Origin of the sequence: Hyphobacterium sp. CCMP332 (assembly GCA_014323545.1) — a bacterium.
GTDB lineage: Bacteria > Bacteroidota > Bacteroidia > Cytophagales > CCMP332 > CCMP332.
In genome coordinates this window covers 2,952,475-3,325,829 of the sequence record CP058647.1, presented here as the reverse complement: position 1 = coordinate 3,325,829, position 373,355 = coordinate 2,952,475, and the positions used below count along the sequence as shown (strand labels likewise).

The 373,355-nt window shown below is 36.3% G+C and carries 342 protein-coding genes, 4 tRNA genes and 2 pseudogenes (1 of these 348 running past the window's edge); 168 read left to right on the top strand and 180 right to left on the bottom strand.

The features are described 5' to 3' along the window. The first annotated feature begins 389 nt into the window (after nucleotides 1-389). The gene (locus HZR84_14720; GenBank protein QNL23140.1) at nucleotides 390-1,448 is read left to right on the top strand and encodes a tetratricopeptide repeat protein; all 1,059 of its coding nucleotides are present in this window, start codon (nucleotides 390-392) and stop codon (nucleotides 1,446-1,448) included. A 1-nt stretch (nucleotide 1,449) separates the two neighbouring features. On the opposite strand, the gene HZR84_14715 is transcribed toward HZR84_14720, so the two are convergent. The 3 genes from HZR84_14715 to HZR84_14705 form a co-directional block, all read right to left on the bottom strand. After that, nucleotides 1,450-3,243: an SLC13 family permease gene (locus HZR84_14715; GenBank protein ID QNL23139.1), complete on the bottom strand. Its 1,794-nt coding sequence runs from the start codon at nucleotides 3,241-3,243 to the stop codon at nucleotides 1,450-1,452. Nucleotides 3,244-3,312: 69 nt separating this feature from the next. Continuing rightward, nucleotides 3,313-4,734: a SpoIIE family protein phosphatase gene (locus tag HZR84_14710; GenBank protein QNL23138.1), complete on the bottom strand. Its 1,422-nt coding sequence runs from the start codon at nucleotides 4,732-4,734 to the stop codon at nucleotides 3,313-3,315. 30 nt (nucleotides 4,735-4,764) lie between these two features. After that, nucleotides 4,765-5,397 carry a hypothetical protein gene (locus tag HZR84_14705; protein QNL23137.1) on the bottom strand — a complete coding sequence of 211 codons (633 nt, stop codon included), beginning with the start codon at nucleotides 5,395-5,397 and terminating at the stop codon, nucleotides 4,765-4,767. 119 nt (nucleotides 5,398-5,516) lie between these two features. On the opposite strand from HZR84_14705, the gene maf reads away from it, so the two are divergent. Next, nucleotides 5,517-6,095 carry a septum formation protein Maf gene (gene maf / locus HZR84_14700; GenBank protein QNL23136.1) on the top strand — a complete coding sequence of 193 codons (579 nt, stop codon included), beginning with the start codon at nucleotides 5,517-5,519 and terminating at the stop codon, nucleotides 6,093-6,095. Here the strand turns inward: maf and HZR84_14695 are convergent, their stop codons facing one another. Genes HZR84_14695 through sdaAB form a run of 4 tightly spaced genes read right to left on the bottom strand, consistent with a single transcriptional unit; the run spans nucleotide 6,096 to nucleotide 10,684 of the window. After that, nucleotides 6,096-7,088: an NAD(P)H-dependent glycerol-3-phosphate dehydrogenase gene (locus tag HZR84_14695; GenBank protein QNL23279.1), complete on the bottom strand. Its 993-nt coding sequence runs from the start codon at nucleotides 7,086-7,088 to the stop codon at nucleotides 6,096-6,098. Between the two features lie 25 nt (nucleotides 7,089-7,113). Then, a complete protein-coding gene (locus tag HZR84_14690) occupies nucleotides 7,114-8,502 on the bottom strand; it encodes an efflux RND transporter periplasmic adaptor subunit (GenBank protein QNL23135.1) in 1,389 nt (462 codons plus the stop codon). Between the two features lie 11 nt (nucleotides 8,503-8,513). Further along, nucleotides 8,514-10,004 carry a TolC family protein gene (locus tag HZR84_14685; GenBank protein QNL23134.1) on the bottom strand — a complete coding sequence of 497 codons (1,491 nt, stop codon included), beginning with the start codon at nucleotides 10,002-10,004 and terminating at the stop codon, nucleotides 8,514-8,516. Nucleotides 10,005-10,006: 2 nt separating this feature from the next. Continuing rightward, on the bottom strand, nucleotides 10,007-10,684 hold the full coding sequence (sdaAB, locus tag HZR84_14680; GenBank protein QNL23133.1) for an L-serine ammonia-lyase, iron-sulfur-dependent, subunit beta: 678 nt from the start codon (nucleotides 10,682-10,684) through the stop codon (nucleotides 10,007-10,009). 123 nt (nucleotides 10,685-10,807) lie between these two features. Between sdaAB and HZR84_14675 the strand changes: the two genes are divergently transcribed. Next, entirely contained in the window at nucleotides 10,808-11,638 is an 831-nt protein-coding gene (locus HZR84_14675) for an aminotransferase class IV (GenBank protein QNL23132.1), read from the top strand. On the opposite strand, the gene HZR84_14670 is transcribed toward HZR84_14675, so the two are convergent. Both HZR84_14670 and HZR84_14665 read right to left on the bottom strand, forming a co-directional pair. Continuing rightward, a complete protein-coding gene (locus HZR84_14670) occupies nucleotides 11,616-12,410 on the bottom strand; it encodes a thymidylate synthase (GenBank protein ID QNL23131.1) in 795 nt (264 codons plus the stop codon). The two genes, HZR84_14675 and HZR84_14670, sit on opposite strands and share 23 nt — an antisense overlap. Nucleotides 12,411-12,482: 72 nt before the next feature. Further along, nucleotides 12,483-12,722 carry a hypothetical protein gene (locus HZR84_14665; protein ID QNL23130.1) on the bottom strand — a complete coding sequence of 80 codons (240 nt, stop codon included), beginning with the start codon at nucleotides 12,720-12,722 and terminating at the stop codon, nucleotides 12,483-12,485. Between the two features lie 132 nt (nucleotides 12,723-12,854). On the opposite strand from HZR84_14665, the gene HZR84_14660 reads away from it, so the two are divergent. Continuing rightward, nucleotides 12,855-15,623, top strand: a complete 2,769-nt coding sequence (locus HZR84_14660) for a leucine--tRNA ligase (protein ID QNL23129.1) — start codon at nucleotides 12,855-12,857, stop codon at nucleotides 15,621-15,623. Here HZR84_14660 and HZR84_14655 read toward each other — a convergent pair. Continuing rightward, nucleotides 15,607-16,083, bottom strand: coding sequence for a DUF4199 domain-containing protein (locus HZR84_14655; protein ID QNL23128.1), 477 nt, complete (start codon nucleotides 16,081-16,083; stop codon nucleotides 15,607-15,609). The genes HZR84_14660 and HZR84_14655 overlap by 17 nt on opposite strands. Before the next feature lie 89 nt (nucleotides 16,084-16,172). On the opposite strand from HZR84_14655, the gene HZR84_14650 reads away from it, so the two are divergent. Beyond that, entirely contained in the window at nucleotides 16,173-16,847 is a 675-nt protein-coding gene (locus HZR84_14650) for a peptidoglycan DD-metalloendopeptidase family protein (GenBank protein QNL23127.1), read from the top strand. Here the strand turns inward: HZR84_14650 and HZR84_14645 are convergent, their stop codons facing one another. Next, nucleotides 16,848-17,348 carry a histidine phosphatase family protein gene (locus HZR84_14645; protein ID QNL23126.1) on the bottom strand — a complete coding sequence of 167 codons (501 nt, stop codon included), beginning with the start codon at nucleotides 17,346-17,348 and terminating at the stop codon, nucleotides 16,848-16,850. A gap of 152 nt (nucleotides 17,349-17,500) precedes the next feature. Here HZR84_14645 and topA point away from each other — a divergent pair, with 152 nt between their 5' ends. After that, a complete protein-coding gene (topA, locus tag HZR84_14640) occupies nucleotides 17,501-19,816 on the top strand; it encodes a type I DNA topoisomerase (protein QNL23125.1) in 2,316 nt (771 codons plus the stop codon). Continuing rightward, a complete protein-coding gene (locus HZR84_14635) occupies nucleotides 19,809-20,507 on the top strand; it encodes an NAD-dependent deacylase (protein ID QNL23124.1) in 699 nt (232 codons plus the stop codon). Before topA ends, HZR84_14635 begins: the two co-directional genes overlap by 8 nt. Here the strand turns inward: HZR84_14635 and lpxB are convergent. The 4 genes from lpxB to HZR84_14615 are packed head-to-tail and all read right to left on the bottom strand — an operon-like array spanning nucleotide 20,477 to nucleotide 23,776. Further along, nucleotides 20,477-21,601: a lipid-A-disaccharide synthase gene (lpxB, locus tag HZR84_14630; GenBank protein QNL23123.1), complete on the bottom strand. Its 1,125-nt coding sequence runs from the start codon at nucleotides 21,599-21,601 to the stop codon at nucleotides 20,477-20,479. The genes HZR84_14635 and lpxB overlap by 31 nt on opposite strands. Continuing rightward, nucleotides 21,598-22,044 carry a 6-carboxytetrahydropterin synthase gene (locus HZR84_14625; GenBank protein QNL23122.1) on the bottom strand — a complete coding sequence of 149 codons (447 nt, stop codon included), beginning with the start codon at nucleotides 22,042-22,044 and terminating at the stop codon, nucleotides 21,598-21,600. The genes lpxB and HZR84_14625 overlap by 4 nt, the downstream gene beginning before the upstream one ends. 57 nt (nucleotides 22,045-22,101) lie before the next feature. Continuing rightward, nucleotides 22,102-23,109, bottom strand: coding sequence for an iron ABC transporter permease (locus HZR84_14620; protein ID QNL23121.1), 1,008 nt, complete (start codon nucleotides 23,107-23,109; stop codon nucleotides 22,102-22,104). Beyond that, the gene (locus HZR84_14615; protein ID QNL23120.1) at nucleotides 23,099-23,776 is read right to left on the bottom strand and encodes an ABC transporter substrate-binding protein; all 678 of its coding nucleotides are present in this window, start codon (nucleotides 23,774-23,776) and stop codon (nucleotides 23,099-23,101) included. The genes HZR84_14620 and HZR84_14615 overlap by 11 nt, the downstream gene beginning before the upstream one ends. 270 nt (nucleotides 23,777-24,046) lie before the next feature. Between HZR84_14615 and rfaD the strand changes: the two genes are divergently transcribed. From rfaD to HZR84_14590, 5 genes are all read left to right on the top strand, one after another. Beyond that, a complete protein-coding gene (gene rfaD / locus HZR84_14610) occupies nucleotides 24,047-25,012 on the top strand; it encodes an ADP-glyceromanno-heptose 6-epimerase (protein ID QNL23119.1) in 966 nt (321 codons plus the stop codon). Continuing rightward, nucleotides 25,012-26,253 (top strand): M48 family metallopeptidase, encoded by a 1,242-nt coding sequence (locus HZR84_14605; GenBank protein ID QNL23118.1) that lies wholly within the window; start codon nucleotides 25,012-25,014, stop codon nucleotides 26,251-26,253. Before rfaD ends, HZR84_14605 begins: the two co-directional genes overlap by 1 nt. Nucleotides 26,254-26,323: 70 nt before the next feature. Then, nucleotides 26,324-28,537 carry a SulP family inorganic anion transporter gene (locus HZR84_14600; protein QNL23117.1) on the top strand — a complete coding sequence of 738 codons (2,214 nt, stop codon included), beginning with the start codon at nucleotides 26,324-26,326 and terminating at the stop codon, nucleotides 28,535-28,537. 52 nt (nucleotides 28,538-28,589) lie between these two features. Continuing rightward, nucleotides 28,590-29,810 (top strand): diaminopimelate decarboxylase, encoded by a 1,221-nt coding sequence (gene lysA / locus HZR84_14595; protein ID QNL23116.1) that lies wholly within the window; start codon nucleotides 28,590-28,592, stop codon nucleotides 29,808-29,810. 2 nt (nucleotides 29,811-29,812) lie between these two features. Then, nucleotides 29,813-30,274: a BLUF domain-containing protein gene (locus HZR84_14590; GenBank protein ID QNL23115.1), complete on the top strand. Its 462-nt coding sequence runs from the start codon at nucleotides 29,813-29,815 to the stop codon at nucleotides 30,272-30,274. Here HZR84_14590 and HZR84_14585 read toward each other — a convergent pair. The 11 genes from HZR84_14585 to HZR84_14535 form a co-directional block, all read right to left on the bottom strand. Continuing rightward, nucleotides 30,271-32,082 (bottom strand): OmpA family protein, encoded by a 1,812-nt coding sequence (locus HZR84_14585; protein QNL23114.1) that lies wholly within the window; start codon nucleotides 32,080-32,082, stop codon nucleotides 30,271-30,273. The two genes, HZR84_14590 and HZR84_14585, sit on opposite strands and share 4 nt — an antisense overlap. A 31-nt stretch (nucleotides 32,083-32,113) precedes the next feature. Beyond that, the gene (locus HZR84_14580) at nucleotides 32,114-33,046 is read right to left on the bottom strand and encodes a glycerophosphodiester phosphodiesterase (GenBank protein QNL23113.1); all 933 of its coding nucleotides are present in this window, start codon (nucleotides 33,044-33,046) and stop codon (nucleotides 32,114-32,116) included. A gap of 28 nt (nucleotides 33,047-33,074) precedes the next feature. Next, nucleotides 33,075-33,464 carry a CBS domain-containing protein gene (locus HZR84_14575; GenBank protein QNL23112.1) on the bottom strand — a complete coding sequence of 130 codons (390 nt, stop codon included), beginning with the start codon at nucleotides 33,462-33,464 and terminating at the stop codon, nucleotides 33,075-33,077. 114 nt (nucleotides 33,465-33,578) lie between these two features. Beyond that, on the bottom strand, nucleotides 33,579-34,226 hold the full coding sequence (gene nth / locus HZR84_14570) for an endonuclease III (GenBank protein ID QNL23111.1): 648 nt from the start codon (nucleotides 34,224-34,226) through the stop codon (nucleotides 33,579-33,581). After that, nucleotides 34,226-35,050, bottom strand: a complete 825-nt coding sequence (locus tag HZR84_14565) for a universal stress protein (GenBank protein QNL23110.1) — start codon at nucleotides 35,048-35,050, stop codon at nucleotides 34,226-34,228. Before HZR84_14565 ends, nth begins: the two co-directional genes overlap by 1 nt. 33 nt (nucleotides 35,051-35,083) lie before the next feature. Beyond that, nucleotides 35,084-35,413 carry a rhodanese-like domain-containing protein gene (locus HZR84_14560; protein ID QNL23109.1) on the bottom strand — a complete coding sequence of 110 codons (330 nt, stop codon included), beginning with the start codon at nucleotides 35,411-35,413 and terminating at the stop codon, nucleotides 35,084-35,086. A 9-nt stretch (nucleotides 35,414-35,422) separates the two neighbouring features. Next, nucleotides 35,423-36,232: a sulfite exporter TauE/SafE family protein gene (locus HZR84_14555; protein ID QNL23108.1), complete on the bottom strand. Its 810-nt coding sequence runs from the start codon at nucleotides 36,230-36,232 to the stop codon at nucleotides 35,423-35,425. Between the two features lie 59 nt (nucleotides 36,233-36,291). Continuing rightward, nucleotides 36,292-36,756 (bottom strand): methylglyoxal synthase, encoded by a 465-nt coding sequence (locus HZR84_14550; GenBank protein ID QNL23107.1) that lies wholly within the window; start codon nucleotides 36,754-36,756, stop codon nucleotides 36,292-36,294. A gap of 2 nt (nucleotides 36,757-36,758) precedes the next feature. Next, nucleotides 36,759-37,382 (bottom strand): deoxynucleoside kinase, encoded by a 624-nt coding sequence (locus tag HZR84_14545; GenBank protein ID QNL23106.1) that lies wholly within the window; start codon nucleotides 37,380-37,382, stop codon nucleotides 36,759-36,761. A gap of 3 nt (nucleotides 37,383-37,385) precedes the next feature. Beyond that, complete coding sequence (locus HZR84_14540; GenBank protein ID QNL23105.1) at nucleotides 37,386-38,135, bottom strand: PorT family protein; 750 nt, start codon at nucleotides 38,133-38,135, stop codon at nucleotides 37,386-37,388. A gap of 231 nt (nucleotides 38,136-38,366) precedes the next feature. Beyond that, nucleotides 38,367-39,788, bottom strand: coding sequence for an aldehyde dehydrogenase family protein (locus HZR84_14535; protein QNL23104.1), 1,422 nt, complete (start codon nucleotides 39,786-39,788; stop codon nucleotides 38,367-38,369). A gap of 24 nt (nucleotides 39,789-39,812) precedes the next feature. Between HZR84_14535 and HZR84_14530 the strand changes: the two genes are divergently transcribed. Further along, nucleotides 39,813-40,733 (top strand): ABC transporter ATP-binding protein, encoded by a 921-nt coding sequence (locus HZR84_14530; protein ID QNL23103.1) that lies wholly within the window; start codon nucleotides 39,813-39,815, stop codon nucleotides 40,731-40,733. An 88-nt stretch (nucleotides 40,734-40,821) separates the two neighbouring features. Next, on the top strand, nucleotides 40,822-41,280 hold the full coding sequence (locus HZR84_14525) for a hypothetical protein (GenBank protein ID QNL23102.1): 459 nt from the start codon (nucleotides 40,822-40,824) through the stop codon (nucleotides 41,278-41,280). 32 nt (nucleotides 41,281-41,312) lie between these two features. On the opposite strand, the gene HZR84_14520 is transcribed toward HZR84_14525, so the two are convergent. Both HZR84_14520 and HZR84_14515 read right to left on the bottom strand, forming a co-directional pair. Continuing rightward, entirely contained in the window at nucleotides 41,313-42,896 is a 1,584-nt protein-coding gene (locus HZR84_14520; GenBank protein ID QNL23101.1) for an ATP-dependent DNA ligase, read from the bottom strand. Continuing rightward, on the bottom strand, nucleotides 42,893-43,915 hold the full coding sequence (locus HZR84_14515) for a ligase-associated DNA damage response exonuclease (GenBank protein QNL23100.1): 1,023 nt from the start codon (nucleotides 43,913-43,915) through the stop codon (nucleotides 42,893-42,895). The genes HZR84_14520 and HZR84_14515 overlap by 4 nt, the downstream gene beginning before the upstream one ends. Nucleotides 43,916-43,971: 56 nt before the next feature. Here HZR84_14515 and msrB point away from each other — a divergent pair, with 56 nt between their 5' ends. Further along, complete coding sequence (gene msrB / locus HZR84_14510) at nucleotides 43,972-44,418, top strand: peptide-methionine (R)-S-oxide reductase MsrB (protein QNL23099.1); 447 nt, start codon at nucleotides 43,972-43,974, stop codon at nucleotides 44,416-44,418. A gap of 61 nt (nucleotides 44,419-44,479) precedes the next feature. Here msrB and HZR84_14505 read toward each other — a convergent pair whose 3' ends face one another. The 4 genes from HZR84_14505 to HZR84_14490 form a co-directional block, all read right to left on the bottom strand. Beyond that, the gene (locus HZR84_14505) at nucleotides 44,480-45,718 is read right to left on the bottom strand and encodes a tetratricopeptide repeat protein (GenBank protein QNL23098.1); all 1,239 of its coding nucleotides are present in this window, start codon (nucleotides 45,716-45,718) and stop codon (nucleotides 44,480-44,482) included. An 11-nt stretch (nucleotides 45,719-45,729) separates the two neighbouring features. Continuing rightward, nucleotides 45,730-48,300, bottom strand: a complete 2,571-nt coding sequence (gene gyrA, locus HZR84_14500) for a DNA gyrase subunit A (GenBank protein QNL23097.1) — start codon at nucleotides 48,298-48,300, stop codon at nucleotides 45,730-45,732. Between the two features lie 76 nt (nucleotides 48,301-48,376). Continuing rightward, a complete protein-coding gene (locus HZR84_14495; GenBank protein QNL23096.1) occupies nucleotides 48,377-49,084 on the bottom strand; it encodes a hypothetical protein in 708 nt (235 codons plus the stop codon). Further along, complete coding sequence (locus HZR84_14490) at nucleotides 49,081-49,695, bottom strand: hypothetical protein (protein ID QNL23095.1); 615 nt, start codon at nucleotides 49,693-49,695, stop codon at nucleotides 49,081-49,083. The genes HZR84_14495 and HZR84_14490 overlap by 4 nt, the downstream gene beginning before the upstream one ends. Nucleotides 49,696-49,822: 127 nt before the next feature. On the opposite strand from HZR84_14490, the gene HZR84_14485 reads away from it, so the two are divergent. Together HZR84_14485 and HZR84_14480 are read left to right on the top strand one after the other, a co-directional pair. Further along, nucleotides 49,823-51,277 carry an SDR family oxidoreductase gene (locus tag HZR84_14485; protein QNL23094.1) on the top strand — a complete coding sequence of 485 codons (1,455 nt, stop codon included), beginning with the start codon at nucleotides 49,823-49,825 and terminating at the stop codon, nucleotides 51,275-51,277. A 56-nt stretch (nucleotides 51,278-51,333) separates the two neighbouring features. Then, on the top strand, nucleotides 51,334-51,747 hold the full coding sequence (locus HZR84_14480) for an OsmC family peroxiredoxin (GenBank protein QNL23093.1): 414 nt from the start codon (nucleotides 51,334-51,336) through the stop codon (nucleotides 51,745-51,747). A gap of 90 nt (nucleotides 51,748-51,837) precedes the next feature. On the opposite strand, the gene HZR84_14475 is transcribed toward HZR84_14480, so the two are convergent. From HZR84_14475 to HZR84_14455, 5 genes are all read right to left on the bottom strand, one after another. Next, a complete protein-coding gene (locus tag HZR84_14475) occupies nucleotides 51,838-52,470 on the bottom strand; it encodes a hypothetical protein (protein ID QNL23092.1) in 633 nt (210 codons plus the stop codon). A 767-nt stretch (nucleotides 52,471-53,237) separates the two neighbouring features. After that, a tRNA-Thr gene (locus tag HZR84_14470) sits at nucleotides 53,238-53,311 on the bottom strand. Between the two features lie 60 nt (nucleotides 53,312-53,371). Then, the gene (locus HZR84_14465) at nucleotides 53,372-55,489 is read right to left on the bottom strand and encodes a DUF349 domain-containing protein (GenBank protein ID QNL23091.1); all 2,118 of its coding nucleotides are present in this window, start codon (nucleotides 55,487-55,489) and stop codon (nucleotides 53,372-53,374) included. A 24-nt stretch (nucleotides 55,490-55,513) separates the two neighbouring features. Next, nucleotides 55,514-56,065: a YqgE/AlgH family protein gene (locus HZR84_14460; GenBank protein QNL23278.1), complete on the bottom strand. Its 552-nt coding sequence runs from the start codon at nucleotides 56,063-56,065 to the stop codon at nucleotides 55,514-55,516. Nucleotides 56,066-56,097: 32 nt separating this feature from the next. Continuing rightward, nucleotides 56,098-56,682 carry a tRNA-(ms[2]io[6]A)-hydroxylase gene (locus HZR84_14455; protein ID QNL23090.1) on the bottom strand — a complete coding sequence of 195 codons (585 nt, stop codon included), beginning with the start codon at nucleotides 56,680-56,682 and terminating at the stop codon, nucleotides 56,098-56,100. An 81-nt stretch (nucleotides 56,683-56,763) separates the two neighbouring features. On the opposite strand from HZR84_14455, the gene pdxH reads away from it, so the two are divergent. Together pdxH and HZR84_14445 are read left to right on the top strand one after the other, a co-directional pair. Then, nucleotides 56,764-57,414, top strand: coding sequence for a pyridoxamine 5'-phosphate oxidase (gene pdxH / locus HZR84_14450; GenBank protein QNL23089.1), 651 nt, complete (start codon nucleotides 56,764-56,766; stop codon nucleotides 57,412-57,414). A 38-nt stretch (nucleotides 57,415-57,452) separates the two neighbouring features. Beyond that, complete coding sequence (locus HZR84_14445; protein ID QNL23088.1) at nucleotides 57,453-58,679, top strand: hypothetical protein; 1,227 nt, start codon at nucleotides 57,453-57,455, stop codon at nucleotides 58,677-58,679. Here HZR84_14445 and bshB1 read toward each other — a convergent pair. From bshB1 to HZR84_14415, 6 genes are all read right to left on the bottom strand, one after another. Beyond that, nucleotides 58,656-59,375: a bacillithiol biosynthesis deacetylase BshB1 gene (bshB1, locus tag HZR84_14440; GenBank protein ID QNL23087.1), complete on the bottom strand. Its 720-nt coding sequence runs from the start codon at nucleotides 59,373-59,375 to the stop codon at nucleotides 58,656-58,658. The two genes, HZR84_14445 and bshB1, sit on opposite strands and share 24 nt — an antisense overlap. Beyond that, the gene (gene trxB / locus HZR84_14435; GenBank protein ID QNL23086.1) at nucleotides 59,375-60,316 is read right to left on the bottom strand and encodes a thioredoxin-disulfide reductase; all 942 of its coding nucleotides are present in this window, start codon (nucleotides 60,314-60,316) and stop codon (nucleotides 59,375-59,377) included. The genes bshB1 and trxB overlap by 1 nt, the downstream gene beginning before the upstream one ends. 118 nt (nucleotides 60,317-60,434) lie before the next feature. Beyond that, on the bottom strand, nucleotides 60,435-62,573 hold the full coding sequence (gene pnp / locus HZR84_14430; GenBank protein QNL23085.1) for a polyribonucleotide nucleotidyltransferase: 2,139 nt from the start codon (nucleotides 62,571-62,573) through the stop codon (nucleotides 60,435-60,437). A 71-nt stretch (nucleotides 62,574-62,644) separates the two neighbouring features. After that, nucleotides 62,645-62,914 (bottom strand): 30S ribosomal protein S15, encoded by a 270-nt coding sequence (gene rpsO, locus HZR84_14425; GenBank protein QNL23084.1) that lies wholly within the window; start codon nucleotides 62,912-62,914, stop codon nucleotides 62,645-62,647. A gap of 82 nt (nucleotides 62,915-62,996) precedes the next feature. After that, nucleotides 62,997-64,433: an LptF/LptG family permease gene (locus tag HZR84_14420; GenBank protein QNL23083.1), complete on the bottom strand. Its 1,437-nt coding sequence runs from the start codon at nucleotides 64,431-64,433 to the stop codon at nucleotides 62,997-62,999. 8 nt (nucleotides 64,434-64,441) lie between these two features. Next, complete coding sequence (locus HZR84_14415; protein ID QNL23082.1) at nucleotides 64,442-64,840, bottom strand: ATPase; 399 nt, start codon at nucleotides 64,838-64,840, stop codon at nucleotides 64,442-64,444. A 153-nt stretch (nucleotides 64,841-64,993) separates the two neighbouring features. Here HZR84_14415 and HZR84_14410 point away from each other — a divergent pair. Then, nucleotides 64,994-65,067, top strand: a tRNA-Met gene (locus tag HZR84_14410). 891 nt (nucleotides 65,068-65,958) lie between these two features. On the opposite strand, the gene HZR84_14405 is transcribed toward HZR84_14410, so the two are convergent. Beyond that, nucleotides 65,959-66,906 carry a universal stress protein gene (locus HZR84_14405; GenBank protein QNL23081.1) on the bottom strand — a complete coding sequence of 316 codons (948 nt, stop codon included), beginning with the start codon at nucleotides 66,904-66,906 and terminating at the stop codon, nucleotides 65,959-65,961. 217 nt (nucleotides 66,907-67,123) lie between these two features. Here HZR84_14405 and HZR84_14400 point away from each other — a divergent pair, with 217 nt between their 5' ends. Genes HZR84_14400 through HZR84_14380 form a run of 5 tightly spaced genes read left to right on the top strand, consistent with a single transcriptional unit; the run spans nucleotide 67,124 to nucleotide 72,359 of the window. Next, entirely contained in the window at nucleotides 67,124-67,534 is a 411-nt protein-coding gene (locus HZR84_14400) for a type II secretion system protein (GenBank protein QNL23277.1), read from the top strand. Nucleotide 67,535: 1 nt separating this feature from the next. Further along, nucleotides 67,536-68,027 carry a prepilin peptidase gene (locus HZR84_14395; protein QNL23080.1) on the top strand — a complete coding sequence of 164 codons (492 nt, stop codon included), beginning with the start codon at nucleotides 67,536-67,538 and terminating at the stop codon, nucleotides 68,025-68,027. 59 nt (nucleotides 68,028-68,086) lie between these two features. Beyond that, on the top strand, nucleotides 68,087-69,445 hold the full coding sequence (locus tag HZR84_14390) for a type II/IV secretion system protein (GenBank protein QNL23276.1): 1,359 nt from the start codon (nucleotides 68,087-68,089) through the stop codon (nucleotides 69,443-69,445). Nucleotides 69,446-69,447: 2 nt separating this feature from the next. Then, nucleotides 69,448-71,388, top strand: a complete 1,941-nt coding sequence (locus HZR84_14385) for a type II and III secretion system protein (protein QNL23079.1) — start codon at nucleotides 69,448-69,450, stop codon at nucleotides 71,386-71,388. Beyond that, a complete protein-coding gene (locus HZR84_14380) occupies nucleotides 71,388-72,359 on the top strand; it encodes a hypothetical protein (GenBank protein QNL23078.1) in 972 nt (323 codons plus the stop codon). The genes HZR84_14385 and HZR84_14380 overlap by 1 nt, the downstream gene beginning before the upstream one ends. Here the strand turns inward: HZR84_14380 and HZR84_14375 are convergent. Further along, nucleotides 72,316-73,648, bottom strand: a pseudogene (locus tag HZR84_14375) (IS3 family transposase). The gene HZR84_14380 and the pseudogene HZR84_14375 overlap by 44 nt on opposite strands. 187 nt (nucleotides 73,649-73,835) lie before the next feature. On the opposite strand from HZR84_14375, the gene HZR84_14370 reads away from it, so the two are divergent. Next, the gene (locus tag HZR84_14370; GenBank protein ID QNL23077.1) at nucleotides 73,836-74,549 is read left to right on the top strand and encodes a T9SS type A sorting domain-containing protein; all 714 of its coding nucleotides are present in this window, start codon (nucleotides 73,836-73,838) and stop codon (nucleotides 74,547-74,549) included. Here HZR84_14370 and HZR84_14365 read toward each other — a convergent pair. The 3 genes from HZR84_14365 to HZR84_14355 all read right to left on the bottom strand — a co-directional run bounded on the left by HZR84_14365 (nucleotide 74,546) and on the right by HZR84_14355 (nucleotide 76,782). Further along, the gene (locus tag HZR84_14365) at nucleotides 74,546-75,820 is read right to left on the bottom strand and encodes a T9SS type A sorting domain-containing protein (protein ID QNL23076.1); all 1,275 of its coding nucleotides are present in this window, start codon (nucleotides 75,818-75,820) and stop codon (nucleotides 74,546-74,548) included. The genes HZR84_14370 and HZR84_14365 overlap by 4 nt on opposite strands. 362 nt (nucleotides 75,821-76,182) lie before the next feature. Beyond that, the gene (locus tag HZR84_14360; GenBank protein QNL23075.1) at nucleotides 76,183-76,581 is read right to left on the bottom strand and encodes a hypothetical protein; all 399 of its coding nucleotides are present in this window, start codon (nucleotides 76,579-76,581) and stop codon (nucleotides 76,183-76,185) included. Between the two features lie 12 nt (nucleotides 76,582-76,593). Beyond that, nucleotides 76,594-76,782, bottom strand: coding sequence for a hypothetical protein (locus HZR84_14355; GenBank protein QNL23074.1), 189 nt, complete (start codon nucleotides 76,780-76,782; stop codon nucleotides 76,594-76,596). Nucleotides 76,783-77,012: 230 nt separating this feature from the next. Between HZR84_14355 and HZR84_14350 the strand changes: the two genes are divergently transcribed. Further along, nucleotides 77,013-77,513: a transposase gene (locus tag HZR84_14350; GenBank protein QNL23073.1), complete on the top strand. Its 501-nt coding sequence runs from the start codon at nucleotides 77,013-77,015 to the stop codon at nucleotides 77,511-77,513. Here HZR84_14350 and HZR84_14345 read toward each other — a convergent pair. The 9 genes and pseudogenes from HZR84_14345 to HZR84_14305 all read right to left on the bottom strand — a co-directional run bounded on the left by HZR84_14345 (nucleotide 77,478) and on the right by HZR84_14305 (nucleotide 85,798). Continuing rightward, a complete protein-coding gene (locus HZR84_14345; GenBank protein ID QNL23072.1) occupies nucleotides 77,478-78,149 on the bottom strand; it encodes a hypothetical protein in 672 nt (223 codons plus the stop codon). The genes HZR84_14350 and HZR84_14345 overlap by 36 nt on opposite strands. 129 nt (nucleotides 78,150-78,278) lie before the next feature. Then, on the bottom strand, nucleotides 78,279-78,851 hold the full coding sequence (locus HZR84_14340; GenBank protein ID QNL23071.1) for a hypothetical protein: 573 nt from the start codon (nucleotides 78,849-78,851) through the stop codon (nucleotides 78,279-78,281). A gap of 5 nt (nucleotides 78,852-78,856) precedes the next feature. Then, nucleotides 78,857-80,248 (bottom strand): hypothetical protein, encoded by a 1,392-nt coding sequence (locus HZR84_14335; protein ID QNL23070.1) that lies wholly within the window; start codon nucleotides 80,246-80,248, stop codon nucleotides 78,857-78,859. A gap of 39 nt (nucleotides 80,249-80,287) precedes the next feature. Then, a pseudogene (locus HZR84_14330) lies at nucleotides 80,288-81,623 on the bottom strand (IS3 family transposase). Between the two features lie 69 nt (nucleotides 81,624-81,692). Next, nucleotides 81,693-81,947 carry a hypothetical protein gene (locus HZR84_14325; protein ID QNL23069.1) on the bottom strand — a complete coding sequence of 85 codons (255 nt, stop codon included), beginning with the start codon at nucleotides 81,945-81,947 and terminating at the stop codon, nucleotides 81,693-81,695. Then, nucleotides 81,944-83,560, bottom strand: a complete 1,617-nt coding sequence (locus HZR84_14320) for a T9SS type A sorting domain-containing protein (protein QNL23068.1) — start codon at nucleotides 83,558-83,560, stop codon at nucleotides 81,944-81,946. Before HZR84_14320 ends, HZR84_14325 begins: the two co-directional genes overlap by 4 nt. Beyond that, the gene (locus HZR84_14315) at nucleotides 83,557-84,792 is read right to left on the bottom strand and encodes a T9SS type A sorting domain-containing protein (GenBank protein QNL23067.1); all 1,236 of its coding nucleotides are present in this window, start codon (nucleotides 84,790-84,792) and stop codon (nucleotides 83,557-83,559) included. The genes HZR84_14320 and HZR84_14315 overlap by 4 nt, the downstream gene beginning before the upstream one ends. A gap of 1 nt (nucleotide 84,793) precedes the next feature. Next, nucleotides 84,794-85,276 (bottom strand): hypothetical protein, encoded by a 483-nt coding sequence (locus HZR84_14310; protein QNL23066.1) that lies wholly within the window; start codon nucleotides 85,274-85,276, stop codon nucleotides 84,794-84,796. A gap of 96 nt (nucleotides 85,277-85,372) precedes the next feature. Then, complete coding sequence (locus HZR84_14305) at nucleotides 85,373-85,798, bottom strand: hypothetical protein (protein QNL23065.1); 426 nt, start codon at nucleotides 85,796-85,798, stop codon at nucleotides 85,373-85,375. Nucleotides 85,799-86,606: 808 nt separating this feature from the next. Between HZR84_14305 and HZR84_14300 the strand changes: the two genes are divergently transcribed. Genes HZR84_14300 through HZR84_14290 form a run of 3 tightly spaced genes read left to right on the top strand, consistent with a single transcriptional unit; the run spans nucleotide 86,607 to nucleotide 87,427 of the window. Continuing rightward, nucleotides 86,607-86,840 carry a hypothetical protein gene (locus tag HZR84_14300; protein QNL23064.1) on the top strand — a complete coding sequence of 78 codons (234 nt, stop codon included), beginning with the start codon at nucleotides 86,607-86,609 and terminating at the stop codon, nucleotides 86,838-86,840. After that, the gene (locus HZR84_14295) at nucleotides 86,824-87,126 is read left to right on the top strand and encodes a type II toxin-antitoxin system RelE/ParE family toxin (protein QNL23063.1); all 303 of its coding nucleotides are present in this window, start codon (nucleotides 86,824-86,826) and stop codon (nucleotides 87,124-87,126) included. The genes HZR84_14300 and HZR84_14295 overlap by 17 nt, the downstream gene beginning before the upstream one ends. 10 nt (nucleotides 87,127-87,136) lie before the next feature. Beyond that, nucleotides 87,137-87,427: a HigA family addiction module antidote protein gene (locus HZR84_14290; GenBank protein ID QNL23062.1), complete on the top strand. Its 291-nt coding sequence runs from the start codon at nucleotides 87,137-87,139 to the stop codon at nucleotides 87,425-87,427. 119 nt (nucleotides 87,428-87,546) lie between these two features. Here HZR84_14290 and HZR84_14285 read toward each other — a convergent pair whose 3' ends face one another. The 5 genes from HZR84_14285 to HZR84_14265 form a co-directional block, all read right to left on the bottom strand. Beyond that, the gene (locus HZR84_14285) at nucleotides 87,547-87,888 is read right to left on the bottom strand and encodes a type II toxin-antitoxin system HicB family antitoxin (protein QNL23061.1); all 342 of its coding nucleotides are present in this window, start codon (nucleotides 87,886-87,888) and stop codon (nucleotides 87,547-87,549) included. Continuing rightward, entirely contained in the window at nucleotides 87,885-88,127 is a 243-nt protein-coding gene (locus tag HZR84_14280; GenBank protein QNL23060.1) for a type II toxin-antitoxin system HicA family toxin, read from the bottom strand. The genes HZR84_14285 and HZR84_14280 overlap by 4 nt, the downstream gene beginning before the upstream one ends. Nucleotides 88,128-88,708: 581 nt before the next feature. Then, the gene (locus tag HZR84_14275) at nucleotides 88,709-89,047 is read right to left on the bottom strand and encodes a hypothetical protein (protein QNL23059.1); all 339 of its coding nucleotides are present in this window, start codon (nucleotides 89,045-89,047) and stop codon (nucleotides 88,709-88,711) included. A gap of 423 nt (nucleotides 89,048-89,470) precedes the next feature. After that, nucleotides 89,471-89,998, bottom strand: a complete 528-nt coding sequence (locus tag HZR84_14270; protein ID QNL23058.1) for a hypothetical protein — start codon at nucleotides 89,996-89,998, stop codon at nucleotides 89,471-89,473. Nucleotides 89,999-90,000: 2 nt separating this feature from the next. Next, nucleotides 90,001-90,876, bottom strand: a complete 876-nt coding sequence (locus HZR84_14265; protein ID QNL23057.1) for a hypothetical protein — start codon at nucleotides 90,874-90,876, stop codon at nucleotides 90,001-90,003. A 407-nt stretch (nucleotides 90,877-91,283) separates the two neighbouring features. Between HZR84_14265 and HZR84_14260 the strand changes: the two genes are divergently transcribed. The 9 genes from HZR84_14260 (at nucleotide 91,284) to HZR84_14220 (ending at nucleotide 103,502) form a co-directional block, all read left to right on the top strand. After that, a complete protein-coding gene (locus HZR84_14260) occupies nucleotides 91,284-91,523 on the top strand; it encodes a hypothetical protein (protein ID QNL23056.1) in 240 nt (79 codons plus the stop codon). Beyond that, nucleotides 91,504-91,854: a type II toxin-antitoxin system PemK/MazF family toxin gene (locus HZR84_14255; protein ID QNL23055.1), complete on the top strand. Its 351-nt coding sequence runs from the start codon at nucleotides 91,504-91,506 to the stop codon at nucleotides 91,852-91,854. Before HZR84_14260 ends, HZR84_14255 begins: the two co-directional genes overlap by 20 nt. Before the next feature lie 624 nt (nucleotides 91,855-92,478). Continuing rightward, nucleotides 92,479-94,806, top strand: a complete 2,328-nt coding sequence (locus tag HZR84_14250) for a PAS domain-containing sensor histidine kinase (protein ID QNL23054.1) — start codon at nucleotides 92,479-92,481, stop codon at nucleotides 94,804-94,806. A gap of 55 nt (nucleotides 94,807-94,861) precedes the next feature. Then, complete coding sequence (locus HZR84_14245; protein QNL23275.1) at nucleotides 94,862-95,764, top strand: hypothetical protein; 903 nt, start codon at nucleotides 94,862-94,864, stop codon at nucleotides 95,762-95,764. 160 nt (nucleotides 95,765-95,924) lie between these two features. After that, nucleotides 95,925-97,154, top strand: coding sequence for a DUF4856 domain-containing protein (locus HZR84_14240; GenBank protein QNL23274.1), 1,230 nt, complete (start codon nucleotides 95,925-95,927; stop codon nucleotides 97,152-97,154). A gap of 32 nt (nucleotides 97,155-97,186) precedes the next feature. Next, nucleotides 97,187-98,284 (top strand): imelysin family protein, encoded by a 1,098-nt coding sequence (locus tag HZR84_14235; GenBank protein QNL23053.1) that lies wholly within the window; start codon nucleotides 97,187-97,189, stop codon nucleotides 98,282-98,284. Next, complete coding sequence (locus tag HZR84_14230; GenBank protein ID QNL23052.1) at nucleotides 98,284-99,651, top strand: HTTM domain-containing protein; 1,368 nt, start codon at nucleotides 98,284-98,286, stop codon at nucleotides 99,649-99,651. The genes HZR84_14235 and HZR84_14230 overlap by 1 nt, the downstream gene beginning before the upstream one ends. Continuing rightward, entirely contained in the window at nucleotides 99,632-102,100 is a 2,469-nt protein-coding gene (locus tag HZR84_14225; protein ID QNL23051.1) for a TonB-dependent receptor, read from the top strand. The genes HZR84_14230 and HZR84_14225 overlap by 20 nt, the downstream gene beginning before the upstream one ends. Before the next feature lie 37 nt (nucleotides 102,101-102,137). Next, the gene (locus HZR84_14220; GenBank protein QNL23050.1) at nucleotides 102,138-103,502 is read left to right on the top strand and encodes a hypothetical protein; all 1,365 of its coding nucleotides are present in this window, start codon (nucleotides 102,138-102,140) and stop codon (nucleotides 103,500-103,502) included. Nucleotides 103,503-103,647: 145 nt separating this feature from the next. On the opposite strand, the gene HZR84_14215 is transcribed toward HZR84_14220, so the two are convergent. Beyond that, complete coding sequence (locus tag HZR84_14215) at nucleotides 103,648-104,064, bottom strand: hypothetical protein (GenBank protein ID QNL23049.1); 417 nt, start codon at nucleotides 104,062-104,064, stop codon at nucleotides 103,648-103,650. Between the two features lie 55 nt (nucleotides 104,065-104,119). Here HZR84_14215 and HZR84_14210 point away from each other — a divergent pair, with 55 nt between their 5' ends. Both HZR84_14210 and HZR84_14205 read left to right on the top strand, forming a co-directional pair. Continuing rightward, nucleotides 104,120-104,941: a hypothetical protein gene (locus tag HZR84_14210; GenBank protein QNL23048.1), complete on the top strand. Its 822-nt coding sequence runs from the start codon at nucleotides 104,120-104,122 to the stop codon at nucleotides 104,939-104,941. Continuing rightward, nucleotides 104,931-106,028: an FAD-dependent monooxygenase gene (locus HZR84_14205; protein ID QNL23047.1), complete on the top strand. Its 1,098-nt coding sequence runs from the start codon at nucleotides 104,931-104,933 to the stop codon at nucleotides 106,026-106,028. The genes HZR84_14210 and HZR84_14205 overlap by 11 nt, the downstream gene beginning before the upstream one ends. On the opposite strand, the gene HZR84_14200 is transcribed toward HZR84_14205, so the two are convergent. Beyond that, nucleotides 106,025-106,894: a UbiA prenyltransferase family protein gene (locus HZR84_14200; protein ID QNL23046.1), complete on the bottom strand. Its 870-nt coding sequence runs from the start codon at nucleotides 106,892-106,894 to the stop codon at nucleotides 106,025-106,027. The two genes, HZR84_14205 and HZR84_14200, sit on opposite strands and share 4 nt — an antisense overlap. Nucleotides 106,895-106,906: 12 nt before the next feature. Here HZR84_14200 and HZR84_14195 point away from each other — a divergent pair, with 12 nt between their 5' ends. The 5 genes from HZR84_14195 (at nucleotide 106,907) to HZR84_14175 (ending at nucleotide 112,115) form a co-directional block, all read left to right on the top strand. Continuing rightward, nucleotides 106,907-107,995 (top strand): type III polyketide synthase, encoded by a 1,089-nt coding sequence (locus HZR84_14195; GenBank protein QNL23045.1) that lies wholly within the window; start codon nucleotides 106,907-106,909, stop codon nucleotides 107,993-107,995. Then, nucleotides 107,988-108,701 carry a methyltransferase domain-containing protein gene (locus tag HZR84_14190; protein QNL23044.1) on the top strand — a complete coding sequence of 238 codons (714 nt, stop codon included), beginning with the start codon at nucleotides 107,988-107,990 and terminating at the stop codon, nucleotides 108,699-108,701. Before HZR84_14195 ends, HZR84_14190 begins: the two co-directional genes overlap by 8 nt. 47 nt (nucleotides 108,702-108,748) lie before the next feature. Then, nucleotides 108,749-109,849 carry a tetratricopeptide repeat protein gene (locus tag HZR84_14185; GenBank protein ID QNL23043.1) on the top strand — a complete coding sequence of 367 codons (1,101 nt, stop codon included), beginning with the start codon at nucleotides 108,749-108,751 and terminating at the stop codon, nucleotides 109,847-109,849. A 77-nt stretch (nucleotides 109,850-109,926) separates the two neighbouring features. Further along, nucleotides 109,927-110,748 (top strand): prohibitin family protein, encoded by an 822-nt coding sequence (locus HZR84_14180; protein ID QNL23042.1) that lies wholly within the window; start codon nucleotides 109,927-109,929, stop codon nucleotides 110,746-110,748. 80 nt (nucleotides 110,749-110,828) lie between these two features. Next, on the top strand, nucleotides 110,829-112,115 hold the full coding sequence (locus tag HZR84_14175; protein ID QNL23041.1) for a citrate synthase: 1,287 nt from the start codon (nucleotides 110,829-110,831) through the stop codon (nucleotides 112,113-112,115). A 53-nt stretch (nucleotides 112,116-112,168) separates the two neighbouring features. Here HZR84_14175 and HZR84_14170 read toward each other — a convergent pair whose 3' ends face one another. From HZR84_14170 to HZR84_14155, 4 genes are read right to left on the bottom strand one after another with little or no spacing between them, the layout of a single operon-like run. Next, a complete protein-coding gene (locus HZR84_14170) occupies nucleotides 112,169-113,479 on the bottom strand; it encodes a NupC/NupG family nucleoside CNT transporter (protein QNL23040.1) in 1,311 nt (436 codons plus the stop codon). A 50-nt stretch (nucleotides 113,480-113,529) separates the two neighbouring features. Beyond that, entirely contained in the window at nucleotides 113,530-114,135 is a 606-nt protein-coding gene (locus HZR84_14165; GenBank protein QNL23039.1) for a bifunctional nuclease family protein, read from the bottom strand. 6 nt (nucleotides 114,136-114,141) lie between these two features. Next, entirely contained in the window at nucleotides 114,142-115,107 is a 966-nt protein-coding gene (locus HZR84_14160; protein QNL23038.1) for an electron transfer flavoprotein subunit alpha/FixB family protein, read from the bottom strand. Between the two features lies 1 nt (nucleotide 115,108). After that, nucleotides 115,109-115,846, bottom strand: a complete 738-nt coding sequence (locus HZR84_14155) for an electron transfer flavoprotein subunit beta/FixA family protein (GenBank protein QNL23037.1) — start codon at nucleotides 115,844-115,846, stop codon at nucleotides 115,109-115,111. A gap of 67 nt (nucleotides 115,847-115,913) precedes the next feature. Here HZR84_14155 and HZR84_14150 point away from each other — a divergent pair, with 67 nt between their 5' ends. Further along, nucleotides 115,914-116,237 carry a tetratricopeptide repeat protein gene (locus tag HZR84_14150; GenBank protein ID QNL23036.1) on the top strand — a complete coding sequence of 108 codons (324 nt, stop codon included), beginning with the start codon at nucleotides 115,914-115,916 and terminating at the stop codon, nucleotides 116,235-116,237. 3 nt (nucleotides 116,238-116,240) lie between these two features. Here HZR84_14150 and dnaB read toward each other — a convergent pair whose 3' ends face one another. Next, entirely contained in the window at nucleotides 116,241-117,779 is a 1,539-nt protein-coding gene (dnaB, locus tag HZR84_14145) for a replicative DNA helicase (GenBank protein QNL23035.1), read from the bottom strand. A 120-nt stretch (nucleotides 117,780-117,899) separates the two neighbouring features. Between dnaB and HZR84_14140 the strand changes: the two genes are divergently transcribed. Further along, nucleotides 117,900-119,273, top strand: coding sequence for a peptidoglycan synthetase (locus HZR84_14140; GenBank protein QNL23034.1), 1,374 nt, complete (start codon nucleotides 117,900-117,902; stop codon nucleotides 119,271-119,273). Continuing rightward, nucleotides 119,274-120,071, top strand: a complete 798-nt coding sequence (locus HZR84_14135; protein ID QNL23033.1) for a 3'-5' exonuclease — start codon at nucleotides 119,274-119,276, stop codon at nucleotides 120,069-120,071. Here the strand turns inward: HZR84_14135 and HZR84_14130 are convergent. Further along, entirely contained in the window at nucleotides 120,068-120,964 is an 897-nt protein-coding gene (locus HZR84_14130; protein ID QNL23032.1) for a hypothetical protein, read from the bottom strand. The genes HZR84_14135 and HZR84_14130 overlap by 4 nt on opposite strands. A gap of 108 nt (nucleotides 120,965-121,072) precedes the next feature. Here HZR84_14130 and HZR84_14125 point away from each other — a divergent pair, with 108 nt between their 5' ends. Further along, complete coding sequence (locus tag HZR84_14125; protein ID QNL23031.1) at nucleotides 121,073-122,305, top strand: HD domain-containing protein; 1,233 nt, start codon at nucleotides 121,073-121,075, stop codon at nucleotides 122,303-122,305. Here the strand turns inward: HZR84_14125 and ppk1 are convergent. Both ppk1 and HZR84_14115 read right to left on the bottom strand, forming a co-directional pair. After that, nucleotides 122,277-124,376 carry a polyphosphate kinase 1 gene (ppk1, locus tag HZR84_14120; GenBank protein ID QNL23030.1) on the bottom strand — a complete coding sequence of 700 codons (2,100 nt, stop codon included), beginning with the start codon at nucleotides 124,374-124,376 and terminating at the stop codon, nucleotides 122,277-122,279. The genes HZR84_14125 and ppk1 overlap by 29 nt on opposite strands. After that, complete coding sequence (locus HZR84_14115; GenBank protein QNL23029.1) at nucleotides 124,348-124,635, bottom strand: cation transporter; 288 nt, start codon at nucleotides 124,633-124,635, stop codon at nucleotides 124,348-124,350. The genes ppk1 and HZR84_14115 overlap by 29 nt, the downstream gene beginning before the upstream one ends. Before the next feature lie 109 nt (nucleotides 124,636-124,744). On the opposite strand from HZR84_14115, the gene HZR84_14110 reads away from it, so the two are divergent. From HZR84_14110 to HZR84_14070, 9 genes are all read left to right on the top strand, one after another. Next, nucleotides 124,745-125,356: a fumarylacetoacetate hydrolase family protein gene (locus HZR84_14110; GenBank protein QNL23028.1), complete on the top strand. Its 612-nt coding sequence runs from the start codon at nucleotides 124,745-124,747 to the stop codon at nucleotides 125,354-125,356. Continuing rightward, nucleotides 125,343-127,217: a M23 family metallopeptidase gene (locus HZR84_14105; protein ID QNL23027.1), complete on the top strand. Its 1,875-nt coding sequence runs from the start codon at nucleotides 125,343-125,345 to the stop codon at nucleotides 127,215-127,217. Before HZR84_14110 ends, HZR84_14105 begins: the two co-directional genes overlap by 14 nt. A 49-nt stretch (nucleotides 127,218-127,266) precedes the next feature. Continuing rightward, nucleotides 127,267-127,716 (top strand): thioredoxin-dependent thiol peroxidase, encoded by a 450-nt coding sequence (bcp, locus tag HZR84_14100; protein QNL23026.1) that lies wholly within the window; start codon nucleotides 127,267-127,269, stop codon nucleotides 127,714-127,716. A gap of 24 nt (nucleotides 127,717-127,740) precedes the next feature. Next, nucleotides 127,741-129,528, top strand: coding sequence for a T9SS type A sorting domain-containing protein (locus tag HZR84_14095; GenBank protein QNL23025.1), 1,788 nt, complete (start codon nucleotides 127,741-127,743; stop codon nucleotides 129,526-129,528). A gap of 105 nt (nucleotides 129,529-129,633) precedes the next feature. Beyond that, entirely contained in the window at nucleotides 129,634-130,497 is an 864-nt protein-coding gene (locus HZR84_14090; protein ID QNL23024.1) for a transketolase, read from the top strand. After that, a complete protein-coding gene (locus HZR84_14085; GenBank protein ID QNL23023.1) occupies nucleotides 130,497-131,861 on the top strand; it encodes a VWA domain-containing protein in 1,365 nt (454 codons plus the stop codon). The genes HZR84_14090 and HZR84_14085 overlap by 1 nt, the downstream gene beginning before the upstream one ends. Next, complete coding sequence (locus HZR84_14080; GenBank protein QNL23022.1) at nucleotides 131,861-132,808, top strand: transketolase family protein; 948 nt, start codon at nucleotides 131,861-131,863, stop codon at nucleotides 132,806-132,808. The genes HZR84_14085 and HZR84_14080 overlap by 1 nt, the downstream gene beginning before the upstream one ends. Before the next feature lie 41 nt (nucleotides 132,809-132,849). Then, the gene (locus HZR84_14075; protein QNL23021.1) at nucleotides 132,850-133,353 is read left to right on the top strand and encodes a CIA30 family protein; all 504 of its coding nucleotides are present in this window, start codon (nucleotides 132,850-132,852) and stop codon (nucleotides 133,351-133,353) included. A 92-nt stretch (nucleotides 133,354-133,445) separates the two neighbouring features. Next, nucleotides 133,446-134,543, top strand: a complete 1,098-nt coding sequence (locus tag HZR84_14070) for an MBL fold metallo-hydrolase (protein QNL23020.1) — start codon at nucleotides 133,446-133,448, stop codon at nucleotides 134,541-134,543. 108 nt (nucleotides 134,544-134,651) lie between these two features. On the opposite strand, the gene HZR84_14065 is transcribed toward HZR84_14070, so the two are convergent. From HZR84_14065 to HZR84_14050, 4 genes are all read right to left on the bottom strand, one after another. After that, the gene (locus HZR84_14065; GenBank protein ID QNL23019.1) at nucleotides 134,652-137,936 is read right to left on the bottom strand and encodes a glycosyl hydrolase; all 3,285 of its coding nucleotides are present in this window, start codon (nucleotides 137,934-137,936) and stop codon (nucleotides 134,652-134,654) included. An 82-nt stretch (nucleotides 137,937-138,018) separates the two neighbouring features. Further along, the gene (locus HZR84_14060) at nucleotides 138,019-140,226 is read right to left on the bottom strand and encodes a gliding motility-associated C-terminal domain-containing protein (protein ID QNL23018.1); all 2,208 of its coding nucleotides are present in this window, start codon (nucleotides 140,224-140,226) and stop codon (nucleotides 138,019-138,021) included. Nucleotides 140,227-140,257: 31 nt separating this feature from the next. Beyond that, nucleotides 140,258-140,719, bottom strand: a complete 462-nt coding sequence (locus tag HZR84_14055; protein QNL23017.1) for a DinB family protein — start codon at nucleotides 140,717-140,719, stop codon at nucleotides 140,258-140,260. Between the two features lies 1 nt (nucleotide 140,720). Beyond that, the gene (locus tag HZR84_14050) at nucleotides 140,721-141,635 is read right to left on the bottom strand and encodes a hypothetical protein (protein ID QNL23016.1); all 915 of its coding nucleotides are present in this window, start codon (nucleotides 141,633-141,635) and stop codon (nucleotides 140,721-140,723) included. Between the two features lie 100 nt (nucleotides 141,636-141,735). On the opposite strand from HZR84_14050, the gene HZR84_14045 reads away from it, so the two are divergent. After that, nucleotides 141,736-144,156 carry a TonB-dependent receptor gene (locus tag HZR84_14045; protein ID QNL23015.1) on the top strand — a complete coding sequence of 807 codons (2,421 nt, stop codon included), beginning with the start codon at nucleotides 141,736-141,738 and terminating at the stop codon, nucleotides 144,154-144,156. A 132-nt stretch (nucleotides 144,157-144,288) separates the two neighbouring features. Beyond that, nucleotides 144,289-144,657 carry a four helix bundle protein gene (locus HZR84_14040; protein QNL23014.1) on the top strand — a complete coding sequence of 123 codons (369 nt, stop codon included), beginning with the start codon at nucleotides 144,289-144,291 and terminating at the stop codon, nucleotides 144,655-144,657. Nucleotides 144,658-144,715: 58 nt separating this feature from the next. Here HZR84_14040 and HZR84_14035 read toward each other — a convergent pair. Beyond that, a tRNA-Leu gene (locus HZR84_14035) sits at nucleotides 144,716-144,799 on the bottom strand. A 317-nt stretch (nucleotides 144,800-145,116) separates the two neighbouring features. On the opposite strand from HZR84_14035, the gene HZR84_14030 reads away from it, so the two are divergent. The 10 genes from HZR84_14030 to arsB all read left to right on the top strand — a co-directional run bounded on the left by HZR84_14030 (nucleotide 145,117) and on the right by arsB (nucleotide 160,094). Continuing rightward, nucleotides 145,117-145,482, top strand: a complete 366-nt coding sequence (locus tag HZR84_14030) for a hypothetical protein (protein ID QNL23013.1) — start codon at nucleotides 145,117-145,119, stop codon at nucleotides 145,480-145,482. Nucleotides 145,483-145,585: 103 nt separating this feature from the next. After that, on the top strand, nucleotides 145,586-146,875 hold the full coding sequence (locus tag HZR84_14025; GenBank protein QNL23012.1) for a metal ABC transporter permease: 1,290 nt from the start codon (nucleotides 145,586-145,588) through the stop codon (nucleotides 146,873-146,875). Beyond that, nucleotides 146,875-147,774 carry a metal ABC transporter permease gene (locus HZR84_14020; GenBank protein QNL23011.1) on the top strand — a complete coding sequence of 300 codons (900 nt, stop codon included), beginning with the start codon at nucleotides 146,875-146,877 and terminating at the stop codon, nucleotides 147,772-147,774. The genes HZR84_14025 and HZR84_14020 overlap by 1 nt, the downstream gene beginning before the upstream one ends. A gap of 69 nt (nucleotides 147,775-147,843) precedes the next feature. Further along, on the top strand, nucleotides 147,844-148,350 hold the full coding sequence (locus HZR84_14015) for a DUF255 domain-containing protein (protein QNL23010.1): 507 nt from the start codon (nucleotides 147,844-147,846) through the stop codon (nucleotides 148,348-148,350). Continuing rightward, on the top strand, nucleotides 148,351-149,721 hold the full coding sequence (mnmE, locus tag HZR84_14010; protein ID QNL23009.1) for a tRNA uridine-5-carboxymethylaminomethyl(34) synthesis GTPase MnmE: 1,371 nt from the start codon (nucleotides 148,351-148,353) through the stop codon (nucleotides 149,719-149,721). It abuts the gene before it with no gap. A 175-nt stretch (nucleotides 149,722-149,896) separates the two neighbouring features. Beyond that, nucleotides 149,897-153,457, top strand: coding sequence for a caspase family protein (locus tag HZR84_14005; GenBank protein QNL23008.1), 3,561 nt, complete (start codon nucleotides 149,897-149,899; stop codon nucleotides 153,455-153,457). A 46-nt stretch (nucleotides 153,458-153,503) separates the two neighbouring features. Next, nucleotides 153,504-155,756, top strand: a complete 2,253-nt coding sequence (locus tag HZR84_14000) for a hypothetical protein (protein ID QNL23007.1) — start codon at nucleotides 153,504-153,506, stop codon at nucleotides 155,754-155,756. A gap of 707 nt (nucleotides 155,757-156,463) precedes the next feature. Beyond that, the gene (locus tag HZR84_13995) at nucleotides 156,464-157,741 is read left to right on the top strand and encodes a hypothetical protein (protein ID QNL23006.1); all 1,278 of its coding nucleotides are present in this window, start codon (nucleotides 156,464-156,466) and stop codon (nucleotides 157,739-157,741) included. A 467-nt stretch (nucleotides 157,742-158,208) separates the two neighbouring features. Further along, the gene (locus HZR84_13990; GenBank protein QNL23005.1) at nucleotides 158,209-158,874 is read left to right on the top strand and encodes a DUF2461 domain-containing protein; all 666 of its coding nucleotides are present in this window, start codon (nucleotides 158,209-158,211) and stop codon (nucleotides 158,872-158,874) included. 200 nt (nucleotides 158,875-159,074) lie between these two features. Then, nucleotides 159,075-160,094 (top strand): ACR3 family arsenite efflux transporter, encoded by a 1,020-nt coding sequence (gene arsB, locus HZR84_13985; GenBank protein QNL23004.1) that lies wholly within the window; start codon nucleotides 159,075-159,077, stop codon nucleotides 160,092-160,094. Nucleotides 160,095-160,187: 93 nt separating this feature from the next. Here the strand turns inward: arsB and HZR84_13980 are convergent, their stop codons facing one another. From HZR84_13980 to HZR84_13945, 8 genes are all read right to left on the bottom strand, one after another. Next, on the bottom strand, nucleotides 160,188-160,925 hold the full coding sequence (locus HZR84_13980) for a hypothetical protein (GenBank protein QNL23003.1): 738 nt from the start codon (nucleotides 160,923-160,925) through the stop codon (nucleotides 160,188-160,190). 261 nt (nucleotides 160,926-161,186) lie between these two features. Beyond that, nucleotides 161,187-162,710 (bottom strand): hypothetical protein, encoded by a 1,524-nt coding sequence (locus HZR84_13975; GenBank protein ID QNL23002.1) that lies wholly within the window; start codon nucleotides 162,708-162,710, stop codon nucleotides 161,187-161,189. Nucleotides 162,711-162,878: 168 nt separating this feature from the next. Beyond that, the gene (locus HZR84_13970) at nucleotides 162,879-163,625 is read right to left on the bottom strand and encodes an ROK family protein (GenBank protein ID QNL23001.1); all 747 of its coding nucleotides are present in this window, start codon (nucleotides 163,623-163,625) and stop codon (nucleotides 162,879-162,881) included. 92 nt (nucleotides 163,626-163,717) lie between these two features. After that, on the bottom strand, nucleotides 163,718-165,814 hold the full coding sequence (locus HZR84_13965; protein QNL23000.1) for a caspase family protein: 2,097 nt from the start codon (nucleotides 165,812-165,814) through the stop codon (nucleotides 163,718-163,720). 1 nt (nucleotide 165,815) lies between these two features. Next, the gene (locus HZR84_13960) at nucleotides 165,816-166,484 is read right to left on the bottom strand and encodes a hypothetical protein (protein ID QNL22999.1); all 669 of its coding nucleotides are present in this window, start codon (nucleotides 166,482-166,484) and stop codon (nucleotides 165,816-165,818) included. A gap of 43 nt (nucleotides 166,485-166,527) precedes the next feature. After that, entirely contained in the window at nucleotides 166,528-167,031 is a 504-nt protein-coding gene (locus HZR84_13955; GenBank protein QNL22998.1) for a hypothetical protein, read from the bottom strand. 1 nt (nucleotide 167,032) lies between these two features. After that, nucleotides 167,033-168,007, bottom strand: coding sequence for a hypothetical protein (locus tag HZR84_13950; GenBank protein QNL22997.1), 975 nt, complete (start codon nucleotides 168,005-168,007; stop codon nucleotides 167,033-167,035). A gap of 303 nt (nucleotides 168,008-168,310) precedes the next feature. Beyond that, complete coding sequence (locus HZR84_13945) at nucleotides 168,311-168,973, bottom strand: peroxiredoxin (GenBank protein QNL22996.1); 663 nt, start codon at nucleotides 168,971-168,973, stop codon at nucleotides 168,311-168,313. 194 nt (nucleotides 168,974-169,167) lie between these two features. Between HZR84_13945 and HZR84_13940 the strand changes: the two genes are divergently transcribed. Beyond that, complete coding sequence (locus HZR84_13940; GenBank protein ID QNL22995.1) at nucleotides 169,168-170,580, top strand: MATE family efflux transporter; 1,413 nt, start codon at nucleotides 169,168-169,170, stop codon at nucleotides 170,578-170,580. 31 nt (nucleotides 170,581-170,611) lie between these two features. On the opposite strand, the gene HZR84_13935 is transcribed toward HZR84_13940, so the two are convergent. After that, complete coding sequence (locus tag HZR84_13935; GenBank protein ID QNL22994.1) at nucleotides 170,612-171,178, bottom strand: hypothetical protein; 567 nt, start codon at nucleotides 171,176-171,178, stop codon at nucleotides 170,612-170,614. Nucleotides 171,179-171,356: 178 nt separating this feature from the next. Here HZR84_13935 and HZR84_13930 point away from each other — a divergent pair, with 178 nt between their 5' ends. From HZR84_13930 to HZR84_13920, 3 genes are all read left to right on the top strand, one after another. After that, nucleotides 171,357-171,959, top strand: a complete 603-nt coding sequence (locus HZR84_13930) for a hypothetical protein (GenBank protein ID QNL22993.1) — start codon at nucleotides 171,357-171,359, stop codon at nucleotides 171,957-171,959. Between the two features lie 138 nt (nucleotides 171,960-172,097). Further along, entirely contained in the window at nucleotides 172,098-175,349 is a 3,252-nt protein-coding gene (locus HZR84_13925) for a PD40 domain-containing protein (GenBank protein ID QNL22992.1), read from the top strand. Nucleotides 175,350-175,364: 15 nt separating this feature from the next. Continuing rightward, nucleotides 175,365-175,949, top strand: coding sequence for a hypothetical protein (locus HZR84_13920; protein QNL22991.1), 585 nt, complete (start codon nucleotides 175,365-175,367; stop codon nucleotides 175,947-175,949). A 36-nt stretch (nucleotides 175,950-175,985) separates the two neighbouring features. Here HZR84_13920 and HZR84_13915 read toward each other — a convergent pair whose 3' ends face one another. Together HZR84_13915 and HZR84_13910 are read right to left on the bottom strand one after the other, a co-directional pair. Further along, nucleotides 175,986-176,693: an SDR family oxidoreductase gene (locus HZR84_13915; GenBank protein QNL22990.1), complete on the bottom strand. Its 708-nt coding sequence runs from the start codon at nucleotides 176,691-176,693 to the stop codon at nucleotides 175,986-175,988. Between the two features lie 131 nt (nucleotides 176,694-176,824). Continuing rightward, on the bottom strand, nucleotides 176,825-177,895 hold the full coding sequence (locus HZR84_13910; GenBank protein ID QNL22989.1) for an adenylate/guanylate cyclase domain-containing protein: 1,071 nt from the start codon (nucleotides 177,893-177,895) through the stop codon (nucleotides 176,825-176,827). Nucleotides 177,896-178,029: 134 nt separating this feature from the next. Between HZR84_13910 and HZR84_13905 the strand changes: the two genes are divergently transcribed. Continuing rightward, a complete protein-coding gene (locus HZR84_13905; protein ID QNL22988.1) occupies nucleotides 178,030-179,541 on the top strand; it encodes a carboxypeptidase-like regulatory domain-containing protein in 1,512 nt (503 codons plus the stop codon). A 27-nt stretch (nucleotides 179,542-179,568) separates the two neighbouring features. Here the strand turns inward: HZR84_13905 and HZR84_13900 are convergent, their stop codons facing one another. Next, nucleotides 179,569-179,757, bottom strand: coding sequence for a hypothetical protein (locus tag HZR84_13900; GenBank protein QNL22987.1), 189 nt, complete (start codon nucleotides 179,755-179,757; stop codon nucleotides 179,569-179,571). A 40-nt stretch (nucleotides 179,758-179,797) separates the two neighbouring features. After that, nucleotides 179,798-180,409: a hypothetical protein gene (locus HZR84_13895; GenBank protein QNL22986.1), complete on the bottom strand. Its 612-nt coding sequence runs from the start codon at nucleotides 180,407-180,409 to the stop codon at nucleotides 179,798-179,800. A 350-nt stretch (nucleotides 180,410-180,759) separates the two neighbouring features. Between HZR84_13895 and HZR84_13890 the strand changes: the two genes are divergently transcribed. From HZR84_13890 to HZR84_13880, 3 genes are all read left to right on the top strand, one after another. Next, nucleotides 180,760-182,268 carry a hypothetical protein gene (locus tag HZR84_13890; protein QNL22985.1) on the top strand — a complete coding sequence of 503 codons (1,509 nt, stop codon included), beginning with the start codon at nucleotides 180,760-180,762 and terminating at the stop codon, nucleotides 182,266-182,268. Nucleotides 182,269-182,395: 127 nt separating this feature from the next. Continuing rightward, a complete protein-coding gene (locus HZR84_13885; GenBank protein QNL22984.1) occupies nucleotides 182,396-183,817 on the top strand; it encodes a peptidylprolyl isomerase in 1,422 nt (473 codons plus the stop codon). 76 nt (nucleotides 183,818-183,893) lie between these two features. Then, the gene (locus HZR84_13880) at nucleotides 183,894-184,223 is read left to right on the top strand and encodes an SHOCT domain-containing protein (GenBank protein QNL22983.1); all 330 of its coding nucleotides are present in this window, start codon (nucleotides 183,894-183,896) and stop codon (nucleotides 184,221-184,223) included. Here the strand turns inward: HZR84_13880 and HZR84_13875 are convergent, their stop codons facing one another. Further along, entirely contained in the window at nucleotides 184,224-185,303 is a 1,080-nt protein-coding gene (locus HZR84_13875; GenBank protein ID QNL22982.1) for a hypothetical protein, read from the bottom strand. Between the two features lie 64 nt (nucleotides 185,304-185,367). On the opposite strand from HZR84_13875, the gene HZR84_13870 reads away from it, so the two are divergent. The 4 genes from HZR84_13870 (at nucleotide 185,368) to HZR84_13855 (ending at nucleotide 189,203) form a co-directional block, all read left to right on the top strand. After that, nucleotides 185,368-185,883, top strand: coding sequence for a YdeI/OmpD-associated family protein (locus HZR84_13870; protein QNL22981.1), 516 nt, complete (start codon nucleotides 185,368-185,370; stop codon nucleotides 185,881-185,883). Nucleotides 185,884-186,061: 178 nt separating this feature from the next. Then, on the top strand, nucleotides 186,062-186,964 hold the full coding sequence (locus HZR84_13865; protein ID QNL22980.1) for an alpha/beta fold hydrolase: 903 nt from the start codon (nucleotides 186,062-186,064) through the stop codon (nucleotides 186,962-186,964). A gap of 75 nt (nucleotides 186,965-187,039) precedes the next feature. Next, nucleotides 187,040-188,488 carry a beta-lactamase family protein gene (locus HZR84_13860; GenBank protein QNL22979.1) on the top strand — a complete coding sequence of 483 codons (1,449 nt, stop codon included), beginning with the start codon at nucleotides 187,040-187,042 and terminating at the stop codon, nucleotides 188,486-188,488. 163 nt (nucleotides 188,489-188,651) lie between these two features. Next, complete coding sequence (locus HZR84_13855; protein QNL22978.1) at nucleotides 188,652-189,203, top strand: GNAT family N-acetyltransferase; 552 nt, start codon at nucleotides 188,652-188,654, stop codon at nucleotides 189,201-189,203. Nucleotides 189,204-190,271: 1,068 nt separating this feature from the next. Here the strand turns inward: HZR84_13855 and HZR84_13850 are convergent. Next, complete coding sequence (locus tag HZR84_13850) at nucleotides 190,272-192,863, bottom strand: choice-of-anchor J domain-containing protein (protein QNL22977.1); 2,592 nt, start codon at nucleotides 192,861-192,863, stop codon at nucleotides 190,272-190,274. 524 nt (nucleotides 192,864-193,387) lie between these two features. Here HZR84_13850 and HZR84_13845 point away from each other — a divergent pair. From HZR84_13845 to HZR84_13825, 5 genes are all read left to right on the top strand, one after another. Continuing rightward, nucleotides 193,388-194,080 (top strand): DUF2064 domain-containing protein, encoded by a 693-nt coding sequence (locus HZR84_13845; protein QNL22976.1) that lies wholly within the window; start codon nucleotides 193,388-193,390, stop codon nucleotides 194,078-194,080. Nucleotides 194,081-194,113: 33 nt separating this feature from the next. Next, the gene (locus tag HZR84_13840) at nucleotides 194,114-194,449 is read left to right on the top strand and encodes a carboxymuconolactone decarboxylase family protein (protein ID QNL22975.1); all 336 of its coding nucleotides are present in this window, start codon (nucleotides 194,114-194,116) and stop codon (nucleotides 194,447-194,449) included. Between the two features lies 1 nt (nucleotide 194,450). Next, a complete protein-coding gene (arsS, locus tag HZR84_13835; GenBank protein QNL22974.1) occupies nucleotides 194,451-195,494 on the top strand; it encodes an arsenosugar biosynthesis radical SAM protein ArsS in 1,044 nt (347 codons plus the stop codon). A gap of 107 nt (nucleotides 195,495-195,601) precedes the next feature. Continuing rightward, a complete protein-coding gene (locus HZR84_13830; GenBank protein ID QNL22973.1) occupies nucleotides 195,602-195,985 on the top strand; it encodes an energy transducer TonB in 384 nt (127 codons plus the stop codon). 2 nt (nucleotides 195,986-195,987) lie between these two features. Next, nucleotides 195,988-196,833: a hypothetical protein gene (locus HZR84_13825; GenBank protein QNL22972.1), complete on the top strand. Its 846-nt coding sequence runs from the start codon at nucleotides 195,988-195,990 to the stop codon at nucleotides 196,831-196,833. Here the strand turns inward: HZR84_13825 and HZR84_13820 are convergent. Beyond that, the gene (locus HZR84_13820; protein ID QNL22971.1) at nucleotides 196,830-197,378 is read right to left on the bottom strand and encodes a DNA-3-methyladenine glycosylase I; all 549 of its coding nucleotides are present in this window, start codon (nucleotides 197,376-197,378) and stop codon (nucleotides 196,830-196,832) included. The genes HZR84_13825 and HZR84_13820 overlap by 4 nt on opposite strands. A 113-nt stretch (nucleotides 197,379-197,491) precedes the next feature. Between HZR84_13820 and HZR84_13815 the strand changes: the two genes are divergently transcribed. Further along, complete coding sequence (locus tag HZR84_13815; GenBank protein QNL22970.1) at nucleotides 197,492-197,821, top strand: hypothetical protein; 330 nt, start codon at nucleotides 197,492-197,494, stop codon at nucleotides 197,819-197,821. Here the strand turns inward: HZR84_13815 and HZR84_13810 are convergent. Beyond that, on the bottom strand, nucleotides 197,814-200,705 hold the full coding sequence (locus HZR84_13810; protein QNL22969.1) for a PD-(D/E)XK nuclease family protein: 2,892 nt from the start codon (nucleotides 200,703-200,705) through the stop codon (nucleotides 197,814-197,816). The two genes, HZR84_13815 and HZR84_13810, sit on opposite strands and share 8 nt — an antisense overlap. 66 nt (nucleotides 200,706-200,771) lie before the next feature. Here HZR84_13810 and HZR84_13805 point away from each other — a divergent pair, with 66 nt between their 5' ends. The 4 genes from HZR84_13805 to HZR84_13790 all read left to right on the top strand — a co-directional run bounded on the left by HZR84_13805 (nucleotide 200,772) and on the right by HZR84_13790 (nucleotide 204,569). Further along, entirely contained in the window at nucleotides 200,772-201,359 is a 588-nt protein-coding gene (locus HZR84_13805; protein QNL22968.1) for an NUDIX hydrolase, read from the top strand. Beyond that, entirely contained in the window at nucleotides 201,356-202,735 is a 1,380-nt protein-coding gene (locus HZR84_13800; GenBank protein ID QNL22967.1) for an RsmF rRNA methyltransferase first C-terminal domain-containing protein, read from the top strand. The genes HZR84_13805 and HZR84_13800 overlap by 4 nt, the downstream gene beginning before the upstream one ends. 133 nt (nucleotides 202,736-202,868) lie before the next feature. Then, nucleotides 202,869-204,050 (top strand): tRNA 2-thiouridine(34) synthase MnmA, encoded by a 1,182-nt coding sequence (gene mnmA, locus HZR84_13795; protein QNL22966.1) that lies wholly within the window; start codon nucleotides 202,869-202,871, stop codon nucleotides 204,048-204,050. 42 nt (nucleotides 204,051-204,092) lie between these two features. Then, nucleotides 204,093-204,569, top strand: coding sequence for a hypothetical protein (locus HZR84_13790; GenBank protein ID QNL22965.1), 477 nt, complete (start codon nucleotides 204,093-204,095; stop codon nucleotides 204,567-204,569). A gap of 66 nt (nucleotides 204,570-204,635) precedes the next feature. Here the strand turns inward: HZR84_13790 and HZR84_13785 are convergent, their stop codons facing one another. After that, on the bottom strand, nucleotides 204,636-205,079 hold the full coding sequence (locus HZR84_13785) for an Hsp20/alpha crystallin family protein (protein ID QNL23273.1): 444 nt from the start codon (nucleotides 205,077-205,079) through the stop codon (nucleotides 204,636-204,638). Between the two features lie 242 nt (nucleotides 205,080-205,321). Here HZR84_13785 and HZR84_13780 point away from each other — a divergent pair, with 242 nt between their 5' ends. Further along, the gene (locus tag HZR84_13780; protein ID QNL22964.1) at nucleotides 205,322-206,371 is read left to right on the top strand and encodes a hypothetical protein; all 1,050 of its coding nucleotides are present in this window, start codon (nucleotides 205,322-205,324) and stop codon (nucleotides 206,369-206,371) included. A gap of 50 nt (nucleotides 206,372-206,421) precedes the next feature. Here the strand turns inward: HZR84_13780 and HZR84_13775 are convergent, their stop codons facing one another. Both HZR84_13775 and HZR84_13770 read right to left on the bottom strand, forming a co-directional pair. Next, the gene (locus tag HZR84_13775) at nucleotides 206,422-207,312 is read right to left on the bottom strand and encodes a sulfotransferase domain-containing protein (protein ID QNL22963.1); all 891 of its coding nucleotides are present in this window, start codon (nucleotides 207,310-207,312) and stop codon (nucleotides 206,422-206,424) included. Then, complete coding sequence (locus HZR84_13770) at nucleotides 207,309-208,505, bottom strand: flippase (GenBank protein ID QNL22962.1); 1,197 nt, start codon at nucleotides 208,503-208,505, stop codon at nucleotides 207,309-207,311. The genes HZR84_13775 and HZR84_13770 overlap by 4 nt, the downstream gene beginning before the upstream one ends. Nucleotides 208,506-208,752: 247 nt before the next feature. On the opposite strand from HZR84_13770, the gene HZR84_13765 reads away from it, so the two are divergent. After that, entirely contained in the window at nucleotides 208,753-210,021 is a 1,269-nt protein-coding gene (locus tag HZR84_13765) for a sodium:proton antiporter (protein QNL22961.1), read from the top strand. A gap of 53 nt (nucleotides 210,022-210,074) precedes the next feature. Further along, nucleotides 210,075-211,286: an OsmC family protein gene (locus tag HZR84_13760; GenBank protein ID QNL22960.1), complete on the top strand. Its 1,212-nt coding sequence runs from the start codon at nucleotides 210,075-210,077 to the stop codon at nucleotides 211,284-211,286. Here the strand turns inward: HZR84_13760 and HZR84_13755 are convergent. Genes HZR84_13755 through HZR84_13730 form a run of 6 tightly spaced genes read right to left on the bottom strand, consistent with a single transcriptional unit; the run spans nucleotide 211,283 to nucleotide 215,523 of the window. Then, nucleotides 211,283-212,527 (bottom strand): FAD-dependent oxidoreductase, encoded by a 1,245-nt coding sequence (locus HZR84_13755; protein QNL22959.1) that lies wholly within the window; start codon nucleotides 212,525-212,527, stop codon nucleotides 211,283-211,285. The two genes, HZR84_13760 and HZR84_13755, sit on opposite strands and share 4 nt — an antisense overlap. Before the next feature lie 37 nt (nucleotides 212,528-212,564). Continuing rightward, nucleotides 212,565-213,296: an MBL fold metallo-hydrolase gene (locus HZR84_13750; GenBank protein ID QNL22958.1), complete on the bottom strand. Its 732-nt coding sequence runs from the start codon at nucleotides 213,294-213,296 to the stop codon at nucleotides 212,565-212,567. 14 nt (nucleotides 213,297-213,310) lie between these two features. Beyond that, nucleotides 213,311-214,366 carry a PA0069 family radical SAM protein gene (locus HZR84_13745; protein ID QNL22957.1) on the bottom strand — a complete coding sequence of 352 codons (1,056 nt, stop codon included), beginning with the start codon at nucleotides 214,364-214,366 and terminating at the stop codon, nucleotides 213,311-213,313. Nucleotides 214,367-214,397: 31 nt separating this feature from the next. Then, on the bottom strand, nucleotides 214,398-214,607 hold the full coding sequence (locus HZR84_13740; GenBank protein ID QNL22956.1) for a hypothetical protein: 210 nt from the start codon (nucleotides 214,605-214,607) through the stop codon (nucleotides 214,398-214,400). Between the two features lie 6 nt (nucleotides 214,608-214,613). Continuing rightward, nucleotides 214,614-215,132, bottom strand: coding sequence for a DUF2911 domain-containing protein (locus HZR84_13735; protein ID QNL22955.1), 519 nt, complete (start codon nucleotides 215,130-215,132; stop codon nucleotides 214,614-214,616). Nucleotides 215,133-215,175: 43 nt separating this feature from the next. Next, nucleotides 215,176-215,523, bottom strand: coding sequence for a phage holin family protein (locus HZR84_13730; protein ID QNL23272.1), 348 nt, complete (start codon nucleotides 215,521-215,523; stop codon nucleotides 215,176-215,178). A gap of 52 nt (nucleotides 215,524-215,575) precedes the next feature. On the opposite strand from HZR84_13730, the gene HZR84_13725 reads away from it, so the two are divergent. From HZR84_13725 to HZR84_13665, 13 genes are all read left to right on the top strand, one after another. Beyond that, nucleotides 215,576-215,806 (top strand): hypothetical protein, encoded by a 231-nt coding sequence (locus HZR84_13725; protein QNL22954.1) that lies wholly within the window; start codon nucleotides 215,576-215,578, stop codon nucleotides 215,804-215,806. A 112-nt stretch (nucleotides 215,807-215,918) separates the two neighbouring features. Beyond that, on the top strand, nucleotides 215,919-216,308 hold the full coding sequence (locus HZR84_13720) for a BlaI/MecI/CopY family transcriptional regulator (protein ID QNL22953.1): 390 nt from the start codon (nucleotides 215,919-215,921) through the stop codon (nucleotides 216,306-216,308). Then, nucleotides 216,305-218,578, top strand: a complete 2,274-nt coding sequence (locus tag HZR84_13715; protein QNL22952.1) for a M56 family metallopeptidase — start codon at nucleotides 216,305-216,307, stop codon at nucleotides 218,576-218,578. Before HZR84_13720 ends, HZR84_13715 begins: the two co-directional genes overlap by 4 nt. Before the next feature lie 105 nt (nucleotides 218,579-218,683). Then, nucleotides 218,684-221,464, top strand: coding sequence for a hypothetical protein (locus HZR84_13710; protein QNL22951.1), 2,781 nt, complete (start codon nucleotides 218,684-218,686; stop codon nucleotides 221,462-221,464). Nucleotides 221,465-221,473: 9 nt separating this feature from the next. After that, nucleotides 221,474-223,099, top strand: a complete 1,626-nt coding sequence (locus tag HZR84_13705; GenBank protein ID QNL22950.1) for a mechanosensitive ion channel family protein — start codon at nucleotides 221,474-221,476, stop codon at nucleotides 223,097-223,099. A gap of 1 nt (nucleotide 223,100) precedes the next feature. After that, the gene (locus HZR84_13700) at nucleotides 223,101-224,240 is read left to right on the top strand and encodes a cystathionine gamma-synthase (GenBank protein QNL22949.1); all 1,140 of its coding nucleotides are present in this window, start codon (nucleotides 223,101-223,103) and stop codon (nucleotides 224,238-224,240) included. Nucleotides 224,241-224,371: 131 nt separating this feature from the next. After that, nucleotides 224,372-226,159, top strand: coding sequence for a RecQ family ATP-dependent DNA helicase (locus tag HZR84_13695; GenBank protein QNL22948.1), 1,788 nt, complete (start codon nucleotides 224,372-224,374; stop codon nucleotides 226,157-226,159). A 165-nt stretch (nucleotides 226,160-226,324) separates the two neighbouring features. Then, on the top strand, nucleotides 226,325-226,858 hold the full coding sequence (locus tag HZR84_13690; protein ID QNL22947.1) for a YfiR family protein: 534 nt from the start codon (nucleotides 226,325-226,327) through the stop codon (nucleotides 226,856-226,858). Then, nucleotides 226,855-228,039 (top strand): hypothetical protein, encoded by a 1,185-nt coding sequence (locus tag HZR84_13685; protein ID QNL22946.1) that lies wholly within the window; start codon nucleotides 226,855-226,857, stop codon nucleotides 228,037-228,039. Before HZR84_13690 ends, HZR84_13685 begins: the two co-directional genes overlap by 4 nt. An 84-nt stretch (nucleotides 228,040-228,123) precedes the next feature. Next, the gene (locus tag HZR84_13680; GenBank protein ID QNL22945.1) at nucleotides 228,124-229,944 is read left to right on the top strand and encodes a SpoIIE family protein phosphatase; all 1,821 of its coding nucleotides are present in this window, start codon (nucleotides 228,124-228,126) and stop codon (nucleotides 229,942-229,944) included. Between the two features lie 96 nt (nucleotides 229,945-230,040). Next, entirely contained in the window at nucleotides 230,041-230,607 is a 567-nt protein-coding gene (locus HZR84_13675; GenBank protein ID QNL22944.1) for a hypothetical protein, read from the top strand. Nucleotides 230,608-230,619: 12 nt separating this feature from the next. Continuing rightward, entirely contained in the window at nucleotides 230,620-231,006 is a 387-nt protein-coding gene (locus tag HZR84_13670) for a DUF1987 domain-containing protein (protein QNL22943.1), read from the top strand. A 3-nt stretch (nucleotides 231,007-231,009) separates the two neighbouring features. Next, entirely contained in the window at nucleotides 231,010-231,519 is a 510-nt protein-coding gene (locus tag HZR84_13665; protein QNL22942.1) for a hypothetical protein, read from the top strand. On the opposite strand, the gene HZR84_13660 is transcribed toward HZR84_13665, so the two are convergent. Genes HZR84_13660 through HZR84_13625 form a run of 8 tightly spaced genes read right to left on the bottom strand, consistent with a single transcriptional unit; the run spans nucleotide 231,516 to nucleotide 238,587 of the window. After that, complete coding sequence (locus HZR84_13660) at nucleotides 231,516-232,229, bottom strand: 2-phosphosulfolactate phosphatase (GenBank protein QNL22941.1); 714 nt, start codon at nucleotides 232,227-232,229, stop codon at nucleotides 231,516-231,518. The genes HZR84_13665 and HZR84_13660 overlap by 4 nt on opposite strands. A 1-nt stretch (nucleotide 232,230) precedes the next feature. After that, complete coding sequence (gcvT, locus tag HZR84_13655; protein QNL22940.1) at nucleotides 232,231-233,313, bottom strand: glycine cleavage system aminomethyltransferase GcvT; 1,083 nt, start codon at nucleotides 233,311-233,313, stop codon at nucleotides 232,231-232,233. 3 nt (nucleotides 233,314-233,316) lie between these two features. After that, nucleotides 233,317-233,919 carry a ribonuclease HII gene (locus tag HZR84_13650; GenBank protein QNL22939.1) on the bottom strand — a complete coding sequence of 201 codons (603 nt, stop codon included), beginning with the start codon at nucleotides 233,917-233,919 and terminating at the stop codon, nucleotides 233,317-233,319. Next, nucleotides 233,916-234,689 carry a 5'/3'-nucleotidase SurE gene (surE, locus tag HZR84_13645; GenBank protein ID QNL22938.1) on the bottom strand — a complete coding sequence of 258 codons (774 nt, stop codon included), beginning with the start codon at nucleotides 234,687-234,689 and terminating at the stop codon, nucleotides 233,916-233,918. Before surE ends, HZR84_13650 begins: the two co-directional genes overlap by 4 nt. A gap of 1 nt (nucleotide 234,690) precedes the next feature. Further along, complete coding sequence (locus tag HZR84_13640) at nucleotides 234,691-235,347, bottom strand: hypothetical protein (protein ID QNL22937.1); 657 nt, start codon at nucleotides 235,345-235,347, stop codon at nucleotides 234,691-234,693. Next, entirely contained in the window at nucleotides 235,340-236,563 is a 1,224-nt protein-coding gene (locus HZR84_13635) for a bifunctional 3,4-dihydroxy-2-butanone-4-phosphate synthase/GTP cyclohydrolase II (GenBank protein ID QNL22936.1), read from the bottom strand. Before HZR84_13635 ends, HZR84_13640 begins: the two co-directional genes overlap by 8 nt. A 52-nt stretch (nucleotides 236,564-236,615) precedes the next feature. Then, nucleotides 236,616-237,923 carry an O-antigen ligase family protein gene (locus HZR84_13630; GenBank protein QNL22935.1) on the bottom strand — a complete coding sequence of 436 codons (1,308 nt, stop codon included), beginning with the start codon at nucleotides 237,921-237,923 and terminating at the stop codon, nucleotides 236,616-236,618. Next, complete coding sequence (locus HZR84_13625; GenBank protein QNL22934.1) at nucleotides 237,904-238,587, bottom strand: sugar transferase; 684 nt, start codon at nucleotides 238,585-238,587, stop codon at nucleotides 237,904-237,906. Before HZR84_13625 ends, HZR84_13630 begins: the two co-directional genes overlap by 20 nt. A gap of 332 nt (nucleotides 238,588-238,919) precedes the next feature. Here HZR84_13625 and HZR84_13620 point away from each other — a divergent pair, with 332 nt between their 5' ends. After that, on the top strand, nucleotides 238,920-239,594 hold the full coding sequence (locus HZR84_13620) for a WecB/TagA/CpsF family glycosyltransferase (protein QNL22933.1): 675 nt from the start codon (nucleotides 238,920-238,922) through the stop codon (nucleotides 239,592-239,594). Continuing rightward, on the top strand, nucleotides 239,591-240,649 hold the full coding sequence (locus HZR84_13615) for an NAD-dependent epimerase/dehydratase family protein (protein QNL22932.1): 1,059 nt from the start codon (nucleotides 239,591-239,593) through the stop codon (nucleotides 240,647-240,649). Before HZR84_13620 ends, HZR84_13615 begins: the two co-directional genes overlap by 4 nt. On the opposite strand, the gene HZR84_13610 is transcribed toward HZR84_13615, so the two are convergent. Continuing rightward, on the bottom strand, nucleotides 240,639-241,835 hold the full coding sequence (locus HZR84_13610) for an O-antigen ligase family protein (GenBank protein QNL22931.1): 1,197 nt from the start codon (nucleotides 241,833-241,835) through the stop codon (nucleotides 240,639-240,641). The genes HZR84_13615 and HZR84_13610 overlap by 11 nt on opposite strands. A 93-nt stretch (nucleotides 241,836-241,928) precedes the next feature. On the opposite strand from HZR84_13610, the gene HZR84_13605 reads away from it, so the two are divergent. Beyond that, a complete protein-coding gene (locus HZR84_13605) occupies nucleotides 241,929-242,801 on the top strand; it encodes a hypothetical protein (protein ID QNL22930.1) in 873 nt (290 codons plus the stop codon). Between the two features lie 2 nt (nucleotides 242,802-242,803). Here HZR84_13605 and HZR84_13600 read toward each other — a convergent pair whose 3' ends face one another. Then, a complete protein-coding gene (locus HZR84_13600) occupies nucleotides 242,804-243,787 on the bottom strand; it encodes an NAD-binding protein (protein QNL23271.1) in 984 nt (327 codons plus the stop codon). A 44-nt stretch (nucleotides 243,788-243,831) separates the two neighbouring features. Next, complete coding sequence (locus HZR84_13595) at nucleotides 243,832-245,772, bottom strand: DNA primase (protein ID QNL22929.1); 1,941 nt, start codon at nucleotides 245,770-245,772, stop codon at nucleotides 243,832-243,834. 104 nt (nucleotides 245,773-245,876) lie between these two features. Here HZR84_13595 and HZR84_13590 point away from each other — a divergent pair, with 104 nt between their 5' ends. The 8 genes from HZR84_13590 (at nucleotide 245,877) to HZR84_13555 (ending at nucleotide 256,026) form a co-directional block, all read left to right on the top strand. Beyond that, on the top strand, nucleotides 245,877-246,977 hold the full coding sequence (locus tag HZR84_13590; GenBank protein QNL22928.1) for an Mrp/NBP35 family ATP-binding protein: 1,101 nt from the start codon (nucleotides 245,877-245,879) through the stop codon (nucleotides 246,975-246,977). A gap of 6 nt (nucleotides 246,978-246,983) precedes the next feature. Then, nucleotides 246,984-247,226 carry a NifU family protein gene (locus HZR84_13585; GenBank protein QNL22927.1) on the top strand — a complete coding sequence of 81 codons (243 nt, stop codon included), beginning with the start codon at nucleotides 246,984-246,986 and terminating at the stop codon, nucleotides 247,224-247,226. A 58-nt stretch (nucleotides 247,227-247,284) separates the two neighbouring features. Then, complete coding sequence (locus tag HZR84_13580; protein ID QNL22926.1) at nucleotides 247,285-248,745, top strand: choice-of-anchor B family protein; 1,461 nt, start codon at nucleotides 247,285-247,287, stop codon at nucleotides 248,743-248,745. 95 nt (nucleotides 248,746-248,840) lie between these two features. Beyond that, nucleotides 248,841-250,274: a choice-of-anchor B family protein gene (locus tag HZR84_13575; protein QNL22925.1), complete on the top strand. Its 1,434-nt coding sequence runs from the start codon at nucleotides 248,841-248,843 to the stop codon at nucleotides 250,272-250,274. Between the two features lie 72 nt (nucleotides 250,275-250,346). Then, nucleotides 250,347-253,007 carry a D-alanine--D-alanine ligase gene (locus tag HZR84_13570; protein ID QNL22924.1) on the top strand — a complete coding sequence of 887 codons (2,661 nt, stop codon included), beginning with the start codon at nucleotides 250,347-250,349 and terminating at the stop codon, nucleotides 253,005-253,007. Between the two features lie 4 nt (nucleotides 253,008-253,011). Continuing rightward, nucleotides 253,012-253,824, top strand: coding sequence for a PASTA domain-containing protein (locus tag HZR84_13565; protein QNL22923.1), 813 nt, complete (start codon nucleotides 253,012-253,014; stop codon nucleotides 253,822-253,824). Then, complete coding sequence (locus HZR84_13560) at nucleotides 253,821-255,710, top strand: T9SS type A sorting domain-containing protein (protein ID QNL22922.1); 1,890 nt, start codon at nucleotides 253,821-253,823, stop codon at nucleotides 255,708-255,710. Before HZR84_13565 ends, HZR84_13560 begins: the two co-directional genes overlap by 4 nt. Nucleotide 255,711: 1 nt before the next feature. After that, nucleotides 255,712-256,026 (top strand): rhodanese-like domain-containing protein, encoded by a 315-nt coding sequence (locus tag HZR84_13555; protein QNL22921.1) that lies wholly within the window; start codon nucleotides 255,712-255,714, stop codon nucleotides 256,024-256,026. On the opposite strand, the gene HZR84_13550 is transcribed toward HZR84_13555, so the two are convergent. Both HZR84_13550 and HZR84_13545 read right to left on the bottom strand, forming a co-directional pair. Further along, nucleotides 256,023-257,177 (bottom strand): site-2 protease family protein, encoded by a 1,155-nt coding sequence (locus tag HZR84_13550; protein ID QNL22920.1) that lies wholly within the window; start codon nucleotides 257,175-257,177, stop codon nucleotides 256,023-256,025. The two genes, HZR84_13555 and HZR84_13550, sit on opposite strands and share 4 nt — an antisense overlap. Continuing rightward, on the bottom strand, nucleotides 257,164-257,796 hold the full coding sequence (locus HZR84_13545; protein QNL22919.1) for an HAD family phosphatase: 633 nt from the start codon (nucleotides 257,794-257,796) through the stop codon (nucleotides 257,164-257,166). The genes HZR84_13550 and HZR84_13545 overlap by 14 nt, the downstream gene beginning before the upstream one ends. A 195-nt stretch (nucleotides 257,797-257,991) precedes the next feature. Between HZR84_13545 and HZR84_13540 the strand changes: the two genes are divergently transcribed. The 4 genes from HZR84_13540 (at nucleotide 257,992) to HZR84_13525 (ending at nucleotide 261,211) form a co-directional block, all read left to right on the top strand. Beyond that, nucleotides 257,992-258,501, top strand: coding sequence for a DinB family protein (locus tag HZR84_13540; GenBank protein ID QNL22918.1), 510 nt, complete (start codon nucleotides 257,992-257,994; stop codon nucleotides 258,499-258,501). A 3-nt stretch (nucleotides 258,502-258,504) separates the two neighbouring features. Next, nucleotides 258,505-259,500 (top strand): glycosyltransferase family 2 protein, encoded by a 996-nt coding sequence (locus HZR84_13535; protein QNL22917.1) that lies wholly within the window; start codon nucleotides 258,505-258,507, stop codon nucleotides 259,498-259,500. Between the two features lie 101 nt (nucleotides 259,501-259,601). Further along, a tRNA-Ile gene (locus HZR84_13530) sits at nucleotides 259,602-259,675 on the top strand. A 636-nt stretch (nucleotides 259,676-260,311) separates the two neighbouring features. Then, on the top strand, nucleotides 260,312-261,211 hold the full coding sequence (locus HZR84_13525) for a hypothetical protein (GenBank protein QNL22916.1): 900 nt from the start codon (nucleotides 260,312-260,314) through the stop codon (nucleotides 261,209-261,211). On the opposite strand, the gene HZR84_13520 is transcribed toward HZR84_13525, so the two are convergent. From HZR84_13520 to HZR84_13490, 7 genes are all read right to left on the bottom strand, one after another. Further along, a complete protein-coding gene (locus HZR84_13520; GenBank protein ID QNL22915.1) occupies nucleotides 261,208-262,068 on the bottom strand; it encodes a nucleoside phosphorylase in 861 nt (286 codons plus the stop codon). The genes HZR84_13525 and HZR84_13520 overlap by 4 nt on opposite strands. Then, nucleotides 262,069-263,025 carry a rhodanese-related sulfurtransferase gene (locus tag HZR84_13515; protein QNL22914.1) on the bottom strand — a complete coding sequence of 319 codons (957 nt, stop codon included), beginning with the start codon at nucleotides 263,023-263,025 and terminating at the stop codon, nucleotides 262,069-262,071. It abuts the gene before it with no gap. A 37-nt stretch (nucleotides 263,026-263,062) separates the two neighbouring features. Further along, nucleotides 263,063-263,704, bottom strand: coding sequence for a NeuD/PglB/VioB family sugar acetyltransferase (locus HZR84_13510; protein ID QNL22913.1), 642 nt, complete (start codon nucleotides 263,702-263,704; stop codon nucleotides 263,063-263,065). Between the two features lie 49 nt (nucleotides 263,705-263,753). After that, a complete protein-coding gene (locus HZR84_13505) occupies nucleotides 263,754-264,935 on the bottom strand; it encodes a hypothetical protein (protein ID QNL22912.1) in 1,182 nt (393 codons plus the stop codon). Then, nucleotides 264,935-266,215 (bottom strand): DUF2851 family protein, encoded by a 1,281-nt coding sequence (locus HZR84_13500; GenBank protein ID QNL22911.1) that lies wholly within the window; start codon nucleotides 266,213-266,215, stop codon nucleotides 264,935-264,937. The genes HZR84_13505 and HZR84_13500 overlap by 1 nt, the downstream gene beginning before the upstream one ends. Before the next feature lie 81 nt (nucleotides 266,216-266,296). Further along, nucleotides 266,297-267,730 (bottom strand): pyruvate kinase, encoded by a 1,434-nt coding sequence (pyk, locus tag HZR84_13495; GenBank protein QNL22910.1) that lies wholly within the window; start codon nucleotides 267,728-267,730, stop codon nucleotides 266,297-266,299. A 3-nt stretch (nucleotides 267,731-267,733) separates the two neighbouring features. Then, complete coding sequence (locus tag HZR84_13490; GenBank protein ID QNL22909.1) at nucleotides 267,734-268,162, bottom strand: IPExxxVDY family protein; 429 nt, start codon at nucleotides 268,160-268,162, stop codon at nucleotides 267,734-267,736. 109 nt (nucleotides 268,163-268,271) lie between these two features. Here HZR84_13490 and HZR84_13485 point away from each other — a divergent pair, with 109 nt between their 5' ends. From HZR84_13485 to HZR84_13460, 6 genes are all read left to right on the top strand, one after another. Next, entirely contained in the window at nucleotides 268,272-268,508 is a 237-nt protein-coding gene (locus HZR84_13485) for an acyl carrier protein (GenBank protein ID QNL22908.1), read from the top strand. 11 nt (nucleotides 268,509-268,519) lie between these two features. Further along, nucleotides 268,520-269,767, top strand: coding sequence for a beta-ketoacyl-ACP synthase II (fabF, locus tag HZR84_13480; protein QNL22907.1), 1,248 nt, complete (start codon nucleotides 268,520-268,522; stop codon nucleotides 269,765-269,767). Next, complete coding sequence (gene rnc / locus HZR84_13475) at nucleotides 269,768-270,502, top strand: ribonuclease III (protein QNL23270.1); 735 nt, start codon at nucleotides 269,768-269,770, stop codon at nucleotides 270,500-270,502. Nucleotides 270,503-270,507: 5 nt separating this feature from the next. Further along, on the top strand, nucleotides 270,508-272,364 hold the full coding sequence (nadE, locus tag HZR84_13470) for an NAD(+) synthase (GenBank protein ID QNL22906.1): 1,857 nt from the start codon (nucleotides 270,508-270,510) through the stop codon (nucleotides 272,362-272,364). Between the two features lie 109 nt (nucleotides 272,365-272,473). Next, entirely contained in the window at nucleotides 272,474-273,547 is a 1,074-nt protein-coding gene (locus HZR84_13465) for a prolipoprotein diacylglyceryl transferase (protein ID QNL22905.1), read from the top strand. Between the two features lie 24 nt (nucleotides 273,548-273,571). Continuing rightward, nucleotides 273,572-274,987 carry a BamA/TamA family outer membrane protein gene (locus tag HZR84_13460; GenBank protein QNL22904.1) on the top strand — a complete coding sequence of 472 codons (1,416 nt, stop codon included), beginning with the start codon at nucleotides 273,572-273,574 and terminating at the stop codon, nucleotides 274,985-274,987. On the opposite strand, the gene HZR84_13455 is transcribed toward HZR84_13460, so the two are convergent. Beyond that, entirely contained in the window at nucleotides 274,988-276,346 is a 1,359-nt protein-coding gene (locus HZR84_13455; GenBank protein QNL23269.1) for an SLC13/DASS family transporter, read from the bottom strand. It abuts the gene before it with no gap. Nucleotides 276,347-276,647: 301 nt separating this feature from the next. On the opposite strand from HZR84_13455, the gene HZR84_13450 reads away from it, so the two are divergent. From HZR84_13450 to HZR84_13405, 10 genes are all read left to right on the top strand, one after another. Then, entirely contained in the window at nucleotides 276,648-277,142 is a 495-nt protein-coding gene (locus tag HZR84_13450) for a GNAT family N-acetyltransferase (GenBank protein ID QNL22903.1), read from the top strand. Nucleotides 277,143-277,302: 160 nt separating this feature from the next. Then, nucleotides 277,303-277,692: a glyoxalase gene (locus tag HZR84_13445; protein QNL22902.1), complete on the top strand. Its 390-nt coding sequence runs from the start codon at nucleotides 277,303-277,305 to the stop codon at nucleotides 277,690-277,692. A gap of 165 nt (nucleotides 277,693-277,857) precedes the next feature. Further along, nucleotides 277,858-278,859, top strand: a complete 1,002-nt coding sequence (locus HZR84_13440; GenBank protein ID QNL22901.1) for an amidohydrolase family protein — start codon at nucleotides 277,858-277,860, stop codon at nucleotides 278,857-278,859. A 145-nt stretch (nucleotides 278,860-279,004) separates the two neighbouring features. Beyond that, nucleotides 279,005-279,586 (top strand): YdeI/OmpD-associated family protein, encoded by a 582-nt coding sequence (locus HZR84_13435; protein QNL22900.1) that lies wholly within the window; start codon nucleotides 279,005-279,007, stop codon nucleotides 279,584-279,586. 96 nt (nucleotides 279,587-279,682) lie between these two features. After that, nucleotides 279,683-281,806 (top strand): glycoside hydrolase family 97 protein, encoded by a 2,124-nt coding sequence (locus HZR84_13430; protein QNL22899.1) that lies wholly within the window; start codon nucleotides 279,683-279,685, stop codon nucleotides 281,804-281,806. 10 nt (nucleotides 281,807-281,816) lie between these two features. Then, nucleotides 281,817-282,296, top strand: coding sequence for a hypothetical protein (locus tag HZR84_13425; protein ID QNL22898.1), 480 nt, complete (start codon nucleotides 281,817-281,819; stop codon nucleotides 282,294-282,296). Nucleotides 282,297-282,307: 11 nt separating this feature from the next. Then, on the top strand, nucleotides 282,308-282,622 hold the full coding sequence (locus HZR84_13420) for a cupin domain-containing protein (protein ID QNL22897.1): 315 nt from the start codon (nucleotides 282,308-282,310) through the stop codon (nucleotides 282,620-282,622). Nucleotides 282,623-283,281: 659 nt separating this feature from the next. Then, the gene (locus HZR84_13415; protein QNL22896.1) at nucleotides 283,282-284,016 is read left to right on the top strand and encodes a DUF2490 domain-containing protein; all 735 of its coding nucleotides are present in this window, start codon (nucleotides 283,282-283,284) and stop codon (nucleotides 284,014-284,016) included. 177 nt (nucleotides 284,017-284,193) lie between these two features. Then, nucleotides 284,194-286,218 carry a response regulator gene (locus tag HZR84_13410; GenBank protein ID QNL22895.1) on the top strand — a complete coding sequence of 675 codons (2,025 nt, stop codon included), beginning with the start codon at nucleotides 284,194-284,196 and terminating at the stop codon, nucleotides 286,216-286,218. Beyond that, complete coding sequence (locus HZR84_13405; GenBank protein QNL22894.1) at nucleotides 286,219-287,016, top strand: response regulator; 798 nt, start codon at nucleotides 286,219-286,221, stop codon at nucleotides 287,014-287,016. 27 nt (nucleotides 287,017-287,043) lie between these two features. Here HZR84_13405 and HZR84_13400 read toward each other — a convergent pair whose 3' ends face one another. From HZR84_13400 to HZR84_13375, 6 genes are all read right to left on the bottom strand, one after another. Beyond that, nucleotides 287,044-287,826 carry a DUF4382 domain-containing protein gene (locus HZR84_13400; GenBank protein ID QNL22893.1) on the bottom strand — a complete coding sequence of 261 codons (783 nt, stop codon included), beginning with the start codon at nucleotides 287,824-287,826 and terminating at the stop codon, nucleotides 287,044-287,046. Between the two features lie 151 nt (nucleotides 287,827-287,977). Next, on the bottom strand, nucleotides 287,978-289,399 hold the full coding sequence (locus HZR84_13395) for a TolC family protein (protein QNL22892.1): 1,422 nt from the start codon (nucleotides 289,397-289,399) through the stop codon (nucleotides 287,978-287,980). Nucleotides 289,400-289,404: 5 nt separating this feature from the next. Beyond that, on the bottom strand, nucleotides 289,405-290,769 hold the full coding sequence (locus HZR84_13390) for an HlyD family efflux transporter periplasmic adaptor subunit (GenBank protein QNL22891.1): 1,365 nt from the start codon (nucleotides 290,767-290,769) through the stop codon (nucleotides 289,405-289,407). After that, a complete protein-coding gene (locus HZR84_13385) occupies nucleotides 290,762-292,495 on the bottom strand; it encodes an ATP-binding cassette domain-containing protein (protein QNL22890.1) in 1,734 nt (577 codons plus the stop codon). Before HZR84_13385 ends, HZR84_13390 begins: the two co-directional genes overlap by 8 nt. 207 nt (nucleotides 292,496-292,702) lie before the next feature. Beyond that, nucleotides 292,703-293,665, bottom strand: coding sequence for a sodium-dependent bicarbonate transport family permease (locus tag HZR84_13380; protein QNL22889.1), 963 nt, complete (start codon nucleotides 293,663-293,665; stop codon nucleotides 292,703-292,705). A gap of 92 nt (nucleotides 293,666-293,757) precedes the next feature. After that, entirely contained in the window at nucleotides 293,758-294,441 is a 684-nt protein-coding gene (locus HZR84_13375; protein QNL22888.1) for a helix-turn-helix transcriptional regulator, read from the bottom strand. Between the two features lie 115 nt (nucleotides 294,442-294,556). Here HZR84_13375 and HZR84_13370 point away from each other — a divergent pair, with 115 nt between their 5' ends. From HZR84_13370 to HZR84_13360, 3 genes are read left to right on the top strand one after another with little or no spacing between them, the layout of a single operon-like run. Then, nucleotides 294,557-295,378 (top strand): phosphatase PAP2 family protein, encoded by an 822-nt coding sequence (locus tag HZR84_13370; GenBank protein QNL22887.1) that lies wholly within the window; start codon nucleotides 294,557-294,559, stop codon nucleotides 295,376-295,378. Between the two features lie 54 nt (nucleotides 295,379-295,432). Beyond that, on the top strand, nucleotides 295,433-296,392 hold the full coding sequence (locus tag HZR84_13365; GenBank protein ID QNL22886.1) for a pirin family protein: 960 nt from the start codon (nucleotides 295,433-295,435) through the stop codon (nucleotides 296,390-296,392). Between the two features lie 32 nt (nucleotides 296,393-296,424). Further along, nucleotides 296,425-297,573 (top strand): outer membrane beta-barrel protein, encoded by a 1,149-nt coding sequence (locus HZR84_13360; protein ID QNL22885.1) that lies wholly within the window; start codon nucleotides 296,425-296,427, stop codon nucleotides 297,571-297,573. A gap of 20 nt (nucleotides 297,574-297,593) precedes the next feature. On the opposite strand, the gene HZR84_13355 is transcribed toward HZR84_13360, so the two are convergent. Beyond that, nucleotides 297,594-297,920, bottom strand: a complete 327-nt coding sequence (locus HZR84_13355; protein QNL22884.1) for a DUF3307 domain-containing protein — start codon at nucleotides 297,918-297,920, stop codon at nucleotides 297,594-297,596. Between the two features lie 140 nt (nucleotides 297,921-298,060). Between HZR84_13355 and HZR84_13350 the strand changes: the two genes are divergently transcribed. Beyond that, entirely contained in the window at nucleotides 298,061-300,037 is a 1,977-nt protein-coding gene (locus HZR84_13350) for a hypothetical protein (protein QNL22883.1), read from the top strand. A gap of 3 nt (nucleotides 300,038-300,040) precedes the next feature. Continuing rightward, a complete protein-coding gene (locus tag HZR84_13345; GenBank protein QNL22882.1) occupies nucleotides 300,041-300,436 on the top strand; it encodes a VOC family protein in 396 nt (131 codons plus the stop codon). A gap of 2 nt (nucleotides 300,437-300,438) precedes the next feature. Here HZR84_13345 and HZR84_13340 read toward each other — a convergent pair whose 3' ends face one another. Beyond that, a complete protein-coding gene (locus HZR84_13340) occupies nucleotides 300,439-302,790 on the bottom strand; it encodes an ABC transporter permease (protein ID QNL22881.1) in 2,352 nt (783 codons plus the stop codon). A gap of 109 nt (nucleotides 302,791-302,899) precedes the next feature. Beyond that, entirely contained in the window at nucleotides 302,900-303,685 is a 786-nt protein-coding gene (locus HZR84_13335; protein QNL22880.1) for a hypothetical protein, read from the bottom strand. 153 nt (nucleotides 303,686-303,838) lie between these two features. On the opposite strand from HZR84_13335, the gene HZR84_13330 reads away from it, so the two are divergent. From HZR84_13330 to HZR84_13280, 11 genes are all read left to right on the top strand, one after another. Further along, a complete protein-coding gene (locus HZR84_13330) occupies nucleotides 303,839-304,540 on the top strand; it encodes a flavodoxin family protein (GenBank protein QNL22879.1) in 702 nt (233 codons plus the stop codon). Between the two features lie 9 nt (nucleotides 304,541-304,549). Next, nucleotides 304,550-304,984: a hypothetical protein gene (locus HZR84_13325; GenBank protein ID QNL22878.1), complete on the top strand. Its 435-nt coding sequence runs from the start codon at nucleotides 304,550-304,552 to the stop codon at nucleotides 304,982-304,984. 267 nt (nucleotides 304,985-305,251) lie between these two features. Beyond that, nucleotides 305,252-306,004, top strand: a complete 753-nt coding sequence (locus tag HZR84_13320; protein ID QNL22877.1) for a bacteriorhodopsin — start codon at nucleotides 305,252-305,254, stop codon at nucleotides 306,002-306,004. A 146-nt stretch (nucleotides 306,005-306,150) separates the two neighbouring features. Next, complete coding sequence (locus HZR84_13315; GenBank protein QNL22876.1) at nucleotides 306,151-307,149, top strand: hypothetical protein; 999 nt, start codon at nucleotides 306,151-306,153, stop codon at nucleotides 307,147-307,149. A 195-nt stretch (nucleotides 307,150-307,344) separates the two neighbouring features. Further along, nucleotides 307,345-307,830, top strand: a complete 486-nt coding sequence (locus HZR84_13310; protein QNL22875.1) for a DUF4199 domain-containing protein — start codon at nucleotides 307,345-307,347, stop codon at nucleotides 307,828-307,830. Nucleotides 307,831-307,884: 54 nt separating this feature from the next. After that, nucleotides 307,885-309,135: a cystathionine gamma-synthase family protein gene (locus HZR84_13305; GenBank protein QNL22874.1), complete on the top strand. Its 1,251-nt coding sequence runs from the start codon at nucleotides 307,885-307,887 to the stop codon at nucleotides 309,133-309,135. Nucleotides 309,136-309,170: 35 nt separating this feature from the next. Further along, on the top strand, nucleotides 309,171-309,509 hold the full coding sequence (locus HZR84_13300; protein ID QNL22873.1) for a TfoX/Sxy family protein: 339 nt from the start codon (nucleotides 309,171-309,173) through the stop codon (nucleotides 309,507-309,509). Between the two features lie 4 nt (nucleotides 309,510-309,513). Beyond that, on the top strand, nucleotides 309,514-309,921 hold the full coding sequence (locus HZR84_13295; protein ID QNL22872.1) for a VOC family protein: 408 nt from the start codon (nucleotides 309,514-309,516) through the stop codon (nucleotides 309,919-309,921). Further along, nucleotides 309,894-310,433: a hypothetical protein gene (locus tag HZR84_13290; protein QNL22871.1), complete on the top strand. Its 540-nt coding sequence runs from the start codon at nucleotides 309,894-309,896 to the stop codon at nucleotides 310,431-310,433. Before HZR84_13295 ends, HZR84_13290 begins: the two co-directional genes overlap by 28 nt. A gap of 104 nt (nucleotides 310,434-310,537) precedes the next feature. Beyond that, nucleotides 310,538-312,613, top strand: coding sequence for a PAS domain-containing sensor histidine kinase (locus tag HZR84_13285; protein QNL22870.1), 2,076 nt, complete (start codon nucleotides 310,538-310,540; stop codon nucleotides 312,611-312,613). 17 nt (nucleotides 312,614-312,630) lie between these two features. Then, complete coding sequence (locus HZR84_13280) at nucleotides 312,631-313,098, top strand: hypothetical protein (GenBank protein QNL22869.1); 468 nt, start codon at nucleotides 312,631-312,633, stop codon at nucleotides 313,096-313,098. Here the strand turns inward: HZR84_13280 and HZR84_13275 are convergent. Then, on the bottom strand, nucleotides 313,095-315,143 hold the full coding sequence (locus HZR84_13275; protein QNL22868.1) for a dihydrofolate reductase: 2,049 nt from the start codon (nucleotides 315,141-315,143) through the stop codon (nucleotides 313,095-313,097). The genes HZR84_13280 and HZR84_13275 overlap by 4 nt on opposite strands. Nucleotides 315,144-315,229: 86 nt before the next feature. Between HZR84_13275 and HZR84_13270 the strand changes: the two genes are divergently transcribed. The 4 genes from HZR84_13270 to HZR84_13255 all read left to right on the top strand — a co-directional run bounded on the left by HZR84_13270 (nucleotide 315,230) and on the right by HZR84_13255 (nucleotide 319,596). Next, nucleotides 315,230-316,258 (top strand): PorP/SprF family type IX secretion system membrane protein, encoded by a 1,029-nt coding sequence (locus HZR84_13270; GenBank protein QNL22867.1) that lies wholly within the window; start codon nucleotides 315,230-315,232, stop codon nucleotides 316,256-316,258. 59 nt (nucleotides 316,259-316,317) lie between these two features. Further along, nucleotides 316,318-317,742: an HD domain-containing protein gene (locus HZR84_13265; GenBank protein ID QNL22866.1), complete on the top strand. Its 1,425-nt coding sequence runs from the start codon at nucleotides 316,318-316,320 to the stop codon at nucleotides 317,740-317,742. 32 nt (nucleotides 317,743-317,774) lie between these two features. Beyond that, a complete protein-coding gene (locus HZR84_13260; protein QNL22865.1) occupies nucleotides 317,775-318,512 on the top strand; it encodes a hypothetical protein in 738 nt (245 codons plus the stop codon). Between the two features lie 172 nt (nucleotides 318,513-318,684). Further along, complete coding sequence (locus HZR84_13255) at nucleotides 318,685-319,596, top strand: glycosyltransferase family 2 protein (protein QNL22864.1); 912 nt, start codon at nucleotides 318,685-318,687, stop codon at nucleotides 319,594-319,596. Here HZR84_13255 and HZR84_13250 read toward each other — a convergent pair. The 4 genes from HZR84_13250 to fsa are packed head-to-tail and all read right to left on the bottom strand — an operon-like array spanning nucleotide 319,578 to nucleotide 322,240. Then, nucleotides 319,578-320,660 (bottom strand): glycosyltransferase, encoded by a 1,083-nt coding sequence (locus tag HZR84_13250; protein QNL22863.1) that lies wholly within the window; start codon nucleotides 320,658-320,660, stop codon nucleotides 319,578-319,580. The two genes, HZR84_13255 and HZR84_13250, sit on opposite strands and share 19 nt — an antisense overlap. Nucleotides 320,661-320,669: 9 nt before the next feature. Beyond that, nucleotides 320,670-321,380, bottom strand: a complete 711-nt coding sequence (locus tag HZR84_13245; protein ID QNL22862.1) for an ATP-binding cassette domain-containing protein — start codon at nucleotides 321,378-321,380, stop codon at nucleotides 320,670-320,672. Next, on the bottom strand, nucleotides 321,380-321,583 hold the full coding sequence (locus HZR84_13240; GenBank protein QNL22861.1) for a fructose-6-phosphate aldolase: 204 nt from the start codon (nucleotides 321,581-321,583) through the stop codon (nucleotides 321,380-321,382). Before HZR84_13240 ends, HZR84_13245 begins: the two co-directional genes overlap by 1 nt. Before the next feature lie 3 nt (nucleotides 321,584-321,586). Further along, entirely contained in the window at nucleotides 321,587-322,240 is a 654-nt protein-coding gene (fsa, locus tag HZR84_13235; protein QNL22860.1) for a fructose-6-phosphate aldolase, read from the bottom strand. Between the two features lie 236 nt (nucleotides 322,241-322,476). On the opposite strand from fsa, the gene HZR84_13230 reads away from it, so the two are divergent. From HZR84_13230 to HZR84_13220, 3 genes are all read left to right on the top strand, one after another. After that, on the top strand, nucleotides 322,477-322,632 hold the full coding sequence (locus tag HZR84_13230) for a hypothetical protein (protein QNL22859.1): 156 nt from the start codon (nucleotides 322,477-322,479) through the stop codon (nucleotides 322,630-322,632). 225 nt (nucleotides 322,633-322,857) lie between these two features. Beyond that, nucleotides 322,858-324,387, top strand: a complete 1,530-nt coding sequence (gene guaA / locus HZR84_13225; protein QNL22858.1) for a glutamine-hydrolyzing GMP synthase — start codon at nucleotides 322,858-322,860, stop codon at nucleotides 324,385-324,387. Next, complete coding sequence (locus HZR84_13220) at nucleotides 324,378-326,177, top strand: hypothetical protein (protein QNL22857.1); 1,800 nt, start codon at nucleotides 324,378-324,380, stop codon at nucleotides 326,175-326,177. The genes guaA and HZR84_13220 overlap by 10 nt, the downstream gene beginning before the upstream one ends. Here HZR84_13220 and HZR84_13215 read toward each other — a convergent pair. The 6 genes from HZR84_13215 to HZR84_13190 form a co-directional block, all read right to left on the bottom strand. Further along, on the bottom strand, nucleotides 326,174-326,626 hold the full coding sequence (locus tag HZR84_13215) for a DUF2452 domain-containing protein (protein ID QNL22856.1): 453 nt from the start codon (nucleotides 326,624-326,626) through the stop codon (nucleotides 326,174-326,176). The two genes, HZR84_13220 and HZR84_13215, sit on opposite strands and share 4 nt — an antisense overlap. Nucleotides 326,627-326,671: 45 nt before the next feature. Then, the gene (locus tag HZR84_13210; protein ID QNL22855.1) at nucleotides 326,672-326,902 is read right to left on the bottom strand and encodes a hypothetical protein; all 231 of its coding nucleotides are present in this window, start codon (nucleotides 326,900-326,902) and stop codon (nucleotides 326,672-326,674) included. 72 nt (nucleotides 326,903-326,974) lie between these two features. After that, nucleotides 326,975-328,381: a D-alanyl-D-alanine carboxypeptidase/D-alanyl-D-alanine-endopeptidase gene (gene dacB / locus HZR84_13205; protein QNL22854.1), complete on the bottom strand. Its 1,407-nt coding sequence runs from the start codon at nucleotides 328,379-328,381 to the stop codon at nucleotides 326,975-326,977. Then, nucleotides 328,378-329,049, bottom strand: coding sequence for a hypothetical protein (locus HZR84_13200; GenBank protein ID QNL22853.1), 672 nt, complete (start codon nucleotides 329,047-329,049; stop codon nucleotides 328,378-328,380). Before HZR84_13200 ends, dacB begins: the two co-directional genes overlap by 4 nt. A gap of 1 nt (nucleotide 329,050) precedes the next feature. Next, nucleotides 329,051-332,089 (bottom strand): ATP-binding cassette domain-containing protein, encoded by a 3,039-nt coding sequence (locus HZR84_13195; protein ID QNL22852.1) that lies wholly within the window; start codon nucleotides 332,087-332,089, stop codon nucleotides 329,051-329,053. Between the two features lie 68 nt (nucleotides 332,090-332,157). Next, nucleotides 332,158-333,006 (bottom strand): DUF4097 family beta strand repeat protein, encoded by an 849-nt coding sequence (locus HZR84_13190; protein QNL22851.1) that lies wholly within the window; start codon nucleotides 333,004-333,006, stop codon nucleotides 332,158-332,160. A gap of 110 nt (nucleotides 333,007-333,116) precedes the next feature. Between HZR84_13190 and HZR84_13185 the strand changes: the two genes are divergently transcribed. Beyond that, entirely contained in the window at nucleotides 333,117-333,701 is a 585-nt protein-coding gene (locus tag HZR84_13185; GenBank protein ID QNL22850.1) for a VTT domain-containing protein, read from the top strand. Here the strand turns inward: HZR84_13185 and HZR84_13180 are convergent. The 4 genes from HZR84_13180 to HZR84_13165 form a co-directional block, all read right to left on the bottom strand. Next, the gene (locus tag HZR84_13180; GenBank protein ID QNL22849.1) at nucleotides 333,698-334,192 is read right to left on the bottom strand and encodes a DinB family protein; all 495 of its coding nucleotides are present in this window, start codon (nucleotides 334,190-334,192) and stop codon (nucleotides 333,698-333,700) included. The genes HZR84_13185 and HZR84_13180 overlap by 4 nt on opposite strands. Then, the gene (locus tag HZR84_13175; GenBank protein QNL22848.1) at nucleotides 334,179-334,559 is read right to left on the bottom strand and encodes a helix-turn-helix transcriptional regulator; all 381 of its coding nucleotides are present in this window, start codon (nucleotides 334,557-334,559) and stop codon (nucleotides 334,179-334,181) included. The genes HZR84_13180 and HZR84_13175 overlap by 14 nt, the downstream gene beginning before the upstream one ends. A 202-nt stretch (nucleotides 334,560-334,761) precedes the next feature. Further along, on the bottom strand, nucleotides 334,762-335,334 hold the full coding sequence (locus HZR84_13170) for a rhomboid family intramembrane serine protease (protein ID QNL22847.1): 573 nt from the start codon (nucleotides 335,332-335,334) through the stop codon (nucleotides 334,762-334,764). 80 nt (nucleotides 335,335-335,414) lie between these two features. Continuing rightward, nucleotides 335,415-335,879, bottom strand: coding sequence for a hypothetical protein (locus HZR84_13165; protein QNL23268.1), 465 nt, complete (start codon nucleotides 335,877-335,879; stop codon nucleotides 335,415-335,417). Nucleotides 335,880-336,086: 207 nt separating this feature from the next. On the opposite strand from HZR84_13165, the gene HZR84_13160 reads away from it, so the two are divergent. Beyond that, nucleotides 336,087-336,503 (top strand): biotin transporter BioY, encoded by a 417-nt coding sequence (locus HZR84_13160; protein ID QNL22846.1) that lies wholly within the window; start codon nucleotides 336,087-336,089, stop codon nucleotides 336,501-336,503. Here the strand turns inward: HZR84_13160 and HZR84_13155 are convergent. The 16 genes from HZR84_13155 to HZR84_13080 all read right to left on the bottom strand — a co-directional run bounded on the left by HZR84_13155 (nucleotide 336,477) and on the right by HZR84_13080 (nucleotide 352,694). After that, nucleotides 336,477-337,394: a hypothetical protein gene (locus HZR84_13155; protein ID QNL22845.1), complete on the bottom strand. Its 918-nt coding sequence runs from the start codon at nucleotides 337,392-337,394 to the stop codon at nucleotides 336,477-336,479. The genes HZR84_13160 and HZR84_13155 overlap by 27 nt on opposite strands. A 13-nt stretch (nucleotides 337,395-337,407) precedes the next feature. Continuing rightward, nucleotides 337,408-337,875 (bottom strand): hypothetical protein, encoded by a 468-nt coding sequence (locus HZR84_13150; GenBank protein ID QNL22844.1) that lies wholly within the window; start codon nucleotides 337,873-337,875, stop codon nucleotides 337,408-337,410. Between the two features lie 146 nt (nucleotides 337,876-338,021). Beyond that, a complete protein-coding gene (locus tag HZR84_13145) occupies nucleotides 338,022-338,672 on the bottom strand; it encodes a CoA pyrophosphatase (protein ID QNL22843.1) in 651 nt (216 codons plus the stop codon). Nucleotides 338,673-338,793: 121 nt separating this feature from the next. Next, nucleotides 338,794-339,708, bottom strand: coding sequence for a mechanosensitive ion channel (locus HZR84_13140; GenBank protein ID QNL22842.1), 915 nt, complete (start codon nucleotides 339,706-339,708; stop codon nucleotides 338,794-338,796). A gap of 30 nt (nucleotides 339,709-339,738) precedes the next feature. Then, nucleotides 339,739-340,956, bottom strand: a complete 1,218-nt coding sequence (gene argJ / locus HZR84_13135) for a bifunctional glutamate N-acetyltransferase/amino-acid acetyltransferase ArgJ (GenBank protein ID QNL22841.1) — start codon at nucleotides 340,954-340,956, stop codon at nucleotides 339,739-339,741. A gap of 18 nt (nucleotides 340,957-340,974) precedes the next feature. Further along, complete coding sequence (locus HZR84_13130) at nucleotides 340,975-342,006, bottom strand: N-acetyl-gamma-glutamyl-phosphate reductase (protein QNL22840.1); 1,032 nt, start codon at nucleotides 342,004-342,006, stop codon at nucleotides 340,975-340,977. Next, nucleotides 342,003-343,199: an aspartate aminotransferase family protein gene (locus tag HZR84_13125; GenBank protein QNL22839.1), complete on the bottom strand. Its 1,197-nt coding sequence runs from the start codon at nucleotides 343,197-343,199 to the stop codon at nucleotides 342,003-342,005. The genes HZR84_13130 and HZR84_13125 overlap by 4 nt, the downstream gene beginning before the upstream one ends. Further along, on the bottom strand, nucleotides 343,200-343,967 hold the full coding sequence (argB, locus tag HZR84_13120; GenBank protein ID QNL22838.1) for an acetylglutamate kinase: 768 nt from the start codon (nucleotides 343,965-343,967) through the stop codon (nucleotides 343,200-343,202). Nucleotides 343,968-344,020: 53 nt separating this feature from the next. Continuing rightward, nucleotides 344,021-345,178 (bottom strand): alanine racemase, encoded by a 1,158-nt coding sequence (gene alr / locus HZR84_13115; GenBank protein QNL22837.1) that lies wholly within the window; start codon nucleotides 345,176-345,178, stop codon nucleotides 344,021-344,023. Beyond that, nucleotides 345,172-347,166, bottom strand: coding sequence for a hypothetical protein (locus HZR84_13110; protein ID QNL22836.1), 1,995 nt, complete (start codon nucleotides 347,164-347,166; stop codon nucleotides 345,172-345,174). Before HZR84_13110 ends, alr begins: the two co-directional genes overlap by 7 nt. A 21-nt stretch (nucleotides 347,167-347,187) precedes the next feature. Continuing rightward, the gene (locus HZR84_13105) at nucleotides 347,188-348,411 is read right to left on the bottom strand and encodes a carboxylate--amine ligase (protein ID QNL22835.1); all 1,224 of its coding nucleotides are present in this window, start codon (nucleotides 348,409-348,411) and stop codon (nucleotides 347,188-347,190) included. A 215-nt stretch (nucleotides 348,412-348,626) separates the two neighbouring features. Next, nucleotides 348,627-349,451 (bottom strand): formate/nitrite transporter family protein, encoded by an 825-nt coding sequence (locus HZR84_13100; GenBank protein QNL22834.1) that lies wholly within the window; start codon nucleotides 349,449-349,451, stop codon nucleotides 348,627-348,629. Nucleotides 349,452-349,454: 3 nt separating this feature from the next. After that, complete coding sequence (locus HZR84_13095) at nucleotides 349,455-349,802, bottom strand: MmcQ/YjbR family DNA-binding protein (GenBank protein ID QNL22833.1); 348 nt, start codon at nucleotides 349,800-349,802, stop codon at nucleotides 349,455-349,457. Continuing rightward, nucleotides 349,802-349,975 (bottom strand): hypothetical protein, encoded by a 174-nt coding sequence (locus HZR84_13090; GenBank protein QNL22832.1) that lies wholly within the window; start codon nucleotides 349,973-349,975, stop codon nucleotides 349,802-349,804. The genes HZR84_13095 and HZR84_13090 overlap by 1 nt, the downstream gene beginning before the upstream one ends. Beyond that, nucleotides 349,972-351,954 (bottom strand): (E)-4-hydroxy-3-methylbut-2-enyl-diphosphate synthase, encoded by a 1,983-nt coding sequence (ispG, locus tag HZR84_13085; GenBank protein ID QNL22831.1) that lies wholly within the window; start codon nucleotides 351,952-351,954, stop codon nucleotides 349,972-349,974. Before ispG ends, HZR84_13090 begins: the two co-directional genes overlap by 4 nt. Nucleotides 351,955-351,989: 35 nt before the next feature. After that, nucleotides 351,990-352,694: an SDR family oxidoreductase gene (locus HZR84_13080; GenBank protein ID QNL22830.1), complete on the bottom strand. Its 705-nt coding sequence runs from the start codon at nucleotides 352,692-352,694 to the stop codon at nucleotides 351,990-351,992. A gap of 87 nt (nucleotides 352,695-352,781) precedes the next feature. Between HZR84_13080 and HZR84_13075 the strand changes: the two genes are divergently transcribed. From HZR84_13075 to HZR84_13065, 3 genes are read left to right on the top strand one after another with little or no spacing between them, the layout of a single operon-like run. After that, a complete protein-coding gene (locus HZR84_13075) occupies nucleotides 352,782-353,516 on the top strand; it encodes an ABC transporter permease (GenBank protein ID QNL22829.1) in 735 nt (244 codons plus the stop codon). Continuing rightward, complete coding sequence (locus HZR84_13070; protein QNL22828.1) at nucleotides 353,516-354,271, top strand: ATP-binding cassette domain-containing protein; 756 nt, start codon at nucleotides 353,516-353,518, stop codon at nucleotides 354,269-354,271. Before HZR84_13075 ends, HZR84_13070 begins: the two co-directional genes overlap by 1 nt. After that, nucleotides 354,262-355,371: a hypothetical protein gene (locus tag HZR84_13065; GenBank protein QNL22827.1), complete on the top strand. Its 1,110-nt coding sequence runs from the start codon at nucleotides 354,262-354,264 to the stop codon at nucleotides 355,369-355,371. Before HZR84_13070 ends, HZR84_13065 begins: the two co-directional genes overlap by 10 nt. Here the strand turns inward: HZR84_13065 and HZR84_13060 are convergent. The 16 genes in view from HZR84_13060 to HZR84_12985 are tightly spaced (at most 18 nt apart) and all read right to left on the bottom strand, a layout consistent with a single transcriptional unit that may run on beyond the window. Then, the gene (locus HZR84_13060; protein QNL22826.1) at nucleotides 355,368-358,943 is read right to left on the bottom strand and encodes a HAMP domain-containing histidine kinase; all 3,576 of its coding nucleotides are present in this window, start codon (nucleotides 358,941-358,943) and stop codon (nucleotides 355,368-355,370) included. The two genes, HZR84_13065 and HZR84_13060, sit on opposite strands and share 4 nt — an antisense overlap. A gap of 18 nt (nucleotides 358,944-358,961) precedes the next feature. Continuing rightward, nucleotides 358,962-359,252, bottom strand: a complete 291-nt coding sequence (locus HZR84_13055) for a hypothetical protein (GenBank protein QNL23267.1) — start codon at nucleotides 359,250-359,252, stop codon at nucleotides 358,962-358,964. 7 nt (nucleotides 359,253-359,259) lie between these two features. Then, a complete protein-coding gene (locus HZR84_13050) occupies nucleotides 359,260-359,796 on the bottom strand; it encodes a DUF420 domain-containing protein (protein QNL22825.1) in 537 nt (178 codons plus the stop codon). Further along, the gene (locus tag HZR84_13045) at nucleotides 359,797-360,384 is read right to left on the bottom strand and encodes a hypothetical protein (protein QNL22824.1); all 588 of its coding nucleotides are present in this window, start codon (nucleotides 360,382-360,384) and stop codon (nucleotides 359,797-359,799) included. Nucleotide 360,385: 1 nt separating this feature from the next. Continuing rightward, nucleotides 360,386-360,700, bottom strand: coding sequence for a cytochrome C oxidase subunit IV family protein (locus tag HZR84_13040; GenBank protein QNL22823.1), 315 nt, complete (start codon nucleotides 360,698-360,700; stop codon nucleotides 360,386-360,388). Nucleotides 360,701-360,711: 11 nt separating this feature from the next. Next, a complete protein-coding gene (locus tag HZR84_13035) occupies nucleotides 360,712-361,464 on the bottom strand; it encodes a cytochrome c oxidase subunit 3 (protein ID QNL22822.1) in 753 nt (250 codons plus the stop codon). Nucleotides 361,465-361,469: 5 nt separating this feature from the next. Continuing rightward, nucleotides 361,470-362,057 (bottom strand): cytochrome c oxidase subunit 3, encoded by a 588-nt coding sequence (locus tag HZR84_13030; GenBank protein ID QNL23266.1) that lies wholly within the window; start codon nucleotides 362,055-362,057, stop codon nucleotides 361,470-361,472. A gap of 14 nt (nucleotides 362,058-362,071) precedes the next feature. Continuing rightward, nucleotides 362,072-362,926, bottom strand: coding sequence for a protoheme IX farnesyltransferase (gene cyoE, locus HZR84_13025; protein QNL22821.1), 855 nt, complete (start codon nucleotides 362,924-362,926; stop codon nucleotides 362,072-362,074). Continuing rightward, nucleotides 362,919-363,992, bottom strand: a complete 1,074-nt coding sequence (locus HZR84_13020; protein QNL22820.1) for a COX15/CtaA family protein — start codon at nucleotides 363,990-363,992, stop codon at nucleotides 362,919-362,921. Before HZR84_13020 ends, cyoE begins: the two co-directional genes overlap by 8 nt. Then, nucleotides 363,976-365,850, bottom strand: coding sequence for a cbb3-type cytochrome c oxidase subunit I (locus tag HZR84_13015; GenBank protein QNL22819.1), 1,875 nt, complete (start codon nucleotides 365,848-365,850; stop codon nucleotides 363,976-363,978). Before HZR84_13015 ends, HZR84_13020 begins: the two co-directional genes overlap by 17 nt. A 10-nt stretch (nucleotides 365,851-365,860) precedes the next feature. Further along, on the bottom strand, nucleotides 365,861-366,907 hold the full coding sequence (locus tag HZR84_13010; GenBank protein QNL22818.1) for a cytochrome c oxidase subunit II: 1,047 nt from the start codon (nucleotides 366,905-366,907) through the stop codon (nucleotides 365,861-365,863). A gap of 17 nt (nucleotides 366,908-366,924) precedes the next feature. Further along, nucleotides 366,925-368,301, bottom strand: coding sequence for a quinol:cytochrome C oxidoreductase (locus HZR84_13005; protein QNL22817.1), 1,377 nt, complete (start codon nucleotides 368,299-368,301; stop codon nucleotides 366,925-366,927). Between the two features lie 13 nt (nucleotides 368,302-368,314). After that, on the bottom strand, nucleotides 368,315-368,971 hold the full coding sequence (locus HZR84_13000; protein QNL22816.1) for a cytochrome c: 657 nt from the start codon (nucleotides 368,969-368,971) through the stop codon (nucleotides 368,315-368,317). A 2-nt stretch (nucleotides 368,972-368,973) separates the two neighbouring features. After that, nucleotides 368,974-369,501: a DUF3341 domain-containing protein gene (locus HZR84_12995; GenBank protein ID QNL22815.1), complete on the bottom strand. Its 528-nt coding sequence runs from the start codon at nucleotides 369,499-369,501 to the stop codon at nucleotides 368,974-368,976. A gap of 1 nt (nucleotide 369,502) precedes the next feature. Then, nucleotides 369,503-370,861 carry a polysulfide reductase NrfD gene (nrfD, locus tag HZR84_12990; GenBank protein ID QNL22814.1) on the bottom strand — a complete coding sequence of 453 codons (1,359 nt, stop codon included), beginning with the start codon at nucleotides 370,859-370,861 and terminating at the stop codon, nucleotides 369,503-369,505. Between the two features lie 10 nt (nucleotides 370,862-370,871). After that, a protein-coding gene (locus tag HZR84_12985; GenBank protein ID QNL22813.1) for a TAT-variant-translocated molybdopterin oxidoreductase crosses the window boundary here: on the bottom strand, nucleotides 370,872-373,355 show its 3' portion. It continues 597 nt past the right edge of the window; the window shows 2,484 of its 3,081 coding nt (coding positions 598-3,081); its start codon lies off the right edge, out of view; its stop codon occupies nucleotides 370,872-370,874.

Below are 373,355 nucleotides of genomic sequence, written 5' to 3'. Positions count from 1 at the left end.
TGGTATCATCAAATGTAACCGGCAGGTCAATTTGAGTTTGAGCATTACTCCATAATGAAGTAAGTCCCATCAGAAAAATTAATAGTAAGTTTTGTTTCATGTGTATTGGATAAATAATTTAATCGTATAGAATCCGAAGGTAGCCCGAAAGATTCGGTGTAGATCATCTTTCTGCCATTTGATGTATATTTGATGTATTAATTCATTACAATAAATAGTGATTTGAAATGATTGAGCAATTATTTAAATTTTTTTGTAATTGCAATGTGAAATTGATTGTATAAGAATAGGTCTCTGAATAATTCAAATATTATGGCCATTTCAAGGTAAAAATTTTAAGAAAAGTTAATTTGGCCCAATGATTGTAACCCACTAGAAAATTGTATACTATGAAAAATTTGTACCAGCTATTTGCATTTTCCTTAATTGTAATCATCACATTTTCTTCCTGCTCAAAAATGAGATATGTCAATATGCAGTCGATGCGCCCTGCAGCTTTTGAAGTACCGAGTCATATTCAAAGCATTGTAATTGTTGACAGGACCGAATTTGAAAAAGAAGGCATTAATATTTTAGAGGGTGTATTGACCGGTGAATTGCCTGGCCAGGATAAGGCTGCATTACAGGAAGGTATTTATGCTATGCAAAGTACTTTTTCGCGCTCACCCAGATTCCAAATAAAGGTGGCTACACAAAGATTAAAAGGAAATTCTATCACGGCAGCATTTCCGAAGCCTATCCCCTGGAGATCAATTAGGGAGTTAAACAGACAATATGAAACTGATGCCGTTTTGGCCATAGAAATTTTTGATACCGATTTTGTAGTTACCAGAGGCGACAGAATGGTAAAGAAAAAAGTAAAAGAAGGAGAAAACACGGTAGAAAAAGAGGTCAAGGAATATTATGCTGAAGGCATTGAAAGCGTAAAGATTGGATTTCGTTTGTATGATCCAAAAAACAATCAAATCATTGACCAGGCACCTTATACCAGAACAAATACCTGGGAAGCCACAGGTTCGAATATAAATGATGCAGTGGCCAACCTCATATCAAAAAATGAAGCAGCAAAATATGTAACCAAATTAGCGGCAAACGCTTATGTGAATAAAATCACACCGATGCCTATTACAATTCGTAGACAATTTTATTCGAAAAGTAAAAAAGTAAATGCGATTCCGGCCGGATCAAGAATGGCGGACGTCAATCGCTGGGAGGATGCAGCGCGCACATGGAGCAATGCCATTACCATTGCACCATCCAAAGAAGCGGGATATCTGGCTTATAATACAGCTGTTGCTTATGAGGTCCTCGGAGATTATGATCTTGCCATCCAATGGGCTCAGGATGCATGGGTGAAATATGGTAATAAAAAAGCCAGGGATTATGTGAATAGCTTAAATTACAGAATTTCCCAGGAAGACAGGGTTGACCGGCAACTCAATAAATAATTTAAAACTTGTACAATAGGGGCAGTAATAAAGAAGCGATGACCCAAAAGATAAGACTTAGCCAAATACCGGTTTTAAAGAAGTCCTTGAATTTATATTGACCTGCACTATAAACCATGGTATTGGTTTGATAACCAATGGGCGTCATAAAACTGGCGGAAGCTGCGAGTGTTATGGCCATAAGGAATGGTACAGGATTTAAACCCATTGAATGTGCTGTTGCTATTGCAATTGGCGCCATCAGAGCAGCGGTGGCATTATTCGACATCAGTTCAGTTAAAATTGCAGTAATTAAATACAAACCACTGAGTACGACCGCAGGTCCATATGGACCTAGATTGGAAATCAATCCGTTCGCTATAAGATCATCCAAACCGGTTTTATTCATGGCAGTACCCAAACTGAGTGCTCCTGCTAATAGAAATACTATTTTCCAGTTAATGGCTCTATAGGCCTCTTTCATGTTGAGGGATTTTATCAAAACAAGAATAATAACCGCGCCTATCGCACCAACCATAATGTCCACTACTCCTAAAGCTGCTAATAATACCATTGCCAGTATCAGAAATAGCGCTGCATAAAAACGTTTCTTATTAAAGTCGACAATTTTATCTTCTGAAAGCAATACAAAAGGGCTTTCATTCTCTCTTTCTTGTCTTTTCAATTCCTTGATATAATGCGATTTGACTTCTGCTAAAATGACATCTCCTGCTTTTAAAGGCATTTCATAAAGCTTTTCATGCACTATCTCTTCCCTGTGTCGAATTGCCAATGGCGCTGATCGGTATCTTCTTCGAAAGTCGACATCTTTTAATGTTTTTCCTTCAAACATGGAATTGGAGGTAATTACCATTTCGACCAATGTGGAATTCCTATCCTGAAGGTCATAATCGCCGATTTTTAAATCCGTATTCCCCAAAACCCTCGCTTTGTCTTTCAGGCTTTTTATTTTATCGACATCGCATCTTACTTTTAAGATATCACCTGGTCTTAATACAAAATCACCAGGAGGCAGTGTGAAATTCGAACCATTTCTAACCACCTCAATTATATCCATATTTAAAACTCTTACAATGGAAGAATCCATAATCCTTTTTCCACTTTCTTCGGACATTTTTTCTATGGATATTTCAGTGATATAGTCACCCATATTAAACTTGGCCTTTAAGTCGTTTTGCTGATCTCGAACCGGTAAAAGCCTAATTCCCAGATAGGACATATAGATCAGGCCAACTACAAGGAGAATTATTCCAATAGGAGTAATTTGAAACATAGTTATGGCTTCCAGACCTTCTTTTTCTGCAATTCCACTAACAAGGAGATTAGTTGAAGTACCAATCAGTGTACATGTTCCTCCAAAAATTGAGGCAAATGATAAGGGAATCAGCATTTTGGACGGACTTACACCTGAGCTATGTGCAATCTGTATTATCACCGGAATAAAAACCGCTACTACTGGGGTATTATTTACAAAGGCAGAAATCACTGCAATCAGCAACATCATTAGAAATATTCCACCCGTAAAGTTCTGTCTAAAGGAATTTGACAATCGCTGCGCAACTATCTGTAATGCTCCTGTCTTTAGAATGGCCTCACTCAAAATGAACATAAATGCCACCGTTATTGTGGCCTTATTGCTAAATCCTGCTATTCCTTCTTCGGGTGTTAATACACCGCTAACAATCAGAACTAACATGATTAAAATGGCAACCAGATCAATACTCAAAAGCTCGGTGGCAAATAATATTACCGCTCCAAGAATTACCAGTATTGTGATCAGTATATCAAATTCCAATTCCTGTCTTTAAAAATGAAGCGCAAAACTATAATTTTTAGCGCGAATGATAAATCCAAATTGTCCAAACTAAATTTTTACCCCAATTACAAGCACATCATCTGTTTGAGGGTTTTCACCTTTCCATTCTTTAAATATTTCATCCAGGTCATTTTCTTGCACTTTTATGCCTTTTTTGCATGTTTCCATTAAAGTATTGCGAAATCTTTTTGTCATGTATTTTTTGCCATTAGTACCTCCAAATTGATCCTGAAAACCATCGGAAAAAAGATAATAGTGATTGTTTTCAGTATGTTCAATAAGGTGTAAGTCAAACTCTTTCTCCACTTCTTCAGTGCCAAAACCTCCAATTGCATACTTTGAACCTTTTATTTGCTCGATATCTTCACCATTGATAATGACAAGAGGATTTTTAGCAGCTGAAAAATATATTTTATGATCCATAAAGGTCAATATCGAAATATCCATTCCGTCATTTACATTACCAAACTCGTCTTTGTGCTTTTTCAGGAATCCCAAAAGTGTATTGTCCAGCTCTTTAAGAATTTGATCTGGTAAATAAATGCCTTTGTGTTCAACAAGGTCGGTAAGAATGGAATTTCCAAGTACGGTCATCAAAGCAGCTGGCACTCCATGCCCGGTACAATCCCCAGCCATTAAAATTCTAATATCTCTTTCCGGATGTTTGTAAAGCCAGTAAAAGTCACCGCTGACAATATCCTTGGGTTCAAATAATATAAAACCCCCATCAAACCAGGACTTAATCCTTTTTTGATCGCCAAGCAAAGCCTCCTGAATTCTTTTGGCATATAGAAGACTGTCTATGAGCTGATCATTTTTCTTTTGAATTATACTTTTCTGAGCCGAAAGTAAGTCTTTACTTTTCTCAAGAGCCAGACGGGCAATAATTTCCTTTTTGGTCAGTCTGTATCTTGAATAGATTAAAACTATCATAAAAAATTCAACAACTAATTTTAAGAGTCCGCCGCCCACCCAAAATACATCGGCATCGACATTTGGGTTAAGATTGAAAAATAGGTAAGTCATTACTACTGATGCTGCAACTACACCAATGCTAAATTGGAGCGGCCAAAGAATGAACATTCCACCTCCTATGAAAAGGGCAATGTAATTTAAGCTATGCCCCATAATGCTGGACTCATCTATAAGCATAAATGTATAGGCATTCTGAAAAGAAATTAACATGAAGGGAACCAATACAAGCCAATAGGATTGAAAATTGTATTTCTTGTAGAAGAAATAAGTAATAATCGTTAAGAAGGATACACTTAGCCGAATACTCAAGAGCTCAGTAAAATGACCGGGGATATTTAAATAGTCCGTAAAGGCGAAAATCGGATCAAAAATGATGGCGATCCAGGCACCGATGATATGATACCTTTTTGCGGTATTATCGAGCTCTTCCTGCCACTGACTTTTTTCGATTTCAATCGCAGTTTTTAATCCCTCTTCACTATCGGGTATTTTCATATAATTAAATATAGCATTTGTATTCAAAAGCTAATCTACAACTCTCACCTTTCGGCTTAGAACTCCTTTCCCATTGCACTCTTTGCATTTGTATTCCAATTTTCCATCGCCGGAACATTTATTGCATTGGACATAGCCCGTTTCATTACAATTAGTGCAGGGAATATAACGTCGTCCAAAACTAGTTCTTTGAATTTCGACTTTTTCACCTAAACAAACTTTACAAACCTCCTCTCCATTGCCGTGACAGCGATTGCAGGGACCAATTAACAATCCATCTCCTGAGCAAACATGACATTCATGAAGTTCAATTTTAAAGCCATCCTCATCACATTCGGCACAGGCCTCAATCAATTTCTGTTTTTGTGCTAATAGTGTAAGAAGGGCTAGAGTAGTATCGGTGTAAGTAGCATTGCTATCGGTCAACTCCAGGTATTTATTGAGGAAATTTTGGCTAAGGCTGTAGTTTTTTAATTGATACAAAGTATTTCCATAGTAATAGCAGAGCTCATCAGGAACAAAGGTTCTGAGATTTAAAGCCTTTCTAAAAGTCACATCGGCAGCTTTATAAGCACCGATTTCAAACTGGCGTTTTCCAAGCCTCATGAATTGTTCAATCGCTGAAGAATCCTGCGACTGAGAAAAGACAATACTCGAAAACATCAATACAATGACAAAAGCTGAAAAAAGTAGTTTAAAATGGCCCAGTTTTATGAAATTAATTGTTCGAAATTAAATCTATAAGCAAAAAGCAACATAATTTGGTTCTAATAACGATAATTATGTATAAAAATTTGTCGAAATATACGATTCTTCTGGGCTCAAAATCACCGAGAAGAGCTGCATTGTTAAAACAATCCAATCTATTATTTCGAAAAGTATTTATTGACATCGAGGAAAGTTTTCCGAAACAACTGCAACCCTCATTTGCCGCCATGTACATTGCAGAAAGAAAAAGCATGCATTTTCGAGAATTTATCGAGGATGAAGAGATTCTTTTAACCTCGGATACCGTAGTTGTAATTAAAAATAAGATTCTGGCAAAACCAAAAGATAAACAAGAAGCCAAATCTATGCTTAAACTCTTATCGGGCGATACCCATGAAGTCATCACAGCCGTTTGTATGCGCAATGAAAATAAAAAAAAAGTCTTTTATGATAGTTCGAAGGTTTATTTCGAAAACCTGGACGATGAAGCAATAGATTATTATATAGAGAATTTTAAACCTTTTGATAAAGCCGGAGCCTATGGAATTCAGGAATGGATTGGTTTAACACATATTAAAAGAATTGAAGGCTCTTATTTTAATATTGTCGGATTGCCTTGTCACCTGATCGTGGAGGCCATAAAAAACTGGTAACTATTTAAGCACTCCCTTTAAAATCTCAAATTCAATCATCGGAGAAACCCGGTCGTATAAAATATGATAGACACCATTGATAATAGGCAGATCTACCTGGTATTTTTTGTTTACCTCGTGAATACTTTTTACGGCATAATAACCTTCGGCAACCATACTCATTTCCACCATGGCCGAACGCACCGAATAGCCTCTGCCAACCATATTACCCAACATTCTGTTACGGGAAAATTGAGAATAAGCGGTTACCAAAATATCTCCCAAATAGGCGCTGGAATCTAAAAATCTGTCTCGGGGATCAATGGCATGAAGAAAGCGATGAATTTCCTGAACCGCATTTGAAACCAATACGGCCTGAAAATTATCTCCAAAATTTTGTCCATTTGCGATTCCGCAAGCCAGTGCTATGATATTTTTCATGACCGCACTGTATTCAACACCTTTAATATCACCCAAAATATGAGTTGAAACATATCTGCAATTCATAAGCTGGGCAAAGGAATCAGCTATTTTCTCATCCGGACCCGCAATTGTCAGATAAGACATCTTTTCAAGGGCCACTTCTTCGGCATGACAAGGTCCGGCAATAACAAGTTGATTATCAATTGGAACTCCAAACTCTTTTTCAATAAATTCAGAAACCAATAGATTCTCATCGGGGATCATACCTTTAATTGCCGAAATAACCACCTTATCTTTAAGGGAATTAGGATCTAATTGTATTAAGGCATCTTTTATAAATGCAGATGGCACCGCCAGAACCACAAATTTTGCATTGTCTACAACCTTTGCGATTTTCGAACTGACTTTAACTTTGCGATTGTTGATCTTTACATCGCTGAGATGGTTGGGGTTAATTCTGAGTTTCTTAACTAGCTTGACGGTATCCTTTGACCTGAACCACCACTTAATTCGAATGCTTTTGTTTTCAGATAGAATTTTAACAATTGCCGTAGCCCAGCTGCCGCTGCCTATAACTGCTACTTCCGTAATATTTTGTTTATCAAGACCCAAACTTCTAGTCTGCCCTCCCCGCTCTTTTACTCCTTTTACTTTCTTTATCCATCATTTTTACTTCATCGCCATCTTTAAGGCGTTTGGTAACCGCCAAATAAGGGCCTTTTACAATTTTCTGGCCCGGACTCAAACCTTCTTTAATTTGTATATAATCAAAATCACTTATACCGGTTTTTACTTCTAGCAATTTCACTTTTTGACTTTCTTCTTCAAATAAAAAGACTATCTCTCTGATTTCTTCATCATCAATTTTTTCATCTTTTTCATCTTTTGATTCTTCCTTATCATCATCCGCTTTATCCTTATTTTGAATTTCTTCTGAAGTTCTTGTGGTCACCGCTGCAAGGGGTACTGAAATGATGTCTTTTTGTCTATCTGTAATTATATCAACGGAAGCCGTCATTCCCGGCTTAAAGGGGTATTTTAAATTATCTGATATCAAGTGGGAATAACTTTCATTGACAATTCTAATTTTAACTTCAAATTCCGTGATTGATTCTGAGGTGATTGAGGATTCATTGGGTGAATTGGCAATGGCCGTAACAATACCTAAAAATTTTTCATTTTCCGAAGAATAAGAATCCACTTCTATCTCTGCCGTGTCGCCAATTGAAACCCGGATAATATCGTTTTCGTTAACATCCACCTGCACTTCCATATTATTTAAATTGGCAAGGCGAAGCATTTCTGTTCCCTGCATTTGTGAAGTACCAACTACCCTCTCGCCTTGTTCTATCGACAGTTTTGAAATTATTCCACTTTCCGGTGCAAATATTTTGGTAAAACTCAAATTATCTTCTGCCACTCTCACCGCAGCCAATGCATTTTGCAAACTGAATTCAGCAGCTCTGACGTTTTGCTTTTGGCCCTCCAGTTCCTGTTCGGCTACCTTATAATCCGTTTCTGATTGCTCAAAGTCAAGGTCTGAAATGACATTGTCTTCATGTAGTTTTTTATTCCTTTTAAAATTAAATTCCGACTGTTGAAAACGCGCTTTTGCTCTTGCTAAATTGGCTTTCATCTGGGAAAGGTTGGCCCTCGCATTATTGGCATTTGCTTTGGCTTGATCCAATTGGTTGAGATAGATATCCTGTCTAATCCTTATCAAAAGATCGCCTTTTTTGACCGAATCCCCTTCCTGTACATTTAACTCGATTATTTCTCCGGAAACATCCGGACTGATCTTCAACTCAATTTCAGGTTGTACTTTTCCAGAAGCATTCACTTTTTCGATAATTTCCCTTTTTTCTACTTCTGCAAGCTCTACTTCGATTGCATTGCCTTTTCCAATCCAGCCTTGTTTCTTACCAACTATTGATATTATAATGAGAAAGACTACAACGACAGAAAGAATTATTATCAGTCGTTTGGAGCGATTATTTTTTGCCATATATAACTCTCTTAATAGAGATCTTTGCCTTGATAAAAATCTAAAACTTTGAGACTAAAGATATAATCATATTTGGCTCGCACCAAATCCGTTTCCGCGGCATTTAAATTATTCAATGCTACCTGATAATCTGTTGAGTTCACAACGCCGAGGTTGTATCTCTGTTCGGTGACTCTGAATGCTTCCTTTAAGGCATCCACCTGTTTTTGGCGTGCCTGGAATGTTTTGGAGGATGCAACCGCATTATTATAAGCCTGCTCTATATCATTCCTCACGCGGTTCTCGGTTGATTTCTTTGTGATCTGGGCTCTTTCATAGGCTATTTTAGATCTTTGTACATTAATTCTGGTCTGCATATTATTAAATATGGGAATGCTCAGATTCACAGAAAGATTTTGACTGATATTATCACTTAATTGTTCAGTTATAGGATAACTACTTTCAAAACTTCCTCCTGTCTGGCTGGATGTTGCATCCGTGGTCAGCGTACTGAATGGGCTTTCATAAACTGCAACGCCCTGGCTCCCATCAGATTCTCTTAAATAGCCTAATTGTGTATTGGGTATTATTACTGAGCTCCCGTCTGAAATAAACCGCTCTCTATCGGCTGCGCTGGAATAATTACTTCGAAGACCTGCATTTAATGACAAACTTGGATAATATCCTCCTCTGGCTTCTTTTTGTTGATATTCAGCACTTTGAGCTCTGTATTCCGCTGCTTTAATATCCGGTAAGTTGCCGGTGGCAATATCATAAATTGCCTCAGGAGAATTGTCAAAAATCCCAGAACCCGGGTCTGCAACTTCAGGAATTTCAACGTCAAATGGCTCAGATGCCGGTATTAAAAGCAATTGCTTTAAATTGAGAAGGGACAGGGATAAGGCATTTTCCGCATTAATCACATTTAATTCCGCTGTGGCTACTTGTGATTCAAGGTCGAGCTTATTTGAAATCGGTAAAGATCCGGCATTGACCAATTTTTCCGTTCTGTTCAATTGCTCTTTGGCTATTTCTAATTGAAACTGATTATTTTGAAGCAATTCTTTGTTTAATACAACGGTCAAAAAACTATTGGAGACAAATAGTGCAATATTATTTTTAGCCGTTTGCAATTCAAATTCGGAAGCAAAAACATCCAGTTTACTTCTGGATATTGCATTTCTTACTTGCATACCATTCCATAAAAGTAAATTTGCATTGGCGTTGACACCTATGGAATTTATTCTTTCCGTTCTGAAATCATTGGTGGTTGGGTCAATTGAACGACCCCAGTTAAAACCATAACCCGCTCCTGCATTAACAGATGGCGCCTGATTCCAGTTATTCTGATCTAGAGTATATCCGGCACTTTCAAGATTAAGTCTTGAACTTTGTACATCCAGATTTTCATTCTGGGCTTTTTCAATGCATTCCTGCAAAGTCCATTTTTTGGCTTCAACAGCTTGTGCATTAACAAATTGTGCTAATAACGAACTTATAAGTAACAATACAATACTTTTCATAACTACATGTCGATGTTTGGTATATAAATGACCTCTTTTATCCAGTATAAATTTTTTAAATATTCAATTGTAACCGGGTTTAATCCACCATCCATTTCAATGAAATGACTGGCTCTGTCGTTTTTGCCAATTCTTGAAACAGACATGGTTGCAATATTTACTTCATCGTTGGCAATTACATTTGCAATAAACGCAATGGCTCCCTTTTTATCATCTGCATTCAGGATTAGTGTATGCAGATTTAAGCTGATATTGGCCCTGAAGCCATTTACATATGCAATATTTATTAAACCCCCGCCCAGGCTTTCTCCAACCACTTCAACCTTTTTTTCTTTTGAAGTCAATATCAATTTAACTGTATTGGGATGGTAAATTGAAGCATTCCCAACGGATTTAAATGTATACTTTAAACCCTCTTCTTTAGCAATATCAAGGGCATTTTTTATACGACTATCATCCGTTTTAAAATCCATCAAACCGGCTAAAATAGCTCTGTCGCTTCCATGCCCTTCATATGTTCTGGCAAAAGAATTATAAAAAATGATTTCAGCTGATTCAGGTCTGCTCCCTAAAACGCGTATTGCCGCTCTTGCTATTCTTACTACTCCTGCCGTATGTGAACTTGAAGGTCCTACCATAATTGGTCCAACCATATCAAAAATACTGCTCCTTTCAGCCATAATTTTTTATCCGTGGCATTCAAAATTAATCAAATCACTTTATTTGCTATTACAAACAGATAAATTTAGATTTTACTTCTGCCTCCTTTTATATAAAAGGTTATAATCATTTTTAAAGATGCAATGCTCGTAAATTTCAATGGAAATATCATCAAAGATTCAAATTTAGGTTTGGATCAATTATTTAGGGCAAGCCTCTTTGCCGATGGCCTCTTCGAATCTATCTATTGTGAAAAAAATGTCATTTTCTTTCTTGAGGAGCATTTATCCCGGCTTATAAAGGGAATGGAATGTCTGGGACTGGAGTTTAGTACAAAGATTGTCATTGAGGACTGGAAAAATAATATTAATGGTATTCTAAAGGAAAACAAGTATCCGGATTATACGCGTTTGAGAATTATGGTTTGGAGACAAGGAAAAGGTACCTACAATACTTCCGGTGAATCTTTGGCCAATTATCTTATCTTTTGTGAAACATGCTCTCCTTTTAACATTGTTGAAATAAAGAAAATAGCAATCTCCGAACATATCAAAATCGCCAATTCATGGTATTCAAATTTTAAAACCATTAATGGATTAAACTATGTCGGTGTATCAATAGAAAAAACAAATAAAGGGCTTGATGAATTACTAATAAAAAATGACAAGGGATTTATCCTGGAAGGAAGTTCATCAAATATAATTTGTGTCAGGGAAGATTTAATAATAACACCAAAACGCTATTCCGGTCAGGTTGATGGAATAATGAATGCCTGGTTAATCGCTTATTTAAAGTCAAATGATCTCAGACATGAAGAACAAAACCTTCTTGAAAAAGATATTTCAAGTTCAGATTTAGTTATATTTTGCAATTCATTCATTATCAAGGTTTTAAATAACAATAGTGATGGCAAAATCAAAAATGAACTGACAGGAATATTGGACCTTTTCCCTAGACAGCCACTGCCGCTTTAATATGAGGATGAGGATCGTAATTCAATAATTCAAAGTCCTCAAATTTAAAATCAAAAATAGACTTTACTTCGGGATTGATTCTCATTTGAGGTAGTGGTCTGAATTCTCTGCTCAATTGTAATTCTGCTTGTTCCAAATGGTTGGAGTACAGATGAGCATCACCAAAAGTATGAACAAAATCGCCCGGCTTCAGATCGCAAACCTGTGCCACCATTAGTGTAAGCAAAGCGTAAGAAGCAATATTAAATGGAACTCCAAGAAATACATCTGCACTTCTTTGGTACAACTGACAGGACAACTTTCCTTCTGCCACATAAAATTGAAATATGGTATGACAGGGAGGTAAAGCCATTTCATCTACATGCTCCACATTCCAGGCTGAAACAATATGACGTCGGGAATCGGGTTTGGTTTTGATTTGTTCGATCACCTTGCTTATCTGATCAATTTGCCCGCCTTTGGAAGTTGGCCATGAACGCCATTGGTATCCATAAACCGGTCCTAAATCTCCATTTTCATCTGCCCATTCGTCCCAAATTGAAACCCCATTTTCCTTTAAATAGGAGATATTGGATTCACCTTTTAAAAACCACAGCAATTCATGAATTATGGATCGTAAATGCAATTTTTTAGTTGTAATGCAAGGAAAACCTTCAGAAAGATCGAAACGCATCTGATAGCCAAAGATGCTCAAAGTACCTGTTCCGGTCCTGTCTTCTTTCTTCACTCCCTTATCGAGGATATGTTGCATTAAGTCGTGATATTGCTTCATGAATTACAATTTTTACAAAAATAAAAAAGCCCCAACAATATGCAGGGGCTCATTCTATAAAACAACTAATAATTATTTTTCAGACTCGCTTTTTTCTTTTTTAGGATCTTTTACATCCTTGCAGCAACCATCTTTCATATCTTTTTTAGCACAATCTTTTGATTTGGCTTTTTTCTTATCTTTTTTCTTTGCTTTGACATCATCACCGCCTTCATTTTCTATTTTGACAAAATTACTTTCGAATGCCATTGCCGGAGCAATTTGGACAGAAAGGAATGCGGAAAGGAATACCAGTGCTATTAATTTTTTCATAGGTGTTGATTTTAACCAAATTTAGAAATACGCCTGAATAAATCAAAACGTAAATAAATTGAAAAGGTTAATTTACTGATATCCTTCAAGATTCTTTCAATAATTCTATTTTTGCGGGAAATTTCAATATTTATGGCAGATTTCGATTTTAAGGTCATTGAGGAAAAATGGCAGGACTGGTGGGATAAAAGCAATTTATTTGAAGTCTCAAATGAATCAAATAAGCCAAAATACTATGTACTTGATATGTTTCCCTACCCCTCCGGTGCGGGTCTGCACGTTGGCCATCCCCTGGGCTACATTGCCACCGATATAGTAAGCAGGTATAAACGAAATAAAGGTTTCAATGTATTGCATCCCATGGGTTTTGATGCCTTTGGATTACCCGCGGAACAATATGCTATACAAACCGGACAGCATCCCGCTGTTACCACAGAAAAAAATATTAAGCGATATAAGTCACAGCTTAGAAATATGGGCTTTTGCTTTGACTGGAGCAGAGAAGTGATTACTTCAGATCCCAAATTTTATAAATGGACTCAATGGATTTTTATCCGGCTGTTTAATTCCTGGTACAATAACAATTCTCAAAAAGCCGAACCATTGGACAGTCTGATTGAAATACTGTCTAAGTCAGGAAATAAAGAAGTAGATGCCGCTTGCGATGAAGAAACGAAAACTATTTCTTCAGATGAGTGGAATTCCTATAATGAATCCGAAAAGGAAAACTTTCTAAATCATTACAGGCTTACCTATCCGGCTGAAGCAATGGTCAACTGGTGCCCTGAATTGGGAACGGTTTTGGCCAATGATGAGGTAAAAGATGGATTCTCGGAACGTGGGGGTTACCCGGTAGAACGGAAAAAAATGAAACAGTGGATGATGCGAATCACCGCCTATGCCGAGAGATTATTGCAAAACCTAAATGAACTCGATTGGTCCACGGCCTTAAAAGACATACAGAGCAATTGGATTGGAAAATCTAAAGGATGTGAACTCAAGTTTAAAATTGAAGGCTCTGAACGGGTAATGACTGCATTTACAACAAGGCCTGATACTGCATTTGGAGTGACTTTTATGGTTATTGCGCCTGAATTGGAATGGATTGAAGAAATATGTTCAGAAGAACAAAAAGAAGAAGTTAAATCCTATATCGAAAAGTCTGTAAATCGAAGCGAAAGAGAAAGACAAACCGAAGTAAAGCAGGTCTCAGGAGTATTTACAGGAGCATTTGCCATTAACCCTTATAATCAGGAAAAAATTCCGATTTACACGGCGGATTATGTGCTTGCCGGATATGGAACCGGTGTCATAATGGCCGTTCCGGCAGGCGATGACAGAGATTTTAGATTTGCCCAACATTTCAATTTGCCTGTTATTCCGATAATTAAAGGAACAGAAAATCTCGAAGACCCTACCGTTCAAAAAAACGGTGTTATGATCAATTCGGGATTTCTAAATGGTCTGAAAACAGAAAAAGCCATAGAAAAGGCAATACAATATGCTGAAGATCACAATTTCGGTAATGCAAAAATCAATTATAAAATAAGAGATGCAGTTTTTAGCCGTCAAAGGTATTGGGGCGAACCTGTTCCTATTTATTTCAATGAAGGCATTCCGCATACACTTGAAGAAAAAGAATTGCCATTGCTTTTGCCGGAAGTCGATGAATACAAGCCTACAAGTACGGGTGAGCCACCACTGGCCAGAGCAAAAAACTGGCGGTATCAGGGCAAATACAATTATGAACTTACCACCATGCCCGGATGGGCGGGTTCCAGTTGGTATTTTTTAAGGTACATGGATCCTCAAAATGAAAATTCCTTTGTTTCCCGAAAGGCATCGGATTATTGGGGCGAAGTGGATTTATACATTGGCGGGACAGAGCATGCGACAGGGCATCTCTTATATAGTCGTTTTTGGAACATGTTTTTATTTGACAGCGGATTGATTTCTCATGAGGAACCATTTAAAAAACTGGTTAATCAGGGGATGATTCAGGGTCGATCGAGTATAGCTTATCGCTTAAAAGAAAAAGACGCTTTTGTTTCTGCGGGCTTAAAAAGTGAACATGACACAATTCCGGTCCATGTGGATGTTAACCTTGTTGAGAACGATATATTGGATATCGAGACCTTTAAAAATCAAAATTCCGATTATTCAAATACAGAATTTGTTTTGGAGGGCGGTCAATTTAAATGCGATTATGCAATAGAAAAAATGTCAAAGCGCTGGTTTAATGTGGTAAACCCCGACGATGTAATTACCAAATACGGTGCTGATACATTAAGAATGTATGAAATGTTTTTGGGACCCCTGGAAGATTCCAAACCCTGGGACACTCAGGGAATAGATGGAGTTTATAAATTTTTAAGAAAAACCTGGAGGCTTTTTTACGATGACAATGGCCAAAATATTATTACTGATGAGAAGGCTAGCCCTGAAGCTTTAAAAGTGCTTCATCAAACTATAAAAAAGGTGGAAGAAGATATAGAACGTTTTTCATTTAACACTTCCGTCTCTGCATTTATGATATGCGTAAATGAATTGGGTAAATTAAAAACACACAACAAGGAAATACTTGAACCATTATGCATCATTTTGTCTCCTTTTGCACCGCATTTGTGCGAAGAGCTGTGGCATGCCCTGGGAAATAAGCCCTCTGTGGTCGATGCAAACTGGCCCGCTTATAAAGAAGAATTTTTGAAAGAAAGCAGTTTTGAATACCCTATTATGATCAATGGAAAACTCAGAACCAAAATAACTTTCGCTCTGGACTCCTCTAAAGAGGAAATCCAAAGAGAAGTATTAAAGGATCAAACAGTTATTAAATGGGCGGAAGGAAAGGCACCAAAAAAAGTAATAATAGTGCCCGGAAAAATCGTTAACCTCGTTTATTAATCTCTTTTACCTCTGCAAGCATTGGCTTCTTTAGAAATTGCATAATGGCATAACTAATTGAAAAACCGGATGCTGTTCCTTCAATAAAGATTTGAAAAGTAGCCAGATAGGGATTTAAATAAAAACCCAAAGGTTCACTTTGTTTCAATTCGGTCATAAATGATGGATTAATTACTTCGAGATACAAAATACCAAAAACGGCAAAAATTGTACTCGCAATAAATGCAGTTAATAAACCTACACCTAATCCACTGAAATAGTCAAAGCCGGAATTGTTTCTTTTGTAGTCTTTGATAGAAAACCACAGACCTGTAAACATAATTGCGGCGTTTAAAACCCTAAGCTCAATGATATATGTCAATCCAAAGGCTTTCATAATTAAAAAATATGCCCCCAGGCCTAAAAAGGTAATAATTCCCCACTTTAAACCTGTTTTTTCTAGTAGTCCTAATTTGTTCATAGTTTATGTTTTATATGTGATTAACAAGATACTTGTATATATGTTTGATTGCCTGCAAAATGGGAAGTGATTTTATTAGTTTCGCGGATATGAGTCTTTTAAAAATTCTTGATCAATGCGCAGCCTTCCCAATTCTTCCCAAAGATTTTTCTTCCGGGTCCTTTTATGTATTTGACTTCTCCAACGAAAATGAGGAATTAGCATCTATCAACATGAATGATCAGACTGAATTCGAATATTATATCAATTCTAAGATCAATGAGAACAATTCAACATTTGGGATTGGTAAATACGCTGAAAACAGAATACTATATCGAAGATTTAATTTGTTTGAAAAAGGAGATCCAAGATCTTTTCATTTGGGCCTCGATTTATGGCAGGAAGCCGGAACCGGAATACATGCCCCCCTCGAAGGAATTGTCCACAGTTTTCAAGACAATAAATCAATTGGTGATTATGGTCCGACTATAATATTGGAACATTCCATTAATAACTTTCAGTTTTTCACACTTTACGGTCATCTAAGTAGGGAATCATTAATCGATAAACATGTCGGAAAGCAAATAAAGGCCGGCGAAAAGTTTTGTTCACTTGGCGATTGGTCAGAAAATGTCAATTGGCCACCCCATCTTCATTTTCAAATTATTGAAGACCTTATGGGCGCAAGCGGTGATTTTCCGGGTGTTTGTGAATTAGGGGAAAAGGAAAAATGGATGTCAAACTGCCCTGACCCTAACCGCCTTCTGAAAATTCAGGGATTGTAATTAGTCTTTGTATTTTTTAGGGTATTCGAACCAGATCAATTCTCCTGTTCCTTCAGAAATTGCAGCCCATTCATTCAATTCAAATTGTATTTTAACTGCACCGCAGGTTGGTATATTTCCCAATTCTTCTTTACTGAGGTATTCGGCCAAATAAGTAAATGTAGGGTTATGCCCAAAAAGAGCGATTTTGCTCAAACTGTTGTCAAGATTATTGATTAACCTCAACAAAGTTCTAGGAGAAGCTTCGTAGATCTCTTCTTCAAATTTTATTTTTTCTATCGGATAATTGAGTTGTTCGGAAATAAATTCCGCCGTACGCATTGCTCTTTCTGCAGGACTTGATAGGATGAGCTCAGGTGAAACCTGAAGTTCTTTTAAGACTTTTCCCATTAAAGGTGCGTCAAGGAGACCCCTGTGATTTAAACTTCTGTTAAAATCCGGCTGGCCGGGAATGGACCAATCAGATTTTGCATGCCGTATAAGGTAAATTGTTTTTGACATCAGGACTTTAAATTAATCATTTTTCAGCTCTGATTTCTCAGGCAAAAAACATATTTAAAAATTTATTTGTGAAACAAAGTAGAGGGAATATGGTAATAAGGTTTGTAAGTCCGAAAAAAAAATAATGATATTTACGCCCGAAAATAGAGAGTATGCCAAAAAATCTTGTGATAGTTGAGTCGCCCGCAAAGGCCAAAACAATTGAAAAATACCTGGGAGAAGAGTTTAAAGTAGCATCAAGTTATGGACATGTCCGTGATTTACCCAAGGGAGATAAAGCCATCGATATTAAAAACGGCTTTAAACCTACCTATGAAGTTACCAAAGACAAGAAAGATGTTATCAAGGAGTTAAAAAAATTATCAAAAGATGCCGAAACCATATATTTGGCATCGGATGATGACCGCGAAGGAGAGGCTATTTCCTGGCATTTAAAGGAAACTCTCGATCTTGACGATAAAAAAACCAGAAGAATCGTATTTAGGGAAATTACAAAAAATGCCATTCTCAATGCGCTTCAAAATCCAAGAGGAATTGATAATAATTTGGTCGATGCCCAACAAGCGCGAAGAATTCTCGACCGATTGGTGGGGTATGAACTATCACCTATACTTTGGAAAAAAATCAAAAGAGGTTTATCGGCAGGCAGGGTGCAATCGGTCGCAGTCAGGCTGGTCGTAGAACGCGAAAGAGAAATAGAAAACTTCAAAGCGGAATCGAACTATAAGACCGATGCTTATTTTTCTACTGCAAAGGGAAATTTTACTGCTGTATTTAATAAAAGATACAAATCCTCAGAAGAGGTACAACACTTACTTGAAAACTGTCTGAATTCAGATTTCACAGTTTTTGATGTAGAAACCAAACCGGGGAAAAGGACACCTTCACCCCCATTTACAACTTCCACCTTACAACAGGAAGCAAGTCGAAAACTCGGTTTCTCTGTAGCACAGACCATGACCATCGCTCAAAAATTATATGAAGCAGGCCATATTACTTATATGAGGACTGATTCATTGAATTTATCTCAGGAGGCCATACAATCGGCGAGTTCTGCTATAAAATCAAATTATGGTGATGAATACATCCAAAACAGAAATTTTAAAACAAAATCCGGAACTGCTCAGGAAGCACATGAAGCCATTCGGCCAACAGATTTCAACAAGCAGAATGCCGGAGCAGACCGCAACGCGGAAAAACTCTACGAATTAATTTGGAAAAGAGCAGTCGCCTCCCAAATGGCCGATGCAAAAATTGAAAAAACCACCGCTAAAATTGAAATAAGCGAAGTAGACCGATCGGAATATTTTGAAGCCAAAGGTGAGGTTATCAAATTTGATGGATTTCTAAAAGTTTATATCGAAGGAACCGATGATGAGGAGGCCGAAAATGATAACAGCGTGTTGCCGCCATTGGAAAAAAATCAAAAACTCGATTTGAGCAAAATCATTTCCAAAGAGCGGTTCTCAAGACATGCCCCCCGCTATACAGAAGCCAGCCTTGTGAAAAAACTTGAAGAAAAAGGAATTGGCAGACCCTCTACTTATGCCCCTACCATATCAACCATTCAAAAACGCGATTATGTGGTTAAAGAATCCAGAATAGGTAAAGACAGGGACTATCAGGAGCTAAGTCTTGAGAATGGCAAAATCGAAAGCAAAACAAAGACTGAAAACACAGGTGCTGAAAAAAATAAATTATTTCCCACCAATATCGCCATGGTCGTCAATGACTTTCTGGTTGAACATTTTGAAAGAATTCTGGACTACGATTTCACGGCTGAAGTCGAAAAGGAGTTTGACGACATTGCCCAGGGAAATAAGGAATGGGAACAAATGCTCAGCAAGTTTTATGGAGGATTCCACAGCCATGTGGAACAAACAGAGGCCATAGATCGAAAAGATGTGAAATCAAGTCGCGAACTTGGCACGGATCCAAAATCCGGGAGAAAAGTTTTAGTAAGACTCGGCCGTTTTGGGCCACTTGCTCAAATTGGCGAAGCAGATGATGAGAGCGGGGAAAAACCGCGTTATGCCGGATTGAGAAATGGTCAATTTATTGAAAGTATAACACTTGACGAAGCCCTTGAATTATTCAAATTACCAAGAAAGGTGGGTGAATACGAAGGTGAGGAAATTTCAGCCAATATTGGCAGATTTGGCCCTTATGTCGTTCACAAAAAGAAGTTTGCATCCATTCCTAAAGATGAAGATCCATATACTATCGAAGAATCACGGGCCATTCAACTTATCGATGAAAAAAGAAAGGCCGATGCTGAAAAGTTTATAAAGACATTTGATGAAAACCCAGAGGTGCAGGTTTTAAAAGGAAAATACGGGCCTTATATTAAGGTGGGTAGGAAAAATGTAAAAATCCCAAAAGACAAGGAGCCTTCTTCCCTCAGTTTGGAAGAATGTTTAGAATTGGCAGAAAATGCACCTGCCAAAGGCAAAAAGAAAAATGGCTGATAAAAAAGTTGTTGTTCTCAGCGGTGCCGGAATAAGTGCTGAAAGCGGAATTAAAACTTTTCGTGATTCCGGAGGACTTTGGGAAGGCTATGATGTCATGGAGGTAGCCACACCCCAGGCATGGGCCAGAAATCGGAATTTGGTTCTTGATTTTTATAATCAGAGAAGAAAGCAAGCGCTATCGTGCAGTCCTAATAAAGGTCACGAATTCGTTAGCCAACTTGAAGATCACTTTGATGTGACCGTCATCACCCAAAACATTGACAATCTTCATGAAAAGGCGGGATCCAGTCGCGTCATTCATCTTCACGGTGAGCTTTTTAAAGCAAGAAGTACTCTTGATGAGAACCTGCTTTATGATATCGACGGGTGGGAGTTGAAATTAGGCGACAAATGTGAAAAAGGTTCCCAATTGCGACCTCATGTCGTATGGTTTGGGGAAATGGTACCAATGATGGAAGTCGCTGTTAAATATGCCCTAGAAGCGGATATCCTCATCGTAGTTGGCACTTCTCTCGTCGTCTATCCAGCTGCATCTATTGTGGACTTTGTTCCATTAGAAACCAGCATTTATGTGGTTGACCCAAAAATGCCGGAAATAAACCCGGGTAAAAATATTAAGATGTACGAGAAGACGGCTACAGAAGGAATGAAATTAGTTTATGAGGATTTATTGGAATCCTTTAAATAATTGACCATCAATTTTGCCGCTTTATCAGAAGCACCCGGAGACCCGAGAATAGTTTTCATTTCAGCATAACCTTTTAATTGCTTATCCCGGTACTGAGCATCATTTAATAAAGCAGCCAATTCATCCCTGATAATATTCGGGTGAAAATCATCCTGAAGTAATTCCTTGACCACTTCACGGCCAACAATTAAGTTAACCAGAGAGATATAAGGAACCTTTACCACCATTTTCCCTATCCAAAAACTAAATATATTTAACTTATAACCAACAAGTTGTGGTACATTAAATAAAGCTGTTTCGAGGGTTGCGGTGCCAGATGTTACCAGCGCTGCCGAAGCATGGGATAAGAGGTCATAAGTTTCATCGATTACAACTTTGATCTGACCTCCCCTTGTAAATTGTTGATAGTAATGACTCTCAAGGTTAGATACTCCGGCGATCACAAAATGGTAATCCTTGAAACTGGGAATTATGCTTAACATAAAATGCAACATGCTCTCAATTTCCTGTTTTCTGCTACCCGGAAGAATTGCAATTATTGGTTTGTCTTCAATGCGATGTCTTGCTAGGAAAGAATCACTTTTGTTAAACTGAGCAATAGCATCGAGAACAGGATTGCCGACGTAATCCACATCAAACTGAAACTTCTTATAAAACTGCTTTTCAAATGGCAGTATCACAAACATTTTATCTACATAGGATTTTATTTTGAGCGCCCTGCTAGTATTCCAGGCCCATATCTTAGGCGAAATATAATAGTATACTTTTATATTATTTTTTTTGGCAAATTTTGCGATTCTCAGATTGAATCCTGCAAAATCAACAAGAACAATTACATCGGGATTAAATTTCAGTATATCGTTTTTGGTATTGTTGAAGTATTCTCGGATTTTGAATATGTTCATCAAAACTTCAGCAAAACCCATAAATGAGATTTCTCGAAAATGCTTGAATATTTCCATACCCGCTTTTTCAAGGTAATTTCCCCCTATCCCCCTGCTTATAGCTGAGGTATCTTCTTTTAAAATGGATTTATAGAGATTTGAGGCATGCAAATCACCCGAACGCTCTCCTGCAATGATGTAATACTTCATAATTTAAGGATCCTCTGATCCTTGAAATCAGGACCGTAATATTCTACGTAATTATTAACGGTTTCATATAAAAGTACTCTGTACAGTTTTGCTGAGCTGTTTTGTTCGATCTTAGGTTCTAATATTTTCCATATCTCGATCACAAGGTTTTCACAACTTGCTAATTTATCCTTCATGAAATCAACATCAAGGTTTAAATTCTTATGATCCAGTTTATCAACGACTTCAGATTTAATGATTCCTGAAAGTTTTTTTAGATCAATGACAAATCCGGTATCGGGATTGGGATTGCCAATCACAGAAACTGTTAAATCAAAATTATGACCATGCCAGTTCTCATTGGCACAAGGTCCGAAAATCTCTTCGTTCTTCTCTTTTGACCAGTTGGGATTGAACAGCTTATGGGCTGCGTTGAAATGTTCTTTTCGATGAACAATTATCATAAAAATAGCTCATTTGAGGCTGCAAATATAAGTAGAAGCAATTCAATAAAGTAATCATTAGGAAAACCTGTAATTGCTTTTCATAAGTAGGTACAAAAAGAAAGGAATCCCTAAAAAGGAGGTCAGAATTCCCAGGGGAAGACCGGCCGGAGGGTAGATCATTTTGCTCAAAATATCACATCCTACCATAAAAAAGGCGCCGATGATTGCCGAATTGAATAAATTCCATGAATGACCAAAGCCAAACAACCCTCTAACAAAATGGGGAATTAAAAATCCCACAAAACCAATCGCTCCGCAGAAGGCCACAGTAACGGAAGTAAGTAAAGTTGCTCCAATCAAGGCAATCCATCGCATTTTTTTAACATTTAAGCCTAAGGCTTCACTTTTTTCTTCGCCCAATAACAATACATTTATTGACTTATTGAACAGTGAAAAATAAATCAGTGCAATGACGTTTACACTTAATATCAAAGGTATTTGAGACCAATTACTTCTTTCAAAACTTCCCATGATCCAGAAAATGATCGAGCGCAATTGACTGTCGTTTTCGGATAAATAACTCATCAGGCTTATCATAGCAGTCATCATCGAGGATAGTGCTACACCGGCCAGGAGTAAGTTGGTTGCGATAAGGCGGCCTTTTTTATAAGCAAATAGAATGGCTACCAGGGTTACAAGCAGTGCAATAGCAAAAGCTGCAATGGGTGGAGTGTAAATGCCTAAAATAAATGCTGGAATCCAACCGATAAAAACCAGGTTGGCGCCAAGGCTTGCACCACTGGCGGTTCCAAGGATATAGGGATCGGCAAGAGGATTGTTTAAAAGAGATTGAAATAAATAGCCGCTAAGGGCAAGAGAACAGCCTGTAGCCAAAGCCATAATCAATCGCGGCAATCTAAGATTAATAATCACATAATGAATTGTGTTTTCAGGATCATAATTAAAAATACTGTTGTACAGATTATCAAAATCGCTTTCAATACTTCCGTTTAGTAATGAATACAAGCATAAAAACAATCCAATTCCTATTAATAAAGGCAGTATGTATATCTTATATCTCATCAATATATGATTTCATCAATATCATCGCCTCAATCGATCTCGGTGACGGACGGGTCAGGATATCACCGTCTATTTCAAATATATGTTTGTTTTTGTAAGCATCAATTCGTTTAAGCTCCGGGAATTTTAAAAATAATGTGCTGTCCAAATGTTCAAATGAAGGACCGAAAATTACATTCGGGTTGATCTTGAGAAAATATTCTCTGTTCAACTCCGGATAAGGTCTCCCAAATATAGAATCAACGGCATTTTCTACACCTATTTCTTTCAATTGACCGGTGAACAATGTATTGCGGCCATAGACGTAGATAGGATCTGTCCATATCAATCCCAAAGCTTTTACATCACTAAGCGAATCTTCTTTCACTGTGTCAAATCTTTGCTTAAGTTTATTCATTTTAACATCCACCTGTTCTGAGCAATTACACAATTGCCCTGTTTTTTCTATTGCCATAAAAATATCCTCCACACGACGATATCTGAACATATAAACAGGAATCTGATTTTCTTCCAAGATTTTTAATTGCTCTACCGTTGTTATACCTTCCTCACTAAATACTAAATCCGGTTTTTGGCCTATGATAGATTCTATATCAAATGGATAGGTGCTTATTACAGTTTTGTTCATTGCCTGTGGAGGGTAATTACAAGCTTGTGTTCGTGCCACTATAATTGAATCAGGACAGGAGAAAAATAAAATCTCAGTGAGCGCAGGTGAAAGTGAAAAGATCCTTTTTAAATCTTTCTTAATTAAAATGGTTCTCTCCAGGTCATCTTTGATGCTTATAAAAGCATTTTCAGGTTTCCTCTTTTGACAGGAAAGAATGCTCAAGCTTATGACAAGCAGTACAATTCTGAGAATATGATCTTGAAGAAATTTGATTAGAGATATATACGTTTAATTTTGCACAAATTAAAGTCTTTTAATCGATCTTAAATGATAATAGTAACAGGAGCAGCGGGATTTATCGGTTCATGCCTTATCTCAAGATTAAATAATGATGGATTTAATAATATCATTGCTGTTGACGCATTCGGAGATCCTGAAAAGAAAAAAAATCTTGAAGGGAAGAAAATCATGGAATATGTGGAAAGAAAGGAATTCTTCTCATGGTTGAAAGACAAATCGGATGAGATGGAGTTTATTTTTCACATCGGAGCGAGAACTGACACTACAGAATTCGATAAAGCTGTTTTTGATGAGCTAAATGTAAACTTCTCAAAAAAAGTATGGCAGTATTGCGTCGACAATCATGTGCCTTTAGTCTATGCCAGTTCGGCAGCAACCTATGGGCTTGGAGAACTGGGTTATAAAGATGATGAAGCCTTAATCGAACAGTTAAAACCCTTAAATCCTTATGGTGATTCTAAAAATGAATTTGACAAATGGGCATTAAAGCAGGATAAAAAACCATTCTTTTGGGCGGGGCTAAAATTTTTCAATGTTTATGGCCCCAATGAGTATCACAAAGGAAGAATGGCCTCAGTAATATTGCACGCATTTAAACAGATCTCCGAAAAGGGCAAAATGAAATTATTCCGATCTCATAATCCCGATTACAAAGATGGTGAGCAAAAAAGGGATTTCATTTATGTAAAAGACCTTATTGACGTTTGTATTTTTCTAATGCATCACCGAAAAGACTCAGGGATTTATAATTTGGGGTCCGGAAGAGCCAGAACTTTTTTAGATCTTGCAAAAAGCGTATTTAAAGCCTTAAACAAAAAAGAAGAAATAGAATTTATCGATACACCTGCTGATATCAGGGATAAATATCAATATTTCACTGAGGCGAACATGGCTAAATTAAAAAGCATTGGTTATAAAAAGCCTTTTACCACACTTGAAGATGGAATTCAAGATTATGTCAAGAATTATCTGTTGTTTAACAAATATTTCTAATGCAGCCTGAAAACATACTCTTCCTTATAATTGGCATTCTGCTATTTAATTATTTTCTGGATTTATTTCTGGATATTCTGAATATCAGGAACACCAATAAAAATTTACCTCCTGAACTAAAGGATGTTTACAAAGATGAAGAATGGTTGAAAGCCAAAAAATACCAAAAAGTCAATTTCAATTTTGAACTAATCAGTGGTACTTTTTCTCTTGTTGTCACTCTGACTTTTATTTATGCAGGTGGTTTTGGATGGCTTTACGATACTATCGCCAATTATAGTCAACACTTTATCGTAAGACCACTTTTGTTTTTTGGTATTTTAAGCTTTGCTTCTTCAATAATTGGCCTACCATTTTCACTTTATCACACCTTTGTGATCGAAGAAAAATTTGGGTTCAACAAAACTACTCTTAAAACTTGGCTTTTAGATTTGCTAAAATCATCGGTACTGGGAATATTAATTGGGGCTCCATTGTTGGCATTGTTTTTCTATTTAATCCTCAGCCTGGAAAGTAATTTCTGGATAGTATTTTGGATAATTGCCGTGGCTTTCTCCATTTTTATGAACCTTTTCTATACAAGTCTGATACTTCCCATCTTCAATAAATTGAGTCCTCTTGAAGAAGGGGAATTAAAAACGCTCATTCAGACCTATTCTGAACAAGTCGGCTTCCCACTTCAAAAAATAATGGTCATTGATGGTTCAAAACGATCCTCTAAATCCAATGCATTTTTTAGCGGGCTGGGCAAAACCAAAAAAGTGGTATTTTATGATACGCTTTTAAATAATCATGAAAATGGTGAATTAATGGCCATACTTGCGCATGAAGTAGGGCATTACAAGAAAAAACACATTCAAATCAGTTTGTTTCTTTCAATCATTCAAATGGGTATCATCTTATACATACTTTCCCTTTTCGTGTTTAGTCAAAATATATCCCTGGCTTTGGGTTACCAGGAAGTAAGTATTGCCATAAATCTCATAGCTTTTGGAATACTTTTTAGCCCTATTTCAAAAATTATTGGCATATTTTTTAATATTTTCAGTAGAAAAAATGAATACGAAGCGGACGAATTTGCTGCGAAAACATGGAATGCTGAAGATCTGATTACAGCATTGAAGAAACTCAGTGTTAAAAACCTAAGTAATATTCAACCGCATAAGGCATTTGTTTTTGTAAATTATTCGCACCCTACGCTTTTACAAAGACTAAAGGCATTGAGCAATTCAAATGGATAAATTCTAAAAGGAATTACCTTTTATTGAAATTTTGATCTATTTTCAAGATTGATCTGAACTACGCCAAACCTTGAAATTACCTTTTGCTAAACACTACAGAAGACTAAAAAAATACTGGCAAAACGAGCTGATTGCCGGATTGACGGTGGCATTGGTTGCTTTGCCTCTTGCCATGGGAATTTCTTTGGCCTGTGGTTTACCCGTAACTTCAGGGATTTTTTCGGTTCTTGTTGGCGGGCTAATTATTTCACACATCAATGGCGCACATTTAACTGTAAATGGCCCTCCAAAAGCTACTATCATTGTTATTTTTACGGCCATAGGTAGTTTTGGCGGCGGACTACAAGGCGTTGAAATAGTTATAGCTGCATTTTTTATTGTTGGTGTATTCATGTTCCTCTTTGGGCTTTTCAAATTTGGTGAATTGGGGGACTTTTTCCCTTCTTCGGCCATTCAGGGAATGTTATCGGCCATTGGGATTATGATTATTCTAAACCAAATGTATATCCTTTTTGGATTGGAAAGCACTTCCCATGAACCCTACGAGTTTATCCTCAACATACCGGATTTAGTTAATGATATAAATCCATACGTTGCTGTAATTGGCTTTACCAGTTTATCATTTCTCTTCATTTATCCCTATCTGGAAGGTAAATTGATTCGTATAATTCCGGCGCCCATGTGGGTGGTGTTTTATGCTTCCATTATGGCCTTTTTATTCAATTTCGGCACAGAGCGAACCATAACAATTGCCGGGAATACCCATAATATCGGCCCTTATTTAATGATTAGTTTACCCGAAAGCTTATTGGCCTCTGTTATAAGTCCTAATTTTTCTCAAATATTGAATATAGAATTTTGGATGATTGTACTCAACATCACTTTTATTGCTTCTTTGGAATCCCTTTTAAGCGCAAGGGCAGTTGACAAAATTGATCCGGAACGCCGAAGCACCAATCTCAATCAGAATCTAATGGCCACCGGAGGTGGTACAATGCTATCCTCTCTTTTTGGAGGCTTGCCAGTGATATCCATGATACTTCCGAGTACAGCAGCCGTAAATTCAGGAGCGAGAACCAGCTGGACCAATTTTTTTCAGGGACTTTCTATATTAATACTCGTTGTATTTTTAAGTAGCATGCTCAATCGCATTCCACTTGCGGCACTTGCAGCTATACTGGTGCATACCGGATATAAACTTGCCTCTATAAAAGTCTTTAAAAGGACTTATCAATACGGAAAGGAACAACTAATTATATTCCTGATAACACTATTCTTCACCTTGTTTTTTGATATCGTAATTGGGATTAGTGCAGGTATCATTTCAACTTTGATTATTCATTCATTTGCGGGTATTGAAAAAAGGTATCTATTCTCTTTTCTATTTAAATCCACAAATCATTTCCATTACGATGAAGACGATGACCACTATTTTATCTCTGTTCGACGCTTTGCCAATTTTTTTAATTATCTGGGGCTTAAAAAGGAATTAAACAAAGTACCACCTAAGAAGCATTTGATATTGGATTTTTCACATGCCCGACTCATAGACCATACCGTGATGGAGCATGTTACTAATTTTGCGAGAAAATACAGAGACAAAGGTGGTGTTTTTGAAATTGTGGGCCTGGATTTACACAAACCCTCCTCAAATCATCCTTTAGCTGGAAGGCGTATCGTAGAAGGTTATACACCAAGTACGAGAAAATACAATATCACCAGACGTCAAAGACAGATTAAGAGAGTTACGTATAGAAACAACTGGGAATTTACAATCGATACGGATTGGGATATCTCTCATTTAAGATTGTTTCCATTCTTTGAAAATAAACTACTTCACTATCAGAATAATGTAATCAATGGAGATATTAAGGGTCAGGAATTTCAAATATCTGATGTTGCTTATGCTGAAGGTGCGATGGAGGCTTCGGTAGACAAAAGGATGACCATAATGATTCAAAATCTGGAAGCACTTCTTCCAAAGTTCACTTTACAAAAAGAGGTGGCTATCGATAAAGTACTAACACTTGCCGGTTTGCCAGATATTGATTTTAAAGCGTTCCCCGGATTTTCTTCCAAATTTCTGTTGCAGGGAAATAATGAAGAAGCCATAAGGGAATTATTTAATAAGGAATTAATCATATTCTTTGAAATGCATTCCATATTCCATATAGAATGCAATGGGTATCAACTTCTCTTGTTTGAAAAAACAAATCTGGCCAAACCTCACGATATTGAGGTCATGACTGAATTTGTCAAACAACTCTGGTCAAGAATTCAATAATCATTTAATTATTCGGCCTTTTAGAATAATTTTGAAGGTTCAAATTGAACAAATGGAAATTTTAAAGACCACAGATAAGGAATTACTATTAGATATTGCCAGGGATTACGGTACGCCCACTTATGTTTACGATACTTCCAAAATTGATATGCAATATCAGCGATTGGTCAATGCTTTTGATGTTGATGATCTCGAAATTCACTTTGCCTGTAAAGCCCTGACCAATGTGAATATTCTCAAGTATTTAAAAACACTTGGGGCCAAAATTGATGCTGTTTCCATACAGGAAGTCAAAATAGCTTTACATGCAGGTTATAAGCCGGAAGATATTTTATACACTCCGAATTGTGTATCTCTGGATGAAATACTAGAAGTGCGAAAATTAGGTGCTCAATTAAATCTGGATAATATTTCCATTCTCGAACAATTCGGGCACTTACATCCCGAAACACCGGTTTGCATACGCATAAATCCTCATATTATGGCCGGTGGTAATTCAAAGATTTCGGTCGGGCATATTGATTCAAAATTTGGAATATCTATCTACCAACTACCCTTGGTAAAACGCATTGTAAAAGAGTGTGGAATGAAAATTTCCGGAATTCATATGCATACCGGTTCCGACATTCTTGATACGGAGGTTTTTCTCAGGGGTGCAGAGCTTTTGTTTGAAGCTGCAAAGGAATTTGATGATCTGGAATTTCTCGATTTCGGAAGTGGGTTTAAGGTGCCTTATAAAGAAGGAGACATTGAAACTGATATAACTGAATTGGGAAAATTGATGTCGGAAAGATTCAATGCTTTTTGCAAAGAATATGGCAAAAGCTTAAGCCTGGTATTTGAACCCGGTAAATTTCTCGTAAGCCAGGCAGGTTATTTTCTTGCTAAAGTGAATGTAGTTAAACAAACCACATCTACAATTTTTGCAGGACTTGATACAGGCATGAATCATTTTATTCGTCCGATGTTTTACGATGCTTATCATCATATAGAAAATATATCCAATCCTGAAGGCCCCAAACGATTGTATACTGTAGTGGGTTATATCTGCGAAACCGATACCTTTGGCTGGAACAGGAAAATCTCTGAAATACGCGAAGGCGATGTGCTAAAATTCCATAATGCCGGAGCATATTGTTTTACCATGGCATCAAACTATAACTCAAGACTAAAACCGGCCGAAGTCATGATCATGGAAGGGAAAAACTTTTTAATAAGAAAAAGAGAATCATTTGATGATCTGCTTAATAATGTTGAGAACTTAGATATTTAAATATGTATTACCTCATTTATTCGAGTTATTCTAAAAAAGACATGGGAAAAGATGAATTGTTTTCCCTTCTTGAAAAGTCCAGAGTAAAAAATAAACTCATGGGCATTTCCGGTTTTTTACTTTGTATAAATGCAGATTATCATCCTGAAATTATAAATGGCCGCTTTATTCAGGTATTGGAAGGCGAAAAACAGGACGTAGAAAAGCTCTTTGAAAGCATTCAGAAGGACCCGCGACATAAACATGTAGAAATTATAGCAGATGGGATCTTAATGAAACGAATGTTCAACAATTGGAGTATGGGATACCGCGACCTGGATATTCTAAAATTCAAAAGCCGATTGGACAAGTTTGAACTTACGGAAGACAACCTTCTCGGATCCAAAAATGAGGATGAAAGCCAAACAGTATTGGACTTCATCAAATCATTTTATAGGGTTCCGGACAATATTGTTAAAAATTAATTGGCTTTTAATACAGTAAATTCCACTCTTCGATTTATCTGCCGGCCTTCTTCTGTGTCATTGGTAGTTTCAGGTTTGCTTTCTCCATAGCCAACTGCTGTAATTCGATAACCCTCAATACCCTGATTGACAATGTATTCCCTTACGGCTTCTGCCCTTCCCTGGGATAACTCCTGATTGTATTGATCGGAACCCTTATCATCCGTGTGCCCGGCAATTTCGATTTCCAGGTTTTCATTGGTCGTCATCATTTCAACTACTTTGTCTAATTCCGGATAGGATTCAGGTCTTAAATTAGTTTTATCAAAGTCAAAGTAAATGTTATTCAAACGGACGGTCGTTCCAACTGAAAGTTCCGTCATTTCAAAATTCTTTGAAAGAAACTGATCCTGACCTAAATCTTCAACAATCAAACTGTCTGTAAGGGCCAAATAGCCCTCTGCATTTAATTGAAAATAATATTTCCCCGGTTTTGGTAAATCCACATCGTATTCTCCCAAATTTGGATCGGATGTTGTATTTCTAATTGAATTCCCTTCAAAAAGTATATTGATATTGGCTGATACCGGATCAAATGTCCCCAACTTGGTAACTAAACCAGACAAATTGAGTTTTGCGGCTTTTGGCTGTAAATATATTTTAAGCTCGACAGTCGTGTCTTCTTCGAGGTTTATTAAACTGAGTTCTTTTTCCTGAGATATATAGCCATCGGCCGTAAAACTCAGAGTGTATACATCCTGAACCTCCTTTTCAATGCTGAATTCTCCATAAGGACTAACAGACACCATTTCCGGTTTGCCTTTTAGGCTATTAAGATTAGTAAATGCCATCAAAGGTTCTTGGCTTACTCTATCATAGATCACTCCCTTGATATAAATATCCGGCGGGCGCGGTACAAAACTGAGAATATCAAGACTACCGCCATCGGCCGATTTATACGCCCTGGTAGTAAACATATTTGTACCTGACTCATCGATGGAAAAATATGCATCAAAGCCCCGGGTATTTATTGGTTCACCCAAATTGTCAGGTTCCGACCACTTTAAATACGTATCGTCAAGCCTTTCACTTTGGTATATATCAATTCCACCCTTTCCTCCGGGTCTGCCACTGCTGAAATACAATGTTTTATTGTCTTTGGTTAAAAATGGACCGAATTCATCCTGAAATGTATTGATTGGCTTTCCCAGTTTTTTTGGTTTGGAAAATTTATTTCCTCCTTTGGCAAAACTAACATAAAGGTCGCTGTTGACCTGATCTTTGGTCTCGCTCATATAGATAAAGAGAACTTTTTCATCATCGGACATAAATCCTCCAAAAAACTTGCCCTGGTTCATTTTATCAAGATTATCTATGTTCAATTCCTGCATATCGGACCAATTATCGCCCGATTTTCGAATTATAGAAAAGGTATTCATTTTACCTCTGCTTTTACCTCCCTTTAGCAATAGGGCGTTTCCATTTTCCAATACAGAAAGCACAGCATTGTATTGATGATGATTAAATGGGTGTGACATATGGCGATGTTCGCTCCAGGGGCCGCCAAAAGAGTCTCTTTCGACGTACCAGATATCCTGGCTTCCTTTGGTTCCATCGTGGTTTTCCGGGTGATCAGTGATATAGTAATACAAGCGCAACCCATCGGGCGTGATGATGGGTTTTACATCGTCGTAAATGGTATTTACGTTTCTGCTTAGTTTTTTTAATATGTATTTTGGTTTTTCTCCCCTGATGTCTTCTATTCCCTGTGCAAAGAGTAAAGAATTAAGGAAAATAAACCCAATTACTAAAAGGAATCCGTTTCTCATGGTTATAGCTTAAATAGCAATAATAATAAATCTACGTTGGAGATATCAAACTGTTGCCTGATGGCTCTTTTATTTTATTGATAATATCAATAAGCACATTAGGATAGTCGCTTATTATTCCGTCTACGCCCATCCTCAATAATTTTTCTATCTCTGCCTCCTCGTTCACTGTCCAAGGAATGACTAAAAATCCCCTTGAATGCAAATTATTAAGGATAGATTGACTCAATGAATTATAATAAGGACTGATAATTTCCGGCTCAAAATCTAAAATTTTGATCGCTTCACTCCAGTCATTTACATCTTCTAAAAGATAGGCTAATCTAACTTTTGGGTATTTTTTATGCATATAAATCAATACTCTAGGATCAAAAGACTGAATCGTACTGTAAGAAATTATTTGGCAGCTTTCCAATACTTCCATTACCAAATCACAATACACCTCAATTTCCGGATGATAAATCCCGTCCCACTGGGGTCTTGATTTGATTTCAATATTAAATTGACAAATTTTTGATCTTTTTTTCTTGTTTTCTGATTTTGCCAGATGTATCACTTCTTCTAATAATGGCTTTTTTACAGATATTTTTTTTTGTTTAGGAAATTGATCATTTCTTTTCAATCCACAGTCAAAGAGTTCAATTTTACTATAGTTCATTTGATAAAGATTATTATTTAGGCAATCTATGACAATTTCCTCTCCGAGGCTGTTAAAACAAATTTCAGAATTGAAAAAGGGTTCATGGCTTAATAAAACCTTTTTGTCAGAGCTAATAACAACATCCATCTCCAGGGTACTTACGCCCAATTCAAGAGCCTTTTGCATAGCGGGTATTGAGTTTTCTGGCATTAAACCACGACACCCTCTATGTCCTTGAATATCAATATTTTGTAAGTTATTAATTTTATTTTTCCCGCATCCCAGCAATAGAAATAAGATGAAAACAGTAAAAAGGTTTTTCATTATTGGCCAATTTCAAGACCAAGATAATTTAGCTTTTTGAAAGCAGAAAACGTATCACATCCGTAGTAGTAACTATTCCCACGAGCTTGCCATTATCTTCTACCGGAAGAGCGTGGTATTCTGCACTTATAAATTTCTCAGCTACTTCTTTGATGCTATCATTAGGCCCCACCATATCCGGTTTGTGTTTCATGATCTGATTGATAGACAGTTCATCCATGATTCCATCTTCACCTACCATATCATCATCGACATAGGTATTGCCAAAACTCAAACGCAAAAGATCCGTCTGACTTAAAATTCCGATCACCAATTCATTGTCTGTTACCGGAAGGTGTCGGATTTTATTTTTCTTGAATAAATCTCTGGCTTTTTCCAGTGAAGCATTTACATCAATCGTGACAACTTTGCTTGTCATTATTTTGGAAACTGGGCTTTGAGTGTTCATAGCATTTCTCTTTTTACTCTGTCTAAACTATCAATGATTCATACGGAGATTTATGATACGTTATAATCCTATTACTGATTTTGATCAGCTCTTTTTCTTTTTCAACAAGGATTTCCTTCCGTAAATGCTGCAAATTGGACATTCCGAAAAGACATGCCCCCGTGCCGGACAATATTCCCTTCCAAAAAAAATGATCTGTAGATGAAGCTTGTTCCAGGTATTTTCAGGATATAGCCGTTTCAGATCTATTTCGGTTTTTTCAACATTCTTCCCTGTAGATAGTCCCCAGCGATAAGAAAGCCGGTGGATATGGGTATCAACCGGAAAGGCAGGTACTCCAAATGCCTGGGACATCACAACTGAGGCCGTCTTATGCCCTACTCCTGGTAATTTTTCCAGTTCTTCAAAACTTGCAGGCACTATCCCTTTGTGTTTTTGGACGATGATTTCAGATAATCCTTTGATCGCTTTTGATTTTTGGGGTGAAAGACCACAAGGTTTAATAACTTCTTTAATTTCTTCTTCCCTCAATCCGGCCATATCAAAAGGATTATCGGCCTTTTCAAATAAATAGGGAGAAACCTTATTGACCCTTTCATCTGTACATTGAGCAGACAATAAGACCGCTATCAGTAGTGTAAAAGGATCATTGTGCTGAAGTGGAATTGGTGTTTCAGGGTATAAATCATCCAGTATTTTGGCAATGGATGCTGCCTTTTCAGCTTTTGTCATTAAGCTTCAATTCTGAAGGTATAAAAAGGTACATTTATTTCATCCACCAATTCTTCGGTCAGGCTTCCAAGAAAAAAATGTTTGATACCGTGACGGGCATGTGTAGCCATGGCGGAAATGGAGATATCAAACTCTTCAAGAAAATGATGTATTCCTTCTTCTATTGTTCTTCCTTCTCTGATGTGCATTTGATCGTATTTTAGCTTATTGGAATTCGCATAGCTGATTATATCGCTTTTTATAGATGTTTCTTTGGCCATTCCTTCGTCTACAATTTTTAATAAATGCAATTCAAGATTCAATTGGTCGATTAGCATGCGCAAGTTTCCAAAATCGCTTTTTTCCTGAACGTTAAAATCACTTATTAACAATAATCGTCCGGAATCGCTGATGCGATAGTTTTCCGGCAAGGACAAAACCGGTATTTTACTGTCGTTTACAAGATGCTGAGTAACATTTCCGAAAACGATATCTCTCAATGAATTGAGTCCATGAGTTGCTGATAATAGCATTTGATAATTGCCAGAATTCGCTTCGGCCAATATTTCAGCTTCGATACTCCCATTTTTACATTTGATTTCCGTTATGAAGGAAAAATTGTTAACAATTTCCTCTATAATCTGATGTTGACTTTTTGAAAATAAGTTGGAGTCGACTTTGCCCAATTTCCAGTCCCTGAGGGAAAAGTGACATATCGCATTTTTATCTCCATTGAAAACATAAAGCAGATCAACATCAATTGATTTTGAACTGTTAAATGAGGATAGAAATTTTAGTGCCTTTAAGGTAGACTCAGAAATATCTGTGGGAATGATAATCTTCATTCTCCAAATTTAAAAAAATGGAGTTTATATAATTTATTTGCTCCTGTTCCAGGCCATAATACCACCGGATAAATTATAAACCTTCTCAAAGCCTAGATCATACATTATTCCACAGGCCTTTGCACTTCGAAAACCCGAACGGCAATAGAGATAGTAAGATTTGTTTTTATCCATATTTGAAACTTTTTGAGCAAAGTCAGGACGACTTACATTGACCAAAATTGAACCGGGTATTTTGCCGGATTTCTGTTCTGATTCGCTTCTTACATCTATGATTACCGAGTCATTATTTTTTAGCACTTTATTGAATTCAGAAGCCTTAATGCTGCTGTACTTTTTTTGTTTTTTAAATAGTCCGAACATTTGATTTTTTTAAATGAATAATTCTTTGAACAAAATATAAATGGCCATGACTAATACGAAATAGCCAAATCCGGTTTTTAGTTTTCTTCCTGAAATATAATTATTCAGAAAACTTCCCAGGAGAATCCCAAAAGAAGAAACCAAGGTAAATAACAACAAGAAGTTCCAGTCTATGTTTTGCTGCCCAATATCACCTAAAAAGCCTATTAATGACTTAGCCGCGATAATTAGCAAAGATGTACCCACAGCCATTTTCATTGGTATTTTTGCAAAAATGACCAAAGCAGGTATAATCAGAAATCCACCTCCTGCACCTACCAGTCCCGTCAAAACGCCAACTACCGCACCTTCGCTTAGGATCATAAAATAATTAAATTCCGGTTCTGTTTCATTTTCATTTTCATTCTGACCTGATTCTGCGGGTTTATTCTTAATCATCGAATAAGCAGCAAAAAGCATAATCATGGCAAAAAATACCATAATGAAGAGGTCTTTGCTAAAACTTATATCACCAAAGACAGTCAATTGTAGAGGGATGGCAGGAAGCAGAAATCGCCTGGTTAGAAATACAGCGATAAAGGAAGGAATAGCAAACACAATTGCCGTTTTATAATTTAAAAGTCCTTTTTGAAAATACTTAAAAGAACCAATGGCTGCAGAAACGCCTACCACAAATAGCGAATAAGCCGTAGCTAAAACCGGAGATATGCCCAATATATATACCAATATAGGCACTGTCAATATAGAGCCCCCGCCACCGATAAGTCCGAGTGTAACTCCAATTAACAAAGCCCCTATATATCCTAGTATCTCTATCATTCAGTTGCTATAATAAATTGCAAATATCTCGGAATGCGGCTTAAGCTATGTAACAACTGTTACTCAGTATCGATGTTTCTATTCATATAATCCGAGTAGTCGGGTTGAATTCTGTTAACGTTTTCATCCATCAAGGGAGAGGATAACAAGAAGTCGGCGGTACATCGATTACAGGCCATGGGAATGTTCCATACTGTAGCAATTCGAACAAGGGCTTTAACATCCGGATCGTGGGGTTGTGAAGACAAAGGATCCCAAAAGAAAATCAAACAGTTGATTTCGTCTTCCGTAATTTTCGCACCCAGCTGTTGATCACCCCCTAGCGGGCCACTTAAGAACTTTGTTATGGGTTGATTGAGTTTTTCTTCAAGTAGTGAACCAGTAGTGCCCGTGGCAAATAGTTGGTGTTTTTTTAAGGAGTCTCTGTTGAAATAGGCCCAGTCAAGAAGGTCTTTTTTTCGATTATCATGAGCTACAAGAGCAATGTTTTTAATGGCAGGTAATAGTGCTGTTTTATATTTCATAATTAGTTAAACATACCAAAAAGTTCTCTATCCACTTTTGTCAGTATCTCAGAAAGATCATCCTGTTTTTTTACAAAATCTATATTATTAACATCAATAATCAAAAGCTTTCCCAAATTGTAATTTGAGATCCATTCCTCATAATAATGATTTAGGTTTTTCAGATAATCCAAACGAATACCGGATTCATAATCTCTTGAACGCATTTCTATGCGTTTGATTAATGTGGGAATGTCAGCCCTTAAATAAATTAATAAATCAGGAGCTTTGATGAAGTCTATCATTGAAGAATACAAGGCAAAATAATTGTTGTATTCTCTTTTTTCCATTAGTCCCGATTCGTGAAGATTTTTAGCGAATATGTGCGCATCTTCATATATACTTCGATCCTGTACAATGTTTTCATTTAACTGCGCGAGTTTACGCGTTTGTTCAAAGCGGGAATTCAGAAAATGTATTTGAAGATGAAATGACCATTTTTTCATATCATCATAGAAATCCTTGAGATATGGATTCTCCTCAACCGATTCCAGCTCTACCCTCCAATTATAGTATTTGCCAATTTGCTCAGCTAAAGTAGATTTTCCGGCTCCTATATTTCCGGCTACTGCAATGTGTTTAGGCATGAATTATTTTACGACGTGCTTTTGGAATTTCTTAAAACCAAGATCTTTCTTACCTTTTGTATTCATGGTGTAGGTTGGAATCACAAAGATCAATCCCATATTCAATCTGAAATTTCTGTTTTTTACTTCGTGGTCTTCATCCACAAACACTGATTCTGGGTCGGCAACATTTCTCATTCCCATTACATATTGGGCGCCCATTGTAAATATGGTCCACTCCCCTACATCAATATCTAATCCTGCACCAAATGCCAATCCGGGATCAAAGCTTTTGTAATTGCTTTCGGTATCCAATAATGGTTTTGAAAGCTCCGTGGCATTTATGGGCAATAAATAATTATCCTTACCCGAAATTAAAAATCCTAAAGTAGGGCCAGCAAATACATTTGGACGAATATCAGAATACTGGTCGAAGTTTATTTTGACGAAAAGAGGTACTTCCAGATAATTAAGTCTTAACTGATTGTTATTGCTGGTATATCCGAGTGAATTTCGACCCGAGCTAAAATTTGAACCCTTCATTACGTATTCCATACCGGAATAAATGGTGAAAAACCTTCTGGGCCTGAATTGTAATAATAATCCGCCGTGAAATGCTGTTATCAATTCCGTTCCAACAAATGCATTGCCATCAAAATCCTGACCGGCAGCAGAACTCAAATTCGGACCTAAAGTAATTCCCCATCCAAACATTTGGGAATAGCCCGGTAAGGCAAAAATCAAAAAAGTAATTATTACAAGTAATTTCTTCATATGGCAAAATAACCAAATCTTTTCGAAATGATTTTATTTAAGCTTGAAACAATTATCAATGATTAAACTATCATAGTAATTTTTGGTTGCATTGTATTAGGGTTTTTGATGGAACTCATGTATTATAAATGAATACAAAAAAAACATCTTAAATATGATCAACAAAGATTCAATGATACGGCTTTTCGCATTTTCCATTTCATTGATCGGATTAATTTTAATGCTTCTTTCCTAAAGTTTGTTGAGCAATCCCTTTAACAAAGTAATTTTGTTTTTATAGGGAGGATACCTCAGAGGCAAATCAGGCCAAATTCTTCTCTTAAATATACTTCTCTGATGAGAAAACACTAGAAAGCTTTTTTTTCCTCTGTATTTACCAAAGCCACTTTCTCCAATTCCTCCCACAGGAATTTTCTTTTCTCCAAAATGAGACACCACATCGTTTATACAAGCATCACCCGAAGGATTCTCCGATAATAGCTTGTTTGCAAAATCTTCGTTGTCGGTAAAGACATAAATGGCCAGTGGATTGGGGTTTTTACCTATGATTTTATTTATGTCCAAGATTGATTCATAACTTAAGACCGGAAGAATCGGTCCGAAAATTTCTTCTTGCATTAACAGGCAATCAGTAGTTTCCAATTCTATCAAAGTCGGTTCTATATACAATTGATCTCTTTCGCTTTTACCTCCTGAAATAATCCTTGCTTCCGAAATTAGATTTAATAATCTGTCAAAATTCTTTTGATTGATTATTCTTGGGTAGTCTTGACTCTTGCTCGCATCTTTACCATAAAACTTCCCGATATAGTATTTTATTTTGGAAAGCAGTGCTTCTTTAATGTCTTTGTGAACCAATAGGTAATCCGGAGAGACACATGTTTGCCCTCCATTTAAAAATTTACCCCAAACTATTCTTCTTGCAGCTGTTTCAATGTCTGCATCCTGATGCACAATACATGGAGATTTGCCACCTAGCTCAAGCAGAACAGGACATAAATGTTCTGCAGCTTTTTTATACACGGAATTGCCTATGGCCGTACTTCCGGTAAAAAATATAAAATCAAAAGAAAATTCTAGTAGAGTCTCGCTTTCATTTTTACCTCCTTGTACAACGTCGACATGCCCCGGGTCAAAACAGTTCTTGATAATATCTTCTATTAATTTGCTTGTATTAACTGTTAATTCAGATGGCTTTATAATGGCAGTATTGCCGGCAGAAATTGCACCGATCAACGGAGATATTGCCAAGAGAAAAGGATAGTTCCAGGGACTAAAAATAAGCGTATTCCCAAGTGGAATGGTTTCGGTATATAATTTGGCCGGATAACTTAAAATAGAATAGCCTTTAAAAGTTCTGGAGCTCCATTTTTTGATTTTTCTTATTGCTAGTTTTAATTCGGACTTAATCAGGCCTATTTCTGTTGCAAATACTTCAAAATTACTTTTTTGAAAATCCAGATGCATGGCTTCCATGATCTTGTCCTCATTCGATTCAATCTCCTTTAATAACCTTTTAAGTGCATTTGTCCTTTCTTTGATATTATCACTCATTTCATTTCTGAAAAAATCTCTCTGCCGCTTGACTTTTATTTCAATTTCTTCAAGGGAAGTATAAGTAAGTGTATTAATTGATTGAGATTTTTCGGACATTGTGATCAGATTATTTCTATAACAATGATATTGAAATTAAGAGGAATACAGAAGAAATATTTAAACAGCCCATCTAGAGCCATCAGAGGTATGAGTCTTAAAGTAGAAAATGGCGAAATTCTGGCGCTTTTGGGAGAAAGTGGCAGTGGTAAAAGCAGCTTGTTAAAGATAATTTCCGGAAGGCAAATTGCCGACAGAGGCAAAATGGTTTTCCTCAATGAAGAAAAGAACATCCTCGAAAGTAATTTATCAGGGCAATTTGAAGGCATTCGACTTATCGATCAGGAATCACAATTACCCCTAAATGTTTCAATTAGAGTAGCACTGGAAAGACAATTGTACGATTATAAGAAAAGTTGGGTTAAGGAAAGAATCAGCAGGGTTTCAAATCTTTGTCAACTCAAAGGGCTTCTCGATAGAAAAATTAATGAGATATCGGGAGGGCAAAGACAAAGGGCGGCATTGGCACTGGCCATTGCCGATGAACCAAGACTTTTACTGATGGATGAAGCCTTTACAAATCTGGATTTCTCTTTAAAAAAAGAAATCCAAATGCAATGGATAAATATCATTAGAGAAGAAAATATTTCGGTGATTATGGTAACCCATGATCCAAGAGATTCATTAATGTACGCCGACAGAATTGCAGTAATGCACAAAGGAAGAATTGTACAAAGGGGAAGTCCTGAAGAACTATATCACAGACCAAAGGATTTATATGTGTCCGAACTATTTGGACATACGACAAAAGTTAAAAACAAATTTTACAGGCCGGAAGATTTTAAAATTCTAAATCAAAACGGCAAACTAAAAGGCAAGGTATTATATAAATACTTTCAGGGGAATGGTTATTTATATGTACTGAAAAAAAATACAAAAATTTACAAAGTGTATTCGACAAAGGATATAAATAAAAAGGAATTGATGATCAGTTGGGAAGAATGAAGTTTAATCAGAGCATTATTTAAGAATTTATATTAAAATACATATATTACTAAATCCTTTAGATTGTAATAATTTAAATTATTGAAAAATGAGATTCATACTAAGCCTGGTACTAATGAGTATTTGCACAATTGGCACTGCTCAGAATTTTTTAAAAGCAGATTTATCAAAAGAAGTGGGAAAAAATTATTCTATTTCTTTTGCTGTCTCGGCATCCTTTTTTAATCCAGTTCAGGGAAGAAATCACATTGTAAATATAAAAGTAGATGGCACCCCCGAGGGAGATGTAAATTTCATTTCTGAAGACGTAACCAATTTCTTTGTGAGTGCGGTGATTATGGAAGAGTTGAAATTGATTTCAGATATAAGCCGGCTCACTTTAAAATCATATGCCTACCAATCAAAAATCAATCAAAATGATGTGAATTTAGAATTAAAGCTCACTTTAAAACCGGATCGCGTTGTAGTAAAAGCCAAAAGAATCGGGGGTGGAAATCTTCCGGATATTCCTGATAAAGAGTTCGCTTACAACAAATACATGAAATAAGAAATCGTCTTCAAGCAAAAATCTGAAGCGTATTAATATAGATTTAGCAAATTTATCAAATCCTCCAATGTGTTAGTTTCATTTGGGGATTTGTCTTTTCTCCAGCGCTTCATTCTTGGAAATCTCAGTGCTATTCCGGATTTATGTCTTTTGGATTCGGCAATTCCTTCAAAAGCTATTTCAAAAACCAATTCGGGTTTTACACTTCTCACAGGGCCAAAACGCTCCAATGTATTTTTCTTTACAAAAGCATCTACTTCCCTAAACTCCTGATCACTTAATCCTGAATAGGCTTTTGTAAATGGAACGAGGTTTTCGCCATCCCGGACTGCAAAAGTATAATCAGTATATAAGTTAGCTCTGCGGCCATGACCTCTCATTGCGTAAATCAAAACCGCATCTATGGTTAATGGATCTATCTTCCATTTCCACCAACTGCCCTTTTTTCTGCCTGTTTCATAAATGGATTCTTTTCTTTTCAGCATTAGACCTTCACAATGCAATTCCCTTGAGCGCTTTCGCTCAGATTTTAGCTCCTCCCAGCTATTGAATTCAACAAGTGGGGATAATTTGAAATTGTCATGATCGATGTCATCAATAATTTGTTCTAATTTGCTTCTGCGAATTACAATTGCTTCAGATCTTAAATCCATTCCACTAAGTTCCAGCAGATCATAAGCCATAAATACTACCGGTGTTTTTTCGAGCATTATTTTTGAAATATTCTTTCGTCCAATTCGCGTTTGCAAGGACTGAAATGGCAAGGGTTTTTTATCCTTGAAGGCCAGGATTTCACCATCCAAAACAAAATCGCCGTTTGACTTTTTCAATTCTTTGAATTCAGGATACTTTTCTGTAACCAGCTCCTCTCCTCTTGACCAAACAGCCATCTCTCCTTTTCGATACACTATTTGCCCTCTAATACCATCCCATTTTCTTTCAGCCAGCCATTCACTTGTATTTCCAAGCTTATTTATTTCATTTTCAAGAGGATATGCCAGGTAAAAAGGATAAGGTTTATTTAAATCTTCATTGGGATCGGGTTCAATGATGAGTTTTTGATAAGATTTTTTTGCAGGATCCCAATCACCCATAAGTCTAAGGGCAAGACTGTTTTCGTTTATTCCGGTCGATTTGGCCAAAGCCTTCGTCATCAATTTTTGAGAAATACCAATTCTAAATCCACCGGTCAATAACTTATTGAAAACGAATCGCTCTTCCCTATTTAATTCTGACCAAGTTTTTTTTAAATATTCTTTTTTATCCGCTTCTTCTTTTTCCCTTATCTGAATAAGATCAGTTAATCTTTGACTTAGAGATTTATGGCTTTTTCTTATGGGTTCAGGCAACAAAAGAGCAATGGTTTCAGCCAGATCTCCAACGATATGATAGGATTCTTCAAATAACCAGTATGGAATGTTCGCTTCTTCAGATGCCCATGTTCTGATCATATTTGTTTTGACTGCTCTTTTAGGTCTGCGGCCCGAAAGTAGAGCAATTGTCCAAACTTTGTCCTCATCCTTTGCAGAATTGAAAAAATCTGCCAATGCATTGACACGAACATTCGTTTTTGTAGTCTCATCAAGCTTCGATATTAATTTTGCAAAGTCTTTCATGCTTTAACTGATCCTTCCTCCAAATCATTTAATTCACCTTCAAATGCCGTTTCCAAAACCCGGGCTTTAAATCCTTTTTCATTTAGCCATTTTGAAAAAATAGTTCTATAGCCATGTGTCACATAAATATTTTCAGCTCCACTGCTTTCTACAGCCTGATTCAAACCATTCCAGTCGGCATGATCGGACAATACAAATCCTCTGTCGACATTTCTTCTTCTTTTAGTGCCTCTGAGTGCCATCCAACCCGACGTCTGGCCTTCTGAATAGGCTTTGAACTTTTTAATCCATGCACTACCAGCCGCAGAAGGTGGTGCCATTACAATGGCACCCTTGTATTTTTTTAAGTCTATTTCCGTTGAAATATATTTAGTCTCCGGAATTTTTAATCCCGATTCACGGTACAATTTATTGACGTTTTCTACCGCTCCGTGAGTGAGAATTGGACCTATGGAAGTATCCAAACCCGATAAAACTCTTTGGCTTTTGCCCAGTGCATAAGCATAAATAATGGAGAATTTCCCCTCTTCTTTATTTCTTTTCCACCAGTTATTTATCTCATTAAATACTTCAGAATCAGGTTTCCATTTGTAAACCGGTAATCCAAAAGTGGATTCTGTAATAAAATGATGGCATTTGATAGATTCAAATGAGCCGCTCAATGGATCATTCTCCAATTTATAATCTCCGGAAACCACCCAGATTTCTCCTTTGTATTCTAATCGAACCTGTGCGGATCCGGGAATGTGTCCCGCTGGGTGAAGACTAATTTTTACACCATCCATAGATATAATTTCACCGAAATTCCAGGAATCCACTTTTATCTCTTTTCCAATCCTCGATCTCATTATGGGAATACTCAATGGATGCGCAGCATAGTGTTTCATGCCCCAACGAGCATGATCGGAATGAGCATGCGTAATTATTGCTTTATTGACAGGTTTCCATGGATCAATATAAACATCAGCCTGCTGGCAGTATATTCCCTTATCATTTATCGTTAATAGACCATTTATCATATTTTTCTAACATTGTCTGCTTAACTTAGTTTATAATAGTAAATAAGATTATAACCATGGAAATTGACTGGAATAAAATTATTCATTATACCCAAAAGGGCAATCCCGAACCACCGAGAAGAGTTAAAAAAAGCGATGAAGAGTGGAAAGAAAAATTAAGCGATGAACAATTTCAGATAACCCGATTAAAAGGTACCGAAAGGGCTTTTTCCGGAGAGTACTGTGAGGCACATGATCCCGGAAAGTACGCCTGCGTTTGTTGTGGTGAAGCGTTATTTGATTCGGGTTTGAAATTTGAATCAAGCTCAGGATGGCCGAGTTTTACCGAGCCTATTAAAGAAAATGTTATTAAATACGAAAAAGACTCAAGCTTTGGAATGGTTCGTGTGGAGGTGATGTGCAATGTCTGTGACTGTCACCTGGGACATGTTTTTCCAGATGGACCAAAGCCTTCAGGCCTTCGCTACTGTATCAATTCTGCAAGTATTAAACTGATAGAATAAAAAAGCCGGTATCCCGTCTTAATTCAGGAACCGGCAATTCTAAAGTATTTAATCTTAAGATCTAATTATATTTCTGTGCCTCTTCGTAATTTTTCAATCTGGTGTAGATTGTCTTAAGTGAATTTTTCAAACCGGCATCATCAGGTGCCAATTCATATGCTTTTTTGAAATATGGTATGGCCAAATTAAAGTTCTCCTCCCCTTTCTTTTCAAGTGCAACTCCTTTTGACTGATAAGTTTTCAAGTCCATGTTATTCACTTCCTTATAAATACTAGCCGCCTTATTGTAATAAAAGGCACCGAGATTATAATTGGCATCCAGATTGGCCGGATTAAGCTCCAGCGCTTTTTTATAATTTTCAACCGCCAAATTGCCGTAATTGCTGGCTTCTTCACCTTCAGCATTTTCTCTCATTTGATCGTATAATTGTCCTAGTCGTGAATAGAGTCCATCATTTTCAGGATCATTTTCAAGGTTTTTCTTAACATTTGAAATGGCCTCATCCAATCTGTTAGATTTCAGATATACATTAAATTCAGTTGTCAAAAGATCCTTTATTTTTTCCTTTTTGGCGTTATTATTGACTTCGAGACCTTTGCTTATGTATTCTAAAGCTTTATCGTACTCTTCCTTAGCCACATAGTTATTGGTTACAGCGATGTAGGCAAAATGGTCATTAGCTCCCATTTCATCGATCATTTTCTTATAGAGTGTAAAGGCTTTGTCAAAATCCTTCATTCGCTCTGCTGCAATGGCTGCATTTAATGCGGCATTGGTATCTTTATCATTGATCATTATTGCTACTTCAAAGGCTTTTATGGCATTGGCATTATCACCGGCATTGATATTTTCAAGCCCCGTATTAAATGTCAAGACATAAACCACATTATTGAGTTTTTGCTTGGCATCCTTGGCATCGTCCTGTCTTTTTGAATCGTCAAGCGACATGGCTTTTTTGAAACTTTCAGTAGCAATCTTGGCTGCTTCTATTTTCGGTACTCCGGCATTGTTGTCTGCGGGTAATCGCATAATTTCAGCATAAACATCACCACGATAGACCCATGTTTTCGAGTCGCCTTTAGTTTGCTCATGATTAACTGCCTTATCGATATTTTCTCGCGCATATGCCAATTTTTTTGCAGCATCTGCAAAATTCTCCTGAATTAATAATTCCTTGGCTTCCTGCAATGCAAAATGTGTATTGGTTCTGGCCGATTTTTGTCCAAAACCTGTACTAGAAACTAAAAGGAGCATCAAGAGCACTCCTAAAGATTTAATTGTGGATTGATATAAGTTCATATTCCTAAAATTTATTCCTTGTTATTGCTTTCGTCTTTATTGTCTTCCTCTTCCGAGGTATTATCCTTGCTTTCATCATTTTTGGACTCTGAAGTTTCTTCATCACTAGCTTCCTGAATTTCCGGATCAGATTCCATTTCCTCGATGTACTCTATTTTTGCTACCGAAGATATTGCGTCTTTATCGTTCAATCGTATCAGTTTTACACCCTGCGTTGCTCTACCCATTACTCTTAAGGTATTGACTTCCATACGGATTGTTATTCCTGATTTATTAATGATCATCAAATGATCTTCATCCCGCACATGGACGATGGTTACCAACTCACCGGTTTTTTTGGTAACATTCATAGCCTTTACGCCTTTTCCACCACGGTTTGTTTCACGGTATTCCTCAATTTTTGAGCGTTTACCATAACCATTTTCCGAAACAACAAGCAAATCTTCTTCAATGCTGTTTGCAGTAACCATGCCAACTACTTTGTCTTTTGCTGAGGCAAGTTTAATACCCCTTACTCCGGCAGCGGTTCTTCCCATGCCTCTGACTTTGCTTTCATGAAAACGTATGGCACGGCCTGATTTTAATGCCAATATCACAAAGGCATCGCCGTCGGTGAGCTTTACATTTAATAATCTATCGCCTTCATTAATGGTTATGGCATTAATTCCGTTTTGTCTCGGACGGGAATAAGCCTCCAGGCTGGTTTTCTTTATAATGCCTTTCTCTGTACCAAAAACAAGGTAATTATTATTGATATAATCCTCATCTTTTAGATTTTTAACGGCAATTACAGCCCGTATTTTATCATCTTTTTCAATGTTAATTACATTTTGAATCGGACGGCCCTTGGCAGTCTTACTTCCTTCCGGAATAGCATATACTTTTTCCCAAAATACTTTTCCGGATTCGGTAAAAAACAAAAGGTAATTATGCGTTGTGGCTATGAATAAATGTTCTGTGAAATCCTCTTCTTTGGAAGAAGCACCCCTTGAACCAACCCCTCCTCTACCCTGAGTTTTGAATTCTGTTAATGCCGTTCTTTTTATATATCCTTCATGAGAAATAGTAAGAACCATGCTTTCATCAGGTATAATGTCTTCTATGTCTATGTCATCGGCCGAGTGAACGATATCTGTTCTTCTTTCATCGCCGTACTTGTCTTTCATTTCATCAAGTTCATCCTTGATGATTTGCATTCTAAGGTCTTTATCACCAAGTATGGCTTTCAGCTTACCGATAAGCTCCATCACCTCTTCGTATTCTTTCTTGATTTTATCACGCTCAAGACCAGTGAGTCTTTGCAAACGCATTTCAAGAATGGCTTTCGCCTGAATTTCGCTCAACTTAAATTGCTCTACAAGACCTTTTTTTGCTATTTCGGCATCCCTGGAACTTCTAATTAGAGCAATAACTTCATCCAGATTATCAAGAGCAATCAAATAACCTTCCAGAATATGCGCTCTCTTTTCAGCTTCATCCAGTTCGTATTGCGTTCTTCTTGTAACAACTTCGTGTCTGTGCTCCACGAAATACATGATGAGTTCCTGCAAATTGAGAGCTTTTGGTCTGCCTTTAACAAGCGCAATATTATTTACGCTAAATGAAGACTGTAGCTGTGTGTATTTGTATAAATTATTAAGAACAATATTTGGAATAGCATCTCTTTTTAATTCATACACAATCCTCAGGCCTTTTTTATCAGATTCATCCCTGATATCAGAGATACCTTCCATTTTCTTTTCATTGACGAGAATGGCTGTTTTCTCTATCATGTTGGCCTTGTTCACCTGAAATGGAATTTCAGTTACAATGATTTGTGCCCGGTTCTCTTTAGTGATTTCAATTTCCGCTTTAGCGCGAAGTACAATTCTCCCCCTGCCGGTTTCAAATGCCGATTTAACACCGCTGTATCCATAAATTGTACCGCCCGTTGGAAAATCAGGTGCAGTGACATATTGCATCAATTCCTCAATGCTAATATCATTATTATCTATATATGCTTTTGTACCTTCAACTACCTCACTTAGATTATGAGGTGCCATATTTGTGGCCATACCCACTGCAATTCCCGAAGCGCCATTGACAAGCAGATTGGGATATTTGGCAGGTAATACGGTTGGTTCTTTTAAGGAATCGTCAAAATTTAGTGCAAAATCAACCGTGTTCTTGTTGATGTCATTTAATAATTCCTCCGCAATTCTTGTTAATCGCGCTTCTGTGTAACGCATCGCAGCAGGAGAATCACCATCGATTGAACCGAAGTTACCTTGTCCGTCAACTAGTAAATATCTCAATGACCATGGCTGTGCCATTCTAACCATCGTATCATAAACGGAGGCATCCCCATGCGGGTGATACTTACCCAGAACTTCCCCGACGATCCTCGCTGATTTTTTATGAGGTTTATTGTAGTTCAACCCTAAATCGAGCATCCCATAAAGGACTCTTCTGTGTACTGGTTTTAATCCGTCTCTAACATCCGGAAGTGCTCTTGAAACAATTACCGACATAGAATAGTCGATATAAGCACCTTTCATTTCATCCTCAATATTGATTGGAATGATATTCTCTCCCTCGGCCATATTTGCTTAAGCTTTTTCTTGTCTAATTAGCGCGCTAAATTATTAAAATTAATGCTTTAAACGTTGTTTTTTCTAATTAAAAACCCCAATCATCTTCTTCTTCCTCTTCTTCCTGCAATTCTTTCTTTAATCGCTCTTCTCTTTCTTTGGCAATTTGTTTTTTGCTTTTCTTTTTTTCTTTTTGCTCTTCCTTGGTTTCTTTTTGATTATCCTCTGTTTTTCGCTCTTTTAGCTCTTCTGTATTGCTTTCTTCTGGGCCTACTTCAGTTTTTTTCTCTGCATTAACAGGCTTTCGAATTACGGGATCTTCTTCTTTGATATTTTCAATGTCCCAGGGGTCTCCGGCAGGTTCTTTTTTTACCTCCTCTTCCTCTTCGCCTTTTCTTTTTTTCTTTTTTTGTTTTTTATTCAAATTTTCGTCCTCAGGTGCAAAATTATCTCCGCCTAAAGAATCCTCCACATAAAACTCATCGTCCATGAATTCATCGCCTCCAAAATCTGAGCTGTCATTGCTGACGAGCATATCTCTTGCTTCTGCTCCTTCTATATCCGGACCATCCCATGGAATTTTGTCAGGCGATTTATCGCGTTTGTAATCTCTTCCAACTCTGGGGTTTTGAAAAGCGTACCAGGGACGAATTTTTGATTTGAATTTTTCTCCCGAATGGCGATGCTCCATTCGCACACGACAACCGTTGACCTGGCATTTTTTTGAACAAGAAGACATGGATAAAAGCATTACCATGACCAAAATTAAAACGATATGAAGTGATTTAAACTTCATTTCTTTACGCTGTAGGTAGCGATAAATTTTTTAAATAAGGGTAAACTGTTTAGTTCCAATTTATTGCCAATATCCACGATTGTTTCAAATTGCAATCTGGAGATGTTTTTCGATTGTATCAATTCATCATCGTGATTCATAAAAAATGAGGTAAGCATCCTTGTAAACAATACAGGAGCATTGAGTAAATCTTTTTTTAAATCCTGACTTGATACATCACCGGTTTCCAGCATATTGCGAAATAAGGTATTGTGCTGAAAAGTTATTTTTAAAATAGACTTTAAAACTTCAAAAAATTCTTCTTCCCAGAGATCGTATTTTTTGATTAAAAACATCATTGCGCTTGTTACAGGGTCTTTTTTTAACCAAAACTTGCCCTTGGAATAGGAACGTGCCTTTCTTTGAAGTCTTCGCTCCTCAAAGAATGAAATCTTTCCATCTGCAAGTGCTATTTTAAGGGAAGGCATCATAAAGATGAGTCCAAGAAAGTCCTGATCGCTAATCTCCATAAATGGAGCTTCCTTTTGCAGGAACCGTTTTTTTAGTTTATAAACTTTATCACGAAGCGTATCATCCTCTATTATCGACTCTATTTCGAGTTCAGTCAGCAATGATTAATCCATGTCTAATAATGCAAAATTAATCATTTTTATACTTATCCTCTAATTTTCAGTCAATTGATAAACTTATAAGTGCATTAAAGAACAATTTGACTAATTTCAGTTTATATAAGTGATTATGACAAAAATTTTGCTCACAGGTTCAACGGGGTACATTGGCAGACGTATCCTTCCAATTCTTCTTTCAAAGGGATACGAGGTGGTTTGCCCCGTCAGGGTAAAAAGCAGGTTTGACTTTAAAGACTTTGATGAGGAAGAAATAAATCGAATCAATGTAATTGAAGCCGATTTAGGTAATAAAGAAGTATATAAAAGCTTTCCTGAGGATATAGACTATGCGTATTATCTCGTTCACTCCTTGACGATGGGTTCGGGCAAATTTGAAGAACACGAAAGTCAAATTGCAGATATATTTAAAGAGTATCTTGATCAAAGCTCTATTAAACAGGTAATTTATCTCAGTGGAATTGTCAATGATGAGGACCTCTCCGAGCACCTCAGGTCTCGAAAAAAAGTAGAAGACATCCTTTCCGAGTCTAAGGTACCATTAACCGTATTGCGAGCGGGAATTGTCATAGGCTCCGGAAGTGCTTCTTTTGAAATCATAAGGGATCTTGTCGAGAAATTACCCATAATGGTTGCTCCCAAATGGGTCAACAGCAAGTGTCAGCCGATTGGTATCGCCAATGCATTGGAATATCTAACAGGTATTATAGGAAACAAAGAAAGTTTTAATAAAAGTTTTGACATCGGAGGATCTGATGTATTAACTTATAAACAAATGCTTCTCGGTTTTGCCAAAACCCGAAAACTTCGCCGCTGGATCATAACCGTCCCTGTATTGACACCAAAACTGTCCTCAAAGTGGCTGTATTTTGTTACATCCACATCTTATGCCTTGGCTACAAATCTTGTAGATAGTTTGAAAAATGATGCCGTATGTGAAAATAATGATATCGACAATCTGCTCCGCATAGAAAAACTCGATTATGAAGAATCCTTAAAACGGACTTTGGTAAAAGTGAAAAATGGAGAAATTATTTCCAGCTGGAAAGACTCCTTTCAGGATTCTGAATTGAGGGAGGTATTTCTCAAAAAACTTGAAGCCCCAACATATGGCTGTTTCAAAGATCGACAAGAATTAGAATTTAAAAATCCTTCAGATAAGGTTATTGACAATATTTGGCGCATAGGCGGCGATAGAGGCTGGTACTATGCGAATTTTCTTTGGAGTCTCAGAGGTTTTATAGATCAGATATTTGGCGGCGTTGGTTTGAGAAGGGGAAGGCGCAGTCCTAACGACCTCAAGAGAGGTGATGCCCTTGATTTTTGGAGAGTTCTGGATGCAGATAAAAAAAACGGCCGCTTATTGCTTTATGCAGAAATGAAATTACCCGGTGAAGCCTGGCTGGAGTTTAAAGTCGAAAAGCGGGAAGGTAAAAAAATCTTAATCCAAACGGCAACTTTTCGTCCATTGGGATTATTGGGAAGATTGTATTGGTATGCTGTATATCCATTTCATTTGTTTATTTTCGGTGGTATGGCAAGAAAAATTACCAATCAATTGGATTGAGATCAAGTCCTGTTATTAAGAATTAATTAAGAGAAATAACATAATCTATTTATACCATGAAAAGAAAAGCAAGAGCAATCTGGAAAGGAAAGGGAATCGACGGAAGCGGTAAAATGAGCGCGCAGAGCGGTGCCTTCAAAGATTTAAATTTCACTGCGAAAACCCGTTTTGAAGATGATCCGGGTACTAATCCTGAGGAATTGATCGCGGCAGCACATGCGGGATGCTATACCATGCAATTGAGTTTTAATCTTCAGGAGGCGGGCTATGTGGCAAAGGAATTAGATGCGGAATGCATTATTGAAGTAAAAGATTTTCATGTTCAAAGCTCGCACATTGTTTTAAATGCTAAGGTAGAAGGCATCGGTGAAGAGGAATTTGAAAAACTGGTAAGACATGCCGAGAAAAATTGCCCTATTTCAAAATTATTGGATACAAAAATATCCGTGGAATATACTTTGAATAAATAGTCTAGGTTTTTCATTCTAAAAAATATCCTGCGATTTATCATGGTCAATCAGAGTTTCTTGTCGATAATTCTGATGGGGAGTAGAAGATTTTTAATCTAAGGACTCACCCCTCTCAGAGGCATCCTGAGATTTTTTATTTAAGGAGACTCTGAGATCCAGAGGAGAATAATCTCTAAAATCCGCTTTAATCAACCGGTTCTTCTTCCCCAGATGATAATATGCTGCACTAGAAGCGGAATATTGCGTAAAATCATTTACTAATTTCCATTTCCCGGATACGGGATTATGGTGAATATAGTCGGCAACTCTGTTGAGTGAACTCATCCCAATTACCATTTTCGCATCAAAAGAAATACGAAATACCTGGTGTCTTTTCCCTTTTGCTGATTCATTGACTTGAACAGCTTCCTTTAGTTTATGAAGGATGATTTTTTCCTTTTTAGATCTTAATCTTTTAACAATTTCATATGCCATAAATCGCTTTGCCTCACCAATGACAAGTTTAAAATTGGTACAAAATGAATAGACAAAAACCAATAAATGTATGTGATTCGGCATCATCACGTAGGCACTGATTAATATTCCTTTATCATTCAAACGCGACAGCCATAAATAAAAATAGTCCTCCAATTCAGTTAGCTTGAATAATGGAAGCCACTTATGACAAGTAAAGGTGAGGAAGTAAAAACAATCATTATCGGGATGAATTCTGTGTGTGGACATGTTCAATAAAACGGAAAATAGATTACTCGTAAATTGGAAATTTCGTGAAAGCTTGATCTGGATTTGTCAATCAGTGTTCTCTTCGATTAACACAGATGGGGAGGTAATGAGTGTTCTTTCAGATCTTGAATTTTTTGAAAATTCAGTCTGAATTTGTCAATCAGTGTTTTCTACGAATAACACTGATGGGGAGGTATCGTAAATTGGAAATTTCGTGAAAGCTTGATCTGGATTTGTCAATCAGTGTTTTCTTCGAATAACACTGATGGAGCACTAAAAAAAAACCATCCCGATATTTATCGGGACGGCTAATTCGTAATTCTTAATTTTTAATTCGTAATTGAATCTGAGCCCCCAGAAGCCAGCCTTCGTTCCTTCGGCTGATAAAGATTCTCAGCTGATCCTTGTGATTCCCGAATAGTTCTCCTTCAATACAATTAGATTTCTCCATCAGGTCGATGGTTCGAATCCAGAATTCTTATAAACAAAAAAGCCATCCCGATATTTAAAGGGACGGCTAATTCGTAATTCTTAATTTTTAATTCGTAATTGAATCTGAGCCCCCAGAAGCCAGCCTTCGTTCCTTCGGCTGATAAAGATTCTCAGCTGATCCTTGTGATTCCCGAATAGTTCTCCTTCAATACAATTAGATTTCTCCATCAGGTCGATGGTTCGAATCCAGAATTCTTATAAACAAAAAAGCCATCCCGATATTTATCGGGACGGCTAATTCGTAATTCTTAATTTTTAATTCGTAATTGAATCTGAGCCCCCAGAAGGATTCGAACCATCGACCTACTGATTACAAATCAGTTGCTCTGACCAACTGAGCTATGGAGGCTTTTATTCGCTATCTGCGAAATTTGTGCAAATCTATAAAGGTGAAATGAAAAAGCAAATTTTACTTATCGATCTGTCGCAATAATTTTATTTTGTCTTTTAATTTTTGAATTTGCTCCTCGGCCTGATCGACTTTGCTTTGCACATCATCTTTGAGTTTTTCTGCATTTTTAGTTGATGCAAAAAACTCCATATTGTTTTTTAATGTGACGGCATTATCCTGAAGTTTAGAGATTTGTCTTCGCATTTTATCTATTTCTCCATGAATATTTCTGGATCCTTTAAAATCGGATTTCATCATAAGCGCCCTCAATTTGGTTTTGGCCATTTCAAGGCTGTCTTCCTTAAAATCATTCGCTTTTTCAATTATAGAATCAATGGCTTCATTGATGGCTTTTTTAGATGATTTAATTGCTTTTTTAGGTACAAATCCTAAGTCGGTCCACTCTTTAATGAGATTTTCAACTTCCTCAAGATTCTCTTCTCTAAGCGATTTCAAAGTCTTTATTTTTTCAACAATCTCATTTTTCTTTCGAAGGTTGGCTTCAAAATCCTTTTCTCTTTCTTTTTGATTGCCACGTAAATTATCAAAGAAGGCATCACAGGCCGATTTGAAACGCTTATAAACATCTTCGCTCTTTTTCCTGGGTGCAGGCCCGATATTCTTCCACTCTCTTTGAATTTGCTTGACTTTCTCCGATTGCTGCGCCAGATCTTCTGTTGATTTATTTATTTCTTCAACCTGTTCGCACAATTTCACCTTGAGATCATAATTTTTCTCCCTAGCCTCATCCAGCGCTTTAAAAAACTGTTGCTTGCTTTTAAAAAATCCTTTGAAATGTGACCAAAAAGACTTTGATATTTCCTTAGATAATTCTCTGGGAACCGGACCTATTTTTTTCCACTCTTCCTGAATATTCAATATCTCTCTCGACTTTTCATTCCACTCTGAAATTTTATCCGAACTGTAATCGATAAATGTTTCAAGCTTTGTGATCAGTACTTTTTTCTTTTCCAGATTTTCGTCGAGTTTTTTCTTAAACTCTGCAGCTACAACTTGTTTTCTTTCATGAACTTTATCAGAAATATTTTTGAACTCCTCCCAAAGCTGAGCTCTTATTTCCTGTGGAACCGGCCCTATATGTTTGTATTCTTCATGCAGTTTTTTTAGTTCTGCTACGGCTGCATTTACCGGATTTATAGTTAATAATTCCTTCGCCCTTTCAATGACCTCTTTCTTAAGTTTTTCGTTTTTCTTTCTGTCGAGATCCTTTAATTCAAAAAAGATGCTTCTTTTATCATAAAAACGATCTCTAAGCGCATTAAAATTAGCCCAAAGTTCTCTGGTATAATTGTTCGGAATTGGTTCTGCATTTTTCCATTCGGACTCAATCTCTTTGAGTTTTTTTATTCCAACATTATCCTCTTCCTCATCCACAAACTGACGGAGTTCTTCAAGCAACTCTTCTTTCCTTTTTAGATTTTCCTCTTTTAACTGGTTGAGATCCGAATGCGCCTTCTTTTTCTTTTCTTTGAATCCATCGTAATAGGTTTTGAACTGCTGGACCAGGTCTTTGTCTTTGGTAAATTCAAAATCATCTTTGGTATTTCCCTCTTCTTTGAGAAATTCTTCAAGTGCCTGTTCTTTGTCCTGATCAATCAAATGAAAAAATGCCTCCTTAATAGCATCAATTCTTTTTTCAGAAATCTTGATGATGTCCTGACCCGTATCTTCTTTTATCTTTTCGAGTAACTCTTCCTTGTTTAATTTATCGTAGTCTTCTTCTTCGTGTTCTTCGTGGTCTTCATCATCAAATTCGTATACTTCGTGATGTTCTTCCGAGGATTTTTCCTTATCCCCTTTCTCTTCTTTTGGGCTTTTTTCTTTCGGGCTTTCTTCTTTTTTTACTTTCGACGTTTTATCCTCTGAAGCTTTTTTTGAATCCTCACTTGGTGCTTTTTCTTCTTTCTTACCCTTTTTTTTCTCAGCAGGTGCTTCTTTGCCTTTCTTTACGTCAAAACCGGAAAGTGCATCTTCTACCTTGACTTCAGTTTCTGTCTTGTCACTCTCTTTTGGTGCTTTTTCAGAAGGGGGATTTAAATCTTTGTCCTCTTTAGATTTTTTCTTACTCTGCTCTTCCCCGGGCAGTCCTTTGTTTTCTTCCTTCTTGTCGTCCATATCCTAATCATTTAGGTTCAATGCTCAATTCAATCTGGGGTCGGAAGGCGAATTTGCCAGCCATTTCAGCTCACCTCCCATAATTTCCAAAACCCGTTTCCACATATTGGTGGAATCGGCTTCAAAAATACTATTATCACCAAGGTCTGCGACAAACCATGATTTCTCTTCAATTTCGCGATCCAGCTGTCCGGCGTCCCAACCGGAATAACCAATAAAAAATTTAATTTTATCAAGGTCGATCGAATCGCTGATGATCTTGATTTTCAATTGTTCAAAATCGCCGCCCCAATAAATACCATTGGCCAGCTCAATTGAATCTATGATTTCATTTCCTAATTTATGAATGAAATGCAATGTATTTTGTTGAACAGGTCCACCAATTAAAAGTTCTTTGGCATTGCCTTCCAGGTCTTCCAATACCTCCCCTAATTTTACTTCTATTGGTCTATTAAGCACAAGGCCAAAAGTCCCATTTTCATTGTGCTCGCAAATAAGTATAACACTCCGGTCAAAATTCGGATCTTTCAGAAATGGTTCTGATATCAGAATACTGCCTTTCTTAACTTCGGGCATGTTGTAATCCGGATATAAATTAATGTTCATATTTAATGCAATGCTGCTCTTATTGGCAAGTTATTTAAAATTTCCTTTTCTAAGGCATCCCATTCATCAAGACGCTTATAAACTTTGTCTTCATCTTCATAATTCAAAGCCATTTTAACAAAAATATTGCCATGTTTTGCCTCTGAGGCCCATAAATTATGATAAAACTTTTTCAATTCGTGGTCTTCAATATTCTCATAAATCAAACGAAATCGTTCTGCCCCACGGCATTCCACTACAGAAGCCAGCAATAAGCGGTCAATAAATCGCTCTTTCCTACCCGAATGACAATGCTTTAGCAATTCAGACACATAGGGGTCTTTCGGTATCTCATGCACCAAAGAAATATTTCTCGACTCCATAATCTTATAAACCTCCTGAAAATGCTCGAGTTCTTCAACGGCGGTTTCTATCAACTCGGGAATGATTTCTATTCGATCGGGATATTTTGCCACCAAACTCATCGCCATTGCTGAGGCCTTCCTTTCGCAATCCGCATGATCCTGAAGAAATGAATTGAAATCAGATAATACCGCTTCTACCCATTCTTTTTTACTGACACCGCTTAATTCTATACTTAGTTTCATTATTTTGCCGAGGTAAATACCAAAAAATATATTTGATAGCAAAAATAAAAACCAAAAAGCGTATTTCGGTTTTTTATTGATATGACAAAGCCCTCAAAGGAAATCGCAGATTTAAGAAGAGAATATACTGCTTCGCAATTGGATGTTGATTCGGTACTCACTGATCCAATTATGCAATTCAGAAAATGGTTTGATGAAGCCGGTAATTCAGACATATTGGAGCCAAATGCAATGGTCCTTTCTACCATTGATCAAAATAGCAGAGCAACTCAAAGAACCGTATTACTAAAAGCTATTGATAAAGACGGTTTTGTATTCTACACCAATTATACCAGTCGAAAGGCGAAACACATCGAAAATAATCCTAATGTATCTGTGCTTTTTCCGTGGTATGAACTCGAACGCCAGGTGAGCATTGAAGGTAAAGTTGAAAAAGTCAGCACCGCTCAATCCTTAAAATATTTCTTAAGCAGACCTTTTGGAAGTCAGTTGGGGGCATGGGTTTCAAATCAGAGCGAAGTCATAAGCTCCAGAAGCATTTTAGAAGAAAAACTCGCTCAAATGAAATCCAAATTCAACAAAGGAAAAGTGCCTTTACCTGATTTTTGGGGAGGCTATAAAATTATTCCCGAGCGAATTGAATTTTGGCAAGGACGATCAAATCGATTGCACGATAGAATTGAATTTAAAAAAGAATTAGAAAACTGGAAGATTCAAAGGCTCTCACCCTAATAGAAAAATACCTCAAAAGGGCTACATTAAGAAGTCAATTGATAAAACAGGATCCTCACCCCGATCTTGATTTTATTGTTGTAATTCCCGCTTTCTCTGAAAAGCATCTTGGCGATACTCTAAAATCTCTGCTCAACTGTGAAAATGAAAATATTCGCGTAGAAATTCTTGTAATTGTCAATGACCGTATTGATAGCAGTAAGGAAACTAAGGAAATCAATAAAAATACAATCCGGGAATTGGATCGGATTTCAAAGGAAAATTCCAATGATAGTATCAGGATTTATTATAGCTATCAGGGAGATTTGGATAAAAAACACGGAGGAGTAGGCCTGGCCCGGAAAATAGGTATGGATGAAGCGCTTCGCAGGGCTTATTCGATTCAGTCTTTTGGTTTGCCTATCATTTGTCTGGATGCAGATTGCACTGTTAGCAGCAATTACCTTATGCAAATCCACACACATTTTAAACAAAACTATGACTCACCGGGAGCATCCATATATTTTGAACATCAATTGGAAAACGAAGCCATTGTCTATTACGAATTATTTCTCAGATATTATGTCAATGCACTTCGATTTGCAGGATATCCATTTGCCTATCATACGGTTGGGTCCAGCATGGCTGTTCGTGCCCTGGAATATGCCATGGAAGGTGGAATGAATCGGAGAAAAGCAGGAGAAGATTTCTATTTTATTCATAAAATAATTCCCAGAGGCCATTTTGGTGAAATTAATAGTTGTACCGTTTATCCATCGGCCAGAAAATCAGAGCGCGTGCCATTTGGGACAGGAAAAGCCATGATAGAGTTTGAGAAAAATTCTGAGAAATATCTCAATTTTTATGATTTTGAAATATTTGTCGATTTAAAAAAAGTAGTGTCACAGATAGATGAGTGGTATAAATGCCGAAATACTCCAAAATATTTAGAGCTTTCTTATAGTGCTTTACCTAAAGTTTTTAAATCATATATTGAATTGACAGAATTTCTATGGCAGATAAATGAAGCTAAAGAAAACAGCTCATCTCAAAAAAACTTTAACAAAAGGATATTTCAATGGCTGGATGCCTTTACCATCCTAAAATTGATTCACTTTGCAAGAGATCATTGTTATCCCAATTCAAATGCTTTGGGTTGTGCAAATCGCTTGTTAATCAACACAGGATTTTGTAAAAATGAAATATCAAATGTGTCTGAATTGCTTTCTGAATTTCGCAAAATTGATAGAAAGGGAATTTTGTTAAATCAGATGCGAAATATCTGAGATACCGATGGCTCTTTTTTGAATCAGGCCTTCTCCAAATTCAACGCCTATTTGATGGCCTAGATTTCTGGCCCTTGCTTCAAAAAACTTCCAGAATTTTTGACTTGAAAGATATGTTTCGTGTTTCTCTTCGCTATTCGGATCGTAAAACTGACTGCGATAGGCTTTAATCGAGTCCATTCTTTTATCCCAATATGGAGACACATCCACGATTATACTTGGTTGAAGTTCGCGGTCCTGTAGGTAATGGTATAGGTTATTGGCCTTCCACCTCTCCTGCTTTTTCCCTTCCCAAAATGTTTCGTAATTCAACAATCCAGCATAAAAATGTGCCCTTTCAACCATTCTTGCTGCTTTTCCATGATCCGGATGCCGATCTTCAGGGGCATTGGCAAGGATTATTTCAGGTTGGAATCTTCTGATTTGCTCTACAAGCATTATTATATTTTCATGTGATTCCTCAAAGTACACATCCTCAATTTCCAGATTATGCCTTTCGCTTAATCCTAAAATTTTAGCCGCATTTGATGCTTCTTTTAAACGGAGCTCAGGGGTACCCCTCGTTCCCATTTCTCCTTTAGTAAAATCTACAATGGCCGCCTTTTTCCCATTTTCGGTAAAAGACAAAATGATACCCGAACAACTCATTTCTATGTCGTCGGGATGTGCACCAAAAGCCAGTAGATCTACTTTCATTAAATAATTCCTTCTTCAGTGAGCCAGCGTTCTGCATCGAGGGCCGCCATACATCCTGTCCCTGCCGCAGTTACAGCCTGTCTGTAAACTTTGTCAGCGGCATCACCACTTACAAATACACCCGGGATCTTTGTTTTTGAGGTTCCCGGTACTACTTTCAAATAGCCAGTTTCATCCATATCCAATTGGCCTTCAAAAATATCCGTATTTGGTTTATGGCCAATGGCTACAAAAAATCCACCAATTTCTATTACTTTCTTTTCTCCTGTTTTATTGTTTAATAAACGCACTGAATGCACTTCCTCATCGCCAAGAATTTCATCTGTTTCATGATTCCAGAGTACTTCGATGTTCTTAGAATTAAAAACCCGTTCCTGCATGATTTTAGAAGCGCGCATTTCATCTCTTCGGACAATTAGATAAACCTTAGAGCAAATTTTTGATAGATAAGTCGCTTCCTCGGCCGCAGTATCGCCTCCCCCTACAACTGCTACATCCTGTCCTTTAAAAAAGAAACCATCACAAACGGCACAGGCAGAAACGCCTTTGGAGTTAAACTTTTGCTCAGACTCCAAACCGAGCCATTTGGCCGAAGCACCTGTAGAAATAATTACGGTGTGAGCCAGCACTTCATGTTCTTCATCTACCACCAATTTTTTCGGGTTGGCGTTTAAATCTACGGATGTCACCATACCATAGCGTATATCACTTCCAAAACGCTCGGCTTGTTTTTGAAAATCTATCATCATCATGGGTCCGTTGATGCCATCGGGATAGCCGGGATAATTTTCAACATCATTGGTAATGGTAAGCTGCCCGCCAGGTTGACCTCCCTGATATAAAACCGGCTCCATACCTGCTCTGGCTGCATAAATGGCTGCTGTGTATCCTGCAGGACCCGATCCTATTATTACGGTATTGTAGATTTTATTTTCGCTCATTATTATTATTTCTAGGCTTTAATTTAGATTGCAAAAATGTAATATTTCAAAAATAAAAAAGGTCTATAGAAAGACCTTTTTTAAACTGATATATTAATGAGAAAAAAACATGTTTGTTTTATTCACTTTCTGTCTTTTCAGGTTTTGGAAGGAGAACTTTTCTGGAAAGTTTGAATTTTCCTGTTCTTTTATCTACATCCAGTAATTTTACCATGATCTCCTCTCCTTCTTCAAGGACATCTTCTACTTTCTCTACCCTTTCCCACTTTATCTCAGATACATGTAAAAGTCCCTGTTTGCCGGGAAGGAATTCAATAAATGCTCCATAAGGCATAATGGACTTCACTGTTCCTTCGTAGGTCTCTCCTACTTCAGGTACAGCAATAATTCCCTTAATCCAATTAATGGCCGCTTCCATGGCCACTGCATCTGAAGAGAAAATATTTACATGGCCTTTGTTATCAATTTCTTCAATAACAACAGTTGCACCGGTTGTATTTTGTATTTCCTGGATCACTTTTCCACCCGGGCCTATCACAGCACCGATCATGTCTTTTTCAATGACCATGTTCGTTGATCTTGGAGCAAAAGGCTTAAGATCAGAATTAGGAGCAGAAATGGTTTTGTTCATTTCGTTCAAAATATGAAGTCTGCCTTCATTGGCTTGCTTTAGAGCTTTTACCAAAATTTCATTGGATAATCCGTCAATTTTGATATCCATTTGACAAGCAGTAATTCCTTTGGTAGTACCGGTTACTTTAAAATCCATATCCCCAAGATGATCTTCATCACCAAGGATATCAGAAAGAACAGCATATTTTCCGGTTTCAGCATCGGTGATCAATCCCATAGCTATTCCGGAAACAGGCGAAGATATTTTGATACCCGCATCCATAAGTGCCAATGAACCTGCGCAAACAGTAGCCATTGAACTCGAACCGTTGGACTCCATAATATCTGAAACTACACGAATTGTATATGGATTATTCTCATCTGTGGGAATAACTCTTTTCAATGCTCTCAAAGCCAGGTTGCCATGACCGATTTCTCTTCTTCCCGGTCCTCGATTAGGCCTCACCTCTCCAGTAGAAAATCCAGGGAAATTGTAGTGAAGCATAAACTTATTGGTTCCTTTACGCATTGCTGAATCAATCAATTGCTCATCAAGCTTTGTTCCCAATGTGACTGTCGTTAAAGATTGCGTTTCGCCTCTCGTGAAAATAGCCGAACCATGCGCAGAAGGCAGATAGTTAATTTCAGTCCATATAGGTCTTATTTCATCTGTTTTTCTACCATCCAAACGGATATGAGTATCCAATAAGGCTGTTCTGGCTGCTTTCTTCTCTACGTCATGATAGTATTTTCCAATAAGGAATGAATCGTATTCATGATCTTCAGGCAAGCTTGCGACAAATTCTTCTTTTACAGCACTAAATTTTTCCTTTCTCAGGTTTTTATCGGCTATACCTTCTTTACATATATCATAAACCTTTTGATAAGTAGCTTCATGAATCATTTTCTGAAGTTCCTCATCCGAGTTTTCATGACTGTATTCTCTTTTCTCTGTTTTGCCCAACTCTTTTTCTAATTCTTTTTGAGCCTGGCAATGTAATTTGATCTCGGCATGTCCAAATTGGATGGCTTCGATCATTTCCTCTTCGGAGACTTCTGCAAACTCCCCTTCAACCATTGACACATTATCAGCTGTTGCGCCTACCATAATGTCAATATCGCTTTCGATTATTTCAGCCGGTGAAGGATTACATTTGAATTTGCCATCAACCCGAACCACTCTGGTTTCAGAAATAGGTCCGTTGAACGGAATATCTGAAATGGATAAAGCCGTGGAAGCAGCAAGAGCTGCAAGGGCATCCGGTGCTACATTATCATCGGCAGATATCATTTGTATATTTACCTGAGTGTCCGCGTGATAATCATCGGGGAAAAGAGGTCGCAAAGCTCTGTCTACGAGTCTGCATATCAGCACTTCGTGGTCAGAAAGTCTTCCTTCTCTTTTTAGAAATCCACCGGGAATTTTTCCAGATGAAGCAAATTTTTCCTGGTAATCAACAGAAAGTGGAAGAAAATCTACACCTTCTTTAGCTTCTTTTGAACTTACTACGGTAGCTAAAATAATGGCATTGCCCATTTGAACTGTTACTGCCGCATCTGCCTGTCGGGCAAATCTTCCTGTTTCTAATATAATTTCTCTACCATTTGTAGAGCTAATGATCTTCTTATGAAATTGGGGTTTCATTTATTTTGAGGTTAAATGTAAATGGTGTGAAAAAGAATAAGGGAACATCTCGTCCCCTTATCTTATTAAAATTACTTTCTAAGATCCAATTTGGAAATTATGGCACGGTATCTTTCTATATCCGTGTGCTGTAAGTATTTAAGCATTTTCTTACGCTTACCAACGAGTTGTAGTAAACCTCTTCTTGAGGAATAGTCTTTTTTATTGGTCTTAAGGTGATCAGTCAGGTTCTTTATTCTTGTTGTAAATAGAGCTATTTGGCCTTCAGCTGAACCTGTGTCTGTTTTGCTAGAACCAAATTCTGCAAATACTTTTGCTTTTTCTTCTTTTGTAATCGACATCTTCTAATCTTTATTCTTCTTTTTTTATCTTATTCTGTGAAATAGCTCGCAAAATTAACCAATTCTACTATTAATCAAAAGTTTAAGACTTAATTCCTTTGAACAAATTTGAGACCTTGTCAAATATTACACGGTAATAATCTCCGTCGAATAAGGCAGAGTCTCTTCGCGCCTTATACAAAAAGAATAATCCAATAATAAAAAGGACAATATTAGAGGTCCACATGGCCTGTGGAATACTTACCAAACTCTCTTTGGCCAGCTTTTCACCGGTGATACTCATAACATGATAAAACACAAAAAACATTATCGCAACCAACACGGGCACACCCAATCCTCCTTTTTTAATTATGGCTCCCAGCGGAGCGCCAATGAGAAACATCACCAGACAAGCAACGGCAAAAGTGAATTTTTTATATTTCTCAACCACATGCGAAGCAATCTCCTTATCTCTGTTGATCATTTGCTCTGAATAAGCATTGGTGAAACTCTTTATATTTCTGGCTTGTGTGGTGGCAGTTCTTAATATGTTGTTTTCATCTGATTCATCAAAAAAGTAGAAATCCCCATTTTTATCATAGGGTTCAGTATTGATATTTCGTTTTAAAAACTTTTCGTGCTTAAGATTATAAGAATAGAACGATTTTATATTATTAATAAAAGTCCCCTGAAGTTTTGATTTGGCCGCTCTGAACGAATCTACCTTGGTGTTTAACTCTTCAACATTGTTCATCACCCTGTGCGGTTTGAATAAGTTTTCATCGGTCCTTTGAAAGTCAAAGGATTGAAGCGGGAACATGATTTCATTTTTTGCAAAAGCCATTTTGGAATACTGTTCGTTGTTTTTTCTTCTTATTTTGGGTTTGTTTTGGTTGTACATATTCCCATCAAAAAGAGTCAACTTGAGGTAGCTTCCATCGTTTAAAGTTTCCATATACCCCCGGTCAGCGAGAATGACTTTAGTATTGCCTTTGCCTTCAGAATGATCGTATATCAGAACACCGCTCAATTCCTGAGTTTCCGGATCTTTGTGTTGAACTTTTATGCTGTAGTTGGGGATTCCATTATAAAAAATACCGTCTTTGAAATCAAGTGCGGGTTTTTTCTGTCGGATATCGTAAAGCAGGCTGTATGCTTTTAAATTGACTTTGGGGATTAAATTATTATTGAACCAAAAGGAAACGAAAACCATAGCTATTGAAAAGAAGAGCATTGGGTATAAAACCCTGGTCAGAGATATGCCTGCGCTTTTTATGGCAGTGAGTTCAAAGTGTTCACCCAAATTTCCAAATGTTATCAGACAGGCGAGAAGAATTGCCAGTGGAAGAGCCACCGGTGTCATGGTCAGAGAGAAATAAAAAATCAATCTTGCATACACCAAAAAGCCCAGGTCCTTGCCAATCAGCTCATCGAAGTAATTCATGAGAAACTGGGTAAGGAAAATAAAGACTACGACGCAAAAAGTAATTGCAAAAGGCCCGGCAAAAGCCTTGAAGACAAGTTTATCTATCTTTCTCATCAGAGGTTTTAACCACCGACAATGCTCTTGAGTTCATTTACCATGGATTCCCATAGTTCATAAAGCTCATCTTCTTCATTATCTTCTTCGCAGTAATCACTAATCTGAAGATAATAGGTTTCGGTCATCTCGTTTTTGGCCAGTGTGAATTCAATATAATTTGGATCTTCTATAGGTTTTTTGCTTTCATCCAGAAATTCAAATTTCACATGTTTGTGCATTTTCTGAGAAGCAATTTTGGCGAAATGATCCTCTTCATCCCAAACCAAATTGTAGTTCTTATCTGCATCTATTATGACATTGTCTGCAAACCACTCCTCCAATCCACCGGGTGTTGCTATATAAGGGTATAGAAGCTTACCGGAAGCATTTATTTCAAATTCAAATTCAAACTTGCGTTTTGCCATTTCTACTTTGTTAGGAATGCGCGAAAAAGTACAACAATTGGCCAATAAAAAAAACTTTTTGCAAACATTTGTATATGAAAGGAAGGAATGTATAGTTTTGCACTCGCAATCACCTAACCCTGCTGAAGGGTTTTTTTATTGCATATTTCAAATGGCGAGGTAGCTCAGGTGGTTAGAGCGCAGGATTCATAACCCTGAGGTCAGGGGTTCAATTCCCCTCCTCGCTACACTGACGAAAAAGCCCCGCAAGGGGCTTTATTATTTTTGAGTGACGTAGCGAAATTTATTTCAGCTGTGTTGCGAAAAAATAATAGTAGATCCGTATAACGGGTCTTTTGTCAGTGTATGGCCTCCCCCTTAGGAATCGACGTTAGTCAATTCTCCTTTTTAGACCCCGCATCTTGTGCGGGGATAGCAAAAAGGTTGGCAAATAAAATTTGTGTTTTAAGGTTAATTATTCATCGATGGATAATAAATGAGACACGAAGTGGATCTTTTTGTCAGTGTATGGCCTCCCCCTTAGGAATCGACGTCAGTCAATTTTCCTTTTTAGACCCCGCATCTTGTGCGGGGATAGCAAAAAGGTTGGCAAATAAAATTTGTGTTTTAAGGTTAATTATTCATCGATGGATAATAAATGAGACACGAAGTGGATCTTTTTGTCAGTGTATGGCCTCCCCCTTAGGAATCGACGTTAGTCAATTCTCCTTTTTAGACCCCGCATCTTGTGCGGGGATAGCAAAAAGGTTGGCAAATAAAATTTGTGTTTTAAGGTTAATTATTCATCGATGGATAATAAATGAGACACGAAGTGGATCTTTTTGTCAGTGTAAGGCCTCCCCTTCAGGAATCGACGAAGTCAATTCGCAATCAGGGTCTTTTTTCAATTATTCAGATTGCGATTAATACAGGAGATTCCAAGAACTCCCTTCCCTAAGTACTCTTCGAGACTTTCGGGTTCACTCGTCTTGGAATGACGATTCTTTTGGTATGGTTTGAATTTGAGGAATCGATGCTAGTCAATTCTCAATCAGAGTCTTCTCCGAATGACTCTGATGGGGGTTAGCCTTTGTTCTGAATAACTCTGATCATTAGAAAATCAATAATATAGAATAGAATTAAAGCTCTCTAAGAGAAGAGAAGAATCCAACAGTAACGCCTTTTGGCCTTACGATGGTAAGGGGTAGATAATCAATATTACGGATAAGATCTTCAGCCGATGAAGACATAAATATTGAAGATGATGAAGACCTTCCTTTAGCCCCAATAATTATTCCGTCAATATCCTGTTCTTCTGCCGTTTTTCTGATTATTTCACCATAGCTCAAGTCTTTCTTTAAGCTGTAAACGGGCTTAATTGGAACGCCTTCATGATCAATGGTCTTTAACCAGGATTCGAAGGCTTTGACTGAATTTTCCCGCATTATCTCACCAAACTGTTCATAGGTTTTACCCGTGCTGTGAAATCCCGTAGGCACGGAATATACATTTTGACAAACTATTTCGACTTGATTGTTATTACTTCTCGATACATAAATTGCATACTCAATGGCTTGTTTGCTGTAATCAGCTAAGGCATCAATATTAAAATGAGCCACATCTACAGGTACCAAAAGCTTTTTTAATCCCGGCGTATAACTTTCCGGAATGACAATCAAATTGCATGCGGCTCTTCTGGCGAGTTTTTTGTTAAGAACACCTCCCCCGGCCAAATCTTTTTTTCTTCCCGTGATGACAATATCAATGTCTTCTTCTTCCATAAACTGAAGAAATTCTTTCACAGGATTGCCTTTGATCACCTCAATATGCATTTGAGCATGGCTGCGATTCTTTATGCCTTCTTCAATTTTCTGGCCTAATTTTTCCTTCCTGATCTTAATGGCAGCCTCATCAATTTTTTTAGCCTGAATGCCATCATCAGCCAAATGTTGAACTTTGTTGATCACATTTAAAAAGTAAATATGCTCAACGGGAGAGGATAAAAGAATGTAATTGATAAATGAGATCAGGGTTTGATCCATCGCCGAGCCATCCAGCCCTACCAATATCTTTTTTGTTACAAGCATCTAATTGATTTACAAAATTGGACTAAAATTAGTTTTTGTCACAGTTTTCTGACTTTTTTTAATCAAACCAAAATTTTTCCTACCTAAATAAAAGTCCATCACTAATTATTTAGGGCTCTTCACACATTCTGTGATTCAACAGTTTATTTCTCAATTAGTTTAGTGATTACAGTGTATTTAATAATCAAATTACAAATACGGTCCGGTGATAAAATCAATTAAAAAAAACACACATCTAATAAGGGCTTTTACATTACAAGAGTTATTAATAGTCCTGGTTATCGTTGGAATATTGGTACTTCTTTCCCTCCCAAGACTAATGCCTTTAATATCAAAAGCAAAGAGTACTGAGGCAAAACTTCAGCTTGAGCATTTGTATAATCTTCAGAAACTGCACTACATGGAATATTCAAAATTCAGTTCAGACTTGAATAAAATCTCTTTCGAGCAAGCCGGGCTAGTAACCGATAACAAAGGAACCGCAAACTATAAAATTGAAATAGTCAATTCAGGGGTCAATTCATTTTTGGCCAGAGCTACTGCTGTCGTTGATTTTGACGGTGATGGTGAATACAATATCTGGGAAATAGATCATAATAAAAATTTGGTGGAAATTAAGAAAGACTGACATGGTAGCAGTTTTAGCATCGGTTATTACCTCACTTATTATTGCTTTTCAAGACTTCAAGGAACGAAAAGTCAATGTCTTTTTATTTCCTGCTGTTTTTATCTCGGGAATTTTCATAGACAATAGTCATAGCATTTATCAGCTTGTCTGGAGAATTGGCCTTAACTTGCTTTTCCTCATTGTTTCACTCGCTCTGGTTGCTATTTATTTTATCTTAAAATACTCTGATTATAGAAAGGTCAAACAACAATTGGGAGCCGGGGATATTCTATTTCTGGTATGCATTAGTCCATTCTTTAATCTCAATCACTATATCGTTTTTTTAAGTGGGTCATTTTTGATTTGTCTGATTATCTTTTTACCCTTTTGTATTCAAAATAAAACATATCCAATTCCTTTGGCTGGGTTTCAGGCCCTGCTTTTTATACCTACCATTTTCCTATGGATAAATGGTTTCAAAATAATTCAAAGCTTTAATAATCTAATATTTTGATAAGTCGGGACGATATTGCGCGAATTGACCCCGAAATTCTTAGACTTATTTCAAATGAAATGGCATGGATGTACAGATCAATTCCATTTGAAAAAAATAGCAACTCCATTTTATGCCTTACTGACAATCCGGAATCAAATAAAACCGGTAGAGAACTCGAAATTTTGTTGAATTCTAAAATTGCCTTTCACCAAATCGACCAAAAGCTTATGGAACTGGCTCTTGAAAAGCATTATAGAAAATCAAATATTTTAGATAATAACAATTCATTTTTGCAGCAAAGTGATATTCAAGCTTTAATTCTCGAAGCAAAAAGACTCAAGTCCAGTGATATTCATATTGAAATTGCAGAAAACCATGCGAGGATAAGGTTCAGAATTGATGGAAAATTGATTGAAAGGTATCGCTTTGAAAAAAGAAGCTATCCGGCCCTGGTTAATAAACTCAAGATAAAGTCAAATCTCAATATCTCTGAAAAAAGACTTCCCCAAGACGGCAGATTTCAAATTGTTTTGAAAAATTCATCCATTGATATCCGTGTCAGTATTACACCCACAATTCTAGGTGAAAAAATTGTCCTGAGATTATTAAATAAAGAAGGTGATAAATTCAAAATTGACTCAATCGGATTGGACGATGATCAATTGTTGATTTTAAAGAAGAGTCTAAAAAAACAGAATGGAATAATACTAATATCGGGCCCTACAGGGTCAGGAAAAACCAGTACACTTTATGCCTGTCTCAATGAACTTAATTCCGATGAAAGCAATATTCTGACAATTGAAGATCCTGTTGAATATACACTCAATGGCATCAATCAGGTTCAATTAAAGGAAAGTATTGGTTTGGGTTTTGCAAAAGCTTTAAAATCATTTTTAAGACAGGATCCCGATATAATTATGGTCGGCGAAATACGCGATAAGGAAACTGCGAATATGGCTGTGAGAGCTTCACTTACCGGTCATCTTGTATTGTCAACTATTCATACGAATTCTGCCTGGTCAACAGTTTCAAGACTTAGAGATATGGGTATTCCTGTATTTTTAATTGCAGGCACCTTGCGTCTTTCAATAGCACAAAGATTAGTCCGTGTGCTTTGTAATAAATGTAAATCGGAAAATTCCATTGACAAAAACGAATTACCTGCTAATTGGCTAAAGTATTTGGAGAGTACGAAAACCTATTCTCCGATAGGCTGCAACCATTGTTATCAAACTGGATACAAAGGTAGACAGGCCCTCTTTGAAATACTCAGTATTAATGGATCTCTAAGGAATCATATTAAAAATGAAAATGACAATGAAAGTGAAATACTTAAAGAGACAAACACCACTTCACTTGCAGAAAATGCGCTCAAGCTTGTAAAATCCGGCAAAACAAGTCTTGAGGAAATTTATCCACTAATCATCGAAAAATAGATTTGAATATCCATTTTCGATATCGATTTATCATTTTTGTTTGCTTTTATTTTTATTTAATTCAAACCCTTCCTGCACAGGAAAACAAAAATAAGGACTTAAGAATTGCCGCCATTGAAAAGCAATTGCTTGAACTCGCTGAAAATCAGTTGCCGGGACTTAATGAAAAGGTAGAGTTTTCTGTATCTCAAAGCTCAATTCAGGAATTTTTAAGAGGATTGGCAGAACTTGTCGAATTGAATGTCAATATCGATCCCTCAATAAATGGAAGCATCAGCAATAATTTTAAAAATGAAAAAGTCCTGAATATTATCCTTTTTCTATGCAGAGAATTCAGTCTTGAAATAGAAATAATAGGCAGTATTCTATCCTTTAAACCCTTCAAGGAAGAAAAGCAAAAACCGGCACAAAAATTCACTGTCAAATATTCCGCTTACAATGATCTTATCAAATTGGATGTGCGAAGAGATACTCTTTATAATGTATTAAAAGAAATAGCCAGACAGAGCAATAAAAATGTAATTGCCGCTCCTGAAATTAAAGATCAAATAATATCCTGTTTTGTCGAGTCAATGAATTTTAAAGAGGCCATTAAAGCCTTGGCTTTCTCAAATGATTTATTGCTCACTATCAATGATGCAGAAGCTTATTTACTTGAATCAGCTGAACAATCATTTGCTGCTAAACCTCAAAGAAGGTACGCCAACAAGGAAACCAATGGTAGAACTTCAACATACAGGCAAGATCACTTCAGAACGAACATCCATGTAGAAAAACGCGACAATTTAGTTTTTGTATCCGCCAATATTTCTAATCAACCTCTAATTCAGGTACTCAATTCTATATCTGAGCTATCCGGATACAACTATATTTTTATTCAGGAGCCAAAGGATCCGATTTCATTGCATATTGTTGATTTGGAACACGATGCATTTTTAGAATTAATTTTAAATGCAACTGATTTTACATACCGTGTAAATAATGACCTCTACGTAATTGGAGGAAGAAATGAAGAAGGGCTTAGAGCATCTGAATTACTTCAATTAAAGTATCGATCTACAAGCGATGTAATCAAAATAATACCGGAGGCCATTTCCAATGGTCTTGAAATTCGTGAATTTAATGAGCTCAATGGCTTACTCCTTTCGGGATCAAGACCTCAAATTACCGAACTCAAATCCTTTATCCGTGAAATCGATAGACTTGTTCCGGTAGTTCAAATCGAAGTTATTGTAATAGACGTCAATAAAGGAAGGGACTTGCAAACGGGAATTACTGCCGGTATTTCTGATTCTATCCCCAATGGAGGTACCCTTTTACCCGGATTAGATTTCACTCTCAGTTCGGCTTCAATTAATGGAGCATTGGATCAATTGGAACGCAAAAACATCATAAATCTTGGAAAGGTAAACCCCAATTTCTATACCAATCTCAAGGCCTTGGAGCAAAACAATAATATAAATATTCGGTCAACACCGAAGCTGGCTACATTAAATGGTCATGAAGCTACCTTAACAATAGGAAGGACGGAATTCTACCTTGAACAAACACAAAATATTCAAGGTGCCAATAACATCGTGACTACTGTGACACCACAATACCGTGAAATTAGTGCTGATCTCAATATTGTTATCAATCCTATTGTTTCTGCCAATGAACACGTGACATTGGATATTGCAGCTGAATTTTCAGATTTTACCCCAGCTTTTGTACCCAATGGTCCTCCTGGAAAAGCCTCGCGAAAATTCAATTCCTTAATTCGTGTAAGAAACAATGAAATGATTGTTTTAGGTGGACTAGAAGAGGAAAGTAAAATAAAAAATGCCTCCGGAATTCCAATTTTGGCCAGAATACCTGTTTTGAATTGGATTTTTAGCGCAAGATCAAATACAAAAAGTAATACAAGACTTCTTGTTTTTATTCGACCTACAATACTGTATTAATGAATATCGAATTTTTAAAATACCAATTCCCAAATTATCTGAATAGCCTGGAGGTCTATTTTGAAAATTCTGAAATGAAATTCAATTCATTTTTATTGACAAATAACGATGGAGATGTCAAAATTAAGGAGATATCAAGGGCGGCAAAAGCAAACTTTGGTTTACCCACAGTTCTCAATGTTTCTACAGAAGAAATAATATCCAAAATATTCAAAACAGAAAATGAAGCCAAATCATTTATCTCAGCATTTAATTCCGATGACTTCTATATACAGGAAATCGAATCAGAAAATTTCAAATTGGTCAATTTGATAAGAAAGAAAAAACTTGAAGAAATCCTGAATCAACAGGACATCGCATCATTCAAAATAATTGCTATTAACCTGAACGGAAGTATAGTATTAGATTTTTTAAACAGAACAAACATTCCAAAAACATCATTTATTTGCGGCAGCCATAATTATATTTTCGATCAAAAAACATGGAAATATGAGTTTGTGAAAGATAGCTATGGTTCGAATGAAATACTGCTGTTATCCGAGAAATTTAAGGAGAAAATGATGCTGCCATTTATTTGTGGCTTTTATCTTTTTGAAGGAAACAGAAAGCAATATTTCTTATACGATGTAGACATAAGAAAAACGCTCGATGATTTGGTTTTTCATCACAATTCAAAACGCGTTATAAAGTCATTCATCCTTGTCTGTATGGTTTTGTTCGGATTGCACATCGCAATTTATTCCTTAATTAATGTCAGTAAATCCAAACTTCAAAATAGAAATAAAGAGCAGATAAATCTTATCCAAATCCATGAAAAACTCCTCGCTGAAAACAAGTATTTAGAGGAATCCATTGTCTACACAGGATTGAATTTTTGTATGTCTTCAAAGATTTGGGACAAAATGTTAAGAGACAGTTTTCCTGATTTCAAGTTACAATTTTCTGATTCATTTTCTTTCTGTTCTTCATAGTTCTTTGTTTGGTGAGTCTTCTCTGTTTGAGAATCTTTTCACCTAATCCAAAGTACACCTGATATGGAGTTAAGTTGTTGAGTGCTTCATGATACCTGTGATTATTGTACCAGTTCACCCATTCAGCTATTCTTACCTTTAACTCATCTGGACTGTAATACACATCGAGTTTGATGATATTTTTCATCGAGCGATGATAGCGTTCAATCTTACCTTGTGTCTGTGGATGATAGGGCTTGCCGTTCACATGGGTAATTTGCTGTGTTTCCAGAAAACTTTTAAGTTCACCGGACTTATAGCATGGACCGTTATCTGATAGAAGTTTTGGTCGATAACTTTTCCCTAATCCTGCTTTCTGAATCGCTGCAATAATGTTTCTTTCCACATCCTTATCGGTCATATTGCTACATAGTTCCCAGTGGATAATATAACGAGAGTAATCATCAAGAATGCTGGACAAGTAATACATTCCCCAACCGATGACTTTCAGATAGGTAAAGTCTGTCTGCCACATTTGATGTACTCTTTTGGTCTTATCTCTGAATGAATCCGATGCTTTCATTACCATGTATGCAGGAGATGTAATCAATCCATGACTCTTAAGAATCCTGTAAACTGTAGATTCTGAGACATACCACCGCTCTTTGTCTGTGATGTGATAAGCAAGCTCCCTTGGAGAGAGTTCGGGCTGCTCCAAAGCTACTTCCACAACTCTTTGCCTCTCCCAGGGCGGTAGCTTGTTCCAGAATCGTTTCTGTTGCTTTGCCCTGCTGGCAAGTCCATCATAGCCTTCTTCAAGGTATCTGCCATACCATTTATAAAAAGTGCTTTTAGGAATACCTAATTCAAAAGGGTTCGAACTACACCTATTTCTGAGCCTTCCACAATGCGGATGATCTCCATTTTCTCTGACTGGCTATATCGCATATATCTGCTGATTTTTATTCCAGTCCTCTCAAACTTTTTCAGAACCTTATTCTTCAAACTCAGCTCTGCTACCAGCTTTTTGAGTTCATCATTCTCTGCTCGAAGTTCCTTTACTTCATCCGTATTAGCTTCTCTTTGGGTGTCTCCTGCATTCTTTTCTTCGCCGCTTCCATGAAGTCTTTACTCCACTTATAATACTGATTAGGATGGATACTTTCCTTTCTACAGATCTCAGAGATACTCTCTTCTCCTCGCATACCTTCAAGGACAATTCGAATCTTTTCTTCGGCTGAAAATTTTCTTCTGGTTTTTCTTCTCACATCTCTGATCAGAGATGTAGTACTGCTTTTCTTAGCTTTCATTTTTAGATAGATAATAGTTAAACAATTTAATAAAATCTATCTCTTAACTTTAGAACTAATTAGTCCACTTTACTCTGAAGGGATACACAGAGGACCACAAGACATTCGGGAACAAGGAATAACAGCAATAGGTAATGGCAAATACTTTATTACTTTAGGATCAGATCTTGACGAGAATGTTTTGATTTTGGATGTTCCTAATGACACTATACTTATCAGGAATTCTACTGACTATACGATTGGCTCTACCCCATATGAGTTTCTTCCGATAACAAACGATTCACTTATTGTGATATCTCGCACGGACATCAATTATGTCAAAAATGATAGTGTAATTGGATTTACTGATTTTGGTAATAATGGTATGATTGATGACTTTGTAGTATCAGCGTTATCACCTACAACAGGAAGGCTTGTTATGGCAAACTGGATCAATGTGGCAATTTTAGATGGAGGGAATATTACTTTGTACAATGATACTAATGGTTATAACACACCATATACAGATCCAATTGATTTTTTAGATTTGACTTCTTATGGCTTAAATTCAAAGGGTGTATTTTATATGTTTCATAAGTTTGGTGAAGTATATAAAATTAATGAGCCATCTTTAATACCAATTAAAAACTCTATAGTCAAATCAGATCTTAAAGTATTTCCCATTCCTTTCTCTGACAGAATTACAATACAAGCTAAAGATTTGAACTATTATGTATTCAGCGAGATTGAAATTTTTAACTTACAAGGAAGGCCTATTAACCCAAAAGATTATACAGTAATAAATAGGAAAAATTCTATTGAATTAGACTTCAAAGAATCAATGAAAAATGGAACTTACATTGTAACACTCACCAGTAATTCTGGAGTGAAACAGATAAAAATTATAAAACAAAGAAATTAAGGGTTCGCTATTGCTTTAATTGAGCGCAATCTTTGAGGTGTTTTAATTTTTACTACATAAAAACCAATTGGAATAGTTTTTGACAAAGAAAGATTATGTACCCTCTTTATTTGCTTAAGTTGAAAAGATTCAATTTCTTCTCCATTTAAATTATAAACGGCGATTTCTATACCCTCATGAAATTGATTAGTGAATAATTTCAATTCCTGAGTGCTTAAAGAAACATTCAAATCATTTGGTTTCATATTTTTTGAAATGGATGAAGGCAAGGGAGTAAAAGAAGCATTCAAATCAATTTTAATTTGAATTGGTAGTTGATTACCAATATGGTACAAGACATCCGCTATATTAGCCGGGACATCGGTATTAGCGGGAGCATCTATGATTTTGCTACCAAAAGTTCTGTTCCCATCATTTCCAAAAATTCTATAGGATGAGCTATCGTATTTTGCTCCAAACCTACCGCTCATTAAAGGCTCTGATAGAAAAATATAGGAAGTTCTCATGGTCATGCCATTCGAATTAGATGCATTATCAAACTGTGTATTGCGGGTACTCCCGGTCCAGATTTCGGGATAAGTACTGTCATAATACCATTTTCCAGATTTATATATTGGGTCATAAAAAGGATAGTTCATGCTCTGTGTAACATATTGATAGCCCGGATCATTACTCCCTGTATAACTTAAATGCCCGGCAATAATAAAATTGGATAAACTATCTAATCCCAAAACCAAATCCATTTCTTTGGCTAATTGAAGGCGAACATCTTCACAACCCGGAGCATCGAAGTAGCAAGCAGATAAATGATTGGTGAAGATTTTTAGTGGATGTACTTTACCTATAGAATCGGTAGTACTTAGATCATAACGAACAAAGGAATAAAAATATTCCGGTGGTATTATATCAAGCCTTCCATCAAAATGTATTTTGGTAGAGTCATAAAACAACGCCGATAACCAGGGGTGTGTGCCTAAATTGTAATCATAATACTCATACTTATAATGACCAATTCCATTGACATTTAGGACATTATCGAGAAAATAATTTACGCTTGTTTCGGATGAAAAAGAATTGACCAAAAGTATATCAGGCCTGCCTGAATAATCAAGAAACTCGGATATTTTTTGTTCCCTTGAATAAAAGTTTCCATTGGCATTTCCTGAATTTGGTAGTTGCAGATCAGTTAGAAGTTGAAATGACAACTTCTGACCAAGAATTGTATTATTGACAACATTAAAAATTAAAATGGATAAATAGAGTTTTGACATTAATCAATAATAATTATTTATTGTATTCCTAAGACTATTTTGATCAATAGAAATGATATTTACCCAAATTCCATTGATCCTGTAAATAGAGAGAAAGTTTACCAATGGTATATCTTAAACAAAAATAAGGCAAACAAAATTATATAAGAACAAATCAATGTGTAGAATAAATAAAAATAGTGTTGTCTCAACTTCTTATCAAATTCTGAATTTAGTAACTTTTTAAAATAATATAAATCTCTAAAATGTCCATAAAAATAATTTGATGGATGATTATTTGTCTTTAAAATATATTTAACTTGATACGCTAGAATATTTACCACTATGACAAAAACAATGAGGATTATATTTATTAACATATCTCATTCTTCATTTTTACAATGATAATCTAGGTAAAATGTATCTATTTCTATCTCACTCTTCCAAATAATCATCATTAAATCTCCTGAATTTTTAATTACAGAATCTCCAATTTTAATAGCCTTATATAACCCTGATCGATCAGCAAATAATATAGTAGAAGTAATAGTATCCATTTCACCAACCTTTATTTTTATTTTCTCAATTCCGTGTTGATTAGTGTCTTCAAATTTCGATAAAAGTGTACCTCGAAATTTTGTTTGAATTGCTTCAGACTTGAGTTCGCATCTTCTATTTTGTATACTTCGGTCTGACAATTTATCCATGCCGAAATACAGAAAAACAATCATTGGGATTGCCATTAGAAAAAAGACAATGTTTATCTTCCATGGTTTGTTCATTGACATTTTATTTTAATCGTTTATCCAAGTCCAATTAAACTGTCTAGACCAGCCAGCTGGAGAACCAGCAGAAATTCCAATTTTATTTATTTCATACGTTGCGCCATATTTACTGAGCCATGTATTTTTCACATTGTCTCCACCCATAATTCCATCAAACATACTAATTGAGAATTCATCTGAGCCGCCATACCCTCTCATATCTGAAAAATTAAAACTGCCTCCGTCAACATTTTTTATTCCTCCTGCAGTAACGCCAATGGACGCATCGACTCCCTCCCTAGTCCTCGTATCAATGTCTGGACATGCGCTTTGGCTGTACGAGGACTATCCTTTTTCTTCAAAACTTAGCATAAATTTAGATAAGCAATGAACCTTAAACAATTTCAGGAGACAAATACCATATCCAAAATCAAAACGATCCTTATTTTTTGACATTTACCGTTGTGAAATGGGTAGATCTTTTTACCAGGCCGGAATACAAAGATGTAATTATAGATGCTTTGAATTTTTGCATAAAGAACAAAGGACTCAATGTGTATGCCTGGGTACTTATGAGTAACCATTTGCATTTAATAGCTGATTGCTCCAAACCATTCATACTTTCAAATTTTATTAGAGATTTTAAAAGGCATACTTCAATTACAATTTCTAAACTCATAATTGATCTTCCCGAAAGTAGAAGAGAATGGATGCTTGAAATATTTAACAAAGAAGCCCTAAGATCCGGAAGAGCGAAACATTTCAAACTATGGAAAGATGACAATCACGCAATCTGGCTTGGAGATATTGACATTTGGGGCAAAGTCAATTACATTCATCAAAATCCAGTAAATGCTCAAATAGTACAATCTTCAGAACAGTATCTGTATTCGAGTGCAAGGGATTATAATGGTCTAGAGAGTCTCGTAGAAATTAGGAAATTGGATTGAGTAATAGGTCCTCGTACAACCTACCCTTGCTTCTCTCCCTGATACGAGGACTAGTTGGGGACCAGCTATTATAAAATTAGATAATGAATCAAGGCCTAAAACTAAATCCATTTCTTTAGCTAATTCAAGCCTTACATCAGCACATCCGGGATTATCTAAATAGCATGACGAAAGATGATTGGTAAAGATTTTTAGTGGATAGGTTTTTCCTGAAGAATCAGTGGCGCTTAAATCGTAACGAACAAAAGAATAGAAATACTCAGGTGGGACAATGTCCAATCTTCCTTCAAAGTTTATTTTAGTTGAATCATAAAAAAGTGCAGAAAGCCAGGGGTGAGTCGTTAAGTTATAATTATTATACTCAGCTTTATAGTGATCTATTCCATTCACATTTAAAACTTGATCACGAAATTGATTTACACTAAAATCAGAAGAAAAAGAGTTGACGATCAGAATATCAGGTCGGCCTGAATAGTCAAAAAATTTCTTGATAGTATCATTTCTCGAGTAAAGTGTTCCATTGGCATTTCCCGCATTGGGGAGTTGAAGATCAGTTAATGAAACAAAGGATATTTTTTGACCAATTGCCAGAAAGCAAAACAATAACTGCAGTATTAAAAATATGATGCGCATCATAAGTATTGTGATATCTTATAAAAAAAAGAATCAATATTGAAGTCATGTAGTCAAAAAAATAATCAATTTACATTCTTATATTCATTACATTATATAGTTAGTAAATTCAATATAAGAATTTTATTCGGATTATTCTGATGAAGAGACAACTTTTTCGCAGTCATCAATCATATTATAACTCTCAATTAATATGATTACATTTTCAATCAAGTATTGGTCAATAGTCAATGTTTTAAAGTATTCTTCTGATCCCAATTTACTTTCATCTGTGTAAATGGAAATTAAATAACTATAAACATCAAAATTTTTAATTGAGTTTTCATTCAAATTTTTTTCGCTTTCAATTAGTGTTCGGTCTACTACGTTCTTGAAATCTTTGAAACTCATTATTTCTGAAATATTCTTGTTTCCAATTTCTGTTCTCAATATTTCACCAGGTCTTTTTTTTGGGTTTTCCGAGTCAAACGTTAAATCTAAATAAATTAGTTTTTTTAAAGGATCAAACAACTCATTTTGCAATTTTTTTAAAAAAATGCATTCAATCTCTTTATTTTTTTTATCACAATTACATATATCCAATTTTTTTTCACCAAGATAATTAAGAATTCTTAAGTGGGAAATTGACCCCACATAATTGTTTTTATTTTTACCTTCACAACTTAGTAAAAATAATAAAAGAAGAATAAATAAATTTTTCACCATTGTATCTATTTTTTATTCGGATTACTGCTGAAACCCACATCATGATTCTTCCATGGATGTGAATAAATTCTTGTAGTATCAAACAACCCATTGTAATTTTCCTTTAAAAAAAATTTACCTGTATCTTCCCACCCATCTTCAAGCATCCACTTATGCCATAATGACATTGACGGGAGAATTCCCTCTTTACCCAAAGCTCTCCATCTATCAACTACTATATGATCAGGAGTCTGAGTATTAATATTATTAATTGCATCATCATCTTCAAGTTCAATTCCTCCAAATTTAAAATTACCTGAAAACAAATGCTTCAACCAATAAATACCGTTCCTAACACCTTGTATAGAATTTGCTTCAGTTCTTGCAACTTTATCCCCAAACCCTTCATCTTTTTCCGGATCACCATTACGATGCATCATATAATTAAAAGTAGTAATTATCGCCGCATTTCTCACGCCATCCCAAAACTTTCCTCCGCTTAATTCACTACTTATACCTCCTGACAAAGTTGAAGCAGCATAGGTTAAACCTACTTCAGCATTACTTGTCATATGACCAGAAAAACTACCAATAGCGGATGAGGCATAAGTACTCATACTTAGATCTCCTGTAAATGCCAAATTTATAAATGCAGAAGAAGTAGCATGAGCTAAAGCTCTATTTACTTCCAATACCGTATTAATTCCTATTGCATGACCTGCTTGTTTAGCTGCTTCTTTATAAATTCCAGCATATGCAGAACCTATACCATACGTCGCTAATGCCATCGCTGCTGAAATTGCAACTTGTTTACCCAATTGGTTCCAATCCCAATTATTAAAACCACCTGGGCTGAAAGCCACGCCTGTTGTATATGCTGCAGTGGCAACTGCGGCAGCTCCAAGTATCACTTTTGTAATCTTTATTGCTACCATAGTTGCCGTCAAAGTGACTGCTTCTTCCCCACTAGGATCGACTAGCATGAACGGTTGATTACCCATTCCATTATAAGGTGATTCAAATTGATTTCGCGGATCTGTCATCAACCACCTCCCAATAACAGGATCAAAAGGCCTTGCCTCAAATTCGACCAAATGGCTCATTAATTCGAATCGGGTATATAATCCTTGATATCCATGATTATATTCCAGGTTTGAGAAATCATTAAAAGACAAACCGAAAGAATAATAATCCTTTGCATTAATTATTTCAGGGCCATTTAAAGTAGGCATAAAAACCAATCGTACATTTTCTTGATGATCACGTAACTCGTACAAATATTCTCCAATAAAAGGTTGTGGATCGGAGGTCGGTTCTTCTCCTTCTGAATTAATTATGTCATTATCATATATATTTAACTCATTTACAATATCCGGTTGATAAAACCCTAATCTTTTCAGTCCATTGTATGTCTTCAAAGATTTGGGACAAAATGTTAAGAGACAGTTTTCCTGATTTCAAGTTACAATTTTCTGATTCATTTTCTTTCTGTTCTTCATAGTTCTTTGTTTGGTGAGTCTTCTCTGTTTGAGAATCTTTTCACCTAATCCAAAGTACACCTGATATGGAGTTAAGTTGTTGAGTGCTTCATGATACCTGTGATTATTGTACCAGTTCACCCATTCAGCTATTCTTACCTTTAACTCATCTGGACTGTAATACACATCGAGTTTGATGATATTTTTCATCGAGCGATGATAGCGTTCAATCTTACCTTGTGTCTGTGGATGATAGGGCTTGCCGTTCACATGGGTAATTTGCTGTGTTTCCAGAAAACTTTTAAGTTCACCGGACTTATAGCATGGACCGTTATCTGATAGAAGTTTTGGTCGATAACTTTTCCCTAATCCTGCTTTCTGAATCGCTGCAATAATGTTTCTTTCCACATCCTTATCGGTCATATTGCTACATAGTTCCCAGTGGATAATATAACGAGAGTAATCATCAAGAATGCTGGACAAGTAATACATTCCCCAACCGATGACTTTCAGATAGGTAAAGTCTGTCTGCCACATTTGATGTACTCTTTTGGTCTTATCTCTGAATGAATCCGATGCTTTCATTACCATGTATGCAGGAGATGTAATCAATCCATGACTCTTAAGAATCCTGTAAACTGTAGATTCTGAGACATACCACCGCTCTTTGTCTGTGATGTGATAAGCAAGCTCCCTTGGAGAGAGTTCGGGCTGCTCCAAAGCTACTTCCACAACTCTTTGCCTCTCCCAGGGCGGTAGCTTGTTCCAGAATCGTTTCTGTTGCTTTGCCCTGCTGGCAAGTCCATCATAGCCTTCTTCAAGGTATCTGCCATACCATTTATAAAAAGTGCTTTTAGGAATACCTAATTCAAAAGGGTTCGAACTACACCTATTTCTGAGCCTTCCACAATGCGGATGATCTCCATTTTCTCTGACTGGCTATATCGCATATATCTGCTGATTTTTATTCCAGTCCTCTCAAACTTTTTTTCAGAACCTTATTCTTCAAACTCAGCTCTGCTACCAGCTTTTTGAGTTCATCATTCTCTGCTCGAAGTTCCTTTACTTCATCCGTATTAGCTTCTCTTTGGGTGTCTCCCTGCATTCTTTTCTTCGCCGCTTCCATGAAGTCTTTACTCCACTTATAATACTGATTAGGATGGATACTTTCCTTTCTACAGATCTCAGAGATACTCTCTTCTCCTCGCATACCTTCAAGGACAATTCGAATCTTTTCTTCGGCTGAAAATTTTCTTCTGGTTTTTCTTCTCACATCTCTGATCAGAGATGTAGTACTGCTTTTCTTAGCTTTCATTTTTAGATAGATAATAGTTAAACAATTTAATAAAATCTATCTCTTAACTTTAGAACTAATTAGTCCACTTTACTCTGAAGGGATACAGTCGACGGAATATGATAGCCCTCCAGGAGTACTTACAACTCCAAGGTTTACATTATTTTGATATGTCCCTGAATATGTATTGACATTTCCGACATATTGACCAGCAGATATCTTAGATGGTTCTGCAGGGGTAGGTACTGCCATGTTAGGCGCCATTGAACCAGAAATCTGTGCTATGCCAAAATTTGAAGTAAGTAAGACAGTAAAAAGTGCTAATAGTTTGTTGCAGTTGTTCATTCTACCTTTAATTTGAGATAATTACAAGATGAATTTTGGTATGTTTTAATCAGATATATCCCTCTTCGTAAATAAGAAATATCCAGTTTAAAATCACCACTTTGATTGTTTGTATATTGAGTTTTTATATGTTTTCCGTTCAGATCGTATATCTCAACCTTCAGGATTTCCTGTTTTGCCTTAATACTTACAACTTCACTATTCCCTTTTGTGGGGTTTGGAAAGATTAAAATATCAGGTTTACCGGGCTTTGAAATTTCTGAAATAGAATTAATAATCGGTAAATCGCAGGTATACCCCAACTGATTAAATAATTGCGAAATTGTATCAGCTTTCTGGAAGAGCTTTGAAACGCTGGCTTGAGGTGTACCAAGCAAAGTATCAATAGCGGGAAAAACAACCAGGTCCAGGCAAAGGGAATTGTTTGCTCTTAACTTAAACGGTCCAATATTTCCCAAAGCTCTTCGGTCTCCTCCTATTCCACTTTCCTGATTGACGGATTGATTAAAAAGGAATTTGGTTGAATTACCACTAGTACCTGTTCCATCACCTGTTGTTCTTATTGAGCTTCCATCCTTCCATAATCCTCTCAAATAATTATTGAATTCGATTAGGGTATTTGGCTCACCGTTTTTAGGGTTTGAATTATTATTGTATCCAATAAATGATGAAAGATCCCTATTTAAAATCATTACCCCTTGAGCAGGAATAGTGGTGCCGTAATCTGTATCTAAATTATCAGCATTATATGCGAAAAATAAGTTTCTAGAGCTGTCGCAGCCTATATAATCATCTGAACCTCCGCCAATATCGAAATCAAACCAAAGCCCGAAAAACATATCTTCATATGTAGCATTACTTTTATTTCTGATTACCAGATTTAGAAAAATACAGTCCTCAAAAACATCGTATTCGCTCTCCAGTTCATAGGCATATGTCTCAATTTCAACATTCAAAGGACTAACCGTTGGCCCCAGACCTTGTCTGTTTCCAATAAGATCATTATTCAAAAAATAGAGATTCTGCTCACCTATACTTAAAGGATAGTCAGCCCAAACCACCGGTTCATATACACCATTATTATTGACATCTTCGAAAGGAGCCAATCTTGGAGACATACCATTGGAAGTATTACCATTACCCGGCCAATTCAGAATAGAGGATGGAATAAAATAACCAGGTGTTCCAAATTTTTGCTGGAATTCAATTACATCAGATTTCAGTATTCCAAAAATTCCGTTTCTGCTTTGATCATTACTTTGTACATTTCTTATAGGGCCTTCAAATAAATTTTTAAAAGTATTTGGGAATGTATTTACAGAGGTATGAAGAATATTTGTAGTTGAATCTACTCCACTAATCCAAAAAGAGGAAGTAAAAATGGTGTGATTTGACGAATTCCTGGGAAACTCAAATCCACTTTGAATATTACCGTTGTTCAGTGATGAAAAAAGATGTCCTCTCGAATCAAAATTAGCCTTTACGTTTTTAATATTAATTACACCAATGTTCTGTTGACCCAATATTGAGTCCTGAATCAAAAAAGTTAATAGAATGAAAAATAGTCGCTTTAAAATATTTGAAAGGTAAATGGGAACAGAATCTATTTTCATTCCTTAATAATCATTTTTCTTGAAATACGCTCACCTTTAGTTCCGGTTAAATTCAGAATATACATTCCAGAGTTAAGGATTTCAGGAATTTCAAAAGACATTTGCTTAGAATTTAAATTCCTTATATCCAATGTCGATTTTCTCCCAATCAAATCGACCAATTCAGCTTTCTCGAAAAATACCGATGGACTATTTACATGGATATATCTGTTAGCAGGATTTGGGAAGATACTAACTTGGTAATTGTCTTGTGCCGCCTTTATGCCAGTGACCTGAGGAATACTGAATTTAAAAACCCTACCAACCCAATCAACCGCAATCAGCTCATTATTACTATTGAATTCCGCCATCCTGTAATTCCCATTTACAGGAACTCCCTGACTGGTATCGTAACGAACAAAATTGTTGCCGTCGAAAATAATTAATTGATTTTGTTCAAGACGAGCTGTATACTGACCATCTTGTGTCGTGGCGAAGCGATTACCGGCAAGGGTGAAATTTATAGTTATTCCGGCAGACTGATAGTATGAAATATTTAAAATGGAATCGTTCCTGAACGTTGTGATTCCATCATCAAAAAATATTCGAATAGAACCATTTGGACCCTTATTATATCCTAAAAACAAGTTGTTACCAACAAAAACAGAATCATTGTATTCTGTGACTGTATTTGTATTCAGGTCGTATAATATATGAATGTCAGGTAGCAGAAAAGAGCAGAAGTATTTATTCTGATCAAATTCTAAAATACCGAATGAATTATTCATTGTAAGTCCTGTGTTGTTTGAAGTCGGAACTAATTGAAAATTATTGGTATCAGCTATAATTAAATCAATTGTTACTCCTGCTGATCTATTAACCATTAAAAGTTTTTGATCTGGTAATTGTGTTATTTTCTCTGGAGAAATGGCGAAAGTCGCATTTGGATCAAGGTAGGTTTGAATCAGTCCGTTTTCCCAAACAAATAATGTGTCTGTATTTCTTAAAATCAAACTGCTCCCTCTTCCTTTATTTATCAAATTTCCTGGTAAGTTTAGTTGAGTGTTGTTCAAGGAATCGGTATATAGAAAAACATTACCACTACTCTCAACGACAATATTCTCATTGGCTAATAAATAAGCTTTGGATGCGTTTGACAATCCATTTAACTGATAACCTGTTACATTTAAGTTTTGCGCAAGGCAAAAGCCTGTAATTAATATTGAAAGAAAAAATGCAAATAGAATTCTCATATTATTTAGTAACATTATTAAGTTGAGTTTGAAGTTTTTCGTTTTCTTTTTTAAGAGCAATTAAATGCAATGTTAGCTCCTCAATTTTTTTAAGCAGAATGGCATCCATTTTGGCAAGGTCATAACCATTTTCTTTTACTTCTGCTTCTTTCGGAACTTCAGGTAGGTGACCATTTTTATTAATGAAAGATTCAACTTCTTCAAGTTCAAGCAATTTGTAATCCTTATTAAAAACCTCATCATTCCATTCGTTCACATGGTCAACAACTACTTCTTGAAATATGCCCGTACCCTGAATCATTAGTTTCGAATTGGTATTTGCCTGGTTGGAATGTATTAATAGGGGATCTCCTATTATTACCTTATCTGTAAAAAATGATTCATTGTTTGCCATAATCTGGCCTTCAAAATTTGAAACACCTGTAACCGTAAAATCTCCCGGATAATTCGATGTGCTTAATCCAACACGCAGTTCTCCATACACATTTAAATTATAATCGCCGCCTGTTAAAGGAAATCCAAATTGAGCATCTGAATTGTTGAACTGGAACTTCTCGTTGCCATCTTTTTTGAATTTTAGTTAGCCCTGATTGTTCTCCATGTCCCAAACATCCTGAGCCGTTAATATTTCTACATAACTGGTAGGATCGGGGCCTCCGCTTCTGGATTGAGAACCTCCACCACCTCCTCCACCGGATTCATAGGTATATCTATGATCCAATCTAATCGTCGGAATTGGCGCTAAAAACTCACTATATTCAATATCCTCATATCCCAGAATATGTAAGGATTTTTGAGGATAATAAGGTATTTGCGGATGTTCTGATACATTTGGTGGAGGATAAATCAAATTTTCCTCATGATGGAATCCAATCCCTACTTTTCCGATAGTACCAATAGAACCATTATCCTCATATTCCGAAGTATAATCTTTTTGTGAATGCCAGGTTTGAGCAAATAGCACAGAGCCTGAAAGAAAAAAAATAATGCCTAATAAATATTTCATTTGAATTTATTTAAGAAAATGTCACTTCTTATATTTCATTTAAATCTTTGAATTTTTTCTAGATTCAGTCACGCACATTATTTAGAGTTATTAAATTAAAATAAATCAGAAATGTACAGGAACATATTAACAAGAAACGATAAGAATTAAATAGAAATACTTTTGTCAACTCTTCTTCAAGAATACTTATAGATCAGATAAAAAGCAAATAATTTCTTTTATGAATTTTATCAACTAAATCTGAGTTATTATTAAAATATTTTACAAGATGAAATCATATATTATTGATATTCTATTACTTGAGAAAATAATTGATCAATTTTATATTTGGATTTTTTTAAAAAAAATTAAAATAACTTAACACTATTTTAAATATTCCAGTTTGTAATTCATAGATACCAGCGCTATTGAATATTCATAAATAAATCTATAATAATTTATTTTTATTAAGCACCATGCTTTGTTAATAGAAGTATTTTTTTTGTCGATTAATGGCCGTATTTAGCTTTTTGTTTGAAAAAACCAAGGCTTGTAATCGGGAACTATTGAATCATTTATAAATGAATATTTTTGGCAGGATTAAAATCATGACTCTATTATGAGTTTGTTCAGAAAATTTCAAACTATCACTTAGCCAGCCCTCAAATATTGACCTTTTAATACGAATCTGAAATCTTATTTCTCAAAGCTCAAAACTCGAATCACAATACCGGTTTTCCGAATCTGGTTTAGAACTGAGGTGGCCATTATTTTGATAGCCATGTATTTGCCGCTTTTTGATTTGAATCGCTTGTTTTAAATTTGATGTATGGATATTGATATACAAAATAAAAAAATCGAGCTTATTCAATGGCTTTCAACTTTAAGTGATGAAACTTTAATTGACAAATTATTAAAGTTACGAGATAGCGAAAAATCTGATTGGTGGGAAAAATTGTCAAAAAAAGAAAAACAATCAATTAATAAAGGATTGGAAGATGCTGATAAAGGAGAGCTCACACCGCATTCAGAAGTGAAAAAATTATATGGAAAATGGTTATAAAATTCTTTGGACGGAGAATGCTCTTTACGAATTAAAAGAAACCATCATTTATATGGAGAAAAACTGGAATGAAAAAGTAATTCAAAAATTTGCCAATAAACTAGATAATACTCTAGAGTTAATTTCTAGGAATCCCGAATTATACCCAGTCTCAGGTAGAAAAAAAGATGTCAGAAGAGCAGTAATAATGAAAGTTAATTGTTTGTATTACAGAAAGAAAAAACACACCATTGAAATTTTATCATTCTTCTCAAATAGACAAAATCCTGAAAGCTTAAACTTTTAAATTTGGCCTGTTGACGAAATTTCTCAAAAACATACATCCCGGAGTAATTCTTTTAGAAGAATTTCTAAAACCAATGGAAATTACAGCTTATAAGCTAGCAAAAGAGACATTTCTTCCACAAACCAGGATTTCAGAAATCATAAAAGGAAGAAGGAGAATTACTGCGGATACTGCATTGCGGTTTTCACGCTTTTTCGGCAACAGCGAAAAATTCTGGCTTAATCTTCAGACTGATTATGATGTGGAAGAGGAATTGAGAAATAATTCTGAATTGATAGATAAGATAGTGAGATTTGGCTAATACCTTTCCTCCCCTAGTCCTAGTATCAATGTTTGGTTATTCATTTTGGCTGTACCTGATTTCTCCTGCAGATATTTATCAGCTGAGTCTGAGGAGCAGCATTAGGGAAGTATTTGGATTCAGGTAGGATCATCAGTCACTTTGGTTCTGATTGCTTCGGCTACAAGATTATTTAAGGATGTCTTCTTCTCCATGGCTAAAAGTGCTGCCTTTTGGTGTAAAGACGCTGATATCCTCACATTAAAGCTACCTTTAAATGGTTTATCGGGCGTTTTCCCTTCTTTCTTACAATCTTTAAGGTAAATGTTTACTGCTTCCTGAAAATCATTTTCCAAAAGCTTTCCTGTCTCACCTTCATATGAAATCAGTCCTCTGATGCCCAGCACTTTCCCATAGAGTAAATTATCCTCAGGACTATATTCTATGCTTCCTGTATATCCTTTGTATTGCAGATATTTCATTTTATAATAATTTCCTTCAGCTGCCGCAATTGGTACTTTTTCATTATTCCATTTGGATGAGGTTTATGTAAAATGATTGGGACTCCTTCAAAGTTTTCGAACTTTGCTCTCGATCCGGAGGTCTTCCCTTTTTTCATTTCTTCATAACCAAAATATCCAAGAAGAGTTACCATCTCATCATAATGAAAATCAGATGGTATTTTCAAAAACCTGGCAATCAGTTTGTCTTTCCTAGACAAAACGTAAAGTAACTATATTTAGTTGCATATTACAAACTCTATAACTTTTAAGAATCTGGAATACAATATTGACAATTAGCACCAATTAGCGTTTAAGAATTGTTTGAGAATACAATATCAGTTTGTTAAACCGTATTTTTTGCGGATAAATAAATACTGAATAAAATTTTAGGTCTTGTACAGTATGTTCGGGGAGACAGCTAAATCACAGCCGAATCCTTCGTTGATATTTATCGACCAAGCTGAGGAGGACTATTGTGGGGCTAAGGCCCCCTAGACAGGCATCGACACTAGTCAATTCTCAATCAGAGTCTTCTTCAGATGAGTCTGATGCTGACATCTAATGAATCATCTGCTCATTACTCCTTTTAGACCCCGCAATAAATGCGGGGATAGAAAAAGGTTTGGTTAGTTAGGTTGAATCAGTTGAACCCCCTCAGATCCTCGTGTTCCAAAAATAAAAATAAAAGTTTGTCCTTGTCTGTCTATCTATAAAGCTTCCGAAGGTTAAGGTCTCCTTCGCAGGAATCGACGCTAGTCAATTCTCAATCAGAGTCTTCTCCGAATGACGCTGATGGGGGTTAATCTTTTACTAATAAATCCCATTTAAAACCGTTGGAATCTATTATTCTTACATATCCCATTGATTTACTCCACCAAAATTCCTTGATGAATTTATTTTTTAAATTTTGAAAAATTATAACATCAAAATTTCCAAACTTCGTAGTCTTATGTAGCTCATTTTTTTTAAGAAATTCAGAATATTTTATTGATTTCGAATCCAAATTTAAATTTCTAAGCGTCAAACTAAAAATAATTTTTTCCTCCTCATCCCCGTTTTTGGCTACGAGAGTTATGAGTCTTTCAAATAACGCTTTCTTTTCAATACCAGTAGGCTTTCTGTAAACATTAATTACCATATGTTCATTTGACGGTGCTCCAATTCCGTCAGGAAATCTTCAATCCATTATCTCTTTTACTATGAGTGTGTCGCTGTTTCCACTATCTGATATAAATATCAATTCTTGCCCTATTTTATATGGGTTAATGCTTTTAATATCTTCAGACAAATAAGTTTTATCCGAAAGAATACAAGAAGAAGCAAGACTGTATATAATACAACACATGATCGTAATAAATTTGAAATTATTCATCATTTGAATCTTCATCACTTAATACACCAATGTCAATCAAATATTGAAATAATTCTGGATTTATTTTCATGAATTCTTCGCTTGTAAAAGATTCACTTAAATGTCCTCCTTATTTTTCACTCTGTTTATCTGGAACAATTCCTCGTTGCGCTGCGCTAAACGAGGACTATATGGGGGGTAAGCATTCAATTAATCCCTCGCTTTTTCCAAGTCCATCTTGGACTGCTTTTTTGGATCGAACACTCTCAAGAAAATTTCATAATTATTTAAATCCTTTTTCAAATTATTCAAAAACTCCGAGCGAAATTCTGTTTTCCTCAGACAAATTTCATTTACTGGTAATTCTATAACCACTTCTGACATATTGTTAGCTAATTTAAAACCAAGTGTAGATCCACCTAAGGCCTTACAAGTATCTAAATCGAATAATTCTGGAGGTTTTATATTTTTAAACCAAATATTATTCAAATACTGTTCTTGTTGTCTTTTTATCAATTCTTTCTTATGCATTGAAAATATTCTTATTGAATCATTTTTAATATACCAATAAGTTAAAGTTTCATAATATCTTAAATAAAACACATGTTGATTTTCTATATAGGCCTTTTCAATCAAATGGTCTTGAACATCTATTATATTTCTTGTTGAAGAGCACTTTAAAAATATCCAAGCCAACCCGATAAGAATCATTCTGAACATTAATTTTCTTTTCTTCAATTTCATTTCACACTTCGACCCATTTTAACTAGATCTTTATAATTTACTGAATTTACTACTCCTTGGCCGTTATAAAAAGATGCATGTTTAGTTCCTACAACTAGTCCTTGTCCTTGATAACCACTTTCCTCCAAATTTCTTTGGAAAGTGAGGTCTCTTTCCTTGGGTGTTGAACCGCCTCCAGCTTGAACATCAGGATTTGAGTGATCTGTATGAAAATGCATATAGAATTTAATTTTTGAGCCATCCTGTGGCTGCACATCTTTCCCGTTAACTTGGAATGGTGTTATCGTTCCTTTAGTTCTTAATAGACCACCCGGTGTAACATAACCAGTTGTTTTGGGTCCTTGATCCCATTTTACGGGACTTCCTTCATTTAATGTATGAAATCCTTGTTCTCGTTGTGTGTGATCCGCGACAGGTTTTAAATCCTCAATCATTTGCAAATCATCTCCGGTAGGTACATTTGATACCTCAGATCCGACTTTTAAGCTTCCGCCATAGATACTTCCTTCATTTGTTGCTTTTTTCACAGCTCTACGCGTTTTACCACTGACTAAGAAAACGTTACCATTTTCTTTACCATCATCACCTATCTGCTTAGTCCTTCCAAAGAAATTTTTAGCGAAAATTGGATCCTTTCCATTAGGGTCAAAAAATACAACAGGATTGTTTTCGGAATAAATGTATGGAGATACTCTAGGATACTTATATGAATGTGGATCAACCTGCAAAAACCTCCCAAAATCCGAATCGTAGAGCCTGGCTTCGAAATAATCGTAGCCGCTTTCCCGCCTGCGCTCCGATGGATATCGAAGCTTCGGACGGGCAAGCATCGTGTACCATTCAGAAGAATTGATTTTTTGATTCTTCATCAAATGAAAATAGTAAAATTAATTAAGTAAAAAGTCCTCTCCTGCCTGTCCGGTTTACCCGCCGCAGGTTAAGTAAATAACCGCAGGCATGGTAAGCAGGTACAGCCTTGCCCTCAATCTTCAGCTGATATTTATCAGCCGGTGCGGACGAGGACCAGTTGGGGGGCTGACGAGGACCAGTTTGGGGGTCTTTGTTATTAATTAGTGTAAGGAAAGTAAATGCGTTAAAAACGCGAACATTATAATCCTCGTTGCAAACCTGCCTGTCCGGTTTAGCTGCCGAAGGTTAAGCAAATAACCATAGGCATGGTAGGCAGGCGAGGACTATTGAAGGCTTAACAAATACAAAACTTATGTCATTTCAAGTGTTACTATTAGTATATACTTTCATTTTATTATAACTTTATAGAATGAAGAATTTATCATTAAAACTTGACGAGGAGGTTTTTGAAGAGTCTGAAAAGATTATAAAAAAGATTGGACAAGCTAGAAACCGCTATTTTAACGAAGCCATTGATTTATACAATAAAATTCATCAAAGAAGACTGCTTCAAAAAAAACTCAAGAAAGAATCATACCTGACCAGAGAAGAATCAATTTCTGTATTGATGGAGTTTGAAGACTTAGAATATGGTGATAAAGCAATTTGAAGTTTGGCTGGCAGATTTAAATCCAAGAAATGGCACTGAGTCCGGAAAAGTTAGACCGGTTCTTGTTATTCAAACTAATCTCTTAAACCGAATCTCTCATCCTTCCACTATAATTCTGCCAATCACCAGTAATGTCAATAAAGATTCCGAAATCTTAAGAGTATTTCTCAGTAAAGGGCAATCAGGGCTTGCAAAGGATAGTGATATAATGCTTGATCAAATTCGATCAATTGATAATCGAAGGCTTGCTAAAAAGTTGGGGCAAATTGGAGTACAAGAAATCAAAAAAATTAAAGAAAATCTTAAAATTATTTTGGATTTAGAGATTTGATACGGCATTCGCAATTGTAACCTTCCTCAATTCGTCCTCTCCTGCCTGTCCGGTTTACCCGACGTAGGTTAAGTAAATAACCATAGGCATAGTAGGCAGGCGAGGACTATTGAAGATAGAGAGTAAGATTTTTACTTTTTCAGCTTTTTCTCAATTTCCTTTATTCTCTTTTCATGGTCTCAGAATTGATCTGATGTAAATGCCATATAGTCCCTCATATCTTCACGAAATATCTTAAAAGAATCGCTCAATCCTTTAATGCCTTCATTCAGAAATGAAATTTTTGCATCCATAGAATTCAGGCTTCGACTGACTTTCTTTTCAAATTCTTCTTTTCATTGAATAAAAATAAATATCCACAACCTATTAAAGACATGTTAAATTAAATAATTCTCAACTTTTTTTAATGGTATTTTCAAAATCACAGTTTATTAAAAAAGTTTCAAGCCCTAACCTCCTCGCCCGCTTGCTATGTCGTCAAATCAATGAGCAATATGCAGGCCATGAATAATTGCAATAAGCTTAAAAAAGCCTTTGAATAATTGATGTAAGTAATTGCTAAAAGTTTGACCTAAGTTTTGATTTAAGCATTATAAATTCACAATACACTATCCAAATCAACACATGAGTGGCGAAGAAAGCGAAACCACTACAGTAGAAAAGCATCCGAATTGGTCTGAAAACGACAAATTTCAATTTAAAATTGAAAAGTTAAAGGCCAATTTATTTCTTCTGAAAATCAAGGGTAAAGCGGGTTCTGGCGATGCAAAAAAAATCCTCAGAAGCATAGAAAAGAACATTAGTACCAAATCTTTAGCACATTTAATAATTGATCTCGATGGCTTTCAAAAATTTCCCCTCTCCGATCGAAAAATTGTTTTTGAGTCATTCTGGAAATACAATACAGAAAAAAGAATTGCTTTTAGCTATCTCCTCAACGCCAATACTTTTATTAAATCCATTGCTACTTTAATTGGTGCTTTTTATAAAGGTGGGCATTTTGATTATGTGAAATCCCTGAACGAAGCAATAAGTAAGTTTGAGTCAAAAAAAGAAGAAAATTCAAACCAAACAGAACAAATAGAAAGAGCTATACAGGAAAAAAAATCAAATGATTTTATCAAGATAACTCATACTCAAACTTTTGAAAGCAAATCCAACCCCGGTTCAAGTTTAATTTGCAGCATAATTGAGCCAAACATTGTGCTTTATGAATACTATGGGACCATTGACATGGATCTTGCAAAAAACTATGTTCCATTTGCCGAAAATGCTTATAAACAAATAGGGAAGTTTCATTTTATTGTTGACCTTAAAAACAGCACAAAAGTCACAAAAGAGGTTCGGGAGTATTACAATTCTGTCAACGAAGGTTTTCTACCTATGGTACATTGGAATTATTATAATCTCACTTCCTTATTTTCTGTACTTTACAAGATATACGCGCTAATCAATCCCTCTTTTATAAAACATGTAAAAGTCATTCAGTCTGTCCCCGAATGCATAAAAAACATTCACTCTAATACCGAAGTGAAGGACTTAATTAAACACAAAAAAAACTCTCAGAATTATCTCTCAAATGAAGAGCTAAAAAATTTGGATAAGGAATCTCTGATTCAATACATCAATGTATTGCAATCGGAAATGGACTATCAGCAAAACCAAAGTAAAATCCGCTCCGAAGAAATGTTTGAAATCCTATCCAAGATTACATGGAGCGGAAATTTTGATCATATCAATTTACCTGAAATACATGAAAGCGATGATTTTTACAATGTCTATAAATCCATTGAACTCCTAAAGCACGATGTCGGCGATTTGATAGAGGAATTAAAATCCACCAATCAAAATCTGGAAGCGCTTGTAGAAAAGCGCAGCAAAGTAATCATTTACAAGGAGTCGAATTTAAGAGCCATTATCGAAAACTTTCAATCGCCCGTTTGGCTAATTGATAAAAAATATAGAGTCCTTGAATTCAACGGATTATTTAAGGAGAATATGCTTAAGCACTATAACATAAATCTTGAAAAAGGCGATGATATATTAGCCAATTTTCCGGATAAGCTGTTAAAGGAATGGAAAGAGCGCTACGATCTATGCTTGAAGGGGGAATCCAAAAATTATTTTGAATCTTACGATTTTCCCGGTGGTAAAAAATATTTCGAGATAAAAACTTTTCCTATCTATGCAAAAAACGAAATACACGGCGTAGGTATAGTAGCCATCGATATAAGCGATTTACAGAATTCCAAAGAAAAGCTCGAAGATCAAAATGTTAAATTAAGCAAATTGAATAATGAGCTCGACAGTTTTATTTATCGCTCCTCACATGACTTAAGGGCACCAATTTCTTCGGTCAAAGGATTAATAGAGATAAGTAAAATGGAAGAGGATCCTGCCATAAAATTGCAATATCTCGAAATGATGGGATCGACCATGGATAAACTCGATGGCTTCATTCACGAAATTGTTGACATCACTAAAAATGAAAAACTGGAGTTAAAATTTGAAGACTGTAAATTGTATGATTTATTTGATACCATTTTAGAGGAATTAGGGCATAAGGAAAGCATCAATAAAATAAGAATAGAGAATCGGATTGATAAAAAATTTATAATAAAATCGGACAAAAACAGATTAAAAACCCTTTTCAAGAATATAATAGCCAATTCCATCAAATACCGCGATGAGAAAAAGGAATCTTATATCCATATAAGCTCATCATTAAATAAACACAAAATAATCGTAGAAATAGAAGACAATGGCCTAGGAATTAAAAAGAAATACCTGCCTAAACTCACCGGCATGTTTTACAGGGCACATCCGGAAAAAAGCGGTTCTGGACTGGGTTTGTATATTGTAAAGGAGATACTTACCAAACTGAAAGGGGAATTAGAATTGGAATCTGAATACGGCAAATTCACAAAAACCAGAGTCAGTTTCAAAAAATGATTTGAATTCAAAATAATAATACTTTCAAACTCATTGGCCTTTCTGTAGTTTATTAATCGTGCAATCAGTCTCCCGGATCGATAAACTTCATAAAACCTTTCTTTCTGAGGACGTAATGAAAAAAAGCGAAAGGGCCATCATTGCCATCTCAATAATCAGCTTTATCATTCATCTCATACTAATTTTTCTGGCTGATCTTGGCATGCTTGGAAATTTAGGAGAATCTGAACTTCTCTCCAGTCCCATATCTGCTATTTACACGCCTTTTTCATTCATTCTCTTTTTCGAAGTCTATCTTCTTGTTTTCTATTTGCCCAAATCCATTACCGTTTATATCGGGAAGCAATACGAGATCATTACTTTAATTGTGATCAGAAGGCTTTTCAAAGACCTTTCACAATTAGAATTAAGCAACGATTGGTTTGAAATCAAATACGATCTGCAATTTACCTATGATATCATTGCTGCGATCGCCTTGTTTTTTCTGATTTACATTTTTAATAAACTCAATAAAATCAATGAAGAACGTCGTCTGCCCCGCGAAGATCACGATGAGAAATTAACACGCTTTATTTCCTTAAAAAAACTGCTCGGTAGTATTCTAGTTCCTGTTTTTATAATTATGGCGCTTTATAGTCTGGGCCTATGGATATTCACAAGTTTTTTTGCTCCGGATCATGGTATTGACAATTTTAGGGATGTCAATAAGATTTTCTTTGATGAGTTTTTTACGGTTTTGATTTTAACCGATGTCCTCCTTCTGCTCTTATCTCTCTTTCAAACCAGTAAGTTTAGCAAAGTATTCAGAAATTCGGGCTTTATCATCTCCACCATCCTTATTAGAATTTCTTTTGGTACCGAGGGTTTAATCAATTCAATTTTGATCGTCGTGGCCGTATTATTTGGAGTGCTTGTATTGGCCATTCACAATAAATTTTCCAAACTCGAGAAAAACTAATCTCCTGATCTCAAATTTTGGTTTATTGATGAAAGATGAATAAATAATTAATTTGTATTATCTGAAATCATATAAAATTAACCTTCTATTCCTTGCCTCTTTTAAACATGAGCCTTAAATTCGCATCTTATTTATAATTAATCTAAATAAAAATAGAGTGATTAAATATTATCTAATCATTGCAGTCCTAATTTCGCTTTTGTCTTGTTCAGACGATAATGACAATCCTCAACCACAATCAAATATTTCCAATCCGGAGTTTTACATATATGAAAGAAATGGTGAGAGCAGTGTAGATTTTAGTGGACAGACAATAAGGATATTAATGGCTGAGGAATTAGTATCGGCATGCAAAGATTTTAACTCTACTGAAACAAGTCTTCGGGAACTGTACCGAAATGAGTCATCTTCCGGAACCAATGTTGATCCTTTTCAAAATCCTGATCTCAATACATCAATTAAAAGTGTAAGGGAAAAAGTGGCAGCATCCATTGATCTCTTCTCTGCAAATTCATCCGAATCTGCAGCCATTAAAAATTTCATAGAATCGCTATTCTTTCTTCTTGAAATTGAAGTTTACCCCAATAAAAATCAGTTGGCAAGTCCCGGAATTGCCGGCCAAATAGCAGATGGAAGCGCTACCCGATATATAGCTCCAAGCGGGCTTGAATACGATCAGATTATCAATAAAAGTCTTATTGGTGCATTGATGGTTGACCAGGTCATCAATAATTACATAAGCCCAACGCTTTTGAACCAAAACAACATTCGGCAGGATAACAATAACAAAGTGCTTCTCGATGGAACAAATTATACACAGATGGAACATTTATGGGATGAGGCTTACGGCTATCTTTATGGTACATCGGTTAATACAGCAAATCCCAATGCCAGCATCGGGGCGGATGACAATTTTCTGAATAAATATATCGGTAGAGTAAATGAAGATGAAGATTTTACTGGCATTGCCGAACAAATATTTAATGCCTTCAAAATTGGTCGCGCAGCAATCCTTGCAAATAATTATACACTAAGAGACGAGCAGATCGCAATTTTGAGAAACGAAATATCAAATTTAATTGCAATCAGGGCTGTTTATTATATGCAACAGGGAAAGAATGCCTTGCCGGCCGATAGAAACAATTACAGTGCATATGGTTCAGCATTCCACGATTTATCAGAAGGCTACGGATTTTTATACAGCCTTAGATTTACCCGAAATGGGGAAGGTGAAGAACTTTTTAGCCGTGAAGAAGTCGATAATTTAATTTCAAAATTGTTGAGCGATGGTTCTAATGGCCTGTGGGATGTTAAAGCGGAAACACTCGATGAAATATCAGAAATAATTTCATCTAAATTTAATTTCACAGTTGCACAGGCAGGTGAATAGATTATTATTTTTGTAAAAAATCAAATCGTGAAATGATGAATAGAGGGGTTCTGATAATTTTAATTCCATTGCTGTTTGCATGCTCTGAGGACGAATCACCTGAAACCCAAAATGATAATTTTGATCGTCAAAGCATGCTTATCAATTGGGCCGATAATATAATTATTCCCTCCTACAAGGCTTATGAATACAGTCTTTTAGCTTTGCAAAGCGCTAAAAATGATTTTATCGCAAATCCTGATATTTCTTCCTTATCAGAATTGAGAATTAAATGGGAAGAAGCCTATCTCAATTGGCAAAAAGTGTCCATGTTTCAGATCGGCATGGCAGAGCAAATTACCTTACGCGACTTTACAAATATTTATCCCTGCGATAAGGAAGAAATCGAAATGGCCATCAGTTCTGGTGACTATAATTTGGAATTGCCATCAAGCAGGGATATGCAGGGTTTTCCGGCATTGGATTATTTGCTTTACGGTATGGCTGATTCAGAAAATGAATTGCTCCAAAAACTCTCGCAAACAGCCTATTCCTCCTATCTGTCTGAGCTCGTCGAACGCTTATTGTTTTTGAGCCAATCTGTTATAGATGATTGGGAAGGTGATTATCGCGATCAGTTTGTAGAAAACGACGGATCGGATGCGGGTAGTTCGGTGAATAAAATGCTCAACGATTATATGTTTTATTATGAAAAAGTGCTTCGGGCCGGAAAAGTCGGGATTCCGGCGGGTGTTTTTTCAAGTACCAGCAGAAGTGATTTGGTTGAAGCCCCCTATCGCGGTGATTTGTCAAAATCCTTATGTCTCAGTGCTTTAAATTCGGTTATCAATTTTTTCCATGGGAGACATTATAATTCAAACGAAGAAGGGGAAAGTCTTAAAAGCTATCTCGACTATCTCAATTCGGTATCCGAAACAGAAAGCCTGAGTTTGAGTATCGCCAATCAATTTGATCTTTCAAGAGATAAAATTGAAAGTCTGAATGAAGATTTTGCATTACAAATTCAGACGGATAATTCGGCCATGTTAGAAGCCTATGATGAACTTCAAAGCAATGTGGTTTTAATGAAAGTAGACATGTTTCAAGCCATGAATATTCGCGTAGATTATGTCGATGCCGACGGTGATTAATGTTTCAAGGGATTAGGTCATATTTACAAAGCACTACAAAGGCTGCACCACTGGCAGCCTTTCGTATTTTATTCGGTTTGCTGATGTTTGTCAGTCTGATCCGCTTTGCATTAAACGGATGGATAGAGAAACTTTACATAGAGCCTAAATTCTTCTTTCATTACTACGGCTTCGAATTTGTAAAACCACTGGGCAATTTCACTTATCTTATCTTTTTTATCTGCGCTATCGCCTCGCTTGGAGTGGCATTGGGTTATAAGTATCGTCTTTCCATCATCGTTTTTTTTCTGAGCTTTACCTATATCGAGCTGATGGATTTGACCACCTATCTCAACCACTATTATTTCATCAGTATTATTTCCTTCGTAATGATCTTTCTTCCGGCCAATGCCTATTTTTCATACGACGCTTATAAAAACCCTAGGAGGGCCTTTGAATATGTTCCCAATTGGACCATTGATGTTATAAAACTTCTTCTTTCGATAGTTTATTTCTATGCCGGATTGGCCAAATTAAATTCTGATTGGATCATATATGCAATGCCTTTGAGCATTTGGCTTCCCTCCGCCTATGACTTACCTTTTCTCGGGGAATTTTTGCAGCAGAGATGGCTGATATATCTATTTTCCTGGTCAGGAGCAGTTTACGATCTTAGCATTCCTTTTTTGCTTTTTTATAAAAAAACCAGGTGGTACGCTTTTTTCCTTGTAATTGTATTCCATCTTTTGACCGGGGCCCTGTTCCCTATTGGCATGTTCCCTTATATCATGATTGCTGCGAGCACCATTTTCTTTGAGTCCAAATGGCATCAAAAAGCCATAAACTATCTTGCGGGATTGCTAAAAATTAGTTTGGAGAAATTTGATAATGCGCTAAAAAAAACAGAGTCATTTTCAATGGTATCAAGACTAAAATTATCCTTTCTTGGTTTATTCCTACTCCTTCAATTGCTCTTTCCATTCCGTTACCTTGCCTATCCCGGTGAGCTCTTTTGGACAGAAGAAGGCTATCGGTTTTCATGGCGCGTAATGCTGATGGAAAAAGCGGCCAATGCCCAATTTAAAATCTCAGAACCACAGAGTGGAATTGAATTTTACGTTGACAATAGCAAGTTTCTCAGCGGTTTTCAGGAAAAACAGATGTCGGGTCAGCCGGACATGATCCTTCAATACGCCCATTTCCTTAAAGCGCATTATGAGAAACAAGGAATGAAAAATGTAGAGGTTTATGCCGATGTATTTGTAGCATTAAACGGTCGCAAAAGCAAAAGGTACATTTCACCGGAAATCGATTTAAGTAAAATCAATGATTCTTTTGCGCATAAAAACTGGATCTTAAAATTTGACGATGAGATTAGCGGTTTTTAGTTTATTTATTTTTCTAATACTCAAAGCCACAGGTTCTGTCGCGCAATTCAGCATAAAAGGCATTGTATCCGATTTAAACTCAAATCAAAAAATTCCCGGTGTCGAAGTTTACAATTCAAATGTCAACGAAATAGCGCTGACAGATCAAAACGGTCAATTCCTTTTAAAAGACTTAGACAAAGACATATATTCCCTAACCTTTTTTAAATCGGGCTATGGCGTTAAAGAAATTAAAATACAAGTTCGAAACGATACAATTCTGCGCGTTGGAATGGAAATACTCAGTCAAGAGCTTTCTGAGGTTCTCATTTCAGAACAGAAAGAAGAAATATTTAGCATAGAAAGACTTGATCCAGTAGAAGGGACAGCGATTTATGCTGGTAAAAAGTCGGAAGTGGTGAAACTGAATAATTTCGTGGGGAATACCGCCTCCAATAATCCCAGACAAATTTATTCACAGGTCGTTGGTCTGAATATTTATGAGGGCAATGATGCTGGCCTGCAATTGAATGTGGGTGGACGCGGGCTGGATCCCAACCGAACCTCTAATTTCAATACAAGACAAAACGGTTACGATATCAGTGCAGATGTTTTGGGCTATCCGGAAAGTTATTATACGCCCACCGCTGATGCGTTAAGTGAAATACGGATAGTCAGGGGTGCCGCCTCGCTTCAGTACGGAACACAGTTTGGCGGGATGATCAATTTTAAATTAAAAGAACCCAATCTCGAGAAAAAGCTCGAATTTATAAGTCGGAATACCATTGGCTCATTTGAATTGCTGAATACTTTCAATAGCATTTCGGGAAAAATCGGCCAATTCTCATATTATTCATTTATCAATTACAAACAGGGCTCCGGATTCAGGCCAAATTCTGAATTTAACTCCTTTAATGCTTTCTCAAGTCTCAATTACGATTTTAGCGACAAAACGAGCATCAACTTTGAATTGACCTATCTCAATTATTTGGCTCAACAGGCCGGTGGATTGACGGATTCCCAATTTGAAGAAAACATTAGATACAGCAACAGAGAACGAAATTGGTTTGCAGTTGACTGGCAGTTGTATTCAATCAGACTCAAACACAAACTGACCTATCGCACCAATATTAGTTTGAATATTTTTGCTTTAAACGCTGAAAGAAATGCCCTGGGATTTCGCGGTGATCCCCAAAGACCCGAACGAAACCCAATTACAGAACAGGACGATCCAGCTCTTCCCAGAGATCTCATCAAAGGAAATTTTAAAAACTGGGGTGCCGAACTGAGGTCCATTACCCGTTACAGGCCTTTCAATAAAGATGCGGTATTTCTAATCGGAGCAAAATACTATCAGTCCGACAATACTTCTGTTCAGGGCCCGGGCTCGGTCGGAGGCGAGGCTGACTTTTCATTTGCCAATTCCCGCTTTCCCTCCTATCCAAATCAATCCGATTTTCGATTCCCCAATTTTAATCTGGCTTTGTTTACAGAACATATACTGAATCTGAACAGCAAGTTTTCGATTACGCCCGGAATCCGATTGGAGCACATCAGGACTCAATCGATAGGTGATTATTTAAATATAAATTACGACATCGCCGGCAATGAAATTTTTAGAGAATTGAGAACCGATAACCGAAGCCTGGAAAGAGATATTGCTTTATTTGGATTGGGCTTGAGTTATTATGAGTCGAGTTCACTTGAGTTCTATGCCAATATTTCCCAGAATTACCGATCCGTCACTTTCTCTGATATACGCGTAGTCAACCCAACCTTTATCATTTCTCCGGATATCAGCGATGAAAGGGGCTTTACAACTGATCTGGGCATGCGTGGAACCTGGAGTACTTATTTGTCCTATGATCTGGGTGCTTTTTCTATGCTTTATAATGACAGGATTGGCACCATACTCATAGAAACCGGCCCGAATAAAGGCGACCGTGTCCGACAAAACATTGGAGATGCCTGGATTTACGGTGCTGAGCTATTTGCCGACTGGAACATGTTAAAAACCTTTGGCTCAAAAGCCGATAATTTTCGAATAAATCCATTTGTCAATTTAGCCATTACCAATTCCGAATACATCAACAGCGATGAAAACAATGTCAGTGGCAAAAAGGTAGAGTTTATTCCTCTCGTCAATTTAAAAACCGGTATGCGAATAAAAATTCAGAATATTTCCATTAGCACCCAGTTTACCTATTTGTTTGAACAATTTACCGATGCGGAAAACACTGAAAGTGCTCAAAAAGGGGATAGTCGGGAGGGCATTATTGGAACCATACCGGAATATTATGTGGCCGATCTTTCCATGGTTTATACCTTAAATAAAATGTCAATTGAAACCGGTGTTAACAATCTACTGAATAACAAATATTTCACCCGCAGAGCCACCGGTTACCCCGGCCCCGGAATTATTCCTGCAGACGGGCGAGCTTTCTATTTTACACTGGGACTAAAGTTATGATCAAATGAATTTGTATTTTGGTGTTCAAATTAAAAATATGAAAGGTTATTACCCACTTGTTTTTCTTCTCTCTGTTCTATTCATTTCCTGTAATAATAACGAAGACGATTCAGTACCCGGCACATCAAACAACTCCAAAAGGGATACCTGGGAGGTCATTCAAACTGAAATTTGGGATGTCAATTGTATTTCCTGCCACAGCGCCGGTAATACTTTTGCTACGCAATCAGACCTCGTCCTCACTTCGGATGTAGCTTATGAACAATTAATTGACAGAGACCCAAAGAACGCTGCCGCAAAAGCGGATGGATTGAAACTCCTGGGAAATGACGGACTCGCCAGCATGCAGAAAAGCTTTTTGTGGGAAAAAATAAACGCTCAGGACAGAGAACACTTTTATTCGGATCATCCCGAATACGGGTCTCAAATGCCATTGGGACCAACTCCATTAACCAATGGTGAATTGGCATATATTGCGGAATGGATACTAAAAGGCGCTCCTAAAACGGGTATCGTTGCAGATGAAGAACTTCTTGATGACACCAGCCGATATCAAACACCAATATTTTTTCAACTTGACAGTCCGGACAGGGGCTTTCAATTCCATATTGATGAATTTCAAGTGCCTGCCAATACTGATTATGAGTTTTTTTACTATTTGCCTGCCATCAGCAATGAGGACATTTTTATCAAGCAAGTAGAAATTTCAATGAGAACCGGAAGTCATCATTTTCTGGCCTACACTTTTGATGATCAGATATCACCATCGTTTCTCCCTCCTGCCAATACGATTAGAGAAGTCTATCTCTCAAACGGCAATTATAACATTACAACGCTCATTCCAACCCAGTGGCATGAATTTGTGACCGGTACGCAATGGCCCTTTATGAATTACTCATTTCCGGATGGAGTGGCCTTAAGGCTTCCTGCCGGAAAAGGCCTGGATCTCAATTCGCATTACGCCAATAAAAGTGCTTCTCCAATAAGGGGTGAAGTGTATATGAATATTCATACCGTGGAACAAAATGAAGTACAGCACGCCGCCGAAATTCTACAATTGAACAATCAAAGTTTTATTCTTCCGGCCAATAAAGTTACAACCATAGAAAAGACTTATTACTTTAACGAGAAAAGACATATTTTCCAGTTGTTTTCGCATGCCCATGAGCACATGACGGAATTTCAGGTTTTGGTAAAAGGAGGCGATAATGATGGGGAATTGGTTTATGTATCCTACGATTGGGAGCATCCGCCTATTTTAGAATTGAATCCACCATTGGTTCTGGAAGCCGGCCAGGGATTAACCTTAAAAGTTACTTACGATAACGATGAAGATGTGGATTTGTCTTTTGGTTTGCGCAGTTCAGACGAGATGATGATTCTATTTGGAGCATACTATTAATAAAAAAGCCCGCTTTACAAAAGCAGGCTTTTTTTCCAAAACTAAAACGCCAATCAATAACCTAAAATGCTATTGAAATACGTTTTAATTACAATCTCTTACTACCTTACCCTACTTTTTAAATATCTATGGGAGAAAATTAAGATCAATCCGAAAACAGCCATTTTTGGGCTTCATCAAAATCTTTGAAATATCTCGATATAAGTTTTCGGCCTGTATCCTTTACTTCGTATTCCTCGATCATCTGTTCCATGGCAATTTTTTGGATTAAATTCCAGGGCATGACAAATGCTATTTTGCTCAGATGTTGAACGGTATATGGAAAAACTTCAGTGGCTATAAACTCCTGAATATCAGGCGTCATAATAAAGTTACTCCTCCGACTATCGCTGAGAACCAGGGAAATATTGTTATCAACCACTGCTTCTCTATAAACAATCATCTCTTTTTTAAAGGTATCTTTGCTCATCGATTGATCTTCATCGATGAATTCCAGGTAGAGATATGATTTATCAGGATCATGTGAAATAATCTGATGTTTACTTTTGTAAATTTGATTCAATTCTAATTACACCTGTTAATTCTGTCAAAAATTACAAAAATTAGCAGAATATCTAATGAAATTATTGATCTCTGTTATTATTTTTCTTTCGGGTACACTTTCTCAACCGAATTCGGAAGAGGCTCTGCTTTTAAAATCAAAATGCAAAGAACACTTTAAAGAAGGCCAGCTGTTTTTCAAATTAAGGGCCAATGGCGCCAATGATTGGCATGCAAAGTCTAAATACATTGATAGCGCTATTTATCATTTCAAAAAAGGATTAAACTGTTCGGAATACCGGCAAAGAAGCGCCTACTTTTACTTAAGGTCATTGCATTTTAAGGGCATGTACACAGGATTACCTGATGAACATAGAAAACTCATTTACAATGAAGCCAAAGAGTTGGGTGAACAATTGGCTATCGAGTATCCGGAGGATGTTGGCATAAAGCTTTGGTATCTCGCTTCCGCAGGAAAATGGATTCAATATTACGGTATTTTCAGGGCCGCTTACGACGGGCTCGGGCCAAGGATTAAAGCTACCTGTGAAAAAATTGTTGACTTGGATCCCATATATGAAAATGGCATAGGTTACCGGATGCTGGGCCTTGTTTATTATATGGCACCGTACATTCCTGTGGTATTGACATGGCCCGATAAAGAAAAGGGCATCGCACTCACTAAAAAATCTCTTGAAATCAATCCCGACAATATTGGAAACCTATTGTTTATGGGTAAAATGTATTATCTCGATGAACAGTATGAAAAAGCCATTTATTATCTCAATAAATGCAATGATCAAATTCCAAGAGAAGATTACCTTATTATGGAGCGTTTTGACCAAATGAAAGCCAGGCATTTTCTTGAAATCATAGAATCCAAAGGATTTGGCCAATAAATATGACATAGGAATTATTGGCGGAGGACTGGCGGGTCTGTGCCTTTCGATAAGACTTTCAAATGCAGGTTATAAAACCGCCCTCTTTGAAAAGAAAAGCTATCCATTTCACAGGGTTTGCGGCGAATACGTTTCAATGGAAGCCTTGCCCTATTTAAAATCATTGGGTTTTGATCCTTTTGTGCATGGAGCTGTCAGGATAAATAAGCTGTTTGTAAGCAGTACCTCAGAGATATCCTTAAAAAGCAAATTGGACATAGGAGGATTTGGTCTGAGCCGATATGTATTTGATGCGGAGCTGGCCAAAATTTCACGACATTCCGGAACGGAAATTTTTGAGAATACCCTAATTCAGCATATAGAAAAAAAAGAGGCTAACTGGCTGATCAAAAGCAATGACAACCGTCAATTTGAAGTGGATCAATTGATTGGTGCTCAGGGAAAAAGAAGTAATATAGATTCCAGACTCAGGCGAAAATTTCTGAATAAAAGATCTCCTTATGTAGGTATTAAGTATCATATAAAATACAATCAGGATAAGGATCTGATTGCACTTCACAACTTTAGAAATGGCTATTGTGGAATATCCCGGGTGGAAAATGACAAGTACTGTCTTTGCTATCTTGTCGCCGCTTCGGAATTAAAGAACCATGGAAGCATTCAAAATTTGGAGCAAAATGTTTTGTCTGATAACCCGCATTTAAAAGACATATTTAACAATGCTGAATTTCTTTATGAAAAACCGCTTGCCATAAACGAAATCACATTCAGTAAAAAAGAGATCAACGAAAATGGCATATTGATGTGTGGAGATGCTGCTGGAATGATAGCACCGCTTTGCGGAAACGGTATGGCAATGGCAATACACTCTTCAAAATTACTGGCTGAAAGTATTATTTTAGGACAGGGTCAAAATAATTATAAAAAGAACTGGGAAATGAATTTTTCAAAGCGTCTATGGATCGGCAGAGCGATACAAGGCACATTTGGCAATAAGAGCCTTACCAACATGACTTTAAGCTTTTTTAAGGCTATGCCCTACCTCAGAGATCAGCTGATTCGCAAAACACACGGTAGGGTATTTTAATTATTGAGAAAATAAATCGTAAGAAAAAAAACAATCATGCAGACTGAGGAAATCATGTTTAGCCTCATAGTTCTGTCAAAATTAGCTTCTTCGGGATTTTTCCAGACTTTTAACATCCACCACTGAAAATAAAGAAGAACGGGTAGCAAAAAAGCCTGAAGAATAAAAAAATGATTGATTTTGCCCATCATTTTAAAATACAGACCAAAAAGCAGATCGGCCATTAGAAATACTATACCCGTGAACAGAAAAGTGCCTCTAATACCCAGCTTTATACTAATGGAGACATCCCCACGCTTTTGATCTTCATCATGCTGATATATTTGAGTCATTGGGTAAGAACCAATCAATAGAACGCTTGAAATAAATGCGGGAAGCAGATATTTAAGTTCAGTTAATTGGGATAAATGCACGTTATCAAAGACCTGAATACAAGCCAGGTAAATAAATCCTCCCTGAAAAACACCTACCGTCAATAGGCCCGCAATTGGATACTTTTTTAGGCGGATGGCGGGATGCGAGTATGCCTTTGAAACCAGACCATAAATCAAGATTGCGATAGCGAAATAAATGGAAATATAAATAGAGATAGCCAGGCCAATAAGATCAAAAATTAGTGAGGTGTGCAATAAATTTTTATCAACTTTTGGAGGATATTTCAAACCACCGATGGATTTTTCATCTTTATCATAAAAAGAATTAAATCCGTTACTTGCAGGGTACACAAAGAGATGCAGGGCAATGAACATTAAAATGACCGATAAATAGTCTGCATAGCTGCTTTGGCTGAGTGCAAATACGAATACCGGCAATAAAAAAATTGAAAACGGGATTCGCAAATGCTGACGGCTTGACTTACTGATCATAAAATTGAAAAATTGAACGAAAGTTATATCACGCATATAGGTTGTGCAAATCCCGAACACGCCATAAGTCAGGAAGATGCATTTAAGTTTATGGTTGCAACCTTAAAGGCCGATAAAGTGCTGGAAAGGAAACTATCAGTACTATACCGACAAACACAAATTGACAAAAGATATACCGTAGTTTCTTCCTTCACGCGCGATAAGAATTTCCATTTTAACAAAAAAGAAAACAAGCTATTCAGCACTTCAGAGCGCATGCAGATTTATGAAAAAGAGGCTTTGATCCTTGCTGAAAAATCTGTTCACGATCTAAAAATTGATTTTCCTGTAAAGGAAATAACGCATTTGATCACATTTAGCTGTACAGGCATGTATGCTCCGGGCCTGGATATCGACCTGGTAAGGCACATGGGATTAAGTCCTAATATTCAGCGATTCAATGTCAATTTTATGGGCTGTTATGCAGGTTTAACCGTATTAAAACTCGCTGATTCAATTGTCAAGAGTGATCCAAAGGCAAAAGTTTTAATGGTGGGTGTTGAAATATGCTCTATTCATTTTCAAAAAGATTTAGACGAAGATTTTCTCTTATCCAATGCGCTTTTTGCAGATGGCTCCGCGGCCTGCATTGTGCAATCGCAACCCATGAAAGGCAAAAACATAAAGAACGAATCTTTTTATTGTGAATTAATTACCGAAGGTTTGAGCGATATGGCTTGGCATATCAGGGACTTTGGATTTGAAATGAAACTCTCCTCTTATATTCCAAAATTGTTAAATGGCAGCATGGATCAATTACTTGATCAATTAGAAAAGGACATGGGTAAGGAAAGCTCTGTTGATCATTTTGCCATTCATCCGGGAGGCAGGGCCATATTGGATACCCTTTCTAAAAAAATAGGTAAAAAAAATAACGCACTTCAACATTCTTATGACATTTTACGTGACTATGGCAATATGTCATCAGTGACAGTAATTTTTGTGCTGAAAAGATTAATGGAGAGCCTCGATAATTCGAATAACAAAGAAAAGATCCTTAGCATGGCTTTTGGTCCCGGTCTGACAATGGAATCTGCATTATTGGAATTCGCCTATGTTTAAGCAGCGTTCGAGTCAAAAGGAATTAATGGATGACCTCAATTTGGCATCCGATGCTTTAAAGCAAAACCTTAGAGAGCTCGAAATGGTGAATAGCTATTTGGGAGGCTATAAGGTAACTCTGTCTGCACTTAAAAAGTTAAAACTAAGGAAAGATCGAAAATACAGGCTCATTGATATCGGCTCGGGTGCCGGAGATATGTTAAAACAAATGGCCAAATGGGCGAACCGAAATCATTTAAACATTGAATTTGCCGGCCTGGATGCCAATCAGTTTATGATTGATTATGCGGCGAAATCCTGCTCAGAATTTGACAATATTTCATTTCTCAGAAAAAACATATTTGAAGCAAATTCAGAAGATTTAAAAGCAGATATTGTTACCATGAATCTTTTTTGTCATCATTTCAGTGATAAGGAATTAAGTCAAATTATTAATCTTATATCCGATTCTGAAGCCAATGTGATTATAATCAATGATCTACATCGCCATCCCCTGGCCTATTATTCAATCTGGTTTCTTACCAGGTTATTGAATGGCTCTTATTTGGTACAACACGATGCACCTTTATCGGTGAAAAGAGCATTTAAAAAAAACGAAATCCGAAAAATTTTCGTAAATACAAGTTTCAAAGATGTTACTATTGTGTGGAACTGGGCCTTTCGATGGCAGGTAAGTGCCTTTAAGAATAAAATAGGACATTTTTAGTTTTTATAAATCCAGACCTTTGGACTGGTTTATTATAGCATTAGAATTTGGGCAACTACAAACTCATATTATCCATTGTTTTGATGGGATGCGCTTTAAATCTTTGGGCTCAAAATGATCCAATAAAAATTGAAACCAAGGTAGAGGAGCCTCCCAAGCAAATTCCGAAGGAAGATTCGATAAGTCTGGCCAATGCCTATTTTAAAAAAGGGATCACTCAGAGTTTATTATACCAAAATTACAAGGAGGGAATTTTATCTTTTAGCAAATCCATTAATCTGAATCCAAATAATGCGACTGCCTATTACAACAGAGGTTATGCTTTAATGAAAGTTAATGAACTTGAAGAAGCCATTAATGATTTTGAAAAATCCTTGGCATTAAACGATAAAAACAAAAAGGCATTATTGAATCTGGGAAAATGTTTTACACTGGTGGGTAATCAAAAAAATGCTCTTGAGGTTTATGAAAAAGCACTTCTTCTTGATAACGGTTATGCCGCTGTTCACTACAATATGGGGATAAGTTACGGGGCATTGAATGAAAAAGCTAAAGCAATAGAAGCCTATAACAAAGCCATAAAATTCGATCCCAATAAAGCCAGCTATTTTTTCAATCGCGCCCTAATGTTCCAGGAAATTGGAAATATGCCTTCTGCACTCAATGATTTTAAAAAAGCCTCGGAATTGGACAAGGAAGATCCCAATATTCAATTTGCACTCGGTTTTTTATATCTTAATCAACGCATACCCGAAGAAGCAATAGAAGCTTTCAATGCTGCCATTGCCATGGATAGCAGCTATTGGAATGCCTATTTCAACAGAGGCCTTGTTTTCCTTGAACAATTGGAATTTGAAAAGGCAGCAAGTGATTTGAATACTTATACCGCCAATATCAAAGACGATCCACTGGGTTTTTTTTATGCAGGAAAAGCAAATATGGAGAAAGGCGATATGTATAAAGCCATGAATGATTTTGAATCATCGGTTAGTTTAAATCCAGAGTTCGGGTGGTCCAATTATTATCTCGGCTATGTGATGATCAATTCTTTTGGGAAATTCGAAGGCTGCGCTTATTTGGAAAAAGCCAAAAACATGGGTGTTGCAGAAGCTGAGCGCACTTTAAAAATAGCCTGTGTCAATAAATGAAATTAATCTCTTTCTTTATTGAATAAGCTAAGCCCTTTGCAAATAGAACCATATATTTGCAGGAAATATCAATCCTCATGAATAAAAAACTTCAATCCTTAATTATCATCGTTGTAATAAGTTTGATTCTTGTTACTATCCTTTCTTCCAATATATTTTATACGCTTAATCCGGGTGAAAGAGGCGTAGTATTTAAAAAATTTGGAATAGGTCTGGATAAAGAAAACGTTTTGATTCCCGGATTTCACATAATCGCACCCTGGAATACTCTGTTTGTTTATGATGTAAAAGAAAAAATAGCCAATGAAAAGATGGATGTCCTTGACAAAAATGGGTTATCTATTAGTGTGGATGTCTCAATTAGATTCAACCCATATTATAAATATATAGGCATACTTCATGAAAGTTTTGGTGATAATTATGTAAATACATTAGTTATTCCAGAAGTCAGATCCTCTGTTAGGAAAGTTATGGGTCGATTCACAGCCGAAGAAATTTATAGTACTAAAAGAGCAGAGGTGGAAGAAACCATCATTAATGTGACTACTGAAATTCTTGCAAGTCCCAAGAACAATATTCAAATGAATGCCTTGCTTATCCGTTCAATTAACCTTCCTCCTCAAATCAAGGAAGCCATTGAAAACAAACTTAAACAGGAACAGGAAGCTCTGGCCTATCAGTTTCGATTGAACAAAGAAAAAAGTGAGGCTGAACGAAAAGAAATTGCTGCCAAGGGTGAAGCCCTGGCCAACAATATAGTAAACAGTAGTTTAACGGATAAACTATTGAAAATGAGAGGAATAGAAGCGACTCTGGAGTTGTCTAAATCCCCAAATTCTAAAATTGTTGTAATTGGTGGTGGAGATGAAGGGTTGCCTTTAATTTTAGGTAATAATTAAATTTTGAATAATACCACCCGTATTGTTATTTTGAAAACATTTTTGAAAGAAGTACACCTAAAGTAAACGCTTGAAATCCTATGTCAGAATTCGCAGAAATAATCTTAGACGGCAAATCCCATAAACTTCCAATAATTACCGGATCTGAAGGTGAAAAAGCCATTGATATCGCTAAATTAAGGACGGAAACAGGGTACATTACTCTGGACACCGGTTTTAAAAATACAGGATCAACCCAAAGTTCAATTACATTTTTGGATGGGGAAAAAGGAATTCTCAGATATAGAGGCTATCCCATTGAACAATTGGCTGAAAAATCGGAATTTCTTGAAGTGGCCTATCTTTTAATTCACGGTGAATTACCGAGCAAAGAGGTGTATCAGAAATTTAAAAGAAAGGTAACTGAGCATACTTTGGTGCATGAAGATACCAAGAAGATTTTTGATGGATTTCCATCAAGGTCACATCCAATGGGTGTTTTGTCTTCACTGGTAAGCAGTTTAACAGCCTTTTATCCTAAAAGTATTGACCCAAATCGCTCTCCAGCTGAAATTGACCTGACAATAATCCGTTTGCTGGCAAAAATTCCAACCATTTCCGCATGGGCATTTAAAAATGAAATGGGACATCCGGTCAATTACCCAAGGAACGATCTGGACTATTGCTCGAACTTCCTTTACATGATGTTCGGACTTCCTGCGGAAGATTATAAGGTCGATCCGGTTTTGGCGGATGCCTTGAATAAGTTATTGATTCTTCATGCAGATCACGAGCAAAACTGTTCTACCTCAACAGTTCGAATTGTCGGTTCTTCGCACACTAGTCTGTACACGGCGATTGCCGGAGGTATAAGCGCTCTTTGGGGACCTTTGCATGGTGGAGCAAACCAGGCAGTGATTGAAATGCTTGAAGAGATTAAAAATAACGGTGGCGATGTGGCCAAGTTTGTAGCCAAAGCCAAGGATAAAAATGATCCGTTCAGATTGATGGGATTTGGTCACAGGGTTTACAAAAACTTTGACCCACGTGCAAAAATTATTAAAAAAGCGGCTGACCAGGTGCTGGATGCTCTAGGCGTTGATGATCCCTCTCTTGATATTGCCAAACAGCTTGAAGAAGTTGCTTTGAAAGATGAATATTTTGTAGAAAGAAATCTCTATCCAAATGTTGACTTCTATTCAGGAATTATTTACCGTGCCATGGGCATCCCAACGGAAATGTTTACCGTGATGTTCACATTGGGAAGATTACCCGGATGGATAGCGCAGTGGAAAGAAATGAGAGAAAATAACGAACCGATTGGCAGACCTAGACAAATTTACATCGGTGAAAACGAAAGGAATTATGTTCCTTTAGACAAGCGTTAAATTTCTCTTAGAGAATAAATAAATGGCCCTTCTGATTTTCGGAAGGGCTTTTTTTATATTACAAATGCACCGGCTATAGTGCCTGTCATCATACAGGCAATGGTTGCACCGAGTAGGGCCTTCATTCCCAATTCAGACAAGGTTGATTGCTGATTTGGTGCCATGGCGCCTATTCCTCCTATTTGAATGGCTATTGAACTGAAATTACTAAATCCGCATAATGCGAATGTGCTTATTACTATGGCCTTCGGACTTAAGGCACCTTCGGATTTTAAAGCGGATAGATCAAGGTAAGCAACAAATTCGTTGATAACTGTTTTTTGACCTAGAAGACTACCTACAGCAAGTGAATCAGCCCATGGCACTCCCATTATAAATGCAAGTGGGCGAAATGCCTGCCCCAGGATATATTGCAAAGTAAGACCATCAAATAAACCGTTAGTTGATGTGATAATTAATGCATTGACGCCAATCCAGTTACCAATAAGATTGCTAAATATATAATTGAGCAGATATATTATTGCGATAAATGCCAATAGCATTCCGCCTATGTTTAGTGCAAGTTTAACGCCATCGCTGGCACCATTGGCCAGAGCATCGATAAGGTTTACTCCTATCTTGTCTTTATTGACACTCAGATCCTCCTTCTCAATATCCTTTGTTTCAGGGATTAGCATTTTTGAAATTACAATCCCAGCAGGTGCGTTCATGATGGAGGCACTTAATAAAAAACTGGCAAATTTTGCCTTTTCAACAGGATCAGGGCCACCTAGAAATGAAACATATGCAGCGAGCACACCTCCTGCTATTGTGGCCATGCCCCCTGTCATTAGACACATAATTTCTGATTTGGTCATTTTTGAAACGAATGGGCGAACGAGCAATGGCGCTTCTGTTTGTCCCAAAAATATATTCCCTGCAGCGGATAAACTCTCTGGGCCTGATAAACGCATGGTTTTAGCCATGATCCAGGCTATTCCAAATACAACCTTTTGAAGTACACCGAGATAATAAAGCCCTGCTGAAACCGTAGAAAAAAAGATGACTGTAGGTAATACCTGAAATGCAAAAATAAAGCCGAGGCCATGTCTTAATTCAGGATTGGCATCAGAGTTTCTGGCCAAGTCACCGAATAAAAATTCTGCACCATCCTCTGAAAAACTAAGAAGCGTGACAAAACCCTTACTTATTATATAAAACATATCCCTTATTGCGGGCACATTGGTAACCAGAAAACCAAAGGTCACCTGTAAAAACACACCTATTCCTACCAGTCTCCAATCGATTTTTTTTCGATTGACAGAAAATAAAAATGCGATCCCGAGAAGAACAATAATGCCAAATAAGCCTCTTAGTATTTCCATAAAAAAAGCCATTGAATAGATTCAATGGCACGAATATAATTTAATTCAATTTATGACCGCTTATTTAATTCGTCGCGAATTTGTGCTGCCTTTTCGTAATCTTCTTTTTTCAATGCTTCGGCTAATTTTTTCTCCAATTCTGCCACTGACATTTTTTTAAGCTTATCGGTGAATGGTAAGGATTTTCTTGGCTCATCGGCTTCGGCACTGACCACTTCCTTAATTTCAGAAGTTATTTCCTCGCCTTCATCCATAATAACGCCGGCTTCATCGAGTATTTTGTCGAAGGTGTAAATCGGAACATTAAATCGCAATCCTATGGCAATAGCATCCGAAGGACGAGAATCAATTTCCACTTCTTTCTCACCGTTACCGCATACAATTTTGGCAAAGAAAACGCCTTCACTCAGGTCAGAAATTACGATTTCTTTAATGGTGTAATTAAAATCCTTTGCAAAACTTTTAAAAAGATCATGAGTCATCGGACGGTTGGGCACAATTTTTTCAATTTCAATGGCGATTGCCTGTGCCTCAAACATTCCAATTATAATCGGAAGACGCCTTTTGCCGCTCTCCTCGCCCAACACCAATGCAAATGATCCTGTATGGGTATGACTGGAAGACAGTCCGATAATCTCGAGCTTAATCCGCTTCAAATCCTATTATTTAGCTGCTTTAATTGCTTCTGTTAATTTAGGTATTACTTCAAAGGCATCGCCAACTATGCCGTAATCTGCTGCTTTAAAAAAAGGAGCTTCTGAATCTTTATTGATAACAACAATATTTTTTGATGAATTGACACCGGCAAGATGCTGTATTGCTCCCGAAATTCCAACCGCAATGTATAAATCAGGACTTACTTTCACGCCTGTTTGTCCCACATGTTCGTGATGAGGTCTCCATTCCATGTCAGAAACAGGCTTGGAACAACCGGTTGCTGCACCCAATGTTTTTGCAAGATCTTCCAGCATTCCCCAGTTTTCTGGTCCTTTCATACCTCTTCCACCGCTTACTACCAATTCAGCTTCTGGTAATAAAATATCACCTTCAGCTTTTTCAGTTTCTAAAATAGCAATGTCCTTATCCGCATCTGAAATTCCTGAAGTAAAGGATTCGACCTGTGCTTCAGATCCAGTTTCCATTATTTCTGCAGCTCCTTTTTTTAGTGTCAAAACCTTTTTGTCGGCCAGTAGTCTTTCAAACTTAAATGCTTTACCGGTAAAAATGCTTCTCTTGATTTTAAAACCATCAGAGGTGTCTGGTAATTCAACCAAATTTGTCCCCAATGCAGCTGAAATCTTAACCGATAGCTTGGCGGCAGCAGCATCGGACAATGACGATTTAGGTAACACTACTATACTTGCAGACTCCTGCTCGCTTGCCTTGGCTAAAGCAGATGCAACCGGCGATATTCTTCCTTTATCAAATTCTGATTCGGAATCGTGGAGTACTTTCCTCGCTCCGTTTTTTCCTAAGCCACTCAATTCGGCAGCATCTATCGTTCCAAGTGCTACAGCAGTTACGCTGTCATTAAATTTATCAGCAAGCGCTTTAGCAAAGCTTACGGCCTCCCTGCTCGATTTTTTAATTTTTCCTTCTTCACTTTCTACATATACCAGTACGCTCATCTTATATAACTTTAGCTTCGTTTTTCAATAAATTTACTAATTCTTCGACATTGTCCTTGTCTATCATTTTACATTCCCCCTTGGCCTTAGGCATTTCATAACCAAGACTTTCTATCGTTTCTCCATCACCGACAGGTTCAATAACTTCAAGAGGCTTAGTTCTGGCGGACATGATCCCTCTCATATTCGGGATTTTCCATTCTGCAATTGGTTCCTGACATCCGGCTACTAATGGCATCTTTGCTTCAACTTTTTCCTTACCTCCTTCTATCTCTTTATCCATTTTTATTGTATCACCATCAATTTCCAGTCTCATTACAGGCGTTACACAGGGAATTCCCATCATTTCGGCTACCATACCATGAACAGCGCCGGAATTGTAATCGCTGGTTTCTCTACCCATCAATATCAAATCATAAACGGCGTCTTTGGCATGTTCAAAAATTTGCTTTGCTACAAATTGAGTGTCTTTTGGTTCGGCATTTATTCGGACGGCCTTATCGGCTCCAATGGCCAGGGCTTTACGTATGGTTGGCTCGGTTTCCTGTGTGCCAACATTCAAAGCAACTACTTCGGCTCCATTTGTTTCTTTTAATTCAACTGCTCTCGCAAGTGCATAATCGTCATAAGGTCCTATAACAAACTGTACACCCTGCTTATCCAAATCCTGATTATCCGAAGTTAATTTAATCTTCGTTGTGGTATCCGGAACGTGGCTTATGCAAACAAGTATTTTCATTTATGTATTTTATTTTGATATTGCTATTTAAGGCCGAAATTAAAGAATAAACGTTTAATTCTAAAAGATGAATGAGAATCGTATACAAATGCTCAAAGAAAGAATGAAGGACTCAAGTGATGATCCCTTTTACATTTACGCTTTAGCTCTGGAATACAAAGATTTTGAGCCTAAAAAAAGTTTAGAATTACTTGAAAAATCTCAAAAATTATTTCCCGATTATTTACCGGTTTATTATCAGCTGGCAGAATTACTAATTCAATTTAACCAGAAAGATATTGCCCTTGAGGTTTATCGCAGAGGAATAGAACTTGCAAAAAAGCAGTCTGAAAATAAAACTTTGGCAGAATTGCAAAATGCCATGCAAAATTTACTCTTTGAAGAAGATTAAATTCTAAAATGGTTCTTCATCTCCATCTTCAGAATTATCGGAATCATCTGTTATATCGTTGGCCTTGCTCGGAACGGTAAAGGAATTGCCACTAAAGGAACCGTAATTACCACTTGAAAATCCGGCCCCTGAAAAATCCTCAAAATCCATGAACTTGGTGTATTTTCCAACGAATCTCAGCTTTACATCTGCCAGGGAGCCGTTTCTGTGTTTTGCAATTATAATCTCTCCCAATCCTTCTGTTGGTCCTCCGTCAGTATCCTGGGTGATACCATAGTATTCTGGTCTGTACAGAAATAAAACCATATCGGCATCCTGCTCAATTGATCCTGATTCCCTTAGGTCGGAAAGCATAGGGCGTTTATCTCCACCTCTGGTTTCTACTGCACGACTCAACTGTGATAATGCTATTACAGGAACATTCAGTTCTTTGGCAATATTTTTAAGCGATCTTGAAATGGATGCAATTTCCTGTTCTCTGTTCCCTCCTTTTTTACTCAAGTCTCCGGACATCAACTGAAGGTAATCAATTATGATAAGCTGAATGTCGTGTTGTTGTTTTAGTTTTCGGCATTTCGCTCTTAATTCCAAAATTGACAAACCGGGAGTATCATCAATGAAAATCGGGGCATTTGAAATGCGTTTTGTCTTTTCATAGAGCTGAGTCCATTCGTATTCCTGAAGCTGTCCGGTTTTTATTTTATCGCTTTCGAGTTCCGCCTCGGCAGAAATAAGTCGATTAACCAGCTGTAAGGAAGACATCTCCAATGAAAATATGGCTACCGGTGTATCGTGATCCACAGCGGCATTTCTCAATGCAGACATCACAAAGGCTGTTTTACCCATGGCCGGACGTGCCGCAATAATTACCATATCGGATTTTTGCCAACCTGAGGTTACGCGGTCTAATTTGGTAAAGCCGGAAGGCACGCCGGTTAAACCGTCTTTTTGATTTTTCTTATTTTCCAACTCATCGATGGCCATTCGCATGAGTTCGGTCATGCCCTGATAGTCTTTTCGTACATTTCTGTCCGATATTTCAAAAATGGAAGCTCCGGCTTCATCAAGCAATTCAAGTGCATCCTGGGTATCTTCAAAGGCCTTGGTTTGGATTCCAGAAGAAATACTAATCAATTCTCTTTTTATGGCCTGTTCCAGTATGACTCTCGCATGATATTCTATATTGGCGGCGGAATTAACCCTATTGGTGAGTTCGGTCAGATAAAAGGGGCCTCCTGCTTGAATTAATTGCCCAGTTTTTTTAAGCTGATTGGTAACGGTTAGGATATCTACAGGTTCGGAATTTCCAAAAAGCTTTAAGATGGCTTCGTAGATGATTTTATTTTTCTCTACATAAAAACTTTCAGGCCGCAAAATCTCGATAACATTGGTCAATGCATCTTTTTCCAACATAAGCGCCCCAAGAACAGCCATTTCCAGATCAGAAGCTTGTGGTTGGACCTTTCCGGTCGTGTGAAATTCATTTTCCTGAGTCTGACTTAATTTAATTTGTCTTGCTGTTCCTCTTTTTGGCTCGTCCATCTTTCAAAAATAGAAATAAGCATTACCTCTTAATCCACAAATTTTTGATTTTATTCACAATTTTTCCACTTTGTGACAAAAGATATAAATTATAGATTTGACGGCTTATTCAATTAGATAATGAAGGATTCAAATAAAAAAGTTCATTTTATTGCCATTGGTGGTAGTGTGATGCACAATTTGGCAATAGCATTGAAAAAAAACGGTTGGCAGGTCAGTGGATCTGATGATGAAATTTTTGATCCTTCTAAATCAAAACTCGAAAAATATGGTCTTCTGCCCAAAGAAAAAGGTTGGCATGAAAATAATATCAGCGAGGATCTCGACCTAATTATTTTGGGTATGCATGCTCAGGCGGATAATCCCGAATTGATAAAAGCAAAAGAGTTGGGAATAAAAATTTCCTCTTTCCCGGAATTTATAAGAGATTATTCGACCAATAAGCAACGCTTTGTCATAGGTGGAAGTCATGGCAAAACTACCATTACCGCAATGATAATGCATGTTTTAAGACATGTAGGGCGTGAATTTGATTATCTTGTGGGAGCAGAAATAGACGGTTTTGAACTAACTGTAAATTTAAGCGATGCGCCTATAATTGTAATAGAAGGCGATGAATATCTCAATTCTGCGCTCGATCCCCAACCAAAATTTTTGATCTATGATCATCATATCGGAGTGATCTCAGGAATAAAATGGGATCATTATAATGTTTATCCAAGTCTGGAGTCTTATGTCATAGGTTTTGAAAGTTTTACTGATAAAACACCCAAGGCAGGTACGCTGATCTATAATGGAGATGATGATATTGCTACCGTCATCGGTAGAAAAGAACGCGATGATGTTGTAGCAATTGAATATACAACGCTCCCGCACAAAGTTCAGGATGGCATCACTTACCTATTGACAAAAAATTCAGGCGAAATTCCCCTAAAGATATTCGGTGAGCACAATATGAGCAATCTCAGCGCAGCCTTGGAGGTATGTAAAAAACTCAGCATCGAAGAAGAAGATTTTTATGAGGCCATTAAATCTTTTAGCGGGGCAGGTAGAAGAATGGAGCTATTAGCAAAAAACGACAGTACCTTAATTTTTAAGGATTTTGCACATGCCCCTTCAAAACTAAAAGCTTCAACACAGGCCGTTAAAACTCAATATCCGGATAGAGAATTAATCGCCTGTATTGAATTGCATACCTTTAGCAGTTTGAACAAGGATTTTATCGAACAATATGCCGACACCTTTGTAGATGCCGATGAGGCCATTATTTATTACAATCCCGAAGTTGTCAAACACAAAAAACTGGAAATGATCAACGAAAATGATTTAAAAATTGCTTTTAATCAGAACGATCTTACCATTTTTACCGAAAGCGATAAATTAATTGAATATCTTGAGAGTAAAAACCTGAATAACAAGAACTTATTAATGATGAGTTCTGGTAATTTTGATGGTGTCAACCTCGATAAATTCGCCGAAAAACTACTTAACTAGATGGAATTAAACCTTAAAAAAGATCTTGTTTTTTTTGATCTAGAAACTACGGGGCCAAATGTCACGCGCGACCGTATTATTGAAATTGCAGCCATAAAACTATTACAGGATGGTAATGAAGAAAAAAAAAGATGGCTGGTCAATCCGGAAATGCCTATTCCCCCATCGTCTACTGCTATCCACGGCATCAGCGATAAGGACGTAAAAGATGCGCCAAAATTTGAAGAGATTGCCAAAGAGATCTATGCATTTTTTAAAGACTGCGATTTAGGTGGATACAATCATATCAAGTTTGATATCCCATTACTCATGGAGGAATTTGCAAGACTAGAAATCAATTTTGATCTCAAGAACAAGCGATTGCTCGATGCCCAAAAGATATTTTTTATAATGGAGCCCAGAACGCTTTCTGCTGCTTACCGTTTCTATTGTGATAAGGAATTGGAAAACGCTCATTCAGCAATGGCGGATACGGAAGCGACGCTTGAAGTGTTAAAAGCCCAAATAAAAAAATACAAAGGAGTAGTTCCACCTGGAATGGAAACCGCTCCCATTAGTGAAAATCTTGACGATGTACATAAACTGGCTGTGGGAAATATGGTGGATCTTGCCGGAAGAATCGTTTTAAACAAAGAGGGGGAAAAAGTATTTAATTTTGGTAAGCATAAGGGGAAAAAGGTTTCGGAAATATTTTCCAAAGAACCTTCATATTACGACTGGATGATGCGTGGTGATTTCGCAGCAGATACAAAAAAGCATCTCACTGAAATAAAATTAAGCCTATCAAAAATGATTTAATCGGCAGGTCTGTGTTTGAATTTAAGTATATAGCCCTTTTCTTCACCTCCTTCATTTGAAATATACAAATTGCCATCACTGTCAAAACAAATTCCTTCAGGCTGAGAAAATAATTGTATTGATAAGGGTAAAACCGCGTGAATACTGGCATCCTGATTCAAAACTATGATTATCCGACCAATGTAATTAACGATATATATCCTCTCATCAAAAGGATGAACAGCTATTCCGCTTGGTTTGAACAAAATATTTGGAATTTCTTCCCCGGTTGACCAGGTGTTATAGACATAATTCATCAATGTATCCTGGTAAATAATAAAACGCGGTTTTATTATTAAGGAATCCATTTTATAATCATAAGCATAAACAGCCCTTGCATTATCATATTCATCTTCGTTTAATCCGGCTAATTCCTTGCAGGCTAAATATATCAGATCGTTAAAAGGGTCATAACACATTCCCTCGATGTTGTTTTCCACACCTAATTCCGTTTTTAGTTTTTCGAGTTTATTTCTTGACCACTTATACAGCTTACCATTGCTTTTTGCTATATAAAAATCTTCGCCAATTTTCTCTATCCCTTCATAATCCCCGTATTTATGAAATTTGATCTTTTCAAGCATTTTTCCGCTTTCATCATCCAGAATATAAATATTACCCGTTTCATCCTCCACACAGGCAATTTTATTATCACCGATATGCGTCAATCCTGAAATTTCTATCAAATCATTGTGCAGCTTCATTTCAGCTACAGGCCTCAAAAGATCGTAGGGAATGTAGTCATCGTAATGTTTGACGGCCCTGTTTCTCCATCGGTATTTATCATCGATGTTGCAGGAATGCAGACTGATACTCAAAAGCTGTACAAATAATACTATGGCCAAAAACCTCATTTCTAACGTTTTAACGGGAAATACAATTGGATTTCATATAATTACCACTCAAAAATAGTCTTTTATGTATTTTTGAAATTAAACAATGAATTCCATCGTTCATTATCCATGACGCAAATTAATGGCTCAATAATTCAGAAAGCAGCAGAATACGCGCATTCTTATCTAAAGAAAAATCTTTCTAAAGATCTTACTTTTCACAATGTTCAACATACCCTTGATGTCGTAGCAGCAGCAGAAGAAATTTGTAAGCAGGTGGATTTGAGCGAGGAAGAGAAAGAAATTGTAATGCTTTCTGCCTGGTTTCACGACACAGGCTATGCTATTGCTTATAAAGGCCATGAAAATGAAAGTGTTAAAATTGTAAAAGACTTTCTTGAGACTCAAAATTATCCAAAAGAGAAGCTCGACAAGGTAATATCCTGTATACTCTCCACAGACTATGAAGTGCTTCCAGAAAACAAGATTGAGCGCATTTTAAATGATGCAGACCTTTACCATTTATCGACTGATAAATTCTTTGAAAAATCTGATCGATTGAGAGAAGAATTTCGACATTGTAAAATCAAAGATGAGTTTAGCGACCGGGAGTGGATGGAAATGAATTTATATTTCATTTCAAAACACAATTACCAAACTGACTACGGAAAAGAAAAACTTGAAAAAGGCAGGCAGGCAAATCAAAAACGACTTAAAAAAAAATTAAAGGCAATGGAATCCACCGATAATACATTTGCTGATCTCGAAAAAAAGAACAAAAAGCTCTTAAAGCAATTAAAGAAGTATCAGAAAAAAGCCGAGCAAAAACCAGACAGAGGCATTGAAACCATGTTCAGGACTACATCAAAGAATCATCTTGAATTGAGTGCTATTGCCGATAATAAAGCCAACATAATGATCTCAATTAATGCGATTATTATCTCAATTCTTATGTCGGTAATGATAAGGAAGTTTGAAGACTACCCTAATCTTATTATTCCTACTATTCTATTGGTCACCGTTTCCTTGCTGACCATTGTTTTTGCAGTTCTTGCAACACGTCCAAATATTACTAAAGGTACATTTACCCGAGATGATATATTACAGAAACGAACCAATCTGTTATTTTTTGGGAATTTCTTCAATTCAAGCTTGAAAGAATACGAATGGGGGATCAATCAATTGATGTTGAATTCGGATCTCTTATACGGGAGTATGGCCAAGGATATATTTTTTCTGGGAAAAGTACTGGGCAGAAAGTACAAATTACTGCGCACCGCTTATAACATTTTCATGTATGGCCTGGTGATTTCCGTTTTGGCCTATGGCGCAGCTATGATGTTTTTTCCTGTCTATCACTAAGCTTCTTTCTATTTCTTGCATTTCTGCCTTTTAACCAGGTATAAAATCCTTTCTGGGCTGTTTTTATTCTTTCCGGTTTATCCTGGAATACATTATTTTGATGCTCATCCAGTACCACGGCTTTAAAGTTGTCACTTAGTTGAATTTCAAGGTTTTTCTCAATTTCTTTTTTATGTTCTTTATTAAGTATTGGGAAAATTACTTCAATTCGGAAATAAAGATTTCTTTTCATCCAATCGGCAGAACCCATGAAGATCTCCGCTTTTCCTTTGTTCTTGAACCAGAAAATTCGAGCGTGTTCCAAATAGCGGTCAACGATTCTAATCACCCGAATATTTTCACTGATACCTTTTCTATTTGGAACAAGCCTGCAAATACCTCGTACTATTAAATCAATCTTTACCCCTGCTCTACTGGCATCGTAAAGCTTTTCGATCATAATTGGGTCCTCAAGATTATTCAATTTAATGATAATATGTGCAGAAAAATTATTTCTGGCATGTTCCATTTCCCTGTCTATCAACTCTATAAATTTCGGCTGCATATTAAATTGAGAGATAAGCAACTTTGCGGGTTTTGGATTCTTTTTTTTCTTGTGGAGGTATTTTAGTAATTGTTCAAGCTCGGAACACATGCCCTCATTTGCAGTCAATAAACCGTGATCAGCATAGAGTCCCGCTGTTTTTTCATTAAAATTTCCAGTTCCAAAAAAGGCTATACGACCCGAAGATTTTTCTGAATCTCTAATGAACAAGGCTACCTTTGCATGGACTTTTAATCCCGGCATGCTGTAAATAATTTTTACACCGGCTTTTTCCATTTCAGAGGCCCATTTAATATTATTTTCTTCATCAAATCGCGCTTTGAGTTCCATAAAAACAATCACCTTCTTACCGTTTTTACATGCAGAAATAAGAGCATTGGCGATTAAAGAATTGGAAGCAATTCGATAAATGGTTGTGCGGATTTCCCTGACTTTGGGGTCATTGGCAGCTTCATTGAATAATCTTAATACATAATCATAGCTTTCATAGGGAAAATGTAATAAATGATCTTCCCTTTCAATGGCATCCAAAATAGAATCTGCTTTTTCCAATTTCTGGTTGATAAGAGCATTCCATTTTTCGTATTCTAATTTGGGCTTAAGCGGATTGGGGAAATCAAAAAAATCATAGAAATTGTGATACCGTCCACCTGCAACCAATTCATCCTTGGACAATCCCAGAGATTTGCGAAGTATTCTTAAAACATCCTCCGGCATGGATAAATCGTATAAGAATCTTGATGGCGCCCCTATGTTTCGCTGATTTAAATTTTTTGAAATTTTTTGAACCAGATCACCTGAAAATTCATCATCGATATAAAGCTCGGCATCGCGATTCAATTTGATGGACCAAACACCTTTAATCTTATCATCAGGGAAAAGAAAAGGCAGACTTAGCCGGACCATATCATCGAGAAAAATATACAAATACGAATCATCTCCGGTAGCCAGTTCAACAAATCGAGGTAAATCGTCGGAAGGTATGTTAACGATGACTATTCGCTCCTGCGCCGTTTCAGTTTTACTTTCTAAGCGTATGGTAAAATACAAGACCCTGTTTTTTAGAAAAATCCCATTTTTTTCTTTTGGATCAATTTCCGTGGGTTGGATAAAAGCCAAAACCTTTGACTTAAAGTAATGATTCAGAGAGCTTTGGTTGAGGTCGGATAAGCCCTCATCTGCCCAGATATGTATTTTTTTCTTTTTTAATTCCGGAATTACAATTTTCGAATAGATTTCCCCAAACTCCGCCTGTTGTTTATTGACGATATTGAGAATATCTTCGAGCAATTGCTTATTGAGTCCATCAAAATCTACTGATTTCTTCTTCTTTTTTAGCTTGTACAGGCTTTTAAGATTGGCAAATCGCACTCGAAAAAACTCATCCAGATTGCTTGAAAAAATGGCCAGAAATTTAATTTTTTCATAAAGGGGTACTTCGGGCCGTTTTGCTTCTAAAAGCACACGATAATTAAAAGACAACCAACTGATATCTCTGTTATGGAGTGGTATTACCCTTTTCTTCATTTTTGCTTAGAGTATCTATCACAGGACAGCAATCCGGATAATAATTATAGCTTGTGTCTTTGGATTGCATAAAACCATTTTCGGTGAGCCAAATTTCAGCCTCGCGTTTTGATCGTTCCTGATCAAAGTGAAAGACAAGCACTTCGTTTTCATGATCGAAATTGGCATAATAAACTCCGTTTAAGGAGAGCAAATAATCTTCAACAGTTTTCTTACATTCTTCACATGAGTTTTTCAGAAATATCTGTTCTGAATCCAATTTTTTGCATGCCGTAATAAATAATAGCAGAAGAAATATAAAATGTATTCTTGACATTGCTTTGTATCTCCTAATTTTGCATAAAGATTCTTAAAATTCCTGATATCTAATGAAAATAATTGCAATTGGAAGAAATTATGTTGCTCATATTGAAGAACTCAATAATGAAACTCCCTCAGAACCTGTAGTATTTACCAAACCGGATACAGCGATTTTAAGAAACAATGAACCATTCTATTATCCTGAATACAGCAAGGATATTCATCATGAAGTTGAAATTCTGTTAAAAATAAGTAAGGAAGGAAAATACATCAAGGAGGAATTTGCCGGTGATTATTTTGATGAAATAGGTATAGGCATTGATTTTACGGCCCGGGATTTGCAATCCAAAGCCAAGGAAAAAGGGCTGCCCTGGGCATTAGCCAAAGGTTTTAACGGTTCCGCACCAATTTCTGCATTTGTATCAAAGTCGAAGTTTCAAAATATTAAGAACTTAAATTTCAATCTAAAGGTTAATGGGGATCAGAAACAAAAGGGAAATACTTCACTAATGATTTACTCATTTGAATACATTTTGTCCTATGTTTCACAATTCATGACTTTAAAAAAAGGAGATATAATATTTACCGGAACACCCGCGGGAGTTGGTCCTGTTAAAATAGGAGATCGGTTGGAAGCTTTTCTTGAAAATGAAAAAATGCTTGATTTTGAAGTTAAATAGCATTCTAGCACTCTTAGCATTATTAATACTTAGTTCAATTACCCTTTTGCCTATTGAGAAAGGTTATTTCACCTTTCCTATACGACCGGGCGAGCGGAATTTTTTGTCCGGTTCTATGGGTGAGTTGAGGAACAATCACTTTCACGGTGGATTGGACATTAAGACCTATGGGGAAATTGGATTACCGGTATACGCTGCGGCTGAAGGTTATATTTCGAGAATCTCGGTTGACCCTGCCGGTTATGGAAAACGTATTGCGATCACACACCCCAATGGTTTTGTAACTCACTACGGTCATTTGGATCATTTTTCAGAGGAAATCGAACGCTTTGTTACCAATGAACAATACAAAGCCAAGAAATTTGATATTGAACTCTTTCCTACAGAGGGGCTGCTCAAAATTGAAGAGGGGGAAGTCTTTGCATTTTCAGGCAATACGGGTTCTTCAGGAGGACCGCATTTGCATTTTGAAATTCGCGATTTGAATGACAACGTTTATAACCCGCTTGACTTCGGTTTTGAAGAAATCTATGATAAACAGGCTCCCAGAATTTATCGAATCGCATTAAAACCTTTAAATGCCATTTCCAGCGTTGATGGAAAGTTTTCAAAACAATACTACCGATTGGGATATCTGAATAACAGATATGTTGTGAATCAGAACATTAAAGCTTATGGAAAAATAGGTTTGGAAATTAAAGCTTATGACCGAATGAATGGCACATATAATAAATACGGCATTCAGGAAGTACAGGTTTGGGTGGATGGTGTAAGATATTTTGAACAGAAAATTAAGCACTACCCTATTTTAATTACCAGGCAAATAAATCTTCATGTAGATTATAATGATGTATATGAAAGGGGCGATTGGTATCATAAATGTTATGTAAGTCCGGGAAATGACCTGCCTTTTTACGATTACAAAGCTGACCGCGGTGCAATCAATATTTCCGACGGTGAGAAACACGAAATTCAGGTATTTGTAAAAGACAGTTATGAAAATGTATCGCTCTTGGAATTTAGTATTAAAGGAGAGAAAATGAAGCTTGAGAAAGAGCAAAGAAATCTTATCGCAAAACCGGAATTCAGTTACGATTTGCAGGGCAATGAATTGAGAATGGAGCTGAGCAATGTTGATTTTAATAAAACGCTTGAAGTATATGGATTCTACAAAAAAACAAGTTTGACGCCCATTTCCTACACACAAAATTCAAATATTTACAAGTACGATTTAAGCCGGGGAATTCCCGATTCCATTCAAGCGGCAGATTCCACATATTTTCTCCCCTATAAATATATGATACTTCCTAAGAAGAAAACCGAATACTACTTTGACCCAATTAAAATTACTTTTGATGACAAGGGCATTCACGATACACTTTTTTTAGAACATGAAATTTCAGATTCCAGCCTTTCACTGCATTATGCCAATGTACCTTTGTCGAGTTATATGAAAGTAGAATGGCAAATAAATAATCCTAAATACATAAACGTTTATCAGGTTTACCGCAAACTACACAGAGGAATGTCATTCGTAAGTAACAATTGGAACGGCAATAAAATATCTTTTAGCACCAGGAACTTTGGTGATTATGTATTGGCTCAAGACACACTTGCACCTTATGTTCGATTAATATACAATACAGGATCTGAAATGAAATTGAGAATCAGAGATAATTTGTCGGGAATTAAATCCTATAATGTTAATGTAAACGGAGAATGGATTCTTATGGAATACGATGCTAAAAGAAATTTGCTTACATCGAAAAGAAGAGAAAATACGACATATTTAAGAGGTGATTGCCAAATAATTATCGAAGATAATGCCGGAAATGTAAAGTCATTAAATTTGAAATTGTAATTCAAAACTTCTAAATCGATCCATTGTTAAAATTTAAACACAGTAATTTATGAAAGTATCAATCGGTGACAAGGCACCTCAGTTTGAAGGAATAGATCAGAATGGTGATCCAATAAAATTAAGCGATTTCAAAGGCAAAAAAGTAGTACTTTACTTTTATCCAAAAGATAATACGCCTGGATGCACCGCTGAATCCTGTAATTTGAGAGATCACAATGACGATTTCCAATCCAAAGGCTATCAGATCATCGGAATAAGTTCAGACAGCCCTAAATCACATCTAAAATTTATAGACAAATACGACCTCCCCTTTCCTCTCATCGCCGATGAGGACAAAACAATTCATGAACAGTTTGGCACATGGGTTGAAAAATCGATGTATGGAAGAAAATACATGGGAACGCAGCGCTCAACATTTGTAATTGATGAAAATGGTGTGATTGAGGATATTATCGAGAAAGTAAAAACTAAAGATCATACGGCTCAGATTTTAAAATAAGTCTTATAAAGCTATTTTTGAAGGATGGAGAAATTTGTCATTTTTTTCATCCTTTTTTTTTCTCAGCTCCCTTCATTTTCTCAAAATCTAGAATGGATAGGCCAAATTGGAAGCAGTAATAATCCCAATTCATCTGCCAGAATCAACTCTATTGAATCCAATGACTCTTTAATTTTCATTTCTGGTTTCACAAGTCGGATTGCAGATCTTGATCCGGGTGCATCAATATATCTGGGTGATACAAATACATTTAAAACCCCCACAGTCATTGGCTTTGTCACTAGTTTTGATAATTCAGGTGAATTTAAATATTCAGTAAGATTCAATGTCACAAGAGAATTCCACATGTCTATTGACGATTCCTCGAATCTATTTGTAGCCTCAGTAATTAGCGATTGGCCATTTATTTCTGATCCAGTCGATACTGTGTTATGTATTGTGGAACATAGTGCCGGAATTGATTCAATTAGTAATATATGCACAGGTCAGTGTGGGGATTTCCTGCAGTTATTAAAATTTGATCAAAATGGTAATTTGATCTATAATGCAGAAATAGGAAATAATGCCCCCCATACTTATTTTCAGATATACTCTTTAAAAAATACTCGGGATAATGGTTCTATTATATATGGTTCCTTTAGTGGAACAATTGACTTTGATCCAGGTAATGGAATAAATTTATCAACCGGTTCAGGGAATTTTTTCCTGCTGAAACTAGACAATAATGGTGATTTTGTTTGGTTTAAAAAGTTTCCTCTTGGTATGAGAACTTTGGGCTTAATGGATCACTTGGATGATAGGATTGCTATTGACAATGACAATAATATTGTGATTGGAGGATTTTTTGAAGATTCAATTGATACCGATCCCGGTCCGGGCGTAAATTATCTCTTTGCAAGAGGACAGTACAATGCTTTTTTAATTAAGCTGGATTCGATTGGGAATTTTATTTGGTCAGTAAATAATGGAACTCTTCCGCAAAGTGGTTGGGGAACAATAGCAGATAATCATGCGGTAAATATTGATGATGAAGACAATATTATTGCTTCAGGGGTTTTTTACGGTGAAACAGATTTTGACCCAGGACCGGATTCTGCAATACACATCAGCGAAGGACAAGAAGATGTTTATATTTCAAAATATACTCCAAATGGAGAGCTAATATGGGTTAACACATATGGAGGATCTGGTTATGACAAGCCATATGATATTGATATTGATCATCAGGGTAGTATATACTCAACAGGGGTTATTTATTCTGATTCCCTCGACTTTGACCCCGGTATTAATTCAGTCCCTTTTTACAGTAATTCACAAGGGGATGCCTACATCGTAAAATACACAGCGCGAGGCAATTTAGATTGGGTTCACAAAATAGGTTCTCCTTTAGAAAGAGAAATCGGGACCTCAGTAAAAATACATAACTCTGATCTCTGGATTGCCGGATTATTCAATGACAATATCAATTTCAACTTTATTGGAGGTAACCCTCAAATATTAGATCCATCATTAGGTCGAACATATATTGCAAAATACAGCGATATAATTAGTTCGATTAATCAAGTTGTAATAGATCAAAATTTCAGTCTTTACCCAAACCCTTCCAATGGAAAGGTTTATTTTAAAAATTCGAATAGTAACAAGATAGTTGAGATCACCATTCATGACTTAAATGGTCAAATAAAATATCATCAAAAAATGGATCAGGGAAAAATCAAAAGTATGAACCTACAAATAAATCCCGGACTCTACATTGCGAAAATTTTATTCGATTCCGAAGTCACAATAGCCAAGAAACTACTAATTAGATAGAATTGATTAAATTCTCCCATTTCAATATTAGATCGCAGACAAATGATTCGAAATTAAACTTGTATTTATAAAATCATGGAAACTATATTTTTTTAGCTTTGTTCGATGAACCCAAAGAGCAAAGAAGAAATTACTCAAATACAGGACCTTGCTTCCCAAATTAGAAGAGACATAATAAGAATGACGCATGGCGCACAATCGGGTCATCCGGGTGGATCACTTGGCTGTGCTGATTTTTTTGCGGTTATGTACAGTTCTGTGATGAATTATAACAAAGAGTCATTCAATATGGATGGCAAAGGAGAAGACATGTTCTTTTTATCCAATGGACATATTTCACCGGTCTGGTACAGCACAATGGCTCATTGTACAGCTTATTTCTCAAAAAGTGAGTTAGCTACATTTCGAAAAATCAATTCCCGATTGCAGGGTCATCCTGCTACTGAAGAAGGTTTGCCGGGCATCAGAATTGCTTCGGGTTCTCTGGGTCAGGGATTGTCGGTTTCCGTTGGAGCCGCGCTTTCAAAAAAGCTGAATGGAGATAAACACTATGTTTATACCCTAATGGGAGATGGGGAACAGCAGGAAGGCCAAATATGGGAAGCTGTTATGTTTGCGGCCCATAATAAACTGGATAATCTTATCGCCTTTATAGACTGGAACAACCGTCAGATCGATGGGGATGTCAATGATATAATGGGGCTGACCGATCTGGATGAAAAATACAAATCCTTTGCCTGGGAAGTAATCACTTGTAATGGTAACGATATCGAAGAATTACTGAATGGTATTAAAAAAGCTCAGGATTTATCCGGAAAAGGAAAACCTGTGGTGGTTATGATGAAAACAGAAATGGGCCAGGGCGTTGATTTTATGATGGGAACTCATAAATGGCACGGCGTCGCACCAAATGATAAACAAATGGACATTGCTCTATCACAATTAAATGAGACCTTAGGCGATTATTAATGAGGCTTATAGCTTTTCTTCTGGTAATATTTTTTGCTTTTACCGATAATTTCGGACAAAGAATACAAGAAGAGCCTCCTAAAACTACCAGAATACTATTTTTACTGGATGCCTCGGGTTCAATGCTCGCCAGATGGCAGGGCGAATATCGCATCGATATTGCCAAAAGGGTTTTAGGCGAAATGGTTACAGAACTCGATGGCAAACCAAGATTGGAAACCGCCTTGAGAGTGTATGGCCATCAATACCCCAAAGCCGAGCAAAATTGCAGAGATACAAGACTTGAAGCACCTTTTGCTGCCGATAATTCAAAAACAATCAAAGAAAAATTGATAAGGGTAAAACCAAAAGGCACGACTCCGCTGGCATTTTCTCTTGAGCAATGCGGAAATGATTTTCCAAATGACCCCAACTCGAGAAATATTATCATCATTATAACAGACGGTATTGAATCCTGTGAAGGCGATCCTTGTGCTATCTCACTGATGCTGCAGAGAAAAAATATATTTCTAAAACCATTTATAATTGGAATAGGCATTGCCGAAGACTATACCAAGGATTTTGCCTGTCTGGGTAAATTTTTAAATGCGCAGGATCCCGACAAATTCAAAAAAATACTACATACAGCCATAGATCAAAGCATTTTACCTACTTCTGTCAAGGTGGAAATTCTGGATCAATCCAATCGACCTACGGAAACTAATTTGCCCGTAAGCTTTATTAATAATTTCATTCAAACTCCTACCAAGCAATTCGTTCATCTTTTAAAGAATGGTCAGGCGGAAGCCATAGACATTGATCCTGTTTTGAGCTATGACCTTAGAATTGAAACCATCCCACCCGTTATTAAAAAAGATATAAATATTATCGGCGGAAAAGAGAATATCATTCAGGTTAAGGCACCAACCGGAAATCTTAAAATAAATTTTAAAGGTTTCAATGCCTATAAAAATCTGAAGGCTCTCGTCAAGAAAGCAGGGAGTTCAGAAATATTGAATATTCAAGATGTAAAAAAAGAAGAACGGTATTTAATCGGAAAGTACGATGTGGAAGTACTGACAACGCCTCATGTGAAATTCAGTAATGTGTCCATTCAAAATAAAAAAATCAAGACTTTAAATATTGCAGCACCGGGAATTCTTACGATCATTGACGGAGGTAAGGGCTTTGGCGCCATTTATGAAATGAGCCGCGATGGCAGCGAAGAATGGGTCATGGATATTGATCGCCAGGGAAGTTATAATTTGCAACCGGGTGTTTACAAATTGGTCTTCAGACCTGAAAATGCAATCAGTCAGAAATTTTCAGTTACAAAAACCTTTAAAATCACACCTCAGGGTGCCACACAAATCAGATTATATTGATGAAAAAATATGTTTCAACAGGCGATAAGGACACGCGTTCCGGCTTCGGAGCGGGGTTGACCGAATTGGGTAAAACTAATAAAGACATTGTCGCCTTATGCGCGGACCTTACCGGTTCATTAAAAATGAATGAATTTCAGGCAAATCATCCGGATCGTTTTTTTCAGGCCGGTATTTCTGAAGCCAATATGATTGGCATGGCGGCGGGTTTGGCCATTGGAGGCAAAATTCCTTTTACCGGAACATTCGCTAATTTTTCAACAGGAAGAGTGTATGATCAGATTAGACAGTCCGTTGCCTATTCCGATAAAAATGTAAAAATCTGTGCTTCGCATGCCGGCCTGACCCTTGGTGAAGACGGGGCCACCCATCAAATGCTCGAAGATTTGGGAATGATGAAAATGCTTCCAAACATGACCGTAATTAATCCATGCGATTATAACCAAACAAAACTGGCTACTATTGCAATTGCAGATCATCATGGGCCAGTTTATTTGCGTTTTGGAAGACCAAAAGTTGCCAACTTCACGCCTGAAAATGCCGATTTTAAAATTGGTAAGGGTATTCTACTCAATGAAGGGAAAGATTTAACGATTATTGCAACAGGACATTTGGTTTGGGATTCCATTCAAGCTGCCGAAAAACTTGAATCCGAGGGCTTTTCAGTAGAATTGATAAATATTCATACCATCAAACCATTGGATGAGGAAATTATTCTTAATTCAGCTAAGAAAACCAATCTTGTACTAACAGCGGAAGAACATCAGCAAAACGGAGGACTGGGAGAAAGTATAGCTTCTCTCCTTTCCAGAAAATTTCCTTGTAAAATGGATATGGTTGCCGTACAGGATTCATTTGGTGAATCCGGGAAACCAGCAGAGTTGATGAAAAAATATAATCTGGATTCTACGGACATCTATGGAAAGGCCAAATCTCTCTTGCAATAGTCAATTTTCAAACGAAGCATTTAAATTTCTGTTAATCGCTAATGCAGGCTTTAACTATTCTTATTCTGATCATTGATTTTAATTTAAATACAGACCTTAGTAAATGGAACATCGTCAACGATGTGGTCATGGGTGGGCAATCCAGGAGTCAGATAGAATTGACTGAAGATGGACATGCCAGGTTTTCAGGACATGTTTCACTTGAAAACAATGGGGGTTTTGCTTCCGTGCGCTATCGCTTTGATCCACTTAGCATAGAGGGAAAGAAATTCGTAAAGATTTTATGTAAAGGCGATGGAAGCAAATTCCAGTTTCGTTTAAAGCGAAGTAGCAATGAAGAACATTCCTATAAAAGCGAATTTAAAACTAGTTCCAAATGGGAAACCATAAAAATCCGGCTTAACAGTATGGAACCTACTTATCGGGGTAGAAAACCGGATCTTCCCAATTATGAAGCTGACAATTTAGAAGAGATCTCAATACTAATTGCCAATGCCAAAGAGCAGGATTTTGAAATTCTTATTGATAAAATCTGGATAGAATAACAGGTGTTTAGACTTAATTTTAAGCATTACTTATTTATTTAATAATTCTACTGAAATAAATGCAATCAATTTTTAAACTATTTAAATGGCTTATGTTAACATTGATTTTTTTGATTTTGCTTATTGTAGTGATTGCGTTTTTCTACATGAAGAAAGACACTTTTGGCAAACTACCAAGCGGTGAGCGATTGAACATCATTAAAAATTCCCCGAATTATAAAAATGGTTCATTTCAAAATTTAAGCCCAACACCCGATTTAGCGGAGGGCCATAATTATGCTTCAGTGACTTATGAATTCCTCTTTAAGGGATCTAATCGAAAAAAACCAAAGCAGAAAATCCCATCAATTAAAACCGACCTCAAGCGACTGCCTTTAGAATCGAATGTTCTTATTTGGTTTGGCCACTCATCCTATTTCATGCAAATAGATGGCATAAAGTATTTGGTTGATCCGGTATTTAGTGGCAATGCCTCGCCCATACCTGGTTCTGCAAGCTCATTTGATGGCACTGACATATATACCGTTGATGATTTACCTCAAATTGATTATTTGATCATCTCCCACGACCATTACGATCATGTGGATTACAAAACGCTCAAAAATTTAAAGGACAAAGCCCAAAAAGTAATATGCGGATTAGGGGTTGGGGCGCATTTGGAACATTGGGGTTTTGATCTTGGAAAGATTATTGAGAAAGACTGGAATGAACATATAAAACTGAATGACAGTACTGACATTTATACAACACCAGCAAGGCATTTTTCCGGCAGAGGATTAAGCAGAAATAAATCTCTATGGATGTCCTACGTATTAAAAACACCTTCTTTAAAAATCTATATCGGGGGTGATAGCGGCTATGATAAGCACTATAAAGAGATAGGTGAAAAATTCGGTCCTATTGATGTCGCAATAATTGAAAATGGTCAATACGATTCGGCCTGGAAATACATTCACAATTTACCCCATGAGGTATTAATGGCTACCGAGGATTTAAATTCGAAAAGACTGTTTCCCGTGCATTCTTCAAAATTTGTGTTGGCCAATCATTCATGGGATGAGCCATTAGTTAAAGTGTCTGAATACAATAAGGACTATGGTTTTCAATTGATCACACCGATCATTGGTGAAATAGTAAAACTTAATGATTCTTCTCAAACCTTTAGACAATGGTGGACAGAAATAGAATAATATCAAATAAAAAAGCCTGCACATTAGCACAGGCTCCAATTTAATTCATCTCTTAACTCTCATCTGACATCTGACTTCTCTCATCTTACATCTCTTATCTATCATCTGTTACCTCATTTCCTCTTTCCAGTTTTCATCTCTTCCCGGTGTATAAGGCACTTTCTTTTCATCCATCTTATTTTCGAGATCCTTAATTGCCTTAACAGCTTCATCCAATTTAGCTTTTACCGGAGGGTAAAGCTCTTTTGCAATCTTTAATTGCTCTCTAGCAGTGCCCGTTGGTTCTGTGGTATTGTACCAGGTATTATAATAAGCAAAACCGACTCTCCCATTGATTCCGGGTTTTGTTTCAAACTCTCTGCTTGAAAGTGTCCTGTCACCATTTAAAGCAAGGTTTACATCGTATAATTTGTCTTCAATTGATTTTACTTCTGGCATCCATTCTACCGGCGTACTGTGGTAAACCTGAATCGCTTTTTTGATGTACTTGAGACGGTTTTCACTTTCATCCAAAAGCTTGTTGCTTCCATCAACAGATCGGCTAAATTCAGCCACATCGTTTTGGAATGCCAGAACAGCACTTCGGTCTTTAGCCAATAAAGTTTGATTGTTTAAAGGCTTTATAGAAAACTCGACTGCATCATGAATTTTTGTGATATTACCGTTTATACTCTGATGTATTTCAACCGTATATTTTCCGGGTAATACATATTGTCCTTCAGCGGGATAGCTGTAACGGCCCGGTTCGGGACTGCTGAGCTTTATCGGTTCTGTAGGAGCATATCTTAAATTCCATGCCAGCCTGTTGATGCCTTTAGAAGGACTTTGCTCTAGTTTTCGAACCGGATTACCATCCATATCGCGAATCACAAATAATAAATAGGGCTTTTCTTCCCTGTCTTCTTTCCGCAAATCCTCAAGATCGGGGTAATAAACATCCCCGTTATTTTTCTTGATCTCTTTTTCTTTTTCTTTTCGTTTTTCTTCTATGGTTTGCGTTTTATCCTTTAAATAATAAGTGAATATGGCTCCAAAGGGCGGGTTATCGGCGGTAAACAAGGATTCACCTTGAGAAGATTTTCCTCTTCCTCCCATTGGATTGCTTTCTTCGTAAAGCAGTGCTTCTTTAATCGGAAAAATATGAGCCTCTTTGTTGAGCAATTCGCTGCTGACTGTTCTCAATGGTGTATAATCGTCCAAAATGTAAAAGCTTCTCCCAAAACTTGCCAATGCAAGATCATTCTCTCTTTTCTGAATTGCTATGTCGCGAATGGCTATGGTTGGCAATCCACTTTTTAATTGAGTCCAGTTGGCTCCCCCGTCGTTGGTAAAAAACAAACCGAATTCTGTACCGGCAAATAAGAGATCCTTGTTGACATGGTCTTCAGCGATGGCATAAACCGAACCCCTTTCAGGCAAATTGCCTGCGATCGATCTCCAGGATTTCCCTTTATCTGAACTTTTTAACAGATATGGTTTAAAGTCTCCATTTTTGTGATTATTGAAAGCCGCATAAACTACATTTTCATTGTGTGATGAGGCAATTAACATATTGACATAGGTTCTTGCAGGTACTCCCGGAAAAGTTTCTACTTTTGTCCAATTATTGCCCCCATCCTGACTGATGTGAATCAATCCATCATCACTACCAACGTAAAGCAATCCCTCTTTCAAAGGCGATTCATCCAGAGCCACAAGGTTGCCGTAAATTGAAGTCGATTTATTCTTCATTACAGCGTCCACGCCCCATACTCTTCCCATTACCTTGAGCTTGTTGCGATCCAATTCTCGTGTAAGATCAGGACTTATGACTTTCCAGTTGTCTCCCCTATCATCACTTCTGAATAAGACGTTGGCACCAAAATACAAGCGTTTATTGTTATGTGGACTGATTAATAAAGGTGCATCCCAGTTCCATCGATAGGCATCTTCATCTTTACCGGGTTGTGGTTTGATATAAGTCGTTTCACCACTGGAACGGTCGAAACGGTTCAAACTTCCATATTGGGCCTGTCCATATACGATATTTGGGTTTTCAGGGTCGATTTGAGGTTCAAAACCGTCGCCACCATTGGTTATAAACCAATCTGAATTTCTGATTCCGTGAATATTGGTCGTTCGTGAAGGCCCGCCTTGGGTATTGTTATCCTGTGTTCCTCCATAGACATAATAAAACGGTTCTGAGTTATCTACAGCCACTTTGTAAAACTGTGTAATCGGAAGATTTGGTTTATAATGCCAGTCACCGGCTGCATTCCAGGTTTCATAAAGACCGCCGTCACAACCGACACGCCAATGATCTGTATCGTTGGGATTAATCCATATACAATGATTATCAACATGTTTGCTTTTTTCGCCTGTTCTTTGAAAAGTTTTACCCCCGTCTTCGGTATGATGCAACCAGGTATCCAATGAATAAACCAAATCAACATCATTGGGATCACATACGATTTCCTGATAGTAATTCCCACTGGTTTGCCAGTCCGACATTTTAGACCAACTTTCTCCCCTGTCGGTGCTTTTATAAAAACCTCCATTTTCTGTGGCTTTGATAATTGCATAAACAACGTCTGGATTAGCAGGTGAAATGTCCATACCTATTCTACCCAGGTCATTATTTGGGATGCCATTTTCTAGTTTTTTCCAATTGTCTCCTCCATCTGTGCTTTTATAAATCGCCGTTTCAGGGCCACCGTCGATATAAGTCCAAACGTGCCGTCTTCGTTGATGCGCAGTTGCATATAAAAGCTGTGGATCTCTGGGGTCCATGTGAATTTCATTAAATCCGGTATGCTCAGAAACAGCGAGAATTTTCTCCCAATTTTCACCGCCATCTGTACTTTTATAAATTCCCCTGTCACCTCCAGGACTCCACAATGGTCCATAAGCAGCCACATATACTATATTTTCATATTCTGGATGAATTGTGATCATGCCGATATGTTCGGAATTTTTCAAACCCATATTTTTCCATGATTTCCCCCCATCGGTGGATTTATATACACCATCGCCATAGGCGACTGAACGCTGGTTATTGTTTTCACCACTTCCTACCCATATTACATTGGAATTACTCGGTGCTATGGTGACGCATCCAATTGAATACGAACCCTGAGCATCGAAGATTGGATCGAATGTAGTACCTGAATTACTCGTTTTCCAAACACCGCCTGAAGCAATGGCCAGATAATATTCAGAGTAATCATTGGGATTAACAGCAATGTCTGAAATTCTACCCGAAGTCAAAGCCGGCCCTATGCTTCTGAGTTTTAAACCGCTGAATACTGAAGCATCGTATTTGGGTTTTTCTTCGCTGCTCTTTTTTTTCTGTGCAAATGCGAATCCAATTATACATAGTACAAGGAAAATCGATAAGAAAGGTCTTTTCAACATGACATCATAGTTTAGAAGCTACAAATTAGCTCTTCCATATTGAGAATAACAAATGGAATCATACAGTTTAAACCAGATCTTTTCACTTTAAAACTTCAATAAACCCTTTGTAATTAAGCATGTAGTTGTTTAATATAAGGTGGTAAAAATATTGACCAGAAGGAAGATTTTCAGCGCACCATTCATTCTTATAATTTAAAGATCTGTAAACCTCAATTCCATATCGATTGTATATGATGAATTTATTAGAAGTAAAATAATCCAGATTGGGTATTACCAGGCAATCGTTATAAGCATCTCCATTAGGCGTGATGATATTTGGAATGAATAATTCTCCTTCTAATTCAATGCATTTAATATTTGACCTGCTTATTAAATCAAATGAGGTATTTCTGGATTCAATATAAAAACATCTTTTGAAATCCTTTTTTGAGAATAAAACAGATATATTGTTGTCATATCCAATTCTTGCAATTAAATCTTCATCTAAATTCGAATTAAGCTCATAAACCTCATTACTAATTTCATTATTTTCCCAAATGGATAAATTTTCCCAACTCAATTCGATTAGATTATTTTCATCATCAATTTCCAATGAAATGAGAATAGGCTTAACACTATCGGAACTTATACTATTTTCACACTTGTCCAGTAAATTAAATTGAAATGACTCCTCTACTTTAACTAATGCAGTGTCTGTTAAAAACTCAAAAGATTTTGTATCAAAAAAAGATGAAGTATCGAATTTAGAATTCAGTAAGTGTATATTTTTTAACTCTTCATTGAAATCAGAACTTCCCTTCATTTCTAGTGAGGCAAAATCTTCAGAAAAAGTTATAAGATCAAAACTTATAGATGTTATATCTTTTTCAAATTCAAATTCCAGTGTATCACTTATGCAACCATTGGGACTTATCTCTACCACTTTTAGACTTGCCTGATCAATATCTTCCCAATTTATTACTACACTAAGTCCATCATTTTCTATGATTTCTCCTCCTGTAATTGACCAATTAAATCGACTGAATCCATTACCAACAATATTATAAAACCTAGAATCTTTTGTACTGTGGCAAATCAATTTTTCATAATCGTCAATTTCACTCTTTGGATTAAGTGAAGAAATAACAAATGTATCACGAATTAAACAACCTAAACCATCCAATCCTTCCAAAACAATTAGGGTAGATACAGTATCTGTTAAAATCAAGGAATCGGTGTTTGAAGCAAAAAGAGTTCCATTTTTATACCAATTAACATTGGTAAGTGTATCTGGCTGAATCAAGAGAAATGAATCTTCTTTACATTTTCCCAGATAGAAAAACTCACTTTCACGGCCTCCAATATTAATTTTAAATGTATCCAAATGAAGGCAGCCATATTTATCTGTTCCTTTTAATACAATGGGGCTTTGTTTTTCATGATTAAAAATAAAGGTCGAAGAAGTTGACAACAAAGTATCTTGTGAATACCATTTGTAGGAATTATATCCTGGCTTTTGAAGTAATATACTTTCGTTTAAGCAAAGGGATGATTCTGAAAATGAACTAAGATCATAATTTGGATCGTACAAAAGCTTGATCTCACAATCATTTAACCTGCGATTGTATATTCTCAAATCATCCATAGCACCATGATAATATCTTATTGCGTCATTGGTATTAAAAGCCTGACCAATTCGCAAAACTGCATTTATTGGAATCGATTGAAGTGAGCCACCAATTCCGTTATTCCCACTGTTGGCATTTTTAAACTCGCCATTTTCATATATTCTAACCTGGCCATTTTGAAAAGTAGCTGAAATATAAACCCATTGGTCGTACTGATTAAAAGTGGTAGATGCACCTGTATTATTGCCGGAAGAACTTATATTACTGCCATCTGCCAGAACAGCATTGAAATTTTTTAATGACTCAGAAGTGTATCGAAGTGCCAATTCTCCGGTAGTTTTTTTCCCAAAACTCACCCCCGCATATCTATTTATTGAAGGAATCACAGTCTCCGGCTTAAACCATCCGGTTATTGATATTGCAGTTTCAGTGGGAATGTCAATAATATCGCCTACCGAAATATATGCATTTGATCCATTGAATTGCATTGCGGAATTAGCATTTCCAAATCGATCAACGGTTGGAACTACGCCAATATTGGTGCCATTCAAATTATTACCACTTATATCAATTGCATTTCCATTAAAAGGATAATGAATAATGAGACTATCATTGAGATTGACCTGCCCATAAGAATCAAAAATGGATAATAAAAAGAGGCTAAATAGCAATTTTCTCACCTCGCAAAATTAACAAAGAGTAGGCGATTTTTTATAGGGATTTTCGGATTGCCATGGCATAACCCAGATGAAGCCCTTCGTGAACAGGAAGAAAACTCAAGGCATCATCGACACTTTTGAGTTCTACTCCATAACTCGTTATATAATTCTTGAAATACATAAAGCGATCTTCCTTAAAATCCCTTTCTACTGATTCTAATGTGATTTTTGAAATTTCCAAAATGGATTTCACGTTCTCTTCATTGTAGGTTTTAACCGGACGGCTTCCTTTTCTAAATTCATTTAGATATTCCTCATCAACAATTAATGGCAAAGATGATAAACCATAAGTCAGCAATTGTTGGGTCGCGATGGCATGCCCAAAATTCCAGATTATATTATTGCTAAAGCCCTCGGGAATCTTGTTCAATTCTTCATTTGACAGGGAACGAATCAGTTTCTCGAAATTCTCTCTCGTTTGCTTTATAATGTAAAACCGGTAATCAAATATCATTTCAGAAATATTTATTTTTTAATAGCCTTGCAAATACCATTGCCGAATCGGGATTAAATCTAAACCACAATTCTGGTTCTATCAATTCCAATTCCGATAATACAGGGTCATTTTCTTCATTCCATAAAATGTCCACTCGTGCGTAATCCGGAATTACATCTAATACCGAAAGCACATTTTCTCCAAAGTTGATTTCATTTTTATTTGCTGTGTACTCATGCAAAGATCCACCGAAGTCATCCTGTACCCGAAAATCTCCTGCTTTGGCCATTTTTAATATTGCATGTGTAAACTTCCCTCCAAAATACATTAAAGAAACCTCTCCTTTTGTCAAGACCCTTTCTTCAAATTTCTGAAACAGAAAAGCTTCATTTTTTAAAAGCTCTGAAACATGAGAAGACAGTTGATCACTGTTTTGATTATTTACTACATATGTTTCGCGAGCAGCTCCCGAAACACATGGCTTGATAATTGCCTTTTCCCATTTTTTTTCTTTTAGTAAAGTCCTCAAATTTACTTTCGCCCCAACATTTAAAAGTTCACTTTCCGAAATTCTCACTCCCTTTTTTGACAGTTCAAGAAGATACTTTTTATCAAGGTTCCATTTAACTGTTTTAATACTGTTTATAGTCGGAACAGTATTTTCTATCTGGTTTAACCAATTTTGAAATTCATTAAAGCGTTCGAAATAATCCCAGGTGGTTCTGAACATTAAATAATTTGCTTTTTGCCAGTCAGTTTTAGTTTCAGACCAAATGCGTCTTTCAGCACTAATCCCATGATATTGAAGGGCCTTAATCAGTATTTCATCTTCCTGTATAATATTATTTGTGTAGTTATTTATCACCTTAGGTTTAAGGTATCGTTCTTCTGTAAGTAAATAAATATTCTTCTTGGAACCAGCAGGATTATTCATTATTTAAATCTATTCGCTTTAATTAAAATGCTGTCTATCTTTGATGGTGTCTAAATTTACTCAGAAATAAATATTCTTTCCTATAGCAAATGCTGTATCTATGAAATACAGAATACTCTTATTTATATTTACTACTGTATATGCATTTGAGTCATTTGCTCAAACGCTTAAAATCAGAGACGCTTTTGACAAACAGGCCCTGGAATATGTAAGCGTAATCGCTCCTCAATTCGAGTTTATTGGCTATTCCGATGCAAAAGGCAGAGTGGATATTTCCTCTATTACGGGTGCCGACAGTATAATTATACATTTTGTGGGCTATAAGGATTTGCATTTATCCTATGACAGTCTGGATTCTTTAGATTTTAAAATTGAAATGAAGGCAAAGCATTTAGCTTTGGAGGAAATAGTCGTTTCTGCATCGCGATGGCAGGAAAATGCAAGCGATGTTTCGATGAAGGTCACAGGTATTCCACAGCGAAAAATTGCCATTCAAAACCCTCAAACCAGTGCTGATATTGTAGGCTTATCCGGGGAGGTTTATATACAAAAAAGTCAACAGGGTGGCGGAAGCCCAATGATAAGGGGTTTTGCTGCCAACAGGGTTTTAATTGCCGTTGATGGTATCAGAATGAACAATGCCATTTTCAGAAGTGGTAATCTTCAAAACATCATCAATATTGATCCTTTTAACATTTCACAAGCCGAAGTTATTTTTGGGCCCGGTTCTACACTTTTTGGCAGCGATGCCATAGGCGGGGTCATGAATTTTCATACCATTCAGCCTCTCTATTCTAAGGATACGTCCGCGTTTAAAGATGCCAACAGCCTTATTCGCTATTCTTCCGCATCCAATGAAAACACAGCACATCTGGACTTCAGGATGGGAAGTAAAACCTTTGCTTCAGCTACGAGTTTTAGCTTTTCAAGGTTTGGAGATCTTGAAATGGGCTCAAGAGGTCCCGATTTTTATTTGAGAAATGACTATATACAGGAAAGTTTTGCCGAAGATCGAATTATAGAAAATAACAATCCGGAAATACAGTTTGGAACGGGCTATAGCCAATACAATCTCATGCAAAAATTTGGATTTAAGCCAAATGAAAAAATGGATTTAACCTATGCCTTCCAATATTCCGGAACAAGTGATATACCGCGTTATGACCGTCTCACGCAAAGAGATGAAAACGATACGCTGGTTTATGCCCGTTGGGATTATGGCCCGCAAAATTGGATGCTTCATAGCCTGACTGCCAATTTCAATAAAAAAACCACCTTTTACGATGATTTTAGAGCCATATTGGCTTTTCAGCGTTTTGAAGAGAGTCGTGAAACAAGAAGGTTTCGCTCGGGAATTGGTACCGTAAATGCAGAAGCAGTCAATGCCTATTCGGCCAACCTGGATTTCAAAAAACAAGCCGATGCGAATAATGAATTTTTCTATGGCCTCGAAATGCTTTACAATTCGATTACTTCCGAAGCTTCAATCTATCGAAAGGACCCAAATGACAGCAGCAGCATTACAAATAGCACAAGGTATACGGATGGTTCTAATTGGTTGTCGGCCGGTGCCTACCTCAGCGTAAAATCTGAAATTATGGACAATCTTATTTTACACGGAGGATTGCGATTTAATCAAATTGTGTTGAATGCTGATTTTGACTCTGCCAATTTTCTGGTTCCGGTTAGAACTATAAATCTCAATACTTCTGCAATTACGGGAAGTGCGGGTTTGAACTATAAACTTGAAGAAGACCTGATTCTTACACTCAACTTAAGTTCGGGATTTCGCGCCCCGAATATCGATGATATCGCTAAGGTCTTTGATTCCGAACCCGGAGCGGTATTGGTGCCCAACCCGGACTTGAAATCTGAGTACGCCTATAGCGCAGATATTGGATTCAGAAAATACTTTGAAGACGCATTCTTCTTTAAAGCCAATGCTTTTTATACGCTTTTGGAAAATGCGATGGTAAGAAGGGATTATGTGTTTAACGGACAGGACAGCTTGCTTTTTCAGGGTGAATTGAGCAGAGTTCAGTCCATTCAAAATGCTGCTTCTGCCTATGTATATGGATTTCAGATTGGAATGGATATTAATTTTACCTCATGGCTGACGCTAGAGCTAAAATACAATTGGCAAAAAGGCAGGGAAGAACTGGATGATGGAAGTACTTCCAGTATGAGACATGTTGCACCGGAATTTGGGGCGGCACAAATCAATTTAAAGCGCGCAAAATTTGAGGCCCTCGTTTCATTAATTTACAATGGGGAAATTGTTTACAATGACCTGGCTGTAACAGAAAGAGCTAAAGAAAACCTATATACAAAAGATGCCCTGGGAAGACCATTTTCACCATCCTGGTTTACTTTAAATTTAAAAACCGGCTATCATGTCAGCGATCATACTACCATAAGATTCGGTATAGAAAATATAACAGATCAACGTTATCGCCCCTACTCTTCCGGTATTGCCGCAGCGGGGAGGAATTTTATTGGATCACTCGCTGTCAGCTTTTAAGATAAGATTACGGATTACGGATTACGGATTACGAATTACGGCTTACGAAATAAAAATATATTTCTACAACCGATTTAATTAAATTCACACAAAAGCAATTTAAGGTTCATTTCTAAAATTTAAATTAGAAAGATGAAAGGCAATAATTTAATTTTAGATAAAAGCTTTGAATTAGCTATTGAAATAATAAAAGCTTATAAATTTTTATCAGAATCCAAGAAAGAATATGTATTAAGCAAACAACTTCTAAGGTGTGGTACTTCAGTTGGTGCCAATGTTGAAGAATCTGTCGGTGCGCAATCAAAAAAAGACTTTTTAAATAAGATTTCAATTTCTTACAAGGAAGCGAGAGAAACCAAATATTGGATTAGATTATTATTGGTTTCGGAATATCTTAATGCAAAGGGTGCTGAAAATCTATTAATAAGAATTGAGGAAGTATTAAAAATACTAGGTAGCATCCAAAAAACTTTAAAGGCCAGTTTAAATATTCAAAATTAAAAAACTGTGACAATCCCTGAATTCGTAATTCTTAATTTATAACTCGTAATTAATGAAGTGCGCACGAGAGGACTCGAACCTCCACGAGATTGCTCCCACTAGCCCCTCAAGCTAGCGTGTCTACCAATTCCACCACGTGCGCGAAAGAATGGGTTGCAAATCTAAACACAATCTCAATAATACGACTATTATTCCCGCATTTATTGTGGGATCGCATGAATTAGTAAGACCTCAAATCCCGTATCAAGTGCAAGAAAGTGAGGGGATAGACCAACCTTGCACAGATAGATTTGTGTTTTGAGACAGAATTTAATGGAAATCATCTGTCTTTAAATAATTCACCAACATTTCACCCTAGACTAATTGCATTTCACATTCCCAATAATTGGGTCCACCCTTATTTGATTCTTTATTATATGGCGCGGTTCTACTTTTGAATCAACATTAAACAATAAAATCATGAAAGCGATCAAATTAAACTTAATCATCTTTTTACTGGCACTTACAGGAAGTATTACATTGGCTGAAACAAAAGCCAGTCAGGCCATTATTCAACAGTTAACCGAAGATCTTATCAGTGTAAAAGCGGAAGTCTGCAATTCTGATCAGATGAAAGTGGAAATCACGAATAAAGATGGGGATATTGTTTTTTCAGATAAACTCTCCGGTGCTAATGGATTTGCAAGCAAAACTTATGATCTTTCAGAAACACGAGTGGGAGAATACTATATCTCCGTGTATTGCAATGACAAAATAATGGAGACAACAGTAATAGCAGATGGCAAAGTAGCCATTCGCGACAATTTCTATTTTGTACTCAACTAATGGTTCATCACAGTACATCATGGTTTAATCCCGAGTTGAATTTTAGCTCGGGATTTTTTTATACTTATTTGAATTTAAATTTAGATTAATCTAAATTTGCAGCATGGATGGACTCCCATCTTTTATTCTCGACAACCCAAATTTCTGGTTGGTGACAGCCGGAACGGTGCTCTTGAGCATATCTTCAGCATTGGTGGGCACTTTTACCTTTCTGAAAAAAAAATCCCTAATCGGCGATGCTGTGGCGCATTCAGTTTTGCCTGGGATCTGTCTGGCCTTTATAATTTCGGGTAATAAAGATCCACTATGGATTATTATCGGTGCTTTTATCTCCGGATGGATTTCAATACTATCCATTGATTTTATAACCAATAATTCGCGCATAAAAGAAGATACGGCCATTGGACTCGTGCTTTCTGTCTTTTTTGGATTTGGCATTATGCTTCTGGTGGCTATTCAGCATTCGGGCAATCCCAATCAATCGGGGCTCAACAACTTTTTATTTGGCAATGCCGCCTCTCTCATCGGCAAAGACCTCATCACTTTTTCGGCGCTATCCATTCTGCTTGTGATTACAGTCTTTATATTTTATAAAGAATTTAAACTCATGACTTTTGACCGGCAATACGCCAGAACCATAGGCTTGCCTCTTAAATTGATGGAATTTATATTAAGCACCTTAACTGTGCTCGCCATTGTAGCGGGAATTCAGGCCATAGGTGTAGTCCTGATGGCAGCCATGTTAATCACACCTGCTGCGGCGGCTAAATTTTGGACCGACAGGCTTTTTTATATGTTGATTCTGGCAGCCGTATTTGCTTCTCTTTCCAGTTTTGCAGGAGCTGTAATTTCTTTTATGGCACCTGCCATGCCTACGGGGCCATGGATTGTTGTGGTTATTTCCCTTATTGCTATGCTGTCTTTTTTTATTGCCCCCGGCAAAGGCATCATCAACAAATGGTGGCGAAAACGGCAGAATCAGTTAAAAATTCTTGAAGAAAACATATTGAAAACTTTTTATCTCCTTGGTGAATCCGGAGCTGAGGCACAGAAGGGAAGAAGTATTGAGGATTTGAATAGGCGCCGCCCATGGAAAAAAGCTGTGCTAATTAAAGGGCTTTCCAGATTAAAAAATCAAGGATTTTTGGTTTTCAGAAACGGGCACTGGTATCTAACCAAAATTGGATTAAGTAAAGGTCAAAGAGTAGTCCGCCTGCATCGGCTTTGGGAATTGTATTTGACAGAATACCTGAAAATTGCTCCCGATCATGTACATGAAGATGCGGAAACCATTGAGCATGTCATTACGCTAGAATTGGAAAAAAGTATTATGAACAAACTGGGTTTTCCGGAATTGGATCCTCATCAAAGTAAAATCCCTTATACCAACTGATGGATAGTTTTTGGATCATAGCGACCGCATCCCTCGTAGCATTGAGCTGTAGCTTTTTGGGCGTTTGGCTGATACTTCGGAAAATGGCCATGCTTGGCGATGCCATTTCTCATGCCGTTTTACCCGGAATAGTCATTGCCTTTCTTATTTACGGGAGCAGAGATAATAGCATAATGCTTTTGGGAGCAGGAATAATCGGCGTTTTTACCACTTTCCTGATAGAATTTTTTCACAAAAAAGCCGGAGTGCAAAGTGATGCTTCCATTGGCGTAACCTTTACCTGGTTGTTTGCGCTTGGCGTAATTCTCGTCTCTGCCTTGGCTGGGCAGGTTGATCTGGATCAGGAATGTGTGCTTTATGGGGAAATTGCCTATGTTCCCCTGGAAAAGACATATACACTTCTTGGTTATGATATAGGCCCGCATACATTTTGGCTGATGTTTATTGTCTTAATGATCAATATTCTGGTCATAGGCATTTTTTACAAGGAATTTTACCTCACAACATTTGATACCGAATATGCATTTGCCATCGGCATGTCCTCCTGGGTCTGGCATTATGTTTTAATGAGTCTTGTCTCCTTTACAACAGTAGCTTCCTTCGAGTCAGTGGGTGCGATATTGGTTGTGGCATTTATTGTGGCCCCTGCAGCCAGTGCTTATTTGATTTCCAGACAATTAAAACAAATGCTGCTCCTTGCAGCAGTCTTTGGACTAAGTGCATCCGTTTTGGGCTATTATCTGGCCTATTGGATAGACGGTTCAATAGCGGGAGCCATTTCCAGCGTTCTCGGAATACAATTCATATTGGTATTCATAATTCACCTCATTGTGAGAAAAAGCAATGTGAAGAATAGCAATTATTTAGAAAAGGAACTTTTGAGTCAGAAAGCCAATTAATAGAGTAATTTCGCAACAAAAGCGACAATTTTCGTTAAAGGATATACGTACTTTGCAAAAAAACAGATCATGAAAAAGTCATTACTGCTAATAATCCCACTTTTATGGATTGCACAGAGCGCCTTTGTAAGCAGTCCGAATCCAAAATCAGGCATAAAATGGATGAGCTATGAGCAAGTTTTGGAAGCTTCAAAAAAGGAACCAAAAAAAGTTTTTGTCGATGTTTACACCGATTGGTGTGGATGGTGTAAAAGAATGGACCAGACCACTTTTCAGAATGAAAAAGTCATCAATATTCTCAAGGAAGATTATTACGCCGTAAAGCTCGATGCTGAAAGCGATGAGAAATTTGTACAGAATGGCAAGGAAATGACCTATCGGCAATTGGCGCGATCGTATAAAGCCACCGGTTATCCTACTACCGTTTACCTAAATGAAGACCTTTCTGTCATTCAGGCAGTGCCCGGTTATCAAAAAGCGGAAAGTCTTGAAATGATTCTGGCCTATTTCGGAGGCAATCATCACCAGACGACGGCCTGGCCGGAATTCCAAAAACAATATCAAAGCGCCAATTAATTGAGTTCCAATATACCCGAACAAAAAGATTGTATTGTAGCCCCGGCAAGCCCAAAAGGTGTCGGGGCTATTGCGCTTATAAGGCTCAGTGGAAAGGATTCCTTTCGCATTCTCAATAGAATTTTTCAAGGCAAAGACCTGGAGAAAGCCAAATCGCACCGTATTTATTATGGCAGAATAATGGATGGCGCTGAGGAAATCGATGAGGTTTTGGTTTCTGTTTTTAAAGCGCCCCGCTCCTACACCATGGAAGATATTGCTGAAATTTCCACCCATGGCTCGCCTTATATTGTAGACCGTGTCATAAGACTTTTAATTGAAAATGGGGCTCGTTTTGCCAAAGCAGGAGAATTCACGCAAAGAGCATTTTTAAATGGTCGATTTGATCTGGCACAAGCAGAAGCAGTTGCAGATTTGATTGCCTCAGAATCGGAAGCCGAGCATAAAAATGCCATCAATCAAATGCGTGGAGGCTTTTCTCAGGAAATCAAAAAGCTCAGAGAGGAACTCATTCATTTTGCTTCTTTAATAGAACTGGAGCTGGATTTCTCGGAAGAAGATGTTGAATTTGCCGACCGTGAAAAACTCAAAGCACTGGTAGAAAATATTAGAATGGTCGTTACAGAATTGATTCAGTCATTCAAATTCGGAAGTGTATTAAAGGAGGGAATTCCGGTGGCCATTGTTGGAAAGCCCAATGCCGGGAAATCAACTTTGATGAATGCGCTTTTGAAAGAAGAGAAAGCCATAGTCACCGAAATCGCCGGTACCACAAGGGATTATATCGAAGACCATTTTGTATTGGATGGCATCAAATTCAGATTGATTGATACAGCAGGATTGCGCGACACGCAGGATATCATTGAAGCCGCCGGTGTAAAGCGAAGCATTGAACAATTGGAAAAGGCCAAAATCGGCATTTATCTTTTTGATGCAATGGAAACCGGGCCCGGGGAACTCGAAAAAGAATTAAAACCCCTTCATTCACATTGCGAAGCCCTCTTCCCCATTGGCAATAAATCGGATTTGGGTTTGCATTCCGGTTGGACCGGGAAAGAAGAAGACATCCTTTTTATTTCAGCCAAAGGACAGGAAAATTTAAAATTATTCACCGACCTATTAACGAAGGCAGCACTTGAAGGCCTGAGTGGTGACACCAGCACGATAACCAATGCTAGACATTATGAAAGCTTATTAAAATGCCAAAAATCACTGGATGAAGTTTTAGAATCTCTCAGTTCGCAAGTCGCCACCGACCTCATAGCTCAAGACATCCGTTATGCTCTTCACCATTTAGGGGAAATCACGGGGGAGATCACGACCGATGATTTGCTCGAGAACATCTTCTCGAAATTCTGTATCGGAAAATAAAGAATAAACAGTTAACAGCACGTTTGTCTGCTGAAGCTATAGCGAAAGCAGGGAGTGCCTCCCATCTGATTCGTCATTCCAAAATGAGCGAAGGGAATTCTTGGAATTGTAACCTCAACTAAAATTCGGACTGCTTAGAATGATTAAATTTGAGCGAGAATGAGTATATCATATTATGAAAAATAGATTAATGTACAATTTCAATCTTCTTGGGGCTTCTCTTCTAAATCTCTTTTTTCTTTTACATGGCCAATCTCGGGCGCAGGATTTAGAGCTTGTGATTCCGGTGGAACATGAAGCTCCTGTAAACCATTACAGATTTTCTGAAGACGGTAAGCATATACTTTCTGTTGATCGTTCCGGATTGATTGTCCTAAGGGAAAGTCAGACTTTTCGATTCATTAACAGCTATAAGCATCCGCTATTAAATTCTGAAGGAAAAAAAGATTTGGAACGCCAGATAATTGCAGGCTTGAAGGGTAATAAACTATATTCCATCGATGAGGATAAAATAATGATCTGGGATATTGTTTCGGGACAAATCATTTCCAGCTTCAATTTCAGAAACGAAATCAAAAACTTACCTCAATTTCTTGACCCTATTAATCTACATTTTACACAAAACCACTTATACCTATTCCTGGGTGGAGAACGGCCGATATATGATTTCAACGATGATTATTATACAGTCGATGGTCCGCGGCATGTAAGAAAGCGGATTAACGATATGCCGTTTCGATATGGATACGGAAGTATCGATATAATTCACTTTAAAATAAGTTCAGAGGGCATATCAGTAAACTCCAATTTGAAAAAAGAAACTTTTGGTGAACCGGTTTACAATTGTTTTTTTCTGGGTGAACAAATAATGATATTGGATGAGAATGAAGTCTATGATTTTGAAAACAAGAATGTATTGCCTGTGGAATTATATGGACCAATTGATAGCATCCATTATTTTGAGAATAAACTGATAATATTCACAAGCTATGGTGATATAATGCTAGAAACAGGCAAAAAAGACATTAAAATCATTGTAGAGGGTGAAAGTGGAGAAGTCCGGGAATATATTCAGGCAAATTTTCCTGACTATTCTCCGGAAAGCAAAGTTTATCGAACTGATTATGTGGACCTGATAGACAATGATTTTGAAGGCAAAAGGCTTCTGATTTCCAAAGATTCAATCCAGATCTATGTTTTAGATGAAGAAAGGCAGGTTGATAAACTTTTAAATAAAAAGCTTGCAGGTTCACTTCCTTTGGTGAAAACCAGTTGCACCGACAGCACTTTTATCAGGATTCTACAATTAAATGGGAGGTTGGCTTATCAATCATTCAGTCCTTCAGAAATCCCAATATTTAAGTCTTCCGAAATTACAGGAGATTATAAGATAGGCGATCTCTCTTTCCCCTATAACGATGCAACGCTCTATATATCGGATGAGAATTATTTTGAAAAAGAACGGCGCGAAGGCAATACAGTTTTCAGTAACTATTTCCACAACTGGCATGTTTATGAGAATGGGATCATAAAAGACACCCTTCTTGGAAGCACATGGGAGCTGCCGGACTTGATAAATGGAAAGACAAACATCCGATTAAATGGCTATGATGAATACTATGATATTGAAACAAGTGCCTATGAACGTAACAGCAATTATCAACTAGCTTCATTAGATACAAATGGTTTGATTTTAGCCATATACGGCGGTGTGATGATGCTGGTAAGATATGGAGACTTCGAAGATAATTTTGATTTAAAGTTCATACAGAAAAATAATCTTTCAACAGGGAATCAATGCTTTGCACTCTTCAATAATTGGCAAAAATTCGGAGGAATTGTATTAAAAGATAAAGGCTTTTATTCTTTTCAAATTGATCCAAATAAGGGAATCAAAGAGATGAACACATTCAAGTTAAGCAAAGCCCTGAAAGGAGATGTATCATCACTTGAAATTCTTACAGCTGCTAAAGGGCAATATCTGTTTGTGACATACAAGTCGGGCATTACCGATATCTATAAAATCAAAAAATCCAATACTAGTCCGGAATTGAATTATTTTCTCACTCTCACGGCAGACATTGATGACTGGATTATCCATAATGAGACCGGGGTATTTGATGGTAGTGGGTTTGAGAATAATCAATTCTATTTCAGAAAAGGAACCCTCACTATTGGGTTTGACCAGCTCAAAGACAGATTCTATCAACCTGGCTTTGCTCAGCGGATGTTCCAGGGTCAAAAGGTTGACATTAAGACGTCCCTAAATCAAATTAAAATATATCCAAAAATCGATCTGAAGGCCCCTAACAAAAATGATCATAAACTTGGTATATCAATAAGAAATCAAGGTGGAGGCATAGGACCAGTGATCATCAAGGTAAACGGAAAAGAAACAACCAGCGATGCACGTGGATTAGCAAATGCAAGAGAGACTTCCGAAGAGTTTGAAATTCAATATGACATTAAAGATCATCCCTATTTGAAAGAAGGTGTTAACCTTATTGAAGTACAGGCTTATAATTCAGATGAGCATCTCATTAGTCCTGCCAGTAAAGTCTATTATATAAACAGTCGCACAGAGGAATCGCCTAGTCCAAAACTATATGCAATTATAGTTGGTACCTCGGATTACAAAGGCACCAGTTTAGACCTTTCTTATCCAGATAAGGATGCCGAAGCATTTTCTGAAGTTCTGAAACTGGCTTCCGAATCTTATCTAGGTGCTGAAAATACATTTATCCAATTATTAAGCACCGCTGGTGATCTGAAACCAAGTAAGCAGAATATTGGAGAAGCATTCAGAAAGGTTTCATTAACTGCAAAGCCGCAGGATCTTCTTTTACTTTACTTCGCCGGACACGGAACGAATTATGAAGGAGGGTCTGCTGATTTTTACTATATAACCACATCAGCATCGAGCGGAAACATTAGCGACCCTATTGTCAGAGAAAACGTAGCGATTTCGAGTGATGAAATAACAGAATGGGTAAAATCAATCCCGGCATTAAAACAAGTCCTCATTTTCGATGCATGTCATTCAGGTCAGTTTGCTGAAGACCTTATGGGTAAACGCTCTTCAAAGCAAGCAACTGAACTCAGGGCATTGGAAAGAATGAAGGATCGAACAGGAATGTATATACTCTCAGGTTCCGCAGCTGATGCGGTCAGTTATGAAGCGAGTATTTACGGTCAGGGATTGCTTACATATAGCCTATTGTTTGGTATGAAAGGTGGTTCTCTCAGGGATAATAGGTATGTAGACGTATTAAGCCTATTTCAATTTGCTGCCGATAAGGTACCAGATTTGGCCAGAGAAATTGGTGGAATTCAAAAACCGGAAATCCGAATACCATATGGAGGTGAATCTTTCGACTTGGGCATGCTGGAGTCAATAGATCGGGAAAAAATTCAACTTCCCAGTCCAAAGCCAATTTTTATTCGATCTATATTTCAAAACCAACAAACATTTGATGACAATCTTGATCTTTCAGAGGAACTCAACCAGCAGTTAAGAGATATACAAGCAAATGATGAAAGTATCATTTTTGTGGATGTAGCAAGGTTTACTAATGCATATTCTATCCGTGGTGTATACAGCGATAAAAACGGTCAAATTACATTACAAGCCAATCTACTTAAAAACGGTTCTGTTATTTCGAATATCGATCTGACTCACCCTGATAAAGTAGAAATCATTAAAGCACTGAAAAATCTTATTGCTGAAGCCATTTAGTGCTTTACGTAATCCCACAGAAACTTTAAATCACAACATCCAGAATATGAAAAATTTACTATCACTCACACTATTGCTGACATCTCTATCTAGTCAGGCACAAATTCAAGAAGAAGTAATTAACTATTCAGGCACTGCAGATGGTTATAAGGTCTCTGTTACCGGGATTCTTGAATATGAGTTCTCAAGAGATAAGCCCGGTAGTGGTTATTTCTTTATTATGAAAGCCCGTTGGAAACAAATACAAATGACTTCGATAGTGGTTGATGGAAAAACATATACTACCGGGACTTACGGTGACACCAAAATTCCATATGAATCGACCGGTTTTGCACCCCTCATTAGATTTAAAGTTTCCAATTGGGGTAATGAATCTTATGATAAGAGTGAGCATTCAAAGGGATCAATGGTAGGTCTTAATCCACATACTGGATGGAATCAAATATGGTTCGACTTTGGCATTGATCCAAAGAATTACACAAAAGAAGAGATCAATCAAAAATACGAAGATTGGGTAAGATACAGTGTTTTAACGGGTTCGGAAATCACAAGTCTCGAAGGTGGTACGGCATCTGTATTAGCAGGGCGACTCAAAGAGTATGCTCATTCAAAAGAGAAATCATTTTCTGAACAAATCTCAGACAAAACACAAGAGCAGGAAAGAGAACGTGAACTCCTGGAACGAGGCCAGGTTCAAAGTCAACCAAATTATCGAGATGAATACAATCAAAAGATTTCTGAGGGGTTTAATGAGCTTACAACACTTGTAAATAAATTTAGCAGCATCAGCGCAGAAAGAAAAGCTTATGCAAAGCAATTCGCAAATAACCTGCAGATGCAGTTGGATGCAGGGGCTCAAAGAATTGAAGAAAGAAACATGCTAATAAATGCATACAAACAAACACATAGCAAAGAATACCTGGATATCAAGAGCGCCCTAATCAATAATAGGTTTGCCAATGGTGAACTGAAGGTTTCCAGAGCCATTGAACTTGCCTATAATAATCAGGTCAGCAATGTTTTCGTCCTTCCTATTCAGATAAAAGCAAATACCCCAGATAATGTGGTTTGGGCTGATCAGAATTCTAATTTACAGGTTGAACCGGAAGACTTTGTAGGAAGAGATATCGATATCTATACTGACCTTCAACCAAAATCAATTACCGTTTCGAAATATTCTTTTGATAACAGATCAAGAATTGAAGATCTCTTTACAAAAAATGACTGTCAAAACTGCTATGGCAAAGGATACAATCTCAACCATGCTGTTCTGGTTGCATACGACTATGAATCTCTGTATTCGGAGCTTCAGCAGATATTGAATAATCAAAATTATCTTTTTGTGAATGTCAAAAAAGAAGGCAGGTTCGTTTATGACCTGTCAAGTGATTCAAGCATTAAGCTCGAACTGGATAAGATGAATACCAAAAAAAATCTCTTGGCAACCGACAAGTTGAAGGTGAATAAAATGCTGACCGGACATGCATACATAGTCGGTTCAGACAAGTCATTACGTAATACTCAAAGACTCATTATCATTAATAAGGGTCGTTTTATCATGATGGCCACTAACTCAAAAGATGCTATGAGCCTAAATTATTCGGATTATTTCAGGTCTAGGTTTGTCAATCTGAACGGACTTAAAATCAAGAAGCAAAAAGGAGTTTTTGCGAATTATGGTTTTCATGAGATGGTTTTCAACAATGAGTTCCTTTTTTCAACAAACCTCTATATCAGCGATAACGAATATGCATATGAAGCGAAAACAAACAGTAATAATTTTGCCAAAACAATTTTTTTGGGAAATGCCAAGAGAAATGGAACGACCTATAATGAATTCAAGTCCTATATTATTGTAGGTAGTGTTAATCCATACATGGATTCCTATCGACTGGTTTACGAAAATATCCTCCCAGTTCAAGGTGGCCTTTTATTAGTTGGTGATTACAAGGAAACCGTTTTCACCAATATTCCTGGTTACAGTCAGAGTAAGCGAATATCTGTTTATAATATGCGGACAAATTATTTAGGATGGTTTGCAACAACAGAGGCGGATAATATTCTCAAATACAGAATTAAACAATTCAACTATTGGCTAAATCCAACCAAAATCCCAATAGAATTATCATTTGAAAAACACTCATCTTTGGTTGAGGTTTATGATTTTAATTCTGGTCAATATAGAAAGTTTGATCCTGCAAATAGCGATTCGGATTTTAACACTTTATATGCTTCCTTCTTAGTGAAGTCCTCACTATATTTTGGTAACTACTTCATTTTCCGATTATCAAAAGAATAATTCCCAGCATTTTAGTCAACAAGCCTTGTATCTTAACAAGGACTACAGTCAACTACACTTAACCTAGCGATGCCGAACGCATCCATAAGGTACAGGTGGAGGAGGACGAGTGTGGGAGTCTACTTCAGTGCATATTTTCAAAGTTCTGTATCGGAAAGTGAAACTTTCCAGACTCACCAAAGCTTCAGCGAAGGAGAGTATTGGGAAATAAACCTGCCTGCCGGTAGGGAGGGAGTAAACAGTAAACAGTACGCCTGCCTGCTGAAGCTACAGCGAAAGCAGGGAGAACGTTTCCACAGAATTCGTCATTCCAAGACGAGTGTAAGGAGTTCTTGGAATCTACTCAATGCCAGCTTTCCACTGGTCCTGAGAAATGAGCTAACTTTAATGGAAGAAAATACTTATTTGAATGGCAAAAGATTACAAGAAGGCAATACCCCCCTGTAAGTCCTCGTTTAGCGTGGTGTTCCATAGGAATCCCTTCGGGATAATAAGGATTTTCATAATTTGAGTTTAAAATGCAATGTTGAATAAATGATCAGTTTTCTTGCCATCCGCGTTACCGCAAAGCGATCCCTATGGGACAAACACGGACGAGTGGGGAGTTAGCGTTGATTGTCCAGAGTGGATGGTATAGCTGTATTCAACTCTCATTTCCTTTCCGAATGAATTTGAGAGATTGAATTTCCTTTTTTATATTCATCCCTATGAAACTTCGCAGCTTTAAAAACCAATGGGTATTATGTTTCCCCTTCCTACTGTTAATTGCATTTTCCATTTTTACCTCCTGCAGTGAGAGTGAAGACAATCCAGGACCAAATAATGGAGGATCAGCTTCTGGATTGAAGTTTTTTAGCGTCGGAAATGCTTCAGATGCTCATGGGGTATACCCTGTCAGCAGTGGAGGGTATATTATTGCTGGAAAGACACTTGATGAACAAAGGATCGGTAATGATGGTCTGTTGATAAAACTAAAACCCTCTTTAGAGCAGGAATGGACCAAAACCTACAATTTTGTTGGAAGTGTTGGCAACCAGGAGTTTCAAGATGTGGTTGAAACAAATGATGGTGGATTTGCCATGGCCGGAAGTTATAAGGAGAATACAAATTATTACAATTTCCTTCTGGCAAAGGTCGATAAAGATGGAAATGAATTATGGAATTGGAATTACTGGAGCAGTACAAATGATTTTGATGACCAAGCATATTCTCTTGAAGAAACCTCTAGCGGTGGTTTCGTTCTTTCAGGAAACTGTCAAAGTTGTATCCAGGTAGTTGTAACAGGAAGTGATGGACAGATTTCAGGAATCAAGCAGTATAAGGAAGTAGATAATTTTAAATTTGGAGTGACTGGAGGACATTACTCTCATATTTCCCAAACCCAGGATGGAGGCTATCTTTTTCATGGCTCAATATCAGGATCCTCAGGAACCAATGCTGAAGATCCAGTAACCGTTGTTTATAAAATTGATGGGGGCGGAGTTGAGCAATGGAACAGAAGGTACAAACAGGACGACAAAATTTCCGCTACCAATATTGGCCTTTTCGTAGAGTCTACCTCCGATGGTGGATACATCATTCTTCAGCAAAGAGGTGATGTGACCTCAAATGGAATAAATACCGCGTTACTTCTCTTGATTAAAACCAATTCTAATGGAGATGAAGAGTGGCGTGTCCCCGTTAATGAAGACGAGATAAGTCCAGGTCTTTCATTTGAGGTTGTTCAAACCATGGATGGAGGATTTGTTCTGGCTTATGCCGAATCTGATCAATCAGGAGGCTTTTCCTATATCTCAATAAAAAAGTTTGATTCAAGCGGCCAAGAGCTCTGGAAAAGGATCCATGGAAAAGACAGGTTTAATAGATTAGCTCCAACAGATATCAAGCTATGCCCCGATGGAGGCTTTATCGTCACGGGATCTGACAATAATGGGTTGGCGGTACGAGGGATTTTCGTATTAAAGACCAACTCAGAGGGCAACTGACAATAGGAATAAATTTCCACATTTTCTATCCTCAATTGCTGCTTTAGATAAGAACCTCAAGACAACATATGCTGCTACGTTTTAATACTACTTTGCCAAAATCAGGAACTAGAATGTGTGGCAAGATCTTATTCGATCAACACCTTCTCGGTCTATTTCCTGTTCCCTACTGAGATGTGGTGGATGTAGAGCCCGGGGACAGTTGAGAAGTGAAGACTACCCCCCACTAGAACTCGTCCGCTTAACGGCCGATAAATTTAGCGTAGCGTTCAATTGGAATCCTCCAAATGAGTCCCGCGGACATTCGGGGTAACGAGGATTTACAAGAGATTTTAAATTACTCTCCCTCTGAGTCATCCGTAGGAGACTTGGAGGTACAAGAGATTTCAAATTGACAATTAATAGTTTCCTATAGAAAACTGGATGATGCATAAATGTGATTAAATTAGACCTTCAAATTATTTCAGATGAAAAAAACCATTCAATTTCTAAAAGCACTTAAAGCCAACAACAACCGGGAATGGTTTAATGAAAACAAATCAAAATTTCAGGAAGCAGAAAAGGAATTCAAGGATTTGGTTTTTGAAATTCAGGAAGGTTTATCGCTAATCGATAATATCGAAACAGAGTCCACCAAAGTGTTTAGAATTTACAGGGATGTTCGTTTCTCCAATGATAAAACCCCTTATCATATTCACAGAAGTGTCAATTTTAAAAGAGCAACAGCTAAGCTCAGGGGTGGCTATTATTTGAAAATAAAAAAAGGAGAATCCGCTATTGCAGGCGGTTTTTTTGGGCCATCCCCTGCCGATATTCTGCATATCAGAAAGCAAATACAACAAGACCCTTCAGAACTCAGAAACATATTGAAATCAAAGCAGATTACTGATTATTTTGGCGGCTTATCCGGTGAAAAGGTAAAAAGCGCACCCCGAGGATTTTCCAAAGACGATCCGGCTATCGACTTGCTCAAATACAGATCATTACTTCTTACAATGACTTTTTCGGATGCAGAGGTGCTTTCTTCAGAATTTGGTCAAAAAGTTGTAAATGGTTTTGCTCAAATGAGGCCCTTTTTTGATTATATGAGTACAATACTCACTTCCAATCTGGATGGAGAAGCAATAATATAAATGAGTCCGTAGCGGAGATAATTCTAATGTTATTTACTATCAAATTTTATAACATGGAGTAGAAGGAAACTATATTTTCTTTTCCAAAATTAAAAATCTCATATGAACGGCATTTTTAAATATAATAAGCTCCAGCCCTTTGGCTTGATTTAATATATATTAATCGTATTATTACGATAATTATTAATTTCTAAAAGAAAATGAAAGGTATAGGGTTTTTCGAAAAATATCTTAGCGTTTGGGTAATTCTGTGCATCGGAGTTGGGGTCATGGTCGGGCAATTTTTTGAGACTGAGATGCAGCAAATTGCAAACATCGAGATTTCAAATGTCAATATTCCCGTAGCCATTTTGATTTGGTTTATGATCTTCCCTATGATGGTTCAGGTGGACTTCTCATCTCTAAGGAACTTTAATCAAAACATAAAAGGTCTTGGTTTGACAATTGTAGTTAATTGGCTCATAAAACCTTTCACCATGGCTCTGTTTGCCTGGGTATTTTTTGACAAACTCTATTCAGCCTGGATAGATCCCTCGCTGGCCGATGAATATATTGCAGGTGCGATTCTCCTCGGAGCTGCCCCATGCACGGCTATGGTCTTTGTCTGGTCTTATTTGAGCAATGGTGACCCGAATTACACACTCGTTCAGGTATCCGTAAATGATCTCATTCTTCTTGTTGCTTTTGTGCCTATTGTACAATTACTCCTGGGTATTACAGATTTTAGGGTGCCTTATGATGTACTCATTACCTCCGTTATCGCCTTTGTTCTTTTTCCACTGGTAATTGGATACCTGGTCCATCGATGGGCCATAAAGTCCAGGGGACAGAAATGGCTTGAAGGCCGCCTGCTTCCATTATTGAAGCCTTTTTCTATTTCTGCCTTACTTGCTACACTTATTCTTCTATTTGCATTTCAGGGTTCACAAATATTGAACCAACCTCAGCATATTTTAATGATTGCTATTCCACTTTCAATACAGACTTATTTCATTTTCTTTCTGAGCTGGTTTGTGGGCAAGTATTTGAAACTGAATTACAGAGTATGTGCTCCCGCTTCTATGATTGGAGCGAGTAATTTTTTTGAACTAGCTGTTGCAGTTGCAATTGCATTATTCGGATTGGAATCCGGAGCGGCGCTTGCAACCGTCGTGGGCGTACTTATCGAGGTACCTATTATGCTTTCACTGGTATATATCGCCAAAAAATGGGCATTTTAACTTTGCTAACCTTCTGATTCATCCGACAGAGATTCGGAGGATTTATTTTTATTGTCAATTAGAAATTTAGAAAATTAGTCTGACGGTAATTATTCAAAAAATTCCTTCCATTGCATCTTTCTGAGCTTCAATTTCATTTTTAATTATTGCCTTTTTGGACTCAAGGGTTGACAAAAGGTAAGTTGACAAGGACCGCTTGTCCCTTTTTATCTCTAATCTGGCCATAATACAATTCTGAAAAAAAGTAGTTTTCACTATTTCTTTCCATTCCGTAACAGAGCGAAATTCAGGTCTGGGAAATTTATCCTCTAAATACCCCTCTAATGCATAGAAGATTTTTACATCTTGATTATTGTCTTCATTTAAGGCATTTCGATATCTAAAGTAAAATTCAAGTTCTGAATATGTGCCCTCATTTAGAATTAGGTAATCATGGTTTTCCAGAATTGAATTAAAAGTAAGGCTTTCTTTCATCCAGGATTCTGTCCACATCGAATATGGCAGATCATTCTTGTATAAACTGACCAAAGTATCAGACCAATGAAGAGGCTTTAACTTTAATAGTCTTGCCGAAATTGAATCCCGATCAATATCAGGCTGAAGGATAATTCCATTTTCTTTACCATCAGAAAGCATATCTGAATATTTTAATGAATCGTACCTGATCTCTCTTTCCAGTTTTTCAAGTTTTCCAATCAGAATTTCTCTCTCGAAATCCCTACTTCTATCTGCCTCAAGAATCAAAGCAAAATAAACAGATCCGAATATTAGAACCGCTTCGATTATTAATCTTGGTGCTTTGAGGTTTATTATCCACGCTTTAAACTTCATAGATTAAATATACCGTTTTCAGAATATAAGCTACAAGGCTGGAAGTATAAGTAGTTTAGTGACAAAGCAGTGAAACCAGAGTGGAATTAAATTGGGATAAAATGATAAAGTGTGCACCTTAAGCCGCTATATATTCTTCATTCTAAGATATCAACACCCCATGATTCATCCGGCAGAGATTCGGAAGGTCATTATTGATTTAGTCAATCAGAATTTCTGAGAATAAGTCTGAAGGAAAAAATTATTATTTAAAACAACCTATCATAACTTAAACATCTCAAAAATGAGTTTATAATCATCTTCTACTTCATTTGTGATAGTCAAAATTTCAATTTCCGAATTTGCTTTATCATAGCTATTTAAGTGAACTAATATGGTGTCACCACCATCAGGCAGCAAAACGAAATTACATTCATCCAAAACAAACCACATCTCTCCTGCTCCACCCAAATTGGCTGAACCATCATCATTCAAAGTCAGCACATCACCGACAGAAGGACTTTCAGAGTTACCCGGATCAACGGCTATACCGTTTATAGTTTCTGTTTTAGCAGTGATTTCCCATGAGCCAACAAGGGAATCTCTTTCAATAAAAGCTTCACTGCCATCACTTTTTATGAGTTTGGATCTGGTTTCATATCGATAGGTTTCGTTGCCATCATCCACAAAAGTTGTGCTCCACAGGAATAACTCATTGTGTATATCCATCATAGCTTTAAAAAGAAGAAAGACTCTATCACCATCATTATTAATGAAATTCATTGTCAATTTATTTCCAGTGTAATTATTCATGACATCGAAATTACCTTCTTTCCAATTATCAATGATATATGAAGGTGGTTCTATTGTGAAATGATTATAGGGAATAACTTCTTTTGACCAATTTTCTACAATTTTATTGTATTGAAGGCTTTGATCAGAGAATTCATACTTCCAGCTCTCTTGTTCAATAATACTCCATTTATGATCCATAAATATACCCATGACACTAACCGGAGGATATCCTCCTAAATAAAAACGTTGGTCGAGTTGCAAAACGAGATTGTAATTCACAAGGCCAATATCATCATCCAGCATGGAGGTCCGGGCCGCCAAAACAGGAATATTATCAATTCTATAAAAAGAATCAACTATAACAGTTACGCCGGTACCAATCGAGGGTGTAAGTTCAATCTCCTTAGCATCAATCGCCAAACTGCCGCTTTCGTATTCGGCCCAGCTCAGACTCCATCTTTCATAACTGCCGCCTCCAAAATGAAAGAACTCTCTATAAGGCTCAATTTGAACTGTCGATCCACCATTCCCGGAGCTGACACTTTGCTCAATGATGCTCCAAAAACCATCGATATATTTTTGTTCCAGATTTACCATAGGTGTGATATCCACAGTTTGTGAAAACTCAGCTGTACCACTGGAATTAGTGATTTTAGCAGTAACGGTATAACTTCCTTTTTTATAATAAGTCGAAACAAAATAGAGATTTTGTCCTTCATAAGGATCCAAAACAGTATCTAACCCATTTCCAAAGTCGATTTCCAGTTTTTCCCAGGTTTCCATTTGTTGAACAACAGAAGAAGCAAATGTAACTTTGAAACTTGCCGGTGCTTCGTAGTCATTTATTTCCTCTAGATTAATGTGATCCCAACTGACCAATTCAAATGTGGCATCGGGTAAGTTAACCGAAGGATTCGGTGATTCATTTTCATCTTTGCAGGCAAGAAATACGGCCATAATTAAAAGGCTCAGAAATATGCTCAGTATTCCTGATTTTGTTAATTTTTTCATGACTCTCCATTTTAATATTCAGAAAAGAAGGACATGAAAAATTTTGAGAATTCCTATGATATTGGTCAGATTCGATCGCTTTAAAGACCTCCATTGATTAGCATCAAAAATCCAATCAAACCCTTATAATTTCTATTTAATACGGTTTGAATTAATCAAATCTATATTTCAGTGATGTGGCTCGATAACATTGAAAGCTGCTCCAATGATACCGGCATTGTTAAGATTCTTAGATACATAAATTGGTGTATCCACATTTAGCTCATTTTCAAACTTCTCCATTTTTTTGCTTGCTCCTCCTCCGAGAATGAAAAAATCCGGTGAAAAAATGCGAACAAGGTGGTTTAAATATTTATTAAATCGTTTGCCCCATTCATGCCATTCTAGGTTTTCATTTTTTCTGGCGGAATCAGCCGTGTAGTTTTCAAACAAATCGCCATCATGTCCAAATATTCTGCCGAGTTCTGTATTTGGGATCAGCTGACCATCGTAAAACATCCCACTACCAATCCCTGTCCCAATGGTGATCATCAATCCCAGCCCTTTTTTATCTTTTCCTACACCAAAGTTCATTTCCGCTATACCGGCGGCATCTGCATCATTAATTATATTGAATTCAAGTCCATCACAGGCTTTGCTAAATAAAGCATCAATCTGGACTCCTTTCCATTTCGGGTCAAGATTAGAGCTGAATTTTGCATTGCCATTTATCACCACCGAAGGAAAACAACAGCCTATGTCATTATTCCAGCTAAAATGATTTTTAATTTTCAGAATCGTCCCGGCCACAGCATCGGGAGTGGATGGTTTTGGAGTGTCAATTCTAAAACGCTCAGACTTTAATTCCCCTTTTTTAGTATCTACAATTGCACCTTTTATGCCTGTTCCTCCTATATCGATTCCCAAAATATTCATAAAATAATCAAAGCCATTTAATATAAATTAAATGTAATGGGATATTTTTAATAAACGAAAATTCTCATTCAAGATCATAAAGAGATACTGCTCTATTTATAAATAAACAGAAAATTACTTCCCGGCTCATTATCACCGAACTCACCTCCCCTTGGCTGGGGCTCTACCATTTCTACGCTGCTCATTAGATCCTGATAGGTTAATATGCCGTCGCTCCCTCCATAAGTTCTCAAGGCTGTTATAAATTGCCTTGCAAATGGAGAGTGATGACCGGGGCGGCCGTCCGGTACGTATTCCTTGCCACCGGATGTTAAATAGATTCTTGTTTTATAACTCATTTTTCTTTTGATGAATAGCATCTTTTTGACCTGCTCCTCTTTTGAGGGTTCATTGCCTCTTTTGGCAATAAATGGATCAAATGTTCCTCCAAAACAAACATCCATGGTTAAAAAAATATGTCGGCAGGGAATATTGTTTATATAAGTACGAAGTGTACTATGTGGAAGGTAAGTACTTCTTGCTTCATCGCCTTCCTTTGTATTGGAGGCAACAACATAGCCCTCTTTGAACAGTTCGTCATACTCACCATGTCCGGCAATAAATATAAAAAGCTGGTCTTCATCGGCGTATAGTTTCTTAGAATACTCCTTAATCTTAAGCTTGATCTCATCCAGGGGTGGATTTATAATTTTTTCAACGTTAAAATTGTAATTATTCTCTAATTCCGCCGCAATTGTTGTTGCATCAAAAACGGGATTGACCAAATCATTCATTGCATTATAACTGTTGGTTGCAATTATCAATGCATAATCTCTCCCATTTCTGGTAAGTTTAACCAAATCATCGGGATTATTTTGATCAAATATCCTGTGTACAATTATGGTTTTATTTGCTACCTCGCCATCGATAGTTGTAAATCGAATACTAATTTCATTATCCTTAAATCTAATTGGCAGCTCATGTTCGAAGATTTGGTTGTCGGAAACCCTAAGCCTATCTTCTTCATTTGTAGTTTTATTAATGATCTTGAATTCCCGAATACTGCTTTTTGAAAGTAATTGACCTTTGATTACTATTTTTTCCTCCAAACAATAAAACGTATTCCCTCTTTCAATATATGGTTGAACAAGAACAACTTCGTTTTTTGCAGATTCATTTGACAGATTTGCTGTGCTGGGTTTATTCGCTGAGTAAGCAACTGAGGCCTGGTACTTCTTAATGGGTTCAAGATTGAGGTAGGATATATCATAATATTGAATGTCTCCTCCATAGCCTGCTGTGTATATCTTATTCAAATCAGATGAAAAAGAAACACCGGTAACAAATGTGCCATTTTGTTTTAAGGAAAAAATTGGTTCAGATTTCCCAAGTTCCCAAAAATGAACCATTCCATCGTGTCCTCCTGTGGCATAATGTTGATTATCATTGGCACTTTCTACAAGTTGAATCCATTTTTTATGCACTTTTTCAATGCTCGATTTTGAATTGCCCGTTTCGGCATCCCAGAATTTTATTGATTTATCATCTCCCACGCTAATTATAGTCTTGTTCATAAAATCAATTGAACGCGTATAACTATCATGGGCATCTATGATCTGTCCCATACTTCCCGAAAGAGCATCCCATATTCTTATTTTTCCTTCTGCATCGGAAGTGGCAATATTATTTGTTCCCGGAATTGCACAAACGCTCAAAACCGGTGAGCTAGAGACTGTTATTTTATTGACTTCCTGCTTTGAATTTAAATCCACAATACTCATTTGACCATCGGAACTTACAGCAACCAAATAATTTAGGGAGTTGATAATTTCTATATCATTGACCGTCTTTTCGAAGGAATTGTTCTGGTAAATAATAATACGCTTTTCGATATCATAAATAATAACATGTCCATCTCGGGAACCGGATGCAAATACTTTGAGCATATCGTCATCAAATGATGAAAATTCAACTGCTGTAACCCAGTCGCTATGACCTGTTAGCTTAAAAAGAGTGGATCCATTTTCAGAATCCCTAAAAATGACCTGATTGTCGTCACCTCCGGTTACGAGCCATTTACCATCTGGAGAACTCGCCATGGCCAGAATGCTTTGTTTATCAGGGTCCACTTTTTTGATTAAGGCAGGCTCTTGTGCAAAGACTGAACTACACAATGTAATTAATCCAAGCCAAACAAGATTTTTTAACATATCAGAGAGTTTTGGATTTTACAAAATTGAGATTAACGCCACCGGTTACAAGAACATATTGCATGTTCTGTCTCAGCACTTCATCCCGATTTGTAAATACCAGATTGTAATTTGCCTGCAAAAAGATACCAATGGACTGTGATACATCCATTTGAACACCGAGTCCTGCCATTGTATTTGGAACAAGCCTTGTGTTCAGGGATTGTCCTGATTCTCTGATGGTCACTTCATTGATAGGTGCTTGATAAGATTCAGGATTGGAAGCATAAAAATCTTTAATAACAATTTTGCTGGGTGATCTTTCACCGTTGTATATGGTAGCTCCTGCTGATACTACAACAAAAGGAGATATTTTCTTATCGAGAATTTTATATCGGGCATATGGATTTATACTGATCAGAGTTATCCATGATTCATCGCTATCATCCACCTGACTTGAGCGGGGATCATACCATGACCAGAAGTCAGTATATTCTCCTCTCATTCCAATTGACAATTTCTTATTGAGATTGTATTGAAAATCAGCGGCAAAAGCAAACCCGGAGCTCATATTACTGTAGAAATAAGGTAAGCGATCTTCTCTCAAGTCTTCCCCCATTGGTATGGCATAACCAAGTGAAAAATCAAAAGTCAGCTTCTTTTCAAATTGAGCTTTTGATATGGAAGACACTGATAATAAAATGACAATTATTGTTAATATCCTTTGCATAACCTTAAAACTCTCTTAGTGTATAAGTAACTACCTTCGGATCAAATTCATTGGATTCATCAGTAGCCTGAAGTACGAGATTTGATTCGCTTATTTCTACAATATCAAATACCTGATTGACAAAATCTGAAGCTTCTTCCTGTTGATTGTTTTCATCGATTATCACAAAATTATCTCTTTGAACCAGAGTTATCCTGTTGCCTTTATTGTTCAATCTCCAGGTTCCCTCAGAAACTATATAATCGTCTATGATTACACAGGCAACAAGATTATCTTCAATTGTATATTTTGTGGCTTCTGTTTCTTCATTGTAAAGTTCAAATGTGAAAATATCATCACTTGAACAATCACTTGGTTGGGCGACTCCATCCTCTTCAAGTTTTACAACTAGCCAGGATTTTACACCATTATCAGTCAAAAGTGTAAGGTTAGATGGTTCTACCTCATCTCTGGAGCAGGAAATAATGGAAATCAGTAAAACGAGTACAAAAAAGTAATATTTTTTCATTTTAGTTCCAGCTTAAAATAACATCCAGGGCATAATTATTTTTACCTAAATATGCATCTGGATCAATAACAATTCTGTTGGGATAATCCCCTGTGGCCCTCGCATTTATAATGACCTCACTTAAATAAAAATCAAGGTTGACATACAATCCCCATAGTTGATCATTAAAATCAAATTCTCCCGTGAATTCATTATATGTTATAGGGATTAAATCTAAAGTCGTTGATAGTCCTCCATTATTGTTTGGCGGAGCAAGCGCATTGAGGTCAAAAAATACAGGATTTGCAAAACTATAATAATAGAGTTCACCGAGTATGTTCTCTGAAGACTCCTGATAGAAGAAATAAGAATTATCTGTAAAAGAAACCAGGGCATTAGTAGGGTTGCTTGTACTTATCGCGTAAATATTGTTTACGCCTCCTTCGAAAAATCCAAAAGCAATATCAAGGGTATCATTGGCATTAGATGGAAATTCCATTTCTTCACCTGAATAAATAATTCTCAATTCATCAAAGCTTATTTCAGTCGGATTGATGGGTTTGGTAAAAAGTGTTGAGACTGAAACCTTTGTAAGACCATTTTCAGTCAAATAATCATAGAGCGAAATATTTGATTTATCATCGAAATAAGTAGCATTGAAATTTCCGTAATTACTTCTAACAAGGCCTGCTCCCTGATCTTTGTAAAAAGCATAGAAGTAATAATTTACTGGTTGTAAATCCGAAAAGAGTATTTTGCCTGAACCGTTGGTTTTACCCCTTGCAACATCCTGTGCTAAAAGCTCAAATGCTCTTTGTGAACGATACAATCTTACTTCCGCATTGGGTACCGGTTGTCCATTGGCATTTAAGACAGTTACTTCTAATTCTGTCGGTTGAAGTTTAGTGACATCAATATCCTCTGAAGAACAGGAAATCAGAAAAAAAGAAACCGGGATTAGATAGAACAGACATTTAATAAAACTGTATTTTTCCAACACACACAAATTTTAATTCTATCTAAATGTATGTGTTTTAGGCATTATCTCAAAAAGCTGATTGAATTATTTAAAGATTAACGGGGGGAATACTTCTCCTGCGTTATTTCTACTGTGTTTTTGTGATTTTGTATTAAAATGAATTTGTACAAATGTGACATCATAGCTGACCTAATTCATTGGAAGATACACTTGTTCATTATCGATTTTTCAGTTTAATAATAAATTAGAACTATTTGGTAAGGTATAACAAAAAAGGGGTGCATCTCTGCACCCCTGCTCGACTAAATTAAACGATATAAATCAAGCTAAAGCCTTTTTAGCTAAGTAGAAATCTACTTTTTCTAATGTTGTATCAGCATTTCTTTCTTCCATTTCGCTGAGTGTTTTTGGTGGCGGAACAATTACCTTATCCCCTTTTTTCCAATTAAGAGGAATGGCTACTTTGTGCTTGTCTGAAATTTGCAATGCTTCCAAAGCTCTTAAAATCTCATCCATATTTCTACCTACATTAAGCGGATAGTACATTATCAATCTTACTTTTTTTGCAGGATCAATAAAAAATACTGCCCTGACAGCCGCAGTTTCACTTTCATTGGCTTGTAACATGCCATACAATTTTGAAACCTTCATGTCGAGGTCTGCAATAATTGGAAAATCAAAATAGACACCTGTATTTTTTCTTACATTGTCCACCCAGGCCAAATGCGCATGAATGCTATCAATGCTTAATCCAATAAGTTCGGTATTAAGTGCTGAAAACTCATTCTTTCTTTCTGCAAAGCCCGTCATTTCTGTAGTGCATACAGGCGTGAAATCTGCCGGATGTGAAAACATCACAATCCATTTATCCTTTGCAAAATCAGAAAATTTAATTTTTCCCTTGGTTGTTATCGCCTCAAAATCGGGAGCCAAATCACCAATTCTTGGCATGAAATATTGATTATTTAATTCTGTACCTTCCATTTTCTTTTTCTTTAAATTGACTATGTGAAAGTGAATATTTAAATAGAGAGTTTCGGTAACTTATGTTACTCTAAAAAATGATTTATTTGCTTGTTGTAAATTCTGTTTCCAAATCCATTAATGAGCGGATTTGATATAAAATCTGTGAAAGTTTTAATAAATAATTGAATATTTAGTTTTGTTAATAATTTAAATTGGCTCAATCAAAATTTTCTGCTGCCAAAACCAATATCTGGAAAGCAATTCTGGAATCCCTAAAAGGAAGTGATGCCGATTATACCAAGATCGGACTTAATAGAGCGATCTTTCTTTTGGCTGTGCCCATGATTCTTGAATTGGTAATGGAATCCACTTTCGCTGTGGTGGATATCTACTTCGTTGGTCGGCTAGGTCCTGATGCCATTGCTACCGTAGGACTTACAGAAACCTATCTATATTTGTTGTATTCAATCGCTATGGGCCTTTCCATGGCTTTAACCGCTATTGTAGCCAGAAGGGTTGGTGAAGGCAAGAAAGATGAAGCAGGGCTAACGGCATTCCAGGCCATTGTTTTATCGGTTTTGGTCTCATTACCTTTTTCAATTGCAGGTGTTTTTTACGGTGAGCAATTACTCATTCTCATGGGTTCAGATGCACAAAGTGCCGCCTTAAACCAGGGCTATACACAATGGATGTTGGGAGCCAATGGAGTCATTGTTTTGCTTTTCAATTTAAATGCAGTGTTCAGGGGTGCGGGTGATGCGGCTATTGCCATGAAAGTTTTGTGGATAGCCAATGGCTTTAATATTATTCTCGATCCCATACTGATATTTGGTCTGGGACCTATTCCCGCATTTGGCATCGAAGGAGCTGCCATTGCCAGTACCCTTGGAAGGTCTATTGGTATAATGATGCAGGTTTATGCATTAGCCAAAGGTGGTAAACACATTAGAGTACTTTCGAAAGATTTAAAACTAAATGTGGCAATTCTTCTGAACATCATCAAAACCTCGCTAGGTGGCGTTGGACAAATGATCATTGCCATGACCTCCTGGATATTTTTAATGAGAATTTTGGCAAATATTGGTAGCGAAGCCGTGGCCGGTGCTACTATCACCATCCGGGTAATGATGTTTACCATCATGCCGGCATGGGGCTTGTCCAATGCCGCAGCCACGCTGGTCGGTCAAAATCTCGGTGCCAATGACCCTGACAGGGCTGAAAATTCTGTTTTAAAAATTGGCTGGTACAATATGATTTTTCTGATTTTGGTGTCTGTTGTGTTCTTCTTTTTCAATAAGAACCTGATCGGGATATTCACGACCGATCAAAATGTGGTTGATGTCGGAGCTGAATGGCTTAAAATCATGTCCTATTCATTTTTTATTTACGGCTGGTGGATGGTAAGTGTGCAAGCCTTTAACGGTGCTGGTGATACCAAAACACCTACATGGATAAATCTGATTTTCTTCTGGATTATACAAATTCCACTGGCCTATTTTTTGGCCATACATTTAAACTGGAATCAATCCGGTGTCTTTTGGGCTGTATTTATATCTGAATCATCCGTAGGATTATTTACCTTTTACATGTTTAGAAAAGGCAAATGGAAAACTTATAAAGTATAATTTATTAGTTCTCCATTCACTAAAAAATATATTATTCCATTTCTTCTTCCGAATCCTCGGACTCATCATCCGGTGCTTCTGCCTCAACTTCAGCATTCTTCATCATGTGTTTTGCAATTCCGCCCCAGTCGCCGTAGGTCTGTACAAAAACGATTTTACCGTTTTCATCAAAATCAAAGGAGTCATAGACTTTTACAACTACTGAGCCGCCTTCCATATCTTCGGATGCCGCCCAGGTGATCGTCCAATCCCCATAATAACGAACCGATCCGTCCATTTCTTTGGTTTCTGCATTGACTCCCGGAAGAAATTGGATGTTTTCGGGCATTTGAAAATCAAAAGTTGCCCATCCCATTTTATCATCCTCTTTCATTTGTTCAATACTTACCGAATCAGGTGTTCCAATTGCAGTAGGCCGATAGTATGCATTTTCAGCAAAATATTTTTCGTAATCAAGACTTTCACTTTGCCAGTCGGTTAGATAGGCCAAAACTGTTTGTGAATTTCTTTCAAAGGCTTCTTTGGCTGAATTGTCTTCAGGTGGATTACAGGCAGAAAAAAGGAGCGCAAGGCTTAAAAGTAAGTATAGTGTTTTCATTATATATAGTTTTTTATATAAATGTAATTAAAAATAATCATCTCTTCTATCTCATTCATTTATTATTTGTAGAAAACAATTAATGAAGAAAATAATAAATACTCTGCTTCAGATTTAAATATTCTTTTAGAAAGAGAGTTTAAAGACTATATTCGAAATTATTTCCGTCGATTAATTGATGCTAAAAAATCGTATTTTACCCTTATCTATTTTAATAATTCTATTAGTATCAAATCTACTTTCAGCCCAAAACCAGAAATACAGCATTTTTTGGGGAGATGATGAAATCGGGCTAATGAATGTTTCCAGAATTCAAAAAGGAATTAAAACCGAATATTCCTTTAAAGCAGATGTCGAATTCAGGGTGATTTTAAAGTACAATCGCAGTACTCAATTCAATGCCACATACCTTCGTGACACCCTTATTTATTGTTCGAGTAAAAGTGTAATGAACGATAATCTCAAGGATTTTCAGTACACCAAAAAAATAGGCGATTCCTACCAGATATTTCAACATCCGGATGATACCCTAAAAATGAAAGAATGTATCCTGCAATCCGTGGCACTTCTCTACTTCAATGAACCAAAACCGGAAATGAAAAGGATCTATGCGGAGGGATACTCCAAATTTGTTCCCATTGAAAAAGTGGGCAATGGCATCTATAAACTTTATCTGACTGAAGATAAGACAAATGTTTACCATTATACAAACGGGCAATTAAATGAGGTAAAAGTATTGCGTACCTGGTTTGATCTGACCTTTAAAAGACAATTCAATTAACACCCCTTGATTTTTTAAAGATCGTGATGAATCATACTTATCCTTATTATCTGCCTTTTATGGAATTATATTTCCATCATTTATATAAATCAATGAAAAACACAATATTTGATTTGTGATTTTTAACAAAAAGTAATCATGAAAAATATCCTTTCAATAACAATACTTCTATTTTTCTTCTATAATTCAAAAGCGCAAATAAGTGCCAATTTAATGCAGCACCCTGATGTTTCCGGAGATAAAATAACCTTTGTCTATGGAGATGATATTTGGGTTGCTGACAAAAAGAGTGGATTGGCGCATCGCTTAAGCTCACCCGATGGTCGCGAGTTTTACCCGCGTTTTTCTCCCGATGGACAATACATTGCATATTCGGCCAATTACGATGGCAATTATGATGTTTATCTAATTCCTACAAATGGAGGAATTCCCAAAAGACTCACCTTTCATGATATGTATGATCGCGTGGTTTCATGGAATCCCGATGGGAAAAGTCTGATTTTTGCTTCTTCAAGGGAAAGCGGAAGGCAGCGTTTTACTCAATTTTTTAGTATTTCCATAGAAGGTGGATCGCCTCAAAAATTAGCAGTTCCCTATGGATCTTATGCTTCTTTATCGCCGGATGCTTCTAAAATCGCTTATACCGATCGCTCAAGAGCCAACAGAAACTGGAAAAGATACCGGGGCGGTACTGCACCCGACATTCATATCTTCGACCTCAATACTTTTGAAACTCAAAATATTACTCAAAATGATGCCAATGATGAATTGCCCATGTGGATTGGAAATTCGGTGTATTACATGTCGGATAATGGCCCGGAACAAAGAAACAATATTTGGAAATATGATATACAAAACAAAAAGAATGAGCAAATAACCAAAATCAGCGATTATGATATTACTTTTCCGGAAGCCGGGGATAATCAAATTATATATGAAGCCGGCGGCAAATTGTTTATTCTCAATCTGGAAAATAAACAAAGTGAAGAAGTCAGTATTAATCTAATTTCAGACCGTGAAGAATTAATTCCAAGACAAAAAACCGTCAGTAACTTCATTCACAGCAGTTCTTTATCTCCGGATGGACAAAGAGTGGTTATTGAAGCGAGAGGTGATCTTTTTAATCTGCCGGCTGAAAAAGGTTATGTATCCAATTTAAGCTCTGGTTCCAAATCTGCCGAACGATACCCGGCCTGGTCGCCCGACGGCAAATCACTGGCATACTGGAGCGATGAAAAGGGAGAATACCAGCTTGTGATCAAAGACATAGCTGCTAAAGGCAACACAAAAACAATTACACAATTCAAAGAGGGATTCAGATATAATATTTTCTGGTCGCCGGACAGTAAAAAAATAGCTTTTGTCGATCAATCCATGCGTTTAAATATGATGGAAGTGAGTTCGGGTAAAATCACAAGTTTTGACAAGGGAAAGTATTTATTGGAAGGCGGATTGAGAAGTTTCAGGTTTGACTGGTCTCCGGATAGCAAATGGCTCTGTTATACTAAAAGTGCTGAAAGCTCTGCCACCTCGGCCATCTTTCTTTACAATACCGAAACAAATAAGGTTTCTCAACTGACTTCCGGGTTTTATTCGGATTCTAATCCCGTTTTCAGTAAGGATGGAAAGTATTTGTTCTTTGGCACCAACAGAAGTTTTAGTCCGCTCTATTCTGACCTTGACAATTCATGGATCTATCCAAATACTACAGGTATTGCGGTGGGCACTTTGGACGAATCTGTTGAATCACTTTTGGCCATTAAAAACGATGAAGTTAGTTTGGAAAAAGAAGAAGAGGATTCTGATAAGAAGTCTAAAAAAGACAAAAAAGATAAAAGTGAAGGCAGCAATGCCGATACAAAAGTGAGCATAAGCAATTTTGAAAATCGCGTTGAAATGCTAGATATAGAAGCCGGAAACGTTGGCGGATTAACAGCCCTTGACGGAAAATTACTATTTATGCGCTATCCAAATTCAGGGTCCTCAAAAGAGGAAAAAAACTCCCTTAACTATTATGATATAGAGGAAGAAAAAGTTAAAACCATTATTTCTGATATCAACGGATATGAAGTTTCTGCAGATGGTAAAAAGATTTTGGTAAGGCAAAATCAAAATTACGCCGTTATTTCAGTTGCATCTGATCAAAAAATAGAGAAGACAGTTCCCATACAAAAAATGGTTATGGAAATTGATCCCCGAGCAGAGTGGAAACAAATTTTCATGGATGTTTGGAGAATTGAACGCGATTATTTTTACGATCCCAATATGCATGGCGTTGACTGGAATGCCATGAAAGAAAAATATGGAAAACTGGTCGACGAAGCCAATTCCAGGGCCGATGTCAATATTATTATTGGCGATTTAATTGCAGAACTCAATGCATCGCATACTTATGTAGGCGGAGGTGATACTGAAGAAGGCGATAATAAAAATTGTGGCTATCTGGGTGCGGATTTTAGTGTGGAAAACGGCTACTTTAAAATTGAAAAAATCATTAATGGAGCACCCTGGGATGTTGAAGTGCGTTCGCCTTTAATTAAGCCCGGCGTAAAAGTCAAAGAAGGTGATTATATATTGGAGATTAATGGACAGAAGCCCGACATATCCAAATCAATTCACGCCGCATTTCAGGGCATGGCCAATGAAACTGTACAGCTGACCATCAGTTCAAAACCAAGCCTGGAAAATTCCAAAAAAGTACTTGTGACTACCTTGAATTCCGAAACACGCTTGAGACATCTTGCATGGATTGAAGCAAGTAGGAAAAGAGTTGATGAAGCCAGTAATGGCAAAGTTGGGTATATCTATGTGCGTAGCACGGGGATAGATGGACAGAACGAATTGGTACGACAGTATTTTGGGCAAATGGGTAAGGAAGGCCTGATTATAGACGAGCGCTTCAATAGTGGTGGTCAGATCCCCGATAGATTTATAGAATTACTGGATAGAAAACCATTGGCTTTCTGGGCAGTAAGAGATGGAGAAGACTGGTCCTGGCCTCCTGCCGGCAATTTCGGGCCAAAAGTAATGTTGATCAATGGTTTTAGCGGCTCCGGCGGAGATGCTTTTCCCGATTATTTTAGAAAAAGAAAGCTCGGTCCCTTGGTCGGAACCAGAACATGGGGTGGTTTAATTGGAATCTCAGGAGCCCCTACATTGGTGGATAACGGTTTTATTTCGTCTCCTACTTTTAGAATGTATGATCCGGATGGCCAATGGTTTAAGGAAGGGCATGGAGTAGATCCTGATATCGAGGTACTCGAGGACTTTGAACAATTGGCAAAGGGCAAAGATGTTCAACTGGAAGCGGGAATTAAAGAAGTTATGCGACTGATGGAACTTGAAAGCAATTTCAAAAAACCCGCCCGCCCTACTTATGAAAAAAGGTAAATTATATTTCTGCTAATGAAATTATTACGACTTGTTTTCATTTTTATCATGTCTGCTTCAATCGGAATAAGGGCTCAAACTATGTCTGAAAAGGAATTAAACTTTTTTAAGGAAATCCCTGAATATGAAGGCCAATACAATTCAGGCAAAATAAGCGCCAGAATGATTGACGGTCTGGGATTCAGATTTTACTGGGCTACAGAGGGATTAAGTGTCAATGATATGAGCTATCGCCCTTCAGAAGATATACGCTCAATTGGAGAAACCATTCAACATATTTATGAGATGTCCAATTCATTATTGAATGTTGTCAACCTGAAAGCACAGCTTGATTCGGACTTAACCAGCACTGATAAGCAAAGAGCAGAGACCCTTAAAAATTTAAAACTTATCAGGGATAAGCTGTTTTCAAGCAGCGATGAGGATTTTGAAGGCTATAATCGAATGAGTAAAAATGGAGAAAGTATTCCGTTTTGGAAATACATTAATGGGCCCATCGAAGATTGCATCTGGCATTGCGGCCAAATTGCAAGCTTTAGAAGATTGGCCGGCAATCCCATTACTCAGAAAGTCAGTTTTTTTAACGGCAAAATGAGATAGATATCATTCCTATTTAAGCCATTAAAAGGAATAGTATTATTTCGATGGAGGCATACTTGGCCTTACTTCTATTTTGCTCGGCAATGTTCGCGTATTTAGCTTGACCAGATTTACAACCATTTCTCCGATATCTTCAATCTGGATTTTCCAGGAATCAGAATCACTGGGTACATGATCGTTAAAATAGGTAGCTACGGAACCCGGCATAATCGTGCTTACACGAATGCCGTACTGACGCAAATCAAGCATTACGGCTTGCGTAAAACCTGTTAGACCAAATTTGCTGGCATTGTAGGCTGCACCTCCGGCAAAGAAATTTGTTCCTGCCAAACTGGAAATGGTAATAAAATAGCCTTTGCTTTTTTTTAGGCTTTCGAGAGTAGACTTGATTGTATTAAAAACGCCTGTCAGGTTGATATCCAGGGTGTCTTTCCAGTCTTCCGGGGTTAAATTCTCAATAGAACCAAATTTGCCTATTCCCGCATTGGCCACCACCAAATCAATACTTCCCCATTTTTGAATAATTTTATCTACCGTATCGTTTTGTGAGGTCAGTTCTCTAACATCGCATTCGAAAGCGAGCACATTTTCATTTCCGGTTTTTTCAATTAATTGTTGTGCAGCTTCGTCTGCACTTTGTTGAGACCTGGAGCTGATAGCTACCTTTCCTCCTTCTTTTAAAATAGCTTCTGCTATGCCAAAACCTATTCCTTTACTTCCTCCTGTTATATATGCTTTGATCATAATTTAAAATCACTTTATAATGAAAGGTATTAGAGTTATTAAAGTTCGATTAAAGTATTAAAGTTTTTGAAAACTTAATCAATCTGATCTTTATAAATTTATACAATCTATTCCGGAAGTTTATGCGCTATTTAACTTGAAACTGACAAAAGGTTTAATGGTTCTTTTTTACCACGTAAAATGATATCTCCTTTTGTCAGGAAGGAAAACTCTTTAGAGATGTTCTTAATCAATTGAAATAAATCATTAGAGATTAAAAACTTGCTGTCTAGATTATTGCATTCGGCCTGAATTCTGGCACATGTATTTAAGGTATCTCCCGAATAAGTAATGTCTCTTTTGATAACGCCTATTTCCCCGGCAACCACTGCTCCATAATGGGCCCCTGCTTTAAATTCGGGAATTTGTGAGTATTTATCGAGGTATTTTGAACTCAGTTTCGCTATGGAATTTTGAATTTCGAAGTAACATCGAATTGAATCATTATTTTTTAACTTTTCACCGGCCTTCCAGGAAATTACAACTTCATCGCCGACATACTGATAGATTTCTCCACCGGAGTTAATGATGGCAGCAGTTATATCTGAAAAAACATCTTTTAGAAATTCGTGGTATTTCTCACTACCCAATTTTTCCGCGATGCTGGTTGAGGATTTTAAATCGAGAAACATAAATATCCGGTTTTCTGTCTTGGGAATATTGTACTTGCCAATAAGTATTTTGAATAATATACCCGGGCCAAATTTATTACTCATTTGCAAAAAGAAATAGGTTATGGCTACTGTAGAACCCCAGAAAAGTAGGTTCTTCAAATGCATACTTGTGTAAACCAATAGCTCAAAATTGTTAATCCAGCCTTCTGAAAAGAGTGGAAAAGCAAGCGAAGATAAGACGAGAGAATACAAGACGGTTATGGTCCCGGTAATTGCTAAAAAGAAGAAAACAATTATACTAACTGTATAGATGTATGGTCTGGTTCTGTATCTCTCGTCAACAAAAATGAGAACCATTCCTCCAATAAACCCACCAAATAATCCGAATAGAAAATTAGAAATCAGTACAGTAACAAATTCATATTGCTCCGAAGATTCACTTATAAAATGACTTTTTAGAAAAAGATGATCGTAAAAAGTTTGAAAAATGCCCAATAGTGCCCAGGTAAATGTTATTATTAAAGCTCTTGTCCATTGTAGTTTTTTCATTTTAGCTGAATTCCTTTAAAAATAAGAAAATCCATATACCTATTTTTTAAAGCCGAATATACTTGATGGTTTTTTTACCAATTTTGAATTAAAATAAACGTTGGAAAGTATTTACACTACAAAACAAGTGTTGAATGTATATAAAAGCGTTCCCGGCCATGTTCTTATTGCTTTTTACTTGCGCCATCGAAGCTGCCGGGCTCAGTATCAATGGGCTGGTTGTCGATCTTGAAAGTAATCAAGTTTTGCCCTATGCAAGTATTGCTGTTTCAGGCAAATCGATAGGAACCATCAGCAATTCGGACGGACGCTTTGTTTTATCTGCCGAACACATTCAATCAAATGACACCATTTTAATCAGCTATATGGGTTATGAAACCTTGAAATTGCCCTATGAAAAAGCGCTGTCCCAAACTTCATTTTATTTAAAACCGGCAAATATTAATCTCTCCGAGGTAAAGGTTTATTCAAGAAATCTAAGTGTTGAAGAAATAATAGAAAGAGCAGTTGAAAATTATTCAAAAAATCATCCGCAGATAAATCAAAGACAAAGGTTGTTTGTACATAGTTTTATTCAAACGCCATTTTCCAAACAAAACACAGCCCGGATTGTAAAATCAAATTTCAAAGGGATGAGCAAAGATAAATTTGATGCTATTTTTAATAAAATCCCTGCTGTTTTTACGGATTATAACGATGCTATTTTTGATCTGTATTCTTTTGACTATAAATACAAACTAAAACCCATTCAGGGAATATCATTGGAAGAGGGTGATCAGGATGCTCTATTAAAAGAAATTGAGGAACAAATGACTGAAATAATTGCTGATTTTGAGAATGCAATTAAAAATCCAGATGTCTATTACAAATTCAAAACAGGGATCTTCGGATTTAAATTTAATCCTTCGGAAGACGAAAACAATGAGAGTGACTATTCCAAGGATGACAGTCTGAATTTTAAAATCCCAACGGCTTCGATAAAATACGAAACAGGCAAGCTGATAAAAGAATTTTCTACATTGGAAGGAGAAAATACCGAATTTCTAAAAAAGAAAGGGAAATATCGATTTAAGCTTGAAAATATTGAATTCTACAACGGAGAACTTGTTTACCGGATTAAATTCTCACCAAAGCGAACAGGGCTCTTTGAAGGAGAAATTTTTATTTCCACTAGTGATTTTGGCATACACCAAATGGATTATGCCTATGCCAAAGGTAAAAGCACAGAAAACATAAAAATATTAGGCTTTGGGCATGCAATTAATAAGCGGAAAGGGCGTGTGATTTTTGATAAAGGACCCGATCATTACCATTTAAAATTCATATTGGCAGAAGAAAGTGAAATGGCCGCTATTGACCGGAAATTTTCGTTTCTGAAAAAAGAAAAACGTTTTTTTATTGATAAGGAATTAAGTCAGATAAAATTTGATGTTGATTTACTCTTCAATGTTCAAAGTAAATGGGAATTGCTTGTATTGGAACATGAAACTTTGAACGAAGAAGACTTTGACAAAGTGGAGCAAGCGAAGTTTATGAACTTCAAAAAAGAATTGGCACATTCTCCCAAAGACTGGGAAAATCGCACCTACATCGTTCCGGGCGAAGAACTAATTAAATACACAAGAAAAATAAATAAAGAGAACTGAAGAGAATTAGAAATACTGAAAAAGGATTTACTTATTTTCAATATCATCGAGGAACATTATTTTATCCAGACGAATTTTAAAATCATTCTCGCCAATTAGATATTCTTCTCCCAATTTGGAATAGATATCATAAAGTTGACCCTCATAGAATTCTATTTCATCATTGATTTTGTACTGAATTCTGCAAATTTTGTTTCTGGTAATTCTATCAAGCAAAATATCATGAAACGAACAATTTATAGGAATATATGGCATATCAAGAACCCTTTAAATCTGAAACTTCTATTTTAAGATTAAGAGGGCCTTTGTGCGATGTACTAATTAATGCCCCATTGATACTTTTCCAGTCATCCCAGGTAAATTCGACACCACCAACCGGGATTATACTCACCCAAAACTTCCATGATTTTGGCCGATAATTGTCATCTAAAATCCATAAATACGTATCTCCTGGTGTTACACCTCCGGAAGTATAAGTGACCAACAGGGCTTTATTGCCTTCATAGTTAACCACTTTTCTTTTAGTTCCGGAATCCCTCACTTTAAACGGAGCTCCTAACCAAAAGGAATCATTTATAAAGTATTCATATGCTGTTTGAATTATTTCAGAAGTGTCTTTTGAGCTAATTGTTGTTTTACTTTGAACCCTTCCCTTCTTTGCTTTTGTGTTCAAATAAACCGTTATGTTTTCCCAATTTACAATAACACTGTCAAGTTTTTTAAACCAGGTATAGTGATGTCCGGGTGGATAGGACCAAGAAACCACTTTCACTGAATCCCAAGCTCTTTTGTTTAAGGCCATTAGCATTCTATCCGCTAGTTTTTCTGCCTCAATGCCCTCTTCTCCTTTTGGCATTGGTTCGTCCATTATTTGGAATGCTACAAAACTGATTGCTAAAAATGCAATTAAGCAAACGCTAAAAATTTTAAGTGCTTTTCGCATTTGACAAACCTAAGGCATTTTATAAAAATCGAAAATAATCGGCAAGACTTTGAGATTTAATAATGAATGAATATAAAATTTAGCGGTCATTACAAATTGTATTATTTGAAGATTTAAAATCGATCGTGCTTTCAATATTTCCAATAATTCAAATAATTAATCTGAATAATTAATAAATGTAGCATCCTGAATAAAGTCTTTAATTCAGAAATAAAGAGATTTTTGTATATTGAAGCTTCTCCTAAGAGCCAATTAAATAACCGCAAAAACAAATAATGAATAAGCGCAGCCTTTGTATTTTTCTTGTGTTTTTGGTTTCATTCTTTGAAATAAAGGCACAAATAGTCATAGAAAAATTTTCTCCCGAATCTTTGCCTACCGGCTTTCATGCTGTAACTGCAGAAAGAGGTAATATCATTGTCACTTTTCCCGAGGAAGGTGCTGTATGGAAGTCACATTGTTACAATTTAAAAGGCAAATTGCTATGGGAATACGAGCTGAAGCTCAAAGAAAATGAATATGTTATTCAAGATGAATTATTTGAAGGTGTATTGAATATTTTCAGCACTGTAAAACAGTCAGATCCAAATAGAGCCACGCTATACCTTAGAAGAATTGATGAGAAAACTGGCAAACTCATTTCAGAAAGACAATTGTGGAATAAGTCTGTGGAAGAGGAACACTTTAATGATAATAAGGCGGATGTCATTGCAGATGAAAATATTGCAATTTCAGCGCGAAGGGATGAAAAGGTTGAAGTTCATCTGGAATACAGATTTAACATGAGTGTTTCACTCAGGGAATCCAAATATCTTTTCTATATCTACGACTACTCCAAAAATCAACTAAAATTAGACTATAAGGTTTTTGATCAGAACGTACAGGAATTGGACAGCGGACATATAGATTTTGAAGATGGCATGTTCATTTATGAGGTAAAAGTCAATGACCAGGGCGATGTATTTGTTGCTAATTCAAACCTGGAAGGCGATCTTGAAGTCTATAAATACCCGGTTTTGAGCAGCGGCTTTGATTTCCTAAATATTCTCTCCGATTCTATCAATATGGGTGATATCAAAGACGATCTCACTTTGAATTTTATCGATGACAATAAGGTTTTCATTGCCTCAAAACTTGAATTTTCCGAACTTTTTCTGGGCATATATTACGCTTTATTCGATTTTGAAAACACCCGAATAAGCCGGGAGAAATTTCAACCATTGAATATTGAACTATTACACAAAGTGGACAGCTTGCATAAAGCTAAAGAAATCAAACATCTGGTCTGGAATAAATACAATCTTACCCATTTCAACATTTTTAATAAAAAGGAACTGGTGCTGGTGTTTGAACATATGGATATAAAACATTCAGGACATATTTTCAGAGAAATTGATTTTGTATCCAGATTGCCCTGGAAAGAACACAATTCAAAAGTCTCGGTAGGGCCTGCACTCATTTTTGCTTTTGATGGCTATGATGTTTTGAAATGGAGTAAATATTTTAATGTAAATTTAGAAACACAGGAAGCTTTATTTCCATTGAGTTCAACCATGAATGTTCTTCCTCCTGAGGATGATAAATTGACACTTGTCGTAAGAGATAATGAAGCCTCATACACTTACAAACTCGAATACGAAAAAGACATGGATGAAGAAAAAGAAATAATTGAAGAAGAAGGCGGGATTATACCGGCCTGGACAGTGAAAATGAAAAATAAGTATTATGCTTCCTATTTTTCAAACGATGAAAAAATCCTCATTATAAAGGAGATCATATATTAACCCTTTCGTAATAAAATTTAGAGTTCAATTTACAATTCTAATTTATCCTGAAATTTAAGACTCCAATTCGGCAATAGCGGATTTCTTTTCTATCAAAGAATTGCTAGATTTAATAAAATTCAATTGAATGAAAAATATAATTATTCTCTTCATAGTCATTTGCACCTTTCCAATTTCAGTAAAAGCCCAATTTAATGGCAAACCCCTTTACGATGTGCTGGTAAGGCAATATCCCGATACTTTTGGAACTTACAGAATGGAATTGTATCCAACGATTGCACCTCTGCATTGTGAAAATTTCGATACCCTTGCACAACAGGGTTTTTATGATTCACTCGCATTTCACAGGGTTGTACCAAATTTTGTAATCCAGGGTGGCGACCCGAATTCAAGATCAGGACCTCCCTCCACATGGGGACAAGGAGCTCCATGGCAAAATACCGTTCCGGCAGAATTCAACCCGCTTTCTCATAGCAGAAGTACCATCGGTGCGGCAAGGTCAACCGATCCCAACAGCGCTACTTCACAGTTTTATGTCAATCTTGCCAATAACAGCAATCTCAATGGCAATTATACCTTATATGGAAAAGTTATTAGCGGAATGAATGTGGTGGACTCTGTGGAAGCGGCGCCAACCGATGCCAATGACAGGCCGCTCGATAAAATCGATATGTTCATTACTTACGTAGGTGAAGACACTACCTCACCTTCAATGGCGCCAAGTTTGACAGCACCTGCGGACAGCGCAGTGGATTTATTTGGAGATGAAACATTTAGCTGGACCACAGTGAATTCAAACGACTTTTTACTTTATAGAATTGAATTTTCAAAACAATCTGATTTTAGCAGCATCGACTATTTCGAAAACGTTTCAAAAAGCAAAACAAGTATAAAACCCCTCGATAATCTGGAGCAGGGTTTTGTGACTTATTATTGGAGAGTTCTAACCAATAATGGTGGAAAGATGAAAGCCTCGGAAACGAGAACTTTTACAACATATATTGCAGCTCCAATACTTAAAAAACCTCTGGATATGTCCAATAGCGTATATATGAATCCGATATTCGAATGGTACAGTGTACCCGGTGCTACACAATACAATTTTGTGATTTCCACGCTCCCTACGCTTGAAATTCCAAATTTTAACGTGGTTGATACAATTACCTGGAAAACAGATTTTGTTCCGGCACCATTGAATGCCAATTCGACCTATTACTGGGGTGTTAGTTCAATTAAAAATGGAGTGCCAGGGGATTTTTCAGAAGTACGTCAATTTACAACCAGCAATATTATCAGCAGTCTGGAAGGAAGTCTGCTGGATTTTGAAATGATCTTTCCCAATCCAAATTCGGGAATCTTCACCGTAAAATCAGAATCCAATTCCAATACTATAATTAAAATTCATGACATTAACGGAGCAATGATTTTCGAAAAAGAATTATCTTCTGAGATTGAACTCATTGACATTAGCAAGGAAGCAGATGGCATTTATTTTTATTCAATTAGCGGTTCTTCAAATTCGAAGCGGGGTAAAATAATTAAGCGTTAAGCTTGAATGATTAAAATCCCAACGATTGATCAATCAAATATGAATTGTATATTCTGATTAATTAAATATTATCTCTGTGGAAATATTTAATGAGTATACATTTGCAATAATTGCAGGTTGGCTATTACCCAGCGCACTTTTAGGTCTTTTGGGAGACAACCGATTGATCGGTTTTTGGAAAACCATTCTGATATCCGTACTGCTTAGTCCACTGATCGGATTGATCGCTGTGTTATCATCAAAAAGCCGACAAACCGATGCCCTGGAAAAAGCACAGATAAAAGAGCTAAAAGAAGCACAGGGAGAGCGTATCAGCGAAGAACTGGGAAAACTCCATGCGCTTCACGCCAATGGGGCCATCGATGATGATGAATATAAGAAAGCTAAAAATAAATTACTTTCCTGATCAGCGTACGGTCTGAGCCTTGAACAACTGGTAAACATATTCCATATACATTTTTTCGCCTTCTATCAGGTTCCAGTTTTCCAGATCACTTGAATAATGCAAGGATCGGTCTCCCTTTTCCGCACTGTTAATTTCAGTAACATATATGCCGGAAATGTTCATTATCATGTCATTGCTTTGGCCACTAATATCAATTTCAGTTCCGGTCCAGGAATTCCCATCATTTTCCGATTCCAGCAATGTAGTTTTGGAAAAAGCTGTACCTCCGACTACAGTTACATTTTCCTCTAATCGGAAATTGACATAATCATTTTCTGCAAATACACTTGAAACAATCGCATTGACCGTAGTATCCCCACCTGAAGCAATAAAATCATAGTCCACATTGTACTCCGTCCAGTTTATGGCATCGGTGGAATGATGAACTCGTCCATTGGCTATGCCATAAAATTTTTCACCATAGGCCCAAACCTTTTCTAAACTGACGTCCTGTCCACCAACCTGTGTATTGGTTTCTTTCCAACTTACCCCATCATCATCAGAATAAATGATTCGGCCATCATTGACATTGGCAAAAACAATAGATAATGTTGATACAAAGTCGGTAACATTGGTAAGGTCAACTCCGGTAGAACTCAATTGAAAGGTACTGAATTGAACAAATGAGTGAGGCACCGTTTTTATTTCGCCGGTGACATAATCCAATATGTGAGAAGCCAAATTGGTCAGTGCAAAGTCTGCTTTATTGGCCGGGTTATTTCCCAATCCCAGAACATTGTAATAAGCGCCCTTTTCGGCATCGTAAAGTGTGCCTCCCGCATAGGCGTACACTCTTTTGCCATCGGTTTGAAACTGAGCATTGTTGGGTGTATTCTGCGTTGCATTAAAAGTGATGTAGATATCCGTCCATACTTCCCCATCGGTTGTCCATTTCATAACTCGATCATTATTGATCAAATAGAAAACCTCGCTGCTTTCTGGTAAGCTATTCAGGTTATCAAATAAATCATCATCATTATTGCCACAGGAAGAAATAATCAAGACTAAGACAATCAATTGGATCCAATACGTACGTTTCATTGCTGTTTTTTTAAGTGAATCTAAAAATATTCATTTAAATTTTAAGCATTATTAGCAATTCAAAATGACAGACCAATTCAATTCAAGGGTAGAAAACTTTAATACCAATCTCTGGGGGCATCATTTTATCGTACCCGAAGAGATAGCCAAAAAATACATAGAAGGCGATAACAGACGTGTCATTTGCACGCTTAACGGCATAAAAAAAGTAAGAGCTGCCCTCATGCCTTCCAAAAATGGATGGTATATATTACTAAATAAAAAAGTGCGATCAGAACTGGAAATAGAAGAGGAAAGTAAAATTTCAGTATTAATTGAAAAAGACCGCTCAGAGTTTGGAATGGATGTGCCTGAAGAGTTCATCGAAGTAATGGGACAGGAAGAATTGGCCTGGGAGCGTTTTCAGCAATTGACCCCGGGCAAGCAGCGTACCCTGATCTATATTGTGAACAAGGTCAAAAACACAGACAGCAGAATAAGAAAAGCCCTGGCGATTGCGCATCATTTAAAAGAGATGAAGGATGTTCCGGATTTCAAAAGGATAAATGAGTTGATAAAGTATTATAATAATTTGAGGTAGATAGACTTCCAGATTGAAATATATGCTTTCGCTAAATGTATAAATTCAGATTTTTAGCCTTTTTAAAAAAGTACTCCTTGAAGCCCAGTTAAGCATTTTTCTGATTCGATTTTCATTTGACATAATTGCCATAAAGTCAATAACTTTAGCCAATCGTCGGGCAAAATCAATACGAATAATGAATAAGATATTGACTTGCATAATACTGTTGACTTTTTCAATTTCTTATGCTCAACATAGAGTAATTGACACCTTGGTCGATGTAGGTGGGTATAACATGCACTTCAATCTTATAAAAGGAACAGGAACCCCCATTCTTTTTGAATCAGGCGCAGGCAATGATGGCAAGGTTTGGGAGGAAATTGCTCAACATGTATATGATATTACTGGAACAACAGTAATTTATTATGATAGATCTGGTTTTGGAAAAAGTGAGTTAAATCCCAAAAACAAGATTGAGGAAGAATTCGGAATTGTAAACGGACTTCTCGAATTAGAAACCAGTTTGAAAAAATTAAAATATTTCAATAACCTGATCCTTGTTTCTCATTCATACGGTGGGTTTTATACAACATTGTTTTCGGCCAGAAATCCAAGCAAGGTACTCTATAATATAAGAGTAGATGCCAACCTAGCCCAGCAATACACTGAGGATATCCTGGTCAAAACCGAACAGGATAATTTTGTCCATGAAATGAAAAACGAGAATTTAGGCATGTATTACATGGGAATAAATTTTGCAAATACCGTAAGGTTAATGTGGAAAACAGAATATCCCCGTTCAATTCCAGCAATAGATATAATTTCTCCCATTCAAAGACATCACACTGATGATGAATGGAATTTACTTATAAAAACGCATGAAGATTTTGTAAAGGAGGCTCCTAATCGTATTGGAATAGTTGCCTATGGTAGCGGCCATTACATTTATAAAGATAATCCCGGTCTTGTGATTAATGCTATTGTGAAAGCCTACGTGTATACTTTGTGTGATGATAGTACAAAATTGAAAATACTGAATAAGTCTGTTGACAAATCAATAGAACTATTTATCGAAGGAAAACAGAATAAAAAGGAATAAACTATGCACAAAAATGTATACCAATCAATCGGCTTATATACTTGTCCGTTATATGCAATTAATAATCAAAATTAAATGAGAGTTTTTCTGCTTTTATTTTTGCTGATTATCTCTTTTTCTGGAAATTCTCAAAACTTAATTTCTAATGAAAATTCATTGGAGATTGACAGCTATATAGAATACATAATTCAAGAGCAAAAAATACCTGGTTTAGCTCTAGCAATCACTTATAAAGGAAAAGTCTTAAAAAAGAAAAATTATGGATTGGCAAGTTTAGAATATAATGTTCCAGTCACAGATTCATCTTCTTTTTGGTTAGCATCTGTTTCAAAACATTTTACGGCCACTACGATTATGCAGCTTTATGAAAATGGAATTTTAGATTTAGATGATAGAATTCATAAACATCTGCCGGATGCACCAAAAAATTGGGATGGAATTACCATAAGACACTTAATGTCACACACTTCAGGTCTTCCATCATCAAGTAATTCTTCTTATTTAGCTAATAGATCTGCAATGGGTACTTATAGCGCTGATCAAATCTACAATAATGCCAAAAAAGACACATTGCTTTTTAAACCCGGAGAAGACTTTCTCTATAGTGACGAAGGCACATATTTGTTAGGCTATATCACTCACAAAATAAGTGGATTGACATTCAATGATTATATGCAAGATAAGATTTTCAATCCATCGAAAATGAAATCCGCTTACTTGATGAATCATTTTAAAGTTCATCCCAATCAAGTGACTGGATATTCATTGAACAGTGGGGAAATTATTCCGGATAGAAATTCTTACCGCTTAATAGATACGGAACTTAATGCAGCTGGAGGAATTTATGCTACAATTGATGATATGATAAATTGGGAATATGCGATGAGTAACAATATGTTACTTACTCAAAAAAGCAAAGATTTGATGTGGAGTTCATTTAAATTAAAAAATGGGTATTTAACTTACTATGGATTTTGCTGGAACACCCAAATTATCAATGACAATAGAATAATCTATCATCCCGGTGTAGCAGGTACCGAATATTTGAGGTTTGTGGATGACGGGATTAGCATTATAGTACTGACAAACCAAGCGAAATATGAAAGAGCAATATCCCAAAAAATTGCAGAGATAATTGGTATTTCAACTAGTATCAATGAAAAAGATGTAAAAACGCAATCTGTAATCTCAACAAAACCAGTTAAAAAAGAATTGAAAATGCTTATTGGTGAATACAGTTTTTTACCAAATGAAAACTATTATCTGGAAGATTCTTTTATAATGGAGATCTTACTAAAAGAAAATGAGCTTTGGATTGAGTATCCAGCCAAAAAAAAATACCGTAAAAGCTATAAGCTGGCTAAATTAGAAAATCAAAGATGGTTGCAATTGTCATGGGGTCCCGTTTTTGTCGAATTCACTTTTGAATTTTTGAACAATGAAAATGAAATTGGATTTAAGGTTTATGAAAATTACGGTTTAGGATTTGATGTTTACGTGGGAGACTTGAAAAAAATCAACTGATTTTAATACCTAAAAAAGCATATAAAAATGTGTATATGTAATAGCGGTTTAAGTGATAAAACAAAAAAAATATAAAGCAAAGGTTAGTGTTAAACCGAAAAGTTTGTAGTTAGAAATCCGCTATTCCTACACGAGACCGTAAACAATTAAAGCGAATCTTAAAATGATTGATTTTCAAAAAACAATACGTTCCGAAAAAGTCTTTTTGAGACCAATAAAAACTGACGACTTTGAAAAAATGAAAAGTTTGACAAGGGACCCAAAAATGTGGTATTACTTTACGGCTGACTTGTCAGACGAAATAATCTTAAAGCAATGGATTGAAAATGCCGCATCTGAACTCAAAGAACATAAAGCATTACCTTTTACAATTATAGATACTAATAATAAGAATGTTATTGGGACGACAAGAATTGGTAATATCTCAGAGGTAAATAAACGCGTGGAAATTGGATGGACTTGGATTTCAAAAGATTATCAAGGCACCGGAATTAATGGGCATGTAAAAAAACTACTTTTTAAGTATCTATTTGAAGAAACGGATACTTTAAGAATTGAATTTAAGACAGACGTTTTGAATATCCCTGCCAGAAAAGGAATGGAAAAGGTTGGGCTTGTAAAGGAAGGAGTTTTAAGAAGTCATACTTTAATGACTAATAATCGAAGACGAGACACATTATATTATAGCATATTGAAAGATGAATGGATTAAATAATAAATGTTTTTGTTAATGGCCATAAGCAATTAGGTATGCAGTTCTAAACGAAATTATAAACATAAAATAAAGGTCAGTGATAGATTTAAAAGTCCAGAAATAAATTTCACTTATACTCATATCCTAGACGGCTATTCTCAAATTAAGAGAAAGCAGAAAAAGCAAAGAAAAGCCAATAAAGCATCTATGACCAAAATTGGGATACTACTACAAACAAGAAAACTAGCTAAAATAGGTGAGATCTTGGATCTATTCATTTTAGTCATTGCTTTTATTAGACAAATACTTCCTCTCGCTGGTGATAATCCCGTTTTTAAGAAAACTGTAGTTTGGGTAGCCAATATTCTGATGTTATTGTTATATGGGCAGGTCTAAAACTTTGTGGTGAAAGTTGGAAAGACTTCGGCTTGAGGTAAATAGCCATTTCCTGGAAAGAAGGAGTTAAAATATTCCTTCTTTCTCTTTTTGTTTAAGTTCTGGCCTTATCCGGTTTTGTTATAGGGTTAATTATTATGGCCAATATTACTGACGTTCCGTAAAATGCAAATATGAGTGGCTATGATTACTTGGAAGACAAATTCGGAATCCTTCTTTTGACATTAGACAGCGTCTATATTGTTTCATCTTTTGGAGAGGAGGCCATTTATCGAGCCTTCCTAATATAAAGATTCTCAGGAATTGAACAAGAGTCAATAAAAAAACTGTAATAGCAGTAATCCTTTGTTTAATTATTTTTGGACTTGTTCATTATGATTGAAGTCCAATGGGAATGATACAAACAGAATTTATGGGATAAGCTTTGGGTATTTGTTAAATTAAATTAAAAAAGAAGTTTTGGATTTTAAATTTAGCACATATATAAATGGTTAATCATTAAGATTCAGATGAATATAGCATATAATTAGAACTGAAAGAATGAAAAATTTCTTTGAGCATAACTTCTAAGAAAATAACCAGCCTTCACAAACGGTCAGTCCAATGTAAATGTGAACCCTTAGACAATCCCAACACATAAAAAAAGACCGCTTGAAAGCGGCCTTTCTCCTTTATTGAATTTAAATGCGGTCATTATTGCTTTACAAGCTTGTAAACAATTGTGTTATCAATATCGCTAACGCGTACAAAATAAACACCGGAGGTCAATTCTGTTACATTGATTTCAGACTTGTTTCCGCTCAGCATTCCGCTTTGCCAAACCTTGCCTGCTGCATTCATTATAACATAATCCGGGGAGATCATTTTTCCCGAATAGATCGTTAGTCTGTCTTTTACAGGATTCGGGAATACAGAGAATCCGGGTGGACGGACACCTTCTGAAATGGCCAAACCTGCCGAGGTCCTTGCGCCCGCTCCAACACAGAAGTTGGTTGTTTCGCTTGAACCAAATGCTCCACCGGAAGCTAATGTTGTGCCTCCGGAAGTCAACGAGTATGATCCATTACCATAAGAGCAGCAAATTCCATCGCCATAAGAATCGTAGATAATAAAATCATAACAACCATCAGCCAGGACAATATCTCCGCTTATTGTTGATCCATCCGGTTGAGAGCCATATGTTCCACCGGAAGCTACGATTGTAGAACCGCTTCTAATTTCCCATCTTGTTTCTTCAGGATAGTTGTCTAATGTAATAGAAAGATTCACTGTGGTAGTGCCACCACCGCCACCACCGGAAGAAAGGTTTACAGCATCAACTGCCATATCCCCTTGCCAGGTAGTACCTGTTGTACCTACAAATCTTAATTTCACATCACTGCCCGTATAAGCTCCAATATCTACATTAGCTTCTAACCAGCTATTCCCCTGGTTGCCACTTCTAGACCATACATTAGACCAGTTGCTGCCATCTGTAGAAGCTTGTAGCTCAAGTCCTCCCATAGTAGAAGCACCATACATATGATATCTAAATGAAAAAGTGGCGCTGCTTGTACCCGAAAGATCAAAACATGGGCTTTCAAAAATCGCTACTTTATTAGAGTAATTGGGACTGGAGGATTCAACATACATATAAAAGCTACCTGCATAAGCACCGGAAGGCCCTGTATTGTTTGAAGGTGTTCCACCACTTCTTCTTGTCCAATCAAAGTCATCTCCACTTGCCTGTGTCCAGTTACCGAGTCCACTTTCAAACCCTTCGCTATATCCCGGGTTTTCAGTAGCTCCACATGTGAAGCCTCCGCCTCCGCCTCCACCGGCTGTTGTCAGTGATAAATTATCAACGGTCATGTCTCCTCTGAATGAAGAACCCGTCGTTCCTTTAAATCTCAATTTTACAGTTTCACCTAAATAAGACGAAAGATCTACGCTTGCGCTCGCCCAGCTATTACCCTGATTACCGCTAAGAGACCAAACCTGACTCCAGTTGCCATCGGTTGATGCTTCCAAAGCCAATGTACCCATATTGGAGCCATACATATGATAGTCAAAATCAAATGAAGCGCTGGTTTCACCGGATAGGTCGAAACATGGGCTTTCAACTATAGCAACCTTGCTTGGGTAATTCGGACTGGAAGCTTCAACGTATAGATAGTACGAACCTTCACTTGCCGAACTCGGGCCGGTGCTACTTGATGGTGTGCCATTCGCATCTCTGGTCCAATTGATGTCATCAGAAGTCGACTGAACCCATCCACCAAGACCTGACTCAAAACCTTCGCTGTAAGGGAATGAAGAAACAGTGCTTTCACATGTGAAAGAACCTCCCCCACCTCCGGGATTATAAACCGGATCCAGCAAGAAACCTTCACGGCCACCTCCTGAAGAGAAAGTAGCCTGCATTCTTGTATCCTGACCTGCAGAAAACATAAACATACATGCATCATCAACATAATCCATGTAATTCATAAACATATCGCTTTGGCCACCGGAACAACTATTGGTACCGGGTGCAGGGCATCCATAATTAGGATTTCCAGCTACAGGTGTATCGTTTACAAAGTCGTCTACTCCACATCCGCCATCACCCCATATGTGTCTTAGGTTTAGCCAGTGTCCAACCTCATGAGTGGCAGTTCTACCACGGTCAAATGGAGCCGAAAGATAAAAACTACCTCCTCCGGAGACAGAGGCATCGCCAAAATATTGTGGAGACATCACAACACCGTCGGTTGAAGGATTACCACCCGGGAATTGGGCATATCCAAGAATTCCACCACCGATGTCGGCCACCCACATATTCAAAATCCTATCAGGTTCAATTGGCGGATAGGTTTGCTTTACCAGATCATTGGTTCCCCATGTCGAGCGACTGTTGGAGTGTCTTTGTATTTCCAGTATCTCAAATCTTATATCCGTATCCCCTGATCTTACACTCGTGAATATTGATGGTACATTGTTGTAATCACTATTCGTAGCGCTAAAATCTTTATTGAGTCGGTCAATTTGAGATTGAATCTGCGCGGTTGAAATGTTTTCCTGTGAATTGGCATATACAACCTGAATTATACAAGGAATGATAATTTGCCCACCAGACAGTCGTTTGACTGGGTTTTGAGCGTAGCGTTCAGTCAGTTCATTTATTTCAGCCTGACGCTTTGCGTAATCCGGGTCTGTGGCTAAAAGCCGTTCATGCACTTCATCAGAAGCACAGTTTCTCTGCTGAGCGCCGGCAAACTGAAAACAGCCTACAACAGCGCCAATCAATAGTAATCGTTTGATCATAATTATGTGTTAAGTTGAAAATAAAACTCATAAATAATCAAGCATCATCCGGAGCGAATCGAGTATCTATACATCATTTTCCCTGAGTAGGGAATCTTGGACATGCTTGAAAATTTGCTTTCACTATTTATTAATTTTTTAACTCAAATCATAATAATTTTATTAAATATTTTTATTGATATGATTATTATCCCTTTTAAAATTCATTAAACATGATATGTCCTATATATTGATCCTTATATGTTTGGCTTGGTTTACGGGATTGATAATTGGGGCGGAAGGTAATGCCTGATTTTGCACGGCATATAAATTATCAAGCCAACAAGCCATGCCATCCTGTAATTAAATAGAATGATTGGTTCTTAAAATCTATTTTCTACCATTATATCAAATGATACCAGGATAAATTATATGATGTAGATGGTAAATTCTCAAATGCTAAAGCCTTAGTCTTTCACTCGACAATTTAGCCGCTTCTGCTAAAATTTCTTTTTTATCATCAAAAGAATTGCATTTTTGTATAATTGAAGAAATTCCAATCCGATACTGCCATTTTAGTTTTTACCAGAAGTCTGGAAAGCGAATGCAAGCACAAAAAGCTTTCTGAATTTCAAAATGGTAAAATCATTAGAAGGTTAATGGATCAGACAGAAAAGACTGTAAAAAAATCCTGTCTCCCCTATTTTATCAGTTCGGATGAATATCAATACGGCGATTCATTCGGTGAACGACTTTACAATGAGATGCAGAGGGTCTATAACGCCGGTTATAAAAAAATAATTGTCATCGGCAATGATAGCCCTGAGTTAACCTCAGAGACATTAATAAATGCTTCAGAAGACATTGAAAAAGAAAGAATTGTTTTGGGCCCTTCCAGTGACGGTGGAGTATATCTCATTGGAATTCACAGAAAAAATTTAAACAGACATCAGTTTATTAATCTTCCATGGTTAAGCGATAGGGTTTATCACGCTTTTAATGAGTATTCCGATTCAAATTCGCTGACTATTGTTAATTGCGGACAACTGGATGATATTGACAATCAGGAAGATTTAATAAATCACATCAAAAATCATCCACTACATAGATTTTCACTCTATATCAATTCTATCCTGGCCTCGGATTCAATCAGTTTAATCAAAAAATCTGAGTCTAGCCGATCGTTTGAAATTTTAGGATTTAGGCAATTGCGCGCGCCCCCCTCTTTGGCGAACTAATTGTACTATTTTTTAATCCTAAAATTTATCAAAATGAAAGACACCTATTATAACCGAGAGGATCTCGGTAAATTTGGCAATATCACAGAATTTCAAAAAAAGCTTGGAGATCAGTTTTTTCAATATTACAATGAGGTTTTTAAAGAAGGCGCATTAACTGCACGTGAAAAATCTTTAATAGCGCTAGCCGTGGCACATGCCATTCAATGTCCGTATTGCATAGAAGCCTATACCGACGATACCATGAAAAAAGGAGTCGATGAGGAACAAATGATGGAAGCAGTTCATGTGGCGGCTGCTATTCGTGGAGGAGCTTCTCTGGTTCACAGTACTCAGATGATGAACATTGCCAAAGAAAAGATGATGTGATATGGAGAAAACACTTCTCAGAAGAAAACACGAGCTTTCAAAAAACGAACATCAGATTGCCATTCTCAACAATGCCGACAAACTGAAAATTCCGACTTTTCGGGATAAAATTGAAGATTTAGGAATTTTCCCTCTCAAACCCACCGGCATAGAAATATTTCAGATAAATGTGGGAAAAATGTGTAATCAGGTATGTAAACACTGTCATGTAGATGCCGGGCCCGATCGCAAGGAAATAATGACAAGGGAGACAATGCAGGCTTGTTTGGAAGCATTAAAAAATTCTGACATACAATCGGTTGATCTCACCGGAGGAGCGCCGGAAATGAATCCGGATTTTCGATGGTTTGTAGAAGAAATAAGGAAACTGGGTAAAAATGTTATCGTGAGATGCAACCTCACTATAATACTAGCCAATCCCAAATACAATGACCTGCCGGAATTTTTTAAAAAACATAAAGTCAATGTGGTAAGCTCATTGCCCTATTTCAATGCAAGAAGAACAGATGCTCAAAGAGGTGAAGGCGTGTTTGAAAAATCAATTCAAGCCTTGAAAATGCTCAACGAAGTAGGCTATGGAAAGGACCCCAATTTACAATTGGACCTTGTATATAACCCAACAGGTGCATTTTTACCCGGCGATCAGCAAGGACTGGAAGCAGAATTTAAGAGAAAACTAAAAGAAGGCTTTAACATTGTATTTAATAGTCTTTTCGCCATTACTAATGTTCCGGTGAGCCGTTTTTTGGATTATTTAATCGCAAGCGAAAATCTCGAGTCCTATATGAACGAGTTGGTTAATGCTTTTAATCCTTCAGCAGCCATGGGTGTCATGTGCAGAAATACTATTAGTATTGGCTGGGATGGATATGTTTATGACTGTGACTTTAATCAGATGCTTGGTATGAAAGTTGATGTCCCCTATGGAATGCATATTAGTGAATGGGATCTGGAACAACAAAACAACAGGAATATCAATATTAATCAGCATTGCTTTGCTTGTACTGCAGGTGCTGGCTCTAGCTGTGGTGGTTCATTAACTTAATACGCTTATCCCGATTGTACTTGTAATCAGGACGGTGATTGCGTCCTTCCCTCGATTCCTTTATTCATTAATAAAGATTCTTGTCAATTATATAACTTCGCACCTAAATGAAAATTTGGCTGACATTTGCTTTTGTGATATTCGCTTTAAGTCTTTCAGCACAGGAAGTGGTACCGGCTGATACCAGTAAAAGCTATGTAACTTATGGGCCAGAACCAAGTTTTCCGGGGGGCCTTGAGGCCTTTTATAAGTTTGTGCAAAAAGAACTTGAAACCCTCGATCTTGACGGCACAAGTTCCGATCCGGCTTGGGTCAAATTCTTGGTTGATAAAGATGGAACTATAATTAAAGTAGTTATTCTCGAATCTCCGGACAAGGGATATGAAAATGCAATTCGCGATATGTTTAAAAGAATGCCCAAATGGCAACCGGCAAGACGAGAGGGTGAATTTGTCATCTCGGAAATGACCCTTCCCATATTTTTCAATTGATAATGGAGGAGCATCAAAATAAAATACCGAAAGTGTTTTATCATGTTGGCATGGGCAGAGCTGCGAGCACCTATTTGCAATACGATGTCTTTCCTTTTTTCAAAAATGTTACTTATATCCAACGCACTCGATTTAAGTATTTTAATAAGATCGTCAAGCGTGGAAAATCAGACAAATATTTTGTCTCCAGGGAATACGATCAACAATTTGAAGAAGAAGTAGAAAAATTTTCAAAACAATTCCCCGATGCCCATCCCATTGTGGTTTTCAGACGGCACGATGGCTGGATTGCATCACAATACCGACGATTTGTAAAAAATGGTAACCATTTGACCTTTAAGGAATTTATCGATCTGGAAAATGATAATGGCCTGTTCTCGATAGCAGACCTCTCCTACTATCCCAAAATCAATTACCTGGAAAAGCATTTTACAAATAAGCCTCTGGTGGTTTTTTATGAAGAAATGATCAATGAACCATTCACTTTTATTGACAGAATCGCCGATGTTATGAATGCATCGTACAAAAGAGATGACATCAATTTAGACAAAAGGCATTCCTCTTATAATAAAAATCAGATAAGAGCAATTTATTGGGTTGGTAATTATTTTAACATCAGAAAGCGAAGGGTATTTAACAATTCCTTTTTGCATTTTCTTTGGCGCTTGTATCTGGGAAGCATACGCTATTCTATTTTATACATCGCCAAAATATTGCCCGATTCTATGTTTAATCAGGGGCCACTTATCGAACCAGATGAATTGCAAGCAGTGAAAGATTATTTTAGTGAAGATTGGGAAAAATGCATCGCCTATGCAGAAAAACACTATGGGAAAGTCAATTTCTAGCGATGCTTTAACCACATTGGATTGAGTTTTTCTATTTCTTTATAAACCGGGCAATTCTTATCATGCGCTCCCGGCAGATAACCTGAACTCATAAGAAATTCATTTATAATTTCACCTCCGACAAATTTAAAACCAGTTTTCTTAAATAATTTTACCCATTCTTCCTTTGAAAGAGGATGCTTTTCATCAAGCCAGTTTTTGAAACTTCCATGACTTTTCTTCATTTCCATAATTATTCGGGCATTGTGAATGGCCGCATTTACTTTCAATTTATTTCTAATAATGCCGGCATTTTGAAGTAATCTTTTACGGTCCATTTCACTATAAGCAGCAACTTTATCAATACTAAAGTCTGAATATGCCTCCCGGAAATTATCTGCCTTATTCAAAATTGTTGTCCAGCTAAGTCCTGCCTGATTGATTTCAAGAATCAATCTTCCAAATAGGTCATTGTCGGATTTTAGAGGAAATCCATACTCTTCATTGTGATAGCGAATATGTGGGCTATCATCAGGCATTGACTCAACAGCTATGCAGTAAGACATGAATAATATTTTAAAATGATGGAAAAACTTACGTCAAACAAAAAGTGCAATTAGATTCCACTTTTCGCAATTAAATCAATTCTAAATTTAGAATGTTTTTAAACCTTAATCTCATGAATAATACTATCGTTGAAAAAATTGAAAGCATTTGCATCTCCAAAGATGACTCGATGAATAATCTTTCATTGGCCTGGGACAATATTAAAGAATTACACATTCAATTTGAATTAAACCCAAAATCATTAAATACTGAAATCATTTCTCCATTAGACAAGTTGGCAAACTATTTTGCCGATTTGCTGAAAGAAGTAATTCATCAATACGATGAGACTTCGGTGAAAATTGGGGAAATGAGTTTTAAGGTATTAAAGCTTTGTATAAGACTGATCGATAAAATATACTATTTCAACAGAGGGGGTGAATCGGCCTATTCATTTAATTAATTTCAGTCCAAATATTTTCTGTAATTTCTTCAGTAAATGAAATTTCGGGATTTAAAATCTCATGAATAATATCAATGAGTACAGTTTCGACGCTCTGACAGAAATTAATTTCATCGTTCAGATGTTCGGCCGTTTCTAATTTTATAAAAGGATCATTGCCTTTTCGAAAAAAGTAAAATCCCGATTCAATTCTGTGATTTTGATAAGGACGCATAAAGTCAAGATTTGCTTTATTTTTTAATAGCAAATATTTATAGATGAGAAGCTGAAGAATTTTATCTTTGTTTTTGGTATCCCAAAGGGCCTCACTTAAATCAAATTTAAATTTTTCGGAATTTTCAATCCGGCCGGTTTTATAATCAACAATACGAATTATATCTCCCTGTAAATCAATTCGGTCTGCTTTACCATGCAGCGTTACCTTAATTTCTTTATTGAGAACCTTATGCTGAAATGTAAAAATATGAGTGAGGTCTCTTTCTGTCTCAAGAAGTAAAAACTTATCCGTTCTAATAAGATTTAAGTACTTTTCGATCAGCGTTCCTGCAGTAAATAAATAGAGCTTATTTATACCTTTTTCGGTCTCAATATCCTTTGCTAATTTTTTGGTTTCTTCTTCCAGTAATTGATTTAAATCGGTTTTCGCTATTATAAGATCTACTAATTTCTCATCTATTATTTCATTTTTATAAGGTCTTAATATCCTGTCTAAAGCTTCGTGAATAATAGAACCAAATGTATTGGCCTCGAAACCCTCTTCAAGTACATCAGGCTCACGAACTTCCAAAATAACCCTTTTGAAAAAAGTAATGGGGTCTCTTAAATAAGTATTAATTAAGGAGGGTGAAATACCACGATCCTCCCCTTTGTAGTTTTTTCGGGATATGTAAGATTCGATTTTACGAATCATATCCTCATTTTTTCGAATGGAAATTAACTTATCCGGGTTTTCCGGGAAATAATGTAATACAGTTTCCTGTCCTGTTTCCCTGTTAAAAAAAGGGAACATCTCAAACTCCAATTGCTTTATAAACCTACTAGGACTTGCCTTTCCATTCATAGGGTCATTTGAATTGTGATAATAAAGGTTTAAACTTTTAGTTCTGTGAAACAAACGATAAAAGGTATAAGACAAGGAGGCATCCTTATCAATAAATGTTGGAATATTAAATTGACTTCGAATATCAAATGGAAAAAGACTATCCTGAATCCGTTTTTTTGGAAGGTCACCTTCATTGCAGGAAATGATAAAGGTATAGTCGAAATCGAGTGCTCTCGTTTCCAGTAATCCAATTATCTGAATTGGACTTATAGGTTCTCCGGCAAAAGGGATATTGTACTGATTAAGTAATTGAAAAAGCAGTTTCCTGAATGTTTTTGAATCCAGATCCTTTTGGAATTGATCCAAAAGATCCTCCATTTTCTCAAATACTCTTTGAAAAGCATTTAGAAAAATTCTTTCATCCTCAGGAATATTCTTGAAATTTTCTAATATTATTTGGGTCAGTCTTAATCCAAAATCACAAAATCCTACCCCGTTTTCATTCCAGGTATCCATCAAGAGTGGAATGACTTTGTTTTTCTCAATTTCCAAAACCTCTTTTTTCTTCAAATAAGCCTTGTTGTGCTTACGAACCCGTGAATCGAGTTTTTCAATTTTTTTACGGTTTTTAAAACAAGCCTTAATCAAAGGATGAGTTAAAACAGTTTTAAGGATTTTGTAGTGAATACCCCGATTATCGTTTTGAATTAGTGATTCATGAAGTTCAAAGATCAATCGCAGTAGTTGATAGAATTGACTTTCTTTTAGAGGCCTTCCCATACTGATATTTAATAAATCAGTAATATCAATTTCTCTTCCCTTTTTGTCCTGTATTGTTAATGGAAAACTTTCGAGTAGAATTTTTAGCAAGGACTCGTCCGCCAGGACTATGGCCATTAAATTTTTATTGGGTTTTATCTCATTTTCATAATCCAGCTCTTTCAGTAGGTCAAGAACATCGTCAACCACTTTCTTAACCTGTGCATTTTTATTTGGACAGGATTTTATCTGAACTGCTGGGAAATTTTCTATGCTTATTAATTCATGAACATCTTTATTGATATCATATGAATTATAAGTTCTGAAGTACTTTCCGGCCTCATGATAATTTCTGGAGTAATAATAATTATCGATATCCCAACTGAAATGAACTTCGTAGTTCGATTTAAGAATACTTAAAATTTTCTTCTGCGATTCAGTCAGGTAATTGAATCCTCCAACAAAAATTCTATTAAAATTGATGTCATTTTTTAGCGACTCAAAATTTTCGAAGAAAAAACGATAGGCTAAACCTGTGTAGCAAATATTTTTTGAAAGAAGGTAGGATTTGTTTTTTTTATACAGTTCCGCTGCAATGTCCCAGAAAGTAAAATAATCACTCACTATTCCATTTTCATCAAAGGAAAGATTATCAACACCAAGATCATTTGACCAGCGTTCGAGGCTTGCGCTTTGACTCATTAATTTGAAAACAGATTCATCATTAACAAGATTTTGATCTATGCTATCAAAGTCTTTAAGGAGTAACATCGAATAATTTAGAAAATCCTCAAATGGAAAATCGTATTTTGACTGTATGTCTTTATAAACCTTATGCAAATTCATTAAGGCGAGTTCCTGAGAAGCGATATCCAATGGGATACACTGATATACAAATTCTTCAAAACTTTGAATTTCCGGCAAAATCAAGCTTCCTTCAGCGTGTTTGACAAAATATTCTTTGGCATAGAGCACAGCCCTTTTTGTTGGAAAAATCAAACAGGTATCCGAATAATTCGACTTTTTTTCAGCAACTATTGCAAGAATCAAATTCTCAATAAATGCATTCTGATTATTCCTCATGCTTTGTCCATACTTTAGATTTGAAGCTCAAAATAATCATACTTTTGCAGAAAGCTAATAAATACAATGAAAGAGAATCCCTGGAAAACACTAAGTGAAGAAAATGTTTATGATAACCCCTGGATACAAGTAAGTCATAACCGGGTGATTAACCCAAATGGAGGTGAAGGGATTTATGGCAAAGTAAGTTTTAAAAATCTAGCCATAGGTATTATTCCCATCGATAATGAATTAAATACATGGTTGGTAGGTCAATATAGATATACCATTGACGAATACTCATGGGAAATCCCAATGGGAGGTGGCAAAATTGGTATTCCGGCAATTGAATCGGCAAAACGCGAACTGAAAGAAGAAACGGGAATTATTGCTAAAAATTGGGATTTGATTTCTAAAATACACACTTCCAATTCGGTGACAGATGAGCTTGGTTTTACGTATCTGGCGCAAGATTTAAGCTTTGAGGATACAGAATTTGAAGAAACAGAACGATTGGAAATTAAAAAATTACCCCTGCTGGAAGCTTTTGAGCTAGTAATGAAAAATGAAATTACTGATTCATTAAGTCAGGCTGGAATATTAAAAGCGCACATTTTCGCAGACTATGACAAAAATCAAATTCGCATTCCGGAATCAAATACAATAAAGATTTGAACAAAAAGGAATTACCCAAATCATTTCAAAAATCAATAAAAGAAAATCTGCCTTCACATGCCGAGGATTTATTGAAAGCATTGGAAAAAGACTCTCCTATTAGTATACGATTAAATCCATTTAAAAATAATCCCGATACAAAATCTCTTGAAAAAGTCCCCTGGACAGACAAGGCCTTCTATTTATCAAAAAGGCCTGCCTTTTACGCAGATCCTTTTTTTCATTCCGGAGGGTATTATGTCCAGGAAGCATCTTCAATGATAGTAGAGTACATTCTGAAAAAGCTCCAAATAAATAATGAAGAATTGCTCGCTTTGGATTTATGCGCTGCCCCTGGCGGTAAAAGCACTATTTTATCTACTTTTCTAGAGAATAATGGCGTTTTGGTTTCGAATGAGATCGTTTGGAAACGCAACCTTATTCTTCAGGAGAATCTGGAAAGATGGGGCCAGAGCAACACGATTATAACGCATAATAATTCCGGCGATTTTAGAAAACTCAATCAGGTATTTGATTTGATTCTTGTCGATGCACCTTGTTCCGGTGAAGGTATGTTTCGCAAGGATCCTAGGGTTATACAGGAATGGTCTCCTTCCAATGTTGAGTCTTGTGCTTTAAGACAGTCCACAATCCTTGAAGATATTGCATCGAGCCTCAAAAATGAAGGCTATCTAATCTATTCAACCTGTACTTACAACTTCCTGGAAAATGAATCCCTTATCGATAAATTTTTAAGTCAATATGACTTTGAATGTATTGAAATTGATGGAATTGAAGATTTTAGTATTGTTAAAAATAGGCATGGTAATGCCATATTTTATCGCTTATTCCCGCACAATATAAAAGGTGAAGGTTTGAGTATTTGTATTCTCAGAAAAAAATCTACTGCTGGAATATTTTCAAAAACCAAATCAAAAAAAGGACAAAATAAATTCAGCAAAACCGATTTTAGTCCCTCTATCAAAATCTTAAATGAAAATTCGAAAATTTCCTATGTCAAAAGAGAGAATGAAGTTTTTGCAATAAAATCATTAATTCCGGAGAAAATTCTTTCACAATTAAATCCATTAAGAATTATAAAATTTGGTACGCACATAGGTGATTTCAATCGGGATAAGTTTGTCCCCTCTCATGGCTTGGCATTATCACTATTGTTGTCAAAAGATATTTTTTGTATTGACCTCGACGAGTCGGGGGCCTTAAGAGTATTGCAAAGAGATGCCTCACATTTAAAAAGTAATGATGACTATACAGAGTGGATTGCATTAAAATATAAAGGCAACACCCTGGCATTGGCAAAAAACCTTAAAAACAGAATTAACATTCACATTCCTAAAACATTCAGAATTCGCAAGAATATCGATGAATTTCTGTAACTCTTAAAAATATAAGCCGTAATAGTGTAAAAGCTTTTTGAATAAATGATTTTCTGGTCTGTGTTAGACTAAAATGGTTCTTATAATGGAACCATTTTTTTTGCTTGAGGTTATTTTAGAATAATTTTGCAATATGAAAAGAGTTGTGGTGGGTCTTTCCGGAGGAGTGGATTCCAGTGTTGCTGCCTATTTACTAAAAGAACAGGGTTATGATGTAATTGCCATGTTTATGAAAAACTGGCATGACGAATCCGTAATTCTCGATGATGACTGCCCATGGGTTGAAGATAGCGCTGACGCGCTCATAGTTGCAGAAAAACTAGGTATTCCCTTTCAAACCATTGATCTGAGCAAGGAATACAAAAAACGCATAGTTGACTATATGTTTAATGAATATGCTGCAGGCCGGACTCCAAATCCTGATGTTCTGTGCAATAGGGAAATTAAATTTGATATATTCCTTAAAGCTGCCTTGAAATTAAAAGCTGATTTTGTCGCCACTGGACATTATTGCAGAAAATCTGAAAAAGATATAAATGGGGAAAAGGTTTACTCCTTGTTATCCGGACTTGACAAAGGCAAAGATCAGAGTTATTTTTTATGTCAAATAAATCAATACCAATTGAGCAAGGCTCTTTTTCCAATAGGCCATTTGCAAAAAGCGGAAGTAAGAAAAATTGCTAAAGATTTAGATCTTGTAACAGCTGAAAAAAAAGATTCTCAGGGATTGTGTTTTGTTGGCAAAATCTCACTTCCGGAATTCTTACAGCAACAGTTAAAACCGAAAAAGGGGAAAATCATAGAAATCCCGGCCAATTCTGAAATATATTCTTCTCTTCCAAAAAGTGATTTTAACACTGATTTAAACCAGCTTTCCAAAACCTTTGAGTACGCTCCTGAAAATGGTGAAATCGTAGGAGAGCACAATGGCGCACATTATTTTACTATTGGCCAAAGAAAAGGATTGAATGTAGGAGGTAAAGAAAAACCCCTATTTGTTATTGACACCGATGTTAAAAACAACATAACCTATACAGGTCAAGGCGATGATCATCCCGGTTTGTATCGCTATGGATTGTTTATCCCAAATTCAGATATCCACTGGCTTCGCGAGGATCTTAAAATGAATAACGGGGAGGTCAGAAACTATCTTTGCAGAATAAGGTATCGACAACCTTTACAAAAAGCAAAATTACATAAAGAGGAAGCTGGGCTTTATATCATCTTTGAAAATAAACAAAGAGGGATAACAGCCGGTCAATTTGCGGCCTGGTACGATCAGGATGAATTATTAGGTTCGGGTGTAATCGGGTAAAATATTTTCAATTCACTAGCTTTGCAGCTTAAATAATCAATTATGAATAAAATATATACAATTGTAATGAGTCTAGTGCTCCTAATTTTTGTTAACGCATGCACCGATGACGAAGGCAATCCAATAACAAATCCAACCGATTTGGTTCCTTCAATGAGTGCTAACGTAAATGGCGAGGCATGGACCGCAACCGGTGCTCCGGCAGCTGTTGACAGTGCAGGATTTCTTTATGTTACAGGCTATAACAATGATGATTCATCATCCATTTTAATTCAGATTGCTAACCCGGAAGAAAAAACATATAGTTTTGGTGATAGCACTGCTGATGCCAGTGCCTATTATGGTGGTTTTAGCTCAGGGTTTAATTTTGCAAGTTCTGGCAGCCTTGAAATAACCAAGTACAATGCAGGACAACTGATAAGTGGCAATTTTAATTTTTCTACTGATTCTACCTTTGTTGGTTCTGCAAAGACAGTGACCAATGGCCGAATGAATAATGTTGTTGTTGTAGTAAAATAATATTCAGCAAAAAAAAAAGCAGCGACAATGTCGCTGCATTATTTAGAAAAAACTACTACTAGCTTATTAACCTATTTTTATTGTTCTTATTGGTTTTTGTTTTGCTTCCTCTTTTTTAGGAATACTGATATTCAAAACACCATCTTTGTAAGTAGCTGCGATTTTATCAGCATTTGCGCTTTCAGGCAACGTAAATGATCTCCTAAATGACTGATAATTAAACTCCCTCATGGTGTATTTACCATTCTCATCTTTTTCTTCATTATTTGATTCTTTTTCTGAAGAAATAGTCAACTGATTATTATCAGCCTCTACTTTAAAATCATTTTTAGACATTCCCGGAGCTGCAAGCTCAACATGAAATGTGTCTTCTGTTTCTTTTACGTTCACTGATGGCATTGTACCTACCATTCTGTTGCTGTACAATTCATCATTAAAGAAGTCGTCAAACAGATTTGAGAAACCTGGGAAATAACTTCTTTTGCTCGGATTATATTTTACAAGTGTCATAGCTTTTATTTTTTTGTTTAACATTTAATTTGAATCCAATTGGTATTTATCAATTGCTATACCAATGTATAAATTATTGTTTTTTATGTCATTTTGTCTTTTTTTGATTAATTGTGGTAAATATTCATGCCATATTGTCTTCTTTTGGAGAAGTTTTGTCAAAGGATGAACTTTGCAATACGAATAAAATTTTCGGATTTATGTATAAAACAAAGCTTATTTTTCTTTTCATTTTCGCTTCGATGAGCGGCGAACTAATAGCTCAGACCACTGAAAAAGAAATGCTTCAAATATTATCGCATGCATCTGATGGACAGTCAATTGTGATAGATCAAAAAATAGCATTAACCGAAGGAATTACATTGAGTGGTGTTAAAAATCTACAAATAAATGGCAAAGAAAATGCTGAGCTTTTTACTTTCAACAATATACCAAACATTATAAAACTCGAACATTGTCACGAGATTTCAATAAGCAACATTCGAATGAGAGTTGGTGTGAAAAATGTTGGAGGCCCAATAATTGTCATTGAAAATTGTACAAATATCTTATTAGACAATCTCGATTTGGGTGAATATGGAATCAATGCCTTAGAAATTGATGAATCAAGCAAAGGGATCAAATTGTATAATTCTAGAATTAAATCATGTCATGATAGCGGGATTAAAACTGCTACAGCATCAGTGGAAATTAGAAATAATAGCTTTTCTTCTAATTCTCAAATTGGAAGAAGCCAGCCCGATTTAGATGTTGCTGAAATCGACGGTTATCCCCTCGTTCGTTATAATTCGTACAGGGTTTCGGATTATGTAAAACACAAAAGAACAGTCGATGAATTTGTGCAATCTAGAAATACCATCAGTTATAATTTTGATTGTTTTAAAATTGTGAAAAAGTTTGAAATGGACGATGGTTCCTCAGGTAAATTAAGCGCATTCTATGAAGGAGAAAACAACAAAATTCTTGATAAAATGGAACTCGATTATAAAGGACCAAAAGGTCAAATCACCGCGAGTGCCTATTTCCTCCATGAAAATTTAGTTTATACTACATATGAAATTAAAAAAGGAAAAGTTGGGATCAATTATTTTGTATATGGTGATTTTCTCGAACATTTAGAAAAAGCTGATTCAAAAGCCTCCGCTCATGTAAGCGGAACGCCAGATTTCAATAAAAAACAATTTAACCAATGGCTGGATGCCATCGAAAGTTGGTTAAATTTTACGAATGATGAAGCCGAAGAATTGGCTCTTTACAAAGACAAAGACTCGTTTATTGCTGTGCCATATTAAAAAAATAGTGAATTTAATTAGGTAAAATTTTAATCAGCAATCCAGTTTGATTAATTAAATTCATTCCAATAAACTTTTAGATCTTTTCCTATCAATTTGGATAGGTTTTCTACATCTTCTTTGAATTGAGACGCCAGTTTAATTCGGTCTTTGCTATCTAATTTCTGGCTTGTCGTTTCAACCTTATTTAAGTTTTCCACTTTTGATTTTAGTCCAACCAAAAAATTATGCGGTAATATTTTCTTCAATATTTTCTTGATTGAAAGTTGATAGGTCAATGCCTTTTGAATAAGTGGAAACCTGGGTTTATATGCCGTATTTTTCGATTCAAGTTCAACCGTTATTTGCGGATTGATTCCAAGAAACTCGCAAACCTCCTTAAATTGAAGATTGACATTTTTGATATAGTCTTCAAATATCAAAATTTTGACATTCTTGAATTTGTCAATATATCGTTTTACCTGCTCATAATATTTGGCCCTGTTAAGATAATCCCAGTCATATTCAATAGATTTTACTGAAATGGCATTCGGATTTTTTGTGTCTCTTAATTTCAAGGCTTCAAAAAAATCAAACTCCTCTTTTAAGTCTCTTTTGCGATGCTGCCACAGGGAATAAGACATGTCTATGGGATTTCTTAATATAATAAGAATCCTGACTTCTTCACCCAACTTTTCTTTGATCAATTCCGGGCTTTGTTCATCAAATAAGTACGTTACTGAAGCCTCGCCTCTGGCTTTAAAATTATTGGCGCCCCTGAAAATATTCTGGTACTCTTCCCAGGTATTGATGCTAGAGTATTGATTCAGAGGAATAAAATAGCCTGGTTCTTTAATATAAGGTTTGAAAACCTCCGGATGCCTACAAAGCTGATCAAATAAACTGGTTGTTCCGCTTTTGGCAGCTCCTACTATTAAAAAATTAGGTAAAAAATCATTCATCTTTGGAAGAAAGGTAAATAGAAAAAAGACTTACCAAAAAGTTGTTTTATGATTATTGTACACCAAATATTCCATAAAATCAAACTGAAGCTATTTGCAATGGCAGCACCTACCAAACCATACAATGGAATTAATAAATAGTTGAGCACAATATTTATTATTGAAGAAACTAAAATTATATTCTTAAATACCTTTTGATGACCTGTCAGCTGTAATACAATACCTGTTGGTCCGTTCAAAGTGTTAAATATCTGACCAATCATTAATATAATTAGGGGAATGGCAGCTGATTGAAATTCTTCTCCAAACACTCCCAATATTTGTTCAGGAATTAACAAAGTAATTATAATCAAAGGTACAGTAGCCCAAAAACCCATTTGGGTTGTCTTTCTTAGTTCTTTAAATAATAAATCCTCTTTTTTCAATGAAGCGAGTTCTGTAATTCTTGGCCCAAGCGCCGAATTAATGGAAATGAGAATAAAACTACCTAGCAGCGCTATTTTGAAAGCAATTGCATATGTACCTACCTCAGTTTCGCTGTAAAACTGACCGATTACTATTCCATCAAAATAACTCATCAGAAAAAAACAAAGAGAAGAAACACCAATTGGAATAGAGTCAGACAATAATCCTCTAAAATTTCTATTTTCCTTTTTAAACTCCCTTTCTGAATGATTAAATGTTCCCCAAAAACTTAAAAGTGCAAGAACCGAAAGCGAAATAATAAAGTAAACAACCAAATTATCAAAAGCCCCCAATCCATTAAACTTTTGAATTAGCATGTAAATACTTAAAAGTAAATACATGCCAAAATTTTGAAAAATTGCAAAAAGGCCATAACGTTTTTTTGCTCTGTGGATTTCACCATTAAAAAACATGAGCGTGTAAAATGGTAGAGAGAGCAAAAAAGTCATCACATATGCCGCCATTGTATCGGAAGAAAAAGCATATTGAAACACTAAAGGTTTGATCATAAAGACCAATCCCAGAATTACTGCAGAAGCAATGCTAATAAAAAGTGTAGATCGGATCTGAAGATACCTTATTCCTTTTTTTGTATTTCTTGAATAACTAATTTCCTTAAACATTCCAATTCCAAGACCACTTCTTGCAATGATTGAAAATAACTGGATGGCAGTAAATGAAAGTGCGAAATACCCAACTTCAGAAGCACCATAAGTAGTTGACAGCAATAGAAAAAACAAATAATTAAAGCCAATCGTCCCGATTTTAAAGAATAATATTATTCCACTGGACTTTGCTAATTGATTGGATCTGATATGTTTTAACTTTTTTAGAATAAGAGCAGCTTTTAAAACGCGAATATAGCTAAATGTAAAATCTGTTAAATTCTAAAAATCATTAATTCAAGAATTAAGCCTTGTTCAATATGATTTTCTTATTTTGACAGCCGTTTAATTTAATTCATTAAGAATTCACATGGGTATACTTCAGATTATCACGATTTTAATTATTCTGGCAGCCCTGTTTACATTTATCAATATATCCATTCTTAAGCTACCTTCCACGATTGGCCTAATGCTTTTAGCGCTTGGGCTTTCCTTTACCGTGGTAATATTTGGGTATTTCTTTCCCGGAATTACAGAAATAGCTGTAAACATTATGGAATTCGATTTTTCCTATGTTTTGCTCAATGTAATGCTGAGTTTTCTACTTTTTGCCGGGGCATTGCATATTGATTTGAGCAAACTCGCAGAAGAAAAATGGTCCATACTGACTCTGGCTACCCTTGGAGTATTGATATCTACATTTATAACCGGAAGCATTGTTTATCTGGTTTTACCTTATCTCGGATTGCATATTTCCTATATCCACTGTTTGCTTTTTGGAGCCTTAATTTCTCCAACTGATCCTATTGCAGTATTGGCAATGGTTAAAAAAAACCCAATCGCTAAAAATCTTGAAATTAAAATTGCCGGTGAATCACTTTTTAATGATGGCATCGGTGTGGTTGTGTTTTTAACTATTCTGCATATTGCAAGAAGTGGTTCTGATGTATTTGACCCATTTTCCGCTTTGGCTCTTTTTGGACAAGAGGTGATTGGCGGTATTGCACTGGGAATGGCCTTGGGTTTATTGGGATTTTGGTTATTAAAAATTGTGGACAATGACCATGTTGAATTGGAAGTCTTAATTACACTTTCGATGGTCATGGGAGGAGCTCAATTGGCTGAAATATTTCATGTTAGCGGTCCTCTTGGCATGGTGGTTATGGGGATCATTGTTGGTAATGAAGGAAGAAGTGAGGCTCTTTCAAATGTAACCGGTGAATACGTTTACAAATTCTGGCATTTGATAGATGAAGCCCTGAATGCCATTCTATTTATTTTAATAGGCCTTGAGATGATTATAATTACATTTCGTTTTGACTTTTTTGTTGCCGGCCTTTTTGCAATCCAAATTGTATTATTATCGAGGTGGGTTGGTGTAGGTTTACCAATTGCTTTCATGAGTTTGAGTCGAAAATTTGAAAAAAACACAATAACCATTTTAACCTGGGGTGGACTAAGAGGAGGTATTTCCGTTGCTCTGGCTCTTTCTCTACCTAAATCGCTGGAAAGTAAGGATATGATCGTTGCCATAACCTATAGCGTTGTTTTATTTTCTATTCTTGTTCAGGGCTTAACAATCCGAAACTTTTTTAATCCTTTAAGATCTGCAGAAAACAGTGAAATAGAAGAAGTATAGTACAGGTCATTAGAACGACCTTTTCAGTAATTCAAAATTTATAAACTCAAATTATGAATTCAGAAAATGTTCAATTTACCAATAAAGAAGGCATTCAATTATCCGCCAAATTAGACTTTCCAATAAGCGGTAAGGTGCAACATTATGCAATTTTCGCCCATTGCTTTACCTGTAATAAAAACCTGAATGCCGTTAGAAGTATCAGCAGTGCAATGACAAAAAATCAGATTGCTGTATTGCGTTTTGATTTCACAGGTCTTGGAGATAGTGAAGGGGATTTTTCTGAGACAAATTTTAGCTCCAATGTCAATGATATCATTGCCGCCTCAGAATTTCTTAAAAAGACCTATGAAAAACCGGAGCTACTCATTGGGCATTCTCTTGGCGGTGCAGGAGTATTGTTTGCAGCCAATGCCATTGAATCAATCAAGGCAATTGCCACTATTGGAGCACCATCTAATCCGGAACATATAAAGAACTTGTTCACCGAAAAAATTGAAGTAATTAAAAAAGAAGGAGAAGCCGAGGTAAATATTGGAGGCCGTTCATTTAAAATAAAAAAGCAATTCCTGGAAGATGTTAACAACACAGATTACAATTTCAAAAATCATAAAGATCAGCCTGCAATATTAATTATGCATTCGCCACAGGACAAAATTGTGGGTATCAATAATGCCAGGGAAATCTACGAAAAACTGATGCACCCAAAAAGCTTTATCACTCTTGATGGTTCAGACCATTTAATATCATTAAAAGAGGATGCTAGTTATGCAGGAGAGTTAATTGCAAAATGGGCACTACGATATTTGAACAAAAAAGAAATAGAAGTCTTTAAAACACATCAGTCAGTAGCTGTCAGAACTCATTCCGATAGTTTTACAACAGAGATTGTAAGCGGAAAACATACAATGATTGCCGACGAACCAAAAGATGTGGGTGGCGATGATCTCGGCCCTTCCCCCTATGAATTGCTCTTATCTGCACTTGGTACTTGTACATCGATGACGTTAAAATTGTACCTAGATAAAAAAGGATGGAAATACAGAAATATTGAAGTACATCTCAGCCACAAGCATAACCATTCAGAAGATGCTAAAAATCCTGAAAACCCAAGCGGGAAAATTGATGAAATCGAAAGAGATGTAAAAGTTGAAGGAGATTTTACAAAGGAACAAAGAAACAAGATCATTGAAATTGCAGACAAATGTCCGGTACATCGAACTTTGCATTCACCAACCGTAATAAATAGTCGCTGGTGGGATTAATCGATTAAACTTAAATCTTTCAGTAATTGATCAGCCACTTCTCTACCCGATTGCATGGCTGAATTAAGAGAACCGTATAAGGCAAAATCCCCGGCGATATAAATACCTTCCTTAGGGTTTAATTCCTTTATTGGTATTGAAGATTTTACTTTTTCCTGTTTGGGAAGTGCGTAATTAATATGATAACTGTCGATGAATTGCCAATTAAATTCATTATCCGGCATTATGTTATTTAACTCAGCAATAACATCTTCTACTTTTGTCTCTAACTTATTTAAAACTGTAACTGAAAGTAATTTTTTGTTTTCAGGAGTGTATTTTCCTGAAACATTGGAAATAAAACACATGTTATTGATCAATGCACTTTCATCCGAATTAAGAATAAGTATTGGTTCATCAATCAAGGCTTTGTCAGATGAGAAGTAATAATTGCTTACACTTACGTATTTTGAATTTCTATTTGGCAAAAATGGATCCAGAAGATGGCTACTCCCTTCGATAGCAATGACAATATTCCTTGAGGAATAGCTTTTGCCATTTTCAAGTGTAATTTTATTTTTTTCAATATCCTTGACTCTACTGGAACATTCTATCATCCCCGGTGTCAAATTGCGCGCCAGTTGTTTTGGAATTTCAGCTATTCCTTTTGCCGGAACTGCTGCTCCGTACTCATTAAACATCTTTATTACAAATTCAAACATTGCAGAATTTGTCTCTAAATTTTTTTCTAGAAATATCCCCGATAAGAAGGGTTGAAAAAAATCTGTAATTGTTTTTAAATCAAATTTTCTGCGGGCCAATTCCTGTCTGGTATTTCGATTGTTTCCCTTCAAAACAGAGTCTAGGCTTTTATTTTTTAATGATTGTTTTAATTGAAATAATTTGATTTTATCTTTTAAACTGACACCGGATTTAAATAAGGTGTTAAATAAAAAAGAAGGTCTCTGGATAGGGTCTATCAGATAATAGGATTTTCTCCTATTCAAAATATAGGCCCCATTTAAAAAGTATTTTAAATCCAGGTCATCATAATTCAATAAGCGTGAAGCCTCTGGATAAGCAGGTAAAAAAACCTGAAAGCCGCGATCCAGAATAAAGCCATTCTTTACAAAAGATCGTACTCTACCACCTACTTCAGGTTCTGCTTCAAATATTTTTATTTTCAAGTCGTGGCCGTGCAAATAGTTTGCTGCTGTCAACCCAGACATTCCTGCCCCAATGATTATAACATCAAAATCCATTCTAAAAAATCATTTTGACAAAGATATATGATAGCCCTTAAAATTTAATTATTTGGGAATCCTGAAGAAATGGTATTTCAACTTTTTCAATATTGTCTAAAAGTTCGGGTCCCGGATGATTGAGAAAGATGTTTTTACAGGATAATAAATGATACATTTCCGTCAATTTTAAATAATTCAAATGACCTGGTGTCGTTTTTTGATAATTATAACATTCGCAGATAAAGAGTTCGGCAGAATCGGATAATTTCAATAGATTATTGCTCCATTCTCCATCTCCAGAAAAAGCAAATATTTTACCCTTATGACTAATTCTTAACCCTTTTGGATAGGACAACTCCGAGTGTTGGACATCATAAGTCTCAATTGAAAAATCATGCCATGTATCTGCTCCACTGTATTCTCTAAACTCGGTAATTGCTTCGGTATAACGCAGTGAATCAGGATAAAGTAAATTTTGCAAAGTCTGTAGCCGTTTTTTGGTTCCGCCAGGACCGAATATCTCAATCCTGTGATTTTTATCTTTTGCAACATATGCCAATTCCATAAGTATAAAGGGTATTCCACCTATATGGTCGCCGTGCAAATGGCTTATAAATATGACATCGATATCCTCAATTTTTTTACCAATTGACTTAATGGCTACAGAGCTTGTCGCACCACAGTCCACCAAGAGGTTTTTTTTGTTCCAATTAATCCAAAAACAGGTCTGCATTTTTCCACCACTACCAAATGCATCACCGGAACCCATTACTTGCAATTCAGCCATATTGCAATTTATAATTAATCAAACAATCCGGGATTCGGATTTCTCCTAAATTTGCTTAAATCCGGTTCAAAACTTTTTACGACAGGCAGATATTTATTGAGAGAAATTTTATAAAGCTTTTTAATGGTCTCCGCCCATTCACCCTCCCCTCTCATACGTCTTCCGAATTTGGAATCGTTTAAATTCCCATTGTGGGCTGTTCTAATTTGCGATAAAATCTTATCGCTGCGCTCCGGAAAATTCCGAAGCAACCAGGACTCAAAAAGTGTATTTAGTTGACCGTTCAGACGAATCATAGTATAGGAAACACTTCCAACACCTCTCTTTCCTGCTTCCCGGATTATTTCGGGCATTTCATGATCATTCAGCCCCGGAATAATCGGACCAATCAATATTCCAACTGGGATTTTTTTTGCAATTAAATGGTCGATTGCCTCCCACTTTTTCTTTATCGTGGAGGTTCTTGGCTCAAGTTTTTGCCTAAGACTCTCCTCCAGGGATGTTATAGAAAAAATCACTTTGCACAGATTCATGGATGCCAACTCTTCAAGAATATCAGCATCTCTTGATACCAAGGCATTTTTTGTAATAATTCCAACGGGGTTGCGATATTGAAGAAATACCCTTAAGAGCGATCTTGTAATTTTCAATTTCCTTTCCACAGGCTGATAACAATCTGTATTGCCTGAAAGCATCACAATGGCCGGATTCCATTTAAGCGATTCAAATTCACTCTTAAGTAGAGCAGGAGCTTCCTCCTTTATTAGAATCTTAGACTCAAAATCAAGACCTGCATTAAAACCCCAATAGTTATGAGAATTCCTTGCATAACAATACACGCAACCATGCTCACAGCCCTGATAGGGATTAATTGACCATTCAAAGGGAATATCCGGACTATTGTTTTTTGATAAGATTTTTTTTGGTGCTTCCTTAAAAAAAGAAGTTGCTTCATTCAGGTCTTCCCAATCATCAATACCCTCAACATGATCTCTGCTGTAGCTAAATGTTGAGAATGGATTGTCTAACTGAATGTCTGAACCTCTTCCTTTTATATTTTTTCTAATCATTTTAGCAATTTACTAATATTATTAGTATTTGCTAAATATTTTGCATTTTTGATCGAAAAATTACTGCTTGTCCAAAAAAGCTCAGGCCGGAATTAAAAACAACAAGCCCGGCAGTTCCCAAATAAAACCATGATCCGTTTTGAATCTTGGCTATTATGGCCTCTCCTACCAGGCTAATTCCAAATCCACAAAGTATCAAACCGCCAATCGAATAAATCAGCCATTTTACTTTAAGACTCATAAATGTTTAGTTTACATCAAATGAAATCATAAGTTCATCCCACATCATGCTTACTTTGCCGCTTTCCTTAACATCGAATGTCAATCTTTCCGACTTCTTATCGATTTTTTGTGGTTTCACTTTGAATCTTAGGACATCTTTTTCTTCGTTGTATTTATAAGCACCCCACTGGTTTGCTTCGCTATTAAGAATAACCATCCAACTGTCTTCATTGGGAACTGTAAAAAGAGAATATTTTCCTGCTTTTACAGATTCTCCATTAATTGATACATCCTGTGAAAACTCAATTGTTGTAGCCTCATTAGCGCCTGTTCTCCATACTTCTTCATATGGAACAAGTTCACCCCAAATTACTCTGTCTTTAACCGCCGGTTGACTGTAGTCAATTTTAATATTTTTTCCATTGACGGTATTCATGGCCGTAGCCGGTGGACTAGGCCTTGTGGCTTTGTCTTTTTGTGCAAATGCCGTTCCTCCAATAAATAAGAAGAACAATAAAAATACGCTTAGATTAATTTTTTTCATTATTAAGTTTATTTTGATTTCTATGTTAAGATAAAAATTAAATCTATTCTTTTTCCAGACCCAGTATTGAGTTCAGGACGACATTTATAAAAAACATCACAATCCCAAATAAAAGAGCCCACCAGAAATTTTGAACATAAAATCCATCCACCATCCAATCCACAAGCATTATCATGAAAACATTTATGACAAGTAGAAATAGTCCAAGGCTTAGTATTGTAATCGGAATTGTCAAAATAATTAATATCGGACGAATCACAGTATTGACAATGGCCAGGAGAATCGCGACTCCTATTGCATAGAGAAAATCTTCAATGACTACACCACTAAGTAAATAAGCAGTCAGATAAACGCTAAGTGCATTGACAAGTAATCTTATTAGCATATTTATTTTTTTTTCAAACTAAGAATACAAAGCTTGTGTTTTTTTATAAATATTTAAAATGAATACTAAACTGACCAATGCTATACTTATTTCAAGCGTATTTACTCTACTATATGCGCTTTTACCTCCAATGGACCTGCCCTACTCCTTGGTTTTCTTTGCCTTTATAATAGCAAATGTGCTTTTATTCCGTATGGTATATATTATTTTAAAATTTGGAAAGGAAAGTACAAGAACATTTCAGGATCATTTTTACGATGATATTGAGTCGAAAAGAAACAATCCTTAAAGGTTCTATTCCCAAATAAGATTTTCGCCACAAGTAAAAATTTACAACCTCTCATCAATTTATTTTTAATCTACGAAAACATTCGTATATATTTGTACGAAACAATTCGTAGATGACTGAGCAAAAAGAAAATAAGCCAACCAAGTCGGAGCTTGAAATTCTTCAGGTTTTATGGAAAGAAGAACCACTTTCTGTAAGAGATGTAAATGATATTTTAAATAAAGACCGGAAAGTTGGATATACAACTACCCTGAAAATCATGCAGTTGATGTATGAAAAATCGCTTTTGACAAGAAAAAATGAAGGAAAAAAGCACATTTATTTTACAAATGTCAATGAGCAGGATATTCAGAAAAACATGCTTGATAAATTTCTAAACCGCACATTCAATGGTTCAGCCTATTCATTAGTAATGGAGGCCCTTGGAAATTACAGAGCATCTAAAGAAGAATTGGAGGCAATTAAACAACTTATAGAAAAAATTGAAGGAGGTCAAAAATGAATGCGATAGAATTTTTAAATAATCTGATACCCGCCTCTGTTTTGGGTTGGGCCGTTATTCACACATTATGGTCAGGAATGCTCATATGGGTATTATTTTTATTAGGTAAAAACCTATTTGGCAGAACGACAGCATTTAAATATTACTGGGCTTTAGGCTTGCAATTTTTACTCTTCTTTTCCTTCTCCTTTGCTGTATTCTACGAGCTAAGTTTTTACAATTTTGAAAATAAGGGGTCGATAAATTCAGAACCTGCGGCCAATATTATGGCCAGTGAAAATTTACAAAATGACTCACCCTTTCAAATTACATCACTAAATGAATCATACATTGCTGAACTAATAGAAATAAGCACTCCTTTTATATCTGTTTTATGGATAATAGGCGCTCTCATAATGATGATGCGTTTTATTACCAATTTAATGTATATACAAAATCTGAAAACAACCGGAATTTATGAGATTGAAAATGAATGGGAATTAAAATTCAAAGAAATACTGTCCAAACTGCGAATGAAAAGCAAGATCCGTCTATTTGAGTCGGATATGATAGACTCCCCTTTAACCTTGGGATTTATTAAACCTGTGATCTTGGTTCCAATAGGTATGCTAAGTCAAATTCCTTATGATCAAGTAGAAGCCATATTAATTCATGAGATAGCACATGTAAAAAGAGCCGATTACCTGATAAATGTAATTCAGAACATTATAGAAGCTTTGGTTTTCTTTCACCCCGTTACCTGGATTCTATCAACGCATATAAGAACAGAAAGAGAAAATTTATGCGATGACTTTTCAGTGCATTTGCAAAGAAACCCCATTCACTTGGCCAAGGCTTTAGTAGAAATTCAAAGGCACTCCAACCATACTCCTGAACTTGCACTTGGAAGTAATAACCCAAAATACGTTTTGCGTAAACGAATTGAAAGAATTTTGAATGTTGAAAAAAACAATTCCGAATTAACAAAAAGTCTCATTCCGGTAATTACTTTGATCATTTTTATTCTGGGGCTTTCGTTATTTCAATTATCAAATCGGTCAGAGGCAGGACCCGATGAATCCGGTTTTCTAAATATGGTTTCAGATTTACCATTTCAGGAGGCGTACCCTCCGGTTCCTGAAACTACACAGATGGCCATGGTGGAAGCACCAATTCAAACGATAATTCAGAAAAAGAATAAAGAAATAAGCCAACAACAAGTAAAGGTCCAACCAAAAATAAACAGTTCGCATTCACTTCTGGATCATAAAAATAGAAATACATTTACTATGACCCTGCCCGGTGGAGATGATGAAATCACAATTAAAAAAACCAGCAGTGATGTCAAGAAAATTGAGATTGTTTTTGTTGATCCCAGAGATATAAAAAAATTGAAAATCGACGGTAAAAAAATTAAAGAAGAAAATTTTGATGACTACGTAGACTTATTGAATAAAGAGGTATTCTATTCGCACGGAAAAAACCGTAACTCCAATTCATTTGCCTATACCTATAGCGATGCTGAGGATAATGCCACAGTTAAAGTTATTAATTCCGAACCTGGCCGTAATGAAGCAATTGTTTCTATTAATAGCAGCCCTGATGATGAAAATGTTATTGTAATCAAGATTAACGGTGATGATGATCAAACCCGGATAATTGAAATACCTGATATAGATGAAAATTTTATGGAAATTCAGGAAGATCTGGAAGAGCTTTTTTCTGATTTGGATTTAGACTTCGAATTTGAATTCGAAGAAAAGGATGAAGAATCTGATGAAAATGATGAGAATAAATTTACCCATAGACATTTAAGACAACACAGAACCGAAACTATTGAAAAAAATCTCGAAGAAGCAGCCCGGGCTTTAGAGCAGACAAGTAAGAAACTTGAAGAAAAAAGTAAGGCGCTCCAAAAAGAGTTAAATGCAGTAGAAATGCAGGAAGTTGAAGAAGAGATTCAGGAAGCCATCGAAGAGATTCAAGAGGAAATTGAGAATATTCAAGAGAAAGAATTGAAAGTTAAAGTTAAAGAAAAGAAAATCAGAGCTGAAGCAATCGCAGTTGAAAAAACTGCTAATGAAAAAGGTTCGAAAATGTCAGAAATGATAAATGAACTGGAGCAAGATGGAATTATTGAGGAAGGGATTAAAAAAATTAAAATTGCATTTGAAAAAGGAAAAATGACAGTTAACGGAGAGGTGCAAAATGAAGAGATTACGCGTAAATATTTGGACATGTTTGATATCGATGAATCTGCCAATATCAGGTATAATAAAATCGAAGATTAAATCCATTGGATTTTTTTAGAATTTAATAAGCAGACTTATCGGTCTGCTTTTTTTATGCCGTTATTTTCTACCTATTTTTGCAGCTCAAAACTGAGTTAGCCCTCCATGCCTACAAAAAGCAAAAACAAAAATATTCTTGTCTATATCGTTTTATTGATAGTCGTTTTTTTTGTGGCTTTTCTGAGTTATTATCTGGGTTCAAGAAAAACTGAAAACACCTATTCTTTTATTCCCGGAAATGCCGTTATGGTATGGGAAAGCCTGAACACTTATAAAAGTATTGAAAGGTTAAAAGGAGGCTCTGTTTGGAATAATCTTGAACAGACCACATTTTATGAAAGTATTCAAAAAAGGTTAACAATAATTGATTCTGCAACTAAAAATAAGAATGACCTCTCTTTTATTCTTAAAGACAAATACTTTCGGTGTTCAATGCATATAACATCGAATAATGATTTTGATTTTATATTTTATTTACCCCTTCGCTCTAAAGATGAGAAACAGTTTTACAGACTTGTGATAGAAAAATTTGAGGCTTCCGACAAGCATAATATTAGTGAAAGAGCCTATCAAAAAATTCCAATTACAACAATTAAGAACAAGCAGAGCGGCGATCAATTTTCATTCATCCAATATCAGAATCATTTAATAGGCAGTATGACGCCCTTTCTTATCGAGGATGTAATCAGACATATTTCCGATAAAAAAGAAATGTCTTTTTACGATATCAACAAAAAGAACTTTGAAGTAGCAAGAATCAACAATGATGACGGCGATCTTTACATTAATATTAATCGTTTTGCTGAATTCTTAAAATGCTTTACCAAAGATGAATATTCTGAAGACCTGGATTTAATCAAGCTATTCTCAGAATCTTCATTTTACGATTTGTCAGTAAAAGGTGAAAAAATTTATTTGAATGGATCCAGTATCCCTTCAAAGGGTATCAACAATTTCCTAGATATTTTTAAAAATGAATCAGGAAATGCTTTGGACTTAGCCCCCTATTTGCCTATGAACACGGCCATCTATTATGGCTTTTCCTTTGATAATGGTATTTCATTTCAGCAAAATTTTAAAACCTTTCTAAAAAATTCTGGTCAAAATGAAATTTTGGAAAGCTGGTACAATTTATCAGTGGATGAGAATATCTACATCGAGAAAATTTTTGAATTTCTAGGAACTCATTTCGCTTATGTAACCCTGGAATCGGTTAATCCTGCCAAACCCATACACTTGTTTTACATGCAAAGCAATGATCCTAATTCCAATTTGGATTATCTGGACGCCATTTCCACAAAGTTCTCTAAAATCGAAGATGGAAATATCCCTTTTGAGGAGGATTACGGTGGCGTGAAAATTAGTGAAATGATGAAGGCAGATTATCCACAATTAGCCTTTTCAAAATACTTCGGAGGCTTTGATAAATGCTATTATCTGAAAATCCATGATTATATAATTTTTGTAAATGACATTGCCGCAGCCCGGCAATTGATAGACGATATTAACGATGAAAAAGTCTGGGGCAAATCAGTAAAACAAAATCTCTTTCTTGAAGAAGTAATTCAAAAAACCAATGTGAATATTATCATCAATACAGCCAGATCATGGTCATTAATCAAAAATGTTACCAGTGATTACTGGAAAGAGTTAATCGAGAACAACTCCGAGTCACTTAAACGATTTGAAATGATTGCATTGCAATATGAGTATCTCGATGAAAAATTCTATACCGGCGCTGTAATTCAACATAAGAAAACGGTCGTTTCTGAAAAGAAAAGCAAAGAATATCTAAAAACCTTATTAAACAGACGATTCGATCATACATTAATAACAAAACCAAAAGTAGTAAGAAATTTTACTGACAATTCACTTGAAATTCTGGTTCAGGATACCCAAAAACAGTTACACCTATTAAATAAATCGGGAATTGTAAAATGGACCAAACAATTAGACGGACAACTTTTGCCCGAAAGTATTTATCAGTTAGATTACTACAAAAATGGAAAACTTCAGTATTGTTTCAGCGATGATAAAAATATTTATCTCATAGATCGAAACGGAAATTATATTGAAGATTTCCCTAAAAGAATAACCAAGGACGCCAACCAGGAATTAAAATACTTTAATGTTATCGACTATGACAATTCCAAGAATTACCGTTTCATTTGCTCTGATAATAAAGGACAAGTTTTCATTACTGATAAAAACGGGAAAAAACTAGAATCGTGGAATCCTTTGAAATTGAATTCGGAACTCGCATCCAAACCGCAGCATACCCGAATGTTAGATAAAGACATCATCGTCTTATTAACAAAGAATGGTAAACTCGATTTAAGAAAACGCAATGGGAAAAGTTATTCCAGTTTCCCACTTGACTTATACAATAGGGTAAATACAGACTATTATATCGATTTGGGTAAGGATTTCAAAAGCTCCAAAATTCATATAATCGACGAAGAAGGATTATTAAGGTCTGTAAATTTTAATGGGGATATTTTATCTGAAATTCAATTTTTCAGACCTACGAAAGAGACAAAATTCGAATTGATAAGTGATGGCCTCGGTAAGTCCTATTGTATTGTAAGGTTCGACAATGATGTCATTAATTTTTACAGGCCGGACAATAAACCAATTTTTGATATTGCTGGAGATCCTAACAGCATTATTCAATACTACAATTTTGGGGCCGATAACGAAGTTTTTGTCATAATCGATAGAAATACCAAACTAGTTTCATTTTTAAATTCAAAAGGTGAAAATTTGAATCCTGAAAAAATTCAATCCAGCAATAAAATAGGCCTTATGTATTTTGATTCATATGAGCAGTTTAGGGTATATAAAGCCTATGATACTGAGGTCTCGCTTATAACATTTGACCATTAATCTGCATTTATGCGAATACTATTTTTCTTTATATTTTATATAGTTTTAACTATTCCCTGTAATTCTGTCGGGGCTCAAGAAAAGGACAAATTACAAGTCGAACTTAAAAGTCCTTATCACTCGGTCTTGAATCATTTAAAATACTTAAACGAAGAAAACTATAAACCAAGACTGGCGGCTGAATCATTAATCCGTCCGAAAGGTTATTCGCAAAAAGAAATTATAGAATTATCCAAAAAATTGAAAATGGTCTTCGACGCGAGGGGGCTATATATCGCAATTGAGGAAATTCCAAGAAATTCAAATTATTTCGACTCTTTAAGAGATGCGAGAGAATATATTGTACATAAAGATCTGCCGGAGATTTATCTAAAAAAATATGGAGATCAATGGAAGTATTCTGAAAATTCCGTCAATGCAATTCAAAATCTATACAGTAGCACTTTTATTCTTGGCATAGACCATTTAATAGATTTTTTACCAAAAGGAGCCGAAAAAAAGGTTTTTGGTTTAAAAATATGGCAACTCACAGGTTTGTTCATAATCATAACAATTGCAGTATTGCTGGAAAGATTAGTCGATCTATTACTTCGCAAAATTGCGAGACGATTGCTGGTAATAAAAGGAGTTGATAAAATTGCAAAAAGGGTTATTCTACCCGTTACCCGACCTACCAGCATACTAATAATTCTGGGGGTAGTATTATTGTTAATTCCCGGTCTTATGCTTCCAATTGAGTTGAACAAATACCTCATTATTGGAATCAAGGCGGTTGTGCCTATTCTCATTACCATCGTGGTGTATAAAATGACAGATTTGCTCAGTGATTATTTGATGGCAAAAGCTGAACAAACCGAAAGCACGCTCGATGACCAATTGATTCCATTATTAAGAAAGATATTAAAAGTCTTCATTGTTCTTATCGGATCCCTGTTTGTTTTATTAAATCTTAATGTCAATATAATACCATTGCTGACCGGTTTATCAATTGGAAGTTTGGCCCTGGCTTTGGCCGCTCAGGATACCTTGAAAAACTTTTTTGGTTCAATAATGATATTTGTGGACAGACCCTTTCAAATAGGTCAGTGGATCACAACCGACGGAGTGGACGGAACCGTTGAAGAGGTAGGTTTCAGATCTACAAGAATCCGGACCTTTCGGAACTCTCTTCTTTCGGTTCCAAATGGTAAACTGGCCGATAGCGCCATCGACAATCACGGTTTAAGAAATTACAGAAGATTTTATACAAAAATTGGGCTCATGTACGACACACCTCCTCAAGCTATAGAAGTTTTTGTAGAGGGGCTAAGAGAACTCGTTAATAAGCATCCCAATACAGTTAAAGACCGGATGGAAATACATTTCAATGAAATGGCGGATTTCTCGTTAAATATCATGTTCTACATTTTCTTTGATGTTCCTACATGGTCTGAAGAGTTAAAAGCAAGAGATGAAATTTTACTTGCTATTGTAAGACTTGCAGATGCCATTGGCGTAAATTTTGCTTTTCCTACTACAACGCTTCACATGGAAACTTTTCCGGGAAAAGAAACCCTTTCACCGACATACGAATTGAATAAGGAAAAGCTTCAATCACTTAAAAACGATTTTATCAATAATTATCAAAACAGCTAAAATGAAATTCGGAACCAAAGCAATACACGCGGGAATAGAACCCGATCCGGCTACAGGAGCAGTTATGACTCCCATTTACCAAACATCAACTTATGCGCAGAGTGCACCAGGTGATCATAAAGGATATGAGTATTCCAGAACTCACAATCCAACAAGAACGGCCTTACAAAATAATCTAGCAGCCCTAGAAAATGCTAAGCACGGATTGTGCTTTGCTTCCGGAATGGCAGCCGTTGATGCCATTGTAAAACTCTTAAAACCAGGTGATGAAGTTGTTTCCACTAATGACCTTTACGGTGGCACCTATAGAATATTTACCAAAGTATTCGCTCAATACGGTATTAAATTCAATTTCATTTCAATGGCAAATATTGAAGCCTTAAAGGAAGCAATTTCACCAAATACAAAATTGATTTGGGTTGAAAGCCCAACGAACCCGCTTCTTAATATAATTGATATTGAGGCTGTATGTAAAATTGCGAGATCAAAAAATATTTTAACTGTAGTTGACAATACTTTTGCAACCCCATACCTGCAAAATCCTTTGGATTTAGGTGCAGACATGGTTATGCATTCTGTTACTAAATATTTGGCAGGCCATTCCGATGTAGTAATGGGTGCTATTTTGCTTAATAGTGATAAATTACATGAAGACCTTTCTTTTATCCAGAATTCTTGTGGTGGCGTTCCCGGTCCACAGGATTGTTTTTTAACACTTAGAGGGCTGAAAACACTTCATATCCGAATGCAAAGACATTGTGAAAATGGTAAAGTAATTGCCGATTTTTTACATAATCATTCATCTGTCGAAAGAGTTTATTGGCCGGGTATTCCTACGCATGTGAACCACGAGATTGCCAAAAAACAAATGAAAGATTTTGGGGGCATGATTTCATTCACTTTAAAAAATGATAAAATTGAAGTGGCACTGGATGTTTTGAAAAAATTAAAACTCTTTACCCTTGCCGAATCATTAGGTGGAGTTGAATCGCTTAGTGGCCATCCGGCATCAATGACACATGCAAGTATTCCAAAAGAAGAAAGAGAAAAAGCCGGCTTAAAAGACACTTTGATCCGATTGAGTGTTGGAATAGAAGATGCTGAAGATCTAGTCGATGACCTAAAACAAGCCATTTCTTAATGAAAGAGGGAAATAATATTCCCTCTGATCCAAAAGAAGGTTCTTAAAAATTTTGGGGCTTCTCCTCCTTTAGATCACTTCAGGAGGATATAATAAATAATACCTTAAAAGGCAATGACACGCTTGCCCTAATGCCGACCGGTGGAGGCAAATCCATTTGCTTTCAAGTACCGGGTCTAATTTTACCGGGATTAACAATTGTCATTTCCCCATTGATTGCCTTGATGAAAGACCAGGTTGAGCAGTTAGTTCAAAGGGGAATAAAAGCAAAAGCAATTATCAGTGGAATGCACAAACACGAAATCGATATCGCACTTGATAATTGTGTTTACGGAAACACCAAATTTCTTTATGTCTCGCCAGAAAGATTGAAATCTGATTTGTTTATCGCAAGGCTAAAGAATATGAAGGTTAGTCTTTTGGTAATTGATGAAGCCCATTGTATTTCGCAGTGGGGTTATGATTTTCGTCCTGCTTATTTGGAAATCGCCAATATAAGGGAGCACTTATCTCAAAAGGTTCGGGTATTGGCGCTGACTGCGACCGCCACGCCTCAAATACAAAAGGATATAATTGAAAAGTTAAATATCCCAGATGCCATTACTTTTAGAAAAAGCTTTGCAAGAGCGAATCTATGTTATAAAGCGATAAAAACTCAAAACAAATTAAATGTCCTGCTCAATCATTTATCCAATACAAAAGACGCTGTAATTCTTTATGTCCGCAGTCGAAAAAATACGCGTTACTATTCAAATTTATTGGAAAAAAATGGCTTCAGGTCTGCTTATTATCATGCCGGATTGAGTACACAGATGCGTGATAAAATTCAGAGCGATTGGATAAAAAACAAAATCCGCATAATTGTTGCAACCAATGCATTTGGAATGGGAATTGACAAAGGCGATGTAAGACTGGTAGCCCATTTAGATCTTCCGGATAGCCTTGAAGCTTATTATCAAGAAGCGGGAAGAGCAGGTAGAGATGAAAAGTATTCGGAAGCTATAATTATCTACCAGGATAGGGATATTGAAGAATTAAAATCAAAGACTTCAATGCGTTTTCCTGAATTGAAGGTTTTAAGACAAGTCTATACCGGAATTTGCAATCACTTTCAATTGGCATTAGGCAGTGGGGAAATGCAGAGTTTCAATTTTGATCTTGAAAAATTCAGTAAGAAATTTAATACCTCCGTCCTAAGCACTTATTATAGCATTAAAGAGTTGGAAAAACACGGATTTGTTCAATTTGAAGAAAATTCCAGCTCTGTATCTACATTAAATATTCTACCCGACAATAAAGAACTTTACAGTTTTCAGGTTGCAAATCCAAAATTCGATCTATTTCTAAAATCCATCATTAGGATGTACGGCGGTGAAATTTTTAGTTCTTATGTAAAAATAAATGAAGATCAAATTGCTTCTAAAACGATATTGGAGCATAATCAGGTTATTGAGTATCTTAAAAAGTTAAATGATCTTAAAATCATTGATTATATACCACGCTCTGATTTGCCTAAAATTACATTCCTCCTACCACGTCAGGATACACATTCGTCATTTATCACTGAAAAACAACTTGAAATAGATCGCAAAAGGTATTTTGACCGTATGAGGTCAATGATTCACTTTACAGAACTAAAAAACACCTGTAGGAGTAATTATTTACAGGATTATTTTGGAGAAGAAAACTACTCTGAATGTGGTGTTTGTGATAATTGTTTGGAAAAATTCCAATCCCTTGACAAAGAAGCTTTGAAAAATAAAATACTCAATCTTCTGGATTTACATAAATCACTGAACCTAAATGACTTAAATAAAATATTTTTTAAATTAGACCCCTCTGAAATATCAGGAATATTAAGGGAAATGTCATTAAATGGTGATATTAATATAAGTGAAAACAGAAATATCTCCCGTTAAAATTTAAATCCTTCATTCTTAAAAAAAATGGCTTGAATTGATGCAAATAGTATCATTTTAATAAAAATATTCTCATATTTGACTTTGGAATAGTATTTGATAACCCCTTACCAAAAAGGGCATATTAAACACAGAAGCAACCAAATCGCATCAATTAATTACTTCGTGAGAAACAGAATCGTTTCATTGCTTCTGCTTTTTGTCACCCTGTCGAGCTTTGACCTAAAGTTTACACTTCCGGCAGATGATCCGAATCTTCAATTCAAGAAAACATTTATTTGGGCATTTACAAAGTATATTGAATGGCCATCTTCATATAACAGCGGAGAGTTCGTTATAGGACTTTTAGGGGATTCTCCTCTTGAATCTTATCTCAACGACCTCAAAGATAGGTACGGCGATGTAGAGGGTCAAAAAATTGCAATTAAGAAATTCAATAGTGTTTCTAAAATTGAGAAATGTCATATTCTTTATATCCCTGATGATAAGAGCAATGTCCTGAATTCTGTTATATCTAAATTACAGGGAAAAAGCACACTTATAATTACCGAAGGAGAAGGTTTGGCCCGGCAGGGTGCCATAATTAATTTCGTTGTAAGAAATAACAAAATAAAATTTGAAATAAATAAGAAAACAGCAGAGTCGTATTCGCTTCAGGTTAGCTCAGTACTTTCTGACCTTGGAATATTGATTGAATGATGAAAAGGGCATTTTACATATCGCTCGTTTTTGTTCTGATTGCTCTAAGCAACCTTACTGCTCAACCTTTGAAAAAAGCAGAGGCTGTGAATTATTTACAGGAAGGTAAGTTGGAAGAAGCAAGACAAGCTATTGATGTAGCCATAATAAATGAAGTGACCTCAAAACAAGCAGATACATGGTATTTCAGAGCTTACATATACAATGAGTATTTCAAGCAAAAAGATAATGATAACCCATTCTCTCAATATAGAACTGCGGTAGCCAATTCCTGCTCTGAATGCATTGACTTGGATAAAACAGCAGATAAAGAATGGGCAAAAGAATGCGAAAAAATATACGATTTGTTAGCGAAGCGTTATTATAATGACGGTGTTGTTAAATTTCAGGCAGAGCAATTCAGGGATGCGTATAAGCTTTTCAATTTGTACCTGGATATAATGGAAGAAGTGAATCCATCAGATATTGACGCCAATGCTATCTTCCTCACAGGTTATGCTGCATTTAGTAATACTGATTTCGGCAACGCTAAAAAATTCCTTTTAAAGGCAAAAGCACGTGGTTTAAACACTTATCAGTTGTATTTCTATCTTGCTAAAACCTACTGGGCATTAAATGATAAAGAATCTGCCTTTGCAATTTTGAATGAAGGAAATGAAAGACATCCAACAAGAAAGGAATTGGTGGAATTGCATTTGAAATATTTACAGGAAGCCGGTGATATTACGGAAAGAGAGCATGTGCTTCATAAAGCAATAAAGCTCGACCCGCAGAATGTTGACTATTTAATACTACTGGCCATTCAGTATGAGAGTTATGCGGAAAAATTTGTTGGGGAACCTAATTATGATATTTACATAGATAAAGCCAAAGAATACTATAAAAAAGCTCTTGAATTAAAACCTGATGCTATTTTGGCTAATTATAATCTTGGACTGCTATACTACAACAGAGGGGTAACCATGGCCAATGATCTGGATCCGGATGCTGATATTCTCACAATTTTTGAAGTTCAGGATAAAGTGACCAAATTATTTCAAGAGGCCCTTCCTTTTATGAAAAAATCTTTTGAATTAAATCCAAAAAGAAAAGACACTATAATCGCCCTCGACAATATCTATACAGCACTTAACAATCCTGAAAAGGCCAGATATTACAGAGACCTTCTGAAAACTTTATAATAAAATTAGCAAAGCATTAGCTAAATCTTTTTATAAATCTATGTGAATAGCTATTATTGCTTTATAAGTAATAGCCAGAGTAGAATGAGAATAAGGTTTACGGTAGGTACGAGGATTGGACTAGGTTTTGCTATTCTTATCTTTTTATCGCTACTCAATTTTATATTAACCTTTAAAACTGTAACCGAGAGTTCCAGCATTAATAAAGAGATCACAGAAGTTTACAACCCTTCGGTTGATAAGCTGGAAGCTTTGAATCTGATGATCGTTCGATCTAAATTGCTAATCACAAACTGGTTATCTCAACAAAAACAAAATCAGAGTAGTAAAAAATTACTTCCAAAACTTATTTATGAAGATTACCAGGAATTAAGGACAGAGTTAAAAACACTTTCTGAAAACTGGGATGAGCAAGAACAGCAACAATTGGATGAACTTTTTAAAATGATCGATCAATTGTTTCTTTCGCATGAACAAGTGATGAACATGCTCAAAACCTTTGCCGATTATGAAGATGGGCTTACCAAATTCATGGCCGAGGAGATAGTAAATGACGGTATGATTGAAACTCAGACAACTGTGGTATTAGATTTGGTTGAGGAGCTTTCAATGCGCCAGCTTGTACAGACAGAAGAAGTAAGTAAGGATATGTTGGAAAGTTTCCAGTTTTTGAATTTCATTATATCATCAACCGGAATCGGTCTTATTATAATTGGAATATTTGTGGCCATTTTCACTGTGCGCTCTATAGTAGCCCCGGTCCACACACTAAAAAACATGCTTAATTCTCTGGGAAAGGGTATTTTGCCTCAGGAGAAAATTCCACCCAGAGATGATGAAATCGGTGAAATGTGTGTTGCAATGAACCAACTGGTGGATGGTTTGAAAGAAACCGTTGAATTTTCAAGACAAGTGGGTATTGGTAATTTCCATGCACCGTACAAGCCTTTAAGTGATAAAGATACTCTCGGACATGCATTGCTGCAGATGAGAGATGAACTATACGAACTCAAGGAACACCTTGAAGAAAAAGTTAAAGATCGTACTGAGGAAGTCGTAAAGCAAAAAGAAGAAATAGAAAGCCAGTCTAAAGAAATTGAAGCCAAAAATTTAAAACTGGAAGAACTTTATGTAAAAGTTACAGACAGTATTCACTATGCTAAAAGGATACAACAGTCAATCCTCCCTCCTTCCACCCTTATGAGGAAGCACTTGAAAGAATCATTTATTCTTTACAAACCCAAGGATATTGTTTCCGGTGACTTTTATTGGATGGATGCATTTCAAGATAAAATTATGATCGCTGCCGTTGATTGTACAGGTCATGGGGTACCGGGTGCATTTATGTCTATTGTAGGTTATAATAACCTTAATATGGCAGTTAACGTTACAAAAGGTGAGAATGCTGCAATGGTACTAGATCAGCTTAATGAATCTGTAACAAGTACATTGAGGCAAACCCATGATGGAACCACCGCCAAAGACGGAATGGATTTGGCTTTGTGTTCATTTGATTTAAAAAAGAATAGATTAGATTTTGCAGGGGCCTTTAACCCTTTGTATAGAATCAGAAACAATGAGCTTGAAATAGTAAAGGGAAATAAATTTCCTATTGGAATTCATATCCTGCAAGAAGAAAAAGAAGAATTTACCAATCACAGGTTAGATGTAAAATCCGGTGATGTTTATTATATCTTTTCAGACGGTTATGCCGATCAGTTTGGCGGGCCTAAAGGGAAGAAATTTATGTATAGAAGATTTAGAAATCTTTTATTGGATATCCATAAAAAAGACATGGAAGAACAAAGGAAAATCCTTGATGAAACCATAGAAAAATGGATGAGCGACACGAACCAGGAACAATTAGATGATATTCTGGTAATTGGTATTCGTATACCAGCTTGATTTAAATTGAAAAAATTAAATTATATTGGAGCCTTAATATGTGTAGGTACACAGTTTAGTAGTGGTTCTGAGTACTCATAAAATCGTATTTAACCGATGATCGATCTTTACGCTTTATACCAGAGAATGCATGATAACAACATCATGCTAACATTCAAAGGTGAAGTGACATTCGACCTGATTGATTCCATTTTGAAAATTATGGAAGGTCGTTTGGAGCAATTAGAAGATAGTAGAAAAACTAAAAAGAAGGTTTACAACGTTCTGGTAGAATGTTTGCAAAATCTTTGTCATCATATTGATTTTAGTGATTCACAACCCGATCCTAACAAGGATGAGCATGATTACCTTCGTAAAAGTGCAATTCTCATTATTTTCAGCGATGATGACGCTTATCACGTCGCAACCGGAAACTATATTACCGGAGAAAATGTAAATGGATTAAAAGGTTGGTTGGATGAAATCAATTCTACAACAAAAGATGAACTGCGCGCTCTTTATAAGAGGATACTCGACAATGAGAAATTCTCAGAAAAAGGAGGAGGAGGTCTTGGATTTATTGATATAGCAAGAAAATCCGGACAAAAATTGAATTACAAGTTTAAAGAAATCAACGACAAATACTCATTTTTCAGTTTTCAGATAAATATCCCGAAAGCATAAAAGAATTTAGAAATGGATAATTTAATTATAGAAGGAAGCAATCATACACCTGATGTAAATTTCAACGCTGATACTGGTACATTGGCTTTGAAAGGAAGATCTACTCCTGAAAACTCTATAGAATTTTACAGACCTTTGCTGGAATGGTTGGATCAGTACGGTAGTAATTCAAAGACTGAGAAAACTACTCTGAAAATTCAATTAGAGTATTTTAACACAAGTTCTTCAAAATGTATTCTTGATATTTTCAAAAAAGTCAATGCTTTGTTTAAGGATGGATTAAACGTGAGTATCAATTGGTATTACGAAGAAGAAGACGAGGATATGCAAGAAGCTGGTGAAGACTACAGCGATCTATTAGATGTCCCATTTGAGATTATTGAACTAGAAGAGGAATAATTTATGGCAAAAAGGCATGTTTTCGAAAAAGAAACTGCCATATTAGAACACATTCAGGAATTTCTAGAAAAGGATGGTGTTTCTAAGGATGAATATAAGGAGGAACTTCTTCAGATTAAAAACTACTATGAAGATCTTCTGGATCAGGGCATGCTCATTACTAAAGTCAGCGACAGACTTCAGAATAAGCTTAACAATCTAAATGGTAAACTTCAGGATAAAAATGTAGAGCTTCAAAATACAATAGACGAGCTCACTAAGGCCAGAGTTGGACGAAAAGCAACTACTATTGTGCTTTTGGTTGCAGTAGCTCTATTCTTAATTTCAGAAGGTGTTTTGGAACCTCAAATAGAAGCCCAGATCGGGGATAATATTTGGCTTGGATTATTATTTAAAGGTTTGATAGCTCTATTACTAAAACCCATCGAAACTCTGACTGAGAAATATTTAATGAACCAGGCATTAAAAGGAAATCAGAAACCCGCGGAAACAGAAAGCAATTCAAAAAATTAAGCCGGTCTTATTTCATTATTTGTAAAAACGGGTACAAGTCTGCTTTTATTAATTTGAGAACAATATTCAAGATCTTTTTGAATATCTGTGTGCTTAGCAAGGCGTTTGGCATGAGCTGAATTTTTTATGACATTATAGATGTTATTTTCATTCTTTTTGTAGAAATCAAAGCACATCAGCGCTTCATCCCCATCTAATCCAAAATTGGATTCAATTAGGTGCGAAATTATCATCCCGGCAAAAAGCGAGTCTTCCGAATTTGGCCGTCCTTTCCATCCAGCACAAAATAAAAGTACTTCGGAATTTCCATTTTTTAATTTATCGGCAACTGCTTGAGCATTTATAAAAGACCCTATATAAATATTTTTAGAAGACGAAGATTTTATAAGTGCTTTGGTGCCATTGGTAGTAGTCATCGCTATTTTCTTACCCTTTACCCCAAAATCTATATAATCATAAGGAGAATTACCTAAATCGAAGTCTTCAACTTTTTTTCCCTCCCTTTCTCCGGCAATTAAATACCCCTCTGATTTCATAATCCTGCATTTATCAAGATCATCAAATGCTTTAATATGCTCTGCACCCTCCATAAAAGCACTAAGCATACAAGAAGTAGCTCTTAGAATATCAATTATAACTACTTGTTTTTCACTAATATCGCCATGATGCGCAATTAAGTCTGTGCTGAGGCATACCGAAACTGATGACATATTAGATAAATGGTAATTTAACAATCTCTGCTTTGAGGGATCTGTTTCTCACTTTTATGAATATTTCTGTTCCTGCCTTATGTTTACCAAAAGGTATATAGCCCATTCCAATTCCGCAATTCAATACCGGTGATTGACTGCCTGAGGTCACCTGGCCAACAATTTCATTTTCTATTTCAATGTCATATCCATGTCTCGGAATCCCCCGTTCAAGCATTTTAAATCCAACCAGTTTACGTTTTAATCCTTCCGCTTTTTGCTTTAGAATTAATTCACTTGCCACAAAATTGGTATCCGGTTTAGTAATCCAACCCAGGCCTGCTTCCAGTGGACTTGTAGAGTCATTAATGTCATTGCCATACAAGCAAAATCCCATTTCAAGACGCAAGGTATCACGCGCCCCTAATCCTATCGGCGCAATTTGAAAATTTTGCCCGGCCTGCATTATAGCATCCCATACCTCTTTGGCATCTTCATTCTTAACATAAATTTCAAATCCTCCCGAACCTGTATATCCGGTTGCTGAAATTATAACGTCCGATTTTTTGGCAAATTCATCAATTCTAAAATTGTAATAGGGAATCTCACGTAGGTCAACTGAACATAGCTTTTGGAGTACTTCTATTGCTTTTGGGCCCTGAACAGCAAAAAGTGAATAATCATCAGACCTATTACTCATTTTTGCTCCAAATTGCTTGTTCAAATCAACTAGTCGGTTCCAGTCTTTTTCAATATTGCTTGCATTTACAACCAGCATATAACTTGATTCAGAAATTCTGTAGACCAGCAAATCATCAACGATACCACCATGATCATTAGGTAAACATGAGTATTGAACTTTGCCATCGCTAAGTTTTGAAACATCATTGCTCGTTGCATATTGAACAAGGTCAAAGGCTGAATCTCCTTCAATCCAAAATTCCCCCATATGAGAGACGTCAAAAATACCTACTCCCTCTCTAACCTTCATATGTTCTTCAATATCGGATGAATACCTCACGGGCATTTCATATCCCGCAAACTCAATTAGCTTAGCACCTAAATTTTTATGAGTGTCGTAAAGTGTTATTTTTTTTATACCCATTTATTAAAAAATATCTAATTGTGAATCGGGAAGTAATTTAAAACTTTTTCTGTGGTATGAACAAGTACCAAATTCCCGAATTGCTTTTCGGTGTTCAATTGTAGGATACCCCTTGTTTTTTTTCCAGTTATAAACTTCAAATTCATTGTGAATTGATTCCATAAATCTGTCTCTGGCACATTTAGCTAAAATAGAAGCTGCTGCTATGCTCGCAAATTTAGAATCCCCTTTTATAATGGTTTTAAATGGAATATCGCAGTAATTATGGAATTGATTTCCATCGACAAGAATCAATTCAACTTTAGAGTTTAATGTATCGAGACATTTATGCATAGCCCTAATTGAAGCTTTTAAAATGTTTAATTCATCAATTTCATAATTGTCACACATTTCAATAGCAAAATATTCAGCACAATCTTTTATTTCTTCTTCTAAACGATACCGCTCTTTTTCACTTAGTTTCTTGGAATCGTTTAGACCCGCTATTTCAATATCAGGTTTTAAAATAACTGCAGCGGCAAAAACCGGACCGGCCAGGCAACCTCTGCCCGCTTCATCAAGTCCAACTTCAATTTGATTTTTGGAAAATGAGTAACTGAGGCTCAAATTTTCAGTTTAATCTTCAAATTGTCCACTGATTTGTAAGCTGTTAAATCATAATGACAAGGTACTACAGACACATAATTGTTGGCAATGGCCCATTCATCCGTTTCCTCACTTAGGTCATTATTTATAAATCTACCGGTTAACCAGAAATAGGTTTGGCCCTGTGGATCAACTCTTTCATCGAATGCTTCCTTCCATTTAGCGATTGCCTGTCTGCTAATTCTCAAGCCCTTAATGCTTTCTTTTTTCTCGGGTGGGAAATTTACATTTAATGCGACACCTTCTTCCAGGCCATTCTTTAAAACATATTCAGCAATGCGGTAAATATACTTTCGTACGTGTTCAAAACTGGCTTCATGGCTGTAATCACACAATGAAAATCCAATGGCTGGAAGGCCTTCTATGGCCGCCTCTATTGCCGCAGACATGGTGCCCGAATACAATACACTAACAGAGGTATTGCTGCCATGGTTAACGCCGCTGACAACCAAATCGGGATTTCTATCATTTAGAATGTGATGTTTAGCCAGTTTAATGCAATCGGCCGGAGTACCTGAACATTCATATGCAGGGACACCCTCAAATATATTTGATTTGACCAGTCTTAAGGTTTCTCCTATTGTAATGGCATGTCCCATGCCCGATTGGGGGCTGTTCGGAGCAACGACAATGACCTCTCCCAACTTCTTCATTTCTTCTACCAATACTCTTATTCCTGGAGCAGTAATTCCATCATCGTTGGAAATTAATATTAATGGTTTGTTTGCCATTTTATTTTAGTGAGTTGTAATATTCTGTAATAACACTAAGTCCTTTTCTGGTATTATAAAGTATTTTTTTCTCCTTAATAAACTGTTTTATTTCGTCTTGTTTATCGTTCATCAATCGATACAAATCTTTTTTCTTTTCCTTGTATAGGATTACATTTTGATTTTTGCTATTGTGATTAAAAAAATAGAAATGATAATTGATAACCCTTCTCGTAACATAGTTTGAGGCTGAGTTCGCATACATATTATAGTATGGGTCATTGGTTAGAAATGGATCGTTGATCATTCTGGTTTCATAAGAAATATATTCCCTTGCCAAAAGCGAAAGATTCCCAACTACCAATACTTCAAAAAACATTTCCGGCTTATAGCTGGAATACGGACTGTATTCAAGGGATCTAAAATACCTGTTTGCTTTAATTAATTCATCGTAAAAATAGAAGGAGATGATTTTATTGGGCGAAAGAGTGATCATCTTGTTTGAATACCTGTACTGTAAAATATTTTCTTCGATGTTGTATTTTACAACTCCCCTTAAAGTGTCATTGGTTTTTAATACGATTGTCCCCTCATGCCATATGTCGGTGCTGAGCTCCTGAGATTTACCAGAATTAACAACAGAGATTATAATTAATATAATTAAAAAAAACCTATTCATTTTTCAGGATCTCATGACCCATCTTATCTCGTTTTGTTTTAAGATAATTTTGATTGTGTGGGTTCGGGCAAACTTCAATTGCTACCTTTTCTACAATTTCTAAGCCATAGCCCATTAATCCGGCTCTTTTATTTGGATTATTGCTGATTAAACGCATTTTACGAATCCCAAGGTCTCGCAATATTTGTGCTCCTACGCCATAATCCCTTTGATCCATATCAAATCCCAGTTTTAGATTGGCTTCCACAGTATCAAGGCCTTCTTCCTGTAGTTTATATGCTTTTAGTTTGTTTAATAAGCCAATTCCCCGGCCTTCCTGATTCATATACAAAACCACGCCTTTCCCATTCTTGGCCACCATTTTCAAAGCAGATTGTAACTGATCTCCGCAATCGCAACGTAAGGAACCAAAAATATCACCAGTGACACAGGAAGAATGAACTCTTACAAGCACTTCCTCATTTTTGTCCCAATTTCCCTTGGTCATTGCCAAATGAATTTCCCCGGAATTAATTTGTTTATAAGCTACCATGAGAAAATCACCGTATTTTGTTGGCATATTAACTTCAATCTCTTTTTTAATCAGGCTTTCTTTTTTAATTCTATAGGCAATAAGATCCTGAATAGTAACCAGTTTCAAGTCAAATTTATCTGCCACTTCTCTCAAATCAGGCAATCTGGCCATTGTACCGTCTTCATTCATAATTTCAACAAGTACCCCTGCTGGTTTAAATCCGGCTAATCTGGCAAAATCAATGGATGCTTCTGTATGACCTGTTCGCCGTAAAACCCCTCCTGATTTTGCTTTTAATGGAAATATGTGTCCGGGCCTTCCTAAATCTTTTGGTGTGGTGGAATCATCAACCAAAGCCATGATGGTTTTGGATCTATCGCTTGCAGATATGCCAGTAGTACAACCATGGCCAAGCAAATCAACAGAAACCGTAAATGGAGTGGCATGCAATGCTGTATTCTTACCTACCATTAATTCAAGTTCCAGTTCATCGCAGCGTTCCTCAATTAATGGAGCACAAATTAAGCCTCTACCATGAGTGGCCATAAAATTGACGATCTCTGGAGTTATTGCTTCAGCTGCACAAATAAAGTCACCCTCATTTTCGCGATCTTCATCATCGACGACTATTATCACTTCACCATTTTTAATAGCCTGAATGGCATCTTCTATAGTATCTAATTTGATTTTTTCTGAATTCATCTTCTATATTGAATTATACAAAAGTAAGTTTAGCTTAAAAACCTCACAAACATTACACAGAATTTGACTGAATAGTTTTATTCGCGTATGACAATTGTTGCCAAAATAAGCTGTGAAAGAAGGCAAAAAACATTACTCCGATTTGTCTTGATAAATAATTCTCCGTAAGGAAAGACATGATTATCAGTGATAAATAAGCCAGGTAAATTGCATCTTTAGATTTAAACGCCAGGACTACCGGATAGGCAATAACAATAATAAAAATAAATAGACCAACCATCCCTGCACTTAGTAATAAGTTCAAATATTGATTGTGTTCATTGAAGCCATGGTTTATCCCAAATTTAAAATCATACGCCATGTAAGCATTGAGTCTTGCATCTTTCTCATCACCAATTCCAACACCAAAAACTGGATTTTTCTTTATCACCTCCAGGTTTATTTTTGCCAGTGCAATTCGCATATTTAAACTTCCCCATTTGCCCTTATTATTTTCCGGATCCATACCATAGTGTTCAATGGATATTTTTTCATTTAATCCCAAGCGTTCTTTGAATCGCTTATGATCTGACAAAACCCAAACTGACACAAGACCTATCAATAATAAAGGCAAGATAATTTTTAAAGCGCGATTGAATCCTATTCTGACAAAGATGAATACTATCAATGAAAGGAGAAAGGCCAAAATTATCATTTTGACAGTAAGACTAAACAACACAAAGATTAAGAATGATATCCAGAGTAAATTCAAAATATTTACTGATAATTTTTTGAATTTATTATCTATACTAATGTCCAAAACGATAATTATTGCCATCGCAACCTGAATGGCCATGTAAGTAGCGTGCATTCCAATAAAATGAACCAGGCTGTGATACATATAGAAGGGAAACACTATTTGCTTAAATTCATTGTACTGATAATTTTGAATGAATACCATCAGGTATGAAAAAAGCATATAAACTGTAATTCCTAAAGCATATGCCTTTAGTAAGGATTTAAAATTCTTTTTACTCAAAGGACTAATTGTCAATATAAAAAATGGAATTAACAGAAGTCCCAATTTGGTTTCCAGTAGGCGAAAGGCAGAATTAATATTTTCAGAATATAGAATTCCGAATGCCCACCATAAAAAAATAGAAGAGAACAGAGTAAGAGATATTTTATTCTCTTTTAATGAAAAATCTTTATTTATAAAGATCTTTCCGAGAGAAAAAATCAGGAACAGAATTGTACTGTATGATAAAATATTCTGAAGAAAAAAAGGACTTATTGGTAAGGTTAGAGCTATTACAAAAAGTGATAATAGATAGCCTTTATCAATATATCCTTCTATTTTTCTAAAAGGCGTTTGGACCACCTTTGAAAATTAATAGAAACGATTTGAAAATAATACCAATATCCATTAAAACATTTCTGCGCTTGACATATACCAAATCCATGCGCAATCTGTTTTTCATATCGTAATCTGTTGCAGTCTCTCCTCGAAAACCTTTAATTTGAGCTAAACCTGTTAAGCCGGGTTTGCTTTCATATCTTTTCAAATAAGACCCGATTTTTTCCGAATACTCATCATCCAGAGGAATAGGATGTGGCCTTGGGCCTACCAATGACATATCTCCATTCAAAATATTAAAAATTTGAGGCAGTTCATCTAAACTGGTTTTTCTAAGCAATTTGCCTATTCCTGTAATTCTGGAATCGTTCTTTTTAGCTTGTTGAAATTGCTGCTCGCAAGGGTAATACATTGTTCTGAATTTCAAACAATAAAATTTCTTTCCCTTGTAGCCATTTCTCAATTGCCTAAAAAATACAGGGCCTTTAGAATCGATTGAAATTAATATTGCAATTAATGGAAGAATAAACCAGCCAATAGTAATGATAAAAAGTAGTGATAGAATGAAATCAATAGCTCTTTTAAGCTTATCAGAATAAATAACATTATTTTCTGTAGTATCCCACCGTTTGGCGTAAATACGAGGAGCTTGATTTAAATCTATATTAAGCGACAGGCGTTTTCCCATTTTTTATGAATTCACTATATGCTTGTACAATCCATTTTTAAAAAACCCTAAAAAATTAATACATCAATGACATATTATATACGGATATTTAATTGTGTTATTGTATAAAGCAAGAATAATTGTAATGAACTATCAACCTAAAAGGAATGCAATATTATTTAATCAATCGCTTTTTATTAAATAATAATCAATTTTCTTTATTTCGCGCTTCAATTGATTTCATCTAAAAATTCCTCTTTATCAAAGAATTCAAAAAATATAAACTCTTTTTACCGGAATACGCCAATGTAGATTACAACTCTGCTTCAAATATTATAATTGAAAACGCTAAAATGAAAAAAAGTTTTGGAGTATCAGCATTAGCTGTTCATGGTCTCATTACTTCATTAGAAGATCAAGAATTAAGAAATTTGATACACAAAATTGATTTAATAGTTCCTGATGGTCAACCAATTAGGTGGGCATTGAATAGCATTTATAAATTAGGTATGAAAGACCGCGTTTACGGACCGGACCTTACATTGGAAGTATTAAAAAAAGCCAATGCTCTTTCTATGAAAATTTATCTTTATGGAAGCACAAAAGAAACTTTAAATAAATTTAGATTATTTATTGAAAATGCTTTTCCTGACATAATAATTTCAGGAATTCATATCGACAGATTTCGCGAAGCCAGCCCCCAAGAGGATATAGAGGATATTCAAAAAATAAATGAATCAGGCGCGAATATAGTATTAGTAGGCAGAGGGTGTCCCCGACAGGAAAAATGGGTGGCCAATCATAAAGGGAAAATAAATGCAGCTATGATGGCTGTTGGTGCAGCATTTGATTTTCATGCAGGGACATTAAATCAAGCTCCGAAATGGATGCAAGATTCTGGTTTGGAATGGTTATTTAGATTAATTCAGGAACCTAAAAGATTATGGCGAAGATATCTGATTACTAATACAAAATTTATTTTCTTTTTTCTCAATTACAGATTATTTAAAAAGACACCTATTCAATGAGAACAATATTAATAACAGGATCGGCAGGACTAATTGGAAGTGAAGTAGTTACGTATTTTGCAGAAAAAGGAATAAAAATTGTTGGTATAGATAACAACATGAGAGCCGATTTTTTTGGTGATTCAGGCGATACTACCTGGAATGCACATCGGTTGGAATCCATTTTTAAAAATTACGAACATCATAATATCGATATCAGAGATAGAAAAATGCTTTCTGAATTTGTGTTAAAAATAAAACCGGATGCTGTAATCCATGCAGCAGCACAACCAAGTCATGATTTGGCAGCGAGTCGCCCATTTGATGATTTTGATGTCAATGCAGTTGGTACATTAAATTTATTGGAAAGTATAAGATTGTATTCGACCGATGTCCCATTTGTGCATATGTCTACCAACAAAGTTTACGGAGACGCTCCAAATAATATTGATCTCATTGAGCTAGATAAAAGATGGGACTACAATGATTCTCAATACAAAAATGGAATTAAGGAAAGTTTTTCCATCGATCAATCCAAACATTCGATTTTTGGTGCCTCGAAAGTAGCAGCAGACATTATGGTTCAGGAGTATGGCAGATACTTTGGTATGCCAACCTGCTGTTTAAGAGGTGGTTGTCTAACTGGTCCAAACCATAGTGGCGTTGAACTACACGGCTTTCTAAGCTATTTAATAAAATGTAATTTGATTGAGAAAGAGTATATTATTTTTGGTTATAAAGGAAAACAAGTAAGAGATAATATTCATTCATACGACGTAGCGACATTTATAGATGAATTTTTGACTTCACCTCGTGAAGCTGAAGTATACAATATAGGAGGTGGTAGAGATAATTCTATTTCTATTCTTGAAGCATTTGATTTAATTTCTTCTATTTCCGGAAAAAAAATGAAATATCGGTACGATGAAAACAACAGGATTGGTGACCATATTTGCTATATTTCCGATTTATCAAAAATGAAAGAACATTACCCGAATTGGAATATTACCAAAGACCTCAAAACTACATTTGTTGAAATAGCTGAAGCTTGGGAAAAAAGAATTGCTAAGTCTTAATAGATTGTGGTTCGCTATCTTCAAAACGAGCAACTGTTAGTGCAATAAACCAGTAATAAATAAATATAAACGAGTTGTCCACCAATAATAAGGGTATGCTGTAAAGAAATATTTGAATACCCATTTTCGTTCTTATATATGAAGAATAAAACAAGATAAAAAGTGACAAACTGCCGATCAACCCATAATCGAATCTGATTTTTAATATGTCATTATGGGGGTTTACAAACTCTCTTTTTTCTGCTCCCCAATCAGGTCTTATTATGTCATGTGTAAATACATCCGCTTGACCGGGGCCATATCCAAAAAGATATTGAAGTAGTTCACTTTGATCAATATGTGTTTTTAAATAACTAATAAAAACTTCTCTACCCATTAAAAAACGATTCAATGAATCTTGGGAGTCCATTCCAATCATTTCAAGAAACCATTTTGCGAAAGTGTCAAGGTTGGAACCAATAGCATAAAATATAAAGAAGTATATCGCCAAAATTAGGGCCAATAAGTATTTATTTTTATCAATATTTAAAGGATTGATCAAAAGATAATAAGTAGCCATCGCGGGAACTATACCCAAAATTATACTTCTTTTGCCGGACATGAGTATCAGTAAAGCGGCGGGAATGGCCCACAAAAACATTTTTCTGTAAATAAAAAAAAGAAAAAAACATCCCAGAATTACGCCGTTGTGAAATTCTGAAGACATATTATAATTTGATCTGACAAAATTGAAAGACCAATCGAATTCAAGGTCAATTCCAACCCAGGCGAAATATGAAATTACGGAAGCAATAAAAAGCCATTTAATATGATTTTCATTAAAGGACATTTTCATTACAAATACTATGATCGGACTTAAAATGATTAAAATATCTCTGATAAATGCTTTGTAATTGATCGATTCATAATTCAAAAGCAGTCCTACCAGCATCAAGGTTAAATAAAGAATCAGAGAGAAGACCATATTGGGTTCAAATCTTAACCCCTTCTCTTTTTTAGTGGTAAAAAGATTCTCAAATAAAAAAAGAGCTAACATTATTACAGGTATAAAATAAATGAGTTTGGCTCTGTCAAAAGCATGATATGCAATTAAAGATGGAATCAATAGAATATAAAGAAAGAAGGAAGATCGGTTGATATTGATTCCTGAAACAACTAATTGATTAGATGAAATCTCTTTGGACATATTCGTTATTGATAAACTAAAATACGCTGATCAGAAACAATAATTGTAAATTAGCTTCGTATCGATCTATATTTGCCGCAAAGTAAAGAATTCATGTCAAATCAGGATAGCAATCAAATTAACTTACTCAAAGTAATTAAATGGCTGGTAGTTTCAATTAGGGCAAATTTCAAGACTCTTTTGGTTATTAATGTACTTCTTGCCGTCCTTTTTGTTTCTGCAAAACTCTATATTCCAAAGTCTTATGAAGGAAGTTTGATAGTAAAATCAAATATTATTGAATATCATTTTATCTCTGAAATTTTAACACCCTTGAATCATCATATAGATGATAGAAAACCTCAAAGCATTGCTAAAACATTAAATATTCCTGCGGAATTGGCACAATCTTTTGGAGGATATCAAATTACGAGTCTTATAGATGAGGAATACGTGACAAAAAGGAAAATTACCATCAATGAAAATCTTACGGAATACGAAAAAGATCAGGTTTTTGAATTGAGATTAAGGTCATCAGATAAAAATAAATTGCCAGTTTTGAAAGATGCATTGCTAAACTATTTACGCAGTCAGGAATACATAAAAAAAAGACAGGAATTTTTCTTAGAAAGACAAAAAGATATCAAGCAACTCTACGAAAATGATATTAATAGTATGTCGAAAATAAAAGAAAGTTTTGCAAAAGATGGATTTGACCCAAATGTTGCAGGAAATGACTTGATTATTCAGGGATTAGGTGATTTCTATTTCGGCAGTATGAGGATTTATGAAAATTATGTGAAGGCCTGGTACCTAACTGAATTCAACAATTCATTTGAAGAATTAAGTAAGCTGGAAATTTATGACAAACACGTTTATCCCCGTTGGACACCTTTTATTATCGCTTTTGTAATAGCTGGCTCAATAATAAGTTTTGTCTTTTTATTAATCATTGAGTTAAATAGGTCACTTAAAAAGATCGATTAAATTCAATCAAAATGATTTTTTTTGTAATGGCTGAGCTTTTCCAATTCCTGAGAACTTCCCAGCACAATCATGGTCTGCCCTTCAATTAATGATTTTCCTGCTTGTGGATTTAGAGTAAAACCAAACTGATCCTTGATGGCAATTACGGTCGCGCCCGTTTTTTTACGAATATCCAGTTCGCCTATGCTTTTATTTCTCCATTCATCTTTTAATTGATAATAGTTAATATTATCAAGTCGCAAGGAATCCTGCCCTATTCCATTCATCATTTCAATAAATTCCACAACATCGGGTTTAGTCACAAGTGTGGCCATATGCCTTCCTCCCACCGCATCGGGCATAACCACTTTATTGGCTCCGGCTCTTATGAGTTTGCTTTCAGATGTTTCTTCCGAAGCCCGTGAAATTATATTGACACTAGGATTCAATTGACGCGCGGTTAAGGTTACAAACACGTTATCCGAATCTTTAGGCATGGTAGAAATCAATGCTCTGGCATTTTCAATTCCTGCATTTTTCAAAGTTTCATCGTGAGTTGCATCTCCTTTGATAAAGAAAATTTCAGGGTTATTTTTTAACTCTTCATTTTCAATAACGTTTTCATTGCTGTCGATAATAACAACGGTATGTTTTCCTGCAAGCAATTCTTCACAAGCCTTGCTTCCATTTCTACCAAAACCGCAGACGATCACATGTCCTTTTAAATTCCTCATTTTTCGCAGAATTTTATAATTAGTGAGCATTTGCCTAATCTCACCCTCAAATACATAGGTCGAAATTACAGAAAGTATGTAGGCAAAAATACCCAGATTGAAAAAAATATATACAGCCGTAAACATTCTTCCGGCTTGTGAAAGAGGTTGAACTTCTTTGTACCCCACCGTAGAGATCGTAATAACCGTCATATAAAATGCATCGCTGAGATTATACCCCTCAATAAGCATAAATCCCAGAATCCCGGTTGTTAAGCTTGCAATCACTACTATAATAGCTGTCACAAGTTTAAAATAATTGTATCGTCGTATTATCATTAGGAAATCACATTACCCAATTCACCTGATATATGTTTCTCGATTTTTTTAAGCTCATTAAAATATTTTAAAACTTTCATATAGTTTTCCTCAGCTTCCCCGCTTTCACTCATTTTTTTGAGTTCATATCTAGCCGATTCCTTTAATTCTCTGACTTTGTTCCATTTCAACCGATGAATGTCTGAGTATAATTTATTTACTAAATCATGATCGGCAGGTGGAACAAAAATATTTTGCTTTTCCCAATTATCGCTAACAGAATACTTTTCTGAAATGATATTTATCACAGTTTCTCTTAATTCTTCAAATTCTTCATTGTTTAAAAAATCCTTCACTTCCGGAAACGCTTCTTTATCCTCAAATTGTTTATAAACCTGGAGTACCTTGTTATATTTTTGATTTTTAAATTCAACATCTGAAATAGAATTGAGAAGGTATTTACCAAGACTAACATTGTCGGGCTCTATAAAAATATTGGAAAAGTTTAAGAGGTATTTGAGCACCTCCATCTCATTGATTTCAGACTCCGTTTCTCTTTTAATATTAACTTTTTGCTTTACATCATCATGTGGAGTGGATAGCTCCGAATCTCTTGCGTTTTGTTGAGAATAACCTTTTTTGTACTTATCTCTGTTTTGATTGAATACTTTTTTGTTGTATTCGGAGACCAGTACCTGTTCATCAATATCCAGTAATTCACTACATGCTTTAAAATATACCGAACGAGTGATGGCATCGGGTATCAAAGCAATAATTTCTACTATTTCGCGGATAAGTTCAGCTTTTTTAAATGGTTCTCCCTGTATTGATTCAAGTTGAACCTTTGTTTTGAAGCTGAGGAAATCCTGCTTATTTCGGGTCAGGAAGTCTTTAAAATCAACACCGCCTTTTTGCTTGACAAATGAATCCGGATCCATCCCTTCGGGAAGGGTTACTACTTTTAAATTCATCCCTGCCTTAAGCACCAATCGCAAACCTCTTTCAGAAGCCTTAAGTCCGGCTTCATCCCCATCAAAAATCAGAGTGATATTTTTAGTGAATCGACGAATGACCTTTACCTGTTCTTCAGTAAGCGACGTGCCGCTTGATGCAATAACATTTTCTATTCCGGCCTGATTTAGCGATATAACATCTGTATAACCTTCAACCAGGATGCATTCATCTTCATTGCGTATGGCATTTTTAGCAAAATAAAATCCATAGAGCTCTTTGCTTTTATTATAAACAGGTGTCTCCGGTGAGTTGATGTATTTGGGTTGATTTTTATCATTACCCAAAATTCTCGCACCAAAACCAATTACTTTCCCAATCAAGTTGTGGATAGGAAATATTACCCTTCCACGATAGCGATCGTAAACCTTTCCATCTTTTACAATAATTAAACCGGCTTTTTCTAGGATTTCTCTTGAAAATTGTTTGGATTCGGCTTCCTTGAGAAATGTATCCCAATTTGTTTGTGAATATCCCAACTCAAATTTTTCAATTGTTTGAGATGTAAACCCGCGTTCTTTAAAATAGGAAAGCCCAATCGCCTTGCCACTTTCAGAATTCTTTAATTGATTAATAAAGTAATCTCTAGCGAAATTCAAAGCAATGTGCAAACTTTCGATTTCACTTGCCTTTTGTTTTTCTTCGTGACTGGGTTCGCTTTCCTCTAATTCAATGCCGTATTTTTTGGCTAAATATCTTATGGCTTCAAGATAGCTTAGCCGTTCATGCTCCATAATAAAGGTGATAGAATCTCCGGCTTTCCCTGAACTGAAATCCTTGAATATTCCCTTGCCCGGAGAAACCGAAAACGATGGCGTTTTTTCATCCTGAAATGGTGAAAGACCAAACCAATTCTGCCCTTTTTTCTTCAGATTGACAAAATCGCCGATAACATCAAGAATATCAACGACTTCCTTTACTTTGCGAATGGAATCCTGACTTATGGCCATAGAGTATTCAAAGATAGTGTTTGATTGATAATCTCATATAGCTTTTTTGTGGATTAAAATCAATATTTTTGAAACCAATTGAATGCTTAATTGCTTAGAAGCATATGAACGTATCAAAAGAAAAAATTCTCAAAGCCCTCTCAAGAGTAATTGATCCGGACTTAAAGAAAGATCTGGTTTCCTTAAATATGATTCAGGATGTTAATTTCAGTACTAATGAAATTTCCTTTACCGTTATGCTTACAACTCCGGCCTGTCCATTAAAGGAAATGATCCGAAAAAGCTGCGTTGAGGAACTTCAAAAAGATTTTGGAAGCGAGATAGAACTCAATATTACTATGAGTTCTAATGTAACAAGTACGCGATTAAACGATGCTCCATTACTTCCCAATGTAAAAAATATAATCGCTGTTGCCAGTGGTAAGGGGGGGGTTGGCAAGTCTACGGTAAGTGCAAATCTGGCAGTTGCGCTTGCTCAGCAAGGTGCAAAAGTAGGATTGATCGATGCTGATATCTTCGGGCCCTCTCAACCCACCATGTTTGGATGTGAAGATCAAAAACCGGGCATTGTTGAAGAAGATGGAAAAAATAAAATTATCCCTATTTCCAGATACGGGGTTAAACTCATTTCAATTGGTTTTCTTACACCTGCTGATTCTGCCATCGTCTGGAGAGGACCTATGGCGAGCTCAGCCTTAAAACAATTTTTTAGTGATTGCGACTGGGGTCCTTTGGATTATTTAATAATTGACCTGCCTCCTGGAACAAGTGATATTCATCTCACATTAGTGCAAAGTATACCTGTTACAGGCGCTCTTATAGTGACTACCCCGCAAAAGGTTGCCTTAGCTGATGCACAAAAAGGTCTCGCTATGTTTCAGCAGGAACAAATTAATGTGCCTGTACTAGGGATCGTTGAGAATATGGCTTATTTTACTCCTGAGGAATTGCCTGAAAATAAGTATTTTATATTTGGTAAAAACGGAGGAGTGAATTTATCTGAAAAAAATAATGTTCCTTTCCTGGGTCAAATTCCACTTGTGCAAAGCATTCGTGAAAGTGGTGATAGTGGAAAACCTGTGATGGAGCAAGTAGATGGTGCAACTAAAGATTCATTTTTAGAAATATCCAGTAACTTGGCTCGACAGGTGGCCATACGAAATGCAAATCACGAAAAAACAAAAATAGTAGAAATGAAAATGTGATGAAGAATGGTGGATATGCTTGAAAGAATTGAAAAGGCACTTGATACGGTACGACCCTATTTAAACAAAGACGGTGGAGATGTTAAAGTAGTAGAAATCAAACACAACGTGCTTGTAATCGAATTTGAGGGAAATTGCAGTTCCTGTACAATGTCCAATATGACTCTCAAAGCGGGAATAGAAGAATCTGTTATAAAGGCTGTACCTGAAATTAAGTACGTCAAAGCCCTTAATTTACCCGTTAAATAAAATACTTATACAAATTACCCTTTTTCTCCTTATTTAGAATAATTATATAATTAAAACTATGATCAAAAATATACTTACAATAATCCTTTCGCTAATCGTACTTACTTCAATTGCCCAGCAGAGTATGAATATGACGGAGGTCTCTAATTTTTATCCGAGTAATGTCACACCCGGCAATCCTGAACAATTCAATGATATTTGGGGCTATGTGGCACCAGATGGTAGAGAATATGCCATTTTCGGTAGCGTTTCCGGTACTTATTTTATTGATGTTACTAATGCGGCAAGTCCAATGGAAATTGATTATTTTCCAGGTGGAGGCACCGGAATATGGAGGGATTTTAAAACCTATAAGCATTATGCATTCGGTGTGGCCGATGTGACATCGGGTAATACTTTGCAAATTTTTGACCTGCAATACCTGCCCGATTCTGTGGTGAAAGTCTATGATGACAATACTTTTAGTTCAAATTGTCATAATATTCACGTGAACAATGATCGCTTATATCTTATAAGCAACACAAGAGGTGGTTCGTATTATCCTTTGGATGTTTTATGTATTGAGGACCCGGAGAACCCATACCTTATTGGAGGGATTCGAAATGGAATAAATGTAAGTGGAAATTATTCGACTTCTCATGATGCATTTGTTCATGACGATACTGTTTATCTTTCTGTTTATTTCAATAATACAGGTAATGATGGCCTACATGTATTTGACATGACCGATCCGGAAAATCCTGATTTAATCGGTTCAATTCAGAATTACCCTGTTGCGGGAATTAATCATGCATCATGGATGAGTTCAGACGGAACGCATCTCATTATGGCAGATGAAACTCTGACAAGTCCTATAAAAATGGTCGATATTACTGATTTAACCAATATGCAGGCCATAAGTACTTTTGCTCCAAACCCCGGTGCAATTGCACATAATCCATTTATCAAAGATTGCCTTGCCATTATTTCATACTATCATGAAGGTGTACAGATTTACGATGTGTCCAATCCTTCATCTCCCACGAGGGTTGGCTATTTTGACACAGATACAACTATAGGCAATGGAAATTACAGTCCCAATTATCGCGGTTGCTGGGGCGTATATCCTTATCTACCATCTGGAAATATAATTGCGGCTGACAGAAAAAACGGATTGTTTGTTTTAACCTATGATGGTACTTACCCTAACTGTAGCGGAGATTTCGACAAAGTTGTTGAAGTGGATACATCTAAATATTGTGAGGATACCGTGACTACAGTTGCCCTAAATAATTTCAGCGCAAATAATATTGAAATTTATCCTAACCCGTCCAAAGGTATTTTTCATGTAATAAGCGATCAAAATGTCATTAATGAAATTGTTGTATACGATATTCGTGGACTGGAAATTGCAAGGGTAAAATCAAATATCTACAGAAGAGACATACAACTGGATCTCAGTTCTGAGGAAAGTGGTATTTATTTTGTTCACTTATTTTTTAACGAAGGTGAAAAAAGGATGAAAATATTTAAGGAATAAAAAGGATAAACCGGAATTGCTCCGGTTTTTCTATTTTCGTCAAAATTTCAATACAATAATTAAATGACACGCAGAATTAATTCAATAAAATTAACATGACAAGATTAATAAGCTTAATATTTCTAGTAGGATTCTCAGTGAGTAGTTTTGCTCAACAGGGTATGAACATGACGGAGTTATCCGTGTTCTTTCCATCAAATTTAACACCCGGAAACAGTCAGTTTAATGATTGTTGGGGATACGCAGCACCTGATGGTCGCGAATATGGAATTTTGGGCCATGCTGCAGGAACTTATTTCGCAGATATTACAGATCCAGCCAATCCGGTGGAAATTGATTATTTTCCAGGCGGTAACTCTACCATTTGGAGAGATTACAAAACCTATAAACATTATGCCTTTGGAGTTTCCGATGGTTTTGGAGGGGGCTCTCTTCAAATTTGGGATCTTCAATATCTTCCCGATTCAATAGTTGAGGTTTACAATTCCACAGCATTTTCCTCAAATGTGCACAATATTTTCGTAAATGATGATCGCTTGTATTTAGTAAGCAATAATAGAGGTGGTTCTTCTTTTCCATTGGACATTCTGTGTATTGAAGACCCTGAAAATCCCTATTTAATTGGAGGAATTAGAAACGGCGTCAATGTGCCTTCTCCTTTGAGTTCTCACGATGCTTTTGTAAGAGGCGATACAGTTTATTTATCAGCAGCAGGCGATGGTTTGCAGGTCTTTGATTTTGCAGATGCTGAAAACCCAGTATTTATAGGTTCTATAGAAAATTATCCGGGAAAAGGATATAATCATTCATCATGGATGAGTACGGACGGCATGCACATGGTAATGGCCGACGAAACCGGAGGCAGTCCTTTGAAAATTATTGATATCAGTGATCTCAGCAATATTCAAACCGTAAGCACTTTCCCGGCCAACCCGCCAAGCAATCTCATTCCTCATAATCCATTTGTGAAAAATTGCATTGCTTTTGTTTCGTATTATCACCTTGGTGTCCAGGTTTATGATATTTCTGTTCCGGCGAGTCCAACTCAAGTTGCCTATTTTGATACCGACACGACTACCAGCGGTGGATTTGACGGATGTTGGGGAGTATATCCATATTTGCCATCGGGAAATATTATTGCTTCCGATCAAAAGAAGGGGCTATATGTTTTGAGTTATGACAGTACTTTTCCATGTGCACCTGGAATCTACGATGATGTTTATGAAGTAGATACAAGTAAATATTGCGAAGACACCACTACTAGCCCTGTGTCATTGAGGGAATTAACAGCCGAAAGTATCAGTATTTTTCCTAACCCTACGGAGGGTGTTTTTCATCTTATATCAGATCAAAATATTATTACTGAAGTTGTAGTTTACGATGTCCGAGGTAAAGCTATTCTTAGGAGGAATTTAGTCAGTTTTGAACGTGATATAATTCTGGACTTGACCAATGAGGAGTCTGGCGTCTACTTTGTCAATGTCCATTCAAATGGGGGGCAAAAAAGACTCAAGCTCTTTAAAAAATAAGGCATTAATAAAAACCGGTCATTGTGCCGGTTTTTTTATTTACAGTATCTTGGCTTTACTATCTTTGCCGCAATGAAAATTGGAATTTTCTTCGGAGGACAATCCCGTGAGAGAGAAGTATCTTTTGCTGGCGGGAGAACGGTATTCGATAATCTCGATAAGAATTTATTTGAGGTCGTTCCGATATTTGTGGACAGCCTTGGTAATTTTATATTGCTTGATTGGCAACACATTTATAAAGGCACCATTCGGGATTTTTACCCGCCATCACAATTTGATTATAAAAGCAAGCATCCTTTTCAGATTTATATAGAGTCTCTTGATTTTAATGAATCCTCAATTGAAGAAGTCATAGGATCAGTTGGAAAGAAAATACAACCTGAGGATTTTAAATCATTATTCGAATTTGCTTTTCTAGCATTGCATGGGCCTCAGGGGAGGACCGGTGCGATCCAGGGATTGCTTGAATGGTATCAAATACCATATTCGGGTTCAGGGCTTCTGCCCTCATCCATTGGCATCAATAAAATTGTTCAGAAACGAATTTTTCAGGATTCTCAGGAATTACATCCAAGACATGCCATAATTGATAAAGCGAATTGGGATAAGACAAAACGAAAAGAACTATTTAAAAAAATTACCCGGGAAATAGGAAAGGACATTGTGGTAAAGGCACCACATCAGGGATCTAGCATTGGAGTTTCAATATTAAAAAATGCAGAATTTTCTCAATTTGAAATTGCAGTTGAAAAAGCCTTATTCAGAGAAAAATTTATTCTCGGGAAATATAAAAGCCTTAGCGAAGAGGAAAAAGTAAGAACTATCAATGCGATAGCTGACATCCGAACGGGAATAGGATTTCCATTAAAAATAGTTGATAAAATAATTATTCACCCGGAAGAGTTATTTGAATATCTGAATTCGAGTCCTGAAACTGAACTTCTTCTTGAAAGTCTAATTTCTGAAGATAGCATTCTTGTTGAATCCTTTATCGACGGAGAGGAGTTCAGTTGCATTGTAATTGAAGATGAAAACAGTAGGGCAATTGCCTTACCTCCTACTCAGATTTTAAAACCGAGCGATATATATGATTATCGGGCAAAATATCTACCGGGAATAAGTCGGAAGATTACCCCAATTGATCTTCCTGTCAATCAAATTCAAGCTATTAGGAAAGCCTGTGAAAAGTTGTACACCAACTTAAATTGTGATGTCTATGCACGATTGGATGGCTTCATCTCCGAGAAAGGTATTTATCTGAATGACCCCAATACTACTTCGGGAATGCTTCCTTCCTCATTCTTTTTTCATCAGGCGGCAGAAATAGGACTTAACCCATCTCAATTCCTTACATTTATTATACGAACTTCCCTTAGATCCAGATTAAAAACAGGAAAACTTCCCATCCACTATTATAATCTTTTGCAAAACCTGGATGATAAAATTGCCAAATTCAATCGCGAAGAACAAAAAAAGGAAAAGGTTGCAGTTATAATGGGTGGTTTTTCATCTGAACGACATATTTCTGTGGAAAGTGGAAGGAATATTTACGAAAAGCTATCATCGTCAAAGGAGCATTTGCCTTCTCCTCTATTCCTGACAGGTAATTTGGACAATCACGAACTTTATGAAATCCCGATTAACATTATGCTCAAGGATAATGCTGATGATATCAGGGATAAAATATTGAATTTCAAGATTCACCCCATACTTGATGAAATAAAAAAAGAATGCAAAGCCATTACGGATAAATACACCGGTAACTTAATTAGCGAGCCAATAAAAATTAATTACGATGAATTGGCTTTAAAATTTAATTCCGTTTTCATAGCCTTGCACGGACGCCCGGGTGAAGACGGCACAGTTCAAAGAGAACTTGCAAAAAGAAATGTCCCTTATAATGGTTCACAACCTGATAGTTCAGAAATAACTATTAATAAATTTCAAACCAATGAAATTTTAAAGGATAAAGGTTTTTACGTTGCGGAACATCGATTTGTATTAAAAAATGATTGGCAAAAAAATCAGGAGGATTTCATATTATCCGTTGAAAAAGAATTTGAATACCCATTTATTGCCAAGCCTGCAGATGACGGTTGTAGCTCGGCAGTTACTAAAATAAAGAACCGATCAATGCTGAATGCTTATTCCTTATTGATCTTTAGGGATTCTGATATCCTGGATCATAAGGCATGTGAGGTTTTGGGGATAAGTGTAAAAGAAGAATTTCCTGCAAAACAGGGATTTGTGATTGAAACGCTGATTACAATGGGAGATGCTGACCATTTTCTCGAAATTACAGGAGGACTTCTTACTCATCATGATCAAAATGGCAATACCATCATCGAGATGTTTGAACCATCAGAAGCATTGGCCACCGGGGATGTTTTAAGTCTGGAAGAAAAATTTCTGGCAGGGGAAGGACAAAACATTACTCCTGCGCGTTTCGATAGAAATCCTAAATTAAATAAAAGTATTTCAGATAAAGTAAAAGAAGTTTTAAAGCAAGTGGCTGAAACTCTTGACATCCAGGGCTATGCCAGAATAGATGCTTTTGTGAAAATTTACAAACCAGATAAAGTCAAAGTATATATCATTGAAATTAATTCATTGCCCGGAATGACCCCTGCCACTTGTATTTTCCATCAAAGTGCAATAAGTAAATACACTCCGCTTGCGTTTATAAGTGAAATTTTAAAATACGGTAAGAACAGGAATAAAAATTTATCTTAATAGCATGACAAGTAATAATCCTTTGATACGTATTTTAATTCACTTGGGAATTGTCCTGTTGATATGTGCTGTATTTTTAGTTGGTTTTTTTTACATATACCTGCCTGTAACTACAAAGCACGGTGAAAGTATTACTGTCCCCGATCTTCAGGGAATGCAATATTCGGATGCAGAAGAGTTTCTGGAGAAGCGCAATTTGAGATTGGAAATATTTGATTCCACTTTTATAGTAGATATTGAACCAGGAACAATTATTTCTCAAAATCCCGCGCCTATGGTGAATGTTAAAGAAAATCGTAAAATATATATAACAGTCACCCCAAAATACGCCCCAAAAATTAAGTTTCCAGATGTTATTGACGTTTCCGCCGAAATGGTGGAAAAAATATTGAAAAACAATGGATTAAATTTGGGTAAGATCAGATATCGGCCCGATTTGGCCGCCAATGCAGTTTTGGAAGCACAACTAAATGGTGTTAAAGTAGAAGCCGGAGATTCCATATACAAAGGAAGCACAATTGATATAATTGTTGGAGATGGAAAAGGAACCGATCGTTTTATTGTACCAAAATTGGCCGGTTTAAGTCTTGAAGAAGCAGAATATACCATTCTGGGTTCCGGTTTGAAACTTGGAATAATTGAGTACGTTGAAACAGACACTGTAGATTTGGGCTATGTCATTAGAAGTAGGCCAAGTCATGAAAACAGACAAATTGTGCGATTAGGTGATGAGATAAATTTGTGGGTTTCGGGTAATAACGTAGATAATGAAACGTTTGAAGGAGATAGCTTGTTGATGGATCCGGAGATAGAATGAAATACCATATAAGCCTCATATTCCTTTTTTGCTCAACACTTCTCTTTGCCCAATTAGAAATTTCAGGCCTTCATCAACAAAGATTAAGTGAAGTTCAGAATGCCAAAAGAATCAATCAAAGCGCGGATACACTGGCTATTCCTTTTTTTGATGATTTTTCACAATATACCGGCAATCCCGATACATTACGTTGGGAACCCGGAAGTGGGGCTTTTGTAAGCATTGGTTTGGGAATATTTCCGCCAAGTAAGGGCGTATTGAGTTTTGATGGTTTGAATGAATTTGGAAACCCGTATGATTTCAGATCCAACTTTCCAAAAGGTACAGCTGATGTATTAAACTCAGCGCCCATAGACCTTTCCCCTTGGGGTCCCAATGAAGATATTTCTTTAAGTTTTTTTTGGCAGCAGACCGGATTGGGAGAAGCTCCGGACCAGAGACAGGGTGATTCCTTAATCGTTGAATTTAAAATTGCAGACACAGACAGTACTTTCAAATGGAAAGTGGTTTGGGGTGTAGAAGCTTCGGATTCCTTGCCAAATGATACATTACTCTTTGCTCAAATTAACCTGGAAGATGTTGCATATTTTTACAATTCATTTCAATTCAGAATTCGCAACAGAGGTACACTTTCAGGTAATTATGACAATTGGATTATTGATTATGTTGTTTTAAATAGAAATGGAGTCAATGGGCCTAGATTTCCACAAGATCGAACCATTCAAACCGATGAACAAAGGGTGTTTAAAGACTATACTTCCATTCCTGTTGAACAAATAAATACGGATTCGTTATCTGATTATTTTATGGATAGCAGTGAATTTTATGTTCGAACATTGTTGAATGCTCAAAGTGTTTTTGCTGTACAAGGATTCATTACTGAAGAAAATACAAATGCCCTAATTCAAGACGATACAATTATCGGTGGTTTAATAAATCAGGGTGAAATCAAAACCGGAATAAGCTTCACAGATAAGGCTGAGATTGATGCATTCCCTATTGATAAAAGTCAAAAATATATTTTCAAAAAATCCTATATTCTTATTGATCACAGCGATACTATTTATGAAGGCATAGACAGAAGAGTGAATGATTCAACAGAGTTTGTAGGACATTTGGCAGAATACTACGCCTATGATGATGCCACTCCCGAATTAGGTGCGGGTATTCGAACCCCCTTTGGTAAAGTCGCAATAGAATATGGCCTTTACGCTCAAGATACTATGACAGGCCTGGATATAATGTTTATTCCCGGTGAAAGTAGCATTACCAGTACACAAATCGGAATAAGAATATGGTCGGATTTACAAAAAGATGTTGACCCGATTATCTATGGACAAGATATAGTAGGCGGCTACGGACAGGGAAAGTACTCGTTTTTCAGAGTCAATTTTGATAGCGCTGTTATCGTTAGTGATACTATATATATTGGCTGGGTTCAATTTGACAAAACTTTCTTAAATGTTGGCTATGATATGAACAATAGATTCAATGAGAAAATTTACACCAAAGTAGATCCCGATGATGGCTGGGTTAATGAAGCGGATTTTGAATTTCCGGGGGCATTAATGATTCGGCCAATATTTGATACGGTCAATGCTCCTATTGCTAAAGGCAGCCAGTTAGAGAAAAAACAAGATGAAGAAACGGTGGAAAATCAGTACGAAGTTTCTATTGCTCCCAATCCGGCTCAGGGTTTTATAAGTATTGTTGGAGAATGTGATGAATATTTTATATATGATTTGAATGGCAGGATTGCTGTTAATGGAAACAGATTAAATAGTGGTGATAAAATCGATCTTTCAAAATTGCCAAATGGAAGCTATATTGTTAAGTTTGTGAATGATGGAATGTTGAAAAACAAACGATTACAAATATTCAAGTAAAATGGATATCAATCCGGAAGAACTCAACAAGAAAATTAATCTTAAAGATTCTGAAATTGTCATTATCGATGTACGCGAAGATTGGGAGTACGAAGAAAATCATATCGCCCCTTATAATATTCCCCTCTACTCTATCCCTAAGCGTCTGAATGAATTTAAACAATGGAAAAATAAAAAAATCATCGTTCATTGTAATTCAGGCAAAAGAAGTGTTCAGGCACAAAAATTCTTGAGATCACAAGGAATTGTAAATGTTTACAATCTTACCGGTGGGCTTGACAATTTTTATAAAGTGGTAAAGATTAATCCTTCTTAGTAAACAGGTATTTCAAACACAAATGGTTTGGGAGTAAAGCAAAGAATAAAGATGATCAGGCAAATCCATCCTAATAATTTTCTCGCTGGTGACAAAGGCCTCTGATCCAATGCTCCGGGGTGGTAGACACCCAAAAATCTTCCCAATATAAAAGCAAAGAACAACCAGCCCTGATAACCTTCAATACCCGGAATCAAAAAACTCAATAAAAACTGGATTGAAAAAGTCCCGACGGCAAGAAGTATAACATCCATTCGTTTTGGGGACACTTTGGCAAAGATGAAATAATATAGTCCGAGCTGTAATGGGATAGTTATTAATAATTCCTGTGTTGGTAAAAATGGTGTTGTCCAACCCAATCCTGCATAAAAGACAAAAATGATAAACAAGATTGCAGAAATAATTCGACTGTTTTTTGTGCCAAATAATCCGAAAGTGATATGCCCGCCATCCAATTGGCCAATGGGCAAAAGATTCAATGCAGTAAAAAACAATGTTAAATAACCGGCAAATATGATTGGGTAATGAATCATTTCATAACCGTTTGGAATTTTGCTTGGATCATCTACCAGCAAATTTTCAAGAATTATAAACATTAGATTTTTACCAACCCTGAAAACACCAAAGTCCATGTCTTTGTATACATATTGTGCATAATCCCTTCCGTACTTGGCATATTCAGGATTGTATTTAAATAAGTATTCAAGCTCCGGTAAATGGGTAAATCCGTAAACCAGCACTACAAGTGCCACAACAAAACCTGCCAGTGGTCCTGCGATTCCCACATCAAAATACTTTTTTCGAGATAAAATAGTTTGCTTAATTCGTATCAACGCGCCCATGGAACCAAAAGAAAGGCCAAAACCCAACCAAAGAGGTATATAATATGGAAGAGTCGTTCGGATGTTATGATAGCGTGCGGTAAAATAATGACCGAATTCATGGAATGATAAAACACCCAAAAATACTACTGAATACCTAAGTCCCTGATAGATATTCTCTTTTGACCACCAGTTTATTTCCCTCTCTGAATCACTTAAAAGTAGCAATGAACCGTTGACCCATTCCATTCCTGCGATAGTAGCTGTAATAAATGATATTATAAAAAGACCTACATGAATTGCAATGGTCTTTGGACTAAATTCTTCCATTAAAATACTGTTCAATTGTATTGTCAGAGTCAATTAAAACTGAATTAAAACCCAATTCTTTTGCCACCTGGTGGTTTCTTTCATTATCGTCAAAATATAGAACAGATTCCGCTGTTAATTGATTTTCGTTGAGGATTATTTCCCAGGCTCTCGGTTCAGGTTTTCTTGTTTTAAGAAGATGGCTGTAATAGGTTTTATCCATCAAATTTTCTAAACTATCAAATTCGGAGATCAATGATAATTTTGAATTTAATTCATTGATGTGGATTTCATTTGTATTTGAAAGACACATAACGCTATAATTTTCTTTTAGTGTTTTGATCAATTCAATTCTCTTCAAAGGAATATCAAGTAACATAGCATTCCAGGCATTGTCAATTTCAGCATTTTCGAAATCATTATTAAAAACTCGACAAAACCAATTCCTAAACCCTTCGGAGTCCATCTTTCCGGTTTCAATACGTTGTACAAGCTCTTCCTTTCTCATCAAATGGTTTAGTTCCTCAAAACTTCTGCCGGTTAATTCTGCAAAAGCCTTTACTGATTTCTTCCAATCTATATCGATAATTACACCACCTAAGTCAAATAAGATAAGCCTTATGTTTTTTGATATATTCATAATTATTAAAAATGCTTTCTAATTAGGCATTGTTGCATTTTTTAATTGCGAATATCAATCTTTTAGTTTAAAGATTTTAAAAATATAAATGTTGAACCCGGATTAAATTTTAAGTGTGTCCAGCTGAAAAGGAATGTTCTAACTACTTTCTGATGTTATATTAATAAGTAATTTTAGTTTAAATAAAAATTCTAAATGGACGCATTACATATCATTGAGCAATTGGATAAAAATCAAGGATTATTTAAAAGCCTTTTCGCTTCTATTTCCGGTGATTTGGTGCATTGGCGACCATCTCCGGAAAAATGGAACCTGGTTGAAATAGTCTGTCATTTATGCGATGAAGAAAGAGAAGATTTTCGTGCGAGATTAGAAAGCATACTTGAGAATCCAAACAATCCATTTACTCCGATAGATCCTCAAAACTGGGTTAAAGAAAGAAATTATGATAAACAGGATTTTAAATTAAAAGCAAAGGAATTTTTATCCGAAAGAAAACAATCAATCGATTGGCTAAGAGCCATTAAAAATCCGAAATGGACAAATACCTATAAACACCCTAAACTTGGAGATATGAGTGCCTGGTATGTATTAAATAACTGGCTCGCTCATGATTACTTACATACTCGACAGATCATAAGGTATAAATATCAATATATAGAGAATAATTACCACCCCGATTTAAATTATGCTGGTAACTGGTAAGCAATGAAGAAAGGCTTAATCAGTATTCTTCTCCCTTTCAAAAATTCAGAACTTTATTTTAAAGACTGCCTTGACAGCATAATTGACCAATCTGAAGATCAGTGGGAATTAATTGCCATAAACGATCATTCCGAAGATAAATCGATGGCAATAGTTCAGGATTACTCTTATAGGGACGGGCGAATAAAACTTCTAGAAAATACGGGAAAGGGAATCATTGACGCCTTAAATACAGCTTACTCAAATTCGCAAGGAGAATTTATCCATCGAATGGATTCTGATGACATTATGCCAAAAAGAAAGTTGGAAGTATTAAAAAATCTTTTGCACAAAAAAGGAAAAGGATATGTAAGTACAGGAATGGTAAAATATTTTTCGGAAGATGACATTTCCGATGGATACAAAAAATATCAATCATGGCTCAACGATATCAATCTAAAAGGCATTCAATGGGAAAATATATATAAGGAGTGTGTGATTGCTTCTCCGGCCTGGATGATATATCGCAATGATTTTGAAAATTGCGGAGCCTTTCGGTCAGAATTGTTTCCTGAAGATTACGATCTTGTGTTCCGCATGCATAAATCCGCATTAAAAGTTATCTCAAGCCCAGAGACTATTCATCTCTGGAGAGAACATAAAGCAAGAACAAGCCGAAACAATAAGCATTACCAGCAAAAAGCTTTTTTTAATTTGAAAGTCCATCATTTTTTAAAAAATGAGATTCGAAACGAAAACCTAATAGTGTTTGCAAGTGGTCTAAAAGCCAAAATATTGGGCCAAATTTTATTAGAGCATAAAGTTCAGTTTGAAATAATTAGCCAAAACAAGGAGAAATCGAAATTGGATATAAAAAAGGAGATTGATGAACTTTTGAAAGACAGAACAAATTCAAAATATATAGTTGCCATCGAAAGTAAGGATGCCAAAATGCAATTAAAAAGTCTGTTTTCAGATTTTAACAAAAAAGAAAATGTCGATTACTTTAATTTTAGTTAATCCCGGGCAAAAGTATTTTTTATGGTACATGGCATTGTTAATAAATGTGATTTAGCTAATATTGCAGTCCAATTAGAAATAAGGCAAATTTGCCTGTTTCGGGGCCCTTAGCTCAGTTGGTTAGAGCACCTGACTCATAATCAGGTGGTCGCTGGTTCGAGCCCAGCAGGGCCCACCTCCTTCCGCCATAACCTTTGATATGGCGGATTTTTTTATTCTTTGCGCCGAAATCGGTTGACACTCAATTCAGAATCATTTTCAAGGGTTAAATTCAATTCCATATTTAAAAAAACTTTTGATTGAGCCAAGAAGCCCAGCGTGCCCTGAAGGCATGAAATGACCTTCATGGGCAGGGCCCACCTCCTTCCGCCATAACCTTTGATATGGCGGATTTTTTTATTCTTTGCGCCGAAATCGGTTGACACTCAATTCAGAATCATTTTCAAGGGTTAAATTCAATTCCATATTTAAAAAAACTTTTGATTGAGCCAAGAAGCCCAGCATGCCCTGAAGGCATGAAATGACCTTCATGGGCAGGGCCCACTTTGTTTCAATCTAAAATAAGGTTATACACATCCACTCGATTTTAAATTTTTTAAGGTGGGGCGAGAAGCTTGTCCCGAATGAGTGAAACGAATTTCGGTAGCCCATTTTCTTCAATTAAAAATTATGAATTGTCTATTGAGACTTTGGTGAATCCCAATTCACTTAAATTTATTGACTTTGGTATGATCATTTAAATTTGACATATGAATAGGACAATTTGCTCATTACTTATTCAATGTTAAGTCTTAATTTGTAATTTAGCCTTATGGTACACTACGATCCGAAACAGTGGTTGAATGTCTTCTACTATGTCATTAAATGGAGCGGTTTTCGCCAGATCATTAAGATTATATTAGGTATAGGAATATTTAACTTTCTATTAACCTGGTATTTTCTCGATTTGCATCATTACAGAATAGAAAGTACAAGCGTTGCTCACTCTCTTTTAGGTATTGTTTTGGGTTTGTTTTTAGTATTCAGGACGAACACTGCATATGACCGCTGGTGGGAAGGCAGGAAACTTTGGGGCGCACTTGTAAATGAAACAAGAAATCTCGCTTTAAAAATCAATGCAATTTTTGATGATCAGGTTAAAAAAGTCTATTTGAGAGATCTGATTACGGCATATGTTTTTGCAATGAAAGAACATCTCCGTTTTGGAGTTCTTTATGAAGAGCTTCACTACCTGCCAAAATCTGACCTCGACAGAATTGAAGATGTCGATCATAAACCAAATTACCTGAGTGGAAGAATTTACGAAGAAGTAAACAACTCTTATAAAAAAGGTGAAATCAGTGGTGAACAGCTGTTTTTACTGGATAAAGAGATTAAAGCCTTCACGGATATCATTGGCGCTTGTGAAAGGATTAAAAATACACCAATCCCATTTTCCTACTCTGTTTACATCAAAATGTTTATCCTGGTGTATGTGGTGACTTTACCTTTCGCTTTTATGTCTGATTTTCTTTATGCATCGGTACCAATCACCATGGTGGTTTCTTATATTCTTATTAGTATCGAAGTAATTGGTGAAGAAATTGAAGATCCATTTGGCCGTGATCAGAATGATCTTCCAACGGATGAACTGTCCGAAAAAATACTGAGAAATCTAAGGGAAATTATACCTCAAAAAGAAACGAAAGAAAAGGAATCAATACTCAATTAAAGCTTTTCAATTACATTTCTGATCATTCTATCAACAATTCTGTTTGGATTGGATGAAAATCTACCTGTAATTCTGTTGGCTAAAATCGCATTTACCGACAGTGCCTTGTGACCCAACATTTTGGCAAAAGCATAGTAAGCAGAGGTTTCCATCTCAAAATTGGTGAGCCATTTGCCCTGGCAGTGGAAGTAACTGAGTTTTTCAAGAATCTTATTATCCTTGATTTCCAGATTAATTTCTCTTCCCTGAGGTCCGTAAAACCCCGGGCAGGTGACGGTAACGCCTTTGACAAAGGAATCGTTGGAGAATTGCTCTAACAATTCTTCATCTGCATCGGCTGTATACGGCGTCACATCCACATCCAGGTGATTTTTTACTTCTTCGGAAAATTCCTTCTGAGCTTTGTTTTCTTCGTAAAAATAATAGGACATCAAATTATCCAGTCCTACAGCGGATTCAGAAAGCAATATGGAGCCGACCGAAAGTCCCGACTGCATGGATCCCGAAGTTCCGAGCCGGATAATGTTCAAACTCTTCTTTTTGGCTTTAAATTTCTTCTTGCTGAAATCATAATTAGCGAGCAGATCGAGTTCGAGCATTAAGATCTCAATATTGGCAGTTCCCATACCCGTAGACATTACCGTTATTTTCTTACCATTTATCGTTCCGGTATGTGTAATGAATTCGCGCTTATTCATCTCGAAGTCAATGCTATCAAAATGACTGCTTACACGATGAACTCTACCCGGATCCCCTACCGTAAAAATTATATCAGAAATATCTTTTGGTTTCAAACTCAGATGATAGACACTACCATCTTTGTTCAGGATCAAATCAGAAGCGTTTGACACTCCCATTTATGGATTGAATACCTCTTTTCGTTTCAAATCTTTTTTTGGGTTATACCCATTAAGGGTTTTTGCATAATAACCTGTTCCATCGTAATCCCTTTTCTCAGGATGATTCATACACTCTTCAGAACACGCCCCCTGATATTCATCCCCGCAAGTATCACAAATAGCTACGTGAATATTGCATTCAGGGTTTGCACAATTGACCATTCGATCTGATGGTTTTGCACAAATGTAACACTTCGAAATAATTTTAGGATTGACCTTATTGACATCTACAGCAACCCGATTGTCAAAAACATAACATTTACCTTCAAAATCTTCACCGCCGGCTTCCATTCCGTATTTTATAATCCCACCGTGTAATTGATAAACATCGTGAAAACCATTTTCAAGTAAATAAGCACTTGCTTTTTCACATTTTACACCCCCGGTACAATAAGTGACAATTTTCTTATTCTTAAGATTTTCTAAATCCTTAATTTTATCAGGAAATTCTCTGAAATGATCAATGTCCAGAGTGATGGCATTTTTGAAGCGTCCAAGTTCATGTTCGTAATTTGACCTTACATCAAGCACTACAAAATCCGGATTTTTACTGAGTTTTATAAACTCTTCAGGCTCCACATATTTACCTGTGCGTTTCTTGGGATTAATATGCTCCAAGCCGGAATGCACGATTTCTTTTTTTAACCTCACATTTAATTTTTGAAAGGCGTGTCCATTGCTGCTGTCAATTTTAAACTCAATATCTGCAAATCTCGGATCTGCATTTAAATGCTCCATGTATTTAGAGCAATTTTCAATTGTTCCGGAAACTGTACCGTTAATGCCTTCCGCAGCTACGATAATTCTACCTCGCAAATCGAGATCAATGCAAAATTCGTGATGTTTTAACCTGAATTCTGCGGGGTCTTTAATATTTGAATAACAATAGTAAAGTAGGATTTGATGTGTCTTCATTTTCTTCTTAGTTTCTGCTAAGTGAAAGATTTATATACTAATTTTTTTTCCAGTTCTGAGCCGGATTACCAAATAAACGCGCCTCTTTTTCAACTTTATGAATAACAACCGATCCGGGTCCTATTTTGGCATTTTTCCCAATTTTAACACCAGAAATTATTGTTGCATTCGCTCCGATATATGCCCCCTCTCCTATTTCCACCTCGTCGCCGATCGATACGTTCTGTCCAATTTGTGCAAAATTTGATATTTTAGTCTTTGCACCAATACTGCTATTGGCAAAAATCTGAACATGCTGATCGATTTTGGCAAATGCTTGAATTACCACTCCGGCAGCAATAAAGTTTCCATAACCCAGAGAAGCTGATTCTGAAATAATTGCCGAATTATGAATGGCATTCATTGGCATCGTTTTACGATCTTCAGTTAGCATTGTGATGACCTTCTCGCGTTCTTCCAGTTCTTCCAATGCAATAAAAGCTTCGGCTTTTTTACTGATAAGTTTTAGAAATCCATGATCATCGGTATTCCCCAATACAGATATATCATCGATCAATTTTCCGTGTCGCTCTTCATCATCATCAAGAAATCCATAAACCACGATATCATGGCTCTTGAAAATATCTAAAGCATGCATGGCCATTGTGCCCGAACCAAATATTATTACAGGTTTTTTCATTGGCCCGCAAATTTAAGGCTTTGAGAATCATTGTGCAATCGATGAAAGCTCAGCTCTTGGCAAATGATAATTTTAAAGGATGAATTAATAAATACATTAAAAAAGGAAGGCAAATAGACTTGTATCGATACAAAGAACCAAAATTTGGGGTGGCCAGGCTTACAAAGGTCAGGGCAATAAGTAAGAGTAGGATGATAACATATTGATGTTTTGCTATTCTATTTGATTTGAAACTAAAAAGCAAAAAGGCTGCTAAAAGGATGTAATTTTCAATTGAATAAATAAACAATTGTATGTTTTGCCACTCCCATGGAAATGGCCGCAAAAAAGCATTTACGAATGCGAAAGGAAGATTAACAATTATACTAAACCAATCAGCTTGAGAAAAACTGTAATAAAGATCAATTCCATTATTACCAAAACTTAAAATTCTATGATGGGAATTATAAATGAAAAAAGGTAATTCAATTGGATTTAAAACAGGATGAAAAATAAGAATACCTATTACCGATGCCAATAGTAAAAGGGAAATTGGTATCGAGAATTTTGGGCTTAATGTGCGATAAAGATAAAGGCCCACAATCAATAGAAGAAATATTGAATAAAAGTACCTCAGTTTAAAAAAGATAAGAAAAGCAAACAGGCTCATTATCAGCACCCAAAAGTTTACTTTCTTTTTAAATATATAATCCAATAATGCTATTAGAGAAACGAGCAAGCTAATAAAAACAAAACTCTCTTTAAAGATTCCCGATGTCCAAATCAACACTGAAGGAAAAACAAAAAATGAAAATATTAGTATAATAAAGTCCTTAGAAAAGAACTGAAAATAGCGAATGAAAAGGATAAGCAAGATTAAATAACTCATACTTCCAATTAGAATGCTCGCCAGCCAGTAATTGCATAGAGATACCCAGCATATTGGGATAAGAAATTTGAGAAAAAGAGCAGACCTGGGTGTATCTATATCCAGATTAATCTGAGAGTAAAAAACAAATTCAAAAATTTCCGCAATGGGCTTTTGGAGAATTTCAGATGCCGTATTAAAAAAATAAAAACTATCGCCCGATTGCTCCTTGAAATGATAATAATACATTCCAATTGCAAGGCCTGAACTTATTTTTATCAGGTATAGAGGAATAGAAATTTTAATAGAAAGTTTATTCTTATTTCTCCATATATAGAATAAGGTGAATGCTATAAGAACTATCCAAATAATAAATGCCCACATTAAAATTCTCTTACGATGCTAACTCCAATATTGCATTTCAAACATTTGCGCTCGGCACAGTAATTATTATATAAATGTATCAATGCCTGAGAGTCAAATGCGTTATTATTGGGAAAGGTATAATTTTTCCAGAAACGCGTGATTTTGTTGTTTTCAGGTGAGATTTCCTCTAGAATTTTCAGTGCCCTGTCCATATAGGAATCATTTGATCTTATCCTGGAATAGCTGACCCAGATGGGAATAATAGCATTGATAATAAGGCTTTCTATGCTTGAATCTCCAATTTTTGATATGCCTTTTTCAGTTTCATTTGAAAATTTGTAATGCTTTTGCCAATAAGTACTAGGCTCATCGTTAAAAAAAGATTTTACATCGGCGAGTGTTTCCATATTGAGAATATTGCTGAGTAAATGTTCTTTTTCATGTATGAATGCGGCAAATTGAGCAAGTCTAAGCGTTGGAAAATTCCCCGGCCTCAATCTGAAAAATTTCCAGATTACCGGATTCAATTCACTTTGATTTTCAAATTTCAATTTTAGCCTCTTGTAAACTTCCTTAATCTCATTAAAATAAGAATCGTTTTTACGTTCACCTTTTAAAAACCCCGATGTTCCAAATAATATGGCTTCAATTTCTTTCTTATTGTTGGTAAAGCGTTTTATTTCCTTAAATGAAATTTTTGATGCCAGCTCGTTAAAACCTTCTTTATTCCTTTTAAATCCAAAACTTTTGAGTATAAATTTGAAGCAAGCTTCCTCCCAATCCCCTTTTAATTTGTCGAGAACATGTTTGAATAAAAGCGACTTTTGTTCAAGTCTTTCAATCAGTACCCTATCCATCATTGAAATGAGAATTACGCGATTAGTCTTTTCTATATGAGACTGACAGGGTACTTCCTGAGTACTGTTGATCAGTTTTTCGTAATTCTGATAAAAATTTAAAGGAATGCGCCCGCGTAATTCTATCGTAGGGATTAATTTGCCCGCTGCATTTTTAACTTCTTTATCATTTTCCAAAACGACGTGTAAAATGACATTGTTATAGGCCGGATCTTCCTGATGCTTATGGCTATCCCATTCACTGCTTTTTAAATGTATCTCAACATGCCCGTAGAAATCGAGATCATCAAAGTGTATATGAGCCTGTGAAAAATCAGGTCCGGCATGAGAATTAATGCTGCCGGGCTTAATGACATTTAATGCCTCTCCACTAATGAGACTTAAACCCTGCTTATTAAAAAGCTGAAATTGCCATATAAATTGAAGAAATGCTTCTTTCAAAAACCCACTATAAATTATTAGCTCCGAAAATACGAATATAATTTATGGCCAATTTCTAAAAAGTCTTTTTTCAATTAATTTTTACTCGACAATACTCAGTTTTACCATATTGGTACGCAATTTTTTGTACATCGGCATACTTGCAGTATTGATATATACATCACCTTTGCTCAAATAGCCTTGTTCTACCAATATCTTTTCAAGATCCTCAATGGTATCATCAGTTGATTCAAATTTATCGTAATAGATGCCGCGAACGCCCCAAAGTAAGTTAAGAGTACTCAATATTGATTTATTGGCCGTGAAAATAAATATATGAGATTTGGGTCTGTGGCCTGAAAGTCTAAATCCCGTATATCCGGAAAAAGTCATTCCGGTAATGGCTTTGGCATCGGTAATTTCAGCCAAACGAACCGACATGGAGATTACCGAATCGTGAACAAAAGTGTCGGACTCCTCATTTAAGGCATAATGCTTATAATATATATCGGCATTTTCTTCAACCGACTGAATGGTACGGCTCATACTAATGACAGTTTGAATAGGATACTTTCCAACTGAGGTTTCTCCGCTTAACATTAAAACATCGGCACCATCCAATACCGCATTGGCCACGTCATTGGTTTCCGCACGCGTGGGTCTAGGGTTCTCGATCATGCTTTCCATCATTTGAGTGGCAATAATCACCGGCTTTGCTGCGTATTTGCATTTTTTGGCAATCATTTTTTGAACGATGGGAACTTCTTCCATATATATTTCCACACCCAAATCTCCCCTGGCTACCATTATGGCATCCGATACATCAATGATCTCATCAATGTTCTCAATCGCCTCAGGTTTCTCAACTTTGGAGATGATCTTGGCATTGCTGTCCTTAGCTTTTATTTTTTTTCTAAGATCTTTTACATCATCTGCATGTCGTACAAATGAAAGCGCAATCCAGTCAATATTATTTTTAAGTCCAAATTCTAGATCTTCCAAATCTTTTTCAGTCAGTGAGGGAAGAGATATCTTTGTACTTGGAAGATTAATCCCTTTTTTGGATCGCAAAGGGCCACCGTAAATCACCTCCGTGTGTATTTCTTTTTTCTTTTTATCAACTTCTAAAACTTTGAGTTCAATTTTTCCATCGTCTACTAAAATACCCTCTCCGGGTTGTACATCCTTATAAATTTGGGTGTATGTAGTAAATACTTTTTTAGCATTACCGATTATTTTTTCAGTGGAAATGGTGAGTTTATCACCAGGGTTTATAATGACTTCTCCGTTTTCTACCTCCCCAATCCTGATCTTTGGCCCCTGTAAGTCCTGAAGAATACTTATATGTGTACCGTATTCCCTGTTAATTTCATTGATATTTTTAATTACGACCATGTGATCTTTATGTGAACCATGAGAAAAGTTTAATCGAAATACATCGACACCGGCCTTTACAAGTTCAACTAATTTTTCTTTACTGCTACTCGCTGGGCCAACGGTTGCAATAATCTTGGTCCGATTATATGAAGTTTCCATATTTCAAAAAGCTATATTGTGTTTTGATTTTAGCGTTTCAGGATTGAATGATTTGAGCAATTGAATGCTGTCTATATTCCTTATTCGTTGATTTATGGCATCAAAATTAATTTCTGCCTCAGTTTCAATTAAAAATAGATAATCAAAATCCTTTAGTTCGGGCAAAAGCAAAGCTTGTTCACTGTACTCTATTTGATATGCCCTGTTTTTTAAAAGCCTAAAAGTAGTGTATTCATTATTGAATTGATAAAGCGGATAGGAGTTTTTTTTATCTTCTTTAAAAAGAATTTGCCAATCTTTCTTTCTGGCTAGTTCTATTCCAAGCTCTTTTGATAATTTCCAAGCTAATTTATAATCGGGCCAGGGGCATACCATTGCGAGCAAAACCCCATTCCATTCATAAGCGATGTCCAATTTATACTTTTTCGCCATATCTGATTTTCAATTGCAAATTTTAAATGGGAATCTTTTATTCTAATAACTATTTGACAAATATATTTTAATCCATTTCTTTGCACAGTACTTTTTAAAACTTTGTAAAATGTCAGAAATCGCACAAAAGGTAAAAAGCATTATTGTTGATAAGTTAGGAGTGGAAGAGTCAGAGGTGACTCCGGAAGCTAGCTTCACAAATGATTTAGGAGCAGACTCATTAGATACGGTAGAGCTTATCATGGAATTCGAGAAAGAATTCAACATTTCAATCCCAGACGACCAGGCTGAAAATATAGCTACTGTCGGACAGGCTATCTCCTATCTTGAGGAGCATGTAAAATAATAGTCCATTTTATGGAGTTGAGGAGAGTTGTAGTAACGGGACTTGGTGCTTTGACACCTATTGGGATAGGTGTAGACAATTATTGGAAAGGTTTATCCAATGGTGTCAGTGGAGCAGCCCCGATTACCAGGTTCGATGCCGAAAAATTCAAAACCCGTTTTGCTTGTGAGTTGAAAGATTATAATTCGCTTGATTATTTCGATAGAAAGGAAGCGCGAAAATTAGATCCATATGCTCAATATGCAATGACTTGTGCCGATCAGGCTGTAGAGGATTCCGGCTTGCTGGGTTCGAGTTTTGATCAGGACAGAGTAGGTGTGATTTGGGCTTCGGGCATCGGTGGTTTACTTACATTCCAGGAGGAAGTCATGAGCTTTTCTCAGGGAGATGGTACTCCGAGATTTAACCCTTTCTTTATTCCAAAAATGATTGCAGACATTGGTGCAGGACAGATTTCCATTAAATATGGCTTTCGCGGTCCCAATTTTGCAACCGTTTCAGCATGCGCATCCTCAACCAATGCTCTCGTAGATGCTTTTAATTATATCCGTCTCGGAATGGCCGATGTCTTTGTTAGCGGTGGCTCAGAAGCTGCTGTTACTGAAGCCGGCGTTGGTGGGTTTAATGCCATGAAAGCTCTTTCCGAACGCAATGATTCGCCTGAAACCGCATCACGACCTTTTGATAAGGACAGGGATGGCTTTGTTTTGGGAGAAGGTGCAGGTGCATTGATTTTGGAAGAATACGAACATGCCAAAGCACGTGGTGCAAACATTTATGCCGAATTGATCGGTGGTGGCATGTCGGCAGATGCTTATCATATTACAGCACCACATCCCGATGGCATTGGTGCAACCAATGTGATGAAAAATGCCATTAAAGATGCCAAGATCAAACCGGAAGAAGTAGATTATATCAATGTGCACGGCACATCCACTCCTCTTGGAGATATTAGCGAGACCAAGGCCATACAGGCCATATTTGGTGAGCATGCCTACAATCTCAATATCAGTTCAACAAAATCCATGACCGGCCATTTATTAGGTGCAGCCGGAGCAATCGAGGCAATTGCCAGTGTTTTGGCAATTAAACACCAAACGGTCCCCCCAACCATCAATCATTTTACCGATGATGAGGGGCTTGATCCAAAACTAAATTTCACTTTTAATAAAGCTCAAAAAAGAAAAGTGGATGTAGCATTGAGTAATACATTTGGATTTGGCGGACACAACACCTCGCTTATTTTCAGAAAAATTTAACTGCCAAAGAAATTGGCACTCTTCAAAAAACTCAGTCGAAGGGAAAAATTAATCAAACAAAGTATTAAGAGCATTACGGGTGACAAACCCGGTAATTTAAGCCTCTATGAGCTCGCATTGCGACATTCTTCTATTGCTCCAACCAATAGTGAAGGATTTAAAGAAAGTAATGAACGGCTGGAATATCTGGGTGATGCAATTCTTGGGGCAGTTGTTGCTGATTTTCTATTTAAAAAATATCCTTTCAAAGACGAGGGCTTTCTCACCGAAATCAGAGCCCGAATTGTAAATCGTGAAATGCTTAAAAGTGTCGCATTTAATATAGGTTTACAAAATCTGATTGAAGTTGATAAACGATTGAAAAGACATAAAAGTAAAAAAGCTTTAATGGGCGATGCCATGGAAGCGATTATTGGTGCATATTATCTCGACAAAGGCTACAGAAAGTGTAAAAAATTCATTGAAAATAAACTATTGAATCATCAAATCAATGTAGATAAGATTGTTAAAGAAGGCAAGAATTATAAATCTACTTTGATAGAATGGTCTCAAAAAGAAAATATTGAAATTAACTTTGAAATAATTGAGGAGACCGGCAACAGCCATAATAAGGAATTTACATCTGCCATATTTTTGGATGGCGAAAAAGTTGGTGAAGGAAGCGGAAAAACCAAAAAGAAAGCAGAACAAGCAGCCGCACTGGAAGTTTGTAAATTGAAGGGCTTTATTAATTAAACACAATGCTAAAAATAGCAGCTGCATCTTTAAGCCAGACACCAATTGCCTGGACTAAAAACATCGACAACATAAGCAAAGCCTGCGACGAAGCCAGAAATCAAGGCGCAGATATTCTTTGCCTTCCCGAATTATGTTTGACAGGATATAGTTGTGAGGATATGTTTTTCAGCGACTGGTTGTCAAAGGAAGCGCTTGAGAAATTAAAAATATGCATTCCCTTATCTAAAGGCCTACTGCTTAATATTGGTCTTCCGATTCGTTTTAATAACAAATTGTACAATTGCAATGCCATCCTTGAAGATGCCAAACTCAAAGGTTTTGTGGCCAAACAATTACTCGCCAATGGTGGTGTTTATTATGAACCGAGATGGTTTGAATCCTGGCCGGCAAGTCATTTGGATCAAATTGAATGGGAGGGCCGTACATACCCTATTGGTGAATATTCATTTGATTTTAAAGGCAAAAAGATTGCCATGGAAATTTGTGAAGATGCCTGGCAGGAAGAACATCGTCCCGGACATCGCTATGCCGAACAAAAAGTGGATATAATACTAAATCCAAGTGCCAGCCATTTCGCATTGAATAAAACCTTGGATCGGCAAAAGCTCGTTCAAACGAGCTCAAGCAATTTTAATTGCATATACGTGTATGCAAATTTACTTGGAAATGATTCGGGTCGACTTGTATTTGACGGAGAAGTAATTATCGCGGAAAAAGGCGATATCAAAGTGAGAAATAAATTGCTTCCTTTTTCAGATGTAAATCTCCTGGTCTACACGGGACAAAAAGAAGAACTTCCACCTTCGGAAAGCGATAATAATTATTTGTTCCCAAAATCAGTAGCCCTCGCCCTATACGATTATCTGCGAAAAAGCAATGCCAATGGTTTTGTACTAAGTTTAAGTGGAGGTGCCGATTCCTCTTCTTGTGCATTATTGGTAGCGCACATGGTGAGAAGAGCCATGCAAGATATAGGTGAAAAAGAATTCATTGATCAACTCCCAAATATATCATGGCAATTGCCCAATGATTTTTACGAGCTGCCTAAAGAAAAAATTGAAAAAATAATTATCCATAACTTATTGACAGTGGTATTTCAGTCTTCTGTGAATTCATCGGAAAAAACATTTGAAGCTGCAAAATACCTCGCTGATAGCCTTGGAGCGAAGTTTTACCATTGGAGTATTCAGGAAGAGGTGGATTCATATACCAAAAAAATTGAAAAGACGATAGGTAGAACTTTAAACTGGGAGGATGATGATTTGAGCTTACAAAATATTCAGGCGCGTTCGCGTTCACCCATCATTTGGATGCTGGCCAATTTAAAAAATGCACTTTTATTGACCACATCTAATAGAAGCGAAGGTGATGTGGGTTACACCACAATGGATGGGGATACTTCAGGAAGTATAGCACCAATCGCAGGTGTGGCCAAATCATTTTTACTTCAATGGCTTATTTGGGCAGAGCCCAATCTGAATTTCCCCGGACTTTCAAAAATCAACCAATTAAAACCAACTGCCGAATTGCGTCCTTCGCATCATGAACAAACCGATGAAAGCGATCTTATGCCCTATTCGATTTTACATCAAATTGAAATTTTGGCAATCAGAGACCGACTTAAGCCGATAGAAGTTTATACCAAAATGCAAGGGAAAACGTCGTATTCTAATAAAGAAATGAAAGACTGGGTCATTAAATTTTTTAAACTCTGGTCCAGAAATCAATGGAAAAGGGAAAGAATTGCGCCGACTTTTCATATTGATGACTTTAATGTTGATCCCAAAACCTGGTGTCGTTTTCCAATTCTATCGGGTGGCTTTGAAGAAGAGTTGAAAGATCTGGAAAATATCAGTTAAACCTGAAAATTAATCGCAATTTCGATTAAACCAATCCGGGAAAGACAATTCGCAAACCTTAATTCTAAATTCTTAATTCCTAAGCTTATCTTTGCGCAAATTTTAATTAATGCTTCAATTTATTCTTTGGGACGTCAGTCCGCAAATATTTCAGGCAGGGGGATTCGAACTGCGTTGGTATGGACTTCTTTTTGCAACAGGTTTTCTGATTGGTCAGCAAATACTCAGCAAGTGGTATAAAAAAGAAGGTAAAAATGTAAAGGATGTTGAGGCTATTACCATTTACACGGTAGTGGCTACGGTGATTGGCGCACGATTGGGGCATTGTCTTTTTTACGAACCTGAATTTTATCTTTCCAATCCTTTGGAAATACTTAAAGTATGGAAAGGTGGTCTCGCCAGCCATGGTGCAGCCATAGGAATTTTAATTGGATTGTATCTGTATGCCAAAAGTCGTGCCGACCAAACTTATTTATACGTTCTCGACAGGGTTGTTATCCTTGTTGCTCTTGGTGGTGGATTTATCCGAATGGGCAATCTTATGAATTCAGAAATTATAGGAAAACAATCGGATGTTCCATGGGCTTTGGTATATTCTCATAGTGCTGAATACAAACTTGAAAACTATTTTGAAAATTTTATCAACAATGCCGAATTAGATCGTATCGACAGTGAAATTGCCAGAGAAAATGGCTTATTACAATTGCGCTTGGATTTTAAGGATACCATTAATCAGGAATACGCCACTTATTTTGCGACATCCGAGATGGAAGAGGCGCTCAATAGGTACGAAGCGCTCGCCAAATTTATTGCACTCGATTCCGATGCCAATCCTCCCCTACTGGCCGGCAATAATCGCACTATTGTTTTTGCTGTTAAAGCTATTCCAAGACATCCTACTCAGGTTTATGAGAGTTTATCTTATTTCCTGATCGCCGCCTTTCTATTCTTTGCATTTTACAAACCGGCAGAAGGGAAACCGGTTGAGGGGAAAATTTTTTCCATGTTCTTAATACTCCTTTTTGGAATTAGAATTGTCCATGAATTTTTTAAAGAGAATCAAGTTGATTTTGAAGAAGGATTGCAACTTAATCTTGGACAATCATTGAGTATTCCACTCGTTCTAGCTGGGGTAATTCTTTACATATATGTAATTAGAAAGGATAAGAGAAAGACCGAATAAGGATTTCCCAAAACTTCAGAGATATTGTTAAAACCACATCAGATATTCTTTCTATGTGTAGGCATTTTCATGGCTGCAAAAGGGTTTGGTTCTACGCTTGCAAAAGATTCTGTTCCGAATGATATTTTGATCGTCAGGGACATTAGAATTGAAGGAAACAAACGCACAAGACCACAAATTATTTACAGGGAATTGGCCTTAGAAAGTGGCGATACCATTCCACGGGAAAACCTTTCGCTTTTATTAGAGAAAGAGGTCAATAAAATCTTTAATACGCAACTTTTCAATATTGTAGAGGTAGACTATGTGCTTGATGGTGAATACATAGACATTTGGTATACCGTCATTGAGCGCTGGTATATATGGCCTTCATTTCACCTTGATCTTGGTGATCGTAACTTTAACGAATGGTTGCTACAAAGAGGAGCCGGAGCAGAAAGGCTGGTCTACGGTCTTACCTTTCGCGATAAGAATTTTAGAGGAAGACGGGAAAATATCAAATTGAAATTCCAACTGGGTTTTACCAGGAAATTTGAAGCTTTTTATGACATACCCTATGTTAATAAAAACAGGAAAACCGGCATGGGATTCAAGGTCTCCTATTCGGATAACAATACAGTTGCTTTTCAGGTCAATGACCATAAACTGGAATTTGTAGATAGCGATGAGCTCCAGAGAAGGCGCTTTTATTCAACCTTTTATTTGGTGAGGAGAAGTGAGTTTTATGGTCAACAAAGTGTGGAGCTCAATTATCATCAGCAATGGGTAGGTGATACCATCAGTGCATTAAATCCCAATTATTTTGGGGATTCGGCATCGAAAGTAGAATATTTTAATTTGAGTTATGCCTATTCCTGGGATCGGAGAAATATTGCTTATTATGCCACAAAGGGATATATCATTGGCGTGGGCATAGGAAAAGCCGGACTAGGCCTTCTCGATGATATCGATGTTTGGGAAATGCGTCTGCAGGGTGCGAAATATTTTGAATTGGGAAAGAAATTTTATTCCTCGCATTATGCCAGTACAAAAATTTCAGCTCCAAATTCTCAACCCTTTTTCCTGTATCAGGGTTTGGGTTATGGCGATGATATACTTAGGGGTTTTGACCTTTATGTTATCAATGGCAATCATTATGTGATCAATAAAAATGAATTAAAATACGAGCTCTTTTCCTTCAAAAAAACCTTCAATTTTATTCCACTTGACCAGTTTAAGGTTTTACCTGTAAAAGTCTTTATAAAAGTCTTTGCCGATCTGGGTTATGTCGATAACCGCAATACCAGAGATTTGAATGCCCGTTTCTCTAATACATTTTTGAGTGGCTATGGAATTGGTATTGATGTTGCCACTTTTTACGATCTTGTGTTCAGAACCGAATATGCCATTAGCCAGGAAGGGGAAACTAACCTTTTCCTTAATCTTCAGGCAGCATTCTGATCAGCTAAAAATTTCCACCAAAAAATAAGCCATAAGCGCTATTACCAGTGATGCTGCAAGATTTAGCAGCCAGCCTGTTTTCATCATGTCGCGCATTCGGATATGACCGCTAGCAAAGACTACCGCATTGGGAGGTGTGCTTATCGGCATCATAAAGGCACAACTAGAAGCCAATGTAGCTGGTACTACAAGAAGCAGCGGATCAATATTTAGTCCACCCGCTATTCCAATAGCAACCGGAATAAAAATGGTGACCAGGGCTACATTGCTCATTATTTCTGTTAGAAATAATACTAAAACTGTAACCAACAGGACCATAATGAATATATGAACGCCTTGCATTTCCATGACCAATTGACCTACTTTTTGTATCAGACCAACTTCTTCCAATGACCTGGCCAGACACATGCCACCACCAAAAAGGATCAATATACCCCAAGGCAGCTTTTTCATGTCTTCCCATGAGAGTAAAAAACGGGAATGTTTAAAACTCTGTGGTACAATAAACATCAGTAGTCCGCCACTCATGGCCGTTGCAGAATCCGAAAGCAGGTCCGCTCCGATAAGACTATTTATCTGTAACTTAAATATCCAGGCCAAAGCCGTTAGTGAGAAGATAGAAATGACTTTCCATTCAGCATTGCTTATTGGACCCAAATCATCAATTTCTTTTCTTATAAGCTCTTCTGAATTGGGGATGTGTTCCAGTTTATTTGGAAAAAGCACTTTGATTAGTAAAAAATAGGTCAGGATTAAAAGCGTAATGCCCACTGACATACCTATACCCAACCATTGCACAAATTGAATTTCATAGTCAAGGATTTCTTTTAAATAACCCGCCATAACAATATTGGGAGGCGTACCGATTAGGGTCATGGTTCCACCGATATTTGCCGCATAGGCAATACAAAGCATCAAGGCCAGGGCAAATCGTTCACGTTTTTTATCCTTTCCGCTATTTTTATTGTCGCTTAAAAGTTCTATGACCGATAATGCCACCGGAAGCATCATCACCGCCGTAGCGGTATTGCTTATCCACATACTTAAAAGTGCTGTAGAGATCATAAATCCCATGATAATTCCATCCCCGGAAGTACCAGTAAGTTTGAGAATATTTAAAGCAATACGAAGATGAAGTTTATGCTTTTCCAGGGCTAATGCTATCATAAATCCACCCATAAAAAGAAAAATGATCGGATTGGCATAGGGTGCGGTAGATTGTGTAATGGAAAATACTCCCAGATAAGGCAAAAGCACCATTGGTAATAGTGCCGTAACCGGTACCGGAACTACCTCCCCTATCCACCAAATGACCATCCAAAGTGCCATGGATAAAACACGGAACATTTGAATTTCCATACCCGGATCTTGTATAAAAAAAGAAAGGATAAAGACCGTCGGCCCCAGAAGGAGTGTAACAATTCGTGTTGTGTTCACAATTTTGAAGATATAAAAATGTAATTTATATCAATGAAATTTATAAGCCGTTCAGTTTTTAAAAGGGCATTAAACGGTTTCAAACGTTTAAATATGCGCATACTTTTTATTATGAGGGTTTTGCTATAGTAAACACAAAGTCAATAACTTTAGCCAATCTTTAAGCACAATATATGAATACCAGCTTTTGTTTATACTAGTAAAAAATTAAAGTAGTAAATTAATGATTGGTTTAGAATCGGAGAGATTAATCTTTAGGCAATGGTTACAATCAGACTATGCTGTCTTTGCTAAATTCTTTTTGGACGAAAAGAATGCTCAATTTGTTGGAGGTATAAAGAGCCCGGAAGAGTCCTGGAGGTTGATGGCAACTTATATTGGACATTACATACTCAAAGGATTCTCGTATATGGCGGTGGCGGAAAAAGCTACTGGAAATTTAATTGGCACCATTGGACTTTGGAAATCTTTGCCCTGGCCTGAGCCAGAAATGGGTTATTGGCTTCTGCCTGAATTTCAAGGAAAAGGTTATGGAGTCGAAGCTGGAACAATTGTAAAGAACTTTGCGATTAATGAGCTCAACTTAACTTCTTTGGTAAGTTATATTGATCCTGAAAATGAAGTATCAAAGAAACTAGCTCTTAGACTTGGGGCGAGATATGACAAAACGATTGATTTGTTGAGTTTTGGTGCTCATGAAGTTTATAGATACAAATAATAAAAGTGCCTAACAACTGCTATATCCTATTGCATCCCTGAGCTTGGGTAAATTTCCCTAAATTAGAGATTATAAATTATTCCCGGGTTGGTCTGGGCAACGGGGCTCAGGGCCATAGCCAGGACCGATTGCGACAAGCTGATAATGGAGAACTAAGAAAATGACAAAAATTGACCCAATAATTGCAGTAAAAGACATAAATATTAGTGCGGAATGGTATCAATCAGTATTCAATTGTAAAAGAACACATGGAGGTAATGACTTTGCTGTGCTTGAAGATGAAAATGAAGAAATCTTAGTTTGCCTTCATAAGTGGGGAGAGCATGGCCATCCGACAATGATGAATCCAAACGTAATACCAGGGAATGGATTAATTCTTTATTATAAAACAGACAATTTAGAGGCAATCCGTCAGAATATTGAGAATATGAATTATCCTATTGAAGAAGAAATTCACTTAAGCTCAAATTCAAAGAAAATGGAATTTTCACTTCGTGACAAGGACGGTTATTATTGGACAATTACCGAATTTCATAAATATGAAGGATAAAGAACAAAAGCCAGTCGCCAACATAGGCTAAGAAAACATGCGGACTAAGACAGTAAAATGAAAATTATAACATCCAATAGTACTGAGTAAACGGCTATAAAAATGTGTTCTAAAACCCGTACATTTCTTAGCCAGGGCCGTTAAAGAGCATTTGAATTGACAGAAATGAAAAACCTGCTATTAATATTTATCGCTTTTCTTCTTTTAACCGCTTGTGCAAACAGGCAAGGTAATAATTTAGAAATTGACAAAGATTGGGAAGACAGCATTTTGGTTGTTAATGACCACCACGTTCATATAATGAGCCCCAATCTTATTGCATTGTGGAAGAAAATGGGGATTCCGTTTTCAAAAAATGATAATTATTATTCAAATGTTGACACAATAATTGCCACAAATGGGGCAAACTACATTTCATTGATTTCAATGGCATATGTTTATGCTTCTACGGAGTTTGGTGGCGGTACAGATAACATTACCGAAAATATACGATTGGAGAATGATTTTTTAGCTAAAGCAAAATCCAGGTTCCCTGAAAGCATAAAGGCCTTCTATGGAGTTGACCCTTTGCACGAAAGTGCTATAGAGGAAATTGAAAGATGCCACAAGAAACTAAAATTGGACGGAATTAAACTTCATTTCAATGCATCTCAAGTCTATCTGACAGAACCTGAACATCTTGCAAAAATTAAAGAAGTATTTGTATATGCATCTTTCAACCAAATTCCTATTCTCTTGCATTTTGATAATAGTCATCCAAAATTCGGAAAAACAGATGTAGAAATTCTTGCAAATTCGGTTTTAAGCCAACTAAACTATGTCAACCTGCAAATTGCTCATTTTGGAACTTCTGGTGGTTTCAATAAAAAGACAAAAATCATATTGGATAGCTTTATTGACCTGTTTGAAAAAAACCACCCAATTAGCAAACATAGAATAGTATTCGATATTTCTGGAGTAGGACTTGATAAGGAGGCAGATGGCGTATCTAAACTAACAGAAAATCAATTTCGGGAGTTAAGTGATTATTGCAGGAAACTTGGTTTTGAAAAAATTGTATTTGGAACAGATTATCCGTTGTACAAGAGTGTGGAATATTTTGACCTCTTGAAAAGGAAATTAAACCTGACTGAACAAGAGATAACTGAACTTTTGAAGATAAAATGAAAACGCCGTATAATATTGTATCTAAGCAATAGAGGGTGAAGTAATAATGGCAAAATATCAGCATTTTATAAACTTTTGTGATGGCGGTCAGGGATTTACCTTGAAATCCGCTATTGCACTTGTTCTTGATCCTTAAGATTACTCAATGCTACAATCCGTATCCACCGAATTCTGTCCCAAAAATTCATCCGACTGGAGGAATTGGTTATTCGAAAATCACAAAAATAAGAAAGGCGTTTGGCTGATCATTTATAAAATAGGCTCCTCAAAACAAAATATTACATGGTCGGAGGCTGTGGATGAAGCGTTGTGCTTTGGATGGATCGATAGTATCAAAAAACCAATAGATGAGGAGAAGTACAAACACTATTACGGCCCCCGCAAAGCAAAAAGCATTTGGTCTAAAGTCAATAAAGATAAAGTCAAAAAACTGATCGCTTCAAAATTAATGACTGAAGCCGGTTTAAAATCAATCGAAATAGCAAAGAATAATGGTACTTGGTCTTTTCTCGATTCTGTCGAAGCGCTTGAAGTTCCCATCGATTTGGAGAATGAATTTGCTAAACACAAGGGTTCAAAAGAATATTATAATTCATTGAGCCAATCAATACAAAAAGGAATGCTGGCTTGGGTTAAAATGGCAAAAAGAACAGAAACAAGAGAAAAACGAATTCTGGAAATCGCAGAGAATGCGGCCAAACACAAAAAACCAAAACACTTTGTCTAAATTAGCCAAAGCTGAAATTGCTGTAAAATTACTAAGGGAATACAAGCTTTGAGGAAAATTGAATACATTGAAAATTGGTTTCAAAATTTAAAAACCATGAAGAATACGCTATTCCTGCTTACTTTCTCCCTGCTAGTAATGCTGAGTTGTCAAAAAAAGGCAAGTCAACAAATGGTCGAATCGCCTACCAAGAACAATCGCATTGAATTCTATCTCACAGAAAAAGGCGAACCCTTTTATATTGTATCACACAATGGGGAAATAATTATTGACAGCTCATTTATGAGTTTTGATTTCAAAGATCAGACATCACTTAAAGGCGGTTTTGAAATCTTGAAAACAAGTTTTTCTACCTTGAACGAAACCTGGGAAATGCCTTGGGGCGAGCAAAGGAAGGTTATCAATCATTACAATGAAATAGTGATAGAATTGCAGGAAAGTCAAAGCCCCGGGCGAAAACTAAATCTTTTTCTCCGAGCCTATGATGATGGTATTGCACTGCGTTATGAATTCCCAATGCAAAATGACACAGATTCATTATTCATCATGGAAGAACATACAGAATTCAATTTTACTGAGGACCTCATCGCCTGGTGGATCCCCGCTGATTGGGACAGCTATGAGCATCTTTATTCCAAAACCAAAATTTCGAAGATCAATGCTTTTAAGTACAGGGATGCTGCAGGACTGGGATTTACCTCAATCAAGGACAACGCAGTCAACACACCTGTTACTTTCAGAGCAAAAAATGGCTTGCATTTGAGCATTCACGAAGCCGCTTTGCTCGATTATGCAGGCATGACACTGAAGGTAGATACTGTCAATTTAAAAATGACAAGTCAATTGGTAGGTTCTGATCGATTGGCTTATAAAGTCAAAAGAGCCTTGCCTTTTAAAACACCCTGGCGAAGCATACAGATCTCCGACGAAGCTAAAGATTTGATTAATTCAAAACTCATTGTCAATTTAAATGACGCCAATAAATTGGGGGATATAAGCTGGTTTAAACCAAAAAAATACATGGGCATATGGTGGGAAATGCACATTGCTGTTGGTTCCTTTGATTACGGTATGACTATGGATAAAAACACTGGCAAATGGGTGGATTCGGGCAATGCGCATGGCAGGCATTCAGCTACCACGGAAAACGCCAAACGTTATATCGATTTTGCCTCGGAAAACAATATTACAGGCCTTTTAATTGAAGGTTGGAATACCGGATGGGAAAGATGGATCGGGTTTGAAGATCGCGAAGGTGTATTTGATTTTGTAACACCTTATCCCGATTACGACATCAGGGAAGTTGTACACTACGGCAAGGAAAAAGGGGTAGAAATTATCATGCATCACGAAACATCAGCTGCAATCAAAACCTACGAACAGCAAATGGACAGCGCTTATAAATTAATGAAGTCCCTGGGGATGCATGTTGTAAAATCGGGCTATGTCGGAAAAATTATACCCAAAGGTGAATACCATCACGGACAGTGGATGGTTAATCATTACCAAAAACCATTAGAGAAAGCCGCCAAATACCAGGTGGCAGTAAATCCTCATGAACCCATCAAAGCAACAGGATTGAGAAGAACCTATCCCAATGCCATATCACGAGAGGGTTTGAGAGGCCAGGAATTCAATGCATGGTCGGGCGATGGCGGAAATCCTCCTGAGCATTTGCCTATAGTGGCTTTTACAAGAATGCTTTCGGGCCCTATCGATTTTACACCCGGAGTATTTGATATGTCATTGCCCACAAAGGAAAATAATCAGATCAATACCACTTTAGCGCATCAATTGGCCATTTATGTGGTCATTTACAGTCCCATTCAAATGGCTTGCGATCTGCCCGAAAATTATTCCAATAGACCTGCATTTCAATTTATCAAAGATGTGGGTGTTGATTGGGAGCAAACAGAAGTATTGGATGGTGATGTCGGCGAATTTGTGGTTATTGCAAGAGAAGAAAAAGGAACAGGTAATTGGTTTGTGGGAGGAATTACCAACGAAAAAGAAAGAAATTATCGTCTGGATTTTGGCTTTTTGGAAAATGATAAAAATTATAAGGGTATCATTTATCGTGATTCCGAACAAAGCCATTACAGAAACAAACCCGAGGATATTGCAATTGATTCTTTTGATGTAAACAATCAAGACGCAAAAGAAATAACCATGAAAGAAGGGGGCGGATTTGCCATAAGTCTTATAATGGAAAAATTATAAAGCTGCTTTCATGGAATACTACAGTTTAGCCCGGGTCATTCATGTGATTGCCATCATCCTTTGGATTGGTGGAGTATCCATGGTGACTACTGTTTTAATCCCTGCGATTAAAAAGTTAAAATCTTCTGAGGAACAAATCAAAACGTTTAAAATGATTGAGGGAAAATTTGCTTTTCAGGCCAAAATCACCACTTTGTTGACTGCAATTTCAGGATTTTATATGCTATACGAACTCAATGCCTGGCACAGATATCTGGAATTAAAATATTGGTGGATTCATGCCATGACTTTGATTTGGTTATTATTTACACTGATTCTTTTTGTTTTTGAACCCCTTTTTCTACACAAAGCCTTTAAAAAATATGCATCAAAAAATCCTGAAAAGACTTTTAAAATAATGCATCGATTGCATTGGCTTTTATTAATATTAAGTCTGATCACAGCAGCAGGAGCAATAGCGGGAAGTCATTCCTGGTTTTGGATTGAATAAAATTAACAATTATGGAAAATGCTAAAGTTTATAATTTGAAAGACAGTATCGATTATTCGCGCGATGCAACAGTCAGTAAAATCGTTAGCAAAAATAAAAATGGATCTTGTACCCTATTCGCATTTGACAAAAGTCAGAATTTAAGCGAACATACAGCGCCTTTTGACGCAATTGCCCAAATTCTCGAAGGGAAATGTGAAATTAAAATCGACGGCGTGGTCAATGTTTTAAGCGCTGGTCAGATTATCATAATGCCCGCCAATGTTCCACATGCACTGGAAGCCACCGAAGCTTTTAAAATGATGTTGATCATGATTAAAGTTTGAATTCAATAGAATATTTTATTTCGAGTATGTAAATTTTTTTCCAGAAAAGACCAAGTGAAATCATTATAAGCTTTCTTTTATTAATCATTCTATTTGTTTTAATAATCTGTCGGGGGAATTTCCCGTTAAGGCCATTTGCAATAGCCCGGATTAGCCCTTTCCCGAAAACCATTCAGGGGCAAGTTGAAGAGGCTGTAGGCATGAGTATGGATAGATTATAAGTCTATCTGTATTACAAAAAGGGGAGGCACTATCATTTATACTGTAGGATAAATTAACAAGGAAAATAAAAATCCCGTCAAAGTCGATGAGCTATTTAAGGTACTCATTTTAAATAAATTATATAATGCGTCCATCTGTGTTAAATTATTTACAGAATAATATCTGCTTTTGAACAAATCTCTTGCTAATATCTGCCTGAAATAAAGGATTGGATTGGAGCTCTCATACAATTACCCAGAGAATGTTGATAAAACATCTCAATGAAAAAATGTGGACACTTTCGGAAATTGATTATAACTGCATTATCAAAAATCTTTGAGAAAATACATGCAAACGAAGGCTTCACATTTTCGAATATATGAGTATTAAAAATCCAGATTAATTCATTGGTAACCTTTATTACATTGCATTTTTCATTTTTCTGCGATATTTAGGATGTGAAAATCTCTGGGCTGACCGTGGCAATTCTCCTTATTTTTATTGGTGCTCAACATTCTGAAGCACAAAAAAAAGTGATGCATCAGGATTTGCTTTGGGCAAGGCATTACCTAAAAATTCAGATTGACAAGAGGTATATTTTCCGGCATGAAATAGAAGAACGAGTCTTTTTTAAAAATTTGAGACAACATCAATTCATGACCCGTGCCTTTATTGACCGCTCAATTGGCAAAGGATGGAATTCTGCCTTGGGCTTCGCCTACTTTTTGCAAGCTTCACCTGAGGATCCTGGTATTGAAAAATACATCACCCAGACAGAGCTTCGTCCGATTTTCGAGTTTGGAAACCGGCAAATTCTCTCCAGTAAAATAATAATTGATCATCGGTATTGGACAGAGTTTCGTTTTTTTGAAAAAGATGATCGTTCTTATTCTTTTCGAAACTTACGATTCAGATATAGGCTCGAGATGAGATATCAGCTAAGTGACTTATTCATTATCCGTGTTTTGGACGAACTTCATTTTAATGCAGGTGGAAAGTCAACTATTTCAATTTTTGATCAAAATAGAATTGGATTTGCCATCCAGTTTTACCCAATGACCAATTTTGGCTTTGAACTGGCTTATATAAATTGGTATCAGCAGCAATCAATACCCGAAAATTTCTATAACCGCAATATTATACGCTTTACAGTTTTTTTGCATTTAAATGCAAAATCTAGAACAGATGATTAAAAAGTTTAAATCAAAACAAGAAAATAAATTTAATCACCTTAAAACTGTAAAAGCCAATATTTTATTACATGAAATAATTATATGAATGAAAATTGTTTACATTAAAACCAAATTATACGCACAGCTCCAATATTTATTTTAATAGTATTTAATCTAAGATTTTAATTTTTTTAATTAATGAAACATCACTTACCGGTTCCGGAAAATGAACAAGACAGAATAAAAAAACTTAATTATTACAATATTCTCGATACCATTCCAGAAGATGTCTTTGATGATCTCACTAAGCTTGCAGCAAACATTCTGGATGTGCCAATTGTATTAGTAAGTCTTATTGACAATAATCGCCAATGGTTTAAATCAAAGTTTGGAATTGATGCGAATGAAACCAGCAGAGATATATCTTTTTGTCAATATGCAATAATGGATAAAAAAGTTTTTGAGGTGAATGATGCCATGGAAGATGATCGATTTAACGAAAACCCTTTGGTTTTGGGTAATCCAAATATTCGTTTTTACGCAGGAGCACCTTTAACAGATGACGAAGGATATAATTTAGGCACACTTTGCGCAATAGATCGAAAGCCTCGAAAATTATCTAAACAAGATAAAGAATCCTTAGAAGCAATCAGCAGAACGGTAATAAGGTTAATTCAATTTCGAAAAGAACAGCAGCGTGTTGAAAAGCTCTCTAAAGTAAAAGATGAGTTTCTTGCCAATATGAGTCATGAAATCAGAACGCCAATGAATGCCATAATTGGTTTTAATGACCTTTTAAGAAAAACTGATCTTAATCCGGAACAAAGAAAAAATGTTGAAATAATTTCTACAGCATCCAGAAACCTTCTTCACATCCTGAACAACATTCTCGACCTCTCGAAAATAGAAAGCGGGCGGCTGGAATTGGATATTCGATCACTTAATCTTGAAAAAGTGATAAAACAAATAACAGAACTTCATCATAATAAAGTAAAAGAAAAAGGATTAAAGCTTTTGTTAAGTTATGATTTTGATATTCCAAAGTATGTGAAATCCGATGAAACAAGGCTTTATCAAATATTCGGAAATTTAATTTCAAATGCTATCAAATTTACCGATAGTGGATCAATTCACTTAAGTGCGGAAAGTAAATCAATTACAGATGAGCGTGTCATAATTCGGTTCGAAGTAAAGGATACAGGAATAGGAATTTCTCAAAAAAATATAAGCAAAATCTTTAATCGATTTAGTCAAGAGGAAGCCAGCACAAGTAAAAAATATGGCGGTACCGGACTGGGGCTAAATATAGTAAAAGAGCTTACAGAATTATTAGGCGGCACAATAATGGTTTCTAGCGTAAAGGGTGAAGGCGCAACATTTTCAATAGAAATGCCTTTTGAAATCTCGGATTCTCAAGAAATAGGAATGCAGGAAAAATTCCAAAATTCTTCTGAGGAGATAGATAAACTTTTGGGACTAAATGTACTTCTTGTAGATGACAACGAACATAATCAACTTCTTGCCGGGAATTATCTTGATAAAAATTCAGCAAGCTACGATGTGGCCAGTAATGGGAAAGAAGCCATCGAATTGCTTGAAAATAGGAACTATGACATAATAATCATGGATTTACAAATGCCTGTAATGGACGGTTTGGAAGCGACAGAACACATAAGGAAAAAATTGAAAATGAAATTGCCTATAATTGCCTGCTCCGCATATTCGGTGGTTAAAGAAAAAGAGAAGTGTCTTGAAATTGGAATGAATGATTATATCGTAAAACCATACAGAGAGGAAGATCTTGTGAATTGTATTTTAACATTTACAAAAAGCCAGGAGCCATCTCACAAAAAAGATAAAAATGGTCAGTACAATAATTCCAAAAATACAAACAATCACCTCAAAACTTTTAACAAAATAGAAGAGAATGATGGAAAAGAATTTTTATTGAGTATGCTCAATATTGCAAAAAAAAGATTCCCAAAAGATATTGAAGAACTTGACTTAGCATTTGCAAAGGAAGATTACAATACAATATCTAAGAAAGCTCACATGATTCATGGATCTTTAGTTAGTCTTGATTTGTTAAATGAAAGTAAAGCAGCATCACAATTGGAGGAGGCTGCTAAAAAGAAAAATAAAAAAAGTACGAATAAGTATTTCATAATGGTTAAAGAGTACCTACAGGAGTATTTAAATAGTATCAAACAATTCGAATCTTAAATGAAAAAGCCACGCGTTCTTATCGTAGATGATGATGATTTATTTATTCAAAAATTATCTGTCATTTTAGAACCTTTGTCAAATGAAATTTATAAAAGCAGGAGTGCAGAAAATGCACTGTATTACATAAGTACTTTCAAACCTGACTATCTCTTTATAGATAATATTCTTCCTAAACTAAAAGGAAATGATGTTATTAAACAGTTCAAAGAGTTTCATCCCGGGATGAAGATAATACTCTTTTCCGGACGATTTGATATGAATGAGGTGTCCAGCGCTATACAAAATCAAACAGATTTTATACTAGAAAAAGGGTCTATCGACAATAATACGGTGACTCAAATCTTAAATGATAATAAGTTCTCTGAAGGGAAGAATTCTTTTTTAGATAGAATTTTAGTTAAACTAAATCAGTTAAAAGATCAGTCTAAATATAATATTGCTATTCTTGAAGACGATGAGTTGTTTCAATTAAAACTCAAAAAGACAATTCAAAACCATCAAATAAATGAAAATGATATTGTTTCCTATTCAAGTAAAAAATCTTTTTTAAAAGGGATTGACAAGAATATCCCTGATATCGTATTTATGGACTACTTTTTGCCTGATGGAAATAGTATGAATCTGTTAGAAAAAATTAAAGAAAAACGTGCAAACACTAAAATTATATTTATAAGTTCTCAGGAGGATGCGCATATTGCCATGTCACTCAAAAATAAAAAATGTGATGGCTATATTATCAAAAATGAAAATTGGGAATCTAAATTAATCGACTACATACATCAACTGACTGTATAACATAAAATTTCACTTTGAAATAAAAAATTAGAGCATCCTTAAATCGCCCAAATCTTTAACCTCTCCTGCCCTGATGCTTATTTCCTCAATGCTAAGATCAATACCTGAATCATTAGGTATAATTAAGTCATAAATACCAGGATCGAGAGCCCTGAGTAAAAATTCTCCATTGACATTCGAATGTGTATTTAATGTATCAATTCCCCTTATGGCATAGATCCTGTATAAATTAGATTCAGGCAAAATTCTACCTTTTATTGCTCCACTTTTAGATTCCAATTTTCCTCTAATCACAGGTTTGAGTTGAAAATCTCCATTTCCAAGTCTTACAATGGATTTGTCAACGTCAAAATCTAGTATGAGTTTGTAGGATTTGTCACCTTCTAAAGACTCCTGTATGTTAATTTTTAATCCACTTCGATTAGCTGAAGGTACAGGAAGATATATTGCGGAATCCTCGATATACAATCGATTTCCCGATCCAAGTAAAAGTCTAATTTGACTTAAATTACCTGAGGGCAATTCAGTTTCACCTAAAATCCACTCATTCCCATTGGTTAATTTGAGCAGATCATAACTTCCCGGTTTAACACCATCCATACTTTCCCAATCTGATCCCGATCCACTTAAATTGATTAACACATCTTCCACATCAATTATAACCGAATCAAAATCTCCTGGCGCATCTACCATTGAGATTTTAATTGACGCAGTACCTGGCACATCGCTTTCTTCTTTGCATCCATTAAAAAAGAATGCAAAAAGAGAAATAATGATTATAATTGGATTTGAAATCAGCCTAACTTTCATTTTCGTAAAATTTGATTTGAGATCAATGAATTTTACTGATTTTCAGCGATATATGTTTTAAAAAATTGTAAAATGGCGGAATTCCACGAACATATACTAGCGGAAAACCCTTAGAAAATGATTAAAAATTATTGAGAATTACAATGATCAATCAATAATTGATTTCTGAAAGAATTCCCAAAGCATAGTCGCGTTTGAGCTTTGCTTTTTGATTTTTGGATAGCAATTCTATCAGTTTAATTTGAGCATTAATATAGCCCAACTCCCTTGAGTTCACTAAAAAGAGCGAGCTTTCCCCGCCGTTAAATTTTGTTCTTTCCCCCGTCAAAAGTCCCCGATAATCTTGTACTGTTTGACGATATAAATTTACCTGACTATTGGTAGTAAATAACTCGTTTCTCGCCGCCTGAAATTTAAAACCCAATTCCGCCTGTTTAAGGCTATAATCAAATTGCGCTTCTTGTACTTTGACTTTGGTTTGAAGCAAGGCTCCTCTTTCTTTTCTTAATAAAACGGGCATTTCAAATTGCAAACCCCATTTGTAATTATTTGGTGTAAATTCAGAAAAGATGTTATTTGTCAAAGGTTCGGCTAAAAAATTGTATTTCAAATTTAAATCGGGTTTGAGCTGTTCTATTTTCCATCTTCGCTCAATGTCCAATTGTTCAATTTTAAAATCGTATTGTAACAGATCAGGATGATTGAGAAGCAAGCTATCGATTTCCAATTCTGAAAAACCAGAACGGGCATCTGTTTCTACGCGATCTTTTTCCTGTGGAACGACTATGGAATCTAATTCCAAAGGGATTTCACCGTCTCTCCACAAATAAATGGAAAGTAGCGCAGACGTATTTTTAAAGTCAAGTCTGGATTGCTGAAGTGCAAGACGTCTGTTTTGCACCTGTATCCCTGACTCCAAAGTATCGATGCTGGGTTTATCTCCAAATAATGCAGACTGTTTTACAGCTTCAAATCTTTGAATGGCAACATTTAAGGCATTTTCATAAACCAGAAGCACATGGTAAGCCATAAACCATTCCCAATAGGCCTTTCCAGCATCGAACAAGAGTTCATTGTAAATTGACTTTCTCATCGCTTCGGTGCTTTCTCTGAAAATTTTGGCTTTTCTCAATTCTGCCCTGCGTTTATCAATGAATAAACCCTCTCCAATGGGAATGCCGACTCCTGCATATACAAGACCCGCTCCTGGTGTATTATTCTCAGGATTTAAAAAAACTCCCCTGGTTTGTTCATAACCACCATTAAACTCAAGACCAAACCATGTTGGTACCTTCAAACCGGCATCCAGAAGATCATAATAGTTTTTATCTTCAAAGTCCTTCTGTGAAGATTCCAGATTTATCTTTGGATCGAATCCTCCCCTTGCTTCTCGAAGCACGGCCTTACCCCTGTCCAGTTGTAATTCCGCTTGTTGACCAATAGGATGATGCTCTTTTACAATCTTCATATACGCATCAAAATCCATGACCAAAGTGGTATCATTTTGAGCGAATGTATTTATAATGCTCAGTCCAAAAAGAACGGATAAGATATATATGAAGCGTATCTTCATCTTGTCTATTTGGAGTTTTTGGACTTATTATTGACTTCTGTATTCCAGTCGTTCTTATAGTAATCCGGAGGAAAACCATTGATTTGTCGCCACAATTCATACCAAATTGGCACATCTTTTAGCAATAGCATATTGAATGTGCCTGCGCCTACCCGTAAAGCATCCGGCCAGGGATGATCGTTTGGATCGGGAGCAACCATTAATCTGTATTTGCCATTGTCACTTATAAAATTATCTATAGCGAAAACTCTACCTCCGTAGGTTCCATAGCTGGTATTTGGCCAACCGGAAAATACAATTGCAGGCCAACCGTCAAATTGTATTCGCACTTCCTGTTTCTTTTCGATCAGAGGTAAATCCAATGGATTTACATACATTTCCACTGCGAGGTCGTATTGCGAAGGCATAATACTGACAATTGAAGCACCTTCCTTAATTGTTTCTCCCAATCCGGATTGAATCGCCTTTGTCACATATCCATCCTGTGGAGCAGTGATATAATACATGCCTGTTCTTACCGAATAATTCATGAATTGGTTTTCGAGTTTAGTCACTGCAGCCTCAGCATCGTATTTACCCGATAAAGCCGTAAACTTTTCTGATTTGGCTTTAGCAATATCATCGCGGTATTGTGCATCAATCGATGTGAGCTCAACTTTGGCATTTATTACTTCATTTTGACTTGTCAGTAATTTATTTTCTGCAGAGATCATTTTGGCCTGCGCTTCCTGCAATTTATTCTTCCGGTTTTCAAGATCAGTAAGTGATTGTAAACCATCTTTATAGAGTTTTTCATAACGTTGAAACTGCTCACTGGCGATCTCAAAATTGATAATAGCGGCCTGAAAATCAATGGAATCACTAGTTACTTTCAAATGGGCCTGTTTTAGTTTGTTTTCCGCTTGCTGAAGCTTCAATTTTCGGGTTTGTACCAGCGCTTCAATTTGATTTTCCAATGCATTCACTTTTTCAATATAAGATTGCACCGACATTTCTTTTGCAACAACCTGTGCCCTGGTTCTCGAAAGTAATTGTGGATCAAAATAATCATCCTTGATTTCAGAAATAAATAAAATGGTGTCTCCTCTGTATACAAAGTCCCCTTCTTTTACAAACCACTTTTCAATTCTACCTGCAATTATGGAATGAATAGTTTGAGGCCTTTGATCCGGTCGTATGGTTGTCACACTTCCTCTTGCTCTTATATTCTGTGTCCATGGGATGAACATCACGATTATTGATACTATCGAGATATACATCAATATTTTGAGTAATACCCTACCTGAATGTAACCTTTCAACATATCTAAGAGAGATAAAATCTTCTTTCTTGATAAATTGGCTCACACTATTTCTGGAAATATTAAGCATCCCTGTTCTTTTTGAGTTTTGCCAATGATTCCATTTCCTTATAGGTTCCTCTGTGAATTATTTCCCCGTCTTTTACCTCAAATATTTTATCCGATCTCTTTGCAACATATGGATCCGCAGAAACTGTCACCATGGTCCATTCATTCTCTTTATCTGTCAGAAAATCTATAATTTTTCTTCTGTCAATTTCGTCCAGATGTTCAAATGCATCTTCAATTAAAAGGAGTTTAGGTTTATCCGCAATGGCCCTTGCTATTAGAATTTTTTCCACAATACTTTTAGGCAGTCTTTTACCCTCTGGCGCGATCATGGTGTCGTATCCGTAAGGCAATTTTCTGACAAATTCTTCCAATCCCAGATTTTTAACGGCCCATTTCACATTGTCAAAAGTGGCTACTTCTCTGCCCATAGCGATGTTTTGAATTATTGTTCCTTCAAAAAGTTGCTCCTGCGACATGTAATCGCCTATTACTGACCTGAGCGACTCCAGGTTTACATTGCCTATGGGAAAACCGTTATAGGAAATCCCCCCATCCTGGACATCATAAAGTCCTGCCAAAACCTGAACCAGAGTGCTTTTTCCCGATCCGTTTTCTCCGGTAATCATGACCTTATCGCTACACGCCAAATGCAATGAGATATCCCTTAATGCCGCTTTTTTCTGTCCGGGGTAATAAAAAGATACATTATCCAGATCGACAGTAAGACCATTTTTATCGCATTGTTCTATCAAGTCTATTCCTTCCGATTGTTCGAGTTCCATGTCCGTCACCTGCCCCATCTTTTCGAGAGCAGTTAATACATCATATATGGTTTCAAAACTCATGATGAGTTTTTCAACAGAATTCATAATAAGTAGGATAATGATTTCCGCAGCTACGAATTGTCCAATATTCATGAGCTGTTCCATCACTAGAATTCCACCAAGTGCCAACAATCCGAGTGCAACGATCGATTTGAAAACCACCATCAAAGAATACTGTTGAACTAATACAGAGAAATGCCCTTCCCTTGATTTAAGGTAATCGCCTGTCAATTTATCAGTTACCTGAAGTGGTAAATCGGTTTTGCCAGCAAGCTTAAAGGTGACACTGGTTCTTGCCATTTCCTCTAACCAGTGTGCTGTTTGGTATTTGTATTTTGATTCTTCCAAACTTGTTTCCAGGCCTCTTTTGGCTGTTAACCAAAATATCGCATAAACCAGCAAGACTAAAATTAAACTGAAAATGATAAAGAATGGATGATAAAATGACAGTAATATCAATCCAAAAATCACCTGTAAAGATGCTCCTGAAAAATCAATGAGAATTTTTGGCAATCCTTTTTGTACCGACATGGTATCAAAAAAGCGATTCATTAATTCGGGCGCGTAATAGCGATACAAGGCTTCCAACCTTACCCTGGGTATTCGGTATGCAAATTCAAAAGAAGCTCTGGTGAATATTTTTTGTTGCAAGTTCTCCGTAATTCGCATCTGGTATATCTGTAATACCCCTGCAACAGCGACGCCGCCAACAACAAATACCAGCAACACAATCCATGAGGTACTCACCTGCCCCCCCTGGATCAAATTGATAATGGCCTGAATTCCAAGAGGCAAGGAAAGATTTATCAATCCAATAAAAATTGAATAGATATAAACATTTCTGATTTCCGGGCTGTCTGGTTTCAGAAGCCTCCAAAATCTTTCTAATGGCGTTAAAGATGTATTTGAGTAATCACTCATTTATGACAATATGAATTGTAAAATCTTATCTAAATCTTTCTGATAAATAGATTAAGTCGAAATTAACCAAATTGTTCAATCCTTATAAATTACCCTCGATATATAAATCTATTTGACCACATTAATTATTTACAAAAAGAATTATATCAATTGTTAATTTATTTGCAAATATAATAGTTTTACTATCATTTATCAAAGTATTATTATTTAAATACTTTGAATAATATAAAGATAAATGGGCATTCCCAGAGTGATATTAAATGGAAAGGTAATAGCTAAAGCCATTGGAATGTACAAACTTTGATTGGCTTCGGGCGCTGCCAATCGCATGGCTGCAGGTACAGCAATATACGATGCACTGGCTGCCAAAATCGAAAACAACAATTGGTTGCCTTCAGATTGAGTAAAAAATGAGGAAAGATAGGCAGTTAGGATTCCGTTAAAGAAAGGAACCACAATGGCAAAAATTAAGGCAAACCAACCGTTTTCGAGAAAAGAAGAAAGCCGTTTTCCACTAATGATGCCCATATCCAATAAAAATACTGCCAAAAAGCCCTTGAATATATCGGTGGTAAAAGGCCTGATTCCCTCTGCCTGCTGATCACTGGCCAGAAATCCGATGACCAAACTTCCCATAACCATAAGTACGCTTCCATTTGTAAATGAATGACGTATAACCTCAGGAATATTAATTTCAGAATTGTCCTTTTTGTTAAAATACGACATAAGCAAAACACCAATTATTATTGAAGGGGCTTCCATAAGGGCCATAACTGCCACCATATGTCCACCAAATTCAATTTTTTGAATTTCGAGAAATGAAACTGCCGTAACAAAGGTTACAGCACTTACTGAACCATAAGCTGCTGCAATTGCCCCGGCATTAAATACACCAAATTTCTTTTTCAGGATAAAAAATGAGTAAATCGGAATCACCAGAGCTAAAATTATTCCGAACACCAGAGACCATAGAATTTCAAGATCCATGTTACTATGAGCGAGTTCCTGTCCTCCCTTAAAACCAATTGAAAACAAAAGATAAAGCGAGATAAACTTGGATGAGGTTGGTGGAATCTCAAGATCACTTTTGAGCTGTACAGCTAATATTCCAAGAAAAAAGAATAATAAAGCCGGATTTGTTAGATTTTCAAGTAAAAGATCAAAGGTCATTTTTCTGTATTTTATAATTCATAAAAAAACCTGACATTTTAATTGACAGGTAAAGTGCTTTTTGTCTATTGAATAAATCTCTAAACAATGTTTTATTTTTCATTTTTAATGGTCTTCAAAACCATGTTATTATAAAAATTAGGAATGGTCGCTTCTCCGTCGGCAACATCGGTTAGTCGCGGAAGGTGTTCAGCAAAAAAACGTTGATGATGCGCTCCTTCAATCACAGTTGAAATAAGCATGTGTGGGTATTTGTATTTGGGATTAATTTCCAGAATTATATCCCCAACCCGGCCTACCAATTGCTTATAAGCTAAAAATGCTCCTTCCTGGTTGACCTTATCAACTTCTTTAATTAAATATGATTTGGACGATTCCTGTATAACTATGTTGAATAACTTCTGAGTATCAATATGATTGAATTTTTTTTCAGAGTTGTATTCTTCGGTTAATAAGGTTATAGCTCTTTGAAGCCGTTCTTCAGGGGAATTGATGTTGGCCATTGAAAAAACCAATCTGTATTCCATCCAGGCCCAATACCAATTGATTAGGTAAAGAAGCAATTTGTGCTTGCTTTCAAAGTAACGGTAGATTGACGCTTCAGTTGAATTAATTTCATTTCCCAACTTTCTGAAAGTAAAGGCTTCAAAACCCATTTTCTCAATTAGGTCAATACTCCCGGAAATTATGTTTTTTCCCAAATTACTGGAGTCGGGATTTTTTAGGTAGATGTTCTCATTTACCTGAATGTTGACTTTAGATAAAAATTCCATCATATTATATAATCGATGCAAATATAATAGTATTACTATTAATTTTGCAAATTGTAATATTACATTTTTAAATTTTATTTTTGAATGCCCTTATCTTAGCAATTTAATTCTAAACCGCTTGAATAAATATCTTCTATTGGTGATCGTACTGTTAATGCTCCGAATTGAAGTCTCAGGGCAAAAAAATGACAGTTCAATTTACCGCTTTAACTATTGGGTCGATATACCGGTGACGGTAATTGGCTTTGGCTATAATTTTTACGGCCAGGAAAAACTGCGTCAAGCTCCACGTTTAAGTCCGGAACAATATTCAAATTTAAGCCCTCAAAATGTCAATGCATTTGACCGTTCCGCTGCTAAGCAGGACCCGTCCTTTGCCAATGAGGCCCATGGATTATCCGATATCGCTTTGAGAACTGTACCTGCCCTTCCCTTTTTTCTTGGATTTGACAAGGAAATCCGCAATGATGCGCTGAATCTCACTTTGATGTATCTTGAAACGCATGCTGTGAACACCCTGATTTATTTGGCTTCCGCTCAGAATATTAAAAGAAATCGTCCTTTTGTATATAATCCCGACGAAATAGAAGAAAGAAAATCAGGGCCCAAGAGCCGTGATTCATTTTACAGTGGCCATGTATCTGTAGTTACCAGTTCTTCATTTTTTATGTGCAAGGTATTTCTGGATTATCACCCCGAATTGAGAAATAAAAAATTTCTGTTGTATGGTTTGGCTTCTCTTCCTTCTTTTTATACAGCTTATTTTCGATATAAAGCCGGTAAACATTTTCCAAGCGACCTCATAGTAGGTTATTTGGTGGGTGCTTCCGTAGGTATTCTCATTCCGCAATTTCACAAATCTAAATTTTATCAAAAGACCAATATCAGTATGCTTCCTTTTCAAGGTGGCTTTCGCACCAGTTTAAGCTATCAGTTTTAGAAGATCTCAAACTTTATTTTTAATTATATTGTATAAAATACAAATTGATTATTCATGAATAGACGAGAATTCATCAAAGGATCTGCAATCTTAGGCTTTGGTCTTTCAGCACCTACATTATTATTTGGAAGATCGGGAATGTTTGAATCTTCAAATAGCAGGAAAATTAAAAGAGTAATCAATGCGAATAAAACGAATGTAGGGACACTGCCTATATTAAGGGCTTTTGCCGGAAATCATACCGATTATGTATCGCCTTTCGTTTTACTTGATGAATTTGGGCCTGTTACATTAAGTCCCCGGTCTCAACCCCTTCGTGTAAATGCTCATCCTCATGCCGGAGTAACACCAACTACCTATTTTTTATCAGGCAGCGGGCATCATAAGGATAGTTTAAATTATGATATACAAGTGGGCAAAGGTGAGTTTATGATTTTCAATTCCGGTAGAGGTGCAATTCATATGGAGGAAACCGGACAGCAATTATATGATGAAGGTGGAGATTATCACGGTTTTCAGATTTGGCTAAATATGCCAATGAAATACAAATGGTCAGATCCATCAACTGAAGTGTTTAAAAAAAATACGATCCCTCAATTTAAAGGAAAGGGGTATTCCGGAAAAGTTGTACTTGGAGAATTATTTGGATTGAAATCCAATGTGGAAACCTACAGTCCGGCCTTTTATTATCATATTGAACTCGATGCCAATGGCAGGTTAAATATTCCTGTCGAATCTAATTATAATGCATTTATTTATGTGTTAAATGGCCATATTGAATTGGAAGAAAGAAAAGAAATCAGAGCTAATCAACTCGTTCTATTCGAAAGAGGAGGTGATCATATTAAACTTTACAGTATAAATGGTTCAGAAATAATCCTACTTGGCGGCCAACCACTTAATGAACCCGTTTATTCCTATGGTCCATTTGTGATGAATTCCAGAGAAGAAATAAAGAAATGCATTATCAATTATAATTCAGGAGCGATGGGTGATCCATCAAAGGTTAATTAAATGCTTTTCTAATAAATGATTTAATTTGAGCTATGTACAGTTCAATTAAATGCATAGCAACATTAATCCTGATCTTATTGGGTCTTTCCTGTGGATTCTCACAAACCTATAACTACGCAAAAAGCTCAGTTACCTATAAATCCGGAATAGTAAAACAAGGATATATTCTGGACACAGATCTGGCTTTACTCTCTGCAGGAATTTACTTTAAAGAAAATTTGAATGAGGAATATATACTTATTCCATTAGACAGCATTGAAAAAATTCAACTTAATGGCAATACTTATTTTGAAAAATACATAGACAAAAAAAGTAATAAAGCTTTTCTACTCTTAAAAATGTTTGATGGTGAAGTTTCACTTTATAAATTCATAAATAATGGGAAAATTCGATTTCTATTAAAAAAAGACAATATTTATTATCCGATTTCAGATAAAGTTAGAAAAGCATATGATATCGGGACATATTACAGAGGAGTTCTAACAATTCTTTTAAGTGATTGGAAGGATTTGGAATTAAAATTATACTCGACCAGATACAATGAGAATCAACTAATACAGCTCCTAAATGCATACAATTTATCAAGAAACCTTCCAGGCAAATCCTTGAAAAGAAAAAAACAAAACAGTTTAGGCTTTCATACTGGTTTGCATCAAAACAGAATTTACTTTCTATTCAAATCCACAATTGATGGGAGAATTTCAGGATTAAGTACAAGTGGGTTTGCTGGCCTCTTTATAGAAAGAAAATTTGGACAAAACTTCGGAACTCAAATAGGAATAAACTACATCCAATTTAAAGGTGAACTCATAAACATTGGTGCGCAAGATGACTACTTAAAGAAAAATTACGATGCTAAATTTACATATATAGGTCTACCTCTTCAGTTAAATTATTATGTCTTAAATAAAGAAATGAAAATTTTAATTTCTGGCGTATTTGAATATAACAATTTAGTCAATCAATCATTTAAGGTCTTCATTCCCAAACTGAATATCGAAAATGACGTAGAATTTCCTGAGCCAGGCTATCATCTTAGGACAAATATGGGTATTGCTTTGGTTTACAAAGGTTTCATTTTTCAATCTTTATTTTGCTATGGAATTGGTTACAGCGGAATTCAACCCATGATCGCAACTTGGGGCAATCAAGTTTCATTAGGTTACAAATTGGATTTATAATTATTACAATCAAAAAAACCTTAAACTATTAAATCCTGAATTTTAGAAATATTTTCCAAAGTCAAATGCAGCGTGATCATATGAATCATTTGATCTATTCCAAGCAAAGGAAAAAATATTCTGGGCCTTTTTAAATATTTGACCATCACCTTGCTTGTGAAAAAATCGGTAATAAAATGTAATAGCATATTGACTAAACCAAAAATTAAGCCTTTCTCAATGTCTATTATAAGGATAGCAAATACAGTCATAATACTTCCATAGACCAATGCATGCAGGCTTAGCCATTTTAAGCTATGAGCCTTTGAAGTGGCCATTTTTGTGGTCTGAAATAAAAAGTCGCCCATCCAATGAGCTAAAAAAATTAAGCTTAAATTCACGTCTGGATTTGGTCAGATAATTTCTCAAATACTGAGCTAATTTAATCAAATTTGATCCTTCCAAAATTTAATTGCCAATTTTATACCTAAATATGTAGCAGCGGCCCATGTTCAGGACCTTTAGACAGAGATTACTTTTTTGGTTTATGGTATTTATCAGTTCCAACCTGATAATCATACTATTAGTTTTTGTTTACCTAGATAGAAGACAGGTGATAGAAGACACCTCCGAAATAATACAGCTCGCGCATATTCAATGGTTAAAATACACAAAATCTCAAGAGGACTTTCTAACTTTTGATACCAAGCAAGAGGAGTTCTTTCAATCCAATCTGAGTTTCAATCTTCAGAAATGCGAGATATTTCTAGACAGCACAAATATTTTCATCGACTCAGCCTTGACGCGCAGTGAAGGGCAATTTGAGTTCACCGAAGAATTAAAAGAATTTAAAAAAGAAACACGATTTGTGGATTCCTTATTCAACCATTTGGTTGGACTGATTTATATAAGAGGTTATAAGGATTTCAATGTAATTGGTGAAATACGTGAGGATGCTCATTGGTTGGAAAACAGTCAGGAATTAAGCGATGCCACAGTTTTATTATTTAGAAAACACGAAAAGGACTATATAATCCGAAATGAAAATATTTATGTTCAAAGATTTAATTATCTCATTGATGAATTGATATTAGATATTAATAATCGAAATATTCCAGATATAAGAAAAGATTCACTCTTAATTAAAATCAAAAGTTATGAGCGACATTTTAATGAACTGGTTGACCTTGACAACACTATAGGAATAAATACTAACAGTGGAATCAAATACAGTCTTGATACTCAAATTGATGATATGGAGAATCATATAAACCAGATTGTCCGCGAAACAGAAAATAGAAAAAAAGCTCTTTTTTATGAATTAAATTTATATTTCGGAGTCATTGTAACGGCACTTATAATAATCAGTCTGCTTACGAGCTATTTTATTTCCCAGCAAATAACGAATCCACTTAAAAAATTGACCCTTTATATAGGCAAATTTGTGGAAAGCGATTTTACCCTTGAAGAGGAATATCCACTGACTAAAACTCACGATGAGGTCGGTATCTTGAGTAAAAACTTTAAAGTTCTAAAAGATGAAGTGATCTCCAGTATAAAATTCTTTAAAGAGAAAGTTGCTGAGCGCACATTGGAATTGGCAAATGCAAATGAAAAACTTCGAGCTGTCAATCAATCCAATAAGCGCTTTGTTCCCGACAATTTTTTGAAACTACTGGGTAAAGAGAGTATAGAGCAAATCGGTCTTGGGGACCAGACTGAAAGTGATATGACGGTAATGTTTACAGATATCCGTTCATTTACTAAAATATCGGAAAATTTAAGCCCGCAGGAAAACCTGGATTTCATTAATGCTTATCTTAAAGAAATTGTACCAGTTATTCAAAGCCATGGCGGATTTATCGATAAATATATTGGTGACTCAATCATGGCGCTCTTCCCGGAAAACCCCGAATCCGCCATTGAAAGTGCGCTGGAATTTAAAGAAGCAATAATCCACTTCAATCAGACGCTTAATGCAAAAGGAATGGACGGCATTAGAATTGGAACGGGAATTCATACCGGACATTTAATTCTTGGGACCGTGGGTACGGAAAAAAGGCTGGACACCACAGTTATTTCAGATGCCGTTAATCTCTCATCAAGGATAGAAGGCTTGACCAAAGTTTATGGAGTTGAATGCATCATAACCGATGAAAGCATAATGTATATTAAGGACAAAAAACAGTTTCATTTTCGTTTTTTGGATTATGTCAAAGTGAAAGGTCGTTCAAATCCGATTTCCGTTTACGAAATTTTACAAAAAGATGATCTGAATAAAATTCAGAGTAAAGACTTTTATGAAGAAGGGGTTAATTGTTATTTCAATCGGGATTTTAAAGCTGCCTCAAAGATTTTTGAAAAGATAATAGAGAAGTATCCAAATGATGTTCCTTCGAGGGTATATTACGACAGATGCACGCAATTAATAGAAAGAGGCACAACAGAAGGTTGGGATTTTATACAAAACATTACAGAAAAATAAAATATGAGTTTTCCCGAAAAAGAGATGGCCATCACTACAATATTGGTGGTTGCGGATATAGAAAAATCAAAAAATTGGTACACCAAGGTACTTGGAGCCTCTCTGTATAGAGAATATGGAGGGAGCTCTGTAGTATTGCAATTTTTGGAACATTGGTTATTAATAGTTAGTGAGGGTGAGCCAACTGCAGATAAGCCCGATGTTTATTTTTCAAGACCGGACAATCCAAATCGGGTGAGTCATGCCTTTACCATACGCGTGAAAGACTGTCAGAAATCATACGAAGAACTAAAAGACAGGGGTGCAGAATTTATTAGCCCACCCTACGATCACGGTTATGAAATACGCTGTTTTTTCAGGGATCCCGATGGCCATTTGTTCGAAATAAGCCAGGCCTGATATTATTCATCCTTAAGGGTATCTACCGGGTTTACATTGGCTGCATTCCAGGCTTGTGAACTTACCGTTATCAAAGCTACCAATAAAGCCAATATCCCTGCAAGCAAAAAGAAAACCCAGCTTAATTCAATATGATATGCGAACTCTTCCAACCAGTTTTTGCTCACCCACCAGGCAACCGGAATTGAAATAAATATTGCGATCAATACCAAACGGGTAAATTCATTAGTGAGCAGGATAACAAGACTCCTTACACTTGCCCCAAGAACTTTTCGGATGCCAATTTCTTTAATACGACGCTCAGCAGTAAAAGAAGCCAAACCGAATAAACCCAAACAGGATATTAAAATCGCAAAACCGGCAAAATACTGTGAAATGGAAGCAACGCGTCTTTCTGAAGTATATAGTTCATCGTAATTCTCATCCTGAAAACTATATTCAAAACTAAATCCCGGATTAAATTCTTCATGTAGCTTTTTAATTTCATCTATTGTCTCCGCAATCATATCACCTTTTATTCTCGCCTGACCAAACCAAACGTTATCATCCAGGATAAAAAACCCAGGTGATACTTCCGAACGGAATGATTGAAAATGGAAGTCCCTGGTTACGCCTATAATTCTTCTTTCCTTTCCCCAAAGATTAACTTTGGTTCCAATAGGATTTTCAAGTCGCATTAAGCGAATCGCGGTTTCATTAAAGATAATTGCAGAGCTATCAGTACTAAAATCTTTGGAAAAGCTTCTACCTTCCTTAACTTCTATGCCCATGGTTTCAATTAGCGAATGATTTCCTCTAAAGTTTTCAAATAATACCACCTCATCCTTTAATTTTCCCGGCCAACTTAAACCTCCTGTATTATTATTTCGTCCTATAAAGTCATGACCAGAAACACTTGCATTGATCACACCCGGTAAAGCTTTCAACTCATTGGTAAAGGATTCATTTTGACCTCCGGATAATTTCCCCTCAAGCAAATACATGATGAGGTTTTCTTTTTTATAACCAAGGTTTTTGTCTTGTACGAATTGAATTTGTGAATAAACTACAGTGACGGCAATAATTAAAAATATCGAAAGTCCAAATTGAAATACAACCAGACCTCTTCTCGCCCAAAGCTCTCCCCAGGAACTTTTAATTTCATTTTTAAGCACTTTCACAGGTTGAAACGCCGACAAATAAAGTGCGGGATAGCTCCCTGCAAATAAACCGGTAACAACTAAAATTAAAAGAAGTCCAAAAACAAGATTGGTATTAAATACAAGACTCAATTCCTTACCTGTAATTTCATTAAAATAGGGAATAATCAATGGGATGATTGCAACGGCAACAAAAATTGAAGCGGCGGTTAAAAAAAAGCTTTCAAAAAGGTATTGCTGAATTAAGGATTTGCGATGTGCTCCCAATGCTTTTCTAATTCCTACTTCCTTGGCTTTTCGACTCGCTTTTGCCGTAGACAAATTCATAAAATTGATACACGCAATGAGAAGTACAAAAAGTGCAATTATTGAAAAGAGTTGTACATATTCGATCCTCCCACCGCTTTGCACTGCATTTTCAAATCTGCCGTATAAATAGGCATCGGCGTATGGATAGAGGAATAATTCTACTACAGATCCTTCATTTCGCTGTTTTATAAAATCAGATATTTTTTCATTCACAAAATGATAATCCGTATTCTCCTTGAGCTTTACATAAGTTCTGGGGCCATTGCTATCCCATTGTCTCAACCATTCGTTGTCTTTCCTCCATTTCTCTGCGCTTAAAACATAATCAAATTTCATACTTGAACTGGCAGGAACATCGTAAAATACACCGGTCACCTTGTATGTATTATCCTTATCCAATTGTATTGTCTTGCCAAGCGCCTTTTCCTGCCCAAAAACCATTTCAGCAAAATGCTCACTGACTACTATTGAATTTAAGTCATTAAGCAAAATATCCTTATTACCCTCTTTTATTGGAAAAGTGAAAATTTCAAAAAAGTCCTGATCGGCATAAAGTCCATTTAACCGAAGAGATTTTTCATTGAATGTAATTAAATGCTGAAATGACCAGGAACCCGTGCTGGCATATTCAATCTCAGGAATTTCTTTTTTCAACTCTGCCGCCAAGACTCCCGGCGTAGACCATGTTGTCATGATATCGCCATTGGCGTAGCGCTGGTGTTCCATTGCCCTGAAAACCCGCTTTTCGTCTTTGTGAAACCTATCAATGCTCAGTTCATTTTGAACCCATAAAAAAATCAGCAGGGTACAAAGCAAGCCGGCACTTAGCCCGAGGATATTAATAATAAATGAGGATTTGCTCTTTTGGAAAGAGCGCAGCGTAATTTTCAAATTGTGGATTAGCATATGCAAAACTTATGTTTCCATATGACCAAGATTTATACCACTAATTAAAATACTGAATTTCAGATATTTATATATGATTTATCTGTACATAATTGAACGATATGTTCAATTATAATACATAGCGTGTCCCAATACCGATACCATAAACCGGATACATAAATGAAGGGCCGTCAAAGACCAGCAGATGTTTTATTCCCGTTCTTAATTCTAACTGAATAAATAGATTTTCTACAACTTTTACATTGACATCAATAGGAAGGAAAAACAAATTGGACATGGCATTCTTTGATTCAATGGTGGTGAAAGAAGAATTGAAATCATTAAAATTAAATCCATTGGCAGACGAGCTGCTTTCATAAATTTCCAGTCCGGAATCATAGGCAATACCAAATTGACCTCCTAATCCAAAAGCCACGAAAGCTTTTTTAGTATCGTCGGTTCTCCATAACCTCATAACTTCTATTCTGGCCATGTTATTGACGTAATCCATGTATAGTGAATTCTCTCTAATTTCAGTTCCATCATTTTTGGTTTGTGAAAAAGAATTACTACTCAATCGCTCCCTTACAAACATCAGAGATAATTGCCAATGAGCAAATAGCTTTGGAGTGGCTTCAAATGTCTTATTTGGGAATATTGAAATATTCAATGCTATGCTCGCATTGGCATCGCTGTAGTTATAGTAAAAATTATTCCTGTCCACACTATTTTTATCGAAGTATTGAAATTCAAAATTGTTGTCTTTTGGTAAACGCAACCACTCATCCATAGAAATACTACTTACATTTTCTATTTGGAAATACCCTTTTGCATTGACATCTCTAATTGAAAATTTGTTTTGTGCATTTAAGGTAAAAGAGAAAATGAAAGGTAGAATGATTATAAATCGTGACATAAGACCCATTTAAGTTTCAATTACAAATATTCAGTTCCACAAAAATCTTACCGTAAATAATCATTCTAACAATTGATTTATGATAATCTTGTGCTTAAAATCAAATACTTTTACTTTCATGAAACAATGAATATTATTTTAATACAATAACACATGGATTTTAAAGGATTAAAAGCCTGCTATATAAACTGCACTTTAAAAAAGACCCCCGATATGAGCCATACTGAAGGACTGATGAAAAAATCAATGGCCATAATGAAAAAGGAAGGAGTTGATGTAGATTATTTGAGGTTTGTGGATCACCATATTGCCTACGGAGTTTATCCGGATATGAAAGTACACGGCTGGGAAAAAGATGAATGGCCGGAATTGTTCGATCGTATGTTCAAAGCTGACATTCTAATTATTGGAAGTCCGATATGGTTGGGAGAAAAATCTTCTATTGCAACCAAATTAGTCGAGCGACTCTATTCTATGAGTGGAATGCAAAATGAAAAAGGCCAATACAAATTTTATGGAAAAGTAGGAGGCTGTGTAATTACGGGCAATGAAGACGGAATCAAACACTGTGCTATGAGTCTGCTTTATGCCATGCAACATGTTGGCTATAGCATTCCACCTCAAGCAGATTGTGGATGGATAGGGGAAGCCGGACCGGGCCCTAGTTATATGGATGAAGAATCAAATGCTCAAAACAATGATTTTACCAATCGAAATATGACCTTTATGACCTATAATCTTATGCATTTAGCTAAAATTTTAAATTCAACCGGAGGTTATCCTCCCATCGGAAATAGCAGAAAAGATTGGGATAAAGGCAAGCGATGGGCCTTTGAAAATCCCGAATATCGTTAAATTTACAATATGAAGTACGCTGCTTTTTTATTGACCTCAATTCTTTTTTGTTCTTGCAATTCCGATGAAAGTGCAAAAATCGATGCTTTTCAATCTGGTATACAAGGTGGTGATAATCTTTTAGTCGGCCAATGGAAACTAATCGAAATGCTTTCAGACCCCGGTGATGGAAGTGGCACCTTTAGCCCGGTGCAAAGCGATAAGATGATTAATTTTTACGCTGATTTAACTTTTGAATCGACTGAAAAATTATGCTACATGGTCACTTCTTCTCATGATATGGGAAAGGGTACTTATTCCATTGAAAATAAATTTTTATATCCTGATTCCTGCACTTATCCAACTGAACTCTCATTTCAGCTAAATATAGACACCCTTATTGTCACTTATCTCTGTATTGAGCCCTGTGCAGAAAAATATTTGAAAGTTGGTCAAAATAATTAACAAAACTTTACAGGACCACTCTAATCAACAATCCCAATATCCTTTCAAATAATAGCTAAAATGAATCTTGGCTTAATGGATTTTTCATAACCATTTCAATTATCAAAAAAATAATATAAATTATTAATATTAAATTATTGATAATCAAGTATTTATAAATATAAATCAATACATATATAATATTTTTTGCTTTTTTTTTTAAACCGGATCAAACAAGTAAAAAAAAGTGGTGTTTAATGTTTGTTATAAAAAATTAAACAAACTACTATGGAACATTTATTCTTGGCAGAAATCGTTTCGATACCAAAGGACGATCCTGTAGCATTTACATTTTTCACAGGTTACATGGCGATGTTCGCCGCATCTGTGTTTTTCTTTTTTGAAAGAGGAAGAGTTGACGGAAAGTGGAAAACATCACTTTTGGTATCCGGTTTAATTACCGGAATCGCAGCCGTACACTATTATTACATGAGAGATGTGTACGCAATGACAGGAGAAAACCCAACGGCACTTAGATATATAGACTGGACATTGACTGTGCCCTTAATGTGCGTGGAATTCTACCTACTAACTAAACCTGCAGGAGCGAAAATTAGTCTTTTGTGGAAATTAATCGTGGCTTCAGCATGGATGTTGGTAACAGGATATATCGGCGAAGCATTTACCGACGGATCTACATCCCACTCTGTTACATGGGGTGTGTTATCAACAATAGGTTATGTATACATTCTATACACCGCCTGGGCAGGTGAAGTTAAAAAACTAGCTGATCAATCTGGAAATCCTACGGTTGTTAAGGGAATTAGAACTTTGGCCTGGTTTGTTCTTGTAGGATGGGCGATCTACCCTATCGGTTACATGTGTATGCCAGGTGGATGGTTAAATGTTGGATTAGGTTGGGAATCTACCAATGTTGATTTATTCTATAATATTGCAGATGCCATTAATAAAATAGGATTTGGTCTTGTTGTATATAGCATAGCAATTAGCGACAGCAAACCAAGTACGTCAACTGCCTGATTATTTTAAGACTTTTTCTGTCATCGATAGCATCAAGACAGTAAAATTCAAAGCCCCGGATAAAGATAGCATCACATTCGGGGCTTTTTCTATTTGAAATTTTGAATGAAAGTGGTATTTATCGCCATGCTTTCTAAATTTGTCAGATGAAAATATTATTTTTTCTTTCCGCCATATTGATAATGGCAAATGCTATTGCCCAACCGATTTATCTCGATAAAAAAAATAATCGCGAATACTATATTTATCGCGATTCAGATCCTGAGTTAATTGAGGATTTCCTTAAGTCTGTAAAAGCCGAAGCCATAGAATTTAGCCCTTTTGATGAAACCTATATTTTAAAAGACAAAGAAGACAAATGGCATTTGTATTCGGATCTGCAGGAAAAAATGACTCAAAGAGGTTATGATTCCCTCGGATTTGTAACTCCTGATGTACCCTATACTGTTGTAAAAAATCTCAATAAATATGGAATATTAAAATCACCTTTCAAATATGAAAACACTGAATCTGAGGTGCGTTTTATATTTAACGATATTAAATCGGTAGAGAAAGACGGTAAAAAATATCTTATTGGAAAAAGAGGTAGAAAATGGGCCCAAATTGACTGGTATACAGGTGTTAATTATACACCATACATCCATCTTGATTATCGCAAAATGGATTACAAAGAGTTAAGTCGTGAAGAACTTGAATTTATAAAAGCAGTCAGGCGTAAAAAAGGCTTTGATTTTGTTGAATTTGACCGAGTAAATGGCAATGATATTTTCATTGCGAGACAGGGTCGATTGAGAAAATGGGGAATGTATAAAGGGAAAGATGTAAATAATCTAACACAGCTTATTCCCAACGAATTTGATAGTCTTGAATATTTCCCCTCAAACAATACATTTACGCCGGTTTATCTCGGTGGCAAAGTGGGTTTTTATACCATGGTCGATAATGAAGTAAAAAAATTAACTGCAACTGAATACGAAGCTTTTAAAAGGGTTGAGATAAATGACTTTGAATATCTCGCTGTACAGAAACAAGGAAGATGGGGTTGGATGGATTGGTTTACAGGTGAAATAAAGGTGAATTCAATTTCTCCTGAATTTGATAAATTACCTACACCAGACTGGAAATCAAAGTATTATTCCAGGTAGCTAGGGTCCCGGAATACAATAAGTCAACAATTCAGGGTATTACATAATATCTAAAAGAGTCTCCACGGCACCTGATTCATATTGAATCTGCTCCCGGGTTTAATTAAGCATGTGTATCTACTAATCAAACAGCCATTGGATTTTGGTTCAGAATAAATCTTATAAATTCATTAATTTGGAATTAAAATCTGAATCATGTTAAAAAAGTATGCCATAGAGTTAAAATGGGGAATTATCTTTTTCGCTGTCACAATACTTTGGATGGTGCTGGAAAAAGTTTCCGGATTGCACGGCGATCTAATTTCCGAACATCCTATTTATACCAATTTATTTGCAATACCTGCGATCATCATTTATGTACTCGCATTAAAAGAAAAAAGAGATCGATCACTTAATGGAAAAATGACCTGGGTGGAAGGTTTGATTACCGGTACTATTATTTCAGGAATCGTAGCGGCACTATCACCACTTGCCCAACTAATAATACATTTGTACTTGTCGCCGGAATATTTTGAGAATGCCATTAACTATGCAATTGAAAATGGGAAAATGAGTGAGGAAGATGCAGAAGGCTATTTTAATCTACGAAGTTACATTTGGCAAAGCGTTGGTGGTGCAATGGTAATGGGAGTGATAACATCAGCAATTGTCGCGGCATTTTTAAAAAAGAAGTCTGATTAATATCATTGATTCAGGTGGTCTAAACCCTTAGATTCGGTTATAAAATAAACCGAAATGAAAAAGGTCGATAACATGCATCCCGAGAGTCTGATGATGAGTTTTGGTTATGATCCAAAACTCTCCGAAGGCGCAGTCAAATGTCCTATTTTTCTAACTTCCACTTTTGCATTTAATTCAGCCGAGGAGGGTAAAGCCTTTTTTGAAATCTCCTATGGATTAAGAGAACAAATGCCCAATGAGAAATTAGGATTAATATATAGCAGGTTGAACAATCCCGACCTGGAGATTCTTGAAAACAGGTTATGTTTATGGGATAAAGCAGAATCCTGTGCTGTATTTGAAAGTGGTATGTCCGCCATTACAACGGTTATGCTTGAATTTCTAAAACCCGGTGATCTGCTCTTGCATAGCAATCCCGTTTATGGAGGAACAGATCATTTTATCAATCATTTTCTTCCGGAGTACAAAATCAATGTTATGGGATTTCGTCATGGTGATGAAAGAAGCAATTTGGAAGACATGCTGAATAAATCAGGCAATTCAGGAAACCTGGCAATGGTATATATTGAAACACCGGCCAATCCAACCAATGAAATAATTGATATTCAGGCTTGTGTGGAATTGGCTCAAAAATATAGCACTGAGGATAAAAAAGTGCTTGTGGTCGTAGACAATACCTATATGGGCCCTATTTGGCAACATCCCTTGGATTTGGGTGCCGATGCTATTGTATATTCAGCCACTAAGTATATTGGAGGACATAGTGATTTAATAGCAGGTGCAGTACTTGGCAATGCAGATATTATTAGCAGAGTAAAAACCTTGAGAACATTCCTCGGTAATATGGCCGGGCCGTATACAGGCTGGCTCCTACTCAGAAGTTTGGAAACTCTAAAAATACGGATGGACAAACAATGCGAAAATGCCCAAAAAGTTGCTCATTTTTTAAAGGAACACAAAAAAGTAAATGCGGTCCATTATCTTGGCTTAATCGATAAAAATCACCGCGATTATGAGCTATCGAGAAAACAATGCAGCGCACCCGGCGCCATGATATCATTTGAAGTATATGGAGGCGAAAAAGAGGCCTTTCAATTACTCAATAAATTAAAGATGATAAAATTAGCGGTAAGTTTAGGAGGTACAGAAAGCCTGGCCGAGCACCCGGCAACCATGACTCATGCGGGAATTGAGAAAGAACATCAATTGGAAATTGGAATTAAACCAAATCTTATAAGAATATCAATTGGCATTGAACATCATGAGGATATTATAAACGATCTTGCACAGGCACTGGAAATTTAACATTTAATTGCTATTTTAATTTAATAATTTAAATAATGCCTTTCGACGAATACTTGTCAGAAAGAATCCAAAGAGTTTTGGATTCCAAAAATCAAAAATACGAAACAAAAAAGATGTTTGGTGGAATTTGCTTTATGGTCAATGATAAAATGTGCATTGGTGTTATTAAAAATGATCTGATGGCAAGAGTTGATCCTGAAGAAAATGATAAACTGGTTAAAAAAAATGGGGCAAGACCAATGGACTTCACCAAAAGGCCAATGAAAGGCTATATTTATGTAGAGCCAAAAGGTATTGACAATGACCAGGATTTGGAATATTGGATAAATCAATGTCTTATTTATAATCCTAAAGCCAAATCATCAAAAAAATAAAAGCATGAAAACACTTAATCCTTACATCATGTTTAACGGAAATGCCCGAGAGGCGATGGGGTTCTATTCAAAATGTTTTGGTGGCAGACTTGAAATTAAAGACTATAATGAGGTTCCTGAAATGAAAGTTGATGAAAAGGATCTAAATAAAGTCATGCATGCAGCCTTATATACTGAAAATGCGGTGATTATGGGATGTGATGATCTGAGACTCGGAAAATCAAAACTTAATCGCAATATCCAATTATCAATTGATTGTATTTCAGAATCAGAATTAACGAGGTATTTTTTCGTTTTGGCGGAAAATGGAGATATAACTATGCCACTTCAGGATACATTTTGGGGAGCCAGATTTGGAAAGGTCACCGATCAATTTGGAGTTAAATGGATGCTGAGCTACGAAAGGCACTAAAATTAAATCTTATACTACCCATTTTTACAGTTGGTTTTTTATGCCTCCTATCTAATCCTATTTATTCGCAGAAAAACAGAATGTCTGTTTTTCATGATAATAATGGCAATTGTGGATATAAAAATGCCAAAGGTGAAATACTTCTCAAACCGGGACTCTTTGATTTTTGCTTCAGTGATTCTTCGGAATTCTTTGTTTCCGTTGCAGGAAAAAATGGCAAGATATATGCGATAAATTATAATACCGATACACTTTTTGAAATCTATAAAATTGATAACGGCCCTGATTATATTTCAGATGGCTTATTTCGTTTTATAAACATCGACAAAATTGGTTATTCCAATTTTAAAGGAGAAATAGTAATACCCGCAAAATTTCAATGTGCCTTCCCATTTAAAAATCAAAAAGCTAAAGTGAGTTTTTATTGCCAGAAGTCAGAATTTAGCGAATATAAAGTGCCTTTCAGTGATTCCTGGTTTTTTATAGACAAGAATGGTAAACGTGTTGATTGAGAAAGAATATTACATGTGTAAAGGATAATTTGTCTTAGGATTTATCCCCAAGCCAATTGTCTATAATTTTATAAAGTAATTAGATCATCCAAATCAAATCATTTTTGCAAAAGAATATATCAGAAATCAACAGTTCGGTGTTTACTTCAATATTTAATAATACCGTAGGCCCTGAAAACAGCCTAACCAGTTTTGCTAATACTCTTCCAAACATTGTTTGGATAACGGATAAATATGGCAAGATGCAGTATTGCAATGATTATGGATTAAAATACCTCGGGATTGAAAATTCTGAAATCTCTGATGAAGAATGGGCCTCTACTGTTCATCCGGCTGAAATTGAGTCAATTAAGCTATTATGGAACGAAGCTACCGCAAATAAAAAAGCATTCACCAATACACAAAGACATAAAAACAAGTCAGGGGATTACCAGTGGTTTAAAGTTAGTGCAAATCCATTTTTTGATGAATCCGGAGAGATTAAAAACTGGATTGGAATCAGCATCAACATTGACGAAGAAATTCGTTCAAGTGAGGAATTAAAAGCAGCAAATACCAGATTAGATCTCAGTATCCGAAACAGCAAGTCCGGAATTTGGGATTGGGATTTAAAAAAGGATGTCATCGTGTACAATGATAACTGGTGGGAGATGCTTGGTTTTAAAAAGGGTGACTTAGAAGAAAACACCGCCATTTGGGAACGATTATTACATGAAGATGATAAGAAAAAAGCACTTCAAACCCTGGATGATCATATAAAAGGGAAAACTGAATTTTATGAATCGATTTATCGACTCAAAACCAAATCCAATGAATGGCTTTGGATTTATGATACAGGGCGTGTTATAGACAGAGGTGCCAATGGTGAGGCTTTGCGTTTTATTGGGATGCAGCAAGATTTTACATCACGTAAATTTCACGAAGATTTTATTAAACGAAGTGAATCCAACATGCGAATTCTGGCCGAATCCGCCCAAACTTTAATGGAGCTGCGTTCTCAAGATGAAATAAGAGAACATTGCGTTGATGAAATTTATAAATACATAGGAGGCCGTGGAATTGTAACCTATACTTCGTATGAGGATGGGGGTAAAAGATGGAGAATAATAAAAATCAAAGGTTACTCGACTCTTCTTAAAAAAATAAGTAGTTTATTAGGAAAACCAATCGAAGGATTATCAGGACCCACGGATAGACAATCATTGGATACAAAAACATCCGGAAAACTTGTTTCATATAAACCCAATATACCTGTTGTATTAAAAGGTGTAATTGGAAAGGCCTTGATACAAGCCTTAAAAGGGATAGTGAATCTTGAAAAGATCTATGCTATCGGAATTGCTAAAAACACTTTTGTACATGGAAATATTGCCATCATTCCAAAAGATGTAAATCTGGAATTAGATCATAATTTTATTGAGACAATTGTTTACCAAACAGCTTCAGCACTCGAAAGAAAAGAAATAGAGGAAAAAATTATTATGCAAAACAGGGAGCTCTCTGACTTAAATAGCGAAATGGATCTGGTAATTAAAGGATTATCCCATGACCTCAAAGCACCTATAAATACTGCAAAAGGATTGTTAGACCTTGCTGAGGATGAATCCAATGCCGAATTTAATACTGAATTAAAATCCAATTTGCAAAAAAGTCTTAACAGACTGGATGATATCACCAATGATCTCCTGGGAATGGTATACAACCATCGTAGCTCGCTGGAAAAAACCAAAATCAATATTAAAAAAATAATTGAAGAGGTTATAGAGAACCAGGAAAACGAATCTGGTTTTAGTGATTCTGAATGGAATATTGAAGTTGAGCAAAAGGCAGATTTCTACCTGGATACTAAAAGAATCAAACTAATTCTTAGAAATTTATTTAGCAATAGCATTAAATATCGCGACAAAAACAAATCAAAAAATATAATCGAAATTAAAGCAATTTGTAAAAATGATTATTTAAAAATTCACGTTAAAGACAATGGCATTGGGATGAAAAAAGAGCAGTTGGCAAAAGTATTTGATATGTTTTACAGAGCGGACCATTCTACAAGAGGAATAGGTTTGGGCTTGCATATAATAAAACAAACGGTGCAAAAACTGGATGGTACTATCGAAATAAATTCTGTTTATCAGGAAGGCACTGAAATTATTTTTTCTATACCAAATATGGGGAAATAATAAGCTATTTTGGATTTATGAATAATTATGACTCCAATTCTTCCTACCTGTTAATATTGCTTTTAACTGTCTTCATTTCAGGAAGTTGTAAAAGCGGAAAATCTGCCTCCCAAGCAGATAATCAATTTCAGGCCGGATTTAAATTTATCGATTTTGGTTATGGCGGAGGCTTTGCAGGAACCTATAATTATTATCGTTTGATGGAAAATGCTAATCTATGGAAACTCGAAAACAATCATCCCACATCTCGAATCAATAGAATTCCCCTGGACGATATAATATCAATTGATGTTCTAAGTAAGGATTTAATCAATTCTGACTTCCAAAGCAATATGAGAGGTAACATGACCTATTTCTTAACCATACGTATCGATACAACTGATTTTGAGTACATATGGAAAGAAGAAGCAGACCCTGTAGCCCACAAAGCCAGTGTGCTCTTCGACAAACTCGATGAGGTTCGAAAAAATTCCCTCAAAAACTAGTTATAATAAGGTAAAAAAGCATACTCTTCACCGTAATACAACATTTGTTCTACAAAATCGCTCGGATAAGAGATTTTAACATCGATTATTTCTTCGCCTTCCATAAGAGCTTCAAGTCTCGGCTGAATAAAACCAGAATAGGGTGCCATATTTAATTTTTCATAGCGACTTAAAACTTCATCGTGCATATTCTCATCTACTTTCACGCCATAATTTTCTATAAAAGCCATTCCGGCCTCATAATCGCCCTGACTTTTAATTCTTTGAATTTCCCGAAGCAACTCACCAAATAATTCGCGAAGTTTTTCATAGTCATTTATTACTACAAATGATTTGCCTTCCTTCAATTTAATCTCAACTACGTTTTCCTCTGCCCCTCTTTCATATACCCATTTTGATATCGCCTGCCTGTTTCTCATATGACTTTGCTGAATTTCCTGACCCGGTTCGATTCTTCTCAGCTGCAACATCAGACCATTTCTCAAATAGCCATCGTATTGTGCTTTCCCAACTTCCAATGAAGGAATTAAATCCAGATCAACAAGTTTTTGATCCATTATAAAATACAAGGCCACTAAATCCGCTCTTGCCTCCTCTAAAGGAGATGTGTAGTTTTTAAGTGTTTCTTTGGGTGTCAAAACACCCTCTTCAAGTTGTCCGCTGGCATGACCTATTACTTCGTGTAGGGCAGTATGCATTTTACCTGCGACGGAACCAAATTTTTTGCCTCGTTCTAGTTGAGCTTCATCCCAGGCAAATTCCTCCAATGAACTCCCCATTTGTTCATAGGCCTCCTTTATATTTCCCAGAGATACTGATTTTGAACCGTGCTCCTTTCTGATCCAATTTGAATTTGGCAAGTTGATCCCAATAGGCGTTGATGGTGCAGCACTTCCTGCTTCCATTACAACATTGATCACCCTGTAAGAAACACCTTTAACAGTATCTTTTTTGTGAACCTCCATGATACTCGAATTGTCTTCAAAATATTGTGCATTTTTTGAAAGTGCCGCCATCCTTTTACTCATTTCAAAATCTTTTATTGCAACAACGGATTCATAAGATCCTTTGTATCCAAGCGGATCATCATATACTTCAATAAATCCATGGATATAGTCAACCACAGAATTGGTATCACTTACCCAAACAACATTATATGCATCCCAAGTTTTTAAATCTCCGGTTTTATAATATTCTATCAGTAATTCCAGGCCTTCAGCTTGTGTTTCATTTTCTGCTACATCCTTAGCTTTATCCAGCCAGTATACCATTTTTTCCAGGGCATCAGAATACATGCCTCCGATCATCCATTTTTTCTCAAAAACCTCTCCCTCTTCTTTGACAACTTTTGAATTCAACCCATAAGCAATCGGTCTTTTTTCTCCTGGTTTTGAAATTGAAGCATAATAGTCTTCAACTTCCTTTTGTGTAACATTTTCGTAAAAATTAACTGCAGATCCGGATACCATATCTTTTACAGCTTGATTCTTTTTTATCAGATTGTCCTCATCTTCAAACAGGAGTTTTGACATATTGTCAATATACATTTGACCATTCTCATCTGGCATTGTCGGAAAATCCGGATGTTGACTGTCCACAATGAGCCTGGCAAATTCTTCAGCTGTAAAACCCGGTTTAAACTTATTGAAAGCATAGTGATGATGAATTCCGCTGCTAAACCATACTCTTTTGGCCCATATCATAAATCTTTGAAACAAATCAGAATTGCGGTCTCGGCTATAATGCTTGACAATATTTTCAATGGTCTTTCTGAACCTAATATTGTGCTTATAATTTTGATCGTAAAAAATATCCCTGCCACTCAACGCGGCTTGAGATAAATAATAAACCAGCTTTTTTTGCTTTAATGTCAATTGATCAAATCCGGGTACCTTATACCTAAGTATTTGAATATCAGCAAAGCGATCGGCCTTGTATTCAAATGAATTGAGCTTTATTTCCGGCTCCTCTGTTACATTTTCCTGCTTTTGCTCGCAGGCAAATAATGAAATACATATTAATCCTATTAAAATATATTTAAGCATAGTTCTGATTTTAGACTGCAAATAATAAGAAAAAACCGAAATTTGGCCTCATTCAATATAGATATATTATAGCCGTTTGTTATTTAATGTTGTTTAAAAATATAAGCAGAAGTTTAACCATCATTCTGGTAATTTCTTTGAATGCCTTTGCACAGGATTTGCAACGATCTCAATATTATGCCATTCCGATGGAATTAAACCCTGCTTATATAGGAACGTCGAAGTTTTTCTCGGCATTTATAAACTACAGAGTACAATACCCATCGCTGGAAAACGAATTTATTTCTTATAATTTCAGCGGTGATTATCATATTAAAAACACCAATAGTGGTGTTGGTCTCAGCATAAATGATGATAATTTTGGAGATGGAATAGTAAGGTCAAGTTCATTTTCCACAATGTTTTCAACCGGTGTAGAATTAAATCAAAAGTATTCCCTCCGCTTCGGACTCAAAGCAGGGCTAATCGTAAGAAGTATAGGTTTTTCAGACCTGATATATGCTGATCAGCTCGATGCTTCCGGAAATGTTTCAGGGCCGAGCTCGGAAAATTTTGAAGATTTTGGAAGAAAAACAATGGCAAGTGTGGGAAGTGGTGCCGTATTATTTCATGAAAATTTTTGGATAGGAGTTGTCGGCGACCATTTGAATAATCCCGATCAAAGTTTTATTACCAATGAATCAAAATTACCAGCTAAATTCGTTTTTCATGGAGGTTATAAATTCGCATTCATCAATGCTAACGGAAGAGTAAAAAAAGGTCTGAAAGAAGTGAGCTTAAGCCCTATGATGCAATACAAATTGCAAGGTCCGAGTCATCAATGGGATATTGGCGCGCATTTGATAGCAGAACCGGTGATTTTTGGGGTCTGGTATCGCGGCATACCACTTCCGAGTTTTGAAAGATCAGATATTCTTAATCAGGATGCAATCATTTTTATTGCGGGTTTGAAAATGGATGAATTTCGTTTTTCATATAGCTATGACCTTGGGATAGGGCCCCTTTATAACAGCAATGGAGGAGCTCATGAGATCACCTTATCACTGCGTTTTGGGTTTTATAAATGGGGAATTATCAAATCCTATCCAAAAATGCTTCCAATGCCAATTCTTTAAACGAAGCAGTATTTTTTTTCTAATTTTGCATGCCGAAATAATCGACCCCTAGCTCGTTCATGAATTTCAGTTCAAAATTAAATCAGGATGCCATTTTTCAAACAATTTCAGATTGTGCTGAGGATTTAAAATTTGAAACATACGTTGTTGGAGGTTTTCCGCGTGATCTGATATTGGACAGAAATTGTACCGATCTTGATTTTGTATGTGTTGGAAGTGGTATAGATCTGGCTAAAGCCGTAAAAAGCAAATTAAAAGGATCCTCAAAAGTGCAGATATATAAAAATTTTGGCACTGCTAAAATCAACTGGAAGAATTTTGATCTTGAATTTGTAGGGGCGCGGAAAGAGTCTTACGATCGGAATTCCAGAAATCCCGTCGTAGAAGATGGCAGTCTGGAAGATGATCAAAACAGAAGGGATTTTACTATCAATGCCATGGCCATTTCCTTAAACACATCGGATTATGGTGAATTGATTGATCCTTTTAAAGGTCTAGATGATCTTAAGAGAAAGATTATAAAAACACCCCTTGATCCTGAAATCACATTCTCTGATGATCCATTGAGAATGATGCGTGCCGTACGTTTTGCCAGCCAATTAAATTTTGATATAGCCTCTGATACATTTGAGGGAATAATTAATAATAAGAATCGAATTTCAATCGTCTCATTTGAAAGAGTTTCGGTTGAACTAAATAAAATTATTGAAAGCCCTAAGCCCTCTTATGGATTCAAACTTCTGGATTCCTGTGGATTGCTTGAACTAATATTTCCGGAAATGATTGCCTTAAAAGGTACTGAAACTAAAAAAGGTAAGTCTCACAAGGATAACTTTTATCATACATTACAGGTACTAGACAATGTAGCAAAAAATACTGATAATTTATGGCTTCGATGGGCAGCCATACTGCATGATATTGCTAAACCGGCTACAAAAAGATTTGATAAAAATGCGGGATGGACTTTTCACGGACATGAAGATTTGGGTTCCAGGATGGTTCCTGGCATATTTAGAAAATTAAAATTGCCTCTAAATGAAAAAATGAAATACGTGCAAAAGCTGGTCCGTTTACATCTGAGGCCTATTCCTTTGGTCCGCGATGAAATATCTGATTCTGCTTTGAGGCGTCTATTGTTTGAGGCTGGTGATGATATTGATGATTTATTGGCACTTTGTCGTGCTGATATAACCTCAAAAAACGAATCGCGTAAGAAAAGATATTTGAATAACCTTGATATTGTTAGCGAAAAGCTAAAAGAGGTAGAAGAGAAAGATAAATTGAGAAATTTTCAACCTCCAATTAGTGGACAGGACATAATGAAAACCTTTAATATTGGACCCTCTCCTGAAATTGGAAAAATTAAAACTGCGGTTCGTGAAGCAATTTTGGATGGAGAAATACAAAACAATAAACAGGAAGCTTTAAAATTGATGTACAAACTGGGTAATGAATTGGGTTTAAAGTCTCATGTACAGGAATAATTCAATATAATTACATGGAAATAAAATTTGAAATGAAAAAATTAGTATTAAGTCTCTTAATTATAGGATTGGTTAATGTTTCATTTGCCCAAAAAAAAGGCAAAAGTGAAGCTACACCAACAAAGACATTAGAATCAGGAATATCAAAGGAATTTGAATTACAAAAGTCCATAATGCGAAGAGCATTAAAATACAATGATGCTGTAGCTGCTAAGAATGCCTTGTTTAATATGATTGCCATGCAACCTGAGAGTAAAAATCTAGTGGACTCTCTGGCCATATTGTATTATCAAATGGGTTCATATACAGAGTGCATTTTGGTAGCCAGAGAAATATTGGAAGAAAGCCCTGACAAAACGGGCATATTGGAAATTAAAGCGATCTCTGAACAAAATCTTGGGTTAGCTAAATTGGCTCTGGAGGATTATGAGGTTTTATATCCAGTAACCAAGAATATTTATCATCTGTATCAGATTGCCACTTTACAATATGATTTAAAAAGATTTGGTGAGGCAGATTTAACCATTCAGGCTCTATTGGCGGATGAAAAAGTAGATGAAACAAAAATTCAGGTTTTTCTCGGTCAGGGCCAATCACAACAGGTGCCGATGAAAGCGGGGATATACAATATGCAAGGAATGTTGTTGCTCAATATCAACAAAGAAGAGGAAGCAAAAGCCAAGTTCGAAGAGGCACTTAAGCTCGATGAGAAATTTGTACTTCCAAAAAATAACCTCGCCGCAATGAGAAAAGCAAAAGAAGGCAAATAAAAAAGGGTTTTCTAAAGAAAACCCCTTTTTAGACCACTAAAACTCTTTGTCCATGAAAAACTACTAACCTTATAGGTAAGTATTCTTGATACCTTAAAGATACAATCCATCTTTATTAAACTATTACCGCTCATTAAAGGAATACGACCTCTGGTTAAATAAATAAGATTAAATGCCGATTATTTCTGTGCTAATTCCTGTTTTCAATGAAGACATAAGTGGTCTTGCCGAAGATCTGAGCAAGGCTGTGAAAATAGCCCAATCAAACATAGAAGTCATATTCTCTGATGACGCCTCAACCAATCAAGAGCTAAGTCAACAAAATGCCAAGTTTATAAGTAAGCTAAGCGGGTTTACTTACTCCATTCAAGAAAGTAATCTCGGATATTGCGAAAACCGAAATAGTTTGGCAGAACAAGCCCGTGGTGAATATTTACTTTTTCTTGATGCTGATATCAGATTGCTTAAGGATGATTTTCTCAAGAAATGGATAGAGCAAACACCAAGCAATATATTTCTGTGTGGCGGAAATGTTTACCAATCGAAAGCTCCGAAAAACCCCAAAAAAATTCTTAAGTGGAAACACGGGAAAAAAAGAGAAGAAGCGGTATTCACAATAAGAAATCTGAATCCGCATTTAAAATTTTGGGCCTCGAATTTTATGGTTATGAAAAGTCTTTTTTTACAGGTTCCCTTCGATCGGCAAAGTAAAAATTACGGTTACAATGATACAGTTTATGCCTACTTATTGATGAAACAAAATATTCCGGTGAAACACATAGACAATCCGGTACTCAATACAGGTTTAATTGAAAATCGTGAATTTTTAAAGAGAACAGAGGAGGCTATAGGCAATTTGATTTTCTTTGAATCCCAGGCTTACATTGAAAAAGATTTTAAGAAATTTATTTCATTGCTTTCTGTTGAAAACAAATTGAAAAAGCTGGGATTAAGGGCCACAGCAAAGTTCATTTTATCAAAAATCGAAAAGAAACTACTCAGGAATTTAATGTCAGAGTGGCCTAATTTGCGGAATCTCGATTTATTTAAATTGCATCTATTGCTTCAATTAAGGGATAAATAGATCTCTGACAATTTTCTTTCTTCATTACTCCAATTATACACTTTCTTTGCTCTGAGTGTATTTTCTTTCATTGTTTTGCATAAGGATTGGTCACTTTCCAATTGCTCAATGGCATGATTGATTTCGTTAAAAGAATCTATTAAAATGGACACTTTAAACCTTTCGTTGATCTTTTTGTATTCGGGAAAATTCATGCCAATTTGCGGGATTTCAGCATGTATATAGTCAAAAAATTTATTTGCAAGGCTGTAATAATAGCTTTTCCCTTTACCTTCGATTAGATTAAATCCCGCAAAAGCACATTTCGTTAAATCACGTAATTCTTCGGGTTTCAAATTACCTAATAGCTTAATTCTCTTGCCCAAGCCTTTGATTTCAATTTCCTTTTTAAGAAACTTTTTTAATGGGCCTTCGCCGGCTATTCTCAATTCCAGATTGTTTTGGCCAAATACCTGTAATAATTCTTCAAGACCCCTTCCTTTATTTAATACCCCTTGATATATATAGAAATGTTCAGAGGCTTTATCGGATTTATTCAATTCCATTAATTCCGGAGTATTAAGGACAACACGAAAATTGATATTAAACTTATTTTTGAAGATAACTGCCAGACTTTCGTTAACAGTATATGCATTTTTAACCCTTGGTATGAGGCTGTTTTCAAGCCATTGCCAAATCTTTTTTTCAAAAGACCTGCCTACCAGACCTGAAGTTTCAGAAAAGTATTCATGTGCATCAAAAACAAGTTTTTTACTTCTAAATTTTGCAACTATATATGAGGGAAGTAAAGTATCAGTATCTACCGCAGAAATGATATCTGTTCTTACAAATAATAGCTTAAAAAACAGTCGGACTGAAATCTCTAAATAAAACATTTTCCCTTTTTGAAATAGTGTGGGAATTCGTTCTTTTTGATAAATACTTTTGCCTAATGGAATTGAGTTTTTCTTTTTAAAACCAATAATTAGAACATCAAAACCGGCATTTGACAATGAGGTACATATTTTGATCATTCTCTGATCAAAATTGAGGTCATTAGAAACCGTGAATACAATTCGTTTCACCGTCTGAATTTACCAAATATCGGTGAAAGAAAAACTTTCGGATTTTGAATCGAAAATTTTATTCTCGGCACATTTAATGACTCTAGCCGGGATTTTCTCAATAAAGTTGTGATTATGCGTTGCCATCAAGACGGCTGTACCACCCTTATTAATTTCCTGAAATAAATTAAGAATTCCTTCTGCTACCTGGGGGTCGAGATTACCAGTAGGCTCATCGGCAATTAAAAGTTGTGGATCGTTAATCAGTGATCTTGCAATGGCAACTCTTTGCTGTTCTCCACCGGAAAGTTGATGCGGAAGTTTTGATCCCAAAGAGCCCAGGCCTACCCTCATTAATACACTGCTAAGTCTTTGCTTGATTTTTGAACTTTCCTTCCAACCTGTGGCTTTCATTACAAAAACAAGGTTTTCTTCAACACTTCTATCCATTAATAATTGAAAGTCCTGAAAAACTATTCCGATTTTTCTTCTGAGCTCGGGTATTTCCTTTCGAGGAATACCATTTATTCTATGACCAGCAATGACAATCTCGCCCGAATTGAATGGTAGATCCGCATAAAGTGTTTTAAGAAGTGAACTTTTGCCACTTCCGGTTCTACCTATGAGATAAACGAATTCTCCTTTGGTGACATTAAAACTAATGTCCTTTAAAACTGCATTTTCTTCCTGATAAATAAATGCGTTTCTAACTTCCAGAACAAGATCAGGAGCAAATGACATTATAATTCCAATTTTTTTAATTTTCCAAAAGGCAGGTCTTTTATCAGAGTTTCCAAAGCCTCTTCTTTCCCTTCCAATCCGTATTTCTCCAGTTTTTTTAAAGGTCTGTCAGCTCTAAAATAGGCCATAAGGATATAATTTTCATCCCTGAGCTGAATATAATCAGGTATTTTGGCTTTGCCTTTTACCTTGATGATATACATGAATTAATTGAATTTTTTGGCGTCCTCCAGAAACTTCTTAAGTCCAATATCTGTCAGGGGATGATTAAATAATCCCTTAATAACCGATAAAGGACAGGTGGCCACATCAGCTCCAATTTCAGCACATTGGACCAGATGCATCGTATGTCTGATGGATGCCGCCAATATTTCAGTTTCAATACCGTAATTATCAAATATCTGTACGATCTGCTCAATCAGATTGAGACCATCGCTTGATATGTCATCTAACCTTCCGATAAAAGGGGAAACATAACTGGCACCGGCTTTTGCCGCCATTAGAGCTTGTCCTGCATTAAAAATTAATGTGCAATTGGTCCGAATTCCTTTTTCAGAAAAATATTTGATGGCTTTTACACCATCCGGTATCATAGGAACTTTAACAACAATTTTATCATCGATTGCCGCAAGTTCTTCACCTTCTTTGATTATATTTTTAAAATCCGTAGCAATTACTTCAGCACTTACATTGTCATCTACAATATCGCAAATGGTTTTATAATGTTTGAAAACTGCATCTTTTCCGGAAATTCCAACTTTTGCCATTAAGGAGGGATTCGTGGTAACTCCGTCCAGGATTCCAAGTTCCTGAGCCTCCCTGATTTCGTCGAGATCGGCAGTATCGATAAAGAATTGCATGTGCTTTTTTTGTTTATGCGAATATAAAAAAAGCGAGCTGATATCGCACCGCTACAACCGCCTACCCTTGCTTCTGTCAAGACCTGGGGGATTCAGCAGGAGCTGGTCGTACCAACCCGCAGTGCAAAGCTAGAATATTAAAAGTTAAATGAAAAGTCTTATTGATTTTGGGGCCCACATTTCTTAAATAAAATTTTTGGCTTTTGTATTTTTAATGTTCAACCAATATTCAAAGTATGAAAAATAAGAGAAGACTGGCTCTGGGAATTGCTTTAGGCGCAGGCATTGGTGCCGCCATTGGAGTAGCCCTTGATGATTTGTCAAGCTATTTAGCATTGGGAATTGCTTTGGGGTTAATATTGGGAATGGGTCTAGGAAGAAAGAAAAAATGATACTAACGAATAATTCTTACTATTTTAAGACAGATTTGCCAATCAATTTGGTGGCCAAAAAAGCAAAAAATACTATTATAAGCATTTCAGGTATTCAAAAGGATTTGAACATTTAAACGATATCATGATCCTACGAATAAAAGTCCGTAGCGTATATGCTATTAATTATTTCCAGTTCTTAGTATAATTTCAAAATCAATTACTCCCTTTTATTAGTTTTGCGCCATGCCTGAAGAAATAGTAATCCTGGACTTTGGTTCTCAATACACTCAACTGATAGCCAGACGCGTTAGAGAGTTGAATGTTTTTTGTGAAATATATCCATATAACAAGGTCCCCGTGCTTAATCCCGAAATTAAGGGAATTATACTTTCCGGAAGTCCTTGCTCGGTTCACGATACCGAAGCACCCGAATTAGATCTAAAGTATATAAGAGGTAAAATCCCTTTATTGGGAATTTGTTTTGGAGCTCAATATCTGGCCAAAACCAATGGTGGCTCGGTCGAAAGATCAAATACCAGAGAATATGGAAGAGCTCACTTAGTAAGCATACATCAGGAAAATCAATTATTCAGAGGCATAGCCAATAATTCTCAAGTTTGGATGTCTCATGGAGATACAATCAAAACCTTACCTGAGGGTGCTGAAATTATTGCTTCTACTGAGGATGTGGAAGTGGGAGCATACAGTTTTTCAAACGAAGCAACGTTTGGCATACAATTTCATCCGGAAGTTACCCATACAGAAGAGGGGAAATTAATTCTGCATAATTTTATTGTGAATATTTGTGGATGTTCTCAGGACTGGACACCCGCACATTTTGTTGAAGAGACCATTTATAAACTAAAATCCCAACTGGGAAATGACAAGGTGGTGCTTGGCCTTTCAGGTGGTGTGGATTCAAGTGTTGCTGCCATGTTGTTACAACAAGCAATCGGAAAACAGCTGTTCTGTATTTTTGTAGACAACGGCCTACTGCGCAAAAACGAATTTAAAAAAGTGCTTCACTCCTATCGCGATATGGGTTTAAATGTGATCGGTGTAGATTCTAAAGAGCAATTTTATAAGGCACTTGAAGGAATAAGCGATCCGGAACTAAAAAGAAAAGCTATTGGAAAGACATTTATTGAAGTATTCGATGAAGAAGCCCATAAGATAAAAGATGTAAAATGGCTGGCACAGGGAACTATTTATCCGGACGTTATAGAATCTGTTTCTGTAAAAGGGCCTTCAGCAACTATAAAATCTCATCATAATGTCGGTGGATTACCCGATAAAATGAATTTAAAAGTTGTCGAACCTCTACGATTTTTGTTTAAAGATGAAGTTAGAAAAGCAGGTCAGGCATTAAATCTTGATCCAAACATACTCAACAGACATCCATTCCCGGGTCCAGGCCTGGCCATTAGAATTCTTAGCGATATTACTTCTGAAAAAGTCAGGATTTTACAGGAAGTTGATGACATTTTTATTGAAGGACTCCACAAGAATAATTTGTACAACGAAGTATGGCAAGCCGGAGCGATGCTTTTACCGGTTCAATCCGTTGGGGTAATGGGAGATGAAAGAACTTATGAAAATGTGATAGCTTTAAGGGCAGTAAGCAGCCATGATGGAATGACTGCAGATTGGAGCAGGCTTCCTTATGATTTTCTTGCCAGAATTTCAAATGACATAATCAATAAAGTAAAAGGCGTGAATAGAGTTGTATTTGACATAAGTTCAAAACCTCCAGCGACAATCGAATGGGAATAAAGAAAATCATTCTTTTAGTTTTTCTAATCATTATTAGTTTATTAAGCTATGCACAACAGGATTATGCCAGTAGGTTTTTTCTTGGAAAGTCATATTTGGAAAAAGAAAGTTATGATTTGGCGATGCAAATATTATTGCCGATTGCCAATAACGATCCTGAAAACCAATATAAAGAACAGGCAGCTTATCTTTATTCTATTGCCTCAATGAATGATTCGCTTTTTTTTCAGGCGAGACAAATGTTGTTGCAAATAACTACCAGATATTCTTATTGGGAAGGAATCGATGAGGCGAGATATCTCCTTTCAATTTGTTATTTCCATGCCAATGAACCCTCACTGGCTTTGAATTATGCTTCGATGATTGAAACTGAAAATCTTTTCCTCAATAGCAATAATGTCAAAATATACTATTTGATGAAATATGATGATCTTGAAGTTCTGAGAAAACTTTATGATCAATTTCCCAATGATGAAGTATTAGCCTATCGTTTTGCCCAACTGTTGCAACAAAATACAGGTAATGAAGAGGATATGATTCTTCTGGAAAGCCTTATCGATGTATTTAATTTTGATCCTGCCGGATTAAACAGGTCCGAACCCGATCAAAAAGTATTTAAAGACAGCTATAATATTGCCGTATACTTACCATTCAAATACCCTGCTGTAAAATCGAAAATACAATATGAAAAAAACAAATTTGCTTATGAGTTTTATGCCGGAATACTTCAGGCCGCAGACAGCCTTAAAAAACAGGGCATTTCATTAAACATCAGGCCTTTTGATACACGAGGAGATACTTCAGTATTAAGTCAGATTCTGGATCAAAACATAACACTCGAAGCCGACTTAATTATTGGTCCATTGTATCCCAATTTAAGTGAGATGATGCTCAATTTTGGTTTGGAAAATCAGATTATCGTAGTCAATCCCTTTACCCAAAATGAAGAGTATATTGCAGATAACCCATATGCTTATTTATTCCAGCCAAGTTATCAACATTTAAGCAGGATTCAGGTACAATTTGCTTTGGACAGTCTATTGGGTGATTCTGCAGCTATCAACATACTTGTAATGGATAAAACAGCTACAGATACAGCAATGGCCGCCATAATTTATAACCATTTAAAAGCAGAAGGCAAAACATTAGATACTATCATTGTTTTTGACAAAACAAGCCCCGGCCAATTACTTGATCTGTTTGGTGACAGTTCTCACATAGAAGACTTTACAAATATGTTCGTAACTACAACAAACCGAGAAGTTATTGGCAGAATCATCAGCGCTGTTGAAGCAGGCAATAGTCAGGTAAAAATTTTAGGACTGTCAAGATGGTTGGAATATGATAATATTGATTTAGTCCAGTTTGAAAGAAGACATGTTTACTTTCCCTATCCGGATTATATTGATTATAGTAAGAATTATTATCAGCGATATAGAATGCAATATGATTTTGAAAAAATGCCTGATTTCTATTCTGAAACAGGTTTTGAAATTATGATGCACTTTGGTCTTTCCTTATTTAAATACGGCAAGTACTTTCAAGAAGGTTTGAAAAACGAAAACTACAGGAAGGGTTTTATTTTTAGCGGTATAGACTATTCATTAGGAAATTTTAATGCCATGGCACCATTAATGAAAGTAAGAGATGGTAAAATTGCCCCTGTAGGATACAGGCCTAAAGTCGATTTGCTTAATAATTTTAGTCGAAGTTCTGTTTTTGAAATTGATAGTGTGGAAATAATTATTCCAAATCCTGAATTATCAGACACTACCGATATCAGAGATTAATCGAGATTACTTTCTTTTACTTCCCAGGTATGATCAGGTAATAGTTCAACAGAAGCAATAAATGCTGCATAGGGTATTTTCCTACCCCACTCTTTCGGAGATATCATTGATAGCACGTCCAGATCTTCATTTTTCTGATATAAAAAATAAGTGTGTCCAATTAAGGGTTCAAAACTCATTTCAGCTAAATAAATTCGGCTTGAGACTTCAACTCTTTCCTTAATTGCCTGAGCTTGTCGAGCAAGAGTTTCAATTTGCCCATAGATTTGTTCCAGCTGCTTTTGACTTTGTTTTTCCATTGCAGCCAGCCCTCTTCCCTTTATTTTCCCTTTGTCTGTTGGTTTGATTAATGCACCGCCAACATTGCTGGCATATTCCAGTAAACCGGGATTTAATGCAATTTTATCCGGATCAATCGGGTTTTGTATGTCTCTATTTTTTTCCTTCATTTTTCTAAATAAAAAAAAGCAGCTTGATGCTGCTTTATAAAGTCTTTATTTCGGAAAAAGTTTTTGCCGCAAGGCATCGGCTTTTTGAACACTGGCGGGATCCGCCTGATAGGTATTAGCTGTCTGACGAGGAGGACCATCTTTGTCGCCGTAAATCCTTTCGCTATTTGGATTGGGATCCTCAACTTCTGAAGGAGGATGATTTTGTTCAGCACAACCAGAAAGCATTAAGATTCCTGATAGAATGAATGATAATATTATAGATTTCTTAACCATTTTCTCAAATTAATCCTTAGCAAATATATACCAGAATGTAAAAGCATCAAATTAAATTTAGAAAATGAAATATTAATCTGTAAGACTGTAAATAACCTTTTCCATCTCTGAACTTATTTCAGAACTGTTGCCATCGTAATTATTCACAATGAAGGAAAAAGCGATTAATTCCTTATCTGAGTTTAGTATAAAACCGCTAAAGGCCTTTACCCGACTTAGCGTTCCCGATTTGACATAAAACTCATTCCCGTTCATTTGTTTAAACATATTTTTAATGGTACCCTCTTTACCTCCTTTTGGGAAAGTAGCCAAATAGCTTTCAAAATGTTCGGAGTTATAAATATGTTCAAAGAGTTCAATATGATTTGAAGTCGTAATCGCATTATATCGCGACAAACCACTTCCATCAGCAATAAATAAACCTTCTGAACTTAGATGTTGATCAAAAAAAAATGGGATTACATCTTCGGGTTTGTCCAATGCTTTGTTTTTTGCCATTTCCAATATTAAATGTTCCGCGTATAAATTATTGCTATTAACATTGGTTTCTCTGAGTATCTCACTCAAGTCTATTGATTTATGTGAATCTAAAATTGTAATTGCATTCTTATATTCATACCTGGCCTCTTTTTTGCCATTGACAAGAATATTATTATCAAGCAATTGTTTTTCAAATTGATTGAGAAAGTATCGCGCGGGATCCGGAATACTTGCCTTTATGGTAAATGTTCCCATTCCTGCGGGAATTGTGCCTCTAATAGCATATATATCACAATTAGGACAGCCATACACATAAGCCCTGTCTCCTGAATTCTTCGTTCCGGATTTAACTTGATTTATAAGATTAATTCCGAGTTCTTCGCCATCCGGATCCAATATTCTTGTTAATCCGCCAATTTCAGGGTTTTGATCAAAAGTGATTGGGAAAGTATTATTCTTAAAAGTTAATGAAGCAGGGCTGGCACCGTAATAATTTCCAAGATCCTGATAAACCCAGGTAGAAGGAGTCAGTAATCCGGAGTAATGTGTATCCAATACCAAGAGCTCTCCATTGATTTGCACGATACCTAATTGATTTATTTTTTCAGTCCATTTTTCTAGAATGTTGAAGTCGTAAAAATCCAAATTACCAAAACTTGGATCTCCTCCGGCAATAATTATTACATCTCCATTAAGTATTGAATCTTCCACAGTACCGCTATATGCGAGTTTCGTTTGAAATGTGTATGATGAACCCATTTCAAGTAAGGCTACTCCTGTTGTTATTGCCTTGAGTGTTGAAGCAGGTATGAGGCTCATGGAGCTGTTTACATCGATGATCTCTGTATTACTGCTTAGATTTCTCGCTTTAATGGACCATGAAGAATTCTTTAAGCCAGGTAATCCTTGAAATTGTAAAACTGCCTCATTGATATTTCGAATAGCCGAATGAACATCAAAACAGAGCAGTGCGAAAAGTATGAAGCAGATAAATTTCATGACCCTTTTATATTTATGATACGGCGAATCAATGATTTTGCCACGATGGAAAAATTCTTTTTGTTTGATGAATTTAGTAGTTCTCCCAGGGACTGAATTTTGCCATTGACCATTATTTTATCGTATGTGGATATACGCAATACTTTAAAGCCCAATACTTCGCCTGAAACATCCTGAAGAAAATCCCTCCAGGCACGCAATTTCCATCCGGAAGAACCAGCTCTCTCCAGCGATAAATCTCCGGGTTCTTCGGAGGGACCAAAAATTTTTAATGATTCTGAATTTTCCCAGACTCCATTTGAAAGACCGGCTTTAATGCATTCTTTTTCATTGTTCCTGCAATAGGATTTATATGATATTGTATTAAATCCCATGTAATTCATGTAGAACTCTGATTCAAGTGTTATTCTTCTGTATCTGTTAAAATGCAATTCATCATCAAATTGAATAAGAAGACCATTGTACTCCATATGATAGTGCATATCATTAGGCATAGCAAAGCTCTTTGAGCCCAGTTTGTTAAGAATATCTTTTAGACCGGAAGCAAACTTGGATTTTTGAATTTGATCCTCCCTTATTTTTGGAAGTACTATATCTGTTTTTAAAAAATTCTCGCGATTTAATTCCTCTTGAAGCAATTGAATTTTACGCAGATTGCGCAATGACATATTATCGATATTTTGAAAGATTGCCGAAATAATCCACCAATTTTCTCAAAACATCAAAATAAAGAAGAACGAAGAGTAAAATTGTCATTACCCATATTAGGACAACATTAAATGGTAATGTATTGTAAAATTTACCCATAAAATACTTTTCAGGCGCGTAAAAATGGGTTCTAAAACTTATTGGACTATCGGGAATATTGGGTCTTTTGTAAATTGGGTTTACCTCCTGTATTATTTGTTCTTCAGTCTCAACGAATCGCACCAGGCTGGTACTATTAGTCACAAGTTTTTGCAACTGGTCGTTGTGATACAAATATTGTTTCATTCTGAAAGCCTTTTCATCTTCTTCTGTCTTGGTCATTTCAGCAACGATTTTGTCTTTTTCCGACATGGCATTTTGATTGACCTTGGAAAAATATAAATTGAGATAATCCAAATAGTCAATAACGTCTTCCAAGGCATCTCTTTGAATATAATCTGAATCAAGACGTTCTATTTCAGGAAATTCGAGTTTGTCGTAATTCTTTAAGAGCTTTTCTATTTCATTCTTTATCAAACGTACATTGTAGGATAATCTTTCCTGAACTTTCGGATCCTTCGAACTTAGAAACTGAAGCGTATAATCTGCTTTGTTTATTAATTCCGGAATAAGAAATGAAGTTTTAAATTCCGAATCAGCGATGACCCTGTCATAAAGATAAAAGTCCTTTTCAAATTCATTGTTCTTAAACTGATTAACACTTAATGCTTCAAAAGCCCATCTGGATGCCATTACCTCACCAAAAAGTGGCACTTTATCCAAGGCTGTTAAATTGGGATTTATTTCATCAAATTTTACCAATACACCTCCCAGCATCAGCTGAGGAATTAGCAAAATCGGTATCAAAATATAAACGGTTACTGCTGAATTGAATGCTGATGAGATATTTAAACCCAGCATATTTGCAAAACACGAAACGGTAAATAATACGAGCCAATATTCGTAGCTAAGCCCCTGAATTCCAAGAATATAATTACCAATAAATACAAAAAATACAGTCTGAATTGCTGACAATGAAAAAAGCAATGCCGTCTTTGATAATAAATAACTCGCTCGGCTTAACTTTAAAAATACCTCTCTTTTGAGAATTTTTCGATCTCTTATAATTTCTTCGGCACTCACCGTTAGCCCCATAAATAAAGCGACTATGACCGCCATGAATATATAAGCCGGAATATTGACGTTTTTTCCAAATAGATATCCAAATTCATTGGTTTCACTTTGAGTATAATATCTTACGATATAAGCCAATAAGAAGGCTAAAAAAGGTGCTTCAAGCAGATTTATGGCAAGATATTGGGTATTGCTGATTTTTGAGAGAAAATCCCTTGTCAGGAATATCCACCATTGTGAAAATACATTGGGTTTTTTTAAGGTGCCTTCCGGTTTTTCGTCATAATGTTCGATTTCAGGTAAGTCAATATTTTCCTGATAGACATTATACCACTTCTCGGGACTTAATTTTCTTTTATTGGTAATTTTTCCATATTCATCAACTATTCTGGTCTCCAGAATATTAAAAATCTGTTCGGGATTAACATTTCCGCATTCTGAGCATTCTCCCTGGTCGCTGTTGATTTGATTTGTTTGCTTTTTGAAATAGACCACACCTTCCACAGGGTTGCCGTAATAAACGGGATAACCCCCTACGTCTAAAATGAAAAGGCGATCAAACATTTTGAAAATATCTGAGGAGGGCTGATGAATTACTACAAAGATCAGTTTACCTCTAAGAGATAGTTCTTTTAGCAAATCCATTATATTTTCAGAATCTCTGGAGGAAAGACCTGAGGTTGGCTCATCGACGAACAAAATTGAAGGTTCCCTCAAAAGCTCAAGACCGATATTTAGACGTTTTCTCTGACCACCGGAAATGGTTTTTTTCAATGGGCTACCAACTTTTAGGTCTTTTGTTTCCTGCAAACCCAATCTACCCAAAGTACTTAATACCAGTTCATCTATTTGCTCATCATTATAGTCTTTAAAACAGAGCTTGGCCGCATAATACAGATTTTGGTAAACGGTTAGATCTTCGATCAGGAGGTCATCCTGAGGTACAAATCCAATCATTCCCTCTGTTTTATGCTGTTCTTTGTAGAGATCAATACCGTTTATTAATATTATTCCGTCTGAAGGCTCAGCAGTGCCATTCAAAACATTCATTAAAGTTGATTTTCCGGATCCACTTGCACCCATAATACCTATGAGTTTACCTGAAACTTCTCGAATATTTATATCCTGAAGACCTATTTTACCACCGGGAAATGTATACAGAACATCTCTCGCTTCATAGGATATATGAGAGGTATGCTGATCTTTTAAGAATACAGAAACAACATCACTGTAATAGATCGGTTGAGTTTTACCGGATCTTATATTGCTACCTGTCGGAAAGTTATATATCCTGTTGTTTTTTAAGGGTATACCATTCAAATAGAGCTCTTTATCCCCCAGGTATTTTGCTATATACATTTCAAGCTCTGGGATTCTAAAAACGCCCATTTGACCCGGGAAATAAGCTTCGTATATGTGCTTTTGGCTGTTATCTGGGCTTTTCTTAATCCCGTCAATGATAATCAGATTGGCCTGATTTAAATTGCGCAAATCATCTTCCACGACAAAAGATTTCATGTCGTTGAAAAGTGCTTCTTCTATATTAAAAGAGCTTGCAACGGTTAAAATAAAATCATTTTCTGAAGCAGAGATGACTTTATCTGCCAATATCAATTCGAGCAATCTGTAAATGATGACAATTTTCTGTTGCTGTGTCATCTCCTGATTGACCTGATTACAAATCTTTAGAGTTTTAGTGGTATCCGATGTTTTAATGTCCTTTCCCGCATACTCATCAAATATTTTAATATACAGTTCTGCCTCATCGGCGTTGATCTGTTCTTTTAGAAAATCTTTGATTACCTGACGCTCTTCCACCTTAACACCATCAACTTTGGCGACGAGTGCAAACAATTGTAATAAAGCTTCGAGAAGTTTTTCGCTCATTTAGATTTTCTAAAGATTGATGCTAAAATAGCAAAGCCAATATAATTGCATTACATTTCTTTTACTTTTTATCTCCTTATAATAATTGTACCGTTACCAGTGCTTATCGAAGAACTGGGATAAGAATCATTCAATTGAACTTTTCTAAGGTCATAATACTTGTTTAAAGCATCAGAATAAAACTCTTCGATACCGGAAGTTGTAAAATCACAATAAACCTTTCCACCACCCTGAAAGGTTAATATTTCTAAATTCATTTTTAATGGATATCCATTGAGCGATATTGACAATGTATCGGTACCTGTATGCGCGCTCATCTGATAGGCAAGTTCATTCTTGGCATCAATTGACAGTTTTCCCGAACTTGTACTAATTTTTGATCGTCCCATAAGCTCCCAGTCGGTTAAATTAATATCTCCGGATTGACTCAGAGCCTGAAGTGCCGTACTTGAATTTTCTATATCAATATCTCCTGTTGTACAATTAATATTAAAAGTGCCGCTGACGTTTTTTATACTAACACTCCCATTTTCAGACCTGATTGTAAGGTTTATAATTTTTGGAACATTTATCTTCCAGGTATTACCTTTTTGATTCTTAATGATTGATTTTTCGCGAATAACTATTTGATTATTACCCTGATAGACTTCGGAATTTTTATTCCCCATCTCAGGAAAAACTTTATTTATCAAAACACTGTCCTTGTCCCATGAATTAATCTCAAGGTCACTTTGACTTAACTCAATTAAAATCATAGAACTTTTGGCAAAAGTGCTAGGAATTTTCAGTTCTTGTTTGACTTTTGGTTTTTTTTCCTTTTCATCGCGGATTATATTGACATTCTCATAGGGTTTATTTTTATCCCTGGTACATGAAAGTAAAATGAATAGGCTAAAACAAAATATTTTATAATGCATTTTTCTTATTGTCAAATTTAATTTCCACGGTTAAAAAAATCCTTGTTTTAAAAAACTTAGCCAAATTGCTCAAATATTTATCAATTTGAAATTTTCATATCAATAAGAAGGTGAGTCGAAGAAAAAAAGAAGCTTTTAAATTTTTTACTAAAAATCTCTTACAAGGGATCATATGGTTTGCTATAATTCTTTTGGTTCTTTGGCTTGGTGCCAAATATCTGCCCGATGACATCAAAAACTGGCTCACACCACTAAGAGAAAGGCCATTTCTGGTTTACAGTATTTTTTTTGCTTCTGAAGTTATTTTCGGAATTATTCCTCCTGAAATATTTATGGTTTGGGCATTGGATCAAGGTGTGATCTATTACATGGAGGTAATTATGCTTTTAACCGTTCTCTCATACGCTGGTGGCATAATTGCCTATTTTATTGGTCGTTTTTTTTCCAATACGGCCATATTCCGTCATTTTAAGAAAAGTGAGTCCTATTATAATTACAGTAGAACCTATAGAAGATATGGAGGTATTTTAATATTGATCGCAGCAGTCACTCCTTTGCCTTTTGCATTAATAAGTATGATCTCGGGAAGTTTTTCCTACAGTTTTAGAATGTATTTGCGTTTTGCCGCTTTTAGGATTTTAAGGTTTGTAGTATATGGTTATTTCATCTGGGAAGGAATGAATATAAGTTTCTAATTCAGATACTTTTCTTTAATCACATTTCTGTGATGTTTTTCATGTCCGGCAATAACAAATACCAGAGCATCAATTGAAATATCATTTCCATTGGCATTCCCGAATTTAGAATAATCTTCTTTTTTTATCTCATTGCAAAGATGTATTGTATTTCTACGTAAAAAATCATAACGCTTTATTAAGTCCTCCCATTCCTGAGAATTAAAATCTGCATTTGAAACATAGGCATTGTGATCAAATCCAGGTAATGGATTCTTTTCATTTCTCAAAATTGATAAAAGGCGAAAAGCAAAAATTTGTTCAGAATCACATATATGTCCCAGCAATTCCCGAATAGACCATTTGTCTGGGCTGTACTTAAAAAGTGAATCTTTTTTATTAATATTTTTATAGAACTTTAAAGATATTTTATACTCTATATTTAAAACCTCCCTACAATCTTCATTTTTAAATAAGCTTACATAAGGGTTATAAAATTCAGGTAGTTTCATGGTTTCCATAATCTTTAAATGATCCGTTTTTGAAAAATATAACAATTCTTTCAATCTCGGAATTATTATCTAATTGAGATAGGGAATGTTCGTATAAATCATTTTTTTTTATAATAACATTTTCACTTGATTCAATTTCATTCGCATCATTTTGTAAGCGACTATTTTTATTCAATAGGAGAGCGTTTAAATCTATCTCCTCAAAAGACTCACAAAGCTTTATTACAAAGTCCAAACTTGGTTTGTTTCTACCTGAAAGAACATGTGAAACATTGGCGCGTTTCACTCCAATTAAATCTGCAAATTCAGAAGCGCTTAATTTTTTTGTTTCCAGCAAGGATTTAATTTTAACAACTATAGCATCCATGTTAACAAATGTATACAATACATTTAAAAGAGAACATTTATATCATTATTATTATTGATAATTATTAGGGTATCAGTTTAAATACATTATCATATATTATTGATTATAAATATTTTACAATACAATAAGATACAAATGTAAACACGTGCAAAAGAGTGTATACAATTACTGTAATTTAGCCTGAAATTGGTGACAATATGTCCTAATAATAAGAACTAACTTTTTTATAACGCGAGAAATAGGATGCTGACACAAGCCCCATTAAAGCTCCAAAAAAATGACTCTCCCAGGAAATACCAACCTGACTTGGGAATACACCATAGATAATTCCACCATAAAAAAATGCAACTATCAAAGAGATTAAAATTGAGGTTAGATCTTTCCTGAATATACCAAAAGTCATTAAGAATAATGCTATTCCATATATCAAGCCGCTGGCACCTATATGATAATTAGGTTTGGCAAATACCCATACCAAAATACCTGTCATGAAATAACAAATGATAAATACCGGAATTGCGATTCTATCATAAAAATAGAACAAAACTGTTCCCAGGATTAAAATTGGGAGTGCATTTGAAATAAGGTGTATATAGTTGCCGTGAATTACCGGCGCAGTAAGAATACCAATTAGGCCGCTAAATTCTCTTGGATATATGCCTAGAAATCCCAGGTCTATTTTCATAAGAATTTCAGAGAAATAAACAGCAAAGAGCAAGAGCACAAAACGCAGTGGGATGCTTGTACTCTTATTAAAATGACTGGAAAAAATCATTAATTCTAATTAAGCAAGAAATAAGTTCTAAAGGAAAACTTAGCTCAATTATTTGTATAATGAATATCAGGAAGGCTTAATTATTTTTCAGGATTCTTGATCATTTTCAGATCAATTAATTTACTTTCTTCCACACTGATACTAAGCATGTTTAATATACCTCCGGAGGCTTCGGCTACTTGTCTGGCAAAGCTCTTCATGCTTTCATAAAAGTTTATAGCAAATTTTTTATCAACCTTTTCAAGAATTGGGTTAAGATTTTGAAGCTCTTCCTCAATTAGTCTGTTTCTTTCCTTATGATCATCAGGAAGGTTTTGAATGAGATTGTTCATGTGGGTTTCAAAGTCCTTATGAACCTCATTATAATAATCTATCAGTATTTGTCTTGCTCTGTAGGTTTTGAGCTTTGCTAATGAAATTGCTACACTTTTCTCTTTGTTGTCTATTTTACCATCTGCACCAGCTATTAATACTGATACCATTGCCGGAGCTTTTAACAACAAGCTGATTTCTTCTTCACTTAGTTCTTTGAATTGCTCGATCATATATTTATTGATATTTGCCAAAAATCATAATTTTCAAATTTTAAACCAAACTATTTGTATCTCTTACACAAGCATTTTTTTATTAAAGGCTCCGGGGCCTATTTCAGCCTTCTAATAGCAGCTACTTGCTTTATTTTTTTATGCACTCTGGGGCCAATTTCATTTTCTATTGGATTCATTGATATTAGTCTTCAAAGTTATTTTATTATGCTATTGGCTTTATTCATGAGACCCCTCACGTCATTCATGTTATTACTTCTTTATCTGATTATCGGAGCCTTAGGAATGCCAGTCTTTTCGGGATATAATTCCGGATATGCATATTTATTCTCCATCAGTGCAGGTTTTCTATATGCATTCCCACTATTCGCGTGGTTTTTTTCATGGCTCGTGAACAAACACAAAAACAACTCCATTAAAATTTTTATTGATTCACTAATAGCTCAAATCGTGCTGGTAGTAATCGGATTTTCATGGGTTTTGATTCAAAATCAAGCACCTATTGCAAAAATTGCAGAGAATGCATTTTGGCTTCTTCCAGGTTTGCTTATCAAATCAATTTTAATCTCACTGAGCAATTATGTAGTTATCAATAGATTATTCAGAGCAAAAAGTACTGATTAATTCAGGATTAGGCATGTATCTTCTTTCTCTTGCTTTTTTTAGATCTTCGCAAGCCCCTTCCCTGTCAAAAAGCGAATTACGCACAATGGCTCTGTAATAATAGGCCTCAGCATGATTTTCATTGTAATGCAAGACCTCGTTTAAATCTCTGAGCGCTGATATGGTATCGCCTGTATGTAAATAGGTCTGTGCCCTCATAAAGTACATGTCAGGATCATTATTTACCAAAGGGATATACGCATTGAGGTCATTAAGAAGCGCCTTGTAAATCCCAAGATCATTTAATAATTCTATTCTGAATTTTAAATTTTTTTCAATTAGTGGGTTTATCATTAGGGCCTGTGAAATTACATTGAGTGCAAGGGCCGTATCTTGTAATTCCAAATATATATCTGCCAATAATTCTCTTGATTCAAGATTGTAGAGCTGTTTGTTCATGACCATCAAAAGTGTTTGCTCTGCTTTAATAAAATCACCTTTTTTATGATATATTCTTGCCTTAAGAATATGTGCTTTATAATAATTATTGTCGTAATACAGCGCTTTTTCAACCTCCATTGAGGACTCTTCTAATTTTCCCGCCTCAAAAAAATTTTCGGCTTTTAAAAAATGCACATCTATGTTTTGGGGTTTGATTTCAAGGGCTTTATAAAAATATAAATCGGCAGAATCGTAATGTCTCAAACTTTTATGACAGAGGCCCCCGAAAATGTAAGCATTGATCTGGTTTTTATCCAATTCAATGACTTCATCAATTTCTTTTAGCGCTTCCTTGTATTTTTCCTGTCCCACCAATTGATATACTGTAAGAAGCTTTGCGCTAACAGAAATATCTTGCGCAAAAAGGCCCATTGGCATTAACAGAAAACAAAAAATTTTGAGTTTTTTCATATTTTTTAATAATCTACCAGTTGGCATCATCACCGGTAGACCAAGGGTCAAAGTCGGGGTCGTCCGGATCCAATTCTTCTAGTTCCTCTTCTTCTTTATCTTTTTTCTTTTTCTTCTTACGTCCTTTTTGATCGACAGTTGTGCTGTCTTGTTTTACAGGCTCTTTAAATACCAATAGGTCTCCAAATTTTCGATTGTAAACAATCATTTCCCTGTTATAGCCCGGTTGTTTCAATTGGCCTGTGCTGTCAAGTAGAGTGGAATCAATGAGTGGTAAGACCATTTCTGCCGGAACGAATTCGAGCAATTTCCATTTTTTCTTCTTTTTTACATCCACTACAATTCCAAATTCATTCTTATTCATGAAAGATCTCAGGTTTTCCTTTATCTCCGGAATAGAATCATCTGTAAATTGTGATATAAACTGAAATTGTTCATTTTCCCCTAATATAAAAGCGCTGTTATAAGCCGGACACACCATTTTTTTTCGGCACGAAAAAGTAGCGCTTAATAGAAGCAGGAGAAATGTAAAAAATAAGAATTTTGAGAAATTCCTCATAAAAAAGGCTTAGCAATGCCTGCAATTCAAATATAGAACGTTTTAAATGATTGGGCAATCCTGGAAAATCAGTCTATGGCTTTGTATTCCTGGACAATACTAAAAAATTCAGACATTAACATCGCAGTTGCCCCCCAAAGAAATTGCTCCTCAATCGGAATGCCGGGCGCATTAATTTGGTAACCATTGGCCGTGTATATTGATTTTGATTTGACATTTTTCGGGTTTGACAAATAGTTTAGAGGGACTCTAAGTACCTCCTGAACTTCAGATGGATCCGGCACAAATTGGGGTTTATAATCTAACCAGGCTACAAATGGATGAATAATAAAATTGCTGACTGGAACAAAAAGATGACTTAATCTACCAATAATTTGATTCTGGTCAATTTTAACGTTTATTTCTTCAAATGTTTCGCGAATGGCTGTTTGCAAGATGTTCTCATCGTTTTCTTCGTATTTTCCACCGGGCAAGGCTACCTGACCGCTGTGGACACCCCTGTATTCATTCCTTACAATCATAGGAACATGGCTAAGGTCATTTTCCGGATATAATATCAGCATTACACTACTAATGCGCGGTTCCTGACTTTTATTGAAAGCAAACTTCACCTCTTCTCTCCTTTTTAGCGGCGCCAGATTGTACTGTGCTTCCTCTCCCGGTAAATTACCGGCCAATCTAGTTTCAAGCCAATTTTTAAATGATTCCGAATGATTCATTTTGAACAAATATCAAAGCCCAATGGATACTAAAACATAATTATTTGAATAAATAGCCATTGCAATGTTAAACTTTGTCCACATGTCATTTATGAATTTATTTAACTAAATATTATAAAAGCTACTGCTTTGTTTTATTTGCTACATTGATCTGGTCAACTTCTCCAATTTGTAAGCCGCCTTTGATCCCAAAATCCAGCGTTCGAATTGGGAATGGTATGGTAATTCCATCTTTGTCAAATGCTTTTTTAATTGCAATTATCGCTTTGCTTTGCGCATCCAAAAAACCTTGCTGGTCGGGATAGTGAATCCAGAACATCAACGTAAAATTTATTGAGCTGTTATCAAATTTGTTATAATAAACCCCCACATCAGTATCCCTAAGCTTAATATTTAATGCTTCAATAGCCTCTATGGCAATGTTTTTGACTTTTTCAAGATCCTCAGCATAAGACACTCCAATTTCTAAATCTACTCTCCTCTCATTGGTTTTGGTATAATTGGTTACTGCTGCCTGAAATACGTCTTTATTGGGAATTAGAACATGCAAGCCCTGAAATGTTTTTATAATGGTAACTCTCAAATTGATTTCTTCGACTTGTCCAATGAAGCGCTCCGTTTCAATGATATCGCCCACTTTAATGGGTTTGCGAAATGCCATAATAATACCGGATATGAAATTCGTAGAAATATCCTGAAAAGCTAAGCCAAGCGCTATACCTAAAATACCTGCACCGGCTAGAATTGAAGTAACCGTTTGCTCAAGATGCAATACATTTAATGCGATCAGGAATCCCATTATAATAATTGCCATGTAAAAGATATTGGCAAATAGATTAATGACTACGACGTTATTCGAAAGCTTTTGAAAAAGCCGTTTAAACGCTGAACGAAGAAATTTTCCTATAATATAAAACAGAAGTACAATCAAAATTGCCACAAAGAGGTTTGGCAACATTTCGATAAGTCCTTCCAGCCAGGAATTGACTTTTAATTGAATTTTTTCTAAAACACTTGGTACTTCAATCTCTTCCATTTAATCGATGTAAATATAATTTAATACAGATTAAGTTGTATACATCGAATTGAACATTACATAGTCAGTAGTGAGATCTGTCCCCCATGCTCTTGCATTGGCTTTTCCTTCCCGGAGTTTGATTTGAATTATAATTTCCGATTTCTTTAAGATTCTTTTTAAACGATTGATATCAAATTCAAGAGGTTTGCCAAAATCGAGCATTTGAACTTCTTCGACTTGATTTCCAAGGAAAAGATCAACCCTTGAGGGATCAAAATTAACGCCGGACCTGCCCATAGCCGCTAAAATTCTTCCCCAATTAGGGTCTCGCCCGAAAATTGCGGTCTTTACCAGCGATGAATCAGATACGACTCTTACCATTTTTCTGGCATCTTTTTTATTTTTTGCACCGGTCAATTGATATTCTATGAATTTTGAGGCGCCTTCTCCATCAGAAATAATCAATTTAGCCAAATGCACCATTAATTCATTCAGTTTTTCCTTAAACAACTTGTAATATGGGTCATTGGCTGAATTGATCATATCGTTGTCGGCCAGGCCATTTGCCATTATCGATGCCATGTCATTTGTCGAAGTATCTCCATCCACAGTTATCATATTGAAGGAATCATCGACTGCTTCTTTAAAAGCTTTTTCCAAAAGTTTTTGCTCAATATTGATATCGGTAAAAGCAAATGCCAACATTGTCGCCATATTAGGGTGAATCATACCCGATCCTTTTGCAATTCCGCCGATATTAATGGTATTACCATCAATTTCAAATTCAACGAAACCCTCTTTGGCAAATGTATCGGTCGTTAAAATGGCATTGGCAGCAAAAGAACCTGCCCGGGAGTTTTTTGAAACATTCTTGACATTCTCTTTAATTCCATTCACCACATCTTCAGTCGGAAAGGGTTTTCCAATTATTCCGGTTGAAGCCACAAGCACATCTTCTATATTGATATTGAATTCTTCTGCGGTGGCCTTCGCCATTGCAATTGCGCCTTCTTTTCCCTGCTCCCCAGTTACGGCATTGGCATTTCCGGCGTTGACAACAATTGCTCGAGCCTTACCTCCTGATTTTTTTAAATGCAGTTTGGATAGTTTTATCGGTTCTGCAAGTACAATGTTTTGAGTAAATGTTGCAGCTACTTTTGCAGGAACATCGGAGTATATAATTGCAAGATCCCGACGCATGGATTTAATTCCTGTATGCGCTCCCCAGCATTTAATTCCTCTGACGTTCGTTATATTCCTTATCATGTCCAAAATTTATATAATTTATGGTTGAAGTGGTATTTGATTCAAGCCGAGCTTTTCTTCAAAACCCAGCATTATGTTCATATTGTGTATTGCCTGACCTGCAGCTCCCTTCACAAGGTTGTCAATCGTTGCCACTGATATAATGGTATCCGTTCTTTCGTCATATGTGACAAAAATATCGGCAAAATTGGTTCCTCTGACTTCTTTTAAATTTGGAAGACTTTTTCTCAAACGAATGAAAGGTTCGTCTTTATAGAAAGCTGAATACATTGAATTTAAAGTTTTATCCCCGACTTTCTCCCTAGGTTTGGTATAACATGTCGATAAAATTCCACGATCCACAGGAAGTAAATGCGGGGTAAAAAGAACGGATAAATCTCCTTTTTGCTGTTCCTCAAGCTTTTCCTGTATTTCTATGCTGTGTCGATGTGATTTGATGCCATAGGCTGTAAAATTGTCATTGACCATAGAAAAATGAGTATTTGGTCTGACCTTTATCCCCGCACCTGTAACTCCGGTTTTAGAATCTATGATTATATGATTTTTACTTACAAGTTGATTAGCAAATAATGGAGCCAGGGCTAATATTGCCGACGTAGGAAAACAACCTGGATTGGCAACTAATTTCGCAACTTTAATTGAAGTCCTGTACAATTCCGGAAGGCCATATACAGCTTTTGCAAAACCATCTGCATATACATGGTCTTTTTTATACCAATATTCGTAAACGTTTTTTCCCGATAATCGAAAGTCTCCGGAAAGGTCAATGATCCTGTAATCCTGATGATGCGCCTTTACAAAGTCCATAGAAACACCATGGGGCAAGGCCAAAAAAACAATGTCAAGATCCTTTGGCAGATCATTAATACTGATGAGCTTATTGTTTATTAACCCAAGAAATTGTGGATGGACATCTGAAAATTCCTCTCCCTTTCTACTTTCTGAAGTTATAGCGGTGATTTCTACTTCGGGGTGGTTAATAAGTAAACGAACGAGTTCCGAACCTGTAAATCCTGTGGCACCAACTATTCCTATTCTCATCCTTCTCATGCTCTTTCCTCCTCTATTGATTTAAGTAATACCTTTAAGACAGTTTCCAAATCCTCCCCAGAAATATTTAGTGGGGGTACCAACCTGATAACATTTCCAGCTGTGGCATTGGCTAAAACTCTGTGTTTCATCATCTTGTTTACAATTGGTTTTGAGTCAATATTTAGTTCTATCCCAATCATCAATCCCAAACCTCTTACTTCTACTATCTCTGGATAGTCTTTCTTGATATTTTCGATTTTGGATTTTAGCCATTCTCCTTTTCTCGTAGCTTCCTCCAACAAATTTTCATCTTTAATGACCTGAAGTGTAGCTAAAGCCGCTGCACATACTAGTGGGTTACCTCCAAAAGTAGTTCCGTGATCTCCCCAATCTATGCTGGTACCCACTTTTTCAGAAGCCAGTACCGCGCCAATAGGCACTCCACCTCCCAAAGCTTTTGCGAGCGTCATTATATCCGGTTTTACATCAAAATGCTCATGTGCGAACATTTTTCCCGTTCTTCCCATCCCGCATTGTATTTCATCAAAAATCAGGACAATGTTTTTTTCATTGCAGAATTCACGTAAATCCTTTAAAAACTTTTTAGCCGCTGGATTTATTCCACCTTCACCTTGTATGGGTTCTAGCATTATCGCTGCAGTATCCTTGTTAACCTTTTCTCTGAGAATGGAAATATCATTAAAGGGAACATGGCAGAAACCATTTGGAATGGGGTCAAAACCCTTCATCATGGCTTTTTTTCCAGTTGCCGCCACTGTGGCCATTGTCCTGCCGTGAAATGCATTTTTCATAGTGATAATGGTTCCACCTCTCCCATTTTTGTAAGCGTATTTTCTTGCAATTTTTATGGCCCCTTCAGCGGCTTCTGCACCGCTATTGCCAAAAAACACTCGTTGAAGTCCGGATAATTCAGCCAGTGTTTTTGCGAGATTCATCTGCGCTTCACTTAAATAGAAATTGGATATATGAATTAGATTAGCCGACTGATTACAAATGGCTTGCACAACTTTGGGATGTGAATGCCCAACATTATTTACTGCTATTCCGGCAAGTGCATCAATGTATTCAATACCTTCCATATCCCATAACCTGGACCCTTTTCCTTTTTTAAATGCAAGGGGATACCTTTTAAAGGTAGGCAGGTAATACTTGGCGTCTATTTCGTGTAGTTCTTTTGTAGAATAGGTCATTTATTTTGTAATTATCGTCCCTGTCACTGAATTCTGATTGAGTGCTTTTAATAAAATATCAATTTCAGTCCCATTTATTATTCTTGCTTTTGCAGCACCATTTTTTAATGCAATTTGACATGATTCAATTTTCGGAATCATTCCTCCCTGTATACTTGAGCCAAAAAGTCTTTGAACCTCCTTTGAGGATATGATTTCGATCAAAGATTCGGCCTTGTCTTTATCCTTTCTCAAGCCATCTGTATCGGTAAGGACTATGTATTCGTCGGCTTTCAAGGCTCCGGCAATTGCACCGGCCATCATATCCGCATTTACATTATAAGTATTGCCTTTTGTATCTGCAGCTATGCAAGCAATAACCGGCGTATAATTTTTTTCAAGTAAATCGTATAAAATTTGGGGGTCTACTTTTTCAATATCTCCTACGAGTCCTATATCAATTTTTTTACCTTTTTCCTCATGATATCTGCGTTTGGCAATGGCCAGTCCCGCATCTTTTCCGGAAAGACCTATGGCCTTTCTTCCTTTATTATTGAGAAGCATTACAATTTCCGTATTTACTTCTCCCCTTAGGGTCATTTCTATATATTTAATAGCTTCCTTGCTCGTTTTTCGGTGGCCGGCAACAAACTTTGACTCAATCTTGACTTTGTCGAGAATTGATTTAATAAATGGCCCCCCCCCATGAACAATTACTATTCTATATCCAAGGTTTTGTAATTCTGCAATATTTGAAATCACTGAATTTTTAACCTTTTCATTAATCATAGCATTGCCGCCATATTTGATCACTATGGTTTTTCGCTGATTTTTCAGAATAATTATTTTACAATTTTTCTGGGAATAGCTGCAGGTAATCTGCTGAGCATCTCATTGTTTATAAGTTGGGTTACCTGAGTAAAAGAACTGATATTGATGGTGTTATTTTTTTGTCGTCCAACCAATACTACCTCATCATCAACTTTAACATTTGGAATATGTGTGACGTCAACCATAAAAAGATTCATATTTATCAGACCGACAATTGGCGCTTTCTTTCCATGAATTAGAACAAAGCCCCTGTTTGATTGCGCTCTGGGATAGCCATTGGAATACCCCAAAGGCATAACCGCTATTTTCATTTTATGAGTGGCCTGATAGGCTGTTCCATAACCTACAAATTCACCAATCTCAACATCGCGGACATCCATTACTTCAGTTTTCCAGGTAAAAATTCTTTTAAGGGCTCCGCTTCCTTTTTTTCCGGTTTCGGAAATATGAGCATAGTAAATATCCGGGCTGGGCCAAAATCCGTATTGTGATACCCCAATTCTTACCAAGTCATAAACGGTTTCCTTATAGGCCAATGCAGCAGCAGAACAAGCGATATGTCTTAGTTTAGGTACTATTTTTCTTTTTTTACATACCCTTAAGAACTCTTTAAATTTTTTGTGTTGACTTTCAATTTTAAATTGATTTGAAAAACTTTCAGCTCCGCCAAAATGAGTGCAAAGTCCGGTAAATTCGAGATGTTTTGAATGTTTTTTGAGAAAAGTAAGACTTTTTGAAAAATCTTTGGCTGGCAATCCGGTTCTGTTGGCACCCGTTTCAACCTCTAAATGTACTTTTGCCTGAATATTCAATTCCCTCGCAAATTCCAATACTTTTAATAGTCGATCATAATTGAATACATAAAATTCAATGTCATTTTCTATAGCCCATTTGATATCCTGTTCATATAGAATACCCATAATCATAATTTGACTCTTTTCCGATTTCACTTCCAATACCTCTTCTGCTTCAAAAGCAGATGCAGTAGCAAAATGATTAACACCGGCCTTTTCGGCCATTTTTACAAATTGTTGAATTCCATGGCCATAAGCATTGGCTTTTACCACCGATGAGATAATGGGCTTTTCACCGATTTTCTTACGAAGAAAATTAATATTACTCGTAAGTGAAGATTGACTCAGCTCTATTCGGGATGAGTGTCTTACCATAACTTAATTTGTTGACTCCAGATATAAGATTTACCCCAGCTTTGTTCAGCCAATGTTTTTACTTTTATTATCTCTTCCTCAGGCACATTGCTAATCCAGGAATTGGTAATTAAGGGATCGTAGTGAAAGGCATACACCCTGGCTGCAAATTCCTGAATAGGTAGCGATGACTCTCCGTGTTTTTCACCATGACCGTATACCGAAGGTTTTATTTCCTGACCCCAGTTTTGCCGACCTTCATTATTTGGATTTAAAAAATAAACTCTTGTTTGATCGTCCTTGTCTTTTTCAACTCTTAACATGGAAATTGCATGAAACCCAACCATGTCTCCCTTATTACTTGTAATAAAGATTCCCACGGGATTGGGATAAACCAAATGGCGATTGCCATTATAATCGGGATGAAATGCCGCATAAAAAATTCGGACAAACCCACTGAAATCCATTATGGAATTGCTTAAATAGTCATAACAGGATGCAAATCCAACCTGAATCCAATGACCGTACATCGACGGGTTTACCCATTTGTGAGGATCTTCCGTTCTTCCGGATGACCGGCGCATCATTTCGTTATATATTTTGTCAAGATGAGGGACCAATACTACAGAAACTACGTCCAGATTATAGTCCAGCTTTTCTAAAAGGCCCTTTCCGAGCTGATTTGAAACCAGATCGTGATTTTCAAATCGAATTAACAGATTATTTTGAGTAGCAACAGTAATAATCATGTCGATCAATTTCGCTGGTGCGTGTTGGCTCCACATACTTATCCCCCTTGCAGACTGGCAGGTGGGATTGTTTCCCTGACCTACTCCCAATGGTTGTCCCAGCACCCTGATTACTCCGCTCATCAAATATTGTATGGCAGATAATCCGGGACTTGGGTTAACAATTGATTTTAAAATTCTTTTTTCAACCTGTGGATTAATCTTAATTTTTCTGAGATTTTCCAAGCCGACCCTAACAACTCTTCTTACGAATAGATTTCTCCGCATCATTTCAGAAAGGCCATAAATAAACTGACAATTTTCCGGATGGATAATATCCATAATCAATTGGCTCAGCATCAATCTGTACTCCTCCCATTCGGCTTTGCCCTGATCATTTAAATCTAATAATACAGGAACCAATTCCGGGGTGTCGCTTACCAGTTTTTTAAGAAGCATTGCATGGTATTTGCTAACCAGACCGGTTGCGTTCATGTATTCTCCCATTTCCTCAGCTTCAGAGTAAAGGGTATTTCGGCTACAGTTTTCTACAAAATTTTGATAATCATCCGGGCTTTTATTTTCTCTGGCTCCTTTTGATGGGGCATATAATGCATTTATATAGGTTTTAATAAAATGATTATTATTCTGCTCTGTGTCAGCTTCAAAATGACGATCCAGCATTCGAATCAGTTCTCTGGCCTTACGTGTAACGATCGGCCTTTGCTCACAAGTCAGTTTAACTTCCAATGCCAATTTTTCAAAAATACCCTTAATCTCAATTTCCGAAAGTAGGAAACCAAAAAGATTGATCGCTTTTTTAATCTCTCTTTCAGACATAAGAGATCGGGTTTCTTCACTGATCTCTTTAAATGCAAATTCAAGATTATGAACAATAACCTCCTCCATATAATCCTGAGCCGTTTCTTTTGAAAACCTTTGCTCTGACTCCGGAAGCTCTTCGTTTAAATAATACAGCATTCTTAGCTCAGATAGAACTTCAAAACTCGAACCGGGGTGCCCGTTAAGTAATGTGCCTTTGACCAAAAAAGGCACCAGTTTCTCCGGATCCGACCATGCCGTGCCATTGAAAAAACCTTCTTTTTCAAGTTCCAGACTCTTTTTATACAAAAAGGTCAGACCGTTTCTCGATAAAGACAGGATATCAATTTGACTTGCAAGTTTTGCAGCTTTTTCCTGCTTTGTAAGGTCAGTAGCATTTTTAAACTCATCAAAACTTCTTTCAAAGTTTTCGTAAACCGTATCGGTTATCACATCCATTTGTTAGGATTAAAATTTTGATTAGATATAAAAATCTACTTGTTCATAGTGCCGGAGCAATTCAGTCATTCTGTCGGGATCTTCACCTTTAAAATTGATGGTCCCAAAATGATTTCCAAAGCCTTCCCTGCTATCACTGATTTTTTGAGTAGATAATGGAGGAATCAGGTTATGATCCACAAAATATGGTTCATTATTCAATTCCTCTGGTATTTCAAGTTTAGAAAATTGTGATTTCCTCGGATAGATCATTACGTTGCCGTTGTAGTTTTCGGGCCTGTAATCTTTTGGTGGAAAGATATTATCCAATTCTTCATCACTTGCATTTGGATCGTGACATAAAACAAAAGCTGCCAGGGCGTCAAAATCATAGGATTTTCCACACAATTCTAAAATATGCCCTCCAGGAATTCTACATGCTGTTTCCCCGAAATTTAATTCGTCGTTTTCGGTTAAGAACCACTCCGGATGTACCATTCCGTATTCTATCCCAAAAATATCCACAAGTTTTTGTACGTGTTTCTCTATCAAATCTCTTTTGGAATGCAAATAGTGTCCCTCAGGTATAAAATTTGAATAGCCCAGCTTGACATACTCCGTAATATTCAGAAATTTAATTTTTCCTTTGTGCACAAAGGCTTCACAAGAAAATTCCCTTCCCGGTAAGTGACTTTCTGCCAGGCATGGAAAATCACCATCCTGACATTTTTCATCGATATCATTCATGGATTTTAACAAGCGATGCCCTACAGTTCCTGCAGATGCAAAAGGCTTAATATGTACCCAGGAATCTTCCTCACCTGGTAATTGAAGATTAGCCTCATTTAAACGCCTCATAAATGCTTTTACGCCTTCTTTATTATGCACCTCCTCAAAAAGCCCAACCCGAAGTCCGCCGATTAAGGCTTTTCTTTTCATCATGGCCTTGTTTCTAAACAAAAATGCACGATTGAGAACACGCGGATCATTTCTATAAATCGAATTTAAAGCTCCTGCCCATTCTACTGTTTCTTCAAATAATGGAACAGCTACATCAACATTAAAAGGTTTTAGTTTTTCTGCTAAATCAAGGGAATTGGACGTATCATTCCACTCATCCAGTGTGTAAGGAAGGAAGGGAATGTTATTTTCATCAGCGTATTGCTGAAAATCAGGAAAAGATACAACTACATAAGATTTGCCGAGTTTTTGCATACTTTCGATGACAGGTAAACTCCAACCCATCAATGCGAAACAATTGGCCATAATTAATTAAAAATTTGATTTTGAATAAGAACGCACCTATCCTCCTGAACAGATAATAAGTCGCTATGGTAGATTTTCCACCTTGTGATATTGCCTAACATCTAAAGAAATAATGACTTCCCTAAGTTATTGTTCCTTAAAATCTCAATCCCCTAGTATTATGCAATTAATTATTAGAATAATTAAATTTAATTAAGCTTTAAACGATTTAAAACTTAATTTACCCTCACATGACTAAATTTTAGAATAGCCACAAAAAAGGTTCCTCCGATTATATTTCCGATGGTTGACCAAAACTGAACATTAATATAATCAGCAAATCCGGGACCGTGGCCAGAAAGAAGGCCGGTAAGCAATTCCACCGATCCTACTATGCAATGATGCAATCCTGCAAGTCCGATTATGGCGGTTACCAATATAACCATGAAGATCCGGCTTAGGGTTTCCTGGGATGAAGTAATTAACCAGCCAAGTAAGCCCATCATCCATCCGGCTAGAATCGCAGAAAACAAAATGACATACCAATTATGTGAAGTAAGCTTTTCAGATAATAAAGCGAATGATTCAAAGTTGACGAATCCGATTTCTGTACCTATAAAAGTTATTAGGATTGCAGATATCAATCCTCCAATAATATTTCCGGCGTAAACGATTCCCCATAAGGCCAAAAGACTTTTAATGCTAACTGAGCCATTTAATACAGGTAAAATGGCCAGTGATGTATGTTCTGTAAACAATTCGGATCGTCCAATTATTACAAATATGAAACCGACCGGGTAACACAATGCCAGAGCCAAGGTTAATGATTCATGGCTAAGAGATTCATAAAACAATGTAACTACAGAAGCCATTACCAAAACACTAAATGCAATTTCAAGCCCGGCTGAAAATGAGGAAATAAACAAGCCAAGATTTGATCGGTTAAATTCTTTTAAACTAGAGGCTATTTGTTCATCAAGAATTTGATTTATTTCTTTTGGTCGGTCCGGAACAGGACTTAAATCTTTTTCTTGTGGTTCTCCTTTTTTTGCTTCAGTCATAAATTAAATTAATCCGGATTGATCTTTTTTAGGAAGACTCTTTACAATTAAATAATAGGAATGATCAATCAACTCATACATTAATTTATCGGGGACACTGCCATCAGTTAACACAGTATTCCAGTGCGTCTTATTCATATGATAACCCGGTGTAATTCCGGGATAACGTTCACGTAGATCAATGGACCTTTCAGGATCGCACTTTAAATTTATACTTTCAAAAAGCTCCACATCTGCCAATGCAAACATTTTACCCTTGACTTTAAAGACCAACACATCGGGTCCGAATGGAAAAGTATCAGTAACGGATTTTTTTCCGAGGCAGTATTCTACAAAAGCCTCAAAAGTCATTAGAAAAAGCGTTTTGCAATAACAAATATGATCCCTACAAGAAACATAATGATTGAAATTTTATTTATTCCATGCATCATTTTCAAATTAAAACTGCTTGGTCTGTTGGGATCTTTCTTTCTAAAAAAGTAAAACAATACTTCTTTAAACCCAAAATACTCTTTTAATTTCATAATTCCTGATTTTCCGGCTCTCGCCACATTCCGTCTGATTTTATTATTTCAATAAGTTCATCCACCGCATTTTCCGAAGGGACACTTCGCTTTATTACTTCTTTTCCTTTGTACAAAGTAATTTTGCCTTTTCCTGATCCAACATATCCGTAATCTGCATCAGCCATTTCACCTGGGCCATTAACGATACAACCCATGATACCAATTTTAACACCCTTGAGATGATCGGTTCTTTTCCTGATCATGGCAGTGGTGTCCTGGAGATCAAAAAGAGTTCTGCCACAGGATGGGCAAGAAATATATTCTGTCTTGGACATTCTTGTTCGTGTTGCCTGCAACACACCAAACGCCGTTTGATTTGCTAATTTCGCCAATTTCAGATTTTCACTTCTGGAATTTTCGAGAGCTTTTATATTTAAACATATCCCATCGCCAAAGCCATCAACAAATAGCCCACCCGTATCTGTGGAGGAATACAGTCTGAAATCCTCAGAATTTAAAGCTCCATAATCGGAAAATATCAGTACAGGTGAATTAATGTTTCTATTCTGTAATTCCAGAAATGCTGATCTCAACTCCGGGTATCTATGATTTGTTTTGGCCGATAACATGAAAACAACGTTTTCTTGCAAAAAATCTTCAAGTCCCTCAGATGTAATATCATCAATTGAAATTTTTATAAAGTTCAAATGCTTATGTGCGTCTGAATTCCCCCAATCTTTTAAGTCAAATAGTGGATATGCTGTTGATTGATCTTCCAGAGAAGTCCAGATTTCAGAATCCACGATTTCCCGAACTCCATTTGGGAGCATAAAGTCAATTTTATTCTTTCCTGAATAAACATAATCAGCACCCTGATCACTCATATTCCATTTATCCGTAAGTGAAAAATAATGATGTCCTATTACATTTAAATCTTCCATTTTCAGATCGGAAATATGACTTAAATCGGCTACAACCCTAGGGAAATTTTTATTTCCAAAGTTTGCTACTTCTATGCTATTTCTTTTTCTGTATTCAAAAGGTGTATAAGCATCCAAATTAATTTCCGGCAGTTTTGCATGTCCCGGTCTTTTAAGATAGCGATCAACCAGTCTGTTGCATACAGGAATTTCGGCCTCAGGTTCCTCAGTCAATGATACTCTTACCGTATCACCGAGTCCATCTTCCAGCAGCGTGCCTATTCCAACTGCTGATTTAATTCTACCATCTTCTCCATCTCCTGCTTCAGTTACTCCAAGATGTAAGGGATAGGGTTGTAAGTTTTCTTCTTCGAGTTTATGAACCAATAATCTATAAGCCTGAACCATCACTTGTGGATTGCTCGCTTTCATTGAAATCACAATGTCAAAATAATCCATGTCCTCACAGATTCTTATAAATTCCAATGCGGATTCTACCATTCCCAGAGGCGTATCCCCATATCGGCTCATAATTCGGTCTGAAAGTGAACCGTGATTGGTTCCAATTCTCATGGCCGTATTATTTTCCTTACAGATTTTGACCAGTGGTTCGAATTTTTGTCTTATTCGCTGTAACTCTTCCTTGTAGCTTTCATCCGTATATTCTATCGCCTCAAATTTTTTCTTATCTGCATAATTGCCCGGATTGACCCTAACCTTTTCAACAATCTTTGCCGCTAATTCAGCTGCATTTGGAGTGAAGTGGATATCTGCTACCAAGGGTGTATCATATCCCCTTTTTCTTAAGCCCTCTTTAATGTTCCTAAGGTTTTCTGCGTCTTTTAAACTGGGTGCTGTAATTCTTACTATTTCACAGCCTGCGTCTATCATTCTAATACTCTGCTCAATGGAGCCCTGAGTATCCATGGTGTCAACCGTTGTCATTGATTGTACTCTGATAGGGTTAGAACCTCCAATTCCAACATTTCCAATCATCACCTCCCTGGTTGGTCTTCTTTTATAGGAAAGAAGATCCTCGCAATATTTTTTTAAATCCTTGATTTCAGCACTAATCATTTCTGTGATTAATTTAGCATAAAGATAAGCTTCATTTAAATGTCGCCCAATTGAGGTCTAACGATTAATTCTTCAATAACGGTATTTTCAGATAAACTGAATGCCGACCATATTGTTTCCGCAATGTCGGAAGATTTAATAAAACGCGATTCGGGCAAATCCACGTCTTCCCAGCTGCTTGTATAGGTTGCGCCTGGTAAAACGGCTGAAACTCGAATTCCAATTTCCTTTAATTCTTCTCTTAATATTTTACTAAAACCAAGCATGGCATGTTTGGAAATGCAATAAGAACCCCCATTTAAATAGGGCATAATACTAGCTGTAGAGCAAATATTAAAAATATAAGCCCCTTTTTTATTTTTCATTGAATCAATGATATAACGGCTCAAATAATAAGCGCTATAAGTATTAATAGACATCATTTTTTCAAGGGAACCGTCTTCTTCTTCTGTGATCTTACCCGGAATGAAAACCCCGGCGTTGTTCACCAGAATATGAATGTTACTATTCCATTTTAAAACATTACCGGCAAACTGCTGAAGTACTTTTTTATCCGAAACATCTACTTTTTGGACATACACTTCATTTTTGTATTGTTTTTCAATCCTTGTCTTTAAATGTTTTAAGTCCTTCTCATTTCTGGAACAGGTAGCTATATCAAAGCCCTCAGATGAAAATTTTTCTATAATTGCTTTACCAATTCCTTTGGTTCCTCCTGTGACAATCGCAACTTTAGACATAAATTGGAAATGATTTACGTTAATAAAAGAATCTTAAACAAATAAAGTTCAGCAGCTTTATAAATTTGCGCTAAATCTAATACAAATATGGGCCAACTCGGAAGGTATTTTATATTCCTGTACAATATGTTCACCAACAGAGAGAATTTTGGTGTGTATGTAAAAATGGTGGTAAATGAATGTTATCAGATTGGTGTAAATTCAGTTTTCATTTTTGTGTTGGTTTCTTCTTTTATGGGCGCTGTAACTGTTGTTCAAACTGCCCATAATCTCATAAGCCCGCTTATTCCGGATTATGTTATTGCATTGGTAACAAGAGATATGGCTATACTCGAGATGTCCCCTACTATTATGGCCATAGTTTTTGCCGGTAAGGTAGGATCCAATATTTCAAGTGAGCTGGGAACGATGAGAATTTCCGAACAAATAGACGCTATCGAGGTAATGGGAATAAATGCAACCTCCTATTTAGTCTTGCCAAAAGTAATCGCATCCCTTATAGTTTACCCCCTGCTTGTAATTCTAAGTGCCGGATTGCTATTACTTGGAGGTTATTTTGCAGGTATTATGACTGGCGTCATAACACCGCATGAATACGCCTATGGATTAAGAGCAGATTTTATTCCATTCAATGTGAGTTTTGCTTTGATCAAATCTTTTGCTTTTGCATTCCTCGTTTCATCGATTTCAGCGTTTTGGGGTTTTCATACCCGAGGCGGTGCACTTGAGGTTGGAATTGCATCTACAGGGGCGGTAACTTCCAGTTGTATTGCAATTTTGATTGCAGATTATCTTTTGGCTCAATTACTATTGGTTTTCTGATGATAGAATTTAAGAATATAGAGAAAAGATTTGGAGAAAAAGAAGTATTAAAAGGCGTGAGTGGCACCTTTTCTCAGGGAATGGTCAATCAAATCATTGGAGCCTCCGGAACGGGAAAAAGTGTTTTATTAAAATGTATAGTAGGTCTTATCTCTCCTGATATTGGAGAAGTATATTACAATGAACGCGATTTTATTCGAGGCAACAGAGATACACAGAAAGCCATTCGGCGTGAAATTGGTATGCTTTTTCAGGGCTCGGCGCTTTTTGATTCCAAAACCGTTGAAGAAAATATCAAATTTCCGATGGACATGCTCACTAAAATGAGTATGGATGAAAAACACGACCGGGTAAATACCTGTTTAAAACTAGTTGGATTGGAAAATTCTAACAGCAAAATGCCTTCCGAACTCAGTGGAGGAATGAAAAAAAGAGTAGGTATTGCAAGAGCCATTGCACTCAATTCAAAATACCTTTTTTGCGATGAACCCAATTCGGGACTCGATCCTCAAACGTCAATAACCATTGATAATTTAATTAAGGAAATAACAGAAGAATTTAATACTACCACCATTGTGGTTACCCATGATATGAATTCTGTAGTTGAAATAGGTGATTATATCATGTTTTTACATGAAGGATATAAAAAATGGGAAGGCTCTAAAGACGATATAATGCATTCCGAGCAGCCTGAACTATTAGATTTTATAATGAGTAGTAAATTAGTTAGAGAAGCAAAAAAACATTGGCACTAAGACCGTTTTTATTGTTTGTCATTTCTATCACACAGCTACATGCACAGTCTGTTTATAATGATGACATAGAAAACAGACATCCCCTTAAGATTAATGACAGGCCTTACATCTCACATACAGAAGAATGCACTGTCCAAAAAGAGTGTTTAAATATTGCATTGACGGATCAATGTCTGATTTATCATAATGATCAATGGTTTGAATTCACCACTCTGGATTCCGGTGATTATTATATCAATATTCGAAATCAGGAATGCCGAGATGTGCGGGGTGTTCAGGCTGTAATAATTGATGGCGAGCCCTGTATGCCGGAATCCTATGAAATTTTAGATTGTGTTTCAAACGGCCATCAGGATGACATGTATATAAAATTGAACCTTAGTGCAAACAAGACTTACTTAATGATTATCGATGGCTATCTTCACGACTATTGTTATTTTGATATTGATGTAAGCACAGACCCTCCAATATTTGCCCTACTTCCAGACAAGACAACCTTTAGCGATACTATTTTTACTCAAAATCCCATTGTACAGTTTCAATGGACTATGGATACTTTTGAGGCTGAACAAATGCAGGAATATCAGATTCTAAGACGACACGATTCAGAAAAAAAATCTAAAATTGTGTGGTCCACACCAAATTTGAGAAATTCATTTGGAGAACCTTTTGTAGAATTCAACAAATACGACACTCTTAATGAGACCCTGGAAGGTTCATATTTCTATAAAATTTCCGGAATGAGACAGGATTCAAGTCAGCTTTTAATTCAAGATATTTTAGTCGTTTATAAAGCGAAAGATTCCTATTATGATCCTGCCCATGACTATATTCAATTTGAATTGCCAAAATCAAAGAGAAAAACACCCTATTCAATTGTGATTAAAGACGCAAAAACAAATGTTAAGCTCGATGAAAAAAGAATTGAATATGATAAACTTTTCAGTACCATCAAACTGGATATTAAAAACTATAGGACAAATGGAATTTTGGAGTTTAATATTGAAATAAACAACCTGAATAGCGGTGAGTTAAAAATCCTCGAATTCAGTAAACCACATAAGTATTTGAAAAAATCCAAAATCCCTGAATTATTTTAATCCTTAATTAAAGGCAATTCTATTAAGAATTCGGTGCCAGAAGCATCACTCTTGAAAGAAATCCGACCATTGGCTGATTCTATGGTTTTCTTTGCCAAAGCCAAGCCTATGCCGGTACCACTACTTTTGGTACTGAAATGAGGTATAAAAATTCTCTCTTCATCATCTTTATCAATTCCAATACCATTATCCTTAATGCGGATTTCAGCTATTTCACCCTGAGCATTTAGAGAAATATTAATTTCAGGATTTATACCTTCTTCGACACTCTGAATTCCATTGAGAATGATATTCCCAATGGATCGACTCAGCATATTCTCATCTGCATAGGTCAACAATTGTTTTTGAGGAATATTAAGATTTAATTCTATATTTTTTTTACCCAAATAAATATTGGATGCCAATTGAATGACCTCATTGATATTTACTTTTTCATTTTTGGGGTTTGGCATTCTGGCAAATTCAGAAAAGGATGAAGCAATTTCTGACAAGGTGTCTACCTGATGTAATAGAGAATTGAGGGTTTGACTTAATTTTTGCTCTTCCGGTATATTGAGATTCTGTTGTCTGATTAATTGTTGAAGCCTCAACCGCATAGGCGTTAAAGGATTTTTAATTTCATGAGCAACCTGTTGCGCCATTTCCTTCCATGCCGCTTCTTTCTCAGTCCTGGCCAGGGCATTTCTACTTTCATTGAGCTTGTCAATCATATCATTATATGAATTTACGAGTTGCCCTATTTCATCTTTAGTATTCCACTCCAGAGGCTCGTTTTTATTCTCAAAAGAGGTGATTTTTATTTTTTCGGATAAACGCAATACTGGGATCATTAACCAATCGGTCAGTTTATTTGAAAAGACAATGAATACGATAAAGGTCAATACAAAGATATTGATGACTGTGCTCAAAAGTTGAATAAAGCGGGTTTCAAGCTCTTCTCTTGACTCATAAAATGGCACTCCTAATATGCCTATTTTTTGTTGATTAAGATCTTCAAGTGCGGCATAGGCTATTTTGTATTCAAAATCATTGATTTGATTTTCACGAATTAAGTAGTCTTCCTTGTTCTGAACAAAGTGATTATATGCACCGGGTTCAATCAGGCGATTGGTTATTCCTCTTTCCCAGAGTATTTCTTTAGAGCTGCTGTTCAAGGTTCCATCGAGGTCGTAAATGAAATAATCGAGAGAAAATACACCGGCAGCTTTTGAAGCTCTTTCTAAAAATACACGTTTTGGTATAAGGCCGTTTTTATAATCGAGAAATGGTATTTCAATTCCCTCGGAAATCACACGAACTTTTTCAAGATAATTGGATTCTACATTTTCCCGGTCATTGTCATTCATAAATTTTAGTACAGCCAAAGAGACAATGATCAAGGGTAGTAAAAAGGCCAAGTTCATAAAGAATTGAATCTTTTGCCTGAAAGGAAGTTCTCTTAGCTGGTAATTATTTTCTTTGATGAGCCAGTAAAGACAAATAGCAAGGAAACTCAAGACCATAAAAACAATGGAAAAGCTGGATATTATAGGCGCTTCACTTTTATTCTTAGAAATGGCAAAATAATGGTCATTGCTTTCTATGAAAAGGACTTTGCTTCCTTTGCTTTCTATGAATCGCCTTTCGCCAGTATTTAACTTTTTTAACATTAAAGCAGCATCTTCATCAATTTCAAATTCAACTTTCAATTTTTCAAAATTAGTTTTTGGAAACTTGTGAATTTTGAACTTGTTATCAACTACATCACGATATTTTTTATCTACCAGAAGTTTTGGGAATATACTATTTGGGCTCGACTTATCCCTGAATACTTCAATTAGAATATGGCCAATAAGTTTCGAATCATTCATTAATTCAATGTGAATAAAATAATCATTGGTTTTACTGTCATTATCCGGTTCAATAAAATACACCATTTCAGATACCCGTCGCTCCTGTCTTAAGTAATTACTTTTAAAGAAAAAGAGATTTCTATATCCTGATTGGGGTTCAAGATTATCTCCATTAGAATTTAAAAAGTCAATGTTCACCTCAAATGGATCAAAATATGAATCGAGATATACCTTTTTAACTTTTTGAATAATTATTTCCCTGGAGGTCATAGGATTTGAAAATGCAATGTAAATAAGCTTGTCGTTTGAGATTTCTTTCGCGGCTTTTGTTAATAGACTTTTCTCGATTTCAAATTGCGTTTCCAATGCCTTGTCAGCAAACCGCCGCATTTGTTTATTCTCTTTTTTATTATTTCCGTATGCAGTAGTTTCTGTAATAAAAAAAGACACTAAAAATATTGCAGAAATTAAATAGGCAATATTAGTTTGAAATGAAGCTTTCCGAATTTTTCGAAAATTCAAGACCCATATTGAATAAATTAAAGCCAAAATCAGATACGCAAAATACCATTCACTATTTATCAGACCTTCAAATAGAAAAAAAGATAAGGCCAATATTCCTATCAGGAAAATGTCATATCCCGAATTGGATGTATCCCTTGTATTTAAAATAAGGCTGCTAACCGTTATAAAAAAAACAAGGCTCATCCCAAAAAGACCGAGGTAGGCATCCAGTGTTTTCCATTCAAAGCGAACAAAATTTATTAGATCCAGGTCAAAACTTTCTTTATCAAAAATTTCTATCCAGTAGGATTTTGAGAAGGAATAAATGAGTATGATTCCAAGAGGAATAATCCATTTTTTGTACTTAACAAAAAAGGATGGTGCCTTAAGTAAGAGCAATGCCATCGATAAAAAGAAAGCCAGTAAATAGGGATAAACAACAAAGAATACTGAATCGGGCTCAGGATTAAGTAGAAACCTCCTTGAATATTCATAAAACAGAATTAATAAAAGAAAAAAGAGAGAGAACAAACCAAGATTTTTTCTGCTTTTGGAGGAAATTATTTCAGCTGAAGTCCTGATTTTAAAGTAACCCAAGCCTAAAAGAATAATAAAAACACAAATCATTGCGAATTCTAAGCCGCCAAATACTTTAGTATTGTGTGCTTCACTCTCGCGAAAACATATATTTAATTCAATGTCCTTATTCAGAAATATGCTGTTCTGACATTGACCGGATTCAGAAATTTCCCAATTAAAACTAAAATTGGAGTTTGAGCCTTTTGATAGCCACTCATTTTCTATACCAACATTGGTCCAAAGAGGTATAATCCCCAAATAAGTAATTTCTTTATCTGTTTTTTTTATAAGATATATTGATTGACTATATCCGCTGTTTTTATAGAGCAAGCCATTATCCAATTTTTTGGGAAACTGAGGTGGCCTGATTTCATTATTATTCCAATACACCAATTCATTGTTGTGGTAGATAAATACAGGAAATGGGAATTGTAATTCCCTAAAGGTTTTAAATGAAGGAATGGTTGAATTGTATCTTACGGAATACTCATCGAAAGTTTCACTCAATTCCAGAATTCTATTCTCGATTTGAATTTCAACTATTGCTGTTTTTAATGATGCCGGAATCCAGGAGGGTTTAAATTCCTTAAAAATCAGCAGTATAAAAAATAGCAACCAAAATAAAAGGAATAGCCCTTCTCTCAGGTTGCTTTTCATAATTTTAAAATAATCAGATTAAGCTCTGCTAATGGTTTGTTTGAGCTTTTTTTCAATTTTTTCTCGCTTTTCTTTATTTCTCTTGCTATTTCTATACCAAAGTATGGCAATAACAGTAAATAAGATATAAGGAACAGACATTAGATACAAAATTCCGGCATTCAAACCGGCAGCAAAAGTTTCTGAATTCTCACTGTTTTCAACAGTAGCTTTACACATGGCACATTGAGAAAAGGCCATTTGAGCACTTACAATCCAGACAAGCAATGTCAGAATTCCCGAAGCAATAATTTTTTTAAATGAATTTATCATTAGCCTAATAGTAGGGACTTATCATTAAATATACAACAACACCGGTAATCGCCACATAAACCCATATGGGAAAGGTCCATTTTACTATTTTTTTATGTTTTTCTCTTTGATCACTAATGGCATAATAAATAGAAAATAAAACAAAAGGGACCACTACCGCTGCTAATATTATATGTGTTATTAAAATGAAGTAATATAGCATTCGAATAGTTCCTTCGCCTCCAAATTTTGTTGGCTCTGCCTGATAATGATAAATGACATAAGATACTAAAAAAATGCTCGAGATAATAAAAGCAGAGATCATCATTAAGCGATGCCAGGATTCTTTTTTACGTTTTATAAATATAAATCCTGCAATCAAACATATGGATGTGGCTGTATTCAGAACCCCGTTGAGATGAGGTAAAAACGAAACATCAAAATCACCTAATTTTCCGCTTTGGGGGAAAAAAATTAAGATGGCCACTAGCAATGGAATGGCTACTGAAAGAAGAATAATTAAATTTCTGTACTTGGATTCGCTTGCTTCACTTATATTCATTTATCTATCCAGTAAAATTTGATATTCCGTAACTAAACGGTCGACCTCAGCTTTTACAGAGGGATTATATATACCTCTGAAATAATTATTTTCATCAATCAAAAACAACACTCCTTCCGGAAAGTAATAGGCTGTATAAACTGATTCGAGAAGTTTAAAAAGACTATTAAAGTAATTCTCATTTTTATCCGCGCCGTACATAAATAACAATTCAATATTCCTCTTGTTTTGAATTTTATCTTTTAATCTGTTTAGCTCGGCGATATGATTTTCACTCGGCCCATTCTCAATTATACAATCGTAAATTATTTTAATTGATTTAGAATCATCTTTTGTTATTCCGTCAAATAAGAGATAAACAGAATCAGATTGAATTTCCGTTTTACCGGAATTATCAATTAGAAAATCAGGGTTTGAAAATGAACGACAATTCTCATTTAATTCAATCTCACCATTTTTAGCTATTCCAAGATTTAACAAGTAAGGAAGATCAAAGCGATTTTCCCCAAAGAAAAAAAGGAACAAAAACAAAAAAGCCGGTACTGCAAGCAAAATTACCAGCAGACCGGCTCTAATATTAATTTTCATATTATGCGTATATAGATCCTCCTTCGACCAATAAGGCTATAATCAGCCAAACTACAAATACCATTGGTATTAATATCGACCAGATTAATATCTTGACTTCGTATTTGAGATGCATAAACTCACCTACGATATAAGCAGCTTTTACAATCGTTAAACCAACGAATATCGCTACTTTCAGAGTTCTTGGAATTCCGGGAGTAAAGGCTATTGCAAACTCTATAGCCGTTACAAAAGCAAGAATACCGGCCGTTTTCCAAACTTTCCTTATATGTGCTTTTGAAGCTTCTTCAGGTGATAAATTAGTAGTATCTGCCATTATTATTTTTTTTAAACAAGATAAAAGAATGTAAAAACGAATACCCAAACCAAATCCACAAAGTGCCAGTACAGACCGACTTTCTCTACCATTTCATAATGGCCTCTTCGTTCATAAGTACCAATGACTACATTATAAAAAATTATATAATTGATTACAACGCCGCTAAGAACGTGCGTTCCGTGAAATCCTGTAATAAAGAAAAACAGATCAGCAAATGGCTGTGGTCCGTATTCATTTTCAGCAAGATTGGCTCCAAATACTGTACGTGATACCCATTCACCATTTACAAGTTCTTTAACTGACAATCCGGAGTCGGAACCAACGATAAAGTGAGTCCACTCCCAGGCCTGACATCCGAGGAAAGCAATCCCTCCCAAAATGGTCCATAACATCCATTTTTGCACCTCTTCTTTGCTGTTTCTATGGCCGGCCTCTACCGCTAAAACCATTGTAACCGAACTCATAATGAGTATAAAAGTCATCAAACCAACAAAGACCAGGGGAAGGTGAACACCATGGAAAAATGGGAATGCATCGAATACCATTTCAGGTATTGGCCAATATTCCTGTGAAAAGACAAAATTTTCAGCCACGCCATCATAGGCCGGATAGCTAAAACGAATCATTCCATAGGTCACAAGTAAAGCTGAAAAGGTAAAGGTGTCCGACATGAGGAAAAACCACATCATCAGTTTACCATAACTGGCATTGAAAGGTTTATTCCCTCCCGACCAATCCAATTTCGCTGTAGTAGTAGCCATATCTTTTAATTATTAAGTATCAAAAAGCCAAACAAATATAACCAAAGACCATCCAAAAAATGCCAAAATGTTGTACACATTTCCATTTGTGACATGTTTTTTGAATGAATTTTAGATCTAAAAATATTGATAAGTACAATAATAAGAAAAACAATTCCTGATACAATATGAATTCCGTGTAATCCACTAAAGACATATACAAAAGAACCGGAGGGATTACCAACGAAATACACATCATTGCTGACCAGTTCTCCCCAGGCAACAAACTGTCCATAGCAAAAGACCAAACCCAATATTACCGTAACAGTAATAAAGATCTTGGCTCTTTCAAACATATCTCTTTTAATCGAATAATAGGCAAGATGCATGGTCACCGAACTCAATAGAATAATCCCTGATGTATAGTAAAACATATCTGGCAAATTGAATTCAAGCCAATTACCTTCTGCCTTTCTTACAACATAAGCGCTGGTTAAGGCTGCGAAAATCATTACGATTGACACGATAAACAGCCATGTCGCAAATTTCATTGGATGCATAGACAAAGGTCTTCGTGCTTCCTGATCCTCCAAATATAAATCTCTGCTTTCCATTTCTTCTTCTTCCATTATATTTTATCCAGAATTAAAGCGATCTGAATCAAAGGCAAATAAATAAATGATCCGAACATAATTTTTAATGCCGATTTCTTTTCACATTTTCTAACGTGAACAAATGTGGCCCAAATAAAGGCAATTGCCGCTATGCTTAATATCACAGCTGACCAAATTCCTGTCAATCCCATTTTTGCCGGCAGTAGTCCCAAAGGCAACAAAAACAATGAGTACATCATCATGTGAATGGCCGTTTTTCTGTCCGGACCAAGTGCTGAGGGTAACATTTTAAATCCGGCTTTTGAATAAGCCTCAGACTGCACCCAAGCTATCGACCAAAAATGAGGGAACTGCCATATAAACTGAATCGAAAACAAAACAATCGCACCCATTCCAAGGTTTCCTGTAGCCGCAACCCAACCAATTAATGGAGGAAGTGCACCGGGTACCGCTCCTACCAACACAGAAATTGGTGATTTTTGCTTCAATGGTGTATATGCGAAGGCATAAAGAACCAGGGATAATATTGTGAGTAAGGCCGATGGTATATTTACAAACAATGCAAGAACAATTGTACCCAATACGATCAGTATTGCTGAAAATAGCACTGCCTGAAATACTTCCATTCTACCGCTCGGTAGAGGACGGTTCATCGTTCTGGGCATTAATTTGTCAAGATCTTTCTCAAGAATTTGATTGATAGCATTGGAAGCACCAGTAAGCATAAAACCTCCAATAATGAACATGGAAAATTTAAACCAGTCAAAGCCACCACTATGTCCCATGAGATATCCAAAGGCACCTGAAAAGGCAACCAGAAGACTCAACCTGAGTTTTGTAAGTTCAATATAGGATTTTATTTTATTCACTTGTTTTTAATAATAAAGATGACTTTCGAGACATTAGAAACAAGAGCAATACAAGTCCAAATAGCAATGTGCCATTTAACAAATGCAATGGTTGTAAATAAGGAGGTATTTCAAAAAAATACATTCCGATACCGATTACAATTTCCAAACTGACAATTCCTATCATCAGAAATGTCATTCTAAATTCCAGATCAGATGATTTGTAATTTTTATAAATCTTAGTAAAAGAATATATCGCGACAGCTAAAAATAACCATGAAAAAGAGCGATGGATATAGAATGAATTATCCAAATATGCAATCCAATTGCTTCTGTTATCAAAGCCAAAGTTTCTTGATAAAATGTCCACTGATTCCCTGACCTCTGTGCCTAAAATGAATTGAGGCACAAGTGCAATCAACATAAACAAAAAGACGTATTTAAGTTTTGAAAATTCCTTAGAATTCGGACTAAAATTTGTATCGGGATATGCATTATATACCAGGGCGATCAATGCTGAAATTATTAACAAGGCCAATAACATATGAATGGTAATCATACCCGGAAGCAAATTAGTTGAAACAACTATTGAGCCCAACCAACCCTGAAAACCTGTCAGAATTACGATTACTCCCGAAAAAGCCGCAAGACTTTTTTCAATCTTTATCAGGGGCAAAGCACTTATGAATAATCCTATGAGCAAAATACCAATAATTGCTCCAATCAGTCGATTAATATATTCAACCCAGGTTTTTACTGCATTGAAATCTTCTTCCACATAAGTATTTGAATCTCCCAGAATAAGTTTGGCACTTTGGCTTGCTCCGAATGATTCCAGTGTAGATGCCAGTTTAATATTCTTATTCTTTCTCTTTTCGCTATAAATAGCTTTATAGTTTTGGGGCAGTTCACTTTCTAATGTAGGAGGCACCCATTGACCAAAGCATTTAGGCCAGTCGGGACAACCCATTCCCGAACCGCTGCTCCGCACTACACCACCTACAAAAATTAGGAGGTACACAGCAATAATGCTTGTAACTCCTAATCTTCTAAACCTTTTAAGATTTTTATCAGGCTTTATTTTCATCAATAACTATTCCCTCTTCCTCTGCCTTTCCTTCATTCTCCATTAACTCATTTTCGTGTGGAAGGTTTGATTCTTTTGTTTCAGAATAAGGTACATATTGAGGGATAAAATCTTCATCTGCACCAGGCTTGCTATAGTCATAAGGCCATCTGTAAACATGAGGAATCTCTCCAACCCAGTTGCCATGTTGTGGGAATCTTGGCGTAGACCACTCCAATGTATTAGATCTCCATGGATTAGCCGGTGCCAATTTGCCACTGAACATGCTGTAGAAAAAGTTAAATGCAAATACAAGCTGCGCACCAAAGGTAACGATAGCGGCAATGCTTATGAACATATTTAAATCAGTAAAAGTGCTGAAGGCATCAAAGTTTGTAAATGAATAATATCTTCTTGGAAATCCGGCTATTCCGATATAATGCATTGGGAAAAACACAAGGTAAACACCAATGAAAGTAAACCAAAAATGAACGTATCCAAGCCTTTCATCCATCATTCGGCCAAACATCTTAGGGAACCAGTGATATACACCAGCCATCATTCCAAAAAATGCAGCGGCGCCCATAACGAGGTGAAAATGAGCTACGACGAAATAAGTATCGTGTAATTGTATGTCCAATGCAGAATTACCAAGCGTAATTCCTGTTACTCCACCTGAAATAAACAGAGATACCAAACCTATGCTAAATAGCATACCGGGGGTAAAAACTATATTTCCCTTCCACAAAGTTGTAATATAATTAAATGCTTTAACGGCACTCGGGATAGCAATAATAAGAGTAAGGAACATAAAAATTGATCCAAGGAATGGATTCAATCCAGAAACAAACATATGATGTGCCCATACAAGGAAACTTAAAATTGTAATTCCCAACATAGAACCGATCATGGCTTTATAACCAAAAATTGGTTTTCTCGCATTCGTTGCTATTACCTCTGAAGTAATTCCTAAAGCAGGAAGCAACACAATATAAACTTCCGGGTGGCCAAGGAACCAAAATAAATGTTGATAAAGAATTGCGCTACCGCCAACATTAGGTAAGGCTTCCCCACCTATATATATTTCAGATAAATAAAAACTAGTGCCAAATGATCGATCAAAAATCAGTAATAGAGCAGCTGAGAACAAGACTGGAAAAGATAAAATTCCAATAATGGCGGTAAGGAAAAATGCCCATATTGTCAGTGGTAATCTTGAGAAAGACATACCTTTGGTTCTTAAATTAATTACTGTTGTGATGTAATTAATACTTCCCAATAATGATGATACTATAAACAAGGACATGGAAACCAACCACATGGTCATACCCATACCTGAACCCGACAATGCCTGAGGCAAAGCACTCAATGGTGGATAAACCACCCAACCTCCTGCTGCAGGACCAGTTTCTAGAAATATAGAAATAAACATTACTGCACCGGAAAGAAAAAAGAACCAGTAAGACAGCATATTTAAAAATCCGGAGGCCATATCCCTTGCACCAATCTGAAGAGGAATCAGGAAATTAGAAAAAGTACCGCTTAACCCTGCCGTCAATACAAAAAACACCATTATGGTACCGTGCATTGTTACAAGGGCTAAATAAAATTCCGGGTCTAATTTTCCATCAACAATCCATCTTCCTAAAAGTGGCTTTAACCAGGAAATATCAGCGTCGGGAAAACCGAGCTGAATTCTAAATAAAACAGAAAACAAACCGCCAATAAAGGCCCACATCAAACCTGTGATCAGGAATTGCTTAGCAATGGTTTTGTGATCTGTTGAAAAAACGTATTTCGTAAAAAAATTACCGTGATCTTCGTGATCGTGGTGATCATCGTGTGATGTTGTAGTATTTTCTAAAGCTGCTGTAGCCATAATTTTTAATTTACAGTATTGCTTTGTTTAGTTCTTTATTTTTTTGAGCTGTCGCACCACCCCTTTTGGCTTGTGCTTCATCCACATAATCCTTATTTCTAACCGCCCATGGTTCTTCAGCGGCGTACCACTCGTTAAACTCATTTTCATCCTGAACAACGATTTCCATCCTCATGGCAAAGTGACCACGTCCGCAAACTTCAGTACACGCCAACTCATATGTAAAATCAGGATTGGCAGTAATTGTTTTCATTTCCGCCGTAGTTATTTCCGGTACAAACCAAAATTCATTTCTCATTCCGGGAACTGCATCCATTTTGAGTCTGAAATGAGGTGCAAATACACTGTGAAGTACATCTACCGCTCTTATTTTGAAAAGTACTGGCTTGCCTTTTGGTAGATAGATTTTTCTGGGTACGATATCATCCATACTGGCATTATCAGTAAAGTCCATTCCAAACTGATTTGTCGCATCGATCAATCGATAATCGAAATGCCCCAATTCATTATCTTCTCCCGGATATCGCACTTCCCAACCAAATTGTTTGGCTTTTATTTCAATTACCAATGCATCATCGGGTGCTTTATCAGTAATCTTAGTCCAGGTTCTCCACCCCGTGATAACCAATGCCGTGAGAATAATTGCCGGAACAATAGTCCATACAATTTCCAGTGTATTATTATCAGGATAAAATGATGCCTTCCTACTTTCCTTAAATCTATATCGCCAGGAAAAATAGAAAAGAATAAAGTTTGTAAACAGAAACATCGCAATCGTTATCCAGGTGGTTACCCAGAACATGCTGTCTGTCCATTTACCATGCATAGAAGCCGATTCGGGCAGGAAATTCTCTTTTGCAATCCCGCTATACCAAAACATGGCCACTACACCTACTAAAAATAAAAAGAACAACATGAAGCCATTCACATTGTTACTTGTTTTCTCTCTTTTATTATCTGTCCCTTTAACAATAGAAACAACCGCAAGTAATCTGAAAATCAGAAATAAAACTGCAATAGTTAATATTGCTCCAAGTCCAATAAGTAAACTAGTCATCTACGCCTTGTTAATTTTTAAACATCATGATGTAAACTCTCCTCCAACATGGGGTGATTCTTTGCAATCAAAGGCATTTTACTCAACCCATTCAACACTACGAACAGGAATAACGCAAGATAAATCATTGCAGTTCCTATTTCCAGAAAGCCTAAGCTTCCATGCTCCTTCAAAGTTCCGGGGGTGATCATTAGGTAAAAATCCGACCAATGACCAATTAATACAATAACACTCACCAACTTCAACATTACAAATTTTCTCTTCGATTCTCTTGTCATAAATAACAAAAATGGGAAGAAGAAGTTGAGAAAAAGATTAACATAAAAGAATTTAGCGTAATGGTCGCTATTTAACCTTTCCCAAAAATATACCGTCTCTTCCGGAATGTTTGCATAATAGATAAGCAAAAACTGTGAAAACCAGATGTAAGTCCAGAAAACGCTGAATCCAAAAATAAACTTTCCAATATCGTGAAAGTGGTTTTCATTTACCCCTTGTAAATAACCATTTTCTTTTAAAATAACAGCCAGAAGTGTGATAGCAGCTAGTCCGGAAACAAACCAACTGGCAAATACATACCAACCAAACATTGTGCTGAACCAATGCGGGTCTATTGACATTATCCAATCCCAGGCCATGATAGAAGATGACACCGCAAAGAATATGATAAATAAAGTAGAAGTCGTTACGCTTTTATTATAGAAACCTGTCCCGCCTTCTACATCTTCCTTCAAGGTGTTTCTTCGAAGTAGGTAAAAACACAAGGTCCAAACTGCCACAGCTACGACCATTCTAATCAAATAGAAAGGCTCATTTAGAAAACTTCTTTTCCCTGCCAGAATTGAATCGTATTCCGGATTAGGACTTCCGTCGCTGAGGGTTAAATTGTAGAGATAATCATGTGTCCAGTGAAACAGATCATGTTTTGCAACAAGAAATACAACTAATATCAAGGCTCCTCCAATTGGAATCCAATGACCGAATGATAACATAATCCTTATAAACATGGTGGACCAGCCTGCTCTGGCTACATATTGAATGGCAAAGAAAAACAGACCAATGATACCCAATCCCATGAAAAACATATTGTTGATCCATAGGTTGGCATAAACTTTTTGAATCCACGAATATCCGTTATGGCCTCCCTCTTCGGAATGTTCTGCTTCCGCATGACCATGTGAATCCGCTTCGGAATGATCCTGAGCAGAAATTGATATATTCATTGCATGAGAATCACCATGTTCTTCACCGTGATGTGATGAACCCGACATTTCCATAAATGCACCTAAGGCAAAAAGCAAGAGTCCGACCACCAAGGTGATGACAAGATTTCTTTTTGCTTTCGAGGTGAATTCGAATTTTTCTTCAGTGTTAATTGTAACGTTATGATCCATACTCATAAGTGATTCACAGTTTTTGTAATTCCTGAACGTATCGCACTATTTTCCATCGCTCCTCAGGAGACATTTGAGATCCATGCGGCCACATTCTGCCTTTTCCATGCGTGATGACATGATAAATATGCCCACCACTTACATTTTTAACGGCTCTAGAGTTATATTTTGGTACACCTGGATATTGCTCGGCTACTTTACCATCGGCAGCACCCTGCTTGCCATGGCAATGCTGACAAAACTGTAGATACAATTCTTTTCCTTCGGCTAAAACTTCAGGAGTTTCCGGCAAAGGATTTTGTAAAATTTTACCCGCCAATTCCAAACTGTCTTTGTGGAGTCTTTCCGCCAGGAAATAAACGTTTTCTGATGAATCCTTATCGTTGATGGTATAGTTTCTCCTTGCAATGGTATTCTCCACCGGTTCACGCATGTTCATTTCATGCGGATTGTTAGGGTTTGAGTTATAGTATTCTCCTATTTCCTGTTCTGAAGAATTAACCCACATTCCCGAGGTTTTATCGGTAACCTGTTTTAATGGTTCGTAGGGAACGGAGTGATACATATTGGGGGCATATTCTACACCCTGGTCATTACCACCTGCACTACAAGAAGCAATAATACCGGCCAGGCCGATGAGAATAATTAAGTTAAAAGTTTTAGCTCTCATATTCATTCAAAGTCTTTTCTGTATACTTCTGATGCACCTGCTGCCTGAAGTATTGATTGTATTTCATTTTCGCTCAATTTGTTCACAGCCAGATCTACAGCCATAACCATTTTGTCATCTGTGCTACGAAGGTCAAATATTCTTGGCGTTTTATGCGGTTTTAAATCACTTAAAACAAAGAATGTTCCAACCATCCCTAAAGAACCTATCAATACCGTTAATTCAAAGGTAACCGGCACAAAAGTTGGTGCAGAAACAAAGTTCTTACCACCAATAATCATGGGCCAATCGATGCCTAACATCCATACCTGCATTAAAATTGCCAATGAGGTACCCAGTGCTCCAAACATAAATGCCGCCACTGAAAGTTTGCTTCTTTTATATCCTAATTTCGCTTCTATTCCGTGGACTGGATAGGGTGTAAAAACTTCTTCTATTTTAACACCTTGCTCGCGAACATGGCTAATTCCATGTAGCACCTTTTCGCTGTCATCAAATATGCCGACCAAGTAGTTTTTCTTTGTCTCCATATTAATATTTTTTGCTGTTAGCTTTGATAATTGATTTTACTTCTGCCATATTGATTACCGGGAAAAATTTGGCAAACAATAGGAAAAAGAAGAAAAACACACCAAAAGTGAATAGATATACACCCACATCGTACATAGTTGGATAAAACATCGCCCAACTTGAAGGCAGAAAATCTCTATGTAACGAAGTCACAATGATCACAAATCTTTCAAACCACATTCCAATATTTACTATAATTGAAAGTGTGAAAGTTGCGATGATATTAGTTCTTATTTTCTTTACCCAGAATAATTGAGGAGAAATCACATTACAGGACATCATGGATGCATAAGCCCACCAGTACGGCCCTGTTGCTCTGTTAAGGAAGGCATATGATTCTGCTTCCACTCCTGAATACCAGGCAATAAAAAATTCTGTGATATAAGCTATTCCCACAATTGAACCAGTAACGATTATAATAATGTTCATCAACTCAATATGATAAATCGTAATATAATCTTCGAGACTGAATAGCTTTCTAGTTACTATCATCAAAGTCAATACCATGGCAAATCCAGAGAAGATTGCTCCTGCCACGAAATACGGAGGAAATATAGTCGTATGCCAACCAGGAATTACCGAAGTTGCAAAGTCAAAACTTACAATGGTGTGCACCGAAAGTACGAGAGGAGTCGCCAGGCCTGCAAGAACCAGCGCAACTGTTTCATATCTGTTCCAATCTTTGGCGCCACCAGTCCATCCAAAACTTAGTGCACCATAAATTGATCTTCTCATTCCGGTTGCACGGTCTCTAATGGTCGCAAAATCCGGAATAAGGCCAATGTACCAGAACACAAGTGATACGGTGAAATAGGTGGATATGGCAAACACATCCCATAAAAGCGGTGAATTAAAGTTGACCCAGAGTGATCCAAAAGTATTTGGCAATGGAAGTGCCCAATAAAATCCTAACCAAAGACGACCCATGTGTAACAATGGGAACTGCGCCGCACAGATTACCGCGAAAATTGTCATGGCTTCTGCCGCTCTGTTAATCGACATTCTCCATTTCTGACGGAAAAGCAATAAAATGGCGGAAATCAAGGTACCGGCATGACCTATACCTACCCACCACACGAAGTTGGTAATGTCCCAAGCCCAACCTACTGTTTTATTTAACCCCCAGACGCCAATTCCATCCCATAATGTCCGGAATACACAGTATCCGCCAAATCCCAATGCTCCCAGAGAGAGTATTATTCCAAACATCCAAAGTTTGTTTGGTTTGGCTTCAACATAATGACAAATATCTTCCGATACATCATGGACGGTCTTTTGACCGGTAACTAAGGGTGTTCGTACTGTAGAAACTACTTCCATACCTATTGGTCTATGATGTTTTACTTTCTAAATCCTTATTTCTTACTTTTCTGAGATAAGTCACATTCGGAAGAACAGTTAATTCCTCTAATGCGTGAAATGCTCTTTCCTTATTGTCCTCGTTTATCAATTTACTGATTCTGCTATTCGGGTCTTTCATGTCGCCAAATACCAGTGCCTCGGTAGGACAAGCAGAGGCACAAGCTGTCGTCACTTCGCCGTCTTCTACTTTTCTCAGTTCTTTTTTGGCTGCCAATTTTCCACTCTGAATTCTCTGAACACAGAATGTGCATTTTTCCATTACTCCTCTTGATCTCACGGTCACATCTGGGTTTAGAACCATTTTACCGAGATCGTTATTCATTGCTGTGTTACCAGGAAACTGCTTATTATCATGGTATTTAAACCAGTTGAATCGTCTTACTTTATAAGGGCAGTTATTTGCACAATATCTTGTTCCAATACACCTGTTATAGGTCATTTGATTTAAACCTTCTGTACTATGAGTGGTTGCCGCAACAGGACATACTGTTTCGCAAGGCGCATTATTACATTGCTGACACATCATTGGTTGGAATACAACTTCTGGATTATCAGAAGCTTGTTCCATTTCCTTATAACCGGCAACAGATTTGTCTTCTAAATCCGCATCCGTACTATAATACCTGTCAATCCGCAACCAATGCATTTCTCTACGACGAATAACTTCGTCTTTTCCAACCATTGGTATATTGTTTTCCGAAAAACAGCTCACTACACATGCCGAACAACCGGTACAAGAATTAAGGTCAATTGCCAATCCCCAATGATGGTTTGGATATTCATGCCCTTTCCACAATGAAATGGAATCAGGGGCTTTGTGACCATCATAGGTTGTAATTTTTGGAGAATGCTTTCCTGCACTAGGATTTTTTTGATAATCAGATAAAACGGTTTCCTGCACCACAAACTCTCTTCCCATTACGGTTTCATGCGTCTGGGTTTGTGCCAATTTGTAAGTTCCGCCTGTTTTTTCGATTGTTACTTCGGAAGCGTGATTTAAGTAACCTGATTTAGAAGAAATGAATGGATAAGCATTTTTTCCAAGTCCGTTTCCAACTCTTCCGGCTTTTGATCTTCCAAAGCCATAGGCGATACCAATTAAATTATTGGCTTGTCCCGGTTGTATCAATACAGGAAGTTCAACGCTATGTCCATTTGCACTCACTTTGACAAGATCACCTTGTTTGTAGGTATCTCCTGCCATGGTAATTGACATGCTGACATAGTTATCATAGCATACTTTGGTAATTGGATCAGGACATTCATGCAACCATGGATTATTGCCCTGTGCTCCTGAACCAACATTTATATTTTCGTAAACAAGTAATTCTACATTAGCTGAAGCCTTCTTCGAAGAAAGATTCGACAGTGCGGCATCCAGAGAACCGGAAGCCTCTTCAGCCGGTGAATCATGCATACTTGCATATTCTTCAGACTTAAATTCAAATACACCATCGTGTAAAGACCTGTCCCAAAAGGAATCAAAATTTACAAATCCGCTTGATACTGGGTAGAAATTACTTTCCCAATTCTTTTTGATAAAATCGTAATAATCACCGTCCATTTCAGACCATTTCATCAGAGAACTCTCGGATTGTCTGGTAGAGAATAGTGGAGAAATAGCTGGTTGAGTCAAGCTCAAATGACCTTTCTTAGGTTCAGCATCATTCCATGATTCAAGATAATGATGAGAAGGACAAACATAATTACAAACACTTGCCGTTTCATCATTGCTAAGTGAAGTTGAAACTGATAATTGCGCTTTTTTAATCGCATCGGATAATTTTGCACCATTGGGATGATCGTAAACTGGGTTGCAATCCATGAAAATGACAGCACTATAAATTCCACTGCTCAGATCAGCGATGAAGTTTGCCATTTTCATATCATCTCCCTGACGAAGATACACCGGTGTTGTGGTGTCAATTGTTGAACCGTAATTTCCCAGAATGTTATTTATTTCATTCACAACCATTTGAACATCCGGGTCATTAGATCCGGATACCAAAAGGGATTTACCTTTATTCTTTTTCAGATCCGAAATGGCTTTAGACAAGTTGGCATTGTCTTTTGGACTTGAGCCACCACTTACTCCTTCGTAAATGGCTTTAACAATCGAAGCCTCTTCAGAAGGTTTTATTTTTGATCGATAATCAGCATTTGAACCGGTTAAAGTCAATAAAGACTCAAACTGATAATGCCTAGACATGCTCTTTTTATTTTTTCCTAATTTTCTGGTTCTGGCATACTGACTTGAAAATTCCACAGGTGAAATCCATGTACCAAGAAAATCAGCATTGATACCTACAATTACATTCGCCTTGCTAAAGTCATATGAAGGCACCATTCTGGTACCAAAAGTGCCTTTGTTGGCGTCGGCTAATGCAGAAACGGTATTTACATCGTAAGTGATTTCGTCTACGTTGCCATATTTTTCAGAAAAGGCTTTTTT

Excerpts from the sequence above, each read along its gene's own strand:
- HZR84_14720 (QNL23140.1), top strand. The coding sequence starts at position 390 with ATGAAAAATTTGTACCAGCTATTTGCATTTTCCTTAATTGTAATCATC.
- HZR84_14710 (QNL23138.1), bottom strand. The coding sequence starts at position 4,734 with ATGAAAATACCCGATAGTGAAGAGGGATTAAAAACTGCGATTGAAATC.
- HZR84_14705 (QNL23137.1), bottom strand. The coding sequence starts at position 5,397 with ATGTTTTCGAGTATTGTCTTTTCTCAGTCGCAGGATTCTTCAGCGATT.
- maf (QNL23136.1), top strand. The coding sequence starts at position 5,517 with ATGTATAAAAATTTGTCGAAATATACGATTCTTCTGGGCTCAAAATCA.
- HZR84_14690 (QNL23135.1), bottom strand. The coding sequence starts at position 8,502 with ATGGCAAAAAATAATCGCTCCAAACGACTGATAATAATTCTTTCTGTC.
- HZR84_14685 (QNL23134.1), bottom strand. The coding sequence starts at position 10,004 with ATGAAAAGTATTGTATTGTTACTTATAAGTTCGTTATTAGCACAATTT.
- sdaAB (QNL23133.1), bottom strand. The coding sequence starts at position 10,684 with ATGGCTGAAAGGAGCAGTATTTTTGATATGGTTGGACCAATTATGGTA.
- HZR84_14675 (QNL23132.1), top strand. The coding sequence starts at position 10,808 with ATGCTCGTAAATTTCAATGGAAATATCATCAAAGATTCAAATTTAGGT.
- HZR84_14670 (QNL23131.1), bottom strand. The coding sequence starts at position 12,410 with ATGAAGCAATATCACGACTTAATGCAACATATCCTCGATAAGGGAGTG.
- HZR84_14665 (QNL23130.1), bottom strand. The coding sequence starts at position 12,722 with ATGAAAAAATTAATAGCACTGGTATTCCTTTCCGCATTCCTTTCTGTC.
- HZR84_14660 (QNL23129.1), top strand. The coding sequence starts at position 12,855 with ATGGCAGATTTCGATTTTAAGGTCATTGAGGAAAAATGGCAGGACTGG.
- HZR84_14655 (QNL23128.1), bottom strand. The coding sequence starts at position 16,083 with ATGAACAAATTAGGACTACTAGAAAAAACAGGTTTAAAGTGGGGAATT.
- HZR84_14650 (QNL23127.1), top strand. The coding sequence starts at position 16,173 with ATGAGTCTTTTAAAAATTCTTGATCAATGCGCAGCCTTCCCAATTCTT.
- HZR84_14645 (QNL23126.1), bottom strand. The coding sequence starts at position 17,348 with ATGTCAAAAACAATTTACCTTATACGGCATGCAAAATCTGATTGGTCC.
- topA (QNL23125.1), top strand. The coding sequence starts at position 17,501 with ATGCCAAAAAATCTTGTGATAGTTGAGTCGCCCGCAAAGGCCAAAACA.
- HZR84_14635 (QNL23124.1), top strand. The coding sequence starts at position 19,809 with ATGGCTGATAAAAAAGTTGTTGTTCTCAGCGGTGCCGGAATAAGTGCT.
- lpxB (QNL23123.1), bottom strand. The coding sequence starts at position 21,601 with ATGAAGTATTACATCATTGCAGGAGAGCGTTCGGGTGATTTGCATGCC.
- HZR84_14625 (QNL23122.1), bottom strand. The coding sequence starts at position 22,044 with ATGATAATTGTTCATCGAAAAGAACATTTCAACGCAGCCCATAAGCTG.
- HZR84_14620 (QNL23121.1), bottom strand. The coding sequence starts at position 23,109 with ATGAGATATAAGATATACATACTGCCTTTATTAATAGGAATTGGATTG.
- rfaD (QNL23119.1), top strand. The coding sequence starts at position 24,047 with ATGATAATAGTAACAGGAGCAGCGGGATTTATCGGTTCATGCCTTATC.
- HZR84_14605 (QNL23118.1), top strand. The coding sequence starts at position 25,012 with ATGCAGCCTGAAAACATACTCTTCCTTATAATTGGCATTCTGCTATTT.
- lysA (QNL23116.1), top strand. The coding sequence starts at position 28,590 with ATGGAAATTTTAAAGACCACAGATAAGGAATTACTATTAGATATTGCC.
- HZR84_14590 (QNL23115.1), top strand. The coding sequence starts at position 29,813 with ATGTATTACCTCATTTATTCGAGTTATTCTAAAAAAGACATGGGAAAA.
- HZR84_14585 (QNL23114.1), bottom strand. The coding sequence starts at position 32,082 with ATGAGAAACGGATTCCTTTTAGTAATTGGGTTTATTTTCCTTAATTCT.
- HZR84_14580 (QNL23113.1), bottom strand. The coding sequence starts at position 33,046 with ATGAAAAACCTTTTTACTGTTTTCATCTTATTTCTATTGCTGGGATGC.
- HZR84_14575 (QNL23112.1), bottom strand. The coding sequence starts at position 33,464 with ATGACAAGCAAAGTTGTCACGATTGATGTAAATGCTTCACTGGAAAAA.
- nth (QNL23111.1), bottom strand. The coding sequence starts at position 34,226 with ATGACAAAAGCTGAAAAGGCAGCATCCATTGCCAAAATACTGGATGAT.
- HZR84_14565 (QNL23110.1), bottom strand. The coding sequence starts at position 35,050 with ATGAAGATTATCATTCCCACAGATATTTCTGAGTCTACCTTAAAGGCA.
- HZR84_14560 (QNL23109.1), bottom strand. The coding sequence starts at position 35,413 with ATGTTCGGACTATTTAAAAAACAAAAAAAGTACAGCAGCATTAAGGCT.
- HZR84_14555 (QNL23108.1), bottom strand. The coding sequence starts at position 36,232 with ATGATAGAGATACTAGGATATATAGGGGCTTTGTTAATTGGAGTTACA.
- HZR84_14550 (QNL23107.1), bottom strand. The coding sequence starts at position 36,756 with ATGAAATATAAAACAGCACTATTACCTGCCATTAAAAACATTGCTCTT.
- HZR84_14545 (QNL23106.1), bottom strand. The coding sequence starts at position 37,382 with ATGCCTAAACACATTGCAGTAGCCGGAAATATAGGAGCCGGAAAATCT.
- HZR84_14540 (QNL23105.1), bottom strand. The coding sequence starts at position 38,135 with ATGAAGAAATTACTTGTAATAATTACTTTTTTGATTTTTGCCTTACCG.
- HZR84_14535 (QNL23104.1), bottom strand. The coding sequence starts at position 39,788 with ATGTCCGAAAAATCTCAATCAATTAATACACTTACTTATACTTCCCTT.
- HZR84_14530 (QNL23103.1), top strand. The coding sequence starts at position 39,813 with ATGATATTGAAATTAAGAGGAATACAGAAGAAATATTTAAACAGCCCA.
- HZR84_14525 (QNL23102.1), top strand. The coding sequence starts at position 40,822 with ATGAGATTCATACTAAGCCTGGTACTAATGAGTATTTGCACAATTGGC.
- HZR84_14520 (QNL23101.1), bottom strand. The coding sequence starts at position 42,896 with ATGAAAGACTTTGCAAAATTAATATCGAAGCTTGATGAGACTACAAAA.
- HZR84_14515 (QNL23100.1), bottom strand. The coding sequence starts at position 43,915 with ATGATAAATGGTCTATTAACGATAAATGATAAGGGAATATACTGCCAG.
- msrB (QNL23099.1), top strand. The coding sequence starts at position 43,972 with ATGGAAATTGACTGGAATAAAATTATTCATTATACCCAAAAGGGCAAT.
- HZR84_14505 (QNL23098.1), bottom strand. The coding sequence starts at position 45,718 with ATGAACTTATATCAATCCACAATTAAATCTTTAGGAGTGCTCTTGATG.
- gyrA (QNL23097.1), bottom strand. The coding sequence starts at position 48,300 with ATGGCCGAGGGAGAGAATATCATTCCAATCAATATTGAGGATGAAATG.
- HZR84_14495 (QNL23096.1), bottom strand. The coding sequence starts at position 49,084 with ATGAAGTTTAAATCACTTCATATCGTTTTAATTTTGGTCATGGTAATG.
- HZR84_14485 (QNL23094.1), top strand. The coding sequence starts at position 49,823 with ATGACAAAAATTTTGCTCACAGGTTCAACGGGGTACATTGGCAGACGT.
- HZR84_14480 (QNL23093.1), top strand. The coding sequence starts at position 51,334 with ATGAAAAGAAAAGCAAGAGCAATCTGGAAAGGAAAGGGAATCGACGGA.
- HZR84_14475 (QNL23092.1), bottom strand. The coding sequence starts at position 52,470 with ATGTCCACACACAGAATTCATCCCGATAATGATTGTTTTTACTTCCTC.
- HZR84_14465 (QNL23091.1), bottom strand. The coding sequence starts at position 55,489 with ATGGACGACAAGAAGGAAGAAAACAAAGGACTGCCCGGGGAAGAGCAG.
- HZR84_14460 (QNL23278.1), bottom strand. The coding sequence starts at position 56,065 with ATGCCCGAAGTTAAGAAAGGCAGTATTCTGATATCAGAACCATTTCTG.
- HZR84_14455 (QNL23090.1), bottom strand. The coding sequence starts at position 56,682 with ATGAAACTAAGTATAGAATTAAGCGGTGTCAGTAAAAAAGAATGGGTA.
- pdxH (QNL23089.1), top strand. The coding sequence starts at position 56,764 with ATGACAAAGCCCTCAAAGGAAATCGCAGATTTAAGAAGAGAATATACT.
- bshB1 (QNL23087.1), bottom strand. The coding sequence starts at position 59,375 with ATGAAAGTAGATCTACTGGCTTTTGGTGCACATCCCGACGACATAGAA.
- trxB (QNL23086.1), bottom strand. The coding sequence starts at position 60,316 with ATGAGCGAAAATAAAATCTACAATACCGTAATAATAGGATCGGGTCCT.
- pnp (QNL23085.1), bottom strand. The coding sequence starts at position 62,573 with ATGAAACCCCAATTTCATAAGAAGATCATTAGCTCTACAAATGGTAGA.
- rpsO (QNL23084.1), bottom strand. The coding sequence starts at position 62,914 with ATGTCGATTACAAAAGAAGAAAAAGCAAAAGTATTTGCAGAATTTGGT.
- HZR84_14420 (QNL23083.1), bottom strand. The coding sequence starts at position 64,433 with ATGAGAAAGATAGATAAACTTGTCTTCAAGGCTTTTGCCGGGCCTTTT.
- HZR84_14415 (QNL23082.1), bottom strand. The coding sequence starts at position 64,840 with ATGGCAAAACGCAAGTTTGAATTTGAATTTGAAATAAATGCTTCCGGT.
- HZR84_14405 (QNL23081.1), bottom strand. The coding sequence starts at position 66,906 with ATGCTTGTAACAAAAAAGATATTGGTAGGGCTGGATGGCTCGGCGATG.
- HZR84_14395 (QNL23080.1), top strand. The coding sequence starts at position 67,536 with ATGGTAGCAGTTTTAGCATCGGTTATTACCTCACTTATTATTGCTTTT.
- HZR84_14390 (QNL23276.1), top strand. The coding sequence starts at position 68,087 with ATGGCATGGATGTACAGATCAATTCCATTTGAAAAAAATAGCAACTCC.
- HZR84_14380 (QNL23078.1), top strand. The coding sequence starts at position 71,388 with ATGAATATCGAATTTTTAAAATACCAATTCCCAAATTATCTGAATAGC.
- HZR84_14365 (QNL23076.1), bottom strand. The coding sequence starts at position 75,820 with ATGTCAAAACTCTATTTATCCATTTTAATTTTTAATGTTGTCAATAAT.
- HZR84_14360 (QNL23075.1), bottom strand. The coding sequence starts at position 76,581 with ATGAACAAACCATGGAAGATAAACATTGTCTTTTTTCTAATGGCAATC.
- HZR84_14355 (QNL23074.1), bottom strand. The coding sequence starts at position 76,782 with ATGAGAGGGTATGGCGGCTCAGATGAATTCTCAATTAGTATGTTTGAT.
- HZR84_14345 (QNL23072.1), bottom strand. The coding sequence starts at position 78,149 with ATGATGCGCATCATATTTTTAATACTGCAGTTATTGTTTTGCTTTCTG.
- HZR84_14340 (QNL23071.1), bottom strand. The coding sequence starts at position 78,851 with ATGGTGAAAAATTTATTTATTCTTCTTTTATTATTTTTACTAAGTTGT.
- HZR84_14325 (QNL23069.1), bottom strand. The coding sequence starts at position 81,947 with ATGAACAACTGCAACAAACTATTAGCACTTTTTACTGTCTTACTTACT.
- HZR84_14320 (QNL23068.1), bottom strand. The coding sequence starts at position 83,560 with ATGAAAATAGATTCTGTTCCCATTTACCTTTCAAATATTTTAAAGCGA.
- HZR84_14315 (QNL23067.1), bottom strand. The coding sequence starts at position 84,792 with ATGAGAATTCTATTTGCATTTTTTCTTTCAATATTAATTACAGGCTTT.
- HZR84_14305 (QNL23065.1), bottom strand. The coding sequence starts at position 85,798 with ATGAAATATTTATTAGGCATTATTTTTTTTCTTTCAGGCTCTGTGCTA.
- HZR84_14300 (QNL23064.1), top strand. The coding sequence starts at position 86,607 with ATGGATATTGATATACAAAATAAAAAAATCGAGCTTATTCAATGGCTT.
- HZR84_14295 (QNL23063.1), top strand. The coding sequence starts at position 86,824 with ATGGAAAATGGTTATAAAATTCTTTGGACGGAGAATGCTCTTTACGAA.
- HZR84_14285 (QNL23061.1), bottom strand. The coding sequence starts at position 87,888 with ATGAAATATCTGCAATACAAAGGATATACAGGAAGCATAGAATATAGT.
- HZR84_14275 (QNL23059.1), bottom strand. The coding sequence starts at position 89,047 with ATGGTAATTAATGTTTACAGAAAGCCTACTGGTATTGAAAAGAAAGCG.
- HZR84_14260 (QNL23056.1), top strand. The coding sequence starts at position 91,284 with ATGAAGAATTTATCATTAAAACTTGACGAGGAGGTTTTTGAAGAGTCT.
- HZR84_14255 (QNL23055.1), top strand. The coding sequence starts at position 91,504 with ATGGTGATAAAGCAATTTGAAGTTTGGCTGGCAGATTTAAATCCAAGA.
- HZR84_14250 (QNL23054.1), top strand. The coding sequence starts at position 92,479 with ATGAGTGGCGAAGAAAGCGAAACCACTACAGTAGAAAAGCATCCGAAT.
- HZR84_14235 (QNL23053.1), top strand. The coding sequence starts at position 97,187 with ATGATGAATAGAGGGGTTCTGATAATTTTAATTCCATTGCTGTTTGCA.
- HZR84_14230 (QNL23052.1), top strand. The coding sequence starts at position 98,284 with ATGTTTCAAGGGATTAGGTCATATTTACAAAGCACTACAAAGGCTGCA.
- HZR84_14225 (QNL23051.1), top strand. The coding sequence starts at position 99,632 with ATGAGATTAGCGGTTTTTAGTTTATTTATTTTTCTAATACTCAAAGCC.
- HZR84_14220 (QNL23050.1), top strand. The coding sequence starts at position 102,138 with ATGAAAGGTTATTACCCACTTGTTTTTCTTCTCTCTGTTCTATTCATT.
- HZR84_14210 (QNL23048.1), top strand. The coding sequence starts at position 104,120 with ATGAAATTATTGATCTCTGTTATTATTTTTCTTTCGGGTACACTTTCT.
- HZR84_14200 (QNL23046.1), bottom strand. The coding sequence starts at position 106,894 with ATGATCAGTAAGTCAAGCCGTCAGCATTTGCGAATCCCGTTTTCAATT.
- HZR84_14190 (QNL23044.1), top strand. The coding sequence starts at position 107,988 with ATGTTTAAGCAGCGTTCGAGTCAAAAGGAATTAATGGATGACCTCAAT.
- HZR84_14180 (QNL23042.1), top strand. The coding sequence starts at position 109,927 with ATGAATAAAAAACTTCAATCCTTAATTATCATCGTTGTAATAAGTTTG.
- HZR84_14175 (QNL23041.1), top strand. The coding sequence starts at position 110,829 with ATGTCAGAATTCGCAGAAATAATCTTAGACGGCAAATCCCATAAACTT.
- HZR84_14170 (QNL23040.1), bottom strand. The coding sequence starts at position 113,479 with ATGGAAATACTAAGAGGCTTATTTGGCATTATTGTTCTTCTCGGGATC.
- HZR84_14160 (QNL23038.1), bottom strand. The coding sequence starts at position 115,107 with ATGAGCGTACTGGTATATGTAGAAAGTGAAGAAGGAAAAATTAAAAAA.
- HZR84_14155 (QNL23037.1), bottom strand. The coding sequence starts at position 115,846 with ATGAAAATACTTGTTTGCATAAGCCACGTTCCGGATACCACAACGAAG.
- HZR84_14150 (QNL23036.1), top strand. The coding sequence starts at position 115,914 with ATGAATGAGAATCGTATACAAATGCTCAAAGAAAGAATGAAGGACTCA.
- dnaB (QNL23035.1), bottom strand. The coding sequence starts at position 117,779 with ATGGACGAGCCAAAAAGAGGAACAGCAAGACAAATTAAATTAAGTCAG.
- HZR84_14140 (QNL23034.1), top strand. The coding sequence starts at position 117,900 with ATGAAGGATTCAAATAAAAAAGTTCATTTTATTGCCATTGGTGGTAGT.
- HZR84_14135 (QNL23033.1), top strand. The coding sequence starts at position 119,274 with ATGGAATTAAACCTTAAAAAAGATCTTGTTTTTTTTGATCTAGAAACT.
- HZR84_14130 (QNL23032.1), bottom strand. The coding sequence starts at position 120,964 with ATGAGGTTTTTGGCCATAGTATTATTTGTACAGCTTTTGAGTATCAGT.
- HZR84_14125 (QNL23031.1), top strand. The coding sequence starts at position 121,073 with ATGACGCAAATTAATGGCTCAATAATTCAGAAAGCAGCAGAATACGCG.
- ppk1 (QNL23030.1), bottom strand. The coding sequence starts at position 124,376 with ATGAAGAAAAGGGTAATACCACTCCATAACAGAGATATCAGTTGGTTG.
- HZR84_14110 (QNL23028.1), top strand. The coding sequence starts at position 124,745 with ATGAAAATAATTGCAATTGGAAGAAATTATGTTGCTCATATTGAAGAA.
- bcp (QNL23026.1), top strand. The coding sequence starts at position 127,267 with ATGAAAGTATCAATCGGTGACAAGGCACCTCAGTTTGAAGGAATAGAT.
- HZR84_14095 (QNL23025.1), top strand. The coding sequence starts at position 127,741 with ATGGAGAAATTTGTCATTTTTTTCATCCTTTTTTTTTCTCAGCTCCCT.
- HZR84_14090 (QNL23024.1), top strand. The coding sequence starts at position 129,634 with ATGAACCCAAAGAGCAAAGAAGAAATTACTCAAATACAGGACCTTGCT.
- HZR84_14085 (QNL23023.1), top strand. The coding sequence starts at position 130,497 with ATGAGGCTTATAGCTTTTCTTCTGGTAATATTTTTTGCTTTTACCGAT.
- HZR84_14080 (QNL23022.1), top strand. The coding sequence starts at position 131,861 with ATGAAAAAATATGTTTCAACAGGCGATAAGGACACGCGTTCCGGCTTC.
- HZR84_14075 (QNL23021.1), top strand. The coding sequence starts at position 132,850 with ATGCAGGCTTTAACTATTCTTATTCTGATCATTGATTTTAATTTAAAT.
- HZR84_14070 (QNL23020.1), top strand. The coding sequence starts at position 133,446 with ATGTTAACATTGATTTTTTTGATTTTGCTTATTGTAGTGATTGCGTTT.
- HZR84_14065 (QNL23019.1), bottom strand. The coding sequence starts at position 137,936 with ATGTTGAAAAGACCTTTCTTATCGATTTTCCTTGTACTATGTATAATT.
- HZR84_14055 (QNL23017.1), bottom strand. The coding sequence starts at position 140,719 with ATGATATTTGATTACCGGTTTTACATTATAAAGCAAACGAGAGAGAAT.
- HZR84_14050 (QNL23016.1), bottom strand. The coding sequence starts at position 141,635 with ATGAATAATCCTGCTGGTTCCAAGAAGAATATTTATTTACTTACAGAA.
- HZR84_14045 (QNL23015.1), top strand. The coding sequence starts at position 141,736 with ATGAAATACAGAATACTCTTATTTATATTTACTACTGTATATGCATTT.
- HZR84_14040 (QNL23014.1), top strand. The coding sequence starts at position 144,289 with ATGAAAGGCAATAATTTAATTTTAGATAAAAGCTTTGAATTAGCTATT.
- HZR84_14030 (QNL23013.1), top strand. The coding sequence starts at position 145,117 with ATGAAAGCGATCAAATTAAACTTAATCATCTTTTTACTGGCACTTACA.
- HZR84_14025 (QNL23012.1), top strand. The coding sequence starts at position 145,586 with ATGGATGGACTCCCATCTTTTATTCTCGACAACCCAAATTTCTGGTTG.
- HZR84_14020 (QNL23011.1), top strand. The coding sequence starts at position 146,875 with ATGGATAGTTTTTGGATCATAGCGACCGCATCCCTCGTAGCATTGAGC.
- HZR84_14015 (QNL23010.1), top strand. The coding sequence starts at position 147,844 with ATGAAAAAGTCATTACTGCTAATAATCCCACTTTTATGGATTGCACAG.
- HZR84_14005 (QNL23008.1), top strand. The coding sequence starts at position 149,897 with ATGAAAAATAGATTAATGTACAATTTCAATCTTCTTGGGGCTTCTCTT.
- HZR84_14000 (QNL23007.1), top strand. The coding sequence starts at position 153,504 with ATGAAAAATTTACTATCACTCACACTATTGCTGACATCTCTATCTAGT.
- HZR84_13995 (QNL23006.1), top strand. The coding sequence starts at position 156,464 with ATGAAACTTCGCAGCTTTAAAAACCAATGGGTATTATGTTTCCCCTTC.
- HZR84_13990 (QNL23005.1), top strand. The coding sequence starts at position 158,209 with ATGAAAAAAACCATTCAATTTCTAAAAGCACTTAAAGCCAACAACAAC.
- arsB (QNL23004.1), top strand. The coding sequence starts at position 159,075 with ATGAAAGGTATAGGGTTTTTCGAAAAATATCTTAGCGTTTGGGTAATT.
- HZR84_13980 (QNL23003.1), bottom strand. The coding sequence starts at position 160,925 with ATGAAGTTTAAAGCGTGGATAATAAACCTCAAAGCACCAAGATTAATA.
- HZR84_13975 (QNL23002.1), bottom strand. The coding sequence starts at position 162,710 with ATGAAAAAATTAACAAAATCAGGAATACTGAGCATATTTCTGAGCCTT.
- HZR84_13970 (QNL23001.1), bottom strand. The coding sequence starts at position 163,625 with ATGAATATTTTGGGAATCGATATAGGAGGAACAGGCATAAAAGGTGCA.
- HZR84_13965 (QNL23000.1), bottom strand. The coding sequence starts at position 165,814 with ATGTTAAAAAATCTTGTTTGGCTTGGATTAATTACATTGTGTAGTTCA.
- HZR84_13955 (QNL22998.1), bottom strand. The coding sequence starts at position 167,031 with ATGAAAAAATATTACTTTTTTGTACTCGTTTTACTGATTTCCATTATT.
- HZR84_13945 (QNL22996.1), bottom strand. The coding sequence starts at position 168,973 with ATGGAAGGTACAGAATTAAATAATCAATATTTCATGCCAAGAATTGGT.
- HZR84_13935 (QNL22994.1), bottom strand. The coding sequence starts at position 171,178 with ATGAAAACACTATACTTACTTTTAAGCCTTGCGCTCCTTTTTTCTGCC.
- HZR84_13930 (QNL22993.1), top strand. The coding sequence starts at position 171,357 with ATGCTAAAAAATCGTATTTTACCCTTATCTATTTTAATAATTCTATTA.
- HZR84_13925 (QNL22992.1), top strand. The coding sequence starts at position 172,098 with ATGAAAAATATCCTTTCAATAACAATACTTCTATTTTTCTTCTATAAT.
- HZR84_13920 (QNL22991.1), top strand. The coding sequence starts at position 175,365 with ATGAAATTATTACGACTTGTTTTCATTTTTATCATGTCTGCTTCAATC.
- HZR84_13915 (QNL22990.1), bottom strand. The coding sequence starts at position 176,693 with ATGATCAAAGCATATATAACAGGAGGAAGTAAAGGAATAGGTTTTGGC.
- HZR84_13910 (QNL22989.1), bottom strand. The coding sequence starts at position 177,895 with ATGAAAAAACTACAATGGACAAGAGCTTTAATAATAACATTTACCTGG.
- HZR84_13905 (QNL22988.1), top strand. The coding sequence starts at position 178,030 with ATGTATATAAAAGCGTTCCCGGCCATGTTCTTATTGCTTTTTACTTGC.
- HZR84_13895 (QNL22986.1), bottom strand. The coding sequence starts at position 180,409 with ATGGACGAACCAATGCCAAAAGGAGAAGAGGGCATTGAGGCAGAAAAA.
- HZR84_13890 (QNL22985.1), top strand. The coding sequence starts at position 180,760 with ATGAATAAGCGCAGCCTTTGTATTTTTCTTGTGTTTTTGGTTTCATTC.
- HZR84_13885 (QNL22984.1), top strand. The coding sequence starts at position 182,396 with ATGAAAAATATAATTATTCTCTTCATAGTCATTTGCACCTTTCCAATT.
- HZR84_13875 (QNL22982.1), bottom strand. The coding sequence starts at position 185,303 with ATGAAACGTACGTATTGGATCCAATTGATTGTCTTAGTCTTGATTATT.
- HZR84_13870 (QNL22981.1), top strand. The coding sequence starts at position 185,368 with ATGACAGACCAATTCAATTCAAGGGTAGAAAACTTTAATACCAATCTC.
- HZR84_13865 (QNL22980.1), top strand. The coding sequence starts at position 186,062 with ATGAATAAGATATTGACTTGCATAATACTGTTGACTTTTTCAATTTCT.
- HZR84_13860 (QNL22979.1), top strand. The coding sequence starts at position 187,040 with ATGAGAGTTTTTCTGCTTTTATTTTTGCTGATTATCTCTTTTTCTGGA.
- HZR84_13855 (QNL22978.1), top strand. The coding sequence starts at position 188,652 with ATGATTGATTTTCAAAAAACAATACGTTCCGAAAAAGTCTTTTTGAGA.
- HZR84_13850 (QNL22977.1), bottom strand. The coding sequence starts at position 192,863 with ATGATCAAACGATTACTATTGATTGGCGCTGTTGTAGGCTGTTTTCAG.
- HZR84_13840 (QNL22975.1), top strand. The coding sequence starts at position 194,114 with ATGAAAGACACCTATTATAACCGAGAGGATCTCGGTAAATTTGGCAAT.
- arsS (QNL22974.1), top strand. The coding sequence starts at position 194,451 with ATGGAGAAAACACTTCTCAGAAGAAAACACGAGCTTTCAAAAAACGAA.
- HZR84_13830 (QNL22973.1), top strand. The coding sequence starts at position 195,602 with ATGAAAATTTGGCTGACATTTGCTTTTGTGATATTCGCTTTAAGTCTT.
- HZR84_13825 (QNL22972.1), top strand. The coding sequence starts at position 195,988 with ATGGAGGAGCATCAAAATAAAATACCGAAAGTGTTTTATCATGTTGGC.
- HZR84_13820 (QNL22971.1), bottom strand. The coding sequence starts at position 197,378 with ATGTCTTACTGCATAGCTGTTGAGTCAATGCCTGATGATAGCCCACAT.
- HZR84_13815 (QNL22970.1), top strand. The coding sequence starts at position 197,492 with ATGAATAATACTATCGTTGAAAAAATTGAAAGCATTTGCATCTCCAAA.
- HZR84_13810 (QNL22969.1), bottom strand. The coding sequence starts at position 200,705 with ATGAGGAATAATCAGAATGCATTTATTGAGAATTTGATTCTTGCAATA.
- HZR84_13805 (QNL22968.1), top strand. The coding sequence starts at position 200,772 with ATGAAAGAGAATCCCTGGAAAACACTAAGTGAAGAAAATGTTTATGAT.
- mnmA (QNL22966.1), top strand. The coding sequence starts at position 202,869 with ATGAAAAGAGTTGTGGTGGGTCTTTCCGGAGGAGTGGATTCCAGTGTT.
- HZR84_13790 (QNL22965.1), top strand. The coding sequence starts at position 204,093 with ATGAATAAAATATATACAATTGTAATGAGTCTAGTGCTCCTAATTTTT.
- HZR84_13785 (QNL23273.1), bottom strand. The coding sequence starts at position 205,079 with ATGACACTTGTAAAATATAATCCGAGCAAAAGAAGTTATTTCCCAGGT.
- HZR84_13780 (QNL22964.1), top strand. The coding sequence starts at position 205,322 with ATGAGCGGCGAACTAATAGCTCAGACCACTGAAAAAGAAATGCTTCAA.
- HZR84_13775 (QNL22963.1), bottom strand. The coding sequence starts at position 207,312 with ATGAATGATTTTTTACCTAATTTTTTAATAGTAGGAGCTGCCAAAAGC.
- HZR84_13765 (QNL22961.1), top strand. The coding sequence starts at position 208,753 with ATGGGTATACTTCAGATTATCACGATTTTAATTATTCTGGCAGCCCTG.
- HZR84_13760 (QNL22960.1), top strand. The coding sequence starts at position 210,075 with ATGAATTCAGAAAATGTTCAATTTACCAATAAAGAAGGCATTCAATTA.
- HZR84_13755 (QNL22959.1), bottom strand. The coding sequence starts at position 212,527 with ATGGATTTTGATGTTATAATCATTGGGGCAGGAATGTCTGGGTTGACA.
- HZR84_13750 (QNL22958.1), bottom strand. The coding sequence starts at position 213,296 with ATGGCTGAATTGCAAGTAATGGGTTCCGGTGATGCATTTGGTAGTGGT.
- HZR84_13745 (QNL22957.1), bottom strand. The coding sequence starts at position 214,366 with ATGATTAGAAAAAATATAAAAGGAAGAGGTTCAGACATTCAGTTAGAC.
- HZR84_13740 (QNL22956.1), bottom strand. The coding sequence starts at position 214,607 with ATGAGTCTTAAAGTAAAATGGCTGATTTATTCGATTGGCGGTTTGATA.
- HZR84_13735 (QNL22955.1), bottom strand. The coding sequence starts at position 215,132 with ATGAAAAAAATTAATCTAAGCGTATTTTTATTGTTCTTCTTATTTATT.
- HZR84_13725 (QNL22954.1), top strand. The coding sequence starts at position 215,576 with ATGAATACTAAACTGACCAATGCTATACTTATTTCAAGCGTATTTACT.
- HZR84_13720 (QNL22953.1), top strand. The coding sequence starts at position 215,919 with ATGACTGAGCAAAAAGAAAATAAGCCAACCAAGTCGGAGCTTGAAATT.
- HZR84_13715 (QNL22952.1), top strand. The coding sequence starts at position 216,305 with ATGAATGCGATAGAATTTTTAAATAATCTGATACCCGCCTCTGTTTTG.
- HZR84_13710 (QNL22951.1), top strand. The coding sequence starts at position 218,684 with ATGCCTACAAAAAGCAAAAACAAAAATATTCTTGTCTATATCGTTTTA.
- HZR84_13705 (QNL22950.1), top strand. The coding sequence starts at position 221,474 with ATGCGAATACTATTTTTCTTTATATTTTATATAGTTTTAACTATTCCC.
- HZR84_13700 (QNL22949.1), top strand. The coding sequence starts at position 223,101 with ATGAAATTCGGAACCAAAGCAATACACGCGGGAATAGAACCCGATCCG.
- HZR84_13695 (QNL22948.1), top strand. The coding sequence starts at position 224,372 with ATGCCGACCGGTGGAGGCAAATCCATTTGCTTTCAAGTACCGGGTCTA.
- HZR84_13685 (QNL22946.1), top strand. The coding sequence starts at position 226,855 with ATGATGAAAAGGGCATTTTACATATCGCTCGTTTTTGTTCTGATTGCT.
- HZR84_13680 (QNL22945.1), top strand. The coding sequence starts at position 228,124 with ATGAGAATAAGGTTTACGGTAGGTACGAGGATTGGACTAGGTTTTGCT.
- HZR84_13675 (QNL22944.1), top strand. The coding sequence starts at position 230,041 with ATGATCGATCTTTACGCTTTATACCAGAGAATGCATGATAACAACATC.
- HZR84_13670 (QNL22943.1), top strand. The coding sequence starts at position 230,620 with ATGGATAATTTAATTATAGAAGGAAGCAATCATACACCTGATGTAAAT.
- HZR84_13665 (QNL22942.1), top strand. The coding sequence starts at position 231,010 with ATGGCAAAAAGGCATGTTTTCGAAAAAGAAACTGCCATATTAGAACAC.
- HZR84_13660 (QNL22941.1), bottom strand. The coding sequence starts at position 232,229 with ATGTCATCAGTTTCGGTATGCCTCAGCACAGACTTAATTGCGCATCAT.
- gcvT (QNL22940.1), bottom strand. The coding sequence starts at position 233,313 with ATGGGTATAAAAAAAATAACACTTTACGACACTCATAAAAATTTAGGT.
- surE (QNL22938.1), bottom strand. The coding sequence starts at position 234,689 with ATGGCAAACAAACCATTAATATTAATTTCCAACGATGATGGAATTACT.
- HZR84_13640 (QNL22937.1), bottom strand. The coding sequence starts at position 235,347 with ATGAATAGGTTTTTTTTAATTATATTAATTATAATCTCTGTTGTTAAT.
- HZR84_13635 (QNL22936.1), bottom strand. The coding sequence starts at position 236,563 with ATGAATTCAGAAAAAATCAAATTAGATACTATAGAAGATGCCATTCAG.
- HZR84_13625 (QNL22934.1), bottom strand. The coding sequence starts at position 238,587 with ATGGGAAAACGCCTGTCGCTTAATATAGATTTAAATCAAGCTCCTCGT.
- HZR84_13620 (QNL22933.1), top strand. The coding sequence starts at position 238,920 with ATGAAAAAAAGTTTTGGAGTATCAGCATTAGCTGTTCATGGTCTCATT.
- HZR84_13615 (QNL22932.1), top strand. The coding sequence starts at position 239,591 with ATGAGAACAATATTAATAACAGGATCGGCAGGACTAATTGGAAGTGAA.
- HZR84_13610 (QNL22931.1), bottom strand. The coding sequence starts at position 241,835 with ATGTCCAAAGAGATTTCATCTAATCAATTAGTTGTTTCAGGAATCAAT.
- HZR84_13605 (QNL22930.1), top strand. The coding sequence starts at position 241,929 with ATGTCAAATCAGGATAGCAATCAAATTAACTTACTCAAAGTAATTAAA.
- HZR84_13595 (QNL22929.1), bottom strand. The coding sequence starts at position 245,772 with ATGGCCATAAGTCAGGATTCCATTCGCAAAGTAAAGGAAGTCGTTGAT.
- HZR84_13590 (QNL22928.1), top strand. The coding sequence starts at position 245,877 with ATGAACGTATCAAAAGAAAAAATTCTCAAAGCCCTCTCAAGAGTAATT.
- HZR84_13585 (QNL22927.1), top strand. The coding sequence starts at position 246,984 with ATGGTGGATATGCTTGAAAGAATTGAAAAGGCACTTGATACGGTACGA.
- HZR84_13580 (QNL22926.1), top strand. The coding sequence starts at position 247,285 with ATGATCAAAAATATACTTACAATAATCCTTTCGCTAATCGTACTTACT.
- HZR84_13575 (QNL22925.1), top strand. The coding sequence starts at position 248,841 with ATGACAAGATTAATAAGCTTAATATTTCTAGTAGGATTCTCAGTGAGT.
- HZR84_13570 (QNL22924.1), top strand. The coding sequence starts at position 250,347 with ATGAAAATTGGAATTTTCTTCGGAGGACAATCCCGTGAGAGAGAAGTA.
- HZR84_13565 (QNL22923.1), top strand. The coding sequence starts at position 253,012 with ATGACAAGTAATAATCCTTTGATACGTATTTTAATTCACTTGGGAATT.
- HZR84_13560 (QNL22922.1), top strand. The coding sequence starts at position 253,821 with ATGAAATACCATATAAGCCTCATATTCCTTTTTTGCTCAACACTTCTC.
- HZR84_13555 (QNL22921.1), top strand. The coding sequence starts at position 255,712 with ATGGATATCAATCCGGAAGAACTCAACAAGAAAATTAATCTTAAAGAT.
- HZR84_13550 (QNL22920.1), bottom strand. The coding sequence starts at position 257,177 with ATGGAAGAATTTAGTCCAAAGACCATTGCAATTCATGTAGGTCTTTTT.
- HZR84_13545 (QNL22919.1), bottom strand. The coding sequence starts at position 257,796 with ATGAATATATCAAAAAACATAAGGCTTATCTTATTTGACTTAGGTGGT.
- HZR84_13540 (QNL22918.1), top strand. The coding sequence starts at position 257,992 with ATGGACGCATTACATATCATTGAGCAATTGGATAAAAATCAAGGATTA.
- HZR84_13535 (QNL22917.1), top strand. The coding sequence starts at position 258,505 with ATGAAGAAAGGCTTAATCAGTATTCTTCTCCCTTTCAAAAATTCAGAA.
- HZR84_13525 (QNL22916.1), top strand. The coding sequence starts at position 260,312 with ATGGTACACTACGATCCGAAACAGTGGTTGAATGTCTTCTACTATGTC.
- HZR84_13520 (QNL22915.1), bottom strand. The coding sequence starts at position 262,068 with ATGGGAGTGTCAAACGCTTCTGATTTGATCCTGAACAAAGATGGTAGT.
- HZR84_13515 (QNL22914.1), bottom strand. The coding sequence starts at position 263,025 with ATGAAGACACATCAAATCCTACTTTACTATTGTTATTCAAATATTAAA.
- HZR84_13510 (QNL22913.1), bottom strand. The coding sequence starts at position 263,704 with ATGAAAAAACCTGTAATAATATTTGGTTCGGGCACAATGGCCATGCAT.
- HZR84_13505 (QNL22912.1), bottom strand. The coding sequence starts at position 264,935 with ATGTGGGCATTTATTATTTGGATAGTTCTTATAGCATTCACCTTATTC.
- pyk (QNL22910.1), bottom strand. The coding sequence starts at position 267,730 with ATGGAAACTTCATATAATCGGACCAAGATTATTGCAACCGTTGGCCCA.
- HZR84_13490 (QNL22909.1), bottom strand. The coding sequence starts at position 268,162 with ATGGCGAAAAAGTATAAATTGGACATCGCTTATGAATGGAATGGGGTT.
- HZR84_13485 (QNL22908.1), top strand. The coding sequence starts at position 268,272 with ATGTCAGAAATCGCACAAAAGGTAAAAAGCATTATTGTTGATAAGTTA.
- fabF (QNL22907.1), top strand. The coding sequence starts at position 268,520 with ATGGAGTTGAGGAGAGTTGTAGTAACGGGACTTGGTGCTTTGACACCT.
- nadE (QNL22906.1), top strand. The coding sequence starts at position 270,508 with ATGCTAAAAATAGCAGCTGCATCTTTAAGCCAGACACCAATTGCCTGG.
- HZR84_13465 (QNL22905.1), top strand. The coding sequence starts at position 272,474 with ATGCTTCAATTTATTCTTTGGGACGTCAGTCCGCAAATATTTCAGGCA.
- HZR84_13455 (QNL23269.1), bottom strand. The coding sequence starts at position 276,346 with ATGGAAATTCAAATGTTCCGTGTTTTATCCATGGCACTTTGGATGGTC.
- HZR84_13450 (QNL22903.1), top strand. The coding sequence starts at position 276,648 with ATGATTGGTTTAGAATCGGAGAGATTAATCTTTAGGCAATGGTTACAA.
- HZR84_13445 (QNL22902.1), top strand. The coding sequence starts at position 277,303 with ATGACAAAAATTGACCCAATAATTGCAGTAAAAGACATAAATATTAGT.
- HZR84_13440 (QNL22901.1), top strand. The coding sequence starts at position 277,858 with ATGAAAAACCTGCTATTAATATTTATCGCTTTTCTTCTTTTAACCGCT.
- HZR84_13435 (QNL22900.1), top strand. The coding sequence starts at position 279,005 with ATGCTACAATCCGTATCCACCGAATTCTGTCCCAAAAATTCATCCGAC.
- HZR84_13430 (QNL22899.1), top strand. The coding sequence starts at position 279,683 with ATGAAGAATACGCTATTCCTGCTTACTTTCTCCCTGCTAGTAATGCTG.
- HZR84_13425 (QNL22898.1), top strand. The coding sequence starts at position 281,817 with ATGGAATACTACAGTTTAGCCCGGGTCATTCATGTGATTGCCATCATC.
- HZR84_13420 (QNL22897.1), top strand. The coding sequence starts at position 282,308 with ATGGAAAATGCTAAAGTTTATAATTTGAAAGACAGTATCGATTATTCG.
- HZR84_13410 (QNL22895.1), top strand. The coding sequence starts at position 284,194 with ATGAAACATCACTTACCGGTTCCGGAAAATGAACAAGACAGAATAAAA.
- HZR84_13405 (QNL22894.1), top strand. The coding sequence starts at position 286,219 with ATGAAAAAGCCACGCGTTCTTATCGTAGATGATGATGATTTATTTATT.
- HZR84_13400 (QNL22893.1), bottom strand. The coding sequence starts at position 287,826 with ATGAAAGTTAGGCTGATTTCAAATCCAATTATAATCATTATTTCTCTT.
- HZR84_13395 (QNL22892.1), bottom strand. The coding sequence starts at position 289,399 with ATGAAGATACGCTTCATATATATCTTATCCGTTCTTTTTGGACTGAGC.
- HZR84_13390 (QNL22891.1), bottom strand. The coding sequence starts at position 290,769 with ATGCTTAATATTTCCAGAAATAGTGTGAGCCAATTTATCAAGAAAGAA.
- HZR84_13385 (QNL22890.1), bottom strand. The coding sequence starts at position 292,495 with ATGAGTGATTACTCAAATACATCTTTAACGCCATTAGAAAGATTTTGG.
- HZR84_13380 (QNL22889.1), bottom strand. The coding sequence starts at position 293,665 with ATGACCTTTGATCTTTTACTTGAAAATCTAACAAATCCGGCTTTATTA.
- HZR84_13375 (QNL22888.1), bottom strand. The coding sequence starts at position 294,441 with ATGATGGAATTTTTATCTAAAGTCAACATTCAGGTAAATGAGAACATC.
- HZR84_13365 (QNL22886.1), top strand. The coding sequence starts at position 295,433 with ATGAATAGACGAGAATTCATCAAAGGATCTGCAATCTTAGGCTTTGGT.
- HZR84_13360 (QNL22885.1), top strand. The coding sequence starts at position 296,425 with ATGTACAGTTCAATTAAATGCATAGCAACATTAATCCTGATCTTATTG.
- HZR84_13355 (QNL22884.1), bottom strand. The coding sequence starts at position 297,920 with ATGGGCGACTTTTTATTTCAGACCACAAAAATGGCCACTTCAAAGGCT.
- HZR84_13350 (QNL22883.1), top strand. The coding sequence starts at position 298,061 with ATGTTCAGGACCTTTAGACAGAGATTACTTTTTTGGTTTATGGTATTT.
- HZR84_13345 (QNL22882.1), top strand. The coding sequence starts at position 300,041 with ATGAGTTTTCCCGAAAAAGAGATGGCCATCACTACAATATTGGTGGTT.
- HZR84_13340 (QNL22881.1), bottom strand. The coding sequence starts at position 302,790 with ATGCTAATCCACAATTTGAAAATTACGCTGCGCTCTTTCCAAAAGAGC.
- HZR84_13335 (QNL22880.1), bottom strand. The coding sequence starts at position 303,685 with ATGTCACGATTTATAATCATTCTACCTTTCATTTTCTCTTTTACCTTA.
- HZR84_13330 (QNL22879.1), top strand. The coding sequence starts at position 303,839 with ATGGATTTTAAAGGATTAAAAGCCTGCTATATAAACTGCACTTTAAAA.
- HZR84_13325 (QNL22878.1), top strand. The coding sequence starts at position 304,550 with ATGAAGTACGCTGCTTTTTTATTGACCTCAATTCTTTTTTGTTCTTGC.
- HZR84_13320 (QNL22877.1), top strand. The coding sequence starts at position 305,252 with ATGGAACATTTATTCTTGGCAGAAATCGTTTCGATACCAAAGGACGAT.
- HZR84_13315 (QNL22876.1), top strand. The coding sequence starts at position 306,151 with ATGAAAATATTATTTTTTCTTTCCGCCATATTGATAATGGCAAATGCT.
- HZR84_13310 (QNL22875.1), top strand. The coding sequence starts at position 307,345 with ATGTTAAAAAAGTATGCCATAGAGTTAAAATGGGGAATTATCTTTTTC.
- HZR84_13305 (QNL22874.1), top strand. The coding sequence starts at position 307,885 with ATGAAAAAGGTCGATAACATGCATCCCGAGAGTCTGATGATGAGTTTT.
- HZR84_13300 (QNL22873.1), top strand. The coding sequence starts at position 309,171 with ATGCCTTTCGACGAATACTTGTCAGAAAGAATCCAAAGAGTTTTGGAT.
- HZR84_13295 (QNL22872.1), top strand. The coding sequence starts at position 309,514 with ATGAAAACACTTAATCCTTACATCATGTTTAACGGAAATGCCCGAGAG.
- HZR84_13290 (QNL22871.1), top strand. The coding sequence starts at position 309,894 with ATGGATGCTGAGCTACGAAAGGCACTAAAATTAAATCTTATACTACCC.
- HZR84_13280 (QNL22869.1), top strand. The coding sequence starts at position 312,631 with ATGAATAATTATGACTCCAATTCTTCCTACCTGTTAATATTGCTTTTA.
- HZR84_13275 (QNL22868.1), bottom strand. The coding sequence starts at position 315,143 with ATGCTTAAATATATTTTAATAGGATTAATATGTATTTCATTATTTGCC.
- HZR84_13270 (QNL22867.1), top strand. The coding sequence starts at position 315,230 with ATGTTGTTTAAAAATATAAGCAGAAGTTTAACCATCATTCTGGTAATT.
- HZR84_13265 (QNL22866.1), top strand. The coding sequence starts at position 316,318 with ATGAATTTCAGTTCAAAATTAAATCAGGATGCCATTTTTCAAACAATT.
- HZR84_13260 (QNL22865.1), top strand. The coding sequence starts at position 317,775 with ATGAAAAAATTAGTATTAAGTCTCTTAATTATAGGATTGGTTAATGTT.
- HZR84_13255 (QNL22864.1), top strand. The coding sequence starts at position 318,685 with ATGCCGATTATTTCTGTGCTAATTCCTGTTTTCAATGAAGACATAAGT.
- HZR84_13245 (QNL22862.1), bottom strand. The coding sequence starts at position 321,380 with ATGTCATTTGCTCCTGATCTTGTTCTGGAAGTTAGAAACGCATTTATT.
- HZR84_13240 (QNL22861.1), bottom strand. The coding sequence starts at position 321,583 with ATGTATATCATCAAGGTAAAAGGCAAAGCCAAAATACCTGATTATATT.
- fsa (QNL22860.1), bottom strand. The coding sequence starts at position 322,240 with ATGCAATTCTTTATCGATACTGCCGATCTCGACGAAATCAGGGAGGCT.
- HZR84_13230 (QNL22859.1), top strand. The coding sequence starts at position 322,477 with ATGAAAAATAAGAGAAGACTGGCTCTGGGAATTGCTTTAGGCGCAGGC.
- guaA (QNL22858.1), top strand. The coding sequence starts at position 322,858 with ATGCCTGAAGAAATAGTAATCCTGGACTTTGGTTCTCAATACACTCAA.
- HZR84_13220 (QNL22857.1), top strand. The coding sequence starts at position 324,378 with ATGGGAATAAAGAAAATCATTCTTTTAGTTTTTCTAATCATTATTAGT.
- HZR84_13215 (QNL22856.1), bottom strand. The coding sequence starts at position 326,626 with ATGAAGGAAAAAAATAGAGACATACAAAACCCGATTGATCCGGATAAA.
- HZR84_13210 (QNL22855.1), bottom strand. The coding sequence starts at position 326,902 with ATGGTTAAGAAATCTATAATATTATCATTCATTCTATCAGGAATCTTA.
- dacB (QNL22854.1), bottom strand. The coding sequence starts at position 328,381 with ATGAAATTTATCTGCTTCATACTTTTCGCACTGCTCTGTTTTGATGTT.
- HZR84_13200 (QNL22853.1), bottom strand. The coding sequence starts at position 329,049 with ATGTCATTGCGCAATCTGCGTAAAATTCAATTGCTTCAAGAGGAATTA.
- HZR84_13195 (QNL22852.1), bottom strand. The coding sequence starts at position 332,089 with ATGAGCGAAAAACTTCTCGAAGCTTTATTACAATTGTTTGCACTCGTC.
- HZR84_13190 (QNL22851.1), bottom strand. The coding sequence starts at position 333,006 with ATGCATTATAAAATATTTTGTTTTAGCCTATTCATTTTACTTTCATGT.
- HZR84_13180 (QNL22849.1), bottom strand. The coding sequence starts at position 334,192 with ATGAAACTACCTGAATTTTATAACCCTTATGTAAGCTTATTTAAAAAT.
- HZR84_13175 (QNL22848.1), bottom strand. The coding sequence starts at position 334,559 with ATGGATGCTATAGTTGTTAAAATTAAATCCTTGCTGGAAACAAAAAAA.
- HZR84_13170 (QNL22847.1), bottom strand. The coding sequence starts at position 335,334 with ATGATTTTTTCCAGTCATTTTAATAAGAGTACAAGCATCCCACTGCGT.
- HZR84_13165 (QNL23268.1), bottom strand. The coding sequence starts at position 335,879 with ATGATCGAGCAATTCAAAGAACTAAGTGAAGAAGAAATCAGCTTGTTG.
- HZR84_13160 (QNL22846.1), top strand. The coding sequence starts at position 336,087 with ATGCTATTGGCTTTATTCATGAGACCCCTCACGTCATTCATGTTATTA.
- HZR84_13155 (QNL22845.1), bottom strand. The coding sequence starts at position 337,394 with ATGAAAAAACTCAAAATTTTTTGTTTTCTGTTAATGCCAATGGGCCTT.
- HZR84_13150 (QNL22844.1), bottom strand. The coding sequence starts at position 337,875 with ATGGTGTGTCCGGCTTATAACAGCGCTTTTATATTAGGGGAAAATGAA.
- HZR84_13145 (QNL22843.1), bottom strand. The coding sequence starts at position 338,672 with ATGAATCATTCGGAATCATTTAAAAATTGGCTTGAAACTAGATTGGCC.
- HZR84_13140 (QNL22842.1), bottom strand. The coding sequence starts at position 339,708 with ATGGAAGAGATTGAAGTACCAAGTGTTTTAGAAAAAATTCAATTAAAA.
- argJ (QNL22841.1), bottom strand. The coding sequence starts at position 340,956 with ATGATAAGGAATATAACGAACGTCAGAGGAATTAAATGCTGGGGAGCG.
- HZR84_13130 (QNL22840.1), bottom strand. The coding sequence starts at position 342,006 with ATGAGAAGGATGAGAATAGGAATAGTTGGTGCCACAGGATTTACAGGT.
- HZR84_13125 (QNL22839.1), bottom strand. The coding sequence starts at position 343,199 with ATGACCTATTCTACAAAAGAACTACACGAAATAGACGCCAAGTATTAC.
- argB (QNL22838.1), bottom strand. The coding sequence starts at position 343,967 with ATGATTAATGAAAAGGTTAAAAATTCAGTGATTTCAAATATTGCAGAA.
- alr (QNL22837.1), bottom strand. The coding sequence starts at position 345,178 with ATGGTAAGACACTCATCCCGAATAGAGCTGAGTCAATCTTCACTTACG.
- HZR84_13110 (QNL22836.1), bottom strand. The coding sequence starts at position 347,166 with ATGGATGTGATAACCGATACGGTTTACGAAAACTTTGAAAGAAGTTTT.
- HZR84_13105 (QNL22835.1), bottom strand. The coding sequence starts at position 348,411 with ATGGCCAATTGTTTCGCATTGATGGGTTGGAGTTTACCTGTCATCGAA.
- HZR84_13100 (QNL22834.1), bottom strand. The coding sequence starts at position 349,451 with ATGACTGAAGCAAAAAAAGGAGAACCACAAGAAAAAGATTTAAGTCCT.
- HZR84_13095 (QNL22833.1), bottom strand. The coding sequence starts at position 349,802 with ATGACTTTTGAGGCTTTTGTAGAATACTGCCTCGGAAAAAAATCCGTT.
- HZR84_13090 (QNL22832.1), bottom strand. The coding sequence starts at position 349,975 with ATGAAATTAAAAGAGTATTTTGGGTTTAAAGAAGTATTGTTTTACTTT.
- ispG (QNL22831.1), bottom strand. The coding sequence starts at position 351,954 with ATGATTAGTGCTGAAATCAAGGATTTAAAAAAATATTGCGAGGATCTT.
- HZR84_13080 (QNL22830.1), bottom strand. The coding sequence starts at position 352,694 with ATGTCTAAAGTTGCGATTGTCACAGGAGGAACCAAAGGAATTGGTAAA.
- HZR84_13075 (QNL22829.1), top strand. The coding sequence starts at position 352,782 with ATGGGCCAACTCGGAAGGTATTTTATATTCCTGTACAATATGTTCACC.
- HZR84_13070 (QNL22828.1), top strand. The coding sequence starts at position 353,516 with ATGATAGAATTTAAGAATATAGAGAAAAGATTTGGAGAAAAAGAAGTA.
- HZR84_13060 (QNL22826.1), bottom strand. The coding sequence starts at position 358,943 with ATGAAAAGCAACCTGAGAGAAGGGCTATTCCTTTTATTTTGGTTGCTA.
- HZR84_13050 (QNL22825.1), bottom strand. The coding sequence starts at position 359,796 with ATGAATATAAGTGAAGCAAGCGAATCCAAGTACAGAAATTTAATTATT.
- HZR84_13045 (QNL22824.1), bottom strand. The coding sequence starts at position 360,384 with ATGAAAATTAATATTAGAGCCGGTCTGCTGGTAATTTTGCTTGCAGTA.
- HZR84_13040 (QNL22823.1), bottom strand. The coding sequence starts at position 360,700 with ATGGCAGATACTACTAATTTATCACCTGAAGAAGCTTCAAAAGCACAT.
- HZR84_13035 (QNL22822.1), bottom strand. The coding sequence starts at position 361,464 with ATGGCTACTACTACAGCGAAATTGGATTGGTCGGGAGGGAATAAACCT.
- HZR84_13030 (QNL23266.1), bottom strand. The coding sequence starts at position 362,057 with ATGGAAAGCAGAGATTTATATTTGGAGGATCAGGAAGCACGAAGACCT.
- HZR84_13020 (QNL22820.1), bottom strand. The coding sequence starts at position 363,992 with ATGAAAATAAAGCCTGATAAAAATCTTAAAAGGTTTAGAAGATTAGGA.
- HZR84_13015 (QNL22819.1), bottom strand. The coding sequence starts at position 365,850 with ATGGCTACAGCAGCTTTAGAAAATACTACAACATCACACGATGATCAC.
- HZR84_13010 (QNL22818.1), bottom strand. The coding sequence starts at position 366,907 with ATGACTAGTTTACTTATTGGACTTGGAGCAATATTAACTATTGCAGTT.
- HZR84_13005 (QNL22817.1), bottom strand. The coding sequence starts at position 368,301 with ATGGATCATAACGTTACAATTAACACTGAAGAAAAATTCGAATTCACC.
- HZR84_13000 (QNL22816.1), bottom strand. The coding sequence starts at position 368,971 with ATGAGAGCTAAAACTTTTAACTTAATTATTCTCATCGGCCTGGCCGGT.
- HZR84_12995 (QNL22815.1), bottom strand. The coding sequence starts at position 369,501 with ATGGAGACAAAGAAAAACTACTTGGTCGGCATATTTGATGACAGCGAA.
- nrfD (QNL22814.1), bottom strand. The coding sequence starts at position 370,861 with ATGGAAGTAGTTTCTACAGTACGAACACCCTTAGTTACCGGTCAAAAG.